Origin of the sequence: Bacillus sp. CH_48, from assembly GCF_038008465.1 — a bacterium.
Taxonomy (GTDB): Bacteria; Bacillota; Bacilli; order Bacillales; family Bacillaceae_G; genus Bacillus_A; species Bacillus_A thuringiensis_S.
The window spans coordinates 865,074-1,222,500 of record NZ_JBBOZF010000001.1; the positions used below are offsets into that span (position 1 = coordinate 865,074).

Genomic DNA, 357,427 nt, shown 5'->3' on the forward strand with positions numbered 1-357,427 from the left:
GAAAAGGCTAGAGCTTGAATTTTATCGATATGCGTCATATCATTTGGCATGTTATCCACCTCTTATTTAAACAATAAAATATTTAACGTATTTAAATATTAATCCCGCGAACAAAATCCGTCAATACTTTTATTCATAAAAACGTTTACATTTTTGTCACAAAGTTGTATAATTTTCGACGAAGTTAATATTGACAGTCACGGAGAAACGGAGTACACGGCTATGAATCATAAAAAAGGAAACTTTTTTATATTTCATGGCCTTTTTATATTCTCTGTCTTAAAACGCTTCGAATTAATTAGGGGAGGATTTTCATTTTATGTTTTTCACACAATTATTTAAACCTGCGCCCCACGCGGAACGCTTACCAGCTGATCGCGTTGATAGCGAATACCGTAAATTACGTTTACAAGTATTCTTAGGTATCTTCATTGGTTATGCAGGTTACTACTTTGTTCGAAAAAACTTTTCACTAGCAATGCCATACTTAATCGAGCAAGGCTTTAGTAAAGGGGAACTTGGGGTTATCCTTTCAGCAGTATCTATCGCTTACGGATTAAGTAAATTTCTTATGGGTATCGTATCCGACCGTTGTAATCCTCGCTACTTTTTAGCAGCTGGGCTATTTTTATCAGGTATCATTAATATTATTTTCGGCTCATTTTCTTTCATTACAACGAGCATTATACTTATGTTTGTACTTCAGTTTTTAAATGGATGGGTACAAGGCATGGGATGGCCTCCTTGTGGTCGTACGATGGTTCACTGGTTCTCTATTAGCGAACGTGGTACAAAAATGTCTATTTGGAACGTCGCTCATAATGTCGGCGGCGCGCTGATGCCTTCTCTTGTAACATTAGGCTTATACTTCTTTGCAAATGACTGGCATAGTATTTTTTACTTCCCAGGTATTCTTTCAATTTTAGTTGGTATTTATGTACTAATTACAATGAAAGATACACCTCAATCTTGTGGACTACCTTCTATTGAAGAGCATACTGGAGAATATCCACCAGATGAGAAAATAAAAGATCGCGAACGCGAACTTTCGGCAAAGGAAATTTTATTTAAATACGTACTAAACAATAAATTTTTATGGTACATCGCTATTGCGAACGTTTTCGTGTATTTCGTACGTTACGGCGTTGTAGACTGGGCTCCTACTTATTTAGTAGAAGAAAAAAGCTTTACTCATAGTAGCTCACGTACTGCTTACGCTCTATATGAATGGGCTGGTATTCCAGGTACACTTCTTTGCGGATGGATGAGTGATAAACTATTTAAAGGACGTCGTGCACCTGCTGGTATTTTATTTATGATTGGTGTATTTATCGCAGTTCTTGTTTACTGGTTAAATCCTCCTGGTAATCCAATGGTTGATAGTATCGCTCTTGTCGCAATTGGATTTTTAATTTACGGACCGGTTATGTTAATTGGTCTACACGCTCTTGACTTAGCACCAAAGAAAGCTGCTGGAACTGCAGCAGGCTTAACTGGATTCTTCGGTTACTTAGGCGGAGCTGCTTTCGCTAGTGCCGCTATGGGCTTTATCGTAGATGCATTCGGGTGGGATGGCGGATTCATCTTATTACTTGCATCTTGCATACTTGCAATGTTCTTCCTTGCCCTTACTTTAAATACAGGGTCAGTAAAATCAAAACAAGCTTAAATAACATATAAAAATCATAAAAATAGCTCTTAGCATCTACATACATGCTAAGAGCTATTTTTTATTTTCATTGCTGTTCCTACTAATGATAACAACCAATTCCTTCCCTACTCTAATATTAAAAAATTTGATGAAACACCTTTATTAAAACAGCTAACGTAACAGATGCAGCAAATCCCCCTAGACAAATTAAGCTTACCCCTTGACTATATGACAAATTTTGAAATGATTTCATTGCTTCCATCCTCCCTATCTCCCCTGTGATACTTTTATTTTACCAATGGGAAAAATTTCATAACATCGATTTCTCTAACAACTAACTTACAAATTTGTAAGTTAACATCTTTTCAACTTATATATCTAGTATTTCCACAAATAAGAGTTATTTATACATAAAAAAGACCTCAGTTATACTAAGGTCTTCATTACATTCTATTTTATTTTATAATCATCACCGGACATTTCACTCGTTTTGCTATTTTATGACTGACACTACCAAGCACCATTTCTTGCAGTGTATTTAGCCCTCTGCTTCCAGCGATAACAAGATCTATATCTCCTGTATTTACATATTGAACAATTGTATCTCCAGGATCACCATGTAATATCGTAATTGTATAAGAAATGTTCTCTTTCTTTAATAGACCTTCAATCTCTTTTAATTTATCTTTTCGACTAGCTGATATTGTTTCTAAGTCTGTTTGACCTTGTATAATATCTGATTTTGCCGTTCTATTATCTACTACGTACACAACTTCAACATTTGTTTCTTCGCTACATTTCGCAATATATGTTGCATGTTCCGCTGCTCGAAGTGCATGTTCAGAACCGTCACATGCTAATATAATTTGTTTGTACATATGCTGAATCCCCTTTTCGTTATCCTACTCGTATTATATAATAAAGCCCCCTAAAAAGGAGGCTTTTAACTAGCAATTCTTTTATTATAAGTAGCCAAATTTGCAACAAGTTTTGAGCTACGTTCATTTAATCCTGTTATACTTACTTTCACACCACTTTGCTCATACTTCATGATAACTTTATCAATTGATGCCACTGCTGAATCATCCCATACGTGCGCATGAGTAAAATTCATTTCAATTTCTTTTACATCTTCATTAAATGAAAAATTATTTATGAAATCGGCTGTAGATGCAAAGAAAAGTTGACCGTGAATTTCGTATATTTTCTTATTTTCAATATATAAATGTTTCACGTGAATCTTTGCCATATTGAATGCAAATAACACCGCACTAATTACTGTTCCGATAATTACACCTAATGCTAAATTATGTGTAATTAAGACAATCACAACTGTTACAATCATAACAAATGCGTTTCCTTTTGGTACTTTATGAATCGTTGTTACAGAGTTCCAATCAAACGTTCCGATTGAAACCATAATCATAACCGCAACTAAAGCTGCCATCGGAATATGAACGACATAATTTCCTAAAACGAATAGTAATACGATTAAAAATCCGCCCGCTACAAATGTTGATAGGCGACCTCGTCCACCTGATTTAATATTAATAACAGATTGACCGATCATTGCACATCCTGCCATTCCTCCGAAAAATCCAGCAACGATGTTTGCGATCCCTTGTCCGCGTGCCTCTTTATGCTTATTACTTTCTGTATGCGTCATATCATCTAAAACTGAAGCTGTTAATAAAGACTCTAGTAAACCAATGATTGCAAGCATAACTGCATAAGGTAAAATAATCCCTAATGTTTCTAATGTAAATGGCACATCAGGAATACTAAAGAACGGTAATTCTTTCGGTAGGCTTCCCATATCCCCTACTGTTTTCAACTGTAATCCGCTCATAAGTGCAATACTCGTCACAATAATAATTGAAATAAGCGTAGAAGGTACAGCCGTTGTAATACGTGGAAATAAATATATAATTGCAAGTCCTAATACAACGAGTGCATACATTTGCCAAGTTGCATTTTTAAAATGCGGTAATTGCGCTGTAAAAACTAAAATTCCAAGTGAATTTAAAAAACCACTCATAACAGATTTCGGAACAAACTTCATAAATGAGCTCAGTTTGAACACGCCAAAAATAATTTGGACGATACCTGTTAATATTGTTGTAGCAAATAAATATTGCAAACCATGATCTTTAACAAGCGTTACCATTAATAATGCCATTGCACCTGTTGCAGCTGAAATCATTCCAGTTCTTCCGCCAACAAATGAAATGGTAACCGCAATACAAAAGGCTGCGTATAGTCCAACTGTCGGATCCACGCCTGCAATAACAGAGAAGGCTATCGCTTCAGGGATTAATGCTAAAGCAACGACAATTCCTGATAACACGTCCCCTCTCACATTAGAAAACCAGTCATTTTTTATCGTTTGAAACAAAATACCACTCCTCTACTCCTTTATAATTTGATTTTCTCCATAAGAAAATCTAGCCGACTGCACGAAAGCTATTATATAACGAGTAGAAGATTTTTTGCTATGTAAAAGTTTCCTAAAGAAAAAGACGCTACCTTAGCAGCGCCTTTACTCACTTTATTAATGTCCACCGTGTCCTTGACCACTTTCCTGAACAATTTCTAACCTCTCATCTAGTATTCCTTGTGTTTCAAATGAAATATCACTCGTACTTCCTAATAAGAAGCCATGATTATATGGTCCAAGTGTTGGATCATCTTTAAACTTCGGCTGAATAGTAGCCAGGAAGTCATACACTGGTTGTGAAGCTTTCCCTTCTTCTAACAAGACAACAGGTGCGTGTTTACCCATATGTGAAAAAGGTGCTCCAGCAACTGCTAAATCTGGTGTTTTGCTTGAAACAAATGATAAACCGTGACCAGGTTTTGTGAATCCCCAGCCAAATTTTGTTTTTTCATCTTTAAATTTAGCGAACGCAATCGAGTTTTCTGTAGGGGTCTCTCCACTAATACGCGTTACTTTCCCGTATTTGCTTAACTCTTTTTCTACTTCTTTTGAAACAATTTTTTCTGGCCCTAATACATATATATTTGCTTTATCTTCTCTCATTTTTAATGCCTCTATTGTCGCTTCTGGCACTTTATTCTTTTCTGTATAGAGTAGTGGTTCCGGCATATGAGAAATCCAATTTACAGCGGGTGTTGTATATAAACGTCCTTCTTCTGCAGACGAACCGATAATAACACTATTTGGGTAGCTTCCTGTTATATCGGCATACTCCTTATCAACATCCTTCGCAAATATAGCTGGGTCCGTTTCTTTTATTTGTTTTACTTTATAACCTTTCAATTGTTCAAGCGCGCTAGTACCTACATCTCCCATCACCATAATTTGTGTTCCATCTTTCGTTCCGATTGGATTTAATCGTTTTATTTCTTTTAACGTCATTTCCGGTATCTTTTCTTTTTCTATAAATAAAATCGGCCCGTTATTCGGATGATGAATAAGGTCTGCACTCGCAATACCTAATTGCCACTCGCTTGCTGGTACTAAAATAACAGCACCTGGCTGGTTCTCTTTATGGGTTGCTGGCCATATCGTTTGCGAAGTTAACACTGCCATTTTTAGGGGGTCATTTGTATTTAACCTCGTTACATTTTTTAGACTTGTCGTTAATAAATCATTCGATGCCCCTTCGTTCATTTCTTTTGGCGCGGTTACTTCCTGATTCATTTTCATTTCCTTTTGCTCTGTTTTCTTCTCTTTTGTAGATTCATGATTTTTATGGTCTGTATTCGTTTGCCCACATGCAGCAAGACCAACTGCTGTAATTATTGTTATCCCAAAAATTCGGGTCATTTTTTTCACTATACCGCCTCCGTATTAATCATTTTTGAGCCAATATGATTACCTAAAATGTAATTTCAACTCCACAATAACAAGCAATTCTGAAGAAATTATGCAGACACATCATAATCTGCACCATTTCTTCATGATTTTGCATTACACTTTAAGTAACGATTATAAATATGGAGGGCTCTCTATGATTGATATACTGCTCGTAGACGATGAACCGAGAATGCTTGAATTATTAACGCTTTATCTTACTCCAATTGGATATAACTGCGTATGTGCGACTTCCGGAGAAGAAGCTATTTTACATATAGAAAATCGAAACTTTAAATTTGTTTTACTCGATATTATGATGCCAAAGATGGACGGATGGGAAACGTGCAAAAGAATCCGTTCATTTAGTAACGTTCCTATTATTATGGTTACCGCTCGTGATCAAACAGTAGATGTCATCCAAGGATTAAAACTCGGAGCGGATGATTACGTAACGAAACCTTTCCATGAAGAAGAACTTTTCGCAAGAATTGAAGCCGTTTTAAGACGTACAAATGAACATAAACAAATCCAATATCACGGTATTGTATGGGATGAAACAAAACACTTCGCTTCTGTACATAATGAAGAACTTCTTCTCACACCGATCGAATTCTCTTTACTCGGGTTATTTTTACGCCATGTGAATTATGTATTAAGCCGTGATCAGCTCATTGAACGAATTTGGGGATTAAACACAAATACAGAAGATCGCACAGTCGATTCACATATTCGTAATTTGCGTGATAAATTGCGAAAAGCAAATTTCCCTATTGATCATCATTTAAAAACCGTGTATGGAGTAGGTTATCGATGGATTGATACCGAACATTAAGGAGCAAAGTGATGAAACGAATCTCTATTCAATTCGGATTTTATTTTTTAATTGTCACACTTTTAATTGAAAGTGTTCTATTTGTATTGCTCTATTATAGTCTCGTAAACACTAGAGTAAATGAAGAAATGACTGCTTTATTAAAACGTGGAAACAGTCATCGTGATGTACTTGAAAAATATTATGATAAGCAAACAATCTCTCACGTAGCACTAATGGAATCTGAAGCTGAAACAACTGTCGTTATTACAAATACAAATAAAGAAATACTAGCTAAATCTAACGAAATAAACACGACTATAAACGATCATATTAGTAAAATGCAAACTCGAACAGACCATAATGGAGCGATTATAGAAAATCATTGGAAAACATCTAATTATATATGTACAGTTAGCCCTATTGTAGTCGATGGAAAACATGAAGGCTATGTGTACATGTTTCTTGGAACAGAATCAATTGAAAAGTTGGTTAATGGATTAACGAAACAATTCATTATTGCTGGTGCCATCACGTTTCTACTCACAGTCATCACAATTTTCCTATTATCACGTTTATTAACAAAGCCATTGTTACACATGAAACATGCAACTGAAAAAATGAGTAAAGGCGATTTGTCCGTTTCATTAACGACTACTCGAAATGATGAAATTGGTGAACTAGCATCATCTATTCAAACGCTCGCAAATGATTTACATTATATGAAAACAGAGCGAAGTGAATTTCTAGCAAGTGTTGCTCACGAATTACGAACACCGTTAACATACGTACGAGGTTATGCTGACATTGCTTTAAAAGAAAGCACCCCTCCTGAACAACGTTTGCGATATTTATCAATTATAAAAGACGAGTCTGATTACATTACAAACTTAGTTCAAGATTTATTTTCACTTGCACAAATAGAACAACATAGCTTTTCTATTCAAGTAAAGGAAGTGCATTTACACACCTTCCTTACTCGCATAGCTGAAAAAGTAAACGCCATGTATAAAGAAAGATACATTAAAGTTTCTTTCTCTTGTTCTCCTACATTGCTAGTAAACTTAGATGAACAGCGATTCGAACAAGTGATAGTGAACATTTTAAATAACGCTTATAGACATTCAAAAGAACATTCTCATATAAACATTTCTATTACAGACGAACATAAACGTATCTCCATTACAATTGAAGATGAAGGCGAAGGTATTCCACCTGAAGACCTCCCTCACATTTTTGACCGCTTTTACCGTGTCGATAAAGCAAGATCACGATCTACAGGCGGAACTGGTTTAGGACTCTCTATCGTGAAGGAAATTGTAGAACTACACGGCGGAAATATTACTGTAACGAGCGAAGTCGATTACGGGTCTTGCTTTATAGTTTCATTACCATCCATAAAGAAACACGACTATCATCAATAGTCGTGTTTTTTTATCCCGCATTAACGGGCAGTAAGACCCCTACATCAAAATTCAGCGGAAGCAAAGAAGTTAGGTGGGGGATCAACTGCCCGTAAAAGCCCGATTGGTTCAACTAATAATCAGTGGGAGATGAACAAAACCCCCACTGATTAAAGTTTCACTTTATCATTTTACTTTATAATATAAATTTACAAATTGCCCAAAACGTTTCGTATCCGTTAAAATTAAATTAATTTCCGGATTCTTGTCTTGAAATAACGGAACTCCAGAACCTAATATATGCGGTGTAATTGTAACAACATATTCATCAATTAGATTATTCTTAAAGAACTCTCTTAGTAGACTCCCTCCACCGACCATCCATATTTTAGATCCTTCTTGTGATTTTAACCTTTTTGTAAACTCCACTACATCTTCATTTACAAACTCCACGTGTTCATTTGAACCTTTTTCTGATTTAGAAAAAACATAACATTTTTTATCTAAATACGGGAATGTTTCCATATGCTCTACTACATAATCGTACGTTCTTTTTCCCATAATTATTGTATCAATCGTTTCGTACATTTCTGTATAACCGTTATCTCCCTCTCCTTCGGTTTCCATTAACCACTGTAAATCATCATCTTCTTTCGCAATATATCCATCCAAGCTAGCGGCTATAAATAAAACTATTTCACGTGACATATTTTTTCCTCCTTACATCTCATCTTGATAACATTATGCTGTAAACAATATACTAACAATAAAACACGACAATTTATGTCATGTTTAAAAAGAAAAAAGGTGATACATTTGTCAAAGGCTAAACGCTTATTAGATATTCTTATATTTGCTTCTGCAAAAAAAGCATTTACAGCTCAAGAAATAGCCGATGAATTTAATATTTCCGTTCGTACTGTCCATAGATATATTTTAGATTTAAGTGATATGGGATTACCCATTTACGCTGAACAAGGTCGCAACGGAGGATATAAAGTATTAACGAATAGAGTAATTCCGCCTATTTTATTTACCGAAGAAGAAGCAGTCTCCATCTTTTTTGCCTTTCAATCTTTAAGCTACTACAGAGACTTACCTTTTAACACAGCAATAAATTCCGTTACACATAAACTATATAGCTCCCTACAACATGATGCGAAAGCGAAAGTTGATAAAATACGTTCTTATATCGCTTTTTGGAATCCGAAGAGAACAATTGATACACCTCTATTAAACGCAGTGTTAAGTGCGGCTATTGAAAATAAAAATTTACACTTTCAATACGAATCTAAATCGGGGATAAAAACAAAACATGTTCATCCTATCGGTGTATACGCTCATGATGGGCTATGGTACTTACCATCCTATGACTTCAGGAGAAAAAAAGTATTACTGTATCGTGTTGATCGTATTCTTTCTATATTATCAACAGAAAAAAATGAAAGTACGTTCATGAATTTAGAAGAATGGTTTACCTCTAGCTCTAACGTAGTGCACATTCCTACCCAATTACATGTTTTACTAACGACAGAAGGCGTGCGCCAATGTAAAAGTGTTCCTTACCTTGAAGAATTCGTGGTAATAAACGAAGACGGGACAGGATATATACATTCAACAATTGATAAAGGCGAAATCAACTTTATTACCCCTTTATTTTATAGACTTGGAAAAGATGCACGAATTTTAGAACCGAAAGAATTGATAGATGGTTTACTTATGCGTGCGAAAGAAGTTTTACATATGTATGAAGACGAAAAAAGCTGCTAAATATAAGCAGCTTTTTTCGTCCCGTTGTTCCTATTGTTTTATTATTGACGAATGTCAAACCACCAACGATTTTTCGAATTCATATTCTCAGTTCCACTAAAACCACTGTAACGGAAAGCATCAAGGAAAATTGAATCTAGTTTATCCTCATCCACAAAATAACCTAAATTAACTTTCATCGTTTGGCCAGGTAGGATACTGCCAATATTGTAAAAGCTTTTTCCATCTCCGTGAGGTTCTAAATAATCGACTTCGCCCGTCATAATATTTTTTTCCGCAATTCCATCTCTTTCAGCGTAATTCCATACATTACCTTTACCTTTAAGCACTTGTATGGATGGAGTCATATAGATTTCTTCTGTCGCCTGTTTACCAATATTTTTCACTGTTGTTGTCAGGTAGACAAATTTAGGACGAATTAATTTTGACTCTACTAATGTATCAATTGAATCTTTACCATTTCCAACTTTATATTCATCCCGTCTATATGGTATCAATTGTCCCGCTTGATCCAAAGCTTGATTCTCGCTTAGTCTTCCTAATCCCATTTCATTAAAGTTTTCTTGCTTAAAATCTTTGATTGAATCAAAAGTTTCAACTTTTTCTATCACATATTCAATTTGGCTCTGATCCATAGATATCGTTACTGGAACCTTTTGCCCTATATGAAATAGTCGTTTGCTATCTTTTTTCAAAGGAATCACCTTAGTTGTTTTACCTTCTTGGCTAAAATACTTTTTATCATAATCGCTTATATGTGATGACTTTTCTTTTGACGTGGGCTCAAGTGAAATGCTCCCTAACACATCTATCATTTGCTCTTCGTTTATATCGTTTCCAATATAACTTTGTAACATAATTCCCTCTTCCTCAAAATAGAGAAAAATCACTCTATTAAACATTAAATCTTTATTACCAGTTTCTCTATGGACAATTACTGCCTTCTTACCATTTATCTCTTTTTCTTCATAACTTTTCGAGTACAGAGTTGGAAAATCTGAATTCTCCCCTACTCTCCAAAGTGCGAATGAAAATCCACCCATTGCGTAGTTATCTTTAAACGAATATTTCATAGCAGAGTCATCAATTGCCTCCATATTTTCTGGTAATTTATCAATTTTCAGCTTATACCACTTATCAGCCTTTTTCGTGTCCTTATTTGTTACCGACACATTTACTTCATAATTTTGTTTTTGAACAATCATATTATAGACTTTTACTGCACCAAAAACGGTTGTCGGCATACCAATCAATAAGCAGGCAGCAGCGATTAACATACGATGTCTTTTACTCTTTTTCTGTGGTCGCTCGCCCTTCAGCTTCATTTCCTCCATAAACAGTTTCTTTTTGCGCGTATATGTATGTGAAAATTCATGTTGTTCTTCGGATTTATCAAAATCATCTAAAGCAATTTTTTCAGCAAGTTCATATATTTCTTTGGAGTTCTTTGAATTCGTCATGTTGTATACCTCCTATCATATTTTGGACTCGTTTTCGAGCGCGTTCAAACTGCTTGCGGACATTAGCCTCCGTAATCCCCATTACACTTGAAATTTCTTGATACGTTAAGTTATAGAAGACTTTGTACTTAAACACCTGTCTGTTAGATTCATTTAACTCTTTTAGCAATGTATCAATTTGAACCTCAGACATTTTACGTTTTTCCCACTCTTCAATATTTTCATCTACTGCTTCTATTGATTCTCTTTCATATTCTTCTAAAAATGTTTCATGTCGTTTATTTTTCCGGTAACTATCAATCGCCTTGTTTTTCGCGATCCTCAAAATATAGCGTTTAAGCTCTTCAGTGCTCAAGCTATGGAGCTTTTCCAAGTTCTTATAAAGAGTAATAAACGTCTCTTGAACCGCATCTTCAGCCTGTTGAATATTATTTAAAATAGAATACGCTACATAATAAATTTTTTGTTCGTACAACTCGTATAGCTCTTCCATCTTTTCATAATCGTTATTTGTAACTTTCATATAATTCCTCCTCTCACTCTATATAACGAATGAGCACTGTACTTTGTGACACTGCAAAATCTTTTTATAGATAAAATTTAATAATAGAATAAACAAAAGCCCAATTTCTCTATTGTAACTGAGAAATTGGGCTTTTTAATATTAGAATTTTCCTGACTGTATCTCTAAGAAAAATTCTTTTACACCTTTTCAATATGCAGTATTTGCTCTATCGCTTCTTTTAACAAATTCTTTGTCTCTTCAAAGTTATGATTCTTCTTTTCCTCCGGTTGCACCGTATAAAACTCAGCAAACGAACGCTCTTTATATCTTGGTACGACATGCATATGGTAATGTGTTAACTCGTTAAATACTCCACCATTTTGACAAACTGTAATTCCATCTGGTTTATATAATGCCTTAATCGCTTTTGCAATCAGCTTAGAAGCATCCATAATTGATCTTGCTACAACGTCATCTAATTCTTCTACTTCTACAACATGTTGCTTTGGCACAATTAAAGTATGTCCTGGGTAGAAAGGCGCATGATCTAAAAAGCAAGTTACATAATCATCTTCATATACTTTATATATTTTTTCCTCTTCGTTTGCTAATTTACAACCTAAACAGTCCACTACACTTTCCCCTCTTTCTAAAAACATAAAAACGTGAGAATACGGCTCTCACGTTTTTATGTTTCATTTTATTAGTTCAATTGTTTCCGTAACCTTTATACTATCTTTTACAGATTGAACAATCGTACAATTTTTCACTGCAAGCTGCAATGCTTTGTCCAACTGCTCTTCTGTAATGTTTTCCGCTTTAATTTTATATTGCAAATGAACACTTTCAACTGGTTTGGATAAAGCTTCACTTCTACCAATTTCAGTTTCGATCGTAAACGTATCGTATGTAATACGTTTCTTTTCTAAAATTGTTCGAAAGACAATTGCACTACATCCTGCGATAGAAGAAACGAGTAATTGTAACGGTGAATACCCGTTTTCTTTTCCAATCGCTAATTGAGCGTACGATAAATCTGCCTTTATATCATCGTGTTTGATTGTTAGTTTCATTTGTTTTGTCCATCTCCACTTTCATCGGTTTCTGCTGTTTCTTACTCATATAATAATAATATATATAGCAGAAAATGATAAATGGAATACCGCAGTATAACGCCATTCTTTGTTCAGGAATAAACGCTAAACTAATAACAACGATGCTATTTGTAATTAAAGCTAAAATTGGAACAATCGGATATAGTGGTGTTCTATACTTTAAGTCCTCTAACTTTCCTCCGCCTTTTATATACTGACTTCTAAAGCGAAGTTGCGATAGAGCAATAATGATCCAACTTGAAACAGCCGATAAACCAGCTATCGATAATAAGTACATGTATACTGTATCTTCTGCAAGGAAACTTGTGAATAGGGATAATCCAGCTACCGCAATCGTTACGACTAGCGCTGTAATTGGAATACCACGTTTATTTACTTTCTTGAAAGAAGTTGGTGCCATTCCTTCATTTGCAAGTGACCATAATATACGTGTCGCTGCATATAATCCAGAGTTCGCTACAGATAATAACGCAGTAATAATAACAAAGTTCATAATATCAGCTGCATATGGAATACCGATTTTATCAAATACAACTACGAATGGACTTTCAATTACGCCTGCTTCCTTCCAAGAAATTAATCCTACTAAAATTGTCATTGTTAAAATGAAGAATAACATAATGCGCCATACTGTATTACGGATCGCACGTGGAATTGTTTTTTCTGGATTTTCACTTTCTCCCGCTGCAATCCCGATTAACTCTGTTCCTTGGAACGAGAAGTTAACTGTAATCATTGTAAGTAATACGGCAGCTAGTCCATTCGGGAAAAGTCCACCATCGCTTACAAAGTTAGAGAAAAGAGGTGCTGCTTCTTTTCCGTCATATGATATAAATCCTAATAATGCACTACCACCAAGAACAACAAATGCAAGGATTGTAATTACTTTAATACTAGAAAACCAAAATTCTAATTCAGCGTAGCTTTTCGCTGAGATAGCATTTGACGCATATAGAATAACGCCGAATACAAGGCACCATACCCAAACATCAACATTTGGAAACCATCTTTTCATCATTAAACCTATTGACGTTAATTCTAGACCCACTGTTACTGCCCAGCCGAGCCAGTATAACCAACCAATCATAAAGCCTGTTCCTGGTCCAATAAACTTCGTTGCATACTTTTGGAAAGATCCCGAAACCGGCATTGCTACCGTTAACTCTCCAAGACAAAGCATTGTTAAATACATAATAAATCCGCCTACTAAATATGAAAGGATGGCCCCCCCTGGTCCAGCCTGATTAATGGTGTAACCCGAACCTAAGAAAAAACCAGTTCCAATTACACCACCAAGTGCGATCATAAATAAATGTCTACTCTTCATCGTACGATGTAATTTCTCATTCGTTGGTTGCTGCATCTAAATCCTCCCCCTACAAATACCCCTATATCTTGTTAAAATTTTCTGATAATAAAAATATACACGAAAGCGATTACATTTTCTATATAAAATTAAAACTTTTCTGATAAAATAATATAAAAAATCTAATTATAGCTAGATTTAGATTCTATTTAGAGGAAAATAAGGAGAAACAAGGAAAAACCCTTACATATATTGTAAGGGTTAACGAAGTTCTAATCTTCTGGATAAAATTGATAAACTATAATTTACGATAAAGTACATACAAGCTACTACCATAAACGTTGGAATCATATAATTCACATTTTGCCCGCTAATAATTTGAGCATTATGCATAAGCTCTGGCAGTGATATAACAACTGCTAATGCTGTATCTTTCAGCAATGAAATAAATTGACTGACAAGCGGTGGAACCATTCTTCTTAATGCTTGTGGTAAAATGATATGCCAAAGCGCTTGCACATACGTTAATCCTGAAGATCTTGCGGCCTCAATTTGTCCTTTTTCAATCGATAATAGACCACTTCGAACAATTTCAGATATCATTGCTGCTTCAAATATTGTTAAAGCAACAATTACAGCTGTTATAATTTCTAATTTCAAGCCTGCTTCTGGTAGTGCAAAATACGTGAAAAATATAATCAAAAGTAGTGGTAAATTTCGAATTACTTCAACGATAATTCCTAATACTTGTGAGACGACAGGTATTTTCATGTAGCGCAATATCCCTATTACACTACCAATAATAAAGCTAAGTACAATTGCTACGAGTGCTACCTCTAACGTTATAAGTAATCCTTTTAATAAAAATAGAATATGATCCCCTGTAATTGCTCCCTTAAAATCCATTTACACCGCCTCCTTTGCTAAGCGTTTTTCTAAATAACGCACTAGCATACTGAGCGGAATTGTTAATATTAAATAAAACATCCCGACAAATATATATACATCAAACGTAACAAACGTCTTCGTTGAAATTAAATCTCCTTGATACATTAAATCAGCACCAGCAATAATTCCAAGTATTGAGGAGTTTTTAACTAAATTGAGAAACTGGTTTCCTAAAGGGGGAATTACAATTTTCATAGCTTGAGGTAAAACGACATGGTACATTGCTTGCGTATAAGTCAATCCTGAGGAACGTGCTGCTTCCATCTGACCTTTCTCGACTGATAGAATACCAGCGCGAATAACTTCCGCAATAAACGCTGCTGTATATACGGTAAGCGTAACTGTTCCTGCTACAAAACCATTTAAAGTAATTCCTATTACAGGTAACGCGAAATAAAATATAAATGCAATTAATACGAGTGGAATATTTCTTACAAACTCTACAAAAGCTGAACCTACCCAATTTAAAATACGAATCGGTGCGATGCGCATTACTGCCAAAATTACTCCTAAAATAAAACTGCCTATCAATGCAATTACACTAGACATAACTGTATATTTAAATCCTTCTAAATACATATCAATGTTATTCGTTAATATAGAAAAATCAGGCACATATTCTCCCCTCTTTCTTTACAAGAAGAGGATGAGCACTCTCATCCTCTCACTTTTACTATTTATCAAGAAAAATAAAGTTTCACTTTACTTCTCTTGTTTTTGACCGATCCATTTTTCATACAATTTATCGTATTCCCCGCTCGCCTTCATATCTTTTAGTAAGTTATTAATCTCTTTCGTTAAATCGTCTGCACCTTTTTGCACTGCAATTCCGTACGGTTCATCTGTAAAAATTTTTCCTACTACTTCATAATTAGAATCTTGTTTTGCCATTCCGTAAAGGATTGCATTATCTGTCGTTAACACATCACCTTTACCTGCCTTTAACGCTGTAAATGCCTCACTATAATTTTCAAATTCTAATACAGTCGCTTCTGGTGACTTTTGACGAATGTTATTTGTAGATGTTGATCCTTTTACAGCTAATACTTTAACGCCTTGTTTTATATCATCGATTCTCTTAATATTGCTTCCTTTTTTCACAAGTAACGATTGTCCGGCTTTAAAATATACATCTGAGAAATCCACTTCTTTTTTGCGCTCTTCCGTAATTGTCATTGTCGCAATAATTGCATCAATATCACCATTTTTCAGCATTGGAATACGTGTTTTAGACGTTACTTCTTTCAGCTCTAGCTTCTTTTCATCTCCAAGAATTTTTTTCGCAAGTGCCTTCGCAACATCAACATCGAATCCTTCTACTTGCCCTGTTGAAGGATTTTTTAATCCAAATAAATTCGTATCATTCTTCACCCCGACTACTAATTTTCCTCGTTTCTTAATTTGCTCAACAGCCCCGCCTTGCTTCGTATTTGTTTCCTTTGCCTCATCTTTCTTACTTCCGCATGCAGCAACAACAAGCACGAATAAACATGAAAATACGATTAAAGTAAATAACTTTTTCATTTTAAGCATGGAATTCCTCCTCTAATGATTTAGCACCCGACTTAAAAATAAACGAGCTCTTTCTTGTTCAGGATTTGCAAAAAATTGCGCCGGTGTCGTATCTTCAATAATTTGACCATCATCCATAAATAAAATCCGATCTGCTACTTCTCGCGCAAATCCCATTTCATGCGTGACAACGACCATTGTCATCCCTTCTTTAGCTAGCGTTTTCATAACATCAAGTACTTCCCCGATCATCTCCGGATCAAGAGCAGACGTAGGCTCATCGAACAGCATAATTTCCGGCTGCATCGCAAGTCCTCTAGCAATTGCTACTCTTTGCTGTTGTCCTCCGGATAATTGATGTGGATATACATTAGCCTTCTCCGGGATTCCTACTTTCTCTAAATAAAACATTGCTGTTTTCTCTGCTTCTTCTTTGGAAACTTTATTTACTTTAATCGGTGCTAGTGTAATATTTTGCAGAACTGTTTTATGTGGGTATAAATAAAAATGTTGAAAGACCATCCCAATATTTCGCCGCAATTCATTCATGTCCGTCTTTTTATTGTGTACCTCTGTATTTTGTACAATTAATCCTCCATCTGTAATTGCCTCTAATTGATTTATACATCGAAGCAATGTACTTTTTCCTGATCCTGAAGGCCCGACAACTACTACCACTTCTCCTTTTTTCACTTGCACATTAATATTTTTCAAAACTTGAAAATTACCATAATATTTATTTACATTACGAAATTCTATCAACATACTCCCCCTTCCCCTAACAACGCATGTACATTCTTTTTATATTCAAAAATAGTCCCAAAAATAACTTTCAGCTTCAATTTGTCCATAAAAAAAGCAAAGGGTTTCCCCTTTGCTTCTTCATTTCTATTCTATTAAGATACTTCTTCTTTCTTATCTTTCCCGTATTCATGCTCCCAAAAATCAGCATTTTTAATTCCTAATGGCTGCGGATCGAATACTGGATCTTTTCCTTCTTTTTTCTGTTTTTCATAATCCTTTAATGCGACTAATGCAGGTTTTTGTAATAATAAAATCGCAATGATATTTACCCATGCCATAATTCCTACACCGATATCACCTAAAGCCCACGCCGTTGCTGCTGTTTTAATACAGCCGTAGAATACAGCTCCTAAAAAAACAAATTTTAGTACAATAGACAACCAAGGACGGTCTTTATCACGATTTAAGTACGCGATATTCGTTTCTGCAATGTAGTAATACGCCATAATTGTTGTAAACGCGAAGAATAATAACGAGATTGCAACGAAACCGTTTCCAAATCCAGGAAAAACAGATTCTACCGCCGCCTGTGTATATCCTGGTCCTGGCTGAGCGCCATTTAATTTATTAACGATAAAGTTTTTTCCGCTTGCATCAAATACGTTATACATGCCTGTAATAATCATCATAAATGCTGTTGCTGAACAAACAAATAATGTATCAATGTAAACGGAAAATGCTTGCACTAAACCTTGCTTAGCTGGATGTGATACTTCAGCTGCTGCTGCTGCATGTGGTCCAGTTCCTTGCCCTGCTTCATTGGAATAAATACCTCGTTTTACTCCCCAAGAAATTGCTAAACCGATAATACCACCGAAAGCCGCTTCTAATGCAAAAGCACTTCTTATAATTAGCATAAATGCTTCTGGCAACTTTTCAATATTCATAGCAACAATAACGCAAGCTACTAAAATATAACCAACTGCCATAAACGGTACGACAACTTGTGCAACGTTAACAATTCGCTTTACTCCACCGAAGATGATAATAGCTAGTACAACAACTAATAAAGCCCCTGATACGGTAGTGTTAATTCCAAAAGCTGTTTCTAAACTTACAGCAATACTATTTGCCTGCACACCTGGCAGTAAAAGCCCCGTTGCAAGAATTGTCGCTGCAACGAATACTAATGCATACCATTTCACACCTAAACCTTTTTCAATGTAATAAGCAGGTCCACCACGAAACTGTCCTTGATGTTTCGTCTTATATATTTGCGCTAATGTAGATTCTATATAAGCTGATCCTGCTCCTAAAAAGGCCACTGCCCACATCCAAAATACAGCTCCTGGTCCACCGAAGGCAACCGCTGTTGCTACCCCAGCTATATTCCCCGTCCCAACGCGTCCTGATAACGAAAGTGCTAACGCTTGAAATGAAGAAACACCAGCCTCTGATTTTTCACCTTGAAATGTCAGCTTCACCATTTCTCCTACATGCCTTACTTGTAAAAACCTCGTTCGAATGGAAAAATATAAACCTACTCCTAAACATAAATAAACAAGTGCTGGACTCCAAACAATATTATTTAACCAATTCACGAAAGCTTCCAACATTCCCCCTCCTTCTTTATAAAGAATATTCAGAATATATATAAAATTATAAGTGTATACTGAATCTAGGACAATATTATTTTAATAAAGTAAACATATTTTTGTATAAAAAAACAAAGTATATATTTGTTTTATATACTTTGTTTCGAACTAAATGTATTATATATTCACAATTGCTTCTCTTTTTATAATTCTTTCATATAGCTCTTCTGATAATTCTCGGAAGTTATCTGGCATACCTTTCCCCTTAAACTTCTTTTGAAGTGTACCGTATAAACCAACATCACGTAGACGTAAAAACAACGGTAACGATTCATACCAACTATCCGCCAGTCTGTGCTCATGCTCATAGCCTTTTCGTAACACTTGTAGCTGTTTACGAGCAAAGTCTGTCTTCTCTTCCGCTGTCCATGGTGTAAATAGAATAGAGTAATAGAGAACCATCGCTAAATCATGTATAAAGTAATTATAAGCCGCATCATCAAAATCAAAGATTGTTAGCTCTTTACCATCATAATGAAAATTACCGGGATGGATATCACCGTGCATAAGACCGAACGTTTCTCTTTCAACTGGAAGGGCCTTAATCTCATCCATTAATACCGCTGCAATCTTTTTCACTTGATCATCTTCTAATTCATTAACAATTCCACTTTCGTCTTCTTCCCACGTATCACGATAGTCTGTTTTAGGATAGCTCATTGTTAGGCGATGCAGTTGTCCAATCGCTTTTCCCCATGCTTCAAAGTAAGCCTCTCCCCAATAAGGTGATTCCTCTCCTTTTACTTGCTCACCTTTTGCATATGTAAATAAAGAAGCAAAAAAGAAAGTGCTATCTTCCGCTCCAATTTCTTCTACAAGATTTTGAGAAGTTGAGTTAAGAGGTCCTGCTACCTTTGCCCCATGCTCCGCAACATATCGTAAAAAATCTAGTTCAGCTTCAACTTCTTTTTTAGAGCGATGCGAAGAATGCGTTAAACGTAATACATAGTCCTCATCATTATCTCCCTTCGCCTTAAAAATATAATTTTCAAAATCTCCAAGCGGCTTCTCTTCCACTGTTACATGAAATGCCTTTGCCGCTCTTCTTAAAATCTCTTTCGTAAAAACACGTTCTACAGCTATTTCCATATGTATCCCTCCTATATATCTTCTTAATTCGACACAAATGTGAGAAGTACTGCTATGAAATTGAATAATGCGTAGAAGATGCCGGGAGATAACTTTAAATCCATTTTTTCTCAAATATTCCAAGCATAAATTTTTCACAAACAACAAAAATTAACAGAAGGAATTTTATTCTAAAAGAGGTGGAAATTATGACACAACAAGAAGAACAGCAAAAGAGTAAGAATCAAAAGCATATGTTTCCATCACTTCCGGAAAATATTAATTACATTGAAAATAAGCTCTGTCATTCAGATGATATAAAAAAATTAGATATCCCTTTTCAAAACGGAAAAGGAATAATTTTATATATCGAATCTTTAGCAGACCCAAATTTAATTCATCAATTAGCTCTTGAACCCTTATTAACTCGATCTGATCTATCTTTAGATAAAGCATTTTCTACATTAAATATGAAAAAAGAAACGAATTTAAATTACGGTGTACAACTTTTATTACAAGGTAAATCTTTATATTTCCATGAACATGTCGAAAGCTTTTGTACTTTTGAAACAGCATTATCTTTAAAAAGAGCTATAACAGAACCTGATAATGAAGGGATTGTACGCGGACCACATACTGGTTTCGTAGAAGATTTAGCAACCAATTTAGCGTCTATTCGTAAACTCATAAAAAGTCCAAATGTCGTCGTTAAATATTTCACACTTGGTGAAGAAATGCACACGAAAGTGGCAATTACTTATATTCAAAATATAGCTAATGACGATCTCGTTGCAGAAGTGAAAAGAAGATTAGAAATGATTAAGACAGACGCACTCATGCCACCAGGCTACATACAAGAATTTATAGAAGATACGTCTTTCTCACCATTCCCACAGCAATTAAATACAGAGCGCCCAGATAGAACTGCTGCTAATTTAATGGAGGGACGAGTCGCTATTTTATCAGATGGAGATCCAACAGCACTTATCGTTCCTGTTACACTCTTTGCCTTCTATCAATCACCAGATGATTATAATAACCGCTGGATCGTCGGTTCTTTCGTCCGAATGATTCGCTTAGTAAGTTTCTTAATCGCCTTTCTCTTACCAGCTATATATATCGCAACCGTCGCTTTTCATCCAGATGTGTTGCCACTCGAACTCGTCTATACAATTAAAGCCTCATTAGAACAAGTGCCACTTCCTCCTATTTTTGAAGCTCTCTTAATGGAATTGATCTTCGAATTATTACGAGAAGCTGGTATTCGTTTGCCGAGCCGCGTTGGACAAACAATCGGTATTGTAGGCGGTTTAGTAATTGGGGATGCAATTGTAAAAGCTGGACTCGTTTCTTACACAATGATTATCGTTGTAGCTTTAACTGCAATTGCTTCTTTTCTCGTACCATCAAATGATATGAGTTCAGCAGTTCGGATTCTGCGTTTCCCGTTAATGGTTCTTGCTGCTATATTCGGCTATGTAGGGATTTCATTCGGCATAATTATAACTTTCGTTCATTTATGTCAACTTCATTCTTTTCATACACCATATCTTTCTCCTCTTGCACCAATGCGGATAAAAGATATGAAAGATTCCTTTGTAAGATTTCCAATTTGGTCATTTTGGGAACGACCACATGATTCAAAACCAAAAAAAATGCAACGACAACATGTAACGAGAGAGGATGAGAACGGTGACAAACACGCAAAGTAAAATTTCACTTGTTCAATTGACCTTTTTCGTTATCCAATGTCAAATCGGGGTTGGTATACTTTCTCTCCCAAACCGTCTTCACCCAATAGCAAAAGGTGGTGGATGGATTTCTGTTCTCATTGCGGGGCTGGCAACTCAACTTATCATTTTACTCATGTGGTTTTTATTAAGAAGGTTTCCTGATGCAAATATGTATGAAATTGCTTGTATGATGTTTGGTAATAAATTTGGAAAACTATTAGGGTTTTCTTATGTTTTTTATTTTACTCTTATCGGTATGACCGTTATGTTAAATGCATGTACCGTCATTAAAATATGGATTTTACAAGCAACTCCTTGGTACGCAATTCTCCTATTATTTACAATAGCTTGTTGCTACGTAGCCTATAATACCTTTAAAGTAATTGTACGATTTTATGTCATGGCCTCTATTCTCATTTTACCTATGGCGCTTTTAATTGGACTTGGGCTCTCACGGGCTGATTTTTCTTATATTTTTCCCATTACAGAGGCTGGATGGTGGAATATTATTAAAGCATCGAAAGAAACAATTACAGCTATGTATGGTTTTGAAATCTTTCTCATCGCATTTCCTAAAGTAAATGGGACTGCTGTTGCAAAACTAAAGGCAATTTCTATCGCTAACGGATTCGTAACTCTTTTTTATGCTTTTACTGTTTGGATTTGCTTTATCGTATTTAGTCCAAAGCAAGTTGAGCTTATTCCAGAGCCAGTTGCTTACTTATTGCGCTCCTTACATATTGGGATTGTAGACCGTACTGATTTAATATTCATACCAATTTGGATGATAACTGTCGTAGCTTCTATTGCTAGTTGTTACGCTGCTGCTTCTATAGGTATTGGGCATATATTCAACCTTGCTAATCATAAAAAATCTGTTCCAATTGTTGGAGTTATTTCTTTTAGTATCGCCTTATTTATAGATACACCTGAAGAATTAAAATTGATTGCAAATTTCACTGATAAATTCACTTATATTTTCATTATCGTTCTTCCTTTTTTATTTCTTCTTTATTCCTTATTAAGAAATAAGAAAGGAGCTCCATATGCACAAAAAAAACAGTTAAATTATGTAGTATCTTATGTGCTAGCTCACTTCTTTCTGGTTGCTGGGATCAAGAGCCTTTAAGAGAGGCTAGATTAGCTTATAGTATTGGATTTGATATTACAGAAGAAAATCAACTTCAGCAAACGGTTGAACTTGTAAGAAGTTCAGGAAGCCAACAATCTTCATTTGAAAATGAAATACATTCAGCAACCGGCCGTAACATACGCGATACTAGCGATACTTTGAAAGAAAATGTGACTGGAAATATTCGCTATTTCAAATACGGTGTGCAACTATTGGGAACAAAAATTCAAAAAAAGGGGATATTACCTTATTTAGATATTAGTTTTCGGGACCCTACAAACCCCACTGCTCTGGTAAAACTTATTTCAGTAGATGGTGAAACAGCTGCAATACTAGAAAAAAAGAAAGTAGGAAATTTACTAATTGGAGATTTTCTAAAGAAAAAAATTAAAAGCTTAGAGGACATGAGCATATTTCCAAATGAAACTTTGGAAACAGCCGCTACAAAAATGTTAGATCCCGGCAAAGATTTCACCCTCCCATCTATAAAGCTAAAAGGAAAAGAAGTTGTAACCAATGGGATAGCTCTATTTAATAAGGATAAATTAACTGGGCTTTTACCTTCACGACAATCGGTACTCTTCGTATTACTAACTGATAAAATGGGAACGAGCGCTCGCATAACCCAAAAGCTTACAAATAGCGATTCATCTAATACGTCTGACTACATTACCATTGACGTGAGCAATCAGAAATTAAAACGAAACTTAAAAATAACAACAGATAAAAAAGGAGATGTTTATGCTCACATTAAGCTCCAATTAAAAGTTATAGCACTTGAATCTCCGAGAGATAATCTTTACAAAATGGATGAAAGAAAAAAACTAAATAAAGAATTGTCTAAACAACTTACGAAAGAAGCTAAAAAGATAACGAAAAAGTTACAAAAAGCAAACTGTGATGCTTTCGGTATCGGCAGACACCTTATCGCCTATCACCCTAACTTATGGAAGAAGAAAAATTGGAATAAAGATTATGCAAAAGTAAAATTCAAACCTGAGGTAGAGGTAAACATTTTGTACAGTGGTGTCCTAAAATAAAAGGTTGTATGCCCATGCGGCATACAACCTTTTTATTTCGTATATCGATATACAATTGATTCATATGGTCTTAAGTTAAGCTTTGTAATATCATTGCTGGAATCTTTATAATTCGACAGTAGTATTTCTTGTTTCATTCCATCTAATTGAACGTGCGCTGGTACAGAGTACGTTATTTCTTCTCCATAGAAGTTATTTATAACAAGTAGTACTTCACTTTCTGTAGTACGAGTATATGCCCAAATTTTAGGATCATTTTTATCCAAAATAGCATATTCTCCTTCTGTAATTACATCATACGTTTTTCTAAGTTCTATTAACTTTTTATAATGATAAAATACAGACTCTTTATCTTCTAATGCCTTCTCTACGTTTATTTCTGTAAAGTTTTCAGCCACTGAAATCCAAGGTGTACTTGTTGTAAAACCACTGTTCATCTCTTCATTCCACTGCATCGGAGTGCGAGAGTTGTCACGAGATTTCTGCTTTAAAATCCCTATAATCTCTTCTTTTGATAGCCCTTCTTTTAGCTTTATATCATATATATTTAACGATTCCACATCACGATATTGCTCGATGGATTCAAATTTAGGATTCGTCATACCGATTTCTTCCCCTTGATAAATATAAGGCGTTCCTTGCAGCATGTGCATGGCTGTCGCTAACATTTTCGCAGATTCGTTTCGGTATTTTCCATCATCACCAAAGCGTGACACGATGCGAGGCTGGTCATGATTACACCAAAATAACGCATTCCATCCTCCGCCCTTTTGCATTTCAATTTGCCAGTTAGACATAATCTCTTTTAATTTAATAAAATCAAACTCTGCTTTCGTCCACTTATCACCATTCGGATAATCTACTTTTAAATGATGGAAACTAAACGTCATGCTCAGTTCATTACGCTCAGGATTAGAATATTTAATACAATTATCAATTGTCGTAGATGACATTTCTCCAACTGTAATTACATCTTTTCCTGCAAAAACTTTTCGGTTCATCTCTTGTAAATATTCATGAACACGCGGACCATCTGTATAATACTTGCGTCCATCACTTGTCGCAGTATTACCTTCATCGTTTAAGAAACATTGGTCTTTTGAAATTAAGTTAATGACATCTAATCGGAATCCTGTTACCCCTTTATCCAGCCAAAAACGCATCATATCATATACTTCTTCGCGAAGTTGTTCATTTTCCCAATTTAAATCAGCTTGTGTTTCATCAAATAAATGTAAATAATATTGCTCCGTCTTCTCATCATATTTCCAAGCAGATCCACCAAACTTAGACTGCCAATTATTTTTTTCATCACGCCAAATATAGTAATTACGATATGGACTATTTTTATCTTCCTTCGCTTCTTTAAACCACTTATGTTCAGTCGAACTATGATTTACAACAATATCAAGCATAATTTCAATGTTACGTACTTTCGCTTCTGCTAAAAGTTCCTCAAACTCTTCCATCGTTCCGTAAGATGGATCAATGCTGTAGTAATCACTTACATCATATCCATTATCATTTTGTGGTGATTGGTATATCGGTGTTAACCAAATATAATCCACTCCGAGTTCTTTTAAATAATCTAGTTTCTCTGTAACCCCTTTTATATCACCGGTTTCTTTATTGTAATAGCTATTAAAGCTCTTCGGATAAATTTGATAGACTACACTTTTATGCCAATCCTTCATGTTTAACTTCCTCCTACTTCTGTTTGACTCTTTTTGCAAATAACCATGTTAAAGTAAATGGGATTATAACTGCAATAATCATTCCTACAATAAACATTGGAATCGATTTCGGAATGATAGAAATAAATGCTGGCAATCCGCCAATTCCGATAGCAGGTGCTAATACACCATTTAATGTAATGAATATCGCTGCCACAGCAGACCCTATAATCGCTGCATAGAACGGGAACTTATTTCGTAAATTCACACCAAACATCGCTGGTTCTGTAATACCGAAGTATGCTGAAATGGCTGATGTTGATGCCATACTTTTATCATTTTGATTTTTAGAAATCCAGAACATTGCAAGTGCCGCACTACCTTGCGCAATGTTAGAAAGAGCAATCATTGGCCAAATGAATGTGCCACCGTGCTGTGCAATCAATTGTAAATCAATTGCAATAAACATATGATGCATACCTGTAATTACAAGCGGTGCATATAATGCTCCAAACAATACTGCTCCAACTACTGGTACTGTTTCATATACACCTACTAATCCTACTGTTAATAAATCTCCAATATGACGTGTAACCGGACCGATAATTCCTAATGCTAACACACCTGTCACAACGATTGTTGTAATTGGTACAACTAATAATTGAATTGCATTTGGTACATGTTTCTTTAAGAAAATTTCCACTTTACTTAATACAAAAGCTGCTACTAAAACAGGTAAAATTTGTCCTTGATATCCTACCTTCTCAATTTGGAACAGTCCTAAAATATTGAAGTACTCAATCTTTTGACCCTCTAAACCAGTCGCTGCTTTTCCATAGTCCCAAGCGTTTAATAAGGCCGGGTGCACAAGCATTAATCCCATAACAATCCCTAGTATTGGACTACCACCAAAACGCTTCGTTGCTGACCACCCGACAAGTGCTGGTAAGAATACGAATGCTGTATTGGCCATCATATTAATTAAATCCCAAAGCCCGCCTAAGTTCGGATAAACATCTAATAAATTTTTCCCATCAAAAAATAAGTCCTTTGCCCCTAATAGATTGTTAATACCCATTAGTAAACCAGCTGTTACGATCGCTGGTAATATCGGCATAAATACATCCGAAAATATTTTCACAAACTTTTGAGCTGGATTTAACTTCTGATTTCCAGAATCTTTTACGTCAGCTACAGTCGATTCTTCCATACCTGCAAGCGTTATCAATTCAGCGTAAACACGATCTACATCCCCTGGACCAATTACAACTTGAAATATACCAGCGTTATGAAACGCTCCTTTCACTAATGAAACAGACTGTAATTTATCATTATCTATTTTACTTTCATCTTTTAAAGCGATACGGAGCCTTGTCACACAATGTGCAGCTTGTTCAATATTGTCTTTCCCACCAATATACTGCAACACTTCCTCTGCTGTTTTACGATAGTCTTTCCCCATATTCCCGTCCCTCTTTTCTTTTTTTGATACCGTTTACAATTACATATTAACTCGTATATATAAGTTAGTCAACACTCGTATATACGAGTTTGTGTTTTTTTTTTATAAAAAAAGAGATGAAACAATATTTTGTTCCACCTCTTTACTTCCTGCGTGCCACATCCGAAAAGTGAAAAATATCTAAACGGTGGCGTGATTCTGTGTATTCAAACTGACTTCCATCATACAAATGTGTAAAGTTTTTCACAACGACAACATAGTCTGTTCCATTTAAATCTAAATACTTTCTGTCATCCTCTGTACACGGCTGTACTTCAATTACCCTCTGCGAATAACTAATATGTAGCCCAAGCTCTTTCTCAATGTATTTATAAATCGATGCAGTTGCAATTTCTTTCGTTAATCCTGGAATAAACTCAGATACAAAATGATTTATATCTAAAATTACTTTTTCTCCATCAATATTTCGTACACGTTTAATATGATCAATCTCTGTTTTTTCTTTTACATTTAATAATTTCGCAATTTCTTTTGTGGCTTTTTCTTTGTCCATTTCCACAACTTCCGTAATACAATGACGTCCTAAACGTTCATTTTCTTCTTGGAAACTTACAATACCGCCAAAATTAAATTCAATATTTTTTCGCTTTAAAACAAAAACACCTTTTCCATGAATTTTTTGCACATATCCACGCTCTTGCAGTAAATCTACAGCTTTTCTTACCGTGCCTCGGCTTGCCTCATACTGCTTCATTAATTCTGTTTCTGATGGGATTTTGCATCCCTCTTTTAATTGTTTATTATCAATAGATTTACTGATTTCTGTATAAATTTGTTCATACTTACTCATCATCTACAATAGCCCCTTGTCACCTTCTAATTCTATATGTATTATAACATGCTTCACTCTTCTGCCAATCTCTCACTTATTTTCCAGTACAAGAAAAATATAGGTAAATATTTAATCTTTAAAACGTATTTTTATAAAAATTTTTATATTTTTCTTTTCATTCAAAAAAACATGTAGTATACTAACTTCAAAATCAGAGGAGAAAGGGAGCAAAGAACTATGCTTACTTATACAACAACTGTAGTTTCATTTGCACAAAAACATCATCATCATACGTAACCCTTGAAACCTAGCGGAAAAATTACGCGTAGGTACAAGGGTTATTCCCGTTGTACCTACGCTTTGGCGAAAGAGCCATGTAGGTATTTTTTTATCTACATGGCTCTTTTTTTATTGTCAAAAAGCTAGTAAAAAATGATGTTTAAGCAAAACTTACTACAAAGGAGTTAACAAAAATGGAAACGAAAAAATGGGGATTATGGGTTTTAACAGCATTTGTTATCGGGAATATGGTTGGCGGTGGCGTATTTATGCTTCCAGCAAATTTAGCACAAGTATCAGGGCCAATGGGTTCTACACTCGCATGGAGTATTACAGGCCTTGGCGTATTTATGATTGCACTTGTATTTGGAAATTTAGCGATTCGGAAACCAGAATTAAAAGCTGGACCACAAAGCTACGCTCAAGCGATGTTTCCTTCAAAAAAAGCTGGTAAAGTTGCGGGATATAGTATGGCATGGGGATATTGGGCTGCTAACTGGGCTGCAACAGCATCTGTTATTATTTCCTTTGCTGGATATTTATCAACATTCTTTCCAGTTTTACAAAGTAAGCAAATTCTTTTTTCAATAAACGGATTTTCACTAGAACTCGGAAAAGGATTAACTTTCCTCGTATGTAGCCTTATGCTGTGGGGAATTCAATATATTCTTTCTCAAAATATTGATCGAGCTGGAAATATGAATCTACTTGCTACCATTGCAAAAATTATCGGATTTACAATGTTTATTGTAATTACATTATTCATTTTCAATGCCTCTAATTTCGGAGACGGTCAAACCTTTATGAATGAAGCAGGACAATCCATCTCGTTAGGTGGACAAATCAATTCAGCTGCTATTGCAACACTCTGGGCATTTATCGGTATTGAATCAGCAGTTATGCTTTCTAATCGTGCAAAATCACAGCGCGATGTAAAAAAAGCTACGATTTTCGGATTAATTATCGCTCTTCTTATTTACATGTCAATTACTTTACTTACAATGGGAGCTCTTCCGCAAGATGCTTTAAAAGAGTCTCAAAAACCATTAGTAGACGCATTAAATTTAGCAATTGGAAATAAAGGCGCATATATCATGGCTTTACTCGCTCTTATATCTTTATTTGGATCTACAGTTGGTTGGATTGTTGTTAGTTCAGAAGTACCTTACCAGGCAGCAAAGAATGGACTTTTCCCTAAGTTTTTCGGGAAAACAAATAAAAAAGGTAGTCCTTCAAAATCATTATTGATTACAAATGTAATGACGCAAATTTTCTTATTTTCAACGATTTCTGGTACTGTTTCAGAAGCGTATAGTTTCGCTATTGTCGTAGCAACATTAGCCTATTTAATTCCATACCTAGTTTCTACTCTGTACCAATTCAAACTGGTTATTACAGGAGAAACGTATGATATAATGCCTGGTTCTCGAATAAAGGACGGGATCATCACTACATTAGCATTTGTATACTCAATTTGGGTTATCAAAACGGGAACTGCTGATTTAAAAACGTTCTTCTTAGGAATTGGATTGTTCGTATTAGGTCTTATTCTTTATCCAGTACTAATGAAAGACTCACAAAAAACGGATTAAATAAAGAGAAGCTGCTGGCTTCTCTTTTTTATTAAAAATCTGTAATTAACTTTTCTTTTAACTCTCCTACAGATAAAGGTTTCGCATAATAAAATCCCTGTACATAATCACAGCTCATTGATTGTAACAAACTCTCTTGCTCTACTGTTTCTACCCCTTCAGCAACTACTGCTAAATTTAAACTATGAGCAATTTCAATAACAGATTTTACAATTGTTCGTTCTGGTTGCGCGTGATCATAATGAAATTCACGAATAAAATTACGATCAATTTTCACAATATCCAGTGGTAGTTGTTTTAAATAATATAAGGAAGAATAGCCAGTTCCGAAATCATCCAAAGCAATTAAAACACCCATATTTCTTAATTCTTGTAATGTAGCAATAATATAATCAAAATGGCGGACTGCAATGCTTTCCGTTATTTCTAATATTAAACGGTTCGGAGGAAAACCAGTTCTCTTTAAAATGCTACGTACAGACAAAATAAAACGTTTCTGCATTAATTGTTGTATAGATAAATTCACAGATAACTTTAGTCCTTCTTGATAATTTGGCAATGTTTTAAACAATCGGCACGATTTTTCTAATACCCAGTCTCCTAGCTTTATAATAAGTCCAGACTCTTCAGCTACCGGGATAAATTCGCTTGGTGCAATGGGGCCGTCTTCTGTCATACAGCGTACTAAAGCTTCTATACCAGAATATCTCTTCGTTTTCAAATCAATAATAGGCTGCAATGCTACATCTAACTCTTCATCACGAATTGCCTTTTGCAAAGCAAACTCAACTTTCATTCTACGATTTATTTTCGCCCGTAGCTCATCTGTAAAGAAACATGCAGCGTTTCTACCTTGTTCTTTTGCACTATACATAGCTAAGTCAGAGTTTTTCAATAACGTTTCCACGTCTAGTCCGTCTTGTGGATAAGAACAAAGTCCTAGACTAGCTGAAATGTATACTTCATGGCCTTCCAACATAAATGGTGCCTGAAAACATGACAACACAGATGTCGCTAACTGACTCATATCATCTTGCCTATGATTTTTTGTTAACAGCACAAATTCGTCGCCACCTAGCCTAGCCAGAACATCTTTCTCTCCTAGTACATAATGCAACCGTGAAGCGACTTCGCTTAAAAGTAAGTCCCCTATCATATGACCTAACGTATCATTTACTAATTTAAAACGGTCCAAATCAAAGTAAATCATACCAAATTCTTTTTTATCTGCAATCAATTTATTAACGGTTGTTATTAATTGCAAACGGTTCGGCAAACTGGTTAAAGCATCATGATAGGCAAGTTCCCTATAACGACTTTCACTTAGCCGCAATCTATGTTCTGCTTCTTTTCTACTACTAATATCATTTCGAATTGCGATAAACTGGTATGGCTCTCCTTTTTCATTTAAAAATGGAACAATTGTTGTTTTGACCCAATAATATGTACCATCTTTTGCTCGATTCCGAATCTCACCTGTCCATACTTTCCCATTCAAAATACGTTTCCATAAGTTTTGAAAAAAGGTTTTCGGATGATGTCCTGAATTTAAAATACGGTGATCTTTTCCAATTAATTCTTCTCTTTTGTATTTAGAGATTTCACAAAATTTATCATTTACATATGTAATAAGACCTTTTCGATCTGTAATTGCAACAATTGAAGACTCATCTAATGCTAACTTTAAATCTCGCAATGAAGAGTCATATAATGCATGACCTCTCTGTTCTAGCATGCGCATCTCTCCTTGCTTCCTATCTGACTAAAACACAACCTGTTTCTCTTCATAGAAATAGAGATATTTCATTTTCTAATACTAGCCCATTACATAAATTATCTTTTTAAATAGACCGATTAAAATAACATAATATTATTTGTAATAAAAAGCAATATTATACCGTTTCAATTATAACTAGTAGCTTCTCATCTCCCTAATTATTTCGCACCTTATTATACTGCAATCCTTTTAAGTGGCTCTATCCAAGCCCTGTTTCTAACTAATACCATTCACATCTGATCTCTTTACTCTTTAATAACAAAATAGAAATTAGACCATACTACATAACTATTCACGAATAATAATATGAAAATCTACATTAATGTATATGTTTTTGAATTACAATAACAAAATATTAACATATTTTCACCTTAATTTTGGAAGTATTTTATAAATAAATACCGTATTAAACTAAAAAAGAGGGTAGCCTCTTTTTTAGTTTAATACGAATATGGTATTTGCTGATAACCTGGGTATGGCATTGGATACGTTACAGGGTATGGTGATGGATAAGTTACTGGATATGGCGCTGGATAATACCCTCCACTTGCTGCACCCGTTAATGCGCCAGCTGTCAGTCCACCTAACACTCCTCCTGCAAAGCTTCCAGGGAAAAATCCGCCTCCCCATGAACTACCCCCCCAGCCCCATCCGCCTCCGTGATGATGATGGTGATCATGGTGATTGTGTCCTCCATGGTGATGATGTCCGCCGTTATGATTGTGCCCACCATGATTGTGTCCTCCATGATGATGATTCCGATAATACAATCCATTATTTTCTATATAATTCATGTTTCTCCGCTCCTTTTCGATTTTTTCATTTTCATATGCATTAAGAGTGGGATAAAAATGTGATAGTACACTGTATGTAGGACAAATGCGGAAAGTATAGGTGAAATGTCTATATTTTGTAAAAAAAGCAAAACACCTTATAATAAAGATGTCATATTACATCTTCTATTTAAGAAATCTATATTGAAAAAAGATTAGGGGAATTATATAGAAATGAAGAAGCCTATCGTTCAGTTACTATTAATATTTACAATTGTATCTATCGTTCTGTTCCTATTAAATACATCGTATATTTCGTTATATACATTTGTCGGTGCTCTATGGTCCATCACAATCGTAGGAATTTCATTCGTTATCTTTATAGAAAATAGATCTCCACAAAGTACATTGGCATGGTTTTTAGTATTAGCACTTCTTCCTATTATAGGTGTGCTTTTATACGCTATTTTCGGGCGCAGCCGCTGGAGAAGAAAAAAACATCTCCATCGTTCAGAAGAACAAAGAAAATTATTCCGTGAAATATTAGAAGGAAGAAGACTAGAGTTATTACTCACAGTCCCACTAAATGAACGTTCCATACATTTAACAGAAGTCATACAAAAATTTGGAGGCGGTCCTGCCGCAGATAAAACAACTACAAAACTTTTAACAAACGGAGATCAAACATTTTCAGAAATTTTGCGAGCTATAGAGCAGGCAAAACATCATATACATATTCAATACTACATTTATAAATCTGATGAAATTGGTACAAAAGTTCGAGATGCTTTAATACAAAAAGCAAAAGATGGTGTTATTGTACGCTTCCTTTATGATGGTCTTGGAAGTAACACGTTAAGAAGACGATTTTTGCAACCTATGAAAGAAGCTGGGATTGAAATTGTAGAATTTGACCCTATTTTTTCAGCTTGGTTACTTGAAACTGTCAATTATCGTAACCATCGAAAAATTGTTATTGTAGATGGAGAAATTGGTTTTACCGGAGGACTCAATGTCGGTGATGAATATCTTGGCCGTTCAAAGAAATTTCCTGTTTGGCGTGATAGTCATCTAAAAATAGAAGGAAAAGCATTATATAAATTACAAGCAATCTTTCTAGAAGACTGGCTCTATGCCTCTAGTGGTTTAAATACTTATTCCTGGGATCAATTCATGAATAGACAATACTTCCCAGGTAAAGAGATTTCACATGCAGAAGGTGCTGTTCAAATCGTAGCAAGCGGACCAAGCTCCGATGATAAAAGTATTCGTAATACATTATTAGCTGTTATGGGCTCTGCAAAAAAATCCATTTGGATCGCTACACCCTACTTTATTCCAGATCAAGAAACTTTAACATTATTACGCTTAAGTGCAATTGCCGGAATAGATGTACGGATTTTATATCCAGGTAAAAGTGATAGCATCATTAGTGATCAAGCATCTCAATCCTATTTCACTCCACTTTTAAAAGCTGGTGCTTCTATTTACAGTTATAAAGATGGTTTTATGCATGCAAAAATTGTACTCGTTGATGATACAATTGCAACTATCGGAACAGCGAACATGGATGTACGTAGCTTTGAATTGAATTACGAAATTATTAGCGTACTTTATGAATCAAAAACAGTTCACGATATTAAACGTGATTTTGAAAAAGATTTTAAACATTCAACTGAAATTAAATGGAACTCTTTCCAAAACAGAAGTATAAAAAAACGCATATTGGAGTCTTTCATGAGGCTCATTTCTCCTTTACTGTAAGCAATCAACTTCATCTTGATTGCTTTTTCTTTTCCCTTTATCCTCCTTCCTTTTCTTTGCATACCATATTAAAACAAGTTATCATAAGATGTATTACTTTATGAAAATAATGTTAGGTGGGAAATACATGTTAGAACAATTTCATATACATTCTGATTTAAAACAGCAGCTTTCTACGATTCATGAAAAGAATAAACAAGAAGCTGGTGAAAATGCTCATTTAATCGGTACTAAAATATATAAAGCATCTGATAACAGCATTATCGAAGATGCGATTACAGCACTTCTTCTTGGCAAGAACATTTTATTAAAAGGACCGACTGGTAGTGGTAAAACAGTACTAGCGGAAACTCTTTCTTCTTTATTTCAAAAACCAATGCATAGCATTAACTGCTCTGTCGACTTAGATGTAGAAGGTATTTTAGGATACAACACACTACAAACGAAAGATGGTGCATCTGAAGTTTCATTCGTTAACGGTCCTCTTATGAAAGCAATGAAGAACGGTCACTTCCTATATATTGACGAAATCAATATGGCAAAACCTGAAACTTTACCGCTACTTCACGGCGCATTAGATTACCGTAAAATGATCACAAACCCATTTACACAAGAGGTTGTATACGGTGATGAAGAATACCGTGTAATTGCTGCGATTAACGAAGGTTACGTTGGAACAAGTGAACTAAATGAAGCATTAAAAAACCGTTTCGTTATTATTGAAGTTCCTTACATTCAAGGTGACACATTAAAAGAACTATTATTAGCAGAATCAAAATTAAATGATGTTGCAACAATTGAAAAGTTTGTTGCATTTGCAAGCGACCTTATGCCTTTAGCTCGCGATGGACGTGTAAGTGAAGAAGCAGCAAGTATTCGTGGTATTATCGACGCATGTGATTTAGGTGTATATATTCCTGTTATGCGCGCTATTGAACGAAGCATAATTGCAAAACTTAATGATGAAACAGAACAAATGACTGTCCGTGAATTAGCAGAAAGTTATTTCTTTGAGGGATAATTTATGAGACAAATTTTTAGTGACAAAAAAATTGATGCGTCGCTGTTTCTACAAATGGAAAACTTAATGTATGCCCTTCTAAAAGAAGACGATGCCTATCTTGAATATGGCTATAAAGCATACTACGACGAAATTGAAAAGAAAGTTGTCATTAGTCACTTTTGGGATGATCGAAAAGAAGAAGATACAGTAATCGGATTAAAAAGCGAAGTGTTCTTAAAAGCACTTGGTAATAAACATTACTCGGACATGACTTTAATTCGTTCTTATGCGATTGAATTGCAAGAATCGCCCCTAAAAAAGTTTTTAACACAATTATTTGTTCTATTAGAAGATTTACGCGTTGAGGAAATCGTAAAGAACTTACGTCCTGGCACGAAGCATATTTTTAAACGCCGAAAAGAAATGTACCGCAATTATTTCGGCTCTCAAAATGAAATAAACCGCGTTCGTAATTATCACGGTGATCGTTTGTTTTGCCTATGCTATCTTTCATTAACGAGCGATAAATATGAAATGTTTAATAATGAATATTTTGAGCAAATTGAAGCGATTTTACATGAAACATTCCAAGCACGTAATACAGAAGATATTATGTATGTCGTTGAGAAAATTCGCTATCGCTTAGAGGCGCTTCTTGAAAGTGATATGCTTAACAACTATTTCGGACATGCTCCACTTTACTTATCTGTTCTTGCAGACGAAAAGAACTGTCGCGTCGAAGATTTAGCAAATGATGATACACAGCTTATAGATGACGATGAAAATAAAAACAAAATGGATGAAAGTTTCTCCACATGGCATCGTGAAAATAAAAATAACGAAAACGAGAACTTTTTACGCTTTGAATTAGAAAGCGGAACAAAAACAAACATGATGGGCGATACTGCTCGTGAATCAGAAGATGGCGACCAAGCACTTGGTTCTGTACAAGGTACTTCTCAAAAAAGTACACAATCCAACTTTGATGGCGCTGATACAGAAGAAGCAAGAGCTTCACACGCTTCTAGCCAGCACGACGGTGCATACGGTAAGTATAATGTAGGTGCTTCTCATACATTTAAAGAAGCTCGCAAAGCAAATATCGATGAGAAAAAAGATTACCAAGCTATCAAATCAGTCGTCAATAAAGATGTAAAAGAATTAAAGAAAATTATCGAAAAAACGATTGAAAATAAAACGAATGCGAATAGTGATAAATATTACGGAAGGCTTCGCAAAAAATTCCTTCGTATTTATACCGAAAAACAACCGCGTATGTTTTATAAAAAAGGACAAGAGTCACAAGAACTCGATGTTGCATTCCAACTGTTAGTTGACTGTTCTGGTTCTATGTATAACAAAATGGAAGAGACGAAGAAGAGTGTTGTACTATTCCATGAAGCTTTAAAATCTTTAAAAATCCCGCACGCTATTAGCGGATTTTGGGAAGATGCCTCTAGCGCTAAACCTGAAGATAAGCCGAACGTTATCCATGAAGTTGTAAATTATAAAAACTCAACGTTACCAAACGTTGGTCCGGAAATTATGCAACTTCGTGAAGAAGAAGATAACCGCGACGGATATATTATTCGTATCGTTTCTGAAAAGCTTGCAAAAAGACCTGAGAAACATAAATTCTTACTAGTCTTCACAGATGGTGAGCCTTCTGCGCTAGACTATCAACAAGATGGAATTTTAGATACGCATGAAGCTGTTAAACTCGCGCGTAAAAGTGGCATGGAAGTAATCGGTATCTTCATCGAAGAAGGCGAGGCAAAAGAAGCAACTTATCAATTGATGAAGAACATTTATAACCATCACTTCTTAGTTGCAAATCATGCTGAAGATTTACGATTGAAGATTAAACCATTACTGAAAAAATTATTACTGAAGACGATTGAATAGAAGATAGGAGCCTTGTGGCTCCTGTTTTTTCATTCAATTACTTTGTTTCTGGTTGAAACTTATATGGAATGGCTACTTCTAATAAGGATTCAAATCCTCCGTCATAGTATGGGAAGCGCTCATTCGCAATTGTTCGATCCACCCACTCTATTGCAGAAATTTCACCTTCATCTTCCGCAATAAGTTCACCTTTTACTACATTCGCTCGGAATGTAAAAAATAGTGCATGATTCCCTGATTCCTCAAAGAATTTTTCATTGATCGCAACAAGTCCACCTAACGTAGCAATTAAACCTGTCTCTTCTTTCACTTCTCTTATTAGTGCTTCCTCTAATATTTCACCTTTTTCCACAGCCCCACCTGGCAATGACCAAACGTTTTGTTCTGCATTATGTACCATTAATATTTTATCTGTTTCCTCGTCATGTATTAGTGCGTATACGACATCTACTCTTTGCATAAGACTTCTCTCCTCCCAAAAATAATGAAGAGCCGATTCCTAAGAATCGACTCTTCCTATTAATTCATCACTAACTCAGCTGTGAGCTTTTTTTTTAACTTAGCCAACATGTCCGTTGTCATTTTGTCTAAATCGTATTCTGCTTTAAAGCCCCACTCTTTCATTGCTGCAGTTGCGTCAATAGAGTTTGGCCAACTATCAGCGATTGTTTGACGAGCTGAATCTACTGCATAATCCATTGTAAACGTCGGAATGTGTTTACGAATTGATGCTGCAATTTGCTCTGGCTCAAAACTCATTGCCGTAATGTTAAATGCATTTCTATGCACTAGCTTACTTGGATCAGCTTCCATTAATGAAATGATCGCTTGTAAAGCATCAGGCATATACATCATGTCCATGTACGTTCCTTCAGCAATGTATGAGGTGTATGCACCTTTTTTAATCGCCTCATAATAAATTTCAACTGCATAATCAGTCGTTCCGCCTCCTGGAGGAGCTACGTAAGAAATTAAACCTGGGAAACGGACACCGCGCGTATCTACGCCAAACTTTTGATGATAATAATCACATAGTAATTCTCCTGCTACTTTGTTTACCCCATACATCGTAGTAGGACGCTGAATTGTATCTTGCGGTGTATTATCTTTTGGCGTCGATGGACCGAATGCACCGATCGAACTTGGCGTGAAGAACTTACAGTTTAATTCACGAGCTGCTTCTAATGCATTTACAAGTCCGCCCATATTTAAGTTCCATGCGAATAACGGATTTTTTTCTGCTGTTGCTGAAAGTAAAGCTGCTAAATGAATAATTGTATCTACTTCATTATGCTTTGCAATATCATGTAATTTTTGTCCATCTGTTACATCTAACGTTTCAAACGGACCAGACTTTACTACTTCACTATCTGTTTCACGAATATCTGTTGCAATAACATTTGATGCGCCGTATACATCACGAAGTTTCATTACTAGTTCAGAACCAATTTGCCCTAAAGAACCGGTTACTAGAATTTTTTTCATTTTCCCCACTCCTCATTTGCAAGCTATTCAAAAGATGCCCTTACTTAAATGATGCCCATTTCTTTTCCTACTTTTTCATACTTACGAATTGCTTCATCTAACATTTCTTTCGTATGAGCTGCTGTAGGCATATTACGAACACGACCTTTTCCTTTTGCTACAGTTGGGAACACAATAGATTTTGCGTATACACCTTCTTCATTTAGACGCTTACTAAATTCTTGTGTTAACACTTCGTCCCCAATAATACAAGGTGTAATTGGCGTTTCACTTTCCCCAATGTTAAAGCCAAGTTCTTTTAATCCTTGTTTTAAGTAGCGGCCATTTTCCCATAAACGATCATGTAACTCTGTGCTTTCCATTAAGATTTCAATTGATCTCATGCAAGCTGCTGCATCAGCTGGTGTTAATGCTGTAGAGAATAAGAATGGACGTGAACGAACTTTTAACCAGTCAATTAAGTTTTGTTTCCCTGCTACATATCCACCAATTACCCCAATTGCTTTTGATAATGTACCAATTTGGAAATCAACTTTATCAGATAGACCGAAGTGCTTTACAGTTCCTGCACCTTTTCCAAGTACACCTGAACCGTGTGCATCGTCTACATATGTCATTAAATCTAATTCTTCTGCAATCTCAACAATTTCTGGTAGTTTTGCAACATCTCCATCCATTGAGAAGACACCGTCTGTAATTACCATTAATTTATTGTAAAGACCCGATTCTTTCGCCGCGATTGCTTTTTGGCGTAAATCTTCCATATCAGAATGTTTATAAACAATAATTTTTGCCTTTGATAGACGACTACCATCAATAATAGAAGCATGGTTTAATTCGTCTGAAAGAATTGCATCATTTTTATCCATAACAGCTGAAATCGCTGCCATATTACAGTTAAATCCTGATTGGTAAGCAATTGCCGCTTCTGTATGTTTAAACTTTGCAATTGTCTCTTCTAATTTAATATGCAAATCTAAAGTACCGTTAATTGTACGAACAGCTCCTGCCCCAACACCGTACTTATGAATTGCACCAATTGCTGCTTCTTGCAAACGGCTATCTGTTGCTAATCCAAGATAGTTGTTTGAAGATAAGTTAATATATTCTTTTCCGCCAATTGTAATGATTGGTCCATTTGAACTCTCAAGCGGATCAATTACGTTATAAAGCCCCTTTGATTTTAAATCCTCTAAATTTTCTTCTAAAAATTTTGCAAGTGTTTTACTAGACATCGTGAAGCCTCCCATCGTTCATGTAAGCGGATTATTGTCTTAATAGTTCTAATAATCCCTCTACTAGCTTAACACGTTTTCAGAATTTATTATAGAAAAATAGTTTAAAGTAACCGCTTACAATTTTAGATTATATATGATTCATTATAATAAATCTATCATTTACTTTTCATATTTGATAGAATTTAAAAAATATTTTGGGAGGTTTCAAACATGGCATTTACAGAATCTGATGTATACAATAACACAGCATTTTTCGAACAATATATGAAACGAAGATACCGAGAAAATAGCCCAAATGAATCCATTGAAAAACCAGTATTCTTTCAGCTCATTGGTCATGTGCAAGGAAAACAAATTCTCGATTTAGGCTGTGGTGACGCTAAGTTTGGTGCGGAATTATTAGAAAAGGGATGCTACTCTTACACTGGCATTGAAGGCTCCGAACTTATGTATGAAAAAGCTAAAAATCAACTAGAAAATAAAAATGGATCTGTTCATTTTTTAAACCTCAAAGATTATACCTATCCCTCTTCCACTTTTGATTTAGTAACATCTAGACTCGCCTTACATTATATTGAACATCTTGATACCATTTTTCAAAATGTGTTTCAAACTTTAAAAACAAATGGCACCTTTACCTTTAGCGTTCAACATCCCGTTATTACTTCTTCATTTGAAAGCTTACAAACAAGTGGTAAAAGAACGAGTTGGCTCGTCGATGATTATTTTAAACTAGGCAAACGGGTTGAACCATGGATTGACCAAGAAGTTATTAAATATCATCGTACAACGGAAGAGTATTTCACATTATTACAGCAAGCTGGATTTACCATTACATCATTAAAAGAAGCTACACCAAATCCAATCTATTTTCAAAATGAAGAAGAGTATAAACGTCGCTTACGAATTCCTCTCTTCCTCTTATTTTCTTGTACCAAATAAAAAAAAAAACGATGAATCACTCATCGTTTTTTTATCTTATCGCCTGAGCAACTTCTTTAACTACACGTCTTCCTCTTCCATGCGGGATACAAAGCGGTGTTCCAAACAACGGATCCGTACTAATTTGACACTCCATTCGGAATACATCACGTACTAGTTTCTCATCTACCACTTCTTCAGGTTTACCTTGTGCATATATTTGTTTATCTTGAATTGCTACAATGTTATCTGCATAGCGGCATGCTAAATTTAGATCATGTAATACCATAACAATTGTTCTTTGTTCTGTTTCATTTAATTCGAATAATAAATCCAGCACTTCAATTTGGTGAGTCATATCTAAGTATGTAGTGGGCTCATCCAGTAAAATGATATCTGTATCTTGTGCAAGTGTCATTGCGATCCAAGCACGTTGACGTTGCCCACCTGAAAGAGCATGCACATCACGCTCAGCAAATTCTGTCATACCTGTCGCTGCAAGTGCTTTCTGTACCATTTCCTCGTCTTTTTCTGACCATTGCTTCAGCCATGTTTGGTATGGATAACGCCCTTGCTTTACAAGTTGTAATACTGTAAGTCCTTCTGGTGCTTGTGGTCCTTGCGGTAAAATCGCCATTTGACGAGCGATTTGCTTCGTTTGCATACTTTGAATGGCTTGATTATCTAACAAAATATCACCAGTTGTTGGTTTTAATAATCTAGCTAGTGAACGTAATAAAGTTGATTTCCCGCAACCGTTAGAGCCGATAAAGATTGTAATTTCGCCTTTTTGAATTTCTAAATTCAACTCATCAATAATACTTGTTTCACCATAAGACAACGTCAAGCGTTTCGTCTCCAATGCTTTTTGCATATTCATCTCCCTTTATGAATTCCGACTTTTATAAAGTAAATAAATAAAATAAGGTGCACCAATTGCTGATGTAAATACCCCTGCTGGAATTTCAAGTGGCGTGAAAATTGTACGCCCTATTAAATCTGCAGCAAGTACTAGAATTGCACCGACAATAGCTGCAACTGGGAGTAATGCACCGTATAAAGAACCAACCAATCTTCGTGAAATATGAGGTGCCATTAAACCGACAAATCCAATCCCTCCGGCAAAAGCTACCGCACCACCAATTAAAGCTGTACTAAGTAATAGCATAAATACACGCGACTTCGTTAAAGGAACCCCAAGTCCTACCGCTATATCATCCCCTAGCTCTTGTGCATTTAAATGCCTAGCTGCGATAAATGATATTACTGTTAAAATGAGAACCCAAGGCGCAAGTACCATAACATTTTGCCAAGAAGAGCCGTAAACGGTACCCGTAATCCATACATTTGCTTGGCTCGCTTGATAAATTGGTGCTAGCAACATAAATAATGTTGTCGCAGCCTTCGTTAATGCCCAGAATCCAACACCAATTAAAACGAGACTAATTGGTGATAATCCATCATTTTGCCATGCAAATAAGTATACAAAAACCGCTACAATCGTTGCTCCTGCAAAAGCTGCGAGCGGCATATAATGAATACTTACCGTTAGTGCATTATTTTTATCACTAAATAGCGCTAAAAATAATACAACTGCAACACTTGCCCCGCCCGTAATCCCGATGATATCAGGAGAAGCAAGTGGATTTCGAACAAGCCCTTGTAAAATACAGCCCGCTACCGCGAGCGCAATTCCTACGAGGATAGCAATTAAAATACGCGGCATACGAAACTTATTTACAACCATGTTTGACATCGCATCGCCATTTCCGGTAATTGCTTGCCATACGTCATAAGGAGCAATTTTCATGTCTCCCATACCTGCGCTCGCAAAGAATAATCCTATTAAAACAAGTAGTAAACTTAACAAGACGAGACAAGCTCGTTTATACATTAAAAACGAGAGCTCGCCTTTTCCTATACGAAACGGAATATATTTCTTCATTTGCTAAGCCCTCTCTTACGTGCAATATAAATAAAGAACGGTGCTCCAATAAATGCTGTCATAACTCCTACTGGTACTTCTTGTGGCATAATGACATATCTTGCTGCTATATCAGCCAATATTAGTAGTATTGCACCTAACAATCCGCTATAAGGCACTCTCCATCTGTGGTCAACTCCAACAAGAAATCTAGCAAAATGCGGAGTAATAATCCCAATAAATCCAATTGGGCCAGCAACCGCAACTGAACCACCAGACAACAGTACAATAATAAGTAACACGAATGATTTCATTAAAATTGTTCGTTGTCCAAGTCCTTTCGCGACGTCTTCTCCCATCATCAATGTATTTACTTTTCCTGCCATAATAAGAGATGCAATCCATCCTATTAATAAATATGGGAATACAGATTGTAAAATTTCTAACTTTCGCCCTTGCACAGATCCAGCAAGCCAAAATAATACCTCTTCAAGTGCTTTTTCATTTAACACAAGTAATCCTTGTGTTAATGATGAAAATAACGCACTAATTGCGACCCCTGCTAACGTTAACTTAAGAGGAGTAGTCCCTTCTTTTCCTAAAGAACTAGAAGCAAATACAAGTACAGCTGCAACCGCCGCTCCTAAAAAGGCGATCCATGTGAAAGCTGATAATGATGTTACTGAAAAGATTACAATTGCTACAACTATGAAGAACGCAGCACCTGAATTTAATCCAATAAAATCTGGAGAAGCAAGTGGATTCTTAGTTAAAGTTTGCATAAGACAACCAGCAATGGCTAAACTAGCACCAACACTAGCTGCAATTAACGCCCTAGGCAGACGTACATTTTGAATAATAATATGTTCATTGGAACCGTTAAAATGGAAAAAAGCATCCAATGCTAGTTTCCAACTCGTATTTGTATATCCGAAAATAATACTTCCCCAAATACAAATAACGACTGCAATGATTCCAACAAATAATCCAATCCCTTTTGCTCGATTTGTTTTTAATAACATGCAGCGTTTCCCCTTCAATGTATAATGATACGTTGTTAGTGTATTTCAACTTAATTCTTATTGTCAACGGAAATGAGAATTATTTTCACCCATATATATTGACAATTAAAAGATAAAGGCTTAATATCATGCTTGCTATTGAAAAATATTCTCAACATTTAGGGGGTACATAATGAATTTCATGCGGAAGAAATCGTTTACAGTATTTGTATTTTTACTAGCATTTTCAATGCTTTTAAGCGCTTGTGGAAAATCAAGTAACAAAGAAGAATCTACAAAAGAAGATAATAAAAAAGAAGTGGTTACTGTAGAACATGCAATGGGTAAAACAGAAGTTCCTGCTAATCCAAAACGTGTAGTTATCTTAACAAATGAAGGAACTGAAGCTTTACTTGAATTAGGTGTGAAACCAGTTGGTGCTGTAAAGTCTTGGACTGGTGACCCATGGTATCCACATATTAAGGATAAAATGAAAGATGTAAAAGTTGTTGGTGATGAAGGACAAGTTAACGTTGAAACAATTGCTTCTTTAAAACCAGACTTAATTATCGGTAACAAAATGCGTCACGAAAAAGTATACGAACAACTAAAAGCAATTGCACCTACTGTGTTCTCAGAAACATTACGTGGTGAATGGAAAGATAACTTCAAATTTTATGCAAAAGCATTAAATAAAGAAAAAGAAGGTCAAAAAGTTGTAGCTGATTACGAATCACGTATGAAAGATTTAAAAGGCAAACTTGGCGATAAAGTAAATCAAGAAATCTCTATGGTTCGTTTCATGCCTGGTGATGTTCGTATTTATCATGGTGATACATTCTCTGGTGTTATTTTAAAAGAACTTGGATTTAAACGTCCTGGAGATCAAAACAAAGATGATTTTGCAGAGCGTAACGTATCTAAAGAGCGTATTTCTGCAATGGATGGTGACGTATTATTCTACTTCACATTCGATAAAGGAAATGAGAAAAAAGGATCTGAATTAGAAAAAGAATATATTAATGATCCGCTATTTAAAAATTTAAATGCAGTAAAAAATGGTAAAGCATACAAAGTTGATGACGTTATTTGGAATACAGCTGGTGGCGTAATGGCCGCTAACCTACTATTAGATGACATCGAAAAACGCTTTGTTAAATAATATTTCCTTAACCAGCTCCCTTCTATGGAGCTGGTTATTTTTCAATTCACTTAAATGTCACATTATTTCGTTTTGTATTTTTATTCCCAATATGTTATATTGAGAAAGTAAATAGAATATATTTTCTTTATATCAGAATAAATATTTTAATCTAAATTTTCTGATTAATCACTATTTTATTTTCTTTTAGAATTCAATTATTACATTTGAAAACGCTTATCATCTTGTTTTCAGGGCAAAATACAGTAACGGTCGAAGAAAAATAGAACTTTTTCAGAAATTTTCTTTCTATTTCCATATAATTCTATTGACTTCTAAATATTTTGTAAATTAAAATGATTACATAAATATCCGTTATACAGGATTAGGGGGAAACAAACATGGATGCAGCTTTAAAATTAGACAAAGCTGGAGAGCAACAATCACCAAAAAAACATCCACCAGGGTTATACTTGTTGTTCTTTACAGAGGCATGGGAAAGATTTAGTTATTACGGAATGCGTGGCTTATTAGTTCTTTATTTAACAACGAGCTTAGTAAGCGGCGGTTTAGGATTTGATAAAGCAGTTGCAGTTCAAATTTACGGTATTTTCACAATGCTTGTATATTTCACACCTATTATTGGTGGTTGGTTAACTGACCATTTCATTACGAAGCGACATGCCATTACTATTGGTGGTATCATCATGGCAATTGGTAACTTCGTACTATTTTCAATGAATACGAAAACTGGACTATTTTTAGGATTAGGATTATTAGTTATCGGTAACGGATTCTTCAAACCGAATATTTCGACTTTATTAGGTCAATTATATAGTGACAACGATTCTCGTCGTGATAGTGCCTTCACTATCTTCTACATGGGGATTAACTTAGGAGCTCTTATCGCTCCATTCATTTGCGGTTACTTCGCAGATTATAGATACGGTTTCTTAACAGCTTGTATCGGTATGATTATTGGACAAATTGCATTTAACTTATTAGCACCTCGTTACTTAGGATCAGCTGGAACAACAGTTGTGGGTAAAAAATCTAAAGAACAAAATGCAAAAGCTGTTGAGAAAAAACCTTTAACACCACAAGAGAAAAAACGTACTGTTGCAATTTTAATTTTAACTTGTTTCGTTGTATTCTTCTGGGCAGGATTTGAACAAGCTGGTAGCTCTTTAACACTTTACACAGATAAGTTCGTAGATCGTACAATTGGTGGATTTACAATTCCAACACCTTGGTTCCAATCTGTAAACCCACTATTCATTATCTTACTAGCATTACCTGTTTCTGCGTTATGGATTAAGCTTTCAAAAACAAAAAATGGTGATTTGAAAATCCCAACAAAAATGGCATTAGGTATGATTTTACTAGGGATTGGATATTTAGTTCTAACTTTAGCTGTTTTAAAAACTGGTAGCGATGAAGGTAACATTACAATGAAAGCAAACTTACTATTCATTGTATTCACTTACATGTTCCACACAATCGGTGAGTTATTCTTATCACCAATCGGATTATCTATGGTAAGTGCAATCGCTCCTGTTAAACTAGCATCATTATTAATGGGTGTATGGTTAGCTGGTACTGGCTTCGCAAACTTATTAGCAGGACAATTAGCCGCTTTCACTCAATCTTTAGGATATTTAGAAGTATTCGCAAGCATCGGTATTATCGTAATTGTACTGGGATTAGTACTTCTTATGTTCTCTAAGAAAATTGCACATATGATGGAATAACAAAAAGACGCTTCTAAAATTAGAAGCGTCTTTTTTATTATTTCTCCTCTAAAGCTGTCACGTCCACATGAACGCTCTCACCAGGATTAGATACATCATACACTTGAGCACTCCCCTTCTGCTCATCACAGCTCTCAATCCATACTGGTACGCCCTCATATGTAACGTCAATTCTACTTGAAGAAGATAAGATTTGTTTCACACGTTTCACATCCATACTACTATCCCTCCTTTTGCTTACTACACTCCTTTCTATTTTTTCTTTTCCTTTTAGAATATATTCGGTAAGGCAGCATATTGATTAATAGTCATTTCTACCTCACATGCTAATATTTACTCTCTCGCTACCTTTCTGACAAATAAAAAAAGACGTATATTCTACACGTCTTTTTCCATAATATTCAAATTTTAAGAAAATAATGTTTTTACTACCGCACTTACTTTATCATTATGGATTTGATAATACACTTCTAATCCTCGTCTTTCAAAGCGCACTACTTTATTTTGCTTTAACTTCGTTAAATGTTGTGAAACCGTTGATTGCGGAATTTCTAACACTTCCTGTAGTTGTGTTACATTACATGTTCCTCTTTGCATAAGTTCCATTACTAGACGTAGGCGAAGTGGGTGAGCTAACGCTCTTAACATTTGTACATCTTCTTCTGAAATACGACATTCGAATTGATTTTGGTTCATAAAGTTCCCCTCATTTTCGTTTTTATTTGCGTTTTTATGTTCTTTTTATTTATTTATATATCTGTTCTTATATTTCCTGTTACGACATAACTTTATCAACCTATAAAGCCGAAAATTTTTTCCATCTTCATCAGCAAAAATTCAGGAAAAAATCCTTGCTGATTTTGAATATTATACTATATGATATAACGAAAAAGCAAAATAATGGCCTACGAATACTTTGCTTACAAACGTTGTTTTATCAGGCTTTTTGTTATATTTTCACCTCATTGAAATGCACAGTAACGGTATTGTAAAATATCGTCTATAATTGATAACCTATCGTAATGTAGTTGAACTATACTTAACCTCTTTGTTACGCTAAAAGGAATTTTCAGTAAAAAGAGATGATATGGTATTAAAAATTTGTTTCTTATTTTTTATTCGTATTGCAAGCGGTTGAATTGTTGTGAAAAACTTCCTATTAAATCCACTCACCGTTCCTCTCTCACTAAATCAAACAGGACAGATAAGTGCATATATCAAACTTTAATCAGTAGGGTTTTTGTTCATCCCCACTGATTATCAGCCCTCACCAACCGGGCGTTTACTGGCAGCCCGATCCCCACCTAACTTCTTTGCTTCCGCTGAATTTTGAGGTGTGGGTCTTACTGCCCGTTAATGCGGGATAAGAGACGGCATCTAATATACACCTATAGGGAACATGCCATCTGAATAAGCAAAATAATATGCAAATAATTTATACAGCACACTTAAATTCATTTGAGTGTGTTTTTTGTCTACTTTATGAACAAAGCTTTTCTTTTAACACTATTATGGAATAATTATACTTTTTTACGTTGACAATAGTGTTGAAGGAGAATATACTAAGCATGTAAGTTGATTGTGAATAGTTTCACAAATAATGTGAATTTCTTCACATATAATAGATAGGAGTTGTCATTATTATGAGTACTTGGACACAAATTTATGATCCATTAAACAATATTTGGTTATCTGCACTAATCGCAGCACTTCCAATTTTCTGCTTCATCATTTGTTTAATGGGACTGAAAATGAAAAGTTATATCGCTGGTCTTTACAGTGTGATTGTCGCTATTATTCTTGCAATATTTGTTTATAAAATGCCAGCAACAGTAGCTGTAGCATCTGCTGGATTCGGTGTTTTATCTGGATTTTATCCAATTTGTACTATCGTTATCGCCGCAATTTTCCTTTACAAATTAACTGTTAAAACAGAGCAGTTCAATATTATTCGCGATAGTATTTCAAGCATTACAAATGATCAACGTTTACAAGTATTATTAATTGCTTATTCTTTCGGTGCTTTCTTAGAAGGCGCAGCTGGTCTAGGGGTTCCAGTTGCTATTACAGCTGCACTACTTGTGGGTATGGGCTTTAATCCATTAAAAGCAGCAGGTATTTGTTTAGTAGCTAATATTGCTGGTGGTGCTATGGGTGCTATGGGTATTCCAGTTACAGTACCGGCACAATTAACTGAACTTGACGCATTAACAATTGGTCGTCAAACTGTTCTTATTTTACCTTTCATTAGTATTATCTTACCTTTCTTACTTGTTTCAATGGTCGATGGAGTTAAAGGTATTAAAGAAACTTGGCAAGGTATTCTTGTAAGTGGTGTTTCTTTCGCTATTACTCAATTCGCTGTAACTTACTTCTTAGGTGCAGAACTTACTAATATTTTCGCAGCCGTTGTAAGTATGATTGCTCTTGCATTATTCTTACGTGTTTGGCAACCAAAATCTTCTACTAAAGAAGAAAAACAAGAAACTAAAGTATCACATACATTCAATCAAATTTTATATGCTTGGTCTCCATTCGTATTCTTAACTGCATTTGTAACAATCTTTAATTTAAAACCAATTAAAGCTTTATTTGCTCCAGATGGTGCGTTAGCAAACTTAGTATTTAACATTCAGTTCCCTGGTCTTCATAATGCTGTTATGAAAACTACACCAATTACAAAAGCTGATACACCTTTCGCAGCTGTTTTCAAATTTGATGTATTTTCTTCTACAACTACTGCGATTGTACTAGCAATTATCGTTTCACTTATCGTTTACCGCGTAAAAGGTAAAATGGTTAAAGAATTAATGATTGAAACAATGAAAGAATTAAAAGCTCCAGTATATACAATTTGTAGCGTTATCGCTTTAGCTTACGTAGAGAACTACTCTGGTATGTCATCTACACTTGGACTTGCATTCTCATCTACTGGTAATGCATTCCCAATTCTTTCTCCAATCTTAGGATGGATTGGCGTATTCATTACAGGTTCAGTAGTTTCAAGTGGTTCTTTATTCGCACCACTGCAAGCAGTAACAGCAGACCAATTAAACATCGTTCCTTCTACACTCGTTGCCTTAAACGTGGTAGGTGGTACAATGGCAAAAATGGTTTCACCACAATCTGTAGCAGTTGCTTGTGCCGCAGTTGGACTAGTTGGTAAAGAATCTGCTCTATTTAAAACAGCAATGAAATACAGTTTAATCTTCTTAGCTGTTATTAGCTTACTTCAATTAAACGCTGTGTTTAATATCTTTTAAAAATAAAACACCGATCCAAATGGATCGGTGTTTTTCACATTATATTTTTTTATTTTTTAATAAAGAAGCTCCAGCAATTTCAGGGTGAGTCATTTCGAATGGATCTAAAATAATATCCAATTCCTCTTCTGTCAGTACACCATGTTCTAAACATAACTCCCTAACAGATTTTCCTGTTTCAATTGCTTCACGTGCAATACGAGATGCTGCTTCATAACCAATATGAGGATTAACTGCTGTAATAATTCCAACACTTTTCTCAACATATTGCTTCAGCAATTCTTCATTTGCTGTAATTCCTTCAATACAATATTCACGGAATACACGGAATCCATTATTCATAATGCTTATAGATTGAATTAAATTAAATACAAGCACAGGCTCCATTACGTTTAACTCTAATTGTCCTGCTTCTGATGCTAAGCAAATTGTATGATCGTTTCCGATTACTTGGAATGCGACTTGGTTAATTACTTCTGCCATAACTGGATTTACTTTTCCTGGCATAATGGATGAACCTGGCTGACGTGCTGGCAATTGAATTTCAGCTAACCCAACACGTGGACCAGACGCCATAATACGAAGATCGTTTGCAATTTTAGACATGTTCATCATACATACTTTAAGCGCTGCAGATACTTCTGTGTATGCATCTGTATTTTGCGTTGCATCAACTAAATGCTCTGCACCAACAAGTGGGAATCCACTAAACGTTCTTAAATGTTTTACCACTTGTTCAATATACGTAGGATTTGCATTTAATCCTGTACCAACAGCTGTCGCCCCCATATTCACTTCATATAAATGTTGACGAGACTGTTTAATTCTTTTTATATCACGCTCAAGCACTCGGCTATACGCTTCAAATTCTTGTCCAAGGCGAATTGGAACTGCATCTTGTAAATGTGTGCGTCCCATTTTAATAACGTGATCAAACTCTTTTGCTTTTTTACGAAAAGCAGAATGAAGTTCTTCCATTGTAATAAGAAGCTCTTCTAACATCATAAGAGTTGCAATATGAATCCCTGTTGGAAACGCATCGTTCGTTGATTGGGCCATGTTCACATGAGTGTTTGGGCTAATTTTCGCATATTCCCCTTTTTCATATCCCATACGCTCTAACGCTCTATTCGCAATTACTTCATTTGTATTCATATTAATAGAAGTTCCGGCTCCACCTTGAATAGGATCCACGATAAATTGATCATGAAACTTTCCATCAACAATTTCTTGCGCTGCTTCTGCAATTTCATGTCCAATGTCTTTAGCTAAATAACCAGTATCTATATTCGCAAGTGCCGCTGCTTTTTTCACAATTGCCATTGCTGTAATGAGTGATGGATGAATGCGGTATCCTGTAATTGGGAAGTTTTCTACGGCACGTAATGTTTGTACACCATAATAAGCTGCACTTGGTACTTCTTTTTCACCTAAAAAATCTTTTTCTATACGTATATCCTTCGTTGCTATCATTTTTATCACCTATACTTTTTCATTCTAAATCCTTATCCAAAAAATCCGCCCTCTAAAAACACGAGTATCATTCAGAAGAATTTTTCAGTATCCACCTTCACTATATAGCACCTTTTTTGAAAGCGCAAACATTTATTTTTCTGTATATCCTTTTTATTAAAGTTTATAGAAAATCATTCTTCTACTTTCCTTATTTCCACTCGTTTAATTTGATGCATATCCTTTTCAAGGACTTTAAAATAAAAACCGTGTTTCTCAATAACATCTCCTTCAGCAACGATTTGTTTTTGTACCATAATCCAGCCACCAATTGTATCTACATCATCAGCAATTAAATGTATGCCAAGCAAATCATTTACTTCACTAATAAGCACTTTTCCCTCTACGATTTTATATCCTTCACTTACATGCTCTATAGGTGGATTCTCATCTTCATCGTATTCATCTCGAATTTCTCCAACAATTTCTTCTAAAATATCTTCTAGTGTAACAATCCCTGCTGTACCACCATATTCATCATATAATACAGCTAATGGAATGTGTTTTCTTTGCATTTGTAACAGTAAATCATGAATTGGAATATTTTCTAGCACTTCAATAACTGGCCTTGTATATGGCATAATTGAGCACTCCTCGTCCCGATTACCATCCATATAACGAATAAATAAATCTTTTACATTTACCATCCCAATAATTTCATCTTTATCTTCACCAAATACAGGATATCTCGTGTACTTTTCTTGTGCGATGACTTTAATATGTGTTTCAAATGGTTCGTCCTCATATAAGCCTACAACTTCCGTACGAGGTACCATAATTTCTTTTGCTACTCTATTATCAAATTCAAAAATATTATTTACATATTTAAATTCCCTTTGGTTAATCTCTCCGCTCTCATAGCTCTCAGATAAGATTAACCTTAATTCTTCTTCTGAATGAGCTACTTCATGTTCAGAAGCTGGATGTAATCCGAATAAACCAGTTACAACCCTCGCTGAACCATTTAAAGCCCAAATAAACGGGTACATAACTCGGTAAAAATAAATAAGTGGTTTCGATAACAATAAGCTAACTTGTTCTGCTTTTTGTATAGCAAATGTCTTTGGAGCAAGTTCCCCAATGACAACATGTAAAAATGTAATTACTGCAAAGGCAATAATAAATGAAACTGTACTGGAAATTGCAGGTGAGAATTGTAATTTTAAAAACAACGGCTCGAGTAAATGTTTAATAGTTGGTTCCCCTAACCACCCGAGCCCTAAAGCAGTAATTGTAATACCTAGCTGACAGGCCGATAAATACTCGTCTAAATTTGAAGTTACCTTTTTAGCTGCCAGTGCACCTCGTCTTTTTTCACTAACGAGTTGATCAATACGACTGCTACGTACCTTAATAATTGCAAATTCAACAGCCACAAAAAATGCTGTTAACCCAATAAGAATGACTACCATCAATAATTTTAAAATATCCACATATGCTCTTTAGCTCTCTTAGCTAAAGTTACACCTCCTTTTAAAAAGAAGTTTCACTTTAGTTTCTTCAATTATTGGAAAGCAACTCTATATAAAATCCACCAATTTTCAAACCTCATACAATTCTAAAGGTAAACCATCAGGGTCTTGGAAAAAGACGAATTTCTTCCCCGTTATTTCATCAATACGGATTGGTTCTGTCTTAACACCACATTGGTTTAAATGCTTCACAGCTTCTTCTATATTTGTAACAGCAAATGCTAAATGTCTAAGACCGGCTGCTTCTGGACAACTTTTGTGCTCAGGCGGATTTGGAAATGAAAATAATTCGATTTGATACTCTTCTCCTACACATAAATCTAATTTATAAGAATCTCGTTCCTTTCTATATACTTCATTTATCTCTTTAAACCCTAATATTCTAGTATAAAAATTCTTTGACCTCTCATAATTCGAACAAATAATTGCAACGTGATGCACTCTACATATATTCATACTCTCTCTATTCCTTTCTTTACCAAAGATGCATATTCTCCCTTGAAATGAAAAACATATATAGCAGAATATCTCTTTTAGGGGGCTTATCATGAAATTCATTACTTTTTTCGTCGGACTAATTGTTGTTTTCTTACTCGCTTATATTGCTAGCAACAATAAGAAACATATTAAGTTTAAACCAATTTTCATCATGCTTATTATACAGTTAATTTTAACCTACCTATTATTAAATACAGAAATCGGTCTCATACTTATTCGTGTCATTTCCAGTCTGTTTACAAAGCTACTCGAGTATGCTGCTGATGGAATAAATTTCGTATTTGGTGGTATTGCAAATAAAGGTGAAATGCCATTTTTCCTTACTGTATTATTACCAATCGTCTTTATTTCTGTTTTAATTGGTATATTACAACATTTCAAAATACTACCATTTTTTATTCATTGGATCGGGTACTTTCTTAGTAAAATAAATGGTCTTGGGAAATTAGAATCTTACAATGCTATTGCCTCTGCCATTGTCGGTCAATCAGAAGTTTTTATTACAGTGAAAAAGCAATTAGCTCAAATTCCAAAACACCGTCTTTATACACTTTGTGCCTCTGCTATGTCAACCGTATCTATGTCTATCGTAGGTGCCTATATGACAATGATTGAACCTAAATATGTAGTAACTGCACTCGTTCTCAATTTATTTAGCGGTTTTATTATCGTACTCATCATTAACCCTTACGACGTTAAAGATGACGAAGATATTTTAGAAATCAAAGGTGAAAAACAAAGCTTTTTTGAAATGCTTGGAGAATACATTCTTGATGGTTTTCGTGTAGCCATTGTTGTCGGCGCTATGCTCATCGGATTTGTCGCATTAATTAGTTGTATTAATGACCTGTTCCTCATTATATTCGGTATTACGTTCCAACAATTAATCGGCTATGTATTTGCGCCTATCGCATTCCTTATCGGTGTACCAAGTTCTGAAATTGTCGCAGCTGGCAGCATTATGGCAACGAAGCTTGTAACGAATGAATTTGTCGCAATGATGGACCTTAGTAAAATTTCTAATAGCCTTTCTCCCCGTACAGTTGGGATTATTTCTGTTTTCCTTGTGTCTTTTGCCAATTTTTCTTCCATTGGTATTATTTCAGGTGCGGTAAAAGGACTAAACGAAGAACAAGGAAACGTTGTTGCGAGGTTTGGCCTTAAATTACTATATGGAGCTACTCTCGTTAGCATTTTATCCGCAATTATCGTAAGCATTATGTTGTAATTAGGTAAAATTTTATCATTTTCTTATCCCTATCTTTTGTATACAATAACGAATAGATGTCTTATAAAGTGAAACTTTACTCAGAGGGGCTATCCCCCTCTGAGTATTAGCCTTCACCAATCGGGCTTTTACGGGCAGTTAACTCCCACCTAACTTCCTTGCGTTCGCTGGACTTTGAGGTGGGAGTTTTACTGCCCGTTAATGCGGGATAAATAATCAAGACATCTATTTTTTATACATGTACAATCGCTTTTATTTAGCGTAAAATATTTTTTATGTGTTTGAATACACTTCTAAATGTATATACTTCGATAGTTTTAAAGGAGAAAAAATGATGAAATCCGACCCGAACAACAATACGCGAGCCAGAAAAGGACGCTCAAAGAAAAAACGCCTACTTTGGTTCCTTCTTATTCCATTACTAATTGTAGCACTTGGAGCAGGAGGCTACTCCTTCCATATATACAGTAAAGCAAAGTCCGTCTTAAATAATGCTTATGCTGAACTAGGTCGAGGAGATAAGTCCAGTAAACGTGAAAAAGCTGTTAAACCTATGACCGACAACATTTCTGTACTAATTATGGGTGTTGATGAAAGTGATATTAGGGAAAAAGGTTATGGAAAAGCAACTCGAACAGATGCGTTATTACTTGCAACAATTAATAAAAACGATAAATCCGTTAAACTTGTAAGCATTCCACGTGACTCACGCGTCTACATTAAATCACGTGATAAATACGATAAAATCACACATGCGCACGTATTCGGTGGTGTAGACAGCACAATTGATACGGTAGAGAACTTTTTAGATGTTCCAGTTGACTACTATGTAAAATTCAACTTTAAATCATTTATTAAAATTGTTGATTCCCTTGGTGGTATTACTGTAGACGTTCCAGTTGAGTTCACAGAGCAAAATAGTAAAGATGAAGCAGATGCAATTCATCTAAAAAAAGGACGTCAACATTTAAATGGAGAAGAGGCACTGGCACTGGCTAGAACTCGTCATATCGATAGTGATTATATGCGTGGTCAACGCCAACAGCTTGTATTAGAGGCCATTGCTGAAAAGGCACTATCTCTTAATTCCATTAATAAAATCGGAGGCCTACTAGACGCTGTCGATAAAGACTTAAAAACCAATTTAACTTTTGATGATATGATGACAATTACAAAAAATTCAATGGATTCAAATTTAAAGATGGAAAAAATGCAAGTAGAAGGTACAGATAAATATATAGGCGGTATTTATTATTACGTTCCAAATGAAAAAAGCGTCAATAATATTTCGACAAAACTACAAGAACATCTCGGTGTTACGAATAAAAATGAGCATAAAAAATTATAATAAAAAGGCTGCTAGATTTCTCTAGACAGCCTTTTTATTATATTTTTCAACATATTTTTCATACACATTGTGACAAGAAGTGACAATTATTACAGCGGTGTAACATTTTTTATGAAAACATTACACACACAGTGAAAATAATAGTATACTAGTACGTACATAATGTTATTTTCATCATTTTTATACAAAAAATGTAATACATATATTTATACATAAATTTCTGGGGGGAAATAAATGAAGCTAAGTAAAATACTGATCGGTTCTGCAATTGCTGGGGGCATATTACTTTGTGTAGGCGGTGTTGGGGGATATCAATATGTCTCCAAATTAAATAATCAATTAGATACTACTGCATTACCGAATACTACATTTGAAGGTATTTCTCTCGATGGAAAAAATAAGAAAGATATTCAAGCAATTATTAATCAAAAGGTAACTGAATTAGATCAAAAATCCCTTACCTACATATTCCAAAACGAAAAACAAACTTACACATGGAAAGATTTAGGGATAAATTATAAAGAGAAAGATATTATTGACAAAATCTTTAAAGAACAAGAAGGAAACGTAATGAATCGTTACAAAATGCGTAAGCAAGCTGAAAACGGTGAATTAAAACGTGACTATAAATTAACACCACAATTAAATGCAACAGCTTATGAAACCTTTATAAAAGATAAATATAATGAAACATTAAAAAATCCTATTAATGCAGAATTCAGTATTGAAGGCTCAACAGTAAATGTTAGTCAAAGCCAAAACGGAGAAAAAATTGATAAAGGGAAACTAAACGGTTTAACAAACGAAGCTATTACTACCGGTAAATCAGATGTTACATTGCCAGTCACATTCATAAAACCAGAACGCTCTACAGAAGACATACAGAAAATGGGGATTAAAGAAGTCATCGCTGAATATTCTACTCCAATGGCCGGCCGTAACGGAAATCAATCATTTAACGTAAATAAGTCAGCCAATACTTTAAGTGGGGTTATTGTCGCACCTGATGAAACGTTTAGTTTTAACGGCCGCGTTGGCGTAACTGATGCTGCACATGGTTACAAATCTGCAGCAGTATATTCACAAGGTAAAGTAATACAAAGTGCAGGCGGAGGAGTTTGCCAAGTCAGTAGTACATTATACAGCGCAGCTTTAAGGGCAGATTTAGGCATTGTTTCTCGAAGCAATCATTCTATGCCGGTAAATTATTTACCACTTGGGCAAGATGCAGCAGTAGCAGATTATGGTCCAGATTTAAAATTTAAAAATAATACGGGCAATCATATTTATATTCAAGCATTTTCAAATGGAGGTAGTATTACTACACGCATTTTCGGTACAAATACTGGTAAAAATGTTGAAGTTTCTTCTCAAGTAATTAGTAGGACTAGTGATAAAATCACAGCGGTTACGTATAAAAAAGTAACACAAAACGGGGAAGTAATATCAAATGGACAAATTTCAAAAAGCGTATATAAAAGCGCTCCAAAAGAATAGCTAATATCCACCGAATAGCATAAAGAAAAAGGCGTGATTATATCACGCCTTTTTCTTTTGCAGTAATAGTAAAAAAGTTTCAAGATGGTCTTTCGTTTCTTCTAAAGACCACATACGATTGCCTTGCTTCGCAGCTAATACACACGCCTCTTCCCACGCGTTCTTTTTCTTCATATTTATTAATTCATCACGTAATTTCAAAACAATTTCTTCGTCTTCTTGTTCAATAAACTCTTCCATCACGCTTACTATTTCATCCTCATGAATACTTAACGTACAGTACGATTTAAGAAAGTATTGTAATGTCGTATACATAATGTACTCCCCCTTCTTATTTATCAGATGGATAAGAAGTAATAATCTTAAACCCTAATTCTCCTGACTTATCTCTTGCTAAAACAGTAACAGTTTTTACCAACTTGTCTTTTAAACTCATATTTTTCTTTATTACCGTTTTTCCAACCGGGAATGAATGTGTTGTATTTAATACGAGACGAGCCTCTTTAGAATTTTTTAACCAGTCTTGAATTTCCTTATCATGCTGCTTCAAACTATCTTTTACAGCTTTCGTTGCTATTTCCTTGTCATAGTATGTACTTGCTGCTGATACTTTATCTGTCTTCAAGCGATTCTTCAAATCTTCTTCTGATTTGCCTACATGTCTTTCAATCGTATGACCATTTTTAGGTGGCCCTTCCATTTCATCTAAAATATTATCACTAATTTTTTCTACTGATGTCGATTGATTCCCTGTTTGTTTCTCTGTTTTTTGTTCTTTTCCTGCACATCCACTTAAGATCAGCATTAGTGCCAATAAACCACTCAAGAAAAGACTACTTATTCGTTTCATCATATCACCTCTTTCATGATTATTATCGCAACTTCACTAAAAGTCAATTTCACAACGAAAAAATCTATCAGTTTTCATTTTTTTCATCTATTTTTCCATATTTACCCGCGCAATTTCATCAACCCTCTATTTTTCGACTTTTATAATATATACCCCCTATATTTTATGATTATTTCCCAGATTAAAACACTGATAACATAACTATAAAACTCTTTTATACAAAGGTTTTTATAGTGTTTTAAAAAATATTTTAAAATACCCCCATTTTTATATACCTAATACCCATATAAGGTATAAAGCCCCCTTCTTATCAACGTTTTTCTACATTATGTAAATTTACCCTTGCCTATACAAACGAAATATGGTGTAATGCAAAAAAAGATAAAGGATTTTAAACAATGGCTGAAACGATTCAAAATTTCTTAACAGAATACTATTCAATCGCAATTCCACTTAGTATCTTAATTAACATCATCATTAGTCTTTTAGGTGTTATTCCTAGCATCTTTTTAACCGCCATTAATATACAGCTCTTCGGTGTAACAAATGGCACAATCATTTCGATCGCAGGTGAGGCCTTAGGGGCTATTATCTCGTTTTATATTTATCGCATAGGCCTTCAAAAGTTCACTCACGATAAAGTAAATAAGTACCCAAAGGTAGAGCGTCTTCTTTATGTAGAAGGTATAGAGGCCTTTCTACTCGTTCTATCGTTTCGATTGATACCTTTCATCCCATCAAGTATCGTGACTTTATTTGCAGCTCTAGGGAAAATGTCATTACTCTCCTTCAGTATTGCCAGTACAATAGGTAAAATACCGGCCTTATTGATTGAAGTATATTCGGCATATCATGTTATGAACGGAACAAATGAAGCGAAGTGGATTGTAACAATCGCAGGCGCTATTGGATTGTTTTATTTGTGGAAAAAATGGAGAAAAAAATAAAGAAGGAGCCTATGCTCCTTCTTTATTTTTGAAGTATTTTATTAATAGCTATCCTTTAAATCCTTAGTTAATACCAACAGCACTAAATGATTGCTTAACTGCTGCTACTTCCGCAGAAGTCGCACCATATAAATCAGCTGCCGCTTGCACTGCACCAGCACGAGCTTGGCTAAATGTAGTAGATTGCGTGAAATATTGTGTGTTTGCACGGTAATAAATTGCACCTAACTTATCTTTACCAATGCCCGTTACAGTTACACCCGAATGCGTACCACCATTTGCTAATAAATAAGCTTGTTTGTTAATGATACCACTGTTTGTATGAACCCCACCGTTATCACTAGTACCAGTGTAACGCTTAGAATAGTGGTCTGGATCACCATATTTCGTTGGATCACTCATAGAGCGAAGCGCATCTCCTGCTTTGCCAGGCGTATAAATATCTTCCCCAATTTCCCAATCTGGGTTACGGTTATCATAATACTCTACTAATGTACCAAAAACATCTGAAATAGCTTCATTTAATGCTCCTGATTCATTTTGATAAATTAAATCTGAGCTATACTCTGTAACAGCATGCGTTAATTCGTGACCAATTACATCAATACCACCAGATAATGAAGTGAACGTTACACCATCACCATCTCCGTATACCATTTGTGAGCCGTTCCAGAATGCATTATTATACTTACTTCCGTAATGAACTGTTGATTTTAATGGTGCTCCTGCATCATTAATAGAGTTTCTATTAAATGTAGCTTTATAGTAATCATATGTTTTACCTGCATAGTAATGAGCATCTACTGCTGCTGCATCATACGCTGCATTGAAAACATTATCTGCATCTACCCATAATGTTCCTGGTAATGTTGAGCGGTTTTTCGCATCATATGTGAAAATCGTTGCTCCGCGCGTATTATCTTGTAAATAGTAAGATGATGCAGATAACGTTGTATTAAGCGATTTCGTATCTCCTAATACACCTTTACCAGTACCCACTGCATTTGTTCCTGTTACAGGCTTTACAGCTGGTTTCGCTTCCTGTTTAGGTGCCTCTTGCTTAACTGGTGATTTATCTTCATTTGCTACATGATCAAGCTTATTATATTTATTTAATACTTTACCGCTACCTGCTTCAATGAAATAGTAGTAGTTTCCTGGGCTCGGCTCTAAGAAGTTTAAATTTACAACGTATGCATATGTTGTTTCTTCACCATTTTGATATACATATAAGTCCGCTTTTGGTTCTACCTCATATTTAGGTGTAACACCTAAATCTTTTTGCGCAATTTCAATTGCTTTTGCGCCTTCGATCTTATTTTTATTTTTCAACTTTTCTTTTTTGTCTAAATCAGGTGCAACTGTTCCAGACAATACTTTTAAAGAACCATCTTTACTTACGTGAGCTACTTGCGTAGAACCCCATACAGGTACTCCTTCGTATACTTGTTGTAAACGTAATACTGTTGAATCAGTTACAGCATCTTTCTTCGCTTGTTTCACTTTGAAAGAATCTTGCGCACTCTTTTCCCCTAACTTATAATCACCTTTTGCTGCGTTTAAGTAATCAAACACAACAGATTCTGCTTTCTTACCAGTTGCTCCAGTTAAATCCCCAGAAACAAACTCCGGTGACTGTACTGTCTCATTGTACTTCTTCGTAGAGAGCACATTTTTAGAATCTGCAAATGCAGAGCCTGTCCCTCCAAACGTTGTAACTGCCATTCCTGTCGCTAACACTAACGCTAAACTTTTCTTTTTCATGAACCTTCCCCCTAATAAATTATTTTTTGAAAAAGAGTAGTTTCATATTAGCATTATGTTTTCACTATTAATATACTAAAAATTCAAATAATTATTTTCTCAAGTTTTGTAGAATTTTGAGGAACAAATATTGAAAAACCCCTTTCCGGTTGGAAAGGGGGATTATTATGAATTAACTTGTTCAACAGTTTTAGCTTGTTGACCAACAATATCAGGTTTACTGCTATACTGATGTATTCCTCCAGCAACTGTAAGAGTCACTATAAATGCTAATACTCCAAATACCATCTTTTTCATTTTTATTCCTCCTTATTATCATTCATCAAATCAATAACTAACCTATAATATCGATTACTTTCTTCAAATCTGGATAAATTTGAAAAATGTTCTGCTAGTTCAACGTATACTTTCTTTAATTCTATTTTATTTCCTGCAGATTTATACAACGGGATAGCCTCATTTTCCAAAAATAATTTATAATCTTTTGCTTCTTCAAAATATTTATATCTAAGCATTAAAAGCAAGTATAATTTTGCATTAAATCTCTCTTCTTGTTTTGCTGCATCAATTCCCTTATCAATTAATGCCCTTGCCTCATCCAACTCTTCTAATTTAATGCATACTAATGCCATTTCATATATTGTATCTAAATAGTTTAAATCTATTTGTTTTTGAAGTTGTAGACTATCTAAATAATATTTTTTCGCTTGCTGATATTTTCCTTTTTTATAATAGATACTTCCCATATTACTTAAAGTAATAGCTAATAGTACATCCTTATCAGCAAAAGATGTGGCCTCTCTCAATATACTTTCATACATTTTTAAAGCTTCTTCATACTGACCTTTTTCTGTATAACTTACCGCAATAAGGATTTGGCAATTAATTATGTTTCTAAACTTATATTCACTACGAAATCCTTCTAATGCCATATTTACAAAATGAATCGCAAGATGATGAATATCTAAATGAGTATATGCAAGCGCTATATTATAATACAAGCCTGTTTCATGATACCCTTGTTCCTTGGCCATTACTTCTGTTTTTAATAAGTAATCTAGCCCATCCTTCCATCTATACTGTAAACAGCACAATAACCCTCTACTATACATATATAATAACTTCTGAAATGGAGAATATTTTTTATATACCTTCTTCAACTTATCTAATTCTTCTTCGAGTGCAGGAAAATCCCTTTTCATAATTAAATAACGTGTATACAGCAGTTTATAATAATTTATAATTTCAAAATCCAACACATGCTTCATTTCACCTTGCAACTCTTCATATATACGTTCTACTTGTTGCTTGTCCAAATGAACTAGTGCATTCAACCATTCATCCAGCTTCCCCTTCACATCTTCTTCTACATCTCTCAAATCCGTCACGGCAATTTCCAGTCTTGTGCAGAGCAATTGTAGAATTTCTTCTGATGCTTCGATCTTTCCATTTTCAATCTTACTTAAGTATGAGACAGAACAAATGCCCTGACATAATTCTTCTTGTGTCATTTTTTGCTGAAGCCGTTTGTAAAAGACTTGTTTGCCTATTTTTTCTAATGTTTGTTGCATTGTCCTCCTCCATTCTCATTACCCCATTACTCTAATAATACATAAAATTTGGAGAAATATAAATTGATAAATATAAATTTTCTAAAAAATATGCATAATTTCATTTTTTTCTCTCTTGACTTCACTTCAATATCTCTTCTTTGCTACGAATGGTGAAAAATTGGTATACTATAACCAAATTATGGAGGTGTTCTCGCGATGACTCATTATAAAGACGATAGTTATGCCTTACATACAGACCTATATCAAATCAACATGGCTTATACATATTGGAAAGATGGTATTCATAATCGCCGTTCCGTGTTTGATTTATACTTTCGAAAGCTTCCATTTGAGAACGGCTACGCTGTTTTTGCTGGCCTTGAGAAAATTGTAGAGTACATAGAAAATTTCAGCTTTACTGAAAGCGATATCGCTTATTTAGCAGAATTACAATTTGAAGAAGAATTCCTTCATTATTTACAAAATATGAAATTCACTGGGACGATTCGTAGTATGCAAGAAGGTGAAGTTGTATTTAATAACGAGCCTTTATTACGCGTTGATGCACCACTGGGTGAAGCACAAATTATTGAAACCGCTCTCTTAAATATTGTGAATTACCAAACATTAATTGCAACAAAAGCAGCCCGTATGAAACATGCTGCAAATAATGATGAGCTTTTAGAGTTCGGCACAAGACGTGCCCACGAGTTCGACGCTGCCCTTTGGGGGACGCGTGCTGCCTTTATTGGTGGTTTCTCCTCTACAAGCAATGTTCGTGCTGGGAAACGCTTTGGGATCCCTGTAGCTGGCACACACGCTCACTCTTTCGTTCAAGCATATCGCGATGAATACGTCGCGTTTAAGAAATACGCTGAAACTCATAAGAAGTGCGTCTTTCTCGTTGATACATATGACACATTGAAATCTGGTGTTCCAAATGCAATTCGTGTTGCAAAAGAATTTGGGGATCGTATTGATTTCTATGGTATACGTCTTGATAGTGGTGATATGGCTTATTTATCGAAAAAGGCACGAAAACTACTAGATGAATCAGGGTTTACAAATACAAAAATTATCGCTTCTAGCGATTTAGATGAATACACAATTATGCACCTTAAATCTCAAGGGGCAAAAATTGACGTATGGGGTGTTGGGACAAAATTAATTACGTCCTTTGAGCAACCTGCATTAGGGGCTGTTTACAAACTAGTTGCGATTGAAGATACTGACGGAAAATTAAATGATACGATTAAAATTTCATCTAATCCTGAAAAAATTACCACTCCAGGACTGAAACGAATTTATCGTATTATCAATCGGGTTAACGATCATGCAGAAGGCGATTATATTGCGTTAGATTCTGAAGAACCTGGAAAAGAAGAGCGCTTAAAAATGTTCCATCCAGTTCACACATATATAAGTAAATTCGTAACAAACTTTGAAGCCCGTGAACTCCATAAAGACATTTTCGTTAACGGTGAAAGAACATATGAACTACCAAGTATATTAGATATTCAGCAATATAATGAACAGAGTCTCGCTCTATTTTGGGAAGAATACATGCGAACTTTAAATCCCGAAGAGTATCCTGTCGATTTAAGCCAAGAATGTTGGGATCATAAAATGAATTACATTCAAACTGTTCGAGAACAAGTTGAAAAAAACATACAAAAGTAAACAGAGAAGTTTCTCCTTCTCTGTTTTTTCAATACTATATGGATATTTGTAAAAAATATATTAAAATAATACGACGAATGTTTTTTATTTGCAAATTTTAATATCATATTATTTAAAAGTAAAATAATATTTGATATTATTTTATTAAATCAATTTCAACAAAATAACCAATAAAAAAGAGGACGCAGGTTGCGTCCTCTTTTTTATAAATCTTTCACTCGTAATACACGCATTGCATTTAACACTGCAAGTAGTGTCACACCAACATCTGAGAAAACAGCTTCCCACATTGTTGCAATACCAAAGGCACCAAGTAATAGAACGATCCCTTTTACACCTAAAGCAAAGATGATATTTTGCCACACTATACTTCTTGTGCGTTTTGCAATTTTTACAGCTGTCGCAATTTTTGAAGGCTCATCAGTCATAATAACGATGTCTGCCGCTTCAATTGCTGCATCTGATCCTAAACCACCCATCGCAATACCAACGTCTGCACGGGCTAATACTGGTGTATCGTTAATACCGTCACCAACGAAGGCAATTTTTTCTTTTCCATGCTTCGCTGCATCAATTTTTTCAATCTCTTCTACTTTTTGTTGCGGTAGTAATTCCGCATGAACTTCATCTAAGCCTAATTCTTTACCGACAGCTTCACCAACTGTTTTTGCATCACCAGTTAACATTACTGTCTTTTTAATACCTAGTTCTTTTAACTTTTGAATCGCTTGTTTCGAATCCTCTTTTACCTCATCAGAAATAACAATATAACCTGCATATTTTCCATCTATAGCAACGTGAACTAATGTACCTACTGTTTCTGGTTGTTTAAATTCAATATTTTCTTTTCTCATTAATTTTGCATTACCTGCAAAAATTTCTTTTCCTTGTACTTTTACGACTGTACCGTGACCAGAAATTTCGTTATAATCATCGATTATTTTTTCATCAATTGATTTTCCATATGCCTTTCGAATAGATTGGGCAATTGGATGGTTAGAATACACTTCAGCAAATGCCGCATACTCTAATAACTCTTCGCTTGTAGTACCTTCGCTCGGTTCCATTTTTGTAACTTTGAAAACACCTTTTGTTAATGTTCCTGTTTTGTCAAAAACAATATATTTTACATCATTTAAAGCTTCTAAATAGTTACTACCTTTTACTAACACACCACTTTTAGATGCACCACCGATACCTCCAAAGAATCCAAGAGGAATGGATACAACTAACGCACATGGACAAGAGATTACTAAGAACACTAAAGCTCTATAAATCCACTCAGAGAATGTAGCCCCTTCTAAAATAAGCGGTGGAATAAACGCCATGATCGCCGCTGTAATAACTACAACTGGAGTGTAGTAACGCGCAAACTTCGTAATAAAGTTTTCTGTTGGTGCTTTTTTACTGCTTGCATTTTGAACTAAATCTAAAATTTTCGATACAGTTGATTCACCAAATTCTTTTGTAACTTCAATTGTCAACACGCCGTTTTGGTTCACAAAGCCACTTAATACATCATTTCCAACTTCAACTTCACGTGGTACAGATTCACCAGTTAATGCTGAAGTATCTACCATTGATGTTCCTTCAATTACTTTTCCGTCTAATGGTACTTTCTCACCTGGCTTAACGATAATATAATCGCCAATTTGTACATCTTCTGGTGATACTTGTTTCGTTTCATTTCCAACCTTTACATTCGCATAATCAGGACGAATATCCATTAATGAAGTAATTGATTTTCGAGAGCGGTTTACCGCAATGCTTTGGAATAGTTCTCCTACTTGATAAAATAGCATTACTGCTACAGCTTCTGAATATTGCTGAATTGCAAAAGCTCCTACAGTTGCAATTGCCATTAAGAAGTTTTCATCAAATACTTGGCCACGAGTTATGTTTTTTACCGCTCTCCAAACGATATCTCCACCTATTAATAAATAAGCAAGGACGAATAACGGAATTGTTACCATTTGTGGTAAGCCCGCTAATGCAGCAATTGCCGTCAAAATTCCGCCAACCACTAATCTCCCTACCATCTTTTTCACATTTGCTTCACCATGATCGTGACTATGTCCGTGGTCATGACCGTTCTTCTCTTCACGAACAACTTTCACATCTGGCTCTAACTTTTGAACGACATTTGTTATATTTGCTACAGTCGCTTCTAGTTCTCTTTTATTCGCAACTTCTACTCGTAGTTTCTTCGATACGAAATCAACAGTTGCTTCTGAGACAGCTGGCATTTCCTTAACTTTATTTTCAATTTTCATTGCACAGTTCGCGCAATCTAAACCTTCTAATATAAATACTTCTTTAGCAATTTTATTTTTTTGTTCTTCTTGCACTTTAATATGCGGTTCTAATTTTGTAACGAGTTGTTTTGCTTCCGTAACAACTTCGTTTTCTTTATTTTGTGCTGTTTCTAAGATCATTGTCTTTGTTGCGAAGTTTACAGAGCAAGAATTTACTCCTTCTATATTCCCAACACCTTTTTCAATTTTCATTGCACAGTTCGCACAATCTAAACCTTCTAACATCAATTTCTTTTTCACTAATGCTTCAGCCATCGTTCTCCCTCCTCGCGTTCTTTTTATTCTTCTTCGTTTACGTGCTCAAACGCTTGCTCGAAGATATGAATTACGTGCTGATCAGCTAACGAATAATAAACAACCTTTCCTTCTTTACGATTCTTTACAAGTTTCGCTTGCTTTAACACACGAAGCTGATGCGAAATAGATGATTGTGTCATTCCTAATAAATAAGCTAAATCACAAACGCACATCTCAGCTTCAAATAGCGCATGTAATATTCTCGTACGTGTACGGTCACCTAATACTTTAAATAGTTCTGCTACTTTACTTAAACTTTCATCAGTTGGAATTGTTTGTTTTACTTGCTCAACAACTTCTTCATGAATTATCGTTTGAGAACATGTCTCTTGTGGTGTTTCTACTTTATTTCCAGCCATTATAGCTCACCTCTTTAATTGAACATATGAACAATCATTCATATATTTTATACTCTTATTATATGAGCACCTGCTCATATGTGTCAATGAAATCTGAATTTTTTTATGAACATTTTAATAAGGCATATACATATTTTCCGCATCCTCTATATTCTCATACAAAAAAGGATGCACAAGTCGCACACCCCTTTTTTTCATATTCCGACATAAAAATTCAACAAAGTAATATATGTTCCCTTTATTTCAACAAAAGAAAAAGCCTTGCGCGCTCCCTAGACGCACAAGGCTTACTGTGTTATATCCCTTTAATTAGCTTGATCTAAATTATCCTGCGAACTGCTATCGTCTTTTAAATGACTATGTTTTTTCGAATAAACAAAGTATACAACTACTCCAATTGCTAACCAAATACCAAAGTATATCCATGTTGTTAACGGTAAATTTACCATTAAGAATAGACAACATGCAATTGAAATAATCGGTAAGATCGGTACAAGTGGTACCATAAATCCACGTTGTAATTTCGGATGCGTTTTACGAAGAATGATAACAGTTACACCAACCATGGCGAATGTTAATAACGCTCCAATATTCGCTAAATTCGACAATTCTTTTAAATCGATAAATCCAGCAATTAAAGCACTACCAATTCCTGTTAACCAAACTGAAAATGTTGGCGCTTCAGTCTTCTTGTTAATTTTCGCAAAAGATTTTGGTAATAAACCATCACGGCTCATTGCGAAGAATACACGTGTTGTCGCATAAATGTAAGCGAAAATTACAGCCATAATACCAATTACAGCTCCAATTGCAATTACACCAGCCACTTTATCTTGTCCTACAACTTCTAACACATACGCCATAGCTTCAGGTACATCTAATTCCTTATAAGAAACCATACCTGTCATAACGAGACAAACTACAACATAAATAATTGTACAAATAACTAACGAAGCAATAATACCAATTGGTAGATCACGTTGCGGATTTTTTACTTCTTCAGCAGAAGTTGCTAATGCATCAAATCCTAAGAAAGCAAAGAATACTGCTGCTCCCCCTGCGAACACTCCACTTAAACCGTAAGGTGCAAATGGTATCCAGTTTTCTGGTTTCACGTAGAATACACCAACTGCAATGAATAAAACAACAATACCAATTTTAATTAATACCATTATGTTATTCACACGCTTACTTTCTTTCGTACCTCGTGATAATAACCAAGTTATCACTAACGTAACAATAACTGCTGGTAAGTTTACCATACCACCTTGCGCTGGAATCGTTAGCAACGCTTTCGGAATTTCAAGTCCCAGCCCACTCACTAAATTATTGAAATAACCCGTCCATCCGCCAGCTACTGCGGCAGTCGTTACGACATATACGGATAACAATGTCCATCCCATTAAATGAGCAACAAACTCACCAATTGTTGCATACGAATATGTGTACACACTACCTGAAACAGGAAGTGTAGATGCAACTTCTGCATAACATAATGCTGCAAATCCACAAACAATTGCTGCAATCATAAATGAAAAAATAACTGCTGGACCAGCATCTCTTGCTGCTACTAATCCAGTTAATACTAGAACTCCTGTACCAATTATCGCACCAATCCCTAGCATTGTTAGGTCAAATGCCCCTAGCGTTTTCGTCAAAGTTTTACTTTTACTTTCCCCTAACAATTGCGTAACGGATTTCTTTTTAAATAGGTTGGCCACGATGTATGCCCCCTTTTGCCAAGAAGAGCTAAGAGATCTTCACTCTTAGCTCTTATCATGTTGTTTTATATATTGTTCGATTTTGTTTTGTATAATGCTTCTATTAGCAAGATACTGTCTTTGCTTCTAATAATTCTTTAGCACCTTTGTACTCTACACCGTGAGCTTCTGCAACTGCTTCGAATGTTACATAGCCATCTAATGTGTTAATACCTTTTAGTAATGCAGAGTTACCTAGGCAAGCTTCTTTGTAGCCTTTGTTAGCAATTTGTACTGCATATGGTACTGTTACGTTTGTTAATGCAAGAGTTGATGTACGTGGAACCGCACCTGGCATGTTTGCAACTGCATAATGAACAACGCCGTGTTTTTCGTAAGTTGGGTTATCATGAGTTGTAATACGGTCAGTTGTTTCGAAAATACCACCTTGGTCAATCGCGATATCTACAACAACAGAACCTGGTTCCATTGATTTAATCATTTCTTCTGTTACAAGTTTTGGAGCTTTTGCACCTGGGATTAATACTGCACCGATTACAAGATCAGACTCTTTAACAGCTTCTGCAATATTGTAAGGATTAGACATTAAAGTTTTTACTTGGTTTCCGAAAATGTCATCTAATTGACGAAGACGTTCTGCGCTTAAGTCGATGATTGTTACATCCGCACCTAGTCCAACTGCAATTTTAGCAGCATTTGTACCAGCTTGTCCACCACCGATGATTGTTACTTTACCACGTTTAACCCCTGGAACACCTGCAAGTAAGATACCTTTACCGCCTTTGTTTTTCTCAAGGAATTGTGCACCAATTTGTGCAGCCATACGACCAGCTACTTCACTCATAGGTGCAAGTAATGGTAATGAACGGTTTTCTAATTGTACTGTTTCATATGCGATAGAAACAACTTTTTTCTCGATTAAAGCTTTTGTTAATTCTGGCTCTGGAGCTAAGTGTAAGTATGTGAACAAGATTAAGCCTTCACTGAAGTGTTTGTATTCGCTTTCAATTGGTTCCTTAACTTTCATAACCATTTCCATGTTCCAAGCTTCTTCAGCTGTATCAACAATTTTTGCTCCCGCTTCAACATACTGAGCGTCTGTGAAACCAGATCCTAAACCTGCACCCTTTTGAATGAATACTTCGTGATTGTTACGAATTAAATGTACAACACCTGCTGGTGTCATTGCCACACGGTTTTCGTTATTTTTAATTTCTGCTGGTACCCCAATACGCATAATGAAATGCCCCCTTATAATTAACAGAAAAAAGAGATTCTTTTTTCTTTTTGTAATAATTAATAACTTATGTCCTTATTCTAGCATAACTTAAAAGTTATGAAAACGCTAACATACCATTTTCCTAAAGTTTTTATATTTAGAATAGTGTAAATATATAAAACATTGATTCTATTAGGGGTTTTGTGTCATTCCATTATCTTTCACTCTATTTTTATTATACTATTTCAAAATAAACAGCAATCATTTATTATTTGACAATAATGTAACAATGTAAGAAACCTAAGCGATAACGTATACATATACAGTTATTACTTTACTCAATACTTTAGAGATATATTCTTTTCACAAAAAAACAGCTGCTAGCATTTAGCTAGCAGCTGGGTAACTTATAAATAACTTAGAAAATAAATCATCTGTCGTTTCAGTAATTTTATCAAACAGATCACTTTCTTCCGCTTCTTGCTCTTTTAACATCTTAATTGTTTCACGTGCATCTTCAGGATAATCGGTTATGATACCATCTACGTTTAACTTATAATATGCCTTTAAATTTTCCATATCATTTACTGTCCATACGTAAATTGGTTTGTTTAACTTCCTTGCTTCTTTTACTAATTTCTTATTTAACATATATTCTTCTGCTACGTAAAAGTCAGCCTTCACATTCTTTAAGTTAGCTCTACTTGCATACAATATATACCCTACTTTTATATCTGGATTTGCACGTTTAAACTCTTTAATAAGTGGATAGTGTAACGTTTGAATTACACATTGCTTCTCAAATTCATTATCTTTAATCGTTTTTAAGACTTTGTTTACAAAATCTTTTTCGCCCCCATGAAGCTTCACTTCTATATTAAGTTTGATTTTGCCATTTGCTAGCTTAATGATTTCATCAAGTGTACTTATTTGTCCTGAAAGTCCATCTTGACTAAGGGTAAGCTGCCTTAACTCAGCCATCGTTAAATCTGACACATGCACATTGGCATTGGCAAGACGCTTCAGCTTCAAATCATGTATAACCGCTAGTTCACCGTCTTTCGTTTGTAATACATCTATTTCAGCGTAGTCTGCTTTTGCATCAATAGCACCTTGCACAGCTTCTTTCGTATTTTCTACGCCTTTTGATATATACCCGCGGTGCGCCATAATAATTGGTTCTTTATACGAATTTGAAATAAACGTTACAATGAAGGCAACAACCATTCCAGCAGTAATAATCCCCACAATATATACGCCAATAAATTTCCAACGATGTTTTTGGAAGAAACATTTATCTGCTTTCGTTTTCGAATAATCTAATCCTTCTTCTAATAAAACATCTTCAACCGGTACCTTTTGTAAGTATAATCGCGTAATCGCCATAATATAAAATGGCGTCACGATAAAACTAAATAAATACAATGTACTCGTTAAAAATACAGAAATCGTTGATTCTGCTAATAATGCAAATGTTCCTTTCGGATTTGTAAATTCATAAACACCCCATAGGCACAATAAATATATTCCCAAAAATACGACATATACAATTCCAATTGAAATAAAAAATCCTACTAAAAAGAGCAGTACTTTAAAAAAGCTTTCCTTTACTAAAGTTGCACTTTTACGTGCTGCCACGCGAAATGATTTTTGCTCTAAAACAACAATAGGTAGAACGAAAATCCATCGAAGATTTATATACGCGACTACAGCAAAGAACGTGTAATAACCAACTTGTCCCATCGTTGTCTTAAACAGTTCTCCTGTAATGAAGTTAGGAATTTGAATTTGCGGGATTAATGCCGTTTCATATCCCATATTTAAAAGAGGCAACAATACGACAGCATATAAAATAAATCCTGGTAAGCAATATGTGAAAAGAGTAGGTAAATACGTTACCGTTTTATATAAAATCGGACGTAATTTCACCTTCTGTCTTTTATGAGCGAAATACGAAATAATAATAAGCACCGCAAATTCTGTAAAGATAAGAAACAGTGCTAACAATGACAAAATTACGATTGCTAAGATGCCATAAGGCGTCTTTAAAAACGCTAATAATTCATCATTTGTCGCATTTGCATAACCACCAAAATACAATAATTTATTAAAAATGATTCCAAATAGTGGAACAAACACAATCGCTGCTAATAATTTATAAGCAAGTTGAAAAGTTAATACATTCCAAAAAGCAAATTTAACTGTTTGAAAGGAATGTCTCATTACTCCTGGTATAGATAGTTTTTTACGGTGTTGCATATACTCCTCCAAATTCTAAAACGGTATTTGAGATGGATTCCATATTTCCAGTTCTAATCCATCTTTTTAATAATAATATATTCCGCTTAACATGAACACTCTTATACATATAATGAAAAAAGTGATGGCTACTTCCCATCACTTTTTCATTTATTCTATTTTTTCTCTAGCCCTTGTCCAAATGCTTTCAAGAAGCTAAAACCGAATGTAATAGCTCTATTGATATCTGGATCTTTTAATACTTTAAAGAAATCCATCACTTTTGTTTTTTTACCACAATTTAATTCATCTGTTGCAAATTGCAATCCTGTAACTAAACTTGACGTAATTTGCTTCGTTATTTCTGGGTCAACTGAAGATAACGCTTCTCCTGCCCCCATCATATTATTTAACGCATTTTTAACGGGTTCACGATTTAATTGCTCCACAGCGATTTTTGAAACATCTTCCTTCGCAGCAAGTAAACTAATTGCCGCATCTAATATACCAGCCTTCTGCAACTGTGCTAAAAGCTGCATCGTTTCTTCTACTGCTTCACGATTATTAGATAGCTCATTTAGAAGTTCATCTGCTACTTGCTGTTTCTGTTCTTCCTCTGTTACAACTTTCTTTTTAATTACAGTAATTTCTTTCGCCACTATCTCCGCCCCCTAGTCCACAAGTGATACGTATTGTTTTCTTTGCCATTTTTGCTCGATTTCAACACCGTTTTGCGGATTACGCTTTTTATCTCTCGGGTTTGAAGATGGTAACGGACGATTCCCTTTTTCACGTAGTACACGCATCTTTACCATCGTTTGTTTGTACGCTGGTGTACATGTATAAAGATCTGTCGCCGTTCCAGTTAAAATATTGATTGCCTCTTCATTTACCGTTGCATGCATCGGTAAATATAGCTCTTTCCCCGTTACACGATCTGTAACAAGTGCCTGTACTTTAATTTTCCCAAATGGTGATGCTAATTCTACAAGACCACCATCTTTCACATTGCGCTCTAGGGCAAGTTCAGGCGAGATTTCAACGAACACTTCAGATACTTTAGATAAAATACCAGCCGATTTATTCGTCATATTCCCTTCATGGAAATGTTCTAACATACGACCATTATTTAAAAGTAAATCATACTCATCTGGTGCTACAACTGGTGGTACCCATTCATCTAATGATAGACGAGCTAGTTTATCCGGGAAGTTAAATCCGTCCACATATAATAGCGGTGTATCACTGCCATCATGGCTACCCCAACATAAACTATTCCATCCTTCTAAACGATCGTATGTTGCCTGAGAATATAAAGGTGCAAGCGATGCGATTTCATCCATGATTTCACTTGGACTTTCATAATTCCAGTCCCCGCCAAGTGCACGAGCTACTTTTTGTAAAATCCACCAGTCTGGCTTTGAATCACCAAGCGGCTTCAATACTTCATATAATCTTTGAATACGGCGCTCTGTATTCGTAAATGTTCCCTCTTTTTCTAAGCTTGGTGCTGCCGGTAAAATAACATCAGCAAAACGAGCTGTTTTCGATAAGAACATATCTTGAACAACAAGGAAATCTAAATTCGCTAAAATATGTTGTACATGGTTGGCATTCGAATCTACTAAAGCCATTTCTTCACCCATAACATACATACCACGCAGTTTCCCTTCATCTGCCGCCAGTAACATTGCAATATTATTTAAGCCTGGTGCTTTCGGAATTGTAGTACCGTATGCTTTTTCAAATTTCGCACGGAGCGCATCATCTGAAACTGCTTGGTAACCTGGAAGCCAGTTTGGTAATGTTGCCATATCACAAGCGCCTTGTACGTTATTATGTCCGCGTAATGGATATGCTCCTGCACCAGGACGACGATAGTTACCCGTAACAAGCAATAGATTTGAAATTGCTGCTGAAGTTGTACTTCCTCCAGTATTTTGAGTTACACCCATTCCCCAAAGTACACAAGTACCATCTGCTTCATATACCATACGAGCCATTTCTTTCAGATTTTCTTTCGAAATCCCCGTAATTTCTTCTGTATAATCAAGCGTATACTTTTCTACCATTTTGCTATATTCATCAAAATTCTTCACATTTTCAGCTATGAACTTTTTATCGTGCCAATCTTGATCAATAATATATTTCGTAATACCAGCGAGCCATACGTAATCAGTTCCTTGGCGCGGATGAATGAATAAATCCGCACGCTCTGCCATTTCATGTTTACGAAGGTCTGCCACAATTAATTTTTGGTCATGTAATTTATGAGCACGTTTTACACGCGTTGCAAGTACAGGATGTCCTTCTGTTGGATTTGCTCCAACGATAATGACAAGGCCTGCTTCCGCAATATCTTTCACTGTTCCAGCATCCCCGCCCATACCGACAGTTTTAAATAAACCGTCTGTTGCTGGAGATTGACAATAACGGGAACAGTTGTCTACATTATTCGTTCCATATATTTGACGGGCTAGTTTTTGCATAAGATAATTTTCTTCATTCGTTACTTTCGAAGAAGAAATAAACCCAAATGCATCACTTCCATATTCTGATTTAATATGCTGCATATTGGATGCAACAACTTCCAGAGCCTCTTCCCATGAAGCTTCAACAAACATATCTCCTTGGCGAATTAATGGCTTTGTAATACGATCTTCACTGTTTACAAAATCCCATCCAAATTTGCCTTTTACACATGTGGAAATACCGTTAACCGGCGCATCTGAAACAGGCTGCACTTTCAAAATGTGGCGGTCTTTCGTCCATACTTCAAATGAACAACCTACACCACAAAATGTACAAACTGTTTTTGTTTTATTCACTTTCGTCTTACGCATCGCAGCCTCTACTTCTGAAACTGCTAAAATACTACTATATCCCGGCTCTACATCCTTTACAAAATCAATCATCGGATCTAACACATCCGGTTTCAATCCTGTCATGAATCCAGCTTCACCCAGCATTGTTTTTTCCATTAACGCATTACATGGACATACTGTTACACACTGCCCACAACTTACACAAGATGAGTCATTTATACTTACACCATTGTCCCATATAACACGTGGACGGTCTAAGCTCCAATCAATTGATATAGTTTCATTCACTTGTAAGTTTTGACATACTTCTACACACTGCCCACAAGCAATACATTGATTTGGATCATATCGATAAAATGGATGTGACATATCCACTTCACACGCACTTACTTTTGGCTCATACGGATATTTCTGTTCCTCAATTCCCATCATATGTACTGTATTATGGACTTTACAGTTACCATTATTGTTATCACAAACGGTACAATACAATAGATGATTCTCTAATATTCGATCCATTGCCTCAGTCTGTGCCTCTTTTGCACGCTGGGACTGTCTTTCGATATGCATACCGTTCTCTAATTTCGTTGAACAAGCACGCAATAACTTTCCATTTACTTCTACAATACACGTATCACAAGTTTGAATTGGATCTACTTCTGGTACATGACAAATTTGAGGATGTTCCAAATTACTCTCGTTAAATAATTGTAGTATCGTCTTTTCACCTGATGCAGAAAATTCTTTACCATCGACGGTTACACGGACTGTCTGTTCTGCCATAGTTTCCCCTCTCCTTACAACCAACTGTACAACACAATTATGAATCCGTTTTCAAAATCGCATTACTGTACATATTTTTGAAACGCTCTACCCAAATACTTTCTTATGAAGTCGATTCTAGATGTTATAAGGTATAACTACGAAAGCTTGAAAATATCACTATTCTACAGTTCTATTATATCGTACATATACAATAATAACCAAAATAATCTGTGATCTTCTTGTTAATAGGTGTTTTTATTTTTTCCATTGTTTTATGATAAATGTGGGAGAGAAATACATATAAAAGGGGAATTAAATATGGGGCCTACGCAAGAGACTTATACAATTGTACGTTATCAATCTGGTACATTTTCAAAACAACTTGATGAGATTGTCACAGAATCTCCTATTACTATTAAATTGAATGGTGAAGAATATGTAACAGTCGTATGCACACCAAATTATATTGAAGATATGGTAATTGGTTTTTTAATTTCTGAGGGGATTATTTCTTCCTATAAAGATGTTGAAGAACTATGGGTTCAAAAAGATAACGGAATTGTCCATGTAAAATCATCAAAAGTGAATCCGCTCTATCAAACTTTATATAATAAACGATACATCACTTCTTGCTGCGGAAAAGGTAGACAAGGTTTTATTTTCGTAAACGACGCAGCAAAAGCAAAAGACTTACATGATATACATGTAAAAATTACTCCTGAAGAATGCTTTCATTTAATGAATACCTTGCAACAATCTTCTACTACATTTCGCCAAACTGGCGGTGTTCACAATACCGCGCTATGTGATCGAAACAATATCCTCCTATCAAGAATGGATATTGGAAGACATAATGCATTAGATAAAATATATGGTCATTGTTTGCGTAACGATATATCCATTAAAGGAAAAATCATCGCATTTAGCGGACGTATTTCATCCGAAATTTTACTCAAAGTTTCAAAAATCGGATGTGAAATTGTTCTATCTAAATCCGCTCCAACAAAACTGGCATTGCAACTTGCCCATGATTTAGGCATTACAGTCGTAGGGTTTATTAGAAATGAATCTTGTAATATTTACACACATCCAAAACGAATTGATGGCTATCAATCCAATGTTTAAAAAATAAATCCTCAATCGAGGATTTATTTTAGTTATAAAAATGTAACATATTAAACACTTGAATAGTTAACAAAGTTAATATATAATTTCATTACATAATTAAAACAAAACATTGTAGCATATATCTTTTCATTCTTTTACAAATTAAAAGAGAATACTAACAAAACATATACTCAATCTTATAAAAGTAATGGATTTATTTGAAATCCACCAGGGAGGTTACAACTATGGAAATTCGCTTATTAACAACAGAGGACGCAGAAATATATTTAAAAGTTTGTATGGAAGGTTTAACGAAAAATCCGGAAGCTTTTAGCTCTTCTTATGAAGATGTTTTGAAACATGAGGATCCTGTAGCTGCTATGGCTAAACGATTAAGCAATCCGGATAAGTATACTCTAGGTGTCTTCAAAGATAATGATTTAATTGGTATCGCTACTTTAGAAACAAAACCATTTATTAAACAAGAACATAAAGCAAAAATTGGCTCCGTTTTTGTTTCTCCAAAAGCACGTGGTCTCGGAGCAGGACGAGCTCTCATTAAAGCCATTATTGAAAACGCCGATAAATTACATGTAGAACAACTTATGCTCGATGTTGTAGTTGGTAACGCTGGTGCCAAAAAATTATATGAATCATTAGGTTTCCAAACTTACGGCGTACAAGAACGTTCATTAAAACATAACGGTCAATATTGGGACGAGGAACATATGGTTCTGTTCTTAAATGATTAATACTTCAATATAAAGTGAAACTTTACTCAGTGGGGGATTTTTCCATCCCCCACTGAGTATTAGCTGAACCAATCGGGCTTTTACGGGGTAGTTTTCCAAAAACATCTTTCTTAATAAGAAAGATGTTTTTTTGCATTACAACAATGTAATCTTCATGTCACCTTTATCGATCGTACCAATCCTTACCATTCATTATACTAAAAATATAAAGTGAAACTTTAATTAGTAAAGCACCAATCACAAAATGAACGTATAGCATTCAATTGATATGTAGAGGAGAATGTGACATGAAACAAAACAAACGAGCTGTTCTTTTAATATTTACTACAGCAATTGTAACTTCTGGTTTAGCAATTTTACCTTGGTTTATCATATAGGAATACTCCCCTAATAATGAAAAAAGCTGATTGCTTCTTAAGAAGCAATCAGCTTTTTTATTTTATAAAATCCCTAAAATTTTATTTACGCAACTTATAATAATAACCATAGATACGGCAACACACATGACAACCGTATTACGATCTTGCTTTTCTTTTTTTGAAATTTCTTCTTTTGGATTCATGTGTATGATCTCCTTTTAAAAAAAGTGTGAGATAGGAAATTTTTCTTATCCGATGCGAGGTGAATACGAAAACCCTCTCTATCTCACATACACAATAGAATGGAATTGTCATTTTATAAATAAAATGACATGACGTTATGTCGCAACATAGGGTATTTTGTGTCGCTACGTTTTCTATTATAAAAAATAGTTGTGCAAAACTAGTGCATTTTTTATGTCAATTACTCTGAGCGAAAAAATCAGCCCTCCATTCAATCACATAAAAAGAGTTTTTATCCTTTTCGGCAAGAAGACTCCATCTGATTTGTGTTACGGGTGAAACCCAACAATTCAGGTGGAGATGAATTGCCGTCAGTCAATAAGGCTGAACTTTTTTGTTTCTTTTTGTCTTACGATACAATCTACTCTTAGATAAGGAGGGTATAGATCGTAAAACAACGAAATTGAATAATGATAATCATTCGGTTACTTGAGCCAAAAGGAATTACGATGAAGACTATATTCACATTTTGTTCCGTTTCATTTCAAATATTATCTTAGGGAAGAAATAATTTTAATGAACTCTCTGAGAAAGGTGGTGAAAACAATGGTTAAAAAGAAAGCAGTGAAAGTATTACGCAAACAAAAGAAAAGAGAAAACATGCAACGATTCACGCAGAAACAAAATATCGGACGAGCTAGTCTGACTGCAAAAGAATTCCGCTTACTGCAACGCATGTCACATAGTTCAAAAGCATTGCGAAATGTTGGATTGTACACGATGAAACAAAGTTATTTGAACCATAATAAAATGGCTACTGTAAAAGAAGTAGATACCGCCATGCAAGCCGATATGAACTACTGGGGCGTGCAATCAAACTCTGTGCAGGCTATTCGTAGAGCCTTATATGCAGAAGTGAAGAGCTTTTTTAAGGCATTGGAAACGTGGAAGAAAAATCCTGAAGCATTCACAGGGCGTCCTAATTTTCCGAATTATTCTCATTCAACTGACAAACGAATCATTGAAATCTATCAAGTGCCAAAAGTGGATGATAACGGGTATTGGCTGATTCCGATGAGTGTTGCATTCAGAAAAAAATTCGGTTCCATTAAAATACGTATGCCGAAAAACTTAAGACATAAAAAAATCTCCTACATTGAGCTTGTACCGAAGCAAAAAGGTCGGTTCTTTGAGGTGCATTACACATATGAGATGCACGTTTCTCAAATGAAGAAAACATCCACGACTACGAATAACGCTTTGAGTTGCGATTTAGGTGTAGACAGATTAGTAAGTTGCGTAACCAATACAGGTGATACATTTTTAATTGATGGTAAAAAACTAAAAGCCATTAACCAATACTTCAATAAAATGATACGTAGTCTGCAACAGAAAAATGTTGAAAACGGAATTTCAAAACGAGTTGTAACGAACAAAATGGCTGCACTTTGGCATAAACGGGAAAGGCAAATAAATGGTTACATTTCACAAACTGTAGGCTTGTTGTTTAAAAAAGTGAAAGAATGTAGTGTAGATACGGTTGTAGTAGGTTATAACGCTGGTTGGAAACAAAAATCAGATATGGGAAAAAAGAATAATCAACAATTTGTTCAAATCCCGTTTCATAAACTGATTGCGGCAATTGAGAATAAATGTATAAAAGAAGGCATCCGGTTTTTCAAACAAGAAGAAAGCTATACTTCAAAAGCTAGTTTTCTTGATAAAGATCCGGTTCCAGTTTGGACTAAGGATGATAGGACACACTATCACTTTAGTGGCAAACGAATGACTCGTGGTCTGTACCAAAGTAAAGCAGGAACATGTATCCACGCTGATATTAATGGTGCACTGAATACATTGCACAAATCAAAAGTGGTAGAATTGAAAGAGAATCTTAAAGTGAAAACGCCGATTCTATTAGAAGTGCAAAAACGTAAGGCTGTTGCTTCGCGCATAGCTTAGTGGGTGCGTCAACCATCCATATGTACTCGACTTGTCGGGGCTTGTAGCACACGCCAGATTCATCTGAGTGGTGGCTTCTTCCACAAGGGAGAATTGCTCTTTTTCGAAAGGGTGGTGCAAGTGGGAAAACAATCATTCGTTGCCAGTACCAACCAAAAACATACTTGGGGTGTTACCATAAGGTGGCATGAATGCTAGAGCGTCAAACTGTCTAGCGATGGACGAAAAGACCTAGCGTTCAAACTCAAGCCCCCACTGAAACGATTCATTTCAGTGGGGGTAGTTGACTATTTTCATGTAAACTATACAAGTAGAATGAACAGTTTGGGGTGCACAAGATTATGGTAAAAATTTTATTAGTAGACGATGAAGAACGTATGTTACGATTATTAGATCTGTTCTTAAGCCCTCGCGGCTATTTTTGTATGAAAGCTACCTCTGGCCTTGAAGCACTAAAATTAATCGAACAAAAAGAATTCGATATTATTTTATTAGATGTTATGATGCCAAGTATGGATGGATGGGATACTTGCTATCAAATTCGTCAAATTTCCAACGTTCCTATCATTATGTTAACAGCTCGCAACCAAAACTACGATATGGTGAAAGGCCTCACGATGGGCGCAGATGATTATATTACAAAACCATTTGATGAGCATGTATTAGTCGCACGAATCGAGGCTATATTACGCCGTACAAAGAAAGATGGCTTTGTTAGTTTCAATGGTATTGAGTGGGATAAAACGAAACATACTGTCACAGTTTATGATGAAAAAATCTCATTAACTCCTATCGAATTTTCGTTACTCGGATTATTTTTGCAAAATACAAACCGTGCTTATAGCCGAGATGATTTAATCGAAAAAATTTGGGGCTATGAAACAGATATCGAATATAGAACAATTGATTCACACATTCGTAATATCCGTGATAAACTACGCAAAAAAGGATTTCCAATTGAAGATTACCTAGAAACGGTCTATAAAGTCGGATATAAATGGAAAAGTGAATAATTACTTCGGTCAGTGGGAAATCGTATACCACTGACTCTTTATTATGAATAAGGTATGGTGAAAAAATGAGTAAACTTTCCCTTAAAATTGGGACATACTTTTTAATATTAGCTTTATGTATTGAAACAATTGCTTTCGTATCTTTTTATAAAAGCCTTTCAAAAATGCGTATTGTAGAGGAAACAGATGCTCTTTTAGAGAAAGGTAATCGCTATAGTAAAAAAATTAAAAGCCGCGAGAGACGGGATGAATATTATAAAGAAATGAAACACGCTGAACATAATAAAAATCCTAAACGTCCTGTGTATCCTGAGTTCGATATTACGAATGAGGCTGCACACTTAGTTGAATCGGAATCAATTTCTAACTCCGATATAGCTATCATTATTACTGACCATAACGGCAAAATTATTTCCACCTCAGAACCCGTAACAAAAGATATGCAAAAACAACTTACTTGTAAAACAGAAACTGTCCCAGACGGCGGATTGGTCGTTGAAAGAAACTGGAAAAAATCAAAGTTCATCACAACAGTAAGCCCACTTAACACAACAAAGTTTCAAGGAAAGCTATATATGCTATTAAAAACATCTTTCCTAGAAAATATGTTACTTAAACTCATGAACCAATTTCTTATCATTAGCGTTTTAACAATTATTTTAACAACAATTTCTGTCTTTGTTTTTTCACGCGTTATTACAGAACCACTTGTAAAAATGAAGAGAGCGACAGAAAAAATGTCAAAATTAAATAAACCAATTCAATTAGGTATTAAACGGAATGATGAACTCGGAAGTTTAGCAAAAACAATTGAAGATTTATCGAGTGAACTTACGTATATGAAAAAAGAGCGCAATGAATTTCTCGCTAGTGTCGCTCATGAACTATTAACTCCATTGACCTATATGAAGGGTTATGCAAAGGTAGCAAAGAGAGACTCTTTAACAAAAGAGGAGCGAGAAGAATACTTACAAATCATTGAGGATGAAACGGATAGTGTAACCGATCTCGTCCAAGATTTATTTATGCTTGTACAATTAGAACAACACCAATTTGTTATAAAAAAACAAAAAGTGCTTCTTCAGCCATTTTTAGAACGAATGGTTGAAAAAACAAAAACAACATTAACGAATAAGCAAATGCAACTTCATGTATATTGCAAAGATGATTTAGAAGTTTGTATAGACGAAAGACGTATGGAACAAGTTATGTTAAATTTATTACACAACGCTTATCAACATTCGCCAGAAAACACATCTATTACGATACGTGTACTCATGGAAACAGATTCTTTTACAATAAGTGTACAAGATGAAGGTGAAGGTATTCCTGAAGAAGATATCCCGCATATTTTTGACCGCTTTTATCGTGTCGATAAATCTAGAACACGAGCTACAGGCGGAAAAGGTATCGGGCTAGCTGTTGCAAAGGAAATTGTAGAATTGCATAACGGTTCTATTCTAGTAACAAGCCAATTAGGAGCGGGAACAAACTTTATAATCGAGCTACCTTTTGAATAATATGCGTGTGAAAACACCAGTAGTAGTAAACACTACTGGTGTTATTTTGTTCATAAAAACAGCTCATATAAGCTAAGCTTTTGAAATTATTCTTATTTCAATATAAAATAAAGGTACATTTGCAAAGATTTGGAGGGTGATATAATTGGATATCCATGTATTAACAAAAGACGAAGCAGAAATTTACTTAGAACTTCGCGTAGAAGGATTAAAGCAAAACCCTGAAGCATTCAGCTCTTCTTATGAAGATATTATTAATAAAGAGTGTGCGATTGAATATAAAGCACAAAAATTAGCACAAGATGAAAACTATACGCTAGGTGCATTTAAAGATGGAAAATTAATCGGGGTTGCAACACTGGAAACGAAACCATATGTAAAACAAGAACATAAAGCTAAAATCGGTTCTGTATATGTATCTCCAAAAGCACGTGGACTTGGAGCAGGAAAAGCACTTATTAAAGAATGTCTTGAGCTTGCTAAATCTTTAGAAGTAGAACAAGTTATGCTTGATGTTGTTGTTGGCAACGATGGAGCGAAAAAACTTTATGAATCATTAGGTTTTAAAACATTCGGTGTACAAGAACGTTCATTAAAATATAACGGACAATATTGGGACGAAGAGCATATGGTCTTATTCTTAGATGAAAATAAATAATAAAAAACATCCTCATGTTTGGAGGATGTTTTTTACTTTCTGGTAAACCATGCCGTGTGTAATAATTGAATCGCTTTCGCAATTTCTTCCTCTGATAATATCGCAAACCCAAGTAAAACTACACTCTCAGGCGCCGTACCGTCTTTATAGTACGTAGACACAGGATATATTTTGATACTATGTTTCGCAGCTTCTTGAATTAATTCTTCTTCCCGCATTCCGTTATGCACTTTTAATAAAATGTGTAATCCCGAATCTTCTCCTATCACTTCAACACGATTAGAGAAATACTTCTCTATTTCAAAAACAAGTCGATCTCTCTTCTTTCGGTAGACGACACGCATTTTATGAATATGTTTTTCCCAATAGCCTTCATTTAAAAATCTTCTAATCACTTCTTGGTCCATTCTTGAAACACTTTGTGTATAAAATAAATATTGCTGTTGATACTTTTTAATTAATTTCTTCGGCAACACCATATAGCTCATCCGTAGCGATGGCAATAATGCTTTAGATAGCGTCCCCATATAAATAACTTTCCCCTCTGTATCTAACCCTTGTAGCGCCGGTATAGGCTTTCCAGAATAGCGAAATTCACTATCATAATCATCTTCAATCATATACCTGCCCTCTTCTTTCTTTGCCCATTGTAAGAGCTGCATCCTTCTCGTAATAGGCATAATCATTCCATATGGAAACTGATGGGAAGGTGTAACAAATACAACATTCGCATTGCTATTTTCTAAATCTGCAATACAAATTCCATCTCTATCTAAAGATAACATTTGGACTCTTGCTTCTCCCTGTTCAAAAACAACCATCTTCCTATGATACCCTGGGTTTTCAACTGCATAATTGCTTCCCTTTAACAATTGAAACAATAGTTTCACTAATATTTGTGTTCCCGCTCCTAATACAATTTGACTAGCTGAACAACGCACACCTCTAGATTCATACAAATAATTCGTAATCTCTTCTCTTAAGCTCGCTTCCCCTTGAGGGTGTCCTAGAAAGAGAAGTTCGTTATTATGCGGCTGCCATACTTCATTTACAATTTTCCGATACATATTGAATGGAAAAGCATTTGTATCAATTCCTGTTTGTGTAAAGTCAAATTTATAACTCTTCTCCTGAAACGGTACTTCTTCTATTCTCTCTCCGCAATCCTCTACATGAACCATTTGCTCAATCTTGCATACAAAATAACCTTTTCTCGATATCGACTCAATATAACCTTCTGCAAGTAATTGTTCGTACGCTGCCTCTACTGTATTTTTACTTACTTGTAAATGTATCGCTAACTTTCGCTTAGCTGGTAATTTCGTAAAAGGTACAATCGATCCATCTTTAATTTCTTTTTTTATATACTCATACAATTGCACATATAATGCCTTTTTACTATTCACATTTAAATTAGGCGTTAATTCTAACATAATATCTGACCCCTTAATAAAACTAAAATCTGATACTTTTTACAGTACCAGAAGTTATATATAATTCCTTTTATCATGTCACACATAAAAAATCAAATACCGGAGAGGAGAAACATGATAATGAACAATGGTAGACGTATCGGACTTATTATGATTATTACAGGGGCTACATTATGGGGATTATCTGGTCCAATGATTCAGTGGCTATTTCAGCATACTAATGTATCCTCAATTGATTTTTTAACAATTCGCTTGTTGCTTGCAGGAATATTTATTTTGTCTTTCTTACTTACAAAGAAACAAAACATATTTCAAATTTGGAAACACCCTAGATATTCTATACAACTTATTATTTTCTCTATTCTCGGCATGCTCGGTGCACAATACGCCTTTATCGAAACGGTTCATATTAGTAACGCGGTCACAGCAACGCTATTTCAATTTCTAGGTCCTGTTCTTATTACCATGTATGTTGCATTTGAACAAAGAAAATTCCCTGCTTCTATGCAACTATTCGCAATTATAACTGCGCTAACAGGGACATACTTCATTATTACAAATGGCTCAATTGAAAATGTTGTTTTATCTAAAGAAGCTATTATTTTTGGACTATTAACAGCAATCGGATTTGCATTTTATACCCTCCATCCAGCTTCGCTTATTAAAGCATGCGGAACAACCATAGTAATTGGCTGGGGGATGTTAATCGGCGGCATCGCCCTGCTTATTTGTAATAGTTCGTTTGGATGGAGTCAGCTTTCACAAACCTTTACACCAAAAACTTTTTCTATGCTTATTCTTATCATTATAAGCGGCACTCTTTCTTTCCTTCTTTATATCGGTAGTCTGAAATATTTAGCCGCAACAGAAACAAGCATTTTATCTAGCATTGAACCCCTTGTAGCTGCCATCGTTTCAATCACTTGGCTAAATGAATCTTTTGGAACATATCAATTATTAGGCGGCGTATGTATCGTTCTGTCCGTTATTTTTTTGACGATGCCTCAAAAAGAAACCGAACCAACCTATACAACGGAACAAATATAAGGTGAAACTTTAATCAGTGTGGGTTTGTTCATCCCCCCCACAGATTATTAACCTACACCAATCGGGCTTTTACGGGATAAAAAATGTCAAAAGAGGTCGTACAAAACTTACGACCTCTTTTTATAATTTAAAGGAATTGTCCCGCCTTCTAGCAAATACAATTACACTAACAATAAAAACTAGGAGTGTGGCACCATGAAAAAAATCGGAACTATGCTACTTCTCTCCTTCCTCATCACTGGATGCACACAAGCACAACCTGATTCAAAAGTACCTAAAACAGAAGCTGTCACAACATCATCCACTCAAGTGAACGCACCTTCCTTCTTTCACCTTAGTGTTTTAAAAGATGTAAATTGGGAAGAAGCACCCTCATTCATAGACGGAAAAATACCTTTAAAAGGCATCGAAAAAAAAATCGCAATGGCTGATAGTCCTATTATCGCAAATGAACAAAATGAAATAATGTGGTACTTTCTAGATTCTGAAATACCAACTGGAAAATTGTCTATTATTGCGCTAAAACAAGGATCTGTAACTCCAACACCAGTACTCTTTCAAAAAGAAACTTCCAAACAAACTTGGACTACTTCAAATACAATCGATTCTACTACAAGCGAACTCCCTCTCGCTATGTCACTACCTTCATCTGGATTATGGTTATTAAATATATATGTGAATGAAAAATATTATGATCAGTTTGTAATCACCGCTGAGTAAAGTGACAAAAATAAACCACTTTCTTACAACAATGTAATTTCTACGTCATGTACTTCGATAGTTGAATTATCTCTCTTCTCTTATACTTAAAGTAAGAAATGAAACGAGGAGAGATGAGAGATGAAAAAAATGATAGAAGTGATCGTAGCAGTAACTGAGGTTTTAGTAAATGGTAAACAAGTTGCAATGGAATTAAATAAATAGTGAAGAAACATAAATAATTCTACACTTCTTCATTATTTTGATTTCTTATCTCAAAAAAGCAGTGCCTTTTAGGCACTGCTTTTAGCTATTAATAACTTGTTATTTTCGTAATTTGCGCCACGCCTGAATCAATAGCTGCTTTCGCTACTGCTTCTGCAACACTTGGAACAACTCTTTTATCTAATGGATTCGGGATTACATAATTCGCATTACGTTCTTCGTCCGTAATGATGTTAGCGATCCCATATGCTGCCGCTAATTTCATCTCTTCTGTAATATCAGTCGCGCGCACATCTAACGCACCGCGGAATATTCCGGGAAACGCCAATACATTATTTACTTGATTCGCATAATCCGAGCGCCCAGTTCCTACTACAGCTGCCCCAGCCTCTAATGCATCCTCAGGGAAGATTTCTGGAATTGGATTCGCCATCGCAAACACAATTGCTTTCTCATTCATCGTCTGTACAAGTTCTTTCGTTAATACGTTAGGAGCAGATACGCCAATAAAAATATCAGCTTGGTGAATCGCTTCTTTTAACGTTCCACGCACATGTTCACGATTTGTCTTTTTTGAAACTTCAATTTGCGCTTCGTTCATCCATGTTTCACCTTCACAAACAATACCTTCTAAGCTAACTAATGTAATGTACTTTGCACCAGCCTTTAATAATAATTTTCCAATTGCAATTCCTGCCGAACCCGCACCGTTAATAACGATTTTTACATTATCCATTTGTTTGCTAACAACTTTTAATGCATTAATAACAGCTGCTAAAACGACAATAGCTGTTCCATGTTGATCATCATGGAATATAGGAATATTCGTTTCTTCTTTTAATCGTTTTTCAATTTCAAAACAACGTGGTGCTGCAATATCTTCTAAATTAATCCCTGCAAATGTAGGCTCTAAATTTTTTACAAGGGTAACGATTTCATCTACATCCGTTGTGCCTAAACATAATGGGAAAGCATCTACATTCGCAAACTTCTTAAACAAAATACTTTTTCCTTCCATAACAGGCATAGCCGCTTTTGGTCCAATGTTTCCTAAACCAAGTACCGCTGTTCCATCTGAGACAACCGCCACCATATTACCACGTGCTGTATAGTCATACACCGTTTCTTCATCTGCCGCAATTGCTTTACAAGACTCAGCTACACCTGGTGTATACGTCAGGCTTAAATCATCCGCTGAATTTACCTCCACTTTACTTGTAATTTCAATTTTCCCTACTAACTCTTTATGCAATAACAATGATCTTTCATTAATTTGATTTGCTAACATACTTATAATCTCCCCTTAATTTGACAAGCTAGCTATATGAATATAGCTAGCTTGTTTAATCATGAAAACATCTTTAATAATATTGTCGCTGTTACAACCATTGCTGCCCCGCCTAAACGAGTAGAAATTTGCGCGAACGGCATTAATTCCATACGATTTGAAGCCGATAAAATAGCGACATCTCCAGTTCCACCTAAACCGCTATGACATCCAGTTACAATCGCTGATTCAACTGGATACATTTTCATCACTTTCCCTACAAGAAAACCTGATGCTACCATTGTAAGAACAACCGATGCACACACAACAACATATCCTACTGAAAGAACTGCTGCTACGTCTTTTAACGGAATATATAGCAATCCTAATCCAACCATTAAAGGCCAAGTTAAATTTTTTGAAATAAATTTATATAAATGGAATGCTCCTTGCTCCATTTTCGCTGGCATTAATTTAAAGTATTTCACAAGTGCTGCTGAGAAAATCATAATGATTGCCCCAGGAATACCGATGAACTTAGAAGCAAATCCTCCGAAGATGAAGAACGTACACGCAATTAATAAACCTGCTCCCATTAATGAGAAGTCAATTGGCTTCTCTGTATTTTGTTCTTTTAATAATTCTGCTTGATTGTCCGTTTTCACTAATACACCGTTACCACTAAGCTCCGGTTTCTTCTCACCTAAACGCTTCATATACCCTGCACTTACAATTGCGAACATATTTCCAATAATAGCTGCTGGAATAAGCTGTGATACAAACGTTGCTGATGATTCATTTAAAATATCACTATAAGCTAGCGACAATGGTAAAATTCCTTCCCCGATACCACCACTCACAATTGGTACGATGATAAAGAAGAATGTCTGCTTCATTTCAAATCCAAATAGTGAACCGACCAATAATCCTACTGCTACAGAAGCTAACGTCCCTACTACTAAAGGAATAAACATACGAACGAAACCTTGTACTAACACTTTACGGTTCATTCCTAAAATACTTCCGACTACTAAACAAGAAATATATAGATATAAAAAGTTCGATTTTTTCATTAACATTGTCGCAGCTTCCATTGAAGCTGGATTCATCCAGTTAAAAAATACAAGTAATGATGGAATAAATAACGAAAGTATTGCTGGACCGCCGATATTTTTTAAAATTGGAATTCTCATCCCAATATCGCCTAAGAAAATCCCCATGATCATAATAACTGCAAATCCACCAATCATATCTGCTGGCAATTTATTATATACAGATGCCCCATAAATAATAGCAGCCAATACTACATATAACGGTAAAGGTATAACACCGATTTTTACATTCATAATTTTAGAAGCGAAAGATTCTCTTTGTACTTCATTTCCTTCAGAAAATGATACCGCTTCCACATTCTTTTGAATTCCCATATGGCACCCCCTCGTTTTCTTAATAACAATATTAAAACGCTTTCAATAGTAAAAATAGTTTTTGTAAGTTTTGTAATTGATTTTGTAATTAAAAAAAGTATAAGCGACTTATACTAAGTCGCTTATACGTAAAACTCTATTTTCTTTTGATCAACACATCTTAATTTACTTACAGGTCTTCCCACATGTTGGTACATCATTTCGTTTTCTAACACCCCAATGTCAGTCAAAAACATTACATATTTTCGAATAGAAACTCTTGAAATTCCAACTAATTGTGCCATTTCATCTGTTGTAAACACTCTTCCATTCAGCGACTCGATCTTCTGCCAAATTAATTGCAACGTTTGCTTCGTTAACCCTTTCGGAAGCTCTTTAGTGACAGTAGGCTCTCTTTTTTCTTTTTGTAAAATTAACGAATCTAATTCCGATTGACTAATTTTTTGTTGTTCTTTCATGAAAGTAAATTTCTCTCGATATATAGTTAATGCCTCTTTAAATCGTTCAAATGTAAATGGTTTAATTAAATAATCTACAACTCCATATTGTAATGCTTTTTTAATACTCCCCATATCATGTACAGCTGAAATCATCATTATATCGATTTCTTTTTCTTGGTTCCGGATATACATTAAAAGCTCAAACCCAGTCTCTTCAGGCATAAAAATATCAAGTAATACTAAATCCACTCGTGATGTCTCTAATACTTCTATCGCCGACTTTACTGAGTTAGCTGCTTGAACAAGTTCAAACCCTCCTACTTGCTCTAAATAGTGCGTATTTAACATTGCTACCATCGGGTCATCTTCTACAATTAAAACTTTAATCATATTTGCCTCTCATCCCTACCTTTAGGTATTTCAATTGTTATCGTTGTTCCCTTTCCTACTAATGAATGCATATGAATTTCCCCATTTATTCGCTGTATACTTTCTTTTACAAGATACAAACCATAACCCCGGTTATCTCCCTTTGTGGAATAACCTTTCGTAAATAATTCCTCTATTTCTTTTTCTTGTATACCTTTTCCCGTATCTTGTACTGTAATAGTTAATATATCCCCATGTTGTATCTCAATTTCAACTTGCTTCTTTTCACAATTCATCACTGCTTCTAATGCATTATCAATTAAATTTCCGACAATCGTAATAAGTTCATGAGTAATACTTTCATCATCTATTTCCGGCATATAAGAATCTTCACTTATAATTAATTTTATATTTTTCTCTCTAGCATAGCTGAGCTTACCTAGTAAAAAACCAGCAAATACTGGACTTTTTATTCTTTTCATAACTCCACCAATTTCATATTGATGCTCTGATACCATACCGCTTATATACCTCTGTAATTCTTCATACTGTTTCATATGTGTAAGCCCTAATACGACATGCATCTTATTCATAAACTCATGAGATTGTGCCCGTAATGCTTCTGCATATAGTCTAATACCAGTTAGTTCCTCTGCTAGTTTTCTAATCTCTGTTTTATCACGAAATGTTGCAATTGCACCCACTATTTCTCCTTTTACATATAAAGGAACTCGATTCGTCACAATCGTAATTCCATAAATATTTTGTTCTTCGTTTAATTGTACTTCTCCCGTTTGCAATACTTCTTTTATACGTGAATTTGGCATATACAACTCAACATCTTTACCGATAAAATTTTCTTCAAGTCCACTTTTTTTAAATAGACGTTTTGCTTCATTATTAATTAACGTTACTCTAGCCTCTTTATCTACAGCAATGATCCCCTCCTTTACAGATTGTAGCATCGTATTTCTTTCTTCAAGAATTTTTGCTATCCTGTGCGGCTCAAGACCGAATAAACTTTTCTTGATATGTCTAGCTAGCAATATTGCTCCTATAATTCCGACTAATACTCCAACTCCGACACCAATATAAATGATATGTCTACTTTCCTTAACTCTCTCTTTTACATTATCTGCTGAAATACCAACGGCCACTGCTCCAAGTTGTTCACCTGTTTCAGAAAATATTGGTACAAACACTCGCATGGAAATACCTAAAGTTCCTTCTGCTAACGATACATGTTCTTTTCCTTTCAATGCAGGCCCTTCGTCCCCACCAATGAAATGACGACCTATTTTTTGAGGATCTGGATGAGATTTTCTTATTCCATCCATGTCCATAACTACAATAAATTGAACACCTGTGTTTTTTAATATCCTATTTGTATACGTTTGGATTGCAGGATTATCCGCTTTCCCAACCAAGCCATTGATTACAATTGAATCATTCGCCACAATGTGTGCAATTGTTTTTGCTTTCTCTGCTTGGCTATCCTCCGTCGCCCGTTCTACATTATTACTAATTAATATATCTGTCACAAGTAAAGAAAAAATTACAACTGTACAAACTAACAATGTAATCGTTTTCCACAAATTCCATAGTCTTTTTCTTTTTTTCATCCCGTTAATGACTCCCCTAATTGCTGAATAGAAAAATAAGTAAGGTGATATTATTTTCACCTTACTTATCTGCTGTTATTATACTTTAAATTTACTAGTCATCGCTTGTAGTTCTTCGGCCATCCCAGCTAAGTTTTGCGAAGCTGAACTAATTTCCTCCATTGAATTAACCTGTTCTTCTGTTGAAGCCGCAACACTTTGCATACTAGCTGTATTTTCTTCTGCAGCCGCTGCAATTTCATCAATAGCATTTGTCACTTCATTTGCATCTCCAGCAATTCTCTTCGTTGTTTCTACCATTTGATTAACTTGAGAAACAATATGTGTAGTAGAACTTAAAATTTCCGTAAAACTTACTTTCGTTTTTGTTACAACATCAAGGCCTTGTTGAACTTCTCCATTCACATTATCCATTGCCTTAACAGTATGTTCAATATCCGCCTTAATTTCTGCAATTAAATTTGCAATCTCTCCAGATGACTCTCCTGATTGCTCTGCTAATTTTCTAACCTCATCTGCTACAATAGCAAATCCTCGACCCTGTTCACCTGCTCTTGCTGCTTCAATAGCCGCATTTAAAGCTAATAAGTTCGTTTGAGTAGCTATGTTTTGAATTGCTTCAGAAATAGCTCCTACTTGCTTTGATTTCTCATCAAGAAGTTTAATAATAGCATCTGACTCGGATACCGACCTAGAAATAGACTGCATTTGTTTTGCAGTTTGTTCAACTAAATCTTCTCCCTCTTCAGCTCTTTCTCTCGCATGTAATGAGGAAATAGAAATTGACTCTGCGCTTCCGGTTACATCTTGAATTGCTGTATTTACTTGTTGTAATGTAGCCGCACCTTCTTCAACACCTTGACTTTGTGATTCAGCCCCACCTGATACTTGTTCCATTGCAATTGTAATTTGATCTGTCGCATCATTTGCTTGCTGTACGCTCGCTGTTAACTCCTCAGCCGATGCCGCGACATGTTCTGCTGAAAAGCTAATTTGGGTAATAACATCTTGTAAAGACGTAGACATTTCATTAAATGAAGTCCCTAATTTCCCTATGTCATCCTTAGAATGGATTGTAATTTTCTCTGTTAAATCTCCCTTACTAATTTTATATGCTGATTCAGCTATTTTTCGTAATGGCCCTGTAATAGACCTTGTAATGAAATAAATTAATACACTACCAAATGCAATAGCGATAGCAATAACAATTAAAGTCTTATAAAACACTGGACTGGCAGCTTGGGTAATTTCTTCATCGAACATAACTCCAACTACTTTCCAGCCGGTTTTTTCATTTGTTGCAAAGATTAAATTCTTTTTATCATCTTGTTCTGTATAAGACACATTTCCTTGTTTATCTTCATAAATTGGTTTAACCCAAGGATCAGTAACTTTCGCACCTGGTTTTCTAGATGGATGACTAACAATTTGCTTATTTTGATCTAAAATAACTGCATAACCTTTTTCACCAATGTTAATCATTTTAGAAATTTTTAAGATGTTATCTAAATTTAAGTTAATTCCTATAACACCTTTACCATCTTTTACTTCTTTCGCAATGGTCACTACCATATTTTTTGTAGATGCTGATTGATATGGTGCAGTAACAATTACTTTCCCTTTATTTTCATGTGCTTCTTTATACCAAGATCTATCTGTTGGATTATACCCATCAGCCATTTGGATAAATGGTTCTCTTATAAACTTTCCCGTCTGCGTTCCAATATAAATACCTTCTACTTCTGGATGAAGCTTTATATATTGTGCTAACTTCGTTCTCACTATCTCTTCTTGTCCATTTGGATATGTATCCTCTGTTAAGATGTCTGCAAAATACGTCGCATCAACAAATTTCTCTTCTATATTTTGAGAAATAACAGTATTTAAAACTGAAATATTCTCCTTTGCTTTATCTGTCATTTGATGTTCAAAATTTGTTTTGGCAGTTTGATATGAAACACCACCGATAATAATTCCTGGTATAGTTAAAATAATAAAAAATGAAATGATTAATTTTTTCTTGATACTCATACATTTAACCCAGTTAAATATTTTTTGCATAATAAGCCTCCTTTATGTAATGTGGATACTTGTGTCATTTTATACAATTAACATACATAAAACAATATATAATGATAACATGTAAATTTTTCGTCAATTATGCATTTTTCCATATTCACTCCTTAATAAGGATTTTAATCATAAAATAAGAGAACTTTAGCATTATATATACTAAAGTTCTCTTATTTCTCAACAGCTTCTACTCTAAAAAATTTCTCTTATAATCTTCAATCTCTATCCTTCGCCTTATAGTCATCTTACTAAAACTCTTCATCCTAATTTATTTGGAGCTCTTTACATAACTAATTGCCTGACTCCCCATTTGCACCCATGCCTGTTCAAAGCTTTCTCTCGGTACTTTTACATCTAAGCTATCCTCAAGTGGATCTCGAATATATACAGATTCCTGATCATACCCAATAAGTACAATACAATGTTCATTATACGTAATAGAAACATCTCCACTATTTGTTTCCCATGTAGTAAATTCATCTTCATCTAATGGTGCAAATGTTGCATTCGTAATCATGACTACCGGTTTCCCTGCTTTTACACTCTTATAAATCTCTTCTATATTCTTCCCAGTTAAGTCTACAGCTTTATTAGGTAAATATTTTTCTGCTAACTGAAAAAGTGGCCCATGATATACACCATATCCTGATTCAGAGAATGTATAAATATTACCTACAAATCCTTCATTCGGATTCCCGCGCACACCATCGTCTATAAAATCAACTTTTTTTATTTCATTTGCTAATGTCATCTTATCCACTGAAACACCAGCGTATTGTAACATCATTGCTAAACTTGTCACTTCACAGCCTCTATCCAATTCTGGTAACTGCTGAATTAATGGAACATTTGATAAGATGACTTTTTCATCGTTATTACTAAACTCCGTTTCTTTTCCTCTTTGTATATTTGAGAATGTAAACTTCTCTACATACTTTGGAATTCCATTTGTATATACACTCCATATTGCTGCACCTAGTAAAGCTGTACATATATACCACTTCAATTTTCTTATCACTTTCACGCCCTTATTAATTCGTTAAATAAGAATAAAATGCGTCAGCATCCGTTCTAATCATCGGTACAAAATTTAGTTCTTTTCCTTTTTCAGGCTGATCTTTTTTTATCTTTTCCGCTAACTCTTGAATATTCATATTCATTTTATCCATATTAAGCTCATCTGCCATTTGTAGCACCTTTTGTTCATTAATTTCTTTTAATATTTGATATATATCTTTACCGTACAAATCAATATGATATTTTTTTGCTTCTTCCTGTACTTTTTGTTCGTACACTTCTTGTGCTAACTCTTCAATTTCTTTTCCTTTTTGAGAAATGTCTAACTTTCCTGCTTCTTCTCTTACTTTCGTTCCGTAGATTTCTTCCGCGATGTCTTCAATTTCTTTTCCATCTGTAGAAATGCCTAATTTATCTGCTTCATCTTTAATTTTAATCGTATTAATTTGAGTAATTAAATCTACAATTGATGTATTCTCTATAGATATACCTAGCTTTAACGCTTCTTGCTTTACTTTTGTTTCATAGATTTCTTCTGACAGCATCCCAACATCTTTTCCTTCAATCGAAATACCTAACTGCTCTGCTTCCCTTCCTACTTCTGTTTCATGAATTTCTTTTTCTAATGTAATTTGTTCTTTTCCTTCCGTTTCAATACCTAGTTCCTCTGCTTTTTCTTCTGTATGCACTGCATGTATCTTACCATTGTTCAATTGTTCTTTACTGCGCTGCGTGTAATCTGTCTTTCCTTTTTGTGTTTCAGAAGGAGAGGCACCCCCTAATATGCTTAAACTCATTACTCCAATAGTGAATACCGTCATCATTTTCTTTTTCAAAATTAATTCCTCCCTCTTACACTTTCTTTTTCAGCATTCCCATAATTTTTTTAATACTATACATACATCTCATCGCTGCTTGAGATAACATTATGATTGATAAAATCCACTCACATACACCTAGTCTCTTCTTCATGTAACGAACGTTCTTTATGCCATACATAATATAAATAGTTTCTTAACTTTCCCTTAAAAAAAAGACGACCTTGTAAAAACAAGATCGTCTTCTTACTTATATTTTTTGATTTTTAGGAAAAATCACTTCAAAACAAGTGCCATTTCCCCATCTGCTCTCTACTGATATTTTTCCATAATGCTTTTCTACAATCCAATTTGCGATTGAAAGACCTAATCCAGCTCCTTCTGACGTACTTCTTGCTTTATCCCCTTGATAAAAACGATCAAATAATTTCGGAATATCTTCTTCTTTCACTCCTATCCCGTCATCCTTCACCTGTATACGAATTGAACTACTCGTTTGCGTACAATCTATTTGAATATGCCCACCTTCGTTTGTATACTTCATCGCATTATCTAACAGTATGACCATCATTTGATGAATCCGCTCTCTATCCCCCATAAAAGATACACCACGTTCTACTTTTAGTATCATTTCTTTTTCCTGATAAGAAGCAATCTCTTTATATGGAGCTACTATTTCTTCTAACAATTTATCAAGTTCAAATGTTTTCTTATCCATCTCAATTTGATTAGAATCAGAACGTGCTAGCAATAATAAATTACTAACGAGTTTCGATAACCGCCTACATTCTTTTGAAATTGTAGAAATATCCATCGCTTTTTCTTCTATCGTAGCGGATGGTGATTGGAATAACACATCCGTTTTTGATTGAATAACTGCAAGCGGTGTCCTTAGTTCATGTGATGCATCAGAAACGAATTGCTGCTGTTTCTCCCATGAATTTTGAATAGGTACAAGTGCTCTGCCAGCTAGGAAAAAGCCGATACCTATCGCACAGAGGCTTCCTATGCTACAACCTATAACGAGGATTAAAAATAAAGTATTTAACATTCTTTCTTCCGCTGTTATATCTCGCACGATTTGAACTATTTCTCCATCTTTTTGAAGCGAAAATGCTCTAAAATATCGTCCTTGTACTTCAATATCCTGTAACTCCCCTAATTTTTTTGGAGAAAACTTTTCCAAATTCTCTTCAAAAATAGAACGGAATTTACGGTTATCGCCCTCTATTTTCACTATTTTCCCATTCCAAGTTATTCTAGTTACTCGCGGATCTCCAATCTGGATATTCTCTATGCGTTTTCTTGGTGGTATTTTAACATCTAATTTTTCTCTATACTGAGCCATCATTTTTATAGATTGATCCACTTCATTATAAATACGCTTATATGTGTATGAATAAATAATACTGCCTAATATACCTATTAATAGGATAAATACTAATGAATTCACTATAGTCAAACGAATGCGTGTCTTTTGAAACATACTTCCTTTTTTCATTGTTCTTTTAATATATATCCAATACCTCGAACGGTTTGAATATCTTTCTGATAACCGAATGGCTCTAATTTTTTACGTAAATGATGCACATACACTTCTACAATTGCTACTGTCGTATCTGAATCAAATCCCCAAACACGATCAAAAATTTGTTCACGCATTAAAATCTTCCCGCTATTTTGAATGAGATACTCTAGTAGCTCATATTGTTTCAATGTCAACTTAATACCTTGTCCATCTACTTGAACGTCTTTATCTTTTCCGAACAATTCAATCCCTTTATAGCGAATCGTTTGCTGCGTTGTTAAACTACCACTTCTGCGTAGTAAAGCGCGAATTCTCGCTTTTAATTCAGGGGCCTGAAATGGCTTAACGATATAGTCATCTCCACCAAAGTCCAATCCCTTCACCCGATCTTCTAAAGAATCTCTCGCTGTCAAAAACAGGACTGGTGTTTCAATCTTTTCATCACGTATTTTTTGAATCACTTCAAATCCGTCCATCCCTGGCATCATCACATCCAACAAAATTGCATCATATATATTTTGAAGCGCTAAAAACAATCCATCTTCTCCATTTATTGCCGTATCTACTTCAAATTCATCACGCAAAATTTGTACGATAGACTCTAATAACGAAGTATTATCTTCTACTACAAGTAAGCGCATGCTCTCACCTTCCATCAAATAGTTCAATTCTATTTATTATTACATTTCTTCTCTTCATAACAAAAGAATGTAGTTATATTACGTAATTTCATTTTCAACTATTTCCTTCTAAAATTTTGAAATTTTATTATAAAAACTTTGTCTTAAATTTACCTTAATAAAAAATTGAAAGAAATAAGATTCCTCTTATCTCTTTCAATTTTTTATTACATATACCTTTTTACTTGGCAACTCCAAACAATTTAGCTGACCACCATACACAGCCCCGCCATCAATTCCAATAATACGATTACTACCAAAATACACTCCGCAATCCTCACTACTATGAAGCGTTTTTGTTTCCGTATGCCCAAATACAACAACCTTTTCACCGCTATATCCATTATGAAATTCATTACGGATCCACATTAACGTATATGGTTCAGATTCAGAAACTCGTTTCATCGGCTCAACCCCAGCATGTACAAATATATACTCTTCTGTTTCAATGTAATGATCTAATTCTTGAATAAACTTTATATGTTCCTCTAATACAGAAGATTGTAAAATCGGTTTTTGGAAGTCTTTCTCATTAACCACAATATCTTCTTCTAGAAATCCATAACTATATAATGTCTTATCTCCACCATTTCTTTTTACCCAATGGTTCCATGAACGTTCCTCATTTGTCGTTAACGCCTTAATCATCATATCTTCATGATTTCCTTTTAAAATGAGAGCTCCCTCTTCTTTCAATTCTTTTACCTTTTCAATTACAGCACGCGCATTTGGACCACGATCTACATAATCTCCCAGTAAGATTAATTGATCCTGTTTCGCATCATATTGAGCTTCTTTCAACAACTGTTCGAACTTTTCTATTTCTCCATGAATATCACTAATAACAAGAATTCTTTTCATATTATCCCCCCTCTTTCTAATTATAGTTCAAAACAACGGAAAATTCCGAATCTTAACCTTGAATTAAATTTATCTCGCATTAACGGGCAGTAAGACCCCCACCTCAAAATTCAGCAGAAGCAAAGAAGTTAGGTGGGGGTAGGGCTGCCCGTAAAAGCCCGATTGGTGAGGGCTAATAATCATTGGGGGATGAAGAAAAGCCCCATTGATTAAAGTTTCACTTTATTACAAACTAAACTATTATCCTTACAACAATGTAAGTCTCTTGTCATCCAATTCGATAGTTGTAATTACTGTATCTCCTTATACTGAGAGTAAGAAATGAAACAAAAAACAAGGAGAGATGAGAGATGAAAAAAGTAATGGAAGTTGTAGTAGCGATAGTAGAGGTTTTCGTAAATGGTAAACAAGTCGCAATGGAGTTGAATAAATAATGAAAAGGACAACATTCACTCTAGACCCTTTACTCATATAAAAGAGATAAGACTTCATCATTTCTTTGATCCCTTATCTCCCTATAAAGAAAGCCGTATCCCTTTTAAGGATACGGCTTTCTCTTATTTTTGACTCGTACGAGCTGAAATGCTAATTGCTCTATCTGTTGCTTTGGCAGCTTCATCTAACGCCTCTTTACTATTCTTTCCGTCATACATTGCTTCCAATGCTTTTACAACTGCATCTCGTGATTCTGGGAATACACTAATTAAAGCACCTTGTGTTGCTGGAGATTGCTTCGTCGCTTGCAGTTGATCTACTGTTACTTTCAACTGTGGATATTTTTCATATTGCTCTTTTACTAACGGCTCATTATATGCATCTGGATTAATTGAGAAATAGCCTGTTGCCGTATGCCATTTCGCTTGTACGTCTGGCTTCGTTAAATATTTCATAAAGTCCCAAGCACCTTGTTGCGTTTCTTCTGAAACCATATTCGTCATCCATAATGATGCGCCTCCAATGACAACACCATTTTGTTTCGAATCCTCTGGATATGGAATATATGAAACACCTACATTAAACTTAGATGCATCAATTAAATCACGAACACCTGCTGAAGAATCTAAATACATAGCAACTTGTCCAGACTGGAACGCAGCACGAATATCATCCCAACTTGCTCCATACTTTCCAAGTGCGCCAGCTTTATTTAAATCATCTAACATTCCAAATACTTTCTGTCCTTCTTTACCGTTAAATACCGCCTTCTTTGCAGCATCTTTACGGCCGTTTTCGTTATTTACATATAAAGCACCTTGTGTCGCTAACAACTCTTCAAAGAACCAACCATAGTTAAGCATGGAGAATCCATATTGTTTTACATTTCCGCCTTCTTTAATCGTTAACTTTTTCGCTGCTTCTTGTAATTCCGCATATGTTTTTGGAGCTTTCTCTGGATCTAAGCCCGCCTTTGCGAAAGCATCTTTATTATAAATTAATACTGGTGTAGATGAATTAAATGGCATAGAATACATTTTTCCATCAACTGAATAATAATTTGTAATTGCTTTTTCTAATTTTGACGTATCGTACTTATCTTTTTTTATCCAGCTATCAATTGGTGTGATTTTTTTGCTATCAATCATATATTTCGTTGTAATTTCACTCGATTGAACAAGAGCTGGCGCTTCTTTCGTTGCAGACATCGTTCTAAATTTCGTTAAAGACTCTTCATATGTCCCTTGGAACTCTGCCTTTATCTCGTATTTATTTTGCGACTTATTATAGTCTGCAACAAGACCCTCTAGTACTCCTTGTGTTTTTCCACCCATCGCATGCCAGAAGCGAATTACTGTTTTATCACCATTTTTTTCAACTGGTGCTACTTTTGCCTGTGCTTCAGGTTTTCCCTCTGTTTTACTATTTGAACAAGCGACACTAGATAATGCCATTGTTGCTACCATTAATAGAGCAGCACCTTTTTTTACTAGATTCATTTAAATCTCACCTTCTCTTAATTATTTAATTGCACCTTTTGTTAATCCTTGTTGTAATTGCTTTTGCCCTAAAAATAGTAAAATCAATGTTGGAATAACGATAACCGTAACACCGGCCATTACGCTTCCCCAATCAGTTGCAACTTCTTGAGACTGAAGCTGCTTCACACCGATTTGCACTGTTCTTACTTTTTCATCAGTGGTCACTAAAAGTGGCCATAAATACATATTCCATGTTGTTAAAAAGCTATATACTCCAAGCGTAATAAAACTCGTTTTACAATACGGAATTACAACGCTGAATAAAAACCTTACATTTCCAATCCCTTCAATAAACGCAGCTTCTTTTAGTTCATTCGGAAGTGTCATAAAATGTTGACGTAACAAGAAAATACCGAAAGCTGTTGCAAAAAACGGCACTGTCATCCCGGCGAAACTATTGATCCAGCCAAAGTTTTGAATCGTTAAAAAGTTAGGCACCATCGTTGCTTCCCACGGAATCAGCATCGTTGAAATAAACAGGAAGAAAATTAAGTTTCTCCCTTTAAACTGAAGAAAAACAAAAGCATAAGCTGCTAAACTTGATACGATAAGTTGTCCAATCATAACGACTGTCGATACAATTAAACTGTTATATAAGTATGTAAAAAGTGGTACTTTTTGAAAAATATTAATGAAATTATCAAAAGTAAACTGGGTCGGAAATAACCTTCTCATTTGAATATCGTCTGGTGTCATAAAACTTATTAAAAATGCATACAGTACAGGAAAAAATACCATTACTGCACTAATAATGAGCAGCATGTATAATAGGAAATTTTGTTTCCACTGTTTAACAATCATTTATAATGCACCTTTCTCTCAGCAAACTTAAATTGAAGTAATGTAGCAACGAAAATGAAAACAAATAATACCATCGCTTGTGCACTTGCTGTTCCAAATTGATGATTCACAAACGCCTCTTTGTAAATCGAGTACACAATCAAATTCGTTGCATCATTCGGTCCACCGTGCGTTAAAATATCAATTTGTCCAAAACTTTGGAACGCACTAATTAACGTTACGGTTACAATAAAGAATAAAGTTGGCGATAGCATCGGTAATGTAACACGGCGAAGCTTATATAAATAACTAGCACCATCTATAGATGCACTCTCATATAAAGACGTATCGATATTTTGTAAACCACCTAATATAACTAAAAATGCAAACCCTGTATTCACCCAAACTGTTGTAACTGATACAGAGAATAGTGCCCAGTCCGGACTCGTTAACCATGCGATTGCAGGAAGATTCATAGCGGCTAATATATTATTAAATAATCCTACACTTGGATGAAATAAAAATAGCCAAATCACTGCACTAGCAGCTACTGATATTCCCATCGTCGAAGAAAACAGAACTCGGAATAACCCAATACCTCTTACCTTTCCATTTGCAATCAATGCAAGAAACAAAGCAAATATAATACTCGTAGGCACTGTATATAAAACAAATAGTAAAGTTGATTTTATACTTTTGTAGAAGGCTGGATCAGAGAATAAATATTGATAATTTTCTAAGCCAACGAAAAGATTAGCTTCTCCATGTATATCGGTTAAATAAAAACTATAGTAAATCGTCCTAAACAATGGATAGAACAGAAAAATCGAAAATAGCAAAATAGATGGCGCCAAAAACAATAATCCTATTCTTAAATCTTTCGTTCTCCCCCATAATTTTTTCTTTTTTGACACCTTTGTTTGAACTGGTAACTTACTTACTTCGATCATTATTTCGCCACCACTTTCAACTCTTCTTCAGCTACCACTTTTAAGCGTTCATTCGTGTTTTCGTTAAAGAAGCATAACTTTTCTTGCGAGAATAATAATTTTACTTTGTCACCTTTGTTCAAGAGTAACTGTCCGATGACTTTCGCACTCCAAATTGTTCCATTTACCGCAAAGTTTAATATAGATTCATTCCCTAATACTTCTACAGATTGCAGCGTCACTTCTTGTCCTTCCTCAGACAGTGCAATATGCTCAGGACGCATGCCTATACGAATTATTCCTTCTGGTAATTGCTTTAACTGTCCAATAGATAATGGAATTTGCAATTTCCCTATATGTAATACACCTTTTTCTTTATCCACTTCTCCATCATTTATATTCATAGAAGGAGAACCTATAAAGCTTGCAACAAATTCGTTTGCTGGTTCGTTATATATGTCAAGTGGTGTTCCAACTTGCTGTATACTTCCTTTATTTAAAACCATAATACGATCTCCCATAGTCATCGCTTCTATTTGATCGTGGGTAACGTAAATCATCGTAATTCCTAATCGCTGCTGAATTTCTCTAATTTCAATTCTCATTTGCGCACGTAATTTCGCATCTAAATTCGAAAGTGGTTCATCCATTAAACAGATTGGTGCTTGACTCACGATCGCCCTAGCAAGCGCAACACGCTGTCTTTGTCCGCCTGATAATTGGCCTGGTTTCATTTTCACATACTCTTTCAGTCCTACCATTTCAATAGCTTCCATTAATCGCTTTTGTCGCTCTTCTTTTTGTACTTTTCTTACCTTAAGTCCAAATAAAATATTTTCTTCTACAGATAAGTGTGGATATAATGCATAATTTTGAAATACCATTGATAGATTACGGTCTTTCGGCTCTAGATCATTTGCAACACGTTCATTAATAATTAAATCTCCCGAAGAAATCTCTTCTAAGCCAGCGATCATTCGTAATAATGTGCTTTTCCCGCATCCCGAAGGTCCAACTAAAACAAAAAATTCGCCCTTCTTAATATGAACCGATACGCCTTTAACCGCTGTCTCTTCTGCATTTTTATATACCTTTGAAACATTTTTCAATTCAATCACAAGGTTGCACTCCTTTTTTCTTCATGTATCCATACTTCATAATGACTTGTTGAAATCGCACTTGCTCCTGCACGAATTGCAATTTCCGCATCTTCTCGCGTTTGAATCAGCCCGCCTGCAATAATAGGAAACTCTATTTCCTCTGCTAGCTGTTTAATTATAGAAGGCATAATCCCCGGCATAATCTCTACTGCATTTGGTTTAGTCGTTTTACAATTTTCAATTGATTTAGTAAGGGATAAAGTATCTACAATAAAAATACGTTGAATTGTTTTCAATCCAATTTTATTAGCATTTCGAATTGTCGAACCCTTTGTTGAAATAATACCTTGTGCCCCGATAACATCTTCAATATACAAAAGTGCTTCCTCTGTATTCGTATTTAAGCCTTGTATAAAATCACAATGAAGAAATACATCATGTCCATGTTTCTGCAATTCATATACACGCTCTGGTAATTCCAGCATTGAACCAGTCATAAGAAAAACTGTTTTCGGCAATTTTTTGTATGCTTTGTATCCTTTCCAATCCTTTATCATCGCAATATAAGATTCTTTAAACATTCATTCCACCTAACTGTTCTATTTTTATCCAAACTAAAAACACCTACTTACATAGAACGCCTTTCTCCTTATTTGAACTCTAGAGAATAGAGCACACCTAAGAAAGTGGCACATTATATGTAAGTGGGTGTTCTCAAATGTTCTCTACCCTAGTTATTTTGTTACCTTTACTATATTACGCATTTATTAAGTCAGTTTTGATAGATTGTTAATTAGGTGTTAACCGAATGTTAATATTCACCATATCACTATTTACATTAATCTAGATATTAAAATATAAACAAATAGAACGAAACAATACTTAAAATTCAATCAATATGTAAATTCATTCCATAGTTAATTAGTTTTAGTTTTCTCGCAACTGCTTGTGAAGCATAATTATCCCAAGAAGTACTATAAAGTGGAATGCGTTTTTCTTCTTGTAATGATATCGCCCAGGCTGTAACAACATCAGTACCATATCCGTTCCCTTGAAACTCCGCTAAAGTTTCCACACTTGCCTCAGCAGCTACGGGCGTACTTCTGGCACTGCAACAAACAGAAACTACCTTTTCATTTTTTACAATTGCAAAATAAGGTTTCCTCCATTCCATCTGTTCTATTAGATTAGGAAAATTTTCTCGCAAAAGCTCTCTATTCTTCTCAGTTATTTGTATTGTTCTAGTCGGCTTATGTAAATTACTATGAAACATGAAAGCAGGACCCATCCAAATATTTTTCACTGTTCTTTCTTCATTTAATACATTAATAATCTTTGCTATCTCTATATGCTTTGAAGGTTCTTGAATTAACTTCTCAATCTTACTTACCGTTTCATCATCCACATTACAATGATATCTCGTTATACTCCCTTCACGAGTTCTGCCAAGAAAAAAACGTGGTGCTTTCGGATTTCCTTGTTCATTTACATATTTCATTTTTCCGACTTGATTATGAACAAACAAAACCTCTACCTGAATTACTATTAAATCAAGTTCTGAGAGCCTCATTTTTATCCTCCTTATTTACTCCATATACCATCCATTCATAATCTATTTTTCATGTTCAAAACAAAAATCCCATTCAAATACACATTACTGAATCCATCATACTAACTGATTTCTTCATTCTGTCTATCTAAATGGGATTATTTTTCGTTTTTTACTCTACTGGTTGTTGTGGCTGTACTACTTCATTTGCTCCAGCTACCCTCAACATATTTACAATATCTTTAAAACCTCTTTTTTCAGCGTATTGCAGTGGCGTCAGATGTTCCTTGTTAGCCATATTTACATCTGCACCGTGATCAATAAGCAATTGAATTACTTTCTTATGGTTTTCACTACCATTTCCTAATACAATTGCTTCTAATAGCGCTGTTCCACCACGTTCATTTTTATAATTCACATCAATATCTGTATGCTCTAATAATTCTTTAACAACCTCTACATGGCCACGCTCAGATGCAGAAATAAGTGCTGTTCCACCTGACTTAGTCGTTTCTTTCGTATTAACTCCTGCATTAATTAATACTTTTACAATATCCGTATATCCTTCTCTACTTGCATAAAGAAGTGGATTACTTTTTTTCTCATCTTTAATTTCAATATTAGCACCTGCACCAATTAATGCTTTAACTGTCTCTACATGATTTTGGTACGTCGCTGCAAGGACAGGCGTTTCTCCGTTGTCACCTTCTACGTTTATATTCGCTCCATCCTGAATCAACTTCATAGCTGTCTCTGTGTCTCCAAGAGTAGCTGAAAGTAACAACTGTTTGTCCATTAAATTTATACTTTTCTCTTCTTTAGATTCTTCCTGTTCTTTATGCTTCTCTTTTTTCTTTTCATTTTTCACATGAACCGGTTTCGATTCTGGTTCTTCTTGCTTATCGCAAGCCACTACCGTCATTAAAAGTCCTAATAAAATACATAATAAAATTTTTTGTTTTCTCACAACTACAGCTCCTATGAAAGATAATGTTTTCTTAACCATTCCTCCATCACATACAATAACTCTTCTTGAGTACATTTATCCATAAGCCCTTTAGATTCCTTCTTTAATCAGATTATCTTAAGCTTATACTATGTTTCTCAACCTATTGAAATGATACGCCTGATGGCCCCATCATTAACATTATGAAGCAATTAGTTTAGCACGTTTTTACCGCATTTGTATACATTTCTAAAAAGTACATAAAGTGAAACTTTAATTAGTGGGGGTTTTGTTCATCCACCACTAATTATTAGTTGAACCAATCGGGCTTTTACGGGCAGTTGATCTCCACCTAAATTCTTTGCTTTCACTAAATTTTGAGGTGGGGATCTTACTGCCCGTTAATGCGGGATAAATGATTGCTTTAGGTTACTATATTCCATTGTAACCGTTCTTCTAAAAATTTTACACCTTTTCTATATTTGCACCTGAGTAATAATAGAAAAAGACAACTATATAGTTGTCTTTTTCTATTATTAATGATGTCCACCATGATTTCCTGCTTTCGGTTTCCCCATCATCTCTTTATTCATTTCCCATTTATGCTCTGCTAACTCTTTATACGAAAGAACTTTGCCCTTATAGTTAGATACAAAGCTCTCTGCATCTTTTTTATTTTTAAATGAAATGACATTATAAGCCATCGGTGTCGTTATTGTTTTATCATATACGTAAGTAGCGTCTTCTAACGAAATCCAATCTTTCGAATCATAATCTCGAACAAATTTCTCTTTCGTCTTTTCATCTGAGTTGATCTCCATCCATTTATACATACAACCGATATCATCAAACTTTAACGCTTTTCCATTTTCTAAAATAATTTCTGTTGCAAATTGATTATCTGTTACCCCAATTTGACAAATATCACATTTATCATGTTTCTCATCAATGGCAACAGCTGCTGTTTCCTTTTTCCCACACCCGACTACTGTAAATATGAAACATAAACATATAGCAAGTACAACATATTTTACTTTCATCAATATTCCTCCCTAGAAACCGTATACTTCACGAAAAGAATACCAAAAGGTTGTGTGAGATTTGTGAAAAAACAATGTGCTTTTTGTAATATAGGAAACAAAAAAAGATGTGTAGTTATTTCTACACATCTCTCATCACTCGCAGCCTGTAATTAACAAATCATCTTCTAACTTAACTAATAATGTATCCGCACTAATTTCCTGTCCAACTTCTACATTTACCAATCTTATATTTCCACTAATCCCGACTGCAATTTTTTTTAGCTCACCGTCATTTTTTCGGATCATCAGTAATTTTTCCCATTCATATACGTAAGAAGATTCATTAATAAAAATCTCCTCTACTTTTCCTTCATAAGAGCTATAAATCTCTTCAATTCTCGTTTTCATATAACATCTACTCCCTATTTCACACTTCACTATTTTCATCTTATTCTACCATTCTTACGAGGAGCAGCTTACTTTTTAAAAATTCAAATTAACTACCGTGAACAAAATGAACAAAATAAAAATTATGCTTCTAATGATGTTATTTTTCAAATTATTTACCATTTGAATAGATGCTTTTATTATAAATAAAAAACCTTTTTCTGAATTTTTATTCTATTTTGAAAGCGCAATCATTCTTTTGAGGGGGAAATTACATGTTAGCACTACTTGGATTTGCGATGGTATTTGTCTTTATGTTTTTAATTATGACGAAACGTATGTCAGCGCTAGTAGCATTAATATTAATTCCGAGTGTTTTTGCATTAATTGGCGGATTCTATGCCAATATGGGGCCTATGATGTTAGAGGGAATTCAAAAATTAGCACCTACTGGTATTATGCTTATGTTCGCTATTTTATATTTTGGGATTATGATTGATAGCGGTTTATTCGATCCTGTCATTAGTAAGATTTTAAAATTTGTAAAAGGAGATCCTTTAAAAATCGTTGTCGGAACGGCTATATTGACTATTATCGTTTCTCTAGATGGTGACGGTACAACAACATACATGATTACAGTTTCCGCAATGTATCCACTATATAAGCGCCTTGGAATGAACCCCCTCATATTAGCTGGAGTTGTTATGTTAGGGGCGGGGGTAACAAATCTTACACCTTGGGGTGGACCCACAGCTCGTGTTATGAGCGCACTTGGGCTTGATGCTTCCGAATTATTTACACCTCTTATTCCAGGAATGATTACTGGTGCAATTTGGGTTGTTTTCGTTGCCTACTATCTTGGAAAAAAAGAAAGAAAACGTTTAGGAATTATGGATGTACAGTATTTAAAACAAATGCAAACAATGGATGAGCAAGCTGCAACTGTCGAAGCCGCAGTACATAAACGTCCTAAACTTCTATGGATTAACTTTTTATTAACCGCTACATTACTTGTCTGTCTCATACTAGAAGTTATGCCGTTACCTGTTTTATTTACAGTCGCTTTTGCTATTGCTGTTATGATTAACTATCCAAACTTAGAACAACAGAAAGAACGTATTGCTTCTCATGCAGGGAATGTATTAGCAGTTGTTTCTCTCGTATTTGCTGCCGGTATTTTCACTGGTATTTTATCCGGAACAAAAATGGTAGATGCGATGGCTAACAGTGTAGTAACTCTTATACCAGATGTACTTGGACCACAATTGCCAATTATTACAGCTCTTCTTAGTATGCCATTCACATTTTTCATGTCTAATGATGCATTTTACTTCGGGGTATTACCTATTTTGACGAAAGCTGCTGCTACTTACGGAATTAGTGCAGCTGAAATGGGACGCGCTTCCTTACTTGGGCAACCCGTTCACTTATTAAGTCCTCTTGTCGCTTCCACTTATTTATTGGTCGGAATGGCCAAAGTTGATTTCGGTGAACATCAACGCTTCACTTTATTGTGGGCCGTTGGAACGACAATGGTTATGTTAATTACCGGAATTGTAATTGGGATTATTCCAATATAAGATGCAAAAAAACAGTAGAAGAAATAAAATCCTCTACTGTTTTTTATTATGAAGAAGCAAGAAAATAACGTCTCTCCGGTCTCCCAACACTTCCATATATTAGCTCTGCGTGGACTTTCTTCCCAGATATCAAATACTCTAAATAGCGCCTTGCCGTTGATCGGCTTACTCCAATCATTGAGCTTAACATTTCTGCTGTAATCCCTTCTTCATTAACTGTTAACATATGCTTTTTTACTTTCGCTAAAGTATAAGGATCTATCCCTTTCGGGGCATATTCTATTTGATCTCCCTTCACACCTCTTTGAGACCATAAATATTCAATTTGTTCCGTAGATAATTGATTGTTCTTCTTTAACTGTATAATCTTTTTTTGATAGCCTTCTAGACTTGCTTTAAATCGATCAAACATTAGTGGCTTTACGATATAATCTGTTACTCCGCCCCGCAGGGCGTGCCTCACTACATCTGTTTCCGATGCCGCTGTAATCATAATGATATCTGTATCGTGCAAATGATTCCTAATATATGTGACAAGTTCCGTTCCCTGCATATCAGGTAAGTACACATCTAATAACACGAGCTGTGGCTTCACAAGCTCTAGCCATTCTTTCGCTTGTTCTCCAGTCGTTGCCGTTCCAATTACTTTAAATCCCTCAATTTTTTCAGTAAAACGACGATGAATGTCAGCAATCCGAATATCATCTTCTACAATTAATACTTCAATCTCCTCACCCATTACTATTCGCCTCTCTCTTTCGGTAGTGCAATAATAAATAACGCACCACCTAAATCCCCTTTTTCAATTGCAATACTTCCATTTAAATCTTCTACTAACTCTTTCACTTTTGCTAATCCATATCCTCGCTCTCCTCCTTCTTTCGTCGAAAAGCCTTTATAGAATATGCTAGTAATTATTTCATCATGAATCCCTTGCCCTGAATCTTCCACTTCAATTAATATTTCTTCTCCAATATCAGTTACAAACATCCTTACTTTCCTATCATTCTCTTCATTTTTTTCAATTGCTTCAAATGCATTCGTAATTAAATTCCCTAAAATAGAAACGACATAATTACTCTCAATATGTGGACTTAATTTGTCTAAACCACTTTCTCTATCTAGCATAAAATCAATCTTCAACTCTCGTGCTCTATTATAAAATCCAATTAAAATTCCACCTAGCCATGGATTTTGAATCCGCTTCATAATAAATTGAACAAAATCTTGATATACCGCTGTTTCCTTATGAATAAGCTCTAAAGCATCTTCATATGATTCTAATTGGATAAGACCCGAAAGCGTATACAATAAATTATTATATTCATGCGTTTGCGCCCGCAATGCCTCTGTATATTGCTTCGTCTGGGACAATTCTGCTGTTAACTGATCCATTTCAGATTTCAAACGTAAGCTCGATACAACGCCAGTTACTTTATTCTTTACTTTAATAGGTAGACGGTTCGCAATAACAGCCTGTCCTTTTATATTTAATTGGCGGTCAAACTGTTCTTCACCAGTTTGAAATACATCTAGTATCGTTGAATTAGGAATTACATTTAAAATAAATTCCCCAATAATATTTTGTTGTTTATTTAGCGAAAGAATATCATAAGCTGCTTGATTGACTAAACTAATCATGCCATTTTTATCGATTACAATAATCCCTTCACGTACAGATTGAATCACTGTACTATGCTCTTCATATAAAGATGAAATTTCTTCTGGCTCCATCCCGAACATCATTCTTTTTATACTTCCCGCTAAATATATAGAGCCGATTACCCCAATTAAAAGACCTATTACTGTAATCCAAAATACACGCTTTCCATACACTTCTACTGCTCCATGAATATCAGCCATTGAAAACCCAACAGACACCACACCGATAATTTCATTTTCCTGGTTACGGATTGGGACTTTCCCACGCAATGAAGGGCCTAACGATCCATTAGCTTTCGAAACATAAGATTTCCCTTCTAATAAAACGCCTTTATTATCTCCGCCAACCATTTTTTCTCCTATTTTATCTCGCTCAGGATGCGCATAACGAATCCCCTCTTTGTTTCCAACTACAATAAAGTCAGCTTCTGTATCAATTCGAATTTTTTCTGCGATTGGCTGAATAATAGAAGCTGGATTTTCTTTTTGAAAAGCTTCCTGAATTTCTGGTATCGCAGCAACTGTTTTCGCAACATGCAAGGCCCTTTTACCAATTTGCTCTTCTACTGTTTCAGATAATATGTAAAAAAATAAATAACTTGTTAGCAAAAGTACAACAAGAATAAGTGTACTAATAGTTAATGTAATTCTCGGTTGTAGTTTTAATTTTTTCAATGTCAAAACCATTCCCCTAACATAATTAAAGATAGAATTTAAAGAAAATACAGTTTTTTATTATCATAACACGCTTACTATATATTTCTTTCTTTTTTATCTTCATAAAAAAAGAAACGAAGCATAAGCACTACTTCGTTTCTTAACAGTTTATTATTATATTTTAAACTTACCAATCATCTCTTGTAATTCTTCTGCCATTTGTGATAAATGAACTGCTGCTGCATTTATTTCATCTACTGAAGCTAATTGTTCCTCAGAGGAACCAGCAATATTTTGAACGCTTGCCGCATTTTCTTCAATCGTAGCTGCAATTTCATTAATAGATGCACTTACTTGCTTTGCATCTACCGTCATTTGTTTTGCTACATCTACCATGCTATCAATTTGTACAACTGTATCATTTGTAGACTTCAATATTTCGGCAAAGCTTTGCTTCGTTTCATTTGCAACTACAAGTCCTGATTGTACTTCTGTTCCAACTTGATTCATAGAGCTTACTGTTTCTTTTATATCAAATTGAATCTCTTTCACTAGTTTTCCAATTTCCGTAGAAGACTTTCCTGATTGTTCTGCTAGCTTTCGCACTTCATCTGCTACAATTGCAAATCCTCTTCCTTGCTCTCCAGCTCTCGCAGCCTCAATTGCCGCATTTAACGCTAATAAATTTGTCTGTTCTGCAATATGTTGAATCACTTCAAGAATTGCTCCAATTTGTTTCGACTTATCGTCTAACAAACCAATGATTTTGTCTGACTGTGAAACAGAATCATGAATTAATTGCATTTGATTCACAGTTTTTTCAACTAACGTCCCACCATTTTCAGCTTTTTTCTTCGTATACATAGAGGCTGTAGATACTAATGAAGAACTATCTGCAACACGCTGAATTCCTTCTGTAACTTCTTCTAACAATGTTGCTCCTTCTTCAACTTCTTTCGTTTGTATTTCTGCACCACTCGATACTTGCTCTATCGCCTGTGTAATTTGTTCCGTTGCTTCGCTTGTCTGCTTCATACTAGCTGTTAATTCTTCTGAAGATGCTGCTACATGACTTGCTGAAATGTTTATATTGGAAATGACACTATGTAACGATGTAGCCATCTCGTTAAAGCTTTCTCCTAGCTGTCCAATTTCATCTTTAGAATGAACTGTAATTGATTCTGTTAAATCGCCTTCACTAATCTTCTTCGATGATATAACAAGTTGTTTTAACGGTTTAATAATAGACGCAATAATGAAGTAAATTACAATCCCACCGATTAGTAGCGAAAATCCAAGAACAGTTATTGTTTTATAGAAAATAGGTTCAGCCGCTTCGATAATTTCTTTGGAAGGCATAATTCCTGCTATTTTCCATCCAGTTTTCTTATTCGTTTTAAAAGTGATATTACGATCTTCACCATCTAACGAATAATGAACATCCCCAGCTTCCTGTTTATACAATTCTTTACTAAGTTTCTCTTCTAATTTCTCTCCTGGCTTCAGTGTCGGGTGCGCTACTACATTTTTATCTTGATCAAATATTGCTACATACCCTTCCTTACCGATATTAACCATCTTGGAAGTAGTAACAATATCATTAATGATTAAGTCAATCCCAAGAACGCCACTTTTATCCTCATTTTGTTTTGCTAGTGTAATAACAATATTACCTGTCGTTTTTGACTTATATGGAGCAGTTACAATTACTTCTCCGCTTTTCTTCACTGCCTCTTTATACCAATCTCTTTCTGTAGGATTATATCCATCTGGCATCTGAATAGCTGGTGATTGAATAAACTGTCCATTACTAGATCCTGTATAGATTGCTTCCATTTCTGGATGCAGTTTATTGTATTCTTCTAGTTTATTTTGTATGTTTTGAATTTGATCTGCTTGGTAACTTGATTGTGTGAATAATTTTGTAAAATAAGTTGCATCTATTTTTTTACTATCCAATTCTTTATTAATTACATTATCCAAAATTTTTATATTATCTTTCGCCGAGTTCAAAATCGTTTCATTAAAATTCGTCTTCGCCTGTTGATAAGACGTCCAACCAATTACAATACTTGGAAGAATTAAAATAATAATAAATGATACAAGTAACTTTGTTTTTAAACTACTACTCCTTAATTTCCCTTGAAACATACTTCTACCCCTCCATACCGTTTTAAATGTAATTAATTAACATTTAATCTTTCTATAAAAATAATACAATTTAAATGTATCGATGAGACTCTCTATCTTTTTCTACATCATAAAGAATTGATACATACCTTTTTCATTCTATATAAATTAAATAATTAAAACAATATATAAAAATGTATATTATTCGAAATATTATAATTCACTGAAGAACCTCTAGTATCTCACTTACTAGAGGTTCCTCCCGCTTTACTATTCTTTATCTTTTTCTACTTCTTTTTTCGCATCTTCTACTACAGATACAACAGATTTATCGTTTGATAATTGTTGTACTGCTCCTTTTCCAGCAAATCCTTCTAATAACTCTTTTAAATCAATCCCAGAAGAAGCTTTTAATGTTTCTTGCATCGTTGCCATTAAATCAGTCGCATAACCTGCAACTTTTCCGGCGCCGCTATTTTTACCACCGCCACCTGTATCGACAACTGTAATTTTATCAATGTTGCTAAGTGGGCTTGCAACTTCCTTCGCATAACTTGGAAGCATGTTAAGAACCATATCCATAATCGCCGCTTGGCCATATAACTCAAATGCCTCTGCAATTTTTTGTTTCGCTTCCGCTTCTGCTAAACCTTTTAATCTGATAACATCTGCTTCCGCTGTACCTTGTGCTTTTTGTACTTCTGCTTTTGCTTGACCTTGCGCTTTTTCGATTTCCGCCTTCGCTAAACCTTCTACACGAACTTCTTCTGCACGTGCTCTTGCTTCCGCTTCAATTTTATATTGATCTGCATCTGCTTTTTTCATTTGTTTTACTTTTTCCGCTTCTGCTGATTGTTCAACAGCATAGCGATCTGCATCTGCCTTTTTCTTTACTTCTGCATCATATTGCTTTTCACGACGCGCAATCTCTTTTTCTTCTAATTCAATTTGCTTTTCACGTTCAATGATTTTAACGCGCATTTGCTCTTCTGTAACACCTTGTTGCGCTTTTGCTTGTTGTAATTCATAGGAAAGATCTGCATCTGCGCGAGCTTGTTCTTGATCTCTCTTATAAGATTGTACTTTTAACTCTTTATGTTTTTCAGCTTCAGCGATTTGTGCATCACGTTGATACTCAGCTTCTTTTGCTTCTTTCTCAGCACGAGCTTTTTCAATTCGTGCCTCTTTTTCACGCTCTGCATTTGCAACTGTTGCATCACGCTTAACCATCGCAATTTGTGGCTGACCAAGTGCATCTAAGTAACCGTTCTTATCCATGATTTCTTTAATTGTAAAGGAAACGATGCGAAGTCCCATCTTCTTTAAATCTGTAGAAGCTACTTCATGTACCTTTTGAGCGAATTGCTCTCTATTACTATAGGCATCTTCTACTGTCATAGAAGATAAAATAGCACGTAGATGACCTTCTAAAACTTCTTTTGCTTCTATTTTCAACTCTTCTGTTTCTTTTCCTAAATATTGTTCAGCTGCTGTAGAAACTTCTTCAATGGTAGATCCTACTTTAATAATAGAAACACCATTTACTGTAATCGGTACACCTTGTTTCGTATACGTATCACGTGTTCCCACTTCTAATTTGTAGTTTAATAGACTTAAAGGCTCTGCTCTTTGCATAATCGGAACTACGAAAGTACCGCCACCACGAATAATCTTAATCTTCTTTCCATCATCAGTGGTAACTACATTTTTCCCGCCACCAAGCCAGTTTCCAGTAACAATTAATGCTTCATCTGGTCCAACTGTTCGATACTTTGTAATGAATACTAAAATGAGTAGAATTAAAATTGCGAGTAATACTCCACCGATAATTAATGGAATCGTCATGTAAATTCCCCCTTATAATTTTGGTTTCTTTAAAGAATAAGCGATGTTCTGTACAAGTAAAACACCATCTTGGACTCCCTCGATAATAACCTCTGTTCCTTGCGAAATATCTTTCTTTCCAACTGTTTTAGCTAGGATTGCATTGTTTCCAAATTGGGAGGAAATTAATACTTCACCAAACCCTTCTGTAGGAATAGTCGTAATGACCTCTCCTTTGCAACCGATGAATTCATCCATACGTTGCACCGTGTTTTGTTCTGCTTCTGCAATCGGTTTTAAAATTAGTATTTTCATGATGAATACACCGATAAAAGATATAGCAAATGCAGCCCCAAAAATAAGAATACTATTAAAGGAAAATAAATATTCTCCTATATAACTAAGTCCACATAACATGGCGAAAAAACTAAGTAATAAAGTAACAACGGATACAGATCCGCCTCCAAAACTAAATATGGATTCAAATATATCTCCAAAAAAGATATAAATTACAGTGAGTATAGTAGCAATAATAAATCCATATAAATAAATTGTTTCAAGTGGATAACCAAACAAAGCCATTTCTTATCCCCCTCTCTTAAACAATCCCTTTTTTGTTATGTGTATGCCCCACCTCTTTCAAAGATTATCGTTCTAAATTTTCAGTTATTTACCCTTTAAAGAAAAGCCTGTAAGACAGGCCTCTAAAAAAGAACAGGAGAAACCTATTGTGACAGGCTCCTCCTAGAAAATAACCGATATATTATATATCTATATAATATACTATTTTCCACAAAAAGTAAAGTTAAACATACATTGGAAAAGTACTTATTTTACTGACAATTCGTATGTTCCATCGCCATTATCATATTTATATACATACAAGTAATACTTACCTGGTTTTGCATTAAATTTTGCTTCTATATGATTCCCATTAGCTTGACCGTAAGCCGCATAATTTTGCATATCTGATTCATGGTGAAGTACCCATGTCATCCCAATTCCATACTCATTTAAAACAGAAATGTCGATATCTTTCGCTGATGCTACATTAAATGTATAAACATCAGTGTGGTCCCCGCCAATAAGATTACCTTTTATCGTACTATTTAGCCCGATACGATTTGCTTCCTCTGGACGATTATTTGGTTCTGATTCTGTTAAACTTCCATCTTTAATCGTAACAGTTGTTTCGCTTCTGCTCTCTTTTCCTTTATCATCTTTTACTCTTAACGATACTTTATAAGAACCTTCTCTTTCATATACATGTACTGGATTCACTTCTGCACTTGTGCTTCCATCTCCAAATTCCCATAAATAAGAAATAATTTTTCCATCTTCATCGTTTGAGCCATCACTTTTAAATTGAATTCCCTCTTTTACAACTCCATTATAAGGCCCGTTTACATTAACCGTCGGAGCTTTATTTTCTCCATCATCTTTTGCGATTCCATGGAAGACTACATCATATTCAAATTCATTTGAGCTATTCACACGATAATTGACGAAGTATGCTGTAACAGTTTTGTAGCCACTCCATTCTTTTTGCGCCAATTGTTCTAAAGATTCATTTACTCTTTTACTCATTGCTTTCCAATCTTCTGATTCACCTTTTGTGACACTACCTGTATACGTACCTTCTAATGTAAATGTATTAAAGAATTGAGAATTATGTTTTGTCATTTTTGTATCTTTCATAGGCAACGTATCACTAATTTCTTTCTTCACCGCTGTTAACGACTTCGTTGCATGTTCAGCTAAATAATCATCAGCTACTTCTGGTACAGTGTATGTATCTTGATTATTAATTAACTGCTGCATATACTCTTGATACTCTTTATTTAACTTAGGATCTTTACTTAGATTTTCACGATATGCATCATAATTTTTCACGTCATTCGCACGAATTAAATCTTGAATTTTATCAAATGTTTCAAACTGATGCGTATATAAGTAAGACTGCAATGCGAACGAGTAATTATAGAAATCCCAAGAACCGTATTTAGCAAATAGTGTGCGCTCTGCAGTATAACGGCTTGCAGGATCAGATGATAATCCGCTAATTATACTCTTTCTTGGTACAACGTTATTCGTACGAGTAGAGCCTGCGAAAAACTCTGCATTTCCTTCTTGGAACCAAGTTAACCTTTCATTTTGATACATATCTCCTCTTCCAAATAAACCAGGAACTTCATATCTCCCTTGCAGATAATGAGTAAATTCATGACGGAATAACTCTTCTAAACTATAAATACTTTGCTCTGGTGTACGCTCATATGTAAAGAATGTTCCTGTTTCTTCGATATAAATTCCACCGTTGTTTGTTTCATACCCATACAATTGTCTATTTAACTGATATTCATCTGGACTATTATAAATTACGATTGTTAACACATCATCCGCATTTCCTGGCTCTAATGCTTTGTCATTTCCAATTACACGGTGATACTGTGCCTTTACTTCCTTCGCAGCCCAATATAATCTCTTAATTTTTTCTTCTGATACTTTATCTCCTGTTTTGAACACAATTGATCCATCATCGAATGTATACGTTTTTGGTAAGTACTGCTCTTTTCCTTCTTTACGTATTTTCTCTAAATCTACTGTATTCCCGCTATAATCTTTACCATTATAATTTGTTGTAATTTGTTCTATCGCAACAAAATATGGTTCACTTAAGTGTGGGTACATATGCATTGCTTGTGTAACAACCTCTAATCCTTTATTCGGATTGCTATGAAATTTCCCTAAACGGCTTGCAAAATAAATACCATTATTAACGAGCCATTTATTTTCTGACGTTACTTCATTTAAAAGAGCAATACGATTTATTTCATTAATAAACCCATCTACTTTTCCATACCACATCGTTTCATTCGCTTCTTTACGGGCCTCAACTAAATACGACTGTATATCATAGTCAATCCCTTGCATAATATCGTATATTGCTTGTCCCTTCATTCGATCATTTACATAAGTAGTAAAATTATCATTGTATTGCTTTAAAATATTTGATGCGTATTGAACTGTTTCAACATCACTTGATGCATTACTAATTAATTTTCCGTATGCAGATACGACTGTATCTTGTTCATCTGTACCAAGCTTAAAGTTTGGATTTTTTGCGATTGCTTTTAAAGCAGGTAAACATTTATCCTGGAAGCTTCTTTCATTTAATTCACTTAATTCGTTATTATAAAATGCCAGATAAAAAGCGGAACGCAACACTTCAGTAAACGTTTGAATTCCTTTTGAATCATCTTTCGTAAATGTACTACCTCTATGAGCTAATTCATCTATAATGACTTGCATTTTTCCTTTATCTTTATAAAAGGCCTTTGTGTCTTCATTAAACTGGAATAAATCTGTAATTTGGTGCCACTTAATACTGCCTAATGTTTCAACTAATTCTTGATCATTCATTTTGTTTAAATCAGCCATTGAATAGCTTTCTTTAACTTGCTTTACTGCCGTTTTCTTCGTAATAGATGCTGGTCGCTGTGAAAAATCGCCTACTTTTAAACGTTCTTGAAATGATAAGGTTTCATCAACTTTTGAAACATGCCCAACTTCATCTACTGGCTTTTCAATTCCAACCGGTTTCGTTTTTAGCACATTATACGGTACTTTTTCTTCCGCTACTGCATGAGTTTGAAGTGCCCCTAACGATAAAGCCATTGTACTAATGCTAAGCATCACTTTATTGATCTTTGATTTCTTGTTCATATCCTTGCCCCCTATTTTAATATTCCATTCAAGAATTTAACATAAAATCTGGATGTAACAATATAAAATGCAATATTTCATATTATTTCTTCCTATAATTTGTACATATCGTGAACACCCTTTCCTTTATCTAACCTCCGCTGATTATGAACTTATAACAATCAAAATTCCCTTTTACAAATATTAAAAAGAGAATTTTTTGACATTTAACCCTTTAATTGTTATGGTTAATATAATTGTTAACTTTATTAAATAAAGGTGGGATTCTATGATAAAAAAAGAGAACAGTGTATTTTATATCTCCATCTTGCTTACAACCTTATTTATTATATGGGGTGTCATACCAGCAAGCTGGATACAAGGCCATGATTTACAAAGTATCACATCTTCTTTAAACTCATTTATCCTCAATAAATTTGGATGGTTTTACTCTCTACTTATGACCACAATGCTTGTTTTAGCTACTTATTTAGCCTTTTCAAAATACGGTTCTATTCGTCTTGGTAAAGATGGAGAAAGACCAAAATACAGCTATTCATCTTGGTTATCCATGTTGTTTGGAGCAGGAATGGGGATTGGACTCCTCTTCTATGGAATCGCTGAACCGATTTCACATTTTACAGATCCATTAACAGGAAAAGCAGGTACAGAGGAAAGCGCCAAACTCGCTATGCAATATTCATTTTTCCACTGGGGACTCTTTCCGTGGTCACTATACGCGATGGTTGCTTTAACAATTGCATATTTCACATTCCGCAAACAAAAAGGTAGCACAATTGGGGCTACAGTTACTCCATTATTTAATCGATCGAAAAATTCTCCTATCGGAAAAACAGTCGATATTTTGGCTGTTTTAGCCACAGTATTTGGCATTGTGCCATCTGTTGGGATTGGTGCTCAACAAATTGCCGGAGGATTAAGCTATTTATTCCCTTCTATTCATAACACTTTACTTACTCAGCTCGTACTTATAGCTATCTTCGCTGTTTTATATTTAACAAGTGCGCAAACTGGCTTAGATCGTGGGATTAAATATTTGAGTAACTTGAATTTCTCTCTCGCAGGTATTTTACTCGTCTCCTTTTTAATTTTAGGACCAACTGTATTTATTATGAAATATTTCACATCTACACTCGGTTCTTATATCGGCGCTTTACCTAGTATGGGATTAAATTTAGGAGCATTTAGTGAAAAATCTTCTTCTTGGATTGAAAACTGGACTATTTTCTATTGGGGATGGTGGATCTCTTGGTCTCCATTCGTCGGTACATTCATTGCTCGTATTTCTAAAGGGCGCACAATAAAAGAATTTATTATTGGAGTTGTATTAGTCCCAACTCTTATCTGTACATTTTGGTTTGCAGTATTTGGCGGTACCGCTATCCATATGGAAATGTTCCAATCGCTTGGGATAGCTGATGAAATCGCAAAAAATGGTACAGAGATTGGATTATTTGCTGTTATTTCGCACCTACCATTCTCTACATTTTTAACGGTTATCGGGTTAATTTTAGTAGCCACATTTTTCGTTACTTCTGCCGACTCGGCAACATTTGTTGTTTCAATGCAAACGAGTAACGGAAGCTTATCACCGAAAAATAGTTTAAAACTTATATGGGGATTAACAATCGCGATCATTGCAGCACTTTTATTACAAGCTGGAGGATTAAATGCACTACAAATTGCAGCTATAATCGCAGCACTACCATTTTCTATCGTAGTCGTTCTTATGGTTGCTTCGCTATTTAAAGAGCTGCGAAAGGAAGATGTTAATTCGCAAACGAAAGAAGTTCCGCAAAAAATAAAAAAGATTATGTAACAATTGGCACCTCAAATTACTTCTGAATCCGTGATGACTGAGAGAAAAAAGAAAATTAACAAACCCCATTCGTATGAAATATAATTTTCATACGAATGGGGTTTTACTCTATCTATTACACAAAAGACAAACATTAATTATATACAATAATAAGATTAAACGTTATTTATTTCTTAAATAACCTCTTTCTAAATACGAACATACTTAGTGCGGAAAGAACAAGTGTTATTCCAGAAAGTAAAGTCGATGTGCTAGCTTCACCGCCTGTTGATGGTAAAGATTTCTTTCCTTCCTCCGTCTTATTAACATGTTGTGTATTTAAAGTATCTGCTGTTCTGCCTTCGTTTTCAACAACCTGATTATTTCCTTTTGGCTCTTTTACTTCCTCTTTCGCTTCTTCAACTTCTTTTGTTGGTTCTTTCACTTCTTCTTTTGACTCTTCCACTTCTTTCGTTGGTTCTTTTACTTCTTCTTTTGACTCTTCAACTTCTTTTGTTGGTTCTTTCACTTCTTCTTTTGACTCTTCCACTTCCTTTGTTGGTTCTTTCACTTCTTCTTTTGACTCTTCCACTTCCTTTGTTGGTTCTTTCACTTCTTCTTTTGACTCTTCCACTTCCTTTGTTGGTTCTTTTACTTCTTCTTTTGACTCTTCAACTTCTTTTGTTGGTTCTTTCACTTCTTCTTTTGACTCTTCCACTTCCTTTGTTGGTTCTTTCACTTCTTCTTTTGACTCTTCCACTTCCTTTGTTGGTTCTTTCACTTCTTCTTTTGTTTCTTCCACTTCTTTTGTTGGTTCTTTCACTTCTTCTTTTGACTCTTCAACTTCCTTTGTTGGTTCTTTCACTTCTTCTTTTGGTATTAATTTTTCTACTATATTCTGCATTACAATGCCACTATATAATATGCCAGTCTCATAATGATCTGCATCTAAATCAAATTCATATATTTTTTCTCCTAAAGTACGCCAAATGATTCCCTCATCAGTAAGAGTTCCACCTTCACTCTTTAGTGTAATCTTTTCAATTGGCTCTCCCTCTAAATCATATACAGGTATTTTCACTTCTTTATTTATTTCTGCATCATCCAAAATGACCTTTTGCCTTCTAACATCAATTGTTACCCACTGACCTAATTGTATTAATGGCCTTACATCACGAATCTCATTTTCAGCTAATTTTAAACTAAGTAAGTCTAACATTGAGCCAAGAACCGTTACATCTGTAATACGATTCTCAGTAAGATTTAACCACTGTAAATTTTTCAATGAAGATAGCGGTGTTATATCTTCAATTTGATTATGAGATACATTCACATTATTCAATCGTTTCAAGTTTGAGATGAAATCAATATTTTTCAGGCCTACTCCTTCTAAAGTAAGGTTTTCTAAGTTCGTCATGTACTCTAAACCTGTTATATCTTTTATCTCATTTCCTTTTTCTTTAAGTATCTCTAATTTTTTAACCTGTAATAAATCTTCTTTTGTGATAGGAGCGTTTAAGTTCTCTCTACCTAAATTCTCTTTATTAATATGTTGTTGTAAAGTTTTATCGAGAATTACATTTGCACGTTCTTTTTGTTTTTCAACTATATTCTGTATAACCGTACCATTAAATCTTATTTTACTTTCAGTAGAATTAGTATCTAGTTTAAATTCATATATTTTTTCTCCAGGACTATTCCATTTTATAAATCCGTTATTCAGAGTAGCCCCCTCACTTTTTACATTAATATTTTGAAGTGGTTCTCCCTTAAGGTTGTATACTGGGATTTTTAATTCCTCATCTACGCTTGCTTCATTTAAAAAGATTTTTTGTCTTTGAATGTCAATTGAAATTCGCTTACCTAATTCCTCAACAGGCCTTACGTCAGAAATTTCATTTGCTCCAAGATTTATCTCATGTAAATTTGTTAAAGTGCTCAACGGCGATATATCAGAGATATAATTCTCTTCTAAATTCAGCACTTGTAAAATTCCTAATTGAGATAATGGTGATATATCTTTTATTTCACTATCAGCAATTTCTAGTTCAATAAGATTACTCATTTTACTAATAGATTCAACATTATTAATTTTATTGTTCCCTATCCATAATAGTTCCACATTATTTAATCGATCAATTCCATTAAGATCACTGATTTGATTATTTGCTAAGTATAATTGTTTCATAGTTGATAATGTAAATAATGGCTGGATATCTTTAATGTTATTACCGATTAAATCTAATGTTTTGATTTTTTTCATTTTACTTAATGGTGTAAGATCAGAAATTTTATTATCTCTTAAAAAAAGCATATTAATATTCTCTAATTGCCCAATTGGATGAATACTTTCAATTGAATTAGAAGTTAAATCAACGTACTTCAAACTTCTCAATTTCGAGATAGCTGATATATCTGTTACATTAGACTCTCGTAACGTCAACTTCTCTAAATTTGTCATATACTCTAAACCAGCTATTTCATTTATCCCTTTACCTGAATAAATGGATAATGTTTTAATTTGTAATAAATCTTTCTTTGTGATTGGCGCATCTACATTATCTCTATCTAAGTTATATTTATTAATATATTTTTGTAATTGCTTATCTAATATTACATTTCCGTTTTCATCTTGTTGCTCCTCTTTATTTTCCTTTTGTTTTTCTGAAACATTGTTTTCTAAATTTATAGCATTCACTTCAAACTGCACTTGATATTTATTATCATAGGCCATCGTTGGAATATAAATATGCATTTGCATATTGTATGTTTTTCCTAATTCTCCAACTTCAAATTGAATAACCTTCGTCCCATTTTTCTTTTTGTCTTCTGATAGGACCTTTACATCATGAAACACACCTGGCGTATGAATATCCTCTGTTTTCAAGTATTGGAAGAAATCACTATCACTTAACGTTGCTGTTACAATTTTCTTTCCATTCTCAATTGTTAATTTCGGATCCTTTATATAAACAGCTGCCATAGACTCTTCATTCGTTTTATCTTTATACGCTTTAATAACAGCATCATATGTACCATCTTCTAAACCTTGTCCCGTTTTATTCGCCTCAATTGCCACTGCCGCTAAAGCAGGTGTTGAATAAACAGCAAACGGAAGTGATAACGCCGCCGCTATAATCATTGCATTTATACGTTTTCTTTTATTTTGTTTCAACTTTACATCTCCTCCAAAATATATAATTCGAAATGTAATCATTTCTCGAATAAATGATAATGATTTTCATTATCATTGTCAACTAAAAAAATAAAAAGTTTACAAAAAAAGAACCTCTTTAAAAGAGGTTATGCCATTTTCTCACCTGATTCTTCTCTAAAAAAGCTTTTCATCGCATGAAATACGTCTGCTTTTTGCTTTAAAATATAGTATCTAAAGTTTTCATCTTTAATATTTTTATAGGCTGACATGAGTGTACTATGGCGATTATACTGATTCACTTCCCCATATCCAAACATATTACATTTCTTCATTAATTCTTCCACAAGCTTTACACACCTAGCGTTATCTGATGTTAAATTATCACCATCTGAAAAATGGAATGGATAAATATTATAGCGGTCTGGTGAATATTTATTATCAATCAGTTCTAATGCCTTTTTATATACGGAAGAACATATTGTTCCGCCACTTTCTCCTTTTGAGAAAAATTCTTCTTCTGTGACGACTTTCGCTTCTGTATGGTGAGCAATAAATTCAATATCAACTGTTTCATACTTTGTTCGTAAAAATCTTGTCATCCAGAAAAAGAAGCTACGTGCCATATACTTCTCCCACATTCCCATCGATCCACTCGTATCCATCATCGCTAACACAACAGCCTTTGAATCTGGCTTTAATACTTCATTCCAAGTGCGGAACTTTAAGTCTTCTTGATGAATTGGATGGAAAGATGCTTTACCACGCATCGCATTTCGTTTATATGCAGATATCATTGTTCGTTTCTTATCGATATTTCCCCATAATCCTGTTTTTCTAATGTCATTAAATTCAACATGTTCAATCCGATTTTCATCTATTTCTTTTCTCTTTAAATTAGGCAGCTCTAACTCTCTGAAAAACGCCTGCTCTAATTCTAAAATAGAGACTTCAGCTTCATAGTAATCTTCCCCAGCTGCATCTCCTGCTCCTTGCCCTTTTCCTGGCCCTTTTTGTTTTTGACCACCTGATCCATCTCTCGCAACGACATCACCAACTTTACTGTCACCGTTTCCTTGCCCAACATGTTTATTTTTATCATAATTGTATCTAATCTTATATTCATCTAGAGAACGAATTGGTATTTTTACAACATCTTTGCCATTAGACATAACTATACTTTCTTCTGTTACAAGATCGGGTAAATTATTCTTAATTGCCTCTTGTACTTTTTCTTGATGGCGTTGTTGGTCGTCATATCCTTTGCGATGGAGGGACCAGTTTTCCTGTGAAATCGTATAATTTGGTTGATTTTCTTCGCCCATTCCTTTCCCTCCTTACTGTAATTGTCTTCCTTTATGAACAGCAATCTATAAATTTTGTTCTGTACTGTGCAAGCTAGAATATTTGAAAGGTAACTGCCCACAGAAAATCATCCCATAAACATTTATAACGTTTTTCATACAATACCCGAGCATCCTAAACAAAATTTTGCCACTCACATAATAGAAAGAAATATTCAGCCACTGATAAGAAAGAAACACAATGCATTGTTGCACACATTTTTACTTTGCAACATATTGTATTGTGTTGGCTTTTTTCGTATGAATGGTTGGTTACTCTATCATATGCATATTGTAAAAATAATTGACAATAAATTCATGAAATTGCATCTTAATTTATTACATTTGGACAAGGTATGACACTTTATACACATATGAACGGATAATAAAACGCTGTCCCGCAAAATACAAGAGACAGCGTTTTGTTATCAAACTATCGGTTTAACAAGCTACCTACATAGCGTAATAATTCATTTGCTGAAGAAGAATTATAGCCATGCTCATCAATTAAACGCGCAACAACATCATTGATTTTCTTAAGCTGATTTTCGTCTGGCGTTTTCGTTGATGTTGTAATTTTCACTATATCTTTTAAATCAGCAAATAGTTTTTTCTGAATCGCTTCACGAAGACGTTCATGTGAATTATAATCAAAGCGTTTTCCTTTACGGGCATAAGCAGAAATGCGAATTAAAATCTCTTCACGGAACGCTTTCTTAGCATTTTCTGAAATCCCAATTTGCTCTTCAATTGAGCGCATTAATTTTTCATCTGGACTCATTTCTTCTCCTGTTAACGGATCACGTAATTTCGATTTATTGCAGTACGCCTCGACGTTATCTAAATAATTATCCATAAGTGTCTTAGCCGATTCTTCATATGAATAAACAAACGCCTTTTGTACTTCTTTCTTCGCGATTTCATCGTATTCTTTTCTCGCTAATGAGATGAAATTCATATAACGTTCACGGTCTTCATTACTAATCGATGGATGCTGATCCAGCCCATCTTTTAAAGATCTAAGTACATCTAACGCGTTAATAGATGGTACCTCTTTTCGAATGATTGTAGACGAAATTCGGTTAATGACATAACGAGGATCAATACCCTTCATACCTTCATCTTGATATTCTCGTTGTAGCTCCTCTACATCAATCGCATTATAACCTTCTACCGTTTCTCCATCATACAAACGCATCTTTTTAATTAAATCAATATCCGGACGCTTCGGATCTTTTAAACGAGTTAAAATAGTGAACATTGCTGCAACGCGAAGTGTGTGTGGTGCAATGTGAACATTCGACACATCACTTTCACGAATCATTTTTTCATAAATATGTTCTTCTTCACTTACTCGTAAATTATAAGGAACTGGCATTACAATAATTCTTGAGTGCAATGCTTCATTTTTCTTATTTGCTATAAATGAGCGATACTCTGTTTCATTCGTATGCGCTACAATTAATTCATCTGCTGAAATAAGCGCAAATCTTCCCGCTTTGAAATTCCCTTCTTGCGTAAGCGATAATAAGTGCCATAAAAACTTCTCATCACATTTTAACATCTCTTGGAACTCCATCATTCCTCGGTTCGCCTTATTTAATTCTCCATCAAATCGATACGCACGCGGGTCTGATTCTGAACCATATTCTGCAATCGTAGAAAAGTCCAGACTACCTGTTAAATCTGCAATATCCTGTGATTTTGGATCAGACGGGCTAAATGTACCAATCCCTGTACGGCGATCTTCAGAGAAGAAAATACGCTCTACAACTACATCCTCAATTCTTGATCCGTATTCTTGCTCTAAACGCATGACATTTAGTGGTGATAAATTTCCTTCAATTCTAACCCCATACTCATCAAAGAAATCATCTCGTAAATGATGTGGAATTAAATGCAGTGGATCCTCATGCATTGGGCATCCTTTAATTGCAAAAATTGCTCCACGATCTGTTCGTGAATATGTTTCTAATCCTCGTTTCAACATCGTAACTAACGTTGATTTCCCTCCACTAACAGGACCCATTAATAATAAAATTCTTTTTCTAACATCTAATCGTTTTGCGGATGGATGAAAATATTCCTCTACAAGACGTTCTAGAGCATCCTCTAATCCAAAGAGCTGATTACTAAAGAAGTTATACTTTCTTCTACCATCAACTTCTTCAATTCCAGCATCTTTTATCATATTGTAAATGCGAGAGTGTGCTGTTTGAGCCACCCATGGTCTTTCTTTCACAAGCTCCAAATACTCCGCAAACGTACCTTCCCATTGTAACCGTTCTTCTGCTGCTCGATGCTGTTCAATCTTTTTTAGAATATCCATTATAGCTCCTCCCCCATCTCCTTGTTCAATCGGATTATTATAAAAGGTATGCTAGGATGTCCTTAAACATTCTTTAAATCAAAACGAAATATATAATAGCACGCTAAAATTCTCTCCAAAATTCAAAGAAAATTCTGTATAATATAGGTATTAACGTTTTCACACTGCTATTCATTATAAATAAATTCTTTTCTTCTAAGAACCTTACATACATTTTGGGTAATAAATAGAACTCGTGAACCGAAAAAAGTAAGGAGGATATTAGTATGAAATTATTATTAATTTTAGGTGTATCACTCACATTTCTTACAGCTATTTTTACATCTGGTTACAATGACAAACCAGGTACACATAAAAAATGATGTGCTTTTAGCACATCATTTTTTTATACATTATTTATAATACATATTTTCCATATCATATTTGGATAATGGTCGACTATAATAATAACCTTGTACAAGCTTCACATTCTTTTCTTTCAAAAACTGTATTTGCTCCTTTTTTTCTACTCCCTCTGCAATTACATTCAGTTCTAAAGTATGAGCTAAATGAATAATTGCAGCTGTAATATTCGTATCACGTTCATCTATATGTATACCTTCCATAAAAGAACGATCAATTTTTAAAGTATCAATTGGATATGTTTTCAAGTAACTTAAAGATGAATAGCCTGTTCCAAAATCATCTAAATGAATCTTTAAATTTTGTTCTTTTAATTGTAGTAACACTCTCTTCGATATATCTTTATGTATAAGAGCTCCTTCTGTAACCTCTATCGCTAATAAATAAGCTGGTACATTGTACTTATTTAAAGCCCGTGTAATCATCTCTATTAATGTAATAGAGCGAAAGTGTCTAGCTGAAATATTAACTGCAATTGGGACCACTTCATATCCTTTATTTAACCATTCGCGCAGTTGCTGACACACTTGATTTACTACCCATTCATCGAGCTTAATAATAAATCCTGTTCTTTCTGCCAACGGAATAAATTGATTTGGAGAAACAAATCCTAATTCCTTATTCTCCCACCTTATTAAAGCTTCCATACTAGCTATTTTTTTCGTTTCAATATTAATTTGTGGCTGATAATATAAGAAAAACTCATTTTTTTCTATAGCACGATGTAACTGGTTTTCTATTATAAACCTTTGTTCACGCTCACAGTCTAATCCACTACAATAAAAATGATAATGTCCTTTTCCTTTTTCTTTTGCTTTTTCTAAAGCAGCATCGACCCTCTGAAATAGTATTTTTTCATCTTCTCCATCTGCTGGAGCCATTACAATTCCAATTGACGCACTTAAATATACATCTTCTTCCTCGATTACAAAATATTCACTAATATTTTTCAGTATGCCTTTTGCAATTTCCTCTACACATTCTTTCGTTATATTTTCTATTAACATAACAAATTGATCATCGTGTTCTCTAAATAAGTGCATACCTTCTATTTTTAGATTGCTTAAACATTCTGTAACTTTTTGTAATACTTTATCTCCCTCTTTATGACCAAATGTATCATTAATACGATGAAACTCATCTAAATCTATAAATACAAGCGCAAAATTTATACTCTCTTTTAAAAAAGTATTTAACTTATTTGTACATGAAATTCTATTCATTAATCCCGTTAACTGGTCATAGTAGGCTAAATATTCTGTTCGCATTTCGTTTAATACTTGCCTTGTAACATCTCTCGTAACAATATAAACTCCAACAATTTCACCGTTCACAATAATCGGGATAGTTCTCAAAGAAATATATAGCTCGTACCCTTCTTTATGAACATATTTCTTTGAAACAATTTGTTTTGCTCTTCCCTGCAGAGCTCCTTTAAATAGAATTTGAAAGTCTTTTTCATATTCTTTATTAATGAATTCAAAAATAAATTTATTATTTAACTCTTCATACCGGTATCCAAATATTTCATACGTTGCCGGGTTTGCATATGTAACTCTCCCTATAGAATCTATAGATATAATTGAGTCATTATTATATTCTAGTAACGACTTAAATAACATTTGTTTTTCCTCTATCTCTGTCTTCTCCTCAATTTGAGCTGTAATATCTCTTGTAATACAAATAACAAATTGACATATTCCTTCTTCATCGCAGACAGGATTAAGTGAAGATTCATAATGTATCTCACCTTTTTGTAATTTGACTACATCACAAAATGTGTGTGCTTTCGCTTCTCTCACTACTTTTTCATATTGCCTTTGCAATATCCCCGCTATATCTTTTGGTAATACTTCTGCAAAAGTTTTTCCATAGCACTCTTCGCTTAACCTAGCATAATCCATTCCTATTCTATTCACATACATATATTTAAACGTTTCATCATCAATAACTTTCAAAATAAATACTAAATCTTGAATAGCATGTAATAATCCTTGTCTAATTAAATCCATATCTATCATACTTAAAAAGGTATTTTGATTACTATATTCTTCCTTCATATTTATCTCAACCCGTCTTATCTATTTTTAATCATATATCCCATTCTATATGATTATGTCCTCTCTTTTAAATGTATGATTACATATTATTTTTATTTTATAAAAAAAAGTCGCCATATGGCGACTTTTAATAAACGATTTCTAAATCTAATCCAGGGTAATTTTGTTGACGGAACGCTTCATAAATTAAAATTGCTGCTGTATTAGATAAATTTAATGAACGTACTTTATCTGTCATTGGAATACGTAAACAATGATCAAAGTTTTCTTCGATTACATTAGCTGGTAAGCCGTTTGTTTCTCTTCCAAATACAAAATAGTAATCCTTCTCGCGCTTGCTATAGTCAAACGCTGTATGAGCTTTTTCGCCATACTTCGTTAAATAGAAGAATTCACCATCTTTATTTTTTTCATAAAATTCTTCAATTGAATCATAATACGTAATTTTCACGTGCTGCCAATAATCTAATCCGGCACGCTTTAACATTTTATCATCCGTTGAAAATCCAAGCGGTCTAATCAAATGTAATTCTGTTCCAGTTGCTGCACAAGTACGAGCAATATTCCCTGTATTTGCTGGAATTTCTGGCTGATATAAAACAACATGTACTCCCACGCGATATTCACCTCTGTTTTTTGTCTACTACGTATTATACCACTTGAGCGAAAAATCTCTACCCATTAATAATATGAAAGAATTTATATTTCATTTGTGGTGTATATTTACTAGAGTCTTCATAGTTCCAATAACGTCGACGGCTATTCGCTGAATGTGCATTTACAAGCGGCATACCATCTGCATCTTTTGCTACTACAATCGTCGTATGATTCCATCTTCCGTCATCCTCGAAATCATAAGCAATAACATCTCCAAGAATAAGTTCTTCTGGCCTCTCTACCGCCTCTGCTCGAAGTCCTGTTGTAGCACCTGACAAATACCAATAAAAAGAATGTGCAACAGCCCAGCTCCAACTCCACTGATTCTCCCTTTGCCACCATCCTTTACGAATATTAGGATATCCGTTCATAGGTACTTCTCCAGTATGAAGACATTGAGAAATAAAATTCGTACAATTATCAGGGAAATTACGATACATAGGATTTCGGTCATCCCACCAACGCTCTGCATATTTCACTGCCTCTAAACGATTATACTGATAAGAACCGTACTTCTCTTTCGTAATTTCCCTTTCTAATGTCTCACCCATTCTAATTTCTTCTGACACTTCAATATCATAATCGCCTATAATCCGACTATTATTTAAACAAACTCTTCGTTTTAATTGTTCCTCTTCAATATAAAATAATTCTTTATGCTTAATTAAATATTTAAAATGTATTTGATAATCAATTTCTTGATGGTCATTACTATTTAATTGTCTAATGAAAGAAACATCCGCAGTTGCTTTCACTATATGTGCACTACGCCTTTGAAACAATTGTTTCTTTCTCTGTGCCATTTGTAGTAAATCCTCAGCAATACCATCCACGTCTGTTCGTTTCTCTGTGATATATGCTAAAAACTGTTGTACTTGCTTTTCAATATTCATTTTTACAGCCATTTCGTTTCCCTCCCATATTACAATATGAAAAAGGGAAATATTATCTACTCTTTTTTCTGTGCTAACAATTCAAGCCCGCGCTTCATTTCATGAAGTACTTCTTCATCTTTCTCACGTTCCATCGCTTTCTCAATCGCTTCGCCTACTCCATCTCCCCCAATTTTCCCAAGTGCCCATGCTGCCGTTCCGCGCAATACCGGTCTTGGGTCATCTTTCATAACACCAATTAAATCAGGAATTGCCGATGCTTCTTTAAAATGTGCTAATGCTAAAATCGCATTTCTTTGCAGTGGCTTTTTCCCTCTCCATGACCCTGACATAATCCCATATTTCTCTTTAAAATCACGATTACTAATTGTTAAAAGTGGTGTTAATAATGGTTTAACTAGCTCAGGGTCCGGCTCCATCTCAGGATGATTATGAAAATCCATTCCTTTGTTTTTCGGGCAAACAGTCTGACACGTATCACATCCATATATACGATTTCCTATTTTATCGCGATATTCTTCAGGTAGGAATCCTTTCGTCTGTGTTAAAAACGCAATACACTTCTTCGAATCTAACTGTCCCCCCTGTATTAAAGCACCTGTAGGACAAATATCGATACATTTCGTACAGCCCCCGCATTGATCTTCTATCGGCTTATCTGGCGGGAATGGAACATTTGTAATCATTTCCCCTAAGTATACGTACGAACCGAATTCAGGTGTAATAATAGCACAGTTTTTCCCACTCCAGCCAATGCCTGCACGCTCTGATACAGCTCGATCACTTAATTCACCTGTATCAACCATGGACTTCACTTCTATATCCGGAAGTTTTTCAATTAAATATGCTTCTAATTTTTGCAAACGATCTCGTAAAACAAGATGATAATCTTGTCCCCAAGAAGCACGGCAAAAAATTCCACGGCGTTCTCCACGCTTACTTAATGGTGCATTTTTTAATTTTGAAGGATATGCTAAAGCAATCGCAATAATTGATTTAGCACCCGGTAATAAAAGTTGCGGATTCGTTCTCTTCTCTATATCAGGCTCTTCAAATCCAGATTGATAATTTAATTGTTGTTGCTGGATTAAGCGCTGCTTTAATTCCTCAAAAGGAGAAGCACTCGCAAAGCCTATTTTATCTATGCCAATTGTTTTACTATACGCAATTACATCTTGCTTTAATTGTTCAAAATCCACTCTTAATCGCCTCCTCAGATGAATCCATCATCCCTTATGTAACGACTTTATTGGTTAGTAATTCACTTTTGGAATACTATTATTTACTTCTATTTTCGCATGTAATTATATTTTTCAAACATTAAAAAACGCAATGCCTCGTTTATCTCGGAAACGAAACACTGCGTTGATCACAATTTATAGAAAAACATTTAATAAAATTTGGAGCGGGTGAAGAGAATCGAACTCTCGACCAGAGCTTGGAAGGCTCTTGTTTTACCACTAAACTACACCCGCAAATATGAATTACATATAAGATATTAGAATAACTTATGTAAAGTAGTATAGCATGTTAAAAAAATAGAGGCAAGAATTTTATCGAAAAAAGTCGAAAAAGTGATGAGAGACCTCATCACTTTTTCAATTCTTTATCAATGGCCTTCTTCATACTATCGAAATCAGGGTTTGCAAGATTTCCGTTTACATATACTGAAGGAGCACCTTGAACTTTTAATTTTTGAGCACGATCTGAATCTTTACGTACTTTTTCTGTAATTTCTTTACTGTGTAAATCTTTCTTAAATTGCTCTACATCAACTTTTGGAAGTTTCTCTTTCACAATGCTAAGAAGCAAATCTTCTGTAATCCATTCTTCCGTATCTTTCTTTTGATTTTGATAAATCTCATCATAGAAAATCCAGAATGAATCTTTATCTTGTTTATAAATTGCTTCACCAGCTGCTGCACCTAAATCCGAGTCTTTTCCGATAAATGGGAAGTTAATAAAATATAACTGCACTTTGCCTTTATCAATATACTCTTCTTTTAATCGAGGTAATACTGTTACATCCCAAGTACGACAAGCAGGACATTTGAAGTCTCCAAATTCAACTACCTTAACTGGAGCATCATCTTTCCCTAAAGATTGTTGCGTGGAATAAGCAAACATCTCATTCCCTTTATCTTTTTTGTCATTTATGATGCTATACGCAATTGTTCCAATTACAATCAATACTGCGATAGAAAAAACTATACCAAGAGCCATGAGTTTATTTGATTTCATATACATTCCTCTTTAAATTCATATTCTGTATACAGCATTGTACACAATACACATAATATCAACACTTATATACGTCACGCAATGAACACGCTCACATAAATTACAAAAACACAATAATTGTGACGATATTGTGTCACAATTTGTCACAATTTATTCAAAAAAAGAAGCTCCTCTGTAGGAACTTCTCTTAACTTACTGCTTTTTTACGCGCGCTATTTAACATCGACTGCTCTATTTTTATATCATGACGAATTACCAATTTCTCACTAACTGCTTGAACATACTCATCATGACTTATATAGCCTTCTTTCTCCATTAGTCTCAAAACGACATTTCGTCTCTCTACTGCTTTATCATAATTTTGGGCAGGTGAGTAATAAGCAGGTGCTTTTACTACAGCAGCCATCATTGCACTTTCAGCCAACGTTAATTGGTTCACCTTTTTACCGAAGTAAAGGTTTGCTGCTTTTTCAATTCCCCATGCTCCTTCTCCATAATAAATGTTACTTACATATAATTTTAAAATTTCATCCTTCGTAAATGTACGTTCAATTTTTTTCGTATAAAAAATCTCTTTCCACTTACGAGAAAATGTACGTTCATTCGTTAAAAAAGCATTTTTAGATAGCTGCTGTGTAATCGTGCTTCCTCCTTGTACGACACCACCAGCCTTTATATTCTCAACAGAGGCCCTAATAATTGCTATATAATCTAAACCGTTATGATGATAAAATCTTTTATCTTCTGTCGCAATAAATGCATGTGTTAATGATTCTGGTACCTCTAACTTAGCCGGCACATGTAATTTACTAATATCACTTTGCTCAATCATTACATTTCCAATGAATAATAACGTACAACTTAACAATAATAATAATATAATGGCTTTATAAAAAAGTTTAGTCATTGGATTTAATGCAACTTTTTGATGATAGTTCACCCTAGATAATACTCGTTCTTTCATCTTGAACACCTCTTTTCCACACAGCATATAACTCTTACTTTAAGAATACATTGTTGTAAAAAAATATCCCATCGATTTCTCTTACACGTACCTTACATCATTGTAAGGTATAAAGTGAAACTTTAATAAGCCCTCATCAATCAGGCTTACTGCCCAGCAAATAGTCGGATAAAAAAGTATTGTATCACAGTCTTTTTTTATCTACTATTCATCTGAAATATTGAATATAGGTATGTTAAAGTACGAATAACCAATAAGAGAGTAACCCTTAAGACTATTATATTTTCACTTTACACTTTAATTATATCATCTACAAATATATGTACTTTTAACTATCTAGTAATCTAAATGTATATAACATATAAAGTGAAACTTTAATCAGTGGAGGTTTTGTTCATCCCCACTGATTATTAGCCCTCACCAATTGAGCTGCCCGGCAAATAGCGGGATAAATCCATTATACAGAACAAACGTTCTACAAATCAATACTAGCGCTATTATTATTTTGACCTTTTTCTTAAACAGTATACAAAAAAAAGAGTAGTGATTTGAATGTATCTCAAATCAGTCACTCTTTTCTTTACAATCTTCCTATTAAACTATACGGCTGTACTTCCCACGTTTCGTACGGAATATAATGTGTTGCTCTCATCGCATCAAGCGTTCTGGATTTCATATGAGGACGCGTTATATACTCATCTATATTCTCTTCATTTAAAGCAACAAATTTAGCCTCTTGTATTTCTTCAGGTTGAATTTTTATTTCACCGCTCACATATGCCACTTTAAAAACAACAGCTAAAATATGCATAGAAGCATTATAGTAAACACCTGTAACTCCAACCGGCTTCACAGTTAAACCGGTTTCCTCAAACATTTCCCTACAAACTGCTTGATCGAGCGCTTCTCCTTCTTCCACCTGTCCTCCTGGCAACTCCCACGTATCCGATCGCCAATGTACTTTAGCTAATAACACTTCATCTTTTTCATTTGTTAAATAACCTGCTACAGCAACGATATGCTTTGGTGTTTTATGTTCCATATTAAACCTCCTAGAAATAATGATTATTTCATATATCCCTATAAGCATATTCCCTGTCTACAACAAAATACCTTTACTAATTCATCAACTTAATTAACTTCATAAAAAAAGCCTCTATCCGTTAAACGGACAGGGCTTCTATCGTATTATTCTCCTAAGTCTACGTTGTGGTAAACTTGTTGCACATCTTCTAAATCTTCTAATGCATCAACCATTTTCTCAAATTGTACTTGAGCATCTTCGGGAAGTGTAACATCACTTTGTGCAAGCATTGTTAATTCTGCAACTGTAAATTCTTCAACACCAGCACCTTTAAGTGCAGATTGTACTGAATGGAATTGATCAGGTTCAGCATACACGATAACAGAATCTTCTTCTTCTAGAATGTCACGTGCATCAACATCTGCTTCCATTAAAATTTCAAGAACTTCATCTGATGTTTTACCTTCAAGGCCGATAACAGCTGTCGCATCAAACATGTAAGCTACAGAACCGTTTACACCCATGTTACCACTGTTTTTGCTAAATGCAGCTCGTACATCTGCTGCAGTACGGTTTACGTTATTTGTAAGTGTATCTACAATAACCATAGCTCCATTTGGTCCAAATCCTTCATAACGAAGCTCGTCATAATTTTCCTCTGAACCGCCTTTTGCCTTTTCAACTGCACGATCAATAATTGTTCTTGGTACATTGTATGTTTTCGCACGTTCTAATACGACTCTAAGCGCTTGGTTTGATTCTGGATCTGGCTCTCCTTGTTTTGCCGCCACATAAATTTCACGTCCAAATTTCGCGTATATACGGCTTGTATTTGCATCTTTCGATGCTTTTTTGTCTTTAATATTGTTCCATTTACGGCCCATACTTTCCACTCTCTTTCTCGTTTTAAATCTACATAAAAATATTAATATGAAATATAATGTGTGTTCAACACATTTTTAAAAGAAATATAAAAAGTTCATTTTTGATTCATATTACAGACATAATATAAATCACTATCATTTTGTTCTTTCGACAAGTTATATTATACATGAATTCCTAAGTTTATTACGAATTTTAGCATCACATAATATAATTTAACAAAAAAGACTCTAACATTTCTGTTAGAGTCTTTTTATATTGCCGATACCGATTTCCATAATATTCCCATAATTACTTTCTATTGCTGTACAATAAAAATAGGGAAAAATTTGAAGAAAAGGTGGAGGGAGAATTATGACACATTCAAATGAGAAAAAATCACATGCTTTTAAAGGAATAGGAGAGAAGTTAAACCCAACTATCTATCAAGTAAGATTCATGAAATTAGATGAACCAATCCAATTTGAGGCGTTTCCTGAATTGAAGGAATTAGGGGACTGGTTGAGTACTTCAACGCACATGTGGTCGTGCCACTCAACTATGTACAAATACAACAGAGAAAAGTTTGAAAAGAAGTTTTTAGAAATTACGAAATTAACAGCTGATCATGTACTAATATCTACTGGTGGTGTCGGATTTAACTTCATGTCACCGGGGTGGAGAAATTCTCTCTAGAGTGCTCGAAGGGAATATTATAGAATACCGCAATTAAAAGGATAAAATTGAATGTTTGTTTTTATCCTTTTAATGTTTCGCAGTTTACTCACCGTACACTTTTTGTGCTTATTTTGTCATGTAATGAAAAGAAAACAAAAAAAACTCTATACTAATTGTATAGAGTTTTTTTACGACGTTCATGATACCGATGGTCGGGGTCGAACCGACACTCCCGAAGGAACACGATTTTGAGTCGTGCGCGTCTGCCAATTCCGCCACATCGGCACAAAAGAAAAGGCGGCAACCGGATTTGAACCGGTGATAAAGGTTTTGCAGACCTCTGCCTTACCACTTGGCTATGCCGCCATATTAAATTTCATTGGAGCGGAAGACGGGATTCGAACCCGCGACCCCAACCTTGGCAAGGTTGTATTCTACCACTGAACTACTTCCGCAAAAATGGCTGGGCTAGCTGGATTCGAACCAGCGCATGACGGAGTCAAAGTCCGTTGCCTTACCGCTTGGCTATAGCCCATCGAATTCTTACTTAATTATATGTAAGTATCAATTAAATTATTTGTAATTTTAAAAATAAAAATGGGGCGACTGATGGGAATCGAACCCACGAATGCCGGAGCCACAATCCGGTGCGTTAACCACTTCGCCACAACCGCCATGTTGTGTAAATATATTTGGCAGGGGCAGTAGGAATCGAACCCACACTGGAGGTTTTGGAGACCTCAGTTCTACCTTTAAACTATGCCCCTATGTAAATGGTGGAGGGGGGCAGATTCGAACTGCCGAACCCGAAGGAGCGGATTTACAGTCCGCCGCGTTTAGCCACTTCGCTACCCCTCCGAAACTTACATGGTGCCGGCTAGAGGACTTGAACCCCCAACCTACTGATTACAAGTCAGTTGCTCTACCAATTGAGCTAAGCCGGCGTATTTTATTAAAATAAATGGTGGCTCGGGACGGAATCGAACCGCCGACACGAGGATTTTCAGTCCTCTGCTCTACCGACTGAGCTACCGAGCCTTATTAAAATGGCGGTCCCGACCGGGGTCGAACCGGCGATCTCCTGCGTGACAGGCAGGCATGTTAACCACTACACCACGGGACCATTTGGTTGCGGGGACAGGATTTGAACCTGCGACCTTCGGGTTATGAGCCCGACGAGCTACCGTGCTGCTCCACCCCGCGATAATACTATTTATATAAAATTCATATGGTGGAGGATGACGGGATCGAACCGCCGACCCCCTGCTTGTAAGGCAGGTGCTCTCCCAGCTGAGCTAATCCTCCAAAGTGGTGACCCGTACGGGATTCGAACCCGTGTTACCGCCGTGAAAGGGCGGTGTCTTAACCACTTGACCAACGGGCCAAATATTATAAATCCTATGGCGGAGAGCAAGGGATTCGAACCCTTGATACGCTTGTGACGTATACACGATTTCCAATCGTGCTCCTTCGGCCAACTCGGACAGCTCTCCAATGGCTCCGCAGGTAGGAATCGAACCTACGACCGATCGGTTAACAGCCGATAGCTCTACCGCTGAGCTACTGCGGAATAATATTGCCTGGCAACGTCCTACTCTCACAGGGACAAGGTCCCAACTACCATCGGCGCTAGAGAGCTTAACTTCCGTGTTCGGTATGGGAACGGGTGTGACCTCTCTGCCATCATTACCAGACATTATTCTTTTGAGACAATCATTATTATAACTTATTCACTTTAAAAGTCAACAAATTTTTTATGTTCTCTCAAAACTAGATAACATTGCTACATATTATATGGTTAAGTCCTCGATCTATTAGTATTCGTCAGCTCCACATGTCACCATGCTTCCACCTCGAACCTATCAACCTGATCATCTTTCAGGGATCTTACTAGCTTACGCTATGGGAAATCTCATCTTGAGGGGGGCTTCATGCTTAGATGCTTTCAGCACTTATCCCTTCCGCACATAGCTACCCAGCTATGCCCTTGGCAGAACAACTGGTACACCAGCGGTGCGTCCATCCCGGTCCTCTCGTACTAAGGACAGCTCCTCTCAAATTTCCTACGCCCACGACGGATAGGGACCGAACTGTCTCACGACGTTCTGAACCCAGCTCGCGTACCGCTTTAATGGGCGAACAGCCCAACCCTTGGGACCGACTACAGCCCCAGGATGCGATGAGCCGACATCGAGGTGCCAAACCTCCCCGTCGATGTGGACTCTTGGGGGAGATAAGCCTGTTATCCCCGGGGTAGCTTTTATCCGTTGAGCGATGGCCCTTCCATGCGGAACCACCGGATCACTAAGCCCGACTTTCGTCCCTGCTCGACTTGTAGGTCTCGCAGTCAAGCTCCCTTATGCCTTTGCACTCTACGAATGATTTCCAACCATTCTGAGGGAACCTTTGGGCGCCTCCGTTACACTTTAGGAGGCGACCGCCCCAGTCAAACTGCCCACCTGACACTGTCTCCCGGGTCGATAAGACCCGTAGGTTAGAATTTCAATACAGTCAGGGCGGTATCCCACCAGCGCCTCCACCGAAGCTAGCGCTCCGGTTTCAATGGCTCCCGCCTATCCTGTACAAACTGTACCAAAATTCAATATCAGGCTACAGTAAAGCTCCACGGGGTCTTTCCGTCCTGTCGCGGGTAACCTGCATCTTCACAGGTACTATAATTTCACCGAGTCTCTGGTTGAGACAGTGCCCAAATCGTTACACCTTTCGTGCGGGTCGGAACTTACCCGACAAGGAATTTCGCTACCTTAGGACCGTTATAGTTACGGCCGCCGTTTACTGGGGCTTCAGTTCAGAGCTTCGCTTACGCTAACCCCTCTCCTTAACCTTCCAGCACCGGGCAGGTGTCACCCCCTATACTTCGCCTTACGGCTTCGCAGAGAGCTGTGTTTTTGCTAAACAGTCGCTTGGGCCTATTCACTGCGGCTTTCCGTTAAGAAAGCACCCCTTCTCCCGAAGTTACGGGGTCATTTTGCCGAGTTCCTTAACCAGAGTTCTCTCGCACACCTTAGGATTCTCTCCTCGCCTACCTGTGTCGGTTTGCGGTACAGGCACCTTTTATCTCGCTAGAAGCTTTTCTTGGCAGCGGGGAATCAAAGACTTCGCTCCATAAGGAGCTTCCCCATCACAGCTCAGCCTTCACGATAAGCGGATTTGCCTACTTATCAGCCTAACTGCTTGGACGTGCACAACCAATCGCACGCTTCTTCTATCCTTCTGCGTCCCTCCATTGCTCAAACGATAAAGAGGTGGTACAGGAATATCAACCTGTTGTCCATCGCCTACGCCTGTCGGCCTCGGCTTAGGTCCTGACTAACCCTGAGCGGACGAGCCTTCCTCAGGAAACCTTAGGCATTCGGTGGACGGGATTCTCACCCGTCTTTCGCTACTCATACCGGCATTCTCACTTCTAAGCGCTCCACCAGTCCTTCCGGTCTGACTTCACTGCACTTAGAACGCTCCCCTACCACTGATACCATTGGTATCAATTCGCAGCTTCGGTGGTGTATTTAGCCCCGGTACATTTTCGGCGCAGAGTCACTCGACTAGTGAGCTATTACGCACTCTTTAAATGGTGGCTGCTTCTAAGCCAACATCCTAGTTGTCTAAGCAACTCCACATCCTTTTCCACTTAATACACACTTTGGGACCTTAGCTGGCGATCTGGGCTGTTTCCCTCTTGACTACGGATCTTATCACTCGCAGTCTGACTCCTAAGGATAAGTCATTGGCATTCGGAGTTTGACTGAATTCGGTAATCCGATGAGGACCCCTAGTTCAATCAGTGCTCTACCTCCAAGACTCTTACACTTAAGGCTAGCCCTAAAGCTATTTCGGGGAGAACCAGCTATCTCCAGGTTCGATTGGAATTTCTCCGCTACCCACACCTCATCCCCGCACTTTTCAACGTGCGTGGGTTCGGGCCTCCATTCAGTGTTACCTGAACTTCACCCTGGACATGGGTAGATCACCTGGTTTCGGGTCTACGACCACGTACTAAACGCCCTATTCAGACTCGCTTTCGCTGCGGCTCCGCCTCTTCAGCTTAACCTCGCACGGGATCGTAACTCGCCGGTTCATTCTACAAAAGGCACGCCATCACCCATTAACGGGCTCTGACTATTTGTAGGCACACGGTTTCAGGATCTCTTTCACTCCCCTTCCGGGGTGCTTTTCACCTTTCCCTCACGGTACTGGTTCACTATCGATCACTAGGGAGTATTTAGCCTTGGGAGATGGTCCTCCCAGATTCCGACGGAATTTCACGTGTTCCGCCGTACTCAGGATACATTCAAGAGAGAACGAAGTTTCGACTACGGGGTTGTTACCCTCTACGACGGACCTTTCCAGGTCGCTTCGTCTACCTCGTTCCTTTGTAACTCCGTATAGAATGTCCTACAACCCCAAGAGGCAAGCCTCTTGGTTTGGGCTATGTTCCGTTTCGCTCGCCGCTACTCAGGAAATCGCATTTGCTTTCTCTTCCTCCAGGTACTTAGATGTTTCAGTTCCCTGGGTCTGTCTTCCATACCCTATGTATTCAGGTAAGGATACCATACCATTACGTATAGTGGGTTTCCCCATTCGGAAATCTTCGGATCAAAGCTTACTTACAGCTCCCCGAAGCATATCGGCGTTAGTCCCGTCCTTCATCGACTCCTAGTGTCAAGGCATCCACCGTGCGCCCTTTCTAACTTAACCAAACTAAAAATTAAAAAATATGAGCTACACTGTTATCTAGTTTTCAAAGAACATACATTTATATATGAGAGATAGTTCTCTCAAAACTGAACAAAACGAAACACGGAAACTTATATTGATGAACAGCGTTCATCAATTCTCCATAGAAAGGAGGTGATCCAGCCGCACCTTCCGATACGGCTACCTTGTTACGACTTCACCCCAATCATCTGTCCCACCTTAGGCGGCTGGCTCCAAAAAGGTTACCCCACCGACTTCGGGTGTTACAAACTCTCGTGGTGTGACGGGCGGTGTGTACAAGGCCCGGGAACGTATTCACCGCGGCATGCTGATCCGCGATTACTAGCGATTCCAGCTTCATGTAGGCGAGTTGCAGCCTACAATCCGAACTGAGAACGGTTTTATGAGATTAGCTCCACCTCGCGGTCTTGCAGCTCTTTGTACCGTCCATTGTAGCACGTGTGTAGCCCAGGTCATAAGGGGCATGATGATTTGACGTCATCCCCACCTTCCTCCGGTTTGTCACCGGCAGTCACCTTAGAGTGCCCAACTTAATGATGGCAACTAAGATCAAGGGTTGCGCTCGTTGCGGGACTTAACCCAACATCTCACGACACGAGCTGACGACAACCATGCACCACCTGTCACTCTGCTCCCGAAGGAGAAGCCCTATCTCTAGGGTTTTCAGAGGATGTCAAGACCTGGTAAGGTTCTTCGCGTTGCTTCGAATTAAACCACATGCTCCACCGCTTGTGCGGGCCCCCGTCAATTCCTTTGAGTTTCAGCCTTGCGGCCGTACTCCCCAGGCGGAGTGCTTAATGCGTTAACTTCAGCACTAAAGGGCGGAAACCCTCTAACACTTAGCACTCATCGTTTACGGCGTGGACTACCAGGGTATCTAATCCTGTTTGCTCCCCACGCTTTCGCGCCTCAGTGTCAGTTACAGACCAGAAAGTCGCCTTCGCCACTGGTGTTCCTCCATATCTCTACGCATTTCACCGCTACACATGGAATTCCACTTTCCTCTTCTGCACTCAAGTCTCCCAGTTTCCAATGACCCTCCACGGTTGAGCCGTGGGCTTTCACATCAGACTTAAGAAACCACCTGCGCGCGCTTTACGCCCAATAATTCCGGATAACGCTTGCCACCTACGTATTACCGCGGCTGCTGGCACGTAGTTAGCCGTGGCTTTCTGGTTAGGTACCGTCAAGGTGCCAGCTTATTCAACTAGCACTTGTTCTTCCCTAACAACAGAGTTTTACGACCCGAAAGCCTTCATCACTCACGCGGCGTTGCTCCGTCAGACTTTCGTCCATTGCGGAAGATTCCCTACTGCTGCCTCCCGTAGGAGTCTGGGCCGTGTCTCAGTCCCAGTGTGGCCGATCACCCTCTCAGGTCGGCTACGCATCGTTGCCTTGGTGAGCCGTTACCTCACCAACTAGCTAATGCGACGCGGGTCCATCCATAAGTGACAGCCGAAGCCGCCTTTCAATTTCGAACCATGCAGTTCAAAATGTTATCCGGTATTAGCCCCGGTTTCCCGGAGTTATCCCAGTCTTATGGGCAGGTTACCCACGTGTTACTCACCCGTCCGCCGCTAACTTCTTGAGAGCAAGCTCTCAATCCATTCGCTCGACTTGCATGTATTAGGCACGCCGCCAGCGTTCATCCTGAGCCAGGATCAAACTCTCCAATAAAGTTAGTTTGTCTAGCATCTAAAAATAAAAATTGACGTTTCACGTTGTTTGTTTCGTTCAGTTTTCAAAGAACTACTTGGTCGCTCATTTGCGACTTCCTTATGTTAACATCTTCATTTTTCAATGTCAACTAAGTTTTTCAATTTCTTTTTTGTCGTTTTCTGCGTTTCCGCATCAGCGACGGTTATTAATATATCATGCAGTATATACAGGGTCAATACTTTTTACAAAAAAATTTCACATCCCGTTAAAAACTTAAAAATCGCTGTAAAAATCATTATAGCACCCATTCATTCTTCATGGCTCCCCTCCTATCCATTTCATATCTTATCCCTTTATCAATTTACACGAGAGTGAAAATTCTAAATTTTATGTTATATTATTATTATAGGAGTGTGGTGAGAATGAGCATTAAGTATTCAAATAAAATCAATAAAATCCGGACCTTTGCATTAAGTTTAGTATTTATCGGCCTCTTCATTGCATACTTAGGTGTCTTTTTCCGCGAAAACATTATTGTTATGACAACGTTTATGATGGTTGGCTTTTTAGCTGTTATCGCTAGCACTGTCGTTTACTTTTGGATTGGTATGTTATCTACTAAGACTATCCAAATTATTTGTCCAAGCTGTGATAAGCCAACAAAAATGCTCGGCCGTGTCGATGCATGTATGCACTGCAATCAACCTTTAACACTAGATCGAGATCTAGAAGGAAAAGAATTTGATGAAAAGTATAATAAGAAGAGTTATAAATCATAAGTATCAAGGGAAATACGAGTTTGCAACACTACAAACGTTTCAACTCATTAAAAAGTTGATTTCTTAAGAAATCAACTTTTTAATTGTTTTATTAAATTTATTACACCTATTTTTTCGAAATAACAGTAAACATCCCTGTCATGTTAGGCGAATAATCTTTAAAATCATATTTTTCGTAGAATGACGTTTTACCTTGCGACGCAAACAAACCAATGAATGCTTTATCTGGAGCATTCTGATTTAAGTATTCTACTAAAGTATTCATTATTTTCTTTCCAATACCATTCTTTTGATACTCTGGATGAACCACTATATCTTGAATATAGAAATAGATAGCCCCATCACCAACAATTCTCCCCATGCCGATGATTTGATTATTATCCTTGACTGTTATACAGTAAATCGAATTTTGAAGTGATATTTCCGCCACCTCAAAGTTCATATAATTAGTCCATCCCACAGAATCACATAAATATTTATATTCTTCCAATGTTGGAATGTCACTTTTAATCTCATATTTCTTCAAAATGTCCCCTCCAAGAATTCATTTCCACCAATACAAAGTAAATTCGACAAACTTTTATCTAACCCTTCTTACTAACTTAGCACTGTAAATCCCGATTAACCTCACGCTAATCCTTATATAATAAAGAAAGAGGCTGACGTATAGCCGTCAGCCTCTTTCTTTATTATATATTACGCCTTATGACACTCTGGACAAACGCCATAAATTTCTAAGCGATGACTATTAATAACGAAGCCTGTCGTTTTTGCAGCTTCCTCTTCAAGTTGTTCCAAACCTCCATAAGGAAAATCAACAATCTTACCACATTTTTCACAAATCACATGATAATGTTGACTTGTAACATAATCAAATCTACTTGAAGCGTCTCCATAAGTTAATTCCTTTACAAGTCCAACCTCTTTAAATACACGTAAGTTATTATAGACAGTTGCAACACTCATATTTGGAAACTTACCTTCTAATGCTTTATAAATGTCATCCGCTGTTGGGTGCGTCATTGATTCCACAAGGTACTCTAAAATAGCATGACGCTGTGGAGTAATGCGTACACCCGTATTTTTCAGCATTTCTAGCGCTTCTTTTAATTCTTCTTTGACCACCGTCATGCACCCCGATTCTATACGGATTATTATTTTATAATTCTTATAAAGAGTGTACTCCTTTTCTTATAAATCGTCAATATTTCTACTATAAGTATGTGGTTTATTTTTATATTCAGAGCTTGTTTTTATGTATCTTTCCCTTTTTCTTCATATATTACATAGAAAAAAGTGCGACATAATCGCACTTGGAATACTATCATCTGAGGAGGTATGCCCTACACTTCCACTTTATGTAAGGCAGTAAAATATGTATAGACACTTGCCTTGTTTCTGCATATTTTATCTCCACTATAGATTTATTTTATATAAGAAAGAACATCCTCAACATGTCCTTTCACTTTCACTTTACGCCACTCTTTTACAAGTTCACCGTCTTTATTAATAAGGAATGTAGAACGCTCGATTCCCATATACTCTTTCCCAAAGTTCTTTTTCAGCTTCCAAACATCATATAACTCTGCTACTTTATGATCTTCATCTACTAAAAGTGTAAATGGCAATTCATGTTTCTCAATGAATTTCAAATGTCTATTCGCTGAATCAGGACTTACTCCAAGAATAACCGTATCCTTCTCTTGAAATACTCCATACGCATCACGAAAATCACATGCTTCAGTTGTACATCCTGGCGTCATATCTTTCGGGTAAAAATAGAGAACTACATTTTTACCGCGGAAATCAGCTAGGCTAACTTCTTCTCCGTTACTTCCCTCTAATGTGAATTCTGGTGCCATTTCTCCTACTGTAATCATAGTTATCACTCCTACTCTTTTCCTTTACTATAACAAATGCTTCCTTATTTTTCATTGTCTATTACAGACCTCATCACAAAAGCAAAAGGGAGTGTATATCCAATTAGCGCTTCTGCAATTGCAATCCATCGCCCAATTCCAATCGGAGATATGTCACCATATCCAACAGACAATAAAGTAACTGCGCTAAAATATAAACAAACTTCAACGAGTTGAAAAGAATGAGCGTTCAAACTTTCTCCGTCCTCTTTCAAAACTGCGAAACCCATTTCCTCTAATACAACGTAACTTAATCCAAACGCGATCAGTACTGTTGTATAGATTAAAAATAATGTGGCCAAATTATACAGCGAAAAAAAACGCGTTGAATCTGAATAGGAACTCCATAATAATTGGACACTTTTCAAAATAGCGATTGCTGCAAGTAATAGAATAAATCCCCATAACATGTCCTCCACCTCATTTTATATGTATGAGACGACCATTGGATTTATCCCTTAGAAACAAACAAGCTTCTATAATTAATTCCCAGCACCACGGTACCTTTTTACCCCTTGATTCCAAAGAGTGATTGCAATCGTAAAACAGATAACACCCACAAATGGTGTTGCAAATGCATAACTATTCCACTCTGTTTTTCTTAAGAAATATGCTGCTGGATACACTCCAACAAACGCAAATGGTAGAACAAAGGTTAAAATGAAGCGAATCACACGGTTATAAATATTAACAGGATAACGGCCATAGTTACCTATGTTATACATTAGCGGCATAATTGAACTTTTCGCATCCGACCAAAAACCAAGGCTTGCAAGCGTAACAAATATCCCTCCATATACAAGTGCGCCCCCTCCTACCATTAGTAAGAATAAGAAGAAATCGTACCAGTAAAAAGATAATTGCAACTCCACTGCTGCGTAGCCCATTACAACCATCCCTGTAATCGCTCCAATTAAAGATTCAAGTTCCATTCTTTCTAATATAATTTGAAATAAACTATGAATCGGTCTCGTTAATATACGATCCATTTCTCCTTTAATAATGTAACGATCATTAAAGTCCCATATGTTAAAGAAAGCAGAGAAAATGGCAAACGGTACTAAAAAGAAACCATAAATAAAGATGACTTCTTCTCTACTCCAACCTTTTAATGCTTGTGTATGTCCAAACACAACGAGAATAAAGATTAAATTAACAGCCTGTAGTGATAAATCAGAAAGTAATCCAACGATAAAATCGCCCCGATACTCCAATTTTGTTTTTATATATTGGCTTGCATACTGCAAAAATAGTTTTATATATATCATCTCATCATCCCCCTTGTACAATTAGACGTTTTCTCGCCGTTCTCCACATGAGTACAATTGGAATAATAAGTACAATTGCCCAAATTACTTGGAATAATAATGCCTCATACAATTTACTTCCTTGTATACCTTCTGAAAAAATCATACTCGGAATATAACTAATGGCCTGAAACGGTAAAAACATCATTGCCTTCTGGGCCCATAACGGATAAAAACTAATTGGTAATAATAAACCTGAAAATAAATCAATAACAACACGTTTTGCATACATAATTCCACTATTATTAAATAAGAAGAATGTAAGCATTCCCGTCATTAAATTAATTTGTGTATTAATAATAAAACTAAATATTAAAGACAAGAAGAAATATAACCACGTTTGAAAATTCGTTGTAATTTGCAATGAAAATAATAAGGTAACAATAACCATACCCGGAATTGAAAAGAAGGCAAAGCGAAATATTCCTTCACCAAGACCTTGCATCACTTTCATCCCTAAATAGTTATATGGACGAATAAGTTCTACCGCTACACGTCCTTCTTGAATCTCCATCGCAATTTCCCTGTCTATATTATTAAAATAAAAGGCACGTGCCATCCACGCAATTGCGATATACGTAGTCATTTGCGAAATAGATAAACTTTCAATATTCTCTTTTCCGCTATAAATTGCTTGCCATAAAAAATAATACGCGCCGATATTAATTGTATAAATTAAAATCCCGCTATAATAGTTTGTACGATACGCAAGCATCATTAAAAAGCGAATTCGAATCATTTCAATATACTTACCCATGTTTAATACCTTCTTCATAGATGTTACGAATAATTTCCTCTGTAGACACTTCGTTAATTTTTAAATCTTTAATTTGAAAGGCTTGTACTACTTTAGAAATAAGCATTGAAATGATAACTTCTTCATTCGGTATTTTTGCAATCCACGAGTTTTCCTCTTTCGCTTTCGACCAAACGACATGGCTATCTGGCATAACCATTGATAAAGCTTGATAGGAAACTGGTGCAATAAATTGAAAATGTATTTCCTTCTCTGCTCCCCACTGCGTACGAAGATTATTTAAAGAACCGTCATACATAATATTTCCTTCATCAAGCATGATGACACGCTCACATAAAGCTTCAATATCAGTAATATCATGGGTTGTTAATAAAATTGTGGTTTTATAACGTTCATTCATTTCTTTTAAAAATTCACGTATTTTCAATTTAACAAGTACATCTAAACCAATTGTTGGTTCATCTAAAAATAATAACGGCGGATTATGAATTAATGCTGCCGCTAATTCACAACGCATTCTTTGACCAAGAGATAACTTTCTCACTGGCTTATCTAATAAAGGCCCAATATCTAATGTTTCAATCACGTGCTCCATATGCTCTTTATACTGGGCGTCTGATACACCGTACACCTTTTTTAATAAACGAAACGATTCTTGTACAGCAATATCCCACCAAAGTTGCGAACGTTGACCAAAAACAACACCAATTGTTCTTACGAATTCTTCTCTCTGCTTATGCGGATTCATCCCATTTACTAAAATCTCACCTGATGTCGGAGTCAAAATCCCAGTAAGCATTTTAATTGTCGTTGATTTACCGGCACCATTCTCACCGATATATCCAACCATTTCACCTTGTTTCACAGTAAAAGATACGTCATTTACTGCTGGTACTATTTTATAATTACGATTTAATAAATCGCGAAATGCACCCTTTAAACCTGGACGACTTGAATAGGCTGTAAATTCTTTACGTAACCCTTGTACCTCAATTACCGATTTCATAACCGGACCCCCTTCCTAAATGTCACAACGAATAGTTTACCCAACTGCCTTCTCTATCACAAACAATACGTCTTTTCGAAAAACATGTTAGAATAATACATAGATTTTTGTAAGGAGATGAATGGTAGTGAAATTCACAAAATCAGAAGCATTACATAAAGAAGCTTTAAAACATATCGTTGGCGGCGTTAATAGTCCTTCTCGTTCTTTTAAAGCAGTTGGCGGCGGCGCTCCTGTTGCTATGGAACGTGGAAAAGGTGCTTATTTCTGGGATGTAGACGGAAATAAATATATCGATTATTTAGCAGCATACGGTCCTATTATTACTGGACATGCTCACCCGCACATTACAAAAGCAATTACAACGGCTGCTGAAAATGGTGTACTTTACGGAACACCAACAGCTCTAGAAGTAAAATTTGCAAAAATGTTAAAAGAAGCAATGCCTGCATTAGATAAAGTCCGTTTCGTAAACTCTGGTACTGAAGCAGTAATGACAACAATTCGTGTCGCTCGTGCTTACACAGGCCGCACAAAAATTATGAAATTCGCTGGTTGTTACCACGGTCATTCTGATTTAGTACTTGTAGCAGCTGGATCTGGTCCTTCTACACTAGGAACTCCTGACTCAGCTGGCGTACCACAGAGTATCGCTCAAGAAGTTATTACTGTTCCATTTAATAATGTAGAAACTTTAAAAGAAGCATTAGATAAATGGGGACATGAAGTAGCAGCTATTCTTGTAGAACCAATTGTTGGAAACTTCGGTATTGTAGAGCCAAAACCTGGATTCCTTGAGAAAGTGAATGAACTTGTTCACGAAGCTGGCGCACTAGTAATTTATGATGAAGTTATTACTGCTTTCCGCTTCATGTACGGTGGTGCCCAAGACTTACTTGGCGTAACACCAGACTTAACAGCTCTTGGTAAAGTTATTGGCGGTGGGCTTCCAATCGGTGCTTACGGTGGTAAGAAAGAAATTATGGAACAAGTTGCTCCTCTTGGACCTGCATATCAAGCTGGTACAATGGCAGGAAATCCTGCTTCTATGGCATCTGGTATTGCTTGTTTAGAAGTTCTTCAACAAGAAGGGCTTTATGAAAAATTAGATGAACTTGGTGCAATGCTTGAAAAAGGAATTTTAGAGCAAGCTGCCAAACATAACATCGATATTACATTAAACCGACTAAAAGGTGCTTTAACTGTATACTTCACAACAAATACAATTGAAGATTACGATGCAGCACAAGATACAGACGGTGAAATGTTCGGTAAATTCTTCAAGCTTATGCTTCAAGAAGGAGTGAACTTAGCACCTTCTAAATATGAGGCATGGTTCTTAACGACAGAACATACAAAAGAAGATATTGAATATACAATTGAAGCTGTAGGCAGAGCATTTGCTGCTTTAGCAGACAATAAATAATCGCATCATTAAAAGGAAAAAAGAAAGCACATCTTTCTTTTTTCCTTTTTTCTATTTCATAAATCCCTTATTAATAGTATAATTATTCATAATTATCTGTTTAATTTTCTTTTATATCCTTACTATCTTTGTATACAAGGCTGCTCACGCCTCGAATAGTAAGATTATTCAAACTTCAATAAGAGGGGGGATTGACGGATGCTCAATAAAACAAATACATGGACACCGTCTTTATTTCGAGATTATAAAAATGCAGAACATGATGCGTGTGGAATCGTTTCCGTTATGGAGAAACGAAAAATTCCTACAAAAGAAAACATTGACCTTTGCATACAATCACTCGTCAAAATGAATCATAGAGCTGGTTTCATTAATGGTGAAGGCGATGGAATCGGCATTCACATTGATGTACCAAAAGCACTTTGGAGTGAAAAACTAAAAAGTAGCGGATATAATCCAACGATCGTGGATCATCCCCACTTTATCGTTGGACATTTTTTTCTAAACAAAAGCGCAAATATAATTAATTTAAAAAATCATATTCGTACACAACTAAACAACGAAAACTTTGCAATTATATTTGAAAGTGATGATGTAATAAACTCCGATGCACTCGGTCCACTTGGCAAACAAGAAGAACCTTTATTTTGGCAAGTTGCCCTTATCGCAGAAAATGGAGTTAAAAATATTGAGCAAACATTATTTTCAGTAACGATAAAAATAGAGGAAAACGAAGCGATTCATGTTGCTTCCTTAAGTCGTGATCATGTTGTATATAAAGTTCTAGGTGCTGGTGATACACTCGTTGCTTATTATAATGATTTACAACATCCGCTGATCGCTTCAACTATGACATTAGGACATAATCGCTATTCTACTAATACATTATCTAATTTTTTTCGTGTACAACCATTTAGCATTCTCGGACATAACGGTGAAATTAACACGATTGCAAAATTACGCGATCAAGCTGACATGATTCATGTTCCACTTACTGCTGGGGGCAGTGACTCCCAAGATTTAAACCGCACCTTAGAAACTCTACTTGTTCAATACGACTACAGCTTATTTGAAGCAATGGATATACTATTCCCACCAATTATTAATGAAATTAAACTTTATGAACCGCATTTACAAGATTTATATACGTATATACGTGAAGCATGGGGCCATTTTGCACAAGGTCCAGCTGGTATTATCTCACGTTATAAAGATGAAGCCGTTTTCAGCGTCGATTCCCTTGGACTACGACCAGTTTGGAAAGTAGAGACAGAGAGTTCTTATATTTTCTCTTCTGAACCTGGAGTTGTATCTCCAACTGAATATGTGGCTGAACCGAAACCACTCGCTCCTGGGGAAAAGGTCGGCCTAAAGTGGAATGAACAAGATGAGCTTATTCTTTATGAATATGACAAATACCAAGCTCACGTATACGACCGTTTTAAAAAGCGAGTTGATACCAAAGATTATCATTTAAACTTATCTACTCCTGAAATGAAAGAAATCCAAGGATTATGTGATCCTATGCAAGTTGAAACGAAGCAATACGTTGCTTTCGGATGGGATCGTGAACATATTCAGCTTCTTGAACAAATGGCAACAAAAGGTGTTGAGCCAATTCGCTCACTTGGGCATGACTCACCACTTGCTGCACTCGATACTGATAGACGAAATATCGCTGACTTCATTAAGGAAAGTGTAGCCGTTGTTACAAATCCAGCAATCGATCGTGATCGAGAGGTCGAACACTTCTCCACACGAACGATACTTGGAGAACGTCCAAGTTTATTGGCTGGTGCTAAACAACCATTTGTAGTTGAGATGCTTTCCCCAATTATTTTAGAAGGAAGTGTAGCGCAATCTATTGCAGAGGAATTACACACCATTACGTACGAACAACTTATACAGCTATTCAATACTCATAGCTCTATCGCTACAATCTCAGCTACATTCAGTCCAGCAGAAACTTTACAATGCGCCTTAAATCGAATTAGTTCTGAAGCGATAACAGCCGTGAACGATGGAGCTTCCCTACTATTAATAGACGATGCCAACGCTCATCTAAATGAACAGTTATGGATTGATCCGCATTTAGTTACCGCTAAAGTACATCAAGTATTAAGCGAAAATAAATTACGCCGAAACTGCTCTCTCGTTATACGTTCTGGTGCCCTTCGTTCCTTACACGATATCGTCACATTGTATGGATTAGGAGCGGATAGTATTAATCCATATTTATTATTTGCAACCGTAAATGATGGGACAAAAACACCAATTACGAATTTATATCATGCACTTAATAAAGGACTAGAAAAAGTCATTTCAACAATTGGAATTCATGAATTACGTGGTTACGGTCGCCTCTATTCTTCTATCGGATTACATGAGGAAATCGCAAATATATTACAAATTACGAATTTCTTCGGCTCAAATAATTTAGCTTTTTCGCTTGAGTCACTTGCTGAAGATGCACAAATGCGAGCAGATGATTATAACGATCCTAAAGTTAGAATGCGAAAATCTTTTCATATATTCCCGCGAATTTGGAAAGCAATTGGTGATGTTGCAAAAGGAAACTCTTATGATGATTACCGTGAAAAATTAAGTGAGTTAGAAGAAAATAATCCAATCGCGATTAGACATCTTGTTCAAATGAAAGAAACAAAACAGATCGTTCCGGCTGAAGAAGTGTCCATCCGCATTCAAAATCATGATTTACCATTTATTATTAGTTCCATGTCATTCGGTTCTCAAAATGAAGTCGCCTTTCGTGCATATGCAGAAGCAGCTAACCAGCTAAATATGATTAGTTTGAACGGTGAAGGCGGAGAAATTAAAGATATGATTGGAAAGTATCCACATACACGTGGACAACAAGTTGCATCTGGGCGATTTGGTGTAAACGCCGAACTACTAAATTCATCAAACTTAATTGAAATAAAAATTGGGCAAGGAGCCAAGCCTGGTGAAGGCGGACATTTGCCTGGTTCAAAAGTAACAGCCAAAATCGCTGAAGCGCGTAATGCTACAATTGGCTCTGATTTAATTTCACCTTCTAACAACCATGATATTTATTCCATTGAAGATTTAGCTCAAATGATTACAGAAATTAAAACGGCCAATCAACTTGCGAAAGTAGCTGTAAAAGTTCCTGTCGTCCCTAACATTGGAACAATTGCTGTCGGTATCGCAAAAGCTGGTGCTGATTTTATTAACATTAGCGGATTTGATGGTGGTACAGGTGCCGCACGTATTCACGCATTGCAACATGTAGGGCTTCCTGTAGAAATCGGCGTTAAAGCCGCTCACAATGCTTTATTAGAAGCGAATATGAGACATAAAGTAGAAATTTGGGCTGATGGTGGTATTCGAAGTGTGAATGATGCCTTAAAAATCATGCTTCTTGGGGCAAACCGTATTGGATTTGGTACATTATCGATGATTGCAATTGGCTGTACAACTTGCCGCGGATGTCATCTAGATACTTGTCATGTCGGAATTGCAACACAAATTGAATCTGAAGCACAGGCGAAAGAACACGGATTACGCCGCTTCGTCCCACGTGAATTAGAAAGCGCCGTCGCTGGATTATTACATTTATTCACTACTTTTGGCGTAGAACTAAAACGATTAACAGGAAATCTTGGTTATACACATTTACAAGAAATTGTTGGGCGTTCCGATTTATTAGAACAAGTTCGAGGCGAAAATTTATTAGACTTATGTAATTTACTACAAACGATAGAACATCCATCTGTCACAAAAACAGAAGACGTACTAGAAAAACAATTTGAAACAGTTCATTCCCCTCATTCGAAAGAATTAGTAGGAGTTGGCGTAGAGCAACGCGTTATGGGCGGTCTAGAATCTTGCTATCGCGTTCGTAGCAAATTATATGAAGACACGAAGCTTGAACCACTTACATTAAAGTATACGAATGGCTCTATTCCTGGAAATGGATTAGGCGCTTACAATAGTGAGAACTTATTTATACACGTAAATGGCGGTGCACAAGATGGCATTGGTAAAACCTCCTTTGGTGGTGGTATTTATATAACGAAAGCAAAAGGAAAAGACGGCATATATTATAACGGTTCTGTCGGAAAAGGTTTTGGATACGGTGCACAAAAAGGAGCGCTATACGTTCAAGGTAACGCCGATGCTCGCGCTGGCATTCGCCTCTCTGGAGCAGACATGATAATTGGAGGGCGCATGACAAAGCCACTCCGTGAAAAAGAGCAAGGAAATATAGGAGCATACTCTAATATTAAAGGTTTCGCTTTTGAATATATGACAAATGGGCGAGCGCTTGTTTTAGGGGATCCTGGTCCATGGATTTGCGCTGGTATGACTGGCGGTGTTGTTTATTTACGTCATGATTCAAGCTTAGGTTTAACAGAACAGGCCTTAAAAAGAAGAATCGCAAAAGGGGCAAATGTTACATTACAACCAATTAGTAAAAATGGTGTGCAAGATGTGACTGAATTATTGTTAGATTATATTCGTGTATTAAATGAACATGAGCAATACGAAGAAGTTGCTTTATTAACACCGTTACTCGATGATATACAGCACCAGTTTTTTGAAATTATCCCGAAAAAAGAGCAAGCTGACCCATCTATCTCAACTGAGTGATATGCCTTACTTTCATTTTCAAGAATAAATTGACGAAGTACACTTCTCATAGTAATCTATAGTAACAATTTGAAACCTGCTGAAATTCAGCAGGTTTTTTTACTAAAAATTGATGTTTAAAAAGAATTAGGAAAAATTATAAAATGAATCTCAATTTCTTATTAACGTCACTAAAATATCACTTGCTAACATATTGTAACGAATGTATAGTATCATGTTGTACATTCATTATGACAAGAGAAAGGATCTTATTAAGGGTATGAAACTTGGTGCTCGCATTTTAAAAACGGGTATTGCCATCACATTAGCTTTATTTGCTTGTATTTTACTTCAATTACCGAGTCCGGTATTTGCAGGAATCTCAGCTATATTCGCTGTTCAACCGTCTGTATACCGTTCGTATTTAACTGCACTTGAACAAATTCAAGCAAACGTCATTGGTGCGGTATTCGCTATCGCATTTGCTACTGCTTTTGGACATAATCCTTTTATTATTGGATTAACATGTATATTAGTAATTGCACTTACACTGCAATTACGATTAGAAAACACAATATCAATTGCTTTAGTAACAGTTATCGCCATTATGGAGTATCAAGGCGAAGATTTCTTTAGTTTTGCCTTACTTCGTTTTGCAACAATTATGATTGGAATTATCGCGGCTTCACTTGTAAATTTAGTGTTTATGCCGCCAAAATACGAAACAAAGCTATATCATCGTATCGTTGATAATACAGAAGAAATTGTAAAATGGATTCGAATGAATAGCAGGCAAGCTTCTGATTTTACAACGCTAAAAACTGATATTGATCGTATGAAAGAAAAAATGATCAAACTAAACCACTACTATTTGCTGTATAAAGAAGAAAGAAGCTACACGAAAAAAGTACAGTTCGCAAAAATTCGTAAGCTCGTTTTATTCAGACAAATGTTAGCAACGACAAGCCGTGCCTTAAGTACGTTAAAATCATTACATCGTACGGAAAATGAACTGCGCTATATGCCAGAAGAATTTCAAGAATCTATCCAGAATGAACTTGATTCATTAACGCATTATCATGAACAAGTTTTATTAAAATTTATTGGTAAAGCAAAAAAACAACAATCCGTTGAAATGCTTGATGAAGTTGAAACAGGTAAACAAGAATTAATTGATATCTTTATGGATTATCAAAACAAAGACGATGAGGAAGCGTATAAAACATGGCTACACCTCTTCCCTCTTATTTCCGCTATTATTAACTATAGCGAGGAAGTAGAGCATTTAGATTTACTTGTGGATAGCTTCTACACATACCATAAACCAGAAGCAGAACTTAAAATCGACGATAAAAAAGAAGACGAATAAAAAACAGCTCCTTTTACGCTAAAGGAGCTGTTTCTGTTATATGTTGAAGTTGATATAAGTTGTAATAAAATCCTCTTTTTTTCATTAATTCTTCATGAGAACCTGTTTCTTTAATTTCACCATCTTCAATGTAAATAATCGTATCCACATGCGTAATTGTTGCTAATCGATGTGCGATTATAATCGTCGTACGATCAGCAGCTAACGTCTGAAGTGCTTCTTGAATATATCGTTCATTTTCTAAATCTAAAGCAGAAGTCGCTTCATCTAGTATAAGTAACGAGGGATTCTTTAGAAACACTCGTGCAATCGCTACACGTTGTCTTTGTCCACCGGATAACTTCACACCGCGTTCCCCAACGACAGTATCATAACCATCAGGTAACTCAATAATAAAATCATGAATTTGCGCAGCTTTGGCAGCTGCAATCACTTCTTCCTCTGTAGCTTTCGGATTTCCGTATAAAATATTTGCCCCGATTGTATCACTAAATAACAAATTATCTTGCAGTACAATTCCAATATGACTACGTAAATTTCTCATATCATACTTTCTGACATCTATCCCATCTACATAAACTGCACCGGAAGAAACATCATAGAAACGTGGGATTAGACTAGCAAGAGATGACTTCCCTCCCCCACTTGCTCCTACAAGTGCTACCTTCTCTCCAGGCGACATATTTAATGAAAGGTTATGTAATATCTCTTTTTCATCCGCATTGTAGCGAAAAGATACATTATCAAATATCACCTCACCATTTAATTTCTTCGTTTGTACCGCACTTGGCACATTCACAATATCGTATTTTTCATCTAACAGTTCAAACACTCGATCCATCGATGCGAAAGACTGTGTTAATGTTGTAGAAGAATTAACAAGGCGACGAAGTGGACTATACAAACTATCCATATACCCGACAAAGGCAACCATAGTCCCTAACGTTAACTGCCCCTGAACCACCTCATATGCTGCAAAACCGATTACAAGTAATGGTCCTAAATCTGTTAACGTATTTACCGCCGAAAATGTTCTCGCGGTCCAACTCGTATGCGTTAACGCTTTCGTCAAAAATTCATTATTTCTTTTTTCAAACTGCTTCCCCTCATACTCTTCTAATGCAAAGCTACGTGTCACTTGCATCCCTTGAATCCGCTCATGTAAATACCCTTGCATCGTTGCTAACGCTTGTGAACGCTCTTTCGTCAATTTTCGAAGACGCCCGAAAAAGTATTTCACTGCTACTACATAAATAGGTAAAATTAATAGTGCGACAAATGTCAATTTTACATTCATAGAAAACATAACAATAATAGCAATAGCAATTGTTGCTGTATCTAACCAGACGTTCATCAAACCTGTAATTACAAAATCTTTCGTTTGTTCTACATCATGGATGACCCGTGAAATAATCTCCCCTGTTTTCGTATTCGAATAATAACGTAAGCTTAACTTTTGTAAGTGACCGAAAATATGCTTCCGCAAATCATACAGTATTGTATTTGCGATACGTTGCGCGAAATATTGACGATAATATTCAATCGGTGGTCTTAATACCGCAAAAATAAAAAAAGCAATTCCAATCGCTGTTATTAATTGAGATGTTTTATCTTGAAGTGAACCCGCCCCTTGAATTACATCATCGATAATATACTTTAATAACCACGGCATAATAAGTGGAATACCGAACTTAACTAGTCCAATAATAATTGTAATAGCAATAAGCCATCGATATGGTTTAACAAATTGTAAATATCTTTTTATGCCCTGCACATAATCCCCCCCTCTAATAGGACAAACCTGCCGGGAAATTCCCTGCAGGTTTGTTTTAATTTCTGTACATTAAATATCGTTCATACCACATATCTACGAAATCTGGTGCGAATGGACCTTTTCTTTGATGAATCCACTGTGTTAAATGTGCTACATTTCGTTTTAAAATTGTATCTATAACAGGTGGATACTGCATAATTTGACTATGTTTTTCATACTCATCTTCATCTAGAAGCGTATATGTCATATCTGGATACACTTTAATATCTAAATCATAATCAATATACTTTAATGCTTCAGAATCATACGCAAAAGGTGAGCTTAAATTGCAATAATAATATACGCCATCCTCCCTAAGCATCCCAATCACATTAAACCAATAGTTAGCATGAAAATAACAAATTGCTGGTTCGCGCGTAATCCATGTTCGACCATCTGATTCTGTAACTACTGTACGATCATTCGCTCCGATCACAAGACTCTGTGTCCCTTTTAAAATTGTTGTTTCTTCCCACATTCTATGAATGGAGCCATTATGTTTATAACTATGTATTTGTACTTTTTCTCCTTCTTTGGGAAATCCCATATATGCTCCCTTCTTTCAACTGCAAATGCCCTTTGAACGGCATTCACTTTTTTTCTATTATAACTTTTTTGTCAAAATTTTAAAACTAAAGGGATAAGACTCTATTTTCCACACTGAATATGCAGGAGGTTTATCGTTGAATACAATAATCCCCAATCTTCTCAGGAAACAAGGATTGTATTGTATTATTTATAAAGTGAAACTTTAATCAGCCCTCACCAATCGGGCTTTTACGGGCAGCCCGCCCCCCACCTAACTTCTTTGCTTTCGCTGAATTTTGAGGTGGGGGTCTTATTGCCCGGCAAATAGCGGGATAAACGAGGACATGTAATAAAAAAAGCCCTTCTCTATTTGAAGGACTTTTCACCTGAGACAATGATATATCTTATCCTAAATTTGAAATCATTTTTTCAGTTGCAAAAGATTGGATTACACTATTTGTTTGTTCTTCAAATTTCTCATGTAACATCTTCAACGCTACTTCTGTTCTATATATTTCCTGACGGATAAAATGCAGTTCCTTTTTATCGCACATATCTTTTTCATTCATTTCAATTTGTTGATACTTCTCTAGATGTGCTTGTAACTTTAACAACTCATCCATCGTTTCTAATTGCTCCCCTACCAACTTATCAAAATCGTTCATTACTTACCCCCTTTGGACTTATTCATCAGTTATTATTCCTAATTACATATTTCTAATTGTTAACTTCCTTTTCCTTTGACTACATTTGTTGACTTATTAGAAGTTATGTCGTTCATTTTCTTTTCATTACAAAGATCCACACACAAAGAAAACACTTCTCTCGAATTGGAGAAGTGTTTTTCTTTCATTACTCGTTTGAACTAGAAGATTGTGATTGTTTTGCAGCTGACTTAGCATTTTGTTTTTTCACAGCATGCACGTCTGTTTCAGTTGCAAATTCTGTACCATAGCTAGCGTTTGCACTTTGTGCACCAGAAGCTTGTGCTTTCTTTGCTTCTGATTGTGCGTTTGCTTGTTTTACTGCTTGTACATTTGTTTCAGTCGCAAACTCTGTACCATAACTAGCATTTGTACTTTGAATGCTAGCACCAGAAGTTGCCTTGTTATAACCTTGTTGTTTTTTACTCATCTTTCTCACCTCCACAACCAATAATGTAACCAATTCACTTAGAGGCTATCCGTAATTTTATTTTGAATAATTTCCGCATATATCTTTTGTTACTTATTCAAACTATAAGAAATGGAGGTGGAAATATGTATATAGGACGCGATATGACTGAACTAACAATGGTTTCAAAACATGAATGGAAAGAAGATGAATTAGCTTATTTTCATCACTCACTACAACAGATTCTGCCTTATTTAAATGCAGAAGGTCAAAGTATTTACAAAGAAATTGTAGTAGAAATTGAATCAAGAGGCGGCTTACAAGAAGGTGAAGCTAGTTGGACTCATGGGACAAAAATTTCTTACGACTAAAAAAGTGTTCCCTAGATTGGGAACACTTTTTTATTTATTGTATTGTAATTTTCTCCACGCAATTTTCGTAAATAGTACGATGCGATTTCGAAAAAGGTAATTGCTCAAATGCTTCTTTCGATACAAATTTCAATGTATCTGTATCAACAATATTGCCAGTTACCTTTCCATAAAATACAAATATATCCCAAGTACGATGTGTAAACGTATGTTGTACATTCATTGCATATTCATCAATAGAAACCGCGAGTTCAAATTTTTCTTTCATATAATCTATAAGCTGTTCCTTCTGATTTCGAATACCTTCTCCAAGTTCAGCATTAGGAAACTCCCACATATTAGCTAACAAACCTGTACTTGGACGTTTATTAATAACGTAACGACCGTCTTCAGTTTGAAGTACTCCTGCAACAATAGGTACCATTTTAGGAGCTTTCGCTTTACTTTTTACTGGTAATTCTTTTTGAACACCTTCAGCATATCCTCTGCAATGCTCACGTACAGGACAAAGTAAGCACGATGGATTTTTAGGAATACAAATCAGTGCACCTAATTCCATCAATCCCTGATTAAAATAAGATGGGTTTTCTACTGAAATAATTTCACGCACAATCTCTTCAAAAACTTTTCGAGTCTTCGGTTTTGCAATATCATCCCATACTGATAAAATGCGAGATAATACACGCATAACATTTCCATCAACTGCCGGCTCTGGTATACCATATGCAATACTTAAAATAGCACCTTTTGTATATGGTCCGACTCCTTTTAACTTTTCAATTTTCTTTACATCACTTGGTACAACCCCGCCGTATACTTCTTTTACCTCTTTTACTGCCGCATGTAAATTACGTGCTCTAGAATAATATCCTAAACCTTCCCATGCTTTTAATACTTCTTCATCATCTGCGTTCGCTAACGCTTCAAGTGTAGGAAACTTCCCCATAAAATTTGCGTAATATGGTTTTACGGCTTCTACTCTTGTTTGCTGTAACATAATCTCAGAAACCCAAACGCGGTATGGATCTTTATTTTTTCTCCATGGTAAGTCGCGCTGCTCCTCTTCAAACCAACCAATTAAATCATTTTGAAACTGCTCTATATTAAATTTTTTTAGTATTTCAAGTGTCAAACTTGATCCCCCTCATTTTTTTGCATATAAGTACTATTATAAAGATTTTAGGAAAAAATTTAAGTAAGATGACATAGGAAATTGAAGGCAAAGGACTTGAGGTATCGAATAAAAAGAGTTACATTAATAAAAAACGGAGGTGGATTTTTATGGACACAGCCACTCACCTTGTTATGGGTATCACTTTAGGTAGCTTAGCAACATTAGATCCAGCCATAGCACAAAGTGATATTGGCCCACAAGCTGTTATGCTTGCTACAATTGCTGGTTCCAACATTCCTGACATTGACACAGTTTTAAAATTGCGTAATAACGCTAAATATATAAGAAATCATCGCGGAGTTACTCATTCCATTCCCGCGGTAATTCTTTGGTCATTTCTTATAAGTGGCATCTCTTTCGCCTTCTTTTCAGACGCTCCATATCTTCATCTACTACTTTGGTCATTTATTGCAGTCTTCCTTCACGTCTTTGTCGATATTTTTAACGCCTATGGTACACAAGCATTACGGCCTTTCACAAAAAAATGGGTCGCACTCGGCGTGATTAATACATTTGATACCGTAATTTTCTTTATCCATATACTTGCAATTGCTTGCATGCTCGTCGGTTCTCATAAAGGATACACAGCCTTAGCAGCATATATATTAATGATTATTTACTATATCGGACGGGTTATGATGCACCGAAATATAAGAAGCGTTGTACACAAACGTTTCAAAAATGTCGAAAAGATTATCATTTCTCCTTCTTACCGATTTTATCATTATCATTTAGCAGTCGTTACAGCTGATTATTACTACGTTGCGAGATGGCACCGTGGTAACATCATGATATATGACAAATTCGATCGGGTACCGTTCCCAGAAAATGATATTATGCGAGCAGCTAAACAAGATGAAAACATCTCGGCCTTCCTATCTTTCTCTCCTGTATATCGCTGGGATATTTTTGATCATGATCATTATTATGAAGTACGATTCATTGATTTACGGTATCGCAGTAAAGATTATTATCCATTTGTCGCGATTGTTCAGCTCGACCATAATTTAAATATTATTAGTTCCTATACAGGATGGATTTTTAGTGAAGAAAAACTTCGAAAAAAGCTGGAATTACTTCCACATTAAAAAAAGCGACTTAAGTCGCTTTTTTTAATGTTTCAAATGATCTTCTTGATTAATTAAATGGCTATACTTCGGATTATTTGTACGCATTTCATGAAGGCGTACACCATGATTATTAATCCATGATCGTACCACTTGCTCAGTCATTTCCTCACCTTGATAACGCCCTGATTTTGCATAAGTTGTTTGAAAATCTTCCCAAAGTAATTCAACCCACGCACGTGCTTGTCCGTAAGAAAGCTTGTCATTCTTATCTAATAATTCTTTCGTTAATGCTTCATAAATATCATTCATGTTCTAATCTCCTTTTCCCTATTTATCCCTTCATTTCTAAAGGATAGTTTCTTCTGTTTTGCACATTCTATAAGTGATACTTCTTAAAGAGGTATCAACTGATGATGAGGAGGGCGTTCGCAATGGGTAAACAAGCCGAATTTTGGTCTGAGTCAAAAAACAACAGCAAAATCGACGGTCAGCCGAAAGCGAAATCACGCTTCGCTTCGAAGCGACCTAACGGCACAATTAACACGCACCCACAAGAACGTATGCGTGCTGCAAATCAGCAGGAAGAGTAATACAGTTACAACCTAAAAAATTAACTTCCTACACGAGGTGATAAAGATGAGCTACCGTGATCGTTTAGATAGTCGTTCTGAATTATTTAACCATACGTGGACTCGTCCGAAACATGCGAAAGCGCAAGTTAACGGACAGACGCAGCAAACCCAGTCTCTCATTATATTGGCCAACGAATGTAAAAAACGCCAATTTTAGAATCTCCTATCTCCTTTAACGCCTACCAAAGATGAAAACCAGAGAGATATTTGCTCTCTGGTTTTTATTTTTCTTGCAATAAGGAAATTGGTATTCCAATCTCTTCATTATCATTTTGTTTATAACCCCAAGCGAATACCCCATTGAAGTAAGTAATTTTAAATAATATACCAGGTTCTTCTATTAATTCATATGTTTCACCAATATGGAATTTGTTTATATCAGTCATATAAGCGCGAGCCATTGCCATCTTTCTCATTAATACATCGAACTCATTTACAATTCCAAGCTGTTCAGCCTTTATTGCTTGCTCCTTCAAATCCCCAATTTCTTCTCTAAGCTCATGTGGTGTCATTTCACTGTAGCGTTTTGGCATATTCATCTCATTATTCCCCTCATCCCTCTTCACGTTTCATTTGTAAAAATATCTCTATCTCATCAATAGAGAATCCTTTTCGATATAACGCTTGTTTCATCTTGTTTTCAAATGTCCATCCATCATACTTCTTATATTTCTCATAATACTTATTCCCATGATAGTGTAACGCTTCTTGTTGCTTTTCGTCATCTCTTTCGTCTTTCAATTCTTCCAAACAAATTTGAATTACTTCTCTAGAATACCCTTTTCGAACAAGCATCTCATCCAACTTTAGCTTCATTTGTAAAAAAGAATGCTTTTGATAAGATTTTTTTTTCTTTTCTATGAGAAACAAGGCATTCTCAATTTGCTTTTCCTTCGGATATTCTTGTAAACTATGCATAATAATTAAATCCTGAACACCTTTATTTAACAACTCTCTTTTAATAACAGTTGGACCTTTTCGATTCACATTACTTTGCGTTCGCGTATATAAAACCGCGTACTCTTTATCATTAATATATCGGTCATGTAATAATTTCGAAACGACTTCAGAGATGATGGCCTGTCCCACTTCTTTTTTTCGTAAAAAATCTTCTATTTCTTGTTTTGTTCTCATTTGATAGGATAAATAGGAGATTGCTTGTAAATATGCTTTTTGTACCTCTTCATTGTACAAAATATTTCCTAACTCTATTTCATCAATTTCTAAGCCTTTTTGTAATCCATGTTTCATTAAGATTACTTGATCCACACTAAACCCGTACTCTTCACCTTGGCCTTTATCAATATAAATATTAAATCGTTCTTTCGATCGCTTTTGTACTTCTATTTTTGTAATGACAGCCATACTCTCACCTCCCTATTATTTTAACATAGTCGAGGAACATTTTTTCTTTTCAAGAATATATATAATGAGGAGGAAATGATTATGAAAATCGCAATTTCTGGTGGCACTGGTTTTATTGGTAAATACCTCTCTACTTTTTTTATTCAAAAAGGATATATGGTCTACATTCTTACTCGAAAGAAAACTACTAGAACCTCAAACCATAACCTTCAATACGTACACTGGACACCAGATTTATCTACCTTTCCACTCTCCTCTATCGATGTAGTCATTAATCTAGCTGGAGAATCTATCAATAGTAGATGGACAAAAAAACAAAAAGAAACAATATTAAACAGTAGAATTCAAACAACAAAAGGACTTATTCAACAACTACAAGTAATGGAAACAAAACCACATACATTTATTAATGCAAGTGCTATTGGATACTACGGAACATCTGAAATAGAGTCTTTTACTGAGCAACAAGAAACTCCCGGAAATGATTTTTTAGCAGAAACAGTATTTTTATGGGAGCAAGAAGCAGCTAAAGCATGTTCTCTCGGAATAAGAACAATTTACACAAGATTTGGCGTTGTATTAGGTGCAGATGGCGGAGCCTTGCCAAAGATGTTACTTCCCTATCAATTCTATATCGGCGGCACCATTGGTTCTGGGAAGCAATGGTTATCATGGATTCATATAGACGATGTCGTTCGTATGATGGATTTCATCATACACAAAAAAGAAATTGATGGCCCTCTTAATATGACAGCACCAACACCTATAAGAATGAAGGAATTTGGAAAAACCATCGCTGCCGCAACGAGAAAACCACATTGGCTGCCTGTCCCTTCATTTATGCTTCACGCCTTATTAGGTGAGATGAGCATACTTGTACTAGAAGGGCAACATGTATTACCTAGTAAAGCAATTAAACATGGATACCAATACACATTTCCGGCAATAGACCATGCATTACAAAATATACTTTCGCATACAATGTAGTACTTCTAAAACAAAATTTTACATGGGCCCTTTTAAAACTTTCATTTTCTAGGATCCGAAGCATTACCATACAAATAACCTTTCAGTTACTTTCCCTTAACTTCCATTAGCATTATAAAGTAACAGAAATGAGGTACCTATGAAAATATTGCTCAAACAAGCCATTGTATACCCTATTACATCTCCAAAGTTTCAAGGCGATGTACTCGTTACAGAAGAGCGAATTACCGAGGTCAAACCTTTTATTCAACCTACTCAAGATATGACCGTTATAGATGCACGGGCACTCCATCTCTTACCTGGCTTTATTGATGTCCATACTCACCTTGGTCTCTATGATGAAGGTACTGGTTGGGCTGGAAATGATGCCAATGAAACATCTGAAGTTTCAACACCACATATTCGTTCTTTAGATGGTATCCACCCTTTCGATATTGCCTTTCAAGACGCTGTGCAAAATGGAATTACAACCGTTCACGTTATGCCTGGTAGTCAAAATATTATCGGGGGTACTACTTGTGTAATAAAAACAGCTGGAACTTGTATTGATCATATGATTATTCAAGAACCTGCTGGTTTAAAGATTGCCTTTGGAGAAAATCCTAAAAAGGTCCATAGTAATGGAACGAAAGAATCCATAACACGTATGGGGATTATGGGGTTACTACGGGAATCATTCTATGAAGCACAACACTACGGGCACGAAGCTGATTTTCGAATGCTTCCTATTTTAAAAGCATTACGTCGTGAAATACCCGTACGTATCCACGCTCACCGAGCAGATGATATTAGTTCTGCGCTACGCTTTGCAACGGAATTCAACCTCGATCTACGTATTGAACATTGTACAGAAGGACACTTTCTTGTTGAAGAGCTTTCGAAACACAATTTGAAGGTTTCAGTTGGTCCCACTCTGACACGCCGTTCTAAAATCGAACTAAAAAACAAGACATGGGATACTTACCATATATTATCCAAAAATGGTGTGGAAGTTTCTATAACGACAGACCATCCTTATACACCCATTCAATATTTAAATATTTGTGCTGCTGTTGCAGTAAGAGAAGGGTTAGATGAGAAAACAGCACTAGAAGGAATCACCATATTCCCAGCGCGAAATTTGCGTTTAGAGGATAGAATTGGAAGTATCGAGGTTGGAAAAGACGCCGATCTCGTGTTATGGACTCATCATCCTTTTCATTATTTAGCCAAGCCTGTACTAACTATGATTGATGGAAAAATAATTTACAAAAAAAATAAAAAAAACTAGTTTATTTTTTTGACTAGATAAAGTATTATACGATTATAAACTGAATGAAACCATAATCAATTTGTGTCGTGATTATCATTTTCAAATTGATGAATGGGGAAGGCAAATGGTGCGCCACCAGCGTTAGAAACTGGTTCTAGTGGGTTCGATTCCCACCCCGAAATTTTTTAAAGATTGATATAAAAATTTCGAGGGTGGGGTGTTTTTTCGTCATGCTACCCTCGTGTGAGGAGGAGTTAGTATGTTGAAAAAACGCGACTTACACGACAGCCACGTTCTATACGAGTTAATGGTGGATCCAGCTGTCTTCCCTTTTGTGCGTCAAAAGGCTTATTCTTATGAAGAATATTTATTCTTAACGAAACAAACAATTGAAGCTGAAGAGCGTGGTGAATTAATTTCACGCACAATTTTAGATGAATGGGGTAACCCCATCGGAACAATTACTTTATTTGATGTGCAAGAAAAAGCTGGGTTTCTCGGGACATGGCTCGGCAAACCATATCATGGAAAAGGCTATAATAAATTAGCAAAAGATTCATTTTTTAGTGAACTTTTCTATGAATTAGATATTGAAACAATCTTCATGCGTATTCGTAAAATAAATATTCGTTCTATTAAAGCTGCAGAAAAACTGCAATATGTAAATCTAGCAAACGAAACAAGAAAAGCCGTATATGATGAAATTAACGCAAACGAAGAAGTATATAACTTATATGAAATTCCAAAAGATCAATACACACTTGCTACAATGCGAGATACAACCTTCCAAGATGCTCATCAATTAAAAGAAGCATAATCTAAATTTTCTGAAATGATAATCAATCATTAACATTTTCCATATGCGTATATCCCCTCATGTCTTTGGAAACGATAAATAGTAACTTTAAGACACGAGGTGATTTGTAATGGATAAAAAGAAACGTGATAAAGCAAAAAATACATTATCTAGTACACAAGAAGTTCTCTATCAACGAGAATTTCAAAAAGCAGATCGTGCAGCAGGATATCGCTCGAAAAGCATTTAAAGTGAAAATGAATAATTAGAAGTTTCCCCCCTAATTATTCATTTTCATTACATAATTTTCTCGACTGATAGAAGTAAGCAAAAAGGACCCTTATACATAAGGGTCCTTTTTGCTGTGGACAACTTTATCCACAAAACCAACGAAATTGTTAGTAATTTTCAAAAACATTTAATATTTTTCTATATTAAAGTATATATCAGCTGTTTTAATTGTGGATATTTTTCTAAAAATTGTGGACAATGTGGATATAGTTGTTAATATTCCGACTTTACTGTTTAATGAAAGCGCAATCCTTTTGTGGATAACTAGCTGAATTTTCTTTGAAAATAATAAAGAACCCTCTTTACATATACAAAGAGGGTTTCATATTAAGTAAAAGATTGTGCAAGAGCAGGTGATTTAATAGGTATATGCCGCGGTTCTGCATGATTTTCTGCCAAAATTGCATCTACAATATGACCAGCTGGCTCTGGAAGATAGATGCTTTTCATTGCTTCTTTCATTTGAAGAAGCTTCACATCATCTTGTAATAATGCCTCTGTTTTTGCAAAAACCTCACTATCATCGCGAATGACAACTGCTGCTCCTTTTTTTTCAAAGTACATCGCATTTTCATTTTCTTGTCCTGGAACAGGTTTATATAAAATGACAGGTACTTGCAACGCTGCTGCTTCACTTAATGTTATTCCGCCTGGCTTCGTAATCATACACGAAGTAACTCGGAATAATTCATCAATATTTTCAACATACCCAAACACTTTTAATGCATCGGAATTTTGATTCTGTAAACTTAATAAATCCTGTTTTAAAGCTTCATTTTTCCCACAAACGACAACTACTTGTAAATTAGGCACTGACATAAATGATTGGCATAGTTCTTTTACATTTCCTAATACCCCATGAGCACCTGCTACAATTAGTAAAATCTTTTTATTCTTACATAACTGATATTTATTATATATGATGTCTGGATTTACCTTTAACTCAAAACTACTCCGAATTGGAATTCCTGTTTCAACAATTTGTTCCGCAGGTACACCGATATCAACCATCAATTCTTTCACGTGATCCGTTGCAACAAAATAACGATCTACTTCTCGATGAATCCATATTTTGTGCACGCAAAAATCAGTTAATACGTTATAGACAGGAATTGAAATCCCTGTTTGTTTCTTCAATTCTGGTACAGCGATAATTGGAAATGTATTAATTACAATATCTGGTTTCTCCACCTGTAACAGTGTTTTCAAACGTTTTCTTCCAAAGTTCGCATACCAAGATGCTATTTTCTTATCATAAATTTTTTCTACCCCGTAATAAAACAAACGATATAATTCTTTTCCTATTGTATAACTTTTTAAATATAGATATTTTGTAATGTCAGTTATAAATGGATGTGATTCTCCAAACAAGTCGCATACAATAACATCTTCAATTCCTTTTTGGCGAAATGTTTGTTCTAATGTTTTTGCTACTTGCACATGACCATTACCGTAATGTGCAGTTAATATTAAAACCTTGGGGTTTTTTATCAAACAAATCCACTCCTAGCTTTTTGTTTCTCCATATTGCATATACGACAATAGGAAAAACATTTTCCTTAAAAATTACATAAACAGATTCTAATAATTCCCTTTTCAGCTATGTACCTGTCGTGGATATGCAAAGCATATAAGATTGACCCCTTAATCCTATCTGTGCTCATATCTTTACATTATACTTTCCTATAAGAGCTTTCGCAATAACTTACAAATGTTCTCTATTCCATGATACTCACTCTTTTACTTCTTAATTCTTTTTACTATTTTGATTTCCCTTTACAATTATGTAAATTTCTCCACTTATTCCGTACAAAATTATGGATATTCTACTTTCAGTATACTCTTTTATCAATATATACTCTAGATTTTATTGTAAAGAAAGCAAAAAGCCTAATCCAATATTTGGATTAGACCGCTTGTAAAATATGTTTAGCATGTTCTACATTTTTCTCAGTAGGTGGTTCTACATTTGCGAGTGGATACTTATGTCCAAGCGCCTCCCATTTATATACACCAAGCTTGTGATATGGTAACACTTCAACTTTTTGAACATTAGACAGACTTTGAATAAAGCTAGATAGTTTTTGTAGATCCTCTTCATTATCCGTAACACCAGGAACTAATACGTGTCGTACCCAAATCGGTTTATCCTTATTCGATAAATAACGAGCGAATTGTAAAATATGTTCATTTGGTTTCCCTGTTAATTTACGATGCTTTTTGGAATCGATATGTTTCAAATCCAATAAAACTAAATCTGTATAATCCATTAAAATATCTAGCTTACTTTGGAATTCTGGTTCCTCAGAATAACAACCACCAGAAGAGTCGATTGTTGTATGGATACCAGCCTCTTTACACTTTTTAAACAACTCAATTAAAAAGTCTAGCTGTAATAATGGCTCTCCACCGCTAACTGTTATACCGCCTCCGGAGGCTTCAATAAATGGAAGGTAACATGTCACATCCTGCATCACTTCTTCAACTGTTATTTCTTTACCTTTACCGATTTCCCAAGTATCAGCATTATGACAATATTGACAACGTAATAAACACCCTTGTGTAAATATGACATAACGAATCCCTGGGCCATCAACAGTACCACAAGACTCTACAGAATGTATTCTTCCTTTTACCATGTTACTTCCTCCTTTATTGAAACAGCCTCCCTTCGCTATATATTAAGAGCGAAGGGACACTTTTTTCATTTACATGCTTTCATGCATTGTACGGTTAATTACATCAATTTGTTGTTCACGAGTTAATTTAATAAAGTTTACAGCGTAACCAGATACGCGAATTGTTAATTGTGGATATTTCTCAGGATGTTCCATTGCATCCATTAATGTTTCACGATTAAATACGTTAATATTTAAGTGATGGCCTTCTTTTACTGCATAGCCATCAAGCATAGATACTAAGTTACGTACTTGTACATCATCTTCTTTACCAAGTGCTTTTGGAATAATAGAGAATGTATTAGAAATACCATCTTGTGCATCTTCATATGGTAATTTAGCTACAGATAATAATGAAGCTAATGCACCTTTTGTATCACGTCCGTGCATTGGATTTGCACCTGGTGCAAATGGTTCTCCAGTACGGCGTCCATCTGGAGTGTTACCAGTTTTCTTACCGTATACAACGTTAGATGTAATAGTTAAAATTGACATTGTATGAACGGAATTACGATATGTTTTATGTTTACGAAGTTTATTCATAAATGTTTTCACGAGATTTACAGCGATTTCATCTACACGATCATCATTGTTACCGTATTTAGGGAAGTCTCCTTCAATTTCGAAGTCCACTGCAATACCGTTTTCATCACGGATTGGTTTTACTTGTGCGTATTTAATTGCACTTAATGAGTCTGCTACTACAGATAGACCCGCGATACCTGTTGCCATTGTACGAAGAACATTCGTATCATGAAGTGCCATTTCAATACGTTCATAGCTATATTTATCATGCATGTAATGGATAACATTTAGTGTGTTTAAATATAGACCCGCTAACCATTCCATTGTCATATCAAACTTATGCATAACTTCTTCGTAATTTAATACTTCAGAAGTAATTGGTGCGTACTCAGGACCAACTTGTGCTTTTGATTTTTCATCTTTACCACCGTTAATCGCATATAATAATGCTTTCGCTAAGTTTGCACGAGCTCCGAAGAACTGCATTTGCTTACCGATTCTCATTGCAGATACACAACAAGCAATTCCGTAATCATCGCCGTAATCAGCACGCATAATGTCATCATTTTCATATTGAATTGCTGATGTTTTGATGGACATTTTCGCACAGTAGTTTTTAAAGTTCTCTGGTAATTGTTTAGACCAAAGAACTGTTAAATTCGGTTCTGGAGCTGGTCCTAAATTATCTAATGTATGCAAGAAACGGAATGAGTTCTTTGTTACTAATGGACGACCATCTAATGCAATACCACCGATAGATTCAGTTACCCAAGTTGGGTCACCAGAGAATAATTCATTATAATCAGGTGTTCTTGCGAATTTCACAAGACGTAATTTCATAATGAAGTGATCTACAATTTCTTGTACTTCTTCTTCTGTTAAAGTACCATTTGCTAAATCTCTTTCAATGTAAATATCTAAGAATGTAGAAGTACGTCCAAGACTCATTGCAGCTCCGTTTTGCTCTTTAATCGCCGCAAGATATGCGAAGTATAACCATTGGAACGCTTCTTGTGCATTTGTTGCTGGTTTAGAAATATCGAAACCATGAGAAGCAGCCATTTGTTTTAGTTCTTGAAGTGCACGCATTTGCTCAGATAATTCTTCGCGTAAACGCATTGTATCTTCGCTCATTACACCACCAGTTAAATTCAAATCAGCTTTTTTCGCTTCAATTAAATGATCAATACCATATAATGCTACGCGTCGATAGTCACCGATAATGCGTCCACGACCGTATGCATCTGGAAGACCAGTAATAACGCCTGATTTACGTGCATTTCTCATTTCTGGTGTATAGGCATCGAATACACCTTGGTTATGAGTTTTTCTCCAATCTCTAAAAATACGACTAAGTTCTTTGTCCATTTCGTATCCATAAGATTCACAAGCTTGCTCCGCCATACGAATACCACCATATGGTTGTAAAGAACGTTTAAATGGTTTATCAGTTTGGAAACCGACTACCTTTTCAATATCTTTATTTAAGTATCCTGGGTCATGTGATGTAATAGAAGAAACAATTTTTGTATCCATATCAAGAACGCCACCGTTTTCACGTTCTTTTGTTGTTAAATCCATTACTTGATCCCAAAGTTGTTTCGTTGCTTCAGTTGCTTCTGCTAAGAAAGATTCGTCTCCTTCGAAAACGTTTACATTATTTAAAATGAAATCGCGAACATCAATCTCTGCTTTCCATTTTTCACCTTTAAAGTTTTCCCATGCGTTTTTAACATTTTCTAATACTTGAGTCATCCTAATCTCCTCCATTTTTGATTAGTACAGGACTAAGATTTTTTATATAACAGCTTACACACTTAGAATACTACTTTTTTAAGAAAGTGAACGAAATAGTTGTGACATGTTTGTGAAAAGTTGAGCAAACCACTATATATATAGTGGTAACTTCATTTAAAAGTCTTTAAAATTAACCCTTTCCTTAATTGTATTTTTTTGGTATTCTTATATACGAGTCCTATTTTGTAATATAAGAACAATACCCATTGTAGAGCTGTAATACTCTTATCTCCTAATCTGTTATAGTTTTTATAACAGAACAAAAAAGTGTACACATGTTGTACACTTTTTTGTTACTTCTATAAAACATCTCTTTTTCTATTGCCATCATAGAATCCGCCACGATTGTCTGTTAATGCAATTATTTGCTCTAGTCCCTCTATATGATCACCTATAATTCGAAGTACAGCTGGAGGATGACCTATTTTTGCAAAATGTTCACTGGGACGAATACGGTTCATCTTATCAACCTCAACACGATATACACACGCAATTTCAAATCCAGAAAGAAGAGCCTTCACTTGTGCTACACAAGGTGACAATAAAGATTTATACCCAATTGCTTTCAAACACTTGTGGCTAAATGCATTAGGTACCGCAATAAGTGATCCTACCCCTAAATCCTTTCTATCACAAGCTAAATTTAGTGCATACTTAAACGCAGTTACAAGATGAAGTGGTACTCTTAGATCTAAATAATGATTTAAATCATTTAATGCGACGTCCTTTCCATCTGCAATAGCTTTTGCAAAAGGATATAGCTCCCTAGCTGGAATAACAAAATCACCATCTATAAATAACACAATTTCTCCTTTTGCAAAATAAGTTCCAAGTGAACGCCCTACATCGTTTCCAAGGGCTTCTTTATATACAATTGTCGTTGCGCCCTTGTCTTTTGCAATCGTTGCTGTTTTATCTGACGAACCATTTACGACGACGATGATTTCAAAAGGTTCAATTTTACGAAGCTCTTCTATAACGTTTCCAATTGTTTTCTCTTCATCTTGTACAGGAATAACAACCGATAGTTGCTTTCCTTTATACAAATTGGATGTAACGCCCCATCCTTGATAAAAATCTTCGAAATTTAAAGTATGATAGACGCTATTCCTTTTCCTATTTCCATCATAATATCCCCCGCGTGTATCACTGCTTACTATCCGTTCCGCAACAGCTTCTATATGATCACCTATCATTCTTCTTTCAGATTGAGAAAGGCTCGTGCCATATGCAGCATGTTCAACCGGTCGAAATTTATTCGGCGTAATAACATCAATAGCACAATGACGGCTAATTCTCCATTTACTTTGTGCTATACGTAAATGAGCTACAATAGGATTAACTAAACATTCGTATCCAATACTCTGGACGACTTCTTTCGTCAACGCATGAGGTACAGATAATAAAGAATCTATTTTTAATTCTTCACGCTCTAACATTGCATTTAATATTTGACGCCACACTGTAACAGAATGGGGTTTTTGTTTCTTTAAAAACAATGCGTCCAAATTATTTAAAACGATGTCAGTCTGATCATGTAAAATCGGATTAAGAAACAATTGTAATTTTGAAGTTGGAATAGCAAAGTCCCCATCTATAAATAGTAATACATCACCTATCGCATATTTTGCGCCAACTGCACGTCCAACATCGTTTCCTAATAGTTCTGTATGCCTGATTACTTTACATCCTAACCGATTAGCAACCTCTTCTGTACCATCATTACAACCATTTGCTATTACAATAATCTCTACTGGATTTAACGGTTTTACCGATTGAATAACGTCTGAAATTGTATCCACTTCATTACTTGCAGGAATAATAACTGATAGCGACTTAGCCATTGTTTTCTTCATGAAACCACTTAATAGTTTCTTTCAATCCTTGTTCCCACGTTACTGTCGCTTGAAATTGAACAAGCTCTCTTAACTTCGTTACGTTCGGCCTTCTATTTGGAATTTCTTCAAAGCCATGTGGATATACTTCCTCAAAAGGAACTTGTATAATTTTTGAAGAAGATTTCGTTAGTTTTTTAATTGTTTCTGCTACTTCTTTTATACTCTTTTCGTTCTCGGAACCTATATTAATAATCTCACCATTTACCTTCTCATCCATTGCTCGAATCGTTGCCTCTACCGCATCACTTACATACGTAAAGCAACGTGTCTGCTTTCCATCTCCATATACGAGAATATCTTCTCCTTGCAGGGCCGCACTGATAAATCGCGGGATTACCCCTGCATACGGACCATCTTTCGCTCTTGGACCATAAATATTAAAATAACGAACAATTGTTACCGGTAAACCTTCTAATGCGTAGCCTAAACATAATGTTTCTTCTAATGTTTTACACACTGCATAACTCCAACGTATTTTAGAAGTTGCCCCGTACAATCGGTCCCCTTCTTCTGAGAAAGGCGGTTTGCCCTTGCCATATACTTCGGAAGTAGATGCAAAAACTACTTTCTTCTTTCCTTTTAATGCTGCTTGTAAAATGTTTCTCGTTCCATCAAAATTCGTTTCAATGAGCTCTATACTTTTTTCCATTGTCGTTTTAACACCTAAAATTGCTGCTAAATGAAACACTACATCATGTTGATTTACTAACTCATAAATAGAATTTTTGTCTAAAACACTTATTGGAATAACCCGCATCTCTCTCATTAGCTCATTATGATACTTATTTTTCCCTTTATAGAAGTTATCCACAATCGTGACTTCATAACCCCTTCTCACCAACTCTTCAGCTAAATGAGATCCAATAAATCCGGCCCCACCTGTAATTAAACATTTCTTACTCATACACTCACCTTCTTTATAATTCCCCTTGTATCTATTACTCGGTTCATTCCTTTAAAAAGCTTCCAATCGATATTAGAATGATCAGTTAAAATTAAAATACAACCTGCCTCTTTAACTGTTTGTTCATCCAAGGCAACGGATTGATACACCTTATCTCCAATTTCTGCAGAAGAAATATATGAATCATGGTATTTTATCTTGTATCCTTCTTTTATTAGTAATTGAATAATTGGCAAAGCCGGTGATTCCCTCAAATCATTTACATCTTTCTTATACGCGATTCCTACAATTAAAACTAGTCCGGGTGATTGCACCATGCCCTTTACTTTCCGGACAATTTTCTCTGGCATTTCTTCATTAATTACATGTGCCGCCTCAATTAATTGACTAATTGCCCCATTCTTTTTTATTCTCCATTGAAAATATAAAGGATCTACGGGAATACAGTGCCCCCCTATCCCTGGTCCTGGCCAATACGGAGTAAATCCAAACGGTTTTGTAGATGCCGCTTCAATAACCTCATAAAAATCAATCCCTAAACTTTCACATAGTGTGTTTAACTCATTTACTAAAGAAATGTTAACTAAGCGCTGAATATTTTCAAATAGCTTACACATCTCTGCTACTTTCGGAGAGCTAACAGGTACAACTACGTCAAAAATGCTACTATATAAATCCTGTACTTTTTGTTTGCACTTTTCTGTTTGTCCACTAATAACTTTTGGAATAGCTTGAACTGAATATTGACTATTTGCTGGATCAATTCTCTCAGGAGAATATCCAATATAGAAATCTTCTCCTACCTTTTTGCCGGCTTGAGAAATAATAGGAATAATAACTTCCTCAAGTGTGCCTGGGTATGTGGAACTTTCAAAAATGAAGGTTTGTCCTTTTTGGAGATTTTGTTGTATATAATGCGAAGCTGAAATGAGGGCACTTAAATCTGGTTCTCTTCGTTCATTAATTGGAGTTGGAACAGTAACAATAACATAATCACTATTTTGGAAATCAGTAATACCTTTATCTGGTGTATTTACTATTAATTTATTTTTAGTCAATAAACTTTGTAACACTTTAGAAGAAACATCTGGAATATAACTTTCTCCTTTTATAATCGATTCTATTTTTCTAGTATCTTTATCTAATCCTAGTACGGTATATCCTCTTTCTGCAAAATGGACTGCTAAAGGAAGACCAACATACCCTAATCCAATAATAGCTACTTTACTACTAGCATTCATCTGTATTCTTTTCTTCCTTTCTCAATTGTTGAATAATGTCTCTATCGCGATCTCCATCCGTAAAACTCCCACGTTCGTCTGTATATTGTAATAGATAAGCAATCGCCTCAAGTTGATCACCGAAAATACGGTCAAATGCCGGAATACGTCCATTTACAAACCCATGTTGCTCCGGGCGTACCCGATTGGTTTTTATAACATCTACAAATTCTACTGCTGTAATAGAAAAAACCTCCAAAATAGCTTTCATTTGGGCTAATGGCGGAATAACAAGCGAGTCATATCCTATTTTCTCTATTACCCTTTTATGCATAGCATGTGGTACTGCCGTTAATGAGTTATTCCATAAATCCGGTCTTTTCGCTACTAAATTCACAAAATATTTCCCCATACTAATTGGATCTGCAGGATGAAACATATCTAATAAGCATTGTAAATCATTTAAAACCACGTCACTTCCATCTTCAACAGCTTGCAAAAATGGAGTGAGTTTTTTTGCTGGAATAACAAAATCACCATCAACGAATAAACAAATATCTGCCGTAGCATGCATGGCACCTATCGCTCGTGCTACATTATGTCCAAGCGCCTTCGTAAATTCAACAACAATAACATTTTCTAGCTTTGCGTGTTTAACAGTCTCAAAATCTGCGCCATTCGCGACAACAATAATTTCATCTACCCCTGCTTTTTTCACTTCTTGTATAACAGATCTTATCGTCATTTTTTCTTCTGACACTGGTATAATCGCACTATATTTCGCTTTTTCCTTCTTTAATACAACGGGTTTATAGTTCCCTATAAACTCTCTATCCCTGTTTCCCTCCGAAAAACCGCCGCGTTTACCATATGTTTCGATTACGTATTGTAAAGCACGTAAATGATCACCCATAATACGGCTAGTCGCTTTCGGATAAGGAGAACCAGGTGATGTTCCCGTATGCACAGGACGAACCTTATTTGTGTGAATTACATCGACCGAAGCCGTATCAACAATATCTACTCCTCTAGACATCGCCATCGCTTGAAATAGTGCTGGATCTGCTAAATTCCACCACCCAAGTTTCTCGATAACTTTCCTGTTCATCGCATGTGGAATTGCGATTAAAGATCCAACAACAAGCTCCTTTTTATTCAAATAACGATTCAACATGAACTTTCCAACTGTCGTATAATGTGGTCTCATCTTTAAATAAACCGACCATGTTAAATTATTCACAACAATTTGATGCCCTTGTTGAATCCCTTTCACGAAACGTTGTAACTCTTTACTATCAATAACAATATCACCATCTAAAAACAAGACAATTTCACCTTTTGCTTCTCTAGCTCCAATAGCCCGTCCAACATCATTGCCAAGAGAATGTTTATAATAAATCATGTGACAATGATGTTGTAACGCTATTTTTTTCGTCCCATCTGTTGACCCATTATCTACCACGATAATTTCGTAAGGCTCGAGCTTCTCCACTTCTACTAAAACTTGCGATAAAGTACTCGCTTCATTGTGCGCTGGAATAACAACTGATACTCTCATACTTGTATCACGCTTACCCTTCCAATCGAACATAAGCAATAATAGGAGTACGCACAATTACATCTTCCGGTGGTCCATAAGAAGGAGAAGTACGCACAATTATCGCCCCATCTGTCACAGATAAAAGAATGCCTGTAACAATTTCTACAGCTGTCACAACTTGCACTAGCTCACCAACATGGTTACGTAATTCATCAGTAAATAACATATATAACTCTCCTTTCTTACACTTCTTTAATTGATATAATGCTTGTAAATGGTAATAAAACTTCAGTTCCTATTCCTTCTTGCAATGTTAAGAAATCATCACCAACTGCTACAATAACGCCTGTTAATTGTCCAACCGTCACCGTAATTTCTACGTTTTTACCTAAATACTGCTTTGCAATTTCTTTAAAAGGTGATGTATTGCATTCTTTTAAAATATTACAAATAATAGATTGAAATTGGCTTGATTTTATAAATTCTTCCGTAGCTTGCTTAGAGTTTCTTTGAATAAACCTTGCAAAGTTTTGCGAAAATAAAAGTCGTTCCACAGCAGGCAATAATTTGTCATCTAAAAAATAGCCTAATTGTCTATTAAATAATCTTGATAACTTATGCCAATATTTTCCGAACAGACACATACACTTCTCCTCCTATTATTTTTAGATTACAAAATTTTACATCCATACATCTTAATGTATACAAAACAGATATTTTTGTGATAGGTAAGACATACATTTTCTAAAAGAAATATTTGTTTAAGGGCATAAAAAAAACTATCCAAAAGGATAGTTTCTTACACTTCAATATTCCGCAACATTGTATAAATGTCGTTATTCACTTTACCAAACGATTTAATGTTGTTTTGGATGTTAGATAATAAAACGACATACACACTTCCGCTTTTACTAAATCCATTTAAGCAATTCCATCCTGGCATTACACCGTGATTCGAATAACTTCCTGGGTCTACGTACCATCCAAATCCGTAATCTTTTTTTCCACCTGTAAACATTTGATCATAGCTCTCTTTTGAAATTAACTTTCCAGAGAAGAGTGCTTCGTTAAATAAATATAAATCATGTGCACTCGTATATATATCACCACAACCATATAGTTGTGACATGCTCGGAATATTAGGTGTTGTCATATTGTTATTTACTATTTTATAACCCGTTGATGGGAATCTTGTTTGTTCTAATTCTGTGCCAAAACCAGAATGTTTCATACCCACAGTAGCAAAAATATGTTGTTTAATATATTCTTCGAGCGGCTGTCCACTTACCTTCTCGGCAATGTATGCAAGTATAGAGTAGTTCGAATCGGAATACTTCCACTTCTCTCCTGGACCACCAATACGCTTTTGATTTCCTATTCGCTTTATCAGTTCTTCATGAGAAATATCTTCTTTTCCCTGCTCATATTCTGGAATCCCTGATGTATGTGTTAATAGATGTTTTAGCTGAATACTATTACCTTGTGGAAAATCTGGAATATACTTCGCAACAGTATCTTCTACTTGTAATTTTTTTTGATCTTTCAACTGCATAATAGCGGTTGCTACAAACGCCTTTGAAATAGAACCAATATAAAAAGTCGTCTCTGAATTATTGGGTACTTGCTGCTCTTTATTTGCCATACCGTACCCTTTATTCAGAAGAACTTTTCCGTTCTTCACAATAACAGCTGTCCCGCTAAATCCTGCGTTTTGTAAATACTGGTCCAATTGAGCGTTTTCATTAATTTCTTGAGGTGGTCCTTCAGTAGGCTGTTCCGCAGCTTGCGCTTGCTTCACTTGTTCTTCCTGCTCTTTTTGTTTTTGTTCTTCTTGCTTCTTTTTTTCTTCTTCTTTCTTTTTTAGCTCTTCTTGTTTCTTCATTTCTGCTGCCGCTTTTAAAGTTTCTTCTTTCTTATTATGCTCAACAATTTTTGTATACATGAAATATACAAGTGATAATAGTAAGACGAGAATGATTGTCCTTTTTATGTATACAATCGGCCGATGTGCTTTCCCATTCGCATTATTTTTTTCCTGATCCATAATTGCTTTTTTCCCCTTACTCACCAATAATTTAATTCCTCTACTAAAGATTTATTTTAGTAGATTATGGATAATCCATTCTATATCATCCCTACTTTATCACGCACTGCAGATATTACCAACCCATATGTACAAAAAAGAAAAAGAAAATTTACAAAAGTAAGATTCCCTTTAAATTATCAAAAAAAAAGAGGATATCCTGTAAAAAATTGATGTTATCAATCTTTTTGGACATCCTCTTATCTCATTATTTATACGTGTTTTTTCATATCATCGGCAACAGATTCAACATTTGTACCTACGATAACTTGTACACTTGTGTCACTTAATTTCATAACGCCTTTTGCACCGGCACGTTTTAATGCTGCTTCGTTTACTTGACTAGCATCTTTTACTTGTAAGCGTAGACGTGTTGCACAGTTATCAATAACTGTTAAGTTTTCTTTTCCACCTAGAGCTGCTACGTAAGTTTCACCAATTGAACCTGCAACTGGTGCATCCACATCTTCAACTAACTCATCGTCATCTTCACGACCTGGAGTTTTTAAGTTGAACTTCTTAATTAAGAAGTAGAATACTGCAAAGTAAATTGCTGCATAAATTAAACCGATACCTGCTAATAATACAGGTTTTGTTGCAATACCAAAGTTAATAACATAATCAATAGCACCTGCGCTAAATGTGAAACCATCACGAATGCCAAGTGATGTTGTTATGAATAAAGAAAGACCTGTTAATACTGCATGCACACCATATAATACTGGTGATAAGAACATGAATGAGAATTCGATTGGCTCTGTAATACCAGTTAAGAATGAAGTTAATGCTAAACCAGCTAACATACCAGTAACTGCTTTGCGTTTTTCTGGTTTAGCAGCCGCAATCATTGCGAAACACGCTGCTGGTAAACCAAACATCATAACTGGGAAGAAACCAGTCATAAACATACCTGCTGATGGATCTTTTGCAAAGAAACGAGCAATATCACCATGAACAAGATCACCAGCTGCATTTGTAAAGTCACCAAGTACAAACCAGAAATAAGTGTTCATTACGTGATGTAAACCGATTGGAATTAATAAACGGTTTAATAATCCGAATAACCCTGCACCGATTGAACCTAGGTTTACAATACCGTGTGACACTGCATCAATACCAGTTTGGATTGTTGGCCAAATTTGACCAAATAATAATCCTAAAAGAAGCATTACAATAGACGTAATGATCGGTACGAAACGTTTTCCAGCGAAGAATCCTAACCATTCTGGTAGTTTAATCTTATGGAATTTGTTGTATAGTAATCCAGCGATAACCCCGGCAATAATACCACCGAGTATAGCCATATTTATTTTTGGTGTCAAAGCTGCTGCTTTAGAAACTTTATTCATCGTATCTGCTAATTTAGTTGGATCTACTGAACCGACTAAATCTTGAACACTTTTTAATTTATCATTTAATTCTGCTGTTGAGTAAGTAACACTTAAAGCATTAGTTGTATTCTTCATAACTAAATAACCAATTGCACCTGCAAGACCAGCTGCACCACTACCGTCAACAGATAAGCCGATTGCAACACCAATTGCAAAAATAAGTGCTAAATTATCAAAAATTGCTGCACCGGCCTGTGCCATAACAGGAATGTTTAATACGTCTTCTTGTCCTAGACGAAGCAATAATCCTGCTGCTGGTAGTACTGCGATCGGAAGCATTAAAGCTTTACCAATACGTTGTAAAAACTGCAACATTTTAATTCCCCCTAATTCAATTTATGAAATCGTTATCATTATAAGTACGCCTTAGAAAACGCTTTCTATTTACATAACCATAATAACATATAGTTGTATAGATGTGTAGTTTTTATTTTTGGATTTTTTATGGATAAATCTCCTATTTCCAAACTGTTATATAAAAGGGAAATTCTCCTTTTTTAATACAGAGGACGCGAAACGAACGACCTACTATAGAACATGTAACTTTCGTTTTATCATTCCACTTTTTCATGTTATTATTTATTTCCGAGCATATCGGGAAAAGTAAACTTAGTTAATTCGAAATAGGAGCGTTGGTACTATGCAGTGCATTGAAACAAACAACTTACAACAGTTGTTAGAACAAGTAAAACCATATACAAAAAAAGGAAAACTTGCTACTTATATCCCCGAACTAGGAAATGCAAATCCAGACGATTTAGGGATTGCCATTTTCCATAAAGAATCAGAATATATCCATGCAGGCAACTCACAAACACTATTTACTCTTCAAAGTATTTCCAAAGTAATTACACTTGCCCTTGCCCTTTTAGACCGTGGCGAAGAATATGTATTTTCTAAAGTTGGAATGGAACCAACGGGTGACCCATTTAATTCTATTATTAAGTTAGAAACGACAAGTCCGTCCAAACCCCTTAATCCAATGATTAATGCAGGAGCATTAGCTATTACAAGCATGTTAGCAGGAAAAGATAACGAGGAAAAAATGGAGCGTATCCTTCATTTTGTACGTGAAATAACAGATAATCCTACTATTAATTATTCTTCTAAAGTTGCCAATTCAGAATTAGAGACAGCTTACTTAAATCGTTCACTTTGTTACTATATGAAACAAAACGGAATTATCGATTGTGACATCGAAGAACTTATGGATTTATACACTCGTCAATGTGCAGTTGAAGTAAACTGTATTGATTTAGCACGTATTGGCTTAATTTTTGCAATGGATGGATATGATCCATATAAAAAGAAACAGATTATCCCTAAACATATTACAAAAATTTGCAAAACATTTATGGTCACATGTGGTATGTATAACGAATCTGGTGAATTTGCAATCCGTGTTGGTATCCCTGCAAAAAGTGGTGTAGCCGGTGGCATTTTCGGCTGCGTAAAAGGTGAAATGGGAATCGGTATTTTCGGGCCAGCTTTAGATGCAAACGGAAATAGTATCGCTGGTTTTAAAATTCTTGAACTTCTTTCTGCTCAAGAAGGCTGGAGTATTTTTTAATGGAAAGTTATCCTGCTAGTATAGCGGGATTTTTTTATTTGATCTGTTATCAATATCCATACAAAAACGGTATTGAAAGTTTCTCTTTATTATGCATATTTGCTCCCCCCTCCCGAATAATATAGTACAACCTAGCGCTATATGTGGAGGTGTGAAAGATGAAACTAATATTTCAAATGGGAAAACAACCTGTTCTTGAAAAAACAATTCTTCTTTTTATATTGAGTATTGTAGAAAGCTTAAAGCTAAAAGTTGTTTCACTCGACGAAGCTCACCGATACATATTCAATTTAGAAGTACTTGAACTATTAATGGACCGGAACATCGATGATCAAGTACTTGAACTTATTCATTTCGGAATGGGACTTGAAGACATTCACCATGTGCTTCCTGAAGAACTTGAGCATACGATCGAAGAATTAAAGTGGCTTTGCATTCAAGTATTAAGTGAGTACAGTATGCATGAAGAATCCGAACAATTAATTGAAGATATACGGTAAAAAAAGCACCTATGTAGGTGCTTTTAATGTTTTTTTAAACTATTTTTATACGCCTCAATATTTACTGGTAGCTCTTCCTCTTCCAAAGTATGTTCATTTACATCTTTATGAATGAACGCACCTTTAGGTGGTTGATGATCATGCCCTTTTTTCTTATGATCAAATGCTTTCCCGCGTCCCATACAAATCCCCCTTTCTTAAAAGAAATCCGTATTAGTATGGAGAAAAGTACGTCGATATATGCAATCCCTTGCTGTATTTCCAAGGAAATACTCGAACCTTGTTTTCTACTCTCCTTACAACAACTGATCGATCCCAATAAGAATTAATAACACTCCTGCAATAACCGTCGCCCATTTCCCTAAGTATTCTGCTAAATATCGTTTTCCTACATACCCAAAACCACTTATGCAAATAAAACTAAACACCCCAGAAATAGTCGCTGTAAGCCAAAGGTTTAAATTTGTTACTCCAGCATCGAACCCACCTGCGATATTATTAATAGACAATGCAACCCCTAAAACAAGTGCTTCAGAAAAACTAATTGTTTTAGATCCATCGAAATCTGCTTTTTCTGGATCACGTAAAATTCCCATAAGTACATTATCATCTTTAGAACCTGCTGTATTTTTTTGACTCAAGAAAGGCTGGCATAAAATAAACACCCCGATTATCCCTAAAACGATTGCTCCAATCAAGTTTGCTGTAAACTCTGAAATAAATAACGCAATCCAGTTCCCAAAAAATCCCGCTAATAAAGTAAATAAAAATCCAAAGAATGCGATGATAAAATTGTTAAACCACGAAATACGAATTTTACGAATGCCATACGCAATTCCAACACCTGCATTATCTAAATTAGAAGCGATCCCGATTAAAAAAATTGAAAATAAGCCTGCCGTACTCATAAATAGTCACCCCTTTTTCTCACTTTTCAATGCATATTATGAAAATGTTGAGCAACTGTGCCTGTCTGTTTCATATACTTGTAATAAATGCTCAACATTTTTTCAACACTAAAAAAGGAGTGCCTACACTATGGCTAATGAAAACCCGAATGATCGGCTTGGTAAATTAATAAAAAAACTTTTAAAAGAACGCGCCCTATCTATGCGCCAACTAGGAATACTTACAAATATTGATCCTGCAACGGTCTCAAGAATTATTAATGGCAAACAACCGCCGAAACAAAAACATCTACAAAAATTTGCAGAATGTCTTCAAGTTCCACCCCAATTGTTATTTGATGAAATGTACCCTGATTCTCCTCACATAAATAAAGAAAAAACGGATATGTACACATCTCTTGATACCATTCAGCAAACTTTACAATCCTCTAACTTATTCGATTTCGATTACACTACAACTCGCGTAAAACAAGAACTCGAAAATTACGAACGCTATGCCCAGACAACAGAAGGCGAAAATCGTATTCGTGACAGTTTCGCAAGCAAATTAGAGCAAATTGATAGTGCTGGTCCTTTTATTGAACAATTAACAGATATGTATCAACAATTTTGCAATGAAACCATTTCAAAAGAAGAACGTGCAGTTCTTGGGAGCGCATTACTTTATTTCATTTTATCGACAGATATTATTCCCGACTATCTCTTTCCAATTGGCTATTTAGATGATGCGATTGCCGTTGAATTAGCAAAAGAGAAATTACTTGAAATGAAACGAAAGACATAGCAAAATAAAGAACTATTTCAGTTGTTTCTATTTAACTCTGAAATAGTTCACTAAAAAATAGTACAAGTATACATACCTGTACTATTTCAACATACTAATCTATTTTTTCATATGACACCATTCATATATAAATGCTGTTATTACTTTTGTAAATTCAATTAACTGCTCTACTTCTACTTTCTCATTTATTGAATGAGCTTCCTCTAATGTGCCTGGTCCGTAAATAACAGCCGGAATATGAAATTCACTAAACCAACCACCATCCGTTACCGTTGCAGACATATCTAAAATTGCGTTTTTAGAAAGAATTGATTCATGTACTGAGCTAAGCGTTTTTACAGCTGTATGTTCACTATCTATTTCTAAAGAAGGAAAAATTTCACCACGATCTACAATCATTGATTCTCCGCCCCACTTAAATTGTGGCGGATTTTCACTTAACCATGGATCGGCAGCTGCCACCTTTCCAATATACTCTTCAATTTCGTTTATTATTTGTTCATGTGTTTCATTCGGATAGAAGTGCACTGTTATCCACAATCGGCACTCATCCGCAATGAACGCCGCATGCCTTCCTCCCTCAATAACAGCTGGATTAATTGTTGTTGTTCCAGATGGATAGCCTTCATATGTTTTCATGACTGCCCAGTGGCGCTCTAATTCTTGTAAGCTTTGCACAATTTTCATCATTTTTTCAATCGCACTCGCTCCAAATAAACGTCCTCCAGCATGGATCATTTGTCTACGCGTTGCATCATGAAACGTTTGCGGACTTTTCACTGTAATCCATCCAGTAATGACACCGCCTTGCCCTTGCATATGTAAATCACTCGTATCCACTACGACTGCAAAATCAGCATCGTAACCCCTTTTGCAGCATTGAAGTGTACCTGCTTCTCCAACTTCTTCTCCAATTACTGATTGAAAAGTTAAATCTCCAGGTAATTCAATACCAGCTTCTTGTAAAAGTTGAATGGCAAATAGCGCTCCAGCCAACCCACCTTTCATATCTGCTGCGCCACGTCCAACTAACCAGCCATCTTTTATAAATGGATTAAATGGATTTGTTTCCCACGCCTCATCTGCTGAAACTTCAGCTACATCCATATGCCCATTAATAATAAGACTTTTATATGAGTCACTTTTTATTCCTTTTTTTACTCCAACAACGTTCGGATCATTCCGATATACATCCCATTTATCAATACTAAAATTTCGTTTTCTTAAAAACTCTGCAATAAATTCTTGCGCTTCATTTGTATTTCTCGCTGGTGGTGCTGGTGTTTCAAAACGAATTAAAGTTTTTGTAAGTTCTAGTAATTCCTCTTTCCTTGAATCTATTTGTTTTAACAACTGCGAAACTTCTGGATTCATCGCTAATTCCCCTTTGCATACATAGTATGTTTCCAGCTTTATTTTCACAAAAAAAGAGACTGTTTACAATTTTACAGTCTCCTAATTAATCACTATTATAAATTCTCTACTTCCGTTGTATTTGTCTTTTCAATATGCTCCACATTACTTCCCTTATTTCTTGTAGCACGATAAAACAGTAAACAAACAATCATAAATGGAATACCACAATACAATGCCATTCTTTGTTCTGGAATAAAGGCCATGCCAACGATTACTGTTAAATTTAATACTAACGCAAGAAGTGGTACAAATGGATACAATGGTGTTTTAAATTTCAAGTCCTTAACATCCCCGCCCCGCTTCATGTATGACCTTCTAGCTAATAAATTTGATAAAGCAATAGATGCCCAAACTAGTATCGCTCCGAACCCAGCGATAGAAAGCAGCCATAAATAAACTGTATCTTCCGCATAAATACCTGATAGTAGTGAGAGACACCCTACAATTGTGCTTACGATTAATGCATAAATAGGAACACCGTTTTTAGATAACTTGCCAAAAATTGGACTAATCATTCCTTGATTAGACATAGACCATAGCATACGCGAAGTTGCATATAATCCTGAATTCGCAACGGATAGTACTGCTGTAATAATAACGAAATTTATAATATCTGCTGCATAAGGAATACCAATTTTATCAAATACAACTACGAATGGACTTTCTATTACTCCTGCTTGCTGCCAAGGGAATAGTCCAGCAAGAATAAAAATAGATAGTACAAAGAAAACAAGTATACGCCAAACTGTATTGTTAATTGCCTTCGGGATCGTTTTCTCTGGATTTTCACTCTCACCTGCTGCAATACCAACTAATTCTGTTCCTTGGAAAGAAAAATTAACTGCAATCATTGTAATTAAAATAGCTGATAATCCATTTGGAAACAATCCACCATAATCAGTAAAGCTAGAGAACATTGGCGCTGGTTCATTTCCTTTCATATCTAGAAAACCAAACATTGCTGCCCCGCCCAAAATAATAAATGCAATAATTGTAATTACTTTAATACTTGCAAACCAAAATTCCACTTCCGCAAAACTTCTTGAAGATAACGCATTAATAGCAAAGAGCAGTACTGCGAACACTACACACCAAATCCATGACGGTACATCGGGAAACCAGCGTTTCATCAAAATACTAACTGCAATTAATTCAATGCCTATCGTAGCAGACCAGTTTAACCACGACATCCATCCCACTACATAACCCGCTGCAGGGGAAATGTGCTTTGTCGCATACGTTTGATAAGACCCTGCGTCAGGCATCGCAACAGCTAATTCTCCTAAACAGAGCATCGTTAAATACATTACAAATCCACCGACAAGATACGCTACAATTGCTCCTCCAGGTCCAGCTTCATGAATCGTATAACCTGACCCTAAAAAAAGTCCTGTACCAATAACTCCACCGAGTGCAATCATAAATATGTGCCTGCTTTTCAATTCTCTTTTTAATCCTTGGTTTTGATCCATCATATAAATCCCCCTTTTCACTTTGCCAACCCATTTAATGTAAGCGTTTTTAAAATTATTCACCGTAAAAATAATGAGTTAAAAGAGCAAAATTACACGTCACTTACATTAATCACTGCCTGTTACTAAAAGGTCATCCCTTACTGTTATTAATAACTTTTGATCAGCAATAGCTTGTCCTTCTACTACTTCTAATGATTCAATATAACCACTGATCCCTATCTTAATTTCTACTTTCTGTTTATCTATTGTTTCAATTAACGCTAATTTCTCCCACTCGTATACGTAAGAACTTTCCGTAACAAATAACTTCTCTACTTTTCCATAACAAGGACTATACACACCTTCTATAACTGTCTTCACTTTATAAATTCCCCCTCTTATTAATTGACACCGCAACGTTGTATATCCTATAAAAATTCATATTCTCCCCTCTAGAGATTTCGAATATTATTTATGCAAAATACGTACCAAGTCTCTGATTCATATATTAAATGAGAGTTTCACACAAAAAAGCGTGCACAACCGCAAAATTTTTCTATCATTTGAGAAGTTTTAAAAGGAAAATAGCAAAAAATTTTGCGGTTTTATAAGAATTTTAATAAAATTATAAAAAGTCAGTCTTCATAGGGTGAAATGAGGAGAAGATAATCTATGCGTACAGAAGACATTAATTTTAAACAGATCATTGAAATGAATATGCTATATGAAACTTTACTCAATGAACTCGATATCGGGATTCATATTATTAATGAGGAAAGTAAAACGATTGTCTATAACCGCAAAATGATGGAAATTGAATCAATGGATCGCTTAGATGTGCTATATAAAAGTCCTTTAGAGGTATTTGCATTTGAAGAAAATAAAAATAGTACTCTTATAGAGGCATTAAAATTTGGAAAAACAAAGAAAAATATAAAACAAACGTATTTTAACAATAAAGGACAAGAAATTACAACGATTAACGATACTTTCCCTATAATAGAAAATGGAAAAATTAAAGGTGCCATTGAAATATCAAAAGAGATCAGTCACTTAAAGCAAACAATAAGAATAGGCCCTTCTCGAAAACAAAGCACTAAATTTACCTTTGATCACATAATTGGTGATTCTGAAGCAATTCAATCCATTATTACAGAAGGAAAAAGAGTAATTCGTACATCTTCCTCCATACTTCTCGTAGGAGAAACAGGTACTGGTAAGGAACTATTTGCACAAAGCATCCATAATGAAAGTCAGCGTTCAACAAAACCTTTTATTTCACAAAACTGTGCCGCTATACCTGATACCTTAATGGAAAGCCTATTATTTGGTACAAATCGAGGTGCCTTTACAGGAGCAATAGATAAACCAGGTTTATTCGAAGAATCAAACGGAGGAACTTTGTTATTAGATGAAATCAATTCATTAAGCCCAATTCTTCAAGCTAAGTTGCTACGGGCTATACAAGAAAAAACAATAAGAAGAATCGGAGGTACACACGAAAAAGAAATTGATGTTCGTATTATAGCAACTATTAATGAAGATCCCTTCGAAGCCATCGCACATGATCGATTAAGAGAAGACTTATATTACCGATTAAGCGTCGTTACTTTATGTCTTCCGCCTTTACGGGAAAGAAAAGAAGATATTCCAGCTCTTGTTCAGCACTTTATTAAAAAATATAATACTCAATTCGTGCTCAACGTAACCGATGTAGATGTAAATGTAAGTGAATTTTTCTATGCATACGATTGGCCTGGAAACGTACGGGAATTGGAACATATAATTGAAGGTTCCATGAACTTGATAGAAGATGAAACCATCATTACAGCTTTTCATCTTCCTACTCGCTTTCGCGAACAAATAAAAAAAGAATTCAACATGCAGCATACACTAACTAATCACAATACTGATGCACCTAAAACTTTAAAACACACAATAGAAAAAATGGAAAAAAACTACATCAATCAAATTCTTAAAGAGAATCACGGTAACATCTCACAAGCTGCAAAATTTTTAGGATTAAGTAGACAAAATTTACAATATCGAATTAAAAAACTGCATTTACACATATGAAATGAACATTTCTCCAAATGCAAAAAATAATTTGGTAAAATATGTTACAATGAACATATAACATGCTAGAAAGGGGCTATATATATGAGTAATGATAAAAAATTAAAGTTATTACAATACTTATACTTTTTCCCTGCCATGCTCTGTATGATGTTATTCATTAATTCCGATGTAAGCAGCTCTCCTTATGCAAAGCTATTAGGAACAATTTCGGGCTCCTTTGCAGCTATTATGCTTGCTGCTTTTTGGAATTTGAAGCTACATATAAAAAACGAGAAATCTTCGTAATACTAAAAAAATCGAGCTACTTAGCCCGATTTTTTTATTTGCCATTAAAACTCAACATTCTCTAAATACAACCCACTTGCCTCAGCAAGACAATTAATTTGATTGCGCTGCTTTTCTTCTAAAATGTTTGGAATTGCTTCAGCATCTAATTGTCCTAATCCAACTTCAATTAATGCCCCAACAATTTTTCTTACCATGTTATGAAGGAATCCGTTCCCACTTACTCTAATTTGTACAAATCCTGCCTCTTCCATCACATCAAGTGTATATACTTCTCGAACCATAGATTTTTTCTTTGATTTCGCATTTGAAAAAGCAGTAAAGTCATGTGAACCAACTAAATGTTTTGCAGCTGCTTTCATGCTTTTCACATTTAATTTTTTATTCACATGCATGCTGTATTTACGCATAAATGGATTTGTATGCTCTTCATTCCAAATTTTATACAGATATGTTTTTGCTTTAGAATTGTAACGAGCATGGAAACGATCATGTACTTCTTCCACATTCGTAATGCTAATATCATTAGGTAAATATTGATTTAAATATTTTTTCACTTTATGTTCCACTAACTTCTCATCACTTTGAAAGTTAGCAACTTGATTCAAAGCATGTACACCAGCGTCTGTTCTACTACAACCGATAATTTCAATTTCTTTTCCGATCATTTCAGATATGACACTTTCGATTTTTCCTTGAATCGTATTATCGTTATTACCAAGACGTTGCCATCCTTTAAAACGTGCACCATCGTACTGAATCGTTAATTTATAATTATTCATCGTATTCTCCTTGTCTTAATGGGCTAAAAATATAATCCCTCATACAGCTTTTCCATATGAGGGAACTATAACATATTGTTACTTCATTCTAAAAGGAATAAAGTAATCTATTTACTAATTACGATTCGTTCGAATCCAGGAATCTCCTAAGTATGTTCTAATTTTTAACCAACCAAATGATGTTGTAGATTCTTCAACTACAAATACAGTTTGTGGTGCAAAAGTACCGATTGCTCTACCGAAAGGTTGATCAAATGCCGTAAATACATTTGGGACATGGTAATAAGATCCTTGTGGTGCAATCCATTTTTCTCCAACCTCAACCTTAATTTTCTTCCAACCATTTTCTCCTTGTTGAAGTACTCTTACAGATTGGGCTGAGAATTTCACACCGTGATGCATGTACTTAGGTTCATTGTATGCATAAAAATCACGATTAATATGTTCCACGTGTGGATAACGAACAATCCACTTTGGCCCTAAATACGTGTTAATTAAAGACCAACCGTTTTCTTTTGTCTGCAAAATATTAACCGTTTGTGGAGCGAACCAAGCATCTGGATTTTTAGCTTCAGGGCTACTGTATGCTGCAAAATTCTGCTTCATTATTTGTGGCATTCCATTTACACTTGTCCACTTCTGCCCCAAATATGTATCAATCAAAATTTCACCTCTTAGTGTACCATCACGTGCAATAACAGTTTGAGGACCAAATACGTACTTCGCACTGTCCATATTAATCCAATCAAAAGCTTCAAAAGTTCGATTAATTTCTACTTTAGCGCCCTCTGGTGCGATAAATCCACCACTTATCTTCCACCATCCACTAGGATGTTGATTTGTAACATAAACCCTTTCTCCTGGCTGCAGTTCTTTTTTCACAGGCGAATTAAAACTACGACTTTCATATACTTTTAATGTTTTTGTTGTTTCATATGATTCCGCATGTGCAGAAGTTGCAAATAAAGAAACCATCCCAAAAACAAACAATGCCAACCATTTTTTCATAAATCTTCTCCCTTTCAGCTTATTTTCTATAGCAAAATTGCTATGTTACATCCATATTGTAATTTATTAATACAAAGTGGTCTATACAATCTGAATACTGTATATTTTTACAAATTCTTTTCAAATGCAGAAAATAATTTCATATACTTCATACAGAAAGTATGTATATTGATTACGTAACGTGATTTAGCTGCCAGCATAACAAAAAATGTTGATGTAGTTAACTACATCAACATTTTTAATCCTTCTTATTTCAACTTTAATCTAACTACATTTTCTACATGCGCAGTATGCGGGAACATATCAACTGGTTGCACATACTCCACTTCATAACTCTTCATTAATGCTTGTACATCACGTGCTAATGAAGAAGGATTACAAGACACGTACACAACTTGTTTCGGTTTCACCTTTAAAATCGTTTCCAGTAATTTATCATCGCAACCTGTACGTGGTGGATCGACAACAATTACATCTGGACGCCATCCTTCTTTTACCCATTTCGGTAACCATTGTTCAGCTTTACCTGCTTCATATTTCGTATTTGTAAATCCGTGACGCTTCGCATTTTTTCTTGCATCTGCAATCGCTTCTGGAATTACATCCATACCACGTACTTCCGCTGCATCGTTCGCAAGCCAAAGTCCGATTGTACCAACACCACAATACGCATCTACAATTTTCTCATCGCCTGTTAACGCAGCTGCTTTTTTCGCTTCATCATATAAAACAATTGTTTGTTCTGGATTCAACTGGAAGAATGCACGTGCTGATAATTCAAATGATAAATCGCCAAGTGTTTCTTGAATTACTTCTTTTCCAGCTAATTTAAATGTTTTATCTCCAAAAATAACAGATGTTTTACGCCAGTTTACATTTTGCATAATTGATTTAACCGCTGGCATCTGTTTTTGTACTTCTGCAACAAATTGTTCTTTATTTGGTAATTCTTCTTTTGTTGTAATAAGTGTAACTTGTACTTCCCCTGTTTGAACTGCAGTACGTGTTACAATTGTGCGTACTAAACCTTTTTGTTTTTTCTCATTGTAAATAGAAACATTTAATTTTTCTAAAATACGTCTTACAACTTTTGTCGCTTCATTCGTTGCTTTATGTTGAATCATACAGTGAGCAATATCAATTAACTGATGTGAGTTTTGTTTATATAGCCCTGTAATAACCTTTTCGTCTTTACGCCCCACTTGTAATTGACTCTTATTACGGTAATGCCATGGATTTTCCATGCCAAGCGTTGGACGAATTTTCTCTTCCATACTGTTTTTCATGTACTTCTCAAATGCTTGTACAACGATATCACGCTTTTGATTCAATTGTTCTTTATAATCTAAATGTTGCAGCTGACAACCGCCACACTCCTCATATACTGGACACGGTGCTTTCACACGATGCGGTGAAGCTTTACGAACTTTTTTCACTTTCGCTTCAGCGAAGCCACGCTGAATTTTCGTTGTTTCTGCAACAACTTCTTCTCCTGGTAATGCCCCTGGAATGAAAACAACTTGTCTCTTAAAATAACCAACGCCTTCTCCGTTAATCCCAAGACGTTTAATTGTCACAGGAAACGTTTGACCAACTTCCAACTTACTCTCATGTTGCTTTTGTATCATTATTACACCTCTACTCTATACTTTTCCATAAATATAACGCTGCATAACTGCAGTATGGTTCACACTCTTGTTTCACTTTTTCTAAAAATGCATCATCAGGTTTATCATCTAATTGAAATATACCTTGCACTGCACGCTGAATCCCAATGTCCGCTTTCGGAAACATATTTTTCCGTCCAATCCCAAACATTAAAAAGTTTTGCACTGTCCATGCACCAATTCCCCTAATTGGCAACAATTGTGCTGAAACTTCTTCTTCCGTCCCAGTTTCTATACTCGCTAAATTTAATGTACCACTGACAATACTTCGACCTAATCCTACTATATATTCAGCCTTTCGCTGACTAAACTTCTGCTCTCTCAATTCTTCTATTGAAATATTTGCTACTATTTCCGGAGTGGGGAAAAAGAATACACCGTTCTTCTCTGTTCCATACCGTTTCACAAATTGTTCTGTTAACACAGTAGCAAATTTCAAATTTATTTGTTGGTGAATGATACAGCGAAGAAGACAAGCAAAATAATCAAATTCTAAAATAATTGGAGTATAAGCATATGTTTCAAATAGTGGACGTAATGATGTGTTTAAAAAATGATTTTGTATATCTTGAAACGGTTCATTCCAATGAAAAATGGCCCTCATTCGTTTCATGACTTTCTCCGGATCTCCTGTCTGACTAGAAATCCAAAACTGTGGATTTTGAACAGTACCAATCCCTTGTAAGCGAACAACAACCTGTTCCTCTTCTATGCAAAGCGGGATATAAATGACTTTCTCATCTAATTGAATGACGTTAAGAGGATCAAAAGATAAACGTTTTAATACTTCTTCAAAATGATACGGATACTCTAACGTAACATGTTCGCTCCACATACGTTTCCCCATCCTTTTTACACATCATTATAGCATGAGAAAACCGTAAGCATACATGCTTACGGTTGATTGCTTTTTACTAAGTCATCTAGACTTTTAAAATGATACCCTTTCTCGCGCAAATCATCAATGATTTTCGCAAGTGCTTCTGCATTATCTTTTGATATTGCATGAAGTAATAAAATAGATCCTGGGTGAATCATCGTCATAACATTATTATGCGCATATTGCCATCCTCTTTGCTGATCCACTTTCCAATCCAAAAATGCAAGTGACCAAAATACATTATAGTAGCCCATTTCTTTCGTAAGAGCTAACGTTCTTTCACTAAATACGCCGCGCGGAGGACGTACATATTTCACTTCTTTTTGCCCAGTTACTTTTTTAATTTCTTCCGTTACACTCGTTAATTCTTCACGAAGCTTCTCATCATTTACCGCTGTAAAATCAGGATGACTCCAAGAATGATTTCCAATAATGTGTCCTTCATCCTTCATTCTTAACAATAAATCTTTTTGTGTTTTAATGTAATGCCCCGTTACAAAGAAAGTTGCTGGTACTTTTTTCTCTTTTAATACATCTAAAATTTTCCCTGTGTATCCATTCTCATATCCATTATCAAATGTTAAATAAATATCTTTTTTCTTCGTATCTCCTAAATAAAACCCGCCATTTTTTTGCAGTAAATCCGTATATAACTTTCCTGCATCTGGTACTGTTTCATTTTTAGGACGCGGGATTCCCCAGTTATGTGGAGTATTTGTATAAGCCAATGTTGAAACTGGAACAAGTGCCATCATAATTGAAAAAATGAGACCGATATATAACCATTTATATTTCATAAATAGTCTCCTTTCCATATATAATCGTACCTGTAGTTTCTGTTTCCTTACTTACTTTCATGCTGTGCATGTTTTTCTATATATACCAAAAAATGCATCTCGAAAGATTCGAGATGCATTTTTGTTTATTTAAATACCGGCTCTTTAAAGCTCGCTAATTTTTCAAGTGATGTTTTATCAACATCTGCATGTAAACTATTACCATGAGAGTCCATCGTTACAACTGCTTTAAAACCTTCAATGCGTAAATGCCACATTGCTTCTGGAATACCAAATTGTAAGAAATCAACATCTTCCACTTCTTTAATACATTCAGCATAATATTGCGCGGCACCGCCGATTGCGTTTAAGTACACGCCACCGTGTTCTTCTAAAGCCGCTAATGTTTTCGCACCCATACCGCCTTTTCCAATAACAGCGCGAATACCAAATTTCTTCATAATATCGCCTTGGTACGGTTCTTCACGAATACTTGTCGTTGGACCTGCTGCTTTAATTTGCCAATTGTCATTGTCATCTTTCACAACAACTGGACCACAGTGGTAAATAATTTGTCCATTTAAATCTACTGGACAATCATTATCCATTAAATGCTTATGGATTGCGTCACGACCTGTATACATCATGCCATTAATTGTTACAACATCACCAACGCGAAGTCCACGAATTTGCTCTTCTGTAATTGGTGCTTGTAATACAATCTCACGTTGCTCTTTTTTTTCTTGTGCTTCATGCTGAAGTGTATCTTCACCTTCTTGATATAACCAATCCATAATTTCACCTGTTTCAGGATGGATTGTTACACCTAGGCGGCGATATGCCCAGCAATTATACGCCACAGATACGTAGAAGCTAGCTGGCAGGCGGTTATACACGCCAATTTTACAGCCCAGTAAAGTTGTTTCTCCACCAAATCCCATCGTACCAATGCCAAGCTTATTCGCATTTTCTAATACGTACTCTTCAAGTTGTTGTAACTCTGGTACTGGATTGACATCATCTAATGTACGGAATAATTGATTTTTTGCTAATTCATAACCTGATGTGCGGTCTCCCCCGATACCAACACCAATTACACCAGCACTACATCCTTGACCTTGTGCTTGGTATACTGCATGAAGAAGGCATTTACGAATTCCTTCTAAATCACGGCCAGCTCGTCCAAGTCCTTCTAGTTCACACGGTAAGCTATATTGAATATTTTTATTCTCACAGCCACCACCTTTTAGGATTAAACGTGCATCAATATAATCTTTTTCCCATTGTTCAAACTTAATAACCGGTGTACCTGGTCCTAAATTATTTCCACTATTGTCTCCAAAAAGAGAGTCAACAGAATTTGGACGAAGTTTACCATCTTTTGTCGCCCGCTCAAGCGCATTATAGATAGCTTCCTTCAACTTTAATTGATTCACACCAACTGGTGTATAAATTTTAAACGTTGGCATCCCTGTATCTTGGCAAATCGGTGAGATGTTATCATCAGCCATTTTAATATTATTTGTAATTGTGCCAAGTGCCATCGCAGAACGAGTCCCTGCATTTTCTCGCTCTTTCGCTTGTTGAATCGCACGACGAACATCTTTCGGTAAGTTCGTTGACGTTTCAACAATTAGTTGATACATGCTTTCTTGAAGCTTTTCCATTGTTACTTCCCCCTCAATTGTGAACGCTACCAAAACGTTATGAGCTGAAAATTCCATTGTTATGCTCTTTAGCTTTTTATTTGTTTCACGCTATTAAAGCATAAATGAAATTTTTCACAACTTGATTATACCTCTTTTTCTATCGTCCTTCTATTATCCGCACAGAAAAAGGCTACCAAATTGGAATTGGCAGCCTTTTTAATATATTATTCGTCTTTTTTAAATTGCTCACATTTTAATTCTAATTCATCTAACATTGCAAGAAGACGATCTACATCTTCTAATTCTACTTCTTCAGGTTCAATTGTATCAATTACTTCAATGAACATATTTAAACGCTCTTTTAAATATACTAATTGTGTATCTTTATCTTGAATTGCTTTTCCCATGAAGGCACTCTCCTTTTAATTCGAGTTGCTTTTATTATACCGCAAAAATGATTGCTATGGGCATGAAATTTCACCAATTTTGTCACAATCATCCACTATAATGTAAGCCCTCTCTCTTTTCATGCTAAAAAGTTTCACTTTATAAAAAGCACATATTCTTCTATTATAGAGAATGGACAAATTGTTATTTCAATAGTCAAAGGAGTATTTCATATGACGATATCACAAAAAATGAAGCCGATTACTCCTTCTTACGATCCATGGGAAGCGTATATGGACCTTGAAGAGTACGGCAAACTACTATTAACAAATGTTGAATTTACAACGACGACGTTATGCAATATGCGCTGTGAGCATTGCGCTGTTGGTTACACGTTACAGCCGAAAGACCCAAATCCGCTTCCGATGGATCTTTTATTAAAACGATTAGATGAGATTCCTCATTTACGTTCTTTAAGTATTACTGGCGGAGAACCTATGCTTTCAAAAAAATCCGTCGACAACTATGTAACACCACTCTTAAAATACGCCCATGAACGAGGCGTTCGCACTCAAATCAACTCTAACTTAACTATAGATTTAGCACGTTACGAACAAATTATTCCTTATTTAGACGTGTTGCATATCTCTCATAACTGGGGAACAATTGATGACTTCGTTGAAGGCGGATTTGCAATGATGGAGCGTAAACCTACTTACGAACAACGTGCAAAATTATTCGAAAGAATGATTACAAATAGTAAGGCTCTATCAGATGCAGGTGTACTTGTATCTGCCGAAACAATGTTAAACAAAAGAACTCTACCACATATTGAACATATTCACCGCCAAATCGTCGAAGAGATGGGCTGTAAACGTCATGAAGTTCACCCAATGTATCCAAGTGACTTCGCGAGTAATCTAGAGATTTTAACAAAAGCTGAAATTCGTGATGCGATTGAGCATTTACTAGAAATTCGCGATGAAAATGTATGGATGTTATTTGGAACTTTACCTTTCTATGCTTGTAGCGATGACGAGCGAGACATTGCCACATTTAAAAAATTACAAGAGAGCAAAAATGTAACCGTTCGTAACGATCCAGATGGCCGTTCTCGTTTAAATATAAATATTTTCGATGGAAATATTATTGTGACGGACTTTGGTGATGTTCCACTTCTAGGAAACATACAAACAAACACATTACAAGAAGCATATGACAAATGGAGTGCTTCAAAAACAGCAAAATCATTAAGCTGTCACTGTCCTGCAGTAAAATGTCTTGGACCAAATGTTCTTGTAAAAAACAGCTACTATCCGACAGAAGATTTCTTATCAAAAACAGCAAACATTACATTATAAAAAAACGTCAGCTTATAAGCTGACGTTTTTTTATGTTATTGCGAGTGGGAAGAAGAAATGAATTTAAAAAATAAATGATCATGAATTGGAATCGCCGCTCCAATTCCTTGAGAAGTAATATTTTTCACAACAAGTCTTTTTTGATTTCCCTTTAATACAAGATACACTTCTCCAAATGTTACTTTTCCCTTTTCATTTACTGCTGGTGTATAAGCGTATAAATATCCGAGTTGACTCGGACTAATATTATACACACGCTCATGTCCAGTACCATAACCAATAGTTGTTTTAAACGAAAGGGGCAATTGTACTTTTTCAAGCGCTTTGAGAAGCATCATTTTTTTCACATCTGCAGCATCTTTCATATCTGCTGTTAAATCGCCTTCAACCGTCTTTTGTGTTTCTTGCTTATAGCGAAGTGGATATAAACGGTCTCCTCCGCGATTATCATACACATTTCGATTCACTTGTTTATATTCCCAATTAATCGATGTGTCTACTGATTCATAATGTAAAGCCCATTGACCTAAATAAATTTTTGCCCGGTACCCTACTGCAAGCGGCGCATTTGAAATTGTCGTTTCATTAAACATCCGAATTAAGTCTGGATTTTCAATTTTAATATTAGCTGTTTTCAATAGTTCTTGAGCAAACTTACTTGGCTGTAAACGTGGCAAATCTTGCGCATCATTTGGAAATGTATTGTCTTTTGAAATATTTAAAACAGATGAAGGCATTTTTGTTCCTACTGTTGTCTTTGCAAAACTCATGTTAGGAAATAATAAAATAAACGAGACCATAGTTGAAAGACATATGCTGTATACTCGTTTCACCTGTCTGGCTCCTTCCTATGTAAAGGTATATATACTACTTTGTTTATTGTTTTCTCTGAGCACAATTGTTATGCCTATTTTTCATAATAAATAAAAACCAATTCCCATAATGACATACGCCGCTAGTAAAGTGCCGCCTTCAAACCAGTTTGTATCTCCATCATTTGAAATCGCAATCGTTAAGAAAACGGCTGTAATCATAGATACAAGTTCTGGTATGGTAAATACTAAAGGCATCCTCTGCGCGAAGAACATAGATAGCAATACTAGTACAGGAGCAACAAACATGGCGATTTGTAATGTAGAACCTATTGCAATTTCGACTGCAATATTTACTTTATTTTTATAAGCCATAATAATTGCAGATGCATGTTCCGCTGCATTTCCAACAATTGCAACGATAATAACCCCTATAAATAATTCTGACCAACCAAATGATTTTGCAACAGTTTCAAAAGTATGCACGAGCGCCTCTGATACATAAGCTACCGCCAGTGTTGCTATCGCTAAAATAAGGAGTGCCTTCCCTTTCGACCACTCTGGCTCTTCTTCATGCGCTACTTCGTCACTTTTATGTTGATATACACCACGGTGCGTAACTAACTTAAATAGTAATGCAGCAATGTACATGATAATCATAATAATAGAAACACCTATACTTAATTGATACGTCTTGCCAGCGTCCATCTTCATTGAAAAAATCTCTGGAATAACAAAGGCCACGACAACAGCAAATATTAATAAAGCTGAATTATGCCTTGCATCGTAAACGTTAAAGCTTTGCCTTTTATATTTAAGTCCACCTACAAAGAAGGATAGTCCTCCTACTAATAATAAATTTCCAAGTACAGAACCCGTTAAAGAAGCTAACACCACTTCAATTAACCCTGCTTGAAGTGCAAAAATTGAAATGATAAGTTCAACAGCATTACCGAAAGTAGCATTTAATAATCCGCCTATTCTAGGACCAGATACAATTGCTAAACTCTCTGTTGCTCTCCCCATAAAACCAGCTAACGCGATAATCGTAATACAATACACAGCGAACATAATTGTTTCTGGCCAATGAAGTGTTTTTCCAAGTACAGATAGTGGTACACCTATAAGTGCTACTATAAGAAATATTTTATTAAACATGCTTTTCACCCTTCCATCGTATGTATTTCTCCTCAATATTATTATTATTCTTCTCCTAACTTGTCCGATTTCATCACAATTACGTTTAAAAAATCGACTTGAAGAAAACAGTATGAAAGATATTTAAATTATCTTGTTTAAACAGAGAAAATATAAATTAGGAAAAGAGGTAAAGAATATGCACTTAAAAGAGAAAATTGCAACTATTATCCAAGGACAACGTACCGGTGTATTATCCACAGTACGTAACGAGAAACCGCATAGTGCCTTTATGATGTTTTTCCATGAAGATTTTGTACTATATGTTGCAACAGATCGACAATCAAAAAAGATAACAGATATTGAACAAAATCCTAATGTCCATGTACTACTCGGACGAGAAGGAAAAAAATTAGATGAAGATTATATTGAAGTTGAAGGGTTAGCTTCAATCGAGGAAGACTCAACATTAAAAAACAAGTTTTGGAATAATAGCTTAAAACGTTGGTTACTCGGTCCTGAAGACCCTAATTACGTATTGATAAAAATCAATCCCGACACAATTTATTACATCGATGGTGCCGGTACGACGGAGCCTGAGTTTTTACGACTATAAAATAAAACAAGCCCCCTTTAGGTGGGCTTGTTTTGTCGAAAAGTTCTTTTGAAAAAAACAATAAAATAGGTGGAACTTTCTAAAGATTCTGTTATATAATAGCAGTAACTTAAATAAACTGTATTAAAACAGATTGAGAGGAGAAATAAAATTGATGAAGAGAGAAGAACGCAAAAATATGATTGAGTTTATTGAAAAGAAGAAAGGGATTGAGCGTGACGAATTACTGTTTATGACAGACGATGAAGTAGAGCATATTTATAATGTAACGTACTTTTTATATGAGGAAATTGCAGAGTAGCATAATAATCCCCACCTTATTAAAAATATAAGGTGGGGATTATTTCGTTATTTAGCCCACTATTTGCGGGCAGTAAAACTCCCATCTTAAAATTCAAGTGGAGCAAGAAGTTAAGTTGGAGTCATGCTTCCTATAAACCTTAATTACTTCAACTTTATACATGAGAATCATTTTCATGTATAATACTGTAAGATTGGAGGGATTTTACTATGAGTTCGTGGCTCTTATTTGCACTATTATCAGCAATTGCTGCTGCCCTTGTATCGATTTTTGGGAAGTTTGGTTTAGACGGAATCGATGCAAACGTTGCAACAACAATTCGATCTATTATTATGGCATTATTTATGATAGGCGTTATTATCATACAAGGTAAATTTCAAAATATCGGCGACGTACTGCTAAATAAAAAAGCACTGCTATTTATCACATTAAGTGGGATTGCAGGTGCTTCTTCATGGCTATTTTATTTTCTTGCCCTCAAAACAGGAAAGGTTTCACAAGTAGCTCCTGTCGATAAATTAAGCGTCGTATTTTCTATCATTCTCGCTATGATTATCCTCGGTGAAAAGTTAAACTTTATGACCGGTGTTGGTGTAGTCTTTATTACAGCTGGTGTATTATTTATTGCTTTCAGCTAAAAAAACCGCTATTAGCGGTTTTTCTTTTTCTTTATGTAAAACCATACAACACATGTAACAACTGCTGAAATTAATAAAATCCATATTCCATAATGATGTAAACTATACTCAACGAAGCGCCACTTCTCGCCTAACTTCCAGCCAAGCCCAATAAAAACACTTATCCAAATGAGCGCACCACCGTAAGCGTACAAACAAAAACGCCAAAGTGTCAAATTTGATACCCCAGCAAAATATGCCGTTAAATGACGTACTCCCGGTATAAAATAACCAATCATTAAAAGAAATGGCCCATATTTTTCAAATAAAATATGTGTTTTTTCAATGTGATGTTCTTTAATTCTAATTTTCGGCCCATATTTCTTTAAAACAGGGAGCCCAAGTTTTAAACCTAATATGTAGCTTAACGTAATCCCTAACATCGCACCAGCCATCCCACTTAAAAAAGCAGCAGTTCCTGACATAACTCCTTTTGAAACATTATAACCAATAAAGGTCAATAAAAACTCGTCTGGTATCGGTAATCCGACAATCCCACCAGCCAAAGCTATAACAATTCCAAAATAGCCATAATGCGCGATTAACTCGCCAATATGTTGTTCCATTCGGAAGACACATCCTATGCACGATCGTTATTCCACATTGTACCCTTTCTATCTTTAAGGCAAACATGGTATACATATTCACTATACATTGTTTTTATAATGAACTCTACTTCTATTCTTTCCTTTAACAGAGATAAAGTGAAACTTTAATCAGTGGGGCTTTTCTTCATCCTCTACTAATTATTAATCTACGCCAATCTTGCTTCTACAGACATCCCGACTCCCACATAACTCACTTACATTCACCAATTTTGAGAGTAGATTCTTACTGCCCGCAAATGACCCGATAAAAAATAAAAATTCATATGCGTGTTTTTTTGTTACAATAAAGGAAAGTTACTTTTCGCAACGGTTTAACTCTCAAGAAAAATGATATATCTAGCAAAAACATAGTTTGGTCTATATAATGCAACTTCTACCTATTAAAAGAACATGAACCCTTTTACATACAACATCATTTTTCTAAATTATACAGGGGGGAACGAACATGACCATTGAAAATCAATTTATTCAAAAAGTTTACTATAAAACATTTTTAACAGAAGAAACTTCTACTCCTGCATCGGAAGTACTCGGTGAAGCATATATAAATGAATCTAAAAATGAATTCTCCAACATTTCTAATATTCGATTTGCTCAAGGTGAATTTTATTATCAAAATAAAGATTTTGAAGCAGCTATATTTAAATGGGAAAAAGTAAATAATGCTCTTGCACTTTGGGCAACAAAAAATATTGCAGATGCTTATTTTGAACTAGGATTTTTACCAAAGGCAGAAGAAATTTATCAATCCATTCAAACAGAAGATACAACTCTTACGATGGAGGTTTCCTTACAACTTCTTTCTCTTTATATCGAACAAGATCGTTTAGGACTTGCTTTTAAGACGATTAGTGAAGCTGTTGCATTCCAACCGGATTACCCAAATATTACTGCAATTGCACGTTCTTTCTATGAAAAACAAGAAGATTGGAACAACGCTATCGAACTAGCTGTTCAAGAAGGTATTCGAACACAATCTTTACACTGGTTTGATACGTTAATAAATTACATAAATAAAGGATTTACAAAAAATATTAAGCCTGAATATTTCTATGAGTCTTTAAAAGCTCTATATGCTGTTGATCAAGCTCAATTTAAAGAACTTGTTATTGCTCTTTGGAATAGCTATCAACATGAATCCTTATACCTTCCTTGGATTCAAAGTATTAATCATTTATTCTTGCATATTGAAACAGACAATAATGACGATTGGAATGAAATTTCTACTCGCTATCAAGAAACATACTTTGCATTAATTACCGGAAATCATTTTATGCATGAATTAAACGGACTTGTACCAAATTTATTAACAAATTGGTTCAGTTTAACGAAAGCAAAAGATTCTCTAGTTGTCTCTGCAGCAGTGTTAGCATGGAATGAAGTCTCACCTACAACTTTAGAATCATTACTCGTAAAAAGTGCTGGATCCTTACTTTCTAATACATCTGCTGAAGCAGATGTAAATATGGAAACAGTTTCTCATTTATTCGAAACAATCGCTGTATGGGCTGAGAAAAATGATGTAGATTTAAGTCATCAATTTACGCTACTCGTCCATGAACTATGCGATTTAAATGTCACGCCACTACTAATAGCTGGAACTAGTGACCATGATAAAACATCATTTGTTAATTCAATATTAGGAGAGAACATCTTAAATGAAACTTTAACAACTCCTATTCTATTTAAAGACGCTAGTCAAACTGAAATAACAGAATTTACCGCGTTAGATATACGAAGTATCCCTAACCTTGATGAATTCCATCAAGTAACGGCTACATCTGCTCAGTCGGAACTTGAGAAAAGATGTATAGAAATTAAGCTACCAAGTAGGTTTTTAAGAAAAAATAAGTTTACATTTCTTATTACACCATCCATTCAAGGACAATTGGATAAAAACAATGCATACTTTGAATACTTACAAGCAGCAGATAGTCTTGTTTACGTATTAAATTCTTCTTCACCATTGCATAGTGAAGAAATTGATACGTTAATTTATTTACGTGAACAAGTATCAAACTTACAAATTCACTTCGTATTACACACAAATAATACGACTACTAATGAAAAACTAATTAGTAAACTTAAAGTGCATTTTCCAGATGCACAATTCTTCCCATACTCTCCTTCGCAAGAGAGTAGCCAGCAACTTGGAGATGTAACAGAATCTATTCTCTCTAATCTTGCAAAACGCGATATAGAAAAAGAACGTATAGAAAAGCTAATATGGTTTACGCAAAAGACGATTGCTTATCTCATAAACGAACGTGTGGAATTAGAAAATACATTAGTAAAATCCGTACGCTGGAATAAACACATCTCAGTGAAACTTACTGGATTTATTAATAACCTTACTGCTCTTGAAAAAGATAAAATTCGCTCTATTACCGAATCCTATCTTTTAACGAAAGAAGAAATTACACGAGATATACATTCTCAAATTCCTGAATTATTACAGAGCTGCTCTGATCTTGTTCAAGAAGATAGTGATTTCAAACTAGTTCATGAAGAATTAAATGCTGCAATGAATGAACGAGTTCAAAAGCATGTACAACAGGTACTTCTTCCTAAATTTACTGGGTCTATTCAAGAATGGATTGAAACAGCACATAATGAATTTATTCAAGCTCAAGCTTATTTAGATGAAATGAGTGAAACATTTAATAAATTATATAAAGAAGAACGTATGAAACTTCCTTGCGATTTCAAATTATTAGATGATTGGAATCGAGATGTTGTACGAATGACAAATCGAATTACAGTAACAAACATCAATATTTTATTACGCTTTACACCGACACAGTTTTTCTTAAAAAGTGCCGGAAAATTATTTGGTAATATGCAAAAAAACCAATCTATGCTCGCCAACAAATATAAACAATATATTGAAACAGAAGACTATACAGAAATTGCTCACACAATTTCAAAACAATTCTTCCTACAATTTGAAGTATTTGAAGGGGCATTAGAACGCGATATCATGATGTTCTTTAAAGATCCACTTAGCATATTGAAACAAAATGTGGATGCAGCTCAACTTGAGATACAGGAAGATGAACAAACATTAGCAACGCTAAGAAGCAATCCAGAAACATATCATGATCCTTTAGCGTTATTTAAACTACAATTGCTACAACATAAATTCGTTTTAAGTACTACAAAGAAACATGAAGATATCTTTGTATCTAACGAATCTCCTACTGTTTAACAGAAAAACCAAGCAAACTAAAATTTGCTTGGTTTTTTTACTTTATTATTTTCATATGTTCAAACGGATAATAAATGCCTGCTAACTTTCCTAACACATCTTCTCTATCAATAAAACCTAAACCATTTCTACTATCTTTACTTATTAGGCGATTATCTCCCATAACAAAAATCTTATTTTTAGGAATTGTAATCGGTCCAAAGTCCTCTGTTAAATTCATAAGTTTTTTTTCTGCTTGTTTTTTATTACTATCCAAATACTCTTCATCTTTCACTTCAGAATTTACATATAATTGATCATTTCTCATCTCAATAATATCTCCTGGCAATCCAATCACTCTTTTGACATAAAAATTATCTGTTTTCACAACAATAATGTCTTCTCTCCCATAGCTTTCAAATTGTTTTGCTAACTTATTAACAATCACCTTATCTCCATCTTGCAACGTCGGCCTCATGGATGCTCCTTTTACAGTCGTAGGGAAAAACACAAAAATTTTCGCCAAAAACACCAATAAACATGCAATTGCAATCGTTCCAAAAAATTCACGCCAACATTTTTTCCTTTGCATCATTTCACCATCTCATCATCTTTTTACTTTTATTATAAATAATACGACTGATATTTTTCTACAAAATTCTGAATTATTAAATTACAATATCAGAAATTTCAAAATAACAATACTGATCAAATTAAACAAGCAAAAAAGATACTCTCAAAATAGTCTATCCACTATTTTTGAGAGTATCTTTTTATAATCCCACATATACAATACACATTTGAGCAGCTACATATGTAAACCAAATCCAAAGTGGCTCATACTTCAATTTACGCCCTCCGATATCTGTCACGCCAATAATAAAATCAGAAATCACAAACAGTAAACCACCAAACGCTGGTATCCACCATATTCCTGTATTTTCATAATATAAGGCGAATGCAAAGCACGCCATTCCCCCAACCCACAATCCATAAATTAGAGCTCCTATCGTAAACAATTTATCCTGTTTATCATTTCGGATAAAGAAGAACCATCCTACAATTAGAAAGAGCCCATATACAAGTAAGCCAATCCAAAAACCATTCCATGAAATTCCTGTTTGCAAAAATGCTTTTACATAAAAACAATGAGCAAGGGCGAAAGTAACCATCCCACCAATTAATCGATGACCAATTGGAATCAACCCAGCCATAAACAAATCTCCCACAGTCGATAAAGTCATACCAAGTGCAACCCACGTACTATACTCTACAGATGGATCTTGTAACCATATCCAAATTGCACTACCTGTTAAAGAAAAACTAAGAATAAGACGGATTGCTAAAGGTAACGGCATATTAACTTTCGTTCTTTTTGTCTGCCCTATTGCATAAATTGCACCAATAAAAAAAAGAAGTATTTGCCCAATTAACACCACGTAAAGTAGATTCATAATATGTTCTCCTCAATAAATGCTTTTTGTATCTTTTTTCGTTACACTTAGTCTATTATCCTTTTTCTAAAAAAAAGAAGAACAGCACTGTTCTTCCATTGTAATCGCTTTTCTGCTCTCTATGCCACTTGTTTTTCTTGCTCTATTTTTTGCTTAGCTGGCGTCCGATTTACCACAATAATTCCCGCGGCTACACATGCTAAACCAAGTAGCACAAATGAATGAATTGCTTCACCTAAAATCATGCTCGATAATAACACACCAAATACGGGTATAAAGAACATATACATAGATACTTTTCCAACCTTGTTGTATTTCATAATTGTATTCCAAATGCAAAAACCAGCTGCAGATAAGAAAGATAAATAAATCAGCATAAGTAGTGCGTGTAGACTAAATGTAAATGGCATTACTCCAACTTGTAAAGCCCCTATACATAATAATCCTATAGAACCAAAAATCATTTGGTATGCTGTCATATAGCCAACATCTAATGTTTTACTACCTTCTTTTGCTAATATGTTTCCATATGAATACAGCATTGCTGCACTAAGAAGTAATAAGCTTCCGATTCCAAAATGAAATGATAAGCTACCATCACTCGGCACATTTACTAAAATGACGCCACAAAAACCAATCGATACCCCAATTAATTTTCTCATATTGAGAGCATCATCTTTATATACAAAATGGGCGAGTAAAATTTGAAAGAATGATGATGTCCCTGAAATGATAGCTCCTTCAATCCCCGAACTATAACTCATTCCAATATAAAAACAGATATATTGAAGAAACGTTTGGAATAAACCAATTTGTATTAACTGTTTCCCCGTTCCTTTTTTGAAGCTCATATTTTTCCCTAACACTTTAAAAAAGAATAAAAGCATTACCCCAGATAACAAGAAACGATAACCAGCAAATAATATTTGCTCTCCAACTTCTTGTGGTTGAATTCCAAGTTCAACATAACTTAATTTAATAAAAGGAAATGCGCTTCCCCATAAAAAAGTTGCTACTATTGCAGCAATAAATACGCCAATCGGATGGGTAAAAAATTTCTCTGTCTTCACTTGTTGTCTTCCTTTCCGATCTTTTATGAACAATATTCATATATACCAGAGGAATTGCGAAAACACAAGTTTTCCGTTTATACTTGAAACAAAACCGTACCATCTCATAAAAACATATGATATACTATAGAATAATTACAACATAATAACGATTAAAAACAGATTCAACAGAAATGCTGCTATCCATTATGGATGGCAGCTTTCGTCGTTTTATAGGGGTTTCGATTTTGATTATTTTTCTCAATAAGAATTCGGAAGGAGCGAGTAGTAATGAACTCAGAAGTAAAAACGTTACAGGCAAAAGAAGCAATTTCCCATCCCTCTTTATGGGACACATTAAAAAAACATTATGAACTTGTATTTGCATTGGCATCTGGTATTTTTATTTTAGCTGGCTGGCTATTCACAAAGAACGATGCAATGAATGTAGGTATTACTTGCTATATCCTTGCTTATATAGTTGGTGGATATGCAAAAGCGAAAGAAGGAATTGAAGATACGATTGAAGAAAAAGAGCTAAATGTTGAAATGCTAATGCTCTTTGCAGCTATCGGTGCTGCAATTATTGGCTACTGGGCAGAAGGGGCTATTTTAATCTTCATCTTTGCACTCAGCGGTGCTATGGAATCTTATACGTTAAGTAAGAGCCAAAAAGAAATTTCCGCTCTTCTTGACTTACAACCTGAAGAAGCATTACGTATTTCCACAGGAACTGAGGAACGTGTTCCTGTTGGAGAGTTACAAATTAACGACATTATTTTAATTAAACCAGGTGAACGTGTTCCTGCTGACGGTACGATTCATAACGGTGAAACAAATATCGATGAGGCAGCAATCACAGGAGAACCTATTCCAAATGAGAAAAGACATGGCGATGAAGTATTTGCCGGTACTGTAAATTTACGTGGTGCTATCGAAGTTAAAATTACGAAGCCGAGCGATCAAACATTATTCCAAAAGATTATCCGTCTCGTCCAAAGTGCACAAAGTGAAAAATCACCATCACAACTATTCATCGAAAAGTTTGAAGGAACATACGTAAAAGGTGTACTACTCGTTGTTGCGCTTATGATGTTCGTTCCTCATTTCTTACTTGACTGGAGCTGGAATGAAACGTTTTATCGCGCTATGATCTTACTTGTAGTCGCATCTCCTTGTGCACTCGTAGCTGCCATTACACCAGCTACGTTATCAGCCATTTCTAACGGAGCGAGAAACGGTATTCTCTTTAAAGGCGGTATACATTTAGAACGCCTTGCTTCTGTGAAAGCAATCGCGTTTGATAAAACAGGAACATTAACAGAAGGTAAACCTACCGTAACAGATGTATATGTTCGAGAAAATATAACAGAAAAAGAAGTACTTTCTATTACAGCATCAATTGAAAGTCACTCTACACATCCTTTAGCTGAATCCATTGTTAAATATGCACAACATGCGTACGACATTATATTAAAAAAACCAGAAAAGGTTGAAGATGTAACTGGTTTTGGTCTAAAAGGAAGATTGGAAAACAGCGCTTATAAAATAGGTAAAGCTGATTTTATCGGTGAAGAAACAAAGACATTTCATAATGGTATTTCTGCCTCACTTGAAAAAGAAGGTAAAACTGTCGTTTATATTAGTGATGAGGGAGGCATTCTTGGACTTATCGCTTTAAAAGATACGCTTCGCCAAGAAACAATAGCTGCTATTCGTGATTTACAAAGCATTGGTGTCGAAGCAATTATGATTACTGGAGATAATGAAGAAACGGCAAAAGCAATTGCCTCTGAAAGTAATATAAAGGAATATTACGCATCATGCTTACCAGAAACAAAAGTTGAAACGATTAAAAAGTTAAAAGAAAAATACGGTACAGTAGCAATGGTCGGAGACGGTATAAATGATGCACCAGCACTAGCTACTGCTAGCATTGGTGTAGCAATGGGAGAAGGAACAGACGTAGCTTTAGAAACTGCGGATGTTGTACTGATGAAGAACGAATTATCTCGACTTTCTCAAGCGATCCGTCTATCAAAACGAATGAACCGTATTGTGAAGCAAAACGTAATCTTTTCGCTAGCTGTAATTGCACTACTAATTTGTTCGAATTTTTTACAATTTTTAGCTCTTCCATTCGGTGTTATTGGCCATGAAGGAAGTACGATTCTTGTCATTTTGAATGGCTTACGATTATTAAAAGGAAACAAATAAAACGGGTCCCTCATAAAGGACCCGCTTTTTTTTAATGGTAGCTATTATGCCCATTCGCACTGCTACTCGTTTTATGCTTTGGATGCGAACTGCTTTTTTGTTTATTGTTATTTTTATTATTATGGTTCTTTTTATTATTACTCATGAAATATCCCCCCTGTTCCCTATTATTATGGAACAAGAGCTCACTTTTCATTACGGGAATTATTGTCACCCGTTCTATAATGATGGAGTAAACCATTAATTTCACCGCCAAGTAAAATTACCCATCCAGTTAAATAAAACCATAACATTAAAATAATGATACCACCGAGACCACCATATGTATTGGCGTAATTTGCAAACTTATCTACATAATAAGCAAATGAGTACGATACCACAATCCATCCTACAGTAGCAAATAACGCCCCTGAAATAACTTCTCTTCTTTTTAATTTTCGATCTGGTGCAAATGTATATAAAAAACTAAACAATGCAAATAACACGAAGAAACTCGCTACTAATCGTGTAATGCTCCATACGAAAGAGAAACTATCTGATAAACCGAGTGCTTTAAACACTGCTGCTCCAATAACTTGTCCGAATACTGGGACAATTAACGCAAAGACAATCATAAAAATGATAGCTAATGTAAACACAATTGATAACGCTCTTGTTGTAATAAAAGAACGTGTTTCCTTCACATCATAAGCGCGGTTAAAAGCATTCATAACCGCATTAACACCATTTGAGGCAAACCATAACATAGATAATAAACCAAACGATAATAAACCACCATTTTGCTGGTTTACAACTTTATCTACATTTACCTCAATTAAGTTCATTGCATCATCTGGTACATAAACCTCTAATAAACTAAGCACATCCTCTGTTTGAATGGGGATAAATCCAAGAAGCGTAATTAAGAAAACGAGCCCAGGAAAAATTGCAAGCAAGAAGAAATAAGCGAGCTGTGCTGCCAAGCCCGCTACATCATCACGCATCGTCCGGTCATATAAATCTTTACCAAACGAATAAGTACGATTTCTTCTCACCTTTTCTAAAATTTTTCTCATATATGTTTAAACGCTTTTCTTCTCTTCTTTATCTTGCTTTAACTCAATGTACGCTTCAGTTTTTTTTTCCACTGCATTTGAGTCTTTTATAAATAATTCACGCGCTTCTTTCATACCACCATCTTCAGCAACTACTGGCTCTTCTTCTGCTTTCAGCTCATCTACCTTTGGAGATACAGCTTGAATTTCAATCGTTTCTGGCTTTTCTTCTGGCTCAACTTTTTTCTTACTAAAAATTTCTTTCGTTTCTTTTAACGTCTCTACAACAGATGGCGTTAATTTTTTAATTTCTGCTACTTTCGCTTTTACCACATTGAAATCAGCAAGTTCGCGTCCTTTATCTGTAACAGTTTGCACTTTTTCTTTGATCTTTGCATTTTCACCAATTTCAATCATCTTTGTTTTTGCTTTTTCTGCTGTATTTTTTACTTTTTCACGGTTTTCTTTCTTTAACATGGATACAGCTACACCTGCCGCTACACCAATCGCAATGTTTCGAGCAATATTATTTTTCTTTGCCATATTCCTTCACCCTTTCATTTCTTATGTTAGAAAGTATTTCTTTCTAAGCTTCCTCATATTCCTTGTTCATTTCGAATGAAAGCTAATAGCTTTGCACACCCTTCTGTTACAAGGTCATATACTTCTTGGAAATTCCCTGTATAGTAAGGGTCAGGAACGTCTGTCCAGCCACCGTCTGGAACAAAGTCGGACAGTCTACCAATATAGCCTCCAGTTTTACCTAAACTTTTTAAATCTGCTATATTCTTGTTGTCCATGGCAATAATATAATCAAACTTTGTTAAGTCTTCTTTTTCTACTTGCCTTGCTTTAATTCCTTCAAAAGTGACTGCATTTTCTTTTAAAATTTTTTGTGTTCCTTTATGTGGCGGATGGCCAACATGCCAATCTCCAGTTCCTGCAGAATCAATGACAATTTTCTCTTCGAGTCCCTCTTTTACGACAAGATCTCGAAAAATCGCTTCTGCCATTGGAGAACGGCAAATGTTCCCAAGACAAACAAACAATACTTGAACCATGTTTTTGTTTCTTCCCTTCTTGGTGCATTTCTTAATATATACTTATAGTATAAACAACCAATTATTAAATATAAAGGAAATCCCTACTAATTTAATAGGATTGAAAAGATTCATTAACGAAAATGATAAAAAATGTTAAGATAGCCTTATGTTATTTTAAAGGGGGACACTTCGGTGGATTTATCCGTAAAGTCAGAAGAAAACGTTGAATATATGGTCGAAGCTATTAAAGAAAAATTACGTATGGTTAATGCTGGAGCGATGAGAGCTGCTAGTTTTAACGAAGAAATGTACGAAGATTTACGTGACATTTATGATCATGTTATGAAACGTGAAACTTTCAGCATTAGTGAAATGCAAGCTATTACAGAAGAATTAGGTACATTAATTAAAAAGTAAAAAAGCCTCTCTTATATGAGGCTCTTTTTTATTTCCAACAAATTCATGACAACTCTTCTCTTTCCCTCAACCAACTGTAAAATATTGTACAATAGAAGTAGAACCTCATCTTAGATTTTTTCTCCATACATACTACTCACAAATAATAGCAACACTACCATTGCTAACTGTTTTTACTGGAGGTGCTTACTTATGAGCAATTGGTACAGTAAGACGAAAGATCAAACATTAATTGACCTAGAAACAAACGAACAACACGGTTTAACAGATGAGATTGTAAGTGACCGTTTAAAGCAATACGGTTCTAATGAATTAGCTACAAAACAAAAACGCACTTTATGGCAGCGTATTTTCGCCCAAATTAATGACGTCCTCGTATATGTCCTTATTATTGCTGCCCTTATTTCTGCCTTTGTAGGTGAATGGGCGGATGCCAGTATTATCGGGCTCGTTGTAGTTTTAAATGCTGTTATCGGTGTTGTCCAAGAATCGAAAGCAGAACAAGCTTTAGAGGCATTGAAAAAGATGGCGACGCCTAAAGCTATCGTCAAGAGAAATGGTGAACTAAAAGAAATTCCATCTGAGCACGTCGTTCCAGGGGATATCGTTATGCTCGACGCCGGACGATATATCCCATGCGATTTACGCCTTATCGAAACCGCAAATTTAAAAGTTGAAGAATCTGCTCTAACTGGTGAATCTGTCCCTGTTGATAAAGATGCAATCTACCACCCTTCCATGCAAAGTGATGAGCAAGTACCACTCGGCGACCAAAAAAACATGGCCTTTATGTCTACTCTTGTAACATACGGAAGAGGCGTCGGTGTTGCTGTTGAAACTGGAATGAACTCACAAATTGGTAAGATTGCTACCCTGTTACATGAAGCAGACGATGATATGACACCACTTCAAAAAAGCTTAGCACAAGTCGGAAAGTATTTAGGCTTTGTTGCTGTAGCTATTTGTATCGTGATGTTTCTCATCGGCTTTTTACAAGGACGAGATACACTAGAAATGTTTATGACTGCTATTAGTTTAGCCGTTGCAGCTATTCCAGAAGGCTTGCCAGCTATCGTTTCCATCGTTCTTGCAATTGGTGTGCAGCGTATGATTAAACAAAACGTCATCATCCGTAAACTTCCTGCTGTTGAAGCTCTCGGGTCTGTCACAATTATTTGTTCAGATAAAACAGGCACATTAACGCAAAACAAAATGACTGTTACTCACTTTTATAGTGATAACACATACGATCACTTAGAACATTTGAATGTAAATAATGATACGCAACGTCTATTGTTAGAGAATATGGTGCTATGTAATGATGCGTCTTACAATAACGAATCACAAACCGGGGACCCGACTGAAATTGCTCTTCTGGTGGCCGGAAGCACTTTTAACATGCAAAAAGATCATTTAGAAAAAATACATGAACGTGTTAACGAGCTACCTTTCGACTCAGATCGTAAAATGATGTCAACCGTGCATACATACGATGAAAACTGCTATAGCATGACGAAAGGTGCTATCGATAAGCTCTTACCTCGATGTAACCATATTTTTAAAAACGGGAAAATCGAGATTTTAACTGATTCTGATAAAAATCAAATATTAGAATCTGCCGGAGCAATGTCTCAAGAAGCTTTAAGAGTACTTTCATTCGCATTTAAAAAATACAATTCAAACGATGTGGATATAAATCATCTTGAAGAAAATCTTATCTTTATCGGTCTTGTCGGTATGATTGATCCACCGCGAACTGAAGTGAAAGATTCAATTACAGAATGTAAAAAAGCCGGTATTCGCACAGTTATGATTACCGGTGACCATAAAGATACCGCCTTTGCAATTGCCAAAGAACTTGGCATTGCTGAAGAAATATCTGAAATTATGATTGGAACTGAATTAGATAACATTTCAGATACAGAACTAGCTAGCAAAATTAATCATTTAAATGTATTCGCTAGAGTCTCTCCAGAGCATAAAGTGAAAATTGTAAAGGCATTACGCGCAAAAGGAAATATCGTTTCTATGACTGGTGATGGTGTCAATGATGCACCATCTTTAAAGCAAGCTGATGTTGGCGTAGCGATGGGCATTACAGGAACAGATGTCGCAAAAGGAGCAGCTGATGTCGTGTTAACAGATGATAATTTCTCATCTATCGTGAAAGCTGTTGAGGAAGGTAGAAATATTTATCGTAACATAAAAAAATCAATTCTCTTCCTACTCTCTTGTAACTTTGGAGAAATTATCGCTTTATTTTTAGCGATTTTACTTGGCTGGGCAACACCCCTACGACCTATTCATATTTTGTGGGTAAATTTAATTACAGATACACTGCCTGCATTATCACTTGGGGTTGATCCTGAAGATCCAGATGTGATGAAGGAAAAACCACGACATGCGAAAGAAAGCCTATTTAGTGGTAGCGTTCCTTTTCTTATTTTCAATGGGGCTGTCATTGGGATTTTAACGTTAATAGCCTTTATCGCCGGAGCAAAATTCTATACTGGAGATACAAATTTATTCCCTCTTTTCCCAGAGCGAATTGATGAGGATGCTCTATTACATGCCCAAACGATGGCATTTGTCGTTCTTAGTTTTTCTCAGCTTGTTCATTCATTTAACTTGCGTTCAAGAACGAAATCGATTTTTTCAATTGGGATCTTTACAAATAAATATTTAGTCTTCTCCCTTCTTATCGGTGTTCTTATGCAAGTTTGTATCATCTCCATCCCGCCCCTTGCAAATATATTCGGTGTACATGCATTAACGATGCGAGATTGGGGATTTGTTCTCTTATTAAGTATCATTCCACTTGTTGTGAATGAAATTATTAAATTAGTGAAGAGAAACTAAAAGGCAATGAGGACTATTCCTCATTGCCTTTTCATTTATCCTTGTAATTCTTTTTTGATATTCTCTGTTAATGTAGCCATACGCTTGCGACTTTCTTCACGCTCACGTTTATTTTGTTCTTCAATTTGTTGTGTTTCTTGCATACCTCTTGAAATAATGTTCCAAGTTTCCTCAAGTGTTTCCATTTTAATACTAGAAGAACCTGATAATCTCGCTACTTCTACACTTTGCGTTGCGATATTTTGTGCATTTTTCTTAAGTAATTCATTTGTACGGCGATCAAGTTCAGCCATAGAATCTGCAACAAGCTTTTGACGTTTCGCATTTACTGCTTGAATGATACCATTTTTAAAGATAGGAATCGTCGTAATAAATGCTGTATTGATTTTACCAATTAATTTATTATTACCACGTTGAATCATGCGAATTTGTGGTGCTGTAAGTAGCGCAACCATACGAGCTTTTTCTAAATCATCAATACGTTGCTCTAAAATTTCAACCGAGTTTTTAAGCGACTCTAATTCAATACCTGCTAATTGATCATTATTACGCACGCGCTCTTCATACATCGGAACTAATTCTGTATTTAAACGCTCTAATAACATTTCTCCTGCTACTACATACTTCTCTAAGTCTAAATAATATTTTAAGTTTTGCTCATACAAGCCATCTAACGTACCAATTGATTTTTTCATCTCATCTTGGTACTTCGTAATTTCCACATAAACTTTATCAATTTCGCGGCCCATCGTTTGATATTTACTAAAGATTTGTTCTATCATTTTATCCGCTTTTTTGAACATGCGCGAGAAGAAACCACTTTTTTCTTCCGCAAAGTCTTTACTATCAAATCTGTCCATAATTTTACCAAGTTGCTTTAACAATTCACCAGAATCTTCTATCTTTGATAGAGACATTGTATGTAAAATTTGATCAGCGAAACGTGAAATTTCCATAGAAGGTTCTTTTCCAAGTTCAATTAATTCCAGTTGATCTTTAATATCTACTGCGTTATAAATACGTTGCACATCTGCATCTTGTCTAAGTTGCAAGCGAACATCTTGTGCGGTTTGCTCATTCAATTCAGTTTTCGAATCTAGTACGACTGGGTTATTCATATGGTATTCTCCCTTTCCTTATAAAAATGGACGAAATAGTCCTTTTATTGTTTGTGATAAATTTTTATAGGCTGATGAACCATGAAACTCAAGATCGAAATTAACTTCTTCAAGCCAATGGGAATCGAATGCTCCTGCTTCAACATACGGTTCAATATCGTTTCTGCCCGTGGGATTGAAATGGAATACATCTACTCCAATTTGATTCAAAAATAGTAATAAAACAGCGTCAGAACGAGTTAATTCTCCACTCTTCTCATTATTAAATATAACAATTTTCGGTACATCTTGTGAATAATCAAATTTCTCAAGCTGTTCTAAAATATTAGGTGGTATTTGAGAAAGTTGTGCGAAAACATACAGTGCTAAATCTTGTTTCGTTTCTTTCGCAATTGGTTTGCACATTTCACTTTCGCACGTATGGATAATCGCCTCTGCAATCCCATGTTGTAAACCTTCCGGTAAACGCTTATGCGGCCACCAATGGCTATTCATAATTAGATCAGGATGTAATTTCCCAGCTCGGTCCAATGCATCTCGATAATGATATTGGAAATTTGCTTTTTGCTCTTTCGTAAATGGGAATGTATTAATTAATAAACTGTTATCAAATGATGTAACAACCTTTAATCGTTGAAAATATTCTTTATCATTCTTTGAAACGCCTGATATTTTCGCAAATAAAGAAGGAATATAAATATGTTTATTTTCAACAAAGAATGTTGGACGTACAAATGCCTTTTCTTTCGTAATTAAAAAGAGTTCATCATATGTCGTTTTTAACGTACGTGCTACAGGTGTATACGAACGAAATTGCCACGGTTTATATAATAGTGAATTATCGTGGTGAAGTACTTGTTCAATTTCTTTCGAAGCTTGATACGCTACTGTTGCAACACGCTCACGTCGACGATCAGGGAATGGTTCAAGCGAAATGCGACCCGGATGAGATACAACAAAAGTTCTTCCCTCTTCATCAATATTTTCAAATCCATCTTTTCCTTCGGGGTGATAATAAAGCACATCACAACCGAGCATAATAAGAAAATATAAGAAATATATACGGCTTTCCTGTGCATCACCATACCAAACGATACGCGGCATTTGTTTCTTATAATTAATCGTAGAGAACCACTTCGCTACGTAATTTTCGCTTAGTTTAATTATGTCGATTAAGAAACGACGGAAACCTTCTGTCTTTAACGACTGATTATGTTGTTTCTCATATAATTTCAATACTGAAATGAACGTCGCATGTATGTAATGCTGTAAATCAGGATTGTCTACTTTCGGTAAAAGTTGTTTCCCAGATAAGTGTGCAACTAGCCTATTTACTGTCAGACCATTTGGTGCTTCTTGATGTAATCCGAACACTTCTTGAATATGACGAAGCTTTTCCGAATCAATCACTTTGTTTAAATTTTGTTCGTGTAAAACTTCGATTCCTTTCGCTTCACTATAATCAAACAGTTCATTAAAATATTCATCTACATCATTAGGAACGCCAAGGATTCGACATGCTATATAACTAAATTTCATTTCATTCTCTGTCAGCTCATATTGTGGGCGTTTTTCTAAAAGTGTTTCAAATTGCTTTAAATCTGATTCATCTTTTAATGCATATGGTTGAAGTGTAAAACGTGAAAACACAACAGTTCACCTCCAAAAACATTTACGTTTTTTCTAAATCTTTCTTCTATTATAAACTATTTTTGGTTATAAAAAATGGGCGCTCGTAAAACGAGCAAACCCATTTCAATTATTTATTGTCTTCTTTAGTAGCTGCAACTTCTTCTTTAGCTTGTCCAGAATTCTTCATGTAGTGAATTATAAATGTTGCTCCAAATGCTACAACTAAAATAATGAAGAACAGTGTATGACTAATATGAATATCAATTAGAGACAATAGCATTTTCGATGCGATAATTAAGATTAAAATATATGCTGTCGTTTCAAGCTCTGGAATACGCTCTAACAATTTTAAGAATACACCAGCGATACCACGCATCATTAAAATACCTAGCATTCCGCCTAATAATAAAATCCAAACTTCATTAGATACACCAAATGCAGCAAGTACGCTATCTACAGAGAACGCGATATCCATTAATTCAACCATCGCAACTGTTCCCCAGAAGACACCGAACATTCTAAAGAAAATACTGTTTTGATTCATACCGTGAGCTTCGTCTTCTTCACTTGCACCTTTACGCTTATCAATAAAGTATTTTACTGATAACCAAGCAAGGTAAAGTGCACCAAGAAGTTTTACCCACCATAATTTAATTAAGAACATTCCAATTCCAATCGCAATAAAGCGGAACACATAAGCTCCAATAAGTCCATAGAATAATGCTTTTTTACGTTTTTCTTCCGGAAGGTGTTTTACCATTACTGCTAACACAAGTGCGTTATCGGCAGATAACAAACCTTCAAGTACAACAAGTGTACCTATTAATCCCCAAGATACTGGATCTTGCAACACTTTAATCCACATGTCCAAGTCGAAAAACTGAGCATACGTATCAAGGATTCCTTGCAAAATACTCATCTTACCTTTATCCCCTATTCTTTGCTAGATTTATAGAAAGGTCAAAAAAAGGAAACGAATATCGTTTCCTTTCTATGCATCCAAGCCATACGCTCTTACAAGCGCACCTAAACCACCTTGGAATCCACTTCCTACTGCATTAAACTTCCACTGTCCATTATGACGGTATAATTCACAAAAGACAACTGCTGTTTCGATGGAGAAATCTTCCCCTAAATCAAAACGAAGAACTTCTTCATTCGTCTCTTCATTTGCTAAACGAACAAACGCATTTCCTACTTGTCCAAAGTTTTGACTACGGCCTTCTGCATCATAAATCGTAACTGTAATAGCAATTCTGTGCACATCTGCTGGAACTTTCTTTAAGTCCACAACAAGTTGCTCATCGTCACCTTCACCTTCACCTGTACGGTTATCTCCTGTATGTAAAACAGATCCACAAGGAGACTGTAAATTATTATAGAAGATAAAATCAGTTTCCTTCGTACATTTTCCGTTTGCATCTAATAAAAAGGCAGATGCATCTAAATCGAAATCTGATCCACCGTCATAAGATTTAATATCCCATCCAAGACCAATTACTGCTTTTGTTAAACCAGGGCTTGTCTTACCCAAATCAATTTTCTGTCCTTTTTGTAATTGAATAACCATCTATATTCACCTCTATATTTTTATCTTTAAAAATATATCCATCGGTAAACATACATTTCACCGATGGATATATAAATTAAATCTATTACTCTACGTCTAAACCAAAGTTATTACATAGAGACGCTAATCCACCTTGGAATCCACTTCCGATTGCATTGAATTTCCAGTCACCTGCATGACGGTATAATTCACCTACTACTACGGCTGTTTCAATAGAGAAATCTTCTCCTAAATCGTAACGAATTAATTCTGCATTCTTTTCTTCATCTAAAATACGTACGAAAGAGTTAGAAACTTGTCCGAAGTTTTGGCTACGACCTTCTCCATCATAGATTGTAATTGTGAAACAAATACGTTCGATATGTGCAGGTACATTTTTCAAATCTACTTTGATCGATTCGTCATCGCCTTCACCTTCGCCAGTTCGGTTATCTCCTAAATGCTCGACAGCACCATTCGCACCTTTTGGGTTATTATAGAAGACGAAATCCTCTGCACCTGAAACTTTACCGTTAGCGCCTACTAAGAAAATACTAACATCTAAATCGAAATCGTTTTGTCCGTCATAACGATTCGTATCCCAACCTAGTCCTACAAGAACTTTTGAAAGACCCGGATTCGTTTTTGTTAAGTCTACCTTTTGTCCTTTTTTCAATGAAATTGATGCCATATTCAATTCCTCCTCGGTTTATTTTATTGATAACGTGATACAATCTCACTTAAGTTTTTATCTTGTGTGCCTTCTCCAACAGCTGAAAACTTCCATTCACTTCCGTGACGATACATTTCACCTGCAATTAGAGTCGTTTTGCCAGCATAATTATCCGATAAATTATAGCGTGCTAATTCTTCACCAGTTTGCGGGTTTTGAATACGAATATATGCATTACGAATCATCCCGAAATCTTGACGACGATTTACACAGTCATAAATATTTACAACGAATACTAAACGATTAATACGGCTCGGAACTTTATGTAATTCTACGAAAATTGTTTCGTCATCACCAGCGCCTTCACCTGTTAAATTATCTCCTGAATGAATAATACTACCACAAGTAGAAAGTTTATTTCCGAAGTAAACTAAATCATTTTTGTTTAAAAAACGATCTCCTTCTAACATAACAACAGATGCATCACAATCTACATTTGGTTTACTTCCAAATAATGAAGACAGAAATCCACCTGATTGCCCAATTGGATCCCAGCCTAAGCCAACCTGTAGTTTTGCTACTTTTGGTTGTCCTTTCGTTAAATCGATCTTTTGACCTTTTTCTAAAATAATAGGCATGAAGTTTCTCCCTTTCTACAAAGCATTTTCCAAATCGGAAAATATTGTATTCTTCTCTTATATTGTAGCATTATTTACCTAGCGATAAAAAGGATAAATTCTCAGTTATATGAAAACATTCATATAATTTACTTATGATGATGTAAGAAGTGGTAAATAGCACCAATCATTCCTGCACAATTACCGTTTTGTGCAAGTTCAATCTCACAATTATTATAAATCTCTTGATTTAAGTATTTACTGACCTCTTCTTTTACTTCTTTTAAAAACTCATTTCCTCTATCGGTAATTCCTCCACCAATAATAATCTTTTCTGGATTGAAAATATAAGCAAGATTACTAATTCCGATTGCCAAATGTTTAAAGAAGATCCTAACTGCTTGAGCAACTTCCTGATCTCCTTTATCATACAACTCGAAAATTAATCTCCCATTCCACTCACCTTTGCCTTTATATTTTCTGACAAGACGAATTAATCCTGAAATCGAGGCAACCTCTTCAAACGGTTTTCCTTCTATTAACATATTCCCCCATTCACCAGCACTAAATGAATGCCCTCGGTACAATTCTCCGTCTATAAAAATCGCTCCCCCAATCCCTGTTCCAAGGGTGAGCATAATAAAGTTCTCTTTCTCTCTTCCACTACCATTCCATTTTTCTCCAAACGCTGCACAATTCACATCATTGTCAATCGATACTGGAACTTTTAATATCTCTTGCAATCTATCAATAATAGGAATAGTACGATATCCCGGAATATGATCCGCACCTCCCGTCACAATTCCTTTACTAATATCAACAATCCCCGTGGTGCTAATACCAATTCCTGCAATAGTATGTTCATTCATTATTTTTTTTGATACATATATAAGTTTTTGAATAGTTTGTTCTCCGCCTAAATGAATTTCTGTTGCAACTGTTTTACGCTTTAATACTCTCCCTATTTCTGAAACAATGCCATACTTAATTTGCGTACCGCCAATATCAAACGCTATATACTCTTTCATCTACTGCCACTTCCTCTACCGTTCTGAATGTAAATTCTCCGCCTCTACTATTTGTAGGAAATCTACATTAACTCTTTTCTGCTTTGAGAAATACACCACCTTTTTCTATATATAGTTTTTTTTGCATAAAACTCTTTTTCCTAAGAAATATTACAAAGGGATGTATTTTAGATGGAATATTAATTTCTTAGGAGGAAAACCATGACGAAAATCTTCATTTTAGCATCAACACTCTCTTTATCTTTTTTTAGCGGTTTAAATATTGGTAATGCTGCAACTGAAAACTTCCGCCCATTAACAAACGCTATTGTACAAAATAGTGATCATTTTGCAGAAGGAAACTCAAAGGATAATAATAAACCTCCAGGAAATAACGGTTCTCAGAACGATAGTGGTTCTGGTGACAACGGTTCTGGCGGCAATGGTTCTGGTGGCAGTGGCTCTGGCGACAACGGCTCTGGTGGCAGTGGCTCTGGCGACAATGGTTCCGGCGGTAACGGCTCTGGCGACAATGGTTCCGGCGGTAACGGCTCTGGTGGCAATGGTTCCGGCGGTAACGGCTCTGGTGGCAGTAGCTCTGGTGACAACGGTTCTGGTGGCAACGGCTCTGGTGGCAGTGGCTCTGGTGGCAGTGGCTCTGGCGACAACGGTTCTGGCGGCAATGGTTCCGGCGGTAACGGTTCTGGTGGCAGTAGCTCTGGTGACAACGGTTCTGGTGGCAACGGCTCTGGTGGCAACGGCTCTGGTGGCAATGGTTCTGGCGGCAACGGCTCTGGTGGCAACGGCTCTGGTGGCAATGGTTCTGGTGGCAATGGTTCTGGTGGCAATGGCTCTGGTGGCAATGGCTCTGGTGGCAATGGCTCTAAAGGCGGTAATCGTGTTAAAGGCGATAGCAGTTCTCAAGGTGGTAATGGCTCTCAGGGCGGTAACCGTGTTAAAGGCGATAGCAGTGGAAACGGCTCTCAAGGTGGCAATGTAAAAGATAATGCGAAAAAACAAGGCGATAAGTTACCGAATACGGCAACACATTATCCTGCATCTATTTTAATGGGGCTTTCAACATTCCTAATTGGTATGTTACTATTTATTCGCCGTAAAAACGCAAAATAAAACACATCCTTCCACTAAAAAATACATGAAATAAATTGTAAAAACTAAAAGGACTTTAGGTTGCATTTTATTATGCAGCCTAAAGTCCTTTTTATCACCTATCAGAAGGATTATTAATACGCTTTTCCCCAATACACCATTTGTTTAGCTTCTTTACCACAACAAATACATTCGTCAGCTAAATGCTCTTGCTCAAAAGGCATACAACGTGAAGATACTCCAACTTCTTCTTTTAGTTTCTCTTCACAAGCTAATTCTCCGCACCACATTGCCTTAATAAATCCTTGCTTTTCATCAGCTACTTGTTTCATCTCTTCAAAATTCGTCGCACTATACGTATTCTCATCGCGAAATACTTTTGCCTTATTAAATAAAGAGTCATGAATTTCCTCAAGTAGTGCTGGAATACGTTCTTCTAATTGATCCATTGATATAAATTCTTTTTCTTTCGTATCTCTTCTTACAAGTACAACTTGATTCTTTTCAATATCTTTAGGCCCAACTTCTAATCGAATTGGAATGCCCTTCATTTCATACTCATTAAATTTCCAGCCCGGTGTTTTATTACTAGCATCTATTTTCACGCGTGCAACTTTTTGAATATGTCCTTGTAACTCTGTTGCTTTCGCTAAAACTCCTTCTTTATGCTGAGCAATTGGTACGATAACAACTTGCACTGGAGCAACTTTTGGTGGCATTACAAGTCCATTATTATCGCTATGAACCATAATTAGCCCACCTATCATTCTTGTTGATACACCCCAAGATGTTTGGTGTACATATTGCCACTTACCGTTACGATCTAAAAATTTAATATCAAATGCTTCAGAGAAATTCGTTCCAAAGTTATGGGATGTTCCTGTTTGAAGTGCTTTCCCATCATGCATTAAGCTTTCAATTGTATAAGTTGCCTTTGCTCCAGCAAACTTCTCTTTTTCTGTTTTTTGTCCTTTAATAACTGGTATCGCTAAATAATCCTCACAGAAAGAAGCATATAAGTTTAAAATATTTAATGTTTCAGCCTGCGATTCTTCTGCTGTTTCATGGATTGTATGACCCTCTTGCCATAAAAATTCAGTCGTACGAAGGAATGGTCTAGTTGTCTTCTCCCAACGAACTACTGAACACCACTGGTTGTATAATTTTGGCAAATCATTATAGGATTGCACAATTTTTGAAAAATGCTCACAGAATAAAGTTTCAGATGTAGGACGTACACAAAGTCTTTCCGCTAACTTTTCATCTCCGCCATGCGTAACCCATGCTACTTCAGGAGCAAACCCTTCAACATGATCCTTCTCTTTTTGCAATAAACTCTCTGGGATAAACATTGGCATATATACATTTTCATGGCCAGTTTCTTTTAGCTTCTCATCCATCACCTTCTGCATATTCTCCCATAAGGCATAACCATATGGACGTAAAATCATGCACCCTTTTACACTTGAATAATCAACCAGTTCGGCTTTTTTTACAATATCGGTATACCACTGCGCAAAGTCCTCTTCCATCTTCGTAATGGCTTGCACTTGTTCTTTTGCCATAGTCAGTCTTCCTCCTTCTTCTAGAAAATACAAAAAAGCCCGCGTCCCTAAATAGGGACCGAGCTTTGCCGGCGTTACCACCCTGATTCATACACAAAAATTGTATATGCTCTCTTCTTGATAACGGGAAATTCCCGCTGCATATGCAGAACTCAAAGGCAGGTTCCATATTGCCTTTTTAAGAATCTTTCAGCCTGGCGGATTCTCTCTCTGCTAAAAAGGTTGAACATGTACTAGTCCTTTTTCATCGTTATAATGAAATAAATTTGTTGATTATCATAATACAAATTCTTTTTTAAAACAATAGCTAATTTTCTTATTATTATATATTCTTTTCGTTTTTTACAGTTTTATACGTAGCTTTTTCGAGAGATTTTTACAAGTTGATGTGCAATCATACCAATAAGTGTACCTAGTAGAACGAAGAAACCAATAAATCCATATCCCATTCCTTCCCACCCACCAATAACCATCATGGTAACAGGAAATGATGCTAAGCAAAGAAGTATTACAATCAGTGCAAATATAATATCAAACTGTTTGTCTGGAAAACGTTTCTTTAGTAAATATGAAATAGCAAATACAAGGAGAATTGTGATGCCACCAATGATGTAAAATATACCGAATCCATCTAACCAGTCCATACTATTCCCTCCGTCCGTAGATTCCCTTATACTTATTATATGTTTAATTTTTCTGAAAATAAACAATAAATTTTATTCGAAAACATATTTTTATTACTAGGTATTAATAGTAATATATAAGAATAGGTTTTATATAATTAGGAGGATTACTTTATGGATAAAGCATTAACGAATCGTGTCATTATTTTATCATTCGACTGTTTATCAGCTTTAGATTTTCCTATACTACAAAAACTACCTCATTTCCAATCTCTAATAAAAAAGGGCACGGTTGTCGAAAAAGTAGAACCAATTTATCCTTCTGTAACATATCCAAGCCACTCAACAATCGTAACCGGTAATTATCCTAACAAGCACGGTGTTGTTAGTAATACGTTACTTCAACCAGGACGTGAATCACCTGATTGGCATTGGTACCGAAAATCGATAAAAGGAACAACATTGTATGATGAAGCGCGTAAAGCAAATTTAACGACAGCTGCCCTTCTATGGCCTGTTACTGGGAGAGCAAACATTGATTACAATTTACCAGAAATTTTCCCCAATAGACCGTGGCAAAATCAAGTGTTAGTTTCCTTATTTAGCGGTAGCCCACTATACCAATTAGATTTAAATCGTCGTTTCGGCCATATAAGAAATGGTTTATCACAACCAGAGCTGGATGATTTCGTCCTCGCCTCTGCTGTACACACCATTCAGACGAAAAAGCCTAATGTTATGTTCGTACATTTCACTGATTTAGACACGCAAAGACATTATCATGGCTTTGAATCTAACGAAACAATAGCTGCAATTCATAGACATGATGAGCGGCTAGGGAAAATTATTCAAACTTTAAAAGACAGTGATCTATACGAAGAAAGTACAATTATTGCCCTTGGTGATCATAGCGCTTTAAGTGAAAACAAATCCATCCAATTAAATGTGCTATTCCATCAAAGAGGACTTATATCTCTTAATAAAAAAGGCAAATTAGTAGACTGGAAAGCCTATTGCCAAAGTTGTGATGGCTCTGCCTATGTATATGTGAAAGACAAAAATGATACGGATACAATTCGAGAAGTACAACTACTCCTTGAAGAACTGCTGCAAAATAAACAGAATGGAATTGAATTTATACTTCATGATGAAGCTGCGAAAGACCGCGGTGCAGATGGTAATTGTTTATTTATGTTAGAAGCACAAGAGGGTTATTATTTCACTGAAAACTATACAGGAGATTTTATAAAAGAAATTACTGAAAAAGATGTTACGCCTAGTAAAAAATATACATTTGGTACGCATGGATACTCTCCAACAAAACCTAACTATGAAACAATTTTTATCGCTGCTGGGAAAGGAATAAAAAGCGGCGTTACCGTCCCGTACATGAGGCTTATTGATGAAGGTCCAACTATCGCTAGACTACTCGGTTTACACTTAGGTGAAACAGACGGAGCAATTGTAGAGGATTTACTCCAATTGTAAAGAACTGTGTATATATGTAAAAGTTATGTAAAATTCATCACTGTTTCTCTTTTTATAATTTTTATTTTTGTACACTGTTAGTAAAACAAATTTAAGGGGGAACATTATATGAAAAAAATGTCCAGACAAGAAAAAAGCTGGATATTATACGATTGGGCGAACTCGGTATATTCGCTCGTCATTACAACTGCATTATTTCCAATTTACTTTAAAGCAGCTGCAAAAGAAGCTGGACTATCCGGGGCAACTTCAACAGCATATTGGGGATATGCAAACTCGTTCGCTACACTTTTAATTTCTATACTTGCTCCTATTCTCGGCACAGTTGCTGATTATAAAGGATTTAAAAAACGATTTTTCACATTCTTCTTTGGACTCGGTATCGTATTTACAAGTATGTTAGCAGTCGTTCCAACATCTCAGTGGTACTTATTATTAGGATGCTATATGCTCGCCTTAGTCGGTTTTGCTGGAGCAAACATTTTTTATGATGCATTTTTAGTAGATGTCACTTCTGAAGATAGAATGGATCGAATTTCTACGCGAGGTTTCGCATTAGGCTATATTGGGAGTACTATTCCTTTCATCGGTTGTATCGCTCTTATTATTCTTTCTCAAAAAGGAACTATCCCTTTATCTGTTGGTATCGCTAGTCAAATTTCATTTGCGATAACAGCTCTTTGGTGGGGGTTATTTACAATTCCAATGCTAAAAAACGTAGAGCAAAAGCACTATATTGAACGTCACCCTAGACCAATTACAATGAGCTTCAAACGCCTTGCTGCTACTTTTAAAAATATTAAAGAATATAAAACTGTATTCATGTTCCTAATCGCTTACTTTTTCTATATTGATGGGGTCGATACAATTATTACCATGTCCACCGCTTACGGAACAGATCTCGGTATCAGTGCAACTAATCTATTAATCATATTATTTGTAACACAAATTGTCGCTTGTCCATTTGCTTTATTATATGGAAAATTATCAGCAACATTTACAGGTAAAAAAATGCTATATGTCGGTATCATTATTTATATCATCATTTGCATATATGCTTATTTCTTAAAAACGACACTTGATTTTTGGATTTTAGCAATGTTAGTTGCTACATCTCAAGGTGGTATTCAAGCACTAAGTCGTTCATACTTTGCAAAACTAGTACCAAAAGAATCTGCTAATGAATTCTTCGGATTTTATAATATCTTTGGTAAGTTCGCCGCAATTATGGGCCCGGTATTAGTCGGTGTTACAACGCAATTAACAGGAAAAACAAACGCTGGTGTTCTTAGTATTATTGTTCTGTTTATTATCGGTGGATTCTTATTAACTAGAGTTCCAGAAAATAATACATCCGTTACACCACCTAGTCCAAAGACTAAAACGCTATAAGAAAAGATCCTCTTCTCATGAGAAGAGGATCTTTTTTATTTTTAACGGTGCGCCTTATAATAAACGACTCTACTGCTTGTACAAAAATAATTTATCAACAGTTGTTCCTAATACTTCAGCTAAACGGAATGCTAACGCTAAGCTTGGATCATATTTATTATTCTCAATTGCATTTATCGTCTGTCTAGAAACCTTGCATTTATCAGCTAATGCGCCTTGTGAAATATTATTTTCAGTGCGTAATTCATAGATTTGATTTTTCACACCATTGCTCCTAACCTGTAAAATCGTTTTTACAACATCAGTATATAATTGGCTCATATAGTTGTCAAAAGTTCCTCAAAGAAAAAGGGAGCAATTTTGCTCCCTTAAAATAGTTATTTCGAAGCTAACGAATTTGTTAGTTTCTCTTTATTAACGACATCTTCTTTCTTTATTTGCATGCGTAGAACTGGCCCTATCGCTAATAAAACAAGTGCCATTGCTATACAAAACACAATAACTAGTGAAGTTAGTTCCTTTAATCCTCCAGCTAGTGAAGTTCCAATTAGCATTGCCCCCATAAACAGTGGTAAAATCGTCCCGTTTACTCTTCCAACCATATTTTCTGGTACAAGTTGAATCATAAGCGTACCGACAACGATATTAACACAAGCTAAACAAATACCTGTTCCAAATCTCATGAAACTAGTAATCCAAAATGATGTAGATAGCCCTTCTACTAAAAATGACATCGCTAATATGCTCATACCGAATACGAACATCTTTTTCGGATTCACTTTTGAAGCGAAAACTGCAGCAACAATACCACCGATTAACATACCTATTCCGTCAGCTGCTGCTAAATATTGAACCGCTTCCTTTTCCATTCCAAGGCGTTCTATTACAAGAAACACCTCTAATGGATTTGTTAATCCAACAGCTAAACCCATAATAGTAAAAGTGATCGTAATCATACGTAAATTTTTCGTATGAAGAACATACTTCCAACCTTCTTTTATATCATTTTTTAATGAATCTCTCGCCACTTGCTCTTTTTCAACCCATTTTGGTAAAAATGAAAGGGCGATAGCAGATAACAAAAATAAAATGATTAAGCTATATAGTGACGTAAATAAACCAAGTTGTGTATACACAAGCGATCCTACCACTGGCCCAAAAATTAGAAATAATGACTGTAATGTTTGGTTAAATGCAATCGCATTTGCTACCTCTTCTTCTTTTACATAGCGCTTAAATATACGCGAAGATGAGGGCTGAGAAAACTGACCTACAATCGCGGAAATGAGTGTTGCAAAAAATATAGCCTGCCAATAATCAAATTTTAACAATACGACAATTCCTATAATAGACAGTACACTTAACACATCTCCAGCAACCATTGTTCTTTTCGGATTCCAACGATCTGCTAATGCACCACCAATGAACGAGAAAATAAAGATAGGTGCATACTCCATGACAGATAATAGAGACACTGAAACTGGATCATTATTTGTCCGCTCCATTATGAAATATAAAAGAGCCATATTTCTAATCCAAATTGCAAATTGTTGTAAAATATCAGATGCCATAACGAGCATAAATGCTCGGTTTTTAAATAAAGCGTTCATTTTCATTCCCCTTTCACAAACCGACCGTTCGGTCTAATTTATTCTTTAAGAAAAGCAACTGACCTATTATTCAGCTGCCATTCCTTTTAACAATACATCTATTGCCTTTTTATAAATACGCTTCAACTCTTTATAATCTAGCTCGTAGTAAAGTACTCCAAGCCCTGATAATAATCCATTCACAATATACATAAGATCACGAGTATTATCTTCACGGAACTCTCCAGACTGTATACCTGCTTCAATTAATTTCTCAAACATAACATATGATTCTCTAGTTAAAGCTAACAGTTCATCCAGAATCTCTTTACTTACAACTTGGCTCATAGAGAATTCCTCTATTGCATTTGAAATTGGTTGCTGTATGTCCTCTACATGATATTCCGCGAGACCATATAGTTTTTCAGTACTAGTGCTATACAACTTCTCTTTTTCATTCCATTTTTCAAGCCAATCATACGTATGCTGTTTCACTACAAATAAAAATAAATCTTCTTTACTTTTAAAGTGATAATAAATACTTCCTTTACTTCGCTCTGTAATTTCACAAATCTCTTCCATAGATGTAGCTGCGTAGCCCTTCTGTGAAAATAGACTTTCTGCTTTATATGCAATTTCTTTCTTTATCTCTTCTGCGCTTCTTCTCATATTCACACCTCTTTAAACCGACCGTTCAGTCTAATAATAACAAATCAAAAACCTCTATCGCAAGAGGCTATATTCCTTATTTAAGAAAATGTACTTTCAAACCAAGTTCGAATCATATGTATTGTTCCAAATTTAAATGTTAATTTAACAAGAAATACGCCTCCCGCAGCTAATAAAAATAACACTACTTTCCCCTTATTTTTCACTCTCGGTTCCCTTTTCATTTCCATTCCCCTTAGTATGTTAAAAATATTAATCAAACGTTTGTTTAACTGTGTTTATGCATATGCAAGCCAACTAATCAAACGTTTGTTTAAAAAGAAATACGCCTATATAAGGCGCATTTTCATCAATCACCACCACCGCAGCTTCCCCCGCTATCTCCCCCAAAAGACCCTCCACAATCATGTGAACCGCCATCATGCGAGCTATCATTATCAGATCCAGCAAAGAAAAATAATGGTGATGAGCTGTTAGATGAATTATGAATGTTATTTTGTTTTGTAAGATTTACCTTCTTTTTGTTCGATCGAACTGCTGTTACGATTATTCCAACTACAACAAATAATAGTATGACGATAATAAATTCCATATAAAAGCCTCCCTTATTCCTCGAATAATTGAATGGTTCTCTCTAGATTTTTAAGTGAAATGAAGCGCGATTCCCGAAGGATCTCTTTTCCATTATAAAATAATAAAACTGTTGGTCCTGTAAATACTGCATATCGCCCCGCAATCTCTTGCATATCTTGTAGTAATATCTCTATTTTCTCTACGTAATCATAATTCTCTAATACGTAATTTACTTTCCTTAACATAACATCACAAACACCACAATTTTCTGTTTTAATGAACAGAAGTACCAATTGTTGTTCTTCAATATATGTCGCTAATTCTTCTATCGTTTTAAATTTATGCATCTTATCCCTCTTAACGCAATTTATGAAATACTCTATCTTGATACATACAAAAAGCTGAACTATCTTTAATCCTTCTCTTTTCCATTACCTGCTGAAAACGAAGCGTTTTTGCTGTTAACTCTTCTCGTAATTTCTTTCTCTCTTCTTCATCATAACAGCAAGCAATTAGATCCTCTATTTTTAATATATCTTTTTGTAGTTCCATTTCTGATGGAATCATTCCCGCATTTTTTAAAATTTTATAACTCATTCTAAGTTCTGGAGGTACCATTGAAAGATCTTCTAATTGTAGTGGTTTTCCTTTTCCCGGAAGATAATCAAGATCACCATTCCGTATTGCTTGTCGAATTTTTTCTTCAGCAATGTTCAAAAACACATCCACACCATTCCCTCCTTTACATATTTTTACTATTATTTTACATGATATTTCCTTATCTTTCTACGTCTTTAATAATTGACTCCAGACAATTTTTTCTCAAATTTATTTATAATAAGCTTTTTCCTCCCATACCGATCTTTCGTTTTCATATATAGTTTGTATTCAAGCCTTTTTGTATTGAGAAAGTATGTTTTAACTTAATAAAGCGTTTACACTAAATCTTACATTTGTTACGATTTAATCACCCCCAGCTCCCTTGTATAGACTTCGTGATGTCTGATCATTTTATCTAGACGTTTCATACGTCTAGATTCATTTTGATTTATTGGCGTATGCCTTTAAATATATTTTTTATTTTGAAAGGAGAAATGGCTATGAGGTCTCAAAAATTCACACTGCTATTACTATCTCTACTACTTTTCTTACCTCTTTTTCTCACAAATTTTATTACTCCAAATCTCGCATTAGCAGATTCACCAAAGCAAAGTCAAAAAATTGTTGGGTACTTTCCTTCGTGGGGCGTTTACGGACGTAATTATCAAGTTGCTGACATTGATGCATCAAAACTTACTCACCTTAACTATGCTTTCGCGGATATTTGTTGGAATGGAAAACATGGAAACCCTTCTACTCATCCTGATAATCCAAATAAACAAACGTGGAACTGTAAAGAATCTGGTGTACCATTGCAAAATAAAGAGGTTCCTAATGGTACTCTCGTACTCGGTGAACCATGGGCTGATGTTACCAAATCGTATCCTGGTTCAGGGACAACTTGGGAAGATTGCGATAAATATGCCCGTTGCGGAAATTTCGGAGAACTAAAACGATTAAAAGCTAAATATCCTCACTTAAAAACAATTATTTCCGTTGGTGGCTGGACTTGGTCTAACCGCTTTTCTGATATGGCCGCTGATGAAAAAACAAGAAAAGTATTTGCTGAATCTACAGTATCTTTTCTTCGTGCATATGGGTTTGATGGCGTGGATTTAGACTGGGAATATCCGGGCGTTGAAACGATTCCTGGTGGTAGTTATCGTCCTGAAGATAAACAAAATTTCACTCTCCTTCTTCAAGACGTCCGAAATGCTTTGAATAAAGCAGGTGCTGAAGATGGCAAACAATATTTACTAACAATCGCTTCAGGCGCAAGCCAACGCTACGCTGATCATACAGAGCTAAAGAAAATTTCTCAAATACTCGATTGGATTAATATTATGACATATGATTTCCACGGCGGATGGGAAGCTACTTCTAATCATAATGCAGCTCTATATAAGGATCCAAATGACCCAGCAGCAAATACGAATTTTTACGTAGATGGTGCTATAGATGTTTATACAAATGAAGGTGTTCCAGTGGATAAACTAGTATTAGGCGTACCTTTTTACGGACGTGGCTGGAAAAGTTGTGGTAAAGAAAATAACGGACAATATCAACCTTGCAAACCAGGTAGTGATGGGAAACTTGCTTCTAAAGGTACTTGGGATGATTATTCTACCGGTGACACAGGTGTATATGATTACGGTGATTTAGCAGCCAATTACGTTAATAAAAATGGTTTTGTACGCTACTGGAATGACACAGCTAAAGTACCTTATTTATATAATGCAACTACAGGCACATTTATTAGCTACGATGACAATGAATCTATGAAATATAAAACAGACTATATAAAGACGAAAGGTTTAAGTGGAGCAATGTTTTGGGAACTAAGCGGGGATTGCCGTACAAGTCCAAAATATAGTTGTAGTGGTCCAAAATTACTTGATACGCTAGTAAAAGAATTACTTGGTGGACCTATTAGTCAAAAAGATACTGAGCCACCAACAAATGTTAAAAATATTGTAGTTACGAATAAAAATTCAAGCTCAGTTCAATTAAGTTGGACTGCATCCACTGATAACGTAGGCGTTACTGAATACGAAATTACTGCCGGAGAAGAAAAATGGAGTTCAACAACAAATAGCATTACAATTAAAAACTTAAAACCTAATACGGAATACACATTTTCAGTAATTGCCAAAGATGCTTCTGGAAATAAATCACAACCTACCGCTCTTACTGTCAAAACAGATGAAGCTAATACGACACCTCCTGATGGAAATGGCACTGCTACATTTTCAGTCACTTCGAATTGGGGCAGCGGTTATAACTTCTCGATTATAATCAAAAATAATGGAACGACCCCTATTAAAAATTGGAAATTAGAATTTGATTATAGCGGCAATTTAACACAAGTTTGGGATTCTAAAATTAATAGTAAAACAAATAATCATTATGTAATTACGAACGCAGGATGGAATGGCGAAATTCCTCCTGGCGGATCTATTACAATTGGTGGTGCAGGAACAGGTAATCCTGCCGAACTTTTAAATGCCGTCATTAGCGAAAACTAGACGTAATATCCATTAATTATTTCACTAAAGTTTGAATTTAGGTTCGAGCAATACCTCCTAAATTCAAACTTTTAATTTTACGAAAAATCAAAAACATTACAATAACTTATTATAATTATATTTAGTTTCTAATATGAAGTTTATATGAAGTTCATTTGAATTTTACATGAATTTCCTTTAATTTCTATTGTCTTCCTATAATATCCACATTATCCTTTACATATAGGAATTATTTTCATTCCATTTTGAACTATCTATATATATAAAGAAAGATAGTCACCTGTTAGGGAAAGGCTTTCGTATTATTATAAATATAACAAAAGAAAAAGCACGCTTATAAGCGCACCATAAGAGTGCTTCTTCATACAATTCTCATGTAAGAGTTCTCGAAAATCATGTTAATCACAAAGAAAAGACATTAGCTCATAAAAGCTAATGTCTTTTCTTTATTCATATTGTTCAGCATTCCACTCTTCTATATTCCATACTTTTGTTATCCACGATTCATAGAAAGAAGGTTCATGTGAGACAATTAAAACCGTTCCTTTATATTGTTATAACGCTTCTTTTAAAGCCATCTTAGTTTCTACATCCAAATGATTAGTCGGTTCGTCTAAAATTAAAACATCAGCTTTTTCTATTTTTTCATATAAGGAGCTAACACACTTAAAATCTCTTCTTTATCCTTTTTTAATTCGAGTGATGTTAACATATCCATCGTTCTCAGTCTAGGTAATTTCACTTGTACCTCGCCAACTATTGACGCTGGTCTTTGAGATAAAATAAATACGCGATCTGAAAGCAAGATTGCCTCATCTAAGTCATGTGTAACCATAACGATTGTTTGCTTCTCTTGATGCCAAGAGTTTAAAAGCCAGCTATGTACTTCCATTTTTGTAAATGCATCTAACTTTCCAAAAGGCTCATCAAGCAGCATAATTGGCTTTTCACACAAATATGTGCGCAGAAAACTAATTCTTTGACGCATACCACCAGACAATTCATCTGGATAATGGTCTGCATATTCATCTAGTTCGAACTGCTTTAATGCTTCCATTCCTTCTGTCAGCCTTTGTTTTTTCGGCTTTCCTTCAATTTCTAACGGAAGAACGATATTTTGCAAAGCTGATCGCCACGGTAGTAATAAATCTTGTTGTGGCATATAACTAACAACATCTTGCTCTTGTACTTGCTTATCTTTATACGTTACGTTCCCGCTTGTTGGTTTTTCAACATTTGCAATCATGTTTAATAATGTGCTTTTCCCGCAACCACTCGGTCCTACAAAGGAAACAAACTCTCCCTCTTGTATAGAGGCACTAATATTCTCTAATACATTCTTTCCGTCGAAAGATTTCACTATATTTTTTATTTGTAATCCGCTCATTTTTCACTTGGAAGGAATTCATTTGTAAAAGCATCTTTTACATCGATTTTCTTTTTAATAACTTTGTTGTCATATAAGAAATTCATGTAATTCGTCCAAATTTCTTCCTTCTGTACTCCCCATGCTTTCGCATCATCTTGATACTTCGTACTTAACCATTTCTGGCTTTCTTGAACTAAATCTTTATTTACATCTGGAACAGCTTTAATTAGAATATCAGCAGCTTCTTTCGGTTCCTTAATTGCAAAATTATAACCTTCTGTTGTTGCACTCATAAACTTTTTCACAAAGTCTTTATCTTGCTTCGTATGTTTTTCACTCGTAATAATAACAGGACTATAGAAATCAAGCGCTGGGTCTAAGTCTTTCACCATAATCGTATTTAACTCTTTTCCTTGGCGCTTCGCTTCAATTCCATCCCATCCGTAATAAATCCATTCAAAGTCTGCATCACGGCCGATTGATTTAAAGAAATCGGTTTGTCCTAAGATGATTTTTTCAACTTTATTAAAATCAGCTTGATGCTTATCCATAATCGTCTTTAATGTCGCTTCTTCTGCTGGTCCTCCCCAGCCGCCGTAACGTTTACCTTCAAAATCTTTCGGTGACGTCATATTATCTTTCTTAAGTGATGCAAATGCTGAAGTGTTATGCTGAATAATCGCTCCGACAGATACAACAGGAATCCCTTCCACACGAGCCAACGTTACATTTTCTTGTGCGCTTATTGCGAAGTCAGCTTTTCCTGATGCTATCATTTGCTCTGCTGTTACATTGTCACCCGGTTGAATAATTTCTACATCTAATCCTTGCTTTTTGTAATAATCTTTCGTTTGTGCTACATATAAGCCAGTATGATTCGTATTTGGAAACCAATCTAATACTACTTTTACTTTTTGATCTTTACTTTTACTTTCTTCTTTCTTCGCCGGATTACATCCAGCCACACCTACCGCTAATAAGGCAGCTAACATAACTTTCAAACCTTTTTTCATTTTCTGCCGTCCTTTCTATATATCCATGGTGCTGTTATTCTTGCCATAAACTCTACGATAAAATACAGGCACAATGTCACCATAACGATGATTGCTGCAACACCAAATACTCGAGCAGTCAAAAATGATTTTGTAGCCCTCGTAAGCATAACGCCTAATCCTTCACTTGCACCGAGCCATTCTCCGATAATTGCCCCCATTACGCTATATGTAACTGCAATTTTTAAGCCTGAGAAAAAGTATGGAAGCACTGCTGGAAATTTTACTTTCTGGTAAACTTGCCATTTCGTCGCCTTCATTGTTTGTAACAGCTTCAACATGTTTTTATCTACTGTTTGAAAACCTTCTAAAATACTAAGCGCAATTGGGAAGAAACAAACGAGTATTACGACCATTACTTTCGGCAACATCCCATATCCAAACCAAATAATAAATAGTGGTGCAAGTACAACAATTGGAATTGTTTGCGAAATAACGAGCAATGGATTTATTAAAATACGAAATAACGGTATAACGTCCATAATAATTGCGATGCTCGTCCCCAATAAAATTGCAAAGAATAGTCCAATTATAACTTCCTGCAGTGTTTGCATCGTATTTGGTAATAGTAAATCTTTCATCCTAATTAATTCTTGAACAATGGCAGAAGGCTTTGGTAAAATCCACGGTTCGATTTTAAATAATGAAACAGATCCTTCCCATATCGCAATGAGAAGGATAAGCCAAATAGTTGTAATAAGTTTAGATTGCTTCTGGTTTTGCATATTCATCACGGTACTTCCAAACCTTTTCATCTATCGTTACACCAGTGCTTGGACGATAATGGATTTTAATAGAAGTAATCACTTCTTCTGCTCCAGCATCGACGCAAGCTTGTTGTGCACGTTTAACGACATCAAGAAGTACATCTAATTCTCCTTCCAAAGTTGTTTCCATTGCCCCTACTTCATAACGAACTCCCGATTGTTGCACAACTTCAATTGCTTTATCGACAACAGAATATACATCTTTCGTTTTCGCTTGTGGTACTACTGAAAATGACATTGTAACTTGTTGTGACATAATAAAATCCCCCTTATAAAATTAAATTTCAAAAATAAGAAAAGGCTTTCCTACTGCGTAGGAAAGCCTTGTATGCAAGTTATTATAGAATAACATATGCTACATCACTTTAAGTAACTCCCTACGCTGGCATTATCCAGATCAGGTTGAGGGTCGATGTTTACTTACATCCTCTCAGCCAATTGGCTCCCCGGTCCTTAATTCGTTTTCATTGTAGCATGATTTATTTTATTGAACAAACAAAAGCATGCATAATCATTTCATTATTTTTGGAAAATAACCAACTTTTTCACCATGAGCTAATAACTGCTGTATAAATTCTTTATTAATTGCTGGTACTTTCAATTCTTTTTTCTTAATCCATTCATTCGTTCTACGCGTACCCATTACAATTTCAGATTGCTGCGCTCCATCTCCTGCAACTTGAGAAGCAATTAACTCTGCTATTACTTCATTTCCCTTTGCTAATTCAAGTCCGGCATTTTCATATTCTGAAAGTGTAACCAGTTCAAGATTGTATCCACACTCTCCAATTAGCTGTATAAATTGTTCAAACTCAATTTGATGTGGATGACAAATATGTAACGTCTCTCCTACAATTTGCGAATCTTTTAAATACGTTACAATTGATTTACTAGCAAAATCAATTGGTGTGAAATCAACTTTCCACTTCACATTTGGTGCTTTCCCAATTAATAGCATTGTTTTAATAAGACGATAAAATGCGTTTCCTTCAATATTTTGTTGGAACGAACCTGTTTCTGAATGACATGCTAAATTACCTGCACGATAAATATTTCCGCGCAAACCATTTTTCATTGCTTCACGAACAATGTTTTCCGCTTGTAGTTTACTATTTGAATATACATTCTCTAAGTCTACACTGTAATTAAAATCACCAGTTTTCATGTATGTATCCCATTGATCTACCGCTAATTCTAACGGGATACCAATCGTAGAAATAAAATGGAATGTAGCATCTTTTTCCACTAATGCTAGCATACGGCTAGTTCCTTGGACATTTATATTTTCAAATTGTTTTACATCTCCAAAATGTCTTACATCTGCACCGCAATGAATTATCGTATCCATCTTAGAACTGATGAACATAAATTCTTCTTCGCTCATCCCAAGATACTCTTCTCCCAGATCACCAGCTACGGCCTGTATACGCTGTAACCATTCTTCACATATATCATTAAAGTAACCTGTTAATGTATCTATAATTCTTTGCTGCACATCTTTGGTTGGTCTTACTAAACAATAAATAGTAGCAGATGTATCTCTCAGCAATTCATATAATATGTGTGATCCTAAATAACCAGTAGCTCCTGTTAAAAAGACATTTGAAATCTGGGTTTCTTCCAAAACGTTTGCATACTTAATAGTATCCGGTTCGTGAATCACTTTATATTCACGAAATACTTCTTCTTTCTCTACTTTTACTTCTCGCTCAATTCGAGCTAATCCATATATCGTTCTTTCTTTAAAGAAATCTTGAATTGTTAAATGTGAGAAATCTTCTTTTAACAATGTTAAGACTCGTAATACTTTCAATGAATGTCCACCAATTGTAAAGAAATCATCATGCACTCCAACTTTTGAAATTCCTAATACTTCCGCCCAAGCGTTCGCTATTTGTTTTTCTGCTTTATTAGAAGGTGCAACATATTCTTGTAGACGAACCGGTTCATACTTTTCTTCTAACTGAGCTAACTTCTTAACATCAATCTTTTTATTAGGTGTAAGTGGTAATTCATTAATATAAATTAGTTTAGATGGCACCATATAATCTGGTAATTGCTCTTGTAACTGATAAACTAATTCTGGTATTTCTTTTTTATTTAAAGTTGTATAGAACGCGATTAAATATTGGCTACCTTCCTTACTCTTCTTAGCAAAAACAGCATTTTCTTTTATATTATGATTTTGAGAAATTTCACTTTGGATTTCTCCTAGTTCAATACGATGTCCTCTAATTTTTACTTGATCATCTTTCCGATGTAAAAACTCTATATTTCCATCCTCTAGCAACTTAACGATATCACCTGTTTTATATATATTAACTATAGGATTAAAAGGGTTCGGAATAAAAGCTTCAATTGTTTTATTAGGTTTATTAAAATACCCTTTTGCTAATCCTACTGAATCTATATATAATTCACCAGGTACACCAATTGGACAAAGATTCATATTCTCATCCAAAATCATAACTTGATAATTAGAACATGGTTTACCAATGGGAATACTCGCAACATCCTCATTTAACTGACTAGGTATTTTATAAGTTGTCGTCACTACTGTACATTCTGTCGGTCCGTATACATTATGAATTTCAACATTTGTACCTATTCTTTCTCTCCACAATTTAATAACTTCTACAGGCAACATTTCACCGCCAATCGCAATTCTTTTTAGGGAAGCTAGCTTATATATATCTTCTTCTGCTAAATAAGTTGCTACTTGTCGAACAAAAATTGTTGCTAATGCCAAGATCGAAGTTGCTTTCACTTTATAGATTGCATGTGCAAATGCTTCTACAGACAATCGCTCTTCCTCTAATAATACATACAAGTTTCCTCCGCAGAATAAAGAAGCAAATGACTCCCATACAGAAGCATCGAAACTAAAGGAAGGAAATTGGGCAAATACATCCTCTTCTGTCAATTCATATTGCTTTTGCATCCAAGTGTACAGATTAACAACGCCTCTATGTGCTAACATCGTTCCCTTTGGATTCCCTGTTGAACCAGATGTATAAATCATATAAGCTACATCATCACAATGAATAGACAACTTTACATCTATATCTTCACAAGTTTCACTATCATACATTGAAACTGTTTGAGCCCCATCACATGTTATAGGCGTCTCTTTCATCAATATAACTTTCGCTTGGCTATCTTGAATAATGTACTGTATTCTACTTTCCGGATAATCTGGATCAATCGGAACATACGCTGCACCAGCTTTTAATATAGCTACCATACTTACTACTGTGTCTATGCTACGTTTCATAAATATTCCAACATAGTCTCCTAATTGGACGCCGTTTTTAATTAACATATGAGCTATCTGATTACTTTTTTTATTTAGCTCCTCATAAGTTAAAGTACCTTCCCTTGAAGATAAAGCTATACGATTTGGAAATTGAGTAACAGTATTATAGAACATATCGACGATGCTTTTCTCAGGATATACCGCTGTCGTATCATTCACTTGACTATAAAGTGCCATCTCGGCCTCTGTAATAACATTAAAATCATTTATATAATTATTCGTATTTTGTGATGCATTGATTAAAACACCTTGTATTTGTTGTGCATAACGAGTAATCGTTGTCTCTTTCCAATTAACACTATTAAATATTATTTCTACGCTTTGCATATTTTTACTAAATACAAATTGTAATGTATTCGTGTCTTGTAGCTCATAATATGTTTCACCAATAATAATAGGTGACATTTCATATAATGTATTACCGTTTTGAAACTCTTCTATTTCTTCCTCATTCATTTCTTTAATTTGTTCCAGTTGCTCTTCAATCTGTAAATTCAAACTTTCATAGGAGAGAAAATTAGAAATTTCAATAGTAATCGGAAATAAACTTCCTCTTACATGATAAAGCACAACAATATGTTTTTCTTTAGAAATATGATATAACCACGTTGCAGTCGCTCCTATTAAATCTACAATGTGAGTCAAATTTGGAAATAGTTCAGTTTTTCTTTTTACCCCAAATTCTGTTCCTTGAACATCTTTAGGTATTTTAATACTTCCTTCTACTTTTCCTAAAAATTCTTTTACCATCTCATTATAAGAAATTGCTAATTTCATATTTATGTAAATTCCTCTCTCAAATATAATAAAGGTGTGAAAATTCACACCTTTTTCATCCCTTATTAACGGGCAAATTAGTTCAATTCATAATCAAAGGGGGGATCCCCCTTCGATTAGAATTGATCTTTCTTCTTATTCACTTTTAAACTCACCAATTAGCTCTTGTAATTCCTGAGAAAGCCAACTTAAAGAAGTCGCTAATTCTGCAATATCTTGTACTGATATTTCTTGCTCTTTCATGCTTTCTTCAACATTACTACTGCTGTTGGCATAAGTATTTGCAATATGTGATAATTCATTTACGACTTGAACAATATTCTGGCTATTTTGTAAAATGTCACTCGAATTACCAGAGACAGCTTTTACTTGATCTGTAACAGATTGCGCTGATTTTGAAATTTTTTCAAAGAAATCTCCACTACTTTGAACAAGTGAAATTCCAGTTTCTACTTCTTTTGAACCTTTTTGCATTGAAACTACAGCATCTTCTGTCTCAGCTTGTGTTTCACCAATTAATTTCGCTATATCTTTTGCAGACGCTTCAGTTTGTTCTGCTAATTTTCGTACTTCATCAGCAACAACTGCAAACCCTCTTCCAGCTGCTCCAGCACGTGAAGCCTCAATAGAAGCATTTAAAGCTAATAAATTTGTTTGATTTGAAATACCTGTAATTACAGTTACGATATCACTAATTTCTTTTGACCTTGTTTCTAACGAATAAATGATGGAAGATAAATCCTGTACTGCATTTTGGATTAAACTCATTTGATTAATAATTTGTCCAATCACTTCATTACCTTCAATTGAATGTTGCTCCATACCTTCAGAAGCAACCGCAACTTGTTTTGCAGCCCCAGTTATCTCTTCTACCTTATCTTCCATTCCATGTACAATTCCTAAACATTGTTGTACTGAAGTTTTTTGAGACTGTGCCCCTACTCTTAAACCTTCAATAGAACTTGCAATCTCTTGAACTGCCATACTGTTTTCCTCTGTACTCGCCGACAATTCTTGTGAAGAAGAAGAAACTTGCTCAGCAGTTTGCCTTACTTTATCTATAATCCCTTTAAATTTTTCAATCGTGTTATTGAAATAAACATTAATAATTCCAATATCATCTGGTCTTTCTTTTAATTTAATACTTAAATCACCTTCACCAATTTTACGTAATCCTTCTCGTAAATCTTTTAATGGAGCTAGCGAGTGACGCACGATAAAGAATTGAGTAATAGTCGCAATTGCTAATGAAATAATGATAAAGAGTAAGCCCTGTATCATAAACTTCTCTTTTGTAATAGGAACAATGGAAGCATCTAAGTCAGCCGCAATAATTGCAACAATATTGTTTTCTCCATCTGTAATTGGTTCTAATATTGTCACCCACGAACCTATTTCATCTTCATATACTTCTGTCATTTGGGCCTTTTTCGTATCAATGACCTTATCGTATGCCTTCATCCAATGAGCGGGTTGTTCATAATAATCTCCCGGCTTTATAGGGAATGCATTTGTTAACTCTGTAGTCAAACCAACGAGTTGTAATTCTCGCTTTTCATTCGGCTTTGCTCCTGTAACATACGTTTGTCCAACACTTTTCAATTCTTTTGACACTTCATCTAATTTCTCTGTTAACTTTTCTTTTTTCACTTTTTCGGCTGTAGGATCTTTCGCCATGTCTCTAACTAATTCTACATCCAATTTTTTCAATACTATTTCTCCTGTTTCAATAGACTGCCTTTCAAATAAAGACATCATACTATTTTGAAACATGTTGAAACTTAACGCACCCATACTTCCAACAAGTGTCAAAATAACTAATACAGTTAATAAGACGTTCTTTTGAAGGAACGATAACTTATGCCAATATTTTTTCATTAATATCCACCTTCCTTAATTAACATAACAAAAAAACAAAATATACGAATATTTTGTTTGAAAATGATTCTCAATATATTCGAGAATAAAAAAAAGCCAATGTAAAAGCATTGGCCAAGACCAACCCTATCCGTCCGGTAACTGGCTAGCATAGCCTTTCGACCTTAGCTCCTGTAGTTTTGCGTCCTCATGTTTCCATCAGTTTGCCTTTCTCGCTGAACGAGTTGAACGATATGGGAGTTCTATGAGAATTAATTTATTCTCTTTCAAAGATTACAACATATAAATCAAAATGTCTACTTATTTAGAGATATAAATACAAATTTTTAACGCATTGCTTTTTCGAAATAATTTCAAAAAGTACGTGAATGTTACTTTTTTTGTGTTATATAATAAAAAATGTATAAATAACAAGGATTTCTTCGGGTATTTATTTAATTTTCATTCAAATTAAACTATTCGAATATATCTTAACTAATGAATTTCGGAGGTAGTTTATCATGTTTTGGCTACAATTTCTTACCTTGTTACTCTGTATTTTTATTGGTGCACGCCTAGGCGGAGTTGGTTTAGGAGTAATGGGTGGAGTTGGTATGGCAATACTCGTTTTTGTCTTCCACTTACAACCGACCGCGCCTCCTATCGATGTAATGCTTATGATTTTGGCAGTAATTACTGCTGCTGGTGCTTTGCAAGCTGCTGGAGGAATGGACTATCTTGTTCATCTAGCTGAAAAGGCATTACGAAAAAATCCAAAGCGTATTACTTTTTTTGCTCCAATTGTTACTTATTTATTCACACTATGTGCAGGTACTGGTCACGTTGCCTATTCTGTACTTCCTGTTATTGCAGAAGTCTCTCGTGAATCAGGGATTAGACCGGAACGCCCAATGTCGATTGCCGTAATCGCTTCTCAACAAGCAATTACAGCTAGCCCAATTTCAGCTGCCACAGTTGCTCTTTTAGCAATGTTAGCTGACTATAAAATCACTTTATTAGATATTTTAAAAGTGAGTATTCCTTCTACTTTCATTGCTTGTATGTTAGCAGCATTCGTTGCTAGTAAGATGGGAAAAGAATTAAATGAAGACCCTGAATACTTAAAACGATTAAAAGAAGGAATGATTCCTAAGCTTGAAGAGAAAAAAGAATTTGTAGGTGTAAAGGGCGCCAAATTATCAGTTATCCTTTTCCTTGTAGGAACCTTCCTTGTTGTACTTCTTGGTTCATTTGAAGCACTTCGTCCAGGATGGATAGTTGATGGGAAGTTAGCCCGTCTTTCCATGCCGAACACAATTGAGATGGTTATGTTAACTATCGCGGCTCTTATTATTATTTTCTGTAAACCAAATGTAGAAAGCATTGTGTCTGGTAACGTCTTTAAAGCAGGAGCAACAGCAGTTGTTGCTATTTTCGGTATCGCTTGGATGGGAGATACTTTCTTTAATGGAAACTTAAATATGATTCAAGGATCTATTCAGCATTTAGTAACAAGTGCACCTTGGCTATTTGCCATCGCACTATTCATTCTATCTATTTTACTGTACAGCCAAGCAGCAACAGTACGTGCCTTAATGCCACTTGGACTATCCCTTGGTATTCCACCAGCACTACTGATTGCGATGTTCCCTGCAGTAAACGGATATTTCTTCATTCCAAACTACGGGACAATCGTTGCTGCCATTAACTTTGACCGTACTGGTACAACAGGTATCGGTAAATACGTATTAAATCATAGCTTTATGATTCCAGGCTTAATTGCAACATTTACTTCTATCGGAATTGGAATGCTTTTAATTTCTATTATGTTTTAAAGAAAAAGCACAAACCCTTATTTAAAAAGGTTTGTGCTTTTTTAATCAAATGTTTGTTTAAATTTTTTGGGCAGTCTACTTCTCGATGTAGCACTTAAAATACTACATGTCCTTTTCTACAAACTTCTCTTTACTTCTTCAGCTAATTTTCTCGTACTTTCATACGCAGATTCAGCTAAACTAATTGCTGAAATAACTGAAACACCGTCCGCACCCGCTTCTATAACTGCCGCTGTATTTTCAATTGTAATCCCACCAATACCAACGATTGGCACTGTAATTCCTTGTTCTCTAAAATAAGCTAATCCTTTCGTTCCTTGAACCGCTTTCGTATCTTTTTTCGTACTCGTTGGAAAAATAGGTCCAACGCCTAAATAATCTGCTCCATTTTCGATTGCAAAGCGTGCTTCTTCAATTGTATGAGCAGATACGCCGATAATTTTATCTCCCATTTTTTCACGAACAGATGTAATCCCTTCATCATCTTGTCCTACATGAACACCATCTGCATCTAATTCAATGGCTAATTCTACATCATCATTTACAATGAAAGGAACACTATATTCCTTACAAAGCGTCTGCAATTCTTTTGCAAAGCGCACTCTATCTCCTCCGATTAAAGAACCTTCCCCCTTCTCGCGAAACTGAAAAAGTGTCACTCCACCATCTAACGCTTCTTTCAATACAGCTAAAGGATCCCTCGTGCAGTTATTACTTCCCATAATAAAATACACTTGCAATAGGTTAGACATTTTCTTTGTTTCAATGCGCATCATGTGTTTCATCCCCCTTACTCTAACTCCTCAATCTTCCCATATTTCTCTATATCAGCTGAAGTTGTATTCGCTAATTGATTTAAAAATTCAATTTGGAAACTACCTGGCCCTTTTTCTACTGTTTTAGCAGCTGCCAGTTCCGAAGCTACACCATAAAACGTTAATGCTGCTACAGTTGCCTTTACATAATCTTTTTCAACTGCTACAAATGCTCCTATTACTGAAGTTAGTAAACACCCTGTTCCCGTAACTTTCGTTAAAATAGGGTGACCGTTTCGAATAAGAACAGTTCGCTCTCCATCTGTAACAACATCTTCTTTTCCAGTAATGACCGCAACTGTATTCAATTCGTCTGCTGCCTGCCTTGCAATGCTTACAACATTGCCCTTTCCAGTACCAGCGTCTACCCCTTTAATTTCCCATTTTTCATTAATAACATTTGCTATTTCAGCTGCATTTCCGCGGATAATCGCTAAATCGATTTCAGCCGGAATATGTCTCGCAACTTCTGTTCGATACGAAGTTGCTCCTGCACCAACTGGATCAAATAGTACTGGCACATTGTTCACATTTGCTGATTTACCAGCAAGTAACATCGCTTCTACTTCCTCAGGACGAAGTGTTCCCATATTTAATACTAACGCTCCAGCAATGCTAGCCATTTCTGCTACTTCTTCTTTTGCATACGCCATTACAGGCGATGCCCCAAGTGCCAACAAACCGTTAGCAGTAAAATTTGTTACAACAACATTTGTAATATTATGAACGAGCGGATTAGATTCTCTCACCAAATCCACTACTTTACTAATTTCTTTCATATTCATCCTTTTCATCTCCTAACTATAATGATGGGAGATACACAAAAAGGCACTTCGCGCGTACGCAAAGTGCCTGAACATGTGCTTTTACACTCTCCCTACGCTGGCATTATCCAACAGGTTCAAATGGTCAATGACGGACTAGTAGCCATACTCTCAGTTTGTATCCACAAACTCCCATGTGTTTCTTATTCATCTACTTCAAAGTCTACTCTTATTCTAGTAAAATAACAAGTTCTTTACTTTTCTATATAAAGTGAAACTTTAATCAGTCAGGATTTTGTTCATTCCACTAAAAACAGCTCAAATATGAAGCGAAACTGAATCTCAAGAAGATGTATGCTATATTTAACTTATGGAAATTTGAAAGGATGTTTTTAATATGTCAAAAAGCGTTGTAATCGCTGAAAAGCCTTCCGTTGCACGAGATATTGCTCGTGTACTGAAGTGTGATAAAAAAGGAAACGGCTATCTTGAGGGTAGTAAATATATTGTAACTTGGGCTTTAGGTCATCTCGTTACATTAGCAGATCCAGAAAGCTATGATGTGAAATATAAACAGTGGAATTTAGAAGATTTACCGATGCTACCAGAGCGTTTGAAATTAACGGTTATTAAACAAACTGGTAAACAGTTTAATGCTGTAAAGAGTCAGCTACTTAGAAAAGATGTAAATGAAATTATTGTAGCAACAGACGCTGGACGTGAAGGGGAATTAGTCGCACGCTGGATCATCGATAAAGTTAAGCTAAACAAACCAATCAAACGTTTATGGATTTCTTCTGTAACCGATAAAGCAATTAAAGATGGTTTTGCAAATTTAAAACCAGGTAAAGCCTATGACAATTTATACGCTTCAGCAGTTGCACGTTCAGAAGCTGACTGGTATATCGGTCTTAATGCAACTCGCGCTTTAACGACTCGCTTTAATGCTCAGTTAAATTGCGGTCGTGTACAAACGCCTACTGTCGCTATGATTGCTAGTCGTGAAGATGAAATCAAGAACTTCAAAGCACAAACTTACTACGGCATCGAAGCTCAAACGATGGAGAAACTCAAACTTACTTGGCAAGATGCAAATGGCAATAGCCGTAGTTTTAATAAAGAAAAAATTGATGGTATTGTAAAAGGTTTAGATAAACAACATGCTACTGTTGTGGAAATTGATAAAAAACAGAAGAAGTCATTCTCTCCTGGTCTTTACGATTTAACTGAATTACAACGTGATGCAAATAAAAAGTTCGGTTACTCTGCGAAAGAAACATTAAACATTATGCAGAAGTTATATGAACAACATAAAGTGCTAACGTACCCTCGTACAGATTCACGCTACATTTCATCTGATATCGTTGAAACACTTCCAGAACGTTTAAAAGCATGTGGCGTTGGAGAGTACCGTCCTTTAGCACATAAAGTATTACAAAAGCCTATCAAGGCTAATAAATCATTTGTTGATGATAGTAAAGTAAGCGATCATCATGCGATTATTCCAACAGAAGGATACGTTAACTTCTCAGCATTCACAGATAAAGAACGTAAAATTTATGATTTAGTTGTAAAACGTTTCTTAGCTGTTTTATTCCCAGCATTCGAATACGAGCAACTAACATTACGTACCAAAGTTGGTAGTGAAACGTTCATTGCACGCGGAAAAACAATTTTACATGCTGGTTGGAAGGAAGTATACGAAAATCGATTTGAAGACGATGATGTAACTGATGACGTAAAAGAGCAGCTTCTACCCCACATCGAAAAGGGCGATACATTAACTGTAAAGTTAATTATGCAAACATCAGGTCAAACGAAAGCACCTGCACGCTTTAATGAAGCAACTTTACTTTCAGCAATGGAGAATCCTACAAAATATATGGATACGCAAAATAAACAACTTGCTGATACGTTAAAATCGACTGGTGGATTAGGTACTGTAGCGACACGTGCAGATATTATCGACAAACTTTTCAACTCTTTCTTAATTGAAAAACGTGGTAAAGATATTCACATTACATCAAAAGGTCGTCAATTACTTGATTTAGTACCAGAAGAGTTAAAATCCCCTACACTAACTGGTGAATGGGAACAAAAACTTGAGGCTATCGCAAAAGGTAAGCTGAAAAAAGAAGTATTCATTTCTGAAATGAAGAACTATACGAAAGAAATTGTTTCTGAAATTAAATCGAGTGATAAAAAATATAAACATGACAACATTTCAACGAAGTCTTGTCCAGACTGCGGTAAACCAATGCTAGAAGTAAACGGCAAAAAGGGAAAAATGCTCGTATGCCAAGATCGTGAATGTGGTCATCGTAAAAATGTATCTCGTACAACAAACGCTCGCTGTCCGCAATGTAAGAAGAAACTAGAATTACGTGGTGAAGGTGCAGGTCAAATCTTTGCATGTAAATGTGGCTATCGCGAGAAATTATCAACATTCCAAGAGCGACGTAAAAAAGAATCTGGAAACAAAGCTGATAAACGTGACGTTCAAAAATATATGAAACAACAGAAAAAAGAAGAAGAACCATTAAACAACCCGTTCGCAGACGCATTAAAAAAACTAAAGTTCGATTAAACAAAAAGGTTCCTACCGCTCTCGGTAGGAACCTTTTCTTAATGAATGATTTTACTTCCTTTTGCATTCTCAACAAATTTTTCACTTGATTTGTTAATTGGTGTTTTCAGTAATAACGCAGCAACAATCATAACTACTACGAAAACACTTAACACAAGTAAATCTCGTGTTACGATATCCCAAAGCATTCCGCCAACTGTTTCACGAATTGCACTAATTGCATACGTGAACGGTAAGAACGGATAAATTGCTTGGAAGAACGCTGGTGTCATTTGAATTGGGAATGTTCCGCCCGATCCTGCTACTTGCAGTACAAGTAAAATGATCGCCATCGATTTCCCAACGTTTCCGAAAATAGAAACGAGTGAGTATACGATACAAACGAAGACTCCACCAATAAATAAACTAAATAACACAAACCAGAACTTATCGACTACGTACGTACCGAGTAAGAATATATCTCCCATCGATACGATAAACGCTTGTGAAAGACCTATCGTTAAGAATGTTAATAAACGTCCGAAGTAAATTTCATGGCTCTTATAATTCGCGCCCTCTTCGTGTACTTCTACCGTTAATAATGAAACCATTAATAATGCGCCTACCCATAATGCAAGCACTGTATAGAATGGTGACATCGCTGAACCGTAGTTCGGCATCGCAAATAATTTATTTTCTTTTAAATTTACTGGATTCGCAAAGTAATCACTTTGCTTCTCAACATCGTTTTTCAATAAGCGTATGATGTCTTTTAAATCCTCTTCAGATTCAAAATCACGAATTTTATTTGCTAAATCTTTAATCTTTTTCTCAGTCTCCGGCATTTCAGCTTTAATGTCTACTAATTTCTTTCTACCGTCTACCAAGCCTTTTGATGAATCTTCTAGTAACTTTTTAACATCTGGAAGCTTTTTGTCTGCATCGTTTAAAATTTGAGTTGTATTTTTCGACATCTCTTTTGTACGAGCAATTGCTGTATTGAAGTTAGGTACAATCTCTGAATCATACGTCGATAATACATCTGTTAATTGAGCTGATCCGCCCTTCGCAGCATTGTTAATACTTTCAATTACATCTTTTGTAGGTTTCTGTCCATTGTTAAGAAGTGTAATCCCCTTATTCGTTGCATCTACACCTTTTTGCAGACTACTTTTCGCTTTATTTAATTTTGCGATTCCATTATTAAGGTTTTTATCACTATTTACATCCGCTAAAACCTTATTTGTACTTTCTAGAACTGGAATCATATCATCAATTAAACCGATTCCAGATTGGAATTGACCATTTAAGCTTTTCAAGGCTTCCTTCGAACCTTCTAAACCATTAATACCTTTGTTTTGTACATCCTCTAGTGCTTTTTGGACACTAGATTTAGTACTTTCTAGACCATTTTTCGCTTTATCATAATCAGCTTTTGCATTATCGTATATTTCATTCGCATTAGCTTTAGCTTGATCTACTGTGCTAACTGCTTTTTTATAATCTGCTACAAACGTTTCATTATAATCTTTTTCAGCTTGATCAATTAATGCATTTGCTGCATCTAATTTTTGATTTGCTACATCTGTTACATCTTTCTTTACTTCTTGTCCTGTACCGATAACATTTACAATATCTTTAATACCGTTGTTTGCATTTTCCATACCACTTTTCAGCTTAGTTAGGCGATCCACTCGCCCTTGGAAAAAGCTTTTTCCAAAATCAGTCGTCGCTGAGTTTTGAAGTTCAGTAAATACATTAATAAGATACGAAATACCTTCTGTACGAGCTTGCAATTGATTTGATACTGCATTTAAATCTTTCTTTGCTTGTTCTGGATCAAACTGACCATTTTGCAATCCATTTAAAACACTTTTCCCATAAGCTGTTCCTGCACGTGATGAGCTTAAAACATTATTTACTGTTTGATTAATATTTTGCGCTATACTTTTATATCCGTCATTATTCAACTTAGAAAGGTCCGGTCTTGCAGGGAATTCAGGTAATCCATTCATTCCAGAGAAATCAGGAATATTTAAATCCACACCTGGATTCATTAAAAAGTTAGTAAATACAGCTGCACTATCCATAACGCCTTTTGCTACTACTAAATCATTTCTTATCGTTCCTGGAGCGTTTTTTAATGTTTGATCTTGTCTTGCAAAGAACTTATCTAAATTCGCCAATGCTTCCTGCCCATCATTTATTACACTCTCTACAACAGGTAAATCTTTTTGCGCCACTTTCACAATATCTTCTGCTCGAGTCGCATCATCTAACGCCTTATCCATGAGTGTATTCATTTCTGGGAACTGCGCTTCTAACTTAAATACAAGATCTTTTACTTTTTCGATACTTGGTAAGTTTGTTTCTAAATCGATTCCAAGGTCATTGAAAATTTTAAAAATCTCACCGTTTGCTGTTTTAACAAAGTTTTTACTAATTTCTTCTGTAATACCTGATGCACCTTTTGCTGTAATCTTCGGTGCGATCGCGTTTACTTTTTCATTCACATAGTAATCCAGTTCTGGTTTTTTCGGATTTTCATCCAGAACAGTTGCGATTTTTTCAGAGAAGTCTTTTGGAATCGTAATACTTGCATAATAATCCCCACGCTCAACTCCGTAAATTGCTTGTTTTTCATCTACAAATTTCCAGCCAAGATTTTTGTTTTTCTTAAGGGAGTCTACAATCTCTTTCCCGATATTAATATCTTTCCCTCTTAAATTAGAACCTGCATCTTGGTTAGAAACTGCAATGGGAACCTCTTTTGTATTTCCATACGGATCCCAAGAAGCTTTAATGTTAAACCATGCATATAACGATGGTAAAATCATTAATCCTAAAACAATAACAATTGCAGCCCAATGTTTGGCTACATTCCGTAAATCTGTCTTATAAATACGCCAAATCTGTTTCATAGAAGTTATCACCTAATTATATATTTTTCCTTCTTTAGAAAATGATACATGCATTTTGCAATTATATCACTTTCTACATCGTGTATTAACCAAAAACGTACTATTTTTTCCCATTAACTTTCACTTACTTCATTATATAACGAAGTGAGTCAAAGTATGAATACAAAATGACCAAATCGGTTTTACATTCAATAATAACAAATATATATGAAATGTCATAAAAAATACAAGTATTTTCTCTTGGAAATACTTGTATTCCTAAAAAAAATCCTCACAGCTTTTATTCTCTGTGAGGATTTCTTCTATTATATATCCAATTGAACCTCTACACCGAAATGATCTGAAATTACATTTCTGTTTGTACCATTAAAAATAACTTTTGAAGAATGAACCTTTTTACTTTGGTTACACAATATTAGATCGATTCGCAAACTATGTTTATTTTCATCCCAACCAGCAATCTCGCCTTGGACAGTCGTTCCTTCATCCTTCTCTATTGCTAATTCATATGTGTCATACAACCCTTTTTGCATCATATACTCATAACCTTCGCCTTCCAAGCGAGCATTGTTATTAAAATCTCCCATTAAGAAGGCGAGCTTATTGCTATCTACACGCTCCATCAAACGATCGAATTGACCTTTGAATGACTCTTCTTCATCATTCCACCAACCGAGATGGCAAGAGTAAAACGTTATATCCTTACCATTATAAGCAAGTGTTGTACTTACAATTTTACGCGTTTTCCAATACGTTGTATCCTCGTTTTCTGAAATAAAGAACGTATCTTCTTTTATAATATTATGCTTCGTTATAATCGCTAATCCTTCTTCGTACACGTCATAACCAATATGAGAGAAATCCCAAGTAATATTGTAATCTTTTACATGTAGCGCTTTTAACTCTTCTAATAGTAAAAGTCCAAAATTATCTTTTTTCTTGTTACCGCATACATTTTCAGCTTGTATGGACTGACTTACTTCTTGTAATGCGATGACATCGTACTCTTCTTCTTGAATTACTTTAGCAAGGTATTGTATCTTTTCTATTTGATTCTCTTCTTGCCAAGAATGACAGTTTAAAGTTAGCAATTTCATATTATTACGCACCTAACATATCTTGAATGTCTGACTTTAATACGTCAGCTTTCGGACCATATACCGCTTGTACACCTTTATCTTTTACAATAAGCCCTAAAGCACCATTTTGTTTCCACTGTGCTTCTGGTGCAACAACATCTAAGTCTTTTACTGTTACACGTAAGCGTGTCATACAAGCATCTACGTCAGCAATATTTTCTTTTCCACCTAATAAATCGATAACTTTTGTTGCTAATGAACCATCTTGTACATTTCCTGTTCCTTCTGATGCCTCATCTTCATTATCAATATAGTTACCTGCACGCCCTGGTGTTGGTAAGTTGAATTTTTTAATTAAGAAATTAAATAGTGTAAAGTTAAGACCGAAGAACACTAATGAAACAATAACAAAGTTGATTAGGTCTCTTGTTAAACCTGCGTTAACCATCATTGGTGTACGAGTAATTAACTCAATAAATCCAAATGCATGAACACGTAAGTTAATTAAATCAGCTAGTGCGAATGCAAGTCCTGTTGTAATAGCATATACAACATATAATACTGGAGCAATAAACATGAACATGAATTCAATTGGTTCTGTTACACCTGTTAAGAATACTGCTAATGCTGCTGATAAAAACATTGGTTTATATTTTGCACGCTTTTCTTTATCAACGTTACGGAACATCGCAAATGCAATCCCCATTAACGCTGCTGTTGAGCCGATAACTTGTCCAGCTTTGAAACGAGCTGGTACAACGTTATTTAATAAATCGTTATATGCCTTCGTATCTCCATTTGCTAATAAATTATTTAAATCTGTAATCCATGCAAGCCATAATGGATCTTGTCCTGCTACAACTTGTCCAACTTTTGAACCAGTTAGCATCGTATATGTTCCGCCTAGCTCTGTATAGTTCATCGGAATCGTTAACATATGGTGTAAACCAAATGGTAATAATAAACGCTCTAACGTTCCATATACAAACGGTGCAACAACTGGTGCGCTATCTTTTGAAGCTGCAATCCAGCGACCAAATTCATTTAACCCACTTTGGATGAATGGCCATAGAAGTGATAATACAATCGCAGTAACTGTAGACCAAAGAATTACAACGAATGGTACAAATCGTTTTCCATTAAAGAATGCTAATGCCTGTGGCAGTTTATTATAGTTATAATATTTGTTATATAAAGTAGCTCCTAAGAAACCTGTGATGATCCCTACGAACACTCCCATGTTTAATGCAGGTGCACCAAGTACAGAAGTAAAGTAATCTTTTACAATTAAATCTCCCGCTATTACTGAAGAAACTTTCGCTTTTGAATCCGCTAACATTTCAGCGTTTACGCCAAATATAGCTCCTGTAATTCGGTTTGTTAAGACGAATGCTAATAGCGCTGCAAATGCACCACCCGCGCGATCTTTCGCCCAAGATCCCCCAATTGCTACTGCGAATAAGATGTGTAGATTTGTAATGATTGCCCAACCGATGTCTTCCATTACGCGAGCGATTGTATGAACTGCGTTAACATCCCCAGCAGACATACCAATTAACTTACCGATGGAAATCATTAAACCAGCTGCTGGCATTACGGCTACAACAACTAATAAAGCTTTCCCGAACTTTTGCCAAAAATCAAAAGACGTAATTTTCATCTGTTCTTCCTCCCCTTTATTTATAACAACATAATGATTTAAATTATAATTTCTGTTCCCTTTATGAAAACGATTCCTTATATTACTTTATTTTTATCTTTACGCAACCGTTTTCATAAATCTATTTTAATAAAAGCGTTTTCACTTTGCAATAGAAATTTATTTTTTTTCATAAAAAAAGATGCTCAAAGAGCATCCTTTTTTATTATGAAATGCGATAAACCCTTGTTTCATAAGGTTTTAAAGCAATTGTTGTTACTTCTTCATGTTCCGCAACTTCATAGTTATTTAAAAGCAAACGTTTGCGTTCTAGTGCAAATGAACCCTCATTATACACAGCTTCCTCTTTTGAGATATTACTAATTACAATGACTTTTTCATCCTGTAACGTACGTGTATATGCATAAATTTGTGGATCGTCTTCTAAAAGTAAATCGTACGTACCATAGTTCAGTACATCGTGCTCTTTTTTCAGGGCAATCATTTTCTTATAGAAATTGAAAATAGACTTTTCTTCATTTTTTTGCTTTTCAACATTAATTTCTTTGTAATTTGGATTCATGCTAAACCAAGGTGTACTTGTTGTGAAACCAGCATTCATCTCATCATTCCACTGCATAGGTGTACGTGAATTATCGCGGCAAGAAGCCCATATAATCTCCATCATATCTTGATGTGGTACGCCCTCTGCAATCTTCTCGCGATATAAATTTTTAATTGCTACATCATCGTAATCTTCAATATTTGGTAACTGAACATTTGTCATACCAATTTCTTGGCCTTGATAAATAAACGGTGTACCGTGCATAAAGAAATACATCGCCCCTAGAGCTGTTGCACTTTCACGCCAATATTGTTTGTCATCTCCCCATGTTGAAACGATACGTGGTTTATCGTGATTCTCAATATATAAAGCGTTCCATCCTTTATTTTCTAATCCTTTTTGCCATTTCGTTAATACTTTTTTCAATCCTACAACATCAAGGTCTTTCTTCTTCTCTGCATCCCATAAACTTAAATGTTCAAACTGGAATACCATATTGAACTTACCTTGCTCTTCTCCAACCCAAAGCTCAGCATCTTCAATCTTAACGCCATTTGCTTCACCAACAGTCATAATATCGTACTTAGAGAATGTATTTTCTTTTAGCTCTTCTAATAAAGGTTGAATACCTTTCACATTCATATGTTTATCAAAAGATGGCACATATTTTAACTCTTTTGGATTTGGCATATCCTTAAAGCCTTCTTCTTTTTTAATATGACTGATTGCATCAACGCGGAAACCATCAATACCTTTATCAAGCCACCAATTAACCGTATCATATAGTACTTCGCGAACTTCTTTATTCTCCCAGTTCAAATCTGGTTGTTTACGTGAGAATAGATGTAAATAATATTGTTCTGTTTCTTCATCATATTCCCATGCCGAACCATTAAAAATACTTTCCCAGTTGTTTGGCTCCGCACCATCTTTACCATCATGCCAAATATACCAATCACGCTTCGGATTATCTTTAGATGAACGTGATTCAATAAACCATGGATGTTCATCACTCGTATGATTAATAACTAAATCAATAATTAGCTTCATATCACGCTTATGAACTTCATCTAGTAAAGCATCAAAGTCTGCCATTGTACCAAACTCATCCATAATATCTTGATAATCACTAATATCATAACCATTATCATCATTAGGCGATTTATACATTGGACAAATCCAAATTACATCTATACCTAAGTCTTTTAAATAATCCAGTTTTGCAATAATACCTTGTAAATCTCCAATACCATCACCATTTGAATCCATAAAGCTTCGTGGATAAATTTGATAAGCAACCGCTTCTTTCCACCATGTCTTATTCATAGTCATTCTCTCCTTTTGCATCCCATCGGAATTTTATGCAAACGTTTTCGTAACACTATCATAACAAAATATGAACAGTTTGCAACTGTTTTCATTGAACTCTATGTAGATTCTTTATTCTTATGCTTTATTTATTTCTCACAAAGGTAAATCTCATTCTTCACCTCTCCTTGTCCACGCGTATTACAGACATTTTTCATATATTAATAAAAAGCTCTGATTATTTTAGAAAGGAGTAATAAATTGAAGCAAACAAAATTAACAGGTCGTATCGTTGTTCCCACAGATCCTGACTACGACGTAGCCCGAATGAATTTAAATTTAAGTATTCCAAAACTCCCTTGTATTATTGTTTTTTGTCAAAATAACAAGGATATCTGTAACGCCTTAAAATGGGCACGTGAACGTCATATACCATTTCGGTTAAGAAGCGGACGTCATAGCTATGAAAATTTTTCTCTTTTAAATAGAGGACTTATTATTGATGTGAGTGAAATGCATCGCATTACTGTTAATACAGAGAAATTAACAGCAACAATTGAGGCTGGTGCAAATCTTGGCACTGTTTATAAAGAACTTTGGAATTACGGTGTTACAATTCCTGCTGGTACAAGTGCAAGCGTTGGAATTGTTGGATTAGCACTTGGCGGTGGTATTGGTATGCTTTCGCGCTTATTTGGATTAACATGTGATCAATTAATGGAAGTGGAAATGGTACAAGCGTGTGGAAAATTTGGTGTAAAACTCATTCGTGCAAATGAACAAGAGAACTCTAACCTTTTTTGGGCATGCCGTGGTGGCGGTGGTGGCAACTTCGGAATTGTCACTTCCTTAACTTTTCGAGTCCACCCGATAAAAAATGTATCAATTTTCTCAATTACATGGGAATGGGACGACTTTATTGCTGCATTTCAAGCGTGGCAAAACTGGGCACCTTATATAGATGAACGTCTCACTTCATCGATCGAATTATTCGCCAAGCAACGAAATAAAATCAAAGCACAAGGCGAGTTTGTCGGTTCTCCCTCTGAACTCCATTTCCTATTATCCCCTCTTCTTGAAACTGGTAGCCCCTCTCTCTTTATAGAAGAAGTTCCTTATATAAAGGCTGTTGAATTTTTTAATGGCGGTAACATCCCTGAAAATTTCAAGCGCTCTGGTTCCTATGTCTATAAACCTATTCCCCTTAAAGGCATTCAAATCATGCAATACTTTCTTTCTCATGCCCCAAATAAAGATGCTAGTATTTGGCATCAATCGCTCATAGGTGCTGTTGAAAATATTTCGCCGAATGAAACGGCTTATTTTCATCGTAAAGCAATTATTGCTCAAGAATACATTACCTCTTGGAAATGCGATGATGAAGAAAATCGAAATATACGCTGGGTTAAAGGTTTACGAGAAAGCTTAGACCCTTATACACTAGGTGATTATGTTAACTGGCCCGATATCGACATTAAAAATTGGCAAACTAGTTATTATGGCTCTAACTTTCACAGATTGCGTAAAGTAAAAACTATGTATGATCCTTGTAATGTTTTTCATTTCCAACAAAGTATTCCTCCTTTTCATACGTGAAAAAGGGGATAACATAAAAAAATCATCCAATATGCCGTTACCTCGCAGTATGTTGGATGATTCAAGTTGATTTTCTATATCGTTTCAAATGATTGCTCCTACTCATAAGCTTTCAATTACGAATTAATTGTATTTCTCATCATTTTCATGCAATAAATGTAATTTAATATTTGGTACTTTATCTTTTTCAATACCTCTATTATAAGAAACAGGAACTTGAAATTCGAATTGCTTTGTCTCGTGTTTTTGTAAATAGACTGGTTTCGGTACTGGATAGCTTTTTGAATTCTCGTTTGCATTATCATATAAAACAACTTTTAATGCTTGTGAATGATTACGATAATTTTTTAAAGTAACAATGCACTTCGGTTGGATATTCTCTCCTTTTTTCTCCATTCTACACTGGCTATCTTCTTTTTTATATTCTATTGCTTCTACCCCTGTTTTTCCTGCGTAGTACCATGTTTTATTCAATGTCTGGAGGATTGTATTTAAAATAAACGGCATCATTACAATCAAAATACTAATGCCTACTACTTTTATCTTATTCGTTTTTCTAAATGTACTAGACTCCTTTTTTCCTAGCCATTTTAAAAATAATATAAATGCAATTACATGTAGTATGAAAGAAACAATCAATATATTTGAGACTTTATAATCCATATAAACATACGTATGTATCGGAACCCTATAGACGTTGAATAGTTTTTCCCCAATTAATTCATTATCATTTGGAATTTTTAATAATAACAAAACCCCTATACTGTAACAAATAGCTACTAATCGATCATACTCAATACGAATCATTCTTTCTCCCCTTCACTTTGTTTTTTATTATCGATTTTAGCTATTATTACCATACTATACAATCTTTTTATAGAGGATAACGTAAAAAAGTTCCTTATAAATATATAAAGAACCTTATTAATATACATTATGAATTAAAAAATTAATATACAATTTTCACATAGAAATTTCTTCAAAATATGTTGGATCATGTATTGTAATTTTTTTATCTAAAATTGTAACAATGCTCTCATTTTTTAATTGTTTTAATACGCTGCTAACTGTCTCTCGAGATGTTCCAGATATTTTGGATATTTCAATTGTTGTAAGCGGACATGAAATTACAATCTTTTCCCCACTCTGTTCTCCTAAATCCTGCATTAAATAATTTAACGTCTGGATAACACGATCTTGTGCATTAGGAATTGTAATATTTTGCACTCGATTTTCGTTCAATTTTAATATAGATGATAATTGCTGAACAACGTACATCAATTGCGTTTTGCTAGATTTTACCACATCTTCAAAGATTACCGTGGGAATATAATATACTTCCACATCCGTCATCGCTTCTGCTGTATAGTTATATCCTCTGTCTGTAAACATACCACCATAAGGAAAAATAGAATACCGCTTTACATAGTCATCGTATAATAAGTTCCCATTTTGATTAACCCGCTCTAACTTTACAAAACCATCTAACATAAAGTAGATTCTTTCCCTTGAATCCCCTTCTAAAAATAAAAATTGACCTTTTTTATAAGTTCGCCAATAAACAAACTCTGTTAACCCTTTCAATTTTTTTTCTGTTAAATGAGCAAATAATTCGAACTGCTTTAGGTCTTTCACTACGTTCCGTCTATTCATAAAATTCCCTCTCTCTTGCTGTATGTTGGAGCGAAAAATCAAGAAAGCGTATTCAATTTGAATTTTATCATAATTAACTTATATATTCAGATCTCATCATGAAAACTTTATGAACAATGAGTACAAAAAATATTAATAAATAAAAAGAATGAAGTTATTAACCTCATTCTTTTTTTACTACTAAGTAGCGTACATAATAATTTAAACATACATGCATACATTCTGTTTTGAAATAATAGTACCAGCTTTTTCTTCTAGTGCTTCATATACTTTTTCTAAAGACGTAATAATTGTTTTTCTTTTTGGATTTGTGTTAACAAAATTAATAGCAGCTTCAATTTTTGGAAGCATGCTTCCCGCAGCAAATTGTTGTTCTTCAATATATTCTTCTAATTGATTCACTGTGACATGCTCTAATTTTTTTTGATTCGGTTGATTATAATTTACATACACATGATCAACTGCAGTTAAAATAACGAGCGTATCGGCATCTACTAATTCTGCTAATTTCTGCGCAGCGAAATCTTTATCGATAACCGCTTCAGTTCCTTTTAACCCTTCTTCGGAATCAATTACTGGAATTCCACCCCCGCCAACACCTATCACTATGTTTCCATCTTCCACCAAAGAATTAATCACTTTATGTTCATGAATACTTACAGGCTTCGGTGATGGAACAACACGTCTCCATCCTCTACCAGCATCTTCTTTAAACACTGCTTTCGTTTCATCCATTAATCTTCTGGCCTCTTCTTCTGTATAAAAAGGACCAATTGGTTTAGTTGGATTTTTAAATGCCTCATCTTTTTTATCCACAACAACGCGCGTTATAACCGTTGCTACATCTTTTTGTATATTCCGTTTTTTTAATGCCTTTTCAATCGCATTTTCCATCCAATATCCAATCATCCCTTGGCTCATTGCCCCACAAGTATCTAATGGCATTGCAGGTGTCTTTTCCGTTTCTGCAGCTTTTTGCTGTAATAAAATATTCCCCACTTGTGGGCCATTTCCATGCGCAATTACTATATCCACATCATTTTCCATTATTTTCACAAGTTGTTCTGCCGTTTTTTCCAACGCTTCTTGCTGCGCTCCCGCAGTAGCTTCTCCAGACTGTATCGCATTTCCCCCTAGTGCAACTACAATTTTTCTTCGTGCCATATTTCAGCCCTCCAGTTCATTTCGCTTTCACAGCGCTTTATAAAGTAATACTGCCTGTAATTAATCCATAAATCGCAAAGAATGCTAAAGCACCAATTGCTACGGATGATGCTAATTCCACTCGAGTAAATATTTGCTTCGAACTCTTTTGCTTTTGAACATTGTAAAAAATAAAAATACCTGGCGCATATAAAGTCATTGTTAATAATAAATACTCTAAACCAGCTGCATAAACTAACCACACACCATAAATACTTGCTATCAAACCAATTATTATATTTTTATTTCGATCTACTTCTTCAGATTTTAAGCTATGCTTCAGTTGATAAAATGCTGAAAAAGCATATGGGATTAAAATAGCTGAAGATGCTAAAGAGAATGCAAAGTTATACGCCTGATCAGAAACGACGAATGTTAACAAGAATATTTGTATTAAACCATTTGTTATCCATAATGAATTTACTGGAGCCTTATTTTTATTTTCTTTTGCGAACCATTTTGGAAACACTCCATCTTTAGCCGCTAAATATGGAATTTCAGAAGCGAGCAAAGTCCAACCTAACCAAGCACCTAATACAGAGATGACCAAACCTAAATTAATAAAGATAGCACCCCATTTTCCAACAACACTTTCAAATAAATAAGCCATAGCCGGATTTTTCAAACCTGCAATATCTGCTTGCTGCATAAGTCCAAGAGACAATAATGTGATTAAAATGTAAATGATGAGTGTACCAATTAAGCCAATAACGGTTGCTTTCCCTACATCACTTCTATTTTTTGCTCGACTGGATAAAACAACAGCCCCTTCTACCCCAATAAATACCCATAAAGTTACAAGCATTGTACTTTTAACTTGGCTGCCAACTGCTCCCCATGAAAAAGAACCAGTTTGCCCCCAAAATCCATCTAAGAACGTATCAATATGAAACGCGAAGATTCCTATGACAATAAATACAAATACAGGTACTAATTTTGCGATTGTAGTTACTAAATTCACAAGTGCTGCTGATTGAACTCCACGTAAAATTAACATGTGAACACACCACAATAATACGCTTGCACCAATAATGGATTCTACATTTTGACCGCCTTCAAAGATCGGGAAGAAATATCCTAATGAAGAAAATAATAATGTACCGTAAGCTACATTCCCAAGCCAAGCAGATAGCCAATATCCCCACGCACTATTAAATCCCATAAAATTACCAAATCCTGCTTTTGCATAACTAAAAATACCACCATCTAAATCTGGCCGTTTTACAGTTAGATTTTGAAAAGATAATCCGAGTGCAATCATCCCAATTCCTGTTATAACCCAACCAATAATAATGGCCCCCGCACCAGCACCTTTTGCCATATCACTCGCTAAATTAAATGCTCCACCGCCAATCATAGACCCAACTACAAGAGCCGTTAGTGTAAACAACCCTAATTTCTTATCTTCACCCATTCCACTCACCTCTCTTTAATTGCAATAACAATACAAAAGCAATAGTGAATGATAGTGTCTAAAGGAGGAGAAAGAAGAAAGGAAGACTCCCTTTCTTCTTTACTCCATGTTTCCTAAAGTAGCTGCCATAACCGCTTTAATTGTATGCATTCTATTTTCAGCTTGATCAAATACTTTTGAATGTTTACTGCGGAATACTTCGTCAGTTACCTCCATTTCTTTCAACCCATATTTCTCGTAAACTTCTTCGCCATACATCGTTTCAACATCATGAAATGCAGGTAAACAATGTAAGAAAATCACGTTTTCATTCCCTGTTGCTTTAATCATTTTCATATTTACTTGATAAGGTTTCAATAACTCGACACGTTCAGCAAATTTTTCTTCTTCCCCCATAGACACCCATACATCTGTATAAATTACATCTGCATTCGCAACAGCTTCTTCCACATTACTTGTTATCATTACCTGTTCATTATATTTTTTTGCTAAATCAATTACTTCTTGTGCAGGCCATAAAGATTCCGGTGTACAAATACATACATCCATTCCAACGATTGCTCCACCAACTAGTAAGCTATTAGCAACATTATTTCGTCCATCGCCAACGTAAACGAGCTTCACATTTTTCAATTTCCCTATATGTTCTCTAATTGTTAATAAATCTGCTAGTGTTTGTGTTGGATGCCACATATCTGTTAATCCATTCCAAACCGGCACACCAGAATTTTGTGCTAAAGATTCTACAGTTTCATGATTAAATCCACGAAACTCAATTCCGTCAAACATACGCCCTAACACTTTTGCTGTATCCTCTACAGATTCTTTTTTCCCAAGTTGAATATCACCTTTCCCTAAATATTCAGGATTTGCCCCTAAATCTGTACATGCTACTGTAAATGCACAACGCGTACGAGTAGAAGTTTTTTCAAATAAGAGCGCTACATTTTTACCTTCTAAATAATGATGCGGAATACCATTTTTCTTTTTCTCTTTTAATTCTGCTGCCAAATCTAGAAAATATAACAATTCTTCTTGTGTAAAATCTTTTTCTGCTAGAAAGCTTCTTCCTTTTAAATTCGGTCTAGTCATTAACATAATTCATCCCTACTTTCTCCGTTATTTATACTAAATATCTTTACGAACAATTGGCATACTCATGCAACGTGGACCCCCACGACCACGAGATAATTCCGAACTTAGCACTTCAATCACTTCTATACCGTGTTCACGTAATAACGTATTAGATACATAGTTGCGATCATATGTAACAACTACACCTGGCGCAATTGCTAATGTGTTCGAGCCATCATTCCATTGTTCACGAGCAGAAGCAATTACATCTCCTCCTCCACATGGAATAAGAACTAATTCACTTAAGTCTAATACCTCTTTTAATGCTTCCATTAAAGAAGTACGATGTGTAATTTTAAGAGTTTCCTCATCTGATCCTTTTTCTAAAATATAAATATTCATATTCCCTTTTGGCCCTTGAATGGCTGGATGAATTGTAAACTTGTCATAATCAACCATTGTAAATACTGTATCTAAATGCATAAATGCTCGGCATTTTGGAATTTCTATCGCTAACACTTTCTTAATTTTATTTTGTCGGCTAAAGAGATTTTTAGCTAAACGTTCAATTGCTTTAGCTGAAGTACGAGCAGATACTCCAATCGCAATTGTTTCTTCATTTAAAATTAGCTCGTCGCCACCTTCAATTGGAAATTTATAATCACGATCTAACCAGATTGGTACATTATGTTTTGCAAATCTTGGATGATATTTGATGATATACTCCATGAATAATGATTCACGTCTACGCGCTGGTTCTCTCATCTTATTTATCGTTAAGCCATCGCCCACGCTAGCTGCTGGATCACGAGTAAAATATAAATTAGGCATTGGATCTAAGTAAAACGGATAATGATCTTCCATTAATTCATATAAATGTGTCTTCTTACTTGTTTCAATTTCACTTTTCCGTACACCGCCCATAATTTTTTGAATTAATTCTTCATTTGAAAAGGAAAGTAAATATTCTTTTAAAGTTTGATGTGCAACATTTACGTCGGCCTGTCCTTCTTTTAAAATACGATCAACAAATTCTTCTCGAAGTTTTTTATCTACTAACGCCTCAGCAGCTAGTTTTTCTAAATAAAGAACTTCAACACCCCGATTGCGTAACGTTTGTGCAAAATAATCATGCTCTTTTTGAATAATTGGCAAGTATGGAATATCGTCAAATAATAATTGCTGCAAATAATCTGGCGTCAAGTTTTCCACTTCTTTACCCGGTCGTTTTAATAAAACCGTTTGTAATTCTCCAATTTCTGAAGTAACATGTATCGGATGTTTCATTTGTTGTACCTCCTTTTAAATATGTTTGATGTCTTACAAGTACATAATAAATGCTCTGCACTTTCATCTTTGTGAAAGCATCCACATTATCATTGTGAAATATTAAACAAGTTATTTTTTTAAAATCATACGAATATGTATTTTTATACCAAACTATCTCGCTTTCTCAGTAAAAAATACATATATTACGCATATACTTTGAATATTTAACTTCCGTATTTAAACAAAAATCCTGTTTTTAATTTTATTAAAAACAGGATTTTTGTATCTAAATAATTAAATTTAATCTTTCTTCTATAATCTCCCTATCTGATTTCGACTGTGAAATTATAAGGCATGTATCATTTCCACATATACATCCTATTTTTTCTTTCCAATCTAACTCATCAAATAAAACACCAATAACATGTGCATTACCAGGTAATGTTTTAATAACCATTAATTGATCTACACAATCAATTTTCACAACAACTTCTCGTAATTTTTTCTTTAACTTTATATCAGTTTGTAAATGCTCTTCTGAGAAAACTTTATATATCATTAATCCTTCTTGAGAAGGTACCTTCGTTAAGTTTAACTCACGAATATCGCGAGAAATCGTAGCTTGTGTTACTAATACATCTTTTTTTGCTAACAATTCTACTAATCTTTCTTGCTTATCTATTTCATACTCCTTTACAAATTGTTTAATTAACCGTTGTCTTTTTTCTTTTTTCATAAAAGACACCCCTTTTAATATTATAGCTCGCTATAATTTTCATCCGAAAGGGACAGAAAAGAATGTTGCGGAAACGTTCATAGTTTAACTATAAATATTAAATTAAGCTAAATAAAAAAGAGAAGAACAGCATTCTGTTCTTCCTTTTACATTGAAAATCGTTCAATTGTTTGTTTCAAATCAGTTGCTTGCTTCTCTAAATCCTTTAATAATTGATCGATTACTACCATATTTTTAGACTGTTGTAGCGTCACACGCGCCACTTCTTGCGAACTGGCTGACGTTTCTTCAGCAATTGCTGCTACAGCTTTTGTTTGTGCTCCTGTTTGATGAATGTGGCTCACTTGTTCATTCATATAACTACTGATTTGCTGAGTTGCATCGGCTACTTCCATAACACTTGATGACATTTCTTTTAAAATTAATTCCGTAACTTCCCCACTTTTCGCCTCTTCTTTAGCTATTTTCACTTGTTCTGTCATTTTCATTGCAACTTGTTGTACTTCATCTTGCATATTCCGTAATAACTGCGATATGTTTCTTGCAGAATGATCACTTTCATCAGCAAGTTTACGTACTTCTTCCGCAACAACCGCAAAACCTCTTCCATGCTCTCCTGCGCGAGCTGCCTCAATAGAAGCATTTAGTGCTAATAAATTCGTTTGGCTAGCAATCGCACTCACAACAGACACAATATGTTCTACTTGTTTCATTCGTTCTTCTAACTTCTGTACATTTTGCATTGAATTTTCATTTTCTTTTGCCAATGTTTGAATACCTTGAATTAAAGACGTAAAGACACGAGTACTATGCCCTAAAGCTTGAACCATTTCTGAAGACAACGTATCAGACTGCTTCGCTTTTTCTTCTACTTCACTTGCAATAGACGTCGTTGTATCAACAGCAGAAACAATTGCTTGAATTGATGCCGCTGATTGCTCAGCGCCTGAAGAAATCTCTGCAAGTGTCTCAGATACACCTTGCGCTTGTCTCGTTGCTTCGCCTGTTTGTTTTCTAATCTGCTGTACTTGATTATTTGTATACGAAAATGTTGTATCAATATTTTTTACCATGCCCCTTAAGTTTCCTAACATCATATTAAATGCAACACTTAAAGATTTAATTTCATCATCTGTCTTCGGTAATGGAACATCTTCACGAATATCACCCTCAGCTGCTTTTCTTGCCGCTTCCTCTAACTTGCGAAGTGGTTTAATTAAAAATACGGCTGCTCCATATGCTAAAATTCCAGACCATACTACCCCTAATAACATAACGATAATATTATATAGAGTTTGACTTACATAACTTTGAAAATAATCGTATATCACGTAAATAAAAAATATACTTGTTGAATATGTAATAAAAGCTAAAACTGTAGTGAATAGCATAAGTTGTGTACGTAATCCAAAAGAAAATGTTTTTCTTTCTTTTTCCATCTTTCCTTTCCCCCTTTTTATAAGCAATATAAATACTACCTATATATTATTATCCATATTTTCATTATAGAAGGATATAGAGATTTTAAAAATATTATTTCTTTGAATATCAAATTGCACGAAAAAAATAAAGGATTCTGACAATTTATGACTAATAACAGAAATAAGGGGCAACATTTGTAAAATATATTTTTAACTGGGGGTTTTGTATGATTCAAGTTCGAAATCTAGTAAAATCATTCGGTTCACTTGATGTGTTAAAAGGAATTGATTTAGAAGTAAAAGAAAAAGAAGTTGTTGTTTTAATTGGTGCCAGTGGTTCTGGTAAAAGTACATTACTTCGCTGTCTTAACTTTTTAGAAATGTACGATGAAGGTGAAATCCACTTACAAAGTGAGCGAATTGATCCAAAGCATTCAAATTTAAATAAAGTCCGTGAAAATGTCGGTATGGTTTTTCAGCACTTTAACCTCTTTCCTCATATGACCTCACTAGAAAACATCATAGAAGCACCTATTCACGTAAAAAAATTAGAGAAAGCAAATGCAAAGGATATTGGAAATCAACTTCTCCAAAAAGTCGGCCTTCAAGATAAAGCGGATGTAACTCCTCATCTTCTTTCAGGTGGTCAAAAACAGCGCATTGCCATTGCACGAGCTCTTGCAATGAGCCCTAAGATTATGCTATTTGATGAGCCTACCTCAGCTTTAGACCCTGAACTTGTTGGAGAAGTATTGCAAGTTATGAAAGAACTTGCTGAAGAAGGGATGACAATGGTTATTGTTACTCATGAAATGAATTTCGCAAAAGATGTAGCTGATCGCGTCATCTTTATGGACGATGGAAAGATTGTAGAAGATGCTCCGCCAGCACAATTCTTTTCAGCTCCATCACATGAACGAGCGAAACAATTTTTACGCAACGTTTTATAATGTAACTTCTGTTTCAAACGAAAAGGAATACATTCATACGGTGCACAACTAATCATCCAAATAAAATATTTCAATAACATACTAAAAAACCATCCGTATGATCAATATATAGGAGGGGTTTTATGAAAAGAAAACTATTAACCATTGTTGCGAGCATTACACTATGTACATCCTTCATACTAGGAGCTTGTAGCAAAGAAAGTTCTACTACTTCATCAAATGGTGAAAAAGAATTTCGCTATGCGATGAGTGGATTATACAAACCTTTTAACTATAAAGAAAATGACGGCAAACTTGTCGGTTTTGATGTAGAAATCGGTGAAGCTCTTGCTAAAAAGATGAACATGAAGGCTACGCCAGTTACAAACCCATGGGAAACGCTAATTCAAGGTCTTCAAGCGAAGAAATATGATGTAATACTGGGTAGTATGGCAATTACAGAGGAGCGCTTAAAAGCTGTTAGTTTCTCAAATCCGTACTATCGCTCTGGCGCCCAAATTTTTGTAGCTAAAAAGAATACCGCTATCTCTTCTCCAGAAGATTTAAAAGGTAAGAAAATTGGTGTTGTAAAAGCTAGTACCTTTAAAAATCTTGTTGCAAAATATACAGATCAAATCACAGAATATGACAGTGATATTACTGCTCTTATGGATTTAGAGCCTGGGCGTGTTGACGCAGTAATTACGGATCAAATGGTTGGTCTACGTATGATAAAAGAAGGAAAATCGAATATAAAAGAAGCCGGAAAACCATTAAATCTTGATGAAATGGGAATTGCTATTCGCAAAGATAATAAAGAAATGGTTGAGAAAGTAAATAAAGCGTTAGATGAAATCATTAAAGATGGTACGTATGATAAGATCAGTAAAAAATGGTTCGGACGTAATATTCTTGGTGAAGAGGAAAAAACGAAGTAAGTAAGTTAGCCATTCAAAAGATTCATAAACAGTGCCCCACTGATTAAGTGTTCATTTTATGTGGGGCATTTCATTCTCTACTAAAATCTATACAATATGAGGTGAAACGCATGTTTGAAATTTTTATCTCTTCCTATCCCACACTCTTAAAAGCTACTATTGTCACATTACAATTAACATTAACTTCCCTAGTACTCGGTTCATTAATTGGATTATTATTCGCTTTCTTTCGAATCTCTAACAATAAAGTTTTAAATAGTATCGCTCATGTCTACATTGCTATTATTCGTGGTACACCTTTAATTGTTCAAATTGCCATTCTCTATTTTGGAATTACATCTGTTGTTGTTTTCACCCCTTTTTGGGCAGGAGCAATCGCTTTAGCAATTCATAACGGTGCATATATTACGGAAATTTTCCGTGGATCTATTCAATCCGTTGACCGAGGACAATTAGAAGCAGCTCGCTCTTTAGGCATGCCTTATCCTTTAGCTATGCGACGAATTATATTACCACAAGCATTTCGTCTGTCTCTTCCTCCTCTAGGAAACCAATTTATTATCGGATTAAAAGATTCTTCACTTGTTGCTTATGTAGGAATGTCCGAATTATGGGGATCGGGTTTATCAATTGCAGCAGGTAACTTCCAACAATTAGATACTTACATAATCGTTGGTGCATACTATCTCGTACTTGTTCTTCTATTTACTTATTTTGTTAATCTTTTAGAAAAACGATTACAACGAAAAGAAACTAACTCCTTCCAAGTCAATAAAAAGAACAAAAAGGAAGTTTCTTTATAAGAAAAAGCAAGCCTGAGATGGCTTGCTTTTTCACTGCAAAAATATATTAATTTTTACTGATTTATTTTTTTAATACTCTCTTTTTCTTCTATATGTTCCTCACGATATGAAATATTATGAGGGTCTAAGCCATTTCCTAAAGAACCGTAGAAATGCTCTCTATGCGGATCAACTAATTCACTTCCGTGATAATACACACGTGGTGTATTCCAAAGTGCTGCCAATGCTTTTGTCATCGGCATTTCGTGATAACGTTCCGGCCACATTTCTTTAATCTTCTCTTTTACTAACGGATAGTATTTAGAGCTCATAGCAGGGAACAGATGATGTTCTGTATGATATGAGAAATTGAAATGCAAAACGTCTACCCAGCGCGGCACTGTTACTGATAAGCAGTTTGCTAACGGATCATTTACTGGAACAATTGGATTTAAGCGGTGATTTGTTGCGATATATGCCATTACAATAAAGTTAGCAATTAACAACGGAATGACATATGCAAATAACCATTTTCCAGGTCCCATAATAAACAATAAACTAATCCAAACTGTCCAAGGCAAAAGAAGTTGAAGCCATACAGATTTTTGATTGGATGACTTGAACTCTTTTATAAAATGAAAGAACATTCGAGTCGAATGCAATGTAAATTGAATTGTTAGTGACAGAAAACTAAAGAATGAACGTACATGTAGAGGCATACGATATACCCAACTCAAAAACTTACTCTTCTTAAGTTTCTCAAGTGTCGGCCATGCATCCGGATCATTCTCTTCATGCTGTGTATGAACATGATGCGTTGCATTATGCCACTTTCTCCAAAGCTTTGGCCCTGTTGATAATGGCATAAATGCAATCGCTCCTAAGAAGTCACGAAGCCATGCCTTTCTTACAACAGTTCCATGTAAAATTTCATGCCCTAAAAATCCTAGTGAAGCAAAACATAATCCAAGAACAATCGCAATTCCTAGATTCGCCCACACATTCAATTCAAATACACCAATCGATATTAATCCCGACAATGCCACAAGCAAATAAGCCAATCCACCAAATAAACGAGTAGGCACTGGTTTAAATGCTTTTTTCGGCAAATGTGGTGATACACGTGCTGCATACCACCCAAATGTATGAAGCTCCTTCATCCTTTTGCCCCTTTCTTATGCCGCGCCTTGCGCAACTTACATATATCAATTCTTGCTTCCAGATTGATTTTACTAAATGATCCAAAAAGCATGTATTATAAGGAAAATATACTCACTCTATCGTCACTTATTTTTCGCTTTTATTATCAATGAAAAACATTTCTCTTTTTACTCTCTATCAACCTTTCCACATGATGAATCATAACAATAGAATTTCTATATTGTCAACAACTTTTATGACCTAGTAATAAAAGTTGGTTATATTTTTATAATCATACTTTATTTCACTAAAGAAAATGTATATATTACATAAGGATTTATCCACTATCTATAGACATTTTCTTAAACGCCATAGACCCTATCTCATTCAATAAATATCTATGTAATCAACAAACAGAATCACTTGAATTTAGTTTTATATAAATCCTACTTCTTCATAATGCCCCACCTAATTAATTATATTAAAATAATTTATAACCTCTTTTAATAAAAATAGACTTCTTCTAAAACAGCACACATGAATTTCATATAATATGGAAATATTAAAAGGAAAATTGTTCTAAAATCAGGAGGTTTCAGCAATGACAAGTGATACATTTCCACAACTGCCGCTATCTTATTGGATTGAATCTACTCAGTTTCCTACTTTCCCTCGTTTATCCGAAAATATAAAGGCGAAAGTTGCTATTATCGGTGCTGGTATTACAGGTATTACTACTGCCTATTTACTTGCAAAAGAAGGCATCGATGTTGTTTTAATTGATTCTGGTCGTATTTTAAACGGGACGACTGGGCATACAACAGCGAAAGTAACAGCACAACATGATCTTATTTATGATGAATTAATAAATCACTTCGGTGTAGAAAAGGCCGGGCTTTACTATGAATCAAATAATCAGGCTCTACAATTCATAAACGAAACTGTTCAAACATATAAAATCGACTGTAATTTCTCAAATGAAGATTCATATTTATATACAACTACTGATAACGGATTAAGAAATTTATCGAAAGAATATGAAGCTTATCAAAAATTAAATATACCTTGTGATTATGTTCAATCTCTATCGATTCCTATTCCAGTACAATCTGCACTTGTCATGAAAAATCAAGCACAATTCCATCCCCTTCTTTATTTAAAAACACTTTTAGAAAAGTTTGTGGAGATGGGTGGAAAGGTCTACGAACAAACAACAGCTATGGATGTGGAAAAGGGAGATTATCCACAAATAATTACAAAAGAGGGCCATCATATCACTTGTGAATATGTTGTCTCTTGTTCACATTTTCCTTTTTATGATGCGAATAGCTTTTTCTTTACGCGAATGTACGCAGAACGCTCCTACGCTCTTGCAATAAAAGCCAAAACAGATTATCCAGGTGGCATGTATTTAAGTATTGATGATCCAAAGCGCTCCTTACGCTATATAACAAACAATGGAGAGAAATTAATTTTAATTGGCGGAGAAAGTCATAAAACAGGACAAGGAATAAATACGATGCTTCATTATGAAGCACTCTATTCTTTTGCTGAAGCAACTTTTGGAATAGACGAGGTTCCTTATAGATGGTCAGCACAAGATTTAATCACTCTAGATAAGCTTCCTTATATCGGACATATTAACGAAAGAAATCCAAATATATTTGTTGCAACTGGATATCGCAAATGGGGAATGACAACTGGAACTGCTGCTGCTCAGCTACTGAAGGACTCCATCCTAAAAGTCCACAGTCCCTATAAAGAACTGTATGCACCATCACGCTTCCATGCAAATCCAGATATAAAAACGTTCCTCTCCCAGAACATTGATGTTGCGAAACATTTAATTGAAGGAAAGATCGAAACCGCATTACGTAAGCCAGAAGATCTCGAAGTTGGTGAAGGATCTGTCGTACATGTTAACGGTAAACGAGCAGGTGCTTATAAGGACAAAGAAGGAAAATTACATATCGTCGATACAACTTGTACACATCTCGGCTGTGAAGTTGAATGGAATAATGGTGATTGTACCTGGGATTGTCCTTGCCATGGTTCTCGTTTTTCAATTGAAGGAGACGTTCTTGAAGGTCCAGCAGATCAACCGTTAAAACGAGTTGATAATGAGTGAACAAATAAAGAAGTTCAACATAATTACTGTTGAACTTCTTTATTTGTTATAAAACCTTTTCAGATAAATTTCGACAAAGGGAGGAAAATATTAACATTAAATAAAATAATATATTCATCTACAAATTAAAAAGGGGGGGAATATTATGCAGCCTTCAGCTCCACCTCATCTAGAATCTACAGAAACTATCTTTTCAAGCTCTATTACAAAACTTGTTGTTTTTATTTGTTGGCTAGCCATTTTAGCTGATGGATATGATTTAGGTATTTACGGTGCCGTTCTACCAAAGCTCCTAGAAGACAAAAGCTGGGCGCTATCACCATCGCACGCTGGCACAATTGCAAGCTATGCTTTATTTGGGATGTTTATTGGGGCTATTCTAGTTGGAACGATTACAGACCTAATTGGACGTAAATGGACGCTTATATGCTGTTTAGCACTTTTTTCTATCACAATGGGTTTAGCGGCTATCGCTCCTTCTCCTGAGTTATTTGGATTATCTCGATTTATAGGAGGAATCGGATTAGGCGGTGTTATCCCAACAGCTTCAGCACTTACTGTTGAATATTCACCCAAAAAAAGGCAATCTTTTATTTATGCTCTTATGTTTACTGGCTATCCTTTAGGTATCGTGTTAGGTGCTATTTTGTCTATGTTTATGTTAGAAGATTTCGGATGGAGAATTATGTTTGGTATCGGAATGATTCCACTACTCCTCATTCCTTTCATTATTCGCTATTTACCTGAGTCCATTCAATTTTTATTATCACGTAATCGCCAAGAAGAAGTGAACCAAATTCTTAATCGTTTTCCAATTGAATTTCATGTGAAAAATAAAACTCATCAAGCTCCATCTACTATACAAAAGAAAAATGGATTTACTACGTTATTCTCAAAAGAATACATAAAAGCAACGCTACTTTTTTGGATCACTTATATAATGGGAATGTTTTTAATATACGGCTTAAATACTTGGTTACCACAGATGATGCGTCAGGCGGGATATCCTCTTGGATCTAGTCTGTCATTTCTACTTATGCTAAATATTACCGCAGCTATCGGTGCATTATTCGCTGGAGCAATTGCCGATCGTATAGGAGCAAAAATTGTTATTAGCATCTCGTATCTTATGGCAGCCATATGTATCGGACTATTAACAATCAAACCATCTGTTACAATCATTTATCTTTTAATTGGCCTTGCTGGTATTGGATCGGTCGGTATTACTCAAATATTAAATGCATATGTAACACAATACTTCCCATCACATATCCGAGCTACCTCCTTAGGCTGGGGATTGGGGCTTGGCCGAGTTGGTGCAATTGCTGGCCCTATTCTCGTCGGTATTATTATGACAATGCAATATGACTTATCATGGAATTTTTACTTATTCTCCTTTGCAGGTCTTATCGCAGCTATATCTGTTTTCTTCATTCCTACAAAATAAAAAGAGCACAAACTTACTGAACTGCACCCCAATTGTTAGACACAGTCTAACAATTGGAGGTGCAGTTTTTCTATGGCTAAATTTACAGCTGATGAAAAAATACAAATCGTTCTACGTTATTTGAACGGAAATGAAAGTTATCGAGAAATGGGTAGATCGCTCGGTATAAGTGACACAATCATTTTGAATTGGGTAAACCAATATAAACAGAATGGTCTGGAAGCTTTTCTAAAACGATGTACAAATTACACACAACAATTTAAACTAGACGTACTAAACTTTATGATTGAAAACGGTATGTCCTTATTTGAGACGGCAGCTATCTTTAATATTCCTGCCCCTTCAACGATTTCTGTTTGGAAAAAACAGCTCGAAACACAAGGAATTGATGCCCTTCAATCTAAGAAAAAGGGGCGTCCATCCATGAAAAAAGATTCAAATAAACAATTAAAACAACCTTTAGCTGAAGGGTCAGTCGAAGCACTTGAAGCACGCATTAAACAGCTTGAGATGGAAAATGAGTACTTAAAAAAGTTAAATGCCTTAGTTCAAAACAAGGAAAAATCACAAAACAAGACAAAGCGCAAGTAGTCTATGAATTAAGGCATAAATATTCGGTGAAGGCACTCGTGGAGCTAGCTACTATTCCTCGAAGCACGTATTATGATTTAGTAAAGAAAATGAATCGTCCAGATGTAGATGCCGATTTGAAAGCTGAGATTAAAGCGATTTATGAGGAAAATGAAGGTCGTTATGGTTACCGTCGCATTCGTGATGAATTAACGAATCGTGGCCAGAAAGTGAACCACAAGAAGGTTCAGCGCATTATGAAAGAGCTTGGGTTAAAGTGTGTTGTGCGTATGAAGAAATATAAATCCTATAAAGGAAAAGTCGGTAGAATTGCACCTAATATTTTAGAGCGTAATTTTCATACAGATGCACCGAATCAAAAGTGGGTAACAGACATCACAGAGTTTAAATTGTTTGGAGAAAAACTGTATGTATCACCTGTATTAGATTTGTATAATGGTGAAATTATTACCTATACAATTGGTTCTAGACCGACGTATTCGCTTATTTCAGACATGTTAGAGAAAGCATTGGAACGTTTACCTGAAACGCACCAGCTACTGATGCATTCGAATCAAGGATGGCATTATCAAATGAGACAATACGTCCGTACTCTTGAATCAAGAGCTATCGTCCAGAGTATGTCTCGAAAAGGCAACTGTTACGACAACGCAGTAATAGAAAATTTCTTTGGGATTATGAAGTCGGAGTTCCTCTACATAAAAGAATTTGAAAATGTAGAGCACTTTAAAATAGAATTAGAAAAATATATAGATTATTATAATACGAAACGGATTAAGGCAAAATTAAAAATGAGCCCGGTACAATACCGGACTCACTTTTATCAAGCTGCCTAATGAAATAACCGTGTCTAACTTTTAGGGGTCACTTCATTACTTGTGCTCTTTTTCATATGCTTCAAACAGCATGTCTCGAAATAGTGTATTTAAAACCTCAATATCGATTCCTGATCCCTTTTCAATTCCTTTTACATATTGCCCATAGTAATGAATTTGTTCTTCTAAAAATTGATTTAGCACCTTAATTTTCAATCCAACATCTAATTCAGTACCTGCTTTTTTCTTTATTAACAACTTTTCAATTTCATCTAATACACTACGTTCTAATGGTAATTCTGTAATCAATCGATCAAACTCTACAGGAGGTAAAGTTGCTTTCTCTTCTAGCCACTTACAAGCTAAAATGGGACGTAATACGTAAAAGTACTTTTTCAGCTTTACATTCTCACCTTGCAAAAATTCACGATAATTTTTCGACGCCATATGTAAATAGTGATATATCGTTGCTTTTGGATCAAAATTCTTATCACTCATCTGTTGAAGTAGTTCTGGAAAATTAGAGTTTTTCGAATAAAAAATTGGTGATCGAATCCACTCAAGTAAAGCTGGATTCGACTTCGCGAATAGTTGCAATGCCTTTTTAATATCCCAACCACTTATATCTAAATCATCGCTAATTGGATATTCAATTACATCTCGTTTATCATGAATTGATAAATACCATTCTACTGGATGTATATAAATAAACCTAACATCATAATCGCTATCTTTCGATGGAAACCCCCAAGCACGACTCCCTGATTCCACCGCAAATAAAATTTTCACATCATTCTCTTTTTCAATTCTTTCTAACTCCAACTCGATTTTCTCTCTCATTTCATAACAACTCCATTTTTTGATTATTTCCTTGGAAATTCGACAATACACTATTAATTTTACTACATACTAAAAAAACTGTCAGAAATTACTGACAGCCTAATGAAACGTCTATTGTTGCTTTTCAATTACAGTAGCAGCAATTCGTTCAAACTCTTTTTGAATCTCCTCTTTATATGCATCTACTATTGAAAAATCCATAGCAGCAATATAAATTCGTTCTAATTTATCACGAACCGATTTTGCTTTCGCTAAGAAAGACATCGCCTCATTCATTTTTGCTTTATACTGAATGGAGACATCACGAATTTCCTTCGCATATTTCTCATCCGTCCCTGGCGTAACAATAAGGGCATACATATCAATAATTTCATCACCCTCGCGACTTGGAAAATATTCATGTGGTGCGGTGCTATCAAAAATTGCAAATCCTAATTCTCTTACGATAACCATATCAAGACTATTCGGGTCAAATCCGCAATGATATACTTCAACTTCAAACCCTTTTTCTTCAGCTGCCTTAGCTAACTTTTTGAGCATCGTTGATTTTCCAGAGCCTGGGCGCCCTTTTATAAAATAACGATGTGGTAACCCTTCTGTTAAATTAGGAACAAAATCAACTGCTCCTTTCGGTGTAGCAGCTCCTAAAAAACGATGTTTTACAAGCGATTGTCTCCCGCTTTTATCTGCAAATAATTTCTGGATTAGCTGATCGGTTAGTTCATTTGCTTTATTAAAATCTATATTATCAATATATATCTTCTCCCACTCATCATGTATAACCAATGCCTCTTTAAAATGTGCGTAAGCAGACTGAAAAGCTTTGCTTGCTTCTGAAACAAATCTTTCAATTTCTAACTTCTGCTTTCTTAGTTTATTTGAGTCCCAAGCAATTCCTAAATTTATATATTCTTCAACAACGCCTGGCATTTTTGGCTCAATAACATGCGGCGATGTCCCATCAACAATTCCTACTTTTAATTTTGGGATAATTACACCATCAACCGATTTATTGTCAGAAGAACAATGTAAAAATTCAATATCATATCCTTTTTCAACCCATTCCCGACCTATTGCCTTTATTAAAGAAGATTTTCCCGTTCCTGGGCCACCCTTTAAGATAAATAATCTGTCTAATCCTTTTAAATTCTCTTCGTATAAATTGTGAAATCCCCTAGCTGTATTACCACCAGCATAATAATTCAATACATTTCCTGTCACTGCACTCACTCCTTCGCAGCATTCTATTTACATAAGCTACAATATGCGAGCAGCTTTATTTGGGTGAATACCTATTTTGTATTGCACGAAAAAAGGAAATGAATTACAATTTAACCATCGGAAAATTCCGATTTCAAAATTAAATACTTCTTTATCAAGAGAGGCAGAGGGACCGGCCCTTTGAAGCCCAGCAACCTCAGTTTATACAAACTGAATAGGTGCTAATTCCTGCAAAATGCATTGCATTTTGGAAGATAAAACTCAACTAGCATGTAAAGCTCATCTTTCTTGATACTGAAGGATGAGCTTTTTATTATTTGAAAAATATATATTGGAGGTATGTAAAATGAAAGTAATTGATCTATCGCAAACATTTGAAAATAATATGTCTCAATTTCCTGGAACACCTAAAATACAACTAGAAGCTGTTACAAGTGTTGAAGAATCAGGCTATCAAGTTACAGATTTTCATTCTGTCGTTCACGTTGGCACACATTGTGATGCCCCTGCGCATTTTATTTCAGGCGCAACGACCATCGATCAATTACCGCTGGATCAATTTGTAGGCGAAGCTGTTCTTATAGATGTAACACATATTCAAGAGCGAAAATTACCTAAGGCAGTATTGCATAATACTGACATAAAAGAAGGTGATATTGTTATTTTTCATTCTAATCTATCCACTAAATGGAATACAGAAGCTTATGAGAAAGAAGCATTTTACCTTTCTGAAGAATTAGCTAAAGAACTAGTGCGATTAAAGGTAAAATCTATCGGTTTAGATTTCATTTCTCCTGATGAAGTCACAACAGAAACATCACCGATTCATCACATATTACTAGGGAATAATATTTATTTAATTGAAAACTTAACAAATCTAGATGCTATCGAAACAAAACGTTTCTTTTTCTCAGCCGCACCTTTAAAAATTAAAAATAGTGACGGTGCTTTCGCAAGAGCATTTGCTGTTATATTTTAAACACAACCTATAAAGCGAACCTTTAATCAGTGGGGGGTTTGTTCATCCCACACCTAACTTCTTTGCTTCCGCTGAATTTTGAGGTGGGGGTCTTACTGCCCGGCAAATAGCGGGATTAAAAAAAGCAAAGGCCACTACTGGTCTTTGCTTCTATATTTTCTATTTAAATTAAGAAAGAATTGTTCCACACGGGGACGCACCCAAGCTAAACAATCTATCTCTTTCTTCTTTGTGCAAGCTATCTCTTCTCCATCTACCATTTCAACAAGTTCTAGTTCTAACAGTTGCCTCGTGAATGCTAACATATTCACTTCTTCAGATGGATACTCTTCTTTTAATTTCTCCTCAATTTCTCCCAATAAAAAACCGTCACGCATCATTGCCAATGCATCAATCCAAAGTGGCGGCATTTCATATTTTTCTCCTGTAATTGTATCTTTTACAATATAATTCTTTTGCTCTTTTCGAAATTGAATCGTGTGTAAACATACAGTCGAATTTAATGTTAATTCCATCATACCACCTCTTTCATAATATCTGCATAGAAAAAAGGATGCGCGTGCACCCCTTCTTATCTTTTCATAACACTACTGAACCGTTACATGAGCAATCAATCTCATGTCGATATTTTCCTCCATTATAAACGAAGTATTTTATAAAAAAAACCCTTCTTGAAACATTTTATAAAATGTTTATATTTACACAACAAGAACACTTTTCTGAAAAATCTTTTCTCCCAATACATTAAACGGTCGGCAGAAAAATTTCGACTTTCGTTCCTACTCCTAGACTACTTTGGATCGTGATACTCCCTTGATGTTCCTTAATAATTTTATATGTAATCATTAATCCAAGTCCTGTACCATTCTCCTTTGTTGTGTAAAACGCCTTTCCGATTTTTTCCAACTTTTCATTCTCTATACCAAATCCTTGGTCTTCAACAGAAATACACAAATGTCCTTGCGTTTTTTGATATGCACGGATATGAATTTCTCCACCCTCTGGCATTGATTCTATTCCATTTTTAATGATATTTAATAACACTTGTTTTAATTGCTTATCATCACCGTTTATAGCCGGTAAATTCCCATCTACTTGTAAATGACATTTAACTCTATATTGCGTTGCATAACTTTCCATTAGATGCACAACATATAGAAGGATGTCTCGTATATTACACCTTTCATAATTTGTTGGCTTTGGTTTTCCTAACAACATCAATTCACTAACAAATCCATTAACCCTTTCAATTTCTTGTAACATAATGTCGTAGCTCATCGTATCAGCTGGATTTCTTTCTTTTTGCATTTGCGTAAACCCTTTTAACGCTGTTAACGGATTTCGAATTTCATGGGCAATTGTTGTAGACATAGTTCCAATCACAGCTAAATTTTCCGTCTCTTTCATATTGTTCATCATTTCAACCACTGTTCTTACATAAGATTGAAATCGTTTTAATAAAGAATGTGAAATAATGAAATAGAATACACATAAAACAAGTGGAATTACCACTTTTAAATCTTGTAATAGCAATGTGAAAAATACGTACTTTCCAATTACACTAAAGGAAACTAAATAAAAGTATTTTCTATTCACGAAAACTGGGGCAAATAAAATTAATAACATTTCTACCATACTACCATGTTCAAAAGGTCTATCCGTTCGCAAATAAATCATTAAATTATTAACAAGATTGATAAACATGTACCCAAATAAAAATAAATATTTTACAGAATATACATACCCTCTTTTTTGAAGGTATATAGAAATAGGAAATATTGCTATTACAAATATAGGCACACCTATCCCAAGACTACCTTCTGGCCAACCTACCGCTGTTCCACTAATATTCATAGCAGGATACACAAAATAATATATAGCGTCATATAAAAAGAATATAATATAGAATAATAATATAAATACCTTTAAGGCTCTTCTTTCTTCATAAATCAAGCTCTTGTATTTGTTCATATAAAAACTCCCCTTGATCGATACAAAAAACTTTCATTGTTATCTCCTTAAAGTATAAGTATGAAATTGCTTTCAGGGCAATATTTAACCTTATAATACTAAAAGGAAGGAGATCTCTCCTTCCTTTTGGTAACAAATTACACCCATCTTACCCTGTCATGTAACAATCCATCAGTAAAATTATTATGCCCCATTACAAAATCCTTCATATATAAATTTAAATACTCACCGTACTTACTTTCTGTATTTAATAACAACTCCTCGACGTAATAAGCACCTTGTTCAAATCGATCTAAAAGTAAACTGGACAAGCCCGCATAAATCCCGCACCCTACCTGAAAATACGTTGCATTCGTTTTATATTTACGAAAAACTTGGCTACTATTCATCACATTATACATATATGTCTCACTATTTTCATAAACGAGTAACACACCGACCAAGTCCTCTCCAGCAACCTCTTCTTCCGCTGGATTAAACACTTTACGATTCCAGTTCCATAAATCTTCTACTTGGTCTAAATTCTGTCTAATTATATTTGTTGTATACTCATTAATTCGGTAAAGAAAACCAACTTCCATATTAAAGTTTTTCCCTAAAATTAATACTTCCTCATGTGGCATTAAACAACCATAGAATTCTTTTTCTCCCAACTTCACTTTATACTCTGAAGCATATACATCTTCATAAAAGTAAAGAGGGCGATGTTGACTCATATACATCGGATAACTCCAGATTGCTTCATCTAAAAATCGCTCTACTGCCCATGAAGCATAAAGTGTATGTGGCTTTATAAGCGCTGTATCATTCAAAAACGACGTGTCATGTTCTACAATATAACATGCTCTTGGCCTTTCATTTGGTCGTTCCTTCATAAGTTCAACAACCATCCATTGAACAACACCTGGATTCATACCTGAACCTATAATCGCTTTTGTATTTGTAAATTTCTCTTTCTCCTTCTCAAACCTTGTATATCTTTCCGTAAGCTGAAAGCCGATTAAGCTATCGTCCTGATCTACGGCCTCATTTTCCAAGGCTGAATTAATATAACAAATTCCTAGTTCATTACAGCAGCTTAATACTCTAATTGTATCTGCTCCTGAAACATCAATCACAACACTCGTTCTTTTTTCTTTTAAATGTTGTTTAAATTCCACTACATTTTGAAGGTTTATTTCATATAAATATAAGCGACCTTTCAAATTCGAAAACAACTCATCATAATAAGTCCTATCTTTTTGTTTTATATCCACCAAATGAAATTTGGCATTCTTTAATACTTCATAAATTGGATCTTTTTCATTTGCTATCGCTTGATTTAAAATTGCTAAAACTGCTTTTGCTGCTCCACCAGCACTACCAAGCAATGTAATTGATAACGAATTCGGAAACTGCTCCACAAACAAAACCCCTTTAATAAATTAGTTGAGCAGCTCCTCCTCAAAAAATAAATTGAATACATAAAAAGATAGCTCGTACATATTTCTTTATAAAGTAGTGCAAAATTATTTTTAAAAAGATCACACTATAATATATTTATATTCAATTCATTTTTCCCCTCATATCCAAATTAAACTAAATAAATAGGCTCGACCTTTTCTTCTGCATATAAAAGAAAAAGCCAGCCCTTCCAACTAATCTACGGACAATGGACGGATTTTACATGTTGAATATTCACATACATTTTTGCATCACGTGCTTTTGATATTTCAATATGACCTTCATCAATTTTCGCCATTTTTCCAATTTTATTGGACTCCTCACCTAAATCGAACACCATAATTTTCCCTGTCATTTTAATAAGCTGTTCTTCAAACGTTCTAGCTAACGTAATATTTAACGGATTTACGGGGAGTTCATTTTTATTGAGGGCATACGGTACTTGGTTTTCTTTATACGGAATTAACCATTTTAAATGCTTTAAAGATATATATACCGTTTTATAAACCGGACTATAAAAAACAATATAATCGTTCATCACACTTGTAACATAACCATGTATTGGAGCATTTCCTGCTACATAAACTTCTGTAAAAATACCTTTAGAAGTACTTAATACTTTTCTCAAAGAAATTGAAGGGGATTCCCTCTTAATTACAGAATCAACATCTGGTTTTGATATTTCTTCGTCATATGGTCTTAAAAATTTATAGTATTGTACATGATATAAAGATATATATACGTAATCTTGTCCATTGTAAAGAACAACGATATCATTTCCTACATCAATTAATACACCTTTAAATCTTTTTTCACCGATTAATTTAACATATATATTTTCTCCAATACTTTTATTCAACTCATTCATCTATATCCTCCTTCCTATGAATATCAGCTTTCCTATCTTCCGTTTCAAAAAAAATAATCAGGGCAATGTTTTGTCTTAATAGTAAGTAATTCCTTTTCATACTATCGAAATAAGAAATTGTTCTTCTCTTTCCCTCATAATGCCCCTCTTATTTATTAAACATTATTCATCTTCATTCTTTTTACATTTCACTACTTGACTCACACTCTTAATATGATAATTAATGATATAAATGACTTCATCGCAGTTTACTAGTGTAATACATTCTTCATGCACTTCACTTAATAATCCTTCCACACATTCTGGACCGCCACGATTAATCTTTACCCACTTATACTTCAAGTCACGTAATACATCGACAAAAGTATCATCATCAGAGTAGAAACATGAAACATAGGAATCGCCACATTTACTTTCTTTCACTTTCTTAGCTAGACTCTTCACATGTTTCAATTGGTAATATACTAATTCACCAAGAGGAAGTTGTAATGTAAGGTAATCTCTCCCTAACGATACAAGTACCCCCACTCGACTCTCTGGTCCACGAAGATTTACTTTTACAGTCTCACCGACTAAGCATTTAATTTGCTCACAGCATAATATACTTTCCAAATTTGTATCCTCCTTTCTTATTATCTTCCTCTACTTGACTGTCTTTGTGCGCGAGCTCGACCTGAATTATCGCTACTACTTTCCTTACTATTACTATCTTCGCTCTCATCGCTCTCTCCGCATGCTAATGCATTATAGTTAACACTTTTAATATGCTTTATTGCAATTAATATAACTTCTTCTTTTACAATTAATGTAACGAAGTCACAAGAAACATCTTGTAAAATGCCTTCCACTTTCTCTGGACCACCGCGATTAATTTTCACCCAGCAATATTTGAAGCTTAGAAGTAGTGCTTCAAAGTCGTCTGCACATTCGCAATCTTCCCAATCACAATCACTTGATCCACAGTCTTTTGCATTTTTCGTAATACTTTTCAGATGGCTAAGTTGATAGTAATAAAGCTCACCTTTTTCATTCTTCAATACGAAGTAGTCCGGACATACTGATATTATTGTTCCTTTTTGAGATTCTGGACCACCCCTGTTTACTCTCACAAAAGATCCAATTAAGTCTTTCAGAAAATCACAATGAAATAAACTCACGAGAAAACCCCTTCCATTAATTTATAAGCTTTTGCACTGATAGTATATGTATCTGTACAGGTTACGTTCTCTATGTTTGTCCTAGCTAGAAAAAAATATGCTTTTAACATGGTAGACTACTACCTATCAAAAATATAAGAAATTCTGCGTGCCCATTAGGATTTTGATACATTTAAACAAAAATCCCGTATGAAGATACATTTCTGCATATCTTCATACGGGATTTCCCAAAGTTTAGTCTTCGTCTTTAACATCCATATCTTCTGGAATTGGTTCATTTAATATTTCTTCCACTAACTGCTTATATTTCTCCATTTGTTCTAAATGTGTATTGAATTGTTCTTTATTTACTAAATATTGCTCTCCATCGAATAGCGCACGAATTTTCTTTTGCTGAATTAACTCTTCAATATACGATTTCGGTAAATTCAAATACTCCGCAGTCTCTTCTACTGTTATATACAATGCGTTCATTCCTTTATTATTTTTTCATCTATACTGTATCTTACTTTACTTTATTTTTGTAAACAAATAAAAAAGATTTTGTAAATGCAGTTCAAAAAGCAGGTAGATGCATTCCATATATTGTATAGTATTATATAGTAAGAATTTTTTAAATATAGAATGGTATTACCCATTTACACAAAGGAGAGTTAACATATGGCTACTCGTCACATCATTACAATGTTAGAAAAAACACTACAAGTTGAAACAGAAAACACAATTTCTCATTTGAATGTATCTTTATCTGATCGTTTTCTTTCTCAAAGCACAGCAATACATGAAAACAATTGTTATCATACAATTGGTGAATGGTACAAAAATCATTTCTTATTCCAACAAGATGATTTCCTTTGGGCTAAATATGCTTTCTATGACGCATATTGTGAAGCCATCAAAAAACAAGGCCATCTTACAAAACGCGTCCGTCAAATATTAGAATCATTGGCTCGAAAACATGGAAAACAATATATTGCTTCTATACTAAATATGCCATTTCCTAATGAACGCGCTAAAGGGACAGCGTAATTTAGCCATGTTCTGCGTAAGCAAAACATAGCTAAATTGTTTTCTAGGATGCTTTACCAATAAAATGTTCATATCATATGAACTGATGAAACCGGTGTCATTATAATGATTGAAAATATAGTAAACAGGAAAACCCCCACGTACATCTCTCATCCATTTGAATAGAGAAGTATGTGGGGGGGTATACTTGTTCCTTATTATTTCATCATCTGTTTAATCAGTTCTCGATTTCTCTTCTTAAATACTTCATTATGAGAAGAAACCATTCCGTACTCACTTGCATCTGGTTGGATAAATTGCTTTGCTTTATTCACAGCATTTCCAGCATCTTGGAATGCACCTGCAATTAAGTGTAGTTTCCCTTCGTGCTTTAAAATATCTCCAGCAGCATATAATCCATCTACTGAAGACTCACTATTTGCATTACCTGCAATATAATAATTATCTATAATCGCAACGTCTAACTCACTATTTTCTAATAATGTAATGTCACGTTCATATCCATGATTAATAATAACTTCATCAATAGGTAAATGAGAAACCTCACCTGTTTCATGATTTGTCAATTCTACATATTCGATCGCTTCATGATTATCACCAGCAATGAGTTTTGTAATCGATGTATTAAAGAAACACTCCGCCGAGCTGTTCAGCAGTTGTTTTACTTGTGCTTCATGACCAGATAATTCTTCTTTTCTATATGTTACATACACTTTTTTCGCAATTGGTTCTAATTCATTTGCCCAATCAACCGCAGAATTTCCTCCGCCGGAAATAATGACCGTCTTACCTTTGAAACGCTTTAAAGATTTCACTGTATAATTTAAATTAGATACTTCAAATCGCTCAGCACCTTCAATTGATAACTTTTGAGGTTTCAATATACCACTTCCAGTTGCGACGATAACTGTTTTTGAAAAATGTTCTTCGCCATTGCTTGCTTTTAACGTAAAAGTGCCATCTTCGTTACGAATAATCGATTCTACTTTTGTATTTAATACCACTTCTGGCTTAAATGTTAGCCCTTGCTGTACAAGTTGTTCAATTAATTTATCACCTGTAACTGGCAGCAGCCCTCCTACATCCCAAATCATCTTCTCTGGATAAACATGTATTTTTCCACCTAACTGTGGTTGAAATTCTATTATTTTCGTTTTCATCTCTCTGAGTCCACTATAAAAAGCTGAATAAAGCCCTGCAGGTCCTCCGCCTATCACAGTTACATCAAACAATTCTTCTTGATTCATTCGTGTCACTCCTCAGCTACTAGTCATTGATTATCATTCTCAATAAAATATAACCTGTTTCCGCAAAATTTACAATCAAAATTACTATTGACAATACACCTATATAAAATTATATTATTTAAAGAATCAATAGTGATAATCATTATCAATTTGTTAATAATTAGCAAATTGAGATTACATCTTCTTTCATTAATATGGTTAATACTATATTATAAAATCTCATATTCAAGATTTTTAATAAATTATTTTGCATTACCACTACTCTTTCAAAAAGATTACAGTTAAACAAATTATTGTATACACATATCATCTATGTTAAAGGAGAAAGACGATGAAAAAGTTATTTATTTCACTAACAGTTCTTTTCGTTCTTGTTATGAGTGCTTGTAGCAATGGCTCTACAGACAAAAAGAACGATGCAAAAGGTAGTAAATCAGAAACAATTACATACCAATCTGAAAATGGTAAAGTAGAAGTTCCTGCAAATCCAAAACGCGTTGTTGTATTATCATCATTCGCTGGTAACGTAATGTCATTAGATGTAAATCTTGTTGGGGTAGATTCATGGTCTAAACAAAACCCACGTTTTGATAGCAAACTTAAAGATGTTGCTGAAGTATCAGATGAAAATGTTGAAAAAATCGCTGAACTAAATCCAGATTTAATCATCGGTTTATCAAATATTAAAAATGTCGATAAGTTAAAGAAAATCGCTCCTACTGTAACATACACTTACGGAAAAGTTGATTACTTAACACAGCATTTAGAAATTGGTAAGTTATTAAACAAAGAAAAAGAAGCAAAAACTTGGGTTGATGACTTCAAGAAACGTGCACAAGAAGCTGGTAAAGAAATTAAAGCAAAAATCGGTGAAGATGCAACAGTTTCTGTTGTAGAAAACTTCAACAAACAGCTTTATGTATACGGCGAGAACTGGGGCCGCGGAACAGAAATCCTGTACCAAGAAATGAAATTAAAAATGCCTGAAAAAGTAAAAGAAAAAGCATTAAAAGAAGGTTACTACGCATTATCTACTGAGGTATTACCGGAATTTGCTGGTGATTACTTAATCGTAAGTAAAAATAAAGAGACTGATAACTCATTCCAAGAGACAGAATCATATAAAAACATCCCAGCAGTAAAAAATAATCGCGTATATGAAGCAAACATGATGGAATTCTATTTCAATGATCCACTTACATTAGATTTCCAACTAGACTTCTTCAAGAAGAACTTTCTTGGTAAATAATACAAACATGAGGAATTCTTAATTTAAGAATTCCTCTTCCTTTATTCTATGAACAGAAAAGATGTGAAACGAATGACAAAAGATCATGAAAATCCACGTTCTATAGCTTTTACATACAAACTAATTTTAAGCTTAATTGCATTCTTTCTTATTTTTATGGTTGCAATGGTATTAGGTGCTGCAGATACTTCGATAAAAGATGTATGGTTAGCACTCACTTCCTCCGCTAAAGGAGACAAAATATCTATTATTCGAGAAATACGTTTACCACGTGAAGTTGCTGCTATTTTTGTAGGAGCTGGATTAGCCGTTTCTGGAGCGATTATGCAAGGATTAACACGAAATCCACTTGCAGATCCTGGTTTATTAGGGCTATCTGGTGGAGCAAATGCTGCGCTTGCACTGACACTTGCTTTCAATCCTTCCATCAGCTATCTTTACTTAACATTAGCTTGCTTTATCGGTGCGGCAATTGGCGCAATCATGGTATTTGGAATTGGTATGGTGAAAAAAGGCGGCCTTTCTCCTCTTCGAATTGTATTAGCGGGCGCTGCAGTTTCCGCATTTCTACTCGCAATTTCAGAAGGAATCGGCATTTATTTTAAAATTTCACAAGATGTATCACTTTGGACTGCTGGGGGCGTAATTGGAACAACTTGGAGCCAATTAAAAATTATTATTCCAGTCATTTCAATTAGTATCTTTATCGCTATCTTACTAGCAAAAAAATTAACAGTTCTTAGTTTCAGTGAGGAAGTGGCTATTGGACTTGGTCAAAAAATTATTGTTATTAAAACTATTTTATTTATCATTATTATCTTACTTGCAGGTGCATCTGTAGCGCTTGTTGGAAATATGGCATTTATCGGTTTAATGGTACCTCACATGGTACGCCCAATTGTCGGTCCAGATTACCGATTTGTTATACCGATGTCAGCAATTGCTGGAGCTTCCTTTATGCTACTTGCAGATACAATCGGACGTACTATTAACGCTCCGTACGAAACACCAGTTGCGGCAATTGTCGCGATTGTAGGGTTACCATTCTTCCTATTCATTGTACGTAAAGGAGGAAAAACATTCTCATGATGCAATCTATTCTAAGAAAACAACGTCTTATTATACTCGCTTTACTAATACTGACCATCACCACCATTGTAGTTGGAATGGGACTTGGTTCAGCATCTTTATCTTATGATCGACTACTCCCAACATTAATGGGACAAGGGACTTTTAAAGAGGAGTTTGTTTTATACTCTTTAAGACTACCTAGAATTGTGATTACATTATTAGCTGGTATGGCTCTCGCTTTATCAGGGGCTATATTCCAAGGAATTACTCGAAATGATTTAGCTGAACCTGGTATTCTCGGGATCAACTCTGGGGCCGGTGTTGCTGTTGCTATTTTCTTTTTATACTTTCCAATAGATGTAGGTTCATTTCTTTACTTACTACCAGTCGTTGGATTTATCGGGGCTTTTCTGACAGCTGTTCTAATTTACGTATTTTCATATAGTAAATCAACTGGGCTTCAGCCAATCCGACTAACATTAACCGGTATTGGTTTTTCATTTGCACTATCTGGAATGATGATTGTCCTTATTTCATCCGCTGATCGTATGAAAGTGGACTTTATCGCCAAGTGGATTGCCGGAAACATTTGGGGAGATGACTGGGTCTTCGTTTTAGCAATGCTCCCATGGTTAATCGTATTAATTCCGTTCGTTTTCTATAAAGCAAATCGATTAAACATTCTAGCATTAAACGAGCCAGTCGCAATCGGTGTTGGAATTGAAATTGAAAAAGAACGCAGATACTTATTAGTTGCAGCCGTTGCGCTTGCAGCTGCAGCTGTTTCCGTAACAGGAGGAATTAGCTTTATCGGACTAATGGCTCCTCATATCGCGAAATCTTTAGTAGGTCCAAGACATCAAATTTTCATGCCTATTGCCGTTTTAATCGGCGGATGGCTATTGCTATTAGCAGATACAATTGGCCGAAACATCGTTGAACCTAACGGCATCCCAGCAGGTATTGTCGTTGCTTTAATTGGGGCTCCTTACTTTATGTATTTGTTGCTTAAGAAAGCGTAAAAAACACCCTCAAGATCTTTTCTTGAGGGTGTTTTTGTTTCATTCTACTGCTGCCCATACCCTTCAAACTTCTTCGCCAAATTCTCCATCTCATCTTCTGGCAAAAGCTTCGGTTCTCCGACGCTTTTCGTTTGATAATAAATTTGAGCACAAAACTCAATCTCTTCTGCAACAGTAAACGCCATTTTTATATTATTTGCACCAGCAATTAAACCGTGATTTGCAAGTAGCACAGCACGACGATCAATCATGCCTTCAAAAGCAGCATCCGCTAATTGCTTCGTACCAAATGTTTCATACGGTGCACAGCGAACATTCGGGCCTGCGAAAGCAATTAAATATGAAACAGCAGGAAGCTCCCATCCTAATGACGCAATCGTCTTTGCGTAAGGAGAATGTGTATGCACAAGCGCATTTATATCTTCACGATTTCTATAATAAATAAGATGCATATCTAGTTCGCTTGATGGCTTTCTCTCTCCCTCTACCACTTCACCATCTAAGTTTAATATAACTACATCTTCAGGTTTTGTTTCATAATACTCTAAACCACTTGGACTAATCGCAACAAGACCTTGTTCGCGATTGAAAATACTAATATTACCCCCAGTCCCCTTTGTTAAACCACTAGAGATCATTTTCTTTCCATACGCTACAATTTCTTCTCTTTCTTTTTGTAATAACATATACATCCCCCTAAGTATGAAGCTTATGATGACTGACTTTTATATTTATCTATTTATTGAAATAGCTTTTTTAAATTCTCCGTAAACGGTGCCTTTACAATCCCTTTTTCTGTAATAATCGCTGTTACATTTTCATATGGAGTAACATCAAATGCTGGATTATATACTTTACTTTCTTTCGGAGCTGAATATTGTCCGAAACGATTAATCACTTCAGAAGCATCCCTTTCTTCAATCGGAATTTCTTTTCCTGTCGGTGTTTTTAAGTCGATTGTTGGTGTTGGCGCTGCTACATAAAACGGAATGTTGTAGTATTTAGCTAAAATAGATACGCCTAATGTGCCAATTTTATTTGCTACATCACCGTTTGCTGCCACGCGGTCACATCCAACGATTACAGCATCGATTTTTCCTTGTGACATGACCATAGCTGCCATATTATCCGTAATGACAGTAACATCAATTCCCGCTCGCTGTAGTTCTAATGCTGTTAACGTTGAACCTTGTAACCTAGGACGAGTTTCATCTGAATAGATTTTTAAGTCCCATCCTTTTTCTTTCGCTAAGTACATTGGTGCTGTCGCAGTACCATACTTAGTCGTCGCTAACGCACCAGCATTGCAATGTGTTAATACTCCCATTTCATCATGGAATAATGTTAATGCATGCTCTCCAATTTGACGATTAATTTCTTCATCTTCTCTATGAATCTCTTTTGCCTCTTCTAGTAATCTGTCTTTCAACTGGACGATTGATAAGTGCGCGTTCTCTGTCGCTACCGCTTCCATTCTTTCAAGTGCCCAGAATAAGTTTACTGCCGTTGGCCTTGATGTTGCCAAATATGCACATACCTTTTTGACTTCCTCTATAAAGTCTTCCATCTTACTTTGAATAACTTCCTTTGTTCCTAAATACACACCGTACGCTGCCGAAACACCAATTGCTGGTGCTCCTCGTACTTTCATTACTTGAATGGCATCCCACACACTTTCAGCTGTCTTGAAAGATTCATAGACAACCTCATTCGGTAATAATGTTTGATCTAATAAAACTAAAGCATCATCTTTCCACTGAATGGGTATTAATTGCTCTTCCATCATATTCTCCCCTTACTTCGCGTAGTGCATTGACTGTTCTTTTAACGTTTCTACAAAACGTGTACCCGTTCTATATTGATTCGCTCGTAAAATAAAACTCTTCGCTACTTGAAGACAAATTCGCTCCGCTCTAGCACGTGCTTCCTCATTCTCAATACAAGTAATATCTTTTACTTTCGCTAATCCAACAATACGGCGAATTAATTCCAGACCTGTCACTGCAGCCGTATCCTCTAATACAGATTGTAAATATACTTCGCTAAAGCCTTCTTCCTTCGCCATAATCTCGGTCACATGAATATCCCAAGCATCTAAAAACTTCTTCTTAAATAAATCAATTACCTCTACCATCGTAGTTTGTAACCAATCCATATACGTATCTTTCTCCGCTCCAGGTGGCATCGTTGCATCTGCATTCACCCAAGCAAACATTAAATTCGCCATTACATTCCCAACGTCATATCCCATAGGTCCATAAAAAGCAAACTCAGGATCAATAACCTTTGTAGAATCATCTCTTACAAAAACAGAACCAGTATGTAAATCACCATGAAGTAATGCCTGTGCATTCGTCATAAAAGAAAATTTACGTTTCGCTACTTCCATACGAAGCTCTTTATCACTATAAATATGTTCCCTAATCCATCCCTCATTTAACGGAAATAACTCATTACGCTTATTATGATTGGTAAATGGTTCTGAATATACGAGGTCCTCTGTAATCTCACATAATTCAGGATTTATATAATTCTTCACAAGTTCCTTCTTCTCTTTATGATTCATTACAACATCCGATGTTAATAAAAGTGTATTTACCATAAAAGTAGTTAAATCATCCGCAAGCCTCGGAAATATTTGATGATTTATAAGTGCTGTACGTAATATTGTGTGATCCGATAAATCTTCCATTACGCAACAATTCATCACACTATCAAATAAATACACCTTAGGAACAAGTCCGGGTGCTAACTCATCCTCTAACTGCAAAACATCTGATTCTATACGAATACGGTTTGTCGACAACTTAAACTCATCTGAAATGCGAGCTGTATCCCCAGCTTGCTTTACGATGACTGACATGTTCTCTTTTTCATCCCAAACGCGGAACACATAATTTAAATTGCCATCACCTATTTCTTTACACTGTAACTCCTTTGCATGTTCAAACTTAGACAATTTCTCTTTCACATATGCAATCACATCTTTAGCTTCCATTAAAAAATACTTCGTGAACTTAGACATGGTTTCCCCTCCACACTAATTGTAAGCGTTTTCTAAAAGCTATAAAAAATAATAGGTTGAATTTTTTCATCCTATAAATATGTATTCTTCTTTTTGAAAGATATATCTAGGTTTTATTATATCTTGTTAGCACTTTGAGTCAATGTTTCTAACTATCATCTTAATATACTTCCTAATTATATATTTGAGATGACAAAAATTGTTCAAAAAATTTCCGATTCATTTTATTTTATTTATCACAAAATTCTTTGTAAAATAGAAGTAAGCAGTTCCTTTTCAAAACCACAACTTCTAAGAAATATTTCCTTCCTAAAAAATTAAACTTACACACTATCTCTAACATACACACTAAACTTTTCAAACACTCATCTAAAATTTATAGACTTAAAATTACCTTTCTATTCCCTGATAGCCTTAATTGAGAATAAATATTAATTAAATTGGAATAAAGTTGGTTTATTCGCTTGACAAAATAACCAATTCTATATGATAATTAATATCGAATTAGAATTATTATAGTTAATTAAAAAATATATTTTATGAGCACACTATTTTTTGATGCTCAAACCAACATTTAGGAGGAATTTTAACATGTTATTAATCGGCACAGAAGTAAAACCGTTTAAAGCTAATGCTTACCATAATGGAGAATTTATCCAAGTTACTGACGAAAGTTTAAAAGGAAAATGGAGTGTAGTTTGTTTCTACCCAGCTGACTTCACATTCGTTTGCCCAACTGAACTTGAAGACTTACAAAACCAATATGCAACTCTAAAAGACTTAGGCGTTGAAGTATACTCTGTATCTACAGACACTCACTTCACTCACAAAGCATGGCATGATAGCTCAGAAACTATCGGCAAAATCGAGTACATCATGATCGGTGACCCAACTCGAACAATCACTACAAACTTCAACGTTTTAATGGAAGAAGAAGGTCTTGCTGCTCGTGGTACATTCATCATCGATCCAGACGGCGTTATCCAATCTATGGAAATCAATGCTGACGGTATCGGCCGTGACGCAAGCATTCTTGTTAACAAAATTAAAGCTGCTCAATACGTACGTAACAACCCAGGTGAAGTTTGCCCAGCTAAATGGCAAGAGGGTTCTGCAACACTTAAACCAAGCCTTGACCTTGTAGGCAAAATCTAAGGAGTTCGATCAAAATGATACTAGATGCAGATATAAAAACACAACTATCCCAATACCTTCAGTTAATGGAGAACGATATTTTACTTAAAGTAAGCGCAGGAGACGATAACGTATCTAAAGATATGTTAGCTCTAGTAGACGAATTAGCTACTATGTCATCTAAGATTACAGTAGAAAAAGTTGAATTAGAGAGAACACCAAGCTTTAGCGTAAACCGCCCTGGTGAAGACACTGGTGTCGTATTCGCTGGTATTCCATTAGGACACGAATTTACATCATTAGTGTTAGCTTTACTACAAGTAAGTGGACGCGCTCCAAAAGTTGAACAGAAATTAATCGATCAAATTAAAAACATTCAAGGCGAATATCATTTTGAATCTTATATCAGCCTAAGTTGTCATAACTGTCCTGATGTTGTACAAGCTCTTAACGTAATGAGCGTTCTTAACTCTAGTATTACACATACTATGATTGATGGCGCTGCATTCAAAGAGGAAGTAGAAAGCAAAGACATCATGGCAGTACCAACTGTTTACCTAAACGGCGAATCTTTCGGAAGCGGTCGTATGACACTTGAAGAAATTTTAGCTAAAATGGGTAACGGTCCAGATGCATCAGAGCTTTCTGATAAAGATCCATACGATGTTCTTGTTGTTGGTGGCGGCCCTGCTGGTGCAAGTGCAGCAATTTACGCAGCACGTAAAGGCATCCGCACTGGTATCGTTGCTGAGCGCTTCGGTGGTCAAGTAATGGATACTATGGGCATTGAGAACTTCATCAGCGTAAAAAAGACTGAAGGTCCTAAGCTAGTAGCAAGTCTTGAAGAGCACGTAAAAGAATACGATATCGATGTAATGAATCTACAACGTGCGAAACGTTTAGAGAAAAAAGAACTTATTGAAGTGGAACTTGAAAACGGCGCTATTCTGAAAAGTAAGAGCGTAATCGTTTCAACAGGTGCTCGCTGGCGTAACGTTGGCGTACCGGGTGAAGCTGAGTTCAAAAATAAAGGTGTAGCATACTGCCCACACTGTGACGGTCCATTATTCACTGGAAAAGACGTAGCAGTTATCGGCGGAGGTAACTCTGGTATTGAAGCAGCTATCGACTTAGCAGGTATTGTTAAGCACGTAACTGTTCTTGAATTCATGCCAGAATTAAAAGCTGATGCTGTATTACAAGAGCGTCTTAACAGCTTACCAAACGTAACTGTTCTGAAAAACGTTCAAACGAAAGAAATTACTGGTACTGATAAAGTAAACGGTATTTCTTACATCGATCGTGAAACTGAAGAAGTTCATCACGTTGAATTACAAGGTGTATTCGTACAAATCGGTCTTGTGCCAAACACAGACTGGTTAGGCGAAACAGTTGAACGCGCTCGCGGTGAAATCGTAACAGACAAGCACGGCGCTACAAACGTACCAGGAGTGTTTGCTGCAGGTGACTGTACAAATAATCCGTACAAACAAATCATCATCTCTATGGGTTCAGGTGCAAACGCAGCTTTAGGTGCATTTGATTACTTAATTCGTAACTAATAAAAAAACAGGTGCCTTAGCACCTGTTTTTTTTACCTTAATGTATAAACTAAAAACCTCTCATTCCCATTCTTCTCATAAGCACCTGGCAATCTAACTTCTTTCTTCAGCTCAAACGCAGTCTGATTTTCTAAGAAGAAAATATAGTCCTCAGAAGGATAATATAAAATAATATCCACTTCTCTCCCCGTTTCTTCTACCGAAAGCAAAATGTTATTTACTACATTCATAAACACTTGTACAGAAAATGGATTAAAAAAATAAAACCTATTATCATGCGGATCAATCTCATATTCCTGCGCTAAACAACATTGGAACTGGATTTTCCCCTTACTGTTTCGTGTCTTTCGTGCATAACGATCTCGATTATCCATCGCTTCTTTATAAAACTCTTCATTCATTTCAATTCCAACTGCTGATGCACCACATTTATGATGCATATAAAAGTTTAATCTTCCTTTTCCGCACCCAAAGTCTACAATTCGGTCGCTACTTCGTATTTCATATTGATTCAGTAACTCATCTAATCCGCTATAGGGCGTCGGTTCATAGCGGTGATAATGCATAGACTTGTTAAACCCCTTTTGCTCACCGACTGTTTTTATATGTAAAACTGCATCGTAATATTGTTCGTTCATTCGTTTTCTCCTATTAAAAAATGGTACTTATTATTATACACCATGTACTGGAGATTCATTTTTAATCAAATTAATAGGTACGTGAAATTATATTAACGATTTTCTTAATATATCTATCGTAACTTCAAATATATCAACGATTTTTCAAATATATCGATTTACCGACAATCCACGACAAAAAAACAGGAGCTCTCTAGCCCCTGTCTTCTAACACTTTCAATACAGTTTGTTTCAATATTTCTACTCCATCCATAATACAACTATGATCAAACCTCATATACGGATGGTGTAATCCAGGTTGTAGGTCTGCTCCTAGTCCAAGCATGACAGCTTTTAAATGTGGTCTTTTCACTGTGTAATAATGGAAATCATCGCTTCCTGTCGTATAGAGAGGTCCCGTACATCTCTCTTCCCCATACACTTCGATAATACCTTTACGCATAAAGCGCTCTGCTTCTTCGGAAACCTCTGCTCCTGGTGCAAGATCCATCCATTCATATGAAGTTTTCGACCCCATCGATGCAACTGATTCTATTACATGCTCAATCTTTTCCTTTAATTCTTCTAATAGTATATTACTCTCTGCTCTTACATCTAAACTGAAATGACCATTTCCCGGAATGATATTTAAATTATCGCCACCAGCTTGGCATCTCGTCATTTTTACTGAATAGGAACTTTGCGGTGGCAACCAAATATTTTTCAAACCGATATTAATCATGGAAATGACATCAATTGCATTCACACCTTGGTGTGGTCTCGCCCCGTGTGCATCCTCCCCATGAATCATCCCCTCTAAAAATCCAGCTGCTCCATGGCGAATAGATGAGGCTCCTTGTTTCAAAGATAGTTCTTCAATCGGTCTTAGATGGACACCAAATAAGAAATCAGCATCATCTACAGCACCTTTCTCCACCATCTTCAAAGCACCATTACCCTTCTCTTCTGCCGGCTGAAAAATAAACCTAACCGTACCACTTTTCCATCTCATATTTTTCAATTGTAAAATAACTCCCATTACAATGGTCATATGAGCATCATGACCACATGAATGGTTCGCTTTAAATTCTCCATCTACTTCTTGCCAAAGTGCATCCATATCAGCACGAATCGCAATAACTGGATTCCCGCCTCCAATCTCAGCAATTACACCTGGACAATCATCAAATGTTCTATATGAAATTCCTTCTTCTTTTAAAAAGTCAGTAATATACGCTGTCGTTTCATATTCTTTCCAACTTACTTCAGGGTTTTCGTGTAAATGCTGAAAAATCTCCGTTAAGCGCTCTTGTAGTTCTAATGTTTTCAACGTTCCAGTCTCCTTCCCAAATTATAAACCATCAGGTTAATTATACTTATGAAAAACAGATGTTTTTATGAACATATTGAATTTTAAGAAAAAAGTCAATTGTTTATTTTTAAATACGATCGACAACTCACTTCATAACGATAGAACATTCCTTATTTTCTGTTTTTATGTTGACGCTTACATAAACTTTTAGTTATCATAACCTAATAAACGTCTATTTTACGACAATTCTAAAAATACAAACAAACATACGTAACAAGGAGGAACTTTATGAAAAAAGAAATACCTTTTGGAATAGCGATTATCCCTATTATCATTACCGTTGCAGTTATGATGGTTACAATTGTTGTATTAAAACAAAGCCCTCACGTTCCACTTATTATCGGTACAACCGTTGCTTCTATTGTCGCTTGGCGTTACGGTTACAAATGGAATGATCTTGAAGAAGCAATGTATAAAGGGATTCGTCTTGCATTACCCGCTATCGTCATTATTATTCTTGTTGGCTTAACAATTGGTGCTTGGATTGGCGGTGGAATTGTCGCAACGATGATTTATTACGGTTTAAAACTTTTAACTCCATCACTATTTTTAGTTTCCATTACTGTCATTTGTTCTATCGTTGCATTAGCGATTGGTAGCTCTTGGTCTACAATGGGTACAATTGGTGTTGCTGGAATGGGAATTGGCCTAAGTATGGGAATTCCAGCTCCAATGGTTGCTGGTGCCATTATTTCAGGCTCTTATTTTGGCGATAAAATGTCACCGCTTTCAGATACAACTAACTTAGCCGCAGGATTAACAAATACAGATTTATTCGCACACATTCGTCATATGTTATTTACTACAGTTCCCGGTTTAATTATTACTCTTATCGTATACGCGGTCTTAGGAAGAAGCTTCGGCGCTAACAATATTGATGCGAAGAGCATCGATCAAACGTTACAAGTATTGCAACAAAACTTTGTTATCTCACCTTTCCTACTCATTATACCCGTAGCCGTTATGGTATTGGTCGCTAAAAAGGTTCCTGCCATACCAGCCATTCTCGTCGGTATTATTTTAGGATTCTTATCACAAGTCTTTATTCAAGGTGGTTCTGTCTCAGCATCTGTCGGTGCACTCCAAGCTGGATTTGTTATAGACACTGGAAACAAGCTAGTAGACGAACTATTTAACCGCGGTGGCTTAGATTCGATGATGAATACAGTCTCTATGACAATTGTCGCTATGACTTTCGGAGGAGTATTAGAACATACAGGTATTCTTCGCTCAATTGTAAATCAAATTTTAAAGTTAGCGAAATCAGCAAAAGGGCTTATCGCTTCTACTATCGCATCTTGTTTTGCAACAAACCTTACTTGCTCTGAACAATATATTTCAATTGTTGTCCCTTCAAGAATGTACGCAAATGCATACACAGAAAAAGGACTACATTCAAAAAACTTATCCAGAGCATTAGAAGATGGCGGAACATTAACTTCTGTCTTCGTTCCTTGGAATACGTGCGGTGTATTTATTCTCGCTACACTTGGCGTAGGTGCATTTGAATATGCTCCTTATGCTATTTTGAATTTCATCGTACCTATTATCTCAATCATTTATGGTATAACAGGTTTCACAATTGTAAAACTATCAGACATTGAAAAAGCAGAACTGCTAAAGAAACAAAAAGCTCAACTAGAAGCTTAAAAATAGCGGTAAATTCAGTTCATATAGTGCGCGAGGTCGCCCTTGTTGATAGGGCATTTCCTCGCCGCAAATATGAGCATACCCGTAATCAACTAATTTCTTTAACAACCTTTCTGTCGATCTTCGAGTCACTTGTAAGTACTCAGAAAGGTCAGCTGCTGTAAATTTCAATGACGGATGCGATTGACTAAATTGAATAATTTTTGACAAGTTGGCCGGACTAAGCTTCGTTTCCTTCGCTATTTTCATTAGTTCCGGATTATCATTTTTCAAACTTTGTACTCTCTGTTCTTTCGGGAATGGACCAAACAAATCTTTATCACTTGTTAGTATATAAAAACAACGATCTATTGGATTATTCTTTGCAAAACTTTGAGCAATTTTTGCATTTTGCTCCGCTTCTTTCACGGTTTTTCCATAACCAAATCCAATAGCTATCGTTCCTTCTATACTCGCAAACAAGTTATCTATCGCATTTGTTTTAATAATTGATTCGATATCACCACGAGTTGTATACAAAATGCATGTCATTTCATCCACTTGTTTAAATGAACCACGTAGTTCTTTTGAAATGACATCTAGTTTTTCAAGCAAACTCGTTCGTAATTCTAAGGACGAAATAATACAAGTACCAACAGTAGCTGAATAGCTTTTTGCTAACTCAGCTTTTATTTTTGCATCTTTTAGCCCATGTATAATGGATTGTGTTGGATCAATCATACGCTCTGAAGGAACACCCATTTTTTGAAGCTCGTCGTAAACAGCGTGAATACTAGTTAAAGCTAAATGAGCTTCTCCAGATTGATATTTAGCTACATGAAAATCGATAACTCTATTTATTTCATCTTTACTCCACAGCATATTTTCATAATCCAACACTTGCGGACTTTCTTTTATACCGATATCATGGAACACATTTGTAATAAACGAGCGGTCTACTAAATCGATGGAAATGTTATGTGGTTGAATACTTTGATGATACATGATAGAAAGAATGGAAGATGCGACAGTTGTCTCGTCTTGCTGTAAGTATGTACTTGGAATTCGTAATTGTTCTCTTACTTCTTTTGCCATATAATAAGGTAAAGCACCTGAGAAAAAGATGACATCACAAGGCTTTAGACACTTTAATAGTTCAGAAGATTCTGCCGGATGAAGGTAAATATAGGAATCAATTTCTATTCCTTCTAATTTTTGAGCAATAGGAAAAAGGTTATCCATAAACTCCTTTGAACCGACAACTGCAATTTTTATCATCATTTTCTCTAACTCCTTATCATTAATTAACGACTATTTAACGTCAACTATATCAAATGTATAAAACTATTGTAAAACAGGAAGGAGTTTCTATTCAATGAAAATTACAGCTATTCATCTTTACGCAATTCGTTTACCGCTTCGCAGTCCGTTTGTTATTAGTTATGGCTCTTATTCTGATATGCCCTCTATTATCGTCAAAATGGAAACAGATGAAGGTATTATCGGTTACGGTGAAGGCGTTGCTGATGATCACGTCACAGGTGAATCATGGGAAAGTACTTTCCATACTTTAAAACATACGCTAACCCCTGCTCTAATCGGGAAAAATCCAATGAATATCGAAAAAATACACGACATGATGGACAATACAATTTACGGTGTTCCAACAGCGAAAGCCGCAATTGATATTGCTTGTTTTGATATAATGGGCAAAAAACTAAATCAACCTGTATATCAATTAATTGGTGGGCGCTATCATGAAGAATTCCCTGTCACTCACGTTTTAAGTATTGCCGATCCTGAAGATATGGCTGAAGAAGCTGCTTCTATGATTCAAAAAGGTTACCAATCTTTCAAAATGAAAGTTGGTACGAATGTAAAAGAAGATGTGAAACGTATTGAAGCTGTACGAGAACGTGTAGGAAATGACATCGCTATTCGCATTGATGTAAACCAAGGCTGGAAAAATAGCGCGAACACATTAACAGCACTGCGTTCATTAGGACATTTAAACATTGACTGGATTGAACAACCTGTTATCGCGGACGATATTGATGCCATGGCTCATATTCGTTCTAAAACAGATCTCCCGCTTATGATTGATGAAGGACTAAAAAGTTCTCGTGAAATGCGCCAAATTATTAAATTAGAAGCTGCCGATAAAGTGAATATAAAACTAATGAAATGCGGCGGCATATATCCAGCTGTAAAGCTCGCTCATCAAGCTGAAATGGCCGGCATTGAATGCCAAGTGGGATCAATGGTCGAATCCTCTGTTGCCTCTTCCGCAGGATTCCATGTCGCTTTCTCAAAGAAAATCATTACGAGCGTAGAGCTAACAGGACCATTAAAATTCACGAAAGACATTGGAAACTTACATTACGATGTACCATTCATTCGCTTAAACGAAAAGCCGGGACTCGGCATTGAAATAAACGAAGATACACTACAAGAACTAACCGTCTTTCAAGACGTTGTACGCTAAAGGAGGACTATCATATGACGGTTCTATACGAAGGAACATTAAAACAAAATAACGAATCATTTCACGTTACATTACTATCACTAGAGCACATCGAACAAATTTTATCACTACAAAACATTGTAGTTGAAGCACTAGAAGATAAAAGTCGTTTACAACCACTCTCACAAGAAGAATTTCAATACATTCTAAAAGGAAACGGCATGATGATCGGTTCTTTTATCGAAAACGAACTCATCGCATTTCGCGCTCTACTCGTCCCGCCTATCGATGATGAACATTTAGGGCTTGATATTGGTTTGCCAGAAAGTGAACTACACCGCGTCATCTATCAAGAAATCTCAAACGTTCATCCGAACTGCCGAGGAAATGGTATGCAAAAAATATTAGCAAACGTCATCATGGACGAATTGCAAAAAGAAGATAGCAAATATGATTATGTATGCTGCACCGTTGCTCCTTTTAACATCCCGAGTTTGAAGGATAAATTTGCGCAAGGGATGGAGATTGCTGTGTTGAAGGAAAAATATGGTGATAGTCTGCGGTATGTTTTTGTGAAGAAATTGCGCGGAGATAATGAAAGAGATTGGACGGATGTTCAAAGTATTCTAATGAGTGATGCTAGTGGACAGCAGGCTTTGCTTTCGGAGGGGTATCGTGGGTATGAGATGGAGAAAGTTGATGAAGAATTTGTTGTGAAGTTTGGACGATAATCTATATACTCGAAAAGAGGAGATGTCCCTTGTGGCATCTCCTCTTTTCGATTTGTTGAACAATCCTGTAGTAAATGAAATTATATCAACGATTTTTCGAATATATCTATCAAAACTTACAATATATCAACGATTTTTAAAATATATCTATCAAAACTTACAATATATCAACGATTTTTAAAATATATCTATCAAAACTTACAATATATCAACGATTCGACAAGAAATATCGATTTACCGACAAAAATTGATATCCCTTCCTAAACCGTCATCTTCCAACTAGATAAAGCTAACCAGTTCTCCATTTCCTTATAATCAGGCATTATCTTCCCGACAAGACGCCAAAAAGAGCGATCATGATTTAAATGAACCATATGACACATTTCATGAACGACTACATAGTCAATTACTCGCTGTGGTGCCATTGCTAGCTTCCAATTGAATGTTAGTTGTAAATTCGAATCGCAAGTACCCCAAGTACGACTACTATCTGTAATACGAATAGAACGTGGTTTTGTTTTGAAATTACTTTGATGCGCTTTAATACTCTTCTCTACTAAAGATTTACAATGCTTATAGTAAAATCGTTTTAAAGCTTGTTGTATTTTCTCATCCTTAAGCTCTTTCACATAAATATGTAACTTATCCCCTTCAAATACTGCGTTGTCTTGCTCAATTCTTGCATCTTGGGAAATCTGTATCGGATACGTATTCCCTAAATACAAAAAGCCCTCTCCTTGATCATAATCCTTTTCCTGTGGTCCATGCGCTCGCTCCGCCATTTCCTTACGAGTTGTCTGAATCCAATCCCACTTCTCCTCTAGCAACTGGACTAAGTATTCAACAGGTGTCCCTTTCGGAGCCTGCACTTCCACATTTTCATACGAATCTACAAAAAGACGCACGGACTTTTTCTTCTTATAAGTTATATGAAAATTAATTGTCTCACCTAAATATGTATGTACCATTTCATCACCTAGCGTATTATTTTACAAATAAAAAAGAGTAGGATACAAACGTCCTACTCTACCTATTATATCATTTACTGCTTTAACGAACTCATTATCCTCTATACTTTACACCTAATCCCTTAATGAAATTCCTTGCGTATCTATCGCCGCACTCTTTGTAATTTTTATGACCTTTTTTTCTTAATAGAGCGCCTAACTCTCCTTTTGTTACCGTAACGCCTACGCTATCTAATATATCAAGTACATCCTCACTCGTTAAAGATAGTGCGATTTTCATTTTCTTTAGAAGAAGGTTATTGGCACTCTCCTTACTCTGTACAGGTGCAGGCTGCCCTGGTTTCGGATCTTGCTTTCCTCTTTTTAAAGTAATAAATCCATTGAAAAATGCCTCTAACATCATCATATCGCATGTTTTTACGTACTCATCTTCGATTACATCCGCATCTTCGGCTTCATGCTGAGGAGCTCTCTTTATTTTTGTAAGCATATCAACTACGTCTTCTTTCGTTACTTCCATCCCGCCGAGTTTAAAGATTTCCACCATATCTATATCTCTTATATCTAAAGCGTATCGTACTCTTTTTAATATATCGTTGTTGCTCATTGCCATTGGGTTTCCTCCTGAAATGTTGATTATTTATTCAGCAGTTAAAGTTTATCCTATAACGTGCTTTAAATTATCATGTTTAAATCTAACCTTTTAGTTATTGTCCGCTAAATTAATACTTTAACATTTTAAAGATATGTTTTATAGTCTTACCCGAACTTTTCTCTATCATTGTATCTACAGAGCTCTTACGTGTTTTTTATATGCCTTTAAAAAGATTTCTCTCTTAACATTAACTAAAAGAAAAAAACAGTGCTTTGATTTCTCAAATACACTGTTCTTTTCCAGCTCTACGCTTATTTTCAACTCACTCATGTCATACACTACATATGAAATGATTTAACTGCTTAAAAGTTAAACCGTCTCACTATCCTGAGCAACACCAACACTATCCTCAAACTTATCCAACAAAGCACGCACCTCATTGGTCGATTTCGTACTCATCAATTGATTTCTCAATTCCGCAGCTCCTGGGAAGCCCTTCACATAAATTTTGAAGAAGCGGTGAAGTCCTGTGATTGAGCGTGGCAGTACTTCTGCATATTGATCTTGAAGATCAAGTTGTAGTCTTAAAAGATCTAGATGTTCTTTACTGCTATGCTCTCTTGGCTCTTTTTCAAAAGCAAATGGATTTTTGAAGATGCCTCGTCCGATCATTACGCCATCAATGCCGTATTTTTCAGCAAGTTCCAGTCCCATTTTACGATCAAGGATGTCTCCATTGATTGTTATTAACGTATTTGGTGCGATACGGTCACGTAATTTTTTAATTTCCGGAATTAGTTCCCAATGCGCATCTACTTGGCTCATTTCTTCTCTTGTGCGTAAATGAATAGAAAGGTTCGCAATATCTTGTTTGAAAATGTGCGTTAACCAATCTTCCCACTCGCTTAACTCTTTAAAGCCAAGTCTTGTTTTTACGCTGACAGGTAGTCCGCCCGCTTTTGCTGCTTGGATAAGTTCTGCTGCAACGTCTGGACGTAGAATAAGACCACTACCTTTTCCTCTTGATGCTACATTCGGTACAGGGCAGCCCATATTAATATCAATGCCTTTAAATCCTAACTCTGCCATACCAATACTCATTTGACGGAAATATTCAGGATTATCTCCCCAAATATGTGCCACCATTGGCTGTTCATCTTCTGTAAAAATTAAACGACCACGTACACTTTTCATACCTTCTGGATGACAATAGCTATCTGAGTTTGTGAACTCTGTAAAGAATACATCTGGACGACCAGCCTCACTTACTACGTGACGGAAAACAACGTCTGTCACATCTTCCATTGGTGCAAGTACGAAAAATGGTCGTGGTAATTCACGCCAAAAATTATCTATCATTTCAAATTCAAATCCTCTCACTATGAATACAATTTCAAAATCTCAATTTATAATTTGTGAAAATCAGCAATATTTATTTTAACTAAAATCGCTTATGAATGGTATTTTTGTAAACCAAAAAGCAGATGGTATAGATTTTCCTATATCAACTGCTTTCCTATTATACTAACTTAAGCCAAGCCACACACTCCACATGAGTCGTATGCGGGAACATATCAACAGGCTGTACTTCCTGTGTTTTATATCCGCCTTCTTCTAGTACTTTTAAGTCACGTGCTAATGTTGCTGGGTTACACGATACGTATACGACGCGGTTTGGCTTCATGTCGATGATTGTGTTTAGTAATGCTTCGTCACAGCCTTTACGCGGTGGATCTACGACCATTGTGTCGGCGATTACGCCTTCTTTGTACCATTTTGGAATGACTACTTCTGCTTCTCCTACGCCAAATTCAGCGTTTGTCATGTTGTTTAGTGCTGCGTTTCGGTTTGCGTCTTCGATTGCTTCTGGGACGATTTCAACGCCGTACACTTTTTTCGCTTTTTGCGCTAGGAATAACGAGATTGATCCGATTCCGCAATAGGCATCGATTACTGTTTCGTTACCATTTAATTTTGCGTATTCTAACGTTTTATCGTATAGCACTTTCGTTTGTTCTGGGTTTACTTGATAGAATGAACGTGCTGAAATCGCAAATTTAATGTCACCGATAAAGTCATAAATATATTCTGATCCGTACAGTACTGTCGTTTTATCTCCGAAAATTACGTTTGTACGCTTCGTATTTACGTTTTGAACGATTGATTTTACTTCTGGGAATTTCGCTGCAATTTCTTCAATAATTGCTTTTTTGTTTGGCAATTCCGCTGTACGCGTAATGAAGACAAGCATAATTTCCCCTGTTACTTGTCCGTAACGAGCCATTACGTGACGAAGTGTTCCTTTGTTACGCTCTTCGTTATACGCAGTGATACCGTGCTTTTCACAAATACGTTTTACTTCTTGAATTAATGTATCGTTTTCTTCTGCCTGAATTAAGCATGATTCCATATTAATGATGTCATGCGTTCCTTGGCGATAAAAACCAGCTACAAGCCCACCTTCACGTTCTCCGATTGGTACTTGTGCTTTATTGCGGTATACCCACGGGTTCTTCATGCCAAGTACAGGATGAACAGGAACATCACCTAGTCCTCCGATACGCTGCATAACGTCACGTACTTGTTTTTCTTTCGCTTGTAATTGTCCTTCATAAGTTAAGTGCTGAAGCTGACAACCGCCGCACTGATTATATACTGGGCATTCAGCATCTTTACGATATGGACTTTCTGTATGAAGCTTCATTAAACGACCAAATGCAAAGTTTTTCTTCACTTTAATAATTTTAATTTGCGCTTCTTCACCTGGTAATCCGTTTTTAACGAAAATAGGATAGCCCTTTACTTTCGCAACACCGGCACCATCATGTGTTAAATCTTCAAATACTACATCTATAAACTCGTTTTTCTCAACTGGTGGCGTCATTTTAGTACTCATTTTCCGACCTCTCTTTTTCATAACACTGCGTTACATTTTATCATACTTATATGGTCTTTTTCTATTGGAAGAAAAAAAGCTATTGACGATACTTCTCTGTTAATGTTACGCTACTACTAATTTAATACGGACGATGTTACCTCATATATACTTGATAATATGGATCGAGAGTTTCTACCCGGCAACCTTAAATTGCTGGACTATGGGGAAAACTAATGAATATTAGCCTATGCGTAAAAAAGGACTCATATTGATTAGCTTTCTCTCATAGATGAAAGTGAATCCATATGGGTCTTTTTTTATTTTTATTTTTCTAAAAGGTCAGACATCTTACGTATGACATAAAACCTCGTTCTTTTATTTTTAGTAATATAACGAACGTTTTATGTACAAACTTTATACGAACTTCTGAAAGGGGCAACTACATGCAATATGTAATGAGCATTATCGGTATTCTTGCCGTGTTAGGTTTATGTTTTGCTTTGTCAAACAACAAAAGTAAAATCAACTTCCGTGCAATTGCAATTATGATTGGTTTCCAAATTTTAATCGGTTGGTTTATGTTTGCTACAAAGATTGGTCAACAAATCATTATTTTCATTAGTAAAGTTTTCAACAAACTAATTAAACTTGGTACGACAGGTGTCGATTTTCTCTTTAATGGAATTCACAGAGATTTTGTCTTTTTCTTAAACGTATTATTAATTATCGTATTTTTCTCAGCACTACTTTCAATCTTTAGTTATTTAGGTGTTTTACCATTCATCGTTCGTGTTGTCGGCGGTGCAATTTCAAAAATTACTGGTTTGCCGCGCGTTGAGTCATTCCACGCAGTAAACTCTGTATTCTTCGGTTCAAGTGAAGCGTTAATCGTCATTAAAAACGATTTACAGCATTTCAATAAAAATCGTATGTTTATCATTTGTTGTTCTGCGATGAGCTCCGTTTCTGCTTCTGTTACAGCATCATACGTAATGATGTTAGATGCAAAATACGTACTAGCAGCTCTTCCGCTAAACTTATTCTCAAGCTTAATCGTTTGTTCGTTATTAACACCAGTTGATACGAAAAAAGAAGATGAAGTGATTCAAAAATTTGATAGAACTCTATTCGGAGACAGCTTTATCGGCGCAATGATTAACGGTGCGCTTGATGGTTTAAAAGTAGCTGGTATCGTTGCCGCATTAATGATCGCCTTTATCGGTGTGATGGAAGTTGTAAACTACGTAATTAGTGCAGCTTCAGGCGCAATGGGACATGCTGTTACTTTACAACAAATCTTCGGTTACGTACTTTCTCCATTCGCATTCTTAATGGGTATTCCAACTCAAGATATTATCCCAGCTGGTGGTATTATGGGTACGAAGATTGTTTTAAACGAGTTTGTAGCAATCCTTGATTTAAAAGACACAGCTACAACATTAGCTCCACGTACAGTTGGAATCGTTACAGTATTCTTAATTAGCTTCGCAAGTATTAGCCAAATTGGTGCAATCGTTGGTACAATCCGTGCCCTTTCTGAAAAACAAGGAAGCGTTGTTTCTAAATTTGGTTGGAAAATGCTATTTGCATCAACACTTGCTTCTATTTTATCTGCAACAATCGCTGGATTGTTTATTTAATAAAAAATCACCTTACTTTAACGAGTAAGGTGATTTTTTTGATTCTTTATGAAATCGAACGGAATTCGACTACTTCCTCGTTACTAATAAGTTTTCCTTCGTGTATGCCTTTTACTGAAATAACCATAACAGATTTATCTTCTCCTTCAAGCTTTCCTAAAGAGAATAAATAGATTAAATTTTCTTTTTGTAACATCCATTGTTTGCCATTTACTCGACCTAATATTCTTTTTTCTGAAGATGGCTTTATTTCTCCAACATACTGACATTCTCCAAAAGAAGTTTTTATTATATTCTTCTCTGTATCAATTACTAGATGCTGGAATAGTTCTAGGTTTCTACTTGAAACAATTTCAATTTCATGGTTACTTTTTTGCTTAAATTGAAGTTTTCCATCACTTGTATTAGATAAACTACTATTCTCAACGGCGTTTCTAAAAAAGTTATATTCTTCTTCTGTAATACCAAAGTTAGGATGATACGGTTTCACCTGTTTATCTATATGCCCTGATATATAGTTTATGTACCACTCTTTATCATTCTTTACATGATCACTCATCTTTTTAGTAATAACCTCTACTTTTTTACGTGTATCACGATCCATCTCTAGTGTCATAATATCCGCCGTCACTTCCGCATTCATAAGATGCGATGGAATATACTCTTCCACACTATTCGCTTTACTCACTTCACTTTGACAACCAACTATAAATAGCGATATGAAAAAGATATATATTATTTTTTTATATTTCATTTCTATTCTCCACTCCATACATTATCCTTACTTAGTTTTATAGCGGTTTTTATTATAGTATAAAATCTTTATATTTTAATAGAATCCATACCCGTATGCAAAATTGCATATTAATAAGTCTTCTTCTTACTTTAAAATTAGCTTAAATCACTTTCCAAATTATACAAATAACAAGTTTAAAATGTTATAATTTTCAAAAAGCCATTGGAGGATATTATGAAAGCCCACGCAATTTTCGATTTCTTACATTTACTAGTCTTAACCCTAAAAAGCTATTATGTATGGGGAATGCCTATCTATGTCTTTATTATTCCTCTTATCTTTGTAGTCGGTTATATTATTATTAATTCTAATAAGAAACAAAAAAATACATCTATTCAAAGTCACTAATCTATTACCTTAATAGCCTCCTAAAAATCATATTCCCCTCATTTTCTTCAAATGATATGATGAACAAGGGTATATCCCCACCACTCTTATAGCGGTGGGGATTTTAATGTCAATATGCAACATACTACACAATAGAAGGTGATTTTTATGAGAAAATACGCAACAATTGCTTTATGTACGTCTGCCATTCTAGCAGGCTGCAATACTAGCAATGTAAGCCAAGAACCTAAAAAAGAGAAAAAGGTTCAAGAAGTAGCTAAACAAAAAGAGACTGTACAAGAACAAGGTAAAATTTCTTATACTCCCATCACATACGAATCTACAGACACTACTATTCATATTACAGACATAAAAGATTCTTTAAATGAAGTACAATATAAAATTTGGCGCACAGCTGATGGAAAGGAAAGTGCTAAATCTTTTTCTTCTAAAGAAAAAGAGAAACAATTTACACTTCCTTTTGATATAAAGGAATTTGAAGGAAAACGCGGTGAGTTCCAAATTGAAGCAACAGGAATGAAAGAAGATGGGAAAACAATCTCGCTTACGAAATCTACTATTACTTTCGAACAAAAGGTTCCTGTTCTTATGTATCACGCAATTGATGATTATCATGGTCAAGGTATTAAAGACTTATTCGTATCACCAGCTAACTTTGAAGCACAAATGAAACATTTAAAGGACAATGGTTATACGCTGTTAACGTTTGAACGCTGGAGTGATATAAATAAAGTAAATAAGCCGATTTTCGTTACATTTGATGACGGTATGAAAAATAATATGAATGCATTTCGCGTTTTACAAAAGCTAAAAGATGATACTTTCAAACCGGCAGCAACAGAATATATGATTGTTGATAACGTTGATGTAGAAGGAGCATTGTCTACTTCTGAAATAAAAGAAATGGTTGATTCCGGCATTTTCTCGGTGCAATCTCATACTGCAACACATGCAGACTTGCCGAAAATTACAAACTATGAGGAAGAGTTAAAAGGTTCAAAAGAAAAGCTAGAAAAAATAACAGGTAAGCCTGTTATCGCAATCGCATATCCATTCGGCCATGTAGATGATAAGGTTGTTGCAGAAACGAAGAAGTATTATCAATTTGCGACGACGACAAAGCCTGGGCAATTCATTACGAAGGGTGAACCTGATGAATTGTTAAAGATGAAGCGCGTTCGTATACACCATACAACGACTGTAGAGCAATTTGCTTCTTCAATTAAGTAAATGTAAGAGCTCAATACATTTTGAGCTCTCTTTTTGCGCTATATTTATATATATTTTTAGAATTTTCTTGTATTATATATAGTAAGAAATTTTTCAAATTAAAGGAGATTATACATATGTCATTTGAACAAACGTTAGAGAAATATGCTGCTCTTGCAGTTAATGTTGGCGTTAATATTCAACCTGGACAAACTTTATCAATTAGTGCACCTCTTGAAGCTGTACAATTTGTACGCCTCGTTACAGAGAAAGCATATAAATCTGGTGCAAAACACGTATATGTGGATTGGAATGATGAGACTTTAACACGCTTAAAGTTCGATCTAGCTCCTGAAGAAGCTTTCTCTGAATTCCCTTCTTGGAAAGCACATGCTCGTGAGGAATTAGCAAAAGAAGGCGCTGCATTTATGTCTATCTATGCAGAAAACCCTGATTTATTAAAAGGTGTAGAAGCAACACGTATCGCAACAGCTCATAAAGTAGCTGGAGAAGCGATGAAAGTATACCGTGATTACGTACAAGCCGATAAAGTAAGCTGGTGTGTAATTTCTGTTCCTACGAAAGAATGGGCTGCGAAAGTATTCCCTGACATAGCGCCAGAAGAACAAGAAGCAAAGTTATGGGATGCTATTTTCAAAGCTACTCGTGCTGATTTAGAAAATCCTGTAGAAGCATGGAAAGAACATGATGAAACATTACATACAAAAGTGGATTACTTAAACGAAAAGCATTATAAAGCTCTTCACTATACAGGTCCTGGAACAGATTTAACAATCGAACTTCCAGAAAAACATGTATGGGCTGGTGCTGGTAGCTTAAATGAAAAAAACGTACCATTTATGGCTAATATTCCAACTGAAGAAGTATTTACAATGCCACTTAAAACAGGTGTAAACGGCCAAGTTTCTAGTACAAAACCGTTAGTATTTGCAGGTAATATTATCGATAATTTCACGTTAACATTTGAAAACGGACGTATCGTAGACTATAAAGCTGAAGCTGGTGAAGAAGCTTTAAAACATTTAGTAGAAACAGATGAAGGTTCTCACTTCTTAGGAGAAGTAGCTTTAGTACCTCATGACTCACCAATTTCAAACACAAATGTTTTATTCTACAATACACTATTTGACGAAAATGCATCTTGCCACCTTGCAATCGGAAATGCTTATGCATTTAACTTAGTTGGCGGAAAAACAATGTCTAAAGAAGAACTTGCTGAAAACGGCGCAAACGCTAGTATTACACACAACGACTTCATGATTGGATCCGCTGAGCTTGATATCGATGGTATTACAGCTGATGGCAGACATGAGCCTATCTTCCGTAAAGGTAACTGGGCGTTTTAAATCTATTACCATAAAGAAACACATTGGATAATCCAATGTGTTTTTTATTTATTTGGTTTCAATTCAAATTTTATCGTTCTATTTTCACGCGTAAACTCCGGTCTATACGTAGCGATATACGTATTTTCTTTCGCTACGTCAAATAGCATGATATCTTGAATTTTTTCATCTGGTGCTAACTTTTTACTAATAAAGCTATCAGGGTTATTATATTCTTTAAATCTTGTACCTTTCTTATCGATAATCTCAAATTCATAAAATGCAAAAGGTATTTCCTTTTTACTATTATTTTCCACTTTGAAAATAACCCCCAAAATCTCTTCTTTCTTTTTATCCTCATCATAATCCGGATATCCTAATTTAACTGAATCGATAGTTACTTGCAAACCATCTACGTCTACTGTCTCCCCTATTTTATACACTTTATCTTGAACATCTTCTTGTTTACTTTCATTACTATCTTTAGTCTCAGTGCAAGCACTTAAACTAAAAGCTATGCCAAAAATTAAAACAATTTGACTCACCTTTTTTAACATACTCTTTCCTCCACATAAGACAATATTTCATATGTATCATAACAAAACGCTTTACTCTTTCTTGTCATATTTTGTCGTATTAATTGCTAACTGCACAAATAGAAAAAAGCTATCTTCTACAAAAGATAGCTTTCAGGATGCCGATGAAACCTTAAGACCAATGACACCCAAAACAATAAAAAGAATACAAAATGCTTGGAATAAGCTAATGTGCTCTTTAAAAAAATACACACTAATGATTGTAATAAGTAATGTTCCAACGCCAGACCAAATAGCATAAGCAATACTTAAATGAATCTTCTTCACAACGATGGCGAACACGCTGAAACAAATTCCATAAAATACGAAAATCAATACACTTGGAACGAGCTTTGTTAAACCATTTGATAGTTTCATCGCAATTGTTCCAGCCACTTCAAAAATAATTGTAACAAGTAATAATAGCCAATATACCATACTAGAATCTCCTTCTCTGTTACCTTATAGAGATTCTAGTATACTACTTATAGTCCTAATGAAATATATTTAATTTCTAAATATTCCTCGATGCCGAAATGGCCTCCTTCACGGCCGATACCACTTTCTTTAAAGCCACCGAATGGTGCTTGTGCAACTGATGGAAGACCGTCATTTAGACCAATAATACCGTACTCTAGCGCTTCACTAATTTGGAATGCTTGGCTAATGTCTTTCGTGAAAATATACGCAGCTAAACCGTATGGTGTATTATTTGCACGTTCGATTACTTCATCAACTTTTTTAAATTTCGCAACTGGTGCCACTGGCCCAAATGTTTCTTCGTTCATACAAAGCATCGTATCATTTGCCAACCCAATTACAGTCGGTTGAATGAAATGTCCCTCTAACTCTGCGACCTTTTGACCACCATATAAAACTGTTCCACCTTTTTGAATAGCATCTTCAATATGTTCTTGTACTTTTGAAACTGCATTCTCATCAATAAGTGGTCCGACAGTCGTTCCGTCACCGAAACCGTCTCCTACTTTCAACTGCCCTACTGCCTTTTGGAACTTCTCTACAAATACTTCGTATACTTCTTCTTGAACGAATACTCGGTTTGTACATATACACGTTTGTCCTGCGTTACGGAATTTCGAACCAATCACCGCTTCTACTGCTTTATCTAAATCTGCATCATTCATTACGATAAACGGAGCGTGACCACCTAACTCAAGTGAAACTTTTTTCATCGTTTGCGCCGCACTAGCCATTAACTCTTTTCCGATTTCCGTTGACCCTGTAAAGGACACTTTTCGCACACGACCATCTTCCATCCACGTATCAGCAATTGCTTTTGCACTACCTGTTACGATATTAATTACACCCTTTGGAATATCCGCTTCATGTGCTAATTCAGCTAATTTTAATGCAGTTAGTGGTGTTTGACTTGCAGGTTTTACAACTGCTGTACAGCCTGCTGCAAGCGCTGGGGCTACCTTTCTCGTAATCATAGCAGCTGGAAAGTTCCATGGTGTAATAGCTGCCATAACGCCAACTGGTTGCTTCATAACTAAAATGCGCTTATTCGGATGAGAAGCAGGAATCATTTCACCATATACACGTTTCCCCTCTTCTGCATACCATTCAACAAAGCTATTTGCATAATTTACTTCACCAAGCGCTTCTGCAAACGGCTTTCCTTGTTCCTTCGTCATAATCGCTGCGATCTCTTCCTTATTTTCATCAATAAGTGTGAACCACTTTTTTAACTTCGCTGCACGATCCGCTGCCGTTAACTTAGACCACGTTTTAAAAGCTTCATGTGCAGCATCAACAGCTTGCTTTGCCTCTGTTACTCCGCCTTTTGGTACAGTTGCAAATATTTCCTTCGTCGCAGGATTATTTACTTCAATTTGTTCTTGTAGTGTAATCCACTCACCATTTATATACATCGCCTTTTTATCTATACTTACGAAAGTCGCCTTTTTATCCAATGTTTTCTTCCCCCTCTATGAACTTCTTAATTTTCCTAGTAGCAGCAGATTGACTAATTTGCAAAAACTCAGCCACTTTATAACTTGATCCATACGTTTTATACGCTTTAAGAATAATATTTCTCTCTACCTCTTCCAGCATTTTATAAAGGCTTTGCCCCGATTGTTCAACTGCAGCCTCTTGCATAGAGAGTGGCAAATCCTCTACCGTTACAACATCATCGACAGTAATAACAATTCTCTCAATTACATTCTCTATTTCTCTATTGTTTCCTTCCCACGGATATCCAACAAACATTTGTAATGTACCCGGTGCTAGTTTCACATCACGTCCGTACTTTTTATTAAAGTGCTGCAAGTAATGATAAATAAGCGGTAAAATATCTTCTGTTCTTTCCCTAAGCGGGGGAATTGCAATTGGAATGACATTCAGACGATAGTATAAATCTTTCCGAAATGTTCCTTGTTTCACCATCTCGCTTAAATCTCTATTTGTTGCCGCGACAATTCGAACATCCACTTTTTTTAATTCTCTTCCGCCTATAGGACGAAATGTTTTTTCTTGCAATACTTGCAAAAGCTTCGCTTGGATTTCAATCGGCATTTCACCGATTTCATCTAAAAAAAGAGTTCCTTTATGCGCGGATTCTAATAGTCCCTTTTTCCCTTCACGATTTGCACCTGTAAAAGATCCACCTGAATATCCAAAAAGCTCCGATTCAATTAAATTAGTTGGCAATGCCGCACAATTAATTTCATAGAAACTTTCATTCTTCCGATGACTCACCTCATGTAAATGGCGTACTAATCGACTTTTTCCTACTCCAGTCTCGCCTAAAACGAGAACAGTACTATCCACTACAGATACTTTTTTGATTGTATCGACTATTTTTTGCATAGCTAGACTTTTAAAAATAAGTCCTTCATGCTCATATGTTTCTCTTAATTCTTTTTTATATGTTTTTAGCTGATTATCCATTTCCTCTACCTTTTGACGTAATTGATAGAGTTCAGTAAGGTCGCGAGAATAACTAATCACTCTTCTTAAATTTCCCTCATCATCAAAAACAGGCCTTGTACGAACGTGTAAATACTCTCCTGATTTTGTAGTTTGAACGAGTTCAATTGGCCTCTTTTTTTCAATCACTTCTAATGTCGCTGATGGATAAAAGATTCCATCCTTTTGTAGTTCTTTTACATGCTTACCCACTAACTCTTCGGCAGCTAGTTGGTAGTGCCTTTCACATGTACTATTTACACGCACAACGATCCCTTGCTCATCTGTAACAAAAATTTCGTCAAACGCATATTCAAATACATCTTTTAAATCCATTAACACTCGTTCCTTTTCTGCAACCATCCTAGCCACCCCTAACTTCAAATCCATCGATCCACTTCACTACCTTTATTATAAAGTGAATTTTCTGCATTTAATATAGAGTCAGCTAGAATGTTTGCTATTTATACTTCAGTTTTTAAACGCGAGCGATGTTTGTTTGCTCATAACAAGCTTGCAACGATTCTTCAATTATTGTTAATCCTTCTTCAAGTTGCTCATCTGTAATAATTAAAGGCATTAACACACGTATAACATTTCCATACGTTCCTGCTGATAATAAAAGTAACCCACGCTTATTTGCTTCTGCACATAGATTAGCCGTTAACGTTTTGTCAGGTGCTTTCGTCTTACGATCTTGAACGACCTCAAATGCACACATTGCGCCTAACCCACGCACATCACCGATGCAATGATATTTATTTTTCATCTCTTCGAATCGGTTCATTACGACTTTTCCTAATTCTATCGCTCTATCATTTAGTTTCTCATTTTCTATTACATCGAGAACAGCTAATGCAGCCGCACATCCTAATGGACTTCCTGCATACGTTCCACCAAGTTCACCTGGTGCAGATTCATTCATAATTTCTTTACGTCCAATGACACCACTTATCGGTACACCAGCCCCTAATGATTTAGACACTGTAATTAAATCTGGAACGACATCATAGTGATCAATTGCAAAATATTTTCCTGTACGACTAAAGCCTGTTTGTATTTCATCCGCTACAAATAAGATGCCGTTCTCTGAACAAATGCGGCGTACTTCTTGAACAAATTTCTTACTTGGGACGATAAATCCACCTTCCCCTTGAACAGGTTCCATTACAACAGCTGCAATTGTTTCTGGTGCTACTTCCGATATGAAGAAGTTCTTAAACTCTTCAATAATAAAATCATCATACTGCTCTTCCGTTAATCCCTCTGGGCGACGGTATTCGTATGGAAATGGCGCTTTATATACTTCTGGAGCAAAGGGACCAAACCCAAATTTATATGGCTTCACTTTACTTGTCATCGTCATTGTCATTAATGTACGCCCGTGGAAACCTTTAGAAAATGCGATAATACCAGGTCTCTTCGTATATTTACGAGCGATTTTCACCGCGTTCTCAACTGCTTCTGCACCACTATTTAAAAATAGGACTTGCTTATCGAAACTTCCTGGTGCCAATGCCGCAAGCTTTTCCGCTAATTCAATATATGGCTCATACATCATGACATTAAATCCAGTATGAATGTATTGATCGACTTGTTTATGGAGCGCTTCTTTAACCGTTGGATGACAATGTCCTACGTTAATTGTCCCGATTGCTCCTGCAAAATCAATGTACTGATTGCCATCAACATCCGTTACAAGAGCACCATTTGCAGATTGTACAAACGTTGGGATGCCGTTACTTACTCCTTTTGGTACTATATTTTGACGGCGTTCCAATAAAGATGCCGCTTTCGGTCCTGGAATTTGTTCATTTACTTTAGCAAATTTTTTTGTGTTCATTGCGTACCCCATCCTTTTCTTTACATTGTTTTCTCTTCTTATTGCAAAATGTATGCCAACTTTCCTTTCTAGCATTTATCCTATATTCTTTGTATCCAGGCATAAAAAATAAGTCTATAAAGACTCATTAAGAGTCTTTATAGACTTATTTTCCTTACACATTAGACTTTTCTTTCTCCCAGAAAAACTCACCCGATTGAGAAATAAACTCTCCAACAGAATCTAACACTAAATCAGCAAGTGGTTCTAATGTTGGACGGTCTCCCGTACCAGATAGCACCCCAATTGCATAGCAATCACCACCATTTTTAGCTAAATGTAAATCAGTTGGCGTATCTCCAACAACCGCAACCTCACATGATTCTAAATTAAATTTCTCACAAAACACTTCTATAATCTTTTTATCTGGTTTTTGCGCAAGGAATGTATCCGAGGCTATAATATAATCAAAAAAGTTCTCCAACTTATATTGTTTTAAAAATAATTCTGTTGGTGCGAAATCATCCGCCGTGACAACCCCTAATATAAATCCTTTATCTTTTAATGCCTGTAACACTTTCGGTAAATCTGCTGTCATTTTCATATGCGAACGATGCTCATACATAAGGGAAAATAACTTCTCACTTACCCAATGATGCATCTCTTCTTCTCTAGCAGACTCAATATAATTACAAAGCCCCTTCGCTACATCAAGGCTTGTTCCAGCAGCTATTGCACTCCTCGGATTAACAAATGCTCCCTCTACACCAATCTCTTCTAATAAGGTCTGCCCTATTGTACTTGGTAAATGATATAAACTTATACATTCAGCTACAAGTTCTTCAGCTACTTTTATCCAAATTGAATGAAAATCCATTAATGTCCCATCTTTATCAAATAGTATTGCTTTTACCTTCTCCATAGCATCCTACCTCTCGTTTCTTATCTCCTCCAGTGTATCAATAAAATATGGATGTAAAATAAAAGAATTGTAAAAATACCATAAAAATCAAACTAACTCCCAATTTACAATTCATTTTAACAAAGTAAAAAAGGATGCCTTTACAAGGCATCCTCTTGATGTTCAGGAACAAATAGTTCTAAACAATGATATATATTTTCGAATTCCATCGGTGCATCTCCACCATACTCACCATCTAAATTAATCATTAGTTTATCTGGTGAATGTACTTTAATTCGGTTCGCTTGTGTATATAACACTTTTGGATTATTAATATGTTCACCACGTTGTGCTTGTGTTGCTGCTTTAATTAAATCAGCGATAGAACCTTTTTTCAGTACTAATAGGTCAAATAACCCATCGTTAATAGATGCATACGGTGCTACCTTTTCAAATCCACCTACTGAACGAGTATTCGTAATTAAAAACATCGTAATTTCTTCTTGTAGTAACTTTCCATCATACTCAATTTCAACATATGTCGGATGCAATGATGGTAACATCTCGATACCTTTTAGGTAATAAGCAAGTTGTCCTAATACTGTCTTTAACTTACTCGGTACTTCGTATGTTAATTCTGTAATACGACCGCCACCAGCGATGTTAATAAAATATGTATCGTTCGCTCTACCGAGGTCTAATGGCACTGTTTTTCCTTCGCAAATAATATCTGCTGCCTCTTCAATAGAACGAGGTACACCAATCGCACGTGCAAAGTCATTTGTCGTTCCAACTGGAATAATTCCAAATTTCGGGTGGAATTCATGTCCAACTAAACCGTTTACTACTTCATTTAATGTACCGTCGCCACCAGCGGCAATAACAACATCAAACTTACGATCCGCAGCTTGCCTCGCCGCCACAGTAGCGTCTCCAGGACCCGTTGTCGCATGACAAGATGTCTCATAGCCAGCTTGTTCTAATTTTTGTAATACTTCTGGTAAGCTCTTCTTAAATAGCTCACGCCCAGAAGTAGGATTATAAATAATTCTTGCTCGCTTCATCATTTATTAGCACAGGAAATTTCTTTATGCATCGAAAAAGAACATACCGAACTTCTATTCAGTATTCCCATGCCTACCTCCTCTCATCTTGCTATCCTTCTTTTATCCCGCTCAAACAGGCAGTAAGAACCCGATTCGTGTAGTCCATCAAAAGTAAATATTCATTTCAATGGTTTTGTTTTATTTGACCAAAAAATTTATCCCGCTATTTGTGGGCAGTAAATGCCCGATTGGTGTGGGCTAATAATCAGCTTTGGATGAACCTCCCACTGATTAAAGTTTCACTTTATTTCTATCCATTCTTCCATAAAAATTTACATATAACGAATAATAACTATCTATTATTTCATGAGATGAAAAAAACCTCTATGTTTAGATTTATCATTATTCCCACCTTTTTGCAACTATCATACCATAGTTGCTATACAAACATTTTTCCACTTTTGACAGTTAATCAAACGTTTGTTTAAACGATTTTGTCTCATTTAAACAAACGTTTGATTAACCTAGAAAAACACCCATGTACGGGTGTTTTTCTGCTTAATCTTTAAAAGTCACTACTATTATCGCTTATTAATCTCTTCAAGTAAGATTTTGTTAACAAGCGGTGGATTTGCTTGTCCTTTTGTAGCTTTCATAATTTGACCAACTAAGAACCCAATTGCACGGTCTTTACCGTTTTTAAAGTCTTCGATAGATTGCCCATTATTATCAAGAATTTCTGTTACAACTTTACGAAGTGTACCCTCGTCAGAAATTTGAACAAGACCTTTCGCTTTAACGATTTCTTCTGGGTCTCCACCTTTTTCGATTAATTCATTAAATACTTTCTTCGCAATTTTAGAAGAAATTGTACCTTTTTCAATTAATTGAACCATTTTAGATAAACCAGCAGGCGTTAATGCAACGTCTTTTAATTCTTTTTGTTGTTTGTTTAAGTATGCAAGTACTTCACCCATTAACCAGTTCGATGTTAATTTCGCATCAGCACCGTCTGCAACAGTCGCTTCAAAGAAATCAGACATTTCTTTCGTTAATGTTAATACGTGTGCATCATAAGCTGGTAAGCCAATTTCTGCAACGTAGCGAGCTTTACGCGCATCTGGAAGTTCTGGAATAGAAGCTCGAACTGCTTCTTTCCACTCATCGTCGATGTAAAGTTCAACTAAGTCTGGCTCAGGGAAGTAACGGTAATCGTCAGATCCTTCTTTCACACGCATTAAGATTGTTTTCTTCGTTGCTTCATCATAACGACGTGTTTCTTGTTGGATGATACCACCAGATAACAGTTCTTTTTCTTGGCGCACTTGCTCGTGCTCAAGACCTTTTTGTACGTAAGTGAATGAGTTTAAGTTTTTCAGTTCCGCTTTTGTACCAAACTTCTCTTGTCCAACTGGACGAAGAGAAATGTTCGCATCACAACGCAGAGAACCTTCTTCCATCTTACAATCAGATACACCAGTATATTGAATGATTGATTTTAACTTCTCTAAGTATGCATATGCTTCTTCTGGCGTACGCATATCTGGCTCAGATACGATCTCGATTAAAGGCATACCTTGACGGTTGTAGTCTACTAATGAACCATCAGCTGTATGCGTTGATTTACCAGCATCTTCTTCTAAATGAAGACGTGTAATACCGATACGTTTCTTTTTACCGTCTACTTCGATTTCAATCCAACCATTTTCACCAATTGGCTTATCAAATTGAGAAATTTGGTAAGCTTTCGGATTATCTGGATAGAAATAGTTTTTACGGTCGAACTTCGTTTCCGTTGCGATCTCACAGTTTAATGCCATTGCAGCTTTCATTGCAAAGTTAACTGCTTCTTTATTTAAAGTAGGAAGTACCCCTGGGTATCCTAAGTCAATTACACTTGTTTGTGTATTTGGCTCCGCTCCGAATTCTGTTGGACTCGCAGAGAAAATTTTCGAATTTGTTTTTAACTCAACGTGAACCTCTAAACCAATAATTGTTTCTAAATTCATCTATGCTCGCCTCCTTACAGACTTGCTTTTTTTGTATGATAGTCTGTTGCTTGCTCAAACGCATGTGCAACGCGGTAAATTGTCGCTTCATCGAAGTGTTTACCAATGATTTGTAGACCAAGTGGCATGTTGTTAGCACCGAATCCACATGGAACTGAAATCGCTGGAACACCCGCTAAGTTTACTGGGATTGTTAAAATGTCATTTGCATACATTGTCATTGGGTCGTCAACTTTTTCTCCAACTTTAAATGCCGGAGTTGGTGTTGTTGGTCCAATAATAACATCATAGTTAGCAAATACATTTTCAAAGTCATTTTTAATTAATGTACGTACTTGTTGTGCTTTTTTGTAATATGCATCATAGTAACCAGAGCTAAGGGCAAATGTACCAAGCATAATACGACGTTTAACTTCATCACCGAAACCTTCACTACGTGTGTTTTTGTAAAGATCTAATAAGTTATTTACATTATCAGAACGAACACCGTAACGCACGCCATCAAAGCGTGAAAGGTTAGCAGATGCTTCAGAAGAAGATAATAAGTAATACGTTGCTAGAGCGTATTTAGAGTGCGGAAGAGATACTTCCTCCCAAGTTGCGCCCATACCTTCTAATACTTTTAAAGCAGCTAGTACTGACTCACGAGCTTCTTCGCCAACACCTTCGCCTAAGTATTCTTTCGGTACAGCAATGCGTAAACCTTTAACATCGCCTGTTAAACCAGCTAAATAGTTTCCAACTTCAACATTTGCAGAAGTTGCATCCATGCGGTCAATACCTGAAATAGCTTGTAATAAGTATGCATTGTCTTCTACTGTACGTGTAATCGGTCCGATTTGGTCAAGTGAAGATGCGAATGCTACTAATCCGTAACGAGATACGCGTCCGTAAGTTGGTTTTAAACCTACAACACCGCAATATGCAGCCGGCTGACGGATAGAACCACCCGTATCAGAACCTAGAGAGAATAGTACTTCTCCCGCTGCTACAGCTGCTGCAGAACCACCACTAGATCCGCCCGGAACGTAATCTAAGTTCCATGGGTTTTTCGTAGCGTAGAATCCTGAGTTTTCATTTGAAGAACCCATTGCAAACTCGTCCATGTTTAATTTACCGATTGTAATCGTGTCAGCAGCTTTTAGCTTTTGCACAACTGTCGCATCATAAATTGGATCGAAGTTTGCTAACATTTTACTCGCACAAGTTGTACGAAGGCCGTTAGTTACAATGTTATCTTTTACACCAATCGGCATACCGAATAATAAACCATTATCTTCAGCGCCGATTTTTGCATCTAATTCTTTCGCTTTTGCGCGTGCATTTTCTTCATCTAATGTAAGAAAAGCTTTTACGTTATCTTCAACATCCGCAATACGTTTGTAAGATTCTTCTACTAAATCCGTAACGGAAATTTCTTTGTTGTTTAATTTCTTATGTAACTCTGATACTGAATGATCAAATAATGACATCGAAATTCCCCTCCTCTATTCTAATACTGCTGGAACACGGATTTGATTATCTTTGTGATCCGGTGCATTTTTTAATACTTCTTCGACTGGTAAACCTTTTTCTGGTACATCTTCACGCATAACATTTTTCATAGTTAATACATGAGTTGTTGGTTTTACATCTGTTGTATCTAATTCATTTAACTGTTCTGCAAATGTAACAATTGCATCTAGTTGTTTTTGAAATTTTTCAGCTTCTTGATCAGTAATTGCAAGACGTGCTAAATGTGCTACGTGCTTTACATTCTCAACGGAAATTCTTGACACGGCTAGGCCACCTCCATAATATATCGTTCAATCTACAATACTATTGATGATACCAAATTTTCAGTACTTCAAGCAAGTCAACACACGGCACTTACGCCATTTTTACATAAAAAAAGAAAGGCAAATGCCTTTCTTTACAATTTACTCTTTATCTAACGGTTTATTTTTCGGAAATCTCTCGTTATCTTCTTCATTATCACGAATTGTTTTTTGTAACACAAAACAAGACATCGTTAAAAATAGTGTTCCAATTAAATAGTATCCTTTTACACTAAGCGTTTCATCTAACGTATAAATCCCAATTAGCATACCTGAAAGCGCACAAACAAATGAAGTCCATGCTAAAAATGTGAACGCTTGCGTATTACGTCTTCTCATCGTTCTCCCCCTCGTTAGCTGTATACCCATTATAGATAAGTATATTTACCATGATGGATTTTTATGTAAATTCTAGTTTTATATTTATAAATCTATCATAAAAGAATACTATTTTAAAGATAGTTTTCTTTTTAATCTGAAAAATCAATTAAAAACATTGACAATTATTTCTATTCTACATAAAATAAAAATAAATATTACGAACCTCGAAATATACGGGAGTGGAATTAATTGTTGCAATATGAACATTTTTTAGACTTACTGCTAGATAACGCCAAGAAACTTTTCTATCCTGAAGAATGGGTAAGCCTAGATTTAACACTTTCTAAAACAGAAGTATTTTGTTTACTTTGGATGGAGCGAAATACAGATATTACAATGACAAAAATTGCTGACCTTCTTGATATACCGATGAGTACAACGACAGGTGTTGTAAATCGCCTCGTAAAAAAGGGATATATTGAAAGGTACCGTGATGAAAACGACCGACGCATTGTATTAATTCGTTTAACAGAAAACGGCGTAATGCTCGTCCAAGAAGTAAAACAAAATGCAGCCCATTACTTTAACCTAGTGACAGAAGCATTATCAGAAGAAGAAAAAGCATTCTTACTACAAATCTTCCAAAAGATCATGAATCACATCGCTACGTCACAGCAAAAAACAGAAGAAAAGGTTTCTACACCTAAAATGAAAAACATTCCGATTGAATAAAACCCTAGTTGGGTTTTTATTCAATATTTTATTTCGATACTCGTAATATTCGACACTCGAAACAAAGGGGATAGAATAATGAGAATTATTTTGTATACAGGTAAAGGCGGCGTAGGAAAAACTAGCATTTCAGCAGCAACAGCGCTTCAAAGCGCAAAACAAGGATTAAAAACATTAGTAATGAGTACAGATCCTGCTCATAGTTTAGGAGATTCATTTGGTATAAAGCTATCTTCTGAGCCATTAGAAATTCGTGAAAATTTGTGGGCACAAGAAATTAATACGATTTATGAGATGGAAAAAGGCTGGGGGAAATTACAGAAATATATTACGCTACTCTTCACTTCCAAAGCAGCTGATGATATTACAACAGAAGAGTTAACGATGTTTCCTGGTATGGAAGATTTAATTAGCTTACTTCGCGTACTCGATTATTATAAACAAAACACATATGATGTTATTATCATTGATTGTGCTCCAACAGGAGAAACATTAGCAATGCTCAGCTTTCCAGACATGCTCAGCTGGTGGATGGAAAAACTCTTTCCTATTAAAAGAAAAGTTTTAAAAGTTGTTCGCCCTGTAGCTCAACCACTTCTTGGTGTTCCTCTTCCAACCGATGATATTATGGACGAATTAACGAATACACTTGAACAGCTCGGAGAAATGAGAGATATTTTATCAAACCGAGAAATAACAAGTATCCGCATCGTTGTAAATCCCGAAAAAATGGTCATTAAAGAAGCTCAGCGTAGCTTTACTTATTTAAATTTATACGATTATAACGTAGATGCCATTATGATTAACCGCGTCATCCCTAACACTGTCACCGATCCTTATTTTCAAGCATGGAAAGATACTCAAAAAAAATATAAAACATTAATTCAAGATAGTTTTCAGCCGCTTCCTATTTACAAAGCTCCAATGTTTGAACAAGAAGTTGTTGGTTTACCTATGTTAGAGCGTGTAGGAGATGCTTTATTTAAAACTGATCATTGTCCTACTGAAGTGAAATTTAACGGCCGCACACAATATGTAAAAAAAGATGGCGATGATTATATTTTCATTCTTTCTATTCCCTTCTCAAATAAAAGTGAACTTTCATTAAATCAAAAAGGTGATGAACTTATTATTCGAGCCGGTTCTGTTAAACGGAACATCACGTTACCCAAAACATTAACACACCTTTCTATTCAAGGAGCAAAATTTGAAGAAGATGTACTAAATATTCGCTTTGGAGGTGTAGTACATGCATGAGGAATTACTACGAAGGGTAATTCGTACAAAAGTAAAAGTCGGGATGCATATATTAGAAGAGCTACCTAATCCAATCCAGCAATCAGCTAAGCAAATATTAAATATTTTACAAGAGGAACTAGCTGCTTATCCGAAAGAACGAGAGCATCATGATGTTAATTTAAAAAATATCATAATTGAATAACTATCTCTGTATAGAGGGCCTTTTTTAGGCTTTCTATACTTTATTGGAGTGATGTAAGTTGATGAAAAAGCATTCCACTACTATACTCTGGATCATTCCCTTATTATTTTTCATTCATAACCTTGAAGAAGCTTTCCAAATGCCACAATATCTTGCTAATCAATTTTCAATCCGTATTATAACTAGCCAACAATTCTTCATTGCCATTTCCGTATTAACAATCTTTGTATTACTTATCGTCTTTCTATATCAACTTAACTTCTTGTCTTCTATATGCTGGATTATTTTTATACAAGGGGCCATCTTCTTTAACTCTGTTCAACATATTATTTTGTTTTTCATTTATCGCTCCTATAACCCCGGCGTAATATCAGCATTTTTCATTACTCTCTTTTCTATTTTCTTTTTTTTATCAAAAAAACACTTAATTCATCAAAAGCAATTCGTAATTACACTCCTTTTCAGCTTATTTTCTTATCCCATTATAATTTGGATTACCTTACTGTTCGCTATCTACTTTCATTCATAAAAAAAGACCAGGAAAACTCCTGGTCCATTACTCTACTTAACAAACATTGGATTCTACGTTATACAAAATTGGAAGGTACAGAATTAGGGTTCGTTTGTTAAGTAGATTATATGTTGAACGAACTAACAGCGGAGGGGTTCCTTCTGTTAGTCCATTAAACCCAATCATTATTTTACGATTTTTTCAAGCTCCTCAAGTGAAAGGTCAACTGAAATTGAACCATCATTTGTTTCTTTCTTAATTGCATCTGTTACTTCTTTTGAATGATATAATTCAATTACTTTTTTCAGTGTTGGATCATCTTTATCTTTCGTACGAGCTGCGAAAATATTAATATAAGGCTTCGCATTTTCATTCTTTGGATCTTCTAAGAAAATAGGATCCTTCGCTGGATCTAATCCAGCTTGACCAGCAACACCGTTATTAATAACTGAAGCTGCTACATCTTTTAATACACGAGGTGTTTGCTGTGCGATAACCGGCGTGATTTTTAATTTCTTCGGATTTTCAGCAATGCCGCTTGGATCTCCAAATAAGCCAAAATCTTTTTTAAGCTTTAATAATCCAGCTGCATCAAGAAGTTTTAATGCACGTGCTTGGTTCGTTGGATCGTTTGGAATTGCAATTTCTGAACCATCTGGGATTTCATTTGCTTTCTTATATTTTTCAGAGTATAAACCCATTGGTGCAATTTGCGTTGTACCAACAGCTGTAATATCTAACTTATGCTCTTTTTTAAATTGCTCTAAGAAAGCAATATGCTGGAATGAGTTTAATTCAATATCTCCATCAGCTAACGCTTTATTTGGCGTTGTGTAATCAGAGAACTCAATCAGTTTAACTTTAATCCCTTCTTTTTCAGCTTTTTTCTTCAAAATTTCCCAAGCGTCTCCATCCGTTCCAGTTACACCGACGCGAACTACTTTTTCTTTCGCTCCTGCACCCGTGTCTCCACTTGAGCAGCCGCTTAATGCTGAGATTCCTACAATCGCTGATAATGCAAATGCTAAAATTTTCTTCATTTTCTTTTCCTCTCTTCCTTTTTATGATCTGCGTAACAAGACTTTCGCAAAGTAGTTTCCTAAATTTTGAGCTATCTGTACGAGAATAATAAGTAAAACAACCGTTACGAACATAACCGATGTATCAAAACGTTGATAACCATATGTCATTGCCAAGTCACCAAGACCGCCACCACCGACAAGCCCAGCAACTGCAGAAAATTCAATTAAACCAACTGTCATAAACGTGACACCTAAGATTAATGGTGCTAACGCTTCTGGTACAAGGATTTCAAAAACGATTCTAATTGGCGAGGCGCCCATTGCTTGCGCTGCTTCAATTACTCCTTTCGGAACGGAAACAAGATTTGTTTCAACCATTCTAGCAATACCAATTGATGCGACTAACGTCATCGGGAAAATTGCCGCTGCTGTTCCAATCGTCGTTCCAATAACGCTTCTTGTTAGTGGGCTTAAAGCTACTAAAAAGATAATGAATGGTACCGGACGAATTGTATTAATTATGATGTTAAGAATAGAAAAGACCCATTTATTTTCTAAAAAGTTTCCTTTTCTCGTTACATATAAAAGTAAACCTAGAGGTATACCCAGAATTGTAGCGAATATAAGTGTTACAATTACCATTAAGAGGGTATCTCCCGTCGCATCTAGTATGCGCGGCCAAAATATACTCCAATCAACTCGCATGAGCTTCTACCTCCTTCAGCTGCACTTGCAGTCTTAGATGTTGTAATGCTTTTTGAATTTCCCTCTGCTCACCTTGCAATTCTACAAGCAGATTTCCAAATAGCACATTTTGAAGTTCAATAATATTTCCGTACAGTACATTTACATCAACGTTATAGTTTTTTGCGATATATGATAGTACCGGCTGTCCTGTCTCCTCACCAGTAAATGTTAGACGATAAATTTGACCACCATTTTGAATTTTCGCTAGAACACTTTCTGGTAAATGATCATTAATAACAGAACGTACAAAGTTTTGAGTCGTCTTTGTTTTTGGTTGCGTGAAAACATCAAACAGTTTTCCTTCTTCAATAACTTTTCCCTTCTCCATTACAGCTACACGGTGACAAATTTCTTTCACAACATGCATTTCATGTGTAATAAGAAGAATTGTTAAATTGTATTCTCGATTTACTTTCTTTAATAAGTTTAGAATTTCTGTCGTCGTTTCTGGATCTAAGGCTGATGTTGCCTCATCACATATAAGAATATCTGGCGATGTCGCAAGTGCTCTAGCAATACCAACACGCTGCTTTTGTCCCCCTGATAGCTGTTCTGGATAATAGTTTGCTTTATCTTCTAACCCTACAAACCTCAGCAGTTCATTCACTCGTTCCTTTATCTCGTTCTTTGGCAATTTCGCTAACTTTAATGGATAAGCAATATTCCCAAACACTGTTCTTGAATTAAATAAATTAAAGCTTTGAAAAATCATTCCGATTCTTTGTCTTAGTTTGCGTAATTCTTTCGTCGATAATGATGTAATATCTTTATCATCTATTGAAATCGTTCCTGCCGTCGGTCTCTCTAACATATTTACTAAGCGTAATAATGTACTCTTTCCAGCTCCACTAAAACCGATAATGCCAAAAATTTCGCCTTTCTCAACTGATAATGTTACATCCTCCACCGCATGAACAAATTGCCCAGCTGATTCATACACTTTACTTACATTGTTAAAAGAAATCATTTTTCCCCCTCCTATATGCTGTAAAAACTTAAAGTAGAGCTTTCGAGGTAAAATAAAAAGTGCCCTCCTTCTTATCAACCATAAAGATAAGAAGGAGAGCACTTATATGTACTCGTTCACATCTTCTCATCTTCCAAGCCTTTATATGGCTTGCTGGAGTTAGCACGGTATTAAAAAACCCGTTGCTGAGGTATCGTAGGGCCAGTCCCTCCACCTCTCTGGATAAGAATGTATCGATTTAATTGTCGTTTAATTAATTCTCATTATAGAACTCAGAATAATAAGAGTCAATACATTTTTCAGAAAAATATTAATTATTCCTTTATTAAAATTTTCAGATGAATATTCATCTGAAAAATAGTAACTTTCAAGGTTATTTAAAATTCTTCTTCCTCATATTTTTAAACAGGAGAATCCTCTCTACAAATTGAATAAATTTATTTGAATATGAAACTCGGAGGAAGATAAATATATGAAAACAGCTCTTTTACTCGTCGATATTCAAAACGATTATTTTCCAAATGGAAAGATGGAATTGCGTAATCCAGTAGAAGCAAGCGAATATACTAATCAGTTATTACAACACTTTAGAACAAACAGCGAACCTATTTTTCATATCCAACACGTAGCTATAAAAGATGACGCTACTTTTTTCCTACCTAATACAGAAGGTGTACATATTCATGAAAGCGTACGTCCACTTAGAGAAGAAACAGTTATAGTCAAACATTATCCAAATAGCTTCCGAGAAACTAATCTTCTAGAGCAATTAAAACGTTTAAATATTGAACATGTCGTTGTATGCGGGATGATGACTCATATGTGTATCGATGCAACAGTAAGGGCTGCATTCGATTTTGGCTTTCAATGTACCGTTATACATGACGCTTGTGCTACAAAAGACCTTTCTTTTAAGAACGCTACTATACCAGCTGTTTATATTCACAATACAATTTTAGCTAGTTTAAATGGCGTATATGCAAATGTAATAAGCACGCAAGAATTTTTAGCTACATAAAAAAACACTCCTTTCAGTGAGCAAAACTGAAAGGAGTGTTCCTTGTCGAACCATAGATTTTCTTTCAAATTGTATTATACAGGAAATTCTCAAAATGAATACTAAAAAATATGACTAATAAGTCAACTTTTCTCATCATTTTATTTCTGTTCACATGTTTATCACGCTATTAATAGGTTTTAGCTCATTCCCTTCGAACGATGGTAATATATAGGATTTCAATTTTAAAAGGAGCTCTTCACATTCTGTGAAGAGCTCCTCTACTATTTCTTATAAAGTTTCAGAAGTAGTTTTTGCTTGCATGTGAAGTGCTAAGTAATCAGGTCCACCAGCTTTAGAGTCTGTACCAGACATGTTAAAGCCACCGAATGGTTGGTAACCTACGATTGCACCAGTACATCCACGGTTGAAGTATAAGTTACCAACGTGGAAGTCTTCGCGTGCTTTTTCAATATGGTCACGGTTGTTAGTAATAACAGCACCTGTTAAACCGTATTCCGTATTGTTTGCAATTGCAAGTGCATGATCGAAGTCTTTCGCTTTACAGAATGCTACTACTGGTCCGAAGATTTCTTCTTTCATTAAGCGAGCATCTTCTGCAACGTCAGCAACGATTGTTGGTTGGATGAACCAGCCTTTAGAATCGTCTCCTTCGCCACCTGCTAAGATTCTACCTTCTTCTTTACCAATTGCAACATAGCTCATTACTTTATCAAATGCAGCTTGGTCATTAACAGGACCCATGTTTGTACCTAATACTGCTGGGTTAGCAACTGTTAATTCTTTCGTTAATTCAACAGCACGATTTAATACGTGATCGTATACATCTTCATGGATTACTGCACGAGAACATGCAGAACATTTTTGTCCTGAGAATCCGAATGCTGATGCAACGATAGACTTAGCTGCTAATTCAAGATCTGCTTCTTTATCAACAACGATTGTATCTTTACCGCCCATTTCAGCGATAACACGTTTTAACCAAATTTGTCCTGGGTTTACTTTCGCTGCACGCTCATAGATACGGATACCTACATCACGAGATCCCGTGAAGCTTACGAAACGTGTACGAGGATGATCTACTAAGTAGTCACCAACTTCAGAACCGTTACCTGGAACGAAGTTTACTACGCCAGCTGGTAAGCCAGCTTCTTCTAATACTTCCATAAATTTCGCTGCTACTACAGGAGTTGTACTAGCTGGTTTTAGTAATACTGTGTTACCAGAAACTAAAGCAGCTGTTGTCATACCTGCCATAATTGCGAATGGGAAGTTCCAAGGAGAAATGATAACACCTACTCCTAATGGAATGTAAGAGAAACGATTATATTCAATTGGACGGCTTTCTACTGGAATACCGTCTTTTAATTTTAACATTTGACGACCATAATATTCCATAAAGTCGATTGCTTCTGCTGTATCAGCATCTGCCTCATTCCATGGCTTACCTGCTTCTTTTACAAGAATAGCAGAGAATTCATGTTTTCTGCGACGAACGATTGCTGCAGCACGGAATAAAATGTCTGCACGCATTTCTGGCTTTGATTTTCTCCAAGTTTGGAATGTTTCATCCGCTACTTGCATTGCTTTTTCAGCTAACTCACGGCTTGCTTTTGAAACACGACCAACAAGTTCCTCTTTATTTGCAGGGTTTACAGAAACAATTTTGTCTTCTGTAGTGATTTTTTCTCCCCCAATAATTAATGGATAGTCTTGTCCAAGATAAGATTCTACTTTCTTTAAACCTTCTTCAAACGCTAATTTGTTAGCCTCCACTGAAAAATCTGTAAATGGCTCATGTTTGTATGCTACTACCATTTTTTTTAGCCTCCCCTTAGAAAAACGTTTACATTTTACAACATTATTCTACACGATAATTTAGATTTATTCAAATATTCCTAGACTTATATTTTAAAAATTAATAAATTTTTAAAATATAATAAAAAAAGAGATTCATACATGCGTATGAATCTACAAAATATGAGTATATTCCAAAACATTTTTCCCGATCAATAATATAGTAACTAATAAAAATAAAGTTCTTACATATCCAACACCTTTTTGAACCGCAAACTTCGATCCAAAATAAGCACCTAAGATCATTGATAATCCCATGATAATACCGTATTCAAAATGAATTATGTCTAAAAATAAAAAAGTAATTAAAGATACAATATTACTAACAAAGTTCAAAAGTTTTCCAGATGCTGCCGCTTGAATAAAATCCAAGCCAATTAATAAAAATGCAAAAATTAAAAACGACCCTGTCCCTGGTCCAAAAAATCCATCATAAAATCCTATCATTAAAATAGCAAAGAAAAATATTAATGTTTTTCTTTGCGTCATCTTCTTATAGGTAGACACACTTCCCCAATTCTTTTTTGCAATAATATAAATAGCAATAAATACCAACATTACAAGTACTAATGGGCGTAAAATATCCGATGGAATAAATTTTACTACTAAAGCGCCTGCAACAGCTCCAACAATAGTTAACGGGATTAACTTTCCTACAATTTTAAAATCAACTTTTCCTGATCGAATGAAATACATCGCACTCGTAAACGTCCCCATCGTTGCCGCTAATTTATTCGTTGCAATTGCCGAAGCTGGCGATAAGCCAACAAACATAAGCGCCGGAAGCGAAATTAACCCTCCTCCTCCAACAACCGAATCAATAAAAGCTGCTAAAAAACCGAATGCAATTAATAAAATAATGACTTGAAAACTTAATTCTTCCATGAGCTTTACCCCTTACCCCTATTATTTACAACATTTTAAATTATAACAAAATTGCATAAGAAAAAAAGCTGTTCCTTAGAGGAACAGCCTTCATATTTAATCTAAAATTTTCACAAGTGGTTCATCTTGTTTTGCTTCACGTATAATAATGGCTTCTGGGCGTTCTACAGATTTAATCGTTACTTGTACTTTCATATAATTCGGGAAGTATTCCATAACAAGCCCTGCCACATATTGTGTAAAACCAACTATTTCAGCTTTTCCATTAAATTGGACAGGAATATCAAGCTTCATTTCTCTTAATTCATCATCTCTATACATACCCGTACCAATAACAGCTGTATAGTCGCCTTGGAAATAATCGCTTAGTTTTGCCTTAAAGTTGGATACTCTTGCAAGATCTTCACGTTTATTATCTGTTTTCGCTTGCTCTGATGGGAACAAATAATATTTTTCATTAATTTGTTTCCAATCTTCAACCGTTTCACTACCTTTTTCAACATTTGCATAAGAAACAAAATTACCTGGCACAAGTGACGCCTTCGGAGCCTGACGATAAATTGCAAATGTTATCGGAAGGTTTTTTGTTTCAGGATCTTTTTGATGCATAAACTTCAAGACTTCTTGCGCCATTTTTTTCCCTTCAGCTAACATTTTTTCATTCGAGATTGTAGCTTCACGTGGGTAACCATGTTCTTCATTATAATAATGCACTGAATTCATTGCTAATCCAACTACAATGCCGCTACGCTCATCTTTGTCGCCGTTTTTCACATAATAATCATGCTCTAAAATATTGGAAATATATATTGGATTTTTTTTGTTTTTTTCTTCTAGTATTTCGGATCCTTCACCTAAAGCTGGATTTAATCCTATGTTTGGAAATTTAACTGCATCTTTTTTTAATGTATCTTCTAGTTCTTTCTGTTCAGCATTTGTACGCTTTCTTTTAACAAGCATTTGTACATATTGAGCCTCTAGAGTATCTCCGCCTTTAAAGAAATGATCTTTCGTACTAAATGATTCCTTCGCAATACGCATTAATCCTGTTTCAAATTCATCTATATCAAGACGATTATTTACTCCTTGCACGACTAAACCACGTGCCTTTCCACCATAAAATGGAATAGTCGTCTTATAATATTCATCCGACATAGCGTATTTTGGGACAACTGATTGTTCTTTTGCTTTCCCCGATTTCTCAGACACTTTTTCATCTTTGTCGGCACCTGCACTACACCCACTTACAAGTAGGCCAAGGCTTAATACCGCTAATGCTATTTTTTTCATGGTAAGTTTGCACCTCTTACTTATTTAGCTCTTGTAAGAACCTCTCTTCATTCCAAACCTCAACATTATGTTTCTCCGCTTGTGCTAATTTCGAACCAGCCGATTCACCTGCAACAACCAAATCTGTACTCTTACTAACACTTCCTGTTACTTTTCCACCTAATGCCTCAATCTTCTTCTTCGCTTCACTTCGTCCCATAACTTCTAGCTTACCTGTTAAAACAACCGTTTTTCCTGCGAAGTAAGATTCAACATTTTGTAAATCTGCAATTTTTATACCTTTGTATGTCATATTCACGCCATACTCTTTAAACTGCTGTAATAACTCTAATACATCTTCATTATCAAAATATGTCACAACAGATTGAGCCATTTTTTCGCCAATTTCATTAATTGCTTTTAGTTCTTCTTCTGTTGCTTTTACAAGCTCATCCATCGTTTCAAAGTGCTCTGCAAATGTACGTGCTGCTTTCGCTCCAACGTGTCGAATTCCAAGACCAAATAATAATCGCTCTAACGAGTTTTCTTTAGAATTTTCAATTGCTTGTATTAAGTTTGTTGCTGATTTTTCACCAAAACGTTCTAACTGTAATAACTGCTCTTTCGTTAATGCATATAAATCAGCAAATGTACGAATATAATCTGCATCAAAAAGTTGTGTAATGACACGTTCTCCAAGCCCATCAATATTCATTGCATTTCTTGAAACGAAATGAATTAATCCTTCGCGAATTTGAGCTGGACAAGTTGGATTTATACATCGAAGTGCTACTTCTTCTTCTAAACGAACAAGTTCACTCTCACATGCTGGGCAATGCGTTGGCATGCGGTATTCTTCTTCTTCACCAGTACGCTTATCAAAAATAACGTTCACAACTTCAGGAATAATATCTCCAGCCTTCTTCACAACAACGTAGTCACCAATTCGAATGTCTTTTTCACGAATTAAATCTTCGTTATGTAAAGAAGCACGACGAACGATCGTACCAGCAACTCTCACTGGCTCTAGCTCTGCAGTCGGTGTTACAACCCCTGTTCGGCCAACACTTAATTCAATGCCTGTTAATCTCGTTACAACTTCTTCAGCCGGGAATTTATAAGCAATCGCCCATCTTGGACTCTTCGCTGTAGTTCCTAGACTTTCTTGAAGAGCAACATCATCTACTTTTATAACGATTCCATCAATCTCATAATCAAGATGCGGACGTTTTTCTTGCCATTCTTCTACATAAGCTATAACCTCTTCGATTGTTTCACATGTACGGCGATTTGGATTTGTCTTAAATCCGAGTTCACCTAGGAAATCAAGCGATTCACTGTGCGATGGAATTGTTTTTTCTTCTACATTCGCAAGACCGTACACAAACATAGATAAGTTACGCTTCGCTGCAATTTTCGGATCAAGTTGACGTATTGAGCCTGCTGCCGCATTACGCGGATTCGCAAATACATCTTCTCCATTTTGCTCTTTTTCTTCATTTAGTTTAACAAATGAACGCTTCGGCATATAAGCTTCGCCTCGTGCTTCTAACGTTACTTCTTCATTTAAACGAAGTGGGATAGCTTTAATCGTTTTTAAATTTTGAGTAATATCTTCACCCGTTACACCATCACCACGTGTCGCCCCTTGAATGAAGCGTCCTTTTTCATAATGAAGCGAAACGGCAAGCCCGTCAATTTTTAATTCACATATATATCTTACATTCGCATCATCAATTCCTTGACGTACTCTTCTGTCGAAATCACGTAAATCTCCTTCGTTAAATGCATTTCCTAAACTTAACATTGGTGACTTATGTGTTACTTTTTCGAATATATCAAGAATAGTTCCCCCAACGCGAACGGAGGGAGAATCCTCACTCATAAACTCTGGGTTCTCTGCTTCTAATTTTATAAGCTCCTGCATATTACGGTCATATTCCGCATCAGAAACAGAAGGATTGTCTAATACGTGATATTGATAATTAAATGTATTTAACAAATCACGCAGTTCTTCTATACGTTTTTTTGCTATCTCTTTTGACATATCCTCATTCCTTTCTATTGTTTCGTCACAGGTGCAAATTTTGCTAACAAACGTTTAACACCAATCGGGCTTGGGAACGCAATATCTAATTCTTTTGCATCACCTTCACCTTTTACACTTACAACTGTACCGATTCCCCATTTTTGGTGGGAAGCTTTATCGCCTACTGCCCAGCCAATTTGCTCACCGCCTGTCGTCTTAGCTGCAGGACGCGCGAAAGCTGAACGAGAGCGTGTTGTGGTTGTCATTTTACTGCTACTTGCTGTTCTGCCTTTTGCACCAAACGAATTTTCACGCTTCGGCGCTGTTTCATTTAATGATTCCACTAGTTCTGTCGGGATTTCTGTAATGAAGCGAGACGCAGCGTTCATACTTGTTCTACCAAATAAAGTACGCATTTGCGCATTAGATAAATATAGCTCTTCTTCTGCACGAGTAATACCTACATAAGCAAGACGACGTTCTTCTTGCATTTCATCCTCTTCCATAAGAGAACGAGTATGAGGGAATATCCCTTCCTCTAAACCAACAATAAAGACAACCGGGAACTCTAATCCTTTCGCTGAGTGCATCGTCATTAAGATAACTTCTTCACCAGCAGTTGGGTCTTCATCTACACGATCAATATCAGCAACAAGTGCTAAATCTGTTAAGAATGCAACAAGACTCTTATCTTCGCTTTGAGATTCAAATGTTTGCGTAACAGATAAGAACTCGTCTAAGTTTTCTAAACGACCTTCCGCTTCTAAAGAACGCTCATTTTTCAACATATCGCGATAGCCTGTTTTTTCAATAACTTCTTCTACTAATTCTGTAACAGATAAATACTCTTGCATATTTACCCAGTTGTGTAATAAACTTGCGAATTCTTTTACTGCCTTTGTAATTTTTGCACTTACTCCAACATGCTCAATCTCATCAAATACAGCAGTTAATGAAATTCCGTTTTGCACACCATAATTAATAATTTTATCAATAGAAGTCGCACCAATACCACGCTTTGGCATGTTAATAATACGTGCAAAACTAATTTCATCATCTGGATTACCGATTAAACGTAAGTACGCCAAAATATCTTTAATCTCTTTACGGTCGTAGAACTTCGTACCCCCGACAATTTTGTACGGGATGTTAGATTTAAGGAAAATCTCCTCGACCATACGAGACTGAGCATTCGTACGATATAGTACTGCAAAATCAGTGTATTTTCGTTTCCCCATTTGAAGATCGTCACGAATTTTTTTCGCAACAAAATACGCTTCGTCCTTTTCAGTTGCAGCACGATAATACGAAATTTTGCTCCCAACTTGATTGTCCGTCCATAATTTCTTCGGTTTACGATTCGTATTTTTTTCAATAACAGCATTCGCTGCATTTAAAATATTTTGTGACGAACGATAGTTTTGTTCTAACAAAATTACTTGTGCATTCTCATAATCTTTTTCGAATGACAAAATGTTAGAAATATCTGCACCACGCCAGCGATAAATAGACTGGTCAGAGTCACCTACAACGCAAAGATTTTTAAAACGCGCTGCCAAATGTTTAACAAGAAGATATTGCGCTTTATTCGTATCTTGATACTCATCAACGTGAATATATTGGAACTTACGCTGATAAAACTCCAATACTTCTGGAACACGTTCAAATAGCTGAATCGTCGTCATAATTAAATCATCAAAGTCTAATGAATTATTTTTCAAAAGACGTTTTTGATACTCTGTGTATACATCGCTCGTTAATTTTTCATATGGATCAGCCATTGTAATTTTTTTTGCATACTTATCCGCAGATAACAGTTCATTTTTCGCATTACTAATACCCGCTAAAATAGAGCGCGGCTCAAATTTCTTCGGATCAATATTGCGCTCTTTCATAATTTTTTTGACTACCGTTAACTGATCACCTGAATCTAAGATTGTAAAGTTACGATTAATGCCAATACGATCGATATCACGTCGTAAAATACGTACACACATAGAGTGGAACGTCGAAATCCAAATATCTTCTGCTTCTGGTCCCACAAGTGTATCAATACGCTCGCGCATTTCACGAGCTGCTTTATTTGTGAAGGTAATAGCTAATACATTCCATGGTGCTACACCTTTTTCACCAAGCAAATACGCAATACGGTGTGTTAACACACGTGTTTTACCACTACCTGCACCTGCCATTAATAGAAGTGGTCCATTCGTTGTTTGTACCGCTTTTTGTTGCTGTGGATTTAAACCGTTTAATAACTTATCTGTCATACTCATATACGCCTGCACCTACTCTCCTTTTACTGCTTTAACTGTTTTTAACGCCGATTTTATATCATCATAAATAATATTTCCAACAACTACTGTATCAGCATATTGTGCCATTTCTTTCGCCTGTTCTGCATTAGAAATACCGCCGCCATAGTATAACTTAGCTTGTTTCAATTCTGCTTTTACATTTTTAACAAGTTCAACTTCTCCATACGTACCGCTATATTCTAAATAAAATATCGGTAAATGTAATAACTTGTCTGCTAAACGAGCATATGCAATAACGTCATCTTCTGTTAAATCACATTTCGCATCTGTAAGCTGGGCTACTTTCGCTTCTGGATTTAAAACACAATACCCTTCCATAAAAATTTCGTCCCAGTCCATAATATCCCCAAATTCTTTCAATGCCTCATGATGAACACCTGTTACCCATTCTACTTTTCGGCTATTTAACACACTTGGGATGTAATAAAAATCAAATCCTGGTGTAATTGCTTCTACATCAGAGACCTCTAATACACAAGGAACAGCATATCTACGAATGCTAACTAGCATGTGTAATACGTTATCAATTGTAACCCCATCACTTCCGCCTACAATAACCGCATCAGTTCCAGACTCACAAATCATTTCTAAATGTTCATCGCTTAACTCCTTATTTGGATCAAGCTTAAATACATGTTTCCATCCGGAAATATCGTACATGAAAACACCCTTCCTTTTCTCTAGTTATATCTATAGTTCTGTTTAAAATAACAGTTAGTTTTCATCTTGTTTTTTAAATATTTTTCAAAAAGAATGATTTAATTTCATCTTCTTTTTATGCATTCTTTCATTATAACAAAAAAAGCTACTGACACACACGCCCATTCCAACATCTTTTTCAACGTCAAATGTTGGATTACATATCCCCAAAATCACACGGGATACTAATAAGAGAAGTAGTATTTACTATTTCAATTTTCATAAAAAGGAGTGTTTTTCTAATGAAGCAAAACATCGGGACAATAAACGCTCTAATTCGAATTACACTTGGGCTTGTCCTCTTCGGATGTAGTGCAACTAAACTTGTACGCAAGCCATGGTGCACTTGGTCTAACATTTTTCTATGGATTGGTGCAATGAAAGTTGCAGAGGGAATTGTTCGCTTCTGCCCTATTGTTGAAGCGTGGAAGTTTGGAAAATACATGAATATGAGTGCATTTAAAATGCCTAGCATGAATTTTACTGAAAAAGGACATGCTAAAGAAGAAGTGAATCAAACTTCCTCTCATGACAAGCCAAAGTCAAAAGGAAGTTATGACGCTTCTGACAAAGAGATTGAGTCAGCGATTGAAGAAATAATCCTGGCAAAACCGCTTTGAATCATTTGTCACGATGCAAGATGCTCTCAAAGGGACTTAGCTGCTGCAGTGGGCGGTTAAGTCTTCTTTATTTTACCATAAAAACAGAACGTATATTCCCTTTTTAAGCTTAAAATGTATATAAAAGATATCAATCAATAAAATTCAGAAAATTAGGTGCATACCTCTTGCTTAAAATGATATAAAAGTGATATCATTTTTATATCAGGAGGCGATCATATGAAAGAAAAACAAGTATTTTATGTAAATGGTTTTCTCGGTATTATTGGAATTTTGATTTTAGCGGCTATCGGTGTATTTTTCCTTGCACAAGAAATTTTTATAGGAGCAGCACTAACTATTGTATTAGCCGCAATTCTCGCTACGGGTATCGGGATTGTTCAACCAAATCAAGCGAAAGTTATTACGTTCTTTGGTAATTATTTAGGAACAATTCGTCAAAACGGTTTATTTTTAACGATTCCGTTCGCATTCCGTCAAACTGTATCTTTACGTGTTGAAAACTTTAATAGTAAGAAATTAAAAGTAAACGATGTTGAGGGAAATCCGATTGAAATTGCAGCTGTTATCGTATATAAAGTAGTTGATTCTGCAAAAGCAATGTTCGGTGTTGAACATTACGATCGATTTGTAGAAATTCAAAGCGAAACGGCAATCCGCCACGTCGCAACAAAATATCCATATGACAATTTCCAAGATGAAACTTGCATTACGTTACGCGGAAATACTGAAGAAATCTCTGAAGAATTAAAACGTGAGTTAGAGGCACGTCTTGAAATTGCTGGTGTAGAAGTATTGGAAACTCGTTTAACGCATTTAGCTTACGCAACAGAAATTGCCCATGCAATGCTACAACGTCAACAAGCAAAAGCAGTATTAGCTGCTAGAAAAGAAATTGTTGAAGGTGCTGTGAAGATGGCCAAAGATTCAATCCATATGTTAGATGAAGAAGGCGTACTGGAACTCGATGACGAGCGTAAAGCAAATATGGTAAACAACTTATTAGTTGCCATCGTTTCAGATAAAGGTGCGCAACCGGTTATTAATACAGGAAGCCTATACTAAGGGCTATAAGTAATTATGGCTAAAAAGAAAAGCTTTCCATTACGTATTGATCCTGAATTACACGCAGTCATCGAAAAATGGGCAAATGATGAGTTTCGTAGCGTCAATGCACACATCGAGTATTTACTTCGAGAAATGGCAAAGCAAAAAGGGAAATTAAAAAAAGATAAAGATGCATAAAAAATCCCGCTGATTCCTCAGCGGGATTTTTACATATTAACTTCTCGTCATCTTATGCTCAATTGCACGATATCCTATATCACTTCGATAAAATAGACCATCACTCTCAATTTTACCGATTTCTTTATATACTTTATCTTTTGCTTCTTGTAAACTATTCGCCTTGCAAGCAACAAATAGTACACGGCCACCGTTTGTTACAAAATCACCATGCTTCATCGCTGTGCCTGAATGGAAAACAATCGCATCTTGCAGTGCATCTAATCCTTTAATAATGTCACCTTTTTTATATGCTTCTGGATATCCTTTCGAAGCAAGTACAACACCAATTACTGCTTCCTCTGACCATTGTAACGTTAGCTCACTTTCATCTAATACAGCGTTACATACATCAACTAAATCGTTTTCTAAGCGAGGTAATACTACTTCTGTTTCAGGATCACCAAAGCGTGCATTAAATTCAATTACCTTTGGACCATCATTTGTTAAAATAAGACCTGCGTATAAAATGCCTGTAAACGAACGGTTTTCTGCAATCATCGCTTTAGCAGTTGGATGTAATACCGTTTTTATCGCCTCTTGAACTGCTGATTCTGGAATTTGTGGCACTGGAGAATACGCACCCATTCCGCCCGTATTTGGACCTTTATCACCATCAAAAGCTCTTTTATGATCTTGGGCGATTACCATTGGATGTACAGTTGTTCCATTCACGAATGCCATTAATGAAAATTCTTGTCCATCTAAAAACTCTTCAATAACGACCTTCTTACTTGCCGCGCCGAATTTCACATCTTGCAGCATTTCTTTCACAGCTTGTAATGCCTCTTCAAGTGTCATTGCTACTGTCACGCCTTTACCAGCAGCTAGGCCGTCAGCTTTAATAACGATTGGTGCACCAACTTTTTGAATGTACTGTACTGCTTCTTCATAATCTGTAAAAGTTTCATACGCCGCAGTTGGAATATCATATTTTTTCATTAATTCTTTCGTAAAAGCTTTACTACCTTCAATAACAGCAGCCGCTTTATTCGGACCAAATACGCGAAGTCCCTCTTCGTTAAATCGATCAACAATTCCATTCATAAGTGGAATTTCTGGTCCAACGAAAGTTAATTCAACCTTATTCTCTTTAGCAAATAAAACTAATGCATCAAAATCATTTTCATCAATATCAACTGGTGTTGCAACATCGCGCATACCTTCATTACCTGGTGCTACATACACCTTTTCTACTTTTTCAGATTGTGCAAACTTCCAAGCTAAAGCATGCTCACGCCCACCGCGGCCAATTACTAAAACATTCATATTTCATCCCCCAATAACTAAATAAGTACAAACTAGAAGCTATGCTCCTAGTTTGCTTTCTCATATCAATAAAAGTTTAAAAGGAGGATCGAGAGAACCGAGCTGGTCTAGGCGCATTTGCCAGGAGGACACGGAGTGTAGCTTTCCTACATGAGTACCGCACTGGCATTGCAACGACGACTTGCGAAGGTTATCTCGACCGGACCTTTTAAACATCCTCTATTAGTGTTTGAAATGACGTACGCCAGTGAACACCATAGCAATCCCATACGTATCCGCCACTTTAATAGAATCTTCATCACGGATTGATCCGCCCGGTTGAATGATTGCTGTAATTCCTGCTTTTGCTGCTTCTTCTAATGTATCTGGCATTGGGAAGAAAGCATCAGATGCAAGTGCGCTACCTTGTGCTTTTTCACCAGCTTGTGTAATTGCGATTTTTGCAGAACCTACACGGTTCATCTGTCCTGCACCGACACCAATTGTCATATCATCTTTCGCTAAAACAATTGCATTTGATTTCACATGCTTTACAACTTTCCAAGCTAGTTTTAAATCTTTCCATTCTTGCTCTGAAGGTTCACGTTTCGTTGGAATTGAAATTGTACTTTCATCTAATGATAACGTATCTTCCTCTTGAACGAGAAGCCCACCTTGTACAGAAGTTAGTTTTTTGCTTGCACTTGTCGCTTTTTCAATATTTACAGTTAGTAGACGTAAGTTTTTCTTACTTTGCAATACTTCTAAAGCTTCTTTTGAGAAAGAAGGTGCAATAATGATTTCTAAGAAAATTTCGTGTAACTTTTCTGCTGTAGCTTTATCAATTTCACGATTTGCTGCAATAATACCGCCGAAGATTGATACTGGATCTGCTTCATAAGCACGAGTATATGCTTCGTGAATATCAGTTCCTACTCCAACACCACATGGATTCATATGTTTTACTGCTACTACTGCTGGTTCTGTAAATTCTTTTACGATGCTGAGCGCTGCGTCTGCATCATTAATATTGTTATACGATAATTCTTTACCGTGTAATTGTTCTGCGTATGCAACAGAAGAAGTTGCTGCGAATGGCGCTTTATAGAAAGTTGCCTTTTGATGTGGGTTCTCGCCATAACGTAAGTCTTGCTTTTTCTCGAATGTCACAGTTAATGTTTCTGGACTTTCTTCACCCATTTGCTCTGTTAAATAGTTAGAAATTAGCGCATCATATGCTGCTGTATGACGGAATACTTTCGCTGCTAGTTTACATTTCGTTTCATCCATTACTTCGCCGTTCTCTTTTAGTTCTGCTAATACAACATCATAATCTACTGGATCTACAATTACAGATACGAATTGATGATTTTTCGCAGCAGAGCGAATCATTGTCGGGCCACCGATATCAATATTTTCAATTGCATCAGCAAATGTTACATCAGGCTTAGCGATTGTTTCTTTAAATGGGTATAAGTTAACAACAACAAAGTCAATTGGCTGAATACCTAATTCATTCATTTGTGTTACGTGTGTTTCATTATCACGAACTGCTAATAGACCACCATGAATATTTGGATGTAATGTTTTCACACGGCCATCCATAATTTCAGGGAAACCAGTTACTTCAGAAATACCAATTACTTGTAAGCCGTTTGCTTCTAGTAACTTTTTCGTACCACCTGTTGAAATAACTTCAATCCCTTGTTCTAGTAACCCTTTAACAAATTCTACTACTCCTGTTTTATCTGAAACACTTACTAATGCACGCTTTTTCATTTATCTTTCACCCCTGGTTGTATGTTAGTTAACAGTTGATTCTTTCACAGACTGAACAATTTGATTCACTGTATTTACGTATAATTTATGCTCAACTTGTTGAATTTTATTTTGTAAGCTTTCTCTCGTATCCCCTTCAGAAACAACTACTGCTTCTTGCGCAATAATTGGCCCTGTATCCATACCTGCATCTACATAATGAATCGTTACTCCAGTTACTTTCACACCTGCTTCTAATGCTTGACCGACAGCATCTTTACCCGGAAAGCTCGGTAGTAATGATGGATGAATATTAATAATCTTCCCGCCGTATGCTTCTAGTAACGTCGGCCCAATTAAACGCATATATCCAGCTAAAATAACATAGTCAATTTCATATTCTTCTAGCTTCTTTAATATCTCTTTTTCAAACGCTTCTTTTGACTCATATGCTTTCGCTGAAAAAGCAAAACACGGAATATGATGATAATGTGCCCGACCAACAGCGCGTGCTTCTGGTTTATCACATACTAATAAACTAATTTCTGCATCCAATCTTTTTTCTTCTACCGCATTAACGAGAGATTGAAAGTTAGATCCGCTTCCAGAAGCAAAAAACGCTAATCTACTCATAGTGCTGTGCCCCCATTAAAAGTAACACCAGCTCCTTGTATAGTACGTCCAATAATACGAGCCGTTTCTCCTTGTTCTTCAAGAAGACGAACAACATCTTTTGCATCTTCTTCCTTTACTGCCACTACCATACCAATACCCATGTTAAAAATATTGAACATGTCTTTCTCTTCCAGGTTTCCAACTTCTTGAAGTAAACTAAAGATCGGCTGAATTTTCCAAGATCCTAGTTCAATCTCAGCACCGATTCCTTCTGGCAACATGCGTGGAATATTTTCAATAAATCCGCCACCTGTAATATGCGCCATACCGTATACTTCATGTTTCTTCAATAGTTCTAAAATAGGTTTGACATAAATTTTCGTTGGTTTTAATAATTCTTCACCAAGAGGTAGCTCTAAGCGACCATAAATACGCTCTAAAGATAGTTCTCCATCTTCTAGTAACACTTTTCGTACTAAAGAGTAACCATTGCTATGAATACCGCTAGATGCTAAGCCAATTAACACGTGACCAGCTTCAATTTTTTCACCTGTTATAATTTTCTTCTTATCAACAATCCCAACTGTAAAACCAGCTAAATCATATTCTTCCGTAGAATACATTCCTGGCATTTCAGCTGTTTCTCCACCGATTAATGCACAACCAGCTTGGCGACAGCCCTCTGATATACCTTTGACGATGTTTTCAATTTTACTAGGTTCAGCTTTACCACAAGCAATATAATCAAGGAAGAAAAGCGGCTCTGCTCCTTGGACAACAATATCATTTACACACATTGCTACTGCATCAATACCAATTGTGTCATGTTTATCTGCCATAAAAGCGAGCATCAATTTCGTTCCCACGCCATCTGTTCCAGATACTAATACAGGTTCTTCTAATGCAAATTTTGATAGATCAAACATACCTCCAAAACCGCCTAAACCGCCTAGTACTTCTTTTCTCATAGTTGTTTGTACGTGTTTTTTCATGCGAGATACCGCTTCATATCCAGCTTCAATATCTACTCCTGCTTGCTTATATGCATTCGCCATCGTTATTTACACCTCGTCTTTTAATTTCTCCCCATCCAGGGCGGGCTATTTTAAGAAAGGAGCTAGCTTCTACATCAAAAGAAGTAGAAGCTTTTTTCACTTTTCTTATTTCATACTTTCTAAAAGCTCTTGCTCATAATCATAAAGAGCTGTTGGATAGTCCCCATTAAAATAAGCCATACATAGACCGCCATATTTCCCTTCATATGGACGCCCAATTGCATCTACTAATCCATCTTCGCTTAAAAATGTTAAAGAATCTGCTCCGATCATTTCACGGATTTCTTCTACTGTATTATTTGCTGCAATTAATTCTTTTCTCGTTTGAATATCAATGCCATAAAAACATGGATACTTAAGAGGTGGTGAAGCGATTCTTACGTGAACTTCTGTCGCTCCAGCTTCACGAAGCATACGAACAATTCGTTTACTTGTCGTTCCTCTTACGATAGAATCGTCAATCATAACAACTCGTTTCCCTTCCACTACACCTCTTACTGCTGAAAGCTTCATCTTAACCCCTTGCTCACGCAGTTCTTGAGAAGGCTGAATAAAAGTACGTCCAACGTAACGATTTTTAATTAATCCTAATTCATACGGAATGCCTGTTGCCTCCGCATAGCCAATCGCTGCTGAAATACTAGAGTCTGGTACACCAGTAACAACATCCGCTTCAATAGGAGCTTCCGCTGCTAAACGTTTTCCCATATTTTTACGCGCTGCATGAACGTTAACACCAGCAATATTAGAATCTGGTCGTGCAAAGTAAATGTATTCCATACTACAAATCGCATGTTCTACATCGTTTGTAAAACGATCTACGTGAATTCCTTCATCATTAATGATAAGTAATTCACCAGGTTCTACATCGCGAATGTATGTTGCACCTACTACATCAAAAGCACATGTTTCAGATGCTACAACGTAAGCATCCCCCATCTTTCCAATTGAAAGCGGACGGAATCCATTTGGATCTAACGCAACGATCATTTCATTTCCAGTTAGTAAAAGATACGCAAACGCACCTTTCACTTTATTCAGAGCCTCTTTTACACTTTCAATTAAAGAGTCTTTCGTACTACGTTTAATAAGATGTAAAAGTACTTCTGTGTCTGAACTTGTTTGAAAAATACTTCCCTCTGCCTCTAATTCACGGCGAAGCATTTTTGCATTAATTAAATTCCCGTTATGAGCTAGCGCCATACTATGATCAGAAAAACGGAACAACAATGGTTGAACGTTAGCAACTTCACTTCCACCAGCTGTTGCATATCGTACATGTCCGATTGCTGATTTTCCATTTAATCCTTCTAGCTCGCCTCTTGAAAACACTTCTGATATTAAACCTAACCCCTTGTGACCGACAATTTTCTCACCATTATTTACGACAATGCCTGCGCCTTCTTGTCCACGGTGCTGTAAACTGTGCAATCCGTAGTATGAAACTTGTGCTGCATTTTCATGCCCCCAAATTCCAAAAACGCCACATTCTTCGTTTAACCCCTTTATTTCAGCAAGCATGGGATTGCCCCTTTCCAAGCCTTTCTCATTTCATCTACATTTGCTGTAAGTAATACTTCATTTTCTTCATTATGAATTGTTACTTCATTTGTACTTGTTACTTCTCCAACTTGGATTGCTTCTACCGCTTTCTCAAACGCCTCTTTATTTTCACGTTTTACAGTAATCACGAAGCGAGACTGTGATTCAGCGAATAATGCTGCTGTTGCTTCTCCATCTAATTTCACAGTAGCACCTAAGCCTTTAGCACCAATTGCACTTTCTGAAATCGCAACTGCTAAACCACCCTCAGCAACATCATGTGCAGATTGAACAAGACCAGCTTGAATTGCTTCTAATACTTGTTTTTGGCGTTTTAATTCTACATCTAAATCGATACTTGGTGATTGCCCGAAGATTTTACCGTGAATCATTTTCTGTAATTCACTTCCGCCAAACTCAGCTTTCGTCTCACCGATTACATAAACTAAATCGCCAGCTTGCTTAAACTCTTGTGTTGTTACATGTTTTAAGTCATGTACAAGTCCGACCATCCCAACAGTTGGTGTTGGATATACAGCTTCGCCACTACGCTCGTTATACATCGATACGTTTCCGCCGATAACTGGTGTTTGTAATGTGCGACAAGCTTCACTCATACCGTCTACTGATTTCTCAATCTGCCAGAAAATCTCTGGTTTTTCTGGGTTACCGAAGTTTAAGCAATCTGTAATTGCAAGTGGCTCCCCGCCAGAACATACGATATTTCGCGCTGCCTCTGCTACTGCAATTTTACCGCCCATTTCTGGATCTAGATAAATGTAGCGAGAGTTACAATCTGTCGTCATTGCTAATCCTTTTTCTGTACCGCGTACACGTACAACTGCAGCATCTGAACCTGGTGTCACAACTGTACTTGTGCGAACTTGGTAATCGTATTGATCGTATACCCACTCTTTACTTGCAATTGTTGGTTGCTGTAATAGAGCGAATAACGCTTCTTTATAATTTTCTACTTTTGGCGTTTCCATTTTCATTGCTTGGAATTCAGCAAAGTATGCTGCTTCTTTTGATGGCTTATGATAAATTGGTGCTTCTTCTGCTAAAGCATCTGCTGGAACTTCAGCTACCTTTTCACCTTTATGGAATAAACGAAGCATTTTATCTTCTGTTACTTTCCCCATCGTAACTGCTGCAAGACCATACTTCTCAAATAAATCTACTATTTCTTGTTCTCTACCTTTTTTCACAACAATTAACATACGCTCTTGTGATTCAGATAGCATCATTTCATATGGTGTCATTCCTGTTTCACGCTGTGGTACATCATCTAAGTACATTTCAATACCCATTCCTGCTTTACTTGCCATTTCTGCAGAAGATGATGTTAAACCAGCCGCACCCATATCTTGAATTCCAACAAGTGCATCAGATTGAATTAATTCTAAACACGCTTCAATAAGAAGTTTCTCCATAAATGGATCCCCTACTTGAACCGCTGGACGTTTCGCTTCTGAACTTTCAGATAGTTCTTCCGACGCGAATGTTGCACCGTGAATACCGTCACGACCAGTCGATGCCCCTACGTACATTACTGTGTTACCAGCACCGTGCGCTTGCCCTTTTTTAATGTCTTCATGATTAATCAAACCTACGCACATTGCATTTACAAGTGGATTTCCTTCATAACATGGATCAAATTGTACCTCGCCGCCAACAGTCGGAATACCGATGCAGTTACCGTATCCTGCAATTCCTGCTACTACTTCTTCGAATAAATATTTCACACGTGGTGACTGTAATTCACCGAAACGAAGTGAGTTTAATAGAGCTACCGGACGTGCTCCCATAGAGAATACGTCACGAATAATACCACCAACACCTGTTGCAGCTCCTTGATATGGTTCAATAGCTGAAGGATGGTTATGACTTTCCATTTTAAATACAACTGCTTGATTATCACCTATATCTACAATCCCAGCACCTTCTCCAGGTCCTTGCAGAACACGCTCACCTGTCGTTGGAAACTTACGAAGAACTGGTTTTGAATTTTTATAACTACAATGTTCAGACCACATTACAGAGAATAATCCTGTTTCTGTATAATTTGGCAGACGACCTAAAATCCTTTCAACCATGGCAAACTCTTCGTCTGTTAGCCCCATTTCCGCATATATACGCTCTTCTTTAATTTGTGTTGGATTTGGTTCAAGCATTAACGACATATGTTTCCCTCCACTGTTTTAAGATAGATTGAAAGACTTTTAACCCTTCAGCACCGCCAAGTAATTCATCTACAGCACGCTCTGGATGTGGCATCATACCAAGTACATTTCCTTTTTCGTTTACAATACCAGCAATATCTGAAACGCTACCGTTAGGATTTTCTACGTAACGGAATGCGATTTGATTATTCTCTTCTAATTGTTTAAGAGTCTCTTCGTCACAATAGTAATTCCCCTCACCATGAGCAATTGGAATATTGATTATTTCATTTTTTTCATATTGTGATGTAAACATCGTTTCATTATTTTCAACACGCAACTGAACAGTGCGACACATAAATTTTAAGTTTTCGTTTCTCATTAACGCTCCTGGTAGTAATCCTGATTCAACAAGAATCTGGAATCCATTACATACACCTAAAATTGGCTTTCCTTGCTCAGCAGCTTTTTGCACTGCTTTCATTGCATTAGCAAAGCGAGAAATAGCACCGCAGCGTAAGTAGTCACCATAAGAAAATCCACCTGGTAGTAGAATTGCATCATATTCATCTAAATTCTCTGTATCGTGCCAAACGTAATCTACTTCTTCGCCAAGCTCATCTTTAATTGCATGGAACATATCGACATCACAGTTCGAACCCGGAAATACTATTACGGCAAATTTCACTGTGCGACAACCTCCTCAACTTCATAACGGAAGTCTTCCATTACAACGTTCGCTAATAGTTTTTCACACATTTCTTTTACCTTGCTATCTAAATCAGATACAGATTTATCAATTGTTAGTTCCATGTACTTTCCGATTCGAACGTCTTGTACTTCTGTAAATGAAAGACTATGAAGTGCTCCTTTTACTGCTGTTCCTTGTGGATCTAATACGCTTTCTCTTAATGTTACATATACCTTAACTTTATACATGTGAAATTCCCCCTAAACGTTTTAAAATCTCTTCATAAGCTTCTGTTAAATTTCCAAGATCACGACGGAATACGTCTTTATCAAACTTTTCATTGCTCGTTTCATCCCATAAACGGCAAGTATCTGGTGAAATTTCATCCGCTAAAATGATTTCTCCTTCTTCCGTTACACCAAACTCTAATTTGAAATCTACTAATCTTACACGACAGCTTGCGAAATGATCAATCAACACTTGATTGATTTGTAGAGCCATATCTCGTAATACACTTACTTGCTCTGGCGATGCAACGTTTAATACACGAATATGATCTTCCGTTACAAGCGGATCTCCTAAATCATCATCTTTGAAGTAAAATTCTACGATTGGTTCTGCAAGTACAGTTCCCTCTTCCATTCCTAATCGTTTTGAAAGACTTCCTGCAATTACATTTCTTGTGACAACTTCTAAAGGAATAATACTCACTTTTTTAACAAGTTGTTCTGTTTCAGATAACTTCTCAACAAAATGTGTTTTAATTCCCACTTCTTGTAACTTTCTGAACAATAAAGTTGTAATTTCATTGTTCAAACGACCTTTTCCTGTAATCGTCTCTTTTTTCTCCCCATTGAAAGCAGTCGCACTATCTTTGTACTCTACCCAAACCATATCTGCTGATTCTGTACGATAAATTCTTTTTGCCTTACCTTCATACAGCAATTCTAGCTTTTGCATTTCGCAAGCCCCCTGTAGTTTGAAAAATGTGAATAATGTTTTTATAAATAATGGCACAGAATGACTCTATTCTGTGCCATATGAAATTTTACGCTTCGTTTAATCCAAGGCGTTCAAAGATTGTATCAACGTGTTGCATGTGATGCTCATAGTTGAAGCATTCATTAATTTCTTCTTGTGTTAACTTGCTTGTAATACGCTCATCAGCTTCTACAAGCTCTTTAAATTGTACTTGTGTTTCCCAAGCTTCCATCGCTTTAGGCTGTACGATATCATAAGCTTCTTCACGTACCATACCTTTGTCGATTAGTGTAAGCATTACGCGCTGAGAATAAATTAAGCCGTATGTTCTTGTCATATTGCGTTTCATATTCTCTGGGTATACAGTTAAGTTTTTAACGATATTACCAAAGCGATTTAACATGTAATTTAACGCGATTGTAGCATCTGGTAAAATTACGCGTTCTGCTGAAGAGTGAGAAATATCACGCTCATGCCATAATGGAACATTCTCATAAGCTGTCATCATATAACCGCGGATAACACGAGCTAAACCAGTCATATTTTCAGATCCAATTGGATTACGCTTATGCGGCATTGCAGAAGAACCTTTTTGACCTTTTGCGAAAGCTTCTTCAACTTCACGTGTTTCACTCTTTTGTAAACCACGAATCTCAACTGCCATCTTTTCGATAGATGTTGCGATTAGTGCAAGTGTTGACATGTAATGAGCATGGCGATCACGTTGCAATGTTTGTGTTGAAATTGGTGCTGCTTCTAATCCTAAGTTTTCACAAACATACTTTTCTACGAATGGATCGATATTTGCATATGTACCAACCGCACCAGATAATTTACCAACGCGAACTGTATCAGCTGCTTGCTTGAAACGCTCTACGTTACGTTTCATTTCTTCATACCAAAGACCAAGTTTTAAACCAAATGTTGTTGGTTCTGCATGAACACCGTGTGTTCTTCCCATCATGATTGTGTATTTATGCTCTTTCGCTTTGTTAGCTAAAATGCTTACAAAGTTCTCTAAGTCTTTTAATATGATTTCATTCGCTTGTTTTAAGATGTAAGATAATGCTGTATCTACTACGTCTGTAGATGTTAAACCGTAATGAACCCATTTACGTTCTTCGCCTAGTGCTGGCGTTTCTGATACAGCACGAGTGAATGCAACTACATCATGACGTGTTTCTTTTTCAATTTCATAAATACGATCAATATCAAATGATGCATGTTCACGAATTTTTTTAACATCTTCTTTTGGAATGTCGCCAAGCTCAGCCCATGCTTCACAAGCTAAAATCTCAACTTCTAACCACGCTTTAAATTTGTTCTCTTCCGTCCAAATCGCACCCATTTCAGGGCGTGTATAACGACTAATCATCTTTTTCCCTCCAACAGTTGTTCTTGATGGTCCCAAATATGCAAACTCTTCGCTTTTTCTAGAGCAACTTCAATATTATCATTTAAAATATTAACATGCCCCATTTTTCGCTGTGCTTTTGCTTCTTCTTTTCCATACAAGTGTAAATAGCACCCGGTTAGTCTATTCACTTGTCTTAGGACCCCTTCTATATGTTCGCCTAAAATGTTTACCATGACAACTGGTTTTAACAAATTTGTTTCTCCTAGAGGTAAATTACAGATTGCTCGAATATGTTGACCAAATTGGCTCGTTTCACATGCATCCTGTGTGTAGTGTCCTGAATTGTGAGGTCTTGGTGCTAATTCATTAATGTAAATCTCACCATTAGCTGTAGCAAACATCTCTACAGCTAGTGTTCCCACAAGTTTTAATTCATCCGCAAGTACCTTTGCATAAGCAATTGCTTTTTGAGAAAGCTCTTCTGTAATACGAGCTGGAACGATAGATTCATGCAAAATGTTATTTACATGAATATTTTCCGCTACTGGAAACACTTTCGTTTCACCACTTACACTACGAATCACAATAACAGATACTTCTTTTTCAAAAGGCACCCATTTCTCTAAAATACACTCTGCTTTATCCACAAGATTTCTTGCTGTCTCAACATCAGCCTCACTTCTTAAAACAACTTGCCCTTTCCCATCATATCCACCTGTCGTCGTTTTTAAGACGGAAGGGAATGATAACTCAGCAATTGCTTCTGTAAGCTGATCTTGATTTTGAACTAATCTATACGTTGCTACTGGTAACCCAGCCTTCTCAATTCCATTCTTTTCTGTAAAACGATTTTGCGTTTTATTTAACAACTGACTACCTTGTGGCAAGTAAGCATGTTTTTCAAGCCATTGTAAACATCTATAATCAATATTCTCAAATTCATATGTGACAACATCACTTATCTCTGCTAAATGCTGAATTGCCTTTAAATCGTCATACGGTGCAACGATTTCAATATCAGCAACTTGTGCACATGGTGAATGCTTTGTAGGATCTAAAACAGCAATTTTATATCCCATCTCCTTGGCTGCCAATGCCATCATTCTTCCTAGCTGGCCGCCTCCAATAATGCCGATTGTTTTTCCAGGTAAAATGATTCTCGTCATACTAGCTCACTACCTTCGCGCACATCTTTTTCAATTGATTCTCGTCTCAATTCTAATGCATCATGTATATCATCATGGAATGATCCAAGTATTTGTGCAGCAAGTAATCCAGCATTCGTTGAACCGGCTTTACCAATTGCAACAGTTGCAACTGGAACGCCTCCTGGCATTTGGACGATGGATAATAATGAATCTAGGCCGTTTAATGCTTTTGATTGAACTGGAACTCCGATTACAGGAAGATTTGTCTTCGCTGCAACCATTCCTGGTAAATGTGCTGCTCCACCAGCTCCAGCAATAATAACTTTCAATCCACGTTCACGAGCCGTCTCTGCATATTCAAACATATAATCCGGAGTCCGATGAGCGGATACAACTTTTTTCTCATACGGTATATTTAATTCATCTAAAATGTCACAAGCATATTTCATTGTTTCCCAGTCTGACGTACTTCCCATTATGACTCCAACTAGTGATTTCATATTAGAATCCCCCCGATTCAAATAAAAAAAGCCTGAAATAGAACAGTTTCTCTTTTACTATGAGAGAAAGCGCTCTACTCAGGCATACGTATCCCTTGTGAATAGAAAAATACCGAGTGACTTTCCCTCATAGTCTAACGAATAACGGTCGTTAGGTAGAGACTTGCAGGCCATATCCCCGCGATTATATGAGGTCTTATATTATTGTTTCTATGGCTATATTAACAATATTTCATAAACGATGTCAATAAATAATCGAATGTTTTTTTATTAGTAGTCAATAACGTTCGTGTTTTAGTTATATTCAAAAGAAGAATTGCAACTATATGCAAGAAGAAAAGGGAATTAGAATATATATTTCTAGAGATCTATTTACTTATAATCGTTTATATAGTACTTCAGTATGTTTTAAATCAAAATATGTACACTCTTGTATTCTACACATCAATAGAACTTTTATTATAACGATTTAATTTCTAAGGAGGATAAACGTGAAAGAAAGAACTATACTATTATCCTATTTATTTTTTCTATCGCAGTAATTTTAAAATATATACTTATGATAGAAATAATGTGTCCTATTTTAAGTATTACTTTAGCGGCATTCGAAAAATCAGGAAAACCAAAAATCATTGCTATTATTTTAAACTTTTTTCGTCTTTAGCGTTATTAAATTTATGAATTATAACATTCGGTAAATAAAAATAAACACAAAAAAACCTAAGTCGAAACGACTTAGGTTTTTGCTTGGCGACGTCCTACTCTCACAGGGACAAGGTCCCAACTACCATCGGCGCTAGAGAGCTTAACTTCCGTGTTCGGTATGGGAACGGGTGTGACCTCTCTGCCATCATCACCAAACTATGAAGGCATATTCCTTCAAAACTAGATAACATTGCTACATATTATATGGTTAAGTCCTCGATCTATTAGTATTCGTCAGCTCCACATGTCACCATGCTTCCACCTCGAACCTATCAACCTGATCATCTTTCAGGGATCTTACTAGCTTACGCTATGGGAAATCTCATCTTGAGGGGGGCTTCATGCTTAGATGCTTTCAGCACTTATCCCTTCCGCACATAGCTACCCAGCTATGCCCTTGGCAGAACAACTGGTACACCAGCGGTGCGTCCATCCCGGTCCTCTCGTACTAAGGACAGCTCCTCTCAAATTTCCTACGCCCACGACGGATAGGGACCGAACTGTCTCACGACGTTCTGAACCCAGCTCGCGTACCGCTTTAATGGGCGAACAGCCCAACCCTTGGGACCGACTACAGCCCCAGGATGCGATGAGCCGACATCGAGGTGCCAAACCTCCCCGTCGATGTGGACTCTTGGGGGAGATAAGCCTGTTATCCCCGGGGTAGCTTTTATCCGTTGAGCGATGGCCCTTCCATGCGGAACCACCGGATCACTAAGCCCGACTTTCGTCCCTGCTC

General features: G+C 35.6%; 309 protein-coding genes, 16 tRNA genes, 5 rRNA genes, 7 pseudogenes, 7 riboswitches and 1 other annotated feature (2 of these 345 only partly in view). Of the genes and pseudogenes, 91 read left to right on the forward strand and 246 right to left on the reverse strand.

Going from position 1 to position 357,427, the window contains the following annotated elements:
* Window positions 1–50, reverse strand: the 5' end (the start) of a protein-coding gene (locus tag N2V92_RS04205; protein ID WP_001132365.1) for a MarR family winged helix-turn-helix transcriptional regulator. It extends 409 nt beyond the left edge of the window; the window shows 50 of its 459 coding nt (coding positions 1–50); the start codon lies at window positions 48–50; the stop codon falls past the left edge of the window.
* A 269-nt stretch (window positions 51–319) separates the two neighbouring features.
* On the opposite strand from N2V92_RS04205, the gene glpT reads away from it, so the two are divergent.
* Window positions 320–1,669, forward strand: coding sequence for a glycerol-3-phosphate transporter (gene glpT, locus N2V92_RS04210; protein ID WP_000466386.1), 1,350 nt, complete (start codon window positions 320–322; stop codon window positions 1,667–1,669).
* A 118-nt stretch (window positions 1,670–1,787) separates the two neighbouring features.
* Here the strand turns inward: glpT and N2V92_RS04215 are convergent, their stop codons facing one another.
* From N2V92_RS04215 to N2V92_RS04230, 4 genes are all read right to left on the reverse strand, one after another.
* Window positions 1,788–1,904, reverse strand: a complete 117-nt coding sequence (locus N2V92_RS04215; RefSeq protein WP_000834733.1) for a DUF4027 family protein — start codon at window positions 1,902–1,904, stop codon at window positions 1,788–1,790.
* A gap of 202 nt (window positions 1,905–2,106) precedes the next feature.
* On the reverse strand, window positions 2,107–2,529 hold the full coding sequence (locus N2V92_RS04220) for a universal stress protein (protein WP_000277998.1): 423 nt from the start codon (window positions 2,527–2,529) through the stop codon (window positions 2,107–2,109).
* A gap of 65 nt (window positions 2,530–2,594) precedes the next feature.
* On the reverse strand, window positions 2,595–4,046 hold the full coding sequence (locus tag N2V92_RS04225; RefSeq protein WP_000487912.1) for a SulP family inorganic anion transporter: 1,452 nt from the start codon (window positions 4,044–4,046) through the stop codon (window positions 2,595–2,597).
* Between the two features lie 156 nt (window positions 4,047–4,202).
* Window positions 4,203–5,450 carry a hypothetical protein gene (locus tag N2V92_RS04230; RefSeq protein WP_000738864.1) on the reverse strand — a complete coding sequence of 416 codons (1,248 nt, stop codon included), beginning with the start codon at window positions 5,448–5,450 and terminating at the stop codon, window positions 4,203–4,205.
* Between the two features lie 175 nt (window positions 5,451–5,625).
* On the opposite strand from N2V92_RS04230, the gene N2V92_RS04235 reads away from it, so the two are divergent.
* The gene (locus N2V92_RS04235) at window positions 5,626–6,303 is read left to right on the forward strand and encodes a response regulator transcription factor (RefSeq protein ID WP_000565487.1); all 678 of its coding nucleotides are present in this window, start codon (window positions 5,626–5,628) and stop codon (window positions 6,301–6,303) included.
* Between the two features lie 11 nt (window positions 6,304–6,314).
* On the forward strand, window positions 6,315–7,706 hold the full coding sequence (locus N2V92_RS04240) for a sensor histidine kinase (protein ID WP_000822549.1): 1,392 nt from the start codon (window positions 6,315–6,317) through the stop codon (window positions 7,704–7,706).
* Between the two features lie 165 nt (window positions 7,707–7,871).
* Here the strand turns inward: N2V92_RS04240 and N2V92_RS04245 are convergent, their stop codons facing one another.
* Window positions 7,872–8,393, reverse strand: a complete 522-nt coding sequence (locus tag N2V92_RS04245) for a dihydrofolate reductase family protein (protein WP_000085771.1) — start codon at window positions 8,391–8,393, stop codon at window positions 7,872–7,874.
* 75 nt (window positions 8,394–8,468) lie between these two features.
* On the opposite strand from N2V92_RS04245, the gene N2V92_RS04250 reads away from it, so the two are divergent.
* Window positions 8,469–9,455, forward strand: coding sequence for a helix-turn-helix transcriptional regulator (locus N2V92_RS04250; RefSeq protein ID WP_003276662.1), 987 nt, complete (start codon window positions 8,469–8,471; stop codon window positions 9,453–9,455).
* A 41-nt stretch (window positions 9,456–9,496) separates the two neighbouring features.
* Here N2V92_RS04250 and N2V92_RS04255 read toward each other — a convergent pair whose 3' ends face one another.
* From N2V92_RS04255 to N2V92_RS04305, 11 genes are all read right to left on the reverse strand, one after another.
* A complete protein-coding gene (locus tag N2V92_RS04255; protein WP_000185133.1) occupies window positions 9,497–10,915 on the reverse strand; it encodes a hypothetical protein in 1,419 nt (472 codons plus the stop codon).
* Window positions 10,881–11,438: an RNA polymerase sigma factor gene (locus N2V92_RS04260; protein WP_000869275.1), complete on the reverse strand. Its 558-nt coding sequence runs from the start codon at window positions 11,436–11,438 to the stop codon at window positions 10,881–10,883. The genes N2V92_RS04255 and N2V92_RS04260 overlap by 35 nt, the downstream gene beginning before the upstream one ends.
* Window positions 11,439–11,617: 179 nt before the next feature.
* Window positions 11,618–12,052 carry an HIT family protein gene (locus tag N2V92_RS04265; RefSeq protein WP_000340518.1) on the reverse strand — a complete coding sequence of 145 codons (435 nt, stop codon included), beginning with the start codon at window positions 12,050–12,052 and terminating at the stop codon, window positions 11,618–11,620.
* Between the two features lie 63 nt (window positions 12,053–12,115).
* Window positions 12,116–12,493, reverse strand: a complete 378-nt coding sequence (locus N2V92_RS04270) for an OsmC family protein (protein WP_000778854.1) — start codon at window positions 12,491–12,493, stop codon at window positions 12,116–12,118.
* Window positions 12,468–13,898, reverse strand: a complete 1,431-nt coding sequence (locus tag N2V92_RS04275) for an amino acid permease (RefSeq protein ID WP_001187093.1) — start codon at window positions 13,896–13,898, stop codon at window positions 12,468–12,470. The genes N2V92_RS04270 and N2V92_RS04275 overlap by 26 nt, the downstream gene beginning before the upstream one ends.
* A 204-nt stretch (window positions 13,899–14,102) precedes the next feature.
* Window positions 14,103–14,747 (reverse strand): amino acid ABC transporter permease, encoded by a 645-nt coding sequence (locus N2V92_RS04280; RefSeq protein WP_000345975.1) that lies wholly within the window; start codon window positions 14,745–14,747, stop codon window positions 14,103–14,105.
* Window positions 14,748–15,404 carry an amino acid ABC transporter permease gene (locus N2V92_RS04285; protein WP_001112685.1) on the reverse strand — a complete coding sequence of 219 codons (657 nt, stop codon included), beginning with the start codon at window positions 15,402–15,404 and terminating at the stop codon, window positions 14,748–14,750.
* An 87-nt stretch (window positions 15,405–15,491) separates the two neighbouring features.
* A complete protein-coding gene (gene glnH / locus N2V92_RS04290; protein WP_170264823.1) occupies window positions 15,492–16,322 on the reverse strand; it encodes a glutamine ABC transporter substrate-binding protein GlnH in 831 nt (276 codons plus the stop codon).
* A 12-nt stretch (window positions 16,323–16,334) separates the two neighbouring features.
* Window positions 16,335–17,063 carry an amino acid ABC transporter ATP-binding protein gene (locus N2V92_RS04295; protein WP_002083770.1) on the reverse strand — a complete coding sequence of 243 codons (729 nt, stop codon included), beginning with the start codon at window positions 17,061–17,063 and terminating at the stop codon, window positions 16,335–16,337.
* 134 nt (window positions 17,064–17,197) lie between these two features.
* Window positions 17,198–18,658: an alanine/glycine:cation symporter family protein gene (locus N2V92_RS04300; protein ID WP_000387172.1), complete on the reverse strand. Its 1,461-nt coding sequence runs from the start codon at window positions 18,656–18,658 to the stop codon at window positions 17,198–17,200.
* A 159-nt stretch (window positions 18,659–18,817) separates the two neighbouring features.
* Complete coding sequence (locus N2V92_RS04305) at window positions 18,818–19,789, reverse strand: phosphotransferase enzyme family protein (RefSeq protein WP_016078614.1); 972 nt, start codon at window positions 19,787–19,789, stop codon at window positions 18,818–18,820.
* A 188-nt stretch (window positions 19,790–19,977) separates the two neighbouring features.
* On the opposite strand from N2V92_RS04305, the gene gerKA reads away from it, so the two are divergent.
* The 3 genes from gerKA to N2V92_RS04320 are packed head-to-tail and all read left to right on the forward strand — an operon-like array spanning window position 19,978 to window position 23,673.
* Window positions 19,978–21,480 carry a spore germination protein GerKA gene (gene gerKA, locus N2V92_RS04310; RefSeq protein ID WP_000193671.1) on the forward strand — a complete coding sequence of 501 codons (1,503 nt, stop codon included), beginning with the start codon at window positions 19,978–19,980 and terminating at the stop codon, window positions 21,478–21,480.
* On the forward strand, window positions 21,461–22,630 hold the full coding sequence (locus N2V92_RS04315) for a GerAB/ArcD/ProY family transporter (RefSeq protein ID WP_042597096.1): 1,170 nt from the start codon (window positions 21,461–21,463) through the stop codon (window positions 22,628–22,630). The genes gerKA and N2V92_RS04315 overlap by 20 nt, the downstream gene beginning before the upstream one ends.
* Window positions 22,546–23,673 carry a Ger(x)C family spore germination protein gene (locus tag N2V92_RS04320; protein ID WP_042597095.1) on the forward strand — a complete coding sequence of 376 codons (1,128 nt, stop codon included), beginning with the start codon at window positions 22,546–22,548 and terminating at the stop codon, window positions 23,671–23,673. The genes N2V92_RS04315 and N2V92_RS04320 overlap by 85 nt, the downstream gene beginning before the upstream one ends.
* A 32-nt stretch (window positions 23,674–23,705) precedes the next feature.
* On the opposite strand, the gene treC is transcribed toward N2V92_RS04320, so the two are convergent.
* From treC to treR, 3 genes are all read right to left on the reverse strand, one after another.
* On the reverse strand, window positions 23,706–25,367 hold the full coding sequence (treC, locus tag N2V92_RS04325) for an alpha,alpha-phosphotrehalase (protein WP_000656106.1): 1,662 nt from the start codon (window positions 25,365–25,367) through the stop codon (window positions 23,706–23,708).
* 13 nt (window positions 25,368–25,380) lie between these two features.
* Window positions 25,381–26,808 carry a PTS system trehalose-specific EIIBC component gene (treP, locus tag N2V92_RS04330; protein ID WP_000513938.1) on the reverse strand — a complete coding sequence of 476 codons (1,428 nt, stop codon included), beginning with the start codon at window positions 26,806–26,808 and terminating at the stop codon, window positions 25,381–25,383.
* A gap of 142 nt (window positions 26,809–26,950) precedes the next feature.
* Window positions 26,951–27,661 (reverse strand): trehalose operon repressor, encoded by a 711-nt coding sequence (gene treR, locus N2V92_RS04335; protein WP_000987242.1) that lies wholly within the window; start codon window positions 27,659–27,661, stop codon window positions 26,951–26,953.
* Between the two features lie 452 nt (window positions 27,662–28,113).
* Between treR and N2V92_RS04340 the strand changes: the two genes are divergently transcribed.
* On the forward strand, window positions 28,114–29,511 hold the full coding sequence (locus tag N2V92_RS04340; protein WP_000448446.1) for an amino acid permease: 1,398 nt from the start codon (window positions 28,114–28,116) through the stop codon (window positions 29,509–29,511).
* 31 nt (window positions 29,512–29,542) lie between these two features.
* On the opposite strand, the gene N2V92_RS04345 is transcribed toward N2V92_RS04340, so the two are convergent.
* Together N2V92_RS04345 and N2V92_RS04350 are read right to left on the reverse strand one after the other, a co-directional pair.
* On the reverse strand, window positions 29,543–31,246 hold the full coding sequence (locus N2V92_RS04345; RefSeq protein ID WP_000893348.1) for a putative bifunctional diguanylate cyclase/phosphodiesterase: 1,704 nt from the start codon (window positions 31,244–31,246) through the stop codon (window positions 29,543–29,545).
* 482 nt (window positions 31,247–31,728) lie between these two features.
* Complete coding sequence (locus N2V92_RS04350) at window positions 31,729–32,082, reverse strand: hypothetical protein (protein WP_001106404.1); 354 nt, start codon at window positions 32,080–32,082, stop codon at window positions 31,729–31,731.
* Window positions 32,083–32,295: 213 nt separating this feature from the next.
* Between N2V92_RS04350 and N2V92_RS04355 the strand changes: the two genes are divergently transcribed.
* The 3 genes from N2V92_RS04355 to N2V92_RS04365 all read left to right on the forward strand — a co-directional run bounded on the left by N2V92_RS04355 (window position 32,296) and on the right by N2V92_RS04365 (window position 36,733).
* Entirely contained in the window at window positions 32,296–33,825 is a 1,530-nt protein-coding gene (locus N2V92_RS04355) for a cardiolipin synthase (RefSeq protein ID WP_000743028.1), read from the forward strand.
* 127 nt (window positions 33,826–33,952) lie between these two features.
* The gene (locus N2V92_RS04360; protein ID WP_000892989.1) at window positions 33,953–34,846 is read left to right on the forward strand and encodes an ATP-binding protein; all 894 of its coding nucleotides are present in this window, start codon (window positions 33,953–33,955) and stop codon (window positions 34,844–34,846) included.
* A gap of 3 nt (window positions 34,847–34,849) precedes the next feature.
* Window positions 34,850–36,733, forward strand: coding sequence for a vWA domain-containing protein (locus N2V92_RS04365; RefSeq protein WP_001248845.1), 1,884 nt, complete (start codon window positions 34,850–34,852; stop codon window positions 36,731–36,733).
* A 37-nt stretch (window positions 36,734–36,770) separates the two neighbouring features.
* Here the strand turns inward: N2V92_RS04365 and N2V92_RS04370 are convergent, their stop codons facing one another.
* From N2V92_RS04370 to N2V92_RS04380, 3 genes are read right to left on the reverse strand one after another with little or no spacing between them, the layout of a single operon-like run.
* On the reverse strand, window positions 36,771–37,193 hold the full coding sequence (locus tag N2V92_RS04370; protein WP_001189930.1) for an NUDIX hydrolase: 423 nt from the start codon (window positions 37,191–37,193) through the stop codon (window positions 36,771–36,773).
* A gap of 59 nt (window positions 37,194–37,252) precedes the next feature.
* The gene (locus tag N2V92_RS04375; protein ID WP_000723120.1) at window positions 37,253–38,218 is read right to left on the reverse strand and encodes an L-threonine 3-dehydrogenase; all 966 of its coding nucleotides are present in this window, start codon (window positions 38,216–38,218) and stop codon (window positions 37,253–37,255) included.
* Window positions 38,219–38,262: 44 nt separating this feature from the next.
* Window positions 38,263–39,453: a glycine C-acetyltransferase gene (locus N2V92_RS04380; protein WP_000095903.1), complete on the reverse strand. Its 1,191-nt coding sequence runs from the start codon at window positions 39,451–39,453 to the stop codon at window positions 38,263–38,265.
* 213 nt (window positions 39,454–39,666) lie between these two features.
* Here N2V92_RS04380 and N2V92_RS04385 point away from each other — a divergent pair, with 213 nt between their 5' ends.
* Window positions 39,667–40,398 carry a class I SAM-dependent DNA methyltransferase gene (locus N2V92_RS04385; RefSeq protein ID WP_000885973.1) on the forward strand — a complete coding sequence of 244 codons (732 nt, stop codon included), beginning with the start codon at window positions 39,667–39,669 and terminating at the stop codon, window positions 40,396–40,398.
* A 31-nt stretch (window positions 40,399–40,429) separates the two neighbouring features.
* On the opposite strand, the gene N2V92_RS04390 is transcribed toward N2V92_RS04385, so the two are convergent.
* From N2V92_RS04390 to N2V92_RS04400, 3 genes are read right to left on the reverse strand one after another with little or no spacing between them, the layout of a single operon-like run.
* Entirely contained in the window at window positions 40,430–41,251 is an 822-nt protein-coding gene (locus N2V92_RS04390) for an ABC transporter ATP-binding protein (RefSeq protein WP_042597094.1), read from the reverse strand.
* A 12-nt stretch (window positions 41,252–41,263) separates the two neighbouring features.
* Entirely contained in the window at window positions 41,264–42,322 is a 1,059-nt protein-coding gene (locus tag N2V92_RS04395; RefSeq protein ID WP_000760052.1) for a FecCD family ABC transporter permease, read from the reverse strand.
* Window positions 42,319–43,323 carry a FecCD family ABC transporter permease gene (locus N2V92_RS04400; RefSeq protein ID WP_000925213.1) on the reverse strand — a complete coding sequence of 335 codons (1,005 nt, stop codon included), beginning with the start codon at window positions 43,321–43,323 and terminating at the stop codon, window positions 42,319–42,321. Before N2V92_RS04400 ends, N2V92_RS04395 begins: the two co-directional genes overlap by 4 nt.
* Window positions 43,324–43,495: 172 nt before the next feature.
* Here N2V92_RS04400 and N2V92_RS04405 point away from each other — a divergent pair, with 172 nt between their 5' ends.
* Window positions 43,496–44,464: an ABC transporter substrate-binding protein gene (locus tag N2V92_RS04405; protein ID WP_001010281.1), complete on the forward strand. Its 969-nt coding sequence runs from the start codon at window positions 43,496–43,498 to the stop codon at window positions 44,462–44,464.
* A 380-nt stretch (window positions 44,465–44,844) separates the two neighbouring features.
* Window positions 44,845–46,194, forward strand: a complete 1,350-nt coding sequence (locus tag N2V92_RS04410) for a peptide MFS transporter (RefSeq protein WP_000338303.1) — start codon at window positions 44,845–44,847, stop codon at window positions 46,192–46,194.
* A gap of 37 nt (window positions 46,195–46,231) precedes the next feature.
* On the opposite strand, the gene N2V92_RS04415 is transcribed toward N2V92_RS04410, so the two are convergent.
* On the reverse strand, window positions 46,232–46,411 hold the full coding sequence (locus N2V92_RS04415; RefSeq protein WP_000382679.1) for an acid-soluble spore protein H: 180 nt from the start codon (window positions 46,409–46,411) through the stop codon (window positions 46,232–46,234).
* Between the two features lie 191 nt (window positions 46,412–46,602).
* The gene (locus N2V92_RS04420; protein ID WP_001075219.1) at window positions 46,603–46,890 is read right to left on the reverse strand and encodes an ArsR/SmtB family transcription factor; all 288 of its coding nucleotides are present in this window, start codon (window positions 46,888–46,890) and stop codon (window positions 46,603–46,605) included.
* Window positions 46,891–47,837: 947 nt separating this feature from the next.
* Here N2V92_RS04420 and N2V92_RS04425 point away from each other — a divergent pair.
* Window positions 47,838–49,457 (forward strand): L-lactate permease, encoded by a 1,620-nt coding sequence (locus N2V92_RS04425; RefSeq protein ID WP_000109120.1) that lies wholly within the window; start codon window positions 47,838–47,840, stop codon window positions 49,455–49,457.
* A 39-nt stretch (window positions 49,458–49,496) separates the two neighbouring features.
* On the opposite strand, the gene aspA is transcribed toward N2V92_RS04425, so the two are convergent.
* The 3 genes from aspA to gloA2 form a co-directional block, all read right to left on the reverse strand.
* Window positions 49,497–50,930 carry an aspartate ammonia-lyase gene (aspA, locus tag N2V92_RS04430; RefSeq protein WP_000562136.1) on the reverse strand — a complete coding sequence of 478 codons (1,434 nt, stop codon included), beginning with the start codon at window positions 50,928–50,930 and terminating at the stop codon, window positions 49,497–49,499.
* A gap of 173 nt (window positions 50,931–51,103) precedes the next feature.
* A complete protein-coding gene (locus tag N2V92_RS04435; RefSeq protein ID WP_000353320.1) occupies window positions 51,104–52,402 on the reverse strand; it encodes a hemolysin family protein in 1,299 nt (432 codons plus the stop codon).
* A gap of 108 nt (window positions 52,403–52,510) precedes the next feature.
* Window positions 52,511–52,897, reverse strand: a complete 387-nt coding sequence (gene gloA2, locus N2V92_RS04440; protein ID WP_042597093.1) for an SMU1112c/YaeR family gloxylase I-like metalloprotein — start codon at window positions 52,895–52,897, stop codon at window positions 52,511–52,513.
* Between the two features lie 91 nt (window positions 52,898–52,988).
* On the opposite strand from gloA2, the gene N2V92_RS04445 reads away from it, so the two are divergent.
* From N2V92_RS04445 to N2V92_RS04455, 3 genes are all read left to right on the forward strand, one after another.
* On the forward strand, window positions 52,989–54,167 hold the full coding sequence (locus N2V92_RS04445) for a NupC/NupG family nucleoside CNT transporter (RefSeq protein ID WP_000668872.1): 1,179 nt from the start codon (window positions 52,989–52,991) through the stop codon (window positions 54,165–54,167).
* Between the two features lie 331 nt (window positions 54,168–54,498).
* Window positions 54,499–55,515: an LCP family protein gene (locus N2V92_RS04450; protein WP_002083775.1), complete on the forward strand. Its 1,017-nt coding sequence runs from the start codon at window positions 54,499–54,501 to the stop codon at window positions 55,513–55,515.
* 234 nt (window positions 55,516–55,749) lie between these two features.
* Window positions 55,750–57,012 (forward strand): VanW family protein, encoded by a 1,263-nt coding sequence (locus tag N2V92_RS04455; protein ID WP_000777359.1) that lies wholly within the window; start codon window positions 55,750–55,752, stop codon window positions 57,010–57,012.
* Between the two features lie 42 nt (window positions 57,013–57,054).
* On the opposite strand, the gene N2V92_RS04460 is transcribed toward N2V92_RS04455, so the two are convergent.
* Entirely contained in the window at window positions 57,055–57,327 is a 273-nt protein-coding gene (locus N2V92_RS04460) for a hypothetical protein (protein ID WP_000288803.1), read from the reverse strand.
* Between the two features lie 16 nt (window positions 57,328–57,343).
* A complete protein-coding gene (locus N2V92_RS04465; protein WP_000822702.1) occupies window positions 57,344–57,862 on the reverse strand; it encodes an RNase A-like domain-containing lipoprotein in 519 nt (172 codons plus the stop codon).
* 398 nt (window positions 57,863–58,260) lie between these two features.
* On the opposite strand from N2V92_RS04465, the gene N2V92_RS04470 reads away from it, so the two are divergent.
* Complete coding sequence (locus N2V92_RS04470; protein ID WP_000852229.1) at window positions 58,261–58,809, forward strand: TVP38/TMEM64 family protein; 549 nt, start codon at window positions 58,261–58,263, stop codon at window positions 58,807–58,809.
* A gap of 63 nt (window positions 58,810–58,872) precedes the next feature.
* Here the strand turns inward: N2V92_RS04470 and N2V92_RS04475 are convergent, their stop codons facing one another.
* From N2V92_RS04475 to N2V92_RS04485, 3 genes are all read right to left on the reverse strand, one after another.
* Window positions 58,873–60,573 (reverse strand): M4 family metallopeptidase, encoded by a 1,701-nt coding sequence (locus N2V92_RS04475; RefSeq protein ID WP_000730396.1) that lies wholly within the window; start codon window positions 60,571–60,573, stop codon window positions 58,873–58,875.
* Between the two features lie 165 nt (window positions 60,574–60,738).
* Window positions 60,739–60,870, reverse strand: coding sequence for a quorum-signaling peptide NprX (gene nprX, locus N2V92_RS04480; RefSeq protein ID WP_000738912.1), 132 nt, complete (start codon window positions 60,868–60,870; stop codon window positions 60,739–60,741).
* 2 nt (window positions 60,871–60,872) lie between these two features.
* Window positions 60,873–62,144: a tetratricopeptide repeat protein gene (locus N2V92_RS04485; protein WP_001187958.1), complete on the reverse strand. Its 1,272-nt coding sequence runs from the start codon at window positions 62,142–62,144 to the stop codon at window positions 60,873–60,875.
* Between the two features lie 198 nt (window positions 62,145–62,342).
* On the opposite strand from N2V92_RS04485, the gene N2V92_RS04490 reads away from it, so the two are divergent.
* On the forward strand, window positions 62,343–63,806 hold the full coding sequence (locus N2V92_RS04490; RefSeq protein ID WP_000150180.1) for a nicotinate phosphoribosyltransferase: 1,464 nt from the start codon (window positions 62,343–62,345) through the stop codon (window positions 63,804–63,806).
* A 203-nt stretch (window positions 63,807–64,009) separates the two neighbouring features.
* Here N2V92_RS04490 and N2V92_RS04495 read toward each other — a convergent pair whose 3' ends face one another.
* The 7 genes from N2V92_RS04495 to fdhF all read right to left on the reverse strand — a co-directional run bounded on the left by N2V92_RS04495 (window position 64,010) and on the right by fdhF (window position 75,563).
* Window positions 64,010–66,376 (reverse strand): heavy metal translocating P-type ATPase, encoded by a 2,367-nt coding sequence (locus N2V92_RS04495; protein WP_000796565.1) that lies wholly within the window; start codon window positions 66,374–66,376, stop codon window positions 64,010–64,012.
* A gap of 23 nt (window positions 66,377–66,399) precedes the next feature.
* Entirely contained in the window at window positions 66,400–66,777 is a 378-nt protein-coding gene (locus N2V92_RS04500; RefSeq protein WP_000918378.1) for an ArsR/SmtB family transcription factor, read from the reverse strand.
* A gap of 305 nt (window positions 66,778–67,082) precedes the next feature.
* Window positions 67,083–68,498 (reverse strand): amino acid permease, encoded by a 1,416-nt coding sequence (locus tag N2V92_RS04505; RefSeq protein ID WP_001284899.1) that lies wholly within the window; start codon window positions 68,496–68,498, stop codon window positions 67,083–67,085.
* Window positions 68,499–68,601: 103 nt separating this feature from the next.
* Window positions 68,602–69,735, reverse strand: a complete 1,134-nt coding sequence (gene ald / locus N2V92_RS04510) for an alanine dehydrogenase (RefSeq protein WP_001219743.1) — start codon at window positions 69,733–69,735, stop codon at window positions 68,602–68,604.
* A 369-nt stretch (window positions 69,736–70,104) separates the two neighbouring features.
* The gene (locus N2V92_RS04515; protein WP_001164710.1) at window positions 70,105–71,976 is read right to left on the reverse strand and encodes a glycerophosphodiester phosphodiesterase; all 1,872 of its coding nucleotides are present in this window, start codon (window positions 71,974–71,976) and stop codon (window positions 70,105–70,107) included.
* A 155-nt stretch (window positions 71,977–72,131) separates the two neighbouring features.
* On the reverse strand, window positions 72,132–72,614 hold the full coding sequence (locus tag N2V92_RS04520; protein WP_001040538.1) for a DUF1641 domain-containing protein: 483 nt from the start codon (window positions 72,612–72,614) through the stop codon (window positions 72,132–72,134).
* Between the two features lie 12 nt (window positions 72,615–72,626).
* The gene (gene fdhF, locus N2V92_RS04525; protein ID WP_000840671.1) at window positions 72,627–75,563 is read right to left on the reverse strand and encodes a formate dehydrogenase subunit alpha; all 2,937 of its coding nucleotides are present in this window, start codon (window positions 75,561–75,563) and stop codon (window positions 72,627–72,629) included.
* Window positions 75,564–75,863: 300 nt separating this feature from the next.
* Here fdhF and fdhD point away from each other — a divergent pair, with 300 nt between their 5' ends.
* Together fdhD and N2V92_RS04535 are read left to right on the forward strand one after the other, a co-directional pair.
* A complete protein-coding gene (gene fdhD, locus N2V92_RS04530) occupies window positions 75,864–76,670 on the forward strand; it encodes a formate dehydrogenase accessory sulfurtransferase FdhD (protein WP_000529230.1) in 807 nt (268 codons plus the stop codon).
* A 227-nt stretch (window positions 76,671–76,897) separates the two neighbouring features.
* Entirely contained in the window at window positions 76,898–77,404 is a 507-nt protein-coding gene (locus N2V92_RS04535) for a GNAT family N-acetyltransferase (RefSeq protein WP_000405874.1), read from the forward strand.
* Window positions 77,405–77,843: 439 nt separating this feature from the next.
* Here the strand turns inward: N2V92_RS04535 and N2V92_RS04540 are convergent, their stop codons facing one another.
* Entirely contained in the window at window positions 77,844–77,966 is a 123-nt protein-coding gene (locus N2V92_RS04540; protein WP_001068392.1) for a hypothetical protein, read from the reverse strand.
* A 586-nt stretch (window positions 77,967–78,552) separates the two neighbouring features.
* Between N2V92_RS04540 and N2V92_RS04545 the strand changes: the two genes are divergently transcribed.
* The 4 genes from N2V92_RS04545 (at window position 78,553) to N2V92_RS04560 (ending at window position 83,099) form a co-directional block, all read left to right on the forward strand.
* Window positions 78,553–79,908, forward strand: coding sequence for an RNA-guided endonuclease TnpB family protein (locus tag N2V92_RS04545; protein WP_042597091.1), 1,356 nt, complete (start codon window positions 78,553–78,555; stop codon window positions 79,906–79,908).
* A gap of 341 nt (window positions 79,909–80,249) precedes the next feature.
* The gene (locus N2V92_RS04550; RefSeq protein ID WP_000238957.1) at window positions 80,250–80,921 is read left to right on the forward strand and encodes a response regulator transcription factor; all 672 of its coding nucleotides are present in this window, start codon (window positions 80,250–80,252) and stop codon (window positions 80,919–80,921) included.
* Between the two features lie 65 nt (window positions 80,922–80,986).
* Complete coding sequence (locus tag N2V92_RS04555; protein WP_000041024.1) at window positions 80,987–82,441, forward strand: HAMP domain-containing sensor histidine kinase; 1,455 nt, start codon at window positions 80,987–80,989, stop codon at window positions 82,439–82,441.
* A gap of 145 nt (window positions 82,442–82,586) precedes the next feature.
* Window positions 82,587–83,099, forward strand: coding sequence for a GNAT family N-acetyltransferase (locus N2V92_RS04560; protein WP_000351212.1), 513 nt, complete (start codon window positions 82,587–82,589; stop codon window positions 83,097–83,099).
* Between the two features lie 32 nt (window positions 83,100–83,131).
* Here the strand turns inward: N2V92_RS04560 and pdxR are convergent, their stop codons facing one another.
* Complete coding sequence (gene pdxR / locus N2V92_RS04565) at window positions 83,132–84,532, reverse strand: MocR-like pyridoxine biosynthesis transcription factor PdxR (protein WP_000891922.1); 1,401 nt, start codon at window positions 84,530–84,532, stop codon at window positions 83,132–83,134.
* A 120-nt stretch (window positions 84,533–84,652) separates the two neighbouring features.
* Here pdxR and N2V92_RS04570 point away from each other — a divergent pair, with 120 nt between their 5' ends.
* Window positions 84,653–85,579, forward strand: a complete 927-nt coding sequence (locus tag N2V92_RS04570) for a DMT family transporter (protein WP_001059061.1) — start codon at window positions 84,653–84,655, stop codon at window positions 85,577–85,579.
* A gap of 195 nt (window positions 85,580–85,774) precedes the next feature.
* Entirely contained in the window at window positions 85,775–86,299 is a 525-nt protein-coding gene (locus N2V92_RS04575; RefSeq protein WP_000719685.1) for a DUF4871 domain-containing protein, read from the forward strand.
* A gap of 292 nt (window positions 86,300–86,591) precedes the next feature.
* Here N2V92_RS04575 and N2V92_RS04580 read toward each other — a convergent pair whose 3' ends face one another.
* The 20 genes and pseudogenes from N2V92_RS04580 to N2V92_RS04670 form a co-directional block, all read right to left on the reverse strand.
* On the reverse strand, window positions 86,592–87,791 hold the full coding sequence (locus N2V92_RS04580; RefSeq protein ID WP_000880775.1) for an NAD(P)-dependent malic enzyme: 1,200 nt from the start codon (window positions 87,789–87,791) through the stop codon (window positions 86,592–86,594).
* 59 nt (window positions 87,792–87,850) lie between these two features.
* Window positions 87,851–89,197: a 2-hydroxycarboxylate transporter family protein gene (locus tag N2V92_RS04585; RefSeq protein ID WP_000512725.1), complete on the reverse strand. Its 1,347-nt coding sequence runs from the start codon at window positions 89,195–89,197 to the stop codon at window positions 87,851–87,853.
* 122 nt (window positions 89,198–89,319) lie between these two features.
* The gene (locus tag N2V92_RS04590) at window positions 89,320–90,027 is read right to left on the reverse strand and encodes a response regulator (RefSeq protein ID WP_000598656.1); all 708 of its coding nucleotides are present in this window, start codon (window positions 90,025–90,027) and stop codon (window positions 89,320–89,322) included.
* Window positions 90,024–91,628, reverse strand: a complete 1,605-nt coding sequence (locus tag N2V92_RS04595) for a sensor histidine kinase (RefSeq protein WP_170264824.1) — start codon at window positions 91,626–91,628, stop codon at window positions 90,024–90,026. Before N2V92_RS04595 ends, N2V92_RS04590 begins: the two co-directional genes overlap by 4 nt.
* 78 nt (window positions 91,629–91,706) lie before the next feature.
* Window positions 91,707–92,654, reverse strand: a complete 948-nt coding sequence (locus tag N2V92_RS29985; protein WP_433996687.1) for a methyl-accepting chemotaxis protein — start codon at window positions 92,652–92,654, stop codon at window positions 91,707–91,709.
* Window positions 92,646–93,689, reverse strand: a pseudogene (locus N2V92_RS29990) (HAMP domain-containing protein); the annotation flags it as partial. The pseudogene N2V92_RS29990 and the gene N2V92_RS29985, both read right to left, overlap by 9 nt.
* Window positions 93,690–93,969: 280 nt before the next feature.
* Window positions 93,970–94,725 carry a C39 family peptidase gene (locus N2V92_RS04605; RefSeq protein ID WP_003255893.1) on the reverse strand — a complete coding sequence of 252 codons (756 nt, stop codon included), beginning with the start codon at window positions 94,723–94,725 and terminating at the stop codon, window positions 93,970–93,972.
* Window positions 94,726–94,732: 7 nt separating this feature from the next.
* On the reverse strand, window positions 94,733–95,554 hold the full coding sequence (locus tag N2V92_RS04610; protein WP_000728579.1) for a hypothetical protein: 822 nt from the start codon (window positions 95,552–95,554) through the stop codon (window positions 94,733–94,735).
* Window positions 95,555–95,786: 232 nt separating this feature from the next.
* On the reverse strand, window positions 95,787–97,037 hold the full coding sequence (locus tag N2V92_RS04615; RefSeq protein ID WP_000715828.1) for a sensor histidine kinase: 1,251 nt from the start codon (window positions 97,035–97,037) through the stop codon (window positions 95,787–95,789).
* The gene (locus N2V92_RS04620) at window positions 97,034–97,705 is read right to left on the reverse strand and encodes a response regulator transcription factor (protein ID WP_002162940.1); all 672 of its coding nucleotides are present in this window, start codon (window positions 97,703–97,705) and stop codon (window positions 97,034–97,036) included. The genes N2V92_RS04615 and N2V92_RS04620 overlap by 4 nt, the downstream gene beginning before the upstream one ends.
* 195 nt (window positions 97,706–97,900) lie before the next feature.
* Window positions 97,901–98,605: a metallophosphoesterase family protein gene (locus N2V92_RS04625; RefSeq protein ID WP_000821983.1), complete on the reverse strand. Its 705-nt coding sequence runs from the start codon at window positions 98,603–98,605 to the stop codon at window positions 97,901–97,903.
* 557 nt (window positions 98,606–99,162) lie between these two features.
* Window positions 99,163–100,539: an ABC transporter substrate-binding protein gene (locus tag N2V92_RS04630; RefSeq protein ID WP_001055010.1), complete on the reverse strand. Its 1,377-nt coding sequence runs from the start codon at window positions 100,537–100,539 to the stop codon at window positions 99,163–99,165.
* A gap of 21 nt (window positions 100,540–100,560) precedes the next feature.
* Complete coding sequence (locus N2V92_RS04635; RefSeq protein ID WP_000635948.1) at window positions 100,561–101,382, reverse strand: carbohydrate ABC transporter permease; 822 nt, start codon at window positions 101,380–101,382, stop codon at window positions 100,561–100,563.
* Window positions 101,379–102,311: a carbohydrate ABC transporter permease gene (locus tag N2V92_RS04640; RefSeq protein WP_000573802.1), complete on the reverse strand. Its 933-nt coding sequence runs from the start codon at window positions 102,309–102,311 to the stop codon at window positions 101,379–101,381. The genes N2V92_RS04635 and N2V92_RS04640 overlap by 4 nt, the downstream gene beginning before the upstream one ends.
* Window positions 102,311–103,408, reverse strand: a complete 1,098-nt coding sequence (locus tag N2V92_RS04645; RefSeq protein WP_000571381.1) for an ABC transporter ATP-binding protein — start codon at window positions 103,406–103,408, stop codon at window positions 102,311–102,313. Before N2V92_RS04645 ends, N2V92_RS04640 begins: the two co-directional genes overlap by 1 nt.
* On the reverse strand, window positions 103,405–103,971 hold the full coding sequence (locus N2V92_RS04650; RefSeq protein ID WP_000472047.1) for a glycerol-3-phosphate responsive antiterminator: 567 nt from the start codon (window positions 103,969–103,971) through the stop codon (window positions 103,405–103,407). Before N2V92_RS04650 ends, N2V92_RS04645 begins: the two co-directional genes overlap by 4 nt.
* 308 nt (window positions 103,972–104,279) lie before the next feature.
* A complete protein-coding gene (locus tag N2V92_RS04655; protein WP_001239734.1) occupies window positions 104,280–104,960 on the reverse strand; it encodes a GNAT family N-acetyltransferase in 681 nt (226 codons plus the stop codon).
* A 151-nt stretch (window positions 104,961–105,111) separates the two neighbouring features.
* Window positions 105,112–105,981, reverse strand: coding sequence for an ankyrin repeat domain-containing protein (locus N2V92_RS04660; protein ID WP_000287334.1), 870 nt, complete (start codon window positions 105,979–105,981; stop codon window positions 105,112–105,114).
* Between the two features lie 440 nt (window positions 105,982–106,421).
* Window positions 106,422–106,925, reverse strand: a complete 504-nt coding sequence (locus N2V92_RS04665) for a nitrous oxide reductase accessory protein NosL (RefSeq protein WP_000865661.1) — start codon at window positions 106,923–106,925, stop codon at window positions 106,422–106,424.
* 135 nt (window positions 106,926–107,060) lie between these two features.
* The gene (locus tag N2V92_RS04670) at window positions 107,061–107,315 is read right to left on the reverse strand and encodes a hypothetical protein (RefSeq protein WP_000857376.1); all 255 of its coding nucleotides are present in this window, start codon (window positions 107,313–107,315) and stop codon (window positions 107,061–107,063) included.
* Window positions 107,316–107,569: 254 nt separating this feature from the next.
* On the opposite strand from N2V92_RS04670, the gene N2V92_RS04675 reads away from it, so the two are divergent.
* Window positions 107,570–108,874, forward strand: coding sequence for a CitMHS family transporter (locus tag N2V92_RS04675; protein ID WP_000880470.1), 1,305 nt, complete (start codon window positions 107,570–107,572; stop codon window positions 108,872–108,874).
* 46 nt (window positions 108,875–108,920) lie between these two features.
* Here the strand turns inward: N2V92_RS04675 and N2V92_RS04680 are convergent, their stop codons facing one another.
* From N2V92_RS04680 to colA, 6 genes are all read right to left on the reverse strand, one after another.
* A complete protein-coding gene (locus tag N2V92_RS04680) occupies window positions 108,921–109,613 on the reverse strand; it encodes a response regulator (RefSeq protein ID WP_000503468.1) in 693 nt (230 codons plus the stop codon).
* Between the two features lie 2 nt (window positions 109,614–109,615).
* Window positions 109,616–111,223 (reverse strand): ATP-binding protein, encoded by a 1,608-nt coding sequence (locus N2V92_RS04685; RefSeq protein ID WP_033669149.1) that lies wholly within the window; start codon window positions 111,221–111,223, stop codon window positions 109,616–109,618.
* Window positions 111,224–111,367: 144 nt separating this feature from the next.
* Window positions 111,368–113,344: a methyl-accepting chemotaxis protein gene (locus tag N2V92_RS04690; RefSeq protein ID WP_000486198.1), complete on the reverse strand. Its 1,977-nt coding sequence runs from the start codon at window positions 113,342–113,344 to the stop codon at window positions 111,368–111,370.
* Window positions 113,345–113,593: 249 nt separating this feature from the next.
* Entirely contained in the window at window positions 113,594–115,168 is a 1,575-nt protein-coding gene (locus N2V92_RS04695) for a flotillin family protein (protein ID WP_000154997.1), read from the reverse strand.
* 12 nt (window positions 115,169–115,180) lie between these two features.
* The gene (locus tag N2V92_RS04700) at window positions 115,181–115,729 is read right to left on the reverse strand and encodes an NfeD family protein (RefSeq protein WP_001173143.1); all 549 of its coding nucleotides are present in this window, start codon (window positions 115,727–115,729) and stop codon (window positions 115,181–115,183) included.
* Between the two features lie 246 nt (window positions 115,730–115,975).
* Window positions 115,976–118,873 carry a collagenase ColA gene (colA, locus tag N2V92_RS04705; RefSeq protein ID WP_016078618.1) on the reverse strand — a complete coding sequence of 966 codons (2,898 nt, stop codon included), beginning with the start codon at window positions 118,871–118,873 and terminating at the stop codon, window positions 115,976–115,978.
* 268 nt (window positions 118,874–119,141) lie between these two features.
* Here colA and opuD point away from each other — a divergent pair, with 268 nt between their 5' ends.
* Window positions 119,142–120,692, forward strand: coding sequence for a glycine betaine transporter OpuD (gene opuD, locus N2V92_RS04710; RefSeq protein ID WP_000591601.1), 1,551 nt, complete (start codon window positions 119,142–119,144; stop codon window positions 120,690–120,692).
* Between the two features lie 166 nt (window positions 120,693–120,858).
* Here opuD and N2V92_RS04715 read toward each other — a convergent pair whose 3' ends face one another.
* The 12 genes from N2V92_RS04715 to N2V92_RS04770 all read right to left on the reverse strand — a co-directional run bounded on the left by N2V92_RS04715 (window position 120,859) and on the right by N2V92_RS04770 (window position 136,622).
* Complete coding sequence (locus N2V92_RS04715) at window positions 120,859–123,846, reverse strand: leucine-rich repeat domain-containing protein (RefSeq protein WP_000812450.1); 2,988 nt, start codon at window positions 123,844–123,846, stop codon at window positions 120,859–120,861.
* 128 nt (window positions 123,847–123,974) lie between these two features.
* Window positions 123,975–125,150, reverse strand: a complete 1,176-nt coding sequence (gene yhbH, locus N2V92_RS04720) for a sporulation protein YhbH (protein ID WP_000503516.1) — start codon at window positions 125,148–125,150, stop codon at window positions 123,975–123,977.
* Window positions 125,151–125,601: 451 nt separating this feature from the next.
* Window positions 125,602–127,497 (reverse strand): PrkA family serine protein kinase, encoded by a 1,896-nt coding sequence (locus N2V92_RS04725; RefSeq protein WP_000353273.1) that lies wholly within the window; start codon window positions 127,495–127,497, stop codon window positions 125,602–125,604.
* A 392-nt stretch (window positions 127,498–127,889) separates the two neighbouring features.
* A complete protein-coding gene (locus tag N2V92_RS04730) occupies window positions 127,890–129,959 on the reverse strand; it encodes a sensor domain-containing protein (protein WP_000657163.1) in 2,070 nt (689 codons plus the stop codon).
* A 127-nt stretch (window positions 129,960–130,086) separates the two neighbouring features.
* The gene (gene trmL, locus N2V92_RS04735) at window positions 130,087–130,575 is read right to left on the reverse strand and encodes a tRNA (uridine(34)/cytosine(34)/5-carboxymethylaminomethyluridine(34)-2'-O)-methyltransferase TrmL (RefSeq protein WP_000538147.1); all 489 of its coding nucleotides are present in this window, start codon (window positions 130,573–130,575) and stop codon (window positions 130,087–130,089) included.
* Window positions 130,576–130,633: 58 nt separating this feature from the next.
* Window positions 130,634–131,521 (reverse strand): amidase domain-containing protein, encoded by an 888-nt coding sequence (locus N2V92_RS04740; protein ID WP_000279323.1) that lies wholly within the window; start codon window positions 131,519–131,521, stop codon window positions 130,634–130,636.
* Between the two features lie 44 nt (window positions 131,522–131,565).
* Window positions 131,566–132,708, reverse strand: coding sequence for a tRNA epoxyqueuosine(34) reductase QueG (gene queG, locus N2V92_RS04745; protein WP_000345208.1), 1,143 nt, complete (start codon window positions 132,706–132,708; stop codon window positions 131,566–131,568).
* A 202-nt stretch (window positions 132,709–132,910) separates the two neighbouring features.
* Window positions 132,911–132,984, reverse strand: a tRNA-Gly gene (locus N2V92_RS04750).
* Between the two features lie 115 nt (window positions 132,985–133,099).
* On the reverse strand, window positions 133,100–133,750 hold the full coding sequence (locus N2V92_RS04755) for a DsbA family protein (RefSeq protein WP_000841308.1): 651 nt from the start codon (window positions 133,748–133,750) through the stop codon (window positions 133,100–133,102).
* Between the two features lie 187 nt (window positions 133,751–133,937).
* Window positions 133,938–134,714 (reverse strand): transglycosylase domain-containing protein, encoded by a 777-nt coding sequence (locus N2V92_RS04760; RefSeq protein WP_000664718.1) that lies wholly within the window; start codon window positions 134,712–134,714, stop codon window positions 133,938–133,940.
* 580 nt (window positions 134,715–135,294) lie between these two features.
* The gene (locus N2V92_RS04765; RefSeq protein WP_000400451.1) at window positions 135,295–135,756 is read right to left on the reverse strand and encodes an NUDIX hydrolase; all 462 of its coding nucleotides are present in this window, start codon (window positions 135,754–135,756) and stop codon (window positions 135,295–135,297) included.
* Window positions 135,757–135,902: 146 nt separating this feature from the next.
* Window positions 135,903–136,622, reverse strand: coding sequence for a YebC/PmpR family DNA-binding transcriptional regulator (locus N2V92_RS04770; protein WP_000532954.1), 720 nt, complete (start codon window positions 136,620–136,622; stop codon window positions 135,903–135,905).
* 352 nt (window positions 136,623–136,974) lie between these two features.
* Here N2V92_RS04770 and N2V92_RS04775 point away from each other — a divergent pair, with 352 nt between their 5' ends.
* Window positions 136,975–137,295, forward strand: coding sequence for a DUF3884 family protein (locus N2V92_RS04775; RefSeq protein WP_000149824.1), 321 nt, complete (start codon window positions 136,975–136,977; stop codon window positions 137,293–137,295).
* 185 nt (window positions 137,296–137,480) lie between these two features.
* Here the strand turns inward: N2V92_RS04775 and N2V92_RS04780 are convergent.
* The 18 genes from N2V92_RS04780 to N2V92_RS04865 form a co-directional block, all read right to left on the reverse strand.
* Window positions 137,481–137,562: transfer RNA gene (locus N2V92_RS04780), tRNA-Leu, on the reverse strand.
* A 10-nt stretch (window positions 137,563–137,572) separates the two neighbouring features.
* Window positions 137,573–137,643, reverse strand: a tRNA-Cys gene (locus tag N2V92_RS04785).
* Between the two features lie 14 nt (window positions 137,644–137,657).
* Window positions 137,658–137,732 (reverse strand) — tRNA-Gly (locus N2V92_RS04790).
* Between the two features lie 5 nt (window positions 137,733–137,737).
* Window positions 137,738–137,812, reverse strand: a tRNA-Gln gene (locus N2V92_RS04795).
* A gap of 63 nt (window positions 137,813–137,875) precedes the next feature.
* Window positions 137,876–137,951: transfer RNA gene (locus N2V92_RS04800), tRNA-His, on the reverse strand.
* Between the two features lie 19 nt (window positions 137,952–137,970).
* Window positions 137,971–138,044 (reverse strand) — tRNA-Trp (locus N2V92_RS04805).
* A gap of 7 nt (window positions 138,045–138,051) precedes the next feature.
* Window positions 138,052–138,135: transfer RNA gene (locus tag N2V92_RS04810), tRNA-Tyr, on the reverse strand.
* Between the two features lie 10 nt (window positions 138,136–138,145).
* Window positions 138,146–138,221, reverse strand: a tRNA-Thr gene (locus tag N2V92_RS04815).
* 18 nt (window positions 138,222–138,239) lie between these two features.
* Window positions 138,240–138,315, reverse strand: a tRNA-Phe gene (locus N2V92_RS04820).
* Between the two features lie 9 nt (window positions 138,316–138,324).
* Window positions 138,325–138,400: transfer RNA gene (locus N2V92_RS04825), tRNA-Asp, on the reverse strand.
* Window positions 138,401–138,403: 3 nt separating this feature from the next.
* Window positions 138,404–138,480: transfer RNA gene (locus tag N2V92_RS04830), tRNA-Met, on the reverse strand.
* Between the two features lie 26 nt (window positions 138,481–138,506).
* Window positions 138,507–138,582: transfer RNA gene (locus N2V92_RS04835), tRNA-Val, on the reverse strand.
* A gap of 4 nt (window positions 138,583–138,586) precedes the next feature.
* Window positions 138,587–138,661: transfer RNA gene (locus N2V92_RS04840), tRNA-Glu, on the reverse strand.
* Between the two features lie 17 nt (window positions 138,662–138,678).
* Window positions 138,679–138,770, reverse strand: a tRNA-Ser gene (locus N2V92_RS04845).
* Between the two features lie 2 nt (window positions 138,771–138,772).
* Window positions 138,773–138,847, reverse strand: a tRNA-Asn gene (locus N2V92_RS04850).
* 8 nt (window positions 138,848–138,855) lie between these two features.
* A 5S ribosomal RNA gene (gene rrf / locus N2V92_RS04855) occupies window positions 138,856–138,971 on the reverse strand.
* A 100-nt stretch (window positions 138,972–139,071) separates the two neighbouring features.
* Window positions 139,072–141,993, reverse strand: a 23S ribosomal RNA gene (locus N2V92_RS04860).
* Between the two features lie 146 nt (window positions 141,994–142,139).
* A 16S ribosomal RNA gene (locus N2V92_RS04865) occupies window positions 142,140–143,691 on the reverse strand.
* The 16S, 23S and 5S rRNA genes sit together here with 15 tRNA genes alongside, the layout of an rRNA operon.
* Before the next feature lie 404 nt (window positions 143,692–144,095).
* On the opposite strand from N2V92_RS04865, the gene N2V92_RS04870 reads away from it, so the two are divergent.
* Window positions 144,096–144,452: a YgzB family protein gene (locus tag N2V92_RS04870; RefSeq protein WP_000025067.1), complete on the forward strand. Its 357-nt coding sequence runs from the start codon at window positions 144,096–144,098 to the stop codon at window positions 144,450–144,452.
* Between the two features lie 106 nt (window positions 144,453–144,558).
* Here N2V92_RS04870 and N2V92_RS04875 read toward each other — a convergent pair whose 3' ends face one another.
* The 7 genes from N2V92_RS04875 to N2V92_RS04905 all read right to left on the reverse strand — a co-directional run bounded on the left by N2V92_RS04875 (window position 144,559) and on the right by N2V92_RS04905 (window position 149,441).
* The gene (locus N2V92_RS04875) at window positions 144,559–144,978 is read right to left on the reverse strand and encodes a GNAT family N-acetyltransferase (RefSeq protein WP_000759743.1); all 420 of its coding nucleotides are present in this window, start codon (window positions 144,976–144,978) and stop codon (window positions 144,559–144,561) included.
* A gap of 170 nt (window positions 144,979–145,148) precedes the next feature.
* The gene (gene perR, locus N2V92_RS04880; RefSeq protein WP_000237831.1) at window positions 145,149–145,577 is read right to left on the reverse strand and encodes a peroxide-responsive transcriptional repressor PerR; all 429 of its coding nucleotides are present in this window, start codon (window positions 145,575–145,577) and stop codon (window positions 145,149–145,151) included.
* A gap of 299 nt (window positions 145,578–145,876) precedes the next feature.
* The gene (gene bcp, locus N2V92_RS04885) at window positions 145,877–146,332 is read right to left on the reverse strand and encodes a thioredoxin-dependent thiol peroxidase (RefSeq protein WP_000633712.1); all 456 of its coding nucleotides are present in this window, start codon (window positions 146,330–146,332) and stop codon (window positions 145,877–145,879) included.
* A 44-nt stretch (window positions 146,333–146,376) separates the two neighbouring features.
* Complete coding sequence (locus N2V92_RS04890; RefSeq protein ID WP_000964360.1) at window positions 146,377–146,781, reverse strand: potassium channel family protein; 405 nt, start codon at window positions 146,779–146,781, stop codon at window positions 146,377–146,379.
* 72 nt (window positions 146,782–146,853) lie between these two features.
* Window positions 146,854–147,639 (reverse strand): ABC transporter permease, encoded by a 786-nt coding sequence (locus tag N2V92_RS04895; RefSeq protein ID WP_016078606.1) that lies wholly within the window; start codon window positions 147,637–147,639, stop codon window positions 146,854–146,856.
* A gap of 4 nt (window positions 147,640–147,643) precedes the next feature.
* The gene (locus N2V92_RS04900; RefSeq protein WP_000521517.1) at window positions 147,644–148,435 is read right to left on the reverse strand and encodes an ABC transporter permease; all 792 of its coding nucleotides are present in this window, start codon (window positions 148,433–148,435) and stop codon (window positions 147,644–147,646) included.
* On the reverse strand, window positions 148,428–149,441 hold the full coding sequence (locus N2V92_RS04905) for an ABC transporter ATP-binding protein (protein WP_016078605.1): 1,014 nt from the start codon (window positions 149,439–149,441) through the stop codon (window positions 148,428–148,430). The genes N2V92_RS04900 and N2V92_RS04905 overlap by 8 nt, the downstream gene beginning before the upstream one ends.
* 121 nt (window positions 149,442–149,562) lie before the next feature.
* On the opposite strand from N2V92_RS04905, the gene hemL reads away from it, so the two are divergent.
* The 3 genes from hemL to N2V92_RS04920 all read left to right on the forward strand — a co-directional run bounded on the left by hemL (window position 149,563) and on the right by N2V92_RS04920 (window position 156,850).
* Window positions 149,563–150,867, forward strand: coding sequence for a glutamate-1-semialdehyde-2,1-aminomutase (gene hemL / locus N2V92_RS04910; protein ID WP_080117697.1), 1,305 nt, complete (start codon window positions 149,563–149,565; stop codon window positions 150,865–150,867).
* A 198-nt stretch (window positions 150,868–151,065) separates the two neighbouring features.
* Window positions 151,066–155,502 carry a glutamate synthase-related protein gene (locus N2V92_RS04915; RefSeq protein ID WP_016078603.1) on the forward strand — a complete coding sequence of 1,479 codons (4,437 nt, stop codon included), beginning with the start codon at window positions 151,066–151,068 and terminating at the stop codon, window positions 155,500–155,502.
* 259 nt (window positions 155,503–155,761) lie between these two features.
* Window positions 155,762–156,850 carry an aromatic acid exporter family protein gene (locus tag N2V92_RS04920; RefSeq protein ID WP_016078602.1) on the forward strand — a complete coding sequence of 363 codons (1,089 nt, stop codon included), beginning with the start codon at window positions 155,762–155,764 and terminating at the stop codon, window positions 156,848–156,850.
* 13 nt (window positions 156,851–156,863) lie between these two features.
* Here N2V92_RS04920 and N2V92_RS04925 read toward each other — a convergent pair whose 3' ends face one another.
* From N2V92_RS04925 to N2V92_RS04940, 4 genes are all read right to left on the reverse strand, one after another.
* Window positions 156,864–158,624 (reverse strand): ABC transporter ATP-binding protein, encoded by a 1,761-nt coding sequence (locus tag N2V92_RS04925; RefSeq protein ID WP_016078601.1) that lies wholly within the window; start codon window positions 158,622–158,624, stop codon window positions 156,864–156,866.
* Between the two features lie 55 nt (window positions 158,625–158,679).
* A complete protein-coding gene (ntdP, locus tag N2V92_RS04930) occupies window positions 158,680–159,210 on the reverse strand; it encodes a nucleoside tri-diphosphate phosphatase (RefSeq protein WP_000506625.1) in 531 nt (176 codons plus the stop codon).
* Between the two features lie 385 nt (window positions 159,211–159,595).
* Window positions 159,596–159,856 carry a YgaB family protein gene (locus N2V92_RS04935; RefSeq protein ID WP_000997574.1) on the reverse strand — a complete coding sequence of 87 codons (261 nt, stop codon included), beginning with the start codon at window positions 159,854–159,856 and terminating at the stop codon, window positions 159,596–159,598.
* 187 nt (window positions 159,857–160,043) lie between these two features.
* Window positions 160,044–160,325: a gamma-type small acid-soluble spore protein gene (locus N2V92_RS04940; RefSeq protein WP_000039034.1), complete on the reverse strand. Its 282-nt coding sequence runs from the start codon at window positions 160,323–160,325 to the stop codon at window positions 160,044–160,046.
* 125 nt (window positions 160,326–160,450) lie between these two features.
* Between N2V92_RS04940 and N2V92_RS04945 the strand changes: the two genes are divergently transcribed.
* On the forward strand, window positions 160,451–160,675 hold the full coding sequence (locus N2V92_RS04945) for a hypothetical protein (protein WP_000275441.1): 225 nt from the start codon (window positions 160,451–160,453) through the stop codon (window positions 160,673–160,675).
* 34 nt (window positions 160,676–160,709) lie between these two features.
* Here N2V92_RS04945 and mutY read toward each other — a convergent pair whose 3' ends face one another.
* Window positions 160,710–161,807 (reverse strand): A/G-specific adenine glycosylase, encoded by a 1,098-nt coding sequence (gene mutY, locus N2V92_RS04950; RefSeq protein ID WP_000171380.1) that lies wholly within the window; start codon window positions 161,805–161,807, stop codon window positions 160,710–160,712.
* A gap of 149 nt (window positions 161,808–161,956) precedes the next feature.
* Between mutY and N2V92_RS04955 the strand changes: the two genes are divergently transcribed.
* Window positions 161,957–162,937, forward strand: coding sequence for a metal-dependent hydrolase (locus tag N2V92_RS04955; RefSeq protein WP_000379114.1), 981 nt, complete (start codon window positions 161,957–161,959; stop codon window positions 162,935–162,937).
* 24 nt (window positions 162,938–162,961) lie between these two features.
* Here the strand turns inward: N2V92_RS04955 and N2V92_RS04960 are convergent, their stop codons facing one another.
* Window positions 162,962–163,228, reverse strand: a complete 267-nt coding sequence (locus N2V92_RS04960; RefSeq protein WP_000998159.1) for a YfhJ family protein — start codon at window positions 163,226–163,228, stop codon at window positions 162,962–162,964.
* A gap of 122 nt (window positions 163,229–163,350) precedes the next feature.
* Here N2V92_RS04960 and N2V92_RS04965 point away from each other — a divergent pair, with 122 nt between their 5' ends.
* Both N2V92_RS04965 and N2V92_RS04970 read left to right on the forward strand, forming a co-directional pair.
* Window positions 163,351–163,509 (forward strand): small, acid-soluble spore protein K, encoded by a 159-nt coding sequence (locus tag N2V92_RS04965; protein WP_000517891.1) that lies wholly within the window; start codon window positions 163,351–163,353, stop codon window positions 163,507–163,509.
* Window positions 163,510–163,555: 46 nt separating this feature from the next.
* Window positions 163,556–163,708, forward strand: a complete 153-nt coding sequence (locus tag N2V92_RS04970) for a YpzG family protein (protein WP_000122093.1) — start codon at window positions 163,556–163,558, stop codon at window positions 163,706–163,708.
* Window positions 163,709–163,772: 64 nt separating this feature from the next.
* Here the strand turns inward: N2V92_RS04970 and N2V92_RS04975 are convergent, their stop codons facing one another.
* Both N2V92_RS04975 and recX read right to left on the reverse strand, forming a co-directional pair.
* Window positions 163,773–164,090: a YfhH family protein gene (locus tag N2V92_RS04975; protein WP_001057028.1), complete on the reverse strand. Its 318-nt coding sequence runs from the start codon at window positions 164,088–164,090 to the stop codon at window positions 163,773–163,775.
* Window positions 164,091–164,103: 13 nt separating this feature from the next.
* Complete coding sequence (gene recX / locus N2V92_RS04980) at window positions 164,104–164,916, reverse strand: recombination regulator RecX (protein ID WP_000268512.1); 813 nt, start codon at window positions 164,914–164,916, stop codon at window positions 164,104–164,106.
* An 81-nt stretch (window positions 164,917–164,997) separates the two neighbouring features.
* Here recX and N2V92_RS04985 point away from each other — a divergent pair, with 81 nt between their 5' ends.
* From N2V92_RS04985 to N2V92_RS05000, 4 genes are all read left to right on the forward strand, one after another.
* The gene (locus tag N2V92_RS04985; RefSeq protein ID WP_000684386.1) at window positions 164,998–165,903 is read left to right on the forward strand and encodes a TIGR01777 family oxidoreductase; all 906 of its coding nucleotides are present in this window, start codon (window positions 164,998–165,000) and stop codon (window positions 165,901–165,903) included.
* Between the two features lie 139 nt (window positions 165,904–166,042).
* A complete protein-coding gene (locus N2V92_RS04990; RefSeq protein WP_000698293.1) occupies window positions 166,043–167,173 on the forward strand; it encodes an amidohydrolase in 1,131 nt (376 codons plus the stop codon).
* Between the two features lie 241 nt (window positions 167,174–167,414).
* A complete protein-coding gene (locus N2V92_RS04995) occupies window positions 167,415–167,972 on the forward strand; it encodes a GNAT family N-acetyltransferase (RefSeq protein ID WP_000914737.1) in 558 nt (185 codons plus the stop codon).
* A 109-nt stretch (window positions 167,973–168,081) separates the two neighbouring features.
* The gene (locus N2V92_RS05000; RefSeq protein WP_000358482.1) at window positions 168,082–168,201 is read left to right on the forward strand and encodes a YfhE family protein; all 120 of its coding nucleotides are present in this window, start codon (window positions 168,082–168,084) and stop codon (window positions 168,199–168,201) included.
* A gap of 368 nt (window positions 168,202–168,569) precedes the next feature.
* Here N2V92_RS05000 and N2V92_RS05005 read toward each other — a convergent pair whose 3' ends face one another.
* From N2V92_RS05005 to N2V92_RS05065, 13 genes and pseudogenes are all read right to left on the reverse strand, one after another.
* Window positions 168,570–169,736, reverse strand: coding sequence for a diglucosyl diacylglycerol synthase (locus tag N2V92_RS05005; RefSeq protein WP_000594686.1), 1,167 nt, complete (start codon window positions 169,734–169,736; stop codon window positions 168,570–168,572).
* 413 nt (window positions 169,737–170,149) lie between these two features.
* Window positions 170,150–170,881: a pyruvate formate-lyase-activating protein gene (pflA, locus tag N2V92_RS05010; RefSeq protein ID WP_000238468.1), complete on the reverse strand. Its 732-nt coding sequence runs from the start codon at window positions 170,879–170,881 to the stop codon at window positions 170,150–170,152.
* A 69-nt stretch (window positions 170,882–170,950) separates the two neighbouring features.
* Window positions 170,951–173,200, reverse strand: a complete 2,250-nt coding sequence (gene pflB, locus N2V92_RS05015; protein WP_000195467.1) for a formate C-acetyltransferase — start codon at window positions 173,198–173,200, stop codon at window positions 170,951–170,953.
* A 152-nt stretch (window positions 173,201–173,352) separates the two neighbouring features.
* A pseudogene (locus N2V92_RS05020) lies at window positions 173,353–173,573 on the reverse strand (hypothetical protein).
* Window positions 173,542–175,086 carry a glycosyltransferase family 2 protein gene (locus N2V92_RS05025; protein ID WP_012614731.1) on the reverse strand — a complete coding sequence of 515 codons (1,545 nt, stop codon included), beginning with the start codon at window positions 175,084–175,086 and terminating at the stop codon, window positions 173,542–173,544. Before N2V92_RS05025 ends, N2V92_RS05020 begins: the two are co-directional and overlap by 32 nt.
* Window positions 175,079–176,044: an NAD-dependent epimerase/dehydratase family protein gene (locus N2V92_RS05030; RefSeq protein ID WP_000037052.1), complete on the reverse strand. Its 966-nt coding sequence runs from the start codon at window positions 176,042–176,044 to the stop codon at window positions 175,079–175,081. Before N2V92_RS05030 ends, N2V92_RS05025 begins: the two co-directional genes overlap by 8 nt.
* Window positions 176,041–177,285: a nucleotide sugar dehydrogenase gene (locus tag N2V92_RS05035; protein ID WP_000994266.1), complete on the reverse strand. Its 1,245-nt coding sequence runs from the start codon at window positions 177,283–177,285 to the stop codon at window positions 176,041–176,043. The genes N2V92_RS05030 and N2V92_RS05035 overlap by 4 nt, the downstream gene beginning before the upstream one ends.
* Window positions 177,275–178,822 carry a glycosyltransferase family 2 protein gene (locus N2V92_RS05040; protein ID WP_012614730.1) on the reverse strand — a complete coding sequence of 516 codons (1,548 nt, stop codon included), beginning with the start codon at window positions 178,820–178,822 and terminating at the stop codon, window positions 177,275–177,277. The genes N2V92_RS05035 and N2V92_RS05040 overlap by 11 nt, the downstream gene beginning before the upstream one ends.
* Window positions 178,823–178,835: 13 nt before the next feature.
* Window positions 178,836–179,030, reverse strand: a complete 195-nt coding sequence (locus N2V92_RS05045; protein WP_000899475.1) for a hypothetical protein — start codon at window positions 179,028–179,030, stop codon at window positions 178,836–178,838.
* A gap of 16 nt (window positions 179,031–179,046) precedes the next feature.
* Complete coding sequence (locus N2V92_RS05050; RefSeq protein ID WP_000335512.1) at window positions 179,047–179,448, reverse strand: hypothetical protein; 402 nt, start codon at window positions 179,446–179,448, stop codon at window positions 179,047–179,049.
* A gap of 155 nt (window positions 179,449–179,603) precedes the next feature.
* The gene (locus tag N2V92_RS05055; RefSeq protein WP_000371815.1) at window positions 179,604–180,848 is read right to left on the reverse strand and encodes a serine hydrolase domain-containing protein; all 1,245 of its coding nucleotides are present in this window, start codon (window positions 180,846–180,848) and stop codon (window positions 179,604–179,606) included.
* Between the two features lie 251 nt (window positions 180,849–181,099).
* Window positions 181,100–182,593 (reverse strand): N-acetylglucosamine-specific PTS transporter subunit IIBC, encoded by a 1,494-nt coding sequence (gene nagE, locus N2V92_RS05060; RefSeq protein ID WP_000938888.1) that lies wholly within the window; start codon window positions 182,591–182,593, stop codon window positions 181,100–181,102.
* Window positions 182,594–182,735: 142 nt separating this feature from the next.
* Window positions 182,736–182,849 carry a hypothetical protein gene (locus tag N2V92_RS05065; RefSeq protein ID WP_003276512.1) on the reverse strand — a complete coding sequence of 38 codons (114 nt, stop codon included), beginning with the start codon at window positions 182,847–182,849 and terminating at the stop codon, window positions 182,736–182,738.
* Between the two features lie 69 nt (window positions 182,850–182,918).
* Here N2V92_RS05065 and glsA point away from each other — a divergent pair, with 69 nt between their 5' ends.
* On the forward strand, window positions 182,919–183,848 hold the full coding sequence (glsA, locus tag N2V92_RS05070) for a glutaminase A (RefSeq protein ID WP_001149844.1): 930 nt from the start codon (window positions 182,919–182,921) through the stop codon (window positions 183,846–183,848).
* A gap of 158 nt (window positions 183,849–184,006) precedes the next feature.
* Window positions 184,007–184,348 carry a DUF3969 family protein gene (locus tag N2V92_RS05075; protein ID WP_000766603.1) on the forward strand — a complete coding sequence of 114 codons (342 nt, stop codon included), beginning with the start codon at window positions 184,007–184,009 and terminating at the stop codon, window positions 184,346–184,348.
* Window positions 184,349–184,371: 23 nt separating this feature from the next.
* Here the strand turns inward: N2V92_RS05075 and N2V92_RS05080 are convergent, their stop codons facing one another.
* Window positions 184,372–184,530 carry a hypothetical protein gene (locus tag N2V92_RS05080; protein WP_000532409.1) on the reverse strand — a complete coding sequence of 53 codons (159 nt, stop codon included), beginning with the start codon at window positions 184,528–184,530 and terminating at the stop codon, window positions 184,372–184,374.
* Between the two features lie 114 nt (window positions 184,531–184,644).
* Window positions 184,645–185,256 carry a sporulation membrane protein YtaF gene (gene ytaF, locus N2V92_RS05085; RefSeq protein ID WP_000100730.1) on the reverse strand — a complete coding sequence of 204 codons (612 nt, stop codon included), beginning with the start codon at window positions 185,254–185,256 and terminating at the stop codon, window positions 184,645–184,647.
* A 130-nt stretch (window positions 185,257–185,386) separates the two neighbouring features.
* Here ytaF and N2V92_RS05090 point away from each other — a divergent pair, with 130 nt between their 5' ends.
* Window positions 185,387–186,040 carry a DUF1232 domain-containing protein gene (locus N2V92_RS05090; RefSeq protein WP_001262777.1) on the forward strand — a complete coding sequence of 218 codons (654 nt, stop codon included), beginning with the start codon at window positions 185,387–185,389 and terminating at the stop codon, window positions 186,038–186,040.
* 99 nt (window positions 186,041–186,139) lie between these two features.
* On the opposite strand, the gene N2V92_RS05095 is transcribed toward N2V92_RS05090, so the two are convergent.
* The 3 genes from N2V92_RS05095 to N2V92_RS05105 form a co-directional block, all read right to left on the reverse strand.
* A complete protein-coding gene (locus N2V92_RS05095; RefSeq protein ID WP_001067752.1) occupies window positions 186,140–187,414 on the reverse strand; it encodes an acetylornithine deacetylase in 1,275 nt (424 codons plus the stop codon).
* A gap of 95 nt (window positions 187,415–187,509) precedes the next feature.
* The gene (locus tag N2V92_RS05100; RefSeq protein WP_000969252.1) at window positions 187,510–188,931 is read right to left on the reverse strand and encodes an amino acid permease; all 1,422 of its coding nucleotides are present in this window, start codon (window positions 188,929–188,931) and stop codon (window positions 187,510–187,512) included.
* A gap of 105 nt (window positions 188,932–189,036) precedes the next feature.
* Window positions 189,037–189,291 (reverse strand): biotin/lipoyl-containing protein, encoded by a 255-nt coding sequence (locus N2V92_RS05105; RefSeq protein WP_000859489.1) that lies wholly within the window; start codon window positions 189,289–189,291, stop codon window positions 189,037–189,039.
* Window positions 189,292–189,582: 291 nt separating this feature from the next.
* On the opposite strand from N2V92_RS05105, the gene N2V92_RS05110 reads away from it, so the two are divergent.
* Both N2V92_RS05110 and N2V92_RS05115 read left to right on the forward strand, forming a co-directional pair.
* The gene (locus N2V92_RS05110) at window positions 189,583–190,986 is read left to right on the forward strand and encodes a sigma-54 interaction domain-containing protein (RefSeq protein ID WP_001258425.1); all 1,404 of its coding nucleotides are present in this window, start codon (window positions 189,583–189,585) and stop codon (window positions 190,984–190,986) included.
* An 84-nt stretch (window positions 190,987–191,070) separates the two neighbouring features.
* Window positions 191,071–191,274, forward strand: coding sequence for a hypothetical protein (locus N2V92_RS05115; RefSeq protein WP_000063865.1), 204 nt, complete (start codon window positions 191,071–191,073; stop codon window positions 191,272–191,274).
* A gap of 44 nt (window positions 191,275–191,318) precedes the next feature.
* Here N2V92_RS05115 and truA read toward each other — a convergent pair whose 3' ends face one another.
* The 7 genes from truA to N2V92_RS05150 all read right to left on the reverse strand — a co-directional run bounded on the left by truA (window position 191,319) and on the right by N2V92_RS05150 (window position 198,443).
* Window positions 191,319–192,056 carry a tRNA pseudouridine(38-40) synthase TruA gene (gene truA / locus N2V92_RS05120; RefSeq protein WP_001067298.1) on the reverse strand — a complete coding sequence of 246 codons (738 nt, stop codon included), beginning with the start codon at window positions 192,054–192,056 and terminating at the stop codon, window positions 191,319–191,321.
* 114 nt (window positions 192,057–192,170) lie between these two features.
* Window positions 192,171–193,064, reverse strand: a complete 894-nt coding sequence (locus N2V92_RS05125) for a hypothetical protein (RefSeq protein ID WP_000758929.1) — start codon at window positions 193,062–193,064, stop codon at window positions 192,171–192,173.
* Between the two features lie 248 nt (window positions 193,065–193,312).
* The gene (rlmD, locus tag N2V92_RS05130) at window positions 193,313–194,692 is read right to left on the reverse strand and encodes a 23S rRNA (uracil(1939)-C(5))-methyltransferase RlmD (RefSeq protein WP_000615212.1); all 1,380 of its coding nucleotides are present in this window, start codon (window positions 194,690–194,692) and stop codon (window positions 193,313–193,315) included.
* Window positions 194,693–194,702: 10 nt separating this feature from the next.
* The gene (locus N2V92_RS05135) at window positions 194,703–195,566 is read right to left on the reverse strand and encodes a DNA-3-methyladenine glycosylase family protein (RefSeq protein WP_000269427.1); all 864 of its coding nucleotides are present in this window, start codon (window positions 195,564–195,566) and stop codon (window positions 194,703–194,705) included.
* A gap of 59 nt (window positions 195,567–195,625) precedes the next feature.
* Window positions 195,626–196,408 (reverse strand): delta-lactam-biosynthetic de-N-acetylase, encoded by a 783-nt coding sequence (pdaA, locus tag N2V92_RS05140; RefSeq protein ID WP_000875970.1) that lies wholly within the window; start codon window positions 196,406–196,408, stop codon window positions 195,626–195,628.
* A 125-nt stretch (window positions 196,409–196,533) separates the two neighbouring features.
* On the reverse strand, window positions 196,534–198,054 hold the full coding sequence (gene fumA, locus N2V92_RS05145) for a class I fumarate hydratase (RefSeq protein ID WP_000413525.1): 1,521 nt from the start codon (window positions 198,052–198,054) through the stop codon (window positions 196,534–196,536).
* Between the two features lie 206 nt (window positions 198,055–198,260).
* Window positions 198,261–198,443, reverse strand: coding sequence for an SE1561 family protein (locus tag N2V92_RS05150; protein WP_000513558.1), 183 nt, complete (start codon window positions 198,441–198,443; stop codon window positions 198,261–198,263).
* Between the two features lie 213 nt (window positions 198,444–198,656).
* Between N2V92_RS05150 and yfkAB the strand changes: the two genes are divergently transcribed.
* Window positions 198,657–199,784 carry a radical SAM/CxCxxxxC motif protein YfkAB gene (yfkAB, locus tag N2V92_RS05155; protein ID WP_016078596.1) on the forward strand — a complete coding sequence of 376 codons (1,128 nt, stop codon included), beginning with the start codon at window positions 198,657–198,659 and terminating at the stop codon, window positions 199,782–199,784.
* Between the two features lie 35 nt (window positions 199,785–199,819).
* On the opposite strand, the gene N2V92_RS05160 is transcribed toward yfkAB, so the two are convergent.
* Window positions 199,820–200,617, reverse strand: coding sequence for a YfkD famly protein (locus tag N2V92_RS05160; RefSeq protein ID WP_002083605.1), 798 nt, complete (start codon window positions 200,615–200,617; stop codon window positions 199,820–199,822).
* 81 nt (window positions 200,618–200,698) lie between these two features.
* Window positions 200,699–201,754: a calcium/proton exchanger gene (gene cax, locus N2V92_RS05165; RefSeq protein WP_000482131.1), complete on the reverse strand. Its 1,056-nt coding sequence runs from the start codon at window positions 201,752–201,754 to the stop codon at window positions 200,699–200,701.
* A 178-nt stretch (window positions 201,755–201,932) separates the two neighbouring features.
* On the opposite strand from cax, the gene N2V92_RS05170 reads away from it, so the two are divergent.
* From N2V92_RS05170 to N2V92_RS05180, 3 genes are all read left to right on the forward strand, one after another.
* Window positions 201,933–202,349: a pyridoxamine 5'-phosphate oxidase family protein gene (locus N2V92_RS05170; RefSeq protein ID WP_000550220.1), complete on the forward strand. Its 417-nt coding sequence runs from the start codon at window positions 201,933–201,935 to the stop codon at window positions 202,347–202,349.
* Window positions 202,350–202,503: 154 nt separating this feature from the next.
* On the forward strand, window positions 202,504–202,650 hold the full coding sequence (locus tag N2V92_RS05175; protein ID WP_000817786.1) for a BH0509 family protein: 147 nt from the start codon (window positions 202,504–202,506) through the stop codon (window positions 202,648–202,650).
* 209 nt (window positions 202,651–202,859) lie between these two features.
* Complete coding sequence (locus N2V92_RS05180; protein WP_000100295.1) at window positions 202,860–203,288, forward strand: EamA family transporter; 429 nt, start codon at window positions 202,860–202,862, stop codon at window positions 203,286–203,288.
* A gap of 11 nt (window positions 203,289–203,299) precedes the next feature.
* Here N2V92_RS05180 and N2V92_RS05185 read toward each other — a convergent pair whose 3' ends face one another.
* Window positions 203,300–203,893 carry a DedA family protein gene (locus tag N2V92_RS05185; protein ID WP_000434870.1) on the reverse strand — a complete coding sequence of 198 codons (594 nt, stop codon included), beginning with the start codon at window positions 203,891–203,893 and terminating at the stop codon, window positions 203,300–203,302.
* A gap of 487 nt (window positions 203,894–204,380) precedes the next feature.
* Between N2V92_RS05185 and N2V92_RS05190 the strand changes: the two genes are divergently transcribed.
* Window positions 204,381–207,143 (forward strand): tetratricopeptide repeat protein, encoded by a 2,763-nt coding sequence (locus N2V92_RS05190; protein ID WP_000151406.1) that lies wholly within the window; start codon window positions 204,381–204,383, stop codon window positions 207,141–207,143.
* A gap of 37 nt (window positions 207,144–207,180) precedes the next feature.
* On the opposite strand, the gene lepB is transcribed toward N2V92_RS05190, so the two are convergent.
* From lepB to N2V92_RS05205, 3 genes are all read right to left on the reverse strand, one after another.
* Window positions 207,181–207,717 (reverse strand): signal peptidase I, encoded by a 537-nt coding sequence (gene lepB, locus N2V92_RS05195; RefSeq protein WP_000983696.1) that lies wholly within the window; start codon window positions 207,715–207,717, stop codon window positions 207,181–207,183.
* A 178-nt stretch (window positions 207,718–207,895) separates the two neighbouring features.
* Window positions 207,896–208,576, reverse strand: a complete 681-nt coding sequence (locus N2V92_RS05200; protein WP_001051075.1) for a lysoplasmalogenase — start codon at window positions 208,574–208,576, stop codon at window positions 207,896–207,898.
* 119 nt (window positions 208,577–208,695) lie between these two features.
* Window positions 208,696–209,646: a DMT family transporter gene (locus N2V92_RS05205; protein WP_000845710.1), complete on the reverse strand. Its 951-nt coding sequence runs from the start codon at window positions 209,644–209,646 to the stop codon at window positions 208,696–208,698.
* 270 nt (window positions 209,647–209,916) lie between these two features.
* Here N2V92_RS05205 and N2V92_RS05210 point away from each other — a divergent pair, with 270 nt between their 5' ends.
* Complete coding sequence (locus tag N2V92_RS05210) at window positions 209,917–211,842, forward strand: heavy metal translocating P-type ATPase (RefSeq protein WP_001083767.1); 1,926 nt, start codon at window positions 209,917–209,919, stop codon at window positions 211,840–211,842.
* Between the two features lie 185 nt (window positions 211,843–212,027).
* Here the strand turns inward: N2V92_RS05210 and N2V92_RS05215 are convergent, their stop codons facing one another.
* The 3 genes from N2V92_RS05215 to N2V92_RS05225 are packed head-to-tail and all read right to left on the reverse strand — an operon-like array spanning window position 212,028 to window position 213,937.
* Window positions 212,028–212,897, reverse strand: coding sequence for a YihY/virulence factor BrkB family protein (locus tag N2V92_RS05215; RefSeq protein ID WP_001226537.1), 870 nt, complete (start codon window positions 212,895–212,897; stop codon window positions 212,028–212,030).
* A gap of 6 nt (window positions 212,898–212,903) precedes the next feature.
* Window positions 212,904–213,419, reverse strand: a complete 516-nt coding sequence (locus N2V92_RS05220; protein WP_001085387.1) for a DUF4075 domain-containing protein — start codon at window positions 213,417–213,419, stop codon at window positions 212,904–212,906.
* A gap of 53 nt (window positions 213,420–213,472) precedes the next feature.
* Window positions 213,473–213,937, reverse strand: a complete 465-nt coding sequence (locus N2V92_RS05225; RefSeq protein WP_000250910.1) for a low molecular weight protein-tyrosine-phosphatase — start codon at window positions 213,935–213,937, stop codon at window positions 213,473–213,475.
* 174 nt (window positions 213,938–214,111) lie between these two features.
* Between N2V92_RS05225 and N2V92_RS05230 the strand changes: the two genes are divergently transcribed.
* On the forward strand, window positions 214,112–214,336 hold the full coding sequence (locus tag N2V92_RS05230) for a DUF1128 domain-containing protein (RefSeq protein WP_000366196.1): 225 nt from the start codon (window positions 214,112–214,114) through the stop codon (window positions 214,334–214,336).
* A 192-nt stretch (window positions 214,337–214,528) separates the two neighbouring features.
* Entirely contained in the window at window positions 214,529–217,195 is a 2,667-nt protein-coding gene (locus N2V92_RS05235) for a cation-translocating P-type ATPase (RefSeq protein ID WP_000073684.1), read from the forward strand.
* 35 nt (window positions 217,196–217,230) lie between these two features.
* Here N2V92_RS05235 and N2V92_RS05240 read toward each other — a convergent pair whose 3' ends face one another.
* The 7 genes from N2V92_RS05240 to N2V92_RS05270 form a co-directional block, all read right to left on the reverse strand.
* On the reverse strand, window positions 217,231–218,313 hold the full coding sequence (locus N2V92_RS05240) for a toxic anion resistance protein (protein ID WP_001064413.1): 1,083 nt from the start codon (window positions 218,311–218,313) through the stop codon (window positions 217,231–217,233).
* An 18-nt stretch (window positions 218,314–218,331) separates the two neighbouring features.
* Entirely contained in the window at window positions 218,332–219,963 is a 1,632-nt protein-coding gene (locus tag N2V92_RS05245) for a YceG family protein (RefSeq protein ID WP_042597061.1), read from the reverse strand.
* 109 nt (window positions 219,964–220,072) lie between these two features.
* On the reverse strand, window positions 220,073–220,864 hold the full coding sequence (locus tag N2V92_RS05250) for a TerC family protein (protein ID WP_000025702.1): 792 nt from the start codon (window positions 220,862–220,864) through the stop codon (window positions 220,073–220,075).
* A 72-nt stretch (window positions 220,865–220,936) separates the two neighbouring features.
* Window positions 220,937–221,515, reverse strand: coding sequence for a TerD family protein (locus N2V92_RS05255; protein WP_000236653.1), 579 nt, complete (start codon window positions 221,513–221,515; stop codon window positions 220,937–220,939).
* A gap of 85 nt (window positions 221,516–221,600) precedes the next feature.
* Complete coding sequence (locus N2V92_RS05260) at window positions 221,601–222,185, reverse strand: TerD family protein (protein WP_000146729.1); 585 nt, start codon at window positions 222,183–222,185, stop codon at window positions 221,601–221,603.
* 23 nt (window positions 222,186–222,208) lie between these two features.
* The gene (locus N2V92_RS05265; RefSeq protein WP_001121586.1) at window positions 222,209–222,805 is read right to left on the reverse strand and encodes a TerD family protein; all 597 of its coding nucleotides are present in this window, start codon (window positions 222,803–222,805) and stop codon (window positions 222,209–222,211) included.
* Between the two features lie 128 nt (window positions 222,806–222,933).
* Window positions 222,934–223,812: an ROK family protein gene (locus N2V92_RS05270; protein ID WP_042597058.1), complete on the reverse strand. Its 879-nt coding sequence runs from the start codon at window positions 223,810–223,812 to the stop codon at window positions 222,934–222,936.
* Between the two features lie 201 nt (window positions 223,813–224,013).
* Here N2V92_RS05270 and N2V92_RS05275 point away from each other — a divergent pair, with 201 nt between their 5' ends.
* Window positions 224,014–224,922, forward strand: a complete 909-nt coding sequence (locus N2V92_RS05275; protein WP_327892014.1) for an LPXTG cell wall anchor domain-containing protein — start codon at window positions 224,014–224,016, stop codon at window positions 224,920–224,922.
* A gap of 113 nt (window positions 224,923–225,035) precedes the next feature.
* Here N2V92_RS05275 and proS read toward each other — a convergent pair whose 3' ends face one another.
* A complete protein-coding gene (proS, locus tag N2V92_RS05280; protein ID WP_001040982.1) occupies window positions 225,036–226,466 on the reverse strand; it encodes a proline--tRNA ligase in 1,431 nt (476 codons plus the stop codon).
* A 50-nt stretch (window positions 226,467–226,516) separates the two neighbouring features.
* Window positions 226,517–226,723 (reverse strand) — a binding site (T-box leader).
* A 93-nt stretch (window positions 226,724–226,816) separates the two neighbouring features.
* Window positions 226,817–227,110 (reverse strand): YesK-like family protein, encoded by a 294-nt coding sequence (locus N2V92_RS05285; protein WP_000383860.1) that lies wholly within the window; start codon window positions 227,108–227,110, stop codon window positions 226,817–226,819.
* A gap of 153 nt (window positions 227,111–227,263) precedes the next feature.
* Between N2V92_RS05285 and N2V92_RS05290 the strand changes: the two genes are divergently transcribed.
* Window positions 227,264–228,577: an alkaline phosphatase family protein gene (locus N2V92_RS05290; RefSeq protein WP_000356444.1), complete on the forward strand. Its 1,314-nt coding sequence runs from the start codon at window positions 227,264–227,266 to the stop codon at window positions 228,575–228,577.
* 108 nt (window positions 228,578–228,685) lie between these two features.
* Window positions 228,686–229,969, forward strand: coding sequence for an MFS transporter (locus tag N2V92_RS05295; RefSeq protein WP_016078592.1), 1,284 nt, complete (start codon window positions 228,686–228,688; stop codon window positions 229,967–229,969).
* A 69-nt stretch (window positions 229,970–230,038) separates the two neighbouring features.
* On the opposite strand, the gene N2V92_RS05300 is transcribed toward N2V92_RS05295, so the two are convergent.
* The 7 genes from N2V92_RS05300 to N2V92_RS05330 all read right to left on the reverse strand — a co-directional run bounded on the left by N2V92_RS05300 (window position 230,039) and on the right by N2V92_RS05330 (window position 233,529).
* Window positions 230,039–230,290: a helix-turn-helix transcriptional regulator gene (locus tag N2V92_RS05300; protein WP_002023181.1), complete on the reverse strand. Its 252-nt coding sequence runs from the start codon at window positions 230,288–230,290 to the stop codon at window positions 230,039–230,041.
* Between the two features lie 56 nt (window positions 230,291–230,346).
* A complete protein-coding gene (locus N2V92_RS05305; RefSeq protein WP_016078591.1) occupies window positions 230,347–231,579 on the reverse strand; it encodes an MFS transporter in 1,233 nt (410 codons plus the stop codon).
* A gap of 66 nt (window positions 231,580–231,645) precedes the next feature.
* Window positions 231,646–232,227 carry a TetR/AcrR family transcriptional regulator gene (locus N2V92_RS05310; protein ID WP_001254432.1) on the reverse strand — a complete coding sequence of 194 codons (582 nt, stop codon included), beginning with the start codon at window positions 232,225–232,227 and terminating at the stop codon, window positions 231,646–231,648.
* An 80-nt stretch (window positions 232,228–232,307) separates the two neighbouring features.
* Window positions 232,308–232,451: a hypothetical protein gene (locus N2V92_RS05315; RefSeq protein ID WP_000817987.1), complete on the reverse strand. Its 144-nt coding sequence runs from the start codon at window positions 232,449–232,451 to the stop codon at window positions 232,308–232,310.
* A 125-nt stretch (window positions 232,452–232,576) separates the two neighbouring features.
* The gene (locus tag N2V92_RS05320; RefSeq protein ID WP_000394363.1) at window positions 232,577–232,819 is read right to left on the reverse strand and encodes a hypothetical protein; all 243 of its coding nucleotides are present in this window, start codon (window positions 232,817–232,819) and stop codon (window positions 232,577–232,579) included.
* Between the two features lie 13 nt (window positions 232,820–232,832).
* Window positions 232,833–233,147 carry a thioredoxin family protein gene (locus N2V92_RS05325; protein WP_016078590.1) on the reverse strand — a complete coding sequence of 105 codons (315 nt, stop codon included), beginning with the start codon at window positions 233,145–233,147 and terminating at the stop codon, window positions 232,833–232,835.
* 10 nt (window positions 233,148–233,157) lie between these two features.
* A complete protein-coding gene (locus N2V92_RS05330; protein WP_016078589.1) occupies window positions 233,158–233,529 on the reverse strand; it encodes a DnaJ family domain-containing protein in 372 nt (123 codons plus the stop codon).
* Window positions 233,530–233,900: 371 nt separating this feature from the next.
* On the opposite strand from N2V92_RS05330, the gene N2V92_RS05335 reads away from it, so the two are divergent.
* Complete coding sequence (locus N2V92_RS05335) at window positions 233,901–235,925, forward strand: glycosyl hydrolase family 18 protein (RefSeq protein ID WP_016078588.1); 2,025 nt, start codon at window positions 233,901–233,903, stop codon at window positions 235,923–235,925.
* Window positions 235,926–236,371: 446 nt separating this feature from the next.
* On the opposite strand, the pseudogene N2V92_RS05340 reads toward N2V92_RS05335, so the two are convergent.
* The 7 genes and pseudogenes from N2V92_RS05340 to N2V92_RS05370 all read right to left on the reverse strand — a co-directional run.
* Window positions 236,372–236,566, reverse strand: a pseudogene (locus tag N2V92_RS05340) (ABC transporter ATP-binding protein); the annotation flags it as partial.
* A complete protein-coding gene (locus tag N2V92_RS05345; RefSeq protein ID WP_000016082.1) occupies window positions 236,563–237,312 on the reverse strand; it encodes an ABC transporter ATP-binding protein in 750 nt (249 codons plus the stop codon). The pseudogene N2V92_RS05340 and the gene N2V92_RS05345, both read right to left, overlap by 4 nt.
* Window positions 237,309–238,307 (reverse strand): ABC transporter substrate-binding protein, encoded by a 999-nt coding sequence (locus N2V92_RS05350; RefSeq protein WP_000715561.1) that lies wholly within the window; start codon window positions 238,305–238,307, stop codon window positions 237,309–237,311. The genes N2V92_RS05345 and N2V92_RS05350 overlap by 4 nt, the downstream gene beginning before the upstream one ends.
* Entirely contained in the window at window positions 238,304–239,077 is a 774-nt protein-coding gene (locus N2V92_RS05355; protein WP_001057168.1) for an ABC transporter permease, read from the reverse strand. The genes N2V92_RS05350 and N2V92_RS05355 overlap by 4 nt, the downstream gene beginning before the upstream one ends.
* Entirely contained in the window at window positions 239,049–239,369 is a 321-nt protein-coding gene (locus N2V92_RS05360; protein ID WP_000082906.1) for an MTH1187 family thiamine-binding protein, read from the reverse strand. Before N2V92_RS05360 ends, N2V92_RS05355 begins: the two co-directional genes overlap by 29 nt.
* Before the next feature lie 101 nt (window positions 239,370–239,470).
* Window positions 239,471–239,572: riboswitch (TPP riboswitch) on the reverse strand.
* A gap of 52 nt (window positions 239,573–239,624) precedes the next feature.
* Complete coding sequence (locus N2V92_RS05365) at window positions 239,625–243,206, reverse strand: non-ribosomal peptide synthetase family protein (protein ID WP_016078587.1); 3,582 nt, start codon at window positions 243,204–243,206, stop codon at window positions 239,625–239,627.
* Between the two features lie 135 nt (window positions 243,207–243,341).
* Window positions 243,342–245,084, reverse strand: a complete 1,743-nt coding sequence (locus N2V92_RS05370) for a methyl-accepting chemotaxis protein (protein ID WP_000761081.1) — start codon at window positions 245,082–245,084, stop codon at window positions 243,342–243,344.
* Window positions 245,085–245,217: 133 nt separating this feature from the next.
* Window positions 245,218–245,302: riboswitch (cyclic di-GMP riboswitch) on the reverse strand.
* Between the two features lie 282 nt (window positions 245,303–245,584).
* Here N2V92_RS05370 and N2V92_RS05375 point away from each other — a divergent pair.
* Window positions 245,585–246,898, forward strand: coding sequence for an anaerobic C4-dicarboxylate transporter family protein (locus N2V92_RS05375; protein ID WP_000498704.1), 1,314 nt, complete (start codon window positions 245,585–245,587; stop codon window positions 246,896–246,898).
* Between the two features lie 116 nt (window positions 246,899–247,014).
* Here the strand turns inward: N2V92_RS05375 and thiE are convergent, their stop codons facing one another.
* Window positions 247,015–247,674, reverse strand: coding sequence for a thiamine phosphate synthase (gene thiE / locus N2V92_RS05380; protein ID WP_000984531.1), 660 nt, complete (start codon window positions 247,672–247,674; stop codon window positions 247,015–247,017).
* A 14-nt stretch (window positions 247,675–247,688) separates the two neighbouring features.
* Window positions 247,689–248,498, reverse strand: coding sequence for a hydroxyethylthiazole kinase (gene thiM / locus N2V92_RS05385; protein ID WP_016078586.1), 810 nt, complete (start codon window positions 248,496–248,498; stop codon window positions 247,689–247,691).
* A gap of 72 nt (window positions 248,499–248,570) precedes the next feature.
* A riboswitch (TPP riboswitch) is annotated at window positions 248,571–248,683 on the reverse strand.
* Between the two features lie 191 nt (window positions 248,684–248,874).
* Here thiM and topB point away from each other — a divergent pair.
* Window positions 248,875–251,064 (forward strand): DNA topoisomerase III, encoded by a 2,190-nt coding sequence (gene topB, locus N2V92_RS05390; protein ID WP_000047320.1) that lies wholly within the window; start codon window positions 248,875–248,877, stop codon window positions 251,062–251,064.
* A gap of 38 nt (window positions 251,065–251,102) precedes the next feature.
* On the opposite strand, the gene N2V92_RS05395 is transcribed toward topB, so the two are convergent.
* The 4 genes from N2V92_RS05395 to N2V92_RS05410 all read right to left on the reverse strand — a co-directional run bounded on the left by N2V92_RS05395 (window position 251,103) and on the right by N2V92_RS05410 (window position 258,573).
* The gene (locus N2V92_RS05395) at window positions 251,103–253,964 is read right to left on the reverse strand and encodes a YhgE/Pip domain-containing protein (RefSeq protein WP_000810075.1); all 2,862 of its coding nucleotides are present in this window, start codon (window positions 253,962–253,964) and stop codon (window positions 251,103–251,105) included.
* Window positions 253,965–254,269: 305 nt separating this feature from the next.
* Window positions 254,270–255,061: an endonuclease/exonuclease/phosphatase family protein gene (locus N2V92_RS05400; RefSeq protein ID WP_016078585.1), complete on the reverse strand. Its 792-nt coding sequence runs from the start codon at window positions 255,059–255,061 to the stop codon at window positions 254,270–254,272.
* Between the two features lie 4 nt (window positions 255,062–255,065).
* On the reverse strand, window positions 255,066–256,703 hold the full coding sequence (locus tag N2V92_RS05405; RefSeq protein WP_000705560.1) for a PTS transporter subunit IIBC: 1,638 nt from the start codon (window positions 256,701–256,703) through the stop codon (window positions 255,066–255,068).
* Between the two features lie 205 nt (window positions 256,704–256,908).
* The gene (locus tag N2V92_RS05410) at window positions 256,909–258,573 is read right to left on the reverse strand and encodes a glycoside hydrolase family 13 protein (protein WP_001044700.1); all 1,665 of its coding nucleotides are present in this window, start codon (window positions 258,571–258,573) and stop codon (window positions 256,909–256,911) included.
* A 243-nt stretch (window positions 258,574–258,816) separates the two neighbouring features.
* On the opposite strand from N2V92_RS05410, the gene N2V92_RS05415 reads away from it, so the two are divergent.
* Complete coding sequence (locus N2V92_RS05415; protein WP_016078584.1) at window positions 258,817–260,151, forward strand: FAD-dependent oxidoreductase; 1,335 nt, start codon at window positions 258,817–258,819, stop codon at window positions 260,149–260,151.
* 123 nt (window positions 260,152–260,274) lie between these two features.
* Here N2V92_RS05415 and N2V92_RS05420 read toward each other — a convergent pair whose 3' ends face one another.
* The 9 genes and pseudogenes from N2V92_RS05420 to N2V92_RS30000 all read right to left on the reverse strand — a co-directional run.
* Window positions 260,275–260,958: a hypothetical protein gene (locus tag N2V92_RS05420; protein WP_016078583.1), complete on the reverse strand. Its 684-nt coding sequence runs from the start codon at window positions 260,956–260,958 to the stop codon at window positions 260,275–260,277.
* Window positions 260,959–261,114: 156 nt separating this feature from the next.
* On the reverse strand, window positions 261,115–261,804 hold the full coding sequence (locus tag N2V92_RS05425) for a Crp/Fnr family transcriptional regulator (protein WP_001081908.1): 690 nt from the start codon (window positions 261,802–261,804) through the stop codon (window positions 261,115–261,117).
* Between the two features lie 201 nt (window positions 261,805–262,005).
* Window positions 262,006–262,968 (reverse strand): carbamate kinase, encoded by a 963-nt coding sequence (gene arcC, locus N2V92_RS05430; protein ID WP_170264975.1) that lies wholly within the window; start codon window positions 262,966–262,968, stop codon window positions 262,006–262,008.
* A gap of 37 nt (window positions 262,969–263,005) precedes the next feature.
* The gene (gene arcD / locus N2V92_RS05435) at window positions 263,006–264,421 is read right to left on the reverse strand and encodes an arginine-ornithine antiporter (protein ID WP_000503413.1); all 1,416 of its coding nucleotides are present in this window, start codon (window positions 264,419–264,421) and stop codon (window positions 263,006–263,008) included.
* A gap of 99 nt (window positions 264,422–264,520) precedes the next feature.
* Window positions 264,521–265,519, reverse strand: a complete 999-nt coding sequence (gene argF / locus N2V92_RS05440) for an ornithine carbamoyltransferase (RefSeq protein ID WP_000930288.1) — start codon at window positions 265,517–265,519, stop codon at window positions 264,521–264,523.
* Window positions 265,520–265,549: 30 nt separating this feature from the next.
* Window positions 265,550–266,782: an arginine deiminase gene (gene arcA, locus N2V92_RS05445; RefSeq protein WP_000682343.1), complete on the reverse strand. Its 1,233-nt coding sequence runs from the start codon at window positions 266,780–266,782 to the stop codon at window positions 265,550–265,552.
* A 268-nt stretch (window positions 266,783–267,050) separates the two neighbouring features.
* Window positions 267,051–267,500, reverse strand: a complete 450-nt coding sequence (gene argR / locus N2V92_RS05450; RefSeq protein ID WP_000711822.1) for an arginine repressor — start codon at window positions 267,498–267,500, stop codon at window positions 267,051–267,053.
* 146 nt (window positions 267,501–267,646) lie between these two features.
* Window positions 267,647–268,219, reverse strand: a pseudogene (locus N2V92_RS29995) (methyl-accepting chemotaxis protein); the annotation flags it as partial.
* A gap of 369 nt (window positions 268,220–268,588) precedes the next feature.
* A pseudogene (locus N2V92_RS30000) lies at window positions 268,589–268,939 on the reverse strand (HAMP domain-containing protein); the annotation flags it as partial.
* Window positions 268,940–269,148: 209 nt separating this feature from the next.
* On the opposite strand from N2V92_RS30000, the gene N2V92_RS05460 reads away from it, so the two are divergent.
* The 3 genes from N2V92_RS05460 to N2V92_RS05470 all read left to right on the forward strand — a co-directional run bounded on the left by N2V92_RS05460 (window position 269,149) and on the right by N2V92_RS05470 (window position 271,591).
* Window positions 269,149–269,871, forward strand: a complete 723-nt coding sequence (locus tag N2V92_RS05460) for an amino acid ABC transporter ATP-binding protein (RefSeq protein WP_016078581.1) — start codon at window positions 269,149–269,151, stop codon at window positions 269,869–269,871.
* A gap of 122 nt (window positions 269,872–269,993) precedes the next feature.
* Entirely contained in the window at window positions 269,994–270,788 is a 795-nt protein-coding gene (locus N2V92_RS05465) for an ABC transporter substrate-binding protein (protein WP_000823756.1), read from the forward strand.
* A gap of 47 nt (window positions 270,789–270,835) precedes the next feature.
* Window positions 270,836–271,591 carry an amino acid ABC transporter permease gene (locus tag N2V92_RS05470; RefSeq protein ID WP_003255986.1) on the forward strand — a complete coding sequence of 252 codons (756 nt, stop codon included), beginning with the start codon at window positions 270,836–270,838 and terminating at the stop codon, window positions 271,589–271,591.
* Window positions 271,592–271,644: 53 nt separating this feature from the next.
* Here the strand turns inward: N2V92_RS05470 and N2V92_RS05475 are convergent, their stop codons facing one another.
* Window positions 271,645–272,730 (reverse strand): fatty acid desaturase family protein, encoded by a 1,086-nt coding sequence (locus N2V92_RS05475; protein ID WP_000661228.1) that lies wholly within the window; start codon window positions 272,728–272,730, stop codon window positions 271,645–271,647.
* A gap of 581 nt (window positions 272,731–273,311) precedes the next feature.
* Here N2V92_RS05475 and N2V92_RS05480 point away from each other — a divergent pair.
* The 3 genes from N2V92_RS05480 (at window position 273,312) to N2V92_RS05490 (ending at window position 277,712) form a co-directional block, all read left to right on the forward strand.
* On the forward strand, window positions 273,312–274,838 hold the full coding sequence (locus tag N2V92_RS05480) for an FAD-dependent oxidoreductase (protein WP_000199973.1): 1,527 nt from the start codon (window positions 273,312–273,314) through the stop codon (window positions 274,836–274,838).
* A 145-nt stretch (window positions 274,839–274,983) separates the two neighbouring features.
* Window positions 274,984–276,285: an MFS transporter gene (locus N2V92_RS05485; RefSeq protein WP_016078580.1), complete on the forward strand. Its 1,302-nt coding sequence runs from the start codon at window positions 274,984–274,986 to the stop codon at window positions 276,283–276,285.
* Between the two features lie 72 nt (window positions 276,286–276,357).
* A protein-coding gene (locus N2V92_RS05490; RefSeq protein ID WP_340864145.1) for an IS3 family transposase occupies window positions 276,358–277,712 on the forward strand; the annotation gives its coding sequence in 2 pieces (ribosomal slippage) (window positions 276,358–276,811 and window positions 276,811–277,712; 1,356 coding nt in all).
* Between the two features lie 36 nt (window positions 277,713–277,748).
* Here N2V92_RS05490 and N2V92_RS05495 read toward each other — a convergent pair.
* Window positions 277,749–278,531: a nucleotidyltransferase domain-containing protein gene (locus tag N2V92_RS05495; RefSeq protein ID WP_016078579.1), complete on the reverse strand. Its 783-nt coding sequence runs from the start codon at window positions 278,529–278,531 to the stop codon at window positions 277,749–277,751.
* 111 nt (window positions 278,532–278,642) lie between these two features.
* Window positions 278,643–279,752 carry a PRK06851 family protein gene (locus N2V92_RS05500; protein WP_000147472.1) on the reverse strand — a complete coding sequence of 370 codons (1,110 nt, stop codon included), beginning with the start codon at window positions 279,750–279,752 and terminating at the stop codon, window positions 278,643–278,645.
* A 148-nt stretch (window positions 279,753–279,900) separates the two neighbouring features.
* Window positions 279,901–280,013: riboswitch (SAM riboswitch) on the forward strand.
* Between the two features lie 85 nt (window positions 280,014–280,098).
* Here N2V92_RS05500 and N2V92_RS05505 point away from each other — a divergent pair.
* The gene (locus N2V92_RS05505; RefSeq protein ID WP_000862979.1) at window positions 280,099–280,731 is read left to right on the forward strand and encodes a cyclase family protein; all 633 of its coding nucleotides are present in this window, start codon (window positions 280,099–280,101) and stop codon (window positions 280,729–280,731) included.
* Between the two features lie 134 nt (window positions 280,732–280,865).
* On the opposite strand, the gene N2V92_RS05510 is transcribed toward N2V92_RS05505, so the two are convergent.
* The 7 genes from N2V92_RS05510 to N2V92_RS05540 form a co-directional block, all read right to left on the reverse strand.
* Window positions 280,866–281,246 (reverse strand): hypothetical protein, encoded by a 381-nt coding sequence (locus N2V92_RS05510; protein ID WP_000424116.1) that lies wholly within the window; start codon window positions 281,244–281,246, stop codon window positions 280,866–280,868.
* 229 nt (window positions 281,247–281,475) lie between these two features.
* Window positions 281,476–282,702 carry an ATP-binding protein gene (locus N2V92_RS05515; protein ID WP_001046099.1) on the reverse strand — a complete coding sequence of 409 codons (1,227 nt, stop codon included), beginning with the start codon at window positions 282,700–282,702 and terminating at the stop codon, window positions 281,476–281,478.
* A 137-nt stretch (window positions 282,703–282,839) separates the two neighbouring features.
* Window positions 282,840–284,105 carry a hypothetical protein gene (locus tag N2V92_RS05520; RefSeq protein WP_000434727.1) on the reverse strand — a complete coding sequence of 422 codons (1,266 nt, stop codon included), beginning with the start codon at window positions 284,103–284,105 and terminating at the stop codon, window positions 282,840–282,842.
* 239 nt (window positions 284,106–284,344) lie between these two features.
* Window positions 284,345–285,013 carry a hypothetical protein gene (locus N2V92_RS05525; RefSeq protein WP_001004281.1) on the reverse strand — a complete coding sequence of 223 codons (669 nt, stop codon included), beginning with the start codon at window positions 285,011–285,013 and terminating at the stop codon, window positions 284,345–284,347.
* Window positions 285,014–285,175: 162 nt separating this feature from the next.
* The gene (locus tag N2V92_RS05530) at window positions 285,176–285,625 is read right to left on the reverse strand and encodes a hypothetical protein (protein WP_000443834.1); all 450 of its coding nucleotides are present in this window, start codon (window positions 285,623–285,625) and stop codon (window positions 285,176–285,178) included.
* A gap of 20 nt (window positions 285,626–285,645) precedes the next feature.
* Window positions 285,646–286,170, reverse strand: coding sequence for a hypothetical protein (locus tag N2V92_RS05535; protein WP_000051518.1), 525 nt, complete (start codon window positions 286,168–286,170; stop codon window positions 285,646–285,648).
* A 234-nt stretch (window positions 286,171–286,404) separates the two neighbouring features.
* Window positions 286,405–286,644 carry a helix-turn-helix domain-containing protein gene (locus N2V92_RS05540; RefSeq protein ID WP_001998970.1) on the reverse strand — a complete coding sequence of 80 codons (240 nt, stop codon included), beginning with the start codon at window positions 286,642–286,644 and terminating at the stop codon, window positions 286,405–286,407.
* A gap of 186 nt (window positions 286,645–286,830) precedes the next feature.
* Here N2V92_RS05540 and N2V92_RS05545 point away from each other — a divergent pair, with 186 nt between their 5' ends.
* Window positions 286,831–287,199 carry a hypothetical protein gene (locus N2V92_RS05545; protein ID WP_000235474.1) on the forward strand — a complete coding sequence of 123 codons (369 nt, stop codon included), beginning with the start codon at window positions 286,831–286,833 and terminating at the stop codon, window positions 287,197–287,199.
* Window positions 287,200–287,396: 197 nt separating this feature from the next.
* Here the strand turns inward: N2V92_RS05545 and N2V92_RS05550 are convergent, their stop codons facing one another.
* Window positions 287,397–288,446 carry an NAD(P)/FAD-dependent oxidoreductase gene (locus tag N2V92_RS05550; RefSeq protein WP_001070938.1) on the reverse strand — a complete coding sequence of 350 codons (1,050 nt, stop codon included), beginning with the start codon at window positions 288,444–288,446 and terminating at the stop codon, window positions 287,397–287,399.
* A 331-nt stretch (window positions 288,447–288,777) separates the two neighbouring features.
* On the opposite strand from N2V92_RS05550, the gene N2V92_RS05555 reads away from it, so the two are divergent.
* From N2V92_RS05555 to N2V92_RS05565, 3 genes are read left to right on the forward strand one after another with little or no spacing between them, the layout of a single operon-like run.
* Window positions 288,778–289,695 carry an iron-hydroxamate ABC transporter substrate-binding protein gene (locus N2V92_RS05555; RefSeq protein ID WP_000732570.1) on the forward strand — a complete coding sequence of 306 codons (918 nt, stop codon included), beginning with the start codon at window positions 288,778–288,780 and terminating at the stop codon, window positions 289,693–289,695.
* Window positions 289,696–289,743: 48 nt separating this feature from the next.
* Entirely contained in the window at window positions 289,744–290,784 is a 1,041-nt protein-coding gene (locus tag N2V92_RS05560) for a FecCD family ABC transporter permease (RefSeq protein WP_002153558.1), read from the forward strand.
* Window positions 290,781–291,788 carry a FecCD family ABC transporter permease gene (locus tag N2V92_RS05565; protein WP_000983742.1) on the forward strand — a complete coding sequence of 336 codons (1,008 nt, stop codon included), beginning with the start codon at window positions 290,781–290,783 and terminating at the stop codon, window positions 291,786–291,788. The genes N2V92_RS05560 and N2V92_RS05565 overlap by 4 nt, the downstream gene beginning before the upstream one ends.
* Window positions 291,789–291,832: 44 nt before the next feature.
* Here the strand turns inward: N2V92_RS05565 and N2V92_RS05570 are convergent, their stop codons facing one another.
* Genes N2V92_RS05570 through mtnK form a run of 3 tightly spaced genes read right to left on the reverse strand, consistent with a single transcriptional unit; the run spans window position 291,833 to window position 294,813 of the window.
* Window positions 291,833–292,474 carry an L-fuculose-phosphate aldolase gene (locus N2V92_RS05570; protein WP_000926560.1) on the reverse strand — a complete coding sequence of 214 codons (642 nt, stop codon included), beginning with the start codon at window positions 292,472–292,474 and terminating at the stop codon, window positions 291,833–291,835.
* Window positions 292,475–292,527: 53 nt separating this feature from the next.
* On the reverse strand, window positions 292,528–293,571 hold the full coding sequence (gene mtnA / locus N2V92_RS05575) for an S-methyl-5-thioribose-1-phosphate isomerase (RefSeq protein WP_000392488.1): 1,044 nt from the start codon (window positions 293,569–293,571) through the stop codon (window positions 292,528–292,530).
* A 12-nt stretch (window positions 293,572–293,583) separates the two neighbouring features.
* On the reverse strand, window positions 293,584–294,813 hold the full coding sequence (gene mtnK / locus N2V92_RS05580; RefSeq protein WP_000033215.1) for an S-methyl-5-thioribose kinase: 1,230 nt from the start codon (window positions 294,811–294,813) through the stop codon (window positions 293,584–293,586).
* A gap of 591 nt (window positions 294,814–295,404) precedes the next feature.
* Here mtnK and ahpC point away from each other — a divergent pair.
* The gene (gene ahpC, locus N2V92_RS05585; protein WP_000924420.1) at window positions 295,405–295,968 is read left to right on the forward strand and encodes an alkyl hydroperoxide reductase subunit C; all 564 of its coding nucleotides are present in this window, start codon (window positions 295,405–295,407) and stop codon (window positions 295,966–295,968) included.
* A gap of 14 nt (window positions 295,969–295,982) precedes the next feature.
* Window positions 295,983–297,509, forward strand: coding sequence for an alkyl hydroperoxide reductase subunit F (gene ahpF / locus N2V92_RS05590; RefSeq protein WP_000599506.1), 1,527 nt, complete (start codon window positions 295,983–295,985; stop codon window positions 297,507–297,509).
* 32 nt (window positions 297,510–297,541) lie between these two features.
* Here ahpF and N2V92_RS05595 read toward each other — a convergent pair whose 3' ends face one another.
* Together N2V92_RS05595 and N2V92_RS05600 are read right to left on the reverse strand one after the other, a co-directional pair.
* A complete protein-coding gene (locus N2V92_RS05595; protein ID WP_001005634.1) occupies window positions 297,542–298,147 on the reverse strand; it encodes an SAM-dependent methyltransferase in 606 nt (201 codons plus the stop codon).
* 193 nt (window positions 298,148–298,340) lie between these two features.
* Entirely contained in the window at window positions 298,341–299,456 is a 1,116-nt protein-coding gene (locus N2V92_RS05600; RefSeq protein WP_016078578.1) for a M20 peptidase aminoacylase family protein, read from the reverse strand.
* A gap of 270 nt (window positions 299,457–299,726) precedes the next feature.
* Here N2V92_RS05600 and nhaC point away from each other — a divergent pair, with 270 nt between their 5' ends.
* Window positions 299,727–301,148: a Na+/H+ antiporter NhaC gene (gene nhaC, locus N2V92_RS05605; RefSeq protein WP_000711513.1), complete on the forward strand. Its 1,422-nt coding sequence runs from the start codon at window positions 299,727–299,729 to the stop codon at window positions 301,146–301,148.
* Here nhaC and N2V92_RS05610 read toward each other — a convergent pair.
* Window positions 301,137–302,408 (reverse strand): hypothetical protein, encoded by a 1,272-nt coding sequence (locus N2V92_RS05610; protein ID WP_042597025.1) that lies wholly within the window; start codon window positions 302,406–302,408, stop codon window positions 301,137–301,139. The two genes, nhaC and N2V92_RS05610, sit on opposite strands and share 12 nt — an antisense overlap.
* A 94-nt stretch (window positions 302,409–302,502) precedes the next feature.
* Between N2V92_RS05610 and N2V92_RS05615 the strand changes: the two genes are divergently transcribed.
* Complete coding sequence (locus N2V92_RS05615; RefSeq protein ID WP_000704500.1) at window positions 302,503–303,612, forward strand: mandelate racemase/muconate lactonizing enzyme family protein; 1,110 nt, start codon at window positions 302,503–302,505, stop codon at window positions 303,610–303,612.
* 14 nt (window positions 303,613–303,626) lie between these two features.
* On the forward strand, window positions 303,627–304,322 hold the full coding sequence (locus N2V92_RS05620; RefSeq protein ID WP_000217559.1) for a hypothetical protein: 696 nt from the start codon (window positions 303,627–303,629) through the stop codon (window positions 304,320–304,322).
* Window positions 304,323–304,582: 260 nt separating this feature from the next.
* On the opposite strand, the gene N2V92_RS05625 is transcribed toward N2V92_RS05620, so the two are convergent.
* From N2V92_RS05625 to rlmD (N2V92_RS05640), 4 genes are all read right to left on the reverse strand, one after another.
* Complete coding sequence (locus tag N2V92_RS05625) at window positions 304,583–305,290, reverse strand: M48 family metallopeptidase (RefSeq protein ID WP_016078575.1); 708 nt, start codon at window positions 305,288–305,290, stop codon at window positions 304,583–304,585.
* A gap of 94 nt (window positions 305,291–305,384) precedes the next feature.
* On the reverse strand, window positions 305,385–305,903 hold the full coding sequence (locus tag N2V92_RS05630; RefSeq protein WP_001251723.1) for a YehS family protein: 519 nt from the start codon (window positions 305,901–305,903) through the stop codon (window positions 305,385–305,387).
* 351 nt (window positions 305,904–306,254) lie between these two features.
* Window positions 306,255–307,244 carry a tRNA dihydrouridine synthase gene (locus tag N2V92_RS05635; RefSeq protein WP_000566714.1) on the reverse strand — a complete coding sequence of 330 codons (990 nt, stop codon included), beginning with the start codon at window positions 307,242–307,244 and terminating at the stop codon, window positions 306,255–306,257.
* 160 nt (window positions 307,245–307,404) lie between these two features.
* Complete coding sequence (rlmD, locus tag N2V92_RS05640; RefSeq protein ID WP_000105032.1) at window positions 307,405–308,781, reverse strand: 23S rRNA (uracil(1939)-C(5))-methyltransferase RlmD; 1,377 nt, start codon at window positions 308,779–308,781, stop codon at window positions 307,405–307,407.
* A 121-nt stretch (window positions 308,782–308,902) separates the two neighbouring features.
* Window positions 308,903–309,004: riboswitch (purine riboswitch) on the forward strand.
* Window positions 309,005–309,206: 202 nt separating this feature from the next.
* On the opposite strand from rlmD (N2V92_RS05640), the gene N2V92_RS05645 reads away from it, so the two are divergent.
* On the forward strand, window positions 309,207–310,403 hold the full coding sequence (locus N2V92_RS05645; protein WP_001200491.1) for a NupC/NupG family nucleoside CNT transporter: 1,197 nt from the start codon (window positions 309,207–309,209) through the stop codon (window positions 310,401–310,403).
* Window positions 310,404–310,449: 46 nt separating this feature from the next.
* On the opposite strand, the gene N2V92_RS05650 is transcribed toward N2V92_RS05645, so the two are convergent.
* On the reverse strand, window positions 310,450–311,157 hold the full coding sequence (locus tag N2V92_RS05650; protein WP_000875600.1) for a hypothetical protein: 708 nt from the start codon (window positions 311,155–311,157) through the stop codon (window positions 310,450–310,452).
* Between the two features lie 537 nt (window positions 311,158–311,694).
* Here N2V92_RS05650 and N2V92_RS05655 point away from each other — a divergent pair.
* Complete coding sequence (locus N2V92_RS05655) at window positions 311,695–312,777, forward strand: polysaccharide deacetylase family protein (RefSeq protein WP_016078574.1); 1,083 nt, start codon at window positions 311,695–311,697, stop codon at window positions 312,775–312,777.
* Window positions 312,778–312,893: 116 nt separating this feature from the next.
* Complete coding sequence (locus N2V92_RS05660; RefSeq protein ID WP_016078573.1) at window positions 312,894–314,123, forward strand: aminopeptidase; 1,230 nt, start codon at window positions 312,894–312,896, stop codon at window positions 314,121–314,123.
* Window positions 314,124–314,167: 44 nt separating this feature from the next.
* Here the strand turns inward: N2V92_RS05660 and N2V92_RS05665 are convergent, their stop codons facing one another.
* The 11 genes from N2V92_RS05665 to N2V92_RS05715 all read right to left on the reverse strand — a co-directional run bounded on the left by N2V92_RS05665 (window position 314,168) and on the right by N2V92_RS05715 (window position 325,545).
* Window positions 314,168–314,659 carry a DUF4352 domain-containing protein gene (locus tag N2V92_RS05665; RefSeq protein WP_000915107.1) on the reverse strand — a complete coding sequence of 164 codons (492 nt, stop codon included), beginning with the start codon at window positions 314,657–314,659 and terminating at the stop codon, window positions 314,168–314,170.
* Between the two features lie 132 nt (window positions 314,660–314,791).
* Window positions 314,792–315,115, reverse strand: coding sequence for a DMT family transporter (locus tag N2V92_RS05670; protein ID WP_000263262.1), 324 nt, complete (start codon window positions 315,113–315,115; stop codon window positions 314,792–314,794).
* Between the two features lie 47 nt (window positions 315,116–315,162).
* Window positions 315,163–316,614, reverse strand: coding sequence for an NADP-dependent succinate-semialdehyde dehydrogenase (gabD, locus tag N2V92_RS05675; protein WP_000358123.1), 1,452 nt, complete (start codon window positions 316,612–316,614; stop codon window positions 315,163–315,165).
* Window positions 316,607–317,974: a sigma-54 interaction domain-containing protein gene (locus N2V92_RS05680; RefSeq protein WP_000225139.1), complete on the reverse strand. Its 1,368-nt coding sequence runs from the start codon at window positions 317,972–317,974 to the stop codon at window positions 316,607–316,609. The genes gabD and N2V92_RS05680 overlap by 8 nt, the downstream gene beginning before the upstream one ends.
* 115 nt (window positions 317,975–318,089) lie before the next feature.
* Window positions 318,090–319,454 carry a 4-aminobutyrate--2-oxoglutarate transaminase gene (gene gabT, locus N2V92_RS05685; RefSeq protein ID WP_016078571.1) on the reverse strand — a complete coding sequence of 455 codons (1,365 nt, stop codon included), beginning with the start codon at window positions 319,452–319,454 and terminating at the stop codon, window positions 318,090–318,092.
* Between the two features lie 154 nt (window positions 319,455–319,608).
* On the reverse strand, window positions 319,609–320,355 hold the full coding sequence (locus N2V92_RS05690; protein WP_000416657.1) for an HAD family hydrolase: 747 nt from the start codon (window positions 320,353–320,355) through the stop codon (window positions 319,609–319,611).
* Between the two features lie 140 nt (window positions 320,356–320,495).
* A complete protein-coding gene (locus N2V92_RS05695; protein WP_016078570.1) occupies window positions 320,496–321,401 on the reverse strand; it encodes a diacylglycerol kinase in 906 nt (301 codons plus the stop codon).
* Between the two features lie 560 nt (window positions 321,402–321,961).
* Window positions 321,962–323,389, reverse strand: a complete 1,428-nt coding sequence (gene gatB / locus N2V92_RS05700; RefSeq protein WP_001047684.1) for an Asp-tRNA(Asn)/Glu-tRNA(Gln) amidotransferase subunit GatB — start codon at window positions 323,387–323,389, stop codon at window positions 321,962–321,964.
* Between the two features lie 14 nt (window positions 323,390–323,403).
* Window positions 323,404–324,861 carry an Asp-tRNA(Asn)/Glu-tRNA(Gln) amidotransferase subunit GatA gene (gene gatA, locus N2V92_RS05705; RefSeq protein WP_000051441.1) on the reverse strand — a complete coding sequence of 486 codons (1,458 nt, stop codon included), beginning with the start codon at window positions 324,859–324,861 and terminating at the stop codon, window positions 323,404–323,406.
* 15 nt (window positions 324,862–324,876) lie between these two features.
* On the reverse strand, window positions 324,877–325,167 hold the full coding sequence (gene gatC / locus N2V92_RS05710) for an Asp-tRNA(Asn)/Glu-tRNA(Gln) amidotransferase subunit GatC (protein ID WP_000086999.1): 291 nt from the start codon (window positions 325,165–325,167) through the stop codon (window positions 324,877–324,879).
* Window positions 325,168–325,308: 141 nt separating this feature from the next.
* On the reverse strand, window positions 325,309–325,545 hold the full coding sequence (locus tag N2V92_RS05715) for a YiaA/YiaB family inner membrane protein (protein WP_001254393.1): 237 nt from the start codon (window positions 325,543–325,545) through the stop codon (window positions 325,309–325,311).
* A 231-nt stretch (window positions 325,546–325,776) separates the two neighbouring features.
* On the opposite strand from N2V92_RS05715, the gene N2V92_RS05720 reads away from it, so the two are divergent.
* The 4 genes from N2V92_RS05720 to N2V92_RS05735 all read left to right on the forward strand — a co-directional run bounded on the left by N2V92_RS05720 (window position 325,777) and on the right by N2V92_RS05735 (window position 328,229).
* Complete coding sequence (locus N2V92_RS05720) at window positions 325,777–326,259, forward strand: MarR family winged helix-turn-helix transcriptional regulator (RefSeq protein WP_000942477.1); 483 nt, start codon at window positions 325,777–325,779, stop codon at window positions 326,257–326,259.
* A 75-nt stretch (window positions 326,260–326,334) separates the two neighbouring features.
* Window positions 326,335–327,516 carry an ArsA family ATPase gene (locus tag N2V92_RS05725; RefSeq protein WP_080117699.1) on the forward strand — a complete coding sequence of 394 codons (1,182 nt, stop codon included), beginning with the start codon at window positions 326,335–326,337 and terminating at the stop codon, window positions 327,514–327,516.
* Window positions 327,509–327,700 carry a DUF3926 domain-containing protein gene (locus N2V92_RS05730; RefSeq protein WP_000544107.1) on the forward strand — a complete coding sequence of 64 codons (192 nt, stop codon included), beginning with the start codon at window positions 327,509–327,511 and terminating at the stop codon, window positions 327,698–327,700. Before N2V92_RS05725 ends, N2V92_RS05730 begins: the two co-directional genes overlap by 8 nt.
* Window positions 327,701–327,761: 61 nt before the next feature.
* Entirely contained in the window at window positions 327,762–328,229 is a 468-nt protein-coding gene (locus tag N2V92_RS05735; protein WP_002083648.1) for an HXXEE domain-containing protein, read from the forward strand.
* Between the two features lie 167 nt (window positions 328,230–328,396).
* On the opposite strand, the gene N2V92_RS05740 is transcribed toward N2V92_RS05735, so the two are convergent.
* From N2V92_RS05740 to N2V92_RS05750, 3 genes are read right to left on the reverse strand one after another with little or no spacing between them, the layout of a single operon-like run.
* Window positions 328,397–329,251 (reverse strand): MetQ/NlpA family ABC transporter substrate-binding protein, encoded by an 855-nt coding sequence (locus N2V92_RS05740; protein ID WP_000721588.1) that lies wholly within the window; start codon window positions 329,249–329,251, stop codon window positions 328,397–328,399.
* A gap of 21 nt (window positions 329,252–329,272) precedes the next feature.
* A complete protein-coding gene (locus N2V92_RS05745) occupies window positions 329,273–329,938 on the reverse strand; it encodes a methionine ABC transporter permease (protein WP_001261865.1) in 666 nt (221 codons plus the stop codon).
* Window positions 329,928–330,947 (reverse strand): methionine ABC transporter ATP-binding protein, encoded by a 1,020-nt coding sequence (locus N2V92_RS05750; protein ID WP_000622964.1) that lies wholly within the window; start codon window positions 330,945–330,947, stop codon window positions 329,928–329,930. The genes N2V92_RS05745 and N2V92_RS05750 overlap by 11 nt, the downstream gene beginning before the upstream one ends.
* Before the next feature lie 123 nt (window positions 330,948–331,070).
* A riboswitch (SAM riboswitch) is annotated at window positions 331,071–331,176 on the reverse strand.
* A gap of 243 nt (window positions 331,177–331,419) precedes the next feature.
* Here N2V92_RS05750 and N2V92_RS05755 point away from each other — a divergent pair.
* Window positions 331,420–331,985, forward strand: a pseudogene (locus tag N2V92_RS05755) (cysteine hydrolase family protein).
* Window positions 331,986–332,235: 250 nt separating this feature from the next.
* Here the strand turns inward: N2V92_RS05755 and pruA are convergent.
* The 6 genes from pruA to N2V92_RS05785 all read right to left on the reverse strand — a co-directional run bounded on the left by pruA (window position 332,236) and on the right by N2V92_RS05785 (window position 340,983).
* Window positions 332,236–333,783 carry an L-glutamate gamma-semialdehyde dehydrogenase gene (pruA, locus tag N2V92_RS05760; protein WP_000259555.1) on the reverse strand — a complete coding sequence of 516 codons (1,548 nt, stop codon included), beginning with the start codon at window positions 333,781–333,783 and terminating at the stop codon, window positions 332,236–332,238.
* 153 nt (window positions 333,784–333,936) lie between these two features.
* The gene (locus tag N2V92_RS05765; RefSeq protein WP_000391975.1) at window positions 333,937–334,707 is read right to left on the reverse strand and encodes a TSUP family transporter; all 771 of its coding nucleotides are present in this window, start codon (window positions 334,705–334,707) and stop codon (window positions 333,937–333,939) included.
* A 96-nt stretch (window positions 334,708–334,803) separates the two neighbouring features.
* Window positions 334,804–335,997 carry a CamS family sex pheromone protein gene (locus N2V92_RS05770; protein WP_000717037.1) on the reverse strand — a complete coding sequence of 398 codons (1,194 nt, stop codon included), beginning with the start codon at window positions 335,995–335,997 and terminating at the stop codon, window positions 334,804–334,806.
* A 16-nt stretch (window positions 335,998–336,013) separates the two neighbouring features.
* On the reverse strand, window positions 336,014–338,023 hold the full coding sequence (gene ligA / locus N2V92_RS05775; protein WP_000031434.1) for an NAD-dependent DNA ligase LigA: 2,010 nt from the start codon (window positions 338,021–338,023) through the stop codon (window positions 336,014–336,016).
* Window positions 338,024–338,037: 14 nt separating this feature from the next.
* The gene (gene pcrA, locus N2V92_RS05780) at window positions 338,038–340,281 is read right to left on the reverse strand and encodes a DNA helicase PcrA (protein WP_002162946.1); all 2,244 of its coding nucleotides are present in this window, start codon (window positions 340,279–340,281) and stop codon (window positions 338,038–338,040) included.
* Between the two features lie 12 nt (window positions 340,282–340,293).
* Window positions 340,294–340,983 carry a heptaprenylglyceryl phosphate synthase gene (locus N2V92_RS05785; protein ID WP_000272084.1) on the reverse strand — a complete coding sequence of 230 codons (690 nt, stop codon included), beginning with the start codon at window positions 340,981–340,983 and terminating at the stop codon, window positions 340,294–340,296.
* A 281-nt stretch (window positions 340,984–341,264) separates the two neighbouring features.
* On the opposite strand from N2V92_RS05785, the gene N2V92_RS05790 reads away from it, so the two are divergent.
* The 3 genes from N2V92_RS05790 to N2V92_RS05800 all read left to right on the forward strand — a co-directional run bounded on the left by N2V92_RS05790 (window position 341,265) and on the right by N2V92_RS05800 (window position 342,887).
* Window positions 341,265–341,642 (forward strand): YgaP family membrane protein, encoded by a 378-nt coding sequence (locus N2V92_RS05790; RefSeq protein WP_000812343.1) that lies wholly within the window; start codon window positions 341,265–341,267, stop codon window positions 341,640–341,642.
* 219 nt (window positions 341,643–341,861) lie between these two features.
* Entirely contained in the window at window positions 341,862–342,707 is an 846-nt protein-coding gene (locus tag N2V92_RS05795) for an SPFH domain-containing protein (RefSeq protein WP_000660674.1), read from the forward strand.
* A 15-nt stretch (window positions 342,708–342,722) separates the two neighbouring features.
* The gene (locus N2V92_RS05800) at window positions 342,723–342,887 is read left to right on the forward strand and encodes a toxin-antitoxin system HicB family antitoxin (RefSeq protein ID WP_001085171.1); all 165 of its coding nucleotides are present in this window, start codon (window positions 342,723–342,725) and stop codon (window positions 342,885–342,887) included.
* Between the two features lie 36 nt (window positions 342,888–342,923).
* Here the strand turns inward: N2V92_RS05800 and purD are convergent, their stop codons facing one another.
* The 12 genes from purD to purE form a co-directional block, all read right to left on the reverse strand.
* Window positions 342,924–344,195, reverse strand: coding sequence for a phosphoribosylamine--glycine ligase (gene purD, locus N2V92_RS05805; protein WP_001101961.1), 1,272 nt, complete (start codon window positions 344,193–344,195; stop codon window positions 342,924–342,926).
* A gap of 222 nt (window positions 344,196–344,417) precedes the next feature.
* Window positions 344,418–345,953, reverse strand: a complete 1,536-nt coding sequence (gene purH / locus N2V92_RS05810) for a bifunctional phosphoribosylaminoimidazolecarboxamide formyltransferase/IMP cyclohydrolase (protein WP_000745399.1) — start codon at window positions 345,951–345,953, stop codon at window positions 344,418–344,420.
* A gap of 24 nt (window positions 345,954–345,977) precedes the next feature.
* Window positions 345,978–346,565, reverse strand: coding sequence for a phosphoribosylglycinamide formyltransferase (purN, locus tag N2V92_RS05815; protein WP_016078569.1), 588 nt, complete (start codon window positions 346,563–346,565; stop codon window positions 345,978–345,980).
* Window positions 346,562–347,602 (reverse strand): phosphoribosylformylglycinamidine cyclo-ligase, encoded by a 1,041-nt coding sequence (gene purM, locus N2V92_RS05820; protein ID WP_001262424.1) that lies wholly within the window; start codon window positions 347,600–347,602, stop codon window positions 346,562–346,564. Before purM ends, purN begins: the two co-directional genes overlap by 4 nt.
* A gap of 105 nt (window positions 347,603–347,707) precedes the next feature.
* Window positions 347,708–349,123 (reverse strand): amidophosphoribosyltransferase, encoded by a 1,416-nt coding sequence (purF, locus tag N2V92_RS05825; RefSeq protein WP_000879026.1) that lies wholly within the window; start codon window positions 349,121–349,123, stop codon window positions 347,708–347,710.
* Complete coding sequence (purL, locus tag N2V92_RS05830) at window positions 349,108–351,327, reverse strand: phosphoribosylformylglycinamidine synthase II (RefSeq protein ID WP_000055594.1); 2,220 nt, start codon at window positions 351,325–351,327, stop codon at window positions 349,108–349,110. Before purL ends, purF begins: the two co-directional genes overlap by 16 nt.
* On the reverse strand, window positions 351,311–351,994 hold the full coding sequence (gene purQ / locus N2V92_RS05835; RefSeq protein ID WP_000666782.1) for a phosphoribosylformylglycinamidine synthase subunit PurQ: 684 nt from the start codon (window positions 351,992–351,994) through the stop codon (window positions 351,311–351,313). Before purQ ends, purL begins: the two co-directional genes overlap by 17 nt.
* Window positions 351,991–352,245 carry a phosphoribosylformylglycinamidine synthase subunit PurS gene (gene purS, locus N2V92_RS05840; protein ID WP_000278823.1) on the reverse strand — a complete coding sequence of 85 codons (255 nt, stop codon included), beginning with the start codon at window positions 352,243–352,245 and terminating at the stop codon, window positions 351,991–351,993. The genes purQ and purS overlap by 4 nt, the downstream gene beginning before the upstream one ends.
* Window positions 352,238–352,957, reverse strand: a complete 720-nt coding sequence (gene purC / locus N2V92_RS05845) for a phosphoribosylaminoimidazolesuccinocarboxamide synthase (protein ID WP_001170545.1) — start codon at window positions 352,955–352,957, stop codon at window positions 352,238–352,240. The genes purS and purC overlap by 8 nt, the downstream gene beginning before the upstream one ends.
* A gap of 88 nt (window positions 352,958–353,045) precedes the next feature.
* Window positions 353,046–354,353 carry an adenylosuccinate lyase gene (gene purB, locus N2V92_RS05850; protein WP_000625682.1) on the reverse strand — a complete coding sequence of 436 codons (1,308 nt, stop codon included), beginning with the start codon at window positions 354,351–354,353 and terminating at the stop codon, window positions 353,046–353,048.
* Entirely contained in the window at window positions 354,350–355,501 is a 1,152-nt protein-coding gene (purK, locus tag N2V92_RS05855; protein ID WP_000196768.1) for a 5-(carboxyamino)imidazole ribonucleotide synthase, read from the reverse strand. The genes purB and purK overlap by 4 nt, the downstream gene beginning before the upstream one ends.
* Window positions 355,498–355,983 carry a 5-(carboxyamino)imidazole ribonucleotide mutase gene (purE, locus tag N2V92_RS05860; RefSeq protein ID WP_000839369.1) on the reverse strand — a complete coding sequence of 162 codons (486 nt, stop codon included), beginning with the start codon at window positions 355,981–355,983 and terminating at the stop codon, window positions 355,498–355,500. The genes purK and purE overlap by 4 nt, the downstream gene beginning before the upstream one ends.
* Window positions 355,984–356,093: 110 nt before the next feature.
* Window positions 356,094–356,195, reverse strand: a riboswitch (purine riboswitch).
* Window positions 356,196–356,474: 279 nt separating this feature from the next.
* Here purE and N2V92_RS05865 point away from each other — a divergent pair.
* Window positions 356,475–356,664, forward strand: a pseudogene (locus tag N2V92_RS05865) (hypothetical protein).
* A 64-nt stretch (window positions 356,665–356,728) separates the two neighbouring features.
* On the opposite strand, the gene rrf (N2V92_RS05870) reads toward N2V92_RS05865, so the two are convergent.
* Both rrf (N2V92_RS05870) and N2V92_RS05875 read right to left on the reverse strand, forming a co-directional pair.
* Window positions 356,729–356,844, reverse strand: a 5S ribosomal RNA gene (rrf, locus tag N2V92_RS05870).
* A gap of 48 nt (window positions 356,845–356,892) precedes the next feature.
* A 23S ribosomal RNA gene (locus N2V92_RS05875) occupies window positions 356,893–357,427 on the reverse strand (it continues 2,387 nt past the right edge of the window).

Excerpts from the sequence above, each read along its gene's own strand:
- glpT (WP_000466386.1), top strand. The coding sequence starts at position 320 with ATGTTTTTCACACAATTATTTAAACCTGCGCCCCACGCGGAACGCTTA.
- N2V92_RS04215 (WP_000834733.1), bottom strand. The coding sequence starts at position 1,904 with ATGAAATCATTTCAAAATTTGTCATATAGTCAAGGGGTAAGCTTAATT.
- N2V92_RS04220 (WP_000277998.1), bottom strand. The coding sequence starts at position 2,529 with ATGTACAAACAAATTATATTAGCATGTGACGGTTCTGAACATGCACTT.
- N2V92_RS04235 (WP_000565487.1), top strand. The coding sequence starts at position 5,626 with ATGATTGATATACTGCTCGTAGACGATGAACCGAGAATGCTTGAATTA.
- N2V92_RS04240 (WP_000822549.1), top strand. The coding sequence starts at position 6,315 with ATGAAACGAATCTCTATTCAATTCGGATTTTATTTTTTAATTGTCACA.
- N2V92_RS04245 (WP_000085771.1), bottom strand. The coding sequence starts at position 8,393 with ATGTCACGTGAAATAGTTTTATTTATAGCCGCTAGCTTGGATGGATAT.
- N2V92_RS04250 (WP_003276662.1), top strand. The coding sequence starts at position 8,469 with ATGTCATGTTTAAAAAGAAAAAAGGTGATACATTTGTCAAAGGCTAAA.
- N2V92_RS04255 (WP_000185133.1), bottom strand. The coding sequence starts at position 10,915 with ATGACGAATTCAAAGAACTCCAAAGAAATATATGAACTTGCTGAAAAA.
- N2V92_RS04260 (WP_000869275.1), bottom strand. The coding sequence starts at position 11,438 with ATGAAAGTTACAAATAACGATTATGAAAAGATGGAAGAGCTATACGAG.
- N2V92_RS04270 (WP_000778854.1), bottom strand. The coding sequence starts at position 12,493 with ATGAAACTAACAATCAAACACGATGATATAAAGGCAGATTTATCGTAC.
- N2V92_RS04275 (WP_001187093.1), bottom strand. The coding sequence starts at position 13,898 with ATGCAGCAACCAACGAATGAGAAATTACATCGTACGATGAAGAGTAGA.
- N2V92_RS04280 (WP_000345975.1), bottom strand. The coding sequence starts at position 14,747 with ATGGATTTTAAGGGAGCAATTACAGGGGATCATATTCTATTTTTATTA.
- glnH (WP_170264823.1), bottom strand. The coding sequence starts at position 16,322 with ATGCTTAAAATGAAAAAGTTATTTACTTTAATCGTATTTTCATGTTTA.
- N2V92_RS04305 (WP_016078614.1), bottom strand. The coding sequence starts at position 19,789 with ATGGAAATAGCTGTAGAACGTGTTTTTACGAAAGAGATTTTAAGAAGA.
- gerKA (WP_000193671.1), top strand. The coding sequence starts at position 19,978 with ATGACACAACAAGAAGAACAGCAAAAGAGTAAGAATCAAAAGCATATG.
- treC (WP_000656106.1), bottom strand. The coding sequence starts at position 25,367 with ATGAAGGATTGGCATAAAAGTGTAGTCTATCAAATTTATCCGAAGAGC.
- treP (WP_000513938.1), bottom strand. The coding sequence starts at position 26,808 with ATGGGGAAAGACTATCGTAAAACAGCAGAGGAAGTGTTGCAGTATATT.
- treR (WP_000987242.1), bottom strand. The coding sequence starts at position 27,661 with ATGATGAGTAAGTATGAACAAATTTATACAGAAATCAGTAAATCTATT.
- N2V92_RS04340 (WP_000448446.1), top strand. The coding sequence starts at position 28,114 with ATGGAAACGAAAAAATGGGGATTATGGGTTTTAACAGCATTTGTTATC.
- N2V92_RS04345 (WP_000893348.1), bottom strand. The coding sequence starts at position 31,246 with ATGCTAGAACAGAGAGGTCATGCATTATATGACTCTTCATTGCGAGAT.
- N2V92_RS04350 (WP_001106404.1), bottom strand. The coding sequence starts at position 32,082 with ATGAATTATATAGAAAATAATGGATTGTATTATCGGAATCATCATCAT.
- N2V92_RS04355 (WP_000743028.1), top strand. The coding sequence starts at position 32,296 with ATGAAGAAGCCTATCGTTCAGTTACTATTAATATTTACAATTGTATCT.
- N2V92_RS04360 (WP_000892989.1), top strand. The coding sequence starts at position 33,953 with ATGTTAGAACAATTTCATATACATTCTGATTTAAAACAGCAGCTTTCT.
- N2V92_RS04365 (WP_001248845.1), top strand. The coding sequence starts at position 34,850 with ATGAGACAAATTTTTAGTGACAAAAAAATTGATGCGTCGCTGTTTCTA.
- N2V92_RS04370 (WP_001189930.1), bottom strand. The coding sequence starts at position 37,193 with ATGCAAAGAGTAGATGTCGTATACGCACTAATACATGACGAGGAAACA.
- N2V92_RS04375 (WP_000723120.1), bottom strand. The coding sequence starts at position 38,218 with ATGAAAAAAATTCTAGTAACCGGTTCTTTAGGGCAAATTGGTTCTGAA.
- N2V92_RS04380 (WP_000095903.1), bottom strand. The coding sequence starts at position 39,453 with ATGTCTAGTAAAACACTTGCAAAATTTTTAGAAGAAAATTTAGAGGAT.
- N2V92_RS04385 (WP_000885973.1), top strand. The coding sequence starts at position 39,667 with ATGGCATTTACAGAATCTGATGTATACAATAACACAGCATTTTTCGAA.
- N2V92_RS04390 (WP_042597094.1), bottom strand. The coding sequence starts at position 41,251 with ATGCAAAAAGCATTGGAGACGAAACGCTTGACGTTGTCTTATGGTGAA.
- N2V92_RS04395 (WP_000760052.1), bottom strand. The coding sequence starts at position 42,322 with ATGAAGAAATATATTCCGTTTCGTATAGGAAAAGGCGAGCTCTCGTTT.
- N2V92_RS04400 (WP_000925213.1), bottom strand. The coding sequence starts at position 43,323 with ATGTTATTAAAAACAAATCGAGCAAAAGGGATTGGATTATTTGTTGGA.
- N2V92_RS04405 (WP_001010281.1), top strand. The coding sequence starts at position 43,496 with ATGAATTTCATGCGGAAGAAATCGTTTACAGTATTTGTATTTTTACTA.
- N2V92_RS04410 (WP_000338303.1), top strand. The coding sequence starts at position 44,845 with ATGGATGCAGCTTTAAAATTAGACAAAGCTGGAGAGCAACAATCACCA.
- N2V92_RS04415 (WP_000382679.1), bottom strand. The coding sequence starts at position 46,411 with ATGGATGTGAAACGTGTGAAACAAATCTTATCTTCTTCAAGTAGAATT.
- N2V92_RS04420 (WP_001075219.1), bottom strand. The coding sequence starts at position 46,890 with ATGAACCAAAATCAATTCGAATGTCGTATTTCAGAAGAAGATGTACAA.
- N2V92_RS04425 (WP_000109120.1), top strand. The coding sequence starts at position 47,838 with ATGAGTACTTGGACACAAATTTATGATCCATTAAACAATATTTGGTTA.
- aspA (WP_000562136.1), bottom strand. The coding sequence starts at position 50,930 with ATGATAGCAACGAAGGATATACGTATAGAAAAAGATTTTTTAGGTGAA.
- gloA2 (WP_042597093.1), bottom strand. The coding sequence starts at position 52,897 with ATGAATATATGTAGAGTGCATCACGTTGCAATTATTTGTTCGAATTAT.
- N2V92_RS04445 (WP_000668872.1), top strand. The coding sequence starts at position 52,989 with ATGAAATTCATTACTTTTTTCGTCGGACTAATTGTTGTTTTCTTACTC.
- N2V92_RS04450 (WP_002083775.1), top strand. The coding sequence starts at position 54,499 with ATGATGAAATCCGACCCGAACAACAATACGCGAGCCAGAAAAGGACGC.
- N2V92_RS04455 (WP_000777359.1), top strand. The coding sequence starts at position 55,750 with ATGAAGCTAAGTAAAATACTGATCGGTTCTGCAATTGCTGGGGGCATA.
- N2V92_RS04460 (WP_000288803.1), bottom strand. The coding sequence starts at position 57,327 with ATGTATACGACATTACAATACTTTCTTAAATCGTACTGTACGTTAAGT.
- N2V92_RS04465 (WP_000822702.1), bottom strand. The coding sequence starts at position 57,862 with ATGAAACGAATAAGTAGTCTTTTCTTGAGTGGTTTATTGGCACTAATG.
- N2V92_RS04470 (WP_000852229.1), top strand. The coding sequence starts at position 58,261 with ATGGCTGAAACGATTCAAAATTTCTTAACAGAATACTATTCAATCGCA.
- N2V92_RS04475 (WP_000730396.1), bottom strand. The coding sequence starts at position 60,573 with ATGAAAAAGAAAAGTTTAGCGTTAGTGTTAGCGACAGGAATGGCAGTT.
- nprX (WP_000738912.1), bottom strand. The coding sequence starts at position 60,870 with ATGAAAAAGATGGTATTTGGAGTATTAGCATTTATAGTGACTCTTACA.
- N2V92_RS04485 (WP_001187958.1), bottom strand. The coding sequence starts at position 62,144 with ATGCAACAAACATTAGAAAAAATAGGCAAACAAGTCTTTTACAAACGG.
- N2V92_RS04490 (WP_000150180.1), top strand. The coding sequence starts at position 62,343 with ATGACTCATTATAAAGACGATAGTTATGCCTTACATACAGACCTATAT.
- N2V92_RS04495 (WP_000796565.1), bottom strand. The coding sequence starts at position 66,376 with ATGGCTGAAGCATTAGTGAAAAAGAAATTGATGTTAGAAGGTTTAGAT.
- N2V92_RS04500 (WP_000918378.1), bottom strand. The coding sequence starts at position 66,777 with ATGGCTGGAAATAAAGTAGAAACACCACAAGAGACATGTTCTCAAACG.
- ald (WP_001219743.1), bottom strand. The coding sequence starts at position 69,735 with ATGCGTATTGGGGTACCAGCAGAAATTAAAAATAACGAAAACCGTGTG.
- N2V92_RS04515 (WP_001164710.1), bottom strand. The coding sequence starts at position 71,976 with ATGCAACACCGTAAAAAACTATCTATACCAGGAGTAATGAGACATTCC.
- fdhF (WP_000840671.1), bottom strand. The coding sequence starts at position 75,563 with ATGGCAGAACAGACAGTCCGTGTAACCGTCGATGGTAAAGAATTTTCT.
- fdhD (WP_000529230.1), top strand. The coding sequence starts at position 75,864 with ATGGGGCCTACGCAAGAGACTTATACAATTGTACGTTATCAATCTGGT.
- N2V92_RS04535 (WP_000405874.1), top strand. The coding sequence starts at position 76,898 with ATGGAAATTCGCTTATTAACAACAGAGGACGCAGAAATATATTTAAAA.
- N2V92_RS04540 (WP_001068392.1), bottom strand. The coding sequence starts at position 77,966 with ATGAATCCAAAAGAAGAAATTTCAAAAAAAGAAAAGCAAGATCGTAAT.
- N2V92_RS04545 (WP_042597091.1), top strand. The coding sequence starts at position 78,553 with ATGGTTAAAAAGAAAGCAGTGAAAGTATTACGCAAACAAAAGAAAAGA.
- N2V92_RS04550 (WP_000238957.1), top strand. The coding sequence starts at position 80,250 with ATGGTAAAAATTTTATTAGTAGACGATGAAGAACGTATGTTACGATTA.
- N2V92_RS04555 (WP_000041024.1), top strand. The coding sequence starts at position 80,987 with ATGAGTAAACTTTCCCTTAAAATTGGGACATACTTTTTAATATTAGCT.
- pdxR (WP_000891922.1), bottom strand. The coding sequence starts at position 84,532 with ATGTTAGAATTAACGCCTAATTTAAATGTGAATAGTAAAAAGGCATTA.
- N2V92_RS04570 (WP_001059061.1), top strand. The coding sequence starts at position 84,653 with ATGAACAATGGTAGACGTATCGGACTTATTATGATTATTACAGGGGCT.
- N2V92_RS04575 (WP_000719685.1), top strand. The coding sequence starts at position 85,775 with ATGAAAAAAATCGGAACTATGCTACTTCTCTCCTTCCTCATCACTGGA.
- N2V92_RS04580 (WP_000880775.1), bottom strand. The coding sequence starts at position 87,791 with ATGTTAGCAAATCAAATTAATGAAAGATCATTGTTATTGCATAAAGAG.
- N2V92_RS04585 (WP_000512725.1), bottom strand. The coding sequence starts at position 89,197 with ATGGGAATTCAAAAGAATGTGGAAGCGGTATCATTTTCTGAAGGAAAT.
- N2V92_RS04590 (WP_000598656.1), bottom strand. The coding sequence starts at position 90,027 with ATGATTAAAGTTTTAATTGTAGAAGATGACCCGATGGTAGCAATGTTA.
- N2V92_RS04595 (WP_170264824.1), bottom strand. The coding sequence starts at position 91,628 with ATGAAAAAAAGAAAAAGACTATGGAATTTGTGGAAAACGATTACATTG.
- N2V92_RS29985 (WP_433996687.1), bottom strand. The coding sequence starts at position 92,654 with ATGTCTACGTCTTTACAAGATGTTATTACCCAAATTAGCTTTTCAGCA.
- N2V92_RS04615 (WP_000715828.1), bottom strand. The coding sequence starts at position 97,037 with ATGAAAAAAGGAAGTATGTTTCAAAAGACACGCATTCGTTTGACTATA.
- N2V92_RS04620 (WP_002162940.1), bottom strand. The coding sequence starts at position 97,705 with ATGCGCTTACTTGTAGTAGAAGATAATACTTCGTTATTAGAGTCTATC.
- N2V92_RS04625 (WP_000821983.1), bottom strand. The coding sequence starts at position 98,605 with ATGAAAAGAATTCTTGTTATTAGTGATATTCATGGAGAAATAGAAAAG.
- N2V92_RS04630 (WP_001055010.1), bottom strand. The coding sequence starts at position 100,539 with ATGAATCTAGTAAAAAAAGGTGCTGCTCTATTAATGGTAGCAACAATG.
- N2V92_RS04635 (WP_000635948.1), bottom strand. The coding sequence starts at position 101,382 with ATGATTGTTAAACAGTGGAAACAAAATTTCCTATTATACATGCTGCTC.
- N2V92_RS04640 (WP_000573802.1), bottom strand. The coding sequence starts at position 102,311 with ATGATCGAAGTAAGTAAGTTACCAGTTCAAACAAAGGTGTCAAAAAAG.
- N2V92_RS04650 (WP_000472047.1), bottom strand. The coding sequence starts at position 103,971 with ATGTTTAAAGAATCTTATATTGCGATGATAAAGGATTGGAAAGGATAC.
- N2V92_RS04655 (WP_001239734.1), bottom strand. The coding sequence starts at position 104,960 with ATGAGGCTCTCAGAACTTGATTTAATAGTAATTCAGGTAGAGGTTTTG.
- N2V92_RS04660 (WP_000287334.1), bottom strand. The coding sequence starts at position 105,981 with ATGTACTCAAGAAGAGTTATTGTATGTGATGGAGGAATGGTTAAGAAA.
- N2V92_RS04665 (WP_000865661.1), bottom strand. The coding sequence starts at position 106,925 with ATGAAAGTAAAATATGTTGTACTTGCTATATGTTTATGTTTCATATTT.
- N2V92_RS04670 (WP_000857376.1), bottom strand. The coding sequence starts at position 107,315 with ATGAAAACGAGAATTGAAGAGATTTATAGCTCTTATGAAGGAAAAGTA.
- N2V92_RS04675 (WP_000880470.1), top strand. The coding sequence starts at position 107,570 with ATGTTAGCACTACTTGGATTTGCGATGGTATTTGTCTTTATGTTTTTA.
- N2V92_RS04680 (WP_000503468.1), bottom strand. The coding sequence starts at position 109,613 with ATGGGTGAGGAGATTGAAGTATTAATTGTAGAAGATGATATTCGGATT.
- N2V92_RS04685 (WP_033669149.1), bottom strand. The coding sequence starts at position 111,223 with ATGGTTTTGACATTGAAAAAATTAAAACTACAACCGAGAATTACATTA.
- N2V92_RS04690 (WP_000486198.1), bottom strand. The coding sequence starts at position 113,344 with ATGTTTCAAGGGAAATTAAGGAGTAGTAGTTTAAAAACAAAGTTACTT.
- N2V92_RS04695 (WP_000154997.1), bottom strand. The coding sequence starts at position 115,168 with ATGACGATTCCATTAATTATCGGTGGAGTATTACTCGCAATTTTAATT.
- N2V92_RS04700 (WP_001173143.1), bottom strand. The coding sequence starts at position 115,729 with ATGGCTTTGTTTGGTTATCCACTTGAAACAATTTATTTATATGGATTT.
- colA (WP_016078618.1), bottom strand. The coding sequence starts at position 118,873 with ATGAACAAGAAATCAAAGATCAATAAAGTGATGCTTAGCATTAGTACA.
- opuD (WP_000591601.1), top strand. The coding sequence starts at position 119,142 with ATGATAAAAAAAGAGAACAGTGTATTTTATATCTCCATCTTGCTTACA.
- yhbH (WP_000503516.1), bottom strand. The coding sequence starts at position 125,150 with ATGGGCGAAGAAAATCAACCAAATTATACGATTTCACAGGAAAACTGG.
- N2V92_RS04725 (WP_000353273.1), bottom strand. The coding sequence starts at position 127,497 with ATGGATATTCTAAAAAAGATTGAACAGCATCGAGCAGCAGAAGAACGG.
- N2V92_RS04730 (WP_000657163.1), bottom strand. The coding sequence starts at position 129,959 with ATGAAGGAAGAATATAGTAATCAAAATACCTTTTTAAGTATGATAGAT.
- N2V92_RS04740 (WP_000279323.1), bottom strand. The coding sequence starts at position 131,521 with ATGGCTGTAAAAATGAATATTGAAAAGCAAGTACAACAGTTTTTAGCA.
- N2V92_RS04755 (WP_000841308.1), bottom strand. The coding sequence starts at position 133,750 with ATGAAATCAAATAAACTCATGGCTCTTGGTATAGTTTTTTCTATCGCA.
- N2V92_RS04760 (WP_000664718.1), bottom strand. The coding sequence starts at position 134,714 with ATGAAAGAACGAGTATTATCTAGGGTGAACTATCATCAAAAAGTTGCA.
- N2V92_RS04765 (WP_000400451.1), bottom strand. The coding sequence starts at position 135,756 with ATGGAACATAAAACACCAAAGCATATCGTTGCTGTAGCAGGTTATTTA.
- N2V92_RS04770 (WP_000532954.1), bottom strand. The coding sequence starts at position 136,622 with ATGGGCCGTAAATGGAACAATATTAAAGACAAAAAAGCATCGAAAGAT.
- N2V92_RS04775 (WP_000149824.1), top strand. The coding sequence starts at position 136,975 with ATGACACATTCAAATGAGAAAAAATCACATGCTTTTAAAGGAATAGGA.
- N2V92_RS04870 (WP_000025067.1), top strand. The coding sequence starts at position 144,096 with ATGAGCATTAAGTATTCAAATAAAATCAATAAAATCCGGACCTTTGCA.
- bcp (WP_000633712.1), bottom strand. The coding sequence starts at position 146,332 with ATGATTACAGTAGGAGAAATGGCACCAGAATTCACATTAGAGGGAAGT.
- N2V92_RS04890 (WP_000964360.1), bottom strand. The coding sequence starts at position 146,781 with ATGTTATGGGGATTTATTCTATTACTTGCAGCAATCGCTATTTTGAAA.
- N2V92_RS04895 (WP_016078606.1), bottom strand. The coding sequence starts at position 147,639 with ATGATATATATAAAACTATTTTTGCAGTATGCAAGCCAATATATAAAA.
- N2V92_RS04900 (WP_000521517.1), bottom strand. The coding sequence starts at position 148,435 with ATGGGTAAGTATATTGAAATGATTCGAATTCGCTTTTTAATGATGCTT.
- N2V92_RS04905 (WP_016078605.1), bottom strand. The coding sequence starts at position 149,441 with ATGAAATCGGTAATTGAGGTACAAGGGTTACGTAAAGAATTTACAGCC.
- hemL (WP_080117697.1), top strand. The coding sequence starts at position 149,563 with ATGGTAGTGAAATTCACAAAATCAGAAGCATTACATAAAGAAGCTTTA.
- N2V92_RS04915 (WP_016078603.1), top strand. The coding sequence starts at position 151,066 with ATGCTCAATAAAACAAATACATGGACACCGTCTTTATTTCGAGATTAT.
- N2V92_RS04920 (WP_016078602.1), top strand. The coding sequence starts at position 155,762 with ATGAAACTTGGTGCTCGCATTTTAAAAACGGGTATTGCCATCACATTA.
- ntdP (WP_000506625.1), bottom strand. The coding sequence starts at position 159,210 with ATGGGATTTCCCAAAGAAGGAGAAAAAGTACAAATACATAGTTATAAA.
- N2V92_RS04935 (WP_000997574.1), bottom strand. The coding sequence starts at position 159,856 with ATGAACGATTTTGATAAGTTGGTAGGGGAGCAATTAGAAACGATGGAT.
- N2V92_RS04940 (WP_000039034.1), bottom strand. The coding sequence starts at position 160,325 with ATGAGTAAAAAACAACAAGGTTATAACAAGGCAACTTCTGGTGCTAGC.
- N2V92_RS04945 (WP_000275441.1), top strand. The coding sequence starts at position 160,451 with ATGTATATAGGACGCGATATGACTGAACTAACAATGGTTTCAAAACAT.
- N2V92_RS04955 (WP_000379114.1), top strand. The coding sequence starts at position 161,957 with ATGGACACAGCCACTCACCTTGTTATGGGTATCACTTTAGGTAGCTTA.
- N2V92_RS04960 (WP_000998159.1), bottom strand. The coding sequence starts at position 163,228 with ATGAATGATATTTATGAAGCATTAACGAAAGAATTATTAGATAAGAAT.
- N2V92_RS04965 (WP_000517891.1), top strand. The coding sequence starts at position 163,351 with ATGGGTAAACAAGCCGAATTTTGGTCTGAGTCAAAAAACAACAGCAAA.
- N2V92_RS04970 (WP_000122093.1), top strand. The coding sequence starts at position 163,556 with ATGAGCTACCGTGATCGTTTAGATAGTCGTTCTGAATTATTTAACCAT.
- N2V92_RS04975 (WP_001057028.1), bottom strand. The coding sequence starts at position 164,090 with ATGAATATGCCAAAACGCTACAGTGAAATGACACCACATGAGCTTAGA.
- recX (WP_000268512.1), bottom strand. The coding sequence starts at position 164,916 with ATGGCTGTCATTACAAAAATAGAAGTACAAAAGCGATCGAAAGAACGA.
- N2V92_RS04985 (WP_000684386.1), top strand. The coding sequence starts at position 164,998 with ATGAAAATCGCAATTTCTGGTGGCACTGGTTTTATTGGTAAATACCTC.
- N2V92_RS04990 (WP_000698293.1), top strand. The coding sequence starts at position 166,043 with ATGAAAATATTGCTCAAACAAGCCATTGTATACCCTATTACATCTCCA.
- N2V92_RS04995 (WP_000914737.1), top strand. The coding sequence starts at position 167,415 with ATGTTGAAAAAACGCGACTTACACGACAGCCACGTTCTATACGAGTTA.
- N2V92_RS05000 (WP_000358482.1), top strand. The coding sequence starts at position 168,082 with ATGGATAAAAAGAAACGTGATAAAGCAAAAAATACATTATCTAGTACA.
- pflA (WP_000238468.1), bottom strand. The coding sequence starts at position 170,881 with ATGGTAAAAGGAAGAATACATTCTGTAGAGTCTTGTGGTACTGTTGAT.
- pflB (WP_000195467.1), bottom strand. The coding sequence starts at position 173,200 with ATGACTCAAGTATTAGAAAATGTTAAAAACGCATGGGAAAACTTTAAA.
- N2V92_RS05025 (WP_012614731.1), bottom strand. The coding sequence starts at position 175,086 with ATGGCTAAGTCGCTATCAGTTATTATTCCTGCAAGTAATGAAGTGGAT.
- N2V92_RS05030 (WP_000037052.1), bottom strand. The coding sequence starts at position 176,044 with ATGAGTAAGAAATGTTTAATTACAGGTGGGGCCGGATTTATTGGATCT.
- N2V92_RS05035 (WP_000994266.1), bottom strand. The coding sequence starts at position 177,285 with ATGAATGCTAGTAGTAAAGTAGCTATTATTGGATTAGGGTATGTTGGT.
- N2V92_RS05040 (WP_012614730.1), bottom strand. The coding sequence starts at position 178,822 with ATGAGAGTATCAGTTGTTATTCCAGCGCACAATGAAGCGAGTACTTTA.
- N2V92_RS05045 (WP_000899475.1), bottom strand. The coding sequence starts at position 179,030 with ATGTTATTTACTGATGAATTACGTAACCATGTTGGTGAGCTAGTGCAA.
- N2V92_RS05050 (WP_000335512.1), bottom strand. The coding sequence starts at position 179,448 with ATGTGTCTGTTCGGAAAATATTGGCATAAGTTATCAAGATTATTTAAT.
- N2V92_RS05055 (WP_000371815.1), bottom strand. The coding sequence starts at position 180,848 with ATGGATCAGGAAAAAAATAATGCGAATGGGAAAGCACATCGGCCGATT.
- nagE (WP_000938888.1), bottom strand. The coding sequence starts at position 182,593 with ATGTTGCAGTTTTTACAACGTATTGGTAAAGCTTTAATGCTTCCGATC.
- N2V92_RS05065 (WP_003276512.1), bottom strand. The coding sequence starts at position 182,849 with ATGAAAAAGTGGAATGATAAAACGAAAGTTACATGTTCTATAGTAGGT.
- glsA (WP_001149844.1), top strand. The coding sequence starts at position 182,919 with ATGCAGTGCATTGAAACAAACAACTTACAACAGTTGTTAGAACAAGTA.
- N2V92_RS05075 (WP_000766603.1), top strand. The coding sequence starts at position 184,007 with ATGAAACTAATATTTCAAATGGGAAAACAACCTGTTCTTGAAAAAACA.
- N2V92_RS05080 (WP_000532409.1), bottom strand. The coding sequence starts at position 184,530 with ATGGGACGCGGGAAAGCATTTGATCATAAGAAAAAAGGGCATGATCAT.
- ytaF (WP_000100730.1), bottom strand. The coding sequence starts at position 185,256 with ATGAGTACGGCAGGCTTATTTTCAATTTTTTTAATCGGGATCGCTTCT.
- N2V92_RS05090 (WP_001262777.1), top strand. The coding sequence starts at position 185,387 with ATGGCTAATGAAAACCCGAATGATCGGCTTGGTAAATTAATAAAAAAA.
- N2V92_RS05095 (WP_001067752.1), bottom strand. The coding sequence starts at position 187,414 with ATGAATCCAGAAGTTTCGCAGTTGTTAAAACAAATAGATTCAAGGAAA.
- N2V92_RS05100 (WP_000969252.1), bottom strand. The coding sequence starts at position 188,931 with ATGATGGATCAAAACCAAGGATTAAAAAGAGAATTGAAAAGCAGGCAC.
- N2V92_RS05110 (WP_001258425.1), top strand. The coding sequence starts at position 189,583 with ATGCGTACAGAAGACATTAATTTTAAACAGATCATTGAAATGAATATG.
- N2V92_RS05115 (WP_000063865.1), top strand. The coding sequence starts at position 191,071 with ATGAGTAATGATAAAAAATTAAAGTTATTACAATACTTATACTTTTTC.
- truA (WP_001067298.1), bottom strand. The coding sequence starts at position 192,056 with ATGAATAATTATAAATTAACGATTCAGTACGATGGTGCACGTTTTAAA.
- N2V92_RS05125 (WP_000758929.1), bottom strand. The coding sequence starts at position 193,064 with ATGAAAAAATGGTTGGCATTGTTTGTTTTTGGGATGGTTTCTTTATTT.
- rlmD (WP_000615212.1), bottom strand. The coding sequence starts at position 194,692 with ATGATACAAAAGCAACATGAGAGTAAGTTGGAAGTTGGTCAAACGTTT.
- N2V92_RS05135 (WP_000269427.1), bottom strand. The coding sequence starts at position 195,566 with ATGTGGAGCGAACATGTTACGTTAGAGTATCCGTATCATTTTGAAGAA.
- pdaA (WP_000875970.1), bottom strand. The coding sequence starts at position 196,408 with ATGAAATATAAATGGTTATATATCGGTCTCATTTTTTCAATTATGATG.
- fumA (WP_000413525.1), bottom strand. The coding sequence starts at position 198,054 with ATGGAAAAGCTTCAAGAAAGCATGTATCAACTAATTGTTGAAACGTCA.
- N2V92_RS05150 (WP_000513558.1), bottom strand. The coding sequence starts at position 198,443 with ATGGGAAAAGCAATTCAAGATAAAGATACACAATTAGTATATTTAAAA.
- yfkAB (WP_016078596.1), top strand. The coding sequence starts at position 198,657 with ATGACGATATCACAAAAAATGAAGCCGATTACTCCTTCTTACGATCCA.
- cax (WP_000482131.1), bottom strand. The coding sequence starts at position 201,754 with ATGTTTAATAAAATATTTCTTATAGTAGCACTTATAGGTGTACCACTA.
- N2V92_RS05170 (WP_000550220.1), top strand. The coding sequence starts at position 201,933 with ATGCACTTAAAAGAGAAAATTGCAACTATTATCCAAGGACAACGTACC.
- N2V92_RS05175 (WP_000817786.1), top strand. The coding sequence starts at position 202,504 with ATGAAGAGAGAAGAACGCAAAAATATGATTGAGTTTATTGAAAAGAAG.
- N2V92_RS05180 (WP_000100295.1), top strand. The coding sequence starts at position 202,860 with ATGAGTTCGTGGCTCTTATTTGCACTATTATCAGCAATTGCTGCTGCC.
- N2V92_RS05185 (WP_000434870.1), bottom strand. The coding sequence starts at position 203,893 with ATGGAACAACATATTGGCGAGTTAATCGCGCATTATGGCTATTTTGGA.
- N2V92_RS05190 (WP_000151406.1), top strand. The coding sequence starts at position 204,381 with ATGACCATTGAAAATCAATTTATTCAAAAAGTTTACTATAAAACATTT.
- lepB (WP_000983696.1), bottom strand. The coding sequence starts at position 207,717 with ATGATGCAAAGGAAAAAATGTTGGCGTGAATTTTTTGGAACGATTGCA.
- N2V92_RS05200 (WP_001051075.1), bottom strand. The coding sequence starts at position 208,576 with ATGAATCTACTTTACGTGGTGTTAATTGGGCAAATACTTCTTTTTTTT.
- N2V92_RS05210 (WP_001083767.1), top strand. The coding sequence starts at position 209,917 with ATGAACTCAGAAGTAAAAACGTTACAGGCAAAAGAAGCAATTTCCCAT.
- N2V92_RS05215 (WP_001226537.1), bottom strand. The coding sequence starts at position 212,897 with ATGAGAAAAATTTTAGAAAAGGTGAGAAGAAATCGTACTTATTCGTTT.
- N2V92_RS05220 (WP_001085387.1), bottom strand. The coding sequence starts at position 213,419 with ATGGCAAAGAAAAATAATATTGCTCGAAACATTGCGATTGGTGTAGCG.
- N2V92_RS05225 (WP_000250910.1), bottom strand. The coding sequence starts at position 213,937 with ATGGTTCAAGTATTGTTTGTTTGTCTTGGGAACATTTGCCGTTCTCCA.
- N2V92_RS05235 (WP_000073684.1), top strand. The coding sequence starts at position 214,529 with ATGAGCAATTGGTACAGTAAGACGAAAGATCAAACATTAATTGACCTA.
- N2V92_RS05240 (WP_001064413.1), bottom strand. The coding sequence starts at position 218,313 with ATGAATAACCCAGTCGTACTAGATTCGAAAACTGAATTGAATGAGCAA.
- N2V92_RS05250 (WP_000025702.1), bottom strand. The coding sequence starts at position 220,864 with ATGAGTATTTTGCAAGGAATCCTTGATACGTATGCTCAGTTTTTCGAC.
- N2V92_RS05255 (WP_000236653.1), bottom strand. The coding sequence starts at position 221,515 with ATGGTTATTCAATTACAAAAAGGACAGAAAATTGATTTGGGTAAGACA.
- N2V92_RS05260 (WP_000146729.1), bottom strand. The coding sequence starts at position 222,185 with ATGGCATCAATTTCATTGAAAAAAGGACAAAAGGTAGACTTAACAAAA.
- N2V92_RS05265 (WP_001121586.1), bottom strand. The coding sequence starts at position 222,805 with ATGCCTATTATTTTAGAAAAAGGTCAAAAGATCGATTTAACGAAAGGA.
- N2V92_RS05270 (WP_042597058.1), bottom strand. The coding sequence starts at position 223,812 with ATGAAAGAGTATATAGCGTTTGATATTGGCGGTACGCAAATTAAGTAT.
- N2V92_RS05275 (WP_327892014.1), top strand. The coding sequence starts at position 224,014 with ATGACGAAAATCTTCATTTTAGCATCAACACTCTCTTTATCTTTTTTT.
- proS (WP_001040982.1), bottom strand. The coding sequence starts at position 226,466 with ATGGCAAAAGAACAAGTGCAAGCCATTACGAAGATGGAAGAGGACTTT.
- N2V92_RS05285 (WP_000383860.1), bottom strand. The coding sequence starts at position 227,110 with ATGGACTGGTTAGATGGATTCGGTATATTTTACATCATTGGTGGCATC.
- N2V92_RS05290 (WP_000356444.1), top strand. The coding sequence starts at position 227,264 with ATGGATAAAGCATTAACGAATCGTGTCATTATTTTATCATTCGACTGT.
- N2V92_RS05295 (WP_016078592.1), top strand. The coding sequence starts at position 228,686 with ATGAAAAAAATGTCCAGACAAGAAAAAAGCTGGATATTATACGATTGG.
- N2V92_RS05300 (WP_002023181.1), bottom strand. The coding sequence starts at position 230,290 with ATGAGCCAATTATATACTGATGTTGTAAAAACGATTTTACAGGTTAGG.
- N2V92_RS05305 (WP_016078591.1), bottom strand. The coding sequence starts at position 231,579 with ATGAACGCTTTATTTAAAAACCGAGCATTTATGCTCGTTATGGCATCT.
- N2V92_RS05310 (WP_001254432.1), bottom strand. The coding sequence starts at position 232,227 with ATGAGAAGAAGCGCAGAAGAGATAAAGAAAGAAATTGCATATAAAGCA.
- N2V92_RS05315 (WP_000817987.1), bottom strand. The coding sequence starts at position 232,451 with ATGAAAAGGGAACCGAGAGTGAAAAATAAGGGGAAAGTAGTGTTATTT.
- N2V92_RS05320 (WP_000394363.1), bottom strand. The coding sequence starts at position 232,819 with ATGGAATTTATTATCGTCATACTATTATTTGTTGTAGTTGGAATAATC.
- N2V92_RS05325 (WP_016078590.1), bottom strand. The coding sequence starts at position 233,147 with ATGCATAAATTTAAAACGATAGAAGAATTAGCGACATATATTGAAGAA.
- N2V92_RS05335 (WP_016078588.1), top strand. The coding sequence starts at position 233,901 with ATGAGGTCTCAAAAATTCACACTGCTATTACTATCTCTACTACTTTTC.
- N2V92_RS05345 (WP_000016082.1), bottom strand. The coding sequence starts at position 237,312 with ATGAGCGGATTACAAATAAAAAATATAGTGAAATCTTTCGACGGAAAG.
- N2V92_RS05350 (WP_000715561.1), bottom strand. The coding sequence starts at position 238,307 with ATGAAAAAAGGTTTGAAAGTTATGTTAGCTGCCTTATTAGCGGTAGGT.
- N2V92_RS05355 (WP_001057168.1), bottom strand. The coding sequence starts at position 239,077 with ATGAATATGCAAAACCAGAAGCAATCTAAACTTATTACAACTATTTGG.
- N2V92_RS05360 (WP_000082906.1), bottom strand. The coding sequence starts at position 239,369 with ATGTCACAACAAGTTACAATGTCATTTTCAGTAGTACCACAAGCGAAA.
- N2V92_RS05365 (WP_016078587.1), bottom strand. The coding sequence starts at position 243,206 with ATGAAATTAGCAATTTCTTATAATGAGATGGTAAAAGAATTTTTAGGA.
- N2V92_RS05370 (WP_000761081.1), bottom strand. The coding sequence starts at position 245,084 with ATGAAAAAATATTGGCATAAGTTATCGTTCCTTCAAAAGAACGTCTTA.
- N2V92_RS05375 (WP_000498704.1), top strand. The coding sequence starts at position 245,585 with ATGTTTTGGCTACAATTTCTTACCTTGTTACTCTGTATTTTTATTGGT.
- thiE (WP_000984531.1), bottom strand. The coding sequence starts at position 247,674 with ATGATGCGCATTGAAACAAAGAAAATGTCTAACCTATTGCAAGTGTAT.
- thiM (WP_016078586.1), bottom strand. The coding sequence starts at position 248,498 with ATGAATATGAAAGAAATTAGTAAAGTAGTGGATTTGGTGAGAGAATCT.
- topB (WP_000047320.1), top strand. The coding sequence starts at position 248,875 with ATGTCAAAAAGCGTTGTAATCGCTGAAAAGCCTTCCGTTGCACGAGAT.
- N2V92_RS05395 (WP_000810075.1), bottom strand. The coding sequence starts at position 253,964 with ATGAAACAGATTTGGCGTATTTATAAGACAGATTTACGGAATGTAGCC.
- N2V92_RS05400 (WP_016078585.1), bottom strand. The coding sequence starts at position 255,061 with ATGAAATTGCTAACTTTAAACTGTCATTCTTGGCAAGAAGAGAATCAA.
- N2V92_RS05405 (WP_000705560.1), bottom strand. The coding sequence starts at position 256,703 with ATGAAAATTACGTCTTTTGATTTTTGGCAAAAGTTCGGGAAAGCTTTA.
- N2V92_RS05410 (WP_001044700.1), bottom strand. The coding sequence starts at position 258,573 with ATGAATAAGACATGGTGGAAAGAAGCGGTTGCTTATCAAATTTATCCA.
- N2V92_RS05420 (WP_016078583.1), bottom strand. The coding sequence starts at position 260,958 with ATGATTCGTATTGAGTATGATCGATTAGTAGCTATTTGTTACAGTATA.
- N2V92_RS05425 (WP_001081908.1), bottom strand. The coding sequence starts at position 261,804 with ATGAATAGACGGAACGTAGTGAAAGACCTAAAGCAGTTCGAATTATTT.
- arcC (WP_170264975.1), bottom strand. The coding sequence starts at position 262,968 with ATGGCACGAAGAAAAATTGTAGTTGCACTAGGGGGAAATGCGATACAG.
- arcD (WP_000503413.1), bottom strand. The coding sequence starts at position 264,421 with ATGGGTGAAGATAAGAAATTAGGGTTGTTTACACTAACGGCTCTTGTA.
- argF (WP_000930288.1), bottom strand. The coding sequence starts at position 265,519 with ATGTTAATGACTAGACCGAATTTAAAAGGAAGAAGCTTTCTAGCAGAA.
- arcA (WP_000682343.1), bottom strand. The coding sequence starts at position 266,782 with ATGAAACATCCGATACATGTTACTTCAGAAATTGGAGAATTACAAACG.
- argR (WP_000711822.1), bottom strand. The coding sequence starts at position 267,500 with ATGAAAAAAGAAAAAAGACAACGGTTAATTAAACAATTTGTAAAGGAG.
- N2V92_RS05460 (WP_016078581.1), top strand. The coding sequence starts at position 269,149 with ATGATTCAAGTTCGAAATCTAGTAAAATCATTCGGTTCACTTGATGTG.
- N2V92_RS05465 (WP_000823756.1), top strand. The coding sequence starts at position 269,994 with ATGAAAAGAAAACTATTAACCATTGTTGCGAGCATTACACTATGTACA.
- N2V92_RS05475 (WP_000661228.1), bottom strand. The coding sequence starts at position 272,730 with ATGAAGGAGCTTCATACATTTGGGTGGTATGCAGCACGTGTATCACCA.
- N2V92_RS05480 (WP_000199973.1), top strand. The coding sequence starts at position 273,312 with ATGACAAGTGATACATTTCCACAACTGCCGCTATCTTATTGGATTGAA.
- N2V92_RS05485 (WP_016078580.1), top strand. The coding sequence starts at position 274,984 with ATGCAGCCTTCAGCTCCACCTCATCTAGAATCTACAGAAACTATCTTT.
- N2V92_RS05495 (WP_016078579.1), bottom strand. The coding sequence starts at position 278,531 with ATGAGAGAGAAAATCGAGTTGGAGTTAGAAAGAATTGAAAAAGAGAAT.
- N2V92_RS05505 (WP_000862979.1), top strand. The coding sequence starts at position 280,099 with ATGAAAGTAATTGATCTATCGCAAACATTTGAAAATAATATGTCTCAA.
- N2V92_RS05510 (WP_000424116.1), bottom strand. The coding sequence starts at position 281,246 with ATGGAATTAACATTAAATTCGACTGTATGTTTACACACGATTCAATTT.
- N2V92_RS05515 (WP_001046099.1), bottom strand. The coding sequence starts at position 282,702 with ATGAACAAATACAAGAGCTTGATTTATGAAGAAAGAAGAGCCTTAAAG.
- N2V92_RS05525 (WP_001004281.1), bottom strand. The coding sequence starts at position 285,013 with ATGAATGAGTTGAATAAAAGTATTGGAGAAAATATATATGTTAAATTA.
- N2V92_RS05540 (WP_001998970.1), bottom strand. The coding sequence starts at position 286,644 with ATGAACGCATTGTATATAACAGTAGAAGAGACTGCGGAGTATTTGAAT.
- N2V92_RS05545 (WP_000235474.1), top strand. The coding sequence starts at position 286,831 with ATGGCTACTCGTCACATCATTACAATGTTAGAAAAAACACTACAAGTT.
- N2V92_RS05550 (WP_001070938.1), bottom strand. The coding sequence starts at position 288,446 with ATGAATCAAGAAGAATTGTTTGATGTAACTGTGATAGGCGGAGGACCT.
- N2V92_RS05555 (WP_000732570.1), top strand. The coding sequence starts at position 288,778 with ATGAAAAAGTTATTTATTTCACTAACAGTTCTTTTCGTTCTTGTTATG.
- N2V92_RS05560 (WP_002153558.1), top strand. The coding sequence starts at position 289,744 with ATGAACAGAAAAGATGTGAAACGAATGACAAAAGATCATGAAAATCCA.
- N2V92_RS05565 (WP_000983742.1), top strand. The coding sequence starts at position 290,781 with ATGATGCAATCTATTCTAAGAAAACAACGTCTTATTATACTCGCTTTA.
- N2V92_RS05570 (WP_000926560.1), bottom strand. The coding sequence starts at position 292,474 with ATGTTATTACAAAAAGAAAGAGAAGAAATTGTAGCGTATGGAAAGAAA.
- mtnA (WP_000392488.1), bottom strand. The coding sequence starts at position 293,571 with ATGGAAGAGCAATTAATACCCATTCAGTGGAAAGATGATGCTTTAGTT.
- mtnK (WP_000033215.1), bottom strand. The coding sequence starts at position 294,813 with ATGTCTAAGTTCACGAAGTATTTTTTAATGGAAGCTAAAGATGTGATT.
- ahpC (WP_000924420.1), top strand. The coding sequence starts at position 295,405 with ATGTTATTAATCGGCACAGAAGTAAAACCGTTTAAAGCTAATGCTTAC.
- ahpF (WP_000599506.1), top strand. The coding sequence starts at position 295,983 with ATGATACTAGATGCAGATATAAAAACACAACTATCCCAATACCTTCAG.
- N2V92_RS05595 (WP_001005634.1), bottom strand. The coding sequence starts at position 298,147 with ATGAACGAACAATATTACGATGCAGTTTTACATATAAAAACAGTCGGT.
- nhaC (WP_000711513.1), top strand. The coding sequence starts at position 299,727 with ATGAAAAAAGAAATACCTTTTGGAATAGCGATTATCCCTATTATCATT.
- N2V92_RS05610 (WP_042597025.1), bottom strand. The coding sequence starts at position 302,408 with ATGATGATAAAAATTGCAGTTGTCGGTTCAAAGGAGTTTATGGATAAC.
- N2V92_RS05615 (WP_000704500.1), top strand. The coding sequence starts at position 302,503 with ATGAAAATTACAGCTATTCATCTTTACGCAATTCGTTTACCGCTTCGC.
- N2V92_RS05620 (WP_000217559.1), top strand. The coding sequence starts at position 303,627 with ATGACGGTTCTATACGAAGGAACATTAAAACAAAATAACGAATCATTT.
- N2V92_RS05625 (WP_016078575.1), bottom strand. The coding sequence starts at position 305,290 with ATGGTACATACATATTTAGGTGAGACAATTAATTTTCATATAACTTAT.
- N2V92_RS05630 (WP_001251723.1), bottom strand. The coding sequence starts at position 305,903 with ATGGCAATGAGCAACAACGATATATTAAAAAGAGTACGATACGCTTTA.
- N2V92_RS05635 (WP_000566714.1), bottom strand. The coding sequence starts at position 307,244 with ATGATAGATAATTTTTGGCGTGAATTACCACGACCATTTTTCGTACTT.
- rlmD (WP_000105032.1), bottom strand. The coding sequence starts at position 308,781 with ATGAGTACTAAAATGACGCCACCAGTTGAGAAAAACGAGTTTATAGAT.
- N2V92_RS05645 (WP_001200491.1), top strand. The coding sequence starts at position 309,207 with ATGCAATATGTAATGAGCATTATCGGTATTCTTGCCGTGTTAGGTTTA.
- N2V92_RS05650 (WP_000875600.1), bottom strand. The coding sequence starts at position 311,157 with ATGAAATATAAAAAAATAATATATATCTTTTTCATATCGCTATTTATA.
- N2V92_RS05655 (WP_016078574.1), top strand. The coding sequence starts at position 311,695 with ATGAGAAAATACGCAACAATTGCTTTATGTACGTCTGCCATTCTAGCA.
- N2V92_RS05660 (WP_016078573.1), top strand. The coding sequence starts at position 312,894 with ATGTCATTTGAACAAACGTTAGAGAAATATGCTGCTCTTGCAGTTAAT.
- N2V92_RS05665 (WP_000915107.1), bottom strand. The coding sequence starts at position 314,659 with ATGTTAAAAAAGGTGAGTCAAATTGTTTTAATTTTTGGCATAGCTTTT.
- N2V92_RS05670 (WP_000263262.1), bottom strand. The coding sequence starts at position 315,115 with ATGGTATATTGGCTATTATTACTTGTTACAATTATTTTTGAAGTGGCT.
- N2V92_RS05680 (WP_000225139.1), bottom strand. The coding sequence starts at position 317,974 with ATGGTTGCAGAAAAGGAACGAGTGTTAATGGATTTAAAAGATGTATTT.
- gabT (WP_016078571.1), bottom strand. The coding sequence starts at position 319,454 with ATGAACACAAAAAAATTTGCTAAAGTAAATGAACAAATTCCAGGACCG.
- N2V92_RS05690 (WP_000416657.1), bottom strand. The coding sequence starts at position 320,355 with ATGGAGAAGGTAAAAGCAATACTATTTGATAAAGATGGGACATTAATG.
- N2V92_RS05695 (WP_016078570.1), bottom strand. The coding sequence starts at position 321,401 with ATGATGAAGCGAGCAAGAATTATTTATAATCCTACTTCTGGGCGTGAG.
- gatB (WP_001047684.1), bottom strand. The coding sequence starts at position 323,389 with ATGAATTTAGAAACAATTATTGGTTTAGAGGTTCACGTTGAGTTAAAA.
- gatA (WP_000051441.1), bottom strand. The coding sequence starts at position 324,861 with ATGTCATTATTTGATCATTCAGTATCAGAGTTACATAAGAAATTAAAC.
- N2V92_RS05715 (WP_001254393.1), bottom strand. The coding sequence starts at position 325,545 with ATGAGAAGACGTAATACGCAAGCGTTCACATTTTTAGCATGGACTTCA.
- N2V92_RS05730 (WP_000544107.1), top strand. The coding sequence starts at position 327,509 with ATGCATGAGGAATTACTACGAAGGGTAATTCGTACAAAAGTAAAAGTC.
- N2V92_RS05735 (WP_002083648.1), top strand. The coding sequence starts at position 327,762 with ATGAAAAAGCATTCCACTACTATACTCTGGATCATTCCCTTATTATTT.
- N2V92_RS05740 (WP_000721588.1), bottom strand. The coding sequence starts at position 329,251 with ATGAAGAAAATTTTAGCATTTGCATTATCAGCGATTGTAGGAATCTCA.
- N2V92_RS05745 (WP_001261865.1), bottom strand. The coding sequence starts at position 329,938 with ATGCGAGTTGATTGGAGTATATTTTGGCCGCGCATACTAGATGCGACG.
- N2V92_RS05750 (WP_000622964.1), bottom strand. The coding sequence starts at position 330,947 with ATGATTTCTTTTAACAATGTAAGTAAAGTGTATGAATCAGCTGGGCAA.
- pruA (WP_000259555.1), bottom strand. The coding sequence starts at position 333,783 with ATGGTAGTAGCATACAAACATGAGCCATTTACAGATTTTTCAGTGGAG.
- N2V92_RS05765 (WP_000391975.1), bottom strand. The coding sequence starts at position 334,707 with ATGGAAGAATTAAGTTTTCAAGTCATTATTTTATTAATTGCATTCGGT.
- N2V92_RS05770 (WP_000717037.1), bottom strand. The coding sequence starts at position 335,997 with ATGAAAAAAATAGCATTAGCGGTATTAAGCCTTGGCCTACTTGTAAGT.
- ligA (WP_000031434.1), bottom strand. The coding sequence starts at position 338,023 with ATGTCAAAAGAGATAGCAAAAAAACGTATAGAAGAACTGCGTGATTTG.
- pcrA (WP_002162946.1), bottom strand. The coding sequence starts at position 340,281 with ATGAGTATGACAGATAAGTTATTAAACGGTTTAAATCCACAGCAACAA.
- N2V92_RS05785 (WP_000272084.1), bottom strand. The coding sequence starts at position 340,983 with ATGTACGATATTTCCGGATGGAAACATGTATTTAAGCTTGATCCAAAT.
- N2V92_RS05790 (WP_000812343.1), top strand. The coding sequence starts at position 341,265 with ATGAAGCAAAACATCGGGACAATAAACGCTCTAATTCGAATTACACTT.
- N2V92_RS05795 (WP_000660674.1), top strand. The coding sequence starts at position 341,862 with ATGAAAGAAAAACAAGTATTTTATGTAAATGGTTTTCTCGGTATTATT.
- N2V92_RS05800 (WP_001085171.1), top strand. The coding sequence starts at position 342,723 with ATGGCTAAAAAGAAAAGCTTTCCATTACGTATTGATCCTGAATTACAC.
- purD (WP_001101961.1), bottom strand. The coding sequence starts at position 344,195 with ATGAATGTTTTAGTAATTGGCCGCGGTGGGCGTGAGCATGCTTTAGCT.
- purH (WP_000745399.1), bottom strand. The coding sequence starts at position 345,953 with ATGAAAAAGCGTGCATTAGTAAGTGTTTCAGATAAAACAGGAGTAGTA.
- purN (WP_016078569.1), bottom strand. The coding sequence starts at position 346,565 with ATGAGTAGATTAGCGTTTTTTGCTTCTGGAAGCGGATCTAACTTTCAA.
- purM (WP_001262424.1), bottom strand. The coding sequence starts at position 347,602 with ATGGCGAATGCATATAAGCAAGCAGGAGTAGATATTGAAGCTGGATAT.
- purF (WP_000879026.1), bottom strand. The coding sequence starts at position 349,123 with ATGCTTGCTGAAATAAAGGGGTTAAACGAAGAATGTGGCGTTTTTGGA.
- purL (WP_000055594.1), bottom strand. The coding sequence starts at position 351,327 with ATGTCGTTAATGCTTGAACCAAATCCAACACAAATTAAAGAAGAGCGT.
- purS (WP_000278823.1), bottom strand. The coding sequence starts at position 352,245 with ATGTATAAAGTTAAGGTATATGTAACATTAAGAGAAAGCGTATTAGAT.
- purC (WP_001170545.1), bottom strand. The coding sequence starts at position 352,957 with ATGCAAAAGCTAGAATTGCTGTATGAAGGTAAGGCAAAAAGAATTTAT.
- purB (WP_000625682.1), bottom strand. The coding sequence starts at position 354,353 with ATGATTAGTCGTTATACACGCCCTGAAATGGGTGCGATTTGGACGGAA.
- purK (WP_000196768.1), bottom strand. The coding sequence starts at position 355,501 with ATGACGAGAATCATTTTACCTGGAAAAACAATCGGCATTATTGGAGGC.
- purE (WP_000839369.1), bottom strand. The coding sequence starts at position 355,983 with ATGAAATCACTAGTTGGAGTCATAATGGGAAGTACGTCAGACTGGGAA.